The 452608-nt window shown below is 64.1% G+C and carries 415 protein-coding genes, 1 tRNA gene, 2 other RNA genes, 11 pseudogenes and 1 riboswitch (2 of these 430 cut by a window edge); of the genes and pseudogenes, 248 read left to right on the forward strand and 181 right to left on the reverse strand.

Going from position 1 to position 452608, the window contains the following annotated elements:
* Positions 1 to 2162, forward strand: partial view of a cation:proton antiporter gene (locus QA642_RS10475; RefSeq protein ID WP_283084584.1) — the 3' portion only. 106 nt of this gene lie to the left of the window's left edge; the window shows 2162 of its 2268 coding nt (coding positions 107–2268); the start codon falls outside the window, past its left edge; the stop codon is at positions 2160 to 2162.
* Here QA642_RS10475 and QA642_RS10480 read toward each other — a convergent pair.
* Complete coding sequence (locus QA642_RS10480; protein ID WP_283084585.1) at positions 2159 to 5314, reverse strand: multidrug efflux RND transporter permease subunit; 3156 nt, start codon at positions 5312 to 5314, stop codon at positions 2159 to 2161. The two genes, QA642_RS10475 and QA642_RS10480, sit on opposite strands and share 4 nt — an antisense overlap.
* A gap of 13 nt (positions 5315 to 5327) precedes the next feature.
* Positions 5328 to 6521, reverse strand: coding sequence for an efflux RND transporter periplasmic adaptor subunit (locus QA642_RS10485; protein ID WP_283084586.1), 1194 nt, complete (start codon positions 6519 to 6521; stop codon positions 5328 to 5330).
* A 266-nt stretch (positions 6522 to 6787) separates the two neighbouring features.
* On the opposite strand from QA642_RS10485, the gene QA642_RS10490 reads away from it, so the two are divergent.
* On the forward strand, positions 6788 to 7576 hold the full coding sequence (locus QA642_RS10490; protein WP_283084587.1) for an ABC transporter substrate-binding protein: 789 nt from the start codon (positions 6788 to 6790) through the stop codon (positions 7574 to 7576).
* A gap of 36 nt (positions 7577 to 7612) precedes the next feature.
* On the opposite strand, the gene QA642_RS10495 is transcribed toward QA642_RS10490, so the two are convergent.
* Positions 7613 to 8788, reverse strand: a complete 1176-nt coding sequence (locus tag QA642_RS10495; RefSeq protein WP_283084588.1) for a beta-propeller fold lactonase family protein — start codon at positions 8786 to 8788, stop codon at positions 7613 to 7615.
* 263 nt (positions 8789 to 9051) lie between these two features.
* On the opposite strand from QA642_RS10495, the gene QA642_RS10500 reads away from it, so the two are divergent.
* Both QA642_RS10500 and QA642_RS10505 read left to right on the forward strand, forming a co-directional pair.
* Positions 9052 to 10767: an alkaline phosphatase family protein gene (locus QA642_RS10500; protein WP_283084589.1), complete on the forward strand. Its 1716-nt coding sequence runs from the start codon at positions 9052 to 9054 to the stop codon at positions 10765 to 10767.
* An 18-nt stretch (positions 10768 to 10785) separates the two neighbouring features.
* The gene (locus QA642_RS10505; RefSeq protein ID WP_283084590.1) at positions 10786 to 12129 is read left to right on the forward strand and encodes a cytochrome c peroxidase; all 1344 of its coding nucleotides are present in this window, start codon (positions 10786 to 10788) and stop codon (positions 12127 to 12129) included.
* Positions 12130 to 12185: 56 nt separating this feature from the next.
* Here QA642_RS10505 and QA642_RS10510 read toward each other — a convergent pair whose 3' ends face one another.
* The 3 genes from QA642_RS10510 to QA642_RS10520 form a co-directional block, all read right to left on the reverse strand.
* A complete protein-coding gene (locus QA642_RS10510) occupies positions 12186 to 13259 on the reverse strand; it encodes a hypothetical protein (RefSeq protein WP_283084591.1) in 1074 nt (357 codons plus the stop codon).
* 70 nt (positions 13260 to 13329) lie between these two features.
* Positions 13330 to 14820 (reverse strand): NAD(P)/FAD-dependent oxidoreductase, encoded by a 1491-nt coding sequence (locus QA642_RS10515; protein ID WP_283084592.1) that lies wholly within the window; start codon positions 14818 to 14820, stop codon positions 13330 to 13332.
* Positions 14821 to 14928: 108 nt separating this feature from the next.
* Entirely contained in the window at positions 14929 to 15378 is a 450-nt protein-coding gene (locus tag QA642_RS10520; RefSeq protein WP_128927409.1) for a cupin domain-containing protein, read from the reverse strand.
* Positions 15379 to 15566: 188 nt separating this feature from the next.
* Here QA642_RS10520 and QA642_RS10525 point away from each other — a divergent pair, with 188 nt between their 5' ends.
* Positions 15567 to 16592: an AraC family transcriptional regulator gene (locus QA642_RS10525; RefSeq protein ID WP_283084593.1), complete on the forward strand. Its 1026-nt coding sequence runs from the start codon at positions 15567 to 15569 to the stop codon at positions 16590 to 16592.
* Between the two features lie 10 nt (positions 16593 to 16602).
* Here QA642_RS10525 and QA642_RS10530 read toward each other — a convergent pair whose 3' ends face one another.
* Together QA642_RS10530 and QA642_RS10535 are read right to left on the reverse strand one after the other, a co-directional pair.
* A complete protein-coding gene (locus QA642_RS10530) occupies positions 16603 to 18465 on the reverse strand; it encodes an ATP-binding protein (RefSeq protein ID WP_283084594.1) in 1863 nt (620 codons plus the stop codon).
* A 140-nt stretch (positions 18466 to 18605) separates the two neighbouring features.
* Positions 18606 to 19238 carry a cupin domain-containing protein gene (locus QA642_RS10535; RefSeq protein ID WP_283084595.1) on the reverse strand — a complete coding sequence of 211 codons (633 nt, stop codon included), beginning with the start codon at positions 19236 to 19238 and terminating at the stop codon, positions 18606 to 18608.
* Positions 19239 to 19456: 218 nt separating this feature from the next.
* Between QA642_RS10535 and QA642_RS10540 the strand changes: the two genes are divergently transcribed.
* The 8 genes from QA642_RS10540 (at position 19457) to QA642_RS10575 (ending at position 31907) form a co-directional block, all read left to right on the forward strand.
* Complete coding sequence (locus QA642_RS10540; protein WP_283084596.1) at positions 19457 to 21148, forward strand: peptide ABC transporter substrate-binding protein; 1692 nt, start codon at positions 19457 to 19459, stop codon at positions 21146 to 21148.
* 25 nt (positions 21149 to 21173) lie between these two features.
* On the forward strand, positions 21174 to 22124 hold the full coding sequence (locus QA642_RS10545; RefSeq protein WP_283084597.1) for an ABC transporter permease: 951 nt from the start codon (positions 21174 to 21176) through the stop codon (positions 22122 to 22124).
* Positions 22125 to 22128: 4 nt separating this feature from the next.
* A complete protein-coding gene (locus tag QA642_RS10550; RefSeq protein WP_283084598.1) occupies positions 22129 to 23004 on the forward strand; it encodes an ABC transporter permease in 876 nt (291 codons plus the stop codon).
* 36 nt (positions 23005 to 23040) lie between these two features.
* On the forward strand, positions 23041 to 24369 hold the full coding sequence (locus QA642_RS10555; RefSeq protein WP_283084599.1) for an FAD-binding oxidoreductase: 1329 nt from the start codon (positions 23041 to 23043) through the stop codon (positions 24367 to 24369).
* A gap of 8 nt (positions 24370 to 24377) precedes the next feature.
* Positions 24378 to 25304: a glyoxylate/hydroxypyruvate reductase A gene (locus tag QA642_RS10560; protein ID WP_283084600.1), complete on the forward strand. Its 927-nt coding sequence runs from the start codon at positions 24378 to 24380 to the stop codon at positions 25302 to 25304.
* Positions 25305 to 25505: 201 nt separating this feature from the next.
* Entirely contained in the window at positions 25506 to 27374 is a 1869-nt protein-coding gene (locus QA642_RS10565) for an ABC transporter ATP-binding protein (RefSeq protein WP_283084601.1), read from the forward strand.
* 340 nt (positions 27375 to 27714) lie between these two features.
* On the forward strand, positions 27715 to 28230 hold the full coding sequence (locus QA642_RS10570) for a hypothetical protein (RefSeq protein WP_283084602.1): 516 nt from the start codon (positions 27715 to 27717) through the stop codon (positions 28228 to 28230).
* Between the two features lie 302 nt (positions 28231 to 28532).
* On the forward strand, positions 28533 to 31907 hold the full coding sequence (locus QA642_RS10575; protein ID WP_283084603.1) for an adenylate/guanylate cyclase domain-containing protein: 3375 nt from the start codon (positions 28533 to 28535) through the stop codon (positions 31905 to 31907).
* Positions 31908 to 31910: 3 nt separating this feature from the next.
* On the opposite strand, the gene phaZ is transcribed toward QA642_RS10575, so the two are convergent.
* The gene (gene phaZ, locus QA642_RS10580) at positions 31911 to 33134 is read right to left on the reverse strand and encodes a polyhydroxyalkanoate depolymerase (protein WP_283084604.1); all 1224 of its coding nucleotides are present in this window, start codon (positions 33132 to 33134) and stop codon (positions 31911 to 31913) included.
* A gap of 159 nt (positions 33135 to 33293) precedes the next feature.
* On the opposite strand from phaZ, the gene QA642_RS10585 reads away from it, so the two are divergent.
* Positions 33294 to 33950: a glutathione S-transferase family protein gene (locus QA642_RS10585; RefSeq protein WP_283084605.1), complete on the forward strand. Its 657-nt coding sequence runs from the start codon at positions 33294 to 33296 to the stop codon at positions 33948 to 33950.
* A gap of 281 nt (positions 33951 to 34231) precedes the next feature.
* Here QA642_RS10585 and QA642_RS10590 read toward each other — a convergent pair whose 3' ends face one another.
* A complete protein-coding gene (locus QA642_RS10590) occupies positions 34232 to 34456 on the reverse strand; it encodes a hypothetical protein (protein ID WP_011089440.1) in 225 nt (74 codons plus the stop codon).
* 183 nt (positions 34457 to 34639) lie between these two features.
* On the opposite strand from QA642_RS10590, the gene QA642_RS10595 reads away from it, so the two are divergent.
* Positions 34640 to 34996: a hypothetical protein gene (locus QA642_RS10595; protein ID WP_283084606.1), complete on the forward strand. Its 357-nt coding sequence runs from the start codon at positions 34640 to 34642 to the stop codon at positions 34994 to 34996.
* Positions 34997 to 35005: 9 nt separating this feature from the next.
* On the opposite strand, the gene QA642_RS10600 is transcribed toward QA642_RS10595, so the two are convergent.
* A complete protein-coding gene (locus QA642_RS10600) occupies positions 35006 to 36109 on the reverse strand; it encodes a mandelate racemase/muconate lactonizing enzyme family protein (RefSeq protein ID WP_283084607.1) in 1104 nt (367 codons plus the stop codon).
* A 169-nt stretch (positions 36110 to 36278) separates the two neighbouring features.
* On the opposite strand from QA642_RS10600, the gene QA642_RS10605 reads away from it, so the two are divergent.
* The 5 genes and pseudogenes from QA642_RS10605 to QA642_RS10625 all read left to right on the forward strand — a co-directional run bounded on the left by QA642_RS10605 (position 36279) and on the right by QA642_RS10625 (position 41522).
* A complete protein-coding gene (locus tag QA642_RS10605) occupies positions 36279 to 37112 on the forward strand; it encodes an AraC family transcriptional regulator (RefSeq protein ID WP_283084608.1) in 834 nt (277 codons plus the stop codon).
* Positions 37113 to 37247: 135 nt separating this feature from the next.
* Positions 37248 to 38174 (forward strand): SMP-30/gluconolactonase/LRE family protein, encoded by a 927-nt coding sequence (locus QA642_RS10610; protein ID WP_283084609.1) that lies wholly within the window; start codon positions 37248 to 37250, stop codon positions 38172 to 38174.
* A gap of 175 nt (positions 38175 to 38349) precedes the next feature.
* Positions 38350 to 38943: a GNAT family protein gene (locus QA642_RS10615; protein WP_283084610.1), complete on the forward strand. Its 594-nt coding sequence runs from the start codon at positions 38350 to 38352 to the stop codon at positions 38941 to 38943.
* 231 nt (positions 38944 to 39174) lie between these two features.
* Positions 39175 to 40821, forward strand: coding sequence for a GMC family oxidoreductase N-terminal domain-containing protein (locus tag QA642_RS10620; protein ID WP_283084611.1), 1647 nt, complete (start codon positions 39175 to 39177; stop codon positions 40819 to 40821).
* 159 nt (positions 40822 to 40980) lie between these two features.
* Positions 40981 to 41522, forward strand: a pseudogene (locus tag QA642_RS10625) (transposase).
* A gap of 109 nt (positions 41523 to 41631) precedes the next feature.
* On the opposite strand, the gene QA642_RS10630 reads toward QA642_RS10625, so the two are convergent.
* Entirely contained in the window at positions 41632 to 42474 is an 843-nt protein-coding gene (locus QA642_RS10630; protein WP_211412072.1) for a MoxR family ATPase, read from the reverse strand.
* Positions 42475 to 42579: 105 nt separating this feature from the next.
* Positions 42580 to 42825 carry a GlsB/YeaQ/YmgE family stress response membrane protein gene (locus QA642_RS10635; protein ID WP_235544202.1) on the reverse strand — a complete coding sequence of 82 codons (246 nt, stop codon included), beginning with the start codon at positions 42823 to 42825 and terminating at the stop codon, positions 42580 to 42582.
* Positions 42826 to 42948: 123 nt separating this feature from the next.
* On the opposite strand from QA642_RS10635, the gene QA642_RS10640 reads away from it, so the two are divergent.
* The 3 genes from QA642_RS10640 (at position 42949) to sseA (ending at position 45681) form a co-directional block, all read left to right on the forward strand.
* A complete protein-coding gene (locus QA642_RS10640; protein ID WP_283084612.1) occupies positions 42949 to 44124 on the forward strand; it encodes a VWA domain-containing protein in 1176 nt (391 codons plus the stop codon).
* A 156-nt stretch (positions 44125 to 44280) separates the two neighbouring features.
* Entirely contained in the window at positions 44281 to 44694 is a 414-nt protein-coding gene (locus QA642_RS10645; protein WP_235544204.1) for a rhodanese-like domain-containing protein, read from the forward strand.
* Between the two features lie 132 nt (positions 44695 to 44826).
* Positions 44827 to 45681, forward strand: a complete 855-nt coding sequence (gene sseA, locus QA642_RS10650; RefSeq protein ID WP_283084613.1) for a 3-mercaptopyruvate sulfurtransferase — start codon at positions 44827 to 44829, stop codon at positions 45679 to 45681.
* Between the two features lie 193 nt (positions 45682 to 45874).
* On the opposite strand, the gene QA642_RS10655 is transcribed toward sseA, so the two are convergent.
* Entirely contained in the window at positions 45875 to 46672 is a 798-nt protein-coding gene (locus QA642_RS10655) for a hypothetical protein (protein WP_283084614.1), read from the reverse strand.
* Positions 46673 to 47038: 366 nt separating this feature from the next.
* Here QA642_RS10655 and QA642_RS10660 point away from each other — a divergent pair, with 366 nt between their 5' ends.
* Entirely contained in the window at positions 47039 to 48229 is a 1191-nt protein-coding gene (locus QA642_RS10660) for a L,D-transpeptidase (protein ID WP_283084615.1), read from the forward strand.
* A 57-nt stretch (positions 48230 to 48286) separates the two neighbouring features.
* On the opposite strand, the gene QA642_RS10665 is transcribed toward QA642_RS10660, so the two are convergent.
* Together QA642_RS10665 and QA642_RS10670 are read right to left on the reverse strand one after the other, a co-directional pair.
* Positions 48287 to 49249 (reverse strand): D-2-hydroxyacid dehydrogenase family protein, encoded by a 963-nt coding sequence (locus QA642_RS10665; RefSeq protein ID WP_283084616.1) that lies wholly within the window; start codon positions 49247 to 49249, stop codon positions 48287 to 48289.
* A gap of 132 nt (positions 49250 to 49381) precedes the next feature.
* Positions 49382 to 49597 (reverse strand): hypothetical protein, encoded by a 216-nt coding sequence (locus QA642_RS10670; protein ID WP_283084617.1) that lies wholly within the window; start codon positions 49595 to 49597, stop codon positions 49382 to 49384.
* Between the two features lie 234 nt (positions 49598 to 49831).
* Here QA642_RS10670 and ettA point away from each other — a divergent pair, with 234 nt between their 5' ends.
* Both ettA and QA642_RS10680 read left to right on the forward strand, forming a co-directional pair.
* Entirely contained in the window at positions 49832 to 51481 is a 1650-nt protein-coding gene (gene ettA, locus QA642_RS10675; RefSeq protein WP_283084618.1) for an energy-dependent translational throttle protein EttA, read from the forward strand.
* A 7-nt stretch (positions 51482 to 51488) separates the two neighbouring features.
* Entirely contained in the window at positions 51489 to 52715 is a 1227-nt protein-coding gene (locus QA642_RS10680; protein WP_283084619.1) for a lytic murein transglycosylase, read from the forward strand.
* A gap of 80 nt (positions 52716 to 52795) precedes the next feature.
* Here the strand turns inward: QA642_RS10680 and QA642_RS10685 are convergent, their stop codons facing one another.
* Both QA642_RS10685 and QA642_RS10690 read right to left on the reverse strand, forming a co-directional pair.
* On the reverse strand, positions 52796 to 53080 hold the full coding sequence (locus QA642_RS10685; RefSeq protein ID WP_235544215.1) for a hypothetical protein: 285 nt from the start codon (positions 53078 to 53080) through the stop codon (positions 52796 to 52798).
* A gap of 222 nt (positions 53081 to 53302) precedes the next feature.
* A complete protein-coding gene (locus QA642_RS10690) occupies positions 53303 to 53626 on the reverse strand; it encodes a hypothetical protein (RefSeq protein ID WP_283084620.1) in 324 nt (107 codons plus the stop codon).
* Positions 53627 to 53765: 139 nt separating this feature from the next.
* Between QA642_RS10690 and QA642_RS10695 the strand changes: the two genes are divergently transcribed.
* The 3 genes from QA642_RS10695 to bfr all read left to right on the forward strand — a co-directional run bounded on the left by QA642_RS10695 (position 53766) and on the right by bfr (position 55110).
* Entirely contained in the window at positions 53766 to 54074 is a 309-nt protein-coding gene (locus QA642_RS10695) for a hypothetical protein (protein WP_283086850.1), read from the forward strand.
* A 150-nt stretch (positions 54075 to 54224) separates the two neighbouring features.
* Positions 54225 to 54488 (forward strand): (2Fe-2S)-binding protein, encoded by a 264-nt coding sequence (locus QA642_RS10700; RefSeq protein WP_283084621.1) that lies wholly within the window; start codon positions 54225 to 54227, stop codon positions 54486 to 54488.
* 133 nt (positions 54489 to 54621) lie between these two features.
* Positions 54622 to 55110: a bacterioferritin gene (gene bfr / locus QA642_RS10705; RefSeq protein WP_011089420.1), complete on the forward strand. Its 489-nt coding sequence runs from the start codon at positions 54622 to 54624 to the stop codon at positions 55108 to 55110.
* A gap of 128 nt (positions 55111 to 55238) precedes the next feature.
* Here the strand turns inward: bfr and QA642_RS10710 are convergent, their stop codons facing one another.
* From QA642_RS10710 to QA642_RS10725, 4 genes are all read right to left on the reverse strand, one after another.
* Complete coding sequence (locus QA642_RS10710; RefSeq protein ID WP_283084622.1) at positions 55239 to 55841, reverse strand: pyridoxamine 5'-phosphate oxidase family protein; 603 nt, start codon at positions 55839 to 55841, stop codon at positions 55239 to 55241.
* A 76-nt stretch (positions 55842 to 55917) separates the two neighbouring features.
* Entirely contained in the window at positions 55918 to 56271 is a 354-nt protein-coding gene (locus QA642_RS10715) for a hypothetical protein (RefSeq protein ID WP_283084623.1), read from the reverse strand.
* 127 nt (positions 56272 to 56398) lie between these two features.
* On the reverse strand, positions 56399 to 56740 hold the full coding sequence (locus QA642_RS10720) for an MmcQ/YjbR family DNA-binding protein (protein ID WP_283084624.1): 342 nt from the start codon (positions 56738 to 56740) through the stop codon (positions 56399 to 56401).
* Positions 56741 to 56758: 18 nt separating this feature from the next.
* Entirely contained in the window at positions 56759 to 57820 is a 1062-nt protein-coding gene (locus QA642_RS10725; protein ID WP_283084625.1) for an alpha/beta fold hydrolase, read from the reverse strand.
* Between the two features lie 126 nt (positions 57821 to 57946).
* On the opposite strand from QA642_RS10725, the gene QA642_RS10730 reads away from it, so the two are divergent.
* Positions 57947 to 58213, forward strand: a complete 267-nt coding sequence (locus tag QA642_RS10730) for a DUF2277 domain-containing protein (protein ID WP_283084626.1) — start codon at positions 57947 to 57949, stop codon at positions 58211 to 58213.
* Between the two features lie 84 nt (positions 58214 to 58297).
* Complete coding sequence (locus QA642_RS10735) at positions 58298 to 58513, forward strand: hypothetical protein (protein ID WP_283084627.1); 216 nt, start codon at positions 58298 to 58300, stop codon at positions 58511 to 58513.
* Between the two features lie 15 nt (positions 58514 to 58528).
* On the opposite strand, the gene QA642_RS10740 is transcribed toward QA642_RS10735, so the two are convergent.
* Positions 58529 to 59047, reverse strand: a complete 519-nt coding sequence (locus QA642_RS10740) for a collagen-like protein (RefSeq protein WP_283084628.1) — start codon at positions 59045 to 59047, stop codon at positions 58529 to 58531.
* 158 nt (positions 59048 to 59205) lie between these two features.
* On the opposite strand from QA642_RS10740, the gene QA642_RS10745 reads away from it, so the two are divergent.
* Positions 59206 to 59451: a hypothetical protein gene (locus tag QA642_RS10745; protein WP_283084629.1), complete on the forward strand. Its 246-nt coding sequence runs from the start codon at positions 59206 to 59208 to the stop codon at positions 59449 to 59451.
* On the opposite strand, the gene QA642_RS10750 is transcribed toward QA642_RS10745, so the two are convergent.
* Together QA642_RS10750 and fabG are read right to left on the reverse strand one after the other, a co-directional pair.
* The gene (locus QA642_RS10750; RefSeq protein WP_027560706.1) at positions 59448 to 59693 is read right to left on the reverse strand and encodes a helix-turn-helix domain-containing protein; all 246 of its coding nucleotides are present in this window, start codon (positions 59691 to 59693) and stop codon (positions 59448 to 59450) included. The genes QA642_RS10745 and QA642_RS10750 overlap by 4 nt on opposite strands.
* Before the next feature lie 272 nt (positions 59694 to 59965).
* Complete coding sequence (gene fabG / locus QA642_RS10755) at positions 59966 to 60733, reverse strand: 3-oxoacyl-ACP reductase FabG (protein ID WP_283084630.1); 768 nt, start codon at positions 60731 to 60733, stop codon at positions 59966 to 59968.
* 111 nt (positions 60734 to 60844) lie between these two features.
* Here fabG and QA642_RS10760 point away from each other — a divergent pair, with 111 nt between their 5' ends.
* Complete coding sequence (locus QA642_RS10760) at positions 60845 to 61330, forward strand: J domain-containing protein (RefSeq protein ID WP_283084631.1); 486 nt, start codon at positions 60845 to 60847, stop codon at positions 61328 to 61330.
* A 124-nt stretch (positions 61331 to 61454) separates the two neighbouring features.
* Here the strand turns inward: QA642_RS10760 and QA642_RS10765 are convergent, their stop codons facing one another.
* From QA642_RS10765 to QA642_RS10780, 4 genes are all read right to left on the reverse strand, one after another.
* Entirely contained in the window at positions 61455 to 62093 is a 639-nt protein-coding gene (locus QA642_RS10765) for a hypothetical protein (protein ID WP_283084632.1), read from the reverse strand.
* A 94-nt stretch (positions 62094 to 62187) separates the two neighbouring features.
* The gene (locus QA642_RS10770; protein WP_283084633.1) at positions 62188 to 62439 is read right to left on the reverse strand and encodes a hypothetical protein; all 252 of its coding nucleotides are present in this window, start codon (positions 62437 to 62439) and stop codon (positions 62188 to 62190) included.
* 239 nt (positions 62440 to 62678) lie between these two features.
* Positions 62679 to 62939 (reverse strand): hypothetical protein, encoded by a 261-nt coding sequence (locus tag QA642_RS10775; protein WP_283084634.1) that lies wholly within the window; start codon positions 62937 to 62939, stop codon positions 62679 to 62681.
* A 157-nt stretch (positions 62940 to 63096) separates the two neighbouring features.
* Positions 63097 to 63480, reverse strand: a complete 384-nt coding sequence (locus tag QA642_RS10780) for a RidA family protein (protein WP_283084635.1) — start codon at positions 63478 to 63480, stop codon at positions 63097 to 63099.
* A 496-nt stretch (positions 63481 to 63976) separates the two neighbouring features.
* On the opposite strand from QA642_RS10780, the gene QA642_RS10785 reads away from it, so the two are divergent.
* Positions 63977 to 64411 carry a hypothetical protein gene (locus QA642_RS10785; RefSeq protein WP_283084636.1) on the forward strand — a complete coding sequence of 145 codons (435 nt, stop codon included), beginning with the start codon at positions 63977 to 63979 and terminating at the stop codon, positions 64409 to 64411.
* A 117-nt stretch (positions 64412 to 64528) separates the two neighbouring features.
* Here QA642_RS10785 and QA642_RS10790 read toward each other — a convergent pair whose 3' ends face one another.
* Both QA642_RS10790 and QA642_RS10795 read right to left on the reverse strand, forming a co-directional pair.
* On the reverse strand, positions 64529 to 65221 hold the full coding sequence (locus QA642_RS10790) for a glutathione S-transferase family protein (RefSeq protein ID WP_283084637.1): 693 nt from the start codon (positions 65219 to 65221) through the stop codon (positions 64529 to 64531).
* Positions 65222 to 65304: 83 nt separating this feature from the next.
* The gene (locus QA642_RS10795) at positions 65305 to 65955 is read right to left on the reverse strand and encodes a glutathione S-transferase family protein (RefSeq protein ID WP_283084638.1); all 651 of its coding nucleotides are present in this window, start codon (positions 65953 to 65955) and stop codon (positions 65305 to 65307) included.
* Positions 65956 to 66236: 281 nt separating this feature from the next.
* On the opposite strand from QA642_RS10795, the gene QA642_RS10800 reads away from it, so the two are divergent.
* Positions 66237 to 66674 (forward strand): VOC family protein, encoded by a 438-nt coding sequence (locus tag QA642_RS10800; protein WP_283084639.1) that lies wholly within the window; start codon positions 66237 to 66239, stop codon positions 66672 to 66674.
* Between the two features lie 118 nt (positions 66675 to 66792).
* Here the strand turns inward: QA642_RS10800 and QA642_RS10805 are convergent, their stop codons facing one another.
* From QA642_RS10805 to QA642_RS10835, 7 genes are all read right to left on the reverse strand, one after another.
* Positions 66793 to 67305 carry a mismatch-specific DNA-glycosylase gene (locus tag QA642_RS10805; protein ID WP_283084640.1) on the reverse strand — a complete coding sequence of 171 codons (513 nt, stop codon included), beginning with the start codon at positions 67303 to 67305 and terminating at the stop codon, positions 66793 to 66795.
* Positions 67306 to 67895: 590 nt separating this feature from the next.
* Positions 67896 to 69794 carry a phosphomethylpyrimidine synthase ThiC gene (gene thiC, locus QA642_RS10810; protein WP_283084641.1) on the reverse strand — a complete coding sequence of 633 codons (1899 nt, stop codon included), beginning with the start codon at positions 69792 to 69794 and terminating at the stop codon, positions 67896 to 67898.
* Positions 69795 to 69976: 182 nt separating this feature from the next.
* Positions 69977 to 70582 carry a thiamine phosphate synthase gene (locus tag QA642_RS10815; RefSeq protein ID WP_283084642.1) on the reverse strand — a complete coding sequence of 202 codons (606 nt, stop codon included), beginning with the start codon at positions 70580 to 70582 and terminating at the stop codon, positions 69977 to 69979.
* Positions 70569 to 71351, reverse strand: coding sequence for a thiazole synthase (locus tag QA642_RS10820; protein WP_283084643.1), 783 nt, complete (start codon positions 71349 to 71351; stop codon positions 70569 to 70571). Before QA642_RS10820 ends, QA642_RS10815 begins: the two co-directional genes overlap by 14 nt.
* Positions 71352 to 71507: 156 nt before the next feature.
* Positions 71508 to 71705, reverse strand: a complete 198-nt coding sequence (gene thiS, locus QA642_RS10825; protein ID WP_283084644.1) for a sulfur carrier protein ThiS — start codon at positions 71703 to 71705, stop codon at positions 71508 to 71510.
* Entirely contained in the window at positions 71696 to 72721 is a 1026-nt protein-coding gene (locus QA642_RS10830) for an FAD-dependent oxidoreductase (protein WP_283084645.1), read from the reverse strand. The genes thiS and QA642_RS10830 overlap by 10 nt, the downstream gene beginning before the upstream one ends.
* Positions 72709 to 72837: riboswitch (TPP riboswitch) on the reverse strand. Its footprint overlaps the gene before it by 13 nt.
* Positions 72838 to 72994: 157 nt before the next feature.
* Positions 72995 to 73522 carry a lytic transglycosylase domain-containing protein gene (locus tag QA642_RS10835; RefSeq protein WP_283084646.1) on the reverse strand — a complete coding sequence of 176 codons (528 nt, stop codon included), beginning with the start codon at positions 73520 to 73522 and terminating at the stop codon, positions 72995 to 72997.
* Between the two features lie 240 nt (positions 73523 to 73762).
* Between QA642_RS10835 and QA642_RS10840 the strand changes: the two genes are divergently transcribed.
* Positions 73763 to 73972, forward strand: coding sequence for a hypothetical protein (locus QA642_RS10840; RefSeq protein WP_283084647.1), 210 nt, complete (start codon positions 73763 to 73765; stop codon positions 73970 to 73972).
* A 66-nt stretch (positions 73973 to 74038) separates the two neighbouring features.
* Here the strand turns inward: QA642_RS10840 and QA642_RS10845 are convergent, their stop codons facing one another.
* Both QA642_RS10845 and QA642_RS10850 read right to left on the reverse strand, forming a co-directional pair.
* Positions 74039 to 75361 carry an ATP-binding protein gene (locus tag QA642_RS10845; RefSeq protein ID WP_283084648.1) on the reverse strand — a complete coding sequence of 441 codons (1323 nt, stop codon included), beginning with the start codon at positions 75359 to 75361 and terminating at the stop codon, positions 74039 to 74041.
* Positions 75362 to 75375: 14 nt separating this feature from the next.
* On the reverse strand, positions 75376 to 76131 hold the full coding sequence (locus QA642_RS10850; protein ID WP_283084649.1) for a response regulator: 756 nt from the start codon (positions 76129 to 76131) through the stop codon (positions 75376 to 75378).
* Between the two features lie 175 nt (positions 76132 to 76306).
* On the opposite strand from QA642_RS10850, the gene QA642_RS10855 reads away from it, so the two are divergent.
* A complete protein-coding gene (locus QA642_RS10855; RefSeq protein ID WP_283084650.1) occupies positions 76307 to 76873 on the forward strand; it encodes a hypothetical protein in 567 nt (188 codons plus the stop codon).
* A 223-nt stretch (positions 76874 to 77096) separates the two neighbouring features.
* Positions 77097 to 77621 (forward strand): PRC-barrel domain-containing protein, encoded by a 525-nt coding sequence (locus QA642_RS10860; RefSeq protein ID WP_283084651.1) that lies wholly within the window; start codon positions 77097 to 77099, stop codon positions 77619 to 77621.
* 165 nt (positions 77622 to 77786) lie between these two features.
* Here the strand turns inward: QA642_RS10860 and QA642_RS10865 are convergent, their stop codons facing one another.
* The 8 genes from QA642_RS10865 to QA642_RS10900 form a co-directional block, all read right to left on the reverse strand.
* Entirely contained in the window at positions 77787 to 78998 is a 1212-nt protein-coding gene (locus QA642_RS10865) for an ABC transporter substrate-binding protein (RefSeq protein ID WP_283084652.1), read from the reverse strand.
* A gap of 304 nt (positions 78999 to 79302) precedes the next feature.
* Positions 79303 to 80130 carry an ABC transporter permease gene (locus QA642_RS10870; protein WP_283084653.1) on the reverse strand — a complete coding sequence of 276 codons (828 nt, stop codon included), beginning with the start codon at positions 80128 to 80130 and terminating at the stop codon, positions 79303 to 79305.
* Entirely contained in the window at positions 80127 to 81389 is a 1263-nt protein-coding gene (locus QA642_RS10875) for an ABC transporter permease (RefSeq protein WP_283084654.1), read from the reverse strand. Before QA642_RS10875 ends, QA642_RS10870 begins: the two co-directional genes overlap by 4 nt.
* A 22-nt stretch (positions 81390 to 81411) precedes the next feature.
* Positions 81412 to 82470 (reverse strand): ABC transporter substrate-binding protein, encoded by a 1059-nt coding sequence (locus tag QA642_RS10880; protein WP_283084655.1) that lies wholly within the window; start codon positions 82468 to 82470, stop codon positions 81412 to 81414.
* 49 nt (positions 82471 to 82519) lie between these two features.
* Positions 82520 to 83629, reverse strand: coding sequence for an ABC transporter ATP-binding protein (locus tag QA642_RS10885; RefSeq protein WP_283084656.1), 1110 nt, complete (start codon positions 83627 to 83629; stop codon positions 82520 to 82522).
* A 123-nt stretch (positions 83630 to 83752) separates the two neighbouring features.
* Positions 83753 to 85321: a DUF4403 family protein gene (locus QA642_RS10890; RefSeq protein WP_283084657.1), complete on the reverse strand. Its 1569-nt coding sequence runs from the start codon at positions 85319 to 85321 to the stop codon at positions 83753 to 83755.
* A gap of 129 nt (positions 85322 to 85450) precedes the next feature.
* Positions 85451 to 86089: a PQQ-binding-like beta-propeller repeat protein gene (locus tag QA642_RS10895; protein WP_283084658.1), complete on the reverse strand. Its 639-nt coding sequence runs from the start codon at positions 86087 to 86089 to the stop codon at positions 85451 to 85453.
* 29 nt (positions 86090 to 86118) lie between these two features.
* Entirely contained in the window at positions 86119 to 87339 is a 1221-nt protein-coding gene (locus tag QA642_RS10900; protein WP_283084659.1) for a helix-turn-helix domain-containing protein, read from the reverse strand.
* Positions 87340 to 87496: 157 nt separating this feature from the next.
* On the opposite strand from QA642_RS10900, the gene QA642_RS10905 reads away from it, so the two are divergent.
* Together QA642_RS10905 and QA642_RS10910 are read left to right on the forward strand one after the other, a co-directional pair.
* Positions 87497 to 88276 (forward strand): DUF899 domain-containing protein, encoded by a 780-nt coding sequence (locus QA642_RS10905; protein ID WP_283084660.1) that lies wholly within the window; start codon positions 87497 to 87499, stop codon positions 88274 to 88276.
* Positions 88269 to 88544, forward strand: a complete 276-nt coding sequence (locus QA642_RS10910) for a hypothetical protein (RefSeq protein ID WP_283084661.1) — start codon at positions 88269 to 88271, stop codon at positions 88542 to 88544. Before QA642_RS10905 ends, QA642_RS10910 begins: the two co-directional genes overlap by 8 nt.
* A 17-nt stretch (positions 88545 to 88561) precedes the next feature.
* On the opposite strand, the gene QA642_RS10915 is transcribed toward QA642_RS10910, so the two are convergent.
* Both QA642_RS10915 and QA642_RS10920 read right to left on the reverse strand, forming a co-directional pair.
* On the reverse strand, positions 88562 to 89059 hold the full coding sequence (locus tag QA642_RS10915; RefSeq protein WP_283084662.1) for a GNAT family N-acetyltransferase: 498 nt from the start codon (positions 89057 to 89059) through the stop codon (positions 88562 to 88564).
* Positions 89056 to 89541: an Lrp/AsnC family transcriptional regulator gene (locus QA642_RS10920; RefSeq protein WP_283084663.1), complete on the reverse strand. Its 486-nt coding sequence runs from the start codon at positions 89539 to 89541 to the stop codon at positions 89056 to 89058. Before QA642_RS10920 ends, QA642_RS10915 begins: the two co-directional genes overlap by 4 nt.
* A gap of 132 nt (positions 89542 to 89673) precedes the next feature.
* Here QA642_RS10920 and QA642_RS10925 point away from each other — a divergent pair, with 132 nt between their 5' ends.
* A complete protein-coding gene (locus tag QA642_RS10925; RefSeq protein WP_283084664.1) occupies positions 89674 to 90069 on the forward strand; it encodes a nuclear transport factor 2 family protein in 396 nt (131 codons plus the stop codon).
* Between the two features lie 12 nt (positions 90070 to 90081).
* Here QA642_RS10925 and QA642_RS10930 read toward each other — a convergent pair whose 3' ends face one another.
* Positions 90082 to 90501: a c-type cytochrome gene (locus QA642_RS10930; protein WP_283084665.1), complete on the reverse strand. Its 420-nt coding sequence runs from the start codon at positions 90499 to 90501 to the stop codon at positions 90082 to 90084.
* Positions 90502 to 90593: 92 nt separating this feature from the next.
* On the reverse strand, positions 90594 to 91310 hold the full coding sequence (locus tag QA642_RS10935; protein WP_283084666.1) for a L,D-transpeptidase: 717 nt from the start codon (positions 91308 to 91310) through the stop codon (positions 90594 to 90596).
* 271 nt (positions 91311 to 91581) lie between these two features.
* On the opposite strand from QA642_RS10935, the gene QA642_RS10940 reads away from it, so the two are divergent.
* The 3 genes from QA642_RS10940 (at position 91582) to QA642_RS10950 (ending at position 94171) form a co-directional block, all read left to right on the forward strand.
* A complete protein-coding gene (locus QA642_RS10940) occupies positions 91582 to 92634 on the forward strand; it encodes a glycosyltransferase family 1 protein (protein ID WP_283084667.1) in 1053 nt (350 codons plus the stop codon).
* Between the two features lie 32 nt (positions 92635 to 92666).
* Complete coding sequence (locus tag QA642_RS10945; RefSeq protein ID WP_283084668.1) at positions 92667 to 93356, forward strand: methyltransferase domain-containing protein; 690 nt, start codon at positions 92667 to 92669, stop codon at positions 93354 to 93356.
* A 155-nt stretch (positions 93357 to 93511) separates the two neighbouring features.
* On the forward strand, positions 93512 to 94171 hold the full coding sequence (locus QA642_RS10950) for a hypothetical protein (protein WP_283084669.1): 660 nt from the start codon (positions 93512 to 93514) through the stop codon (positions 94169 to 94171).
* Positions 94172 to 94473: 302 nt separating this feature from the next.
* Here QA642_RS10950 and QA642_RS10955 read toward each other — a convergent pair whose 3' ends face one another.
* Positions 94474 to 96138, reverse strand: a complete 1665-nt coding sequence (locus tag QA642_RS10955; protein WP_283084670.1) for an aminotransferase class III-fold pyridoxal phosphate-dependent enzyme — start codon at positions 96136 to 96138, stop codon at positions 94474 to 94476.
* A 35-nt stretch (positions 96139 to 96173) separates the two neighbouring features.
* Here QA642_RS10955 and asd point away from each other — a divergent pair, with 35 nt between their 5' ends.
* Together asd and QA642_RS10965 are read left to right on the forward strand one after the other, a co-directional pair.
* Positions 96174 to 97037 carry an archaetidylserine decarboxylase gene (gene asd / locus QA642_RS10960; RefSeq protein WP_283084671.1) on the forward strand — a complete coding sequence of 288 codons (864 nt, stop codon included), beginning with the start codon at positions 96174 to 96176 and terminating at the stop codon, positions 97035 to 97037.
* Positions 97038 to 97105: 68 nt separating this feature from the next.
* Positions 97106 to 97681: an NUDIX hydrolase gene (locus QA642_RS10965; protein WP_283084672.1), complete on the forward strand. Its 576-nt coding sequence runs from the start codon at positions 97106 to 97108 to the stop codon at positions 97679 to 97681.
* Positions 97682 to 97895: 214 nt separating this feature from the next.
* Here QA642_RS10965 and QA642_RS10970 read toward each other — a convergent pair whose 3' ends face one another.
* Complete coding sequence (locus QA642_RS10970) at positions 97896 to 99383, reverse strand: FecR domain-containing protein (RefSeq protein ID WP_283086851.1); 1488 nt, start codon at positions 99381 to 99383, stop codon at positions 97896 to 97898.
* Positions 99384 to 99696: 313 nt separating this feature from the next.
* On the reverse strand, positions 99697 to 100473 hold the full coding sequence (locus tag QA642_RS10975; RefSeq protein ID WP_283084673.1) for a DUF2147 domain-containing protein: 777 nt from the start codon (positions 100471 to 100473) through the stop codon (positions 99697 to 99699).
* Between the two features lie 470 nt (positions 100474 to 100943).
* On the opposite strand from QA642_RS10975, the gene QA642_RS10980 reads away from it, so the two are divergent.
* The 3 genes from QA642_RS10980 to QA642_RS10990 all read left to right on the forward strand — a co-directional run bounded on the left by QA642_RS10980 (position 100944) and on the right by QA642_RS10990 (position 103667).
* On the forward strand, positions 100944 to 101552 hold the full coding sequence (locus tag QA642_RS10980; protein ID WP_283084674.1) for a DUF2147 domain-containing protein: 609 nt from the start codon (positions 100944 to 100946) through the stop codon (positions 101550 to 101552).
* A gap of 320 nt (positions 101553 to 101872) precedes the next feature.
* On the forward strand, positions 101873 to 103081 hold the full coding sequence (locus QA642_RS10985; RefSeq protein ID WP_283084675.1) for an extensin family protein: 1209 nt from the start codon (positions 101873 to 101875) through the stop codon (positions 103079 to 103081).
* A gap of 4 nt (positions 103082 to 103085) precedes the next feature.
* Positions 103086 to 103667, forward strand: coding sequence for a histidine phosphatase family protein (locus QA642_RS10990; protein ID WP_283084676.1), 582 nt, complete (start codon positions 103086 to 103088; stop codon positions 103665 to 103667).
* Positions 103668 to 103675: 8 nt separating this feature from the next.
* Here the strand turns inward: QA642_RS10990 and QA642_RS10995 are convergent, their stop codons facing one another.
* Together QA642_RS10995 and QA642_RS11000 are read right to left on the reverse strand one after the other, a co-directional pair.
* Positions 103676 to 104014, reverse strand: a complete 339-nt coding sequence (locus tag QA642_RS10995; RefSeq protein ID WP_283086852.1) for a DUF6665 family protein — start codon at positions 104012 to 104014, stop codon at positions 103676 to 103678.
* A gap of 52 nt (positions 104015 to 104066) precedes the next feature.
* A complete protein-coding gene (locus QA642_RS11000) occupies positions 104067 to 104702 on the reverse strand; it encodes a TetR/AcrR family transcriptional regulator (protein WP_283084677.1) in 636 nt (211 codons plus the stop codon).
* 198 nt (positions 104703 to 104900) lie between these two features.
* Between QA642_RS11000 and QA642_RS11005 the strand changes: the two genes are divergently transcribed.
* From QA642_RS11005 to QA642_RS11020, 4 genes are all read left to right on the forward strand, one after another.
* Positions 104901 to 106211, forward strand: a complete 1311-nt coding sequence (locus tag QA642_RS11005) for an HlyD family secretion protein (RefSeq protein ID WP_283084678.1) — start codon at positions 104901 to 104903, stop codon at positions 106209 to 106211.
* A 27-nt stretch (positions 106212 to 106238) separates the two neighbouring features.
* On the forward strand, positions 106239 to 107822 hold the full coding sequence (locus tag QA642_RS11010; RefSeq protein WP_283084679.1) for a DHA2 family efflux MFS transporter permease subunit: 1584 nt from the start codon (positions 106239 to 106241) through the stop codon (positions 107820 to 107822).
* Positions 107823 to 108344: 522 nt separating this feature from the next.
* Positions 108345 to 110144 (forward strand): ABC transporter ATP-binding protein, encoded by a 1800-nt coding sequence (locus tag QA642_RS11015; protein WP_283084680.1) that lies wholly within the window; start codon positions 108345 to 108347, stop codon positions 110142 to 110144.
* A 64-nt stretch (positions 110145 to 110208) separates the two neighbouring features.
* Positions 110209 to 111615 (forward strand): MATE family efflux transporter, encoded by a 1407-nt coding sequence (locus tag QA642_RS11020; RefSeq protein WP_283084681.1) that lies wholly within the window; start codon positions 110209 to 110211, stop codon positions 111613 to 111615.
* An 81-nt stretch (positions 111616 to 111696) separates the two neighbouring features.
* Here the strand turns inward: QA642_RS11020 and QA642_RS11025 are convergent, their stop codons facing one another.
* Positions 111697 to 112440: a sulfite exporter TauE/SafE family protein gene (locus tag QA642_RS11025; RefSeq protein ID WP_283084682.1), complete on the reverse strand. Its 744-nt coding sequence runs from the start codon at positions 112438 to 112440 to the stop codon at positions 111697 to 111699.
* A 226-nt stretch (positions 112441 to 112666) separates the two neighbouring features.
* Here QA642_RS11025 and QA642_RS11030 point away from each other — a divergent pair, with 226 nt between their 5' ends.
* Positions 112667 to 112927 carry a hypothetical protein gene (locus QA642_RS11030; RefSeq protein ID WP_283084683.1) on the forward strand — a complete coding sequence of 87 codons (261 nt, stop codon included), beginning with the start codon at positions 112667 to 112669 and terminating at the stop codon, positions 112925 to 112927.
* A gap of 104 nt (positions 112928 to 113031) precedes the next feature.
* Here QA642_RS11030 and QA642_RS11035 read toward each other — a convergent pair whose 3' ends face one another.
* Complete coding sequence (locus QA642_RS11035; protein ID WP_283084684.1) at positions 113032 to 114402, reverse strand: PLP-dependent aminotransferase family protein; 1371 nt, start codon at positions 114400 to 114402, stop codon at positions 113032 to 113034.
* Between the two features lie 79 nt (positions 114403 to 114481).
* Between QA642_RS11035 and QA642_RS11040 the strand changes: the two genes are divergently transcribed.
* Positions 114482 to 114913 carry a DUF983 domain-containing protein gene (locus QA642_RS11040; protein WP_283084685.1) on the forward strand — a complete coding sequence of 144 codons (432 nt, stop codon included), beginning with the start codon at positions 114482 to 114484 and terminating at the stop codon, positions 114911 to 114913.
* A 74-nt stretch (positions 114914 to 114987) separates the two neighbouring features.
* Positions 114988 to 115701, forward strand: a complete 714-nt coding sequence (locus tag QA642_RS11045) for an alpha/beta hydrolase (RefSeq protein ID WP_283084686.1) — start codon at positions 114988 to 114990, stop codon at positions 115699 to 115701.
* A gap of 248 nt (positions 115702 to 115949) precedes the next feature.
* Here QA642_RS11045 and rnpB read toward each other — a convergent pair.
* Positions 115950 to 116380: RNase P RNA component class A (rnpB, locus tag QA642_RS11050), an RNA gene on the reverse strand.
* A 150-nt stretch (positions 116381 to 116530) separates the two neighbouring features.
* On the opposite strand from rnpB, the gene QA642_RS11055 reads away from it, so the two are divergent.
* Together QA642_RS11055 and QA642_RS11060 are read left to right on the forward strand one after the other, a co-directional pair.
* Entirely contained in the window at positions 116531 to 116884 is a 354-nt protein-coding gene (locus QA642_RS11055) for a YciI family protein (RefSeq protein ID WP_283084687.1), read from the forward strand.
* Positions 116884 to 118116, forward strand: coding sequence for an RNA polymerase sigma factor (locus tag QA642_RS11060; RefSeq protein WP_283086853.1), 1233 nt, complete (start codon positions 116884 to 116886; stop codon positions 118114 to 118116). The genes QA642_RS11055 and QA642_RS11060 overlap by 1 nt, the downstream gene beginning before the upstream one ends.
* Here the strand turns inward: QA642_RS11060 and QA642_RS11065 are convergent.
* A complete protein-coding gene (locus tag QA642_RS11065) occupies positions 118113 to 119135 on the reverse strand; it encodes a D-cysteine desulfhydrase family protein (protein ID WP_283084688.1) in 1023 nt (340 codons plus the stop codon). The two genes, QA642_RS11060 and QA642_RS11065, sit on opposite strands and share 4 nt — an antisense overlap.
* A gap of 131 nt (positions 119136 to 119266) precedes the next feature.
* Complete coding sequence (locus QA642_RS11070) at positions 119267 to 120127, reverse strand: N-acetylmuramoyl-L-alanine amidase (protein ID WP_283084689.1); 861 nt, start codon at positions 120125 to 120127, stop codon at positions 119267 to 119269.
* 448 nt (positions 120128 to 120575) lie between these two features.
* Here QA642_RS11070 and rsmH point away from each other — a divergent pair, with 448 nt between their 5' ends.
* The 19 genes from rsmH to ligA all read left to right on the forward strand — a co-directional run bounded on the left by rsmH (position 120576) and on the right by ligA (position 146934).
* Positions 120576 to 121565 carry a 16S rRNA (cytosine(1402)-N(4))-methyltransferase RsmH gene (rsmH, locus tag QA642_RS11075; protein WP_283084690.1) on the forward strand — a complete coding sequence of 330 codons (990 nt, stop codon included), beginning with the start codon at positions 120576 to 120578 and terminating at the stop codon, positions 121563 to 121565.
* A gap of 3 nt (positions 121566 to 121568) precedes the next feature.
* Positions 121569 to 121961, forward strand: a complete 393-nt coding sequence (locus tag QA642_RS11080; RefSeq protein ID WP_283084691.1) for a hypothetical protein — start codon at positions 121569 to 121571, stop codon at positions 121959 to 121961.
* Positions 121958 to 123709, forward strand: coding sequence for a penicillin-binding protein 2 (locus QA642_RS11085; RefSeq protein ID WP_283084692.1), 1752 nt, complete (start codon positions 121958 to 121960; stop codon positions 123707 to 123709). The genes QA642_RS11080 and QA642_RS11085 overlap by 4 nt, the downstream gene beginning before the upstream one ends.
* Before the next feature lie 83 nt (positions 123710 to 123792).
* Positions 123793 to 125262 carry a UDP-N-acetylmuramoyl-L-alanyl-D-glutamate--2,6-diaminopimelate ligase gene (locus tag QA642_RS11090; protein WP_283084693.1) on the forward strand — a complete coding sequence of 490 codons (1470 nt, stop codon included), beginning with the start codon at positions 123793 to 123795 and terminating at the stop codon, positions 125260 to 125262.
* Positions 125259 to 126638, forward strand: coding sequence for a UDP-N-acetylmuramoyl-tripeptide--D-alanyl-D-alanine ligase (murF, locus tag QA642_RS11095; protein ID WP_283084694.1), 1380 nt, complete (start codon positions 125259 to 125261; stop codon positions 126636 to 126638). The genes QA642_RS11090 and murF overlap by 4 nt, the downstream gene beginning before the upstream one ends.
* A 177-nt stretch (positions 126639 to 126815) precedes the next feature.
* Complete coding sequence (gene mraY / locus QA642_RS11100; RefSeq protein WP_027560632.1) at positions 126816 to 127919, forward strand: phospho-N-acetylmuramoyl-pentapeptide-transferase; 1104 nt, start codon at positions 126816 to 126818, stop codon at positions 127917 to 127919.
* Between the two features lie 136 nt (positions 127920 to 128055).
* Complete coding sequence (murD, locus tag QA642_RS11105) at positions 128056 to 129453, forward strand: UDP-N-acetylmuramoyl-L-alanine--D-glutamate ligase (RefSeq protein WP_283084695.1); 1398 nt, start codon at positions 128056 to 128058, stop codon at positions 129451 to 129453.
* Positions 129454 to 129619: 166 nt separating this feature from the next.
* On the forward strand, positions 129620 to 130771 hold the full coding sequence (gene ftsW, locus QA642_RS11110) for a putative lipid II flippase FtsW (protein ID WP_283084696.1): 1152 nt from the start codon (positions 129620 to 129622) through the stop codon (positions 130769 to 130771).
* Between the two features lie 187 nt (positions 130772 to 130958).
* Entirely contained in the window at positions 130959 to 132059 is a 1101-nt protein-coding gene (gene murG, locus QA642_RS11115) for an undecaprenyldiphospho-muramoylpentapeptide beta-N-acetylglucosaminyltransferase (RefSeq protein WP_283084697.1), read from the forward strand.
* Positions 132060 to 132209: 150 nt separating this feature from the next.
* Positions 132210 to 133613 carry a UDP-N-acetylmuramate--L-alanine ligase gene (gene murC, locus QA642_RS11120; RefSeq protein ID WP_283084698.1) on the forward strand — a complete coding sequence of 468 codons (1404 nt, stop codon included), beginning with the start codon at positions 132210 to 132212 and terminating at the stop codon, positions 133611 to 133613.
* Between the two features lie 273 nt (positions 133614 to 133886).
* Positions 133887 to 134804: a UDP-N-acetylmuramate dehydrogenase gene (murB, locus tag QA642_RS11125; RefSeq protein WP_283084699.1), complete on the forward strand. Its 918-nt coding sequence runs from the start codon at positions 133887 to 133889 to the stop codon at positions 134802 to 134804.
* A gap of 125 nt (positions 134805 to 134929) precedes the next feature.
* Complete coding sequence (locus tag QA642_RS11130; RefSeq protein WP_283084700.1) at positions 134930 to 135916, forward strand: D-alanine--D-alanine ligase; 987 nt, start codon at positions 134930 to 134932, stop codon at positions 135914 to 135916.
* A 348-nt stretch (positions 135917 to 136264) separates the two neighbouring features.
* Positions 136265 to 137293, forward strand: a complete 1029-nt coding sequence (locus QA642_RS11135; RefSeq protein ID WP_283084701.1) for a cell division protein FtsQ/DivIB — start codon at positions 136265 to 136267, stop codon at positions 137291 to 137293.
* Positions 137290 to 138612 carry a cell division protein FtsA gene (gene ftsA / locus QA642_RS11140; protein ID WP_283084702.1) on the forward strand — a complete coding sequence of 441 codons (1323 nt, stop codon included), beginning with the start codon at positions 137290 to 137292 and terminating at the stop codon, positions 138610 to 138612. Before QA642_RS11135 ends, ftsA begins: the two co-directional genes overlap by 4 nt.
* Before the next feature lie 87 nt (positions 138613 to 138699).
* Positions 138700 to 140502: a cell division protein FtsZ gene (gene ftsZ, locus QA642_RS11145; RefSeq protein ID WP_283084703.1), complete on the forward strand. Its 1803-nt coding sequence runs from the start codon at positions 138700 to 138702 to the stop codon at positions 140500 to 140502.
* 364 nt (positions 140503 to 140866) lie between these two features.
* Positions 140867 to 141829 (forward strand): UDP-3-O-acyl-N-acetylglucosamine deacetylase, encoded by a 963-nt coding sequence (lpxC, locus tag QA642_RS11150; RefSeq protein ID WP_283084704.1) that lies wholly within the window; start codon positions 140867 to 140869, stop codon positions 141827 to 141829.
* Positions 141830 to 142074: 245 nt separating this feature from the next.
* Complete coding sequence (locus QA642_RS11155; protein ID WP_283084705.1) at positions 142075 to 142962, forward strand: outer membrane protein assembly factor BamD; 888 nt, start codon at positions 142075 to 142077, stop codon at positions 142960 to 142962.
* Positions 142963 to 142986: 24 nt separating this feature from the next.
* Entirely contained in the window at positions 142987 to 144660 is a 1674-nt protein-coding gene (recN, locus tag QA642_RS11160; protein WP_283084706.1) for a DNA repair protein RecN, read from the forward strand.
* A gap of 120 nt (positions 144661 to 144780) precedes the next feature.
* On the forward strand, positions 144781 to 146934 hold the full coding sequence (ligA, locus tag QA642_RS11165; RefSeq protein ID WP_283084707.1) for an NAD-dependent DNA ligase LigA: 2154 nt from the start codon (positions 144781 to 144783) through the stop codon (positions 146932 to 146934).
* Positions 146935 to 147136: 202 nt separating this feature from the next.
* Here the strand turns inward: ligA and QA642_RS11170 are convergent.
* Positions 147137 to 148416, reverse strand: a pseudogene (locus tag QA642_RS11170) (multidrug effflux MFS transporter).
* Between the two features lie 317 nt (positions 148417 to 148733).
* Positions 148734 to 150563: an aminopeptidase P family protein gene (locus QA642_RS11175; RefSeq protein WP_283084708.1), complete on the reverse strand. Its 1830-nt coding sequence runs from the start codon at positions 150561 to 150563 to the stop codon at positions 148734 to 148736.
* 187 nt (positions 150564 to 150750) lie between these two features.
* Between QA642_RS11175 and QA642_RS11180 the strand changes: the two genes are divergently transcribed.
* On the forward strand, positions 150751 to 150930 hold the full coding sequence (locus QA642_RS11180) for a hypothetical protein (RefSeq protein ID WP_283084709.1): 180 nt from the start codon (positions 150751 to 150753) through the stop codon (positions 150928 to 150930).
* Between the two features lie 155 nt (positions 150931 to 151085).
* Here the strand turns inward: QA642_RS11180 and QA642_RS11185 are convergent, their stop codons facing one another.
* Entirely contained in the window at positions 151086 to 151973 is an 888-nt protein-coding gene (locus QA642_RS11185) for a 50S ribosomal protein L11 methyltransferase (protein ID WP_283084710.1), read from the reverse strand.
* 154 nt (positions 151974 to 152127) lie between these two features.
* Between QA642_RS11185 and QA642_RS11190 the strand changes: the two genes are divergently transcribed.
* Positions 152128 to 152292, forward strand: a complete 165-nt coding sequence (locus tag QA642_RS11190) for a Flp family type IVb pilin (RefSeq protein WP_283084711.1) — start codon at positions 152128 to 152130, stop codon at positions 152290 to 152292.
* Between the two features lie 291 nt (positions 152293 to 152583).
* On the opposite strand, the gene QA642_RS11195 is transcribed toward QA642_RS11190, so the two are convergent.
* Positions 152584 to 154194: an NAD(P)/FAD-dependent oxidoreductase gene (locus QA642_RS11195; RefSeq protein ID WP_283084712.1), complete on the reverse strand. Its 1611-nt coding sequence runs from the start codon at positions 154192 to 154194 to the stop codon at positions 152584 to 152586.
* A 263-nt stretch (positions 154195 to 154457) separates the two neighbouring features.
* Between QA642_RS11195 and QA642_RS11200 the strand changes: the two genes are divergently transcribed.
* The gene (locus QA642_RS11200; RefSeq protein ID WP_283084713.1) at positions 154458 to 156737 is read left to right on the forward strand and encodes a fused MFS/spermidine synthase; all 2280 of its coding nucleotides are present in this window, start codon (positions 154458 to 154460) and stop codon (positions 156735 to 156737) included.
* 141 nt (positions 156738 to 156878) lie between these two features.
* Here the strand turns inward: QA642_RS11200 and QA642_RS11205 are convergent, their stop codons facing one another.
* Positions 156879 to 157736, reverse strand: a complete 858-nt coding sequence (locus tag QA642_RS11205) for an alpha/beta hydrolase (protein ID WP_283084714.1) — start codon at positions 157734 to 157736, stop codon at positions 156879 to 156881.
* 374 nt (positions 157737 to 158110) lie between these two features.
* Between QA642_RS11205 and QA642_RS11210 the strand changes: the two genes are divergently transcribed.
* Positions 158111 to 159367 carry a hypothetical protein gene (locus tag QA642_RS11210; protein ID WP_283084715.1) on the forward strand — a complete coding sequence of 419 codons (1257 nt, stop codon included), beginning with the start codon at positions 158111 to 158113 and terminating at the stop codon, positions 159365 to 159367.
* A gap of 38 nt (positions 159368 to 159405) precedes the next feature.
* Here the strand turns inward: QA642_RS11210 and QA642_RS11215 are convergent, their stop codons facing one another.
* Positions 159406 to 160185 carry a L,D-transpeptidase gene (locus QA642_RS11215; RefSeq protein ID WP_283084716.1) on the reverse strand — a complete coding sequence of 260 codons (780 nt, stop codon included), beginning with the start codon at positions 160183 to 160185 and terminating at the stop codon, positions 159406 to 159408.
* Between the two features lie 360 nt (positions 160186 to 160545).
* On the opposite strand from QA642_RS11215, the gene QA642_RS11220 reads away from it, so the two are divergent.
* Positions 160546 to 160869 carry a hypothetical protein gene (locus QA642_RS11220; protein ID WP_283084717.1) on the forward strand — a complete coding sequence of 108 codons (324 nt, stop codon included), beginning with the start codon at positions 160546 to 160548 and terminating at the stop codon, positions 160867 to 160869.
* A 118-nt stretch (positions 160870 to 160987) separates the two neighbouring features.
* On the opposite strand, the gene QA642_RS11225 is transcribed toward QA642_RS11220, so the two are convergent.
* Positions 160988 to 161749 (reverse strand): ABC transporter permease, encoded by a 762-nt coding sequence (locus QA642_RS11225; protein ID WP_283084718.1) that lies wholly within the window; start codon positions 161747 to 161749, stop codon positions 160988 to 160990.
* Positions 161746 to 162669, reverse strand: coding sequence for an ABC transporter ATP-binding protein (locus tag QA642_RS11230; protein ID WP_283084719.1), 924 nt, complete (start codon positions 162667 to 162669; stop codon positions 161746 to 161748). The genes QA642_RS11225 and QA642_RS11230 overlap by 4 nt, the downstream gene beginning before the upstream one ends.
* Positions 162670 to 162955: 286 nt before the next feature.
* Between QA642_RS11230 and QA642_RS11235 the strand changes: the two genes are divergently transcribed.
* A complete protein-coding gene (locus tag QA642_RS11235) occupies positions 162956 to 163675 on the forward strand; it encodes a hypothetical protein (RefSeq protein ID WP_283084720.1) in 720 nt (239 codons plus the stop codon).
* A gap of 69 nt (positions 163676 to 163744) precedes the next feature.
* Here QA642_RS11235 and QA642_RS11240 read toward each other — a convergent pair whose 3' ends face one another.
* Entirely contained in the window at positions 163745 to 164596 is an 852-nt protein-coding gene (locus tag QA642_RS11240; protein WP_283084721.1) for an alpha/beta hydrolase, read from the reverse strand.
* Between the two features lie 127 nt (positions 164597 to 164723).
* On the opposite strand from QA642_RS11240, the gene QA642_RS11245 reads away from it, so the two are divergent.
* Together QA642_RS11245 and QA642_RS11250 are read left to right on the forward strand one after the other, a co-directional pair.
* Positions 164724 to 165344 (forward strand): ABATE domain-containing protein, encoded by a 621-nt coding sequence (locus QA642_RS11245; protein ID WP_283086854.1) that lies wholly within the window; start codon positions 164724 to 164726, stop codon positions 165342 to 165344.
* Between the two features lie 151 nt (positions 165345 to 165495).
* On the forward strand, positions 165496 to 166431 hold the full coding sequence (locus tag QA642_RS11250) for a LysM peptidoglycan-binding domain-containing protein (RefSeq protein WP_283084722.1): 936 nt from the start codon (positions 165496 to 165498) through the stop codon (positions 166429 to 166431).
* A gap of 37 nt (positions 166432 to 166468) precedes the next feature.
* Here the strand turns inward: QA642_RS11250 and QA642_RS11255 are convergent, their stop codons facing one another.
* Entirely contained in the window at positions 166469 to 170506 is a 4038-nt protein-coding gene (locus tag QA642_RS11255; RefSeq protein WP_283084723.1) for a VCBS domain-containing protein, read from the reverse strand.
* Between the two features lie 480 nt (positions 170507 to 170986).
* On the opposite strand from QA642_RS11255, the gene QA642_RS11260 reads away from it, so the two are divergent.
* A complete protein-coding gene (locus QA642_RS11260) occupies positions 170987 to 171637 on the forward strand; it encodes a FecR family protein (protein WP_283084724.1) in 651 nt (216 codons plus the stop codon).
* 91 nt (positions 171638 to 171728) lie between these two features.
* The gene (locus tag QA642_RS11265) at positions 171729 to 172580 is read left to right on the forward strand and encodes a tetratricopeptide repeat protein (RefSeq protein ID WP_283084725.1); all 852 of its coding nucleotides are present in this window, start codon (positions 171729 to 171731) and stop codon (positions 172578 to 172580) included.
* A 149-nt stretch (positions 172581 to 172729) separates the two neighbouring features.
* Here QA642_RS11265 and QA642_RS11270 read toward each other — a convergent pair whose 3' ends face one another.
* Positions 172730 to 173803, reverse strand: coding sequence for a tartrate dehydrogenase (locus tag QA642_RS11270; RefSeq protein WP_283084726.1), 1074 nt, complete (start codon positions 173801 to 173803; stop codon positions 172730 to 172732).
* 21 nt (positions 173804 to 173824) lie between these two features.
* Positions 173825 to 175123: an MFS transporter gene (locus QA642_RS11275; RefSeq protein ID WP_283084727.1), complete on the reverse strand. Its 1299-nt coding sequence runs from the start codon at positions 175121 to 175123 to the stop codon at positions 173825 to 173827.
* A 279-nt stretch (positions 175124 to 175402) separates the two neighbouring features.
* Here QA642_RS11275 and QA642_RS11280 point away from each other — a divergent pair, with 279 nt between their 5' ends.
* Together QA642_RS11280 and QA642_RS11285 are read left to right on the forward strand one after the other, a co-directional pair.
* On the forward strand, positions 175403 to 176320 hold the full coding sequence (locus QA642_RS11280; protein ID WP_283084728.1) for a LysR substrate-binding domain-containing protein: 918 nt from the start codon (positions 175403 to 175405) through the stop codon (positions 176318 to 176320).
* A 37-nt stretch (positions 176321 to 176357) separates the two neighbouring features.
* Positions 176358 to 177182: an aspartate dehydrogenase gene (locus tag QA642_RS11285; protein WP_283084729.1), complete on the forward strand. Its 825-nt coding sequence runs from the start codon at positions 176358 to 176360 to the stop codon at positions 177180 to 177182.
* A gap of 4 nt (positions 177183 to 177186) precedes the next feature.
* On the opposite strand, the gene QA642_RS11290 is transcribed toward QA642_RS11285, so the two are convergent.
* Complete coding sequence (locus tag QA642_RS11290; RefSeq protein WP_283084730.1) at positions 177187 to 178491, reverse strand: sorbosone dehydrogenase family protein; 1305 nt, start codon at positions 178489 to 178491, stop codon at positions 177187 to 177189.
* 358 nt (positions 178492 to 178849) lie between these two features.
* On the opposite strand from QA642_RS11290, the gene QA642_RS11295 reads away from it, so the two are divergent.
* From QA642_RS11295 to QA642_RS11305, 3 genes are all read left to right on the forward strand, one after another.
* On the forward strand, positions 178850 to 179413 hold the full coding sequence (locus tag QA642_RS11295) for a hypothetical protein (protein ID WP_283084731.1): 564 nt from the start codon (positions 178850 to 178852) through the stop codon (positions 179411 to 179413).
* Positions 179414 to 179738: 325 nt separating this feature from the next.
* A complete protein-coding gene (locus tag QA642_RS11300; protein WP_283084732.1) occupies positions 179739 to 179945 on the forward strand; it encodes a hypothetical protein in 207 nt (68 codons plus the stop codon).
* A 125-nt stretch (positions 179946 to 180070) separates the two neighbouring features.
* Positions 180071 to 180280, forward strand: coding sequence for a DUF2934 domain-containing protein (locus tag QA642_RS11305; RefSeq protein ID WP_283084733.1), 210 nt, complete (start codon positions 180071 to 180073; stop codon positions 180278 to 180280).
* Positions 180281 to 180898: 618 nt separating this feature from the next.
* Here QA642_RS11305 and QA642_RS11310 read toward each other — a convergent pair.
* From QA642_RS11310 to QA642_RS11345, 8 genes are all read right to left on the reverse strand, one after another.
* A complete protein-coding gene (locus QA642_RS11310; RefSeq protein WP_283084734.1) occupies positions 180899 to 181276 on the reverse strand; it encodes a hypothetical protein in 378 nt (125 codons plus the stop codon).
* Positions 181277 to 181401: 125 nt separating this feature from the next.
* Entirely contained in the window at positions 181402 to 182028 is a 627-nt protein-coding gene (locus QA642_RS11315) for an isoprenylcysteine carboxylmethyltransferase family protein (protein WP_283084735.1), read from the reverse strand.
* A 27-nt stretch (positions 182029 to 182055) separates the two neighbouring features.
* Positions 182056 to 183087 (reverse strand): NAD-dependent epimerase/dehydratase family protein, encoded by a 1032-nt coding sequence (locus tag QA642_RS11320; RefSeq protein ID WP_283084736.1) that lies wholly within the window; start codon positions 183085 to 183087, stop codon positions 182056 to 182058.
* Between the two features lie 29 nt (positions 183088 to 183116).
* Positions 183117 to 183653, reverse strand: coding sequence for an Mpo1-like protein (locus tag QA642_RS11325; protein WP_349253833.1), 537 nt, complete (start codon positions 183651 to 183653; stop codon positions 183117 to 183119).
* Positions 183654 to 183806: 153 nt separating this feature from the next.
* On the reverse strand, positions 183807 to 184484 hold the full coding sequence (locus QA642_RS11330) for an OmpA family protein (RefSeq protein WP_283084738.1): 678 nt from the start codon (positions 184482 to 184484) through the stop codon (positions 183807 to 183809).
* Entirely contained in the window at positions 184484 to 184900 is a 417-nt protein-coding gene (locus QA642_RS11335; RefSeq protein ID WP_283084739.1) for a hypothetical protein, read from the reverse strand. Before QA642_RS11335 ends, QA642_RS11330 begins: the two co-directional genes overlap by 1 nt.
* An 88-nt stretch (positions 184901 to 184988) precedes the next feature.
* Complete coding sequence (locus QA642_RS11340; protein ID WP_283086855.1) at positions 184989 to 185276, reverse strand: type II toxin-antitoxin system HicB family antitoxin; 288 nt, start codon at positions 185274 to 185276, stop codon at positions 184989 to 184991.
* A gap of 167 nt (positions 185277 to 185443) precedes the next feature.
* The gene (locus QA642_RS11345) at positions 185444 to 185710 is read right to left on the reverse strand and encodes a hypothetical protein (protein ID WP_283084740.1); all 267 of its coding nucleotides are present in this window, start codon (positions 185708 to 185710) and stop codon (positions 185444 to 185446) included.
* Between the two features lie 140 nt (positions 185711 to 185850).
* Here QA642_RS11345 and QA642_RS11350 point away from each other — a divergent pair, with 140 nt between their 5' ends.
* Positions 185851 to 186180, forward strand: a complete 330-nt coding sequence (locus QA642_RS11350; protein WP_283084741.1) for a hypothetical protein — start codon at positions 185851 to 185853, stop codon at positions 186178 to 186180.
* 28 nt (positions 186181 to 186208) lie between these two features.
* Here QA642_RS11350 and QA642_RS11355 read toward each other — a convergent pair whose 3' ends face one another.
* A complete protein-coding gene (locus QA642_RS11355; protein ID WP_283084742.1) occupies positions 186209 to 188797 on the reverse strand; it encodes a UvrD-helicase domain-containing protein in 2589 nt (862 codons plus the stop codon).
* Between the two features lie 239 nt (positions 188798 to 189036).
* Here QA642_RS11355 and QA642_RS11360 point away from each other — a divergent pair, with 239 nt between their 5' ends.
* Positions 189037 to 189210 carry a DUF1328 domain-containing protein gene (locus tag QA642_RS11360; protein ID WP_011089300.1) on the forward strand — a complete coding sequence of 58 codons (174 nt, stop codon included), beginning with the start codon at positions 189037 to 189039 and terminating at the stop codon, positions 189208 to 189210.
* Here the strand turns inward: QA642_RS11360 and QA642_RS11365 are convergent, their stop codons facing one another.
* Positions 189211 to 189717: a thioesterase family protein gene (locus QA642_RS11365; protein WP_283084743.1), complete on the reverse strand. Its 507-nt coding sequence runs from the start codon at positions 189715 to 189717 to the stop codon at positions 189211 to 189213.
* Positions 189718 to 189803: 86 nt separating this feature from the next.
* Between QA642_RS11365 and QA642_RS11370 the strand changes: the two genes are divergently transcribed.
* The 4 genes from QA642_RS11370 to QA642_RS11385 all read left to right on the forward strand — a co-directional run bounded on the left by QA642_RS11370 (position 189804) and on the right by QA642_RS11385 (position 194369).
* Positions 189804 to 191228, forward strand: coding sequence for an FAD-linked oxidase C-terminal domain-containing protein (locus QA642_RS11370; RefSeq protein ID WP_283084744.1), 1425 nt, complete (start codon positions 189804 to 189806; stop codon positions 191226 to 191228).
* Positions 191229 to 191317: 89 nt separating this feature from the next.
* The gene (locus tag QA642_RS11375; RefSeq protein ID WP_283084745.1) at positions 191318 to 192643 is read left to right on the forward strand and encodes a Spy/CpxP family protein refolding chaperone; all 1326 of its coding nucleotides are present in this window, start codon (positions 191318 to 191320) and stop codon (positions 192641 to 192643) included.
* Positions 192644 to 192755: 112 nt separating this feature from the next.
* On the forward strand, positions 192756 to 193115 hold the full coding sequence (locus tag QA642_RS11380) for a hypothetical protein (protein ID WP_283084746.1): 360 nt from the start codon (positions 192756 to 192758) through the stop codon (positions 193113 to 193115).
* Between the two features lie 219 nt (positions 193116 to 193334).
* Positions 193335 to 194369 (forward strand): IS110 family transposase, encoded by a 1035-nt coding sequence (locus QA642_RS11385; protein WP_283080660.1) that lies wholly within the window; start codon positions 193335 to 193337, stop codon positions 194367 to 194369.
* A gap of 304 nt (positions 194370 to 194673) precedes the next feature.
* Here the strand turns inward: QA642_RS11385 and ugpC (QA642_RS11390) are convergent, their stop codons facing one another.
* The 4 genes from ugpC (QA642_RS11390) to QA642_RS11405 all read right to left on the reverse strand — a co-directional run bounded on the left by ugpC (QA642_RS11390) (position 194674) and on the right by QA642_RS11405 (position 198944).
* On the reverse strand, positions 194674 to 195765 hold the full coding sequence (gene ugpC, locus QA642_RS11390) for a sn-glycerol-3-phosphate ABC transporter ATP-binding protein UgpC (RefSeq protein WP_283084747.1): 1092 nt from the start codon (positions 195763 to 195765) through the stop codon (positions 194674 to 194676).
* 6 nt (positions 195766 to 195771) lie between these two features.
* The gene (locus QA642_RS11395; protein ID WP_014498557.1) at positions 195772 to 196623 is read right to left on the reverse strand and encodes a carbohydrate ABC transporter permease; all 852 of its coding nucleotides are present in this window, start codon (positions 196621 to 196623) and stop codon (positions 195772 to 195774) included.
* 3 nt (positions 196624 to 196626) lie between these two features.
* On the reverse strand, positions 196627 to 197562 hold the full coding sequence (locus QA642_RS11400) for a sugar ABC transporter permease (RefSeq protein WP_283084748.1): 936 nt from the start codon (positions 197560 to 197562) through the stop codon (positions 196627 to 196629).
* 65 nt (positions 197563 to 197627) lie between these two features.
* Entirely contained in the window at positions 197628 to 198944 is a 1317-nt protein-coding gene (locus QA642_RS11405; RefSeq protein WP_283084749.1) for an extracellular solute-binding protein, read from the reverse strand.
* A 119-nt stretch (positions 198945 to 199063) separates the two neighbouring features.
* Between QA642_RS11405 and QA642_RS11410 the strand changes: the two genes are divergently transcribed.
* Positions 199064 to 199237 (forward strand): hypothetical protein, encoded by a 174-nt coding sequence (locus QA642_RS11410; RefSeq protein WP_283084750.1) that lies wholly within the window; start codon positions 199064 to 199066, stop codon positions 199235 to 199237.
* Positions 199238 to 199466: 229 nt separating this feature from the next.
* Here the strand turns inward: QA642_RS11410 and QA642_RS11415 are convergent, their stop codons facing one another.
* Entirely contained in the window at positions 199467 to 201146 is a 1680-nt protein-coding gene (locus QA642_RS11415) for a SulP family inorganic anion transporter (RefSeq protein WP_283084751.1), read from the reverse strand.
* A gap of 206 nt (positions 201147 to 201352) precedes the next feature.
* Positions 201353 to 202861, reverse strand: a complete 1509-nt coding sequence (locus QA642_RS11420) for a caspase family protein (protein ID WP_283084752.1) — start codon at positions 202859 to 202861, stop codon at positions 201353 to 201355.
* A 428-nt stretch (positions 202862 to 203289) separates the two neighbouring features.
* Here QA642_RS11420 and QA642_RS11425 point away from each other — a divergent pair, with 428 nt between their 5' ends.
* The 4 genes from QA642_RS11425 to QA642_RS11440 all read left to right on the forward strand — a co-directional run bounded on the left by QA642_RS11425 (position 203290) and on the right by QA642_RS11440 (position 208354).
* Positions 203290 to 204321 carry a TRAP transporter substrate-binding protein gene (locus QA642_RS11425; RefSeq protein ID WP_283084753.1) on the forward strand — a complete coding sequence of 344 codons (1032 nt, stop codon included), beginning with the start codon at positions 203290 to 203292 and terminating at the stop codon, positions 204319 to 204321.
* A gap of 22 nt (positions 204322 to 204343) precedes the next feature.
* Positions 204344 to 206197 carry a TRAP transporter large permease subunit gene (locus QA642_RS11430; protein ID WP_283086856.1) on the forward strand — a complete coding sequence of 618 codons (1854 nt, stop codon included), beginning with the start codon at positions 204344 to 204346 and terminating at the stop codon, positions 206195 to 206197.
* A gap of 12 nt (positions 206198 to 206209) precedes the next feature.
* Positions 206210 to 207187 (forward strand): hydroxyacid dehydrogenase, encoded by a 978-nt coding sequence (locus QA642_RS11435; RefSeq protein ID WP_283084754.1) that lies wholly within the window; start codon positions 206210 to 206212, stop codon positions 207185 to 207187.
* A gap of 498 nt (positions 207188 to 207685) precedes the next feature.
* Positions 207686 to 208354 carry an HAD family hydrolase gene (locus tag QA642_RS11440; protein WP_283084755.1) on the forward strand — a complete coding sequence of 223 codons (669 nt, stop codon included), beginning with the start codon at positions 207686 to 207688 and terminating at the stop codon, positions 208352 to 208354.
* Positions 208355 to 208423: 69 nt separating this feature from the next.
* Here QA642_RS11440 and QA642_RS11445 read toward each other — a convergent pair whose 3' ends face one another.
* Positions 208424 to 209590 (reverse strand): ABC transporter substrate-binding protein, encoded by a 1167-nt coding sequence (locus QA642_RS11445; RefSeq protein ID WP_283084756.1) that lies wholly within the window; start codon positions 209588 to 209590, stop codon positions 208424 to 208426.
* Between the two features lie 328 nt (positions 209591 to 209918).
* On the opposite strand from QA642_RS11445, the gene QA642_RS11450 reads away from it, so the two are divergent.
* The 3 genes from QA642_RS11450 (at position 209919) to QA642_RS11460 (ending at position 216585) form a co-directional block, all read left to right on the forward strand.
* Entirely contained in the window at positions 209919 to 212309 is a 2391-nt protein-coding gene (locus QA642_RS11450) for an EAL domain-containing protein (RefSeq protein WP_283084757.1), read from the forward strand.
* Positions 212310 to 212538: 229 nt separating this feature from the next.
* Complete coding sequence (locus tag QA642_RS11455) at positions 212539 to 213837, forward strand: MFS transporter (RefSeq protein ID WP_283084758.1); 1299 nt, start codon at positions 212539 to 212541, stop codon at positions 213835 to 213837.
* Between the two features lie 162 nt (positions 213838 to 213999).
* Entirely contained in the window at positions 214000 to 216585 is a 2586-nt protein-coding gene (locus tag QA642_RS11460; RefSeq protein ID WP_283084759.1) for an EAL domain-containing protein, read from the forward strand.
* Positions 216586 to 216609: 24 nt separating this feature from the next.
* Here QA642_RS11460 and QA642_RS11465 read toward each other — a convergent pair whose 3' ends face one another.
* Entirely contained in the window at positions 216610 to 217413 is an 804-nt protein-coding gene (locus QA642_RS11465) for an isocitrate lyase/phosphoenolpyruvate mutase family protein (protein ID WP_283084760.1), read from the reverse strand.
* 63 nt (positions 217414 to 217476) lie between these two features.
* Positions 217477 to 218376 (reverse strand): alpha/beta hydrolase, encoded by a 900-nt coding sequence (locus QA642_RS11470; RefSeq protein WP_283084761.1) that lies wholly within the window; start codon positions 218374 to 218376, stop codon positions 217477 to 217479.
* A gap of 53 nt (positions 218377 to 218429) precedes the next feature.
* Between QA642_RS11470 and QA642_RS11475 the strand changes: the two genes are divergently transcribed.
* Entirely contained in the window at positions 218430 to 218984 is a 555-nt protein-coding gene (locus QA642_RS11475) for a MarR family winged helix-turn-helix transcriptional regulator (protein ID WP_283084762.1), read from the forward strand.
* A 311-nt stretch (positions 218985 to 219295) separates the two neighbouring features.
* Complete coding sequence (locus QA642_RS11480; RefSeq protein ID WP_283084763.1) at positions 219296 to 219751, forward strand: hypothetical protein; 456 nt, start codon at positions 219296 to 219298, stop codon at positions 219749 to 219751.
* Positions 219752 to 219797: 46 nt separating this feature from the next.
* On the opposite strand, the gene QA642_RS11485 is transcribed toward QA642_RS11480, so the two are convergent.
* A complete protein-coding gene (locus tag QA642_RS11485) occupies positions 219798 to 220433 on the reverse strand; it encodes a response regulator (RefSeq protein WP_283084764.1) in 636 nt (211 codons plus the stop codon).
* A 380-nt stretch (positions 220434 to 220813) separates the two neighbouring features.
* Positions 220814 to 221425 (reverse strand): TetR/AcrR family transcriptional regulator, encoded by a 612-nt coding sequence (locus QA642_RS11490; RefSeq protein WP_283084765.1) that lies wholly within the window; start codon positions 221423 to 221425, stop codon positions 220814 to 220816.
* Positions 221426 to 221449: 24 nt separating this feature from the next.
* Here QA642_RS11490 and QA642_RS11495 point away from each other — a divergent pair, with 24 nt between their 5' ends.
* The 4 genes from QA642_RS11495 (at position 221450) to QA642_RS11510 (ending at position 228164) form a co-directional block, all read left to right on the forward strand.
* Complete coding sequence (locus tag QA642_RS11495) at positions 221450 to 222643, forward strand: cytochrome P450 (protein WP_349253872.1); 1194 nt, start codon at positions 221450 to 221452, stop codon at positions 222641 to 222643.
* Between the two features lie 132 nt (positions 222644 to 222775).
* Positions 222776 to 226411, forward strand: coding sequence for an AsmA-like C-terminal region-containing protein (locus QA642_RS11500; RefSeq protein ID WP_283084767.1), 3636 nt, complete (start codon positions 222776 to 222778; stop codon positions 226409 to 226411).
* 367 nt (positions 226412 to 226778) lie between these two features.
* Positions 226779 to 227897: a DUF2336 domain-containing protein gene (locus QA642_RS11505; protein WP_283084768.1), complete on the forward strand. Its 1119-nt coding sequence runs from the start codon at positions 226779 to 226781 to the stop codon at positions 227895 to 227897.
* Positions 227898 to 227924: 27 nt separating this feature from the next.
* Complete coding sequence (locus QA642_RS11510; protein WP_283084769.1) at positions 227925 to 228164, forward strand: hypothetical protein; 240 nt, start codon at positions 227925 to 227927, stop codon at positions 228162 to 228164.
* Positions 228165 to 228310: 146 nt separating this feature from the next.
* On the opposite strand, the gene QA642_RS11515 is transcribed toward QA642_RS11510, so the two are convergent.
* Positions 228311 to 228544, reverse strand: a complete 234-nt coding sequence (locus QA642_RS11515; RefSeq protein ID WP_283084770.1) for a hypothetical protein — start codon at positions 228542 to 228544, stop codon at positions 228311 to 228313.
* A gap of 323 nt (positions 228545 to 228867) precedes the next feature.
* Here QA642_RS11515 and QA642_RS11520 point away from each other — a divergent pair, with 323 nt between their 5' ends.
* Entirely contained in the window at positions 228868 to 229359 is a 492-nt protein-coding gene (locus QA642_RS11520) for a DUF417 family protein (RefSeq protein ID WP_283084771.1), read from the forward strand.
* Between the two features lie 121 nt (positions 229360 to 229480).
* Here QA642_RS11520 and QA642_RS11525 read toward each other — a convergent pair whose 3' ends face one another.
* Together QA642_RS11525 and QA642_RS11530 are read right to left on the reverse strand one after the other, a co-directional pair.
* Positions 229481 to 229978 (reverse strand): GNAT family N-acetyltransferase, encoded by a 498-nt coding sequence (locus QA642_RS11525; RefSeq protein WP_283084772.1) that lies wholly within the window; start codon positions 229976 to 229978, stop codon positions 229481 to 229483.
* Between the two features lie 190 nt (positions 229979 to 230168).
* Positions 230169 to 231122 carry an AraC family transcriptional regulator gene (locus QA642_RS11530; RefSeq protein ID WP_283084773.1) on the reverse strand — a complete coding sequence of 318 codons (954 nt, stop codon included), beginning with the start codon at positions 231120 to 231122 and terminating at the stop codon, positions 230169 to 230171.
* 107 nt (positions 231123 to 231229) lie between these two features.
* Between QA642_RS11530 and QA642_RS11535 the strand changes: the two genes are divergently transcribed.
* The 6 genes from QA642_RS11535 to QA642_RS11560 all read left to right on the forward strand — a co-directional run bounded on the left by QA642_RS11535 (position 231230) and on the right by QA642_RS11560 (position 235922).
* A complete protein-coding gene (locus QA642_RS11535; RefSeq protein ID WP_342739290.1) occupies positions 231230 to 231568 on the forward strand; it encodes a carboxymuconolactone decarboxylase family protein in 339 nt (112 codons plus the stop codon).
* 125 nt (positions 231569 to 231693) lie between these two features.
* Complete coding sequence (gene soxC / locus QA642_RS11540; protein ID WP_283084774.1) at positions 231694 to 232965, forward strand: sulfite dehydrogenase; 1272 nt, start codon at positions 231694 to 231696, stop codon at positions 232963 to 232965.
* Positions 232952 to 233500 carry a cytochrome c gene (locus tag QA642_RS11545; RefSeq protein WP_283084775.1) on the forward strand — a complete coding sequence of 183 codons (549 nt, stop codon included), beginning with the start codon at positions 232952 to 232954 and terminating at the stop codon, positions 233498 to 233500. Before soxC ends, QA642_RS11545 begins: the two co-directional genes overlap by 14 nt.
* A gap of 7 nt (positions 233501 to 233507) precedes the next feature.
* Positions 233508 to 233978, forward strand: a complete 471-nt coding sequence (locus QA642_RS11550; RefSeq protein ID WP_283084776.1) for a DUF302 domain-containing protein — start codon at positions 233508 to 233510, stop codon at positions 233976 to 233978.
* 42 nt (positions 233979 to 234020) lie between these two features.
* Complete coding sequence (locus tag QA642_RS11555; RefSeq protein ID WP_283084777.1) at positions 234021 to 234338, forward strand: hypothetical protein; 318 nt, start codon at positions 234021 to 234023, stop codon at positions 234336 to 234338.
* An 828-nt stretch (positions 234339 to 235166) separates the two neighbouring features.
* The gene (locus tag QA642_RS11560) at positions 235167 to 235922 is read left to right on the forward strand and encodes an outer membrane beta-barrel protein (protein ID WP_283084778.1); all 756 of its coding nucleotides are present in this window, start codon (positions 235167 to 235169) and stop codon (positions 235920 to 235922) included.
* 92 nt (positions 235923 to 236014) lie between these two features.
* On the opposite strand, the gene QA642_RS11565 is transcribed toward QA642_RS11560, so the two are convergent.
* The gene (locus tag QA642_RS11565) at positions 236015 to 236698 is read right to left on the reverse strand and encodes a helix-turn-helix domain-containing protein (RefSeq protein ID WP_283084779.1); all 684 of its coding nucleotides are present in this window, start codon (positions 236696 to 236698) and stop codon (positions 236015 to 236017) included.
* Between the two features lie 161 nt (positions 236699 to 236859).
* On the opposite strand from QA642_RS11565, the gene QA642_RS11570 reads away from it, so the two are divergent.
* Positions 236860 to 237048 carry a hypothetical protein gene (locus QA642_RS11570; protein ID WP_283084780.1) on the forward strand — a complete coding sequence of 63 codons (189 nt, stop codon included), beginning with the start codon at positions 236860 to 236862 and terminating at the stop codon, positions 237046 to 237048.
* Between the two features lie 57 nt (positions 237049 to 237105).
* Here QA642_RS11570 and QA642_RS11575 read toward each other — a convergent pair whose 3' ends face one another.
* The 8 genes from QA642_RS11575 to ssrA all read right to left on the reverse strand — a co-directional run bounded on the left by QA642_RS11575 (position 237106) and on the right by ssrA (position 243401).
* The gene (locus tag QA642_RS11575) at positions 237106 to 237558 is read right to left on the reverse strand and encodes a hypothetical protein (RefSeq protein WP_283084781.1); all 453 of its coding nucleotides are present in this window, start codon (positions 237556 to 237558) and stop codon (positions 237106 to 237108) included.
* Between the two features lie 321 nt (positions 237559 to 237879).
* Positions 237880 to 239751 carry a ferrous iron transporter B gene (locus QA642_RS11580; RefSeq protein WP_283084782.1) on the reverse strand — a complete coding sequence of 624 codons (1872 nt, stop codon included), beginning with the start codon at positions 239749 to 239751 and terminating at the stop codon, positions 237880 to 237882.
* Positions 239752 to 239774: 23 nt separating this feature from the next.
* Complete coding sequence (locus QA642_RS11585) at positions 239775 to 240050, reverse strand: FeoA family protein (RefSeq protein WP_027560531.1); 276 nt, start codon at positions 240048 to 240050, stop codon at positions 239775 to 239777.
* Positions 240051 to 240164: 114 nt separating this feature from the next.
* Positions 240165 to 240419, reverse strand: a complete 255-nt coding sequence (locus tag QA642_RS11590) for a ribbon-helix-helix domain-containing protein (protein ID WP_283084783.1) — start codon at positions 240417 to 240419, stop codon at positions 240165 to 240167.
* Entirely contained in the window at positions 240416 to 240604 is a 189-nt protein-coding gene (locus QA642_RS11595) for a DUF4169 family protein (protein ID WP_283084784.1), read from the reverse strand. The genes QA642_RS11590 and QA642_RS11595 overlap by 4 nt, the downstream gene beginning before the upstream one ends.
* 275 nt (positions 240605 to 240879) lie before the next feature.
* Positions 240880 to 242298, reverse strand: coding sequence for a class II fumarate hydratase (gene fumC, locus QA642_RS11600; protein WP_283084785.1), 1419 nt, complete (start codon positions 242296 to 242298; stop codon positions 240880 to 240882).
* 101 nt (positions 242299 to 242399) lie between these two features.
* The gene (locus QA642_RS11605; protein WP_283084786.1) at positions 242400 to 242918 is read right to left on the reverse strand and encodes a ClpXP protease specificity-enhancing factor SspB; all 519 of its coding nucleotides are present in this window, start codon (positions 242916 to 242918) and stop codon (positions 242400 to 242402) included.
* Between the two features lie 116 nt (positions 242919 to 243034).
* Positions 243035 to 243401: a transfer-messenger RNA gene (gene ssrA / locus QA642_RS11610) on the reverse strand.
* A gap of 95 nt (positions 243402 to 243496) precedes the next feature.
* Here ssrA and QA642_RS11615 point away from each other — a divergent pair.
* From QA642_RS11615 to QA642_RS11670, 12 genes are all read left to right on the forward strand, one after another.
* Entirely contained in the window at positions 243497 to 244102 is a 606-nt protein-coding gene (locus QA642_RS11615) for a chromate transporter (RefSeq protein WP_283084787.1), read from the forward strand.
* Positions 244099 to 244629 carry a chromate transporter gene (locus tag QA642_RS11620; protein ID WP_283084788.1) on the forward strand — a complete coding sequence of 177 codons (531 nt, stop codon included), beginning with the start codon at positions 244099 to 244101 and terminating at the stop codon, positions 244627 to 244629. Before QA642_RS11615 ends, QA642_RS11620 begins: the two co-directional genes overlap by 4 nt.
* Before the next feature lie 95 nt (positions 244630 to 244724).
* Positions 244725 to 245486, forward strand: coding sequence for a tripartite tricarboxylate transporter TctB family protein (locus QA642_RS11625; protein ID WP_283084789.1), 762 nt, complete (start codon positions 244725 to 244727; stop codon positions 245484 to 245486).
* Between the two features lie 7 nt (positions 245487 to 245493).
* Positions 245494 to 247008: a tripartite tricarboxylate transporter permease gene (locus QA642_RS11630; protein WP_283084790.1), complete on the forward strand. Its 1515-nt coding sequence runs from the start codon at positions 245494 to 245496 to the stop codon at positions 247006 to 247008.
* Between the two features lie 146 nt (positions 247009 to 247154).
* Positions 247155 to 248138: a tripartite tricarboxylate transporter substrate binding protein BugD gene (locus tag QA642_RS11635; protein WP_283084791.1), complete on the forward strand. Its 984-nt coding sequence runs from the start codon at positions 247155 to 247157 to the stop codon at positions 248136 to 248138.
* A 171-nt stretch (positions 248139 to 248309) separates the two neighbouring features.
* Positions 248310 to 249104, forward strand: a complete 795-nt coding sequence (locus tag QA642_RS11640) for a thymidylate synthase (protein WP_283084792.1) — start codon at positions 248310 to 248312, stop codon at positions 249102 to 249104.
* A 5-nt stretch (positions 249105 to 249109) separates the two neighbouring features.
* A complete protein-coding gene (locus QA642_RS11645; protein ID WP_283084793.1) occupies positions 249110 to 249595 on the forward strand; it encodes a GNAT family N-acetyltransferase in 486 nt (161 codons plus the stop codon).
* Complete coding sequence (locus QA642_RS11650; RefSeq protein ID WP_283084794.1) at positions 249595 to 250104, forward strand: dihydrofolate reductase; 510 nt, start codon at positions 249595 to 249597, stop codon at positions 250102 to 250104. The genes QA642_RS11645 and QA642_RS11650 overlap by 1 nt, the downstream gene beginning before the upstream one ends.
* A 159-nt stretch (positions 250105 to 250263) precedes the next feature.
* Positions 250264 to 251400 (forward strand): FtsH protease activity modulator HflK, encoded by a 1137-nt coding sequence (gene hflK, locus QA642_RS11655; RefSeq protein ID WP_283084795.1) that lies wholly within the window; start codon positions 250264 to 250266, stop codon positions 251398 to 251400.
* On the forward strand, positions 251397 to 252293 hold the full coding sequence (locus QA642_RS11660) for a protease modulator HflC (RefSeq protein ID WP_283084796.1): 897 nt from the start codon (positions 251397 to 251399) through the stop codon (positions 252291 to 252293). Before hflK ends, QA642_RS11660 begins: the two co-directional genes overlap by 4 nt.
* A gap of 71 nt (positions 252294 to 252364) precedes the next feature.
* On the forward strand, positions 252365 to 252571 hold the full coding sequence (locus tag QA642_RS11665; RefSeq protein ID WP_057747247.1) for a DUF2065 domain-containing protein: 207 nt from the start codon (positions 252365 to 252367) through the stop codon (positions 252569 to 252571).
* A gap of 158 nt (positions 252572 to 252729) precedes the next feature.
* Complete coding sequence (locus QA642_RS11670; protein ID WP_283084797.1) at positions 252730 to 254226, forward strand: Do family serine endopeptidase; 1497 nt, start codon at positions 252730 to 252732, stop codon at positions 254224 to 254226.
* 131 nt (positions 254227 to 254357) lie between these two features.
* Here QA642_RS11670 and serB read toward each other — a convergent pair whose 3' ends face one another.
* A complete protein-coding gene (gene serB / locus QA642_RS11675) occupies positions 254358 to 255263 on the reverse strand; it encodes a phosphoserine phosphatase SerB (RefSeq protein WP_283084798.1) in 906 nt (301 codons plus the stop codon).
* 11 nt (positions 255264 to 255274) lie between these two features.
* Between serB and miaA the strand changes: the two genes are divergently transcribed.
* The 9 genes and pseudogenes from miaA to QA642_RS11720 all read left to right on the forward strand — a co-directional run bounded on the left by miaA (position 255275) and on the right by QA642_RS11720 (position 265048).
* Entirely contained in the window at positions 255275 to 256216 is a 942-nt protein-coding gene (miaA, locus tag QA642_RS11680; protein WP_283084799.1) for a tRNA (adenosine(37)-N6)-dimethylallyltransferase MiaA, read from the forward strand.
* Positions 256217 to 256710: 494 nt separating this feature from the next.
* Positions 256711 to 258486: an acetolactate synthase 3 large subunit gene (locus tag QA642_RS11685; protein ID WP_283084800.1), complete on the forward strand. Its 1776-nt coding sequence runs from the start codon at positions 256711 to 256713 to the stop codon at positions 258484 to 258486.
* A gap of 154 nt (positions 258487 to 258640) precedes the next feature.
* The gene (locus QA642_RS11690) at positions 258641 to 259594 is read left to right on the forward strand and encodes a threonine dehydratase (RefSeq protein ID WP_283084801.1); all 954 of its coding nucleotides are present in this window, start codon (positions 258641 to 258643) and stop codon (positions 259592 to 259594) included.
* 148 nt (positions 259595 to 259742) lie between these two features.
* Positions 259743 to 260285 (forward strand): acetolactate synthase small subunit, encoded by a 543-nt coding sequence (gene ilvN / locus QA642_RS11695; protein ID WP_283084802.1) that lies wholly within the window; start codon positions 259743 to 259745, stop codon positions 260283 to 260285.
* 3 nt (positions 260286 to 260288) lie between these two features.
* A pseudogene (locus QA642_RS11700) lies at positions 260289 to 260998 on the forward strand (class I SAM-dependent methyltransferase).
* A gap of 49 nt (positions 260999 to 261047) precedes the next feature.
* Positions 261048 to 261923 (forward strand): EamA family transporter, encoded by an 876-nt coding sequence (locus QA642_RS11705; protein WP_283084803.1) that lies wholly within the window; start codon positions 261048 to 261050, stop codon positions 261921 to 261923.
* Positions 261924 to 261930: 7 nt separating this feature from the next.
* Positions 261931 to 262533 carry a LysE family translocator gene (locus QA642_RS11710; RefSeq protein ID WP_283086858.1) on the forward strand — a complete coding sequence of 201 codons (603 nt, stop codon included), beginning with the start codon at positions 261931 to 261933 and terminating at the stop codon, positions 262531 to 262533.
* A 132-nt stretch (positions 262534 to 262665) separates the two neighbouring features.
* Complete coding sequence (gene ilvC / locus QA642_RS11715) at positions 262666 to 263685, forward strand: ketol-acid reductoisomerase (protein WP_027560506.1); 1020 nt, start codon at positions 262666 to 262668, stop codon at positions 263683 to 263685.
* A 514-nt stretch (positions 263686 to 264199) separates the two neighbouring features.
* Positions 264200 to 265048 (forward strand): SDR family oxidoreductase, encoded by an 849-nt coding sequence (locus QA642_RS11720; protein ID WP_283084804.1) that lies wholly within the window; start codon positions 264200 to 264202, stop codon positions 265046 to 265048.
* 10 nt (positions 265049 to 265058) lie between these two features.
* On the opposite strand, the gene QA642_RS11725 is transcribed toward QA642_RS11720, so the two are convergent.
* Complete coding sequence (locus QA642_RS11725; protein WP_283084805.1) at positions 265059 to 265679, reverse strand: hypothetical protein; 621 nt, start codon at positions 265677 to 265679, stop codon at positions 265059 to 265061.
* A 207-nt stretch (positions 265680 to 265886) separates the two neighbouring features.
* On the opposite strand from QA642_RS11725, the gene QA642_RS11730 reads away from it, so the two are divergent.
* Entirely contained in the window at positions 265887 to 266540 is a 654-nt protein-coding gene (locus QA642_RS11730; RefSeq protein WP_283084806.1) for a TetR/AcrR family transcriptional regulator, read from the forward strand.
* Between the two features lie 264 nt (positions 266541 to 266804).
* Positions 266805 to 268517: a sulfatase-like hydrolase/transferase gene (locus QA642_RS11735; protein ID WP_283084807.1), complete on the forward strand. Its 1713-nt coding sequence runs from the start codon at positions 266805 to 266807 to the stop codon at positions 268515 to 268517.
* A gap of 148 nt (positions 268518 to 268665) precedes the next feature.
* On the opposite strand, the gene QA642_RS11740 is transcribed toward QA642_RS11735, so the two are convergent.
* The gene (locus tag QA642_RS11740; RefSeq protein ID WP_283084808.1) at positions 268666 to 270225 is read right to left on the reverse strand and encodes a glycine betaine ABC transporter substrate-binding protein; all 1560 of its coding nucleotides are present in this window, start codon (positions 270223 to 270225) and stop codon (positions 268666 to 268668) included.
* Positions 270222 to 271004 (reverse strand): ABC transporter ATP-binding protein, encoded by a 783-nt coding sequence (locus QA642_RS11745; RefSeq protein ID WP_283084809.1) that lies wholly within the window; start codon positions 271002 to 271004, stop codon positions 270222 to 270224. Before QA642_RS11745 ends, QA642_RS11740 begins: the two co-directional genes overlap by 4 nt.
* A 275-nt stretch (positions 271005 to 271279) precedes the next feature.
* On the opposite strand from QA642_RS11745, the gene QA642_RS11750 reads away from it, so the two are divergent.
* From QA642_RS11750 to QA642_RS11775, 6 genes are all read left to right on the forward strand, one after another.
* Entirely contained in the window at positions 271280 to 272098 is an 819-nt protein-coding gene (locus tag QA642_RS11750) for an ABC transporter ATP-binding protein (protein ID WP_092212534.1), read from the forward strand.
* Positions 272098 to 272883 (forward strand): ABC transporter permease, encoded by a 786-nt coding sequence (locus QA642_RS11755; protein ID WP_283084810.1) that lies wholly within the window; start codon positions 272098 to 272100, stop codon positions 272881 to 272883. Before QA642_RS11750 ends, QA642_RS11755 begins: the two co-directional genes overlap by 1 nt.
* Before the next feature lie 216 nt (positions 272884 to 273099).
* Positions 273100 to 273522, forward strand: a complete 423-nt coding sequence (locus QA642_RS11760; RefSeq protein WP_283086859.1) for a DUF305 domain-containing protein — start codon at positions 273100 to 273102, stop codon at positions 273520 to 273522.
* A gap of 9 nt (positions 273523 to 273531) precedes the next feature.
* Entirely contained in the window at positions 273532 to 275001 is a 1470-nt protein-coding gene (locus QA642_RS11765; RefSeq protein WP_283084811.1) for a YncE family protein, read from the forward strand.
* A gap of 40 nt (positions 275002 to 275041) precedes the next feature.
* Positions 275042 to 275560, forward strand: a complete 519-nt coding sequence (locus QA642_RS11770) for a sigma-70 family RNA polymerase sigma factor (protein WP_283084812.1) — start codon at positions 275042 to 275044, stop codon at positions 275558 to 275560.
* Complete coding sequence (locus QA642_RS11775) at positions 275557 to 276330, forward strand: anti-sigma factor (protein ID WP_283084813.1); 774 nt, start codon at positions 275557 to 275559, stop codon at positions 276328 to 276330. Before QA642_RS11770 ends, QA642_RS11775 begins: the two co-directional genes overlap by 4 nt.
* A 73-nt stretch (positions 276331 to 276403) precedes the next feature.
* Here the strand turns inward: QA642_RS11775 and QA642_RS11780 are convergent, their stop codons facing one another.
* Positions 276404 to 276853, reverse strand: coding sequence for a cupin domain-containing protein (locus QA642_RS11780; protein ID WP_283084814.1), 450 nt, complete (start codon positions 276851 to 276853; stop codon positions 276404 to 276406).
* A gap of 136 nt (positions 276854 to 276989) precedes the next feature.
* Between QA642_RS11780 and QA642_RS11785 the strand changes: the two genes are divergently transcribed.
* The 18 genes from QA642_RS11785 (at position 276990) to QA642_RS11870 (ending at position 298285) form a co-directional block, all read left to right on the forward strand.
* Complete coding sequence (locus QA642_RS11785; protein ID WP_283084815.1) at positions 276990 to 278015, forward strand: ABC transporter substrate-binding protein; 1026 nt, start codon at positions 276990 to 276992, stop codon at positions 278013 to 278015.
* Between the two features lie 29 nt (positions 278016 to 278044).
* On the forward strand, positions 278045 to 278749 hold the full coding sequence (locus tag QA642_RS11790; protein WP_283084816.1) for an NUDIX hydrolase: 705 nt from the start codon (positions 278045 to 278047) through the stop codon (positions 278747 to 278749).
* Positions 278750 to 278844: 95 nt separating this feature from the next.
* On the forward strand, positions 278845 to 280155 hold the full coding sequence (locus QA642_RS11795) for an ABC transporter substrate-binding protein (RefSeq protein ID WP_283084817.1): 1311 nt from the start codon (positions 278845 to 278847) through the stop codon (positions 280153 to 280155).
* A gap of 30 nt (positions 280156 to 280185) precedes the next feature.
* Positions 280186 to 280956, forward strand: a complete 771-nt coding sequence (locus QA642_RS11800; RefSeq protein WP_283084818.1) for an ABC transporter ATP-binding protein — start codon at positions 280186 to 280188, stop codon at positions 280954 to 280956.
* The gene (locus QA642_RS11805; protein WP_283084819.1) at positions 280956 to 281660 is read left to right on the forward strand and encodes an ABC transporter ATP-binding protein; all 705 of its coding nucleotides are present in this window, start codon (positions 280956 to 280958) and stop codon (positions 281658 to 281660) included. The genes QA642_RS11800 and QA642_RS11805 overlap by 1 nt, the downstream gene beginning before the upstream one ends.
* A 5-nt stretch (positions 281661 to 281665) precedes the next feature.
* Complete coding sequence (locus tag QA642_RS11810; protein ID WP_283084820.1) at positions 281666 to 282547, forward strand: branched-chain amino acid ABC transporter permease; 882 nt, start codon at positions 281666 to 281668, stop codon at positions 282545 to 282547.
* Complete coding sequence (locus tag QA642_RS11815; RefSeq protein WP_283084821.1) at positions 282544 to 283563, forward strand: branched-chain amino acid ABC transporter permease; 1020 nt, start codon at positions 282544 to 282546, stop codon at positions 283561 to 283563. The genes QA642_RS11810 and QA642_RS11815 overlap by 4 nt, the downstream gene beginning before the upstream one ends.
* Positions 283523 to 284443 carry a polyphosphate kinase 2 family protein gene (locus tag QA642_RS11820; RefSeq protein ID WP_283084822.1) on the forward strand — a complete coding sequence of 307 codons (921 nt, stop codon included), beginning with the start codon at positions 283523 to 283525 and terminating at the stop codon, positions 284441 to 284443. Before QA642_RS11815 ends, QA642_RS11820 begins: the two co-directional genes overlap by 41 nt.
* A 1012-nt stretch (positions 284444 to 285455) precedes the next feature.
* Complete coding sequence (locus QA642_RS11825; protein ID WP_283084823.1) at positions 285456 to 287789, forward strand: mechanosensitive ion channel domain-containing protein; 2334 nt, start codon at positions 285456 to 285458, stop codon at positions 287787 to 287789.
* A 91-nt stretch (positions 287790 to 287880) separates the two neighbouring features.
* Positions 287881 to 288879 (forward strand): tripartite tricarboxylate transporter substrate-binding protein, encoded by a 999-nt coding sequence (locus QA642_RS11830; protein ID WP_283084824.1) that lies wholly within the window; start codon positions 287881 to 287883, stop codon positions 288877 to 288879.
* A 353-nt stretch (positions 288880 to 289232) separates the two neighbouring features.
* Positions 289233 to 290885, forward strand: coding sequence for an NAD-dependent malic enzyme (locus tag QA642_RS11835; RefSeq protein ID WP_283084825.1), 1653 nt, complete (start codon positions 289233 to 289235; stop codon positions 290883 to 290885).
* 231 nt (positions 290886 to 291116) lie between these two features.
* Positions 291117 to 291509: a BlaI/MecI/CopY family transcriptional regulator gene (locus tag QA642_RS11840; protein WP_027560480.1), complete on the forward strand. Its 393-nt coding sequence runs from the start codon at positions 291117 to 291119 to the stop codon at positions 291507 to 291509.
* Positions 291506 to 294025, forward strand: a complete 2520-nt coding sequence (locus QA642_RS11845; RefSeq protein ID WP_283084826.1) for a M56 family metallopeptidase — start codon at positions 291506 to 291508, stop codon at positions 294023 to 294025. The genes QA642_RS11840 and QA642_RS11845 overlap by 4 nt, the downstream gene beginning before the upstream one ends.
* A 291-nt stretch (positions 294026 to 294316) precedes the next feature.
* Positions 294317 to 295798 carry a DUF1800 domain-containing protein gene (locus tag QA642_RS11850; protein WP_283084827.1) on the forward strand — a complete coding sequence of 494 codons (1482 nt, stop codon included), beginning with the start codon at positions 294317 to 294319 and terminating at the stop codon, positions 295796 to 295798.
* Positions 295799 to 295800: 2 nt separating this feature from the next.
* Positions 295801 to 297051 carry a DUF1501 domain-containing protein gene (locus QA642_RS11855; protein ID WP_283084828.1) on the forward strand — a complete coding sequence of 417 codons (1251 nt, stop codon included), beginning with the start codon at positions 295801 to 295803 and terminating at the stop codon, positions 297049 to 297051.
* Between the two features lie 27 nt (positions 297052 to 297078).
* On the forward strand, positions 297079 to 297246 hold the full coding sequence (locus QA642_RS11860) for a hypothetical protein (protein WP_283087163.1): 168 nt from the start codon (positions 297079 to 297081) through the stop codon (positions 297244 to 297246).
* Positions 297247 to 297399: 153 nt separating this feature from the next.
* Positions 297400 to 297918, forward strand: a complete 519-nt coding sequence (locus QA642_RS11865) for a septal ring lytic transglycosylase RlpA family protein (RefSeq protein WP_283084829.1) — start codon at positions 297400 to 297402, stop codon at positions 297916 to 297918.
* Positions 297919 to 298129: 211 nt separating this feature from the next.
* The gene (locus QA642_RS11870) at positions 298130 to 298285 is read left to right on the forward strand and encodes a hypothetical protein (protein ID WP_283084830.1); all 156 of its coding nucleotides are present in this window, start codon (positions 298130 to 298132) and stop codon (positions 298283 to 298285) included.
* Positions 298286 to 298557: 272 nt separating this feature from the next.
* Here QA642_RS11870 and QA642_RS11875 read toward each other — a convergent pair whose 3' ends face one another.
* From QA642_RS11875 to QA642_RS11885, 3 genes are all read right to left on the reverse strand, one after another.
* Entirely contained in the window at positions 298558 to 298863 is a 306-nt protein-coding gene (locus QA642_RS11875) for a hypothetical protein (RefSeq protein WP_283084831.1), read from the reverse strand.
* Positions 298864 to 298976: 113 nt separating this feature from the next.
* A complete protein-coding gene (locus QA642_RS11880; protein WP_283084832.1) occupies positions 298977 to 299252 on the reverse strand; it encodes a hypothetical protein in 276 nt (91 codons plus the stop codon).
* A gap of 130 nt (positions 299253 to 299382) precedes the next feature.
* Complete coding sequence (locus QA642_RS11885; RefSeq protein ID WP_283084833.1) at positions 299383 to 302061, reverse strand: alpha/beta hydrolase fold domain-containing protein; 2679 nt, start codon at positions 302059 to 302061, stop codon at positions 299383 to 299385.
* A 170-nt stretch (positions 302062 to 302231) separates the two neighbouring features.
* Between QA642_RS11885 and QA642_RS11890 the strand changes: the two genes are divergently transcribed.
* Together QA642_RS11890 and QA642_RS11895 are read left to right on the forward strand one after the other, a co-directional pair.
* Positions 302232 to 302477, forward strand: a complete 246-nt coding sequence (locus QA642_RS11890; RefSeq protein WP_283084834.1) for a hypothetical protein — start codon at positions 302232 to 302234, stop codon at positions 302475 to 302477.
* A gap of 244 nt (positions 302478 to 302721) precedes the next feature.
* The gene (locus tag QA642_RS11895; protein ID WP_283086860.1) at positions 302722 to 304182 is read left to right on the forward strand and encodes a carboxylesterase family protein; all 1461 of its coding nucleotides are present in this window, start codon (positions 302722 to 302724) and stop codon (positions 304180 to 304182) included.
* 16 nt (positions 304183 to 304198) lie between these two features.
* Here the strand turns inward: QA642_RS11895 and QA642_RS11900 are convergent, their stop codons facing one another.
* Positions 304199 to 304378, reverse strand: a complete 180-nt coding sequence (locus tag QA642_RS11900) for a hypothetical protein (protein WP_283084835.1) — start codon at positions 304376 to 304378, stop codon at positions 304199 to 304201.
* Between the two features lie 160 nt (positions 304379 to 304538).
* Between QA642_RS11900 and QA642_RS11905 the strand changes: the two genes are divergently transcribed.
* Together QA642_RS11905 and QA642_RS11910 are read left to right on the forward strand one after the other, a co-directional pair.
* Complete coding sequence (locus QA642_RS11905; protein WP_283084836.1) at positions 304539 to 305336, forward strand: class III extradiol ring-cleavage dioxygenase; 798 nt, start codon at positions 304539 to 304541, stop codon at positions 305334 to 305336.
* Positions 305337 to 305515: 179 nt separating this feature from the next.
* Positions 305516 to 306286, forward strand: a complete 771-nt coding sequence (locus QA642_RS11910) for a hypothetical protein (RefSeq protein ID WP_283084837.1) — start codon at positions 305516 to 305518, stop codon at positions 306284 to 306286.
* 24 nt (positions 306287 to 306310) lie between these two features.
* Here QA642_RS11910 and QA642_RS11915 read toward each other — a convergent pair whose 3' ends face one another.
* From QA642_RS11915 to glgC, 4 genes are all read right to left on the reverse strand, one after another.
* Positions 306311 to 306991 carry a nucleoside deaminase gene (locus tag QA642_RS11915; protein WP_283084838.1) on the reverse strand — a complete coding sequence of 227 codons (681 nt, stop codon included), beginning with the start codon at positions 306989 to 306991 and terminating at the stop codon, positions 306311 to 306313.
* 312 nt (positions 306992 to 307303) lie between these two features.
* A complete protein-coding gene (locus QA642_RS11920) occupies positions 307304 to 307564 on the reverse strand; it encodes a SemiSWEET transporter (protein WP_283084839.1) in 261 nt (86 codons plus the stop codon).
* Positions 307565 to 307696: 132 nt separating this feature from the next.
* Entirely contained in the window at positions 307697 to 309157 is a 1461-nt protein-coding gene (gene glgA, locus QA642_RS11925; protein WP_283084840.1) for a glycogen synthase GlgA, read from the reverse strand.
* Positions 309154 to 310416, reverse strand: a complete 1263-nt coding sequence (gene glgC / locus QA642_RS11930) for a glucose-1-phosphate adenylyltransferase (protein ID WP_283084841.1) — start codon at positions 310414 to 310416, stop codon at positions 309154 to 309156. Before glgC ends, glgA begins: the two co-directional genes overlap by 4 nt.
* A gap of 352 nt (positions 310417 to 310768) precedes the next feature.
* Between glgC and QA642_RS11935 the strand changes: the two genes are divergently transcribed.
* Positions 310769 to 311188 (forward strand): hypothetical protein, encoded by a 420-nt coding sequence (locus QA642_RS11935; protein WP_283084842.1) that lies wholly within the window; start codon positions 310769 to 310771, stop codon positions 311186 to 311188.
* Between the two features lie 114 nt (positions 311189 to 311302).
* On the opposite strand, the gene QA642_RS11940 is transcribed toward QA642_RS11935, so the two are convergent.
* On the reverse strand, positions 311303 to 312283 hold the full coding sequence (locus QA642_RS11940) for an ABC transporter substrate-binding protein (protein ID WP_283084843.1): 981 nt from the start codon (positions 312281 to 312283) through the stop codon (positions 311303 to 311305).
* Between the two features lie 64 nt (positions 312284 to 312347).
* Between QA642_RS11940 and QA642_RS11945 the strand changes: the two genes are divergently transcribed.
* The 10 genes from QA642_RS11945 (at position 312348) to QA642_RS11990 (ending at position 321884) form a co-directional block, all read left to right on the forward strand.
* The gene (locus QA642_RS11945) at positions 312348 to 312563 is read left to right on the forward strand and encodes a hypothetical protein (protein ID WP_283084844.1); all 216 of its coding nucleotides are present in this window, start codon (positions 312348 to 312350) and stop codon (positions 312561 to 312563) included.
* 195 nt (positions 312564 to 312758) lie between these two features.
* The gene (locus QA642_RS11950) at positions 312759 to 313862 is read left to right on the forward strand and encodes an ABC transporter substrate-binding protein (RefSeq protein ID WP_283084845.1); all 1104 of its coding nucleotides are present in this window, start codon (positions 312759 to 312761) and stop codon (positions 313860 to 313862) included.
* Entirely contained in the window at positions 313840 to 314862 is a 1023-nt protein-coding gene (locus tag QA642_RS11955) for an ABC transporter permease subunit (RefSeq protein WP_283084846.1), read from the forward strand. The genes QA642_RS11950 and QA642_RS11955 overlap by 23 nt, the downstream gene beginning before the upstream one ends.
* Complete coding sequence (locus QA642_RS11960; protein WP_283084847.1) at positions 314856 to 315656, forward strand: ABC transporter ATP-binding protein; 801 nt, start codon at positions 314856 to 314858, stop codon at positions 315654 to 315656. Before QA642_RS11955 ends, QA642_RS11960 begins: the two co-directional genes overlap by 7 nt.
* Positions 315650 to 316822, forward strand: a complete 1173-nt coding sequence (locus QA642_RS11965) for an acyl-CoA dehydrogenase family protein (RefSeq protein ID WP_283084848.1) — start codon at positions 315650 to 315652, stop codon at positions 316820 to 316822. The genes QA642_RS11960 and QA642_RS11965 overlap by 7 nt, the downstream gene beginning before the upstream one ends.
* 24 nt (positions 316823 to 316846) lie before the next feature.
* The gene (locus QA642_RS11970) at positions 316847 to 317941 is read left to right on the forward strand and encodes an LLM class flavin-dependent oxidoreductase (protein ID WP_283084849.1); all 1095 of its coding nucleotides are present in this window, start codon (positions 316847 to 316849) and stop codon (positions 317939 to 317941) included.
* Positions 317938 to 318876, forward strand: coding sequence for an ABC transporter substrate-binding protein (locus tag QA642_RS11975; protein WP_283084850.1), 939 nt, complete (start codon positions 317938 to 317940; stop codon positions 318874 to 318876). Before QA642_RS11970 ends, QA642_RS11975 begins: the two co-directional genes overlap by 4 nt.
* Before the next feature lie 462 nt (positions 318877 to 319338).
* A complete protein-coding gene (locus QA642_RS11980) occupies positions 319339 to 320184 on the forward strand; it encodes a CmcJ/NvfI family oxidoreductase (protein WP_283084851.1) in 846 nt (281 codons plus the stop codon).
* Between the two features lie 104 nt (positions 320185 to 320288).
* On the forward strand, positions 320289 to 320597 hold the full coding sequence (locus tag QA642_RS11985; RefSeq protein WP_283084852.1) for a septal ring lytic transglycosylase RlpA family protein: 309 nt from the start codon (positions 320289 to 320291) through the stop codon (positions 320595 to 320597).
* Between the two features lie 45 nt (positions 320598 to 320642).
* Positions 320643 to 321884: a Gfo/Idh/MocA family oxidoreductase gene (locus tag QA642_RS11990; protein WP_283084853.1), complete on the forward strand. Its 1242-nt coding sequence runs from the start codon at positions 320643 to 320645 to the stop codon at positions 321882 to 321884.
* Positions 321885 to 322270: 386 nt separating this feature from the next.
* Here the strand turns inward: QA642_RS11990 and QA642_RS11995 are convergent, their stop codons facing one another.
* The 3 genes from QA642_RS11995 to QA642_RS12005 form a co-directional block, all read right to left on the reverse strand.
* Complete coding sequence (locus tag QA642_RS11995; protein WP_283084854.1) at positions 322271 to 322450, reverse strand: hypothetical protein; 180 nt, start codon at positions 322448 to 322450, stop codon at positions 322271 to 322273.
* A gap of 267 nt (positions 322451 to 322717) precedes the next feature.
* Complete coding sequence (locus QA642_RS12000) at positions 322718 to 324028, reverse strand: ABC transporter substrate-binding protein (protein ID WP_283084855.1); 1311 nt, start codon at positions 324026 to 324028, stop codon at positions 322718 to 322720.
* A gap of 163 nt (positions 324029 to 324191) precedes the next feature.
* Positions 324192 to 325580, reverse strand: coding sequence for a PLP-dependent aminotransferase family protein (locus tag QA642_RS12005; RefSeq protein ID WP_283084856.1), 1389 nt, complete (start codon positions 325578 to 325580; stop codon positions 324192 to 324194).
* Between the two features lie 332 nt (positions 325581 to 325912).
* Here QA642_RS12005 and QA642_RS12010 point away from each other — a divergent pair, with 332 nt between their 5' ends.
* From QA642_RS12010 to QA642_RS12045, 8 genes are read left to right on the forward strand one after another with little or no spacing between them, the layout of a single operon-like run.
* Positions 325913 to 326395: an MSMEG_0572/Sll0783 family nitrogen starvation response protein gene (locus tag QA642_RS12010; RefSeq protein WP_027526573.1), complete on the forward strand. Its 483-nt coding sequence runs from the start codon at positions 325913 to 325915 to the stop codon at positions 326393 to 326395.
* A gap of 37 nt (positions 326396 to 326432) precedes the next feature.
* Positions 326433 to 327488 carry a Nit6803 family nitrilase gene (locus tag QA642_RS12015; protein ID WP_283084857.1) on the forward strand — a complete coding sequence of 352 codons (1056 nt, stop codon included), beginning with the start codon at positions 326433 to 326435 and terminating at the stop codon, positions 327486 to 327488.
* Positions 327415 to 328533, forward strand: a complete 1119-nt coding sequence (locus QA642_RS12020) for an MSMEG_0568 family radical SAM protein (RefSeq protein WP_283084858.1) — start codon at positions 327415 to 327417, stop codon at positions 328531 to 328533. The genes QA642_RS12015 and QA642_RS12020 overlap by 74 nt, the downstream gene beginning before the upstream one ends.
* Positions 328530 to 329078: an MSMEG_0567/Sll0786 family nitrogen starvation N-acetyltransferase gene (locus tag QA642_RS12025; protein ID WP_283084859.1), complete on the forward strand. Its 549-nt coding sequence runs from the start codon at positions 328530 to 328532 to the stop codon at positions 329076 to 329078. The genes QA642_RS12020 and QA642_RS12025 overlap by 4 nt, the downstream gene beginning before the upstream one ends.
* 2 nt (positions 329079 to 329080) lie before the next feature.
* Positions 329081 to 330076, forward strand: coding sequence for a sll0787 family AIR synthase-like protein (locus QA642_RS12030; RefSeq protein WP_283084860.1), 996 nt, complete (start codon positions 329081 to 329083; stop codon positions 330074 to 330076).
* Positions 330073 to 331239 (forward strand): MSMEG_0565 family glycosyltransferase, encoded by a 1167-nt coding sequence (locus QA642_RS12035; protein ID WP_283084861.1) that lies wholly within the window; start codon positions 330073 to 330075, stop codon positions 331237 to 331239. The genes QA642_RS12030 and QA642_RS12035 overlap by 4 nt, the downstream gene beginning before the upstream one ends.
* Positions 331232 to 331519, forward strand: coding sequence for an MSMEG_0570 family nitrogen starvation response protein (locus QA642_RS12040; RefSeq protein ID WP_283084862.1), 288 nt, complete (start codon positions 331232 to 331234; stop codon positions 331517 to 331519). Before QA642_RS12035 ends, QA642_RS12040 begins: the two co-directional genes overlap by 8 nt.
* 12 nt (positions 331520 to 331531) lie before the next feature.
* A complete protein-coding gene (locus QA642_RS12045) occupies positions 331532 to 332836 on the forward strand; it encodes an MSMEG_0569 family flavin-dependent oxidoreductase (protein ID WP_283084863.1) in 1305 nt (434 codons plus the stop codon).
* A 61-nt stretch (positions 332837 to 332897) separates the two neighbouring features.
* Here the strand turns inward: QA642_RS12045 and uvrA are convergent.
* The 8 genes and pseudogenes from uvrA to QA642_RS12085 form a co-directional block, all read right to left on the reverse strand.
* Positions 332898 to 335421 (reverse strand): annotated as a pseudogene (gene uvrA, locus QA642_RS12050) (excinuclease ABC subunit UvrA).
* A gap of 162 nt (positions 335422 to 335583) precedes the next feature.
* A complete protein-coding gene (locus QA642_RS12055) occupies positions 335584 to 336819 on the reverse strand; it encodes an ABC transporter substrate-binding protein (RefSeq protein WP_283084864.1) in 1236 nt (411 codons plus the stop codon).
* Between the two features lie 40 nt (positions 336820 to 336859).
* Complete coding sequence (locus QA642_RS12060; protein WP_283084865.1) at positions 336860 to 338341, reverse strand: ATP-binding cassette domain-containing protein; 1482 nt, start codon at positions 338339 to 338341, stop codon at positions 336860 to 336862.
* The gene (locus QA642_RS12065; protein ID WP_283084866.1) at positions 338341 to 339267 is read right to left on the reverse strand and encodes a branched-chain amino acid ABC transporter permease; all 927 of its coding nucleotides are present in this window, start codon (positions 339265 to 339267) and stop codon (positions 338341 to 338343) included. Before QA642_RS12065 ends, QA642_RS12060 begins: the two co-directional genes overlap by 1 nt.
* Position 339268: 1 nt before the next feature.
* Positions 339269 to 340144 (reverse strand): branched-chain amino acid ABC transporter permease, encoded by an 876-nt coding sequence (locus QA642_RS12070; RefSeq protein WP_283084867.1) that lies wholly within the window; start codon positions 340142 to 340144, stop codon positions 339269 to 339271.
* Positions 340145 to 340246: 102 nt separating this feature from the next.
* Positions 340247 to 341461 carry an ABC transporter substrate-binding protein gene (locus QA642_RS12075; RefSeq protein ID WP_283086861.1) on the reverse strand — a complete coding sequence of 405 codons (1215 nt, stop codon included), beginning with the start codon at positions 341459 to 341461 and terminating at the stop codon, positions 340247 to 340249.
* Between the two features lie 287 nt (positions 341462 to 341748).
* Complete coding sequence (locus QA642_RS12080) at positions 341749 to 342852, reverse strand: FAD-dependent oxidoreductase (RefSeq protein ID WP_283084868.1); 1104 nt, start codon at positions 342850 to 342852, stop codon at positions 341749 to 341751.
* 98 nt (positions 342853 to 342950) lie between these two features.
* Entirely contained in the window at positions 342951 to 344189 is a 1239-nt protein-coding gene (locus tag QA642_RS12085; RefSeq protein ID WP_283084869.1) for an SMP-30/gluconolactonase/LRE family protein, read from the reverse strand.
* 319 nt (positions 344190 to 344508) lie between these two features.
* Between QA642_RS12085 and QA642_RS12090 the strand changes: the two genes are divergently transcribed.
* The 3 genes from QA642_RS12090 to QA642_RS12100 all read left to right on the forward strand — a co-directional run bounded on the left by QA642_RS12090 (position 344509) and on the right by QA642_RS12100 (position 348154).
* Positions 344509 to 344772 (forward strand): hypothetical protein, encoded by a 264-nt coding sequence (locus QA642_RS12090; RefSeq protein WP_283084870.1) that lies wholly within the window; start codon positions 344509 to 344511, stop codon positions 344770 to 344772.
* A 529-nt stretch (positions 344773 to 345301) separates the two neighbouring features.
* Positions 345302 to 346864 carry a 2-isopropylmalate synthase gene (locus tag QA642_RS12095; protein WP_027560443.1) on the forward strand — a complete coding sequence of 521 codons (1563 nt, stop codon included), beginning with the start codon at positions 345302 to 345304 and terminating at the stop codon, positions 346862 to 346864.
* A 273-nt stretch (positions 346865 to 347137) separates the two neighbouring features.
* Complete coding sequence (locus QA642_RS12100; protein WP_283084871.1) at positions 347138 to 348154, forward strand: TRAP transporter substrate-binding protein; 1017 nt, start codon at positions 347138 to 347140, stop codon at positions 348152 to 348154.
* A 26-nt stretch (positions 348155 to 348180) separates the two neighbouring features.
* Here QA642_RS12100 and QA642_RS12105 read toward each other — a convergent pair whose 3' ends face one another.
* A complete protein-coding gene (locus QA642_RS12105) occupies positions 348181 to 349290 on the reverse strand; it encodes an IS630 family transposase (protein ID WP_080137402.1) in 1110 nt (369 codons plus the stop codon).
* A 273-nt stretch (positions 349291 to 349563) separates the two neighbouring features.
* On the opposite strand from QA642_RS12105, the gene QA642_RS12110 reads away from it, so the two are divergent.
* The gene (locus QA642_RS12110) at positions 349564 to 350160 is read left to right on the forward strand and encodes a Spy/CpxP family protein refolding chaperone (protein ID WP_283084872.1); all 597 of its coding nucleotides are present in this window, start codon (positions 349564 to 349566) and stop codon (positions 350158 to 350160) included.
* Between the two features lie 158 nt (positions 350161 to 350318).
* Positions 350319 to 350394 (forward strand) — tRNA-Lys (locus QA642_RS12115).
* A gap of 298 nt (positions 350395 to 350692) precedes the next feature.
* On the opposite strand, the gene QA642_RS12120 is transcribed toward QA642_RS12115, so the two are convergent.
* The 4 genes from QA642_RS12120 to QA642_RS12135 form a co-directional block, all read right to left on the reverse strand.
* A complete protein-coding gene (locus QA642_RS12120) occupies positions 350693 to 351829 on the reverse strand; it encodes a hypothetical protein (RefSeq protein WP_283084873.1) in 1137 nt (378 codons plus the stop codon).
* Positions 351830 to 352154: 325 nt separating this feature from the next.
* Positions 352155 to 353168, reverse strand: coding sequence for an SIS domain-containing protein (locus tag QA642_RS12125; RefSeq protein ID WP_283084874.1), 1014 nt, complete (start codon positions 353166 to 353168; stop codon positions 352155 to 352157).
* Positions 353165 to 354121: an N-acetylmuramic acid 6-phosphate etherase gene (locus QA642_RS12130; RefSeq protein ID WP_283084875.1), complete on the reverse strand. Its 957-nt coding sequence runs from the start codon at positions 354119 to 354121 to the stop codon at positions 353165 to 353167. The genes QA642_RS12125 and QA642_RS12130 overlap by 4 nt, the downstream gene beginning before the upstream one ends.
* A 50-nt stretch (positions 354122 to 354171) precedes the next feature.
* Positions 354172 to 354798, reverse strand: a complete 627-nt coding sequence (locus QA642_RS12135; RefSeq protein WP_349253834.1) for a BadF/BadG/BcrA/BcrD ATPase family protein — start codon at positions 354796 to 354798, stop codon at positions 354172 to 354174.
* 118 nt (positions 354799 to 354916) lie between these two features.
* On the opposite strand from QA642_RS12135, the gene nagA reads away from it, so the two are divergent.
* The 3 genes and pseudogenes from nagA to QA642_RS12150 form a co-directional block, all read left to right on the forward strand.
* Positions 354917 to 356095, forward strand: a complete 1179-nt coding sequence (gene nagA / locus QA642_RS12140; RefSeq protein ID WP_283084876.1) for an N-acetylglucosamine-6-phosphate deacetylase — start codon at positions 354917 to 354919, stop codon at positions 356093 to 356095.
* Entirely contained in the window at positions 356096 to 357298 is a 1203-nt protein-coding gene (locus QA642_RS12145) for an aspartate kinase (protein ID WP_283084877.1), read from the forward strand.
* Between the two features lie 439 nt (positions 357299 to 357737).
* Positions 357738 to 357884: pseudogene (locus QA642_RS12150) on the forward strand (branched-chain amino acid ABC transporter substrate-binding protein); the annotation flags it as partial.
* Positions 357885 to 358173: 289 nt separating this feature from the next.
* Here QA642_RS12150 and QA642_RS12155 read toward each other — a convergent pair.
* The 5 genes from QA642_RS12155 to QA642_RS12175 all read right to left on the reverse strand — a co-directional run bounded on the left by QA642_RS12155 (position 358174) and on the right by QA642_RS12175 (position 361933).
* Positions 358174 to 358554, reverse strand: a complete 381-nt coding sequence (locus tag QA642_RS12155) for a hypothetical protein (RefSeq protein ID WP_283084878.1) — start codon at positions 358552 to 358554, stop codon at positions 358174 to 358176.
* A 9-nt stretch (positions 358555 to 358563) separates the two neighbouring features.
* Complete coding sequence (locus QA642_RS12160) at positions 358564 to 358737, reverse strand: hypothetical protein (protein WP_283084879.1); 174 nt, start codon at positions 358735 to 358737, stop codon at positions 358564 to 358566.
* Between the two features lie 269 nt (positions 358738 to 359006).
* Positions 359007 to 359735, reverse strand: a complete 729-nt coding sequence (locus QA642_RS12165) for a hypothetical protein (RefSeq protein WP_349253835.1) — start codon at positions 359733 to 359735, stop codon at positions 359007 to 359009.
* Between the two features lie 144 nt (positions 359736 to 359879).
* A complete protein-coding gene (groL, locus tag QA642_RS12170) occupies positions 359880 to 361532 on the reverse strand; it encodes a chaperonin GroEL (RefSeq protein ID WP_283084881.1) in 1653 nt (550 codons plus the stop codon).
* A gap of 86 nt (positions 361533 to 361618) precedes the next feature.
* Positions 361619 to 361933, reverse strand: coding sequence for a co-chaperone GroES (locus tag QA642_RS12175; protein WP_283084882.1), 315 nt, complete (start codon positions 361931 to 361933; stop codon positions 361619 to 361621).
* A 730-nt stretch (positions 361934 to 362663) separates the two neighbouring features.
* On the opposite strand from QA642_RS12175, the gene QA642_RS12180 reads away from it, so the two are divergent.
* The 10 genes from QA642_RS12180 (at position 362664) to QA642_RS12225 (ending at position 370295) form a co-directional block, all read left to right on the forward strand.
* Positions 362664 to 363398, forward strand: coding sequence for a GntR family transcriptional regulator (locus tag QA642_RS12180; protein WP_283084883.1), 735 nt, complete (start codon positions 362664 to 362666; stop codon positions 363396 to 363398).
* Positions 363399 to 363603: 205 nt separating this feature from the next.
* The gene (locus QA642_RS12185; protein ID WP_283084884.1) at positions 363604 to 364110 is read left to right on the forward strand and encodes an ureidoglycolate lyase; all 507 of its coding nucleotides are present in this window, start codon (positions 363604 to 363606) and stop codon (positions 364108 to 364110) included.
* Positions 364111 to 364122: 12 nt separating this feature from the next.
* Positions 364123 to 365043, forward strand: coding sequence for an allantoinase PuuE (locus QA642_RS12190; protein WP_283084885.1), 921 nt, complete (start codon positions 364123 to 364125; stop codon positions 365041 to 365043).
* Between the two features lie 20 nt (positions 365044 to 365063).
* A complete protein-coding gene (locus QA642_RS12195) occupies positions 365064 to 365936 on the forward strand; it encodes a transporter substrate-binding domain-containing protein (RefSeq protein WP_283084886.1) in 873 nt (290 codons plus the stop codon).
* Between the two features lie 54 nt (positions 365937 to 365990).
* Positions 365991 to 366662 carry an amino acid ABC transporter permease gene (locus QA642_RS12200; RefSeq protein ID WP_283084887.1) on the forward strand — a complete coding sequence of 224 codons (672 nt, stop codon included), beginning with the start codon at positions 365991 to 365993 and terminating at the stop codon, positions 366660 to 366662.
* A 9-nt stretch (positions 366663 to 366671) separates the two neighbouring features.
* A complete protein-coding gene (locus tag QA642_RS12205; RefSeq protein WP_283084888.1) occupies positions 366672 to 367343 on the forward strand; it encodes an amino acid ABC transporter permease in 672 nt (223 codons plus the stop codon).
* Positions 367344 to 367345: 2 nt separating this feature from the next.
* The gene (locus tag QA642_RS12210; protein ID WP_283084889.1) at positions 367346 to 368341 is read left to right on the forward strand and encodes an NAD(P)-dependent oxidoreductase; all 996 of its coding nucleotides are present in this window, start codon (positions 367346 to 367348) and stop codon (positions 368339 to 368341) included.
* On the forward strand, positions 368338 to 369114 hold the full coding sequence (locus QA642_RS12215) for an SDR family oxidoreductase (RefSeq protein WP_283084890.1): 777 nt from the start codon (positions 368338 to 368340) through the stop codon (positions 369112 to 369114). The genes QA642_RS12210 and QA642_RS12215 overlap by 4 nt, the downstream gene beginning before the upstream one ends.
* Positions 369115 to 369129: 15 nt before the next feature.
* Complete coding sequence (locus tag QA642_RS12220; protein ID WP_283084891.1) at positions 369130 to 369900, forward strand: amino acid ABC transporter ATP-binding protein; 771 nt, start codon at positions 369130 to 369132, stop codon at positions 369898 to 369900.
* 119 nt (positions 369901 to 370019) lie between these two features.
* Complete coding sequence (locus QA642_RS12225) at positions 370020 to 370295, forward strand: hypothetical protein (RefSeq protein WP_283084892.1); 276 nt, start codon at positions 370020 to 370022, stop codon at positions 370293 to 370295.
* 1504 nt (positions 370296 to 371799) lie between these two features.
* Here the strand turns inward: QA642_RS12225 and QA642_RS46490 are convergent.
* Complete coding sequence (locus QA642_RS46490; protein WP_342739427.1) at positions 371800 to 372153, reverse strand: hypothetical protein; 354 nt, start codon at positions 372151 to 372153, stop codon at positions 371800 to 371802.
* Between the two features lie 40 nt (positions 372154 to 372193).
* Here QA642_RS46490 and QA642_RS12235 point away from each other — a divergent pair, with 40 nt between their 5' ends.
* Positions 372194 to 372397: a hypothetical protein gene (locus QA642_RS12235; RefSeq protein ID WP_283086862.1), complete on the forward strand. Its 204-nt coding sequence runs from the start codon at positions 372194 to 372196 to the stop codon at positions 372395 to 372397.
* A 546-nt stretch (positions 372398 to 372943) separates the two neighbouring features.
* On the opposite strand, the gene QA642_RS12240 is transcribed toward QA642_RS12235, so the two are convergent.
* The 3 genes from QA642_RS12240 to QA642_RS12250 all read right to left on the reverse strand — a co-directional run bounded on the left by QA642_RS12240 (position 372944) and on the right by QA642_RS12250 (position 376777).
* Positions 372944 to 373804 (reverse strand): carbohydrate ABC transporter permease, encoded by an 861-nt coding sequence (locus QA642_RS12240; protein WP_283086863.1) that lies wholly within the window; start codon positions 373802 to 373804, stop codon positions 372944 to 372946.
* Between the two features lie 102 nt (positions 373805 to 373906).
* Positions 373907 to 375025, reverse strand: a complete 1119-nt coding sequence (locus QA642_RS12245) for a sugar ABC transporter permease (RefSeq protein ID WP_283084893.1) — start codon at positions 375023 to 375025, stop codon at positions 373907 to 373909.
* A gap of 93 nt (positions 375026 to 375118) precedes the next feature.
* Positions 375119 to 376777, reverse strand: a complete 1659-nt coding sequence (locus QA642_RS12250) for a sugar ABC transporter substrate-binding protein (RefSeq protein WP_283084894.1) — start codon at positions 376775 to 376777, stop codon at positions 375119 to 375121.
* Between QA642_RS12250 and QA642_RS12255 the strand changes: the two genes are divergently transcribed.
* Complete coding sequence (locus QA642_RS12255) at positions 376760 to 376882, forward strand: hypothetical protein (protein WP_283087164.1); 123 nt, start codon at positions 376760 to 376762, stop codon at positions 376880 to 376882. The two genes, QA642_RS12250 and QA642_RS12255, sit on opposite strands and share 18 nt — an antisense overlap.
* A 240-nt stretch (positions 376883 to 377122) precedes the next feature.
* Here QA642_RS12255 and QA642_RS12260 read toward each other — a convergent pair whose 3' ends face one another.
* From QA642_RS12260 to QA642_RS12325, 14 genes are all read right to left on the reverse strand, one after another.
* The gene (locus tag QA642_RS12260; RefSeq protein ID WP_283084895.1) at positions 377123 to 377575 is read right to left on the reverse strand and encodes an RbsD/FucU family protein; all 453 of its coding nucleotides are present in this window, start codon (positions 377573 to 377575) and stop codon (positions 377123 to 377125) included.
* A 294-nt stretch (positions 377576 to 377869) separates the two neighbouring features.
* Positions 377870 to 378385 (reverse strand): amidase family protein, encoded by a 516-nt coding sequence (locus QA642_RS12265; RefSeq protein ID WP_283084896.1) that lies wholly within the window; start codon positions 378383 to 378385, stop codon positions 377870 to 377872.
* Between the two features lie 30 nt (positions 378386 to 378415).
* Positions 378416 to 379885, reverse strand: coding sequence for a xylulokinase (gene xylB, locus QA642_RS12270; protein WP_283084897.1), 1470 nt, complete (start codon positions 379883 to 379885; stop codon positions 378416 to 378418).
* 37 nt (positions 379886 to 379922) lie between these two features.
* Entirely contained in the window at positions 379923 to 381011 is a 1089-nt protein-coding gene (gene ugpC / locus QA642_RS12275) for a sn-glycerol-3-phosphate ABC transporter ATP-binding protein UgpC (RefSeq protein WP_283084898.1), read from the reverse strand.
* Between the two features lie 5 nt (positions 381012 to 381016).
* Entirely contained in the window at positions 381017 to 381694 is a 678-nt protein-coding gene (locus QA642_RS12280; protein WP_283084899.1) for an FGGY-family carbohydrate kinase, read from the reverse strand.
* Positions 381691 to 382578: an FGGY family carbohydrate kinase gene (locus QA642_RS12285; protein ID WP_283084900.1), complete on the reverse strand. Its 888-nt coding sequence runs from the start codon at positions 382576 to 382578 to the stop codon at positions 381691 to 381693. The genes QA642_RS12280 and QA642_RS12285 overlap by 4 nt, the downstream gene beginning before the upstream one ends.
* Complete coding sequence (locus tag QA642_RS12290; protein WP_283084901.1) at positions 382575 to 383552, reverse strand: sugar-binding transcriptional regulator; 978 nt, start codon at positions 383550 to 383552, stop codon at positions 382575 to 382577. The genes QA642_RS12285 and QA642_RS12290 overlap by 4 nt, the downstream gene beginning before the upstream one ends.
* 9 nt (positions 383553 to 383561) lie before the next feature.
* Positions 383562 to 384455, reverse strand: coding sequence for a TIM barrel protein (locus tag QA642_RS12295; RefSeq protein ID WP_283084902.1), 894 nt, complete (start codon positions 384453 to 384455; stop codon positions 383562 to 383564).
* Positions 384456 to 384473: 18 nt separating this feature from the next.
* Positions 384474 to 385301 (reverse strand): carbohydrate ABC transporter permease, encoded by an 828-nt coding sequence (locus tag QA642_RS12300; protein ID WP_283084903.1) that lies wholly within the window; start codon positions 385299 to 385301, stop codon positions 384474 to 384476.
* Entirely contained in the window at positions 385298 to 386257 is a 960-nt protein-coding gene (locus tag QA642_RS12305; protein WP_283084904.1) for a sugar ABC transporter permease, read from the reverse strand. The genes QA642_RS12300 and QA642_RS12305 overlap by 4 nt, the downstream gene beginning before the upstream one ends.
* A 4-nt stretch (positions 386258 to 386261) precedes the next feature.
* Complete coding sequence (locus tag QA642_RS12310) at positions 386262 to 386813, reverse strand: SIS domain-containing protein (RefSeq protein ID WP_283084905.1); 552 nt, start codon at positions 386811 to 386813, stop codon at positions 386262 to 386264.
* Positions 386814 to 386909: 96 nt separating this feature from the next.
* On the reverse strand, positions 386910 to 388262 hold the full coding sequence (locus QA642_RS12315; RefSeq protein WP_283084906.1) for a sugar ABC transporter substrate-binding protein: 1353 nt from the start codon (positions 388260 to 388262) through the stop codon (positions 386910 to 386912).
* A 50-nt stretch (positions 388263 to 388312) separates the two neighbouring features.
* On the reverse strand, positions 388313 to 389335 hold the full coding sequence (locus QA642_RS12320) for an alcohol dehydrogenase catalytic domain-containing protein (RefSeq protein WP_283084907.1): 1023 nt from the start codon (positions 389333 to 389335) through the stop codon (positions 388313 to 388315).
* A gap of 683 nt (positions 389336 to 390018) precedes the next feature.
* Positions 390019 to 390987, reverse strand: coding sequence for a LysR family transcriptional regulator (locus QA642_RS12325; RefSeq protein WP_283084908.1), 969 nt, complete (start codon positions 390985 to 390987; stop codon positions 390019 to 390021).
* A 103-nt stretch (positions 390988 to 391090) separates the two neighbouring features.
* On the opposite strand from QA642_RS12325, the gene QA642_RS12330 reads away from it, so the two are divergent.
* From QA642_RS12330 to QA642_RS12385, 12 genes and pseudogenes are all read left to right on the forward strand, one after another.
* Complete coding sequence (locus QA642_RS12330; protein WP_283084909.1) at positions 391091 to 392035, forward strand: ketopantoate reductase family protein; 945 nt, start codon at positions 391091 to 391093, stop codon at positions 392033 to 392035.
* 4 nt (positions 392036 to 392039) lie between these two features.
* The gene (locus QA642_RS12335; RefSeq protein WP_283084910.1) at positions 392040 to 392426 is read left to right on the forward strand and encodes a VOC family protein; all 387 of its coding nucleotides are present in this window, start codon (positions 392040 to 392042) and stop codon (positions 392424 to 392426) included.
* A 12-nt stretch (positions 392427 to 392438) separates the two neighbouring features.
* On the forward strand, positions 392439 to 392909 hold the full coding sequence (locus tag QA642_RS12340) for a MaoC/PaaZ C-terminal domain-containing protein (RefSeq protein ID WP_283084911.1): 471 nt from the start codon (positions 392439 to 392441) through the stop codon (positions 392907 to 392909).
* Positions 392906 to 394147, forward strand: coding sequence for a CoA transferase (locus tag QA642_RS12345; protein ID WP_283084912.1), 1242 nt, complete (start codon positions 392906 to 392908; stop codon positions 394145 to 394147). Before QA642_RS12340 ends, QA642_RS12345 begins: the two co-directional genes overlap by 4 nt.
* A gap of 3 nt (positions 394148 to 394150) precedes the next feature.
* Positions 394151 to 394978: a shikimate dehydrogenase gene (aroE, locus tag QA642_RS12350; RefSeq protein ID WP_283084913.1), complete on the forward strand. Its 828-nt coding sequence runs from the start codon at positions 394151 to 394153 to the stop codon at positions 394976 to 394978.
* A 4-nt stretch (positions 394979 to 394982) separates the two neighbouring features.
* Positions 394983 to 395845, forward strand: a pseudogene (locus QA642_RS12355) (shikimate dehydrogenase).
* Between the two features lie 51 nt (positions 395846 to 395896).
* Positions 395897 to 396565 (forward strand): amino acid ABC transporter permease, encoded by a 669-nt coding sequence (locus QA642_RS12360; protein WP_283084914.1) that lies wholly within the window; start codon positions 395897 to 395899, stop codon positions 396563 to 396565.
* A gap of 10 nt (positions 396566 to 396575) precedes the next feature.
* Positions 396576 to 397232, forward strand: coding sequence for an amino acid ABC transporter permease (locus QA642_RS12365; protein WP_135178268.1), 657 nt, complete (start codon positions 396576 to 396578; stop codon positions 397230 to 397232).
* A gap of 51 nt (positions 397233 to 397283) precedes the next feature.
* A complete protein-coding gene (locus QA642_RS12370; protein ID WP_283084915.1) occupies positions 397284 to 398111 on the forward strand; it encodes a transporter substrate-binding domain-containing protein in 828 nt (275 codons plus the stop codon).
* Positions 398112 to 398173: 62 nt separating this feature from the next.
* Positions 398174 to 398920 carry an amino acid ABC transporter ATP-binding protein gene (locus QA642_RS12375; RefSeq protein ID WP_283084916.1) on the forward strand — a complete coding sequence of 249 codons (747 nt, stop codon included), beginning with the start codon at positions 398174 to 398176 and terminating at the stop codon, positions 398918 to 398920.
* Between the two features lie 13 nt (positions 398921 to 398933).
* A complete protein-coding gene (gene aroQ / locus QA642_RS12380; protein ID WP_283084917.1) occupies positions 398934 to 399383 on the forward strand; it encodes a type II 3-dehydroquinate dehydratase in 450 nt (149 codons plus the stop codon).
* Positions 399384 to 399389: 6 nt separating this feature from the next.
* Positions 399390 to 400424, forward strand: coding sequence for a Gfo/Idh/MocA family oxidoreductase (locus QA642_RS12385; protein ID WP_283084918.1), 1035 nt, complete (start codon positions 399390 to 399392; stop codon positions 400422 to 400424).
* 761 nt (positions 400425 to 401185) lie between these two features.
* On the opposite strand, the gene fetB is transcribed toward QA642_RS12385, so the two are convergent.
* The 3 genes from fetB to QA642_RS12400 are packed head-to-tail and all read right to left on the reverse strand — an operon-like array spanning position 401186 to position 403611.
* Positions 401186 to 401980, reverse strand: coding sequence for an iron export ABC transporter permease subunit FetB (gene fetB / locus QA642_RS12390; RefSeq protein WP_283084919.1), 795 nt, complete (start codon positions 401978 to 401980; stop codon positions 401186 to 401188).
* On the reverse strand, positions 401977 to 402573 hold the full coding sequence (locus QA642_RS12395; protein ID WP_283084920.1) for an ATP-binding cassette domain-containing protein: 597 nt from the start codon (positions 402571 to 402573) through the stop codon (positions 401977 to 401979). Before QA642_RS12395 ends, fetB begins: the two co-directional genes overlap by 4 nt.
* Positions 402574 to 402576: 3 nt before the next feature.
* Positions 402577 to 403611, reverse strand: coding sequence for a Cj0069 family protein (locus QA642_RS12400; RefSeq protein ID WP_283084921.1), 1035 nt, complete (start codon positions 403609 to 403611; stop codon positions 402577 to 402579).
* Between the two features lie 332 nt (positions 403612 to 403943).
* On the opposite strand from QA642_RS12400, the gene QA642_RS12405 reads away from it, so the two are divergent.
* The 5 genes from QA642_RS12405 (at position 403944) to QA642_RS12425 (ending at position 406636) form a co-directional block, all read left to right on the forward strand.
* Entirely contained in the window at positions 403944 to 404765 is an 822-nt protein-coding gene (locus QA642_RS12405) for a sulfurtransferase/chromate resistance protein (protein ID WP_283086864.1), read from the forward strand.
* A 68-nt stretch (positions 404766 to 404833) separates the two neighbouring features.
* On the forward strand, positions 404834 to 405067 hold the full coding sequence (locus QA642_RS12410; protein ID WP_283084922.1) for a PepSY domain-containing protein: 234 nt from the start codon (positions 404834 to 404836) through the stop codon (positions 405065 to 405067).
* Positions 405068 to 405084: 17 nt separating this feature from the next.
* Complete coding sequence (locus QA642_RS12415; RefSeq protein WP_283084923.1) at positions 405085 to 405996, forward strand: DUF1259 domain-containing protein; 912 nt, start codon at positions 405085 to 405087, stop codon at positions 405994 to 405996.
* 32 nt (positions 405997 to 406028) lie between these two features.
* Complete coding sequence (locus tag QA642_RS12420; protein WP_283084924.1) at positions 406029 to 406196, forward strand: hypothetical protein; 168 nt, start codon at positions 406029 to 406031, stop codon at positions 406194 to 406196.
* A 32-nt stretch (positions 406197 to 406228) separates the two neighbouring features.
* A complete protein-coding gene (locus tag QA642_RS12425; protein WP_283084925.1) occupies positions 406229 to 406636 on the forward strand; it encodes a hypothetical protein in 408 nt (135 codons plus the stop codon).
* A gap of 24 nt (positions 406637 to 406660) precedes the next feature.
* On the opposite strand, the gene QA642_RS12430 is transcribed toward QA642_RS12425, so the two are convergent.
* Entirely contained in the window at positions 406661 to 407350 is a 690-nt protein-coding gene (locus tag QA642_RS12430) for a glutathione S-transferase family protein (RefSeq protein WP_283084926.1), read from the reverse strand.
* Positions 407351 to 407742: 392 nt separating this feature from the next.
* Between QA642_RS12430 and QA642_RS12435 the strand changes: the two genes are divergently transcribed.
* From QA642_RS12435 to QA642_RS12470, 8 genes are all read left to right on the forward strand, one after another.
* Positions 407743 to 408678 (forward strand): transcriptional regulator GcvA, encoded by a 936-nt coding sequence (locus QA642_RS12435; protein ID WP_349253873.1) that lies wholly within the window; start codon positions 407743 to 407745, stop codon positions 408676 to 408678.
* Between the two features lie 160 nt (positions 408679 to 408838).
* Positions 408839 to 409258, forward strand: a complete 420-nt coding sequence (locus tag QA642_RS12440; RefSeq protein WP_283084928.1) for a hypothetical protein — start codon at positions 408839 to 408841, stop codon at positions 409256 to 409258.
* A gap of 1408 nt (positions 409259 to 410666) precedes the next feature.
* A complete protein-coding gene (locus QA642_RS12445; RefSeq protein ID WP_283084929.1) occupies positions 410667 to 411413 on the forward strand; it encodes an ABC transporter ATP-binding protein in 747 nt (248 codons plus the stop codon).
* 85 nt (positions 411414 to 411498) lie between these two features.
* Entirely contained in the window at positions 411499 to 412782 is a 1284-nt protein-coding gene (locus QA642_RS12450) for an ABC transporter permease subunit (protein ID WP_283084930.1), read from the forward strand.
* Positions 412769 to 413488: a hypothetical protein gene (locus QA642_RS12455; RefSeq protein ID WP_283084931.1), complete on the forward strand. Its 720-nt coding sequence runs from the start codon at positions 412769 to 412771 to the stop codon at positions 413486 to 413488. Before QA642_RS12450 ends, QA642_RS12455 begins: the two co-directional genes overlap by 14 nt.
* Before the next feature lie 247 nt (positions 413489 to 413735).
* On the forward strand, positions 413736 to 416189 hold the full coding sequence (locus QA642_RS12460; protein WP_283084932.1) for a family 16 glycoside hydrolase: 2454 nt from the start codon (positions 413736 to 413738) through the stop codon (positions 416187 to 416189).
* A gap of 3 nt (positions 416190 to 416192) precedes the next feature.
* On the forward strand, positions 416193 to 418067 hold the full coding sequence (locus QA642_RS12465) for an alpha-amylase family glycosyl hydrolase (protein WP_283084933.1): 1875 nt from the start codon (positions 416193 to 416195) through the stop codon (positions 418065 to 418067).
* A 572-nt stretch (positions 418068 to 418639) separates the two neighbouring features.
* Positions 418640 to 421990, forward strand: coding sequence for an adenylate/guanylate cyclase domain-containing protein (locus tag QA642_RS12470; RefSeq protein WP_283084934.1), 3351 nt, complete (start codon positions 418640 to 418642; stop codon positions 421988 to 421990).
* Positions 421991 to 422739: 749 nt separating this feature from the next.
* Here the strand turns inward: QA642_RS12470 and QA642_RS12475 are convergent.
* On the reverse strand, positions 422740 to 422964 hold the full coding sequence (locus tag QA642_RS12475; RefSeq protein WP_283084935.1) for a hypothetical protein: 225 nt from the start codon (positions 422962 to 422964) through the stop codon (positions 422740 to 422742).
* Between the two features lie 770 nt (positions 422965 to 423734).
* On the opposite strand from QA642_RS12475, the gene QA642_RS12480 reads away from it, so the two are divergent.
* Positions 423735 to 423953 carry a hypothetical protein gene (locus QA642_RS12480; protein WP_283084936.1) on the forward strand — a complete coding sequence of 73 codons (219 nt, stop codon included), beginning with the start codon at positions 423735 to 423737 and terminating at the stop codon, positions 423951 to 423953.
* A 204-nt stretch (positions 423954 to 424157) separates the two neighbouring features.
* Here QA642_RS12480 and QA642_RS12485 read toward each other — a convergent pair whose 3' ends face one another.
* Genes QA642_RS12485 through QA642_RS12495 form a run of 3 tightly spaced genes read right to left on the reverse strand, consistent with a single transcriptional unit; the run spans position 424158 to position 430354 of the window.
* Positions 424158 to 425522 (reverse strand): HlyD family type I secretion periplasmic adaptor subunit, encoded by a 1365-nt coding sequence (locus QA642_RS12485; RefSeq protein ID WP_283084937.1) that lies wholly within the window; start codon positions 425520 to 425522, stop codon positions 424158 to 424160.
* Entirely contained in the window at positions 425519 to 427366 is a 1848-nt protein-coding gene (locus QA642_RS12490; RefSeq protein ID WP_283084938.1) for a type I secretion system permease/ATPase, read from the reverse strand. Before QA642_RS12490 ends, QA642_RS12485 begins: the two co-directional genes overlap by 4 nt.
* Positions 427367 to 427378: 12 nt before the next feature.
* Complete coding sequence (locus QA642_RS12495) at positions 427379 to 430354, reverse strand: hypothetical protein (protein ID WP_283084939.1); 2976 nt, start codon at positions 430352 to 430354, stop codon at positions 427379 to 427381.
* A 78-nt stretch (positions 430355 to 430432) separates the two neighbouring features.
* On the opposite strand from QA642_RS12495, the gene QA642_RS12500 reads away from it, so the two are divergent.
* On the forward strand, positions 430433 to 430579 hold the full coding sequence (locus QA642_RS12500; RefSeq protein ID WP_283084940.1) for a hypothetical protein: 147 nt from the start codon (positions 430433 to 430435) through the stop codon (positions 430577 to 430579).
* A 340-nt stretch (positions 430580 to 430919) separates the two neighbouring features.
* Here QA642_RS12500 and QA642_RS12505 read toward each other — a convergent pair whose 3' ends face one another.
* Together QA642_RS12505 and QA642_RS12510 are read right to left on the reverse strand one after the other, a co-directional pair.
* Positions 430920 to 431243, reverse strand: coding sequence for a hypothetical protein (locus QA642_RS12505; RefSeq protein ID WP_283084941.1), 324 nt, complete (start codon positions 431241 to 431243; stop codon positions 430920 to 430922).
* A gap of 94 nt (positions 431244 to 431337) precedes the next feature.
* Positions 431338 to 431967 (reverse strand): sigma-70 family RNA polymerase sigma factor, encoded by a 630-nt coding sequence (locus QA642_RS12510; RefSeq protein WP_283086865.1) that lies wholly within the window; start codon positions 431965 to 431967, stop codon positions 431338 to 431340.
* A gap of 778 nt (positions 431968 to 432745) precedes the next feature.
* On the opposite strand from QA642_RS12510, the gene QA642_RS12515 reads away from it, so the two are divergent.
* The 3 genes from QA642_RS12515 to QA642_RS12525 all read left to right on the forward strand — a co-directional run bounded on the left by QA642_RS12515 (position 432746) and on the right by QA642_RS12525 (position 436749).
* Positions 432746 to 432946 carry a hypothetical protein gene (locus QA642_RS12515; RefSeq protein ID WP_283084942.1) on the forward strand — a complete coding sequence of 67 codons (201 nt, stop codon included), beginning with the start codon at positions 432746 to 432748 and terminating at the stop codon, positions 432944 to 432946.
* 145 nt (positions 432947 to 433091) lie between these two features.
* On the forward strand, positions 433092 to 434342 hold the full coding sequence (locus QA642_RS12520; protein ID WP_283084943.1) for an HlyD family efflux transporter periplasmic adaptor subunit: 1251 nt from the start codon (positions 433092 to 433094) through the stop codon (positions 434340 to 434342).
* A 94-nt stretch (positions 434343 to 434436) separates the two neighbouring features.
* Entirely contained in the window at positions 434437 to 436749 is a 2313-nt protein-coding gene (locus QA642_RS12525; protein ID WP_283084944.1) for a peptidase domain-containing ABC transporter, read from the forward strand.
* 1360 nt (positions 436750 to 438109) lie between these two features.
* On the opposite strand, the gene QA642_RS12535 is transcribed toward QA642_RS12525, so the two are convergent.
* A complete protein-coding gene (locus QA642_RS12535; RefSeq protein WP_283084946.1) occupies positions 438110 to 438331 on the reverse strand; it encodes a hypothetical protein in 222 nt (73 codons plus the stop codon).
* A gap of 542 nt (positions 438332 to 438873) precedes the next feature.
* On the opposite strand from QA642_RS12535, the gene QA642_RS12540 reads away from it, so the two are divergent.
* Positions 438874 to 439467, forward strand: a complete 594-nt coding sequence (locus QA642_RS12540) for a DUF3833 family protein (protein WP_349253836.1) — start codon at positions 438874 to 438876, stop codon at positions 439465 to 439467.
* Positions 439468 to 440078: 611 nt separating this feature from the next.
* On the opposite strand, the gene QA642_RS12545 is transcribed toward QA642_RS12540, so the two are convergent.
* Together QA642_RS12545 and QA642_RS12550 are read right to left on the reverse strand one after the other, a co-directional pair.
* Positions 440079 to 440270 carry a CsbD family protein gene (locus tag QA642_RS12545; protein ID WP_283084947.1) on the reverse strand — a complete coding sequence of 64 codons (192 nt, stop codon included), beginning with the start codon at positions 440268 to 440270 and terminating at the stop codon, positions 440079 to 440081.
* Between the two features lie 290 nt (positions 440271 to 440560).
* Positions 440561 to 440758, reverse strand: a complete 198-nt coding sequence (locus QA642_RS12550) for a hypothetical protein (RefSeq protein ID WP_283084948.1) — start codon at positions 440756 to 440758, stop codon at positions 440561 to 440563.
* A 556-nt stretch (positions 440759 to 441314) separates the two neighbouring features.
* On the opposite strand from QA642_RS12550, the pseudogene istA reads away from it, so the two are divergent.
* The 4 genes and pseudogenes from istA to QA642_RS12570 all read left to right on the forward strand — a co-directional run bounded on the left by istA (position 441315) and on the right by QA642_RS12570 (position 444850).
* Positions 441315 to 442863, forward strand: a pseudogene (gene istA, locus QA642_RS12555) (IS21 family transposase).
* A pseudogene (gene istB, locus QA642_RS12560) lies at positions 442860 to 443664 on the forward strand (IS21-like element helper ATPase IstB). The pseudogenes istA and istB overlap by 4 nt, the downstream one beginning before the upstream one ends.
* Before the next feature lie 518 nt (positions 443665 to 444182).
* Positions 444183 to 444377, forward strand: a complete 195-nt coding sequence (locus QA642_RS12565) for a hypothetical protein (protein WP_283084949.1) — start codon at positions 444183 to 444185, stop codon at positions 444375 to 444377.
* A gap of 290 nt (positions 444378 to 444667) precedes the next feature.
* A complete protein-coding gene (locus QA642_RS12570; RefSeq protein WP_283084950.1) occupies positions 444668 to 444850 on the forward strand; it encodes a hypothetical protein in 183 nt (60 codons plus the stop codon).
* A gap of 75 nt (positions 444851 to 444925) precedes the next feature.
* Here the strand turns inward: QA642_RS12570 and QA642_RS12575 are convergent, their stop codons facing one another.
* From QA642_RS12575 to QA642_RS12595, 5 genes and pseudogenes are all read right to left on the reverse strand, one after another.
* Positions 444926 to 445441 carry a DUF992 domain-containing protein gene (locus QA642_RS12575; RefSeq protein WP_283084951.1) on the reverse strand — a complete coding sequence of 172 codons (516 nt, stop codon included), beginning with the start codon at positions 445439 to 445441 and terminating at the stop codon, positions 444926 to 444928.
* A gap of 295 nt (positions 445442 to 445736) precedes the next feature.
* The gene (locus QA642_RS12580; RefSeq protein ID WP_283084952.1) at positions 445737 to 445934 is read right to left on the reverse strand and encodes a hypothetical protein; all 198 of its coding nucleotides are present in this window, start codon (positions 445932 to 445934) and stop codon (positions 445737 to 445739) included.
* Positions 445935 to 446276: 342 nt separating this feature from the next.
* Positions 446277 to 446582 carry a hypothetical protein gene (locus QA642_RS12585; RefSeq protein WP_283086866.1) on the reverse strand — a complete coding sequence of 102 codons (306 nt, stop codon included), beginning with the start codon at positions 446580 to 446582 and terminating at the stop codon, positions 446277 to 446279.
* A 183-nt stretch (positions 446583 to 446765) separates the two neighbouring features.
* Positions 446766 to 447020: pseudogene (locus QA642_RS12590) on the reverse strand (hypothetical protein); the annotation flags it as partial.
* 264 nt (positions 447021 to 447284) lie between these two features.
* A complete protein-coding gene (locus tag QA642_RS12595) occupies positions 447285 to 447719 on the reverse strand; it encodes a hypothetical protein (protein WP_283084953.1) in 435 nt (144 codons plus the stop codon).
* Between the two features lie 383 nt (positions 447720 to 448102).
* Between QA642_RS12595 and QA642_RS12600 the strand changes: the two genes are divergently transcribed.
* Entirely contained in the window at positions 448103 to 448483 is a 381-nt protein-coding gene (locus QA642_RS12600; RefSeq protein WP_283084954.1) for a PRC-barrel domain-containing protein, read from the forward strand.
* A 555-nt stretch (positions 448484 to 449038) separates the two neighbouring features.
* On the forward strand, positions 449039 to 449641 hold the full coding sequence (locus QA642_RS12605) for a hypothetical protein (protein WP_283084955.1): 603 nt from the start codon (positions 449039 to 449041) through the stop codon (positions 449639 to 449641).
* 144 nt (positions 449642 to 449785) lie between these two features.
* On the opposite strand, the gene QA642_RS12610 is transcribed toward QA642_RS12605, so the two are convergent.
* A complete protein-coding gene (locus QA642_RS12610; protein ID WP_283084956.1) occupies positions 449786 to 451225 on the reverse strand; it encodes an IS1182 family transposase in 1440 nt (479 codons plus the stop codon).
* A gap of 229 nt (positions 451226 to 451454) precedes the next feature.
* On the opposite strand from QA642_RS12610, the pseudogene QA642_RS12615 reads away from it, so the two are divergent.
* Positions 451455 to 452155: pseudogene (locus QA642_RS12615) on the forward strand (transposase); the annotation flags it as partial.
* Between the two features lie 164 nt (positions 452156 to 452319).
* Here QA642_RS12615 and QA642_RS12620 read toward each other — a convergent pair.
* Positions 452320 to 452608 (reverse strand): annotated as a pseudogene (locus tag QA642_RS12620) (class I SAM-dependent methyltransferase); its annotated part runs 209 nt beyond the window's last position; the annotation flags it as partial.

Below are 452608 nucleotides of genomic sequence, written 5' to 3' on the forward strand. Positions count from 1 at the left end.
TCCTGCTGGTGGCGCAGATCGTGCTGCTGATCGCGGTCGGGCGCGGCCTCGGCGAGCTCATGCAGCGGATCGGCCAGCCCTCGGTGATCGGCGAATTGCTCGCCGGCATCATCCTCGGCCCGTCGCTGTTCGGCTGGCTCTGGCCGGAGGCGCAAGCCGCGATCTTCCCGAAGACGCCCGAGCAGAAGGCGATGATCGACGGCATCGCCCAGTTCGGGATCCTGCTGCTGCTGTTGCTGACGGGCATGGAGACCGACCTCAAGCTGGTGAGGAAGGTCGGCAGCGCCGCGATCGCGATCTCGATCGCCGGCATCCTCGTGCCCTTCGCCTGCGGTTTCGCGCTCGGCGAGTTCCTGCCTGATGCGCTGCTGCCGAACCCCGAGCAGCGCCTCGTCGCCTCGCTGTTCATGGGCACAGCGCTGTCGATTTCCTCCGTGAAGATCGTCGCGGTGGTCGTGCGCGAGATGAACTTCATGCGCCGCGATGTCGGCCAGATCATCGTCGCGACCGCCGTCATCGACGACACCATCGGCTGGATCATCATAGCCGTCATCTTCAGCCTGGCCTCGCATGGCACGCTCGATATCGCCTCGGTGGCGAAAGCCGTGCTGGGCACGCTGGCCTTCCTCGTGCTCAGCTTCACCATCGGCCGCCGGCTGGTGTTCCAGCTGATCCGGTGGGCCAACGACAACCTCGTCAGCACCGCGCCGGTCATCACCGTCATCCTGCTGCTGATGGGCACGATGGCGCTGATCACGCATCTGATCGGCGTGCACACGGTGCTTGGCGCCTTCGTCGCCGGCATCCTGGTCGGCGAGTCCCCGATCCTGACCCGGCAGATCGATGATCGCCTGCGCGGGCTGATCTCGAGCTTCTTCATGCCGGTGTTCTTCGGCCTTGCGGGCCTTGCCGCCGATCTCTCGGTGTTGCGCGATCCCAATCTCCTGCTGCTCACCGGCCTCCTCGTCGTGATCGCCAGCGTCGGCAAGTTCGGCGGCGCCTTTGTCGGCGGCACCGTGGGCGGGCTGAACTATCGGGAGTCGCTGGCGCTCGCGAGCGGGATGAACGCGCGCGGCTCGACCGAGGTGATCATCGCCACCATCGGCCTCTCCATCGGCGTGCTCAGCCAGAACCTGTTCACGATGATCGTGACCATGGCGATCGTGACGACCATGGCGATGCCGCCGATGCTGCGCGCGGCGCTGGCGAAGCTGCCGATGAACAGGGAGGAGAAGGAGCGCCTCGAGCGCGAGGAATTCGAGAAGCGCGGCTTCGTCGCCAATCTCGAACGTCCCTTGCTTGCCGTGGACGAGAGCGTCAACGCCACCTTCGCTGCGCACATCGCTGGCCTGATCGCCGGCATGCGCGGCCTGCCGATCACCGTGCTGCACATCGGCAGGCGCGCCGGTGAGCAGGAGAAGATCCGCGACGAGGAGGAGAGTCACGAGGCCGTGGTGAAGAAGGCCGCAGAAGCCGTCTCGGCCAATGGCGATGGCGATGCCGGCAGCGTCGACGTCGTCACGCGTGCCAGGCGCGCCGAGCTTGGTGAGACCTTTGCGGACGAGGCGCGCAAGGGCTTTGATCTCCTCATCGTCGGCGTCGACAAGGTCGCTACTTCCAAGGACCGCTTCGGCCGCAAGATCGAGGACATCGCCGCGAAGTTCGAAGGACCGCTGGCGATCGTGGCGGCCAAGGGCAAACATCTGAAGCAGCCAATGCCCGATGCACTCAACATCCTCGTTCCGGTCTCGGGCAGCGGCGTCGCCAAGCGCGGCGCCGAGGTCGCGGTCGCACTGACGCAGGCCGGCTCAGGCTCGCTCCGCGTGATCTATGTCGCGACGACGCGGGACAAGGGCGCGCAGCGCGGCGCCTCCCGCGGGCTCAGCCAGGAAACCGGCATCCTCAAGGACACCAGCGATCTCGCCGCCCGCTACGACGTCGACATCACCACGACGCTGCGCGTGAACCGGGCACCTGAAGCTGCGATCCTGCGCGAGATCGACACCACCGACGTCGATCTCGTCGTCATGGGCGTCGACCGCATCCAGGCCGATCATCTCTCCTTCGGCGGCGTCGCCGACGCCGTGCTCCGGCAGTCGAAAGTCTCGGTGCTGCTGGTGTCGAGCGGCGAAGCAAGGCAGGCACCGTCGGAGAAGGCTTAAGACTTCACCTCCGCCGCGGCCTGCGGCTTCGGCGTCTTCTTCGACGCGCGCCAGTTCTCGAACCGCTGCACCACCACGAAGAACGCCGGCACGAACAGCACCGCGAGGCAGGTCGAGGCCAGCATGCCCGAGAACACCGTGATGCCGATCGACTTGCGCGCGCTGGCGCCGGCGCCGGTGGCGATCACCAGTGGCACCACGCCGAGGATGAAGGCGAACGACGTCATCAGGATCGGGCGGAAGCGGGCGCGGGCCGCCTCGATCGCCGACTCCAGGACCGGCTTGCCGTCGCGGTTGTGCAGCTCGAGCCCGACCTCGACGATCAGGATGGCGTTCTTGGCCGACAGCGCGATGAGCAGGATCAGGCCGATCTGGCAATAGAGGTTGTTGTCGATCTTGAGCCCGGAGAGGATCAGCATCGGCCCGAGCAGCGACAGCGGCACCGCCAGAATCACCGAGATCGGCGCGTACCAGCTCTCGTACTGGCCGGCGAGCACGAGATAGACCAGCAGCATGGCAAGGCCGAACACCCAGTAGATCTGGTTGGAGACCGCCTTCTCCTGATAGGACATCGCGGTCCATTCATAGCCGGTGCCCGGCGGCAGCGTCTTCTCCGCGATCTCCTCCATCAGCTTGAGCGACTGGCCGGACGAATAGCCCTGCGCCGGCAGGCCGATCACGGTCGAGGACGGATAGAGATTGTAGAGGCTGATCAGCGACGGGCCGGTGGCCGGCGTGATCGTGGCGACGGTGCCGATCGGGATCATGTCGCCGTTGGAGTTGCGCACCTGCATGTTGGCGATGTCGCGCTCGGTGACGCGGAAGGCGGGATCGGCCTGGGTATAGACCTGGAACACGCGGCCGAACTTGTTGAACTGGTTGACATAGGACGAGCCGAGATAGGTCGACAGCGCCGCGAACACCTGGTCGGTGGTGACGTGCAGCGTCTGGGTCTTGATGCGGTCGATCTCGACGTTGAACTGCGGCACCGACGAGCGGAACGAGGACTGCACGCGCTGCAGCGCGCTCTGGCTCTGGCCGTTGCTGACCATCGCGCCGGTGATGGCCTGGAGCTTGGCGAAATCGCTGTTACCGTCGCGAAGCTCAATCTGCATCGAGAAGCCGGCGGCGTTGCCGATGCCTTGGATCGGCGGTGGCGGCAGCACCAGCGTGCGCGCCTCCATGATGGTGGCGACCCTGTCGTTGAGACCGTAGACCAGCGAGCGCAGATCCTCGCCTTTGCCGCGTGCCCCCCAGTCCTTCAGGATGACGTAGGCAACGCCGGCATTGGCAAGGCTGGCGCTGTTGTCGAGCGCGGAGATGCCGGCGATGGTGATGACCTGCTGGACGCCGGGCGTGTCCCTGATGATGTCGGCGGCCTTGTCGAGCACCTTCTGGGTCCGCTCCAGCGAGGCGCCGTCGGGCAGCTGCACGGCGGCGATCAGATAGCCCTGGTCCTCGATCGGCAGGAAGCCGGTCGGCACCCGCGACAGGCCGTAGCCGCTGAGCCCGATCACCACCAGCGCGAACGCGACCGACGCGGTGGCGTGCTTGACCAGGAAGGTGATCAGCCGGGTGTAGCCGCGCTCGACGCGGTTATAGACGTTGTTGAAGCCGCGATAGAAGAAGTTGCGCTGCTCCGGCGGCACTGCCGGCCGCAGCCATAGCGCGCATTGCGTCGGCTTCAGCGTCGCCGCGTTGATGGCGGAGAGCAGCGCGGTCGCCGCGATCACCAGCGCGAATTGCGAATAGATGCGCCCCGTGAGGCCGGCGAGGAACGAGGCCGGCAGGAACACCGAGATCAGCACCAGCGTGATGCCGACGATCGGCGCGAACAGCTGGTCCATCGCCCTGATCGCGGCGTCGTGGCCGTTCATGCCCTGTTCGATGTTGTGCGCCGCGCCTTCCACCACGACGATGGCGTCGTCGACCACGATGCCGATCGCGAGCACGATCGCGAAGAGCGTCGACATGTTGATGGTGAAGCCGAGCGCCGCCATCGCCGCGAAGGCGCCGATGATGGTGACGGGCACCGTGGTCGCCGGCACCAGCATCGCGCGCCAGTCCTGCAGGAACACCAGGATCACGACCAGCACCAGGAGGCCGGCCTCGATCAGGGTCATGTAGACCTCGTGCACCGAAGCCTGCACGAATTTCGTGGTGTCGAACGGCGTGTCGTACTTCATCCCTTGCGGGAAGGCTTTGGCGAGCTCGGCCATCTTCTTCTCGACGGCTTGCTCGACCTCGAGCGCATTGGCGCCGGGCGACTGGAACACGCCGATGCCGGTGGCGGGCTGCTTGTTGAGCGAGAAGATCTGGCTGTAGGTCTGCGCGCCGAGCTCGACCCAGCCGACGTCGCGCACCCGCGTGACGTCGCCGCTGGTGCCTGACTTGACGATGATGTTCTCGAACTGCGTGGCGTCGTCGAGCCGGCCGTTGACGTTGAGCGTGTACTGGAACGCCTGTCCCGGCGGTGTTGGCGGCGCGCCGACCTGGCCGGCGGAGACCTGCTGGCTCTGCTGCTGGATCGCGTTGATGACGTCCTGCGGCACGAGACCGCGCACCTGCAGCTTGTTCGGATCGAGCCAGACCCGCATCGAATACTGGCCGGCGCCGAACACAGTGACGTTGCCGACGCCGGGCAGGCGCGAGAGCTCGTCGCGGATGTTGATGGTGGCGTAGTTGCTCAAGTAAAGGCTGTCGAAGGTCTTGTCCGGCGAGGTCAGCGTCACGAACAGGAGGATCGAGGTCGACCGCTTCTGCACGGTGACGCCCTGGTTCTGCACCGCCTGCGGCAGTTGCGACAGCGCGCTGGAGACGCGGTTCTGCACCAGCACCTGCGCGAAGTTGAGGTCGGTGCCGATCTTGAAGGTCACGGTCAGCGTATAGGTGCCGTCGGAGCCGCTGTAGGACTGCATGTAGAGCATGTCCTCGACGCCGTTGACCTGTTGTTCGATCGGCAAGGCAACCGTGTCGATCACGGTCTTGGCGCTGGCGCCGGGATAGCGCGTCGTCACCTGCACCGTCGGCGGCACCACGTCCGGATATTGCGCGATCGCGAGGTTGAACAGCGCGACGCCGCCGATCAGGATCATCAGAAGCGCGATGACGTTCGAGAGGACCGGCCGCTCGATGAAGAACTTTGAGATCATGGCTGGCGACCCCTTACTTGGCCGACGCCTGCGGCTGGTCGATCTTGGTCACCTGCGGATCGATCTTCTGCCCGGGGATTACACGCAGCAGCCCCGCGATCACCACGCGGTCGTCCGGCTTCAGCCCACTTTCGATCACGCGCAGGCCGTTGTCGGTTGGGCCGATCTGCACCTTGCGCTGCTCGACGACGTTGTCGCCGTTGACCACGAGGAGATAGCGGCCGCCCTGGTCGCTGCCGAGTGCGGTGTCGGGGACGAGCAGGGCGTTCTTGTCCTGATCGAAGGGCACCCGGACCCGGACGAAATAGCCGGGCAGCAACACCCGCTTGTCGTTGGGCACGACGCCGCGCACCGCGAGCGTGCCCGTCGACGTATTGAGGGTCGGCGAGACGTAGTCGAGATGGCCTTCATGCGGATAGCCGGTCTCGGTCTGGAGGCCCACATAGATCGGGAACTGCTTGAGGTCGGCGACGGTCAGCCCGCGGCGGGCCGCTTCGGCGCGGATGCGAAGGACGTCCTGCTCGTTGACCGTGAAGTTCACCCAGATCGGGTCCATCGCAACGATGGTTGCGAGCTGGGTCGGGGATGAGAAGCCGACGAGCTCGCCGACCGAGACCAGGTGCGCGCTGACGACGCCGTCGAATGGCGCCGTCACCCTGGTGTAGCTGTAATTGACCTCGGCGAGCCTGGTATTGACCTGGGCCTGCTGCAGACTGGCCTGAGCGTTGTCGCGGGCGGATGTCGAGGTGTCGAGCGTGGACTGCGAGACCGCCTGGCGCTGCACCAGCTCGACCTGCCGCTTGAAATCGGCTTCGGCCTGCTTGAGCGTGGCCTGCGCGCCAACCTCGGCGGCCTTCGCCTGCTCGACCTTGAGCTTGTAGGTCTCGGGCTCGATCGTGAACAGCTGGGTGCCCTGCTTGACGAAGCTGCCGTCCTGGTAGTCGATCGATTGCAGGAAGCCCTGCACGCGCGCGACGAGATCGACGCTCTTGATCGGCGCAGTGTTGCCGGTGGCTTCGACATAGCGCGTTACCGGACGCTGCACCGGCGTCGCCACGTCCACCTTGGGCGGGGGCGGCGCGACGAACGTGTTCTTGTCCTCGCAGCCGGCCAGCGCGACCACGGCCGCGGTGGCGGCCAAGGCTCGCCCGATATGTCTCCACGCTTCGTTGTGTCGTGCGGAAGAAGCGGGATTCGCTGAGGTCATTCGGTGGCCCCCGATGATTGTCTGTCGGTGCGGCAGGCTACCAACAAATGTCCTTCCGTGGAACACCATAGCCATGGCGGTCACCGGCCTTGCACCGCAAACGGCGCTGTGGCCTTTGACAGATTCGCCATGACAAACCGCTTTTCACCGCGCGCACGATCGACCAGAATTGTGGCAAGGTCCGCGTGACGGCGTGTGAAGCGGTCCGGACGAATCGACGTGCAAGAAAAGAAGTACAAAAGAAGAAAAGGTGAGGAGACCATGACATGCCGACCTTCCTCCAATCGGCCCTTGCAGGCCTCGTTCTCGCGGCGGTTGCCATGCCCGCGCTAGCCGATGGCGTGAAGGACGAGATCGCGCCGACCGGCAAGCTGCGGGTCGCGATCGCGATCAGCCCCGCGGGCGGTGCGTTCTGGTCGACCAAGACCGAAGCCGGCTATGCCGGCGTGCCGGTCGATCTCGGCAAGGAGATGGCCGCGCAGCTCGGCGTGCCTGTCGAATATGTCGTGCACCAGAATTCCGGGCAGATCACCGACGCGGCGTCGAAGGGCACGTGGGACGTCACCTGGCTCCCGAAGGATCCGGAGCGCGAAACGAAAATGATGTTCGGCCCGATCTACGAGGTCGCCGACGCCACCTACATCGTCAAGCCGGGTTCTAGCGTCACCAACTTCGCCACGCTCGACCAGGCGGGCATCAAGGTCGCCGCGGTCAACGCCACGACCACGATGCGCGGCGCCGTCGCGCATCTGAAGAACGCAAAGGTCACGGGCTATCAGACCTACGATGAAATATTCGCGCTGCTGAAGAACGGCGAGATCGACGCCTTCGCGTTGTCGCGCGACCAGCTCAACAAGATGGCGCAGCAGATTCCGGGCACGCGCGTTCTGGACGAGACCTTCAAGAAGACCGTGACGGCCGTCGCGGTCCCGCTCGGCCATAGCCAGGCTTTGTCGTTCGTGACCAAGTTCATGACGGATGCGACCACGAACGGCACGCTGCGCAGGGCCTATGACAACAACGGCCTGAAGGACGCGCCCATCCGCACCGAATAGGCCGGGCGGCGCAGCAGGCCTGCGCCGCGCGCCGCCTTAGGGCTCCGCGGTGCGAATGCCCGCGGGGCTCACCTGCAGCTTGAGCGTCGACGTCTTGGTCAGCGCCTTGCCGTCGAACGAGAAGGCGATCAGCTCGTTCTCCACCATGCACTGCGCCACGACATGTTTGGAGTCCTTGGACCACACCATGCCCTGGCACCAATGGCCGATCTTGGCTTCCGCAACCGGTGTGAGGTCGGTGCCCGAGATCCGGTAGACCTTGAGCAGGCCGAAATCGTTGAAGAAGGGCGAGGCGGACGGCTTGTTCGAGCCGTTCATGACGGTGACGGCGACATGGTTGCCGTCCGGCGACATCTTTACCGCCTCTGGCGTCTGCCCGACCGTGACCGTCGTGACGACCCGGATTGGCTTGGCCGTCATGTCGATCAGGCTGATCGTGTCGTTGTCGCCGCTGCCGGCGCCGACATTGCCGACGACGGCCGCGGCGCCGCCGGTGAGGTCGATATCGTAGGGACGCACGCCCGCGGAGAGATCGCGCTTGGCGTACTCGACCTTGCTGCCGTCCACGGTGAGAAGCGAGACCTTGCTGTCGCCGTCGCGGGTGACCAGGGCGGTCGCGCCATCACGCGAGAACACGGCGTGGCTCGGGCCCGACTTGGCGTCGCCGAGCTGGATCTTGCCGGCCGGCGTCAGCGCGTTGCCGCTGATGGTGAAGACCGAGACCGTGCCTTCGCTGCGGTTCGCAACCAGCGCCAGGGTGCCTGCGCGGTTGATCGAGACGCCGGCCGCACCGGCGCCGGCCTGAAGCGTCGCGAGCACTTTTGGCGGTGAGGATTTCAGGTCGATGACGGAGAGCTTGTCGTCGGGCACCGTCTTGGTCGCGTCCGCCGGATCGAGCTTCATCGCGCCTGTCACCAGCGCAAACGAACCATCCGGCGCGATCGCGACGCTTGGCGGCGGGCCGACCACGCTGGCGGGTGCGGGTACCTCGCCGAGAAGCTTCAGCGCGCCGTCGGTAAGGTCGATCACGCTGACCGTATCGGGCAGCGGCTGCTTGCGCACCACGGCATTGCCGTTCTCCAGCACCATCTTGCCGTCATTGGCGGTGACGACGATCTCGGCATGAGCCGCGAAACTGGCGAGGCCAGCCAGCGACGTCGCGACCAGGGCTGACGCGGCATGGCGCGTGCGCCTGCGAAGAGCGGCTTTCATGTTTCCCCCTGAGAGCTTGTTCTTGTCCGGCTAAGCTAAAGGCAACCGGGCGCGTCGCGCAACGATCTGGACGCGATCATTTTTGCCGTGGTGCGGGGAATAAAGCGCCATGACGTGGCCCGGCGGAGCCGGCGCCTGCCTAAAAAATCTTCGCTGCGCCACTGCGCAAAGTGTCTCGTGCGTCAAACTGACACAGCGCTGTCACCGGCGCTGTCTAGAAGGCTTCTGATCGTAAACATCCTCATTTCCGGGGCGTCAAAAAAATGAAATCGAAACTTCTGACGACGGCTGCGATTTTCGCGGCCGCGAGCGCGCTCGCGTGCACTCTTCCCGTCCTTGCCGACGATTTCGGTCGCGATCGCGATCACGGACATGACGATCATCACCGTCATCCGCACGACATCCACACCGAGACGCCGATCAAGCATCTCGTGGTGATCTTCAACGAGAACCGCTCGTTCGATCATTACTTTGCGACCTATCCGAACGCGACCAATCCGTCCGGCTCGATCCCCTTCGTGCCGAAGCCGCATACGCCGAAGGTCAACAACCTCGCCAACGCCAATCTGCTGGTGCACAATCCCAACAACAATCCGACCAACGGCACCGGCGCGACCGATCCGTTCCGCCTCGACCGCACCCAGGCCAACACGAGGTCGCAGAACCACTCCTACACGCCCGAGCAGCAGGCCGTGGACAACGGCAAGGAAGACCTGTTCCCGAAGTTCACCGGCCGCGGCACTGCCGGCGGCGCCGGCGCCTTCGGCACCAACGGTCAGGTCATGGGTTATTTCGACGGCAACACCGTCACTGCGCTCTGGAACTACGCCCAGCACTTCGCCATGAGCGACAACAACTGGACCGACACCTTTGGCCCGTCGACGCCCGGCATGCTCGAAGTGGTTGCCGGCCAGACCAACGGCGTGCAGCCGGTCGTCGGCACCACGTCGTCGGTCGCCGATGGTCAAGGCGGCCTGACGCTGACCGGCGACACCGATCCCGGCAATGATGTCTGCTCGAGCAAGACCAGCACGATGCTGATGGGCGGCAAGAATATCGGCGACCTGCTCACCGCCGAGCACATCAGCTGGGGGAGCTTCATGGGCGGCTTCGACCTGACGCTCAAGAACGCCAATGGCACCACCGGTTGTGCGCGCAGCACGTTCTCGAGCAACGTCAACGGCACCATCGTCGACTACATCCCCCACCACGCCTTCTTCCAGTATCACGCGTCCACGGCCAACCCGACCCATGCGCGGCCGAGCTCGGTCCATGCAATTGGTCATACCCATGACTTCAATGGCAAGGTCGATCCCGCCAACCACAATTACGATCTCGAAGACCTCTATGCCGCGATCAAGGCCGGCAACTTCCCGGCCGTCTCCTACGTCAAGATGCCGGCCTACCAGGACGGTCATGCCGGCAACTCCGATCCGCTCGACGAGCAGGCCGGCAATGTCGAGCTGATCAACTTCCTGCAGAGGCAGCCGGAGTGGCGCGAGACCGCCGTCATCATCACCTATGACGACTCCGACGGCTGGTACGATCACCAATATGTCGCGCCGAGGAACGCCTCGTATGATGCGACCGCCGATCAGGTCAACGGCCCCGGTCTGTGCGGCCTCGGTCCGAACAAGCAGCCGGCGCCGAACGGTCTCGGTGGCAAGCCGGTGAACGGCCGCTGCGGTCCGGGCACCCGCGTTCCCTTGATCGTGGTGTCGCCCTACGCCAGGACGAACTACGTCAGCCACAACTACACCACTCAGGCTTCGGTGGTCCGCTTCATCGAGGACAACTGGCTGCATGGCAAGCGCCTCGGCGGCGGCTCGTTCGATGCTAACTCCGGCTCGATCATGGACCTGTTCGACTTCGACCATGACCACAGCCACGACTTGCGGGCTGACGCGCTGTTCCTCGACCCGACCTCGGGCACGGTGATCACCAGCCCGCCGGACGAGCATCATCATCACCATCACTAGTCCAACGGGACGCTACGAATGAACAGCCGCACTCTGTGGCTCCTCGGCGCCGGCCTGCTTTGCCTGGCCGGCGCCGTCTTTGCTGCCGGGACGCAAGGATTTGCAGAGACGAACCAGGTCGGTGTGAACCCGAACCCGGTCCGTCTCATGCGTCCACCCGTCGCGCCGTTGTCCGCAATGGCGCTGCTCGGCAAGGAGATCTTCTACGACGCCTCGCTCTCGTCCTCCGGCACGCTCTCCTGCGCATCCTGCCATAGCCCCGATCACGCCTACGGCCCGCCGAACGACGGGCCGGTCATGCTCGGCGGCGCGACGCTGTCGCGCCAAGGTGCCCGCGCGGTGCCGTCGCTGACCTATCTCGATCGCCATCCGAACTTCAGCATCGGCCCGGACAAGGGCGACGACGACAACATCATCGACCTCGCGCAGATGGCGGCCATCGGCCAGCAGGCGGCGCGCACGACCAAGACCGCGGGCGGCACCGGCGCGTCGGCGAACATCGTGCCGCAGGGCGGCCTGTTCTGGGATGGCCGCGCCGACACGTTGCAGGATCAGGCGCTGTTTCCGCTGCTCGATCCCAACGAGATGGACGGCGGCAGCGCCGAGATCGTCGCGGACAAGCTGCGTGGCGCGCCTTACGCTGGCCGCTTCGTCGAGCTGTTCGGCGCCGGTGTGCTGAGGAATCAGCGGCTGCTGATTGCCGAAGCGATGTTTGCGGTCGCGCGCTACCAGGTGGAGGAGCCGAGCTTCCATCCCTACAACAGCAAGTACGATTACTGGCTCGAAGGCAAGGCGCGGCTCTCCGAGAGCGAGCTGCGCGGCCTGCAACTGTTCAACGATCCCGATAAGGCCAACTGCGCGGGATGCCACACCTCGGCGCCGACCCGCGACGGCTTGCCGCCGTTGTTCACGGATCATCAATACGAAGCGCTCGGCGCACCGCGCAATGCCGCGCTCGTCAATAATCGCGACCCCAATTATTTCGACCTCGGCGTCTGCGGCCCGCACCGCACCGACATTCCCGAGCAGACGCAATATTGCGGCATGTTCCTGACACCGACGCTGCGCAACAGTGCCACGCGGCACGCCTTCTTCCACAACGGCGTGTTCAGCACCCTTCAGCAGGTGATGGATTTCTACAATTTCCGCGACACCAATCCGGAGAAAGTGTTTCCGCGCTCAGCTGACGGCACGGTGCTGAAATACGACGACCTACCGCAGAAATATCACGCCAATGTCGACGTCACCGATCCACCGCTCGACCGTCACCCCGGCGACAAGCCGGCGATGACGGAGCAGGACGAAGCCGACATCATCGCGTTCCTGAAGGCGCTGACGGACGGCTACAAGGTGGAGAACTAGCTCGCCTTGTCGGCGTTGGCTTGGGTCATCGGACGAGAGGGGCTGTGGCTGTTCCTTCAGCGCCCCTTGATCTCCGCATACTTCGCCATGGCGCGCTCGAACTTCCGGTTGAACAGCCACATCGCGGCGAGGATCTCGCGGAAGCTGGCCGAGGTGCGCGCCCGGTCGGCCTGCCCGAACGCGAAGATGCTGTTGTTGCGCAGGTGCTTCATGACCGTGGGGCTGGACACCCGGTAGTTCAGGAGATCGCCGGATTTGAGCGCGGACCGCGTCGGGGTCGGGACAATCTGGATCAGCTCGAACAGCTTCATTTGGTCGATCGGGTCGGGCAGCGTCTTCACGATTGCGGGGATCTCCCGGAACAGATCCGCATGCGCGTTCATCAGGCCGTCGCGGACATTGGTCCAGTGATTGAAGCGGTGGTCGGTGCCGCGGGCGCGCGCCTCTTCCTTGTCGTCGCGCGTGCTCAGCTCGGGATCGAGGCCTGCGATCTCGCCCTTGATCGCTTCCCATTTCCTGTGGCCGTTGCGGTCTTCGGACGGGCCGGTCTGGAAGCTGCCCATATAGGTGTTGGAGCGTCCGTTGCGGACATTCTGCTTGCCGTTGGTCTCCGCAAAGAACAGCCCCAGGCTGATGCGGCCCGCAGCTTCCGCGTGAACAGGTGCCAGCCCCTTGGCGCGCGCAATCGCGACCGCGAGATCGACGACGTCCTTGAACGGCGTCGGCGAATTCTGAGCACCGGCCGGCGGCGCCTCCATGATGTCGAACAGCTTTCCGTATTCGTCGATCAGCGGCTCGATGTCGGCATCGAAATAGGCCGGCGGGATCTCGAACTTGTTGGGCCGTCCGATCCGCGACGGCATGGCGTCGGTGAGATCCTTGTAGCTGCTGATGACGGCGACGCGCGCGAGATAAAGCGCCTGGCCCGGCAGGTTCGGCAGCGGCTGCTTCGCGTCGATCTGCTTGCGCCGCTCGGCGAGAACAGCCTTGAACTCGCCGAGCGCGCGCTCATAGGTCGCGAGCGCCTCGGATTGCCGCGTCGTCGGCGCGCCCGTCTGTGCAACGGCGGGCGCCGTCATGAAGAAGGCAACAGCCGCAAGGGCTATGGCGGCAAGTCGTCTCGATCCCATGGCTGGTTCCCGTCGATTCGATGGCCAGGGAGATCGTAAGCATCAGACGCGAGCAGCCGCAATTCTCCTCTCATGCCGCCCGGTAGTCCGGCGCCGTCGCCAGGAACCTCGCATAGGCATCCGCATCCGGAGGTTGGAAGCGCCCTTTGAGTCCGCCGCGCTTCTGCTCCTTCGCGCCGATGTCGGCCATCAGCTCGTCGAAATGACGGTAGTGATACGGTGCGACGCACAGGCCGCCATAGACGCCGGCGGCCGGCCGCTCGACGCGCTTGAAGTGCAGCATCATCTCGATGTTGTCGCGCATCTGTTGCGCCGTCGGCTGTTTGGCGAGCTGGCCGTCGGCATAGCGCACCAGCCAGTTCGCGGCCAGATCAGCGCAGAGCACGGTGCAGAACGAGGAATTGAAGCCGACGAAGCCCAGCTCCGGCAGGTCGGGGTTGGCGATCAGGCGGTAGAGCCGGTACTGCCCGTCCGCGTCGACCAGTTTCTCTTGATACGCCGCCGGCAGGAACGGCACGCCGAGCTTGTAGCCGATCGCGAGCACCGCGACATCGGCACCGATCCGCTCGCCGCCGCTCATCACGATGGTGTCGCCTTCATAATGATCGAACGTGCCGAACACGGCCTTGATGCGGCCGTCGGCGACCATTGGATAGAAGCCGGGCGTTGCGATCGGCACCGCGCAATTAACGCCGTCCTCGATCCGCTCCTTCGGCACCATCTTGCAGCGGCCGAGCTTGAGCTGCGCCTTCAGCAGGCTCTCCAGTCCGCGCCAGTTGGCCCAGATCAGAGGCGCGGCGACACGAAGCGCGAGCTTTGCCATCGCGCTCGCGCCCCAGCCTGGAAACATCTCCTCCTGCGCGCGGATGTAGAGGATGCGCTTGAAGTTCACGAGGCCGCCGATGAAGTAGGGGATGCGCCAGACCGGCTCGCGCATCACGATGGTGACCTCGCGCGCGCCCGATTTCACCGCGTTCACGGCGATGTCGGTCGCCGATTTCGAGCCGCCGAGCACGACGACGCGGCGGCCTTTTGCGAGGGCCGGATCGCCGTATTTCGACGAATGCAGGATCTGGCCGCCCTGGTCCAGGAAGCTGCCTTCACCCCGGCAATGCAGCTCGCGCGGCTCGTTGAACTGCCCGGTACAGATCGCGACGAAATCGAAATCCTCGTTCGACGGCGTCCCGCCCTTGCTCGTCAGGGTAAGCGTCCAGCCCGGCCTGCCGTCCGCGCGGCGCGCCATGCCGGCGACCTCAGTATTGAGGCGCAGCATGCGGTCGAGGCCAAAACTCCTGGCGTAATCGGCGAGATAGGCGTGGACCTGCGGCCCGGTCGGCCATTCCGGATAGGCATCCGGCATGGCGCGGTCGGTGTAGCGGTAGAGATCCTTCGGGCTCTGCGTCTGCACCTCAGGATAGGAGCGCGCCGGCTCCCAGACACCGCCGAGATCGGCGCTGCGTTCGACGATCGTGACGTGGTGGCCGCGGCTGGAGAACGCCTTTGCGGCGGCAAGGCCGGAGACGCCGGCGCCGATCACGCAGACATACTTGGGACTGACCATGGGATGGCTCGCTATCAGGTGTTTCGCGCGCAAGCGGCGGCGTTCGGCCGCAACGCGCGGCCGGCGGAGCTGCAAGCAGATGGAGGTGGGCGAGGAGGCGCGCTGCGCCTAGTCGTTGGCCTCGGGCGGCAAAAAGTCGACCTCGTGCAGCGCCGAGATGCGCACGACCTCGGCCGGGTCGGTCAGATTGTGCAGCTGGTTGAACAGCGCCTCCAGCTTCTGCATCGGCGAGACCCAGAACAGCGCGCGGCACGGCTTGTCGGATTTGTTGAAATAGCCGTGCGGGATGCCGCGCGGCATGCGTACGAGGTCACCGGCATGGGCCTTGACCCATTTGCCGTCGAGCTTGAGGTCGAGCGTGCCTTCCTGCACCAGGATGAACTCGTCCTGGGTCGGATGGATGTGCACCGGCACGAACTGGCCGGGGTCGCTGTTGGTCTCGAACGCGAAGGTGGAGTCGGTGATGGCCTTGGGGAAGTAGACCTGGCCCAGGATGTTCCAGCTCTTGCCCCCATAGCCCGTGCCATTGGCGGTAATGCCCTTTTCGAGTGCAGTCATGGCTTGCTCCTCATGGATTCCGGCGGGGACGGAGCTTCGGCCAGCCGTGGGCCGCCTGTCTATCCGCTAAACGAATCCGGGCATGGCTGTTGCCATGCAGCACGACGATTTTGCAGCCGCGGCCCTTCTCGCGTCGGGGGAACTATTATAGGCTTAAAGCAATTCCGCGACGCGAAGCGTGGTCGACGATGTCCGCAGCCGTGCTGGAAACGAGCGCCAGGGTGTCCACAGCCGAACGGCTGGCGGCTTTCGCCCGCGTCACCACTGACGATGTCGACGAGGCTGCGGAGCAGATCGGGCGCATCTTCTGTCCGCACGATCTCAAGCCGGCGCAAGCGCGCGCAGCCGGTTTCTCCGCCCGGCACAATTGCGCGGCATTCGCAGGCTTTTCCATCAACTACGTCGCCTATGGCGGATCGGTGAGCATCGATCCCGGCTGCCTCGACCGCTTCTTCCTGGTGCAGATCCCGCTCACCGGCGCGGCCCGCATTCGTGCCGGAGCCTGCGAGATCGAGACCGCGCCGGGCCGGACGGCATCGCTGCTGTCGCCGACCATTCCGACCCGGATGGTCTGGACGGATTGTGCGCAAATCATCCTGCTGCTCGACCGCCGCATGGTCGAGCAGCGCGCTGCGGCTCTGTCGGGCAAGGTGGTGGGCCCAGTCGAGTTCGATCCTGTGATCGACCTAGACGCGCCGTCCGGACACGATCTCCGCACGAGGCTCGATGAACTGATGATGCTGGCCGAGCGTCTCGGTCCATCCGGCAGGTTGTCGCTGCTCGCGATGGCCGATTGGCGCGAGGCGCTGCTCGATCACCTGCTCAATGGGCAGCGCCATGGCCTCTCGGATGCGATCCGGACGTTTTCGGGCCACGCGGAGCGTCTGCCGCGTGCGCTCCGTGCCGCGCGCGACCATCTTGCGGACAATGCCGGCGAGCCGCTCGATCTCGCGGAGCTCGCCTGCGCCTCCGGCATCGGCATTCGCGCGCTTCAGCTCGGCTTCCGCCGTCACTTCGGCGTGTCGATCTCGGAGATGCTGCTCGACATGCGCCTCGCCGGCCTGCACGCGCGCCTCTCGCAGGCCGCGCCCGATGCCTCCATCACCGAGATTGCGTTTGATCTCGGCTTCACCCATCTCGGCCGCATGGCCGGTGCCTACCGCGAAAAGTTCGGCGAGACGCCGTCGGCCACGCTGCGTCGTAGGATGAGCTAGCGCGCGACGCTTATTTTCGCGGCCACGTCGTGCGGCGGTCTTCCGCGGCCTGCCTGCGCAAGAAGCCCTCGACATCGGCCTGCACCGAATAGGGCGTGGGGATCGGATCGCCCACGGAATCGACCGCGGTGTCGAGCGAGCGGCGCAGCATGCGCGCAAGCTCCGCCTTGCGGTAGGGTTTTGTCAGTAGCGGCGCGCCCATGGTGGCGCGTCCCTGCGCATGCAGGGAGTCGTAGGCATAGCCCGACGTGAACAGGACCCGCAGCGAGGGCTGCGCGGCGACCATCCGCTCGGCGAGCTCGCGTCCGTTGATGCCGCCGGGCATCACGATGTCGGTGAAAAGCAGGTCGAACGGCGTGCCTGCGGCTGAAATGGCGAGCGCCTCGGTCGCGTTGACGGCGGGGATGACCTTGTAGCCGAGGCTTTCGAGCTGCACCGTGACGTACTGGCGGACGTCGTGGTCGTCCTCGACGCAGAGGATGGTCTCCGTTCCGCCGACGATCTTGCGCTCGTCATAACCGGCCGGGCGAAGCGTGCTCGCCGCCGCCTTTGGCAGGTAGATCGTAAAGATCGTGCCGCGGCCTTCGGTGGAGGAGACCTTGATGCCGCCACCGGACTGCTTGACGAAGCCGAACACCATGCTGAGGCCGAGCCCAGTGCCCTTGCCGACATCCTTGGTGGAGAAGAAGGGATCGAAGATGCGTTCGAGGATGGCTTGCGGAATGCCGGTGCCGGTGTCGGCGATCTCGATCTCGACATAGTCGCCGGCATAGCCGGCGCCGACCGCCACCGCCTCGCGCACGCCGAACACGACGTTGCGTGTCGTCAGCGTCAGCCTGCCGCCCTCCAGCATCGCGTCGCGCGCGTTGATCGCGAGGTTGAGCAGCGCCGAGCTCAGCTGGCCGCGGTCGGCGAAGGCGAGCCAGACATTGCCGTCGAGCCTGGTCACGATCTCGATCTTCTTGTCGAAGGTCGCCAGCAGCAGCTTTGCCAGCTCTTCGAGCAGCTCGTTGACGTCGATCTCGGCCGGCTGGAGCGCCTGCTTGCGCGCAAAGGACAGCAGGCTCGACGTCAGCGCGGCGCCGCGGTCGGCCGCTTCGCTGATCAGCTTGGTGATGGTCGCAAGCGGCGGGTTGTCCTTCACGGCGTCGGCGAGGATCTCGATCGTGCCGGTGATCACCGTGAGCATGTTGTTGAACTCGTGCGCGATGCCGCCGGTGAGCTGGCCGACCGCCTCCATCTTCTGCGCCTGGATCAGTTGCTCCTCGGCGGCGCGCTTCTGGGTGACGTCCTTGACGAAAATGTTGATGACGCGCCGTGTCCCGACCTGGAGTGCCGTGCTGGAGCCCTCGATCAGGATCTCGTCGCCGTTCCGGTGCAGCAGGGTTGCCTCGAACCGGATGCCGATCGGCGTATGCGACAGTTCCGGCAGGAGCCGCATCATGCGTTGCCGGAAGCCATGGCGGAGCGGCTCGGCGATGAGGAGGTCGACGACGTCGGTGCCGAGCGCCTCCTGGCGCGTCCATCCGGTCAGGGCTTCGGCCTGAAAGCTCCACTCCAGTACGACGCCGTTGGCGTCGGTCTGGATGAAGGCGTCGAGCGCGGTCTTGATAACGGCTTGCGTGAGTTCCGCGCCGGCCTGCGCGTGCTCGGCCAGTTGCGAAGCCATGCGCTTGTCCTGCGATCTCTCGATCGTGCGCGTGCAGTGCCGCGCGATCAACACCGCGACGGCGCCGCTTGCGAGCAGGGCGATGGTCTGGGCAATGCCGAAGCTGCCGGCGGCGCCGCTCACGGCATAAGAGGCGAATAGAGCGGCACTGGTCACGACGGCCTGCGTGGCGATCGCGAGTGTCAGAAGCCCCCTGAGTTTCATGCTCTCATACCAAAGACGCCAGAAGCGGACCGTCCCGCCGCCCTGTCGACGAGCCCGGCATCACGTGAGCTACAGACTGCCCGCGTCTCCGTCGATGGTCAATTTGCGGCGCCGAGGGCACCGGGAACATGGCAGGTGGCTCAACCTGCCGGCGAATCGGTCTGGCGCAGCGTCGTGACCCAGATCACGCGCGCCGCCTGCTGGGTCGGGTTGTCGAACATGTGCGGCACGATGCTCGGAAAACGAAAACTGTCGCCGGCTTCCAGCACATGGGCCTGGTTGTCGAGCCACAGCCGCAGGCTGCCGGAGAGGATATAGCCCGCCTTCTCGCCGGTGTGCTGCAGGAAGTCCGTGCCGGACGAGGCGCCGGGATTGAGCGTAAGCTCGTAGAGCTCGAGCTGGCCTTTGCCGTCGGGGGTGAGCGCTTCCTTGACGACGCCGCTGGCGGTGAGGCGCAGCAGGCGCCGGTTGTTCTTGCGCACGATGTAGCGCTGCACATCGGTGGGGGCGCTGGTCTCGAAGAAGTAGGAGATGGGAACGTCGAGCGCGATGCTGAGCAGGCGCAGCGTGCGGATCGACGGCATCGCGCGCGCACGTTCGAGCTGGCTGATCATGCCGTTGGAGAGGCCGGTCTTGTTGGCGACGTCCTGGATCGACAGGCCGGCGCGCTGGCGCAGCAGCCGCACCGTCTCGCCGAGGCGCTGGTCGACCGCATCGCCGGCCTCGATCGCCGGTGCGTCCTTGGTGCCGTTGGTATCGCCGCGACCATCCATGTCGCCCTCCCATGCATCATCTCACCCCGGGACCGCGTCGATCCGAGGTTCAGTCACTGTGAAAAGGTCGCGCATACTAGCAATGCGATTGACAGCTGTATTTAGTCATGATGAACTTTTGATCGAAAAATTTAGAAGCACTAAAGCCCACTCCTGTCCCTTTGCCGGGGTCTCGGGGGCGCGGGAGACGGTGCCGCGTGCGGGAACGGAGACTGGTCATGGCAGATGACACGGGCAAGTTCGGCGTTGGGGGACTGCGTCATCTCGGCATTCCTACTCGCCGCCAGTTCTTCCAGCTCGGCGCAGGCGCCGCGGCGGGATGGACGCTTTCAGGCAACGCTTTCGCGCAAGTCGAACGCCCGACCAATCCGCCGGACAAGCCGCGCGGTCAGGTGATCGCGGCGCTGTCGCAGGAGCCGACCGTCTTTCATCCCTTGATGCCCGGCATCGAGGTCGATCAGGGCGTCTGGTGGCAGGTATTCTCGCCGCTCTGGTACATCGATCCCGACGGCAAGTTCGTGCCCGACCTCGCGCGCGAAGTCCCGACCGTCGAGAATGGCGGCCTCTCGGCGGACGGCCTGACCTGGAAGATCAAGCTGCGCAAGGACGTAAAGTGGCACGACGGCACGGCCTTCACCGCCGAGGACGTCAAGTTCTCGCTCGATCTGATCAACAATCCCGACTTCCGCGTCCGCAACCGTGTCGGCCACAGCCTGGTCAAGGACATCACGATCGTCGCGCCCGACGAAATCCACTGGCGAATGGAAGCTCCCTATTCGCCCTACATGTCGATCCTGTCCCTCACCTTCATCGTGCCCAAGCACATTCTGGAGAAGGTATCCGATCCGAATTCGTCGCCGTTCCACAACGCCCCCGTCGGCACCGGGCCGTTCACCTGGGGCGAGCGCGTGCCCGGCGACCACATTCAGTTCAACGCCTATGCCGGCTATCACGGCAAAGGGCCGTACGTCGAACGCCTGGTCTTCAAGTACATTCCTAGTCTGACCGTCCTCTACACCCAGTTCCGCACCGGCCAGGTCGATTACACCGGCCTGCAAGGCATTTTGCCGAACTTCGTGCAGGAGGCGAAAGCGCTGAAAGCGCGCAAGATCTTCGTGTCGTCGACGTCGTCGGTGGAGCACATCGCGCCCAATCTGGAGTTCGGTCCCTTCGCCGACCGCGCGGTGCGCGAGGCGCTCTATCTCGCCATCAACAAGCAAGCGATCATCGATGCGCTGAACTACGGCCTGCCGACCCAGACCGAGAGCTTCGTGCCGCAGGAGGCCTGGTCTTTCCAGCAGGGCCTGCCGCAGCATAAATACGATCCGGCCAAAGCCAATGCGCTGCTCGATGCCGCCGGCTGGGTGCGAGGGTCCGGTGGCGTGCGCGAGAAGGGCGGCGTGAAGCTCGAATTCACCAATTCGACCACATCGGGCAATGCCGTGCGCGAGCAGACCCAGCAGCTCCTGATCCAGGACTGGCGGGCGATCGGTGCGAGCATGCGCGTCAACAACATGCCGGCCGCCGTGATCTGGGGCGATTTCTGGCAGCAGTCGAAGTTCAACTCGGTGATCGTCGGCGTGAACTTCATGCTTGGCAGCGATCCCGACGTGACGCCCCGCTTCGGCTCCGGCGCGATCCCAGCCAAGGGCGGTCGTGGTTACAACACCTATCAATACCAGAGCGCGGAAGCCGATCGGCTGCTCGCGCAAGGCGCCAGGCAATTCGATATCGCGCAGCGCAAGACCACCTATGGCGACCTGCAAAAGCTGGTTCGCAACGACCTCGCCATTCTGCCGCTGTTCCAGGGCTTCATCGCCGAGGGCGTGAAGGAGGGGCTGCAGGGCTTCCGCCCCAACATCAACACCTCGACCAATTGCTGGAACATCCGCGAATGGTACTGGGCTTGATGCTTCAGGCTGGCTGGATCGCCTGATGGCCCGTTACGTCCTCAATCGCCTGGCGCAGGCGGTCATGCTGCTGGTGATCGTCTCCGCGATCGGCTTCGCCCTGCTGCATCTTGCCCCCGGCGGTCCGCTGTCGCAATTCGCGGCCTCTGCGCAGATGACGCAGGAGGATCTCGACCGCGTCACCAAGCAGCTCGGGCTGGATCGCCCGGTGCCGATCCAGTATCTCGACTGGTTCGGCCGTATGCTGAAGGGCGATTGGGGCAAGTCTTATCGCGACGGCGAGGCGGTGCTGTCGGTGATCTCGTCGCATCTCGGTGCGACGCTGGAGCTGATGGTGACGGCGACCATCATCGCGGTGCTGCTCGGCTGCTGGATCGGCATATTGGGCGCACTGAGGCGATATTCGCTGTTCGATTCGCTCGCGACCGTCGGCGCCATGATCGCGCTGTCGATCCCGACCTTCTGGTTCGGCCTCGTCACCATCTACGTGTTTTCAGTGACTCTCGGCTGGCTGCCGGCGGGAAACCGCGAGACCGTCGGCGACGGCTCCTTCCTCGACCTGCTGCACCATCTGATCGCGCCGGCCATGGTGCTGGCGTTGGTGGAGACCGCGATGTGGGGCCGCTTCATGCGTTCCTCCATGCTCGAGGTCATCAACCAGGATTACATCCGCACCGCGCGCGCCAAGGGCATGCCGGAATGGCGCATCCTTACGGTCCACGCGTTACGCAACGCGCTGCTGCCGATGATCACGGTGGCGGGTCTTCAGTTTCCGACGCTGCTCGGCGGCGCGCTGGTGGCCGAGACCGTATTCACCTGGCCCGGCATGGGCCGGCTGTTCCTGGATTCGATCGGCTATCGCGACTATCCCGTGGTGATGGGCATCCTGATGTTCTCGGCGATCATGGTGCTGATCGGCTCGCTGATTGCCGACATCCTCTATGCCGTCGTCGATCCGCGCATCCGGGTGGGCTGAAGCGATGGCGACTGCAGTCTTGTCCACCGCTGGACCCACAGCTAGCCAGGGCGCCTGGCGACGATTCTGCCGGCACCGGCTGGCCTTGGCAGGCGCCGTGACCATTGTCTTTCTCGTCCTCGGCTCGGCGTTCGGTCCTTATCTGCTGCCTTTCGACGACACCTATATCGACATCATGAAGCGGTTCGCGCCGCCGCTCTCGGGCGCGCATATCCTTGGCACCGACGAGCTTGGGCGCGATGTGCTGGCGCGGCTGATGATGGGCGCGCGCATCTCGCTGTCGATCGGCTTCGTCGCGATGGTGATCGCGATGGTGGTCGGCATCGTCGTCGGCGCCTTCGCCGGCTTCTATGGCGGCGTCGTCGGCGCGGTCCTGATGCGGCTCGTCGATGCCGTGCTGTGCTTTCCGACGATTTTCCTGCTGCTCGCGCTGGCAGCGCTCACCGAGCCCGGCTTCGTCACCACCACGGTACTGATCGCGGCGACCGCCTGGATGTGGGTGGCCCGCGTCGTCGAGGCCCAGGTGCGCTCGCTGCGGGAACGCGAGTTTGCGGTGGCAGCACTCGCCTTCGGCTCGTCGAACCTGCGGATCATGTTCCGCGAGCTCGTGCCCAATGCGATCGCGCCGATCGTGGTTGCGGCGACGCTCAACGTCGCCAAGGCGATCCTGCTGGAATCCTATCTCAGCTATCTCGGCTACGGCATCCAGCCGCCGGCCGCGAGCCTCGGCAACATGCTCAACAACGCGCAGATCTATTTGACCAGCGCGCCCTGGCTGGCGATCGCGCCCGGCGTCGTCATCACCCTGGCCGTGACCAGCTTCAACTTCCTCGGTGACGGCCTGCGCGATGCGCTCGACCCGCGCATGAACATCCCATGACAAGATCTCGATCGAACTGACCTCCAGGAGTGCCCCATGTCCCCGCCGCTCAACCGTATCAACAGCGATGAACGCCTGCCGGCGCAGGTGGACGTCGTCGTCATCGGCGGCGGCGTCATCGGCGTCTCCGCGGCCTATCATCTCGCCAAGAAGGGCCATTCCGTCGCTCTCGTCGAGAAGGGCCATGTCGGCGGCGAACAGTCGAGCCGCAATTGGGGCTGGTGCCGCCAGCAGGGCCGCGCACGCGAGGAGATTCCGCTCGCGCGCGAGGCGCTGCTTCTGTGGGAGGACATGCAGAACGATGCCGGCGTCGATGCCGGCTTCCGCCGCACCGGCGTGTTGTTCCTCACCAAGAGCAAGGACGAGCTCGCCGGCTGGGAGCGCTGGGCCGCGATTGCGCGCGAGCAGCAGGTGCACTCGACCGTGCTGACGCCGGCTGAGGTCGCCGAGCGCATGCCGGGTAATGCCGACACATGGGTCGGCGGCCTGCACACGCCGAGCGACGGCCGCGCGGAGCCGTCGATGGCCGTGCCCGCGCTCGCGACCGCCGCGCGCAAGCATGGCGTCACCATCCATCAGGGCTGCGCCGCGCGGGGACTGGAGACGACAGGCGGGAAGGTCAGCGCCGTCGTCACCGAGAAGGGCACCATCCGCACGCAAGCCGTGCTGCTGTCGGGCGGGGCATGGTCGTCGCTGTTCTGCCGCCGCCACGGCATCGAGCTGCCGATCGGCCTCGTCAATGCCACGGCGTGCCGGACGACGCCCGGACCGGAGATCACCGCGGGCGCGCTCGGCACGGATTTCTACTGCATCCGCCGCCGCCTCGACGGCGGCTTCACGCTCGCACTGCGCAACCGCGGTACGGTCGAGCTGTCGCCCGACCTGTTCCGCTACGCGTGGACCTTCTGGCCGACCTATCAGCATCGCAAGAACGGGCTGAAGCTGTCGTTCGGCAAGTCGTTCTTCGACCAGATCATGCGCGGCACCAGCTGGAGTTTTGACAAGCCGTCGCCGTTCGAGGCCGAGCGCGTGCGCGATCCCGCGCCCGACATGTCGCTGGTCAACGCGGCACTGGCCTCGCTGATCAAGTCCAATCCGGAGTTGAAGGAGATCAAGGTCGCGGAAGCCTGGGGCGGCACGATCGACTGCACGCCCGACACCATTCCGGTGATCTCACCGGTCGACGCGCTGCCGGGCTTCTTCCTTGCCACCGGCTTCTCCGGCCACGGTTTCGGCATTGGTCCCGCGGCCGGCAAGCTCGCCGCCGACATCGTCACCGGCTCGACGCCGCTGGTCGATCCCGCCGCCTACAGCCACAAGCGCATGATCGACGGCCGGCGCCTCGCGCCGGTCAGCCCGTTCTGAGGGGCGGCATGACGGTCCTCTACAAGGCCAATCTGGTTCGCGGGGCGGAATGGGCGCGCTTCTTCGCCGAGCGCGCGCCCGACGTGCCGTTCCGGCTCTGGCCCGACATCGGCGATCCCAACGCGGTACGCTATCTGGTCGCCTGGCAGCCGCCGGACGACATCGCGGCGACGTTCCCAAATCTCGAGCTGGTGTTCTCGGTCGGCGCCGGCGTCGATCAGTTCGACATCACAAAACTTCCGCCGCATGTTCCGTTGGTCCGCATGATGGAGCCCGGCATTACCGATCGCATGGTCGAATATGCCTGCATGTCCGTGCTGGCGCTGCATCGCGATCTCGTGCAGTTCATCTCCCAGCAGCGCGAGCAGGTCTGGCGTGAGCTCCCCGCGACCTACACCGGTGAGCGGCGTGTTGGCGTGATGGGGCTTGGCCTGCTCGGCCAGGCTGTGCTCGAACGACTCAAATCATTTGGCTTCTCGCTGCTCGGCTGGAACCGTTCGCCGCGCGAAATCGACGGCGTCACCTGTTATGCGGGCGCGGAGGCCTTGCCGGATTTCCTGGGACAGTCCGACATTCTCGTCTGCCTGCTGCCGTTGACCTCGGAGACACGCGGCATCCTCAACGCTGATCTGTTCGCGCATCTGCCGCGCGGCGCGCGGTTGCTCAATGTCGGGCGAGGCGGGCATCTGGTTGAGGCCGATCTCATCGTGGCGCTCGACAGTGGGATACTCTCTGCCGCCGTGCTCGACGTCGCCGAGCCCGAGCCGCTGCCGGCGGGCCATCCGTTCTGGAGCCATCCGCGCATTCTGCTGACGCCGCACATTGCCAGTACGACGAAGCCGGAGACGGCGGTCGATTACGTGCTCGACACCATCGCGCGCCACCGCCGGGGCGAGCCCTTGCCGGGGCGTATCGACCGTGATCGCGGCTATTGAGGGTGTGATGGTGATGTTGACCTCGCTGCAGCCACGGACTCGGTTCACCTCTCCCGCTTGCGGGAGAGGTCGCGCCAAAGGCGCGGGTGAGGGCTCTCCCCTCCTGAGGGTTCTCGATTGTGGAGACACCCTCTCCCCAACCCTCCCCCGCAAGCGGGGGAGGGGGCTCACCTTCTTCACGGCAAGCGCTGGGGGCATTGCATGAGTATCGGCGCCAGCAGATCGGACCAGACCGTTGCCGAAGCGCGCACGCCGGTGCTGTCGGTCGCGGGCCTCACCACGTCCTTCATGCGCGAACGTGAATGGATCCCCGTTGTCCGTAACGTCTCATTCGACATCGCGCCGCGCGAAACCGTGGCCATCGTCGGCGAATCCGGCTCAGGCAAGAGCGTCACCGCGCTCTCGATCATGCGACTCGTGCCGAAGGAGAGTGGCCGCATCGAGGGCCGCGTCACGCTTGCCGGCCGCGATCTGCTGACGATGCCCGAAGCGAGCATGAAGGATATCCGCGGCAATGACGTCGCCATGATCTTCCAGGAACCGATGACGAGCCTCAATCCGGTGCTCACCATCGGCTTCCAGATCGCGGAAGCGCTGATCCAGCATCGCGGCCTGTCGCGTGCGGCGGCCGAGGCCGAGACCATCCGCCTGCTCGACCGCGTCCGCATTCCCGCGGCGAAATCGCGCTTCCACGAGCATCCGCACCGATTCTCCGGCGGGATGCGCCAGCGCGTGATGATCGCGATGGCGCTCGCCTGCAAGCCGAAGCTGCTGATCGCCGACGAGCCGACCACCGCGCTCGACGTCACCATCCAGGCCCAGATCCTGGAGCTCTTGAAGGAGCTTCAGCGGGAGGAGGGGATGTCGATCCTCTTCATCACCCACGACATGGGCGTGGTCGCCGAGATCGCAGATCGCACGGTGGTGATGTATGGCGGCCAGGCGGTGGAGACGGACGCGACCGCGCGCATCTTCGCCGCGCCCTCGCATCCCTATACGCGCGCGCTGCTGTCTGCGGTGCCGCGGCTCGGCTCGATGGACGGCCGTCCGCGGCCGATGCGCTTTCCCATCGTCGACAAGGTGACGGGCACCTCGGACGAGCCGGCGGAGACGCCGGATACAGTCTCGACGGCCGAGCGTCCGCTGCTTGAAGTGTCAAACCTCACCACGCGCTTTCCGATCCGCTCGGGCTTGTTCGGAAAGGTTTCGGGCCGCGTCCATGCAGTCGAGAACGTCTCCTTCACCTTGCGCGCCGGCGAGACGCTGGCGCTGGTCGGCGAGTCCGGCTGCGGCAAGTCGACGACGGGACGTTCGATCCTCAAGCTGACGGAGCCGGACGCAGGCACCGTTCTGATCGACGGGCAGGACGTGCTCGCCATGAACGGCCGCACCTTGCGCGACTTCCGAAAGCACATGCAGATCGTGTTTCAGGATCCGTTCGCGAGCCTCAATCCGCGCATGTCGGTGGGCACGGCGATCGCCGCGCCCTTGCTCGCCAACGGGCTCGCCACGGCGTCGCAGGCGCGCGACAAGGTCGCCGACCTGCTCGTGCGCGTTGGTCTCACCGCCGACATGGCCGCGCGCTTTCCGCATGAATTCTCCGGCGGCCAGCGCCAGCGCATCTGCATCGCGCGCGCGCTCGCGCTCGGACCGAAGCTGATCGTCGCCGACGAGGCGGTGTCCGCGCTCGACGTGTCGGTCAAGGCGCAGGTGGTGAACCTGATGCTCGATCTTCAGGCCAGCATGGGCCTCGCCTATCTCTTCATTTCCCACGACATAGCGGTGGTCGAGCGCATGAGCCATCGCGTCGCGGTGATGTATCTCGGCGAGATCGTCGAGATCGGCCCGCGCGCGGATGTGTTCGGCAATCCCCAGCATCCCTACACGAAGAAGTTGATGGCCGCCGTGCCGGTGCCCGACCCGTCACGACGCGGCACCAGGCGCGAGGCGTCGAACGACGAGATCAGAAGCCCGGTGCGCGCACCGGGTTACCAGCCGCCGTTGCGACAATATCGCGAGGTCTCACCGGGGCACGTCGTGCAGGTCTGGGGCGAGGAGTGGTCGGCCTGACTGCGAGCTTCACACGTGCTCCGGAAATTGTGACCGGATGGAGCGGCAGCGAACAGCGGTCTGTGAACCGCTTCATAGTTCATCCCTCACGTTTTGAACTACGACTCTCGCAAGAAATTGCCGCACCCGGACCTGCTCGACAACACGGGTGAGTTGCAATACCTGCGCTGCCGCGTGCTCCGCAGCTTTGGATTGGCCCCTCGCCTTCGCGAGCAAGCCAGCCCCATCACTCAGCACAGATCTTTCAGAAATTGGAATCTAGGGCATCGAGAATCGCGTCCCGGCAGATTCGATCTGGGGTCGGCCAGTAGGCTGCCAAGTACTCAGAAGGAGCCCCCCAATGAAGATAAGCAGCGCAAATTCCAACGCATTTTCCCTCACAAGGTACGTCGGCAGTCTGGGGATTGCCCGTTCCAGTCTGATCAGGTCGGCCCATATCCTTGAAAGAATTGGGCTGGCAGCCGTCGGAGCCTCTTGCGGCCTCTATGTGGGTGCGACCCTGTTGCGTCAGAAAGGCGGACTGTTTGAAAGCGGCTGGATCGTGCTGATCACAATGCTCTACGGAGCTCTCAGCTATTATGTCGGAATTGACTTGTCCGGCAACGTCGCACGGCGGCCGAAATCGAGCATCTCGGAAGAATGGAACGGTTCGGAGTCGGCTGAAATCATGAGTGCGGCTGGCACGTTCGGCGCAGCGATTGCCGCGACTCTGTCCGTCAGTATTCTTGTCCTTGATCAAAATCTATCCAACGGTCTTATAAGCTTTGTTGCCGGCTGCTGGGCGGTAGGTTCTTCGCTTCAGGTTGCGGCGGGCACGATGGCGCGCAACCACGAAGCGCCGGTGAACGAGCAATGAAGGAAGTGCGCTCGCGGAAATACCTCCAGCTGGGCATCGTATGTGAGCACAAGCCGCAGTGTCGGTCTGAGTGAGTCGTGACGACTCATCGCAACCTCTGCCGTCCAACGCTGCGTGCCCGCGATGTTTGGTCGCGCAGGCGTCCGCATCGAGCCATGTCCTGATCGAAGCGCCGTCGGTAACGAGTAACCTAATTTTCGCAAAACAAAACAGGGCGTGCCATCATAGTGCCGTTGGCATATTGTCTCGGCGCGGCCGTGGTCCAAGAGTCTGCTAATCGCCAGCCATGAGATGGGTGAGCCATGCAGATTGCGGAATGGCTCGAGAAGCTAGGGCTTGGGCAATACGCGGAGCGCTTTGCCCAGAATGGGATCGACGTAAGCGTCCTTCCCGAGCTGATGGATGAGGACTTTGACAAGCTCGGAGTCCTGCTCGGTCATCGCCGCAAGATGTTGCGTGCCATTGCGGACCTCGATCCGGCCGCATTGATCGCATCACCGGCTCCTCCTCACGACGCCGAGCGGCGCCACCTCACCGTCATGTTTTGCGATCTGGTCGGTTCGACCGCGCTCTCGGCACGTCTCGATCCCGAGGATATGTGGGAAGTGATCCGGGTCTACCGCGCCGCATGCGCGCGCGTCATCGCGGCTTATGACGGCAGCATCGCCAGGTTCGTCGGTGACGGAATACTCGTCTATTTCGGCTATCCGCGCGCCCACGAGGATGATGCGGAGCGCGCAGTACGCGCGGGCCTCGACATCATCTCCGCGATCCGCCAGCTCAAGACAGGCGCCGGCGAACGGGTCGAGTTGCGGATTGCAGTTGCGACCGGACTTGTGGTGGTCGGCGACCTCATCAGTGGCGAGGCGTCAGAGGAGCACGCGACCATCGGCGATACGCCAAACCTGGCCGCCCGGCTTCAGAGCCTGGCCGAACCGGGAGTGGTCGTCGTTGCGTCATCGACGCGCCGGCTGCTCGGGGATCTCTTCACTTTTCGCAATCTCGGCCGCCGCGAAGTCAAGGGGATAGGCGAACCCATCGCGGTATGGGCGGTGGAAGGAGCGACGGCATCCGAGAGCCGCTTCGAGGCGGTCCGCGCCGCGCGCTCGATCGGCTTTGTCGGCCGCAAGGATGAGATCGAATTCATTCTCTCGCGCCAGCGCGAGGCTTGGCAGGGCCAGGGCCAGATCGTGTTGATTTCCGGCGAAGCGGGCATCGGCAAGTCGCGCATCGTCGCAACGCTGTCCGAAAGTCCCTCGTTGGGGACGCACCGTCGGGTGCGATATCAGTGCTCGCCCTACCATACCAACAGTGCGCTTCATCCCTTCGTCGCCCAGCTCGAGCGCGCCGCGGGAATCCGCTCGCACGACACGCCAGAACAAAAGCTCGACAAGCTCGAGGCAATGCTGGCGCTTGGAACCCAGCAGGTCGGCCGGGCAACACCGCTGATTGCGGCGCTGCTTTCGATTCCGACCGCTGACCATTGCTCGCCCCTCGGCTTGAGCCCGGCGCAGCAGCGGCGACAGACCTTTGCCGCCCTTCTCGATCAGCTCGAGGGGCTGGCGCGAGATCAGCCTCTGCTGATCATCTGCGAGGATTTGCATTGGGCCGATGCCACGACGCTCGAGCTGTTCGATCTCGCGGTCGATCGGATCAGGGCGCTGCCGATCCTCGTGCTGATGACATCCCGGCCGGAATTCGAGCCATCCTGGTCGGGCCTTGCCAATGTCAGCCTGTTGCGGCTCGACCGGCTCGATCGGCAGGACACGCGCGCGCTGGTCGAACAGGTGGTTGTCGGTCGCCAGCTGCCACGCGAGATGATGAAGCAGATCATCGACAAGACGGATGGCGTCCCGCTGTTCGTCGAGGAGTTGACCAAGATGGTGCTGGAGTCCGGCCTGCTCGTCGAAGATGCCGGGCGCTATCGCCTGAATAGTCCGCTCCCGCCGCTTGCGATTCCCGCCACGCTGCAGGATTCGCTGATGGCTCGGCTCGACCGGCTCGCTCCAGTCAAGGAGGTGGCGCAGATCGGCGCCGCGATCGGCCGCGACTTCTCATACGCGCTGCTGAAATACGTGGCGGGACGCGATGATCTGACGCTCAGCGCTGCGCTAGCACAGCTCGAAGAGGCCGAACTTCTGCTTCGCCGTGGGGCGCCGCCCGAATCAAACTATAGCTTCAAGCACGCCCTTGTTCAGGAAGCTGCCTACGAGAGTCTGCTCAAGAGCAAGCGGCAGCTGCTTCACACGCGAATTGGCGAGGTCCTGCGCGAGAAGTTTCCAGTCGTCGCCGAGACTGAGCCGGAAGTTCTGGCCCATCACTTCACCGAAGCGGGGCTGAGCGAGGTCGCCGTCGAATGGTGGCGCAGGGCGGGCCAGCAGGCGCTGAAGCGCTCCGCCTATTCCGAGGCGGTCGCGCATCTCGGCAAGGCGGTTGCGACCGCTGACGAACTGCCTGACGAACCCCGCCGGGCGATGAGCAGGCTGCATCTTCAAATCTCATATGGCCGTGCACTAAGGGGTAGCCTCGGGCACAGCGCCCCCGAAACGATCGCGGCATGGACGCGCGCGCGCCAGTTCGCAACCGACATCGACGATCCCGTTGAACTTGCGCCTGTTCATTCGGGACTCTTCAATGCCTGCTTGACACATGGCGAACTTGCTCCGATGCGGGAGCTGGCGGATGCCATCGGCAGCGCCGCTGACCGGCGACCGGACTCGCCGCTGGCCGCCATCGTTGCTCATTGGACAGGCGGCGTCACCTGCTGGTTCGGGGGCGATTACGTCAACGCGAGAGCGCATCTCGAGCAGGCGCTGGCCATCTATGATGCCGAACCGGATCCCGCGACATTCAGGGCTTCGACACTGGATCTGCCGTTCGTGATCATGAGATTTCTTGCCCTGGTGCTTTGGCCGCTCGGCATCACCGCTCGCGCACGCCAGCTCGCCGCCGAAGCGGTGGGTGCTTCGGGAGAACAACGGGCGCTTTCACGGGCCAATGCGCTGGTCCATCGCGCTGTGTTCGACGGCGTATGCGGGGGCATGTTGCAGCAAACAGAGACGATCCTGGCGCTCGGTCTCGCGCGCGACCACACGATGCCGCTGTATGTGGCCGCGGGCACCTACCTGAATGGCCTCGCCAAGTGGCGTGCCGGCGAGCGAATGGCCGGACTGGCGGACATGCGTCACGGCTGGACCTTGCTGCACGAGAACGATTGCTACCTTTGCGAGCCGTTTTGGGGGATGCATGTCGCCGTGGCGAATGCAGAGGTAGGCGAGGTCGAAACCGGGCTGGAAATCCTGAATGAACTGATCGCCCGGACCGCACAGTCCGGCCAGCATTGGCTCGATGCCGAGCTGTATCGTGTCCGCGGAACGCTTTTGTCGCGCCACGATTGTTCGGACGAATTCAGTGCCGAAGACGACCTCAAGCGAGCGCTGAACATCGCGCGACATCAGCAGACGAAGACGTTCGAGCTGCGCAGCGCCCTTGGACTTGCTCGCCTGCACAAGGCAAATGGCCGGGCAGGTGCGGCATCCGAAGTGCTCGCGCCCGTGCTCGCCGAATTCGAGGCGGAGCGTCATCTTCCTGAATTCGTGGAAGCGCAAGAGCTGCTCGCGCAAGAGCATGAGGCACGCGCCGTTTCCCCGGCGGTTCGTCTTGGCGGCAGAGAATGACGGCTACGAATTGACGTGCACGAAATCCCGCAGCAGCGGATAGATCTCGTTGTTCCAGCGCTTGCCCGAGAATACGCCGTAATGGCCGACGCCGGCCTGCATGTGGTGGACGCGGCGATAGGCGCGCACGCCAGTGCAAAGGTCTTGCGCCGCCAGCGTCTGGCCGATCGAGCAGATGTCGTCCTTCTCGCCCTCGACCGTCATCAGGCCCATACGGCTGACGGCTTTCGTGTTCACTGGACGGCCCCGATGCATCAGCTTGCCTTGCGGCAACAGGTGCTCCTGGAATACGTCGCGCACGGTCTCGATGTAGAACTCCGCGGGCAGGTCCATCACCGCGAAGTATTCGTCGTAGAAGGTCTTGATGCTCGCCGCCTTCTCCTTCTCGCCCTTGGCGATGTGGTTGGCGAGATCCATGTGCTGCTTGATGTGGCGCTCGAGATTCATCGAGACGAAGGCGGTGAGCTGCACGAAGCCGGGATAGACCTTGCGCAGCGCGCCGCGGCATTGCACCGGCACGTAATTGATCAGGTTCTGCTCGAACCAATCGATCGGCCGGCTCTTGGCGAACTCGTTGACCCGGGTCGGCTGGATCCGCGTGTCGATCGGGCCGGCCATCAGCGTCAGCGTCGCCGGACGTGACGGATGATTGTCCTCGCACATGATCGCGGCGGCCGCGAGCGCGGAGACCGACGGCTGGCAGATCGCCACCATATGCGGCCGCGGGCCGAGCTGTCCCAGGAAGTCGATGAGATGCTCGGTGTAGTCGTCGAGGCCGAAGCGGCCCTCCTTGCGCGGAATGTCGCGTGGGTTGTGCCAATCGGTGATGTAGACGTCGTGGTCCTGGAGCAGCGTCTTCACCGTGCCGCGCAAGAGCGTGGCGAAATGGCCGGACATCGGCGCCACCAGCAGCATGCGCGGCTGTTCGGGCGCGCCATCCTTCTTGAAATGCAGCAGCGAGCCGAACGGCGTCGCATAGGCGATCTCCTCGGTGATGCCGATCTCGCGATTGCCGACCATGACGCTGTCGATGCCGTAGGCCGGGCGGTCATAGGTGAGGGTGGCGCGCGAGATCAGCTCCAGTGCGGCCGAGAGCCGGCCGACGACCTGATCCGACAGGCCCTGCGGTACCAGATTGAGGAATTTGAGCGCGGACGAGGCCCCCGCCCGCCACGGCGCCGTCAGGTCCATATGGTTCTGAAAGGCCTGATAATACATCGACATCATACTGAAAGCCCGGTTGCCCCGTGTTGCTATGCAATATCGACGCCAAGCCGGACGTGACCGCCGCAGAATTGGCACGTCGCTTGCTGCTCTTTTCGCGGGAAGCACAGGCAATGCGCACGCCCGCGCGATGCCCACGATCAGGCGTGAGGGAAGGGCCCTATGGCGAAGGCGACACTGACCATCAGCAGCAAGAACTATTCGTCCTGGTCGCTGCGTGGCTGGCTGCTGGCGAAATTCTCAGGCCTCGATTTCGAGGAGATCGTTACCGCGCCCGACGATCCTTCGGCGCGCGCGGAGATCCTGCTGCTGTCGTCCTCGATCCTGGTGCCGTGCCTGCGGCACGAAGGCGCGACCGTCTGGGACACGCTGGCGATCGCCGAATACCTCAACGAGGTGATGCCGTCAGCCGGCTTGCTGCCTGACGACCGGGTCCAGCGCGCGCATTGCCGCTCGATCTCAGGCGAAATCCATTCCGGCTTCACCACGCTGCGCGCCTCGCTGCCAGTCAATCTGAAAGGGCACTTCCCCGGCTTCAAGATCTGGTCGCGCGCGCAGGCCGACATCGACCGCGTCTGGTTCATCTGGCGCGACTGCCTGGAGCAATCCGGCGGACCGTTCCTGTTCGGCGAGCGGCGCACCATGGCGGATGCGATGTACGCTCCCGTGGTGACGCGTTTCGTCACCTATGACGTCAAGCTCGAGCCGCAGCTGAAAGCCTATGCCGATACCATCATGGCGATGCCCGAGATGGAGGAATGGATCGCGGCGGCGCGGGAAGAACCGGCCGAGATCGAGGAGCTCGAGGTCGAATATTAGGCAGGCGCGGCGACGCCCTGCCTGTTTTGGGGGCGAGGCTTAGGGCCTCGCCCTCCAGCTAGGATGTCCTTGAACCCGTTAACGTTTAGCGCCCGCCATTGGCCCAGCCGTGCCCGCGCGCTGCGCAGATATTGTGTACCCGTTCGGGCTGATTGCGACATCTAGCCGTGAACAGCCGCGTACGGAACCTTTCGGCTGATTCGGACGTGATTCGTTCGGGCCGCGTTCTGTTGGTTAAGACGGAGCGCGGCCCCGTTGCGTTTTGAGACAGGCGCGGCCCGTCAGGCCACGCCGCTGTGCTTCACCCGTGGCAGGCGCCAGCCGATCACGGTGGCTTCCACCGCGATGCCGGCCTCGTGGTTCTGCCAGCGTCCCTCGACATAGCGGCAGGCGAACGGCAGTTGATACGTTCCGCTGTGGTCCTCGCACAAGACTTCAACCGGCAGTCCAGGTGGCGGTTCTCCGGCGCCGTCGAACTCCGCCAGACGTCTATCGCGCGTTGCCATTCGAAAAATCTCCCCTAAACAAAGCCGCGAAAGAGCGCCCACTTCTCCCGCGCGCGGATCATCATTCCCCGTCAGAGGGAACAGGCGCAAGCTCAACGCGAGAATGCGGTACGAGTGTGGTAGCCTCCGGCGGCTGCGCGCAAACAGCGCACATTGACGTGATCGATTTGATAGGAACCTTTCATGCTGCTTCGAAATGCCGGCGCTTGTTTCGCAATGTTGCTGCTCGCCGCGCTGGTTAACGCGCCGGCCTGCGCGCAGGACGTGCCCGGCATCGAGATCTGCACGGTCGAGAAGACCATGGAGCGGCGCACCAGCTGCCTGCAGAGCAATGTCGACTTCCTTCAGAAGACGATCACCAAGCTCAACCTCGATCATCAGCAGAAGCTGGATGCGGCAAATCGCCAGATCGATGCGCTGAAGGCGAGCCTCGCCGGCTTGCAGAAGACGCTCGGCGATCTCCAGGCCGCGCAGACCAAGATCGCCGAGGACGTGAAGAAGAAGCAGGACGCACCGCCGCCGAAGGATGCGCAGAAATAAGCGCGCCGATTACACGACTCGATATCGCTCGATCACGTCGCGATCGGGCTCATAACCAAGTCCGGGTCCGGTCGGCACCGCGACATGACCGGTGGCATCGGCGTCGGCGCGGCCGCCCCAGAGGCAGGCTTCGCGCTTGAGATAGAACATCTCGACGAGCCCGTCGTCGCGGGTCGCCAGCAGATGCAGCGTCGCCAGAAGGCCGGGACCAAAGTAGGGAGAGTGCGGGACGATCTTGACGCCGAACTGATCCGCTGCTGCGGCGACCTTCAGGAATTCAGTGATGCCGCCCACCTTCGTCACCGACGGCTGCGCGTGGCTCACCGCGCCGGCATTCATCATCTGGCGGAATTGATATTCGGTGCAGGCGTTCTCGCCGGCGGCGACGCCGAGCCCGCCCTTGCTGCGGACGTCGGCGAGCGTGGCGAAGTCTTCCGGTGGCCAGACCGGCTCCTCCAGGAACATCGGCTGCGCGTCCGCGCATGCCCTCGCGAACGCGATCGCCTGTTCGCCCGACAGCGGGCAGTTCATGTCGACCATCAGCGGAATGTTGGGTCCGATCGCATCGCGCGCGGCGAACACCGCAGGCGTCGTGGTCTCGTGCAGCTTGATGGCGCCATAGCCGAGCGCGAGCGCCTTCCGGCATTCGCCGGCGATGTTGTCGGGCGAGCCGATCCGCAGCAGGCTCGCATAGGCGGGAATGGACGAGCGCCTGGTCTCGCCGAGCAGCCGATGCAGCGGCACGCCCTTGATCTTCGCAGCGATGTCCCACAGCGCGATGTCGAGTCCTGAGATCGCGAACATGGTGATGCCGTAGCGGCCGAACAGATGCAGGTTGCGCTGGATCTGCTCCATCGCTGCCGGAATGCCGGCTGCATCGGTCACCTTCAGCCCGCGCGCCTGCGGCGCGATCATCTCCTCGACGGCGCTGCGCGTGGTGCGCGGACAGACATAGGCAAAGGCATCGCCCCAGCCGGTCAATCCGGAATCGGTCGTGACCTCGACCAGCACCATGTCGAGCGCGGAGATGGCGGAGGCGCCCTGGCGAAAGCTCGCAACGCCGGCGTCATAGGGGATGCGGATATGGTGCGCCCGCACATCGGTGATTTCCATGACGCGGTTCCCCTTTCTGGTGAGCGGTTTCAACGAGTGTAGCCGCGAACACGAAGGCGTTGCCAGTGGCTATTCCCGGACTATCCTCATGCGGGAACAGCAATGCCGATCAAGCGCGATAGGAGGCATTGGCGCATCATCGCCACGCTTCGAACGAGAGACGCAACCCATGAACCCAGCCCAGCGCGCGCTCTGGTACATCGAGAGTCATCTCGCCGAGCCGATGACGCTCGACGAGATCGCCGCGGTCTCAGGCGTGTCCCGGTTCCACATCGTGCGCGCGTTTGCCGCGGCCACCGGCTTGCCGGTGATGCGCTACGTGCGCGCGCGTCGGCTGAGTGAAGCGGCGCGCAGCCTTGCGGGGGGCGCGCCGGACATTCTCAGCCTGGCGCTGGAGGCGGATTACGGCTCGCACGAAGCATTCACCCGCGCGTTCCGCGACCAGTTCGGCACCACACCCGAAGCGGTGAGGGCGGCAACGTGCCTCGACAAACTCAAGCTACAGGAGCCGATCCTCATGGACTCCACCATGCTCGACAATCTCGCCCCGCCGCGTTTCGAAACCGCAAAGGCCTTCCTGGTTGCCGGCCCCGCCGAGCGTATCGCTTGCGACAAGGGCGCCATGATCCCCGGTCTGTGGCAGCGCTTCCACCAGGAGGTCGCCGACATTCCCGCGCGCGTCGGCAACATCGCTTATGGCGTCTGCTGCAACGGCGATGATGCCGGGAATTTCGATTACATCGCCGGCGTCGAGGTCGCCGATTTCTCCGACCTGCCGCGGCGCTTCGGCCGCATCCGCATTCCCGAGCAGCGCTATGCGGTGTTCACCCACACCGACCACGTCGCCTCGGTCAGGCGCACCGTCAACACGATCTGGAATCAGTGGCTGCCGGCCTCTGGCCTCAAGGCCGCAGACGCGCCGACCTTCGAGCGCTATGACGAAAAATTCGATCCCGCAACCGGCAATGGCGGCTTTGAAATCTGGCTGCCGGTGCGAGAGTAGCGCGCAACGCTGGCATACCATCCCGCTTGCTTGGCAAGCCCGGATGACTTTGTCATAACCGCAGGCAAATCTTGCGTGTGGAGCCCGTGCCGGACATCCCGTGCAAGCCATAACAAGCAGCCGGGAGGGTCCCACATGTCCGACGTCCGCGTTCTCGCCACCGACCTCGAATTTCCCGAAGGGCCGGTCGTGATGCCGGACGGCTCGGTGGTGCTGGTGGAAATCCGCGGCCAGCGCCTGACCCGTGTCTACCCCGACGGCCGCAAGGAGATCGTCGCGAAAGTGCCGGGCGGCCCGAACGGCGCCGCCCTCGGTCCCGACGGCAAGATCTACATTTGCAACAATGGCGGCTTCTCCTGGATCCCGACCCGCAACATGATCATGCCGGGTCCGCAACCCGACGATTATCTCGGCGGCTCGATCCAGCGCGTCGACCTGCAATCCGGCAAGGTCGAGACCGTCGTGACCAGATGCGGCGAGCACGATCTGCGCGGGCCGAACGATCTCGTCTTCGACAAGCAGGGCGGCCTGTGGTTCTCCGATCTGGGAAAACGCCGCGCGCGCGAGATGGATGTCGGCGGCATGTATTACCTCAAGCCCGGCATGAGCGAGATCGTTGAGGTGGTGCATGGCGTGCTGCCCGCGAACGGCATCGGCCTCTCGCCGGACGAGAACACCGTCTACATCGCGGAGACGCCGACGGCCCGGCTCTGGGCCTACGAGCTGTCCGCGCCCGGCACGCTGAAGCCGCGCGACGTGATCTATCGCGGCGAGCGGGGCACGCCGATCTGCGGTCTCGGCGGCTACCAGATGTTCGATTCGCTCGCGGTCGAGGGAGGCGGCAATGTCTGCGTCGCCACCCTCGTTTCCGGTTGCATCTCGGTGATCGCGCCCGACGGTACCCTGGTCGAGCAGGTCCCGACCGGCGACCGCGTCACCACCAATATCGCCTTCGGCGGCCCCGAGCTGAAGACCGCCTACATCACGCTGTCAGGCAAGGGCGAGCTGATCGCCATGGACTGGCCGCGCGGCGGTTTGCCTCTCAATTTCCTGAACAAGTGAGAATGTGTTGAGCCGGCATTCTGAACGTGCTGTACAAATTCTTCCGTCATTCCGGGATGCGTGCGCGAGCACGCAGGCCCGGAATCCATAACCCCGGCTCGTGGTTATGGATTCCGGGCTCGCCGCTTCGCGTCGCCCCGGAATGACGATCAGTCGTTTTCTTGGAGACACCGCAATGCCCTGGCCTGATCCCATCACCCTGCGTGGACAGCACGCCCGTCTGGAGCCGCTGTCGAAAGAGCATCGCGAAGGGCTGATGGAGGCCGTGAAGGAGGGCGAGCTCTACACAATCTGGTACACCGCGATCCCGACGCCGGAGAACGTCGGCAAGGAGATCGACCGCCGCCTCGGCCTCCAGGCCGCCGGCTCGATGCTGCCGTTCACCGTGTTCGATGCCGGCGGCAAGGTCGTCGGCCAGACCACCTACATGAACATCGATGCCGCCAACCGCCGTGTCGAGATCGGCTCGACCTGGTATGCGAAGAGCGCGCAGCGTGGCCCGCTCAACACCCAGTGCAAGCTGCTGCTGCTTACCCATGCCTTCGAGACGCTGAACTGCATCGCGGTCGAGTTCCGCACCCACTTCTTCAACCACCAGAGCCGCCGCGCCATCGAGCGTCTCGGCGCCAAGCAGGACGGCATCTTGCGCAGCCACCAGGTCGCGCCGAACGGCACGCTGCGCGACACCGTGGTCTACAGCATCACCGCCGCCGAATGGCCGACAGTGAAAACGCATCTGAACTATCAACTCAACGAAAAGCCGCGCTAGAGATGATGTGCAACGGTTTGGCTGCGGGCTCGATCACCTCTCCTCTGGGGAGAGGTCGCGCCGAAGGCGCGGGTGGGGGGAACGGTCTCTCGTGGGACCTGAACCCCTCACCCGATTTGCGCCGGACGATGCTGCGCATCGCCGGGAGCAAATCGACCTCTCCCTCCGGGAGAGGTGTCGGCCTCCGCGGCCGCAGCTCACTCAATCTCACGACACGCCGGGGGCGGACGAATGGATAGATTTGACTACGTGATCATCGGCGCGGGCTCGGCCGGTTGCATCCTCGCCAGCCGGCTCAGCGAAGATCCGAATGTCAGCGTCTGCGTGCTCGAGGCCGGGCCCAGCGACTGGCACCCGTACATTCATCTGCCGGCGGGCTTCATAAAAACCTTCCACATGAAGAGCATCAACTGGGCCTACCAGCAGGAGCCCGGGCCTTACACCGGCGGCCGCAGCATCTATGCGCCGCGCGGCAAGACGCTCGGCGGCTCGTCCTCGATCAACGGCCACATCTACAATCGCGGCCAGCGCATGGATTTCGACACCTGGGCGCAGATGGGCAATCGCGGCTGGGGCTATGCCGACGTGCTGCCCTACTTCAAGCGGCTGGAAAGGCGCGTAGGCGAGGGCGAGGACACTTATCGCGGTCGCGACGGCAACCTCATCGTCACCACGATGGATTGGCGCGATCCGCTCTGCGAAGCCTTCATGGAAGGCGCGGTCTCGCTCGGCATTCCCCGCAATCCCGACTACAACGGCAAGACCCAGGAAGGCGTCTCCTATTGCCAGCGCACCATCGACAAAGGCCTGCGCGTCTCCGGCTCGACCGCGTTCCTTAGGCCCGCGATGAAGCGGCCGAACGTGCATGTCCACACGCATGCGCATGCGACCGAGATCATTTTTGAGGGCAAGCGCGCCATCGGTGTGCGCTACACCAAGGGCGGCCGTGGCGGTACGCCGGTGGAAGTGCGCGCCAACAAGGAAGTGATCCTCTCCGGCGGCACCTATAATTCGCCGCAGCTCCTGCAGCTCTCCGGCATCGGCTCGCCGGACCTGTTGCAGCAGCACGGCATCGCCGTGCGTCACGCGTTGCCCGTCGGCGAAGGCCTGCAGGACCATTACGCCCCGCGCACCGTGGCGCGCGTGAAGGATATCAAGACCATCAACGAGCTCCGCCGCGGCTTCTCGCTCTGGATCGAAGCGCTGAAATGGGCCACCGCGCGGCGCGGCCTGCTGTCGCTGTCGCCGACGATGGTCTACTGCTTCTGGCATTCCGGCGAGAGTGCGGAGAGCTCCGACCTGCAGCTCACCTTCACGCCCGCTTCTTATAAGGAAGGCGTGCAGGGCCAGCTCGAGGACGAGCCCGGCATGACCGTCGCCTCCTGGCAACAGCGCCCGGAGAGCCGCGGCTATGTCCGCATCCGCTCCTCTGATCCGTTCGCGCCGCCGATCATCCAGACCAACTATCTCGATGCCGAACTCGACCGCCGCGTCATCGTCGGCGGGATGAAGCTCGCGCGCAGGCTTCTGAAGAGTGCGCCGCTGTCGCCCTATTACGCCTACGAGGATTTCCCCGGCCCCAACGTCAACACCGACGACGAATTCCTGCACGCCGCCACCGAGCGCGGCACCACCACCTTCCACCCCGGCTGCACCTGCCGCATGGGCCCGGCGGACAGCACATGGGCGGTCGTCGACGACCAGCTCCGGGTTCACGGCCTCGAAGGCCTCCGTGTGGTCGACGCCTCGGTGATGCCGCGCATGATCTCGGCGAACCTCAACGCCTCCACCATGATGATCGCCGACCGCGCCTCGGATTTGATCCGCGGCAAGCAGCCGATGGAAGCCGCGCGGATTCCGGATGCGGCCGTGGCGTGAGGTCTTCGTAGGATGGGTAGAGCGAAGCGAAACCCATCATCGTGCGGCGCTCGCTGAGGGGTGCGATGGGTTTCGCTGCGCTCTACCCATCCTACAAGACTTGCGGTTTTGATGGAAAGGACGCGTCGATAGCTCGCAAAGGTTGTGCTATCGTGAGGCATGACCTCCTATCGGCGCAACTTCGTTCCCGGCGGAAGCTTCTTCTTCACCGTCAACTTAGCCGATCGAAGCCTTCCGCTTCTGACGGCGAACATCGACCTATTGCGCGCGGCCTTTCGCGAAGTCCGTCAGCGGGATCCTTTCACGATCGATGCGATCGTGGTGCTGCCCGAGCATCTTCACACGGTCTGGACGATGCCCGATGGAGATGCCGATTTTGCAACCCGCTGGCGGCAGATCAAATCCACTTCTCCCGCAGTCTTGCGATCGAAGAACCGGTTTCAGCAAGTCGGTCAAGCAGGGCAGAGAGCGGCATCTGGCAGCGTCGCTATTGGGAGCACACCATCCGCGACGAGGAGGACTATGCTCGGCACATCGACTATGTGCACATCAATCCCGTTAAACACTGCCTAGTCAATCGAGTCCGCGACTGGCCGCCGTCGTCATTCCATCGCCATGTAGAGCTAGGTATCTATCCGGCAGATTGGGCCGGTGATCTGTCGCGATACGACGATGGTACCAAGTTCGGAGAGCGACCCTGAAGGGGGCGTAGGATGGGTGGAGCGAAGCGAAACCCATCGCTCGCTCTTCCCGGAAGCTTAGCGATGGATTTCGCTGCGCTCTACCCATCCTACAAGTCTCGTTGCGCCCTCACACTTCCCTTCGGCTCAAGAACGCCAGCCGCTCGAACAGATGCACGTCCTGCTCGTTCTTGAGCAGAGCGCCGTGCAGGGGCGGGATCAGTTTTCGCGGGTCGCGTTCGCGCAGTTGCTCGACGCTCATATCCTCGTTGAGCAGGAGCTTGAGCCAGTCCAGAAGCTCCGAGGTCGATGGCTTCTTCTTCAGGCCGGGGACCTCGCGCACCTCGAAGAAGATGCGCAGGGCTTCCTCGACCAGGCGCTTCTTGATGCCGGGGAAGTGGACGTCGACGATGCGGGCCATGGTGTCGGCGTCGGGGAACTTGATGTAGTGGAAGAAGCAGCGGCGCAGGAAGGCGTCCGGCAGCTCCTTCTCGTTGTTGGAGGTGATCATCATGATCGGGCGCTGCTTGGCCTTGATCGTCTCGCCGGTCTCGTAGACATGGAATTCCATGCGGTCGAGCTCGAGCAGCAGGTCGTTCGGGAATTCGATGTCGGCCTTGTCGATCTCGTCGATCAAAAGCACCGGGCGCTGCTCGGCCGTGAAGGCCTCCCACAGCTTGCCGCGCTTGATGTAGTTCTTGATGTCGGAGACGCGGGCATCGCCGAGCTGGCTGTCGCGCAGGCGCGACACCGCGTCGTATTCGTAGAGGCCCTGCTGCGCCTTGGTGGTGGACTTGATGTGCCAGGTGAGAAGCGGCGCGTTCAGCGCCTTCGCCACTTCCTCCGCCAGCACCGTCTTGCCGGTGCCGGGCTCGCCCTTCACCAGCAGCGGGCGCTCGAGCACGATCGAGGCATTGACGGCGACCTTGAGATCGTCGGTCGCAACATAGTCCTTGGTGCCGGTAAACTTCATTGCGCGTCCTTGTTGGTCGTCGTCCCAGGCATTGCCAATTTTTTGGCCCCGGTCGCGACATGGGAACGGCCGCACGCGGCGGCCGTTCCTGGTTCGGTCAGGCTTTCAGACCCGTCTTATCAGCGAAAGGATCACCAGCACAATCACCGCGCCGATGGTGGCGTCCACGATGGCGCCGATCGTACCGGTGGCAAGCTCGATATGCAGCTGCGGCAGGACCCAGCTTGCAACCAGCGCGCCGATGATGCCGACCACGATGTTGCCGATGAGGCCAAATCCCGCCCCGTGGACAATCTTGCCGGCGAGCCAGCCGGCGATCGCACCGATGATCAGTGCTGCGAGAATTCCCATGGCAAACGTCCCCAAAACAACCCCTTGAGGGCCCCAATTCTAGAGCAAAAAGCCTATCGGTCCAGCGCTCCACGCCGGCCTCCGCCCCTTGACGTTCGCCACCCGACGGGCAATCTGTCACCCATGTTCCTGCAATTCTTCACTTCTCTGCGCGACGCGCAGGTCCCCGTGACGCTGCGCGAATACCTCACGCTGATGGAGGCGCTCGACGCTGACCTCGCGGACTACACGGTCGAGAATTTCTACTATCTGTCGCGCGCCTCGCTGGTGAAGGACGAGCGCGACCTCGACAAGTTCGACCGCGTCTTCGGCACGGTGTTCAAGGGGCTGGAAAGCCTGCTCGACGCCATGGAGAAGGCGGAGATCCCCGAGGAGTGGCTGAAGAAGCTCGCCGAGAAGTATCTCACCGAGGAAGAGAAGAAGCAGATCGAGGCCATGGGCTGGGACAAGCTCATGGAGACGCTGAAGAAGCGCCTCGAGGAGCAGAAGGGCCGGCACCAGGGCGGCAGCAAGTGGATCGGCACCGCCGGCACCTCGCCGTTCGGCGCGCACGGATACAATCCCGAAGGCGTGCGCATCGGCCAGGAAAAGAACCGCAACAACCGCGCCGTGAAGGTGTGGGACAAGCGCGAGTTCAAAGACCTCGACGGCAATGTCGAGCTCGGCATCCGCAACATCAAGGTGGCGCTGCGACGCCTGCGCAAATTCGCGCGCACTGGCGCGCCCGATGAGCTCGATCTCGACACCACCATCCGCGAGACCGCCAATCACGGCTATCTCGACGTGCACATGCGCCCCGAGCGGCGCAATGCGGTGAAGCTGCTGGTGTTCTTCGACATCGGCGGCTCGATGGACGCGCATATCGAGCAGGTCGAGGAGCTGTTCTCGGCGGCGAAGAGCGAGTTCAAGCACATGGAGTATTTCTACTTCCACAACTGCCTCTATGAAGGCGTGTGGAAGCAGAACAAGCGCCGCTTCACCGACCGCACGCCGACCTGGGACGTGCTGCACAAATATCCGCACGACTACAAGGTCGTGTTCGTCGGCGACGCCTCGATGTCGCCCTATGAGATCATGGTGCCGGGCGGCTCGGTCGAGCACGTCAACGAGGAGCCGGGCTCGGTCTGGCTCGACCGCATCATCCGCACCTATCCGCACACGGTGTGGCTGAATCCGGTACAGCAGAAGCACTGGGACTATTCGGAATCGACCACCATCATCAAGCGCATCTTCGCCAATCGGATGTACCCGATCACGATCGAGGGGCTGGAGAGTGCGATGAAGGAATTGACGCACTAGCACCATCCCCCGTCATTCCGGTCGGCCGCAAAGCGGCCGATCCGGAATCTCGAGATGGAGTGTGACGATCGAGGTTCTCAGGTGCGCAATTGCGCACTAGAGTTCGCTCGCTTTGCGACCGCCCCGGAACGACGGAAGAGAAGAAGGGAGAACCACATGCCCCAAAACATCACCCGCGGCATCAAGGCGCTGATCGACGAGGCCAATGCCGAGATCGAGACGCTGAACGCCAAGGACGCCATCGAGATCTCCAAGAACGGCGACGTCGTCATCGTCGACATCCGCGACCCCCGCGAGATCGAGCGCGACGGCCGCATCCCCGGCGCGTTCGCCTGCACGCGCGGCATGCTGGAATTCTGGATCGATCCGCAGAGCCCGTATGCCAAGCCGATCTTCCAGGAGGACAAGAAGTTCGTCTTCCATTGCGCCGGGGGCCTGCGCTCCGCGCTCGCCGCCAAGACCGCGCAGGACATGGGCTTAAAGCCCGTCGCCCACATCGCCGGCGGCTACGCCGCCTGGCGCGATGCCGGCGGCCCGACCGAGCAGTGGGAGCCGAAGAAGAAGGGGTGAGGTGAACACCTCCCTCACCACACACTCCGTCATGCCCGGGCTTGACCCGGGCATCCACGTCTTTGCCGCAAGAACGTGGATGGCCGGGACAAGCCCGGCCATGACGACTGAGACAATTGCCGGAGCTTACCAATGACCGCCACCGATCCCCTCGTCTCCACCGACTGGCTCGCCGCCCACATGGGCGACACCAACGTCAGGATTCTCGACGCCAGCTTCAAGCTGCCGGGCGTGCTGCCGCTGCCGAAGGACGACTATCTCGCCGCGCATCTGCCAGGCGCCGTGTTCTTCGATGTCGATGCGGTGTCGGATCATTCCAACCCGCTGCCGCACATGTATCCGAGCGCCGAGCAGTTCGGCCGCGACGTCGGCAATCTTGGCATCTCCAACGCCGACACCGTCGTGCTCTACGATGCCGGCGGCTGGGTCGCAGCGCCGCGTGCGTGGTGGATGTTCCTGGCCTTCGGCCACAGCAATGTGCGCATCCTCAATGGCGGGCTGAAGAAATGGCGCGCTGAGGGGCGCACTGTCGAGAGTGGCGAGGTCAAGCCGAAGCCCGCAACCTTCGAGGCGAGCTACGATCCCAAGCGCGTGCGCAGCATGCAGCAGCTGGTCGCAAACGTCGAAAGCCGCGCCGAGCAGGTGATCGACGCGCGCGCCGCCGATCGTTTTGAAGGCCGCGCGCCTGAGCCGCGGGCGGGCATCCGCTCCGGTCACATCCCCGGCGCGCGCAACGTCCCGTACAATCAGCTGTTCGATGCCGCGACCGGCACGATGAAGCCGCTCGAGGATCTGCGCGCCGCCTTCACGAATGCCGGCGTCAAGCTCGATACCCCGATCGTGACGAGCTGCGGCTCGGGCGTGTCGGCCGGCGTGCTGACGCTCGCGCTCTATCGCCTGGGGATTACCGACACCGCGCTCTACGACGGTTCATGGTCGGAATGGGGCCAGGAAAACGGCCCGCCGATCGCGACCGGGCCGGCGTGAGATCGCCGCTACGACATAAGTGAGCATTGGAGGCGGTGCAGCCGCCACAGCGTCATGGCCGGGCTCGTCCCGGCCATCCACGTGTTCATCCGCGGCAAGAAGAACGTGGATGCCCGGGACAAGCCCGGGCATGACGACCTCTTGTGAATGTTCAAGATTGCCTGGCCCCGCAAACGCAGCGAGGTGAAGCACATCACCGCGCGCGTGCGGTCGTCGTTGTCGCGAACGTCTGCTGACCGAACGGATCGAGCTGTTGCTGCAACTGCTGAGGCGGCGGGCGGCGCACCACGCGCTGTCGCTTCTTGGCCTTCGCACGCTGTTTGGTCGCCTTGCTGTCTGGTGTGGCGGTGTCGGACTTGACCTTGGCGGGCGGGGCTTTCGAGGCCGTGGCCGCCGGATCGTTCAGCGCCGCCAGCCTGGTCGTCGCGACGTCGAGCGCCGCCGCGGCCATCGCTCGGCTGGGATCAACGGCAGCATCAACCGTTGCCGGCGCGCTGGCGGTCGCGACAACGGCAGGCGTGGCGTCGGCGATCGTGGCCATGGTGTCGGCGGGGGTGAGCGTGTCGGCCGGCGCTGGCACTGCGGCTTCCGTCGGCGTCTCGGCCTTGGTTTCGGTCTCTGCCTTGGCCGGTTCGGCAGGCTGGCTGTCGGCCGGCGGCGCGACGGCCTGCGGCTGCGCGTCGGTCTCGCTCGTCAGCGCCGCCATCTGCTCCGGCTCGCTCACCGGCAGTCCGATGGTCGGCACCTTGTCACGCAGCGACGGCGTCGGCTCGGCCGCCGCCTCCGGCTCGGCCCGCAAGACCGCGAGCACCGGCTGGGCCGGCTCGGAGGCTTGCGCGAACACCTTCTCCTGCGGGCCATTCCGCCAGGACGGGTTGCTGACATATTGCTCATGGGTCGCGCGCAGCAGCGCGGCGGCGCCTAGGCCGAACACCAGGATGGAGGTTGACAGCAGGATCGCGGCAAGCAGGAAGCGAAAGCCGGGAAGCATCGGACGGGGTGCGAATTTCCGCCCCGACGGCGGTGCCGGGGCCCATGAGCCATCTGAACGCGGTGACGGTACTGATTGCCGCGTTCGCCACGCGGGGATCGGAGCTCAAAGCGGTGGCGAATCAGGCTGATTCGACCATATCGCAACGCCTTCGCGCCGTTTCCTAAAATTCGGGGCGGATGACTCCGGCAATTGACGGCGTGAGCCGATTTCCAGCCCGTGATGCAATGGGGCAACGGTCGAGTTGCGGATCACAAATGGCAAATCCGGCGCAAATAACCCTGATATGTCTTGAATGTGCCGCGATCTTCGGTCATCTGGCCGTTGACGGCTCGGACGGGGCCCGGGGGCTATACAAGAGCGATGATGATCAAACACTTTCTGACGATATGCGCTGCCGCAACAGTCGCTGCGGCGGGAACCTCGCTCGCGCAGGCTCAGAGCTATCCGGTCCAGCAGGCGCCAAGCTATGGCGCGCCGGCCCAATATCGGCCCGGCGACCGCACCCCGAATTTCGACGCCCTGGACGATGACGACGACGCGGTGCCGCAGGCCTCGCTGCCCCCGCCCGGCCCCAGCGGTCCGATCGTGTCGCCGGCCGATCCGCGCTATGGCCGCCCGGCTGGCGCGCCGCCGGTCTACTCGGCCGCCCCGCCGCAGGGGCCGGTGATGTCGCCGGATGATCCGCGTTATGGCCGACCCGCCGGCGCCCCCGTGTACTCGGCCGCGCCGCCGCAGGGACCGGTAATGTCGCCGGACGATCCGCGCTACGGCCGCCCGGCCGGTCCGCCGCCGGTGATCTATGCCGATCGCCCGGGCCAGGCGCCAGCCAATGACGGCCTGCGTCCGCCGGAGGCCGTTGGTGGCCCCGCCGCGACCGGAACGGTTCAGGCTGGCCAGCCGCCCGTCGGCGCCGATGGTCGGCCGATGACGATCGCCTCGCTGCCGCCGGAGGAGCAGCCCGATGCTGCGCCGGCCCAGCTGTCGCCGAATCTGCGCCGCCAGGAAGTCGCGTTCCAGACCAAGGAGCCGGCCGGCACGCTCGTGGTCGATACGCCCAACACCTACCTCTATTACGTGCTCGGCGGCGGCCGCGCGATCCGCTACGGCGTCCGCGTCGGCCGCGACGGCTTCACCTGGACCGGCGTGCAGAAGATCACCCGCAAGGCCGAGTGGCCGGATTGGCATCCGCCGACGGAAATGATCGAGCGCCAGCCCTATCTGCCGCGCTTCATGGCCGGCGGCCCCGGCAACCCGCTCGGCGCCCGTGCGATGTATCTCGGCTCGACCGTCTACCGCATCCACGGCACCAACCAGCCCTCGACGATCGGCAAGTTCGTCTCGTCCGGCTGCATCGGCATGCTGAACGAGGACGTCTCCGACCTGTTCGACCGCGTCAAGGTCGGCACCCGCGTGGTGGTGCTGCCCGGCGGTCCGCAGCCGGGAACGGCGACCGCCTCCGCCGCGCCGGCTCCGGTGTCCGCCCAGGCCGGCCCGGTCCCGGGCACGCAGCCGACGGTGGTGCCGCCGCTGCCCGCGCCGGTCACCGTGCGCTAAGCGCTTCGAAACAGTTCAACTCGGCAAGGGCGTGCCAACGGCACGCCCTTCTTCGTTTCAGGCGAGCTTGCGCGGCAACTCGCTGCCTTTGGTGAAGGCGTCTACCGCTTCGACCATCTGACCGTAATGAATGCGCAAACCGTCCTCGGTCGCGTAGCCGAGATGTGGCGTCAGCACGAGATTGTCGAGCTTGCGGAAGGGATGGTCGACCGGCAGCGGTTCGACCGAGAAGACATCTAAGCCGGCGCCCGCGATCTTCTTCTGCTGCAAAGCCTCGAGCAGCGCCGTCTCATCGACAATGGGCCCGCGCGCGGTGTTGACGAGGAAGGCCGTCGGCTTCATCCGCGCGAGGTCGGCGCGGCCGACGAGGCCGCGCGAGCGCTCGCTCAGCACCACATGGATGGTGACGATGTCGGCTTTGGTGAACAGCTCCTCCTTGGTGGCGTAGCCGACGCCGGCCGCCGCGCACTTGTCCGGCGTCAGGTTCGGGCTCCAGGCGATCACGTTCATGCCGAACGCTTTCGCAATCCCCGCCATCTTGCTGCCGAGCTTGCCGAGCCCGACGACGCCGAGCGTCATCCCCTCGATCTCGACACCGGCAAAGGTCTGCCAGGGCTCACCCGCATGCATCCGCGCATTCTCGCGGCCGATGCCGCGAGTCAATTCCAGGATCAGGCCCATGGTGAGCGGCGCGGTCGGATCGCGCGAATATTGCGTGCCGCCGATGACGATACCGCGCGCCTTCGCGGCCTCTATGTCGATCGAAGCGTTGCGCATGCCCGAGGTGAGCAGCAGCTTCAGTTTCGGCAGGCTGTCGAACAGGCTCTTCGGGAACGCAGTGCGCTCGCGCATCGCGCAGATGATCTCGAAGTCCGCGAGCGCGCTGGCCGCAGCCTGCTCCGAGGCGAAGGGATGGCTGAACACGGTGACGTCGATGCGGTCCGACAGCTTCTGCCAGTCGGCGACATCGAGGGCGAGGTTGAAATAGTCGTCGAGAATTGCGCAGCGCAGCCGGCTCATCAGCTTCATCCATGGCGAGAGGGAACGGCGCTGGGCGATGGGCGCCATCGTCGGAACCGGGCCATGGTTGCGCGCAATCAGCCTCGCGCGCAAGCAGCTTGCGTCTTCAAAAATCCGATAGGAGAGGGAGCCTCAGAGGTCGCGGGGCTTGAGCCGGGGCGGCGCGTCCATGCCGTGCTTGGCGCGCCAGGCGGGGCCGGGGCCGCGCATGTAGTGCAGCTCGGGCCGGTAGGGGTTGAAGGCGGTGGTGAAGAAGCGCTTCCAGAAGCCCTTGACCTCCGACACGACGCCGGAGACGTGCCCGACTTCTGCCGGAACAGGAAGAGAATGGGTCTCGATCAGGGCCATGACGCTGTCTCGCTGTTCTCCCCACTCATTCTGAGCGGGTGGCGCTGTTTCCGCGCGAAACCGAGCTTTGGCCTGCTTTATTAAAAAATGGTTTCAATTGTCCGGATCTGGGTCCGGATGGTGTCCGTACCGTATTCATCCGTGGTGAACGGAGGGAAAACGTTGCCCTTTGGGGGCGGGATCGTTACATCGGCGGCAAGCAAATTTCCTCAAATCGAAGGTTTCACGGGACCGATGGCGCGCCAGTTCATCTATTTCATGCAGGGCCTGACCAAGAGCTACCCGACCCGGAAGGTGCTCGATAACATCCATCTGAGCTTCTACCCGGACGCCAAGATCGGCGTGCTCGGCGTCAACGGCTCGGGTAAGTCGACGCTGCTCAAGATCATGGCCGGCCTCGACAAGGAATATACCGGCGAGGCCTGGGTCGCCGAGGGCGCCCGCGTCGGCTATCTCGAGCAGGAGCCGCACCTCGATCCGAAGCTCTCCGTGCGCGAGAACGTCATGCAAGGCGTCGCCAAGCAGAAGGCGATCCTCGACCGTTACAACGAGCTCGCAGTCAACTACTCGGACGAGACCGCCGACGAGATGACCAAGCTGCAGGACGAGATCGAGGCCCAGGGCCTCTGGGATCTCGACAGCAAGGTCGACCAGGCCATGGACGCACTGCGCTGCCCGCCCGACGATGCCGATGTCACGAAACTCTCCGGCGGTGAACGCCGCCGCGTCGCGCTGTGCCGCCTTTTGCTCGACCAGCCCGAGCTGCTGCTGCTGGACGAGCCGACCAACCATCTCGACGCCGAATCCGTGTCGTGGCTCGAAGGTCACCTTCGCAACTATCCCGGCGCGATCCTGATCGTCACCCACGACCGTTACTTCCTCGACAACGTCACCGGGTGGATCCTCGAGCTCGATCGCGGCCGCGGCATTCCCTACGAGGGCAACTACTCGTCCTGGCTGGTGCAGAAGCAGAAGCGCCTGGAGCAGGAAGGCCGCGAGGAGGCCGCGCATCAGAAGACGCTCGCTCGCGAGCAGGAGTGGGTCGCGTCCTCGCCGAAGGCACGCCAGGCCAAGTCCAAGGCGCGCTATCAGCGCTATGAGGAGCTGCTCAAGCAGGCGAGCGAGAAGCAGACCCAGACCGCGCAGATCATCATTCCGGTCGCCGAGCGGCTCGGCGCCAACGTGGTCGATTTCGAAGCGCTCAGCAAAGGCTATGGCGATCGCCTCTTGATCGACGATCTCACCTTCAAGCTGCCGCCGGGCGGCATCGTCGGCGTGATCGGTGCCAACGGCGCCGGCAAGACCACCCTGTTCAAGATGATCACCAAGCAGGAAACGCCGGACAAGGGCACGATCACGGTCGGCGAGACCGTGCATCTCGGCTATGTCGACCAGTCGCGCGATGCGCTCGACGGCAAGAAGACCGTGTGGGAGGAAATCTCCGGCGGCAACGAGCTGATCCTGCTCGGCAAGAAGGAGGTCAACTCGCGCGGCTATTGCTCGTCGTTCAACTTCAAGGGCGCCGACCAGCAGAAGAAGGTCGGCGCGCTCTCCGGCGGTGAGCGCAACCGCGTGCATCTGGCAAAAATGCTGAAGTCCGGCGCCAACGTGCTGCTGCTCGACGAACCGACCAACGATCTCGACGTCGACACGCTGCGCGCTCTCGAAGAGGCGCTGGAGGATTTTGCCGGCTGCGCCGTCATCATCAGCCACGATCGCTGGTTCCTCGACCGCATCGCGACCCACATCCTGGCCTTCGAGGGCGACAGCCATGTCGAGTGGTTCGAGGGTAATTTCCAGGACTACGAGAAGGACAAGATGCGGCGTCTCGGCCAGGACAGCATCATCCCGCACCGCGTGAAGTACAAGAAGCTGACGCGGTGATTTCGGCATGATGCGACGGGCGCTCATCGCTGCGGTGATCGTCGTCACCTGCACCTGGTCGCCCGCCCGCGCCGCCGATGCCGCCTTCACGCAGTTCATCGCCTCGCTGTGGCCGGAGGCACAGGCTGCCGGCGTGTCGCGCGCGACGTTCGATGAGCAGACTCACGGGCTCGAGCCTGACTACAAGCTGCCCGATCTGATCCTGCCGGGCCGGCCCGCGACCGGCGCGCCGTCGCAGGCCGAGTTCGTGCAGGTGCCCGCCGACTATGTCAGGGAAGCGTCGATCGCACGGCTCGCCGGCGAGGGGCAGCGGCTGCTGCAAAAATACAATTCCGCGCTGACGCAGATCGAAAAGAAGTCCGGCGTGCCCGCGACCGTGATGCTCGCGATCTGGGGCCGTGAGACTGACTACGGCCGCTATACGCTGCCTTACGATCTCGTCCGCGTGCTGGCGACGCAAGCCTATGTCGGCCGCCGCAAGGACACCTATCGCAACGAGTTCATCCTCTCGCTGAAAATTCTGGGCGAGGGCGTAGTGACGCGCAAGGACATGCGCTCATCCTGGGCCGGCGCGACCGGGCTGACGCAATTCCTGCCGTCCGAATATTACAATCACGGCGTCGACTTCGACGGCGACGGCCGCATCGACATCTGGCACTCGGTGCCGGATGCGCTGGCCTCCGCTGCACAGCAGCTCGTCAACAAGGGGTGGCAGAGCGGCGTGCGCTGGGCCTACGAGGTGCAAGCACCCGCAAAAGTCGATTGCACCACCGGCGTGCCCGAGGTGACGAAGCCGATCGGCCAGTGGCTGCGCGAAGGTTTTGTTCCAGTGCGCGGCGCGAGGCTCAGCGCCGCCGAGCAGGCGCAGCCGGCCTCGCTGCTGCAACCGGAAGGCATCTACGGTCCGTCGTTCCTGACCACGAAGAACTACTTCGTCATCAAGGAATATAATTTCTCCGACCTCTACGTGCTGTTCGTCGGCCATCTCAGCGATCGCATGACGAGCCCGCTGCCGTTCGCGACACCTTGGGCCGCTTCGAAGCAATTGCGTACGAAGGATGTCGAGACCATGCAGCGCGGCCTGACGCGTATCGGGCTCTACAAGGACAAGATCGACGGCAAGGCCGGCATGCAGACGCGCGCCGCGCTCGGCGCCTATCAGAAGTCCGCAGGCCTGAAGGTCGATTGCTGGCCGAGCGAAGAGGTGCTGCGCTCGATCCAGGCGGCGCGATAGCGCGGCAAGCAAAAAGAAAAAGCCCGGCCGATGGTCTCGGCCGGGCTTCGATCGCGGCGCTCATCAGCGCCTTGAGATCATCAGTAGCAAACGCGAACCGGGCGGACCACCCAGCCGTAGCCGTCCCAATAGCGCTGGCGCTGCCAGTAGCAGGGCGGGGGCGGCGGGCCGGGCTCGGCGACGTAAACCGGACCACCATAGGCCGGACGGCTCGACGCGATGGCGCCGCCGACGATGGCGCCGCCGATCAGGCCGGCCGCGATGCCGGCGCCGACGCCGTCACCGGCTTTGGCGGACGGAGTGGCAGTCACCAGCGAACCGGCGACCGTCGCAACCGTGAGGGCGGCAACTAAAGTCTTCTTCATGCTCTTGGCTCTCCTGGGAGATGGGTTCCTCTTGTTAGAGGCGCCCGGGTTTCAAAGGTTCACGCACACTCTGATGGAATTGGTCTTGCAGCTAGGAAGCGCGCAAATGGTCAATCCACGGTAAACGCACACGGAGCTGTGACGAGAAAAAGCGGTCTTTTTCGGGCCCCAGGATGAACGGCGTGTCCGTAGTGAACCTGTCCACACGCGGCTCAAGTCGCCTCAGCCGCAGACTCGGACACGGCGGACGCGCCAGGCATAGCCGTCCCAGAAGCGCTGCCTCTGCCAGACGCAGCCACCGCCGTAATAATCGTCGGCGACATAGCCCGGACCCGGTGCGTAGTAGCGGGGCGGGTAATAGCCCGGTTCATAATAGCCGGGGCCTGGTCCGTAATAATACGGAGACGCCAGCGCGCCCCCGACGATGGCGCCGCCGATGATCCCGGCGGCTACGCCTGCGGCTACGCCACGCTGTGCATGGGCGGGTGTGCCGGCCGCCAGGGCCAGGATGGCGAGGGCAGCAACTGCCAGGAGCGACTTCTTCATAGGCTTGGCCTTTCAACTCGGGGAACTCTTTGGGACCTAAGTTCCATACTCCATTTGAACGACCGATGAACGGCACCTTTGCGGGATGCGACCAATTAATGTGGATCGCAGGTCCGCCAAGGAGGCGAGCAGGGAGGCGATGATGGGTAATGCGATGATCAATGCCTTGATTGCTGCCGGGGTCATCTTCGCGATCGGCTACGGCTGGATCAGCCATCTCCAGAACCGGGGCCGGCGCTCGCGGGCAGCGGCCGGAACGGATGGCGGCACCGGCGGCGGTGACAGCTATTCGGGATCGAGCGACGGTTTCTCGCTGGGGAGCTGGTTTTCCAGCGACAGCGCGGCGGGCCCGAGCGACAGCGGCAGCTGCTCGAGCAGCGATAGCGGCAGCAGCGGCGGGGATTGCGGAGGCGGCGGCGATGGAGGTGGAGGCGGTGGCGGTGACTGATCTTGATCCACCGCAATACCGTATTTTAGAGCCGTTCTAGGCTGTTTCCGGGCTAGTTTGGAATAGCTTCAAATACCGGTTTTTCCCTTTGCATCCGGACGGCCCGTTAAATATCGATGATGACGCATCACCGAAGGGCCTATCGCTTCCATGATCGTTTGTTCCTGTAACGTGCTGAGCGATGACGACATCCGCGCCGCCGTCGCCGAATCCGACGATGCGGTGCGTCATGCCAAGCAGGTCTATGGATGCCTCGGCTGTAGTGCCGAATGCGGCCGCTGCGCGCGGACGATCAAGACCATCATCGACGAAGCGCTCGGCCCCTGCGCCAAGTCCTGCTGCTCGGGCTGCCCGCACAGCAACACGGTGGCCGCCAATGACGAGCCGGCCGAGTTCGCCCTAGCTGCCTGCTGAAAACTTCCACAATCCCCGCTGAGCTTTTCCCCGGCTGCGTCCCTGCAGCCGGTTGCCCTCATCCTTAAACTGACTTAGAAGCATTCTAAATTCGGTTTAGGGCCGATTTGGACTGCAAGAGCTGGAGTGAACCATGCAGGGCGACGCAAAAGTCATCGACTATCTCAACAAGGCGCTGCGTCACGAGCTGACTGCGATCAACCAGTACTGGCTGCACTACCGCTTCCTCGACAATTGGGGCCTCCTCGACATGGCCAAGGTCTGGCGCAAGGAGTCCATCGAGGAGATGGAGCACGCCGACAAGCTCACCGCGCGCATCCTGTTCTTCGACGGCTTCCCGAACATGCAGGTCCTCGATCCCCTGCGCATCGGCCAGAACGTCAAGGAGATCATCGAGTGCGATCTCGCCGCCGAGATGAGCGCGCGGGCGCTGTACCAGGAAGCGGCGACCTACTGCCACGGCGTCAAGGACTACGTCACACGCGACCTGTTCGAGAAGCTGATGAGCGACGAGGAGCACCACATCGACTTCCTCGAGACCCAGCTCGACCTGATCGGCCGCATCGGCCTCGAGCTCTACACCCAGAAGCACGTCGGCGGGCTCGAGGGCGAGGGGCATTAAGCTCCACGCGTCCCTCTCCATTTGTCATGGCCGGGCTTGTCCCGGCCATCTACGTTTGCCGCACGACGAAGACGCGGATGCCCGGGTCGAGCCCGGGCATGACGGTCTGATTGAGCCGGGAACGGCCCCTACAACTGCGTCTTGTAGCGCGCTTCCACGATCTCCTGGCTCTCCGGTTCGCCGAGGCCCGTCTGGTCGTGAATGACCTCGCCGATGCTCGGCATCACCGAGCGCTGCACCTTCTCCGGCGACCACAGCTTTGAGCGCATCAGCGCCTTGCCGCAGTGGAAATAGACTTCGCTGACGGCGACGTTCAGCACCGCTCGCGGCAGCTTGCCGAATTCCTCCATCGACGCCAGCAGATCCGGATCGGCCGACAGCGTGCCGCGGCCGCCGACGCGCAGCGTCTCGTCGATTCCAGGCACGAAGAACAACAGGTGCACGAAACCCGAGCCTTCGACGACGTTGCGAAAACTGTCGATCCGGTTGTTGCCCGAGCGGTCGGGCATCAGCAGCTGGTTGGGCCCGGCGACGTGGACGAAGCCGATGCCGCCGCCGCGCGGCGAGGCATCGACGCTGCCGTCAGCGCCCGACGTCGCGAGCACGCAGAACGGCGACATCCCGATGAACTTCCTCGCATGCGCATCGATCGCGGGACGCGCCTTCGCGATCACGCGCGGGCTCGGCTTTGCATAGATGGTGGCGAGGTCCTCGGCGCAAAGATCGGTCAACGGTGTACCTCCACATCAGCTTGGCTTCAAACTAGCCGATCAGGCCGCGTCCAGCCAACGAAATCACCAAGAGGCCTTAGACCGCATCCGCCGGCACGAAGCAGCTGATGATGATAGCGCCGCGGTGACGGACGTACCACACCACGGCTTGTCCAACCGGATTGCCGCGATCGCGGATGATGGCACGCTCGGGCACCTCCATCCAATGTCCTTCGATTGGTACCCAATAGGCGCCGCCGCGTACATCGTAGTCAGTGCGATGGCCATCCGAGATGTCGCAGCACGGCACGCCATTCGGCGCAATCACGCTCTTGAACCAGGCGCGGATATCGGGCGGGACATGGTCATACTGGCCGTTGTCGAATGCGAATGCTGCGCTCGTCAGCGCCATCGTCGCGGCCAGCCAAACGCACGGCGCGAGCCTGTGCATGCGATCCTCCGTCGCGTTCGATTCGTATCGTTGATGCGATTAAGCCCGAGCTGTCAGCGCATTGCATGCTCAAATAATATGCGGCGCGCGAGGGCGCCGCACATGACGCGTTGCGATATGACCTTCGCTATCGCGTCTCGAGCGATGCGAGCAGCGATTTCGGCGCGACATTGCGCCAGGCCATCACGAGCGCGCTTCGCAGCGTCACCGGATCGATCTTCGCCAGCTTCACATTCGTGCTGCCGCTCTTGCTCCAGGCGCCGGGCACCGGACGAAACATCTCCGGTTCGGCGTCGACGAGCACGGCCTGCTGGTCCGGCGTGAGCTTCACCATGCCCCATGTGTCGTCGGGGTAGCCCAGAGTCGCGAACACGCGCTTGCCGGCGCGGAAGTCGGCATGGCCGTGATGTGCGCCCTCGATGACGCCGGGCAGCGCGAGTGCAGCCTTGCGAAAGCGAGCCTTCGACATACTGTCCAGCTGCTCGTCTCACATCGTCCGCTGCGGCGCGGTTTGCAGCAATTGCCTGATCTGCTCGACGTAGAACTGCGCATTGCCTGTGGTGCCGTGGCCGCGCGTCTCGGTGCTTGCGGGAATGAGATACAGCTTGCCGTTCTTGACTCGCTTCATCGCAGCGTCCGTGATGCCGGTCTCGGGCGGGTTGCGTTCGTCATCGGCGGAGTTGATCAGCAGCAGCGAGGCCTCGATTGCCTCCAGCTTCTCGCCGGCATTGTAGTCGTGCGAGGCTTCCCACTGATAGACGAAGTCGTTGGCATCCGCCGTGATCGGCGTCGCAAGGCGGTCGTCGACGATCTTGTCGGCCTTGGCCGCGGTCGGCGCCTGTTGCTGATAGGCGAGCGTGCCGCCGATGCTGGCGATGCCGTAGGCGGTGATGGCGTATTTCATCATGCGCGGCTGGCTGGTGTAGTTGCCGCCGTCATAGTCGGGATCGTTGCGGATGGTGTCGAGCATGATCCGCCGCATCATCCAGTTGCGCGAGGCCATCTCGGTCGGCTGCGAGGCCATCGGGATCAGCGCGTCCATCGCCTTCGGATATTTCTCGCCCCACAGCCAGGTGTGCATGCCGCCCATCGAATTGCCGATGACGAGCCGCAGATGCTTGACGCCGAGGCCTTCCGTCACCAGGCGATACTGCGCCTCGACCATGTCGTCGTAGTCGTATTTTGGAAAGCTCGTCTTCATGCCGTCGGACGGCTTCGACGATTTGCCGTGGCCGATGCCATCGGGAATGATGATGTAGTATTTGGCGGCGTCGAGCGGCTGGCCCGGGCCGAACAGCTTGCCGGCGAAAGCAGGCGTCAGCATGCTCGCCGCTGATCCGCCCGAGCCGTGCAGCACCAGCACCGGCTGACCGCCGGGCTCGCCGACGGTGGTGTAGTGCAGCTTGAGCTCGGCCATAACTTCGCCGGTGTGGAACTTGAAATCCTTGGCGATCCAGTCGCCCTGCTTCGGCGGCGGATAATCGGCGGCCATGACTGATGTTGAAATGGACAGCAGAATGGCCGACAGCGCGGCCCAAGAGGTCCTCATGTTTCTCTCCCCGTTGCGGCTCGTCAACGCGGCCGCGTTGCGGCGGAACTTAGCAGAACTGCACTTGAGGATGTAGGATTTCGTCTGCGCCGATCGTCCTTATGGAAACCCTCCGGGAGAGACTGCATGTGCCGCAACATCAAGACGCTGTTCAATTTCGAGCCGCCGGCGACGGAGGACGAGATCCAGGCCAGCGCGCTCCAATTCGTGCGCAAATTGTCCGGCTTCAACAAGCCGTCGCTGGCCAATGAGGAGGTGTTCGAGCGCGCGGTGGCGGAGGTCTCGGAAGCCGCGCGAAAACTCCTGATCTCGCTGCATACCCATGCGCCGGCGCGCGACCGCGAGGTCGAGGCGGAAAAGGCGAGGGAGCGCTCGCGGCTGCGGTTCGGCTAAGTCGTTCCGTGATCCGGCTCACGGTAGGAGCCGTTCCAAGCTGCGAGGATGTCGGCCGGGGTTTTGACAGCCCGGAGCACGATCATGAGCCGCCCCCTTCTTCCGCTGAAAGCAGGTGCCATCATCTTCACGCTGCTGTGGACCGCGTGGATGATGTGGTGGAGCGGCTCGTTCTCGAGCGCGGACGTCGTCATCCTCGCTTTATGCGGCGCGGCGGTCGGCTATCTCTGGTACCGGGCCATGCGCTGGCAGTTCGAGCGCATGGGCATGCTGTCGCGACGTGAGGACGGGACGGACTAGATTCGTCCGCCAGTCCTAGTGGCCGTGCTTCTTCTTTTTCTTCTTTTTCTTGTGATCGTTATCATCATCATCATCGTCGTCGTCCTCGCCGTGCGTCTCGTCAGTCTCCTGCACGGCGGCTTCCAGCGCAGCGCGCTCGGCTGCTTCCTGCGCTTCCCGCTCGGCGGCTTCGCGCTCGCGCTGGCGGCGGCGCTCGTCCCAGGCATCGAACAACTGCTCCAGCCAGGGCAGCACCTGCTCGATCGACGGCAATTGGCCGGGCGGTCCGGCCTCTCCGCGCGGGCCCTGCGGCCCTGCCGCTCCTTGCGGCCCGACCGGCCCCCGCGCACCGGCTTCGCCGGCCTTGCCTGGCAGGCCGGGCTTGCCCTGCGGTCCGGCCTTTCCGGCCAGGCCGGGCTTGCCCTGAGGCCCCGGCTTGCCGCGCGCGCCGTCCGGCCCCCGCTTGCCCGGATGACCCTGCGGCCCCGGCCGTCCTGGTTCGCCCTGCCGGCCCTGAGGCCCCTGTCGTCCTTGCCGGCCCTGTTCGTCTGCCACGCCACTGCTCCCCTCTGCGGAAGCAAGCTACTTAGCGGCGTTTGACGACAGCAGCAATTCTGCCCACCCCTTGCAGCGGGCTTGATCAACATCAATCAGCGCCATGGAGCGCCGTGCCATTGAACGGCACGCGGCCACACGCTCGCGAGGAGCAACCGATGCGCGCAGCCTGGACAATCTTCTGCCTGTCTACAGTCACCTTTGCGGCAGCGCTTGGCCTTGCCTATCTGCTGGTGCCCGACGTCGTGCCGATCGCCTTTGCCGATGAGCCGCAATCGTCATGGGCCGTGATGACGGCTTTCGTGCTCCGCGCCATCGAGCTGATCGCGGCCGCGGTCGCCGTCATCGCGCTTGCGATTCTCGGCGGCGGGATGATCCGCCTCGCATGGTCACGCGCGCACTAATCGTGATACGCGGGCACCTCGATGCCGGACGCCGCATAGATCCTGATCTTGTTGCGCAGCGTGCGCACCGACAGGCCGAGCACACGCGCTGCGCGCGTGCGATTGCCGTCGCAGCGCGCGAGAGTCTGAAGCACGAGCTCGCGCTCGACCTCGTCGACGGTCGCGCCGATCAGCAGCGGAACGATCTGGTTCGGAGCCAGGAATTGGGCGTCCTGCGGCGCCGCGACATGTACAGTGGTCATCAACACACCCCGATCAACGCCCGCTTCCTTCGCTGGAAGCGGATCGAGAACAAACGACCCCCAAGCCGTAGAACCACGGTGGGCGGGTTTGGTTAATGAAAGGTTAACCAAACCCGATCGCACCAGATGACCTCAGGAATGCCGCGATGCGGCCGCGATTGGCACGAGATGCATAGCGATGCGGGACGATCGCGCGCGACCCGCTCACTGTCATGCCCGCGAAGGCCGGGAATCCAGTATTCCGAGACGCCTGACGTCCGACGAGGGGCCGCTCACACCGTCCGATAGCCGCCATCCACCATCACGATCGTGCCGGTGACGTAGGCCGACAGATCCGAGGCGAGGAAGATCGCGGGTCCCACGATATCCTCGGGCTTGCCGGTGCGCGCCAGCGGGGTGTGATCGATGAAGGCCTGCACCAACGCCGGATTGGTCGCGCGCACCTGGGCGTTGATGTTGGTCTCGATAAAGCCGGGGCCGATCGCGTTGACGCGCACGCCTTCCTTGCCGAGCTCGACCGCAAGCGCCTTGGTGAAGCCGAGCACGCCATGCTTAGAGGTCGTGTACGCCGCCGAGCTCGGCGTGCGCAGATGCACGAAGGACTGGATCGAGCCGATATTGACGATGCGGCCTTTGCTCGCGCGCAGAGGTGCGAGGAAGGCCTGCGTCATGTTGAAGACGCCGTTGAGGTTGAGCGAGATGATGTCGTTCCAATCCTTCGCCACCGTCTCCGTCTCGGCGGTGAAGGCGTTGCGGCGGGTGATGCCGGCATTGTTGACGAGGATCGAAACCTGTCCGACCTTGTCCGCCACTTGCTTGGCCAGCGCAAAGCAGTCCTCGCGCCGGGTCACGTCGAGCGCAAAGCTCTCGGCCTTGCCGCCGGCCTTGCGGATCTCCTGGGCGGCTTCCGCGACCGTGTCGGCGTTGACGTCGAGCAGGACCACCTGCGCGCCCTCGCGGGCATAGCCGGCCGCGATCGCCCGGCCGATGCCGGAGCCGGCGCCGGTGACGACGGCGATGTGGTTTGCGAGCAATGCCATGACAATTTCCTCCCGATTTCTTTTCGAAGTTTCACGAAAGGCTAACTCGAAATTAAGGGGTCGGAAACGGCGGCCTTGGCATACTGATCTCGATTGCTAAACGTTGCGCGCATGATGGAACGGCTGGACTCCTGGAAACTCGCTCTCGAACGCCTGCGCTCGGCCCCGTCGGCCGACTTCGCCGAGGCGGGCCGGCTCGTCGCCGAGATCGCGCGGATGAGCACCGAACCGATGCTGCGGCAGGCCGCCGAGCAGGCGCTTCCGGTGCTGCGCCAGGCCGTGGACAATGACGATCACAGCGTCACGCTGGCGGCACAGCGCCGCCTCGCTGTGGTCCTCGACGTCATCCATGATCTCGCCGCGCCGCGCTTCGGCCGCCGCAACGCCGCGCCGAAGAAACTCTCCAGCGAGGACCGGGCCCGCAAGATGCTCGGCCTGCCGCTCGCCGTGCAGCTCACCTGCGAGGACATCAACCAGGCCTATCGCCGCGCTGCCAAGGGCATGCATCCCGACCAGGGCGGCAGCACCGAGGCCTTCATCGACCTCGCCGCCGCGCGCGACATCCTGATCCATCCCGGCGCGCACAAGGACGCGTGAGATCGAGATCTCGTAGGGTGGGCAAAGGCGCATCGCGCCGTGCCCACGGTTTTCTTCATGATGGACGGAATGGTGGGCAGGCTTGCGCTTTGCCCACCCTACGGCAGTTGCGCGTGCGGCCGCCTCAGCTCTTGTTCACGCAGCTCGGATAGGGCGCGGCTTCCCCTGCAACGATCGGGCAGAGGGCGATCGGGCGGAGATCGCTCAGGCGCGTTTGCCAGCGTTCGTCCCTGACCGGCGGCTCGTCGGTCTCGGGACCGCGCTCGGCCCATTGGATGGTGTAATAATAATCGCTCGTGCCTTTCAGCGTGATCAGCAGCGCGGTCTCGCTGTGGCGGGTCGGGCCGCTGTCGATGCGGCCGCAGCCGATCACGGCAGCGAAAGCCTCGAAGCCGCCGAATGTCATGGCGCCGAGCGGCTGCGCCGCAAAGCTGTCGGGGCAGGCGGATTTGAAGCCGCCGGCGATCGTGGCGGCGAATGCTTCGGGGGAGTGACCCGGCGTCAGCGTCATGCCTTTCTCGCCTGTCACCGTGATCATCTGCGTCCAGCGCTCGGCCGTCTCGCCCTTGAGCACGGCTTCGCGGATGTAGTGACCGCCCTTGGTGTTCTCGAACACCACGGTGAATTGCGAGGGCATCGCGAAGCTGACGAGCTGGCCGAAGATCGGCGAGATCACGCGGAAGGATTGCGGTGCCTGCGCTTGCGCCGCCACCGCGAGCAGGAGCGAAGCGGCGAGAACCGTTGCTGTCGTCGTCGGGCGCATCGTTCTGCTCCGAAAGCCGAAGGATAGAAACGCGAGCGGGCAAGGATGCTAGCATCGCATCCTTGCCCGACCCTTGTCGTCCGCCAATAGAATCTTACCAGGTGCAGTGACCGGCCTTGAGCGCATGGTCCTTCAGCATCAGCGCGTCGACGAAGGTCGGCACGGTCTCGCTGGCGCGGTGATAGCCGGCCGGCCACGGCGTGGTCGGGATGCTCTCGTCCCAGATCTGGCAGAAGCCGGTGTCCTGCCAGCGGATCAGGTGATAGCTGGCTTCGGCAGGGCTCGCGGCGACGAAGGCCGTGACGGCAAGACCCGCGGCAGCGCACAGCATGGAAATACGACGCATGATAGCTCCTCAAATGAAAGATGTGATGCGCCTCCCGACAATGACGGGAGGAGGTGGCGCGGGACGCTTTCAGGCAGGCGCCCCGGACAAGATGTGAGTAGTTCCATTCGCGCGGTAGGTTCAAAGCGTGCGCGCGGGAAACGCCTGATCTCGCCCGAAAAAGCGAGGGCGCCGGCAAAGCAAAAGGGCGGACCGCTTGCCGCGATCCGCCCTTCCGAACGCGATCTGTCGCGTGAGGCCTACAGCGTGCAGCGGCGCTCCCCGCGCAGCTTGATCTGGAGATCGGAGGCCTCGGTGAAAGTCGGGAGCGGCTTGCTGACGACCTTGTAGGTCGAGGCCCCAAACTGGAACGGCTTGTACTTCAGGTCCTCGTTCCAGACCTGGCAGATGCCGGTGTTGTCCCAGCGGATCACGTAATAGCCGACCTTCGCCGACGCAGGCACGGCAAACACGGAACTAGCGATGCCGGCAACGGCACAGAGGGCGAGAACGCGACGCATGAAGTATCTCCTTGTGGGGAAGGGTGAGCGGAAAGTTCGTGCGGTAAAAGCAGGTCCTTTGCAAGCCGGGGAGAGCGGCCGTTCACGGACATGTCAGACGCAGCGGCGCACTTGGTTCGGCCGCGTACCCGCCAAGCCACACGCGCTTAGGCCCGGCTCACTTCGCCAGCGAAGCCACCGCCTCGATCTCGATCAGCATCTTCGGATCGGGCAGGGCGTGCACCACGCAGGTGGTGCGCGCCGGGTAGGGCGGCGGGCCGAAGCTGCCTGCATAGAGCGCATTCATCGCGGCGACATCGGAAGCGCGGGTCAGTAGCACGTTGACCTTGACGAGGTCGCGGAACGTCGCGCCGGCCTCGTCGAGCACGCGGCGGATGTTGATGACGACGTTGGCGAACTGCGCATCGAAGCCCTCGGGCAGCGCGCCGTGGGCATCGAAGCCGGGAATGCCGGAGACGAACAGGAGGTCACCGACGCGCGTCGCAAACGACAGCGGCGGCGCCTTGACGTGCGGCGGGGGCGCGAAATGCTGGATCGGCATGGGTCACCTCGGGGACATGTGGGCGCATGAGCGTAGCGGCATGCGGGAGAGTTGCAATCGGCATTGGGCGAGGGGGCAAAAACAAAATTCGAAAACAACCCCATGCACAGTAGAAAAGACGAGGTTTGTCAGTTGGTTCGGAAATACAGAAGTAAAAGTTGACGCGTCGGGCAAAACACTGGCAGAATGGCATGATCGCGGCGGCCTCGGTGGGTGTGGTTCGCCTCTCCCCGCGTGCGGGGAGAGGCCGGAATTTGCGGAGCAAATTCCGGGTGAGGGGGAATCTCCGCGAGTCCAACTGTCACCGTTTATGCGGAAGCGGCCCCTCACCCCAACCCTCTCCCCGTAAGAACGGGGCGAGGGAGCAGACCGTGCAAGCGGAAACAACATCGTTCCAACGCGCCCACCCCGATCATGTTGCCGCCGCGATCGATCGGATAGATTCGTCGCGTCTGATTCGCTTTCCCCCTTGAAAAATAGTCCCCGGAGATTCTGCATGAAGATCGCATCCACCTTCCGCGCCGCGCTGGTCGCCATTGCCGCGCTTGCCGGCCTCTCGACCGCCGCACGGGCCGACGGCGGCACCGTGGTGCTGACGATCTACAAGGCGGGCTGGATCATCGGCGGCTCGGGCGGCTCCGGCGTGCTCAACTTCCGCGGCCGTGCCTATTCGCTCTCGACCGGCGGGCTCGATTACGGCCTCGTCTTCGGCGGCTCCAAGACCGTGCTGCGCGGCCGCGTCTCCAACATCAACCGCCCCTCCGACGTCGCCGGCGTCTATGGCGCTGCCGGCGCCGGCCTCGCCGTCGGCCGCGGCGCCCGCGCCATCGTGTTGACCAACCAGAAGGGCGCGGTGCTGGAGCTGACCGGCACGCAAGTCGGCCTGATGGCGAATGCGGATCTCAGCGGGCTCGCGATCACGATGCGGTAGGCGACGGTGCCGTAGGGTGGGCAAAGGCGCGCAAGCGCCGTGCCCACCATCGACGTTAGCGACACACGAAAAAGTTGGTGGGCACGCTTCGCTTTGCCCACCCTACGAGACCGCCGATTAGGCCGACACCATCGCATGAATCCGCTCGCAATGCGCGACGAGATTTTGGTGCGCATCGACGAACGCCTTCAGCGGCGTCGGGATCGGGACGTAATAGATGTTGGCGACAAAGCCGTAGATGCCGGCATCGACGCTGGTCGGCGCTGCGCCGTGCACGAAACCGTTCGCGGGCACGATCTCGGCCAGCACCTGCAGATCGGCGAGGCCCCGCGCGTAAGCCTGTTCGGGCGTGTAGCGGCCGATGCCCTGGAAATGATAGCGCTGCGCGTTATACGCCTTGGCCTTCTCGAACCCTTCCGCATTGATCTGCGGATGCTGCGCGATGAAGCCGTCGCGGAATGCCGGATAGAAGCGCTCGTCCTTCCAGCGCGAGTACGACATCACCCAGTAGAGATCATCCAGCATGCGCGTGACGAGGTGATTGGTTCGTCGCTGCTCCGCTGACAGCGCCGCATCGATGGTCAGGCGATATTTCGCGATCGCATGCGCGATGATGGTCTCGCTGTCGCCGATGGTCTCGCCGTCGTCGACGATATAGGGCAACTGTCCGCGCGGCGCCGCGGAGGCGTCGAAGATGTGCTTGTGCACGAAGGGCACGCCCGCGAGCTTGAGGAAGGCGTAGACCTTGAGGCCGTAGCCGTTGTTGTCGGCGACGCCGAACAGTTCTGGATAGGAGTAAAGGGTCAGCATGCGGCGGCTCCCCTGTGATGGCGGGCCAGCATGCAGGGGAGCGGGCACGGAGGCAATGGGGAGCGCAGCTCTCGTAGGGTGGGTTACGAACGCGACGCCGCGGTGAACACCGCCAGCTGCGCATCGAACGCGCGTCGGAACGCCGGCCGCGCTTCACCGCGGGCGACATAGGCGGCGATGTCAGGATATTCCTCCAGCAGCCCCGATGTGTTGAGCCGGCGCAGCGCGGTCACCATCATGAGATCGCCGGCGCTGAAGGCGCCGTCGAGCCACTCTGCGCCGCCGAGACGGCGGGACAGTTCGCCGAGCCTGACACGGACGCGATCCCTGAGCATGGGCAGGCGCGCCTCGTACCAGCTCTTGTCGCGCTCGAACAGCATCGCCATGCCGAGCTCGACGATCGGCGGCTCCATCGTGTTCAGCGCGGCAAACATCCATGCGATCGCGCGCGCCCGCGCATTCGGCTCGACCGGCAGCAGCCCGGCATGGTGCTCGGCGATGTGCAGCACGATCGCGCCGGACTCGAACAGCGCGAGATCGCCGTCCTCATAAGTCGGAATCTGCCCGAACGGATGCCGCGCAAGGTGCGCGGGCTCTTTCATCTGCTCGAACGAAACCAGGCGGACGTCGTAGGGCTGCTGGATTTCCTCCAGCGCCCAGCGCACCCGCATGTCGCGCGCCTGTCCCCGGCCGCGGTCGGGCGAGTTTTCGAAGGCGGTGATGGTGGGAGGCATTGGCGGTCTCCGGGGTGATCGTCAGGTCCAGAGGACGAGCGAGCGGGGCGGTTTCCGACAGGCTATCCGATTTTCCGCGTAGGATGGGTAGAGCGCAGCGAAACCCATCGTCCGCTTCCATTGAACCGCCGCGCCTGCCGTTTCGCTCGGATTGATGGGTTTCGCTGCGCTCTACCCATCCTACGGCCGCTCGAAAAAATTCCGCTTCTCCATGTCGGGACGCCGCTCCCTGCCGCGTCCTTGGGATGCCCCGCGCCCCCGCGCTGAAAGGAGCCCCGCTCATGACCTCCATCACGCCGTTCCTCTGGTTCGACAACAACGTCCCCGAGGCCGTAGCGTTCTACAAATCGGTGTTTCCCAACGCAAAAGTCGAGACCGTCAGCGACTTCATGGCGGTGTTCGAGCTCGAAGGCCAGCGCTTCCACGCGCTCAACGGCGGGCCGCGATACCGCTTCAACGAGGCGGTGTCGTTCTTCATCAGCGTGGAGACGCAAGGCGAGGTGGATTACTTTTGGGAAGCGCTCACCGCGGGCGGCGGCGAGGAGTCGCGGTGCGGCTGGCTCAAGGACAAGTTCGGCCTGTCCTGGCAGGTGATCCCGACCGCGCTCGGCCGCTATCTCGGCGATCCCGACCGCACCAAGGCAAACCGCGTCATGCAGGCCATGATGGGGATGCGGAAGATCGTGATCGCGGAGCTGGACAAGGCGTATGCGGGGTGAGCCCCGCTGCCGTAGGGTGGGCAAAAGCGCGTCCTTCGCGCGCCGTGCCCACGTGCTGCCGGGACTCACGAAGAAATCGTGGGCACGGCGCTGACGCGCCTTTGCCCACCCTACGGAGCTACGCACTGATCCACGCCGCCAGCTCCCGCCACGGCTCGATCGTCCAATGGCCCGACGCCGCACCAGACGGCGACGGCAGCACAAATATCTCCGGCAGGCTTGCATCGCGCACCTGCCGCCCCAGCGCAATCGCAGCTGACGGCCTGCCATAGAACAAGCTCGCCGCCTTCTTGCTCGTGAACGCAATCGTCTTCGGCCGGTACTTCTCCATCTTCGCCCTGAACTCCGGCACGTCGATCGTCTCAGCCGCGATCTGGTGATCCATCCCGGCCCCCGTCTTGGAGAGATCGGTGAAGCCGATCCCGAGCTCGATCAGCGCTGCGAACTCGCCCGGCTGATAGCGCCGCGGCGTGATCCCGGCCTCATGGATCGCCCGCCAGAAGCGGTTGCCGGGATGGGCGTAGTAGTGCCCGAGCTCAGCCGAGCGCGTCGAGGCAGCGGTGCCGACGAAGACGAGGCGGAGGTTGGGGCGGAGCTGGTCGGGGAGGCGGTGGGGGGTGGGAACGGGCAAATCGACCAACTCTGGGGTTGTAGCCCGCATGAGCGTCAGCGACATGCGGGGCCGCTGTCAATCCCGGATGTCGCTTCGCTCATCCGGGCTACGGGCTGCGCTCTGCCAGCCTCTTGATCCATTCGCCGTTTAGGCCATGGAGCGCACCTTCAATTGGCCAGCCAGGAGACGTTTCGATCAAGTGAAGCAACGACCAAGCAAGGCCGAAACAGTCATCTGGCCCAAACAGTCGCACCAAAGCCCTTGCCTCATCATCCGTAATCGGTGTTTGCACTTCGCCGAGCAAAGTCTCCAGCTCCCGCAGTACCGACGCGGTGGCAGCGCTCGAACTCGGCAACGGGCCGATTTGAGTAAGGCGCTTAACGGCTGGCTGCACTATTGCGTTCTCCCATCATCGTCTCATCGAATTAGTAATGGCTCAGCGATGGTGCTCAACAAGATTTCAAAGCTTCGTTGCGATGGTGACGTTGGTCTTCGCTCAAATTCGTAAGCTGTGTAGGTGGATACTACTCATAAAGAAGCCGAGCTTTCGCCCGGCTTCTCGTTTCTTATAGACGCTCGAGTAAGCCCGCGCATAACGAGCAGAGAGATTACAGCACCCGATTACTCTCCTTCACCTTCTCCGCGTCCAGATACACGCTGCTCCCCATCTCCTTGAACTTCGCGCTCATCTTCGCCATGCCGTCCTCGGCGGTGCCGCTGATCGACATGCCCACGCTGTTCGGATCATTCAGCGTCGCCGCATAATCCCGCACGTCCTGCGTGATCTTCATCGAGCAGAATTTTGGTCCGCACATCGAGCAGAAATGGGCGACCTTGTGGGCTTCCTTCGGCAGCGTCTCGTCGTGGAAGTTTTTCGCAGTGTCGGGATCGAGGCCGAGGTTGAACTGGTCGGTCCAGCGGAATTCGAACCGCGCGCGGGAGAGGGCGTCGTCGCGCAGTTGCGCGGCGGGGTGGCCCTTGGCGAGATCGCTCGCGTGGGCGGCGATCTTGTAGGTGATGACGCCGGTCTTGACGTCGTTACGATCGGGCAGGCCGAGATGCTCCTTCGGCGTGACGTAGCAGAGCATGGCGCAGCCGAACCAGCCGATCATGGCCGCGCCGATGCCTGAGGTGATGTGATCATAGCCCGGCGCGATGTCTGTGGTCAGCGGTCCAAGCGTGTAGAACGGCGCCTCGCCGCACTCCTTGAGCTGCTTGTCCATGTTGATCTTGATCTTGTGCATCGGCACGTGGCCGGGGCCCTCGATCATGACCTGGCAGCCCTTGTCCCACGCGATCTTGGTCAGCTCGCCGAGCGTTTCGAGCTCGGCAAACTGCGCGCGGTCGTTGGCATCCGCGATCGAGCCCGGACGCAGGCCGTCGCCGAGCGAGAACGAGACGTCGTACTTGCGCATGAGATCGCAGATCTCGTCGAAATGCGTGTAGAGGAAGCTTTCCTTGTGATGCGCGAGGCACCACTTCGCCATGATCGAACCGCCGCGGGAGACGATGCCGGTGACGCGGTTGGCAGTGAGGTGGATGTATTGCAGGCGCACGCCGGCATGGATGGTGAAGTAGTCGACGCCCTGCTCGCACTGCTCGATCAGGGTGTCCTTGTAGAGCTCCCAGGTGAGCGCCACCGGGTCGCCGTTGCACTTCTCCAGCGCCTGGTAGATCGGCACGGTGCCGATCGGCACCGGCGAGTTGCGCAAAATCCATTCGCGCGTGGTGTGGATGTTGCGGCCCGTCGAGAGGTCCATCACGGTGTCGGCGCCCCAGCGGATCGCCCACACCATCTTCTCGACCTCTTCCTCGACCGACGAGGTCACGGCCGAGTTGCCGATATTGGCGTTGATCTTGGTGAGGAAGTTGCGGCCGATGATCATCGGCTCGAGCTCGGAGTGATTGATGTTGGAGGGGATGATGGCGCGGCCGCGCGCGATCTCGTCGCGCACGAACTCCGGCGTGATGAAGGCGGGCACCGCGGCGCCAAAGCTCTCGCCGTCGGCGAGCGCTGCCTCCGCGCGCTCGAGCTGCTGCTTGCGGCCGAGGTTCTCGCGCGCCGCGACGTAGATCATCTCCTTGGTGACGATGCCGGCGCGGGCGAATTCGAGCTGTGTGATCTTGTGGCCGTCGAGGCCGCGCAGCGGCTTGTGATAGGCCGAGAAGGCGCGCGCGGCCTTGTCGGTGGAGACGCTGCCATTGTCCTCCGGCTTGATCTGGCGGCCCTCATATTCCTCGACGCCGCCGCGCTCCAGCACCCACTGCTTGCGGTTGCGCGCAAGGCCGGCGTTGACGTCGATGGTGACGGACGGGTCGGTGTAGGGGCCCGAGGTGTCGTAGACCGGAAGGTTCGGCTCGCCCGCGCCTTCGGAGAGGATGATCTCGCGCAAGGGCACGCGGATGTCCGGTGCGGCATCGGGCGAGGCGAAGATCTTCCGCGAGGAAGGAAGGGGGCCGGTGGTGACGGCGGGGATGGTCTTGTCGGGGTTGGAGCGGATGTTCATGGGATCCTCCTTAATTCAGTTCGTTGGCGTCGCTGCGCGAGCGACAAATTCCGCTGTCATCCCCGCGAAAGCGGGGATCCAGTATTCCGAGGCGGTGCGGCTAGAGTCGAGAGGCCGCGGCGTACTGGATCGCCCGGTCAAGCCGGGCGATGACAGTTGAGGGTGTGGAGCGGGCGTGCGCATCATGCCGCCTCCTTCTGGCCGAGCCACTGCCGCACGCGCGCGTCCGGGTCGGCGTTCTGGGTGACGTCGGACACCACGGCGATGGAATCCGCGCCGGCGGCAAAGATCTCCGCGGCGTGCTCGAACTTGATGCCGCCGATTGCGACAAGCGGGATGTTGCCGATGCGCTTCTTCCATTCCGTGATTTTTGGAATGCCCTGCGGCTCGAAGCGCATCGATTTGAGTGTGGTGAAGAAGATCGGGCCGAGCGCGACGCAATCGGGCTTGGCTTCGAGCGCGATCGCAAGCTCGGCGTCGTCATGAGTGGAGATTCCGAGCGACAGGCCCGCCTCGCGGATCGCCTTGAGGTCGGCATCCGCCAGATCCTCCTGGCCGAGATGCAGGTATTTTGCGCCGGCGACGATTGCCGCGCGCCAGTAATCGTTCACGACCAGCTTGGCCTGCGTGCCCTCAGTGATCGCCAGGGCGTCGGTGACGATCTGGAGCGCCTCGGCATCGTTCAGCTCTTTCGCGCGCAGCTGGATGGTGCCGACGCCGAGTTTTGTCAGCCGCTCGACCCATTTGAGGCTGTCGACGACGGGATAGAAGCGATCAGGATACGGCATGCCAGAACGGAGTCCCAACGACAGGGGTGGAGGGGGAGGCGAAGTCGCGGGCGTTCATCAGCCCGGCTTCAAAAGCGGTGCGGCCGGCATCACAGCCGAGGCGGAAGGCGTTCGCCATCGCGACGGGATCGGCGGCTTTTGCGATGGCGGTGTTGAGCAGCACGGCGTCATAGCCGAGCTCGAGCGCTGCGGCCGCATGCGAGGGCGCCCCTAAGCCGGCATCGACCACGAGCGTGATGTCGGGCAGGCGCTCGCGCAGCAGCTTGAGCGCATCGCGGTTGGTGATGCCCTTGGCGCTGCCGATCGGAGCGGCCCACGGCATCACGACCTTGCAGCCGGCATCGACCAGGCGGTTCGCGACCGAAAGGTCCTCGGTGCAATAGGGGAACACCTCGAAGCCGTCCTTGATCAGGATAGTCGCGGCTTCGACGAGGCCGACGACGTCGGGCTGCAGCGTGTCGTTGTCGGCGATCACCTCGAGCTTGATCCAGCTTGTGCCGAACAATTCACGCGCGAGCTTTGCCGTGGTCACCGCTTCGCGCACGCTGCGGCAGCCGGCGGTGTTCGGCAGCACTGTCACGTCGAGCTCGCGGATCAGCTTCCAGAATGCATCGCCAGTCTTGCCGCCGGCGGACTCGCGTCGCAGCGACACCGTGACGATGTTCGAGCCCGACGCGCGGATCGCCGCCTGCATGATCGCGGGCGAGGGATAGAGCGCGCTGCCGATGAGGAGGCGGGAAGAGAAGGATTTGCCGTAGAAGGTCACCATGGCTTGGGTGTCTCCCTAAATGCAGCTGTCATCCCCGCGAAGGCGGGGATCCAGTACGCCGCGGCAATGCGGCTAGAACCGTGATGCCGCGGCGTACTGGATCGCCCGGTCAAGCCGGGCGATGACAGCGGAGTGTGTGGTGGGCGCTTCATCCCCTCACCCTCCCTGCCGCGGCGTGATGATCTCGATCTCGTCGCCGGCATTGAGCGCGGTTTCGGCCCAGCGGCTCTTCGGCACGACGTCGTAGTTGAGCGCGATCGCGAAATGGGTGCCCTCATAGTCGAGCTCGGAGAGCAGCGCATCGACGCTGGCCGCGTTCACCTCGCGCTGCTCGCCGTTGACGATCACGCGCATTGCATCACCTCATTGTCGATCTGGCCGCGCTCGACGTAAGCGAGCGTCAGCTCGGCGAGCGCCGGCGCGATCAGGAAGCCGTGGCGGTAGAGCCCGTTGACGCTGATCTCTTCGCCGCGAATGCCGATGCGGGGGAGATTGTCGGGAAAGGCCGGGCGAAGCCCCGAGCCGAATTCGACGATGCGCGCTTCGCCGAAGGCGGGATGCACGGCATAGGCGGCGCCCAAGAGCTCCAGCGCGGAGCGGACGCTGACGCCGGTGTCCTCGGCCTCGATCGAGGTGGCGCCGAGCATGAACAGATTGTCCTCGCGCGGGATCACGTAGAGCGGCCAGCGCGGATGGATCAATCGCACGGGGCGCGCCAGCTGCACCTCGTCGGTCTCGATCAGGATCATCTCGCCTTTGACGCCACGCAGCTCCGGCTGTTCCTCGCGCGCGGCAAGGCCGCGGCAGTCGATCACGATGCCTTTAGGATCAAGGCTTGCGAGATCCTTGGCGCTGACGTCGCTGTCGAACTTGATGGTGCCGCCGGCAGCTTTGATCCGCGCGTGCAGCTTCGGGAGCACGCGGCGCGGCTCGACATGGCCCTCGGCCGGGAAGAACAGCGCATCGCGAAAACGGCCTTCCAGCGACGGCTCGAGCTCGGCGAGCGCGGCGGCGTCGAGCCGGCGGTGGCCCTCGGTCATGCGGGCAAAGCGCTCGAAATCGTTGCGCTCGCGCGGATGGGCGACGACGAGGGAGCCGTTGAAGGGGGTGTCGGGCAGCTCGCGCCGCCAGATGTCGAGGGAGCGCTGGCCGAGCCTGGAGATGATGGGTTCGGCGACCTCCGCCTCGCACCAGGGCGCCAGCATGCCGCCGGCCCAGTGGCTGGTGGATTCGGTCATCGCCGCGTCACCGCGCTCGTGTAAGGTCACGGCGTGGCCGGCCTGCGCGAACAATAGCGCCTGCCAGGCGCCGGCAATGCCTGCGCCGATAATGGATACCGGTGAATCCGATCGCTTGGTCGTCTGCAACATCCCTGTCCCTTCGCCGGCATGACCCGGATCAGGTTCAAAGGGTCACCGCGGTCCTGGGCAGTATTGCCCATTTAGCGGTATCTCAGCTCCTCCTCGGAGCACCCCTCGGAACGGCTCTAATGTATGCCAGTGGGAGCTGGTGTCAACGCGTTAGCCACAAGGCTGTCATTCCGGGGCGGTCCGCAGGACCGAACCTCAGGGGCGCAATTGCGCACCGGGGAATCTCGAGATTCCGGGTTCGACGCTGGCGCGTCGCCTCGGAATGACATGTGATTAGTGTGGAACCTGCGCCCGCGCGTTGCGGACGCCTTGCGCGAGCTTCCTGTGCGGCGCGGTGCCGAACATCGGCTGCGGGTTGCCGTTGGGCTCGAGCCACTCGTTGCTGGCCTGCTGCACCATCTCCTGACGCTGCCGCTTTGCAACGTAGTAATAGCCGCCCGCGAAATAACGCACGGCTCGCGCGTGGTCGCCATTGGCGGCGTGATAGGCGCCGGCGAGGTATTTCACCGCATAGGTGAGATTGGTGTTGGGATCGCGCAGGCCGGCGGCATCGCCGGTGTAGCCGAGCCCGCGGGCGGTCGCGAGCTTGATCTGCATCAGGCCGATGGTGCCGCCGCGGCCGACGAGGCCGGGCTGGTAGCGGCTTTCGCGCATGATGACGCGGTGCACGAGCGCCTCCGGTACGCCGTTGGCGCGCGCATGCATCGCGACCATCTCGGCATATTCGGCTTCGCCCGCGAATGCGGCTTGCGGCACCATGAATCCGGCCGCGAGCAGCGCGGCAATGCGTAAAATCTTCATGAGATATTCCTTGGGTCTAACAAGTGACCTGCACCCAGCGTGGTTAGGCCCCCGGAACGCGGCGATCATGTGACCAAACGCCGCCGCCGACGATTTTGCGGCGCCGAGCCGCCGTGATGACGCAAAGCTGGCCTAGGTGACGCGTGGGGCGAACGACCCCCGGCTCGCGACAGCACGCCTGTCTATTCGCATGGGCTAGCGAAAGCGAGTATGAAGACGCCTGCGAAGTGGGAGGGTGCCATGACAAAATCAAACAAGGCACATATCGGCGACGTTCCCAGACAGAACCCCTGTGCCCAGTGCGGCACGCCAATCCCCCAGCCGGACTGGATCGAGCCAGGCGAGGGGCGCGTCTCCTATCTCTGGAATTGCCACGCCTGCGGATATCGCTTCGAGGCGGTGGCGATCTTCGACGAGACGGCCATCGAGCATCCGCCGCTCGCGGCCTGAGGCGCATCGCTACGGATCGCATTGTCCTCACCTCTCCCCGCTTGAGAGAGGTGAAGGAAGTGTGCCCTAAGCCGCCAGCCGCGGCGCTTGCCAGATCGGCAATTGCATCCGCACGATCAGTCCGTGCGGCTCGCGGTCGTGCAGCGAGAGCTCGCCGCCATGGGCGATCGCGATCGCGCGCGCGATCGACAGGCCGAGGCCGAAGCCGGTGGAGTCGTCCATGGTGCGCGCGTCGTCGCCGCGCACGAACGGCTCCAGCATCTCCTGCTTGCGCGCGTCCGAAATGCCGGGGCCGTCATCTTCGACGTCGATGACGAGCGTGGTGGAGGATGCATCGAGGCGGATCGTGACCTCGGCGCCGAAGCGCACGGCGTTCTCGACCAGGTTGGTGACGCCGCGATGCAAATCGTCGGGCCGCGCGGCGGCGGTCGCGGACGCCGGGCCGTCATAGTGCACGACATGGCCCATGTCGCCGAACTGGTCGGCGATGAGCTGGAGCGTGCTGGCGATGTCGACCAGGGTCACCGCCTCGACCTTGCGGTCGTTGCGCAGGAGTGAGAGCACGGACTCCAGCATCGAACGCATCTGGTCGAGATCGATCAGCATGCGCTTGCGATTGGTTTCGTCCTCGATGAACTCGGCGCGCAGGCGCAGCCGCGTGATCGGCGTGCGCAGATCGTGGCTGATCGCGGCCAGCATCCGCGTGCGATCCGACATCAGCCGCGCGATCCGCTCATGCATGCGGTTGAGCGCGCGCGCCACGGAGCGGATCTCCTCCGGCCCGCGCTCGGGCAGCGGCTCGGCGGCGCCGTCCAGGCTGAAATTCTCCGCGGCCCTGGCGAAGGATGACAGCGGCGCGGCCAGCGCGCGCGCGGCCCACAGGCCGAGCACGGTGACGCAGATGAAGGCGGTCATCAGCGTCATCAGCCACGGCGCGCCCCAGAACCACGGCCGCGGACCGTTCTCGACCCGGCCGGCGATCATGGTGCCGTCCGGCAATTGCACGCCGATGCGGTGGGCGTCGTCGGGCGAGAGCCGCATCACCTTGTAGCCGCGGCCAAGGTGACGGCGCAGGCCGCGCAGGTGCGGGCCTTCGCTCTGCTCGACGACGGCTGCCGTGCCGGGCGCCAGCATGTCGAGGCCGAGCTTGGGGAAGGCGCGCGCGAGATCGGCGAGGAGACGCGGCCGTTCGCCGGCCTCGGCCGCGCCGAGCAGCAGCGCGGCGTCGGTCAGCTGATGCGCGCCGTCCGGCGGCGTGTCCGGTCGGTCCGGCCGGCTCATCAGGAAGGCGGTGGTGACGACGAGATGCAGTGCGACGGTCGAAGCCAGCACCAGCGCGGCGATCTGCCCGCCGATACCCCTGAGGTGGAAGAACCCGAACGGCTTCATCGTCGGCGTCCTTCTCAACTGCTCACGGGCGCCGCAACCGCTTCAGTGTTTGCCGCTTCAGTCCTCGGCGTGAACAAATAGCCGCCGGATCGCACCGTCTTGATGATGGTGGGATCGGCCGGGTTGGGCTCGATCTTGCGGCGGATGCGGCTCACCAGCACGTCGATGGAGCGCTCGAACGAGCCGGTGTTGCGGCCCTGCGTGAGGTCGAGCAGGCTGTCGCGCGACAGCACGCGGCCGGGCCGTTCGCAGAACGTGCGGAGCAGATCGAACTCGGCGCTGGTCACCGCGACGCGCGCACCTTGCGGATTGCGCAGCTCGCGCAGGCGCAGATCGATGCGCCAGCCTTCGAAGGCGAGCGTGGAGGTGCCTTCGATCGAGCTTGCCGTTTGCGCCGCGGCCTGGCGGCGCAGCACCGCGTTGATGCGGGCGAGCAGCTCGCGCGGGTTGAACGGCTTCGGCAGATAATCGTCCGCGCCCATCTCGAGGCCGACGATGCGATCGACGTCCTCGCCGCGCGCGGTCAGCATGATGATCGGCGTCTGCGTCTCCGAGCGCACCTTGCGGCAGAGGCTGAGGCCGTCCTCGCCGGGCAGCATGACATCGAGGATGATGAGGTCGACGCGGTGATTGGCCATGGCGCGCGACATCTCGCGGCCATCGCTCACGGCGGTGACGTTGCAGGCGTTGCTGCGCAGGTACTTCGCAATCAACGTCCGGGTTTCGCGGTCGTCCTCGACGACCAGGATGTTGGGATTGGGAACGGCCATGCGCTTTGTTTGTCCAAGATTCGGGCCAAAAGGCGAAGATTTTTGTTTCAGATCATTTCTGAGGCTCCTGCCGCAACGCCAGGACACGACCGGTCAGCGCTGCGGCAAGGTCTCGTTAAGCCCGTTAACCATACCGTGGCGCCGTACGAAACCCAGCAAAACCCACGGAGCCATCATGAGCTCGATTTCGGCGGCCTCCGCCGGTAACCACCAGTCGCCGTTGCAGCGGCTGCAGCAGGAATTGCAATCGGAAGTCTCCGCCGGCACGATCTCGTCGTCGGACCAGTCCGCGCTGTCGACGGCGCTGACCGACATCGACACGGCGCTCCAGCAGAGCCGGTCGAGCGACCAGGCGAGCGGCACGCGTCCCTCCAAGGACGAGATGCAATCGAAGATCGACGACCTCATCTCGGGCGAGGTGTCGAACGGCACGCTGACCTCGGACCAGGCCGACGAATTGAAGAACGTCTTTCAATCCGCCTTCGCCAAGGGGCCTGGGGGCGCCCGCGGTGCGGGCGGACCGCCGCCCGGTCCGCCGCCGTCGGGCGACGGCTCTTCGGATTCTGCGTCGTCGACGGATTCGACCGGCAGCACGTCGACCGACGAGACCACCGCAGAGATCCTCCAGCAATTCCTCGAGGCGCTCCAGCAGTCGCAATCGTCGACATCGTCCTATGCCGCCAACGGCAGCTCATCCAGCAATTCGGATTTCTCCGCGCTTCTGATCGACTACAAGAGCTGACCTGAGCGACGCAGGTCGGCGCGTTCCCCGCCGCGGTCGTGCTTCACCCAGGGCGCATGATCGTCGGCGGGGAACCGTGCGCCGCAAAAATGTTCCTGGGTGACAGGAACAATTCTCGTCGTTTTCGCGTGCGCATCGCGCGACGAAATTGCCGCGTGTAAGGAACTGCGCGTGAGCAGCGCTGTTTTCTCCGCACAAGTTTTCTGTGGAAGGAGAGGACAACATGCTGATGAAATCGATCGCCGCCGGCCTCGCCGGCACGGCTCTGCTCGCAACCGTTGCGTTCGCGCAATCGCCGACCGCCACCACCGACAAGGCGGCCCCTGCGGCCACCGCCACGACCACGACTGCGTCGGGTGAATGGCGCGCCTCGAAGATGTCGGGCCTGAAGGTCTACAACGACGCCAACGAGAACATCGGGTCGATCAACGATCTCCTGATGGACAAGAGCGGCGCCATCAAGATCGCCGTGATCGGCGTCGGCGGCTTCCTCGGCATGGGCGAGCATCTGGTCGCCGTGCCCTATGAGAAGTTGAAGTTCGCCAGCGAGGCCGTGGCCTACACCGGCGCCAGCACGAACCCGGGCGCCAAGCCCGCCGCGACCACGACGACCGGCGCTGCGACCGGCACTGACAAGCCTGCGGCGACCACGACGTCGTCCACGTCGAAGTGGTATCCGGACCACGCCGTGTTCAATGCGAGCAAGGACGAGCTGAAGAACATGCCCGAGTTCAAGTACTCGGAGTAATGCGGCTCTGAACGGCTGAACGAAGCGCGCCTGGTTTTCGCCGGGCGCGCTGTCGTGTCTTTTTTGTCATTGCGAGGAGCGAAGCAACGAAGCAATCCAGAGCTATCTTCGCAGATGCATTTCTGGATTGCTTCGCTTCGCTCGCAATGACGGCAACCACCGGCCTCAGTGCGTCACCAGCGGGCAGCCGCCCTTGTCGAGCGGGCGGAAGGCGTCGTCGCCGGGCACGGTGGCGATCAGCTTGTAGAGATCCCACTCGCCCTTGGAGTCCTCGGGCTTCTTGACCTCGAACAGATACATGTCGTGGACCATGCGGCCGTCGATGCGGATCTTGCCGTTCTTGGCGAAGAAGTCGTTCACCGGCGTCTTGCGCATCTGCTCCATCACCTTCGGCGCCTCGTCGGTCTTGATGGCATCGATCGCCTTCAGATAGTGCATGGTCGCCGAATAGAGCCCCGCCTGGATCATGGTCGGCATGTGCCCGACCTTCTCGTTGAAGCGTTTTGAGAAGGCGCGCGTCTCCTCGTTCATGTCCCAGTAGAAGGCGTCGGTGACGATCAGGCCTTGCGTCGCCTTGATGCCGAGCGAATGCGTGTCGGTGATCTCCTGGAGCAGCGCGATCATCTTCTGGCCGCCCTGGGTCAGGCCGAACTCGGCTGCCTGCTTCAGCGCATTGGTGGTGTCGCCGCCGGCATTGGCGAGCGCGACCACCTTGGCCTTGGAGGCCTGGGCCTGGAGCAGGAAGGAGGAGAAGTCCGAGGAGTTGAGCGGATGGCGGACGTCGCCGAGCACCTTGCCGCCGCTTTCCTTGACGACATTGGCGGCGTCGCGCTCGAGTGCCATGCCGAAGGCGTAGTCAGCGGTGACGAAGAACCAGGTGTCCTCGCCGCGCTTCACCATCGCCTTGCCGGCGACGTTCGACAGCGCATAGGTGTCGTAGGTCCAGTGCACGGTGTTGGGCGAGCAGGCGGGGCCGGTGATGTCGGAGGAGCCGCCGCCGGAATTGATGTTGATCTTGTTCTTCTCGCGCGTCAGCGCCGAGATCGGCAGCGCCACCGAGGAGGTCGGCACGTCGAAGATCGCATCGACCTTGTCGTTGTCATACCAGTTGCGGGCGATGTTGACGCCGACATCGGGCTTGTTCTGGTGATCGGCAGCGACCACCTGCACGGGCTTGCCCGCGACCTTGGCGCCGTAATCGGCAACCGCCATCTCGACCGCGGCGAGCGAGCCCTTGCCGGTCGCGTCCGCATAGAGGCTCGACATGTCCGTGAGCACGCCGATCTTGACCACATCGTCGGAAATCTGCGCCTGCGCCGCGCCGGACGTGGCGGCAAGCGCGAAACCAGTCGCCACGGCGGCGATGAGTTTTTGCATGGTGTTTCTCCCTCAGCGTTGTTGTTTGGGCTTTGTTGCGGGACCGTTGTAGCGACAAACGGTCGCGGCAGCTAAGCGGTGCGCGCCATAGCGGAATGCAAAATCAGAAGGGGCGAGCGGTGTTCCTAACCCTCTCCCCTTGTGGGAGAGGGTGGCTCGCCGCGATAGCGGCGAGACGGGTGAGGGGTCTCTCTCCGCGAGGTACCGTCTCGTAGCAGCAGTGCGCGCGGAGACAACCCCTCATCCGGCGCTTCGCGCCACCTTCTCCCACAAGGGGAGAAGGGAAAAGGAGGAGCGCAGCCTCTCAACTGCCGCCCTTGAGCCGCTCGTTGCGCCGGCGAAGGCCTTCGAGGGTGGCGAGGAGCATGATCGAGACTGTCGTCAGGATCACCGCCGCGGCCGTGATGGTCGGGCTGATGTTTTCGCGGATGCCGCTGAACATCTCGCGCGGCAGGGTGCGCTGCTCGGGCCCCGCCATGAACAGCACGATCACCACTTCATCAAAACTGGTCGCGAAGGCGAACAGTGCGCCGGACGCGAGCCCCGGCAGGATCAATGGCAGGATCACGCGGCGGAACGCTTGAAGCGGCGAGGCACCGAGCGAGGCGGCGGCGCGCGCGAGGTTGGTGTCGAAACTCTGCAGCGTCGCGCCGACCGTGATCACCACAAAAGGCGTCGCCAGCGCAGTGTGGGCCAGGATCAAGCCGAGATAGCTGCCGGTGAGGCCAATCGGCGCGAAGAAGAAGTACAGGCCGACGGCGGTGATGACGCCGGGCACGACGACCGGCGACAGCACGAAGGCCAGCACCAGCGGCTTGAACCGGCTCTTCCACTGCGCGAGCCCAAGAGCTGCCAGCGTGCCGAGCACCATCGACAGCAGCGTCGAGGCGATGCCGATGATCATGCTGTTCTTCAGTGAATTCATCCAGCGCGGCGAATTGATGAAGTCGTCGTACCAGCGCAAGGAGAGGCCCGGCAGCGGATAAGTGAGGTACGAGCTGGAACTGAAGGACAGCGGCATGATGGCGAGGATCGGCGCGATCAGGAAGATGAACACCATCGTCGAGATGGCGATGGTCGCGATCCATGCGATGCGCTGGCTGGGTGTGCGGAGTGAAGGATTGTCGCTCAATTCTTCATGCCTCCCGTGACCTGCTGGCCCTGCACCAGCTTGCCGTAGACGAGCGCGAGCAGAAGTGTGGCGAGCAGCAGCACCGCGCCCAACGCCGAAGCGAGGCCCCAATTGGCGGTCTCGGTGGTATAGAGCGCGATGAAATAACTGATCATCTGATCGGCAGCACCGCCGACGAGGGCCGGCGTGATGTAGTAGCCGAGCGCCAGGATGAAGACGAGCAGGCTTCCCGCGCCGATGCCGGGCAGGGTTTGCGGCAAATAGATCCGCAGGAAAGCGGTGAGGGGCGCCGCGCCAAGCGAGGCGGCGGCCCGCATGTACGCGGGCGAGATCGCCTTCATGCTGCTGTAGAGCGGCAGGATCATGAACGGCAGCAGCACGTGGGTCATGGCCACGCAGACGCCGAAGCGGTTGTAGATCAGGCGGAGCGGCTCGTCGATGATGCCGAGCCAGTGCAGGCTGTCGTTCACGACACCCTTGCTCTGCAACAGCACGATCCAGGCGCAGGTGCGGACCAGCAGCGAGGTCCAGAATGGCAGCAGCACGAAGATCATCAGCAGGTTCGACCGGCCCGGCGGCAGCACCGCCAAGAGGTATGCGACCGGGAAGCCGAGGATCAGGCAGAGTGCGGTGACACCGAGGCTGATCAAGAAGGTGCGGGCGAAGATGTCGCGATAGATCGCCTGATCCGGTGGGGCCGCGACGATCGCCCCGTCCGCGTTTCGCGTCAGGTCGAGCGCCGCCAGAAGGTAGAAGCCGGTCACGGGGCCGCTGGCGTCCTTGATCGTCGTCCAGGTGCTGCGCTCGCGCCAGGCCGGGTTTATCTTGCTCAGCGTCTCCTTTGCAGTGCCGGGCTCGGGCACGGGTTTGAGATTGCGTGCCGTGCTTGTCAGGATCGTGCGAAAGCCGTTCAGGGCATAATTGAGCCGCTTGGCCGCAATGGCGATGGTGCCGCCGGCGCGCGCTGCCTGGATGTCGCTTGCCAGCGCCGCATAGGCCTTTTCGTCCGGCAGGCCCTTGCCGTCCCAGTCGGCGAGAGCAGCGATGGTTTGCGGCAGAACCTGGCGCACCTCGCGGTCATCGACCGCGCGCCATAGCATGCCGGCGATGGGCCCGGCGAAAGTGAAGAGCAGGAAGACGAGAAGCGGCACTACCAGCGCCAATGCCTTGACCTGACGTGTCCGCTCCGCACGCCTCAATCGGCGCTTGAGAGACACCTCGGTCGACGCATTGGCGCCGGTCAGGAGCGCGTCCGTCATTAGTCGAGCCTTGCAGGGTGCGCTATTTCGCGGCCCATTTGTTGAAGCGCTCGGTCAGGCGGTCGATGTTCTCGAGCCAGAAGCCCTCGTTGATCTCGACCGCGTTCTTGATGTTGTCAGGCGCCGTCGGCAGGTCCTTCAGGACGGCGGGCGCAAGCCGTCCGGCGGCGTCCTTGTTGGAGGTGCCATAGGCGATGTTCTCCGACAGCTTCGACTGGTTCTCCGCCTTGCCGGCAAAATCCAGGAACTTGTAGGCGGCGTCCTTGTTCGGGCTGCCCTTCAGGATGACCCAGCTGTCGAGGGTGAAGAGCGCGCCGTCCCACACCATGCCGAAGTTCTTCTTCTCGTTCTTGTTCGCGGTGTCGATGCGGCCATTGTAGACCGAGGTCATCACCACCTCGCCGGAGGCAAGCAGTTGCGGCGGCTGGGCGCCGGCCTTCCACCAGACGATGTCGCCCTTGATGGTGTCGAGCTTCTTGAAGGCGCGCTCGACGCCTTCGTCGGTCGCCAGCACCTTGTAGACGTCCTTCGGCGCGACGCCGTCGGCCATCAGCGCGATCTCAAGCGTGGTCTTGGGGCCCTGACGCAAAGCGCGCTTGCCGGGAATCTTCTTGGTGTCGAAGAAGTCGGCCCAGCCGCTCGGGGCGTCCTTCAGCTTGTCCTTGTCGTAGCCGAGCACGAAATCGTAGAGGATGGCGCCGACGCCGCAAGCGTTGACCGACGGCGGGATGTAGGCGGCCTCACCGCCGATCCTGGAATAGTCCATCTTCTCGAACAGGCCTTCCTCGCAGCCGACCGCGAGCTCGTCGCTCTCGACCTGGACGACATCCCAGGTGGCCGCGCCGCCCTGCACCTTGGCGCGCAACACGCCGACGCCGCCGTCCCAGGACTCGTCGTTCATGGCGATGCCAGCGGTCTTCTTGAAGGGCTCGAAATAGACTTTCTTCTGCGCGTCCTGATACGCGCCGCCCCACGACACTACGGTGAGGTCACGTGCCTGCGCGACCGTCGCCAGCGCAGCGCTGGCGCTGAACGCCGCGGCGAACCCCAGAGCAATCTTGCCAATCTTGCGCTTCAGCATGGTCCTTGTTCCTTCTTCATGTGCGTTGCGTCGAGTGTTGATCGCTGGATCAGACGGGATCGAGGGCGAGGCAGTCCTCCGGACGGAAGGTGACGAAGACGTTTTCGCCGGGTGTCAGGCCCTCATGCGCACCCGGCTGAAGCTTGACCATGAACTCGGCGTTCCCCGAGACATCGAGCACGGCCAGCGCGTGGTCGCCGAGATAGATCGTGTTCTGCACCCTGGCCGGCAGTCGGTTCGGTCCATCGCTGGAGGCGCCATCCGCGACAATGGCGATCCGCTCCGGCCGCACCGACAGGGAGGTCGATGCGCCCGTACCTGAGACGTTGACTGCGCGTGCGGTCACGGCGCCGCCACCAGCGAGCGCAACCCGGCAATAGGTCTTGTCGATCGTCTCGACGGTGCCGGCGAGCACATTGTTCTCGCCGATGAAGTGGGCGACAAAACTGTTCACCGGACGCTCATACAGCGCGTCGGGCCTGTCGATCTGCTGCACGATGCCGTCGTTGAACACGGCGATGCGGTCCGACATGGTGAGCGCTTCGCTCTGGTCGTGGGTGACGTAGACGACGGTGATGCCCATCGTCTCGTGCAGTTGCTTGATCTCGAGCTGCATCTGCTCGCGCAGGCGCTTGTCCAGGGCGCCGAGCGGCTCGTCCATCAGCACGAGCTGCGGATTGAAGACCAGCGCGCGGGCCAGCGCGACGCGCTGCTGCTGACCGCCGGACAGCTGCCCGGGCCGCCGCTGCGCCAGCGTTTCCATCTTGATCATGCGCAACGCCGCGCCGACGCGTTCCTGCGCTTCGGCCTTGCCGGTTTTGCGAACGGAGAGCGGGAAGGCGATGTTCTCCGCGATCGTCAGGTGCGGAAACAGGGCATAGTTCTGGAACACCATGCCGATGTCGCGCTTGTGGGGCGGCACATTTTTGATCGGCCGGTCCGCGAGGTAGATCTCGCCCTGGGTCGGTACTTCGAAACCGGCCAGCATCATCAGCGTGGTCGTCTTGCCCGAGCCCGACGGGCCGAGCAGGGTCAGGAACTCGCCCTTCTTGATGTCGAGATCGAGGTTCTTCACCACGAGGTGCTCGCCATCATAGGTCTTCTGAATGCCGGAAAACCGCACCAGTGCCGGCGCAGGCGTCACCATGCCGGCTTCCATCTCGTCCTCGCGTCAATCAGCTACAGTGCTGCCAGCACCTCGTTCGAGGTTGCGTGAAACAGCTTAGCATCCTGCGACGAGAATGCCAGCCGCGCAAGCGACGAGAGAGCGCGCAAAGGCCCGCTACATCCCCGACAGCTTGCTCACGTACACGTTGAGCGAGCCGCCAGCTTCCGCGACCACGCGAAGCGTCTTGGAGTCGAAGGCGATGCCGGCAAGCGTCAGGCTGTCGATCTTGGCATCGACCTTGAGGCCGTCCTCGCTCTTCTGATAGTCGGCGATCGCGGCCGCGATCTTCTCGCGCGCGTTGGCGGCGATCGGCTTCAAATCGAGCGTCGCCTTCTGCACCAGCGCCTGCTGCATCTGCGGCACCACTGCGCGCGCGGCGGCGCCGAGCAGGCCAAAGGCCGCCTCGGATTCGACCGCGAGCTCGATGTCGGCGAGCCGCAAGGTCTGCTGGGCCTGGTCGAGCATCGGCCGGCCCCAGATGTGCACGGTCGCCTCGGCGCCGAGGCCGAACCAGCTCTTCTTTTCCTTGGCGCGGACCAGCAGCGAGATCAGCAGGCGCTCGCCTGACGGGATCACGTTGACGCTCTTCACCGTGACGTCCACCGGGCCGGAGCCGTCCTCGGGATAGGTGTGGCCGACCATCTGCGCCGCGATCAGCTTGTTGATCTCGGTGAAGGGCACGTCGATCGGCACGCCGATGTTCACGCCCGTGCCGGTCGGCGGCACGATCGAGATTTTTTCGGGGAACGGGCAGTCCGGCTTGGACGGCGCAGATGTGACGCGCGTCTCGAGCTCGAGCCCGAGCAGCAGCGTCACGGCCTGCGCATCGACGCGCGGCTGCGCCGCGATGGCGCGGGTCGGCTTCATCTCGAGCCAGAGCGGCGGCAGCGCGGCCGAGCTGCCTGAGCCTTGCAGCGGAATCGAGCGGCAGGCCTTGGCCCATTGCAGCTTCGCATTCTCCCGCAGCGAGGGATCGTTGCGGATGCGCTCGGAGACGGCGTTGATCTGCTCGCCGACGGTCTTGTCGATCAGCGGCTTGACCTGCGCGGGCACGTTGACCTTGGCGCCGGAGACGTTGAGGTTGGTGTCGCCGAGATTGACCTGGGCGCCGAGATTGGGCTCGAGGTGCCAGGCGGCGGCAAGCTTCGGGCGCGAGGTGACGACCACGTTGCCCTTGATCTCGGCGCTGGCGTTCAGATTCTTGATGTTGACCGCGCCGATCCGTTTCGCCGCGTCGCCGCCGAGCACGCTGCCGAGCGCATCGCCGAGTGCGCCGGTGGCCTTGGACGACAGCGAGCCCGTGACGTTCAGCTTGCCGCTGAGCGGCGTCGAGATCGTCAGCACGTCCTTGTCGCCGGTGGCCGCCATCGGGCCGCGCACGGCGGACCAGCCGATGTCGGCGTTCTCCAGGATCTGCGAGATCGGGTTGTCGGCCTTGCCGGCGAAATTGCGCGGCGCGGCTCGCTCGGCCTGCTCGCGGATCGCCGACAGCGCGATCGCGACCGGCGCCACCACGATCGAGCTCTTCGCGACCGGCGGCAGCGGCGGCAGCTGCGCGACCGGCGGTGCCGAATTCGTCGCGCGCGGCGACAGGAAGTCCATCGCCTTCAGGCTGATGAAGAACGACGCCGCGAGCACCGCCGCGGCGATCAGGATAGTCTTCAGGTTCAACGTCAGACGCATCAATCCCCCAAGCCGCCCCGGCGGGGATTTTACAGGGCGGGCGAGGAGGGCGCTAGAGCGCACCGATGGGGTGGAATTGGGGCAAATGTGTTAACGGTTGCTAACGCGCCGTTGCCGCGCATCGCGGGCCTAGGCGCGCCGCGGACGGCGGACCGCCCTTACATTGCCGCGATCTCCGCCACCGCAGTAGAAGCGATCCCCGCCGTCGGACTCAAGGCCCGAGACCATGGTGCCTGCGGGCAGGTCGAGCTGCTCCAGCACCTTGCCCGTGTCAGGATCGATCCGCCTGATGTCGCTGTCCTCGCCTTCCCAGGTGCCGTGCCAGAGCTCGCCGTCGACCCAGGTGACGCCGGTGACGAAGCGCTTGCTCTCGATGGTGCGGAGAACCTTGCCGGTTTCGGGATCGACCTGATGGATCTTGCGCTCGCGATATTGCCCGACCCAGAGCGAGCCCTCCGCCCAGGCAAGGCCGGAATCGCCACCGCCGCCGGGCGCGGGAATCGTGCCGAGCACCTTGCCGGTCGCGGCATCGATCTTCTGGATGCGGTCCTCGGCGATCTGGAACAGGTGGCGGCCGTCAAACGCCGTTCCTGCGTGCGCGGCGACATCGATCGTGCGCGCGACCTTGCCGCTGGCGGGATCGATCGCATTCAATCTGTCGCCGGATGCGAACCAGACATGGGTGCCGTCATAGGTGACGCCGTGCACGGCCTCGACACCCGCAAACGGCCCGTACTCCCTGACGATCTCGGCGGCTGAACGTTTCATGCGCATGGTCCCTGTGATGTGCTGCGACCTTACGTCCTCAGCAGCGGCGTGGGGAGTAACAAGCCTGTCGGGAAACCCGGGACAGGCGGGGTCATCCAGCGCCGCGCCCGTCCATGTCCGAACGACTGCACCTTGTTCGATCGCGCCAGCTCGTCGAGCGCCCGCTGCACGGTGCGCGCGCTGGTTCCGAGCGCCAGCGCGAGCGCCGAGCTCGACCACGGCTCGCCGTCGGCGAGAAAGGCGAGGACGGCCGCGTGCTTCTCCTCGACGGGCCGCGCCAGCACGAGAATGTCGCGCGTCTTGCGTGGCGCCAGCACAAAACCCTGCTTCGTCGCGCTGATCTCGGCCAGCGGTTTCAGCTTGGTGCGAAGCCGCCCGATCTCGACGCGCAGCCGCGCGCGATGCGATTCATCGGCGTGCTTGGCCCGGAACGCTCCTGATATCAGCATCTCTCGCGAGACATCCGCAGGCCAGGCCTGGGCCAGGAGACGCGCGAGCGCGAACAGCACCGGGCGGGTCCCGAACGACACGGCGACGCCTTGCCGGCGCACGACGTGATGGAAGGTGTCCACGACGAGCGCCGTCGAGGTCGCCAGTCTTTCGACCTCTCCCAGCAACAACGGGTGTTCGCTGCCGCCCGCGATCAGGCGGGCGGCCGGCGTGTCGAGGATGAGGTTCGCGCTGTCGACCTCGGCCAGGAGCGCCGGGATCTTCGCCTGCCGCGCTGCGCGCGCCGCGCGGCCGAGCGCCGCGCGCGCGTCCTTGGTTTTGAGCCGCCTGATTGCGATGCCGGCGGCGACGAGTTCGCGGATGGCCTGAGACGCAGGCGGAAGCGGGGGAGCGCCAAGGCCGGCCAGCGTCCGCTCGGCCTCGTCGACGCGTCCGACGAGGAGCAGGCGCCGCGCCTCGATGTGGCCCGCATGCGCGGCGTTGGCGAGATCGCCGTGCTGTTGCAGCGTTGCGCGCGCGGCCGCGAGCGCCTTCACCGGCCAGCTCAGGTCGCGCGAGACCAGCGCAATCTCGGCCTCGGCCACGACGCATCTTGCCCGCGCCACCGCCTCGCGCGGACCGAACGCGCGCGCGGCGTTCCGCAGCAGCGCCTTCGCCTTGGCGAGATCGCCGAGCTGCGCCATCGCGATGCCGCGCAGCGCGAGCGAGGGGGCGTCGTTGCGCAGCGCCACGCGGTTCAGCGCGCCGAGCGGATCGCCGGCCTCCAACGCACGCGCCGCGGCCGTGATCAGCGATTCCATTCAAATCCCGCCACACTTGTTACTCCCACCGCGCAACCGCGAGGTGCCAGAAATCGTTGACGGCCGACACGATGCGGCAAAGGGGCGAGCGGTTCCGCGTCTGGGAGACGCGGAAGGGCCGTCCAAAGAAGACGTCAAGCAAGAGTTTTGGAGAACCATGATGACTTCAGCAGACAAACAGACCGCCATGCAAACACCGCCGGTGGTGTCGCCGCAGGACTGGGAGGCCGCCCGTCAGCAACTGCTCGTGAAGGAAAAGGCGCACACCCGTGCCCGCGATGCCCTGGCCGCCGAGCGCCGGCGCATGCCGTGGATGGAAGTGACCAAAACTTATGCGTTCGAGGGGCCCGGCGGCAAGGTCAGTCTGACTGATCTGTTCCAGGGCCGGCGGCAGTTGATCGTGTACCGCGCCTTCTTCGAGCCCGGCGTGTTCGGCTGGCCCGATCATGCCTGCCGGGGCTGCTCCATGGTGGCCGACCAGGTCGCCCATGTCTCGCACCTGAACGCCCGCGATACCACGCTGGTGTTCGCCTCGCGCGCGCCGCAGGTCGACATCGCGAGGCTGAAGAAGCGGATGGGCTGGGAGATCCCGTGGGTCACCGTCACCGACAGTTTCGACAAAGATTTCGGCGTCGACGAATGGCACGGCACCAACGTGTTCTACCGCGACGGCAACCGCATCTTCCGCACCTATTTCATCAAGAGCCGCGGCGACGAGCAGATGGGCGGCACCTGGAACTATCTCGACATCACCCCGCTCGGCCGCCAGGAGGTCTGGGAGGATTCGCCGGCAGGCTATCCGCAGACGCCGACCTACAAATGGTGGAACTGGCACGACAGCTACGCGGAAGGTGCTGCGCCCGACAAGAAATGGGTCGAAGTCACGGACGCCGGCGAAAAGGCGTTTCGCAAGGAGGCCGCGGAAGGCCGTGACTAGTCCCGTCAGCGCAACCGCCGGCGCAGGCCGCGATGGCGTCGTGGCCGTGCGCCACCTCGCCAGATGGCTCGGTTTGGCAGCCACGCCGACCTTCGCGATCATGGCCGTGCTGACCGCCGCGCTCGGCGGCGGCCCGGCGGACATGCTGTGCGGCGCCGGGCAGGGGTCTCTGCTCGGCGGCATGGTGCCGATGTATCTCTTGATGAGCGCGTTTCATTCGGCCGCGTGGCTGAAGCTGATCTCGGAGCGACGACGCGCCATCCGGTGAGAACCGGATGGCTTTTGTCACTTGCCGCTTCGGTTAAAGAACAAGGCCATCAGGATCTCATCGAAGTATCGGCCGTCCAGCTTGAGGGCTTCCACCTCGCGGCCGTACTCAACGAACCCGGCGGCCGTGTAGAGCCGGATAGCGGCCGCATTCTCGCTGACGACGGCAAGCTGGAGCTGTTCGACCCGCTCTGCGGCATGTGCCGCAAGCGCGTCGACGAGACGTCGCGCCACGCCGGATTTTCGCGCGTGGGGGCGTACATACATGCCCCAGAGAACGGCCTTGTGCTCGGTCTTCGCGCCTTCTTGCCGCCAGAAGCCGGCGACGCCGACAAGCTCCTCCGCGATAAAGGCGCCGAAGACGTCCGACGTCGTGAGACGCTCCTCGAACCAGGCAAGCGGCTTGTCCTGCTCGCGCGCGAACGTGCTGGCAAAGGCCTCGAGATGCGCGGCGAGGGCTTCCAGCCTGATGGCGCGGTAGAGAGCCGCATCGGTTGGCGTGAGCAGTCGGATCATGACGAAGCCAGGTGCGCCAGCGGCAGGGGCGCTCCGGCCTTGAGCGTCTGCAGCGCGATGCTGCTGCGAACTTCCCGCACGATCGGCAGATTGAGCAGCTTGTCGACGAGGAAGCGCTGGTAATCCTCGAGCTCGGGCACGACGATCTCGAGGAGATAGTCGGCTTCGCCGGAGACGAGGTGACAGGCTACGACCTCGGGCATGGCAACGACGGTCCTCTCGAAGCCCAGCGCCTGGTCATTGGCATGGCCGTTGATCTTGACGCCGAGGAAGGCCGAGAAGCCGAGCCCGAGGCGGCTGCGCCGCAGGGAGGCGCGGTAGCCATCGATATAGCCGTCCCGTTCCAGCCGCCGCACCCGACGCAGGCAGGGCGAGGGCGATAATCCGACCTTGTCCGCCAGCTCGATGTTGCTCAATCGTGCATTGGTCTGGAGTTCGGTGACGATGCGCCGGTCGATCGCATCCAGCTCGCATTTTGGCATGAACCGCATCCTGTTGGATCGAGAAGGGCGCAATATTGCGCCCGAGCCGTCGAGACTAGCGCAGTTCGCAAGGACATGCCTCGGCTTTCCGTGGGATGGATTGCTCCGATCTTGTTGCTGATGGAGTGAGCCATGACCGAAGATGTGACCGTCGCGCCTCTGCTGGAGGCGGTCGAGCGCTACTTCACCCTGATGTACGACAACGACGTTTCGCAGTTCGATCGCGTCTTCGCGCCGACCGCGCAGCTCCACGGCTTGCGCGATGGCGAATTGCGGCTTCTGCCCGTTAGCGACTACAGGGCGATGCTGGCCTCGGCCCCGTCGCCCAAATCAAAGAATGCTTCGCGCCTTCAGGAGATATTGCTGATCGATCTGGCGTCGCCAGCGCAAGCGCTCGTGAAGGTGCGTGTTCGGATCGATTTGCTCCAGTACGTTGATTATCTGGCGTATCACTGCATCAAGGATACCTGGCTGATCACCGCGAAATCGTTTCATGTGGAGCGACGGTATGAGCCCGCCAGCACCTAGAGCCCCGCAATCCTATTGCCCACCCGCCGCCTGCAGATAGGCAACGACCTTGGCCGCTTCCTCAGCCGAAACGCCGCCATAGGGCTGCATCCTGTTGCCGGACACGACCTCGTCCGGCTTGACCATGAAGCGGGTGAGCTTGTCCTGATCCCAGACGAAGCCAGCGTCCTTCATCGACGGAGAGTAGTTGTAGTCCGGCAGTGCGCCGGCCTTGCGGCCGACGATCTTGTTGAGGTTGGGGCCGAGACGGTTGTCGCCTTCCTTCACCGAGTGGCAGGTGCGGCAGGAATTGTTGAAAGCCTGTTGTGCTGCCTCGTCGCTTGCCGGCGGCTGCGCGAGCGAGGAGGGGACGGACAGGAGCAGCGTCAATGCTCCGGTGTATGCGATCGCACGCAACCATGTGCCCGGCGAGGTTTGCATCTGCGCCTCCATCGCGCCGCAACAGGCGCGCGCGTGATGTCGAGGGGCAAACGAAAACGGCCCCGGAGGGTTCCGGGACCGTTTGCGTCAGAATGTCCTGTCGGTTAGCGCGTCGCGGCGCCGAGGTCGGCGCGGCGCTCCGACATCGGCAGCACGATCACTTTGGTGCCGACGTTGACGCGGGAATAGAGGTCGGTGACGTCTTCATTGGTCATGCGGATGCAGCCGGAGGAGACGTGCTTGCCGATGGTCTCGGGCGCGTTGGTGCCGTGGATGCGGTAGATGGTGCCGCCGAGATACATGGCGCGGGCGCCAAGGGGATTGCCGGGGCCGCCGGCCATGTGGCGCGGCAGATAGGGCTGGCGGGCAATCATCTCCGGCGGCGGGGTCCAATCCGGCCACTCGGCCTTCTTGCTCACCGACTGGATGCCGGACCAGGTGAAGCCATCGCGGCCGACGCCGATGCCGTAACGCAGCGCCTGGCCGCCTCCGAGCACGTAATAGAGATAGGTATTGGGCGTATCGATGATGATGGTGCCCGGCGCCTCGCGCGTCGCATAGGAGACGGTCTGGCGGCGGAAGCGCGCCGGCATCTCGACCGCGTCCTGATCCTCGGACGGCGCGGTCTGATAGGTCGGCGCCTGGTAGGGCTGATAGGGCTGCAGCGGCTGCGGTGCGGCCATCGGCGGCAGCGGCTGGAAGAACGGGAAGAGCTGCACCGGCGCGGCCTTGGCTGCACCTGCGAATGCGATTGCGGAGATCGCGACTGCGCCAAAAGCAACGGCGCGCGAATACGTCTTGAACGTGTCCAGATTGAACATTGATCGCCCCTGTTTGCTCGGTGTGATGCCACCGCGGCACCGTTTCGGTGCTCCGTTGCCTAAATCCCTAACGGAAAGAAGTTTCGGGACGTTTGCGCGGAAAACCGAAAACGGTTTCGTCGCGGCAAGGATTGTTTCATGACAGTTTCGTGGCCCGGCGCGGCTGTTAACCAACAAAACAGCGGGCCGACATTTATGTGACGTCACACGCCTGAAATATCCTTGGTTGATGGTCCTAAGCCGAGAATCATCAACCTCTCGGGATTTCCCCATGCGGGTATTAATCGCGACTGACGCCTGGCATCCGCAGGTCAACGGTGTGGTCCGCACCCTGACTTCGCTGGCGAACGCGGCCAAGGCGCTCGACGTCGAGATCGACTTCCTCACCCCGGACGGCTTTCCGTCCTGGCCGCTGCCGACCTATCCGGGCCTGCGCATCGCGCTGCCGAACTCAAAGGAGATCGCGCGGCGGATCGAGAAGGCGGCGCCTGACGCGCTGCACATCGCGACCGAAGGGCCGATCGGCTGGGCCGCGCGCGCCTATTGCCGCCGCAACCGCCTGGCGTTCACCACCTCCTATACGACGCGTTTTCCCGAATACGTCTCGGTGCGGACCGGCATCCCGGCCGCGGTCGGCTATGCCGTGCTGCGCCACTTCCACGATGCCGCCGCCATGACCATGGTGGCGACGCCTTCGCTGCGCCAGGAGCTGTCCGAGCGCGGCTTCAAGCGGCTCGGCTTCTGGACGCGCGGCGTCAACACCCAGCTGTTCCATCCCGACAGTCCCGCCAAGCTCGACCTGCCGCGCCCGATCTTCATGACCATGGGCCGTGTCGCGGTGGAGAAGAACCTCGACGCGTTCCTCTCGCTCGACTTGCCTGGCACCAAGGTCGTCGTCGGCGACGGGCCGCAGAAGGCGGCGCTGGAGAAGAAGTATCCGGATGCCGTCTTCCTCGGCGAGAAGAAGGGCGCGGACCTCACCGCGCATCTTGCAGCGGCCGACGTCTTCGTCTTCCCGAGCCTGACCGACACCTTTGGGGTCGTGCAGCTCGAAGCACTTGCCTGCGGCACGCCGGTTGCGGCGTTTCCGGTCACGGGCCCGAAGGACGTCATCGCCGATCATCCGATCGGCGCGATTGATCATGACCTGCGTACCGCGTGCCTGCGCGCGCTCACCATGTCGCGCGAGACCTGCCGCAACTTCGCGCTGGAGCGCTCCTGGGAGAACAGCGCGCGCCAGTTCGTCGGCAATCTCACCTCACTTCAGCCCAGCCGCGTCTTGCGCGCCTCGCCTGTCATGGCGCGGCGACCGGTGCGCGGTTGATCATACTTTGACCCACAGCGAGAACCTCATCGATGGCTAAGATCATGAACCTTGACGGCACCCAGCAGCTCGACCTCACCCGTGGCTCGGTCGAGCAGGCCTATGACCGCTGGGCGCCCGTTTACGATCTCGTGTTCGGCGGTGTGTTTGCCAAGGGCCGCCAGGCCGCGATCGCAGCCACCAACAAGATCGGTGGCCGCGTGCTCGAAGTCGGCGTCGGTACCGGCATCTCGCTGCCGCTCTATGCCCCGAACCTGCGCATCTTCGGCACCGACATTTCGGACGCGATGCTCGACAAGGCGCGCCGCCGCGTCAGCGAGGGCAAGCTGAAGAACGTCGAGGGACTCGCGGTGATGGATGCCGAGAAGCTCGAATTCCCCGACAATTCCTTCGACGTCGTGATGGCGCAGTACGTCGTCACCGCCGTGCCGAATCCGGAGAAGGCGCTGGACGAATTCGCCCGCGTGCTGCGTCCGGGCGGCGAGCTGATCATCCTGACCCGCGTCAGCGCCGACACCGGCATGCGCCGCTTCATCGAGCAGAAGCTCCAGCCGGTGGTGCGTCCGCTCGGCTTCCGTACCGCCGAGTTCGCCTGGTCGCGTTACGCGAAATGGCTGGCCGGCGCGCACGGTATCGAGCTCGCCGAGCGCCGTCTGATTCCGCCGCTCGGCCACTTCTCGCTGGTGCGCTTCCGCAAGGTCGACGTCGCCAAGGCAGCCTGAGTTCAGGCTGCGTCAGAGCGGCGGTGCGATCCGCCGCTCACGCGTCCGCGTGCGTCATCGCGTCGCTGCACATCGTCATATGACAAAATGATGATGTCACACGGCCTACATCGAATCCCTGTAAATCCTGAACCCGAAGCATTTTGGGGGAGAGCATGATCAAGAACTATCTCGAGCAGCTGCGGATCCAGCGCTGGGACGACCATCGCTACTATCACCACAGCCGCATCAATCAGAGCCTGCACTTCGTCAGCGCGCTGAGCTTTCTCTTCGCCTATGTCTGGCTGTTCGTCGACCCCATGATCTCCGCCCTGGTGGGCTGGCTGGTCTCGATGACCTCGCGCCAGGCCGGTCACTTCTTCTTCGAGCCGCACGATTACGACCACATCAACCAGGCGACGCACGAGTACAAGGAAGAGATCAAGGTCGGCTACAACCTTCAGCGCAAGGTGGTGCTGATGGCGATCTGGGCGCTCTCGCCGCTGGTGCTGGTGGTCGATCCCACGCTGTTCGGCCTGTTCACGCCCTGGGCGACCGCGACCGACTTCATGCGTCAGGTCGCCAAGATCTGGCTGGTGATCGGCGGCGGCGGCCTCCTGTTCCGCACCGTGCACCTGTTCTTCATCCGCGACGTCGAGACCGGCCTCGTCTGGATGACCAAGATCCTGACCGACCCCTTCCACGACCTGATGCTCTATCGCAGCGCTCCGCTGGCGCTGATGCGCGGCGAGCTGATGGATCCCGGTCTGCACCTCAACCCCGAGCACACGCTGGGCCTCATCTCCGAGCCAGCGCTCGAAGAGCAGCACGCCTGAGCGCGCAGCTCACACCAAACACTCCGATGTCTGATGGTTACGTCGTGCCCGGCCTCGTGCCGGGCATCCACGTCTTGGGGGCTCTTTCGCCTCTCCCCGCGTGCGGGGAGAGGCCGAAGCGCATCGTCGATGCGATCCGGGTGAGGGGGAGTCTCCGCGGGGGCGCTGCCAGATGGTCGTACGTCAAGTCTCACCGCGCTCGCGGAGAGTCCCCCTCACCCCGACCCTCTCCCCGCAAGCGGGGCGAGGGGGAGGAGAGAGCTCGCCCCGGAATGACAGCGTTCGTGTGGGGCGAGCCAGCCTCAGCGCCCGAAGCGCTTGGCCAGCATCTCTTTCAAAATCTGCCGCTTGATGTTCTTGTTGGTGAGCACGCCATCGTGCCACCAGAAGCCGTCGGCCTTCATCTTCTCGGCGGCGCGGACGAAGCGATCGGCGACTTCAGCGAAGTCGGCGTCGGTGTAGTTGAGGCTGAAGATCAGCCGTCCCGTGCCGACCCAGCTCAGCGCCAGGCCTTCGGCGCGCAGATAGTATTGCAGCATCCAGTTGTAGCGGGACGGCGTGGTGTATTTCACCGTCCAGATCGACGAGACGTTGGCAAACTGCACCGGCAGCTTGGCGTCGGTCATCATCTGGTTGAGCCTCGCGACGCGGCCGTTCCAGGTCGCATCCAGGCCGTCGTAGATGGCGCGGAAGTTCGGGCTGGCGAGCCGGCTCAGGAACTCGTCCATCGCCGTCATGACGTAGGGATGCGAGTTGAAGGTGCCGCGGGCAAAGCAGATGTCGGCGGGCCGGTCGTCGCGGAAGCGGCGCATCAACTCGCGTCTGCCGCAGACCACACCGACCGGCAGACCGCCGGCGAGGCTCTTGCCGTAAGTCACCATGTCGGCCTTGACGCCGAAATATTCCTGGGCGCCGCCGGCAGCGAGACGGAAGCCGACGAAGACCTCGTCGAAGATCAGCACGATGCCGCGCTCGGTGCAGACTTCGCGCAGCTGCTTCAGCCATTCGGTATAAGCGGCGCGATCGAAATTGCCGCCGCGGGAGCTGTCGACCAGCGAGGAATCGCCGGGTGCGTTGCTGTTCGGATGCAGGCCCTGGAGCGGATTGACCAGCACGCAGGCGATGTCCTTGCGCGTGCGCAGCACATGCAGCGTCTTCTCCGACATCTCCGAGAGCGTGTAGGTCTCGTGCGCAGGGATAGGATTGCCGACGCCGGGCTGCACATCGCCCCACCAGCCGTGATAGGCGCCGGCAAAACGGACGAGATGCGTGCGCTTGGTGTGGTAGCGCGCAAGGCGAACGGCCTGCATCACGGCTTCGGTGCCCGACATGTGGAACGAGACCTCGTCGAGGCCCGAGATCTGGCAGAGCCGCTGCACGTTCTCGAGGATGACGGGGTGATAGGGCCCGAGCACGGGGCCGAGCGCATGCGCGCGTTTCTCGGAGCCCTCGATGCACTCCTTGTAGAAGTCGTTGCCGAAGATGTTGACGCCGTAGGAGCCCGTGAGGTCGTAAGAGGTGTTGCCGTCGACATCCGTGACGGTGACGCCGCTCGAGGACTCCATGAAGGTCGAGGTGCCCAGATGCTCGCGGACGAGGCGCGAGAACTGGAACGGCACGCGGTAGCTCTCGGTGAAGTTGAGATCGGAGATCGTCTCCGCCGCCTCCTTCGTCATCGCGCGGCCCTTGGGGTAGCGATCGGCGTAGAGAGCTGCGAGGCGGAAGAAGCCGTCCTTGCGCTGCTTCACCACGTTGTCAGGCGCGCCGTCGCAGCCGAAATATCGATCACCCTCGAACTCGTAGAACGGGAGCAGCTTTGCCACCCGCCGCGACATCTTGGAGTGTCCGGCGAGCGAGCGGTGCTTGGCGCGGGACAATTCGACCCGCGCCTTGATCTTCGGGAGGACGGCGGCAGCAGACGCTGCGGCGGCCACGGACATCGAGAGAATCGGGAGTGTCGTTTCCATGACAACAAGCGCTAACCCTGTGAGCTGACAGATTCATGACAGTCAAAGCCCTCATCGCCTCTTTCACCCAGCAGGAAGACCTCAACTTCCTGTTGACCAACCGCATCCCCCGCGCGGCCCTGACCCGGTTCATGGGCTGGTTCTCCAAGATCGAGAATCCCCTGGTGCGGGACTTCTCGATCGCGCTGTGGAAGCTGTTCTCCGACCTCGATCTGTCGGAGGCGCGCAAGACCCATTTCAACAGCCTGCATGATTGCTTCACCCGGGAGCTCAAGCCGGGCCTGCGGCCCTTTGATCCGGATCCAGCTGTCGTCGCCAGCCCGTCCGACGGCATCGTCGGCGCTCATGGCCGGATCGCCGACACCGAGCTGTTCCAGGTCAAGGGCGCGCCGTATTCGTTGCTCGATCTCGTCGGCGACTCCGCGCTGGTCGACCAGCACCGCAACGGAAGCTTCGTCACGCTGCGGCTGACCTCGAGCATGTATCACCGCTTCCATGCGCCTTATGACGCGCATATCGAGCGCGTCACGCTGATCCATGGTGACGTCTGGAACGTCAACCCGATCGCGCTCAAGCGCGTCGAGCGGCTGTTCTGCAAGAACGAGCGCGCGGTGATCCGCACGCATCTTTCGACCGGCGAGGCGGTGACGCTCGTGCCGGTTGCTGCGATCCTGGTCGCAAGCATTCGGTTGCACTTCCTCGACATGGTGCTGAACGCGCAGACGCGTGGTCCCGTCAATTTCCCTTGCGATGTCAACGTGACCAAGGGTGAGGAGCTCGGCTGGTTCGAGCACGGCTCGACCATCATCATCCTGGCGCCCGGAGATTTTACCTTCTGCGACGGTATCGCCGAGGGCACGCGCATTCGCGCAGGTCAAGCGCTGTTGAAAAGAAACTAGCCTTCAATCTGCCCTGACCGTCGCCTATATCGTCCGCGGGGACGATTCTGACGACCACGGATTGGGTGATGGCGCGAGCGCCGGTGATGGCGGCGGGTGGTATTGTGCTGCGGCGTGGTTCGACGCCGCTGATCGCGGTCGTGCGCCAGCGCAAGCGCAACGAATGGGTGCTGCCCAAGGGCAAGCTCGACGACGGCGAAACGCCGCGAGAGGCCGCGCATCGCGAGGTGCTGGAAGAGACCGGCCATGACGTGGCGATGCACGAATTTTTGGGCACGCTGGTGTATCAGTCGGGCGGGCGCTCCAAGGTCGTGCATTTCTGGCGGATGGAAGCCGAGGGCGGTCCCGTCCGCAAGCTGATGAACGACATCAAGGCGGTGGACTGGCTGACGCTCGATGATGCGCTCGCCCGCCTGTCGCGCGAATACGAGCGCGCGTTCCTGACGCAGGTCGGGCCGATCGCGCTTGCGGCCGCCGGGCTTGCATCTTCGCCCGCACGTGCGCCCGAGCCGACGCCAACGCTGGCGGCCGACGACATTGATGCCGCCTTGCAGACGCTGACACCGGCCGAGGCGGCGTCCGTCGACGAACTGCGGCATGGCTTGTTGCAGAAGGTGCGAGCCTGGCTTCGCGGCGAGGCGTAGACTCCCTGAAAGAATTTAGGGCGACGTGACGCAGCGCCCTCTCCGCGAGAGAGGAATCGTAGGGTGGGCAAAGGCGCATCTTGCGCCGTGCCCACCATATCTATGCTTTGTAGAAAGGCGGTGGGCACGCTTCGCTTTGCCCACCCTACGATACTGGGGCCTCGCCCTTCGAGACGCTTGCTTCGCAAGCTCCTCAGGCTGAGCGGCAACACTGTCACCGCCGCTCTTTCTTCTCCTTCGGAGCCGGCGCCGGTCTGCGCGGCGCGCCGGGGAGGCGCTGCTGGAATCCGCCTGGGCGCTGCATGCCCGGCTGTTGCAGCGCTGGCGGCTGCCCGGGTTGCAGGCCGGTGCGCGGCGTTTGCGGGCCCGGTGCTTGCGGAGCGGTGCCGCCCGGCTGAGGCGGGGTCACGGGTCCGGGCTGCGCCGGACTCTGTCCACCGCGCGGCGGCTGGGTTTGCGGCGTGCCACTGGGCGGCGTGCCTTGCTGACCGCCTTGCCCCGCGCGCGGTGCACCTGGACGTCCGGCACCTTGCTGCTGACCGGGCTGTTGTTGACCCCGTTGCTGCTGGCCCGGCTGCTGCCCCTGACCCGCGCGCTGGCCACCCGGCTGCACGGCGCCGCCTTGTCCTTGTTGTCCTTGCCGCTGCTGCGGCGGCTGGCCTTGCTGCGTGCCTTGCCGGCCCGGCGTGCCCGGCTGCTGCTGGCCAGGACGGTTGTTCTGACCGGGCTGGCCGTTCGGCCGCTGCGGTTGCTGCGCCGGCGCTGTTGTGGGGCGCAATTGCTGCTGCTGCGGCGGCTGGATGGGGCGCGGAATGCGGCTGACCGCGGTCGGATTGGCGCGGCGGAAGTCGCGCTGCTCGGTGACGATCTGCCGGCCGGTGGTCTGCGCCAGATGCACCTGGCTGACGAAGCCCCGGTCACGCGCGATCTGCTGCGCCGGAATCGTGATCGGCACCGCGGCAAAGCGCATGACGCCGGCCGTGGCTGTGCCAGGCCGGATCGCAAAGCCGCTCGAAGCCCGCGTGAGCGCGCCGAGCCGCGTGCCGCTGGTCCGGTCGTCGACGTCGATGTGGCCGACGCGGCCGTCGGCATCGGGATAGAGTTTTATGTTGACGTTGTTCGCGCTGTTCGCTGCCGCGCCTTCCGGCACGTCGACGACGCCGGTGGTGCCGCGGATGCCGAGCGTTGCGGTCGGCGTCGCGATCTTCATGTCACCGGTCTTCGCCACCGCCGCCGCGACGAACGCGACCGTGCCCTTGCCGATATCGAAGATCGCCGAGTTCTGCTTGCCGCCGTCTTCATAGACGTAATTGTCGATCGTGATCTTGGCGCTGGCGGAGAGGTTGAACGTGGTCGCGTCGTTGAAGGTGATGCCGAGCGAGGAGTTCGACGAGGTCTGTACGGTGTCGTTGAGATAGATGTCGTCGCGCACGCGCAGCGGATAGGAATTCTTGTCGCGGATCACGGTCGCGATGCCCGTCACGGTGGCGACGTTGCCGATCGGCTCGACGGTGGTGGTCTGCGCGTCTGCCGCGGGAGCAGGTGAAGCTGATGGTGTCGGCGATGCCGAGGGCGTCGGGGAGGGGGCAGGTGCCGGCTGCGCTTGCGCGATTTCGATTGCATCGGATGCACAAGCCGCGCGCGCGCCGGCCAGCGGCAAGGCCAGCACGAGCGTGAACACGAAGGGGCGCCAAGCCACCAATGAAGTCACGAGGAGGTCCCGGTAAGAACGCGAGGCGAGATCGGCCGATATCAGCCGGAGCGAGCTGAATGGCGGATGAACATGAGTCGCAGGGGAGGGGCGAACGTTTGAACGGCGCGTGATGCGAGTGAATAGGCCTTGATATCCTCTCCACAGCGTCATGGCCGGGCGTAGCTGTCCGAAGGACGGCGTCGCTTCCGCTCGCCTATGTCCCGGCCATCCACGCCTTAATGCGCGGTGCGAAGAACGTGGATGCCCGGGACAAGCCCGGGCATGACGAAGACCGTGTGTTAGAGATGACGCGCTTCGCGCGTCAGCTCACGCGCTTCCAGGTCTGGCCGCCGCAGAACATGCCGCCGAAGGCGCAGCCCTGCACGCGCAGTGCGTTCGGGCCCTTCATCGCGATGGTCGAGTCGTAGTTGCGGCCGGAGTCGGGATCGTGGATGCGGCCGCTCCACTTCGCGCCATCGGGCTTCATATTGATCAGGATGCGCTCGTTGGTCTTCTGGGCGTAACCGCACAGATTGGGGCCGCACTGCTCGACACGGACATTGCCCTTGTTCTCTTCGGTCGCCCACACGCCGATCGGCGAGTTCGGTGCCGTCACGGGCGCGGCGGCCACTGGCGCCGGCGCGGGAGCAGCAACAACGGGCGCGGGCGCAGCGACAGGAGCGGGAGCCGCAACAGGCGCGGGCTGCGTGTTGTTGTCGTAGCCGGCGGGCGGCGCGGCGGCAACCGTCGTGGCCGGAGCGGGAGCCGCAGGCGCGGCCGCCTGCACCGGCGCCTGTTGAACGGGCTGTTGCTGCACCGGAGCCGGGGCGGGCTGCGCGGTCGGCGCCGGAGCCGGCGTGGTGTCGGCGTCATCGTCCTTGGAGCCGCCAAGGCCGTTGAGGTTGATGTTGTTCAGCTTGATCGGCTTGTTCGACAGGCCGGGGGCGACGATGGTGACGCAATCAAGCGAAGCGCAGTTGCGCGGAGTCTCGATGCGGATGTGCTGGCCGTCGATCTGGAACGAGATCGAGTTGCCGGCATGCGCGGCCGCGGTCGAAGCGAGGAAGAGCGCGGCGGCGGCGACGGTGAGCTTGTTCATGACAACCTCCGAAAAGGGCGCGATCCCGATATGGACTGGTGTCGCTGGTGGATGAAGCGTGGTTCGACCCTACGCCGCGCCTACCCCGCCTTCCGTGATGGACGTCACAACGCCGGTGCGCGACTGGGTGAGGCAGCGCACATTCGGCCACCCATCATCTGCGTAACGTCTCGGGGACACTGAGGAGGGCGCCGATGATGCGGCTTGTGACTTCGCTTGGGACGGTGATCGCATTGATGGCGATGGCGCCCGCGGCCCAGGCCGGTTCCTACTCTTTTTTGGTCGGCGGGCATCGTTTCCATGTCGAGGCGCCCCGGAATTGCCGGGCCGCCTCCTGTGTTTCGATTTCCAGTCACAGCTTGCGGACAACAGACAATGTCAGCACGGCACCGGCCCCGCCGCCCGCACCGGTGCTCCAGGCACCGCAGCCGGCCTGTCCGGCCGCCCCGATTCGACCGGTGCAAGCGATTGTGACCGCACCGCCCCCCGCGCCGGCTCCCGCCCTTGCTGCCACGGCGTCGCAGTCCGTTCCGCCGCCGCCGACGCCAAAACGCGATGCGTCAGGGATTGAAGCGCCGAGCCCCAATCCGCCGCGAGTTGAACTGTCACGCCTGGATCCGCCAAAGACGATCGCGCTCGACCCGCCGCGGATCGAGCCGCCGGTCGTCACTGCGGACCCCGAGATCAAGCCGGCCACAACGATGGCGAAGCGCAACGAGGATGAGCCGGCCTATCTGCCGCTCGGCGAATGGGAGAGCACGGGCGCCAAGGGCACGGTCCGCATCGAGCGCTGCGGCCCGGCGCTGTGCGGCTTCGCACTCACCGACGCGTCCACCCGCGGCGAGAGCGTGCTCGTCAACATGAAGCCGAAATCGCACGACGTCTGGACCGGCAGCATCTACAGCCGCTCCACCGGCAACACCTATTATGCGACGATGACGCTGAAGACCTCCGGCAGGCTCCACGTCGAAGCCTGCGCGCTCGGCCGCTTCTGGTGCTCCGGCAACGACTGGACAAGAGTTGAGGAGCCGCGCGAGCAGCTGATGACGACGTCGCGGCAGTGGGGCGCGAGGTCGTAGCGTTTCTCTTACCCTCCAGGGGAGGGTGGCGGGTGAGCCGGTGATGCGGTCGGTGTCGTCTCTAGATCATGCCGAGCACGATGGCGCCGACAAAGGCCATGGCGAGGTACGCGGTGACTACGCTCAGTCTCCCGGCGAACGTCATGAGATATCTCCATGCGCGCCTCTTTGCGCGCCAACATCATGGTTAACAGAGAGTCTCTTTCCGAAAAAGGCAGCCCTGCTGTCGCTCATCCTGCGCCACGCGGGCCGGCATAGTTAAAGAACGCTGAAACCGACACGTTGAAGAGTCTTTAAGTAAATTCACCGAACGTGCGTGCATGACGCGCGGAGTTCGTTTGTATCTCGTCGGCTCCATCGTCCTTGTTTCGCTTGCGGGTTGCGGACGCGGCTTTTTCCAGGCCGAACGTGAACCGTGGCGGGCCGAGGCAGAGGCCGCATGCCTGAAATCGGGCGCGGTGAAAGAGGGACCAGACCTCGTCCGCATCGACCCGATCTCCGGCCCCGGCATGTGCGGCGCCGAATTCCCGCTCAAAGTTGCCGCGATCGGCGAAGCCTCCGGCACCTATGGTTTTGCCGACGAAACGCTGCGCCCGCCCGGCAGCATCGGCAACCAGCCGCGCTGGCCGGTGACGCAGCCGCAATCGAATTACCCGCAAGGCCAGGCCTATCCGGCATCGTCCTATCCGCAACGCTCGAACTATCCCGAGAGCGCGGTGCGCCAACCCTCCGGCTATGGCGCCTCATCCGGCCCGATGTCACTGAATGCGCCCGGCGTGGAGCCTCAGGAAGACGAGATCGACCTGCCGCCCGAGGGCACCGATGCCGCGGGTGCGGCGCGCTACATGAATGCCCCGAGCTATCCTGCGCGGCAGCCCGCTCCCTATTCGCAAGCGCCCGCGCAGCAGCCGCTGCCGCGTCTTGGTCCGGCGCAGGGCAATCCCGTCACCGCGGTCGGTCCGGTCGCGATCAAGCCGACTGCGACGCTCGCCTGTCCGATCGTGTCCGAGCTCGACCGCTGGCTCGCCGACACCGTGCAGCCGTCGGCGACGCGCTGGTTCGGCGCCCGCGTGGTCGAGATCAAGCAGATCTCCGCCTATTCCTGCCGCGGCATGAACGGCAATCCGCATGCCCACATCTCCGAGCACGCCTTCGGCAATGCGCTCGACATCTCGGCCTTCGTGCTCGCGGACGGCCGCCGCGTCACCGTCAAGGACGGCTGGCGCGGCATGCCGGAAGAGCAGGGCTTCCTGCGCGACGTGCAGTCGGGCGCATGCGCGCATTTCACCACGGTGCTGGCGCCGGGATCGAACGTCTATCACTACGATCACATCCATGTGGATCTGATGCGCCGTGCCAGCCGCCGCCTGATCTGCCAGCCGGCCGCCGTCTCCGGCGACGAGGTTGCCTCGCGCGCGCAGCGGCGCAGTCCCTATGCGAGCTCGCGCGATCCCTACGTGACCGGCTCGCTCGGCGCGCACAAGACTACGACGCGCAAGCAGGACGAGGACGACTACGCGGACGATTAGCGAAATGGCCATCGTCCGCTATCTCACCCACCCGCAGGTGCAAATCGATCCCGACGTGCCAGTGCCGCAATGGGGCCTGAGCCCGATCGGTCGTGCCCGCACCGAGGCGCTGGCGCAGGCAAGCTGGCTGGCGCGCACCACGCAAATCGTCTCCAGCGGCGAGCGCAAGGCGATCGAGACCGCCGAGATCATCGCGAGCCGGCTCGGCATCATGATCGAGATCCGCGAGGCCATGCACGAGAACGACCGCTCGGCGACCGGCTTTTTGCAGCCGGCCGAGTTCGAGCAGGTTGCCGACCGTTTCTTCGCAGAGCCACTTCTCAGCGTCCGCGGCTGGGAGCGTGCCATCGATGCGCAAGCGCGCATCGTGCGCGAGGCCGAAGCGGTGCTGGCGCGCAATCGCCCGGGCGATGTTCTGTTCGTCGGCCATGGCCGCGTCGGCACGCTGCTGTTCTGCCACACTGCCGGGCATGCGATCGACCGCGCCCACGATCAGCCGGCTGGCGGCGGCAATTTGTTCGCATTCGCGCGCGCCGGGCTGCAGGTCGTGCATGGCTGGCGCCCGATGGAAGAGGCCGGGGCGTAGCTAGCAGCTCATTTCGCGCCCGGCTTCGACGGGGCGGGGGCCAGCCCCATGCAGCGCTGCACCTCGGCGGGGACGTTGTAGGTGCGCATGATGTGGCGGCTATCGCGCAGGCCCGACGCCTCGCGTTGCACCACGAACATCCAGAGCGCGTGACCGGCTTCCGCCACCAGCTTGCGCCTTGCCGGTTGCGAGGCCGGCGTCTCGGCAAGCGCGTGCGCGGCGTCAAATTCGCGCAAGCGCGTCAGCGCCTGTTCGAGCGTACGGCCCATCCGTCCAAGCGCTGAGGCCTGTTCCTGGACGATCTCGTAATGGAGGATATCGACCGGCGGGCGAAGATCACGGGACATGGCGCGAATATAGTGCCGCGTCACCGGCTCGCGCAACGCGTCGCGCTTGCCGCTATTTCGCTTGATACGCTGCCAGGAACATCCGCGTCGCGCTGTCGACGACTTCGGTCATGCGCGCTTCCGACGGTGCGGGCGCGGCCTGGAAGACGAACGGCAGGAACAGCGAGGCTTTGCACAGCTCCATGAACTGCGAGGCCGCGAGATCGCAATCGTCGATCCTGAGATCGCCGGAGGCGACGTGGGCCTTGAGATAGTCGGAGAGGCGGTTGATGGTCTTGTCCAGCACCCGCACATAATAGCGGCGGCCGACATCGGGCATGCGCTCGGCGATCGCCATCACGGTGCGGATCGCCGATCCGCCGCCGGGGCGGCAGAGCAGGTGGATGTAGGCCCGCCCAAAATCCTTCAGCGTGGTCTCGGCATCTCGCGCGGGGTCGAAATTGAACACGACCTGGCCGTGCTGGAGCGCCTCCTGCTCGAGGATGGCTTCGAACAGCGCGCATTTGTCGGCGAAGTAGACGTAGAGCGTGCCTTTGGAGACCTGCGCCGCGCGCGCGATCTCGCCCATGCTGGCGCCGTCAAAGCCGAGATCCATGAACACCTTGCGGGCCCCGTCCAGGATCTGGCGGCGCTTGGAGCTGTCCTCCTCTTGGACGACGCGGAGATGTTCGGGGTCGACTACAACCATTGGTTCAGGGTCTCAGCAGGTTTTTGGGTCGGGTCCAGAGCCCATGAAGCCTGAATAAAGGATTCGGGCCGATAGGGTCGACCCGGGAATAATATGTATATTGACCGAACCGTTCGGTCAATGATATTTGGAATGCACGAGAGGGAACCGTCCGCGGGACGGCCGTCCCTGGTCGTGCCTTTTTATGGGGAGGCCGTCATGGCCGTATCGAGAGACCAGGCTGCGCGCGTGCTTCGCCAGGACCCGGTGGAGACGACGCCGGAGCGGGCGGGCAGTGAAGCCGCGAACGAAAACCCCGCCGCTCTTGCCGAGCAGTTGCGCTCTCATGTGGCCGAGGAAACCAAGCGCCGCACCAGTGAGGCGCCGGAGAAGCCTGTGACCAACAAGCCGGCTGCACCTGCTGCTGCCGATGCGCCGAAATCCGGCAAGCGCAAATTCGTGTTGATGGGCGTCGGCCTCGTGCTGGCGCTCGCGGCCGCGAGCTATGCCGGCTATTACACGCTGGTCGGCCGCTTCTACGTCTCGACCGACGACGCCTATGTCCGCGCCAACAACACCATGCTGGGCGCGCGCGTGGCCGGCCACATCTCCTCGATCCTCGCCGGCGACAATACGCCGGTGAAAGCCGGCGACATCGTCCTCCGCATCGACGACGGCGACTACAAGATCGCGGTCGACGCCGCCGCGACCAGGATCGCGACCCAGCAGGCTACCATCGATCGCATCGGCCGCCAGATCGCGGCGCTCGAAAGCCAGGTCGCGCAGGCCAAGGCGCAGCTCGTCTCGGCCGAAGCCGGCCTCAAGCGCGCCGATCTCGATTATGAGCGCCAGCAGGCGCTGAGCAGCAAGGGCTTCGCCTCGCGCGCCACCTTCGAAAGCTCGGAAGCCGGACGCGACCAGGGCGCCGCCGCGGTGAAGGCCGCGCAGGCCGCCTACGACGTCGCGGTCAGCAATGTCGACGTCACCAAGGCGCAGCAGGCCGAAGCGCAAGCGCAGCTCGCCGAGCTCAAGACGACGCTGGCGAAAGCCGAGCGCGATCTCGCCTTCACCGCGGTGCGCGCGCCGGTCGACGGCACGTTCTCGAACCGTCTCGTCAACGCCGGCGACTTCGTCGCGGTCGGCCAGCGGCTCGGCAACGTCGTGCCGCTCGACGACGTCTATATCGACGCCAATTTCAAGGAAACGCAGCTCAAGCGCATCCGCGCCGGGCAGCCGGTGACGATCAAGGTCGACGCCTACGGCATGCGCAAGTTCTCCGGCGTGGTCGACAGCATCGCGGCGGGCGCGGGCTCCGTGTTCACGCTGCTGCCGCCCGACAACGCCACCGGCAATTTCACCAAGATCGTCCAGCGCGTGCCGGTCCGCATCCGCGTGCCGAAATCGGTCGCGAGGCAGAACCTGCTGCGCGCCGGCATGTCGGTCTATGCGACCGTCGACACCAACAAGGGCGCGACCGACGCCGACAGCGAGGTCGATCTCGACGATCCCACCGCGATCCACCCGCAGTAACTCGTACAAGCGCTGCGAGGTCAGGTTATGGCCAACGCCACCACTGCTTCCCCCGCCATGATGGCGAACCCCGCCGAGGAGCGCATCGCGCCGAAGCGGCTGTTCGCGTTCATCATCATGGTGTTTGGGATGTTCATGGCGATCCTGGACATCCAGATCGTCTCGGCCTCCCTCAGCGAAATCCAGGCCGGCCTGTCGGCGAGCTCGAGTGAGGTCTCCTGGGTCCAGACCGCCTATCTGATCGCCGAGGTCATCGCGATTCCGCTGTCGGGCTTCCTGTCGCGCGCGTTCGGCACGCGGCTGTTGTTCGCGATCTCGGCGGCGGGCTTCACCTTCTCGAGCCTGCTCTGCGGCTTCGCCACCACCATCGAGGAGATGATCCTGTGGCGCGCGCTGCAGGGTTTTCTCGGCGCCGGCATGATCCCGACCGTGTTCGCCTCGGCCTATATGGTGTTTCCGCGCACGAAATTCCACATCGTCGGGCCCATCATCGGCCTCGTCGCGACCCTGGCGCCGACTATCGGGCCGACCGTCGGCGGCTACATCACCGACCTGATGTCGTGGAACTGGCTGTTCTTCATCAACGTCGTGCCCGGCGTCGCCATCACCCTCGGCGTGCTGGCGCTGGTCGATTTCGACGAGCCGCATTTCGAGCTGCTCGACCGCTTCGACTGGTGGGGCCTGTTGTTCATGGCCGGCTTCCTCGGCACGCTGGAATATGTGCTGGAGGAAGGCCCGCAATATGAATGGATGCAGGACACCTCGGTGGCGATCTGCGCCTGGATCTGCGCCATCTCCGCGATCGCCTTCTTCTGGCGCGTCTTCACCGCGGCCGAGCCGATCGTCAACTTGCGCACCTTCTCCAACCGCAACTTCGCGATCGGCTGTCTCCTGCAGTTCTGCATCGGCATCGGCCTCTATGGCCTGACCTACATCTATCCGCGTTATCTCGCCGAAGTGCGCGGCTACAGCGCGCTGATGATCGGCGAAACCATGTTCGTCTCGGGCATTACCATGTTCCTGGTCGCGCCGCTGGTCGGCCGACTCATGGTGAAGTTCGACATGCGCTACATGATCGCGTTCGGTCTCGTCGTGTTCGCGATCGGCTCCTACCAGATGACCTGGATCACCCGCGACTACGATTTCTACGAGCTGCTGGTGCCGCAGATCCTGCGCGGCATCGGCATGATGTTCGCGATGGTGCCGACCAATAACATCGCGCTCGGCACGCTGGCGCCTGATAGGGTCAAGAACGCGAGCGGCCTGTTCAACCTGATGCGCAATCTCGGCGGCGCGGTCGGGCTTGCCGTCATCAACACCGTGCTCAACGACCGCACTGATCTGCACATCACGCGCCTGCAGGAGCGCGTGCACTGGGGTAACGCCACCGCGACCGAGACGCTGACCATGCTCCAGCAGAAATTCCAGGGGCTCGGCGATTCCACGCTGATGGCGATGAAGCAGCTCAGCCAGATCGTGCACCGCCAGGCCGTGGTGATGAGCTTCGGCGACGCCTTCTTCATGCTGACGCTGTTCTATCTCGGCCTCAGCGTGCTGGTGACGCTGCTGAACAAGCCGGCCCCGCTGGCCGGGGGCGGCGACGCGCATTAGTCAGCCAAGAACGCGGAGTCATCGCCCGCGCAGGCGGGCGATCCAGTATTCCAGAGACGTCAGTGGCTTACGGAGAAGCCGCGGCGTACTGGATGCCCCGCCCCCCGTGCGCAATTGCGCACTAGGCGGGGCATGACAGCGGAGATTGCGGCGGGCGAAATGCGCCCCAAGGCGATGCCCACCGCCCCCCGCACCAAATTGCAACACTCGTCCGTGATCTCGCGTGAGCCCCGTTGCAAAGTGGAAACGACACATCTATAAAGCGCACCTCATTCAATCGAACCGGGAGGGATTTGCATGATTACGTCGCAGTCGCAGATCGTACGCCCGCGCTCGATGATCGCCTGGCTCGGTATGTACGCGGCCTGTTAGAGGCCTCTTCCGCCAGATTCGATTGGGCACATCGTCCCGATCGCTCCTCTTCCCCAGTCAAAGCCACCTTGAAGTGACGCCGTCTCGGCCCTCGCGGCCGATTTGCGTCCATCGATGGAGCCGGCCCGCGCCAAGCGGCCGGATGATGTCATGACCGTTCTATCAAAAAAGCCCGCGGCGATACGCCTGGTGCTGCCCTTCGTGTTCCGCCACTGGCTGAAGCAGCCGGGGCGCACGCTGATCGTCGCCGGCGGCCTGTTGGGCGCGACCGTCGCCGACCTGTTCATGCCGGTCTTCTCCGGACAGCTGGTCGATGCGTTGACGCGCGGTTCATCGGACCCCGATGCGCGCCACGCCGCGCTGGTCGCATTTGGCGCCATCGTGGCGCTCGGTGCAGCCTCCGTGGTGCTGAGGCTGATCGGTCTCCAGGCCATCGTGCCGTTCACGCTGAAGACCATGACGGATGTGGCGCAGGACGCGTTCATGCGCGTGCAGCGTTTCTCGACCGATTGGCACGCCAACTCCTTCGCCGGCTCTACCGTGCGCAAGATCACGCGCGGCATGTGGGCGCTCGACCTGCTCAACGACACCATCCTGATGGCGTTGGCGCCGTCCTTGCTGGTGCTGATCGGCTCCATGGTCCTGATCGGCCTGCACTGGGCCTCGCTCGGCGTGGTGATCGCGGTGGGCGCGTTGTTCTACGTCACCATCACCGTAATGTTCTCGACGCGGTACATCGCGCCGGCCGCGCGCGTCTCCAATGCCTGGGACACCAAGGTCGGCGGCACGCTGGCGGATGCGTTGACCTGCAACGCCGTGGTGAAATCCTTCGGCGCGGAAGCGCGCGAGGATGCGCGGCTCGCCCGCGTCATCGATCGCTGGCGCGTGCGGGTGCGGCGGACCTGGTTTCGCTACAACTACACCGGCATGGCGCAGCTTGCGCTGCTGCTGTGCCTGCGGGCATCGGTGATCGGCGGCTCGGTGCTGCTGTGGATGTACGGGCAGGCCTCGCCCGGCGACGTCACCTACGTGCTGACGAGCTATTACGTCATCCACGCGTATCTGCGCGACGTCGGCATGCACATCAACAACCTCCAGCGCGCCGTCAACGACATGGACGAACTCGTGGCGATCCATGACGAGCCGATCGGGATCGTCGATGCCGCGGGCGCCCGGCCGATCGCGATCGAGGGCGGCGAGATCGTGTTCGAGGACGTCACGTTCCTCTATGGCGGCCATCGCGCGCCGCTGTACGACGGGCTGTCGGTCACGATCCGCGCCGGCGAGCGCGTCGGCCTCGTCGGCCGCTCCGGCTCCGGCAAGACGACCTTCGTCAAGCTGGTGCAGCGACTCTACGACGTTTCCGGTGGTCGCGTGCTGATCGACGGGCAGGACATCGCGCTGGCGACGCAGCAATCGCTGCGCAGCCAGATCGCGATCGTGCAGCAGGAGCCGATCCTGTTCCACCGCTCGCTCGCCGAGAACATCGCCTATGGCCGGCCGGGCGCCAGCCTGGAGGCGATCGAGCAGGCGGCGCGGCTCGCGAATGCGCACGACTTCATCCTGCGCCTGCCCAAGGGCTACGGCACGCTTGTGGGCGAGCGCGGCGTGAAGCTGTCGGGCGGCGAGCGGCAGCGCGTAGCGCTGGCGCGCGCCTTCCTGGCGGATGCGCCGGTGCTGATCCTGGACGAGGCGACCTCGAGCCTCGATTCGGAATCGGAGGCGCTGATCCAGCAGGCGATGGAGCGGCTGATGAAAGGCCGCACCTCGATCGTGATCGCGCACCGGCTGTCGACGGTGAGGAGCCTCGATCGGATCCTGGTGTTCGACCGCGGCGAGATCGTCGAGCAAGGCACCCATGCCGTGCTCGCGGGCAAGCCGCGCGGCATCTATCGCGGCCTGTTCGAGCGCCAGGTGGTGGAGCTCGGGCACATCGCGGCAGCGGAGTAACGGACTTGGAATGGCGCGTGGCTGACGGACGATCGCCAGCCACGCCGCCAGAGGATGGAATGACATGAAAGACCTGACGCACGGCTCCATCGTGAGACACATCCTGGCCATGTCGCCGCCGATCATGCTCGGCATGGTCACGATCATGATCTGCCAGCTGGTCGATCTGTACTTCGTCTCGGGTCTCGGCGAAGCGGCCGTGGCGGGCGTCGCCGCGGCCGGCAATGCCGGCTTTCTCGTCAACGCGCTGTTGCAGGTGCTCGGCGTCGGCACGGTGGCGCTGGTCGCGCATGCCGTGGGACGCAAGGATCGGCACGATGCCAATCTGATCTTCAACCAGGCGATCGCGATGTCGGTGTTGTTCGGCTTGTTGACCCTGGTCATGGGCGCGGCGCTGTCGCGCCTCTACATGCGTTCGGTCGCCGCGGACCAGGCCACGATCGAGGCGGGGACCACATACCTGTTGTGGTTCATGCCGGCGCTCGCGCTGGAATTCGCCATGCAGGTGTTGGCATCCGCGATGCGCGCCACCGGTATCGTGCGCCCGGCGATGCTGGTGCGGGCGGTCGCGGTCGCGATCAACATTGCACTGGCACCCGTTCTGATCTCGGGCTGGGGCACCGGCTACGCGCTCGGCGTTGCCGGCGCGGGGCTCGCGAGCTCGATCGCGGTCGCCATCGGCGTCCTGATGCTGCTGGCCCATTTCCGCAAGGTCGAGCGCTACGTCGCCTTCAATCCGGCGCAGTGGCGGCCGCAGCTTCGGCACTGGAAGCGAATCTTCGATGTCGGCCTGCCCGCCGGCGGCGAGTTCGTGATGGTCTTCATCATCATGGGCGTGGGCTATTATGTGCTCAGCATTTTCGGCCCGGCGGCGCAGGCGGGATTTGGCATCGGGACGCGTGTCCTCGGCCTGATCCAGATGCCGGCGCTCGCCGTCGCCCTCGCCGCAGGGCCGATCGCCGGCCAGAATTTCGGTGCCGGCAATGGTGCGCGCGTGCGCGAGACCTTCGTGAAGGCGGCGCTTGTCGCGGTCGCCGTGACGATCGTTTTCCTGATTCTCGCGCAGGCCGCGCCGGGTCTGTTGCTGACCGGTTTCTCGAATGACCCGGAGACGATGGCGGTTGCCTTGCTCTTTGTGCACATCATCTCGCTCAACATGGTGGCGCAGGCGCTGATCTTCACCTGCTCCAGCATGTTTCAGGGACTGGGCAACACCAAGCCGGTGTTGTGGACCTCGGCAATACGGGTCCTCACCTATTCCCTGCCGTCGATCTGGCTCTCGACGTGGCCGGGCTTCCGGATGGAGCACGTCTGGTATTTGTCGATCGTGACGACCACGCTCCAGGCGGCCTTGAACGTGTGGCTGCTGCGCCGCGAGTTCAGCAAGCGCCTTGCCTTGCCACTGAAGGAGGCGACGTCCGGGCAGGCCGAGGCTCGACCGGTCGCGCCTCCCGTGCGCGAGCCCGCGTAGCGACGGCTTGTGACCTCCTCACGGCTCCGGCTAATTTGCGGTGCCGTGGGGACGGCGCTCGCCCGCGAACAAGGCCGCAAGCTAGATTGCGCCAATGCTGTTCCAGACCAGCGTCAGGCCTGACAGGAACAACAGGCCGAGCACGACATCGCCAAAGTGCTTGTCGTTCAGCGCGTGATAGACGCGGGCGCCGGCCCATGCGCCGATCAGCGTGCCCGGAAAGGCGACAGCCGCGAGCCAGACCACCTTGAATGCGACGAGACCTGAGGCGGTCTGCAACACCAGCGCAGTGGCGAGCACGGTGAAATTGAAGAGCTGGAAGATGCCGCGCCGCTCATGCTTGTTCCAGCCGCGGATGTTGGCCCACAGGATCGGCAGCGGCCCGGACAGTCCGGCGAGGCCGCCCAAAATGCCGCCGGCAAAGCCGATCGCGCCGTCGGCGATGCGGCCGCCGAATTTGACGGCGAGCGGTCTCTTGTTGAGATAAAGCGCCGACGAAAAGATCAGGATCAGCACGCCGACGCTCAGCTTGAATACTTTCGGATCGGCCGAGGCGACCATCAAGGTGCCGAGCGGCACGCCGATCAATCCTCCGATCAGGAACGGCCAGACCAGCGAGAGGTCAAAACTCTTCCACATCGACGGCAGCGTCGAGGTCTGCGCGATCACCGAGCAGATCAGCACCAGCGGCACTGCGAGCGAGGGCGGCAGCACGTAGAGCCAGATGCCGAGCGCCATCAGCGCCGTGCCGAATCCGGCCAGCCCCGAGACGAAGCCTCCGGCCAGCGCGCCGAACAGCAGCAGCACGTAGGTGAGCGTTTCCAACGAATTGTCCTTCGCAATGGGCGATGCCGGATTCTTGATCGCCACTGCCCGCATAGCACAGCCGCGGCCGGGGCGGTCAATTTCAAAACCGCACGCAAGCGTGATCGCCGGTGGCGGGCGTTCGCGGAAGCTGGGCCTACATGATGGTCGTACTTCAATTGGGGGCCCCCCGACGCAAGGTGCGCTTCGATCGGCCTGTTCCCGGTTTAGATGATGGAGCAAGATCATGACCCGCACGAAGATGGCCGTCTCGGCCGCGCTGCTGTCGGCGATGGCCTTGATGCCCACCTTGGCGCAGGCACAGTTTTCAGAGCCCGCGGCCTATCAGGCCGCACATCCCGACCGCGATGTGCTCAATGGCGGCCAGCTCACGCCGGCAGCCCGTGCGGCGCTTGGCCAGCAAGGAATGCCGAGCAATGCCTACGCGGCCTATCCGTCAGCCGTGGCGCCGGTGGTGCACCCGCGTCACCGCCGTCACCATCAGTAACGAGTGCCTAAAGCGCGATGAGATCAGAATCGTCATCGCGCCTTAGGTTGTTGTTTGCGCATGACCTTTTCGGAAAACCGCTTCGCACTTTTCCGGATCATGCTCTAAACGATCTGCCTGGTGTCGGCGGGCTTGTGCAGCGCGCCGACCAGGATGCGCAACGCCTCCGTCAATTCAGCCCTGTTGCGCGCTGCGCCCAGCGAGACGCGCGCGGCGTGCGGAGGCGTGCCGTCCACGGTGAAGGCATCGCCGGCGACCACCGCGAGCCCGTTGCGCAACAGATGCGCCGCGATGTCGGGGCGGCCCTCCGGCAGCCGCAGCCACAGATGATGCGCGGCGGGCTTGGCCAGGAACTGGAAATCCTTCAGCGCCCGCTGCGCCAGTTGCTGGCGCCCGATCGCTTCGTTGCGGATCGCGGTGATGATCCGGTCGGCAATGCCGGCTTCGATCCAATGCGTCACCAGCGCGACCATCAGCGGCGCCGGCATCTGCACGGTCGCCTGCAAAGAGCTGCGCATCTGAAACTGCGCGTCGTCGTCGGGCGTCACGAGATAAGCGACGCGCAGCGCCGGCGCGATGCATTTTGACAGCGTGGTTGCAAGATAGGTCCGTTCCGGAATGAGGTTCGCGATCGGCGAAGCCGCGCGATCGAGCAGCCCGTAGGCGTCGTCCTCGATCAGGATCGTGTCGGCATCGCGGATGATCCTCGCGATCGCGCTGCGCCGCTCCGGAAGAAGCGTCGCCGTGGTCGGATTGTGCAGCGTCGGGATGAGATAGACCGCCTTCGGCCTGTGCATGCGGCAAGCCTTTGCCAGCGCATCGGGCAGGATGCCGCCGTCATCCATGGCGACGCTGACGAGCTTGACGCCAAGCCGCGCCGCGGCGGCCTTGATGCCGGGGAAGGTGAGGGCCTCGGTGAGAACGACATCGCCGCGCCGCGCCAGATGAGCGAGCAGGTTGAACAGGATGGTCTGCGCGCCGGGAAAGATCACCAGCCTGTCGGCATGGGTGTGCGACACGCGTGCGCGCATCCAGCGTGCTGCGACCTCGCGCTCATGCGCGCTGCCGCCCGGCGGCTGGTAATTCAGGAACGCGGTCAGGCCCGATTGCGCGCGGAGAGCTTCCATCCCCGCAATGATGCGCTCGTCGAGCTGTGCCTCCAGCGGATGCGGCGGCACGTTCATCGAGAGGTCGATCGCGACGGGATGCGGCAGGTCGACCGCGCGGCGCGCGCTGGTCTCCGACACGAACGAGCCTTGCCCGACGCGCGCCTCCATGATGCCGCGGCGCCGCGCCTCCGTGTAGGCGCGCGTCACCGTGGTGAGATCGATGCCGAGCGCTTTTGCCAGCGCGCGCTGCGTCGGCAATTGCTGCCCGCGCACGAGACGGCCCGCGGCGATGTCGGCCTCCATGGCCTCGACGATGCGCTGGTAGCGCGGCCCGCTCAGCTCCGAAATTGTAGGGGTCCAGTCCATGCAATTTAGGCCCATATCCTTTGAATGTATGGATGCAAGATAGTATTGTATGGATCAGCAAAACGGAAGAGGTGTCGTCATGACGACCGGTTCAGTTTCTCTGGCGAAGGCGATGTGGCGTGGTTTTCGTGGCAAGTGCCCGAACTGCGGCGAAGGACACATGTTCGGGCGCTTCCTCAAAGTCGCTGATAGCTGCGATCATTGCGGCGAGGAGCTGCTTCACCAGCGCGCCGACGATTTCCCGGCCTATCTGGTGATGGTCGTGGTCGGCCATCTCGTGGTGCCGGCGATCCTTGCGATCGAGACGGCCTACGCGCCGCCGGTCGGGCTGCAACTGGCGGTGTGGCTGCCGGTGACGCTGTTCGCCTCGCTCGCGCTCTTGCAGCCGACCAAGGGCGCCATCGTCGGCCTGCAATGGCAGATCGGCATGCACGGCTTCGAGGCAGGCAGGCTGCGGCGCGAAGCAAGCGAGCTCGCTCCGGTACTTGTGAAGGATTCGCGCGCCGCCTGAAGTGGTCGTGAGTTCTACTTGGCGCGACCCACCACTACACTCCATCGTACCGATACTAACGATGGAAAATGTAGATGGCCGGACGCTCGAAGATTTTTCTGCTCTGTCATGGCGCATGGTCCGGCGGATGGTCCTGGAAGAAGATGCATCCGCTGATGGCACAGTCCGGTCACCGCCTGGTGACGCCGACCTATACCGGGCTCGGCGAGCGTGAACATCTCGCCAGTCCCGCAGTCGATCTCGACACCCACATCCAGGACATCCTGAACGTCATCAAGTTCGAGGACTTTCGCGATGTCGTGCTGCTGGGGCACAGCTATGGCGGCATGGTTGCAACCGGTGTCGCCGATCGTGCGCGCGGATATGTATCGCAGCTGATCTATCTCGACGCCTTCGTGCCGCGCGACGGCCAGTCGCTGTTCGACCTGCACGAAGGCGGCCGCGAGCCTATGAGCAAGGCGGCGGCCGCAGGTGATGGCTACCGTGTCCCGCCAAACCCGCCGCCGGCGGATACGCCGCAAGCCGATCTCCGCTGGCTCGATGAGCGCCGCGTCGACATGCCGATCAAATGCCTCGAGACGAAGCTGAAGCTCACGCATGGCGAGCCGTCGATGCCGCGCAGCTACATCTATTGCAAACGCATCCCGCCGGGCGATGTGTTCGGGCAATTCGCCAAGCGCGCGAAGAGCGAAGATGGCTGGCGCTATTTCGAGCTCGACGCCAGCCACGCGCCGAATGTCACGGCGCCGGAGGCATTGATGGGTGTGTTGAACGAGATCGTCGCTTAGCCCACGCCCGTCATTCCGGGGCGCGACGCAGTCGCGAACCCGGAATCCATTTCTCCACCGTCGCTGCCGCCCGATGGATTCCGGGCTCTCGCTTCGCGAGCCCCGGAATGACACCGTTTGAATGACCGCTCGCCGGGCCAAAATTGGTGAGGGGTCCGATGCACTAGCATCGAACCCCTCGTCGCTTCTTGGTAAGACGCGTTTTCCTCACGCGAACCGGAAAACCACTTCGCTCGAAAACGCTTTAGAATATCAGCCGGCCTGTAAGCCGGGTTCTGTAGGGCACCGTCCGCTTGCGCGAACGATACGTGACGGCCATTCCTCTGGGACCATGTTTGCACATGGCCTCGAGCAACCTACCCGGACGGCGGGCCTGACATCGCCCCGCGGCGTTATCGCTTTCGCGAACAGCCCGCTACGCCGTCCCTATTCGGTTTTGCTCCCGGTGGGGTTTACCATGCCGGCCCCGTTGCCGGCGCCGCGGTGCGCTCTTACCGCACCTTTTCACCCTTACCTCGCCGAAGCCCCGAAGGGGCGAAGGCAGGCGGTTCGTTCTCTGTGGCACTTTCCCTGGGGTTGCCCCCGCCGGACGTTATCCGGCACCGCATGTCAAGGGAGCCCGGACTTTCCTCCCCGGCGGCCTTTCGGCACCTGCCGGAGCGGCCGTCCGGCCGACTGACGGGATTAGGCATGGAGCATTTGTGACGGTTCCGTCAAGCCGAGATCGCCGCGCACGCCGCGGCCAAATAATTTATCCTGAAGATGTCGTTTGGAGCGTGCCCCGTTCGACTGGATGTCGGCGATCCAGCCGAGCAACAGGAGTGAAGCGATGCAGTATCTGCTGCTGATCTATCGGAACGAAGCGGAATTGAGCGAGATGACCCCCGCAGACCGTCAGGCAATGTCGGCGGAGTATGGCACTTACACGCAGGCCATCGTCCAGAGCGGCCATTTCAAGGCCGGTGACGGGCTTCAGCCGACCTCGACGGCAACCACCGTGCGCGTGCGTGACGGCAAGACAATGACGACCGACGGTCCGTTCGCGGAGACCCGCGAGCAGCTCGGCGGCTATTATCTGGTCGAGGCCAAGGATCTCGACACCGCCATTGGTCTCGCCGCGCGGATCCCGGGGGCCAGGGAGGGGTCAATCGAGATCAGGCCGGTCATGATCTACAACAAGTGATCTCGCCTCGCGACATCGAGACGATCTTCCGCGACGAGGCGGGCCGGGCACTGGCCACGCTGATCCGCCTCGTCGGCGATTTCGATCTGGCCGAGGACGCGCTCCAGGAGGCCTTTGCGGTCGCGCTGGAGCGCTGGAGCCTGTGCGAGATTCCGGACAATCCACGCGCCTGGCTGGTCAATGTCGCGCGGAACAAGGCGATCGACCGCGTCCGCCGGCAGGCCGTCTTCCGCGGCAAGCAGCAGGCGCTGGTGCACGAACTCGAGCTGAATGCGCAAGGGACCGACGAGCCGCCTGCAATGCTCGACGACGACGAGCTGCGGCTGATCTTCACCTGCTGCCATCCCGCGTTCGCGCCCGAGGTGCAGGTCGCGCTGACGTTGCGCACCGTCTGCGGGCTCTCGACCGCGCAGGTCGCGCGCGCCTTTCTCGTCAGCGAGGAGGCGATGGCGCAGCGCCTCGTCCGCGCCAAGCAGAAGATCAGGCTTGCTGGCATTCCCTATGAGGTGCCCGAACGCGACACCCTGGTGCCGCGGCTCGATGGCGTGCTCACCGTGATCTATCTGGTCTTCACCGAAGGCTATGTCGCGACCTCGGGTGCGGATCTGATGCGGCCCGATCTCGCGGTCGAAGCCATCCGGCTCGGCCGCCTGCTCGACCGGCTGATGCCGGATCGCGCCGGCATCAAGGGCCTGCTGGCGTTGATGCTGCTGCACGATGCGCGCAGCGCCGGGCGCGAGACGGCGGCCGGCGACATCGTGCTGCTCGAGGAACAGGATCGTTCGCTGTGGGACCGCGCGCAGATCGAGGAGGGCCTGCGCCTGGTAGACGATGCGCTGCGCCTACCCGGCCGGCCGCAGGCCTATGCGGTGCAGGCCGCGATCGCCGCGCTGCATGCGCGCGCGGCAAGTTTTGACGAGACCGACTGGCCGCAGATCGCCGGGCTCTACGAGGTGCTGCTGCGCATCAGCCCGTCACCGGTGATCGAGCTCAACCATGCCGCGGCGGTGTCGATGGTCGATGGCCCGGCACGCGCGCTCGATCTCGTCGACGCGATCACCGCGCGCGGCGGGCTCAACGGCTATGAGCTGTTGCAGGCGGTGCGCGCCGATCTGCTGCGACGGCTGGAGCGGAAGGACGAGGCGCGCGAGGCGTATCTTCTCGCGACGGAGGCGACGCAGCTCGAGCCGCTGCGGCGGCTCTATGCGCGACGGGTGCGGGAGATGGGCTAGATGCCGAGCGCGCTTTGATAGGCGAACAGGGCGGGCGCGCCGCCGGTGTGCAGGAAAATGACATCCTCGTCGTTGCGCCAACGTCCTTGGCGGATCATCGCGATCAGGCCGGCGAGCCCCTTGCCCGAATAGACGGGATCAAGCACAAGCGCCTCGGATTGTCCTGCCATCCGGATGGCTTCGATCGTGGCCTCGTGCGGCACCCCATAGGCTGGTCCGGCATGGCCGGCGACCACTTCGACCATGTCATCGTCGAAGCCTGCACCGAGCAGATCCGCCGCCTGCCGCGCAAGGGCCACCACATCGGAGCGGACCCGGGCGGGTTCGGCATCGATATCAATCCCGACTATTCGCGTGTCCGGCATGGCTGCGGCCGCGCCAACGACGAGACCAGCCTGCGTACCGGCACTTCCCGTGCAATGCACGATCGCGGCCGGCTTGAAGCCCGATAGCGCCGCCTGCTGCTCGATTTCGCAGATGGTCGTGGCGTAAGCAACCGCACCCAGTGCATTCGAAACGCCGTAAGGCACGAAATACGGCCTGCGTCCCTGCGTCCGGAGATCGTCGACGAGCGCGCGGATGGCGGCATTGCGATCGCCGGTCCACGGCACGTCGTGCAGCTGCGCGCCGAACAGCCGATTGAGAAAGGCGTTGCCCGAGGTCTCGTATTCCGGCGTCGGCGGCGCGAGCCGGCCGTGATAAACGGCCAGATGACAGGGGAGGCCGAGCTTGGCGGCAACTGCCGCAACCTGTCGCTGGCTGTTCGATTGCACGACGCCACCCGAGACGATCGTATCGGCGCCGTTTGAAACGGCGTCGTGCAGGACGTAGTCGAGCTTGCGCAACTTGTTGCCGCCGAATCCGAGTCCGGTCGCATCGTCGCGTTTGACCCACAGTCGCGGCCCGCCGAGATGGGCCGTCAGCCGCTTCATCGGCTCGAGTGGCGTCGGAAGATCGGCGAGGCCCAGGCGCGGAAAGGCGGCGAGGCGGTTAATCAGCACTTTGCGATCAATCTGCATCGGGTCGTTCGTCCCGCTCGGAGCCGATCGTCGGACGATAGCCCGGCGGTAGGAGTTGCAGCAGCGATCGCGCGATCACTTTCAAGCGAACTGCGGGGAAGGAAATCCTGTCGCGACGGAGCGCAAGAGCGCTACTTCGAAGCCAGCGTGGTCGCTCCGTCCGCCGGCAGGCTCGCCAGCAGCGCCTGCAAGGTCGACAGCGTCGAATGGTCCGCGACGCCATCGAGCCGCGCCGGGCGGAAATGGCGCTGGAACGCGGTGATCACTTCCATCGTCGCGGCGTCGTATTTGCCGGTCAGCGGCACGCCGTAGCCGTACTTCGCAAGGGCCTGCTGCATGCTCAGCACCGCGTCGCTGATGGTGCCGAGCATCAGGCTCTCGCCGCGCACGACCGGTGCGGGCGTCACCCAGTGACCGACGCCGGAATTGGCCAGCGAATGCCACGGAAATTTCTCGCCCGGATCCTTCTTGCGCGCGGGCGCGACGTCGGAATGGCCAAGCACGCGTTGCGACGGCACTTTTCGCCGCAGCATGATGCCGCGGCACAGCGCGATCACGGCGGCGATCTGGCGCAGCGGAAACTCCGGATAGCCCCAGTCGTGGCCGCGATTGACGATCTCGATGCCGATCGAGCAGGAATTGACGTCGTCCTCGCCGGCCCAGGACGCGACGCCGGCGTGCCAGGCGCGCTTGACCTCGGGCACGCATTGCACGATGCGGCCGTCCTCCAGCACGACGTAATGTGCCGACACCTCGGTGCCCGCCGTGCACAGCCGCGCCAGCGCGCCCTCGACGTCGGGCATGCCGGTGTAGTGCAGCACGATCATGTCCGGCTGCCGTCCCTTGTTGCGCTCGCCGTAATTGGGCGAAGGGATGATGTCGGAGACGATCGAGGAATCCGGGTCGAACGTCCGCATGTTCGCCGCGGCCTTGGGAACCGGGAGAACGCGTTGACGCTTCGAATCAGACGGTGTTGACGAACCGGACGGCATGGACAGCTCAGATCGAACGAGAGTGGGCCAAGCCCTTCTCTTTACTATTCCTTTACCCTCCGCCGTGCGCAATCGCGCGACGCGGTTAACGGATGCATTTTGGCCGGGTGTGTGGATGCAGCATCACTGCCCAGTCGCCCTACCTTACGCCCGACACCTTTTCGAGTTGTAACGGGCCGATCAACGCTTTCTTAACGCTAAGGGCCGTTACTGAGGGATGAAGAGCCGACCCGCGTCCGGAGGCGGCCAAAGCGTATTTTTGGCTCGAAATCCCATGGCTGCCCGACAAATTCCACTGGGAACTCTGGGTTTGCAGCCCGGGACGACGGGGCTCGGTAAGCATGTTGGACTGGGGCTTTGTCGTGGAACCGCCGCGACGCGGAATCATTCGAGGCGTGATGGGCTGGTTCGCCCCCGATCTGGCGTGGTCGTTCGGCAGGCGTGGCGCATGAGCACCGCTCCTCACATTCCCGTGCTCGGCCGCGAGGCGATCGATCATCTCGCGCCGCGCGCAGGCGGGATCTATGTCGATGCCACCTTCGGCGCCGGCGGTTACAGCCGCGGCATTCTCGACGTGCCGGGAACCCGACTCATTGCGATCGACCGCGACCGCACCGCGATCGCGGGCGGTGCCGAGCTGGTCGAGCGTTCCGCCGGCAGGCTGACGCTGGTCGAGGACCGGTTCTCCAACCTCGCCGAGGTCTGCGCGGCCCACGGCATTGAGGCCGTCGACGGCGTCGTGATGGATGTCGGCGTGTCCTCGATGCAGCTCGACCAGGCCGGGCGCGGCTTCTCCTTCCGTCTCGACGGTCCGCTCGACATGCGCATGGCGCAGACGGGCCCGACCGCGGCCGATGTCGTCGCGCGTGCCTCGGAAAGCGATCTCGCCGACATCATTTATCTGTTCGGCGAGGAGCGGCATTCGCGCCGCGTCGCCCGCGCCATCGTCGCTGACCGGCAGGAGACGCCGTTCACGACCACGCGCGCGCTCGCAGACCTCGTCGGCAGGGTCGTGCGTTCCAAACCCGGCGACATTCACCCGGCGACGCGGACGTTCCAGGCGCTGCGCATCTTCGTCAACGAGGAGCTCGAGGAACTCCAGACCGCGCTCGCCGCGGCCGAGCGCGTGCTCAAGCCCGGCGGCCGCCTCGTGGTGGTCTCGTTCCATTCGCTGGAAGACCGCATCGTCAAGAATTTCCTCGCCGAGCGCTCCAAGACCGGCGGCGGCTCGCGGCATCTGCCGGAAGTGGCGCAGACCGCGCCGAGTTTCCAGCTGCTGACGCGGCGTCCCGTGGTCGCCGGCGAGCAAGAAGTAGCGAACAATCCGCGCGCGCGTTCGGCAAAGCTGCGCGCCGCCGAGCGCACCTCGGCGCCCGCGCATGACGACAGCGAGCCATCGTCCTGGCCAAAGCTCTCCGACGTGATGAGAGGCGGCTAGCGCATGCGCATCATCCACCTCCTCGTCATCGGCGCGCTGATCTTCGCGGCGGCCTATGTCTACCGGATCAAGATGGACTCTACGGCGCGCACCGAGAAGGTGCTGCGGCTGCATGCGGAGATCCGCGAGCAGCGCGACGCGATCGCAGCGCTCCGCTCCGAATGGGCCAAGCTCGATGCGCCCTTGCGCCTGCAGGGCCTGTCCGAGCGGCATCTGCCGCTCAAGCCCGTCAACGGCACGCAATATGACTCCCTGAAGAACCTGCCGGAGCGACCGCCGCGGATGTTCAGGCCGGGCGAGACGGATCCGATCGGGGCCATGCTCAACACCATCGAGGCCGCGAGCGATCCTGCTAGCGTGACGGGCTCCGTGCCTCGCCCTGAGGACAAGCAATGAGCCCGGCGACGCCCGCAAAACCCATGCAAAAGACCGAGCCTTGGCGGCAGCGGCTGATCCGCAGCCTGCTCTACGGGCGCAATGTCGACCGTGCCGCGAAAGCGCGCGCGCGCGTCGGCCTTGCGATGCTTGCCTTTGCCTCGGTCTATCTCCTGATCGGCGGCCGTCTCGTGATGTTCGCGATCGGCGCCGACGCCCATGGCGCGCGCCGTGCCGCCGCGCAGGAGGTGGTCGCGACCGCACGCCCCGACATCGTCGACCGCAACGGCGCGATCCTCGCAACCGACGTCAAGGCCGCGAGCCTGTTCGGCGAGCCGCGCCGCATCATCGACAAGGACGAGGCGATCGAGCTTCTGACCGCCACCGTATCCGACCTCGACGAGGCCGAGGTGCGCGAGCGCCTGAAGACGCGCAAGGGCTTCGTCTGGCTTAAGCGCGAGGTCACGGCGAAGCAGCAGCAGGACATCCACAAGCTCGGCATTCCCGGCATCGGCTTCCTGCGCGAGAACAAGCGCGTCTATCCGACCGGCAACGAGGTCGCCCACCTCATTGGTCTCGTCAACATCGACAACCAGGGCATCGCCGGCATGGAGAAATGGCTCGACAATCAGGGCCTCGCCGATCTCCATCGCGCCGGCTTCGCCACCGACCGGCTGCAGAAGCCGATCGAGCTCTCGATCGATCTGCGCGTCGAGCACGCGCTGCGCGACGAGCTGCTGAAAGCCAAGGAGAAGTTCCACGCCAAGGCGGCGTCCGGCATCGTCTCCAACGTCAAGACCGGCGAGCTCGTCGCCATGGTCTCCCTGCCGGATTTCGACCCCAACAATCCGAAGGAAGCGCACGACCCCGACCGCATCAACCGCCTGACCACCGGCGTCTACGAGATGGGCTCGACCTTCAAGGCGTTCACGCTGGCGATGGCGCTCGATTCCGGAAAGATCAATCTGAACTCGTCGTGGGATGCGCGCGGCAATCTGCACTACGGCAAGTTCACCATCCACGACAGCCATGCGCTCGGCCGTTTCATCAACACCAAGGAAGTGTTCACCTACTCGTCCAACATCGGTGCAGCGCGGATCGCGCTCGGCCAGGGTGTCGAGGCGCACAGAGCGTTCCTCGCCAAGATGGGGCAGTTGACGCGGCTGCGTACCGAGCTGCCGGAGAGCGCGGCGCCGCTGGTGCCGCGGCGCTGGGGTGAATTGAACACGGTGACCATCGCGTTCGGCCAGGGCATCTCGGTGGCGCCGCTGCAGGCGGTGATGGGCATCAATGCGCTGGTGAACGGCGGCTACCTGATTCCGCCGACCTTCATGAAGCGTACCGAAGAGGAAGCGGCCGCGATGGCCAAGCGGGTCATCAAGCCGGAGACCAGCGACAAGATGCGGTTCCTGATGCGGCTCAATGCCGAAATCGGCACCGCCAAGACTGCCGACGTCAAGGGCTACTATGTCGGTGGCAAGACCGGCACGTCCGAGAAGGTCATCAACGGCCGCTATGCCAAGAAGCGGGTGCTGAACTCCTTCACCGCGATCATGCCCTGCGACGATCCGAAATATCAAATCCTGATCATGCTGGACGAGCCGCAGGCGATTCCCGAGACGAAGGGTTTCATCACCTCGGGCTGGAACGCGGTGCCGACCGGCGGCAAGGTGATCGAGCGGATCGCCCCGCTTCTGGGCGTCGAGCCCCGGTTCGACCTGCCGCCGTCCGACCGCCTTATTCTTGCAGCATCCAGGACAACCCAGTAATCAACTGGGGTGGCCATCGCCGGTGCTGATTCGGCTTTTCCTGACGATTCGGCTTTCCGGCGCGGCATGTCGACTGGACGACCATGAAGCTGCGTGAACTCTTAGGTCAGGACGTTCTTGGCAATGACGCCGCGATCGAGCCCGCCGTCGCGGCGCTGGATGTGACCGGCGTTGCGCTCGACAGCCGCGTGGTCGGGCCGGGCGATCTCTTCTTCGCACTCGCCGGCAGCAAGACCGACGGCGCGCGCTTCATCGACGCCGCAATTGCCGCGGGCGCGGTGGCGGTTGTCGGCGATCATGCACCTGCGGCCGGCAAGGTGCCGTTCGTCACGGTGGCCAATCCGCGCCGTGCGCTGGCGCTAGCCGCGGCAAGATTCTTCCCCGCGCAGCCCGCGACGATTGCCGCGGTGACCGGTACCAGCGGCAAGACCTCGGTTGCTGCGTTCACGCGCCAGATCTGGGAACGGCTGGGACATGCCTCCGCCAGCATTGGAACCATCGGCCTCGTCTCGCCAAAGCGCACGGTCTATGGCTCGCTGACGACGCCCGATCCGATCGCGCTGCACCGGCAGTTGGATGAGATCGCGCGCGAAGGCGTCACGCATCTTGCGTTCGAGGCGTCCTCGCACGGTCTCGATCAGTATCGCCTCGACGGCGTGCGCATCGCCGCCGGCGGCTTCACCAATCTCTCGCGCGACCACATGGATTACCATCCGACCGTCGCGCATTACCTCGCCGCAAAACTCCGCCTGTTCCGCGAACTGGTTCCACCCGGCGGAGCGGCGGTGATTTCCGCGGATCATGACTGTTCGGCGGAAGTGATCGATGCTGCGACGTCGCGCGGTCTGCGCGTGTTGGCGGTCGGCCGCAACGGTGATGGTGGTGAGGGCATTCGTCTCGTGGATGCGAAGGTCGAAGGATTTTCGCAAGTGCTCGCGATCGAACATCGCGGCAGGCGCTACGCGGTCCGGCTGCCGCTGGTCGGCGAATTCCAGATCGAGAATGCGCTGGTGTCGGCCGGCCTCGCCATCGGCACCGGCAGCGATGCAGCAAACGTGTTCGCGAGCCTCGAACATCTCGAAGGCGCCAAGGGCCGGCTCGAGCGCGTCGGTGAGCGCAACGGCGCGCCGATCTTCGTCGACTATGCGCACAAGCCCGATGCGCTGGCGAAGGCGCTGCAGGCGCTGCGGCCCTACGCGAAACGTAAGTTGATCGTGGTGTTCGGCGCCGGTGGCGACCGCGATGCCGGCAAGCGGGCGATCATGGGCGAGATCGCGGCGGAGAACGCCGATGGAATCATCATCACCGATGACAATCCGCGCAGCGAGAAGCCGGAAGCCATTCGCGCCGAGATCCTCGCCGCCGCCAAGGGCGCCCGCGAGATCGGAGACCGCGCCGCTGCGATCCGCGCCGCGATCGAGGAGCTGCAGGATGGCGATGCGCTGCTGATTGCCGGCAAGGGCCACGAAACCGGACAGATCGTCGGCGGCCAGGTGCTCCCCTTCAGTGATCACGAGGCGGTCGCCGCCGCATTGACGTCGAGGACAGCATGAGCGGGCCAATCTGGACGGTGGCCGAAGTGGCGCGCGCGCTGGGCGCGGCCGGATCGTTCCCGGACACGCCGATCGATCTCGTCACCCAGGACAGCCGCCTGGTAAAGCCGGGCAGCCTGTTCGTCGCGCTGAGCGGCACGCCGAGCGGCGGCTTCGTCTCGGCCTTCGCCAGCGCGCGCGACGGCTGGGAGTTCGCGGACAAGGCGGAGGCTTCCGGCGCGGTCGCGATGATCGTGCCGCACGAGATCGCCGGCATCCGCATTCCCCAGATCATCGTGAAGGACACGCTGATCGATGGCCTCTGGGGCCTCGCGCGCGCCGCCCGCGCGCGCTTTGGCGGGCCGGTGATCGGTCTCACCGGCAGCGCCGGCAAGACCAGCACCAAGGAATTCCTGGCGGCCTATCCCAATGCCTATGCGAGCCCGGCGAGCTTCAACAATTTCTGGGGCGTGCCGCTGACGCTGTGCAACGCGCGGCCCGATGCCAGCCTCTGGGTCGTCGAGATGGGCATGAACCAGACCGGCGAGATCGCGCGGCTCAGCGAGCTCACGCGGCCGACGGTCGCGCTCGTCGTCAATGTCCAGCCGGTGCATCTGGAGAAGCTCGGCTCGCTCGAAGCCATCCGCCGCGAGAAGGTGTCGATCGCGCTTGGCCTGCCAGAGGACGGCGTGCTGGTGCTGCCCGCCGGGCTCAAGGCGTCCGAATGGAAGGGCAAGGTGGTGCGCTTCGGCGAGCATGCCGAGGTGCACGAGGTCGCGCACGCGCCGCATGGCGAGAGCTGGCAGATCGTCGCCATGATCGGCAAGAAGGAGATCGCCTTCAGCCTGACGCCGGGCGCGCCGCACCGCGTGCACAATGCGCTCGCCGCGCTCGCTGCGATCCGCGCCGCGAATCTCGATGCGGCGACGCTCGCGATCAAGCTCGACCGGGTCGGCATCATGACCGGTCGCGGGGTCGAGCAAATGGTCGGCGGCGTCACGGTGATCGACGACAGCTTCAACGGCAATCCGGCCAGCGTCGCTGCTGCGCTGCAAAGCCTGCAGGCGCGCAGCATGAGCGGCGGCCGGCGCATTGCGGTGCTCGGCGACATGCTCGAACTCGGCGATGACGCAGCTCGCTATCACACCGGCCTGGCCGAGCATCTCGAAGGCATCGACGGCGTCTATTGCGTCGGCCCCTTGATGCGCCACCTCTACGAGCTGCTGCCGGTAGGAAAAGACCTCGGCTGGCACGACGATCCCGCCACGCTGCAACCGGGCGCGGTCGCAAGCCTGCTGAAGGCAGGCGATGTCGTGGTTGTCAAGGGCAGCAAGAAGATGTTCTGGGTCAACAAGTTTGTGCCGGGCCTAGTGGCCGCCTTGCAGGCAAAGGCGTAAACTGCTTGGAAGGCGCTGTTCCCGAATCCCACCTTTTGCGGCGCGGATCGTTTGCCCAGAGGGTCGCCCGACCCCATGACGAAGACCAGCGAATGCGCGTGAGGCACGGTGAGGCCGAGGTGAAGGGCCGAGAAAAAGGTCAAGACCGCGTGCGAAAGGCCCCATAGGACCGTCTGAATGTTTTACTGGCTGATCGAGCTCTCCAACACATTTCCGAGCTTCGGTGCGGTGCGTACCGTCCTGAACGTCTTCCGTTACATCACCTTCCGCACCGGCGGCGCCATCGTCACGGGCGCGCTGTTCGTGTTCCTGTTCGGGCCCTGGATCATCGACCATTTGCGCATCCGCCAGGGCAAGGGCCAGCCGATCCGCACCGACGGCCCGCAATCGCATCTCAGCAAGAAGGGCACGCCCACCATGGGCGGGCTGATGATCCTGTCCGGCCTCACGGTCGGCACCGTGCTGTGGGCCAATCCGCTCAACCCCTATGTCTGGATCGTGCTGGCCGTGACGCTCGGCTTCGGCTTCGTCGGCTTCTATGACGACTACCTCAAGGTGACCAAGCAGACCACGACAGGGTTCGGCGGCAAGCTGCGCCTGCTGATCGAGGCGGCGATCGCGCTGGTCGCCTGCTACGCCCTGGTGCGGCTGAACCGCGATCCCGCGTCGACCGCGCTGACGATTCCGTTCCTGAAGGACACCGTGCTGCATTTCGGCTGGTTCTTCGTCGTGTTCGGCGCCTTCGTCATCGTCGGCGCCGGCAATGCGGTGAACCTCACCGACGGTCTCGACGGCCTCGCCATCGTTCCCGTGATGATCGCGACCGCGAGCTTTGCGATGATCGCCTATCTCGCCGGCAACGCCGTGTTCGCCGACTATCTCCAGATCAAATATGTCGCGGGCACCGGCGAGCTCGCGGTGCTCTGCGGCGCGCTGCTCGGCGCCGGGCTCGGCTTCCTCTGGTTCAATGCCCCACCAGCTTCGATCTTCATGGGCGACACCGGCTCGCTCGCGCTCGGCGGCATGCTGGGCGCCATCGCGGTCGCGGTGAAGCACGAGATCGTGCTCGCGGTGATCGGCGGGCTGTTCGTGCTGGAGGCGGTCTCCGTCATCGTGCAGGTGGTGTCGTTCAAGCTCACCGGGAAACGCATCTTCCGGATGGCGCCGATCCATCACCATTTCGAGCAGCTCGGCTGGACTGAGCCGCAGATCGTGATCCGGTTCTGGATCATCTCGGTGATGCTGGCGCTCGCCGGTCTGTCGACCCTGAAGCTGCGTTGATGGTCGCGGTGACTCAATCTTGCTGTCATTCCGGGGCTCGCGAAGCGAGAACCCGGAATCTCGAGATTCCACATTGCGCAATTGCGCAATGGGGTTCGACGCTGTCGCGTCGCCCCGGAATGACAGAGGCTTAGTCATGATCCCCGTCACGTCCTTCGCCGGCAAGACGGTCGCAGTGTTCGGCCTCGGCGGCTCGGGGCTCGCCTCCTGCCACGCCTTGAAGGCGGGCGGCGCCGAGGTGATCGCCGCCGACGACAATGCCGAGAATGTCGCCAAGGCGGCGCAGGCCGGCTTCATCACCGCTGACCTGCGCAACGTCTCCTGGGCGAATTTCGCCGCGCTGGTGCTCGCGCCCGGCGTGCCGCTGACTCATCCGGTGCCGCACTGGAGCGTGCTGAAGGCGCAAGAGGCGGGCGTCGAGGTGATCGGCGACATCGAGCTGTTCTGCCGCGAGCGCCGCCGCCATGCGCCGAACGCGCCGTTCGTCGCCATCACCGGCACCAACGGCAAGTCGACCACGACCGCGCTGATCGCGCATCTGACCAAGGTCGCCGGCTACGACACCCAGATGGGCGGCAATATCGGCACCGCGATCCTGTCGCTGGAGCCGCCGCGCATGGGCCGCGTCCACGTCATCGAGATGTCGTCCTATCAGATCGACCTCACGCCTTCGCTCGATCCCTCCGTCGGCATTCTGCTCAATGTCAGCGAGGATCATATCGACCGTCATGGCACCATCGAACATTACGCTGCGGTGAAGGAGCGTCTCGTTGCCGGTGTGCAGGCGGATGGCACCTCGATCGTCGGCGTCGATGACGGCTATTGCCGCGACATTGCCGACCGGCTCGACCGCGCCGGCAAGAACGTGGTGCGCATCTCCGTCAGGAATCCGCTCGCCTCCGGCATCCATGTCGAGCACGGCTCCATCGTGCGCACCGCCGGCGGCGCGCGCAGCGAGATCGCAAAGCTCGGCGGCATCGGCTCGCTGCGCGGCCAGCATAATGCGCAGAACGCGGCCTGCGCGGCCGCTGCCGCGCTCGCGATGGGCATCAGCCTCGATGTCCTGCAGAACGGGCTGCGCAGCTTTCCCGGCCTTGCGCACCGCATGGAGCAGGTCGGCCGCCGCGGCAACGTGCTGTTCGTCAACGACTCCAAGGGCACCAACGCGGACGCGACAGCGCATGCGCTGTCATCCTTTTCGGACATCTTCTGGATCGCCGGCGGCAAGCCGAAGGCGGGCGGCATCACGAGCCTGACCGGATATTTCCCGCGCATCCGCAAAGCCTATCTGATCGGCGAGGCCGCGCAGGAGTTTTCGGGAACGCTCGGCTCCGTCCCGCATGAGATCAGCCAGACCCTCGATGTCGCCGTCGAGCACGCCGCGCGTGATGCGGAAGCTTCGGGCCTCACGGACGCAGTCGTGCTGCTGTCGCCAGCTTGCGCCTCCTTCGACCAGTACCGCAACTTCGAAATCCGCGGCACCAAGTTCCGCGAGCTGGTACAGGCGCTGCCGGGTGTGAAGCCGGTGGTGTGAGATGCGTAGGATGGGTAGAGCGAAGCGAAACCCATCGCTCCTGTGGAATTGATGGGTTTCGCTTCGCTCTACCCATCCTACAAATCAAATCTTCCGCGTTTCCTTAACCCTGCGGTAACCAACCTCGGCGACCAATGGACGGACCTCTGTCCGAAAGCGGCCGCCCATGCTCTCCCGTGAAGAACGTACCCCCTTTTCCGAGTGGTGGTGGACCGTCGACAAGCCGCTGATGGGCGCCATCCTGGCCTTGATGCTCACCGGCGTGATCCTGTCGCTGGCGGCGAGCCCGCCGGTTGCGACCCGCATCGGGCTCGATCCGTTCCATTTCTTCAGCCGCCACGTGATGTTCCTCCTCCCGTCCTGCCTGGTGCTGCTCGGGGTGTCCTTCCTGTCGCCGCGGTCGATCCGCCGCTCGGCGCTGATCATCTTCACCGTCAGCATCATCCTGATCGTGGTGACGCTCGCGATCGGTCCCGAGGTGAAGGGCTCGCGGCGCTGGATCACGCTGCTCGGCGTCAACATCCAGGCCTCCGAGATCGCAAAGCCGTCCTTCGTCGTCATCGCCGCCTGGCTGTTCGCGGAATCGACCAAGCGTCCGGAGATGCCGGCGACCTCGATGGCGCTGGTGCTGCTGCTGATGCTGGTGTCGCTGCTGGTGATGGAGCCGGACTTCGGCCAGACCATGCTGATCCTGATGGTGTGGGGCTCGCTGTTCTTCATCGCGGGCATGCGCATGATCTGGGTGTTCGGCCTTGCGGGCGCCGCCGCCGCCGGCCTGTTCAGCGCCTATCTCTTTGTTCCGCACGTGGCAGGACGCATCAAGCGCTTCATGAACCCGGCCTCCGGCGACACCTTCCAGGTCGATACCGCCATGGAGGCCTTCTACAATGGCGGCTGGTTCGGCCTTGGACCGGGCGAGGGCATTGCCAAACGCAGCCTGCCGGACAGCCACACCGACTTCGTGTTCGCGGTCGCCGCCGAAGAGTTCGGCATCATCCTGTGCCTTGCGATGCTGGCGCTGTTCGCCTTCGTGGTCATCCGCACGCTGTCGCGCGCTTATGCCAATGAGGACATGTTCTCGCGCTTTGCCGCGTCAGGCCTTGCGATCCTGTTCGGCGTGCAGGCGGCGATCAACATGTCGGTGAACCTCCAGCTCATCCCCGCCAAAGGCATGACGCTGCCGTTCATCTCCTACGGCGGTTCCTCGATCGTGTCGCTCGCCTACGGCGTCGGCATGATGCTCGCGCTGACGCGGCTGCGCCCGCGCACCGAGGTCGAGGCCAGCGGCCGCGCCGAGGCGATGCGCAGCTACGCCTAACAGGTATCGTGTCCCGGACCAGCGCAGCGAAGCGGAGCGCAGAGCCGGGACTCAGAAATGTGGCAGCATGGGCCCCGGTTCAGCAGCGCACCACGCCGCAAGATGCGGCGCGCTGCGCTGCGCCCGGGGCACGTGCACCGTGTAGCTGGCTCGCAATGACGAAAAAGTCCTTGTAAGACTATTTGCCATGGACACCTCCCCCCTGATTCTTCTCGCCGCAGGCGGCACCGGCGGCCATCTGTTTCCGGCCGAGGCGCTCGGCGTCGAGTTGATCCGGCGCGGCTTTCGCGTCCGTCTCGTCACCGACGAGCGCGCGCTGCGCTATAGCGGGCTGTTCAGCAAGGACATGATCGACGTCGTGGCCAGCGAGACCGCGCGCGGCCGCAATCCGTTGCAGCTTGCTTATGCCGGCCTCACCCTCGCCACCGGGACGCTGTCCGCGTATCGCCTGATCAAGCGGCTGAAGCCGGTCGCCGTCGTCGGCTTCGGCGGCTATCCGACGCTGCCGCCGCTGGTCGCTGCGAAGCTCGCGGGCGTGCCCGGCATCATCCACGACGCCAACGCCGTGCTCGGCCGCGCCAACCGGTTCCTGTCGAGTCGTGTCCGCGCCATCGCAACGTCCTTGCCCGGCGTGCTCGATCGCGATCCGGCCCTGGCGGGCAAGACCACGACGGTCGGCACGCCGATGCGGCCGGCGATCCTCGCCGCAGCCGCCGTGCCGTATGTCGCGCCTGAACCAAACGGCCCGCTGCGGCTGCTCGTCGTCGGCGGCAGCCAGGGCGCGCGCATCATGGCCGACATCGTGCCGGGCGCAATCGAGCGGCTGGAGTCGTCATTGTGGAGCCGGCTGATCCTGACCCAGCAGGTCCGCGACGAGGACATGACCCGCGTGCGCGCGGTCTACGACAAGCTGAAGATCAAGGCGGAGCTCGCGCCGTTCTTCACCGATCTGCCGGCGCGGCTTGCATCCAACCATCTCGTGGTGTCGCGGTCCGGCGCCGGCACGGTGGCCGAGCTTGCTGCGATCGGCCGGCCCTCGATCCTGGTGCCGCTGCCGGGCTCGATCGACCAGGACCAGTTCGCCAATGCCGGCGTGCTGGCCAAGGTCGACGGCGCGATCCGCATCCCCCAGACCGAGTTCACCTCGGACCGTCTCGCCTCCGAGATCTCCGCCTTCGCCGCCGAGCCCGCGCGCCTTGCCGTCATGGCCGCCGCGGCGAAAGGGGCGGGCCGGCTCGATGCGGCCGAGCGGCTGGCCGATCTGGTGGTCAAAGTCGCTGGAATCTGACGCCTGTTCCGCCCCGGAATGGCCAAAAAAGCCCCTTGTCATGCCCCGCGAAAGCGGGGCATCCAGTATACGACGCAGCTGATTTGAATCTCTGGCGTCGCGGAATACTGGATCGTCCGCCTTCGCGGACGATGACCCCAAGGAAACCATATGAGACTGCCGCGCGAGATCGGACCCATCCACTTCGTCGGGATCGGCGGGATCGGCATGAGCGGCATTGCCGAGGTGCTGGTCAATCTCGGTTATACCGTCCAGGGTTCGGACGCCTCCGACAATTACAATCTCGATCGCCTGCGCAAGAAGGGCGCAAAGGTCTCGGTCGGCCACAAGGCCGAGAATGTCGATGGCGCCGAGGTCGTCGTCGTCTCCACCGCGATCAAGCGCGACAATCCGGAACTGATGGCGGCGCGCGAGCGGCGCATTCCCGTGGTGCGCCGTGCCGAGATGCTGGCCGAGCTGATGCGGCTGAAGAGCTGCGTCGCGATCGCCGGCACCCACGGCAAGACCACGACGACCACGATGGTCGCAACGCTGCTCGATGCCGGCGGGCTCGATCCCACCGTGATCAACGGCGGCATCATCAACGCCTACGGCTCCAACGCGCGTCTCGGCGCCGGCGACTGGATGGTGGTGGAGGCTGACGAGAGCGACGGCACGTTCCTGAAGCTGCCGACAGACGTGGCGATCGTCACCAATGTCGACCCCGAGCATCTCGATCACTTCAAGACCTTCGACGCCGTGCAGGACGCGTTCCGAAACTTCGTTGAGAACCTGCCGTTCTACGGCTTCGCCGTGATGTGCATCGATCATCCCGTGGTGCAGACGCTCGTCGGCAAGATCGAGGATCGTCGCATCGTCACCTATGGCGAGAATCCGCAGGCTGACGCGCGGCTGCTCGACCTGACGCCGATGGGCGGCGGATCGAAATTCAAGGTCGCGTTCCGTGATCGCAAGACAGGGGCGGTGCATGAGATCGCCGATCTCATGCTGCCGATGCCGGGCCGACACAATGCCTCCAACGCCACGGCTGCGATTGCGGTCGCGCGCGAGCTCGGTGTCTCCGATGATGCGATCCGGAAGGCAATCGCCGGCTTCGGCGGCGTCAAGCGCCGCTTCACCAAGACAGGCGAGTGGAACGGCGTCACCGTGATCGACGATTACGGTCATCATCCCGTCGAGATCGCGGCCGTGCTGAAGGCGGCGCGGGAATCCACCAACGGCAAGATCGTCGCGGTCGTGCAGCCGCATCGCTACACCCGCCTGCAATCGCTGTTCGAGGAATTCTGCACCTGCTTCAACGATGCGGACGCCGTGGTCGTCGCCGATGTCTATGCCGCGGGCGAGGCGCCGATCGAGGGCGTCGATCGCGATCATTTCGTCGCGGGCCTGCGCGCGCATGGGCACCGCGAGGTGGTGCCCCTGCCGGCAGCGTCGGAACTCGCGGGTATCGTCAAGGGATTGGCGAAGTCGGGCGATCTCGTCGTGTGCCTGGGCGCCGGCAACATCACGCAATGGGCCTATGCCCTGCCGGATCAATTGAAGGCGCTGGGGTAGGGTGCGGATGTCGAGTCATCGTCGATCACCGCCCGTGTGGCCACCCCTCTCCCTAACCCTCATCCGCAAGGGGGGAGGGAACCCATCCGCCGGTGCCTCCCCGACTCGCGCAAACGATCAGAGCGGAGCTGTGACGCTTGGTGAGGTGAGCACGCTGATCGGGCTCCCTCCCCCCTTGCGGGGGAGGGTTGGGGAGAGGGGTAAGCTGCGGGCGCTGACGGATAATGTTGCGCGAGGCAGTCTCAACGCAGCTCGCACGTCGGTCAGCACGCCATGAGCTTCCTCGACATCAGCCCTTCACTCAAAGCCGCGATGCCGGACCTCCGCGGCCGGCTGCTCGCCAACCAGTCGCTCGCCGAGCTCACCTGGTTTCGCGTCGGCGGTCCGGCGCAGGTGCTGTTCACGCCGGCGGACGAGGACGATCTCGCATATTTCCTCGCGCGTCTCGCATCTGACATCCCCGTCTACGTCGTCGGCGTCGGCTCGAACCTGATCGTGCGTGACGGCGGCATTGCCGGCGTGGTGATCCGTCTCGCGCCGCGTGCCTTTGGCGAGGCGACCGCCGACGGCGATATCGTCACCGCGGGCGCTGCGGCGCTCGACAAGCGCGTGGCGGAAGTTGCGGCAAGCGCCAATATCGGCGGGCTCGAATTCTACTTCGGCATTCCCGGTACCATCGGCGGCGCGCTGCGGATGAATGCGGGTGCCAATGGCGGCGAGACCAAGGACGTGCTGATCGAGGCGCGAGGCGTCGGGCGCGACGGCACCAAGCACGTCTTCTCCAACGCGGACATGAAGTTCGTCTACCGCAACAGCGGCGTCGATCCCTCCATCATCTTCACCTCCGCGCGCTTCCAGGGCGAGATCAAGGATGCCGAGGCGATCCGCGCCCGCATGGCGGAGGTGCAAAACCACCGTGAGGCCGCGCAGCCGATCCGCGAGAAGACCGGCGGCTCGACCTTCAAGAATCCGCCCGGCCATTCCGCCTGGAAGCTGGTGGACGCCGCCGGCTGCCGCGGCTTGCGCGTCGGCGGCGCGCAGGTCTCGGAGATGCACTGCAATTTCCTGATCAACACCGGCGATGCCACCGCGCACGACATCGAGACGCTGGGCGAGACCGTGCGCGAACGCGTGAAGGCGAATTCCGGAATTGAGCTACACTGGGAAATCAAGCGGATCGGGGTTTCATGATCATCGTCATTCCGGGGCTCGCGAAGCGAGAGCCCGGAATCCATACTCACGATCGTGGTTATGGATTCCGGGCCTGCGCCTTGCGGCGCATCCCGGAATGACGGAGCAGATAGGTAACTGAGAACATGCGCATCACCATCCTCTTCGGCGGCTCCAACCGCGAGCGTCTGGTTTCGGTCGCCTCGGCCCAGGCGCTGCACCAGGCGCTGCCCGAGGCCGATCTCTGGTGGTGGGACATCGAGGACAAGGTGCATGTGGTGCAGTCCAAGCAGCTGCTCGAGCATGCCCGCCCGTTCGAGGACGAGTTCACGCCCGGCACGCGGGGCATTCCGCTGGCGCAGGCGCTCGACCAGGCCAAGGCGGAAGGCCGCGTGCTGGTGCTCGGCCTGCATGGCGGGCGCGCGGAGAACGGCGAATTGCAGGTGATGTGCGAGGCGCGCGGCGTGCCCTTCACCGGCTCGGGCTCGGCATCCTCGCATCTCGCCTTCGACAAGATTGCAGCCAAGCATTTCGCCGCGCTCGGCGGCGTGACGCCGCCGGCCAACATTGCGCTCGAGGCCATCGAAGAGGCCTTCGCCGAATATGGCCGGCTGATCGCCAAGCCGGCGCGCGACGGTTCGAGCTACGGCCTGATCTTCGTCAACGCCAAGCAGGACCTCGTCGCGGTCCGCAATGCCGCCAAGCACGAAGAGTATGTGATCGAGCCCTACATCGCCGGCGTCGAGGCGACCTGCGGCGTGCTCGAGCGCCCCGACGGCTCGATCATCTCGCTGCCGCCGATCGAGATCATCCCGGGTGAGGGCAATTTCGATTACGCGGCAAAATATCTTTTGAAGTCGACCCAGGAGATCTGCCCGGGCCGGTTTGCACCCGAGATCACCGCCGCGCTGAAGGAGCAGGCGATGCTGGCGCACCGGGCGATGTCCTGCACCGGCTACTCCCGCTCGGACTTCATCGTCTCGGAGAAGGGCCTCGTCTATCTCGAAACCAACACGCTGCCCGGGCTGACCAAGTCCTCGCTCTACCCCAAGGCGCTGAAAGCCGAAGGCATCGCGTTCGTCGACTTCCTGCGCGGCCTGGTCGAGCTCGCCGGGCGGGGTGTGCGAAAATAATTAGGACTGGTTAACGGCCAAACGGCCGAAATGGCCCGGTTTGGGGTCCAAATCCGGTAAAATGCCGGACATCGCGGCATAAATGCCTCACATCACGGGGCAAAAAGCATTCCGCGTTAACGAAGTTTACCTTTTGTTTACCAGGACAGCCGAAGGTTAACGCTGGCGGCGCATATGGCGTTTTGGCTGCCGGCGCGTGAGCTGTCCTGGTGATGTCACCTCCAGCGAACGCTTTGAACGGGAGAGGTTTCTTCTGCTGAAGACCAGCACCCGGCCCGGCAAGTCCGAGACGTCATGTTCGCCAGGACCCGCGCGATGTTGCGGGCTAACTGTTGACGAGCTCGTGCAATGGATGGTGCAGGAAGCCTCACCCGGTCGCTTTTCAGATCGCTGAGGCCCCAAGCTGACCTGAAGGCGGCCGCTGTCGGAGCGGTCGTGCTTCTGCGCGAGTGGGTGCAGGACAAGCGGGCCGAGGCGCGCGCTGCCGCCCAGGACAAGGCCAAGGCCAAGGCGAAGTTGAAGCCGGTCGTCGAGCGCGAGCCGCCGCCGCGCGTGGTCGCGCTGGTCGAGCGCTATCTGCCGCGCCGGGTCGGGCTCACCATGACCGTGGTGCTGCTGCTCGGAAGCTGCGGCTTCGGCATCGTCAAGGGCGGCCATCTCCAGGATTTCATCACCGCGGTCAGCGATGCCCGCAACGCGCTGGCCAATTCCGCCGGCTTCCGCATCACCTCGGTCGCGATCAACGGCCGCAAGCAGCTCACCCAGGACGAGATCCTCGCGATCGGCGGCGTCAGCGGTCGCTCCTCGCTGCTGTTCCTCGACGCCGACGCGGTGCGCGACAAGCTCAAGGCCAATCCCTGGATCGCGGATGCGACCGTGCTGAAGCTCTATCCGGGCCGGCTGATGATCGACATCACCGAGCGCCAGGCGTTCGCGCTGTGGCAGGAGGCCGGCCGGCTTTCCGTGATCGCCGACGACGGCGCCGTGCTCGAACCCTATGTCTCGCGCCGCTTCCTGGCGCTGCCGCTCGTGGTCGGCAAGGGCGCCGACACCCAGGCGCGCGATTTCCTGGCGCTGCTGGCGCGCTATCCGCAGATCAATTCGGTGACCAAGGCCGCGATCTATGTCGGCGAGCGACGCTGGAATTTGAGGCTCAAGGACGGCCTCGACATCCGCCTGCCCGAGCAGGACGTCGGCAATGCGCTGGCGATGCTGTCCCGGCTCGACAAGGAGGACAGGCTGTTCTCCCGCGACATCGTCGCCGTCGACCTGCGCCTGCCCGATCGCCTGGTGGTGCAGCTGTCCGACGACGCCGCCAAGGCGCGCGAGGAGCAGTTCAAGGACAAGAAGAAGAAAAAGGCCGGGGACGCCGCATGACCGGTCTTGATCGCAACCAGACCCCGAAGACGCGCCCGATGCCGCACAAGCGCGGCGGCCTCGTCGCCTGCCTCGACATCGGCACCAGCAAGATCGCCTGCATGATCGCGCGGCTGAAGCCGTCGCCCCCGAGCGACGCCTTGCGCGGCCGCACCCATGCGGTGGAGCTGGTCGGATACAGCCAGATCCAGTCGCGCGGCATGAAGGCCGGCGCGGTGATCGATCTCGGCGAATGCGAGCAGGCGGTGCGCCAGGCCGTCGGCCTCGCCGAGAAAATGGCCAAGGTGCGGGTCGATTCCGTGCTGCTGTCGGTCTCCGGCGGCCGGCTTTCAGGCCAGCTGGTCGAAGCCGCCGCCGACATCCGTGGCGGCGCAGTGACGCCGGCCGATGTCAGCCGCGTGACCTCTACGGGCATGCGCCACGCCACCGGCGAAGGCCGCACCGTGTTGCACGCGCTGCCGGTCGGCTACACGCTCGACGGCGTCAAGGGCATCCGCGATCCCCGCGGCATGGTCGCGCACCAGTTCGGCGTCGACATGAATGTCGTCACCTGCGACGCCACCGTGGCGCGCAACCTGATGCTGGCGGTGGAGCGCTGCCACATCAACGTCGAAGCCATGGCGGCGAGCCCCTATGTGGCCGGTCTTTCCGTGCTGACCGACGACGAAGCCGATCTCGGCGCCGCCGTGGTCGAGATGGGTGCGGGCACCACCACGATCGCGGTCTATTCCGGCGGACGTTTCGTGCATGCGGCCGGTTTTGCGGTTGGCGGGCAACACATCACGATGGATCTCGCCCGCGGACTCTCCGCGACCATTGCCGATGCCGAGCGAATCAAGACGTTATACGGCACCGTCATCACCGGCGGATCGGACTCGCGTGAGCTGATGTCTGTACCGACAGCCGGTGACGAGCAGGATCTGCCGCAGATCGTCTCTCGCGCCACCATCGCCAACATCGTCAAGCACCGTGCCGAGGAAGTCTTCGAAATGGTTCGGGACAAGCTGAAGGATTCGCCCTTCGCCTCAGAGCCCAACGGCCGCGTCGTGCTCTCGGGCGGCGCCTCGCAGCTCACCGGCCTCGTCGAACTCGGCACTCAGATTCTCGGCCGGCCCGTGCGGGTCGGTCGTCCGCTCGGTTTCGGCCGGCTGCCCAACGAGGCGAAGAACGCCGCGTTCGCGGTGCCGGCCGGACTTCTCGTCTACCCGCAATATGTTCACCTCGAACATGTCGAACCGCGGCATACGCGGCAGCAGGTCAAGACAGGGACCGGCGGTTATTTCGGAAAGGTCGGACGATGGCTACGCGAGGGCTTTTGATGACTCATTTCCGCAATTCCCGATTTTCACCAACTCCCGCGGCCACCGGCCGGGGCGAACCCACGCGCGCGTGATCGAGAGGCAACCATGACCATCAGCATCAATGTTCCTGATATTCACGAACTGAAGCCCCGGATCACCGTGTTCGGCGTCGGTGGCGCCGGTGGCAACGCCGTCAACAACATGATCACGGCGGGCCTGCAAGGCGTCGACTTCGTCGTCGCCAACACCGACGCGCAGGCGCTGACGATGTCGAAGGCGCAGCGCATCGTGCAGATGGGCACCGCGGTCACGCAAGGGCTCGGCGCAGGCTCGCAGCCGAACGTCGGCGCTGCCGCCGCGGAAGAGGTGATCGACGAGCTGCGCGACCATCTCTCGGGCGCCAACATGGTGTTCGTCACCGCCGGCATGGGCGGCGGCACCGGCACGGGTGCAGCTCCCGTCATCGCCAAGACCGCGCGCGACATGGGCATCCTCACCGTCGGCGTCGTGACCAAGCCGTTCCACTTCGAGGGCGGCCGCCGCATGCGCACCGCCGAAGCCGGCATCAACGAGCTGCACAAGGTCGTCGATACGCTCCTGATCATCCCGAACCAGAACCTGTTCCGGGTCGCCAACGAGAAGACCACCTTCGCCGACGCCTTCGCGATGGCCGACCAGGTGCTCTATTCGGGCGTTGCCTGCATCACCGACCTGATGGTCAAGGAAGGCCTGATCAATCTCGACTTCGCCGACGTGAGAGCGGTGATGAGGGAAATGGGTAAGGCGATGATGGGCACGGGCGAGGCCTCCGGCGACAAGCGTGCGCTGACCGCCGCTGAAGCCGCGATCGCCAACCCGCTGATCGACGACTCATCGATGAAGGGCGCCAAGGGCCTTCTCATCTCCATCACCGGCGGCAAGGATCTCACGCTGTTCGAGGTGGACGAAGCCGCAACCCGCATCCGCGAGGAAGTCGACCAGGACGCCAACATCATCGTCGGCGCGACCTTCGATGAAGCGCTCGACGGCCTGATCCGCGTCTCGGTCGTCGCCACCGGCATCGAGCAGGCGGCGATCGCCCGCAACAGCCAGGCGACCTCCGCTCCCGTCGCGAACGCCGCGCCGCAGGTGCAGCAGGCCCCTGCCGCTCCGGCCGCCGTTGCCGAGAGCCGTCTCGCCGACCTGACCGCGCGGCTCCGTGCCGACAACCAGCGCCTGGCCGAACGGGCCCAGAAGCTGGAATCGCAGATCCCGACCGCTGCGTCGGCTCCGATCGCCGCCTCTCCGGCGGCGCCGCGTGCGAACGTCGAGCGCGCCGCGCTCGCCGCCATCGCCGCTGCCGTCTCCGACGTGCCGCATGCGCCGGCGCCGCAGACCTATGGCGACGTCACCGTGCGCCCGATCGCGCAGAAGCCGACCCTGTTCCCGGAGCCTGAGCAGGCCCCGATCGCAATGCAGGAGCCGATGACGCCGGAAAACTTCATCCCGCCGCAGGCCGAGCGCCCGCCGGTCCGTGCGCCGCGGATGCCGCGTCTCGAGGAACTGCCGATGCCGGCCCAGGCCGAGCTTCGCCAGGCCCGTGGCGAGGTCGAAGAAGAGACCCCGCAGAAGAGCCGCCTGTCGCTGCTGCAGCGCCTCGCCAATGTCGGCCTCGGCCGCCGCGACGAGGAGAGCGAGCCGCCGGTCGCCGCCCGCACCGCCGGTCCCGCGATGCCGCCGCTGCCCGATCGCCGTCCTCAGAAGACCGTGGCACAGCAGATCGCGGCGAGCGAGCCGGTATCAGAGTATGCCCGCCGTCCCGCGCCCCAGGGTCTGGACATGCATGGCCGCCCGGCGCCTGTTGCGCCGGCGCCACAGGGTGACGACCATCTTGATATCCCAGCCTTCCTGCGGCGTCAGGCGACCTGAGGATTGTTACAATAAGGCCGACGAAAAAAGGTCCCGGCAACAAGCTTGCCGGGACCTTTCCTTTTGTCCAATGAATGCCCGGATTGCTCAGCCAAACAACTGATTTTAAATCATTAATTACGTATTCGGTGGTTCAGTAAAACTGCCGATAACGGCCCAAAACCTAAGGCTAATTTGGTTAAGCCTTGGCGCGAATACGGCAGGTTTGGGGTAACAATCGGTAAAAAAGCGTGAGTTGGCGCTGTTTGAGGCAGCAACTATGGTTTGCCGTGACTTGGGGATACGGAGATTCGCAACCGTCGGCAGTGGCCGGCCAAGCGTGTCTAGTATAAGTCGCAATGGGTCGTAGTGGGGCGGATTCCTGATGAAATTTAGCCGGCAAACAACGCTTCGCGCGCAAGCCACCGTGGCAGGCCTCGGCGTTCACTCCGGTCTTCCCGTCACCCTCACGCTTGGGCCTGCGCCTGTCGACGCGGGGTTTATTTTTGTCCGCACCGGCCTTGAGGGAAGTGATCGCGAAGTTCAGGCGACTGCCGACCAGGTGATCGCCACCGATTTCGCCACCGTCCTCGGCGATCGCAGCGGTCCTTTGGTCTCCACCGCGGAGCATGTGCTTGCTGCACTGCGGGGCATGGGCGTCGACAACGCCACCATCGAGATCGACGGGCCGGAAGTGCCGATCATGGACGGCAGTGCCGCGGCCTTCATTGCGGCGATCGACCAGGCCGGCATCGTCACCCAGTCGGCGCAGCGCCGCTTCATCCAGGTTTTGAAGCCGATCTCGGTCAAGATCGGCGACACCTTCGGCGAGATCCGGCCCTATGCCAACGGGTTCCGCGCCGAGGTCGAGATTGACTTCACCAATGCCGTCATCGGCCAGCAGAGCTATTCCTTCGAGCTCAGCCCGGAACGCTTCCGCCGCGAAGTCGGCCGCGCCCGGACCTTCGGCTTGATGTGCGATGTCGCCCGTCTCTGGAGCGCGGGTTACGCGCTCGGCGCCTCCTTCGACAACACCGTCGTGTTCGACGACGAGCGGCTGCTCAACACCGAGGGCCTGCGCTACGCCGACGAATGCGCCCGCCACAAGGTGCTGGACGTGATCGGCGACCTCGCGCTGGCCGGCCTGCCACTGCTCGGCGCCTATCGCTCGGTTCGCGGTGGCCACAAGCTCAACCATGCCGTCCTGACGGCGCTGCTCGCCGACCGCACGGCCTGGCGCGTCGTCGAGGGCGAGGCGGTCCGTCGCACCACGCGTCCAATGGGCGAAGTCGGCCGCGGCATCGTCGGCGGCCGGGTCGCTGCGGCCTACGGGCCGGACGTGTCCTGAACAGACCCGCTGCCGCGGATCCGCGGCGGTCTTTTTCCCGGGAAACTCCTGGTAACCATGATCCGCTAGCATTGCGGCAATTTCGCCTTAATCCGGGCGGAATGCCTGCCTATCGGGTGAGTTAGCGATCGTTTTTCGGTTACTCCTGCGTGGTCGCATGGCAGGCACCACGGTCACATGTCGCGCCCATGACCGAGTTCATGGGCTGGCGGGCACCGCATCACAGGGCGTCAGGTCTTAAATTCATGTCGGCACAGCGTATGACGCGCGGATATCTCTCCCTCTCGTCTGGCGCCCGCGGGCTGCTTCACGCCGCCACCTTCATCCTGCTCGCGCTGCCGCTGGCCGGCTGCGGCACCGGCGCGCTCTGGGACAAGTTCACCGCCAAGGACGACACTTTCACCGAGGAGCCCGCCGACAAGATCTACAATGAGGGCCTGTACCTCATGAACGAGAAGAAGGACATGAAGGCGGCGACCAAGAAGTTCGAGGAGGTCGACCGCCAGCATCCTTATTCCGACTGGGCCCGCAAATCGCTGCTGATGTCGGCCTACGCTTCCTACCAGGGCGGCGACTATGACGGCTGCATCGGCGCCGCCACCCGCTACGTCACGCTGCATCCCGGCAGCCCGGACGCGGCCTATGCGCAGTACCTGATCGCCGCCTCCCATTACGACCAGATTCCGGACGTCAGCCGCGACCAGGGCCGTACCGAGAAGGCGATCGCCGCGCTCGAAGAGGTGGTGCGCAAATATCCGAACTCGGAATATGCGACCTCGGCCAAGGCCAAGATCGAGGGTGCGCGCGACCAGCTCGCCGGCAAGGAAATGAATGTCGGCCGCTATTACGCGCAGAAGCGCGACTACACTGCGGCGATCAACCGCTACAAGGCCGTCGTGACGCAGTACCAGACCACGCGCCACGTCGAGGAAGCGCTGTTCCGGCTCACCGAGGCCTATATGGCGATCGGCATCGTCGGCGAGGCGCAGACCGCGGCCGCCGTGCTCGGCCACAATTTTCCTGACAGCCGCTGGTACAAGGACGCCTATAATCTTGTAAAATCGGGCGGTCTCGAACCGAGCGAGAATCAGGGGTCCTGGATCAGCCGGACCTTCAAGAAGATGGGTCTGTAGGTCTCGGCTAGGAAATCTGGTTCCATGCTGGCGCGTCTGTCGATCCGTGACATCGTCCTGATCGAACGGCTCGATATCGAATTCGCCACCGGCCTTGCGGTTTTGACCGGCGAGACCGGTGCGGGCAAATCCATCCTGCTCGATGCCTTTGCGCTGGCGCTCGGCGGCCGCGGCGACGCCGGCCTCGTGCGTCACGGCGCGGAGCAGGGGCAGGTCACCGCCGTGTTCGATGTCCCCAAGAATCATCCGGCGGCGAACATCCTCGCCGAGAACGGCCTGGACGACACTGGCGAGATGATTCTTCGCCGGGTTCAACTCGCCGACGGCCGCACCCGCGCCTTCATCAACGACCAGTCGATCAGCGTGCAGACGCTGAAGGCGGTCGGCGCCGCCCTGGTCGAGATCCACGGCCAGCACGACGAGCGCGCGCTGGTCGATGCCGCCACCCACCGCCGCCTGCTCGATGCCTTCGCGGGCCTCGAGAAGGACGTCTCCGCCGTCGAAGCGCTCTGGGACGCCCGCCGCACCGCCAACACCGCGCTGGAAGAGCACCGCACCGGGATGGAGCGCGCCGCGCGCGAGGCCGATTATCTGCGCCACGCCTCCGACGAATTGAAGCAGCTCGCGCCCAAGGACGGCGAGGAGACCGCGCTGGCCTCGCGCCGCACCACCATGATGCAGGGCGAGAAGATCGCCTCCGATCTGCGCGAGGCGCAGGAGGCGGTCGGCGGCAATCATTCGCCGGTTGCGGCGCTGTCGGCCGCCGTGCGCCGGCTAGAGCGCCGCGGCGTCAATTCGCCGGCCCTGGTCGAGCCGGCCGTAAGGGCGATCGACATCGCGATCAACGCGCTGGAGGAGGCCGATCAGCATCTCCAGGCTGCGCTTGCCGCAACCGATTTCGATCCGGCCGAGCTCGAACGTATCGAGGAGCGGCTGTTCGCACTTCGCGCGGCCTCGCGCAAATATTCGACGCCGGTCGATGGCCTCGCCGCGCTGGCCGCCAAATACGCCGCCGATGTCGTGCTGATCGATGCCGGCGCCTCGCAGCTCAAGAAGCTGGAGCAGGCCGCGATCGAGGCCGATTCGCGCTATGCGGCTGCCGCCAAAAAACTGTCGCTGGCGCGGCAGAAATCGGCGGAGAAGCTCAACAAGGCCGTCAACGCCGAGCTCGCCCCGCTCAAGCTCGAGCGCGCCAAGTTCATGACCCAGGTCGAGACCGACGAGGCAGCTCCGGGCCCGCAAGGTTTCGACCGTGTCGAGTTCTGGGTGCAGACCAATCCGGGCACGAGGCCGGGACCGCTGATGAAGGTCGCCTCCGGCGGCGAGCTGTCGCGCTTCCTCTTGGCGCTCAAGGTCGTGCTGTCCGACCGCGGCTCGGCGCCGACGCTCGTGTTCGACGAAATCGACACCGGCGTCGGCGGTGCGGTCGCGGACGCCATCGGCGCGCGGCTCGCGCGCCTTGCCGGCAAGGTGCAGGTGATGGCCGTGACCCACGCTCCCCAGGTCGCCGCCCGCGCCGACCAGCATCTGCTGATCTCCAAGGACGCCCTCGACAAGGGCAAGCGCGTCGCCACCCGCGTCAATGCGCTCGCCGCCGACCACCGCCGCGAGGAGATCGCCCGCATGCTCGCCGGCGCCGAGATCACGGCGGAGGCGAGGGCGGCCGCGGAGAGGTTGCTCAAGGCGGCGACGGCTTGATTCTCGTGTCCGGACGCGCGCAGCGCGAGCCGGGACCATTAACGTCGCTGCATAGTATCCCGGGAACAAAGCGGCCACCCCGCCTTTACCCTCCCGCCCGCTCCGTCGTATCCAGACACCATGGCAAGAGCAGCAAAATCCAAGGCAAGGCCGCTTCGCGACGTCACCGAGCTCACCAAGGCCCAGGCCAAGGTCGAGCACATGCGGCTCGCGCTCGAGCTCGAAGAGCACGACCGCCGCTATTATCAAGAGGACGCGCCTAGCGTCACCGACGCCGAATACGACGCGCTGCGCCAGCGCTTCAACGCGATCGAGAAGCGCTTTCCGGAATTCGTCAGCGCGGACTCGCCCTCGCAGAAGGTCGGCGCCGCGCCATCGGGGCGCTTCAGGAAGGTGCGTCACTCCCTTCCCATGCTGTCGCTCGACAACGCCTTTGCCGAAGAGGATGTGCGCGACTTCGTCGGCCGCATCGTGCGCTTCCTGAAGCTCGACGACGGCAAGGTCGATTTCTCCGCCGAGCCGAAGATCGACGGCCTCTCGATGTCGCTGCGCTATGAGGGCGGCGAGCTCGTCACCGCGGCGACGCGCGGCGACGGCGCGGAAGGCGAGGACGTCACCGCCAACATCCGCACCCTCGAAGACGTGCCGCAGAAGCTGAAGGGCCGCAACGTCCCCGACATCTGCGAGGTGCGCGGCGAGGTCTACATGACCAAGAAGGCCTTCCTCGCGCTCAACGAGCGGCAGAAGGCCGCCGGCGATACCATCTTCGCCAATCCGCGCAATTCGGCCGCGGGCTCGCTGCGCCAGAAGGACCCGACCATCACCGCCTCGCGCCCCCTCGGCTTCTTCGCCTATGCCTGGGGCGAGATGAGCGCGATGCCCGAGGGTACGCAGAGCGGCATGATCGGCTGGTTCGAACGTTGCGGTTTCAAGACCAATCCGTTGACCAAGCTATGTCACTCGGTCGAGGAGCTGCTCGCCTTCCATCATTCGATCGAGGAGCAGCGCGCGCGGCTCGACTACGACATCGATGGCGTCGTCTACAAGGTCGATCGCATCGACTGGCAGGAGCGCCTCGGCTTCGTCTCGCGCACGCCGCGCTGGGGCATCGCGCACAAATTCCCGGCCGAGCGCGCCATGACGGTGCTGCGCGACATCGAGATCCAGGTCGGCCGCACCGGCTCGTTCACGCCGGTCGGCAAGCTCGAGCCGGTCGGCGTCGGCGGCGTGATAGTGCAGAACGTCACGCTGCACAACGAGGACTACATCAAGGGCATCGGCAACAAGGGCGAGGTGCTGCGCGAGGGCCGCGACATCCGGATCGGCGACACCGTCGTGATCCAGCGCGCCGGCGACGTCATTCCGCAGGTGGTCGACGTCGTTCTCGACAAGCGGCCCAAGACCGCCAAGGAATTCCACTTCCCCAAGAAGTGCCCGTGTCCGTTGCACACCGACGTCACGCGCGAGGAGACCGCGGCGGGCGAAGAAGGCTCGCGGGCGCGCTGCACCGGCGAGTTCGCCTGCCCCTATCAGAAGATCGAGCATCTCAAGCTGTTCGTCTCGCGCCGGGCCTTCGACATCGATGGTCTCGGCGAGAAGCAGCTCCAGTATTTCTTCGATGAAGGATGGGTGAAGGAGCCCGCCGACATCTTCACGCTGGAGAAGCGCAATTCCAAGCTGAAGCTCGAGGACATCGAAGGCTACGGCGCGACCTCGGTGCGTAATCTGTTCGGCGCGATCGAGAGCCGGCGCAAAATCGCGCTGGAGCGTTTCGTCTATGCGCTCGGCATGCGCCATGTCGGTGAGACCACCGCGCTGGCGCTGGCGCGTGGCTACGGCTCCTGGGATGCCTTCCACGATGCCTGCCTCAAGGTCGCCAAGGGCGACGAGGAGGCGATGGCGGACATGGACGCGCTCGACCAGATCGGCGACACCGTGATCAAGAGCATCGCCGATTATTTCGGCGAAAGCCACAACCGCGGCATCGTCGAGCGGCTGACCAAAGAGGTCGAGATCGTCGACGCCGAGAAGCCGAAGAGCAACTCGGCGGTGGCCGGCAAGACGGTGGTCTTCACCGGCTCGCTGGAGAAGATGACGCGCGACGAGGCCAAGGCGACCGCGGAACGCCTGGGCGCAAAGGTCTCGGGCTCGGTGTCGAAGAAGACCGATCTCGTCGTCGCCGGCCCCGGCGCCGGCTCGAAGCTCGCGGAGGCCAACAAGCACGGCGTCAAGGTGCTGACCGAGGACGAGTGGCTGAAGCTGATCGGGGAGTGAGGGGGCGAGCGCGCGTCTCACTCCGCCGTCATCGCCCGGCATGACCGGGCGATCCAGTACGCCGAGACAGCTGTGATCGAACCGAGACGCCGCGGCGTACTGGATCCCCCGCCTGAGCCTGTCATCGGGCTCGCCGAAGGCGAGACCCGGTGGCGGGGGATGACACCGACGGTGTCGTGACGGCCGTCGCCCACAGCGACAGCTACATCATCCCGCTCTCTTCCTCCTCGGCCTGCTCGATCAATTGCTCGCTCACCACCAATTCGCGGCGGGGGACGACGAAGATCATCATGCAGGCACAGAGCAGCGAGATCGCCAGCACTGCCGCGGTCAGCGGCAGCGTCGTTGCGGAATGGCCGCCGAGATAGGCGCCGAACTGCGACATCAGCGCGCCGATGCCCTGCTGGAGGAAGCCCATCGCACCCGATGCGGTGCCGGCCGCCTCGGGGCGGATGCTGATGGCACCGGCGGCGGAGTTCGCCATCACGAAGGCATTGCCGACCATCACGATCATCTGCGTGCCGAATAGCCAGGCCGGTGCCTCGTTCCAACCGGTGAAACTCCACAGCAGGTTCAGCAGGCTGCCGCACAGCTGCAGGCCGAGACCGAACCAGATCAGTTTCTCCAGCGAGTGTCGCGGCGCAAAGCGCACGCAGAGCAAATTGCCGACGAGATATGCAAAGCCTGTGGTCGCGAACCAGGCGCCGTATTCCGCGCTGGTCCGGCCCATCTGCGTGACCACGATATAGGGGCCGCCACCGGCGAAGGTGAAGATGATCTGCGACGCCAGCACCTGGCACATCACATAGCCGATGAAAGCGCGGCTCTTGATCAGGGTGCCGACGTCGCTGCGAAAGCCGCCGCTGCCGACTGCGCGGTCGCGGCGCGTCTCCGGCAATGCGATCGCGATGCCGACGGCGACCGCGATCGCGCCGATCGTGACGGCGTAGAAGATGGCGCGCCAGCCGAACGCGGTCTCGATCAGGCCGCCGGTGAGCGGCGACACCATCTGGCCGATCATCAGCGCCGCGACCACGAGGCTGATCATCGAGGCAACGCGGTCGCGCTCGTAGATGTCGCGGATGATGGCGCGGCTGATCACATGCCGGAGGCGCCGCCCAGCGCCTGGAAGAAGCGCGCTGCGATCAGTTGCGGCAGGGTCTCGGCGAAGATGCAGGCGATGCTCGCTGCGACCATCAGCGCGAGGCCTCCAAGCAGCACCGGACGCCGGCCAAACTTGTCGGACAGCGGCCCCATGATGAGCTGCGACAGCGCGATGCCGACCATGTAGAGCGACACCGTCATCTGCGCGATCGAGATGTCGCGCCCGAACGTCGTCGCCAGCACCGGCAGTGCCGGAACCAGGATGTAGAGCGAGATCGGCGCGATCCCGGTCATGACGACCAGCAGCAGCAACACCACGCGCGAGGTCGCGATGTTCTTCGTCGCCGCGTCCGGCGGCCTGCTGATCATGCCGTGCATAGATGTCCGTCTTTCGAATTCGAATCGACTGTAGCGCGCTCACGCAAGACGGATATCGGCGTTTCGGAATGCGGCTATACGGATTCCGGGACGGTTATAATAGCGGCGCGATGGCGACCCATTGAGCGCACGTCTCGTTCCACAAATGAGGTGTCATTCCCCGCGAAAGCGGGGAATCCAGTGCGCCGCGGCTTCACCGTATACGTTTGACGTCTCTGGAATACTGGATGCTCCGCTTTCGCGGGGCACGACAGCTGTGGTGGAGTGAGGAGCGTTGCGCAAATCGCGTAGAGCTATGCAACGTGCCCCGGCGCGCGTTACGCCTTCAGCTCGGCCGTCGCCTGGTCGAGCCACGCCTTCGTCGCCTCGTCCAGCGCCGGCCGCACCTCGGCCCGCACGCGCGCATGATAGGCGTTGAGCCAGTCGAGCTCGTCACGGCTCAGCATCGCCACATCGATCAGCCGCCGGTCGATCGGCGCCAGCGTCAGCGTCTCGAACGCGTTCATCGGCTTCTCGGCGCCCTTGATCTCGGCGGCGACGACGAGCTCGAGGTTCTCGATGCGGATGCCGAAGCCGTCGGTCTTGTAGTAGCCGGGCTCGTTGGAGAGGATCATGCCGCGCTTCAGCGGCATGGTGCCGAGCTTGGAGATGCGCGCCGGCCCTTCATGCACACTGAGATAGCTGCCGACGCCGTGGCCGGTGCCGTGCTCGAAATCGACGCCGGCGGACCAGAGATATTGCCGCGCCAGCGTGTCGAGCTGCGCGCCGGTGGTGCCGTCGGGAAACACTGCGCGCGCGATCGCGATATGGCCGCGCAGCACGCGGGTGAAGCGGTCGCGCATCTCTTCCGTCGGCTCGCCCACCGCCATGGTGCGCGTGACGTCGGTGGTGCCGTCTTCATATTGCGCGCCGGAATCGATCAGCAGAAGATCGCCGGGCGCGATGCGCCGGTTGCTCTTGCGGGTGACGCGGTAATGCACGATGGCGCCGTTCGGGCCAGTGCCGGAGATGGTCGGGAACGAGACGTCCTTGAGCGCGCCGGTGTCGCGTCGGAACGTCTCGAGCGCCTCGACCGCGTCGATCTCGGTGAGCTTGCCGCTTCCCGCCTCGCGGTCGATCCATGCGAGGAAACGTGCCAGGGCCACGGCGTCGCGGACATGGGCCGTCTTCGTGCCGGTGATCTCGGTCGCGTTCTTGACCGCCTTGAGCAGTGCGATCGGATCGCTGCCGCGCACCGGCTTGCCGCCGGCGCCCGCGATCAGCCGGCTCAGCGCGTCGGCTGCGGTGGCATTGTCGAGCGCGATAGCCGCGCCGCTCTTCGCCAGCGCCATCAGCGTCGGCGCCATCGCGTCGGGGTCGCGCACGTCGGCGGACTGCTCGAGATGGTCGCGCGTCAGGTTGGAGAGCTTGCGATGGTCGATGAAGATGGTGGGACGGCCGTCCTTCGGCACCAGCGCATAGGACAGCGGCAGCGGCGTATGGGCAACGTCGGCGCCGCGGATGTTGAAGGTCCAGGCCACGGCATGGCTGTCGGACAGCACCAGCGCATCGACGCCGAGCTTTCCGATCTCGCTCCTGATCTGCGCGATCTTCGCGGCCTCGGCGATCCCCGCATATTGCAGGCCGTGGACGGCGACCGGGGCGAGCGGCGGCTGCGGCCGGTCCTGCCAGATCGCATCGACCGGATTGCTGTCGACGGCGACCAGCTCGGCGCCGGCCTTGGCGCAGGCAGCCGCGAGACGCTCGGCTGCCGAAGAAGTGTGCAGCCACGGATCAAATCCTAGGCGATCGCCCGCCTTCAGATGCGCCGACACCCAGCTTTCCGGCGGCGGATCGACCAGAGACTCCACCGCCCAGGCCTTGGCGTCGACCTGCTTGGCGGCCTGGATGGTGTAGCGGCCGTCGACGAACACGGCGGCTTCGTGCGTTAGCACCACCGCCAATCCCGCCGAGCCGGTGAAGCCGGTCAGCCAGGCGAGGCGCTCCTCCGACGGGGGAACATATTCGTTCTGCTGCTGGTCGGCCCGCGGAACGACGAAGCCGGCCAGCTTGCGGCGGGCGAGCTCTTCACGGAGCGCGGCCAGGCGCGCCGTCAATGCGACGCCGGCCTCGGGCTCCTCGAATGTCTGGAAGTGCGCTTCGAACATGATGGGCTCAATCTAGGACCATGGGGATCGGTCCGCAATCCGGACGCAATTGCGGCGCATCTGGCATGGACTGTGCTTGAAAATTGCCATTCGAATTGAGTGGAGTACAGGATGCAGCAGTTGCGCTTCGTCCGGATAACAGGGAAATTCGAGCAAGTGGTTCATCTCAACGGCGAGGGGACACACGATGCCAGCGTTCACGTTTGAGAAGATCACGCCGCCGGCCCGCCGCGCCCCGGCCGCACCACAGCCTGAGAAGCCGCGCGGCCGCATCAGCCAGATGATCCTCCGTTTCGCCGAGCGCCGCGCCAGGCGCGCCTTGCGGGGCAAGCGCGCGATGCAACGGGACGAGAAGCCGGCGGAGTAGCGGCATTGCTTACCTCGCCCCGCTTGCGGGGAGAGGTCGATCGCGAAGCGATCGGGTGAGGGGGACTCTCCGCGAGTCCAGCTCTCACCATCTCTGCGGAAGCGGCCCCTCACCCCAACCCTCTCCCCGTAAGAACGGGGCGAGGGAGTGCACCGTCACCTCACCTTCCGCAGCAACAAACTGCTCCACCCCTCGATCCGCAGATGCCTGAGCGGCACGAGGCCGCGCGCGCGGTAGGCGGCGATCACGGCGGGAGCCTGGTGCGTGAGCAGGCCGGAGAGGATGACGCGGGCGCCGGGCGCGAGGTGCCGCGCCATCGGGCCGGCCAATTGCCTTAACGGATTGGCAAGGATGTTGGCCAGCACCAGGTCGAACGGGCCGGATCTGGCAAAATCGGGTGCGGCAAAGCCGGTCGCGCGGATCACCCGGACCTGATTGCCGACTTCGTTCAGCGTCGCGTTCTCGGCCGCCACCCGCACCGAGGGCGGGTCGATGTCGGAGGCCAGTACCGCGCGATGCAGCGCCTTCGCCGCTGCGATGGCGAGCACGCCGGTCCCGGTGCCGAGGTCGAGCAGGCTCCGCGGCCGGGAACTCTTCAGGACATGGTCAAGCAACAGTAAACAGCCGCGGGTGGTGCCGTGGTGGCCGGTGCCGAAGGCGAGCGCCGCCTCGATCTCGATCTTGAGCTTGTTCGGCGCGACGCGGTCGCGGTCGTGGCTGCCGTGCACGACGAAGCGTCCGGCCGGCACCGGGACGAGATCTTCAAGGCTCGCCTTGACCCAGTCCTTGGCTTCGACCGTATCGAAGACGAGAGTCGCGGCGATCTCATTTCCGGCTGAAGTTGCAACGAGTTCGCGCAACAATTCCTGATCCGGCGCGTCGGCGAAATGCAGTGTGACGTCCCATCGTCCGTCCGGCCGCTCGAACGCCGCGACCGCCGCATCGCCCTCGAAAAACACCTCAGTCAGCAGATCGACGACGCGCTTTGCCGAGGTCTCGTCGGCAAGCGAAAAGCTGGCGCGGTGGGTGGGTGAAGGCTGCATGCTAAGGTTCCGTCAGGCTCAGTTTTTTGAACTTTTGTTCCAAAAGTTCATACAACTTGCAATTCGCCAATTAACCCGACTGCAGGTCGGGCTCCGTAGATTTTCGGATGTTGGGGCTGACCAACACAGCTTGAAATCGAAACGGAGGCGAGTCTTGAAGTCCATGGTTTTGAAGTTCTGGTCCGATGAATCGGGTGCGACCGCGATCGAATACGGCCTGATTGCGGCCGGTATCGCGCTGGCGATCATCACCGTGGTGAACAGCCTAGGCACCACGATGAACGAGAAGTTCGGTTCGATTAGCAGCTCCTTGAAGTAATTTCCGCCTCCTATTTCCCAGCGGGGCACCTTTCTTCATGGACAGTCATATTTCGACGAACGCCCGCTGGGGGAATTGCCCTCTGGCGGGCGAGGTCGTTGCTGGGGGCTTTCTCACAGGAAAGCCACAGCCTGTCCCCATCCTTTCCCTGACGCTGTCAACGCCGTTATCCCGCCGGTCATCCCCAGCCTTTCCATGGCCTTTCAACAGGGTTTGCCCGACTTGCAGCGAGGGGTGCCTGCCGGCCTGCCACAGCTTTGCCAACGGCCTGTCCACAGCCCATCCACAGGCCTATCCACGGTTTCCGAACAGGGAGCGGTGATCCCGCAGGATCGCCTGCGCGGCGTTGTGGCCGGGGGCCCCGGTGACGCCGCCGCCGGGATGGGCGCCGGAGCCGCAATGATAGAGCCCCTTGAGGGGCCCGCGATAATCGGCATGGCCCAGCATCGGTCGTGCCGAGAACAGCTGGTTCAAGGTCAGCGCGCCGTGGAAGATGTCGCCGCCGAGGAGGCCGAACTGCCGTTCGAGGTCGAGCGGCGACAGGATCTGGCGGCCGAGCACGCTTGCCGCAAAGCCCGGCGCATAGTTGTCCACCGTCGCGATCATGAGATCGGCGACCTCGTCGCGATGGTCGTCCCACGACTTTCCGTCGGGCAGCTCCGGCGCGACGTGTTGACAGAACAGGCTGGCGACGTGCTTGGCTTCCGGCGCGAGCGTGTCGTCGAGCGTCGAGGGGATCAGCATCTCGACGACGGGTGACCTGCTCCAGCCCTGCGCGCGCGCATCGAGATACGCGCGGTCCATGTAGGGAAGGCTCGGCGCGATGATGATGCCGGAGGTGAGGTGATCGCCATCGCCCGGCAGCGCCGTGAAGGAGGGCAGGCGGTCCAGCGCGACATTCATGCGGAAGGTGCCGGAGCCGTTCTTCCAATGCCTGATACGGGCGAGGAATTCCGCCGGCAGGGCATCGGCCGCGATCAGGCGCGTGTAGAGCAGCTTTGGATTGACGTTGGCCGCGACGTATTTCGCGCGAATGGCGGTGCCGTTCTCCAGCACCACGCCGACGGCGCGATCGCGCTCGACGATCACCTCGCGCACGCCGGCATCAAGATCGATCACGACACCGCGGCTCTGCGCGGCGCGCGCCATCGCCTGCGTGATCGCACCCATGCCGCCGACGGCGTGGCCCCAGACGCCCTTCTTGCCGTTCACCTCGCCAAAGGCGTGGTGCAGCATCACATAGGCCGAGCCGGCGGCGTAGGGGCTGGCGTAATTGCCGACGATGGCGTCTAAGCCGAACAGCGCCTTGACCAGATCGTGCTCGAAGCGCTCGTCCAGCATCTCGCCGGCCGAGCGGGTGAAGAGGTCGAGCAGGCTGCGGCTCTGTTCCAATGTGAGGCCGCGCAGGATGTTGGCGCTCTGCAATGCGTTCACGGCCTCACGGATCGCGTTCGGGCCGAACCCATCGAGCAGGTTCGGCGGCGCGCGCAGCACGAATTGCCTGAGCACGTCGGCGATGTCCTCCAGCTCGCGCGAAAACCCGTCGAGCGCCTCCGCATCATGCGCACTGAGTCGGGCAACGGAGTCCTTCGTCCGTCCCTCGCCAGTGAGGAGATAGCTGCCATCAGGCGCGGGCAGGAAATTCTGCGCGCGCCGCTCGACGATTCGCAGGCCCTGCTCGGCGAGGCCCAAGTCGCGGATCACCTGCGGATTCAGCAGGCTCACCGTGTAGGCCGCGACCGAATTGCGGAAACCCGGATGAAACTCTTCGGTCACAGCGGCCCCGCCGACCACCTTGCGGCGCTCGACCACGCGCACGCGCAGGCCCGCCATCGCGAGATAGGCCGCGCAGGTGAGGCCGTTATGGCCAGCGCCGATGATGACGACGTCGGTTTCGGTCATGATGTCCCTGTCGTCATTCCGGGGCGATGCGCAGCATCGCGCCCGGAATCTCGAGGTTCCGGGTTCGATGCTGCGCATCGCCCCGGAATGACTCTCTTATATCAAGCATTCCCCGCTGCAACATCACGTGCCCCTTTATTGCCCGTTCAGGCGCGGTGTGCTCCATTGCGCGCGGTCCGGCGCCCGCCGGGGGAGTTATTCGACGCGTTTTCTCGCGCGAACCGGTGCCCACTCCGCTGGAAAACGCTTTTGCCGGAGCTTTCATGGATTCGATCGTGCAACCCGCCGCCACGGAGCAGCCGTCGTCGTCGCGCAACCGGCTGCTGCTGACGGTCTACACTGCCGCGATCTTCGTCAGCGCGCTGTTGCTGTTCTCGGTGCAGCCGCTGTTCACGAAGATGGTGCTGCCGCGGCTCGGCGGCTCGCCGGCGGTGTGGTCGGTGGCGATGGTGTTCTTCCAGTCGCTGCTGCTCGCCGGCTATGCCTACGCGCATCTGTTGATGCAGGTCAGGAACCGCATCGTTCCGGTGGTGGTGCATCTGGTGCTGCTGGTCGCGGCCTTCGCCACCCTGCCGCTCGGCATCGCCTCTGCCTATGGCGAGCCGCCGGCGTCGGGCTACGCATTCTGGCTGCTCGGCCTGTTCGTGGTCTCGATCGGCCTGCCGTTCTTCGCGCTCGCCGCCAACAACCCGCTGCTGCAAGCCTGGTTCGTCCGCACCGGCCATCCCGCCGGCCACGATCCCTATTTCCTCTATGCTTCCTCCAATATCGGCAGCTTCCTCGCGCTGTTGTCCTATCCGTTCCTGCTGGAGCCGATGTTCACGCTGCACACGCAGAACCGGTTCTGGACCGGCGGCTACGGCCTCTTGATCCTCCTGATTGGCGGCTGCGGCGTGCTGCTGCTGCGCTCGCCGAACCTGCCCGTGGTCGATGCGCAAACCGAGGAGATCAATGCGCCGGCGCCGGGTCTCCTGACCCGGCTGCGCTGGATCTTCCTCGCCGCGGTGCCGTCCGGCCTGCTCATCGCCGTCACCGCACACATCTCGACCGACGTCGCGGCGGCGCCGCTTTTGTGGGTGCTGCCGCTCTCGCTGTATCTGCTCACCTGGGTGGTGGTGTTCCAGTCGCGGCCGCTGTTGCCGCACAAATGGATGCTGATGCTCCAGCCGGTCGCGATCGCCGGCGTCGTCGTCCTTTTGGCTTTCGGCGGCGAGCAGAACCTGCTGCTGACGCTCGGCGGTCACCAGCTCTGCTTCTTCGTCATCGCGATGGCCTGCCATGGCGAGCTGGCGCGGACCCGGCCGGCCGCCAAATATCTCACCGGCTTCTATGTCGCGCTGTCGTTCGGCGGCATGGTCGGCGGGCTCTTTGCCGGCCTCGTTGCTCCCTTCACCTTCTCGTGGATCGCCGAATATCCGATCCTGGTCGCGCTTGCCGCGCTGTGCCGGCCGCCCGTCAGCGAGCGTCTCGCCGGTGTCGTCAAATGGTACTGGCTGGTGCTTGCCGCGCTCGCGGTGGCGCTGGTTGTGCCGTCCACCACCACCGGCAATCTGTCGACCTGGTTCGAGGATCACCGCGTCTGGGTCGCCGGCGGCGTCGGTGTGCTTGCCGCCCTGTTGGCGCTGACATTCAATGCGGACCGCTGGAAGATTTTTGCGACCGTCGCGCTGGCGCTGGCCTTGATCCGCGTCTATCCCGCCGACGAGGGTCGCGTCACGACGGTGCGCAGCTTCTTCGGCGTGCACAAGATCGTGGTGACGCCCGGCGGCTATTTCCACGTGCTGATGCACGGGACCACCATCCACGGCGCCGAGCGCTTCCTCAACAATGACGGCACGCCGGTTGCCGGTCGGCCGGAGCCGATCACCTATTATCACAAGGACGGCGGCATCGGTCAGGCCGTCACCGCGATGCGCGAGCGCAAGGGCGGCCCGCTGAAGGTCGCCGCAATCGGCGTCGGCTCGGGCACGCTCGCCTGCGCCGCCCAACCCGGCGAGGACTGGAAGTTCTTCGAGATCGACCAGTCCATGGTGGATGCGGCGCGCGATCCGAAGAATTTTCGTTACATCTCGAGCTGCCTGCCCGACCTGAAGCCGGTGATCGGGGATGCGCGTCTCACCTTCGCGAAAGAGCCCGACGGCGCCTACGACCTCATCATCGTCGATGCCTATTCGTCGGACGCGATCCCGATTCACCTGGCAACCGAAGAGGCGATGAAGATCTACAAGGACAAGCTCGCCCCGCACGGCGCCGTCGTGATGCACGTCTCCAACCGGCATCTCGATCTGGAGCCCGTCGTGGTCGGCATCGCCGACGCCAACGACTTGAGGAGCTGGGTCTACAACGAGGATTCGGGCCGCGATTCCGACTACATCTTCTCCACCGACGTCGTCATTTCCGCGCGCGATGCGGACGACGTCGGCAGGATCGCATCCTCCAAGCAATGGGAGGAAACCGAAGCCGACGACAGGGTGCGGGTCTGGACCGACGATTATTCCAACATCTTGGGCGCGCTGTACCGGCGGATAAGGGACGGGGAGTGATCGGGCTCTCGTGCCCCGGACGCGGCGCAGCGCGCAGCGGTGCGCTGCAGAACCGGGGCCCATCTGTCTGGATCCCGGCTCTGCGTCGCGTCATTTCATGCCGCGCCGCGTCCGGGACACGAGAGGCGCAAGGCCGCGCGCTCAACGGTCCGGCACCGCAGCCGCCAGCTGGTCGATGGTCGGGCGCGGCTTGCTGAGGCGCGGCATGTTGAACGGGCTGTCGTCCTCGCCGAGCTCGTTGAGGAAGTCGTGCAGCGCGCCTTCGATGAAGCCCTTCACCTGGTCCGAGCCGCGGTCGCTGAGATCGTTGTGCTGGAATTCGGTCTTCACCACCTGGATGCCCGCTTTGGCGCAGGTCTCGTCGTCGGGGACGACGCCGGGATCGGGCTTGAACTGCGGATCCTTCGAGCGGAAGGACAAGATCTTGATCCTGCCGTCGGTGACGAAGGGCACGCGCAGATTGTCCAGCGTAACGACCTTCTTCACCAACTCCGGATGAAGCTTGGCGAAATACATCGAGATGTCGCCGCCGTTCGAATGCCCGACAAGGGTCAGATGGCGGTAGTCCGCGTTCGGGTAGAGCTGCTTGAGGCGGTCGATCGTGAACAGGATGTTGGCGATGCCGCGATTGTATTGCGAGCGGCGGCCGACATATTCCTCGTCGACCTTGGTCACCATGGGATCGTCGGTCGAAAGATCGTGCTGAATGCTCACGACCAGATAGCCGCGCGCGGCGAATGTGTTGGTGAGGAACGAATACTCGGTGTGCTTGACCGTGTTGCCGTGGCTGAGGATGACGACCGGCAGGTCGATCATTTCAGCCATCGACTGGATCTCGCGGTCGCGGCGGACAGAGACCTCGACGGTCACGTCGCGGTCGCCGCGCAGGATGTCGGCCATCCCAATGGTGGTGTGGTGGATCGCCCATTTGCCGGCAACGAAATAGGTGAAGGCCATCAGCGCCGCGGCTGAGGCGAAAACGGCAAGGCCTCGCTTCATGACAGTCTCCGCATCCGGTGATCTCAATCCTGCGGGCGGGGGGCCGTCGCATGAATCACGCCCGGCACAAATTCCGGGCCAACCGCAACACTCCCCGCCGGACGTCTCAGCTCAATGAATGGGCCGGACGGTATTGCGGGGTTTTTACAGCTGGATGACCGGCCGTCGGCACGACGGCGGGAGACAAGATTCTCTCGCAAAAGTGAGGGAATTGCCTTCCAGGCAGCCATGCCCGCCGGCTGGTGCGATGTCCCGCGGCCGACAGTGGCAATGCCAGATCCGGGCGCCGCTCATGCCGGCGAGCCAAGGCGGTTGACGGCGGCGGCGGAAGGCCGAGACTGGCCGCGGGCGGGATCGGTTCCGGGACGACTCACATGCAGCGCATCTTCATCGCGATGGCGGCAGTTCTCATGGTTGAGCAGGCGGCAGCCAAGGATGTGCTTTCGGGGGCTAGTCTTTACGAAGACGTCACGCGCTATTCATCCTTCGGCCTGCATCGCTTCGGCTCGGCCGGCGATCGCGCCACCGCGGACTGGATCGCCGGCGAGATGAAGCAGGCGGGGTTTGACGTCAGCTTCCAGCCTGTCGTGCTCGGCCGGCAATATGTCGTCGAGCAGGCCAGCACTGAGGCCGGAGGCACCCGCGTGGAGGCGACGCCGTTCTGGTGGCCGCCAGAAGACAAGGCGAGCTTCCATTTGACCGCGCCGCTCGCGCGCGATGGCGATGTCGCCGGAAAGATCCTCTTGCTCGAGCTGCCGTTCGATCGCGGCGCCTATCTCGGCCCCGCCCATCGCGCGGCGATTGCCGAAGCCGCAGCGAAGAAGCCTGCGGCGATCCTCCTGACGATCGGCAATCCCGCCGACGACCGCTTTGCCTACAACGTCACGCAGGAGGACACGCCCTGGCCGGTGCCGGTGATCGTGGTCGGCGCCAAATCGCGCCCGACCTTCGAGCGCGCGCTCGCGTCAGGCGCGCCTGTCACCCTTGACGTCAAGGGCCATTACGAACGCGATGTCGCCGGCCGCAACGTCGTCGCCGCGATCGGCACCGGCCCGACCATCGTCGTCTCCACACCGATGACCGGCTGGTACAGCTGCGTGTGCGAACGCGGCCCCGGCATCGCCAACTTCCTCGCGCTCGCGCGCACCGTCGCCGCGGAGAAATGGCCGGCGCATTTCGTCTTCATCGCCACCGCGGGCCACGAGATCGGCCATGGCGGCATGGAGCTGTTCCTGAAGCACGGCGCTCCGGCGCCGAAGGACACGCTGGCCTGGATTCACTTCGGCTCGTCGAACGCCTGCTACGCCTTTGCGGAAGGAGCCCGCACCGATCGGCCTGAGGAGGAGCGCTATCTCGTGCTGAGCAAATCGGCCGTCGCGCTCACCGACGAGGCTTTCGCAAGAGTCGAGGCAAAGCGGCTGGTGACGGAGAAGCAGGCGGTCGGCGAGCTGCGCGACGTGCATGCCGCGGGCTACGCCAATTTCCTCGGCATGGCCGGCCGCCATCGGACGTTCCATACGCCGTCGGACGATCTTGCTGCGACCGGGCCCGATATCCTCGAGCCGGTCGCCCGCGCCTTCGTCGATGCCGCGCGGAAGATCGTCGAACGCGGCGAAGCCGCGTTCAGATAGAGCATGATCCGGACTCGGATCATGCTCAAATAACAACGTCAGTTCTGATAGTAGCCGCGCGGTTGATAATACTGCCGCGGCTGCGGCTGATAGTAGCCCTGCTGGCCGTAGCCCTGATTGTAATACTGCTGCGGCTGCTGCTGCTGATAAACCTGCGCGTCATAGAGCGGGCGGCCGGCAGAGCGCGGCGCCGGATAGCGTGCGCCGGTGTCGCTGCCGTCGGCCGGATAGATGTAGTTGTCATCCTGCGGCATGTAGCGGCGGGCGGGCTGCGCCGGCGGCGCCAGATTCACGGGATCGCCTGAGGTGGCGTATTGCTCTTCGGCAGGCTGCTGGCCGCGCGCCACTGCATTGGCATTGCGGCCGCGCGGGTTGCGCGCCAGCGCCACTTGCGCCGAGCCGGTCAGCGTCACCGAGGTGTTGAGTACGCCCTGCTGCTGCACCAGCGCGTAGAGCGTCGAGGCGTTCTGGCGCGACAGCCGCACGCAGCCATGCGAGGCCGGTGAGCCGAGACGGCCGACCGAGTCGGTGCCGTGAATGGCGTGTCCGACCTTGGTGAAGAAGATCGAATGCGGCATCGGCGCGTCGTCGAATTCCTTGGAGAAGTGATCCTCTTCCATGCGGAAGGCGCGGAAGGCGCCGTTCGGAGTCTCGCGCGAGGGAATGCCCGTCGACACCGGCCAGTGATAGCGGGTCACGCCGTCGACGACGACGGTCATCTGCTGATTGTCCTTGTCGATGGTGATGTCGACCTTGGCTTGCGCGGTGCCCGCGCTCAAAAGCATCAACGAAGCAAAAGCGATGAAATATGAACGCATCTGACGTCTGGCCTCCGGCCTGTTCACGCTAGAGCATAATCCGGAAAAGTGTGTAGCGGTTTTCCGAAAGATCATGCTCAAACAATAACACCGCGGCTCACCGTCCCCCGGCGTGCAATATGCCCGCAATCCGGCTTTCGTTCCAGCGGCCCGCCGAGCCATCGTTAACGTGATGCGTGATGTAAGCAAGGCCGCTTTGTGCCACGTGGCTGGCGGCGATGCTGACATTTTCGCGAGCGGATGCGCATTCATAACGCCGACAATTCGTCACAAAGGCGCAACCATTTGGCCGTTTCGAACGTTGATTGTCGCCGGCCTCGACAGGCGGCGTTCGCCGCCAAACACTCCTTGGGATTGAAGATGAACAAAGCCCGTATCGCCGCCGCAGCCCTGCCGGCCGGCTTGCCTGCCCGCCTGCTGTTCGCAGTCGCCGCCATCCTGCTCGCGCTGTTGGCGCTGCCGCACGCCGGCCACGCCCAGGGCATCGTGCGGGGCGCCCAGGAAGGCTCGTATGAAGGTAACCGGATCGCCGGTCCCGTGGGCGGCGTGGTCGGTGGTGCGGTCGGCGCTGGTGTCGGCGGCGCCGTCGGTGCGGTGGAGAGCGTGTTCGGCATCCCGCACCGTCATTACCGTCACTGCCGCGGGTACTATGACGGCTATCACCGCTTCCATTGCTATCGCTGAATCCATCGCCGTCATTCCGGGGCGCGCGCAGCGCGAGCCCGGAATCCATCGAACGGCAACGTCAGTGGATGAATGGATTCCGGGCTCGCCCTTCGGGCGCCCGGAATGACGGCAGAGGTTAATTCTTCAGCCGGTACCCGGTGCGGAAAATCCACCAGATGATGGCGAGGCAGACCACCAGGAATGCCACCGTCATGCTAATGCTGACGGACACGCTGACGTCGGCGATCTCGTAAAAACTCCAGCGGAAGCCCGAGATCAGATAGACGACCGGATTGAGCAGCGCGACCGTGCGCCAGCCCGCCGGCAGCATGTCGATGGAATAGAAGCTGCCGCCGAGGAAGGTCAGCGGCGTCACCACCAGCATCGGGATCATCTGCAGCTTCTCGAAGCCGTCGGCCCAGATGCCGATGATGAAGCCGAACAGGCTGAACGTCACCGCCGTCAGCACCAGGAAGGCCAGCATCCAGATGGGATGATGGATGTGCAGCGGCACGAACAGCCCGGCTGTCGCCAGGATGATCAGGCCCAGGATGATCGACTTGGTCGCGGCGGCGCCGACATAGCCGAGCACGATCTCGAAATAGGAGATCGGCGCCGACAGGATCTCGTAGATCGTGCCGGTGAATTTCGGGAAGTAGATGCCGAACGAGGCGTTGGCGATGCTCTGCGTCAGCACCGAGAGCATGATCAGGCCCGGCACGATGAAGGTGCCGTAGCTGACGCCTTCGACCTGGCTGATGCGCGAGCCGATCGCCGCGCCGAACACCACGAAATAAAGTGAGGTCGAGACCACCGGCGAGACGATGCTTTGCAGCAGCGTGCGCCAGGTGCGCGCCATTTCGAACAGATAGATGGCGCGGATGGCGCGGTGATTCATGACGTCCTCACGAGGTCGACGAAGATGTCCTCGAGCGACGATTGCGTCGTGTCGAGATCGTTGAAGCGGATGCCGGCGGTGCGGAGGTCGCTGAGCAGGCTGGTGATGCCGGTGCGCTCGCCCTTGGTGTCGTAGTCGTAGACCAGCGTCGCGCCGCCGTCGCAGAGGTCGAGCTCGTAATGCGCGAGGCTCTCCGGAAGCGAGGCGATCTTGCCTTGCAGATGCACCGTCAGCCGCTTCTTGCCGAGCTTCTGCATCAAGGTCGCCTTGTCCTCGACCAGCACGATCTCGCCCTTGTTGATGACGCCGATGCGGTCGGCCATCTCCTCGGCTTCCTCGATGTAGTGCGTGGTCAGGATGATGGTGACGCCGGACTGCTGGAGGGTGCGCACCACCTCCCACATGCCCTTGCGTAGCTCGACATCGACGCCGGCGGTGGGCTCGTCCAGGAACAGGACCTGCGGCTCGTGCGACAGCGCTTTCGCGATCATCACGCGGCGCTTCATGCCGCCGGAGAGCGTGATGATCTTGTTGTCTTTCTTGTCCCACAACGAGAGGTCCTTCAGCACCTTCTCGATATGGGCGGGGTTCTTCGGCTTGCCGAACAGGCCGCGGGAGAAGCTCACCGTCGCCCACACGCTCTCGAACGCGTCGGTGTGCAATTCCTGCGGCACGAGGCCGATCAGCGAGCGCGCCTTGCGGTAGGAGGTTTGGATGTTCTCGCCGCCGACCAGAACCTTGCCTTCGCTGGGATTGGCGATGCCGCAGATGATCGAGATCAGCGTGGTCTTGCCGGCGCCGTTCGGCCCGAGCAGCGCAAAAATCTCGCCGCGCTTGATGTCGAGGTTGACGTTCTTGAGCGCCTTGAAGCCGGACCCATAGGTCTTCGACAGATTGGCGACGGAAATGATGGATGACATGATGGCCGCAAGGCTGAGGGGCAAAGGTTGGGGAAGGGGGCTGGAACCTGCCGGGAGGCGGGTCAGCGGTGCCCTGAGATAGGAATGGCCTTGCCCGGTCGCAATTGCCCGGAGAAAAATGGCCTCAAAACGGGCCCTTGAGGGGCAGGTTTCGGGTAAGTGTTGCGCGATGGTCACGGCTTGCCGCTAAGATTGCCACTCACGCGCCTCTTTGTTGCGTCCGCGAGCGGGCCGTGGCTACGATTCCGGCTAATCGCAAAGCGTATTGTTCCCAGGGAAAACATCGATGAGACCGAACGGCCGTCACACCGCCGGCGCCAGCCAGTTGTCCGCCCTCCGCCTGTGGATGGTGGGCCTGCTCCTGCTGTCAGCTGTTGCCATGAGCCCGACCACCGCCCGGGCGGCCCCGAGCCAGGCCGCGGTCGCGACCACGCATGTCTACCTGCTCCGCGGCGTGCTCAACATCTTCTCGCTGGGCCTCGACACCATCGGCGCCCGCCTCCAGGCGCAGGGCATCCCGGTGACCGTCGCCAACTTCGTGTCCTGGTCCTCGCTCGCCGATGAAGCTGCGACCGACTACAAGGCCGGCCGCCTCAAGACCATCATCCTGGTCGGTCATTCCTCCGGCGCAACCGCGCTGCCCGACATGATCGCCAAGCTCAACCAGCTCGGCGTTCCCGTGAAGCTCGCGATCGGCCTCGACTCCGTGTTCAAGACCAGGCTCTCGACCGGCGCGGAGCGCTACATCAACATCTATATCGGCGACGGTCCCGGCGAGCCGGTACGGGCCGCAGCGGGCCTGCGCGGCAAGCTCGACAATGTCGACGTCCGCGGCACCGGCGTCGGCCACATCTCGATCGACAAGAGCGAGGCGATCCAGCGCCGCGTCATCGCCGAGATCGACGCCGCGATCATGCGCTCGCGCGCCCCGGCTGCCCCCGTCGCCGAACCCGGCGCGCCGCGGCCCGCGCGCTCGGCGGCGGCCGCGGCTCCGGCGCGGAACTGAAGTCTCTTCTCCCGTGATGCTCGGCGGCCGCGGCGTTGCGACGCCGCGGCCGTTTCGCATCGGCTCCCGTTACGCCAGAAACACGCGGATCGCGTCCGCGATCTCGCGCGCATGCGTTTCCAGCGCGAAATGGCCGGTGTCGAAGAACTGCACCACCGCATTGGGATTGTCGCGCTTGAAGGCTTCGGCGCCGGGCGGAATGAAGAACGGATCGTTCTTGCCCCACACTGCCAGGAACGGCGGCTTGCGGGTGCGGAAGTAGCTCTGGAATAGCGGATAGAGCGCGACGTTGCTCTTGTAGTCGCCGAACAGGTCGAGCTGCACGTCATCCGAGCCCGGGCGCGCGAGATAAAAGTTGTCGAGGCTCTGGCCGTCCGGCGACACCAGGGCCGGATCGGGGACGCCATGGGTGTACTGCCAGCGCGTCGCCTCCGGCGTGAGGAAGGCACGCAGCGCCTCGCGGTTCGCCGGCGAGGGGTCCTGCCAATAGGCCTTGATCGGGGTCCAGCCATCGCTGAGGCCGTCCTCATAGGCATTGCCGTTCTGCGAGATGATCGCCGTGACCCGCTCGGGATGACTAAGCGCGAGCCGGAAGCCGGTCGGCGCGCCATAGTCGAACACATAGATGGCGAAGCGATCGAAGCCGATCACTTCGGTGAAGCGCTCGATCACATGCGCGATGTTCTCGAAATTGTAGACGAAGTCCTGGCGCGACGGCATGTCGGACTGGCCGAAGCCGGGAAGATCGGGCGCGACGATATGAAACTTGTCGGCGAGCAGCGGGATCAGGTCGCGGAACATATGGCCGGCGCTCGGGAAGCCGTGCAGCAGCAGAAGCTTCGGCGCGCCTTTCGAGCCAGCCTCACGATAGAACACCTTGAAGCCATCGACGTCTGCCGTGCGGTAGCTGGTCGGGCTCATGACCGTCTCCAATTCATGTAACCTGTTAAATCGATAAATTCAGGTTACTTGCATCGTTGATAACTTGTCAATTGCCATTTTACGGGTTACCTACCGATTGTTTCCCACGGCACTCCAGGGACCCCTCATGGACCGCCCGCCCGCCATGTTCATCGCCGACTCGCTCGGCCTCGATTTTCTCAACTCGGTGGCGACGCCGGTCGACACGCCCGTCGATTGGCTCGACGACGGCGTTGGCCTGATCGACTGGCTGGCGCAGGCGAAGCTGGTGCCGGCGGAGGAACTGGACGCGCTGGCGGCGCGCGCAAGGCCGGGCGAGCTGGACAAGGTCGCTGATCAGGCCCGCGTCCTGCGCGAGTGGTTCAGGGGCTTCGTCCAGGAGCATAAGGGCCGGCCGCTGACCGCGAAGGCGCTGCACGAGCTTGGCCCGCTCAACAGCGTCCTGGAGCGCGATGAGACGTTCCGGCAGATCGTGCCGCGCCGTGGTGAGCAGGGTGACGGTCTCATGCTGCAAAGGATGCGGCGCTGGCGATCGGCTGAATCTCTGCTGCTGCCCATCGGGGAGGCGATGGCGACATTCGTCTGCGAGGAAGACTTTTCCGACGTGAAGGCGTGCGAGGGCCATAACTGCACAATGTTGTTCGCCGACCACACCCGCAGGCGGGCGCGGCGATGGTGCACGATGGCGATCTGCGGCAACCGCGCCAAGCAGGCCGCGCATCGCAGCCGGCTCAAGAACCGGCAGTGACGAGCCCTGCTCGTCCAACCGGTCACGGACCTTTGATCCAGTGTGTCGGTGCGTCGCGCCCCTGTTCCCGCGCCCCAAAATCCACCAAATCGGTTGTCAATGAGCCGGTTTGGCGGAGGTCCGTACCTCCTGTGGTGGGACTGCTCAACTGATGATGGATTTGAGGCGGCTCGTCGTGCTGGCAGCGTTGGCGCTGCTCGCCTTGAATCCGGTCGTCGCTGCGGCGTCACCTGCGAAGTCGAAGCCGGCGGCGGTCCCGGCCGTGCCCGCGGCACCGCCTGCCGCGCCCTTCGCGCCGCTGGCGCCGCCAAAGATCTACCTGTTTCGCGGCGCCATGGGCCCGATCTTCTCGACCGGCATGGACCGGCTCAGCGAGAAGCTGACCAAGGCGGGCTTCTCGGCGGATGTCTACGAATTCACCATCTGCCGGCTGATCGGCAACCGGGCCATCGCCAGCTACAAGGAGAGCCCAGCACCGATCGTGCTGATCGGCCATTCCATGGGCGGGCTGTGCTCGATAGTGATCTCCGAGATGGCGGCCAAGGAGAACATCCCGATCAGCCTCGTGGTCATTATCGACCCTGCGCATGCGACCGGCGACGTGCCGCTCAATGTCGAGCGCTTCATCAACATCTTCATGTCCGACAGCGTGCTCGGCGGCGGCGATGTCGTGGCGGTGCCCGGTTATCGCGGTCACTATGCGAGCTACGACCTCAAGGAAAACGCGCGCGTCTCGCATATCAACATCGAGAAGTCGGACGAGATCCATCGCCAGATCATCGAGATGGTGACGCAGCTGCCGCGCATTCCGCCGCAGACCCAGGCCGATGCGGTGCCGCTGCGCTATCTCGTGCCGGGGGACACGCTGGTCGAGTTATGGGACAGCGGCGTACGGGTGCCGGTGCGCCGCGGCGACACCCTGGAGAGCATCGCCGCCGCCAACCGCGTGCCGCTGTGGACGCTCGCGCAGAGCAACTCGCTCGCAGAGAACGCGCAGCTCACGCCAGGCCAGACCATCATCGTCCCGCGCCACCTGACGCCGCCCGAGCCGGCCGCTGCGATGGCGACGCCGCCAAGCCGGCGTTAGCGTCCCCGCGGATCCGGAGCTTGCTGAGCAGCCAACCTCACACGATGAGATCGTGCTGCACGGGATGGTCGATGTGTCCGTTGTGAGCACCATTGTCCGTATGCGAAGCCTCGGTCATTGGCGCCGCGTCAGCATGTCCCTTGGCTTCTCCCGCGTGTCCGTGCCGGTCGGGCGGTGACGGAAGATCGTCCACGAAGGTGGTGCTCGATTTCTCGTGGCCCGGATTCAGGAATTTAAAATTGTCTGCTGCGTGCGGATTTGCTTCTGAGCCGAACGCGCCGTTAGCCTTGGAATGCAGCCGAGTATCAAACGCGCCGGGCTCCTCAGCCGCGAGATGACCGTGTCCGTTTGCTTGATGCAAGTTCGAATGACCGTTGCTGCCCTTCGCGGACTCGTTCGACGGGCTGGAGTCAAGCGCGCCCCCGGTATCGGCGGCGCTCGCATCACCAGGCGCCTCGGCAGCGCTGCCGCTGTTGGTGTGTTGGGCGGATGCAAAGAGGAAGCCATCCGGTGTGCTGGAAGGAACTTCCAGTCCCGAATGACTTTCGGTTGCGGTGCTGATCGGACTGATCGCTTTCGGATGGTTGTTGTCGTCTTTTCCAATTTGCTCAAAGACGAACTTGAAGTCCGCCAATGACGAAACGCTCGCCATTTCCACGAGGCTGGGTGTCGCAGTCCCGTCCGAGCCGGAAGAGCTGGGATGCTCGCTCGGCCCGGTCCGGCTTTGGCCGGCATCGTTGCTATGGCTCACGTTGGCTGCTTGAGCCGGTGAGATCTGGTCGACGGGGAGGGTCTCGGCCGTCGTGTCGGTCGCGAGGCTGGACGTGCTGGCCGCGACGACGGTCGTGTCACTTTGCGTCATCGCGGTTAGGCCGATCGCGTCCGCCATGACCGCCGCCGGCGCGGCGGTCGGGTCGACGATGAAATCCGACGAGTCGATGCTCGTGATCCCCTGCAGATGAATTTCCACCAGGCTGGAATCCCCGATCCGAAGGGTCTGGTCGGTCGGATTGACATAGACGACGGTCTCATTGGCCGAGCTGTCGTACAGCCAGGCGATGGTACGCGCCGGAACGGACGTGCCTGCGAAGTTCAAGGCCAGGATCACAAATCCGAGCGCGCCGAGAGCCGTCAGATCGATCTTGTCGCATCCCGATGCGAAATCATTGATGGTGTCGCACCGGCCCGCTCTGGAATCGACCGCCGACAGATAAACGAAGACGTCCTTGCCGTTGCCGCCGGTGAGCTTGTCCACACCGAGCCCGCCGATGATGGTGTCGTTGCCGTTGCAGCCGTCGATCGTGTCTTGTCCCGAGCCGCCGTAGATGGCGTCATCTCCGTTGTTGCCCTTGATCGTGTCGTTGCTCGAGCCGCCGAAGATGGCGTCATTCACACCGGTGCCGTTGAGGGTGTCGTTGCCGGCGCCTCCGTAGACGATCTGGGTGATGTTGCCACCGCCGGCGATGCTATCGTGTCTGGGGGTCCCGTAGACGAACGGAGGATCCGATACCACGGTCGTCCCTGTGGCCAGATTGTCGAAGTCGTTGGGGTCGCCGTCGCTGGCGCCATGGATCGAGATCGTCACCTCTTGCCTGGTGCCGTCGATGCTCGTCACCGTGAAATGATCCCTGAGCGTATCGCCGACATCGAGGGCGTTGACCACGCTGTTGCAGTTGTCGAGCGTATAGGTCCATACGCCGGCGTCTGTCATCGTGAAGGTACCGAAGCCGCAGTCGCTTGCAGTCGGCGAGGTCACGGCGGTGAAGCAGTTGGCCGGATTGTCGACATCGGTATCGGTGAGCGTGCCAACCGCGACTGGCCTGCCGGGTGAGATTCCGCCCGCCTCGAGCACCGAGCCTGTCGTGGTGCCGGAAATGATGGCGGCGTCATTCGTGCCGATGATCTTGATGGTCACCACCTGCGGCGTACCGTCGATGGTCGTCACAGTGAATGTGTCGGTCAGCGTGCCGCAGGCATTGAGCGCCTGCACGGCGCTGTTGCCGTTGTCGAGCGTGTAGGTCCACGTGCCAAACGCCGTCATCGTGAAGGTGCCGAAGCCGCCTGCGCTTGGTTTTGGCGAGCTCACCGCGACGAAGGTGTTCGGCGGATTGTCGGGGTCGGTGTCGGTCAGTGTACCGCAGGCGACCGGCATCCCGGGCTTCCCGTTGGCGATGCCCCCGGCCTCGGTCACGCAACCGGTCGTCTGTCCGGAAATGACGGCCGCATCGTTGCTGCCGTTGATGGTGATCGTCACCACCTGTGCAGTGCCATCGACCGTGGTTACCGTGAAGCTGTCGGTCAGCGTCTGGCCGTTGTTAAGCGCCTGTACCTTGGTGTTGGCATTGTCGAGCGTGTAGGTCCACACGCCGGCGGCTGTCATCGTAAAGCTGCCGTAGCCGCTCACGCTCGCCGTCGGCGAGCCGGCCGCGACGAAGGTGTTGGACGGATTGTCGACGTCGACATCGGCAAGCATGCCCGTCGCGATCGACGTACCAGGCGAGGTGCTGCTGGCTTCGGTAACAGCGCTGGCGGTGGTGCCGGAGATGATGGCGGCGTCGTTGCTGCCATGGATCGTGACCGTGACGACTTGCGGGGTGCCGTCGACGCTGGTCACCGTCAAGGTGTCGGTCAGGGTATCCCCGACGTTGAGGGCTTGGACCGCATGATTGGCGTTGTCGAGCGTGTAGGTCCACACGCCGGCTGTCGTGACCGTGAAGAAGCCGTAGCCACCCGTGCTCCTGGTCGGCGAACTGACCGCCGTGAACGTATTGGCCGGGTTGTCGACGTCCACATCCGTGAGCGTGCCGGTTGCCGTTGGCGCGCCAGGCGCCGCATTGGCGGCACCGCCTGCCTCCGCCACCGTGCCATTGACGTTGCCTGAGATGATGGCTGCGTCGTTGGCGCCGTTGATGTTGATCGTGAAGGCCTGACTCACCGAGAGCGAGCCGTCCGAAACTGTGATGAGGAAGCTCGTCGTCGTCGGCGATTGCAGGGCGTTGATTGCATCGTTGTTCGGAACGAAGGCGTAGGCGCCGGACGTGCTGTTCAGGAAAAGGGTGCCAAAGGGACCCGTCTGCGAAAGATTGTAGGTCACTCCATTCAGCGTCGTGCTGCCGGATGTTCCTCCGCTGAGGCCGAAGGCCAGTACGGCGCCGGTCTCGGAACTGCTGGCCGTGAAAGTACCGCTCGCCGTAGTGAACTGGTCGAAATGGATCGTGTCGACTTCGACCGGTCCGGCTGGCACGCCCAGAGACGGCGGCGGATGTATGATGATGGGAACAGGGATGTCGAACGGCGGCAGTGGCGGAAGCAGGTCTTGCGGCTTAGTCGAGTCGTGCGACGTGAAATTGATATGCTGCACCGAGAGTGACTCGCCGAAAGGAGGTGTGCTCGATCCTGTCGTCCCTCGCGTGAGATTGGCGAGCACGTCATGTTGGGCCGCCTGCAACTCTTCCATCCGTGCGGCACTGTTCGCAACCTGGCTCACGCTGACCGAGGAGCCGATCCTCTTTACGACAATCGTCTCGCCAGGATCATCGACGATGATGTGTCGCGGCACCTGCTCCTTGGTGATGAGCTCGAAGACGCCGTGCTGAAGGTCCTTGTAGGTGACTTGGTCGTCATCCAGAATCGTGGCGTCTGGGTCTGTGGCTTGTGCGTCGTTGATCGTCGAGAAAGTCAACGCCGCCATCGTCAGGATGCCGAACCCGCTCGCATGGGAACGGCCGCGAACGCTTCCGAAGGGCGTGTCGACCGTCAGGGCGCCACTGCTTGCCAACCGCCCGGCGGCAAAAGCAAAGCTCCCGCTGGTGACCGCAACGACGGTCGAACGCGAAGAGCCGGGGACATCGCAGGCGAATTCGCGAAGCTCGATGCAAGCTCCGCTGGAGACGTTGAATACCGTGTCGTCGAGCAGCCGGATTCCGAGTTGCGCATCGGCAGCAGTCTCGATTACGTCACCGCGGCAGACAAGGTCGCCAACTCTGACCTTAATCGCCGCGCCGTTGTCGCGCCTGAGGGTCGCGTAACCGAACACGGCCTGAACTGTGCCGATGATCTGGAGAGGCAGGGCCATAACAGCCCCATTCCGGGGGTCAACGCTCAAAGCAACGAACATTGGTTTGGCCTCGCATGCCGACTCATTCGGACTCGGTGCGGTGCCTCAGTCTTCTTGTCGGTTTTGCCTACGCCACCGGGGCAATACTGGCGTGGCAACCCAGGCCTGCACGCCGAAAACGCTTGATGAAAAGACCCGATCTCCGCGGGTATAGCCAAGACGACGACACGCTCACGCGAGATGCGGCGTCTCGACGCGCGTTCGTCTCTCAAGAACAGTTGACGTTGAGTTCCGCGAAATGTCGCTTACTTTCCGCGGTGAGGCAAACGGCCTTGGGCCTAAAATCGATGGCAAAAAAGAAGTACTCCCTCTGGAGGGCTGGTCCGCAGGACCAATCCGGGCCGTAGATGCTGACGATGCACGACGTGCGGGCTTGTCCAGGGTTCACAGACCCATTGAGCGGGCACGCTGACAAGATCTTCTCGGAAAGGGCGGGTCATGTGCGGGCACACAATTGCGGCGTTGATGGCTGGTTTAGCCTGGGCATTCGCGACGGTTCTTGCTGCGCCGGCGCAGGCTCAAGTCAATCCCGTGAGGCCCGGCCTTCAGGACGTTGCGCCACAACCGATCGGAAAGGTCGTGGCCGTCACGGGTTCGGTCACGATCGAGCACGCAGGTGCGGTCGTCGTCCAGGCGAACCTTCCCGATCAGGTTGCTCAAACCAAGGTCGGCGATACCGTGTATCTGCGCGACGTAGTGCGCACCGATGCGGACAGTCGGATCAGCATCAATTTCAGCGATGGTTCGTCGTTCAATCTGTCGAGCAATGCTCGGATGACTCTGGATGAGTACGTGTACGAACCGGCCGGCAAGTCCAACTCGTCGTTTTTCAATCTCACGAAAGGAACGGCCACATTTGTCGCTGGCCAGGTCGCGAAGACCGGCGACATGAAAGTCGATACGCCCGTTGCAACCATGGGAATCCGCGGCACCACGCCGCACATCGAAATTTCGGACGACGGCGCTGTCAATTTTTCGACGCTCATCGAAGAGGGCAAGAGCAAATTGCTCAAGAAGCACGTCAGCGCCCCGGTGCGGCAGCCCGACCAGGAGAGCCGTCCCAGGCTGAACATCTGCCGGGGATGCTGAAGTGATCTTCAGGCGTCCTCTCCTCGTCCATCGCGGCGCGCGAAACGTCCAAGTCGGAGTTCCGCTCGTTTCAGCGAAGCCTGATCCGGACATGGCCTTGAGAGCCACCGTCATCGACAGCTTCGCCCTCATTCTCGCCCTGCTGTTGCTCGGATCGCCGGTGGGCGCGCAACAGCCGCAGAAGAATAGCCGCCTCAAGACTATTGAGCAGTGCAACGGAGCGGACCGCATCCCGGCCGAGGCCCGGGTTGCCGCCTGTACCGTGCTCATCAATTCGGGAGATGTCCGGGCGGACGCGCTGGCCGTGGCTTTCAACAATCGTGGCAACGCCTACATCGCGACGGCCGAGTACGATCGTGCGATCAGCGATTTCGGTCAAGCGATCGAACTGGCGTCAGGCTACGCCAAGCCGGTGAACAATCGCGGCGTGGCCTACTTGAGGAAGGGCGCGTATGACGAGGCGATCAAGGCTTTCGATGCGGCGATCAGGCTCAATCCCGGTTATGGCAGCGCCTTCGCCAATCGTGCGGAGGCCCGCCTTAAGCTGAGCCAGTATGATCAGGCCCTGCGGGATTTCGACGAGGCCATCCGCCTCGATCCGGATTTGACGTTGGCCAGGAGCGGGCGGTGCTGGACCCGGGCGGTCATCGGCGATCTTCAAGCCGGGCTCGACGACTGCGACAGGGCCATTCAGTCAGGATCGAACGATGCCGCGACATACGATTCACGTGCGCTGATCCACTTGAAGATGGGCCAACTTGCCGCGGCCATTGACGACTACAATTCGGCATTGGGTGCAGCGCCAAATCTGGCAAGCGCGCTCTACGGGCGCGGGCTTGCCAAGCTCAGGCAGGGAGATAAAGCCGGCGATCGCGACGTCTCGGCGGCCAGGCTCATCAACGCCAAGGTCGGCGACGAGCTCGCCCGCCTTGGCGTGCGGTGACGTCAGGATTGGTCCGCTGAAATTCGCCTGGGAATCATCGACCAGAAAATTCTGAGCCATTCAAGACGCAAGGTTTGGAAGGGGCTTGACGCTCTCGCACCAAGCCTCCCCCTCGGATCGAATATCCGGTTCCGTGCTCTCCAGGGCAGCTACACGTTCGACCCGTGGATGGCGTCGATCACGGCGTCGGTGACTTCCTTCGTCGTCGCCTTGCCGCCGACATCGGGCGTCAGCACGCCGGCGGCGCAGACGCGTTCGACCGCCTTCATCAACCGCGCAGCCGCGTCCTTCTCGCCGAGATGCTCGAGCATCTGCGCGCCGGTCCAGAACGTCGCGACCGGGTTGGCGATGCCCTTGCCGGTGATGTCGAAGGCCGAGCCGTGGATCGGCTCGAACATCGAGGGGTAGCGGCGCTGCGGATCGATGTTGCCGGTCGGTGCCACGCCGAGGCTGCCCGCGAGTGCGCCGGCGAGATCGGAGAGAATGTCGGCGTGGAGGTTGGTCGCCACGATGGTGTCGAGGCTCTTCGGATGCAGGGTCATGCGCACCGTCATGGCGTCGACCAGCATCTTGTCCCAGGTCACATCAGGGAATTCGGTCGCGACCTCGGCGGCGATCTCGTCCCACATCACCATGCCGTGGCGCTGTGCGTTCGACTTGGTCACGACCGTCAGGAACTTGCGCGGCCGCGACTGCGCCAGCTGGAACGCATAGCGCATGATGCGGGTGACGCCGACGCGGGTGAACACGGCGACCTCCGTGCCGACCTCTTCCGGCAGGCCCTTATGGGCGCGGCCGCCCATGCCGGCATATTCGCCTTCCGAGTTCTCGCGCACGATCACCCAGTCGAGATCGCCGACGCCGACATTGCGCAGCGGCGAGGCGACGCCCGGCAGGATTTTTGTCGGCCGCACGTTCGCGTATTGGTCAAAGCCCTGGCAGATCGGCAGGCGCAGGCCCCACAGCGTGATGTGGTCGGGCACATCAGGCGCGCCGACCGCGCCGAAATAGATCGCGTCGAACTTCTTGAGTTCAGCAAGTCCATCGGCCGGCATCATCACGCCGTGCTTCTTGTAATAGTCCGAGCCCCAGTCGAATGTCTTGACGTTGAAGGCGAGGTCGCCGCTGCGTTTTGCCAGAGCCTCCAGCACGCGGACGCCGGCCGAGATCACCTCGGGGCCGATGCCGTCGGCGGGAATGGCTGCGATCGAATGGGTGCGCATGAAGATGCTCCGTTTGGGGTGTCAGTGGGATTGCGGGACGGGTTCGACGGGCGCGGTTTTCGCGCGCGACAATAGCAGGGTCAGGACCGCCGAGAGAACGAGCAAACCGCTGACGAAATAGAGCCCGCCGACAAAGCTGCCGGTCTGGTCCTTGATCCAGCCGATCATGGCGGGCCCGACGAAGCCGCCGAGATTGCCGATCGAGTTGATGGTGGCGATGCCGGCTGCGGCCGCGGGACCGGACAGGAACAGCGTCGGCATGCTCCACAGCGGCGGCTTGGCCGAGGAGATGCCGATATTGACCAGCGTGAGTGCGACCAGCACGGCGACGACGCCGGCAGCAAGCCCGGCATAGGCGAGGCCCGCAGCAGCGATCAGGCAAGCCCAGACGACGTGCCATGTGCGTTCGCCGGTGCGGTCCGAATGCCGTGCCCACAGGATCATGGCGACGACGGCGGCGGTTGCCGGCAATGCGTTGAGGAAGCCGACCTGGAGCGAGGACAGGCCGAACTGCTTGATGATCTGCGGCGCCCAGACGCCGAGCGTGTAGAGGCCGGCCGAGGTGCCGAAATAGATCAGCGACAGCGCCAGCACGCGTGGATCGGCGAGGCCCCGCCAGATGCTGTGACTTGCGGTCGCGGCCTTGCTGGTTGTCTCCGCATTCATGGTCTCGACCAGCCAGCGGCGCTCGTCCTCGGCGAGCCATTTTGCTTTCTCGGGCCGGTCGGTCAGGAAGCCCAGCACGACGAAGCCGAGCAGCACGGCCGGCAAAGCCTCCAGCACGAACAGCCATTGCCAGCCCTTGAAACCGAACAGGCCATCCATCTCCAGCAGCGCGCCCGAGATCGGCGAGCCCAGCACGGTCGAGAGCGGGGCTGCCGCCATGAACAGCGCGGTCACCGCGGCACGCTGGCGCGCCGGGAACCAGTAGGAGAGGTAGAGGATGATGCCGGGGAAGAACCCGGCTTCGGCGACGCCGAGCAGGAAGCGCAGGATGTAGAAGCTGGTCGCCCCCTGCACGAACGCCATCGCGGCCGAGACGAGGCCCCAGGTGATCATCACCCGCGCGATCCAGATCCGCGCGCCGACCTTGTGCAGGATGATGTTGGAAGGCACCTCGAACAGGAAGTAGCCCCAGAAGAAGATGCCGGCGCCGAAGCCGTAGACCGCCGGCGACAGGCCGATGTCCTTGTTCATCGTCAGCGAGGCGAAGCCGATGTTGACGCGGTCGATGAAGGCCACGAAGTACAGCAGCATGATGAAGGGAACGATGCGCCAGGTGATCTTGCGCAGCACGCGCGTCTGAATCTCGCTCGCCACCTGGCCTCCTCAGGTTCTGGTTCTTCGTTATGCGGTGGAGCCTAAGCGAGGGCAGGAGAGGGACTCAATTGGCGCTGGTTTATACAAAAAAATGATATAATCCCCGCCAGGCGCGTAAGGTGGGTGTTGGGCGCACTGAAGCTCCCCAGCGTCATGCCCGGGCTTGTCCCGGGCATCCACGTTCTTCGCGCTGCAGGGAAAGGCGTGGATGGCCGGGACAAGCCCGGCCATGACGTCCTCGTACAATGCGATCGCCCAGGGCGAGAGTGAGGACCAGGAATGGAATTGCATCAGCTTCGATGCTTCGTGGCGGCGGCCGAGCAGCTGCATTTCGGCCGCGCGGCGCAGCAGCTCCAGATGCTGCCCTCCGCGCTCGGCCGGCAGATCAGGCTGCTGGAGGAGGACCTCGGCACGCGCCTGTTCGCGCGGACGACGCGCGCGGTGTCGCTGACGGAGGACGGTGCGACGCTGCTGCGCGATGCCCGCGCCATCCTCGCCAGGGTCGAGGCGGTCGAGAGCAATTTGCGCAACCGCTCGCGCGCAGGGGCCGCGCGGCGGCTCCGCGTCGGCGCCATCGATAGTGCGGCAGCCGGGCTCCTGCCGCCGCTCTTGCGCGATTTCCGCGCCAGGCATCCTGACATCGCGGTACAGCTGCTCGAGGATAAGACCGTCCGGTTGCTGCCGAAGATTTTGACCGGCGCGCTCGATCTCGCCTTCGTCCGTCCGCCCGACCGAGCCGACAAGCGCCTCGAATTCCGCGATCTGCTTCAGGAGACCGCCATCGTGGCGTTCCCGCAGCGGCACGCGCTGGCCGCGCGCAAATCGATCACGCTCGCCGACATCGCCGACGAGGCGATGCTGGTGCCGGACCGCCGCTCGCGGCCGCACAGCCACGACCTCACCATCAAGCTGTTCGAGCAGGCCGGCTTGATGCCGCGCATCGTGCAGGTCGCCGACGAGAAGCAGACCATCATCAACCTGGTGGCAACCAAGCTCGGCGTTGCCATCGTGCCGCGCTGGACCACGCGGATGGCGGTGTCGGGCGTGCGCTTCGTGCCGCTCCGGCCGAAGCAGCGCGGCCCGGTTGGCCGCCTGCCGCTCGCGGCGGCCTGGCTGCGCGGCTCGCGCGATCCGGCGCGCGATGCCATGCTGGCGGTGCTGGAGACGCGCCTGCGCAGCTATGCGCGGGAGGCGTGAGGGGCTATGACATTGGCTTGGATCAAAGGTGGATGCGATGACTGAACAGAAAGCGCCGAACGAGTTGCGGGTGGCCATCGCCGGGCTGGGCTCGATCGGCACCAAGATCGCGACCGCGCTGGATCAGGGCATCGAGGGATTGGCGCTGTCCGCGGTGGCCGTCCGCGATCCCGCCAAGCATCAGGCCTTCCTCAATGGTCTGCGCCATCAGCCGAAAGTCATGCCCATCGACCAGCTCGGCGACGCCGCCGACATCGTGGTCGAATGCGCGCCGAGCAACCATCTGCGTTCGATCGTCGAGCCCGCGGTGAAGCGGGGCAAGGCTGCGGTCGTGGTCAGCGTCGGCGGCCTGCTCGACAATTTCGATCTGGTCGATCTCGCCCGTGCCAATGGCGGCCGCATCCTCGTGCCGACGGGCGCGCTGATCGGACTCGATGCCGTCAACGCCGCCGCGGTCGGCACCATCCATTCGGTGAAGATGGTGACGCGCAAGCCGATCGACGGCCTGAGGGGCGCGCCGTTCATCGTCGAGAACAATATCGACATCGATAATCTGCGCGAGCCGCTGAAACTGTTCGAGGGCAGCGCGCGCGAGGCGGCAAAAGGCTTTCCGGCGAACGTCAACGTCGCCGTTGCGCTGTCGCTGGCGGGCATCGGGCCCGATCGCACCCAGATGCAGGTCTGGGCCGACCCCACCGTGACGCGCAACGTCCATCGCATCGAGGTCGAGGCGGATTCGGCGCGGTTCTCGATGGGCATCGAGAACGTCCCGTCTGAAAATCCCAAGACCGGGATGATCACCGCGCTGTCCGTGATCGCACTGCTGCGCAAGCAGCGCGCCACGCTTTGCGTGGGGACGTGAACTTTTACGCCCCCGTCACGCGCCAGATCACGTTGCCGACGTCGTCGGCCATCAGCAGCGACTTCTTGTCGGGGCCGATCACGACGCCGACCGGGCGGCCGTAGGATTCCTTCTCGTCCGGGGACAGGAAGCCCGACAGGATGTCGCGACCGGGGCCGGACGGCTTGCCGTTCGCGAACGGAATGAACACCAGCTTGTAGCCGGACAGCGTGCTGCGATTCCACGAGCCGTGCTGGCCGATCACCATGCCGTCTGGGAAGCCGGGCAGGGTGCCTGCCGGCATCCAGCACAGGCCGAGCGAGGCGGTGTGGCCGCCGAGCGCGTAGTCCGGTTGCAGCGCCTTGGCGACCATCGCCGGATCCTGCGGGACGCGGTCGTCGACCGTCTTGCCCCAGTAGCAATAGGGCCAGCCGTAGAAGCCGCCGTCGCGCACCGAGGTCAGATAATCGGGCGGCGTCTCGTCGCCGAGGCCGTCGCGCTCGTTGACGACGGTCCAGAGCACGCCGGTCGTCGGCTCCCACGCAAGTCCCACGGGGTTGCGCAGGCCCGCGCCAAAGATGCGATGCGTGCCGGCGGCGAGGTCGAGCTCGTAGACCGCGGCGCGGCCTTCCTCGACCTCCATGCCCATCTCGGCGATGTTGCTGAGCGAGCCGACGCCGGCATAGAGCTTCTTGCCGTCGGGGCTTGCCAGCAGGCTGCGCGTCCAGTGGCCGCTCGGCTTGAAGGTCGTGAGCCGCTTGCCCTGCGCGGTGATGCGGTCGGCATTGGCGACGTAGGGAAAGGCCATCACGCCGTCGGTGTTGCCGACATAGAAGGTGTCGCCCACCAGCGCCATGCCGAACGGCTGGTTGAGGTTCTCCATGAAGGCGCCGCGATACTCGGCGACGCCGTCGCCGTCCTTGTCGCGCAGCAGCGTGATGCGGTTGGCGGACACGCCGAGCGCCGCGGCGCGGCGCATCGTCGCCTGCATGGCGTAGTGAAACACGCTGCGCGGCGGACCTGCGATCTGCGTTGCTTCCGCGATCAGCACGTCGCCATTGGGCAGCACCTCGATCCAGCGCGGATGGTCGAGGCCGGCCGCGAAGGCGTTGACCTTGAGCCCGGGCGCGACCGTCGGCTTGTGGCCCTCGCTCCAGCCGCGCGCGGTCGGCATCTTCAGGGTCGGGATCGCACCTTGCGGCTTGGCTTCGGGAATGGCGGGCGTTTGGCCCCAGGCCGGCGCGGGCTCCGTGCCCGACAGTTTGCGCCATTGCAGCGCGATGCCGCCGAGCAATGCGACGAACTGCGCGAAGATGCTGGAAAAAGTCATGAGACGCCCCTGTCGAATCCTGCGGCACCGTCCAACGCCGGATCGCCAAAAGCCCCGCGCGGGCTCAGGCCTGATCGCCGACCTCTCCAGATCAACGATGAAATGTCGTCGTGCCTCGTTGCGCGCGCATCCAACTGGTTGGCGGTAAAAAGGTCAACCTTTACAGAACTCGACCAGCGCCTATTCCCGAGGAATGGCAGCCGACCAAATTTGCATGGAGAGGAAAGTCAGCAGCGGCCGATGTGCCGGTCCAGCCGCCGGCGCGAGCCTCTGCTCCTACGCTAGGCACTCCCAAAGAACGTTGCTGACTGATTTTCCGTGCCATTGCCCGCCGCGCGCCGTCGCGACATCTCCAGGCATGCAACTGTTTAACCATCCGTTAACCATAGTTGTTCATGATACTGCTCGTGTATGTGTGTTCGCGACGAGCTTGATCTACATGGCGCAGCGTGGATCCAGAGCGCCAGTTGGAGGGGATGAGAGCGTCCTGAGCTTTCCCTCACCACTGGCACCAGACAAGGGAGCAACAGCTCTCGGTCTGGTATATCAAGCGGCCGATGTCTTCCGCGATATGGAGAAGCACGCCCGCGAGACCGAAGCCCGTGCCCAATCGCTTTGCACGGGCGCCTTAGAAAGATTGCGGCTGGCCGAAGGGCGAGCTGAGGCCGCCGAGCGCGCACAGCGTGAACTCACCGTCACGACCGAACGCAAGTTGCAAGATGCTTGCCGGGCGCTGGAGCAAGCCCAGTGCTGCATTGAAGCTCAGAAGGATAAGTTGACGGCCGTAGAGCTTCGCGCCGAAATTGCGGAAGCCGAAGCGCGACAAGCCAAGGAAGCGCTCGCGCTCGTTGAAGAGGCCATTCGCAAGCGTCTGCTTTGCGCAAATCCGCATGCCGATGGCAGGTTGGCAGCGGTAGCCTGATCAATTGCGACTGCAATGGCTCGCTGGGTTCTAGCGCGCGGGTAGGCGCGGAGCGGGCGAACTCGTCCTGCTGTGAGCCTGGCGGTAGCGACCGCCTTTAGCATTTGAAATCGGGCGGGATGGGGTTCGACCCGAATAGGGCCGGTGCAGCCTGAGAGGCTCATTTTACTTACGGGACAACACGCCGCGTTACCGGCGCGCGCCAATTCCAATGACAGAGCCAAACGATAACGAACTATTAACCATGTTCGGCTATCTGGAGAATTGGGCATTCGGGGGCGCGTGTGCTGGCTTGCGGGCCAGCCGGTAGCGTAGGTGTGGACCCATGGCCCTTGACCCGGAAGAACTCGTCACCCTGACAGATCACGGCTCGATGAAACTGCGCGGGGCAGTATCGCGCGCGATGACGTTGCCACCCAAGGAACGCAAGCGGACGACAATCGTCCGCGAGGGTGAACCGGCGATCCTGCATTTCGAGCAGATCAAAAACCTTGCGGCGTGGTGGAACGAACGGCTCGCGCCAATCGACTGACTAGCTTCGCTGTACTGGCGTCAGTCGGGCCCCGAGCCCTCAAAGAGGCGCCGTTAAGATTTCATTAACCCTACTAGAGCAAGTCTTTTGGCCGGGCTGGGCCGATCATTCGCAAGGAGAATCCCATGCCAAATCTGGAAGAGGCAATTCGCGAGCGCGCCTACCACCTCTGGGTCGCCGATGGTCAACCCGACGGAAAGGCGGAAGTCCATTGGATGCATGCTCAATACGAAATTCTCGCGGCGTCAGTTGCAAGCCATGCCGTAGCTGACATCGCAGTGACAAAACCCGCCAGAAGGGTAAGTTCTCCGAAAAGAAAAACTCGCGCTGACTAAAGCGCGATGAAGTTGAGATGGATCGTCATCGCGCTTTAGGTTGTTGCTTGAGCATGATCTTTCCGGAAAACCGCTACACACTTTTCCGGATCGTGCTCTAGTCCAGCGCGAGGACGGGTGCCGTTTGCAATTCGGTCGGCGGGCTGCTGGTTTTCGTTAGAAAGACATCCAACGATGCGGGAACTGGCAGCCTAGCTAACCCAAATTTCTTCGAGAGGAACCGAGAACAACACCTAGACTATTCGTTGGGTCGGCAGTTCAATTGGCGTTGGTTGATCGAGCCGGTTTCTCGCACCATCCAGAGCCGAGAGCGACGAGCGCCGACGTGACCAGAGCCGATGGCAACCAGTGTCCGACGGGACCAGTGTCCGTAAGGCCAGCGTCAAAGAGGCCAGGGTCCAGAAGGCCAGCGTAAAGCGAGCATCAACCCTGCAAGCGGCCCGCCAAGTCTGCTCGCAGCCAACTTGGCAAGACACGGCAAGGCCTTTGCCAACGAAGAACCTTTGAGGCTTTGGGACCATCGGTCGCTCCGATGGTCCCTCTTCATTGGGTTGCATTGGCGCGAGACACCGGGCGGCTGTCGCTTAAGCGTTCACCATGCAATCAATGCGCGGAACGCTATTTGACCGTCGCGTGCACGGTGATTACCGACGTGCCAGAAGATGTCGGCCCCTGACCCGTCGCTTTGATGGCAAAGGTATCGCTACCCTTAAATTTAGCCTTTGCTTTGTATTCGAACGTAGACAGGTTGAGCTTTTTCAGCTTGCCGTGTGACGGCTTTTGAGAGATGTCTGCGCCACTCACCGTGCCGCGCATCTTGATTGGAAATTGGCAACTTGCTCCGGACGCGAGGTCAATGTCGGCCGTCGAGTTCTCGCCCCAGTCCGCTAGTGTGCCCGAGATTGAACATTCAGAAGCGGCCGCCGCCCGAGATACGGACAGTAGGCTTGGACAGCTAGCGATAAGCGCCAACGCGGCGATCTTTGAAAGCTGCATAATGGCCTTCTCCGTAGCGCTGTCAGTTTACGGACATCACTCCTCTGGCATCGAGCGCAAGTCCGACACTAGCGGTAACGTCGTGCAGAGAAAGCGGAACGCAGCGACCGCACCCTCGGGACGCCTCACCGCGGCGACAGGAACGGAATGATCATCGGCACGCGGCGACAATACGCGCCGTAAGCATCCTCGCCGAGCTCCTTCGACAAAAACACCTCTTCCATCCGGCCCTTCTGCCACATGCCGAGCGAGATCAGGATGGCGCCGAGGATCGTCGTGACGGTGCCGATCGCGAAGCCGGTGACGAGCATGCCGGCGATCAGTCCCGTGTAGATCGGGTGACGCACGATGCCGTAGGGGCCGGTGTCGATGACGCGGTGGTCTTCCTTGTGGGTGATGGTGTTGGACCAGAATTTTCCGAGATGCAGCCGGCCCCACCAGGCGAAGGCGATGCCGGCGGCCGAGAGGACCGCGGCGATGGTGATGCCGGTGTTGCCGAGCACCCAGAGCGGCTTCCAGCCCAGGAGCTCTGCAACCCACGGCGTGTACAGGATTCCGCCGACCAGGATCGGCAGGCGATAGCGCTGCGACTCCAGTGTCATGACCTGCTTCTTGGTGCGGCCCTGCCAGAACGAGGCGCCGACCCAGCTCGCGAGAAAGGCGAGCCAGATCAAGGCCAGGAGTTCGGTCGGCCAGGTCGTGGTCCAGCCACCCCAGGCTACGGAGAGAAGCTTGCTGAAATCGAAGGACATGAAGGTTCTTTGCGTTAGGCGGCGGCGTCAGCTCGCGCGCGAGGACAGTGCGTGATGCTCGATGGCGCCGGAGGGCTGCTGGCCATTGCGGGCGAGCAGATGGGTGATGGTTTCGCGCAAGACCGGCTCGATCGGGCGCGGCGAATAGCCGAGCTCGGTGCGCGCCTTGCCGATCGAGAGATCGCTCGCGGCGAGCGCGATGCGCACGCCCTCGGCGGTGCCGTTGGGCGGCCGATGGGTGATGTGATCGGAGATGGATTCGAGCATGATCGCCGAGAGCTCGGCGATCTTGCCGGGCACGACCACCGGAAACTGCCGGCGGCCGCTCATCGCCGACATCATCCGCAGGATGCGGCCGAGCGGGACGCAGTCGCCGCCGAGGATGTAGCGCTGGCCGATGCGGCCGCGCTCCATGGTCAGGACGAGGCCCATGGCGACGTCGCGGACATCGACGAGATTGACCAGGAAGTTGAGATGCGGCTGCACCTTCTTCTGGAGGAAGTACCAGAGCATCGCGGTCGGCGGCGTCAGATTGTGGTCGGCGGCGCCGATCGGCATGGTCGGCGTGCCGATGACCAGCGGGAAGCCGCTGGCCGCGGCCTTCGCCGCAAAATGCTCGGCGAGCGACTTCGAGCGCGTATAGGCGCCGGGCATCGCATCGGCCGGCTGCAGCGCCTCCTCGGCGGCGACGCCGTTGAGGTCGGAATAGGGGAACAGGATCGATTCCGTCGAGCAGTGCAGGAAGCGCGACACGCCACGCTTCATCGCGGCTGCGAGCACCACCTCGGTGCCGCGGCAATTGACGTCGTGAAAATCCTGCTTGTTGGCGACCCACATGCCGGGCAGGCCGGCGAGGTGATAGACCTGATCGACGCCTGCGACGGCAGCGTCGACCGCGGCGACGTCCAGCACCGAGCCATGGACATATTCAACCTCGGCGTTCGCCGCGGCCGGCGCACGGACATCGAGAACGCGTACCCGCTGCGCACGGGCGCGGAGCGCTTCTACGAGGTGATGTCCGATGAAGCCGCTGCCACCGGTAACCAGTACGAGAGCCATGCAGAAGGTTTGCCGTTTCGCTTCTAGAGCTATCGGGTTGAAAGGGAATTGGCCGGAACAGGCGCCAGAATCGCGGCAAGGTCGCGACGGAAGCCCAATGCAATGAACAATTTCGCCATGACAAACATCGGTCCAAGCAGGAAATGCGTGGGATGGTCCACCATCGAGGGCTGCCGTTCCTCGAAAACCCGGTGGCCGACGATCTGCGCTGCGACGCCAAAGCCGATCAACGCCACAAAAATCGACCACATCATGACGATCGAGACCTGATTGCCGATCGCGGTTGCGACCGAAAGCAGCACGATCATCGCGGCGAGGATGCCGAGCCCGATCCCGGCGTCCAGCATCAGCCAGTAGACCAGCACCGGCAGCGCCAGGATCACCGCCAGGCTCACCTCGACCCCGAACACGGAGAAATGCACGAGCGTCAGCGGCAGCACGGCGCCGGTGAACAGCAGCAGGATACCGACCACGTGCATCGCGCAGTTCCAGGGATCGCGATGATATTCGACGTAGTCCACCAGTTGGCGTTGAAAATAACTGGCCATCTCGGTCTCGTGCATCATGGGGTTGGGAAGGGCGAGAACAGGCTATAGCACCTGACAGGGCGGTGCACAAACCGGCCCTATCGTCGCGCAAAACCGCGTTGTCGCGCTGTGAGACAGGTCACAAAACGGAAGAACTTCAATGGGTTCCGCCGGGCATCGAGATGCCCATCCTCAGCGCTTCTTGGCGGGCTTTTTCGCCGCAGGCGCAGGCGCAGCAGCCGGATGCGCGGCCGCCTCCTCCGGCACCTTGGCGAAGGTCAGGATCTGCAACTGGCCGTTCACCGCCGAGGTCGGCTTGGCCCGGTCGAGAAACTGCTCCTCGCCGAGGCCGATCGGATGCAGCCGCTTGGTCGAGATCTTGAATGTGTTCACCAGCACGTCGCGGATCGCGTCGGCGCGGCGCTGGCTCAGGATCGCATTGGCCTCGCGGGTCTTCGAATTGGATTCGACGTGGCCGACGATCAGGAAGGTGTAGGGCAGCAGCGAGGAATGAACCAGCGCATCGGCGATGCGGCCGACGGTCTGGTAGGACGCCGGCTGGATGATCGGCGTGTCGGCATCGAACTGGATCTGCGCATTGAAGGCGGGCAGCTTGGCGAGATCGGGCGCGATCGGCGGCCGGTTCACCGGACCCGGATCATTCTTGATCCTGGCCTTGGCGCGTTCCATCACCTGCTGCTTCAGCGCAGGCAGATCGACCTCGCCGGCCTCCTCGAAATGGTTGAGCTTGGCGACGATGTCGTCGCGGGTCGGCGGCGCCGCCGCCGTCTGCGCGCGGGCTGCGCCGGCAAGCAAGGCGAGACCGAGCGCGATGCCGATTCCGGCGGTGGAGAGCCAGGAGGCGCGCATCAGCGATACCCCGCGTCGTCGACGGCCTTCAGGCAGTTGTTGCTGATGCCCTTGGGAGTCGAGACCAGGCACGGGACCGACTTGCTGGTCTCCTTGGTCGAGCCGCCGCAGACCTTGACGATCTCGCGCTGGCAGGCGTTCGCCACGGTGACACGCGCGGCGATGCGCTTCTGGATGGCGTCAAAGACGCTGAGATAGTCGCTCGTGCACTGCTGCGAGAGCACGTCGCGGTTGCGCGACAGGCACTCCTTCAGCCGGGTCGAATCCGGGTTGACGCCACGGCAATTGGCGACGATCTCCGCGCCGCAGCTCGCCGCCAGCTTTCCGATCGCATCGCCAAAGCTCATGGTCTCCGCCGCCGCAAGCGACGGCATCCCCAATGCCAGCAAGATCAGTGTGATGGAGCCCCGGACCATGCGTGCATCTGATACGGGGAAGTTCGCCATGGTCAAGGGCTGTTCGCCCCGGAACGGTCGAGAGTTCGGCAAGTGCGGCGAACAGTCCTCACTCCGTGGCGGCGGCGACGGGAGGCCATTCGATCAGGACGGCCGTGTGGCTCCGGATCGCGTCGGCAAATTCAGGGGCGGCCTCGAGCTCCTCCAGCGTTCTCGGCGGGGGAAGCTCGCGGCCGTCCTCAATCAGCTCCTGCGCATAGAAGGCGAGCGCCTCGGGCGCATTCTCCAGGGCCTCGTCGACGTCATCGCCGCCGGAAATGCAGCCCGGCAGGTCGGGAAACCACAGGCTGACGGCGTCCGGGCCGGCGTCTTCGATGATGGCAACGTAGTGAGGCATGGCAGGACTGATGGCCTCGATGGTTGTGCCGCCGGGTTTCATTCAATTATGGATACTGGATCTCGGGGAGCAAGCAATTGAGCAAATTGCCTCTGGCTGAAGGCGCCGGTTCATTCGTATTTCATGACGATGGTGCCGTCCCTTCGCCACGCACGATGCGGGTCTTTTCATTCTGCCCCCGATCGCGCAATGCGCACACACGCATCATCGTGGCGATGCATGGCGTCGATCGCGCTGCCGCGGCGTTTCGCGATCTGCTCGCCCCTCAGGCCGAGCGCAACGGGCAAATCGTGCTGGTGCCGGAGTTCGATCCGGAGCAGTTCCCGGGCATCTCCGCATACAATTTTGGCGGTGTGCGGCTGCCGCCGCCAGACAACACGGTCCTGCCGCGCGATCTCTGGAATTTCGGGGCGATCGACCGGCTGTTTCATCATGTTCGAGATGCGTCGGGTCCAGCCGGGAGACCTTCGGTCTGTTCGGCAATTCCGCGGGGGCCCAATTCGTCCTGCGCTATCTTGCGCTCAACGAAGCCGCGTCCGTCGATATGGCCGTTGCCGCCAATTGCGGATGCTACATGCTGCCGAACCTCGCCAAAGACTATCCGGACGGCATGGGAGGGATTGGCCTCGATACAAGTGATTTGCGGAGGTATCTCGGGCGCTCGCTCGTCATCTTGCTGGGCGATGCCGACAACGACCCTGATGCTCCCGACCTGCCGCGCTGGGACGAGGCGATGGCCCAAGGGCCTCATCGCCTTGCCCGCGGTCTCTGGCATTTCGAACACTGCACGAAGCTGGCCAGGAGCCTCGATGTGGCGCTGGGCTGGAGACTCGAAATCGCGCCGGGTGCCGGGCACGTCGACCAGTTGATCTACGACCAGGGCGCCAACATCTTGAACGGCTGAGTGGATGGCCCTGCGTGCAAGGGCCGCCTCACGCCCGCTGCACAAAGCTGTCCACGACCTTCTTCTCGCCGGCCTTGTCGAAGGCGATGGTGAGCTTGTTGCCGTCGATCTTGGTGACGTGGCCGTAGCCGAATTTCTGGTGGAAGACGCGATCTTCGACCGAGAATTCCGAGGTCGTGCCTGTCGATTTGGCGACCAGCTCGCCCTCGATCGTCAGGGGGCCGCGGCGGCGCGAGGCGAAGTTGCCGAAATCGGGGCCGGATGACGAGGCGGACGAGAACGAGGCGGTCTCTTCCTCGAAACCGCCGGTTCGGCCGCCGCCATTGCGGCCGCCGCCGCGGTTGCGGTTGGCCTGGGCGCGCTGCCAGCCCGGCGTCGAATAGCTGGAGCCGAACGCCTCCATGTCGTCGAAGCGCGAAGCGCCATAGCCAGTGGCGCCGCCCCAGCCCGAGCCACCCTTGGATTCCGTGATCTCGACATTGGCCGCCGGCAATTCATCGAGGAACCGCGAGGGGATCGTGGTCGACCAGGTGCCATGGATCCGGCGATTGGTCGCGAAATAGATCATCGCGCGGCGGCGGGCGCGGGTGAGGCCGACATGGCCGAGCCGGCGCTCTTCCTCGAGCCCGGCGCGGCCCTGTTCGTCCAGCGTGCGCTGGCTCGGGAACAGGCCTTCCTCCCAGCCGGGCAGGAACACGTTGTCGAATTCGAGGCCCTTGGCCGAGTGCAGCGTCATCAGCGACACCGCGTCGTCCTCGGCGCCGCCCTCGCGGTCCATCACCAGCGAGATGTGCTCCAGGAACCCTTGCAGGTTCTCGAACTCCTCCATCGAGCGAACCAGCTCCTTGAGGTTCTCCAGCCGGCCCGCGGCGTCCGCCGATCGGTCCTTCTGCCACATCTCGGTGTAGCCGCTCTCGTCGAGCACGATCTGCGCCAGCTCCGTGTGCGAGGTGACCTCGCGCTGGGCGCGCCAGCGGTCGAACTGGGCGACGACGCCGCGCAAGCTTCCGCGCGCCTTCGGCTTCAACTCGTCGGTCTCGACCACCGCGCGCGCCGCTTCGAACAGCGGAATGCGGCGCTTGCGGGCGTGGTCGTGCAGCATCTGAATGGTGGCGTCGCCGAGCCCGCGCTTGGGCACGTTGACGATGCGCTCGAAGGCGAGGTCGTCGGCCGGCGAATTGATGACGCGTAGATATGCGAGCGCGTCGCGGATTTCCGCGCGCTCGTAGAAGCGCGGGCCGCCGATGACGCGATAGGGCAGGCCGAGCGTGACGAAACGGTCTTCGAACTCGCGCATCTGGTAGGACGCGCGCACCAGAATGGCGATCTCGTTGAGCTTCTCGCCCTGGCGCTGCAGCTGCTCGATCTCCTCGCCGATGCCGCGGGCTTCCTCTTCGGAATCCCACGAGCCAGTCACCGTGACCTTCTCGCCGTCCTGGTCCTCGGTGCGCAGCGTCTTGCCGAGCCGGCCTTCATTGTGCGCGATCAAATGCGAGGCGGCGGCGAGGATGTGGCCGGTGGAGCGGTAATTGCGCTCGAGGCGGATCACCTTGGCGCCGGGGAAATCGTGCTCGAAGCGCAAGATGTTGTCGACCTCGGCGCCGCGCCAGCCATAGATCGACTGGTCGTCGTCGCCGACGCAGCAGATGTTTTTGGTGGGGCCTCTTTCGCTAACGGGAATCGGCGCCGTATCATTTCTCTCGTCATCACCGGGCTGACGCGAAGCGTCGAGACCCGGTGATCCATCTTGTGAAGAATCGATGGATTGCCGGGTCAAGCCCGGCAATGACGAACTGGAAGACGGCGCCTGCGACAGCAGCCGCAGCCACAGATACTGCGCGACGTTCGTGTCCTGATACTCGTCCACCAGGATGAATTTGAAGCGCTGCTGGTACTGCCGCAAAATATCCGGATGCTCGCGGAAAATGCGGATGTTCTCCAGCAGGAGATCGCCGAAATCGGCGGCGTTGAGGATCTTCAGCCGCTCCTGATAGCTCGCATAGAGCTTGCCGCCCTTGCCGTTGGCGAAGACAGCGGCTTCGCCGGAGGGCACCTGCGAGGGCATCAGGCCGCGGTTCTTCCAGCCGTCGATCAGGCCGGCCAGCATGCGCGCAGGCCAGCGCTTGTCGTCGATGTTCTCGGCCTGCAGCAGCTGCTTGAGCAGCCGCACCTGGTCGTCGACGTCGAGCACGGTGAAGTTCGACTTCAGCTGCGCCAACTCGGCATGGAAGCGCAGGATGCGGCCGCCGATGGAGTGGAAGGTGCCGAGCCACGGCATGCCCTCGACGGCGTGGCCGAGCATCTGGCCGAGCCGGTGCTTCATCTCGCGCGCGGCCTTGTTGGTGAAGGTCACCGACAAAATCTCGGCGGGACGGGCGCGGCCCTGGCTCAGGATATGGGCGATGCGCGTCGTCAGAACGCGCGTCTTGCCGGTGCCGGCGCCGGCCAGCACCAGGACCGGACCGTCCAGCGTCTCCACCGCCTCGCGCTGCTCCGGATTGAGCCCGGACAGATATTTCGGGCCCACGGACGCGCGCGCACGCGCCGCGATGCCGCCGGCTGCGGGCTGGTGGTCGGGAACGCTGGTGATCTTGCTCGGCTCGGTCATGCGAATCATTTGGCCCCACGATGGCACCGCGGGGTGACGGGAGGGAGCCTTCTTAACAGGGATTGCTGCCTATATGGGGCACCGGGGCGGGGTTTTCCACGTACGCGGCGGCTCGATTTGTTCCCGAAAGCCGGGCGAATTTCCACCCGGCCGGGTGGGGAACCATCGTTCCCACGTCGAGATTGTCTGGGCAGGTGGCGCGGTCAGCCGCGCCGATCGCAGAGAGACATCAAGACGAGGTTTTCGCCATGCTAGGCTGGGTTGTGACGTTTCTGGTTATCGCATTGATCGCCGGCATCCTGGGCTTCGGCGGCATCGCCGGCGCTTCGATCGAGATCGCCAAGATCATCTTCTTCATCGCGGTCGTTCTGTTCCTGGTCTCGGCCGTGGTCGGATTGGCGCGCGGCCGCACCAGAATATAGCTATCGCTTCGAGGGCATCGCCACGTTGCGGCCGATGCCCTCGGGCCGCGGTACGGCGCTGTGGGCCTTGACCACGGGCGCAATGCGCTCGCGAATGTCGGGCGGAAAGGCCGCCACCTTGCGCGAGGCCATGTCGATGTGAAGCGACATGTTCTCCGAGGTCGCCGACAGCCAGCCTTCGGTGGCGTGCCGCAACTCCTCGAACGTATGCAGCCGCTTGTCGTCGGCTTCCAGCAGCCAGACCGACACCTGCACGGGATCGCCGAGATGGATCTCGCGCAAATAGCGCACATGGCATTCGGCGGTGAAGGTCGAGCCGTTGCGCTCCTTCATGTACCCCGGCCCGATCCCGAGCTGCAGCCACATCTGGTCGATCGCCCGGTCGAACATCACGTTGTAATAGGCCATGTTGAGATGGCCGTTATAGTCGATCCACTGCGGCTCGATCTGCATGATCGAGGCGCGGAACGGCTCTGCGGCGGGCTTCGAAGCGGCACTCTCCGGCATGTTTCATTCCCTGGGTATGCGTCCGGTCGCTTGACTTGACCGGCTTTATGTCCTTTGCCACGGTTCTTCTGTCGGGAGGAATGTCCGTGGGTACGACCATCACCAATAATCCGCCGCGGGTCGAGCCGAAAGCCCTCGCAAGCGCGCTGGAGCAGCTTGCCGCGCGCTTCGGCAACCGCCTCATCACCTCGCAGGCCGTCCGCGAGCAACACGGCCATACCACCACATGGATCGTCAACCAGCCGCCTGACGGCGTGGTGATGGCGCAGGAGACCGCCGACATCCAGGACGTGGTGCGGATCTGCGCCAAAAATCGCGTCCCCGTCATTCCCTTCGGCACCGGCACTTCGCTGGAAGGCCAGGTCAACGCGCCCGCCGGCGGCATCTCGGTCGACCTGCGCGACATGAACAAGGTGCTGGCGGTGCACGCCGAGGATCTCGACTGCGTGATCCAGCCCGGCGTTACCCGCAAGGCGCTCAACGAGCATCTGCGTGACCAGGGCCTGTTCTTCCCGATCGATCCCGGCGCCGACGCCTCGCTCGGCGGCATGGCCTCGACCCGCGCCTCCGGCACCAACGCGGTGCGCTACGGCACCATGCGCGACAGCGTGCTGGCGCTGAAAGTGGTGCGCGGCGACGGCGAGATCATCACCACGGGCACGCGCGCCAAGAAATCCTCCGCCGGCTACGACCTGACGCATCTGTTCGTCGGCGCCGAGGGCACGCTCGGCATCATCTCCGAACTGACCATTCGCCTGCGCGGCATTCCCGAAACGATCGCGGCCGGCGCGGTGTCGTTCGAGACCGTGCATGGGGCGTGTCAGGCCGTGATTCTGGCGATCCAGACCGGCATTCCCGTGGCGCGCATCGAGCTGCTCAACACGGCGCAGGTGAAGGCCTGCAACGCCTATTCGAAGCTGACGCTGCCGGAGACGCCGCTGCTGCTGATGGAATTCCACGGCAGCGAGGTCGAAGTCGCCGAGCAGTCCAAGGCTTTCGGCGAGATCGCCAAAGAGTGCGGTGGCGGCGATTTCTCCTGGACCACCAAGCCGGAGGACCGCACCAAGCTGTGGCAGGCGCGTCATGACGCCTATTGGTCCGTGAAGGCGCTGCGTCCCGGCGACAGCATCGGCGTGGTTGCGACCGACGTCTGCGTGCCGATCTCGCGGCTTGCCGACTGCGTCAGCGAGACCGAGGAAGACCTCAAGCGCCTCAATTTGTTGTCGCCGATCGTCGGCCATGTCGGCGACGGCAATTTCCATTGCTCGCTGGTCTGCGACACCAACGACGCGGCCGAGATGGCGCGCGGCGAGGAGTTCATGCATCGCCTCGTCGAGCGCGCACAGGCGATGGACGGCACCTGCACCGGCGAGCACGGCATCGGCCAGGGCAAGCAGAAATACCTGAAGGCGGAACTCGGCCCCGAGGCGTTGGATGCGATGCGGGCGCTGAAGCAGGCGCTTGATCCGCTCAACATCTTCAATCCCGGAAAGATCGTGCCGGAGGCGTAGAGCGCGGTTCGGGAACTTTCGGCAGCCGAGCCGGTTCCAATTCCCGACTATTTCCGATGCCTCAATGGCGCGGCTTGCGGGAGGATGCGATGTTGCGACCGGTCATTGGAATTGCCGTGATGGCGCTTGCCTGCATGCTGGCGGGGACGGCTCTGGGCAAGGGCGGACACGGTGGCGGCCATGGCGGTGGTCACGGCGGCGGACATGGTGGTGGTCACGGCGGCGGGCATGGCGGTGGCCATCACGGCGGCGGCCATTTCCACGGTCACGGCTTCGGACATGCGCATGGTGGCGGTCATCACCGCGCGATGCGGTTTGCAACCGGCGCCCGACACGGTGCGAACTTCGGTCAGATCCGCAATGCGTCCGTGCGCCCGGCGCATTTCCGCAACGCGTTCAACGCGCATTCCAGCGCCTTCCGCAACGGCCGCCTGATCAGCAATCCGGCGGCACGCGCCCAGATCACGGCTGCGGCTGCACTCGCCGGCTGGCACGGCGCCAGCAGCGGATGGTGGCAACATGCGGGCGGTGGTTACGGCTGGGTTGGACCGCTGTTCTGGCCGTTCGCCTATAACGATCTCTACGATTACACGATCTGGGGCGACGGCCTCGGCTTCTGGGGCTACGGCTACCCAGATATTTATGCCGGCCTGTTCGGGCCGTACGGCTATGACGGACTGTCGGCCTATCTGCCGCAGCGCCCGCAGGGACGGCGGCAAGCGCGAGGCGTAGCGCTGGATCAGCTTTGCGGCAGCGACCGCCGCGAGATCGTCGGTCTGCCGATCGACCAGATCGCCGCCGCGGTGCAGCCGACCGAGGCGCAAGGCGCCAATCTCGATGCGCTCGGCAATGCCTCGATCGACGCTGCAGCGCTGATCCGCGCGTCCTGCCCGTCGCAGGTCGCAGCGACCGCACCCGGCCGGCTGGCCGCGATGCAGCAGCGTGTCGAGGCGATGGTGAAAGCCGTCGAACTCGTTCAGCCCGCCCTCGACAGCTTCTATGGCTCGCTCACCGACGAGCAGAAGGCGCGGTTCAATGCGCTGGCCGAAGATCAGCGCCGCGCGACGGCTGCCAACGGCACCGCGGCATCGCTGGTCCAGACGTGCGGCGCGTCTGCCGCGCTTGATTGGCCCGGCACCGACATCGAGGCGAGGCTTCACCCCAACGATACGCAGCGCGCCGCGCTACAGGTGCTCCAGGATACCAGCGCCAAAGTCAGCGCATCGCTCAAGGCGGCTTGCCAGCCGAGCGAGGTGATGACGCCGCCGGCGCGAATGGCCGCGGTCCGCAAACGGCTCGATGTGATGCTCGACGGCGTCAAGTCGGTGCGCGCGGCGCTGGAGGATTTCTACGCCACGCTGAACGACGAGCAGAAGGCGCAGTTCGAGGCCATCGGACCACGTCGGACGTCCTGAAGACGTCAACATTCTGCGGAAAGATCGGCTCGCGGATCTCGATTGGTCTCTCTATGCTGGGGACGGCGAAGCGCGGCGATATGGCGGCTCGAAGATCGCGGATGGTGGGGCGATGACGTGGTTCGCACGCAAGACGCGACAGGAGATCTGGGACGAAGCGATCGAAGGACCGCTCGGCGACATCGATGCCGCCGCGCGCATCCGCGCGATCTGCGACGCTGCGGCTCCGAGCGCCGCCGGCTCGGGGCGAGGCGACAAGCGCGACAGCGAACGCTACGAGCGCGCCGCCAAGGTGGCGATGGAGATCGCGATGAAGATCTCGGACGATTTGATGCGCGACGACGCGGTCCGCCGCATCGTCGATCTCTGCATGACGGCGGGCGACCTCAAGACCGCGCAGATCCTGTTCCGCGCCATTCACGCGAGCTGGATCCGCGAGACAGTGCAGCGCGATCACCCGACGCTGGCCTAGAATGTTTTCGAGCGAAGTGGATACCGGTTCGCGTAAAGAAACGCGTCAAAACAAGAATCCAGAGCCCCGTTCAGATTCCATCGGAACGGAAATGGCTCTAGATGCGGTAATGGGCCCGGCTCCGGAGCAAGGGGTCATGATGGTGGCTGTCCCCCGATAGATGATGAAACGGGGTCACGACTTGAGTCGGCCCCAAGCATCTGGAGACGGAGGACAGCCGTGGAGAATTATGCCGGAATCGACGTGTCATTGGAACTGTCGAGCGTGTGTGTTGTGGACGCCCAGGGTAAGATCCTGAAGGAAGCGAAGGTCGCAAGCGAACCCGACGCCTTAGTTGAGTTTTTTGAGACGCTCGGCTTTGCAGTGAAGCGGATCGGGCTGGAGGCTGGGCCGCTGTCGCAATGGCTGCATGCAGGCCTGAAAGGTGCAGGATTTGAAACAGTTCTGCTGGAAACGCGGCACGTGAAGGCCGCATTATCTGCAATGACGGTCAAGACGGATCGCAAGGATGCCCGCGGGATCGCCCAGTTGATCCGGATGGGATGGTTTCGGCAGGTACACGCAAAGTCGGTTGATGCGCAAGAGATCCGGGCACTCCTGATCGCACGCAAACAGCTTCTCGGGCGGCTGATCGATGTAGAATTAAGTATCCGAGGGATTTTGCGCGGCTTCGGTCTGAAGGTTGGCCCGGTGACGCGAAGGAATTTCGAAGCGCGGATTCGAGAGTTGGTTGCAGGCCAGGCGACATTGGAGCGCATTGCTGGTGCGATGCTTTCGGCACGATCGGCCCTGAAGGCAGAATACGGAAGACTACACAAGGCTGTGCTGGCAATTGTGCGTGATGATGCAGTCTGCCGCCGGCTTATGACAGTACCAGGCGTTGGTCCCCTGGTGGCCATCACCTACAAATCGGCGATTGATGATCCTCATCGCATTGTAAAGTCAAAGGCAGCAGGCGCGCTGTTCGGGCTCACGCCAAAGAAATATCAATCGGGAGAAAAGGACGTCACGGGCGGAATCACGCTGGCCGGCGATGAGACGGTGCGGACGGCCTTGTATGAAGCCGCCAACGTTCTGCTATCGCGCATCACGCGGTTCTCAAAACTCAAACGCTGGGGGATGGACGTCGCCAAGCGGAGAGGCTCGAAGCGCGCAAAGGTCGCCTTGGCACGCAAGCTCGCAGTGATCCTGCATCGGATCTGGGTCGATGGCACGACTTACCGATGGGCCGAAGCGGGCTCAATCGCAGCATAGAAGACGTGGAGGAGATCAAGAACGCAACCGGGATGAACTGAAGCCCGGTGCCCGAAGTCCCGTCGCCGGGACGGTGGATGCGGTGAAGCCGTTACACGCCCAGTGGCGTCGTCCGACGAACCACGCGTATCTAGATAGGCTCACCGCTCCCTCTGACAGCATGATGTGGCGGCCAGGCGTCGACCACGAACAGAAGCATGAGCTCGGCGGCGTGGCGTTCACTCGGGAGGCTTGACATCATCGGGCCCATTACAGAAGGGGCGTGTACTCGTAAATCCGGTACGCGAGGCCCGCATTGCTGGCGTCAGATGGCCGCCTCGGTCTGCGGGTCGAAAACGTGAAGCCTGGAAGGCCGCATGGCAACGCGCAGCTTGTCGCCCACACTCACCCCAGCGGTCGGCTCGACGCTCGCCACCATGATACTCTCGCCCACCTTCATATCGAGCAGGATTTCCGAGCCGAGTTGCTCGACCACCTCAATCACAGCATCGAAGCATGGGTGGCCGAGATCAGCGCCACTCGCCACGGTGAGGTCCTCCGGCCGCACGCCGAGCATGACCTCGCGTCCGATACGGCCGCGCAGCCGCTGCGCGGTCTCGTCCGGCAGCTTGATGCGCAGGCCGGAGTTCTCGGCGATCAGCGATCCGTTCGCCTCGGTCACCGTAACGGCCGCGAAATTCATGGCTGGGGAGCCTATGAAGCCGGCGACGAACTTGTTGGAGGGATGATTATACAGTTCGAGCGGCTCCCCCACTTGCTGCACCACGCCGTCTTTCATGACGACGACCCGGTCACCCAACGTCATAGCCTCGACCTGATCGTGGGTCACGTAAATGGCTGTGGTGCCGAGACGCAGATGCAGCTTCTTCAGCTCAACGCGCATCTGCACCCGCAGTTTGGCATCGAGGTTGGACAGTGGCTCGTCGAACAGGAACACGCGGGGGTGGCGCACGATGGCACGGCCTAACGCCACACGTTGGCGCTGACCGCCTGAGAGCTGGCGTGGCCTGCGCGTGAGCAATTCGCCGATGCCGAGGATGTCGGCCGCCTCCAGCACGCGCTTGTCGATTTCCGATCTTTCGAATTTGCGCATCTTCAGGCCGAACGCCATGTTGTCGTACACGGTCATGTGCGGGTACAGAGCGTAATTCTGGAACACCATGGCGATGTCGCGGTCCATGGGCGCCAATTCATTGACCACGTTGCCGTCGATGGAGATATCGCCGGAACTGATCGCTTCGAGTCCGGCGATCATCCTGAGCGTCGTCGTCTTGCCACAGCCGGAGGGGCCGACGAACACCATGAACTCCTTGTCGCGGATCTGCAGGTTGACATCTTTGACGGCGTGCACGCCGTCAAAGAATTTGTTGATCCCCTTGAGGACGACCTGCCCCATTCGCTGTCAGCCCTTCACTGATCCGGTCAATCCCGCGACGTAGTGTTCGACGAAGAACGAATAGGCGATAGCAACCGGTATCGATCCAAGCAGGGCCCCAGCCATCAGCGGCCCCCAGTAGAATACATCGCCGCGGATCAGCTCCGATGTGACGCCGACCGGCACGGTCTTCTGCTCGGGCGAGGACAGGAACACGAGCGCATAGATGAACTCATTCCACGACAGCGTGAAAGCGAAGATGCCGGCCGAGAGGATGCCCGGGATCGCCACCGGGATGACGATGTAGAGCATCGCTTGCCAGCGCGAGGCGCCGTCAATGCGCGCGCATTCCTCGAGCTCCTTCGGGACCGCCTTGAAGTAGCCCATCATGATCCAGGTGCAGAACGGAATAAGAAAGGTCGGATAGGTCAGGATCAGTGACCAGGGCGTGTCACCCAGGCGATAATTGCGTATGATCTCTGCCAGCGGAATGAACAGCAGTGTCTGAGGGACCAGATAGGTGATGAAGATGGCAGTGCCCAGGCTGCCGGCAAATGGAAAGTTCAGCCGCGACAGGGCATAGCCGGCGAATACGCCGCACACGAGCGAGATGGCGGTTGAAGCGAGCGCGATGAACGTCGTGTTCCACAGCCACGAAGCGAACAGCGTCTCCTCGAACAGATACCTGACATGGTCCCAGGTCGGTTTCCACGTCCAGAACGGATTGTAGTTGCTCGAATTCCAGGGCCGGTAAAGCTCGCCGTCCGGCCGCACCGAAGTGATCACCATCCAGTAGAACGGGAACAGCAGGAAAAGCAGGAACAGCGCCATCGGGACGTAAAAGAACACCCACTTTCGCCACCTTGCGCCCTCGATCATGGCTCAGCGGACCTCCACGCGGCGGATGTAGAGAAGCTGGATGACGACGACCAGAAACAGGACCGGAAACATTGCGAGCGAGATGGCGGCGCCCTCGCTCAGGAGGCCTGTGCCGACGCCGATCTGATAGGCGTAGGTGGCGAACAGGTGCGTTGCGTTGGCCGGCCCGCCGCCCGTCATCACATAGACAATCTGGAAATCGGCGAACGTCTGAATCACCGAGAACAGCATCACGACCATGGTCACGGGCAACAGCAGCGGCCAGGTGATGTGCCAGAACCGCTGCCACGGCTTGGCGCCGTCGATGGCGGCGGCCTCGTTGAGTTCGGGACTGATGGTTTGCAGGCCGGCGAGCAGGCTGATGGCGAAGAACGGCACCCCGCGCCAGATGTTGACGATGATAATCGAGATCATAGCGAGGTCCGGATCGCCCAGCCAATTGATCCGCCCGGTGATCAAACCGAGATGGTAGAGGAGCCAATTGAGAACGCTGAACGTCGGGTCGAACATCCACTTCCAGGCGAAAGTCGAGAGTACGGTCGGAATAATGAACGGCAGCAGGATGAAAGCACGGGTAAAAGCCTTGCCGCGGAAATTACGGTTGAGCAGCATGGCCAGCCACAGCCCTAGCGCCAGCTTGAAGACGGTGGTCACGCCCGTATAGAGGAAGGTATTATAAACGGCGGTGCGAAAGATCCCGTCGTTGAAGATCTTGTAGAAGTTGGCGAGGCCGACGAAGTCGCCGGGAATACCGACGCGCGAGCTGGTGACCGACAGCAATATCCCTCGCATGAAGGGATAGGCGATGAACAGGCCGAGCAGTACGATGGTCGGCACCAGCAGCACGAACGCCAGCCAGCGCTCGTCCTCGAGCAAACGCTGTCGCCGGGGAGGGGGCGCCTCGCGGAGCGTGGTGTCGGAGACCGCGCTTATCGCCATGTTCGATCCTCGTCGGCCGGAAGATTCCGCCGCCCCTCGAAAAATGGGAGGGGGGCGGCTTATCCTCAGACGTAGACCTTCTTGAGCTCAGCCTCTGCCCATTTCACGGCATCCTCGGGGGGCATGCCTTGGACAGCCTTTGCGTACATATCAACGATGACGTACTTGGTTACGACCTCGGCTGCCCTGCGCGTAGAGGGTCCCTCATAGCCAGCGAAGCGCCCTGTGCGCGCGGCTTGCTTGTAGGGCAGCATGATCGGGTCGTCGCCCCACAGCTTGTGCTTTTCCCAATCCGTGGTCGGGCCGACCGAGAAGCCCTTCTGGGAGACGAACCATTTGTCGTAGACGTCCTTGGAGTGAATCCAGCCAAGGAATTTCTTCGCCGCATCCTGGTTCTTCGAATAACCCATCAGGAGGTTCGAGAACGGGACGTGATAACTGAACTGTCCGCCGGGGCCCTTGGGCAGCGCGGCATGCAGGATGTCGTCCTTCAGCGGCCCGCCGGCCTCCGTCTTGTAGGTATCCGGCTTGCGCAGAGTCTCGATGTAGATCGAGGCGCCATTGAGCGTGGCGCTGCATGTCCCGGACAGAAAAGCGCGGTTGTTGTTGGAATCGTCCCAGGCGAGCCCGCCTTCATCGTGGGCGTCCTTCCAGAATGCCACCATGAATTTAACCGCCTCGACCGTTGCCGGGCTATTCAGCGCAACCGTCTTGCCGTCAGCCTCGACCTCCTTGCCGCCCCAGGACCACAGGTAGGGGTAGGCGAAGGCGGGCGCATCGCCGAAGGTGTGACCCAGCGTTTGGCCGATTGGCCGTCCCTTTGCCTTCAGCTTCTTGCCGGCCTCGCGATACTCCTCCCACGTCTGGGGGAATTTTCCGTCCGTGTAGCCGATCTCGGCAAACCAGGACTTTCGGTACGCGATCTGCAGGCCGACGATGCACCACGGCACTGCGATCCACTTTTTGCCGTCATTGGCGACAGCGCGGGATGTTTCGTAGAAGCCGCCCTGGCTCTTGCCGAGCGCTTCAGCAATGTCGCTGACGTCTGCGACGCTTTCGCCGTAGAGTTGCCCCCAATTATTGAGGACGCAGACGACGTCGGGGCCGGACCCGGACTGGATCGCCGAGGTGACGCGGGCTTGGATGTCGTTGGCATTGATGGTCTCGATATTGAGCTTTATGCCGAGCGCTTTCTCGCACTCCTTGGCGATTTCGTTGCGCAGCAGCTGATCTGACGCCGGAACGAAGTCTGTCCAGCGCAGCCAGTGCACCGTGGCGGCTTGCGCATAGGCGGGCGCCCTACCAACCGCCAGGATGCCGGCCATGCCGCCGGCCAGCGCGGTACCGCCCTTGAGGACGTTACGTCGGGTTACTGTCGTCATGCATCCCTCCTCGATGTGCCCGAGCTGATGCCCTACGGCCAGTCTTGCGCCGGCTTGGAGTCCCTTTCAGTCGATTACGTCTCCGTGGTTCAACGCATGCGCGCCTTGATGCCTGCGCAATGCGTTGGCTCGATGATCATTTGGTGGTGTTCCGCTTGCAGTGCCGGGGTGGCCAGTTCGCCGCGAACCAGGGGGCGTTCTTCGCGGTGCAGCGGCGCGATTACATCGCTCCCAATCGTAACGGCCATACGACCGGCGGCCTGGATCATGTCGGCGCTGCGGCCAGCGCTTGAGCCCTACCGTCATAACGATCCCTCCCGCGCAGCGACGGTATAGCCGTGGCCAAGCGGGTTTTCCCCGTCTTATATGAAGTTCGGTACCGGAAGCTGGCGCGACGTCATTGTCGCCCGCCGCAGCAGGAAATCAAGTACTAGCTTTGACGCGGAGGCCACGGTCTCACTCCGTGAACTGGCCGGCGACCAAAAGTATCGCCCCCTTGGGCGGCGGACCGCGTGAAGACGGCTATTTCGCCAGCTTGCGCACGGCTTCGTCGACGCTGTGAAAGACATGCTCGCGGGGCAGGGCGTCGAACAACCGGAAGCGCTCGAACGCGTCCTGCGCGCGCACCGATTCCAGCCGCGCCAGCGCGACGGTGACGCCCTGTTCGCTGCATACCTTGAACACATCGAGTAAAATCTGCGCGGCGGTGAAGTCGATCTCGACCATTCCGCTCGCCTCCAGCACCAGCAATTGCGGTGTCGATGTGCCCAGCACCTTGCTCACGTCGCTGCGGAAACCTGGTGCGTTGAGGAACGACAACGGTGCCTGCAGGCCGATCACGGCAACGCCTGCGATGCGCTCGCCGGGCAGGTGCGGATGCGCCGGCCACCAGATCGTGGTGCCCGGCACGCGCTCGAACTCGACCAGCCTGGCGCGCGTGGTGCTCCAGATGCCGTGCAGCAGCGACAGCGCGATGCCGAGGAAGGCGCCCTGCTGAATCGGCAGCACGATGATGAGCGCGGCGGTGGCGACGATCAGCAGGAACTCGCCGAACGACTGCCGGTAGATCGTGACGATCTGCTTGGCGCGGATGATGCGCAGCGCGACGAACAGCAGGATGCCGCCGAGCGCGGCGTCCGGCACGTGCTGCAGCAATCCGGTCCCGAAGGCGAGCAGCGCCAGCACGATCGCCGCGGCGGCAAGTCCGGCAAGCTGCGACTGCCCGCCGGTCTCGGCGACGATGCCCGTCCGCGGCGGGCTGGCATTGACCGGAAACGCGCCGAACAGGCCGGCCAAAACGCTGCCGGCGCCCGCGCCGAGGAAATCGCGGTCGACATCGGCCGGCTTGTCAGGATCGGACGGGAACGAGCGCGTCGTCGCGGCGGTCTGCACCATCACCACGACGGTGATGACGAAGGCGAGCGGGACGAGGCGCACCCACAGTTCCGGCGCGAGCTCGGGGAAGGTCGGCCGCGGCAGCGTTCCCGGCACGCTGCCGACGACGCTGACGCCCTTGCTCTCGAGGCCGAGCGCGATCGTGGCCAGCGTCGCGCCGACCAGCCCGATCAGTGCGCCTGGAATTTTCGCGCTGATCTTCTCGGAGATGAAGACCACGGCGAGCACACCGAAACCGATGCAGAACGTGATGGGATTGGTTTGGCCGATCTCGCTTGCGAGCACGCCGATGCGATCAAGCGTCGGCCCGCTGGGCGATGGAAGCCCGAGCACGCCCGGCAGTTGCGAGACGATGATGTGGACGGAGATGCCGGCGAGAAAGCCGACCATGACCGGCACCGACAACAGGTTGGCGATGCCGCCGAGCCGGAATGCGCCGCCCGCCAGCATCATCGCGCCGACCATCAGCGCCAGCGCGATCGCGAGGCCCTGATATTCGGGCGTGCCGGTGGCCGCGAGCGCGGCAAGCCCGCCGGCGAAGATCGGCGTGATCGTGGAATCGGCGCCGCAGGACAGGAAGCGGTTGCCGCCGAGCAGCGCAAATCCGAGCGAGCCCGCCATGAAGGCGAAGAAGCCGATCTGCGGTGCGAAGCCGCCGAGCCGCGCGGTCGCCATCTGCTCGGGGATCGCGATCGCCGCCAGCGTCAGCCCCGCCATCAGATCGCCGGGCAGGGCGTAGGACGCGAGCGAGCTGAACAGCGGCCAGGCGTGCTTCGATGATCCCTTGGCGCGAGTGTCGTGCGGCATCGATGAGTCGTCTCCGGAAAGGCTTGTCAGCCGATAAGACTACAGCATTTCCGTGTCGGGAAGCGGCAGACGCAATTTCTCTACATCCGTCGTCATTGCGAGCGAAGCGAAGCAATCCAGGATCCCTCCGCGGCGGCAGTCTGGATTGCTTCGCTGCGCTCGCAATGACGGAGGACAAATCGGTCCTCCGTACCGGGCGTCAGCCCTCAGTACCGGCCCCGGTCGTTGTGGTAGTCGCCGCCGCGGCCGCCACCCATGCCCATGCCGATCCCGATCCCAATGCCGATGCCTTGCATGATGGCGCCGGGCGGCGGGCCGCGATCCGGCGGCGGTGCGCGCTCGTAGACCACTTCGTCGGGCGGCGGCCGGCGCGGTTTTGGCGGTGTCTCGACCACCTTGCGCTTCGGCGGCGTCTCGTCGACCTTGCGCTTTGGCGGTGTGTCGTCGACGCGCTTCTTGATGATGGGCGCGACGGCCGGGTTGGCCGGGCTCGCCGGCGGCGTCGGCGTCGAGCACGGGCAGGTCGGCGCTAATGCGACGGCGATCGGGGCAGGTGTCGCCGCGGCCGCGACCGGCAAGGCATAGTTACGGTTCTGCACCCGGAGCAGCAGCCTGCGCGCGGTCGCGGCCAGGTCGCTGTTGTCCCAGTTGGCGAGATAGGCCTCGAACGAGGCGCGGGTGTTGATGGCGACCGCGCGCTCCCAGGCCAGCATCTGGCGCCGGCGCTCCAGTACGGTGCGCAAGCGCGGCGTGCGGACGTCCTGAGCGTAGAGCTCGATATAGGCCTGATAGGCCTCGACCGTGTCGTCAGCGATCACGATCTCATAGGCCGCCTTGGCGTCCTTGCCCTGCAGATCCTTGCGCCAGTCCTCGACGCTGCGCGTGCCGCTGGCGAGCGCCATCGATGATGCGCCCGGCAGGGACGACGAACTGCTCTCGCCGCCGAAGAACCTGAAATCGGTCGTCAGCGAGGAGCTTTCCCAGGGAATCTGCCGCCCGTCGGTCGATTGCGCCACTGCGACGCGGATGCGCTTGAATACCTCCTCGATCGGCAGGTTCGGCTGCTTGGCGATGGTCAGCGCGGCCGTGGTGTACGGGCTGTCGATGCCGTTGCCGTCCTCGGCTTCCGCGCCGGGCGAGGTCGAATAGGAGATGAACGAGCCGGGCGCGCCGGCCTTGGTGTCGACGATGGCGAGGCCGTGGCCGGCGCCACTGAGCGCGGGGAACGGATTGTTGCGGCAGGCGTCCAGCATGAAGATGCGCGCCCGCGTCGGCAATGCGCCGAGCGTGTTGAGCATGTCGTTCAGCCGCACGCCTTGGAGCGGAATGTCGGCCTCGCGCTTGGGATCGAGATCGACAGGCACGAGGTAGTTCTCGCCGTCGATCTGGAGGCCGTGGCCGGCATAGAACACCAGCGCGACGGTGTCGGCGCCGCTGGCGCTGACCTTGTCGGCGAAGTCCGAGATCGCCGCGCGCATCTCGTTCTGACCGAGATTGGCCGCCGACGTGACGGTGAAGCCGGCATTGCCGAGCAGTTCGGTCATGCCCTTGGCGTCGTTGGCGGCGTTGGGCAGTTCCGGCACTGTGCGATAGGCGGACTGGCCGATCACGAGCGCGAGCCGCGCTTCGGCAGCGGCGTCCGTTGGCGTCATCAATTGTGTGAATGCAAGAAGGCCGGATGCAACAAGCAAATTGCAAAGGACTGGACGGCGCATGGTGTCACCTCCATCGGCAATGCGCGCGATGATGTCACCCTTTCTACGTCTGCGCCATGATACTGTCTGTGCGCTGGATCACCCTGCCCGCTGCGGCAAAATGGGGCAGGGCGTCTGCCGGAGCGGGAGGAGCATCGTTCTGGTGCCATCCATGTGAATTGCGCATTGATCCATGCGCCAATTGGATTGATCCCCGCCGCTGCACGACGTGCTCTCTCGCGTCCCGGTCCGGAGGCTGGTCCTGATCGCAAATCCCGCAAAAACATGGCCCTTCGCTGCTCGCGCGTGCCGTCGCCATTCGCCGCGCGCGGCTTCGCGAGGTCCGGGCGCAACCCTTGCCTGCCCCGTCGCTTTGGCCATACAGTCTACGCAACAGGCCGCGACAACGATCGCGGCCGTAAACAAGAATGCTTGGGAGAGACCGCACCATGACCATCGTGCCCGTGAACCGTCGCGCGTTCATCAAGTCATCGGCGGCGGTCACCGCCGGCCTCGTGCTCTCTCCCGCCATCATCGGCCGCGCCGAAGCTGCGACGCTGAAGCTGAAATGCTCCTCCTCGCTGCCGAACGATCCCAAATACGCCAACGGCCGCGTCTATTACGACAACCTCGTGAAGAATTTGAAGGGCAACGGCCTCGGCGAGCAGGTCGAGGTCGCCTTCTTCCCGGACAACCAGCTCGGCCAGGAAATCGACGTCATCAACTCGGTGAAGCTCGGCGTCATCGACCTCATGGTGTCGGGCTCGTCGATCTCGGCCAATCTGGTGCCGCTGGTCGGCACCTTCGACCTCGGCTTTCTGTTCTCGAGCTTCCCGCAACAGACCAAGGCGTTCGATTCCGGCGCGGCCAAGCCGATCGAGGACGCGCTGCTCAAGGGCGGCAACATCCGCATCATCGCCTGGGCCTACAATTTCGGCTCGCGCAGCGTGCTGGCGAAGAAGCCGGTGAAGACGCCGGAGGATCTCGCCGGCCTCAAGATTCGCACCCTGCCAAATCCCGTCATCACCGAATGCCTGCGCTTGATGGGCGCGGCCGCGACGCCGCTGGCCTTCGGCGAGATCTACACGGCGTTGCAGGCCGGCGTGCTCGATGGCCTGGAGCACGACCCGCCGACCATCCTCGCCAGCAAGTTCTTCGAGACCTCAAAGTTCTACGCGCTGACGCAGCACAATTTCTCGCCGCTCGCGATCTATTTCAGCGACATGACCTACAACCGCATGGATCCGAAGCTGCGCGAAGGTTTCCTCGATGCCGCCAAGAAGGCCGCGGCCGACACGAGGGCCCATGGGCTCGCGGTCGAGAAGGAGGCGCTCGCGGCCCTGACCGAGAAGGGCGTGACCGTGGCCGAATGCGACCGCGAGGCCTTCAAGAAGCGCGTCGCGCCGCAGATCGAGAACTTCATCAAGGCGCGGCCGGAATCCAAGCCGGTCATCGACATGATCCGCGCCACGCAAGCCTGAGATGACCAAATCTGAGCTGACCATGACCGCCGCCGTGCCAGTCTCGGGCGGCCGCCACGGGAGCATCACCCTGCTGCTTCGCGTCAGCGACGCGATTGCGGCCATCCTGCTCGCCGCCGATCTCGTCGTGGTGTGCGCCTCCGTGCTGTTGCGTTTCTTCTTCAACGCGCCGGTCGAATGGTCCGATGACGTCGCGCGCGGCCTCATGGTCGGCTCGGCCTTCTTCGGCGCGGCGAGCGCGCTCGCGCGCGGCGAGAATGTCGGCGTGTCCTTCTTCCGCGACCTCCTGCCAGTGCGACTGCGCGCGCTGGTCGATGCTGCCAGCGCGCTGCTGATCGTGCTGATCTCGGGCTATGTCGCCTACAATGCGATCAAGCTCGGCTCGCTCACGGCCGGCCAGACCACCGGCTCCGGCCTGCCGCTGGAGCTGACATTCTACCCGATGGGCGTCGGCGCGCTGTTCATGACGGTGTTCGCCATCGACCATCTCTGCGCAAGGCCGCTCCCTGACATCGTCAAGGGCCTCGTTGCGATCGTCATCGTCACCGGCCTTTATCTCGCCTGGGATTATCTGTCGCCGTCGTCGGCGCCCTCGGCGGGCACGCTGATGCTGATCGGCTTCTTTGCAACCCTGTTCGGCGGGCTGCCGATCGGCTTTGCACTGGCGCTGGCGGCGCTGATCTTCATCTGGGTCGAGGGCGCACTGCCCGGCGTGATCTTCGCCCAGCAGATGGCGCGCGGCATCGACAATTTCGTGCTGCTCGCGATCCCCTTCTTCATCCTCGTCGGCTACCTCATGGAAGCCAACGGCATGTCGGTGCGGCTGATCGAGCTGCTGCAGCGCGCGGTCGGCCGCATGCGCGGCGGCCTCAATGTCGTGATGGTGGCCTCGATGGTGCTGTTCTCGGGCATCTCAGGCTCGAAGATGGCCGACGTCGCCGCGGTCGGCTCGGTGCTGATTCCGGCCGCGCGCCGCTCCAAGCAGAATCCGGGCGGCGCGGTGGCGCTGCTCGCCGCGTCCGCGGTGATGGCGGAGACCATCCCGCCCTGCATCAACCTGATCATCCTCGGCTTCGTCGCGAACCTGTCGATCGGCGGCCTGTTCATGGCGGGGCTTCTGCCGGCGGCGCTGATGGCGCTGGTGCTGATTGCGGTCTCCATCATCTTCGGCAAGCCGCCGGCGGACGCCGAGGACGTCGCGCCGCAGGCGCCGGTGTCGGGTCTATGGACCGGCGCGGTCGCCTCGTTTGGCCTGATCTTCATGATCTTCTTCGGCTTCAAGAGCGGCTTTGCCACGGCCACGGAAATCTCGGCCTTCGCGGTCGCCTATGCGCTCGTCGTCGGCAGCGTGGTGTTTCGCGAGCTCGGCTTCAGATCGGCCGCGCACAGTTTCGTCCAGGCGGCAACGCGTGCGGGTCTCGTGCTGTTCATCGTTGCCGCCGCGCAGTCGCTGGCGTTCACGCTGACCTTGCAGCAGGTGCCGCATGCGGTCGGCGATTTCATGCTCGGCCTCTCCAAGACCTCGGGCGTCTGGCTGTTCATCCTGCTCGCCATCGTCGTGCTGATCGTGATGGGCTCGGTGCTGGAAGGCGCCGCCGCGCTGATCATCTTCGGGCCGCTGCTGCTGCCGGTCGCGGTGCAGCTCGGCGTCGACCCCCTGCATTTCGGCGTCGTGCTCGTCATCGCGATGGGCATCGGCCTGTTCGCGCCGCCGCTCGGGCTCGGGCTCTACGGCGCCTGCCTGATCGGCAACGTGCCGATCGAGCAGACCGTGAAGCCGATCATGGGTTATCTCGGCCTGCTCTTCCTCTGCCTGCTCGTCATCGCCTTCGTGCCATGGCTCTCGACCGCGCTGCCGCGGGCATTCGGCTACTGAAGGAGTCTTGCCGTGAAAGTTCTGCTGGCCCATACGCCGGAGATGCGCCGCAATTACTATGGCGATCGCAGCCTGAACGGCTTGCGCGCGGCCGCCGAGGTGATCCTGCACGAAGGTGACGATCCGCTCGACTCGGCCGGCCTCGTGCGCGCGGCGAAAGATGCCGACATCATCGTTGCCGATCGCATGACCGAGGGACGTGGCGAGATCTTCGCGCAGCTGCCGCGCCTGCGCGCCTTCGTCCGCTGCGCCGTCGACATCCGCAACGTCGATGTGGAGGCGGCCTCGGAGGCCGGCGTGCTCGTGACCCGCGCAGGGCCCGGCTTCGTGCAGGCGGTCGCCGAGCTCGCGCTCGGCTTCATGGTCGATCTCTCCCGCGGCGTGTCGCGGACGACGGCCGACTACCAGGCCGGCCGCAAGCCGGAAGCGCGGATGGGACGCCAGCTCGCGGCTAGCCGGATCGGCATCATTGGCTATGGCAGCATCGGGCGTTATCTCGCCGAGATCGCAAAGGTGCTGCGCATGGAGGTGCTGGTCGCCGATCCCTTCGCTGATGTCAGCGACAGCGCGATCCGGCACGTCAGCCTCGACGAGCTCCTTTCCGCATCGGACTATGTGGTCTGTCTGGCCATCGCCAACGAGCAGACCGAGAACCTGATCGGCGCGGCCGCGCTCGCCCGCATGCAAAAGCATGCCGTCTTCGTCAATCTCTCGCGCGGCAATCTCGTCGACGAGACCGCGCTCGCCAAGGCGCTGCTGGAGGGCCGTATCGCCGGCGCGGCAATGGATGTCGGCCGCGCGCCCGACCAGATGCCGACGCCGGAGCTCGCCAGGCTGCCGAACGTCATCGCCACCCCGCATGTCGGCGGCCTGACGCCGCAAGCGATCGAATACCAGTCGCTGGAAACCGTGCGGCAGGTCGAGGCGATCGTCAAAGGCGAGGTGCCTCAGGGCGCCGTCAACGCCGACCGCTGGACGCGGCGGCCTTAACGCCCCTCTCGCCAACAAGCGCCGCTCTCTCCGTTCCCTCCCCCCTTGCGGGGGAGGGGCAGGGAGGGGGTGCCACACGGGGATTCTCTCCGTCGCGCGCCAACCAGTGCGTCGTCAACAAGCGGCACCTTTTCCTGGGCCACCCCTCTCCCTAGCCCTCCCCCACAAGGGGGGAGGGAACGCACCTTCATCGGTGCGCTAGTGGAGTCTCAATTGCATTAGTGAGCGGCTATCTCTCAACGAGTCTGGAATCGTGGGGTGGGCAAAGGCGCACTGGCGCCGTGCCCACAACTAATCCAGAAGTGCGACAGAAGTGGTGGGCACGCTTCGGTTTGCCCACCCTACGATGCTGCTGTCTTGAACCTCGCTCCGGCCCGCGGCGTCTCGCGCTCTTGGGATCGAGGCGGTCGCGGCAGATGCCGGCATTGCCGAGGTGACAGCGCTCATCCATAGTCGTTTCACGGCAACCATGAGTGTCGGAGCAGCGTGGGAGGCGCAATGCAGCGGGCAGTCTTGTTCGACCTTGACGACACCCTTCACGATCGTGCCGCCGCCATTCCAACCTTCGTCACCTCCCAGGCCTGTCGGCTTCTCGAGATGCAAGTGCCTGATGCCATGCGGTTCGCACAGCGCTTCGTCGAGCTCGAGGAGCGCGGGCGGGTTTGGAAGGATCGGGTATACGGCGAGTTGAGCCGCGAGTTTCCGCAAGCACGGCATGCCGACGAGCGCCTTCTGAATGATTATCTGCGGTCGTTTCCGAAGTCCTGCCGCCTGCGACAGGGCGCTGAGGAACTGCTGCGCCAGCTTCGGGGCAAAGCCGTCAGGCTCGGGATCGTCACCAATGGCCGCTCGGACATGCAGCTTGCCGTCGTCAGCGCCTTGGGACTTGGGGATCTCATGGACTCAGTCGTCATCTCGGAACGCGTCGGTCTACGCAAACCGGATCCGAGGATATTCCACCACGCGTTGGCGGAGATCGGCGCGGAGGCGCGCTCGTCTGTGTTCGTCGGAGATGATGTTCGATCGGATGTGGAGGGGGCCTTGTCCGCCGGATTCCGGCATGCCTACTGGTTTGATACGGCTGCTGTTGCGGAAAGTGCTGTGCCGTCTCGGACGTCGCGGGTTACCAGCTTCGCCGAGCTGACCGAGAAACTAGTTTCTTTTTGACGACCGAGTTCGCGAACGCGATTGCCTTGTCCCTCCTGGAGGGCCCGCGCATTCGTGACGTGCACTGCCCTACAGCCGGTCCACCGCCTTGAACGTCCCGTCCTTCTGGATCACCGTCAAGAACACCTTCGGCGGCGTGTCGAGTGCGCGCACGCCGACGGTGACGATGCTGCCGCTGATGTCGAAGCGGCCGACATCGTTGATGGCGCGCAGCAGGCTCGCGCGCGTCGGTTGCGGGCCGGCCTTTTCCAGCGCTGCGGCCGTGAGCCTGCCGGAGAGGTAGCCTTCGAGCGACACGAAGTCCGGCGTCAGCGTCGGGTCGATTGCCTTCTGCGCCGCCTGGTAGTCGGCGACGAGCTTGAGCGAGCGGTCCCAGGGAAATGGCACCACCTGCGAGACGATGACGCCCTCGCCCTCGGGGCCGAGCTCCTTGGCGAGCGCATTGGCGCCGACGAAGGAGATGTTGACGAAGGTCGGATAGGAGCCGCTGCGATGCGCGAGCTTGATGAACTCCGCGCAGGGACCGTAGGTCCCGACCATGACGATGGCCTCGGGCTCGGCGCGCTTAATGGTGCGCCAGGCCGAGCCGACCGCGCGGGTATTGCGCTCGAAGGTGCCTTCGGCGGCGAGCTCCAGGCCGCGCTTGGCGAGCGCGCGCTTCACGCCGGCAAGACCGTCGCGGCCGAAGGAATCATCCTGGTAGAAGATGCCGATGCGGGTGAAGCCGCGATCCTCCGTGAGGTGCTTGATCCAGGCCTCGGCCTCCGCGCCATAGCTGGCACGGATGTTGACGACGTTGGCGAGCTCGAGGTCGCGCAAAAATTCGGCGCCGCTGAACGGGCCGATGAAGGGAATGTTCCTGGTGCTGGTGATCGGGATCGTCGCCATCGCGGTCGGCGTTCCCACCGCGCCGATCAGCGCGAACACCTTGTCGTCGTCGATCAAGTGCAGCGTCTGCGCCACGGAGCGGTCGGGATCGTAGCCGTCGTCGCGGCTGATGAGCTGGAGCTTGCGGCCGAGCACGCCGCCCTTGGCGTTGATCTCGGTGAACGCCGCGACGATGCCCTGCCGCATGCGCTGTCCGAGCGCGGAGGAGGGGCCTTCGAGAGCGGCGGCCTGGCCGAACAGGATCGTGTCCGCGCTGACGCCGGCCTCCTCGCACCTTGCCGTAAGCATCAACGCGGCCAGCCATGCGATGGCCAGGGCGACGGATGTCGCGGATCGCGATCGTGTCATGAGGATGCTTGCCGGATGCTGGATGCGTCTGGTGGAAGGATAAGTCTGAGGCCCTGAACAGGTGGCTAACCGCGTCACGACCAGCGGGTCCGTACGATACCGGGGAAAATCGGCAACTTATGTCCAGACTGCTGAGACTTGCGGGGCAATCGTTAACTAAGCCGCGTGATGCGGACCACGCGGGTTCCGAAATTGTGCAGTTCTTAACCGCGATCCTTGTCCGATAGTCGCGCCGGTGGCTCAACCAGAAGTTCGTACCGGCGCGCCGAGGGGGACTTGCGGGATTAAGATGGGCGGTCGCGATCAGAACGATCAGGATCGGAAGCGTATGACCGGATGGTGGCGTGCCGCGCCGCTGCTCGGGCTCTATCGCCCTGCGCTCGTTGCCGTCGCCGTCGGGCTTCTGTTCTCGATCCTGGGCGCCGCCGCCGTCGCGCGCTGGGAAGGCCGCGTCAACCGGATCGAATTCGAGAACGCGGCCGAGACCGAAGCCATCGTCATGCAGAACGGCATGAGCGAGTCTATCTCGCGGCTGGTCGCGCTGCGTACGCTGTTCGAATCCACCAGCGAGGAAATCACCCGCAGCGAATTCGAGACCTTCAGCGCCCGCCTGTTCGAGCGCCATCCCGGCATGCTGCGCATCGCCTGGCTGCCGCGCGTCAATCGCAAGGAGCGCGCCGAATACGAGGCCGCCGCGATCACGGACGGCGTCTCCGGCTATCGCATCAAGTCGCTCCAGGGTGAGAGCTTTTCGACCGCGCCGCAGAGCGACGAATATTTCCCGGTGTTCTACTCGACCCAGCCGAAGACCTCGCTGGTCTACGGCATGGACTACGCAACCGTCCCGGAGCGCCGTGCGGCGCTGGAGCGGGCGCGCGACAACGACCGCGTCGCCGCCATTCGCACGCGCCTGTTCGAGCCGAAGGAGGGCGGCCGGCAGCCTGACGTGCTCGTGGCGCTTCCCGTCTATGCCAAGGGAACGTCGCGCGAGACGGTCGCGGACCGGCGCCGCAATCTCGCCGGCTTCGTCGTCGGCGTCTTCGATTTGCCGCTGCTGATCCACACCATTCGCGTGACCACCGGCGCAAGCCCTGCGGTCAGCGTCAACGTCTATCCGCCCTTCACGGGGCAGATCGTCAGCCTCGAGGACATGCTGCCGGATTTTTCGTCGGCCGCCACCGCGCCGCAGTCGATGCGCGATGTCGGGCGGACGCTGCACTGGTCGGGCGGTCTCAAGATCGGTGACACCGACTGGCAGGTGCGCGCCATGCCGACGGCCGGCGGCGCGCTGGAGACGGCCTATGATCGCGCGGCCGCGGTCCTCATCGTCGGCATGCTGCTGACGCTGTCGCTGTCGACCTATCTGATGCTCGCCAGCCGCAATTCGCGGCGGCTGTCGCTGGCGAACCGTCGCGTGCTCGAGCTCGCCCAGACCGACATCCTGACCGGCCTGCCCAACCGCGCCTTCTTCCTCGCCCGGCTCGACGAGCTCCACCGCCAGCTCGACGACAGCGGCGCGGCCTTCTCGATCTTGATGCTCGATCTCGACCGCTTCAAGAACGTCAACGATTCCCTCGGTCATGGCGCCGGGGATGTGCTGCTGCGCCAGGTGGCGCAGCGGCTGAGATCCGCTTTGCGCGCCGGCGACGTGCTGGCGCGGCTCGGCGGCGACGAGTTCGCCATCATCCAGGAAGGGAGCGAGGACCAGCGCGCCTGCGCGACCGAGCTGGCGGCACTGATCGCAAAACTCGTGGCCGAGCCGTTCCTGTTGCCCGGCCATCGTGTCGAGATCGGCACCAGTATCGGCATTGCGATTGCGCCGGATCACGGCAGCGACCAGGAGCAGCTGTTGAAGAAGGCCGACCTTGCGCTCTATCGCTCGAAATCGGCGGGCCGCAACTGCTTCACCGTCTACGACGAGGCGATGTCGGCCGAGCTCGATGCGCGCAACACGCTGGAAGGCGATTTGCGCGATGCCATCGCGCAATGCCAGCTCGAGGTGCACTACCAGCCGTTCGTCGATGCGCTCACCGGCGCGCGCCGCGGCTTCGAGGCGCTGGTGCGCTGGCGGCATCCGAGCCGCGGCCTGATCCCGCCCGACCAGTTCATCGCGCTCGCGGAGGAGACCGGGCTGATCGTGCCGCTCGGCGAATTCGTGCTGCGGCGCGCCTGCGCGGATGCGGCCGGCTGGCCCTCCGATCTGATGGTCGCGGTCAACCTGTCGCCGATCCAGTTCAAGGAAGCCGAGCTGTTCGAGATGATCTGCGCCGCGCTCGCCGATTCCGGCCTGCCGCCGCAGCGGCTGGAGATCGAGATCACCGAATCGGTGCTGCTGGAGCGCGGGGTCGAGAACCACGCCTTCATGGAGCGGCTGAAGAGCATCGGCATCGAGCTCGCGCTCGACGATTTCGGCACGGGCTATTCGTCGCTGAGCTATCTCACCGCGTTTCCGTTCGACAAGATCAAGATCGACAAGTCGTTCATCCGCAACCTCACGCATCAGCCGCGCTCATCCGCCATCATCTCCTCGATCGTGACGCTGGCGCGCGGGCTCGACATGTCGGTCACCGCCGAAGGCGTCGAGACAGCCGAGGAGTTCGAGCGCCTGACCGCGCTCGGTGTCAATTTTGCCCAAGGCTATCTGTTCGGCCGGCCGGTGCCGGTCGACCAGATCGCATTCGACGAATCCGCCCAGCCGTCGCAGCGCAACGCGGCTTGAACGCGCGCCTTTGCGGCATTTGAACATTTCCAAGAGGCCGTCATGCCCGGGCTTGTCCCGGGCATCCACGTTCTTCGCCCCGCATAGCCAAGACGTGGATGGCCGGGACAAGCCCGGCCATGACGCTGCGGAGGCTTCGGGCCCTCAAACGCGCGCATGCGCGAAAATCACTTGACCCCGACGCCCCCGGATGGTCCGAAGGATTGTCCAGGGATGAAACAAACACAACATGCGGCTTCCGTTCTTCTATGGCTGGGTCGTGGTCGCCGTGACCTTCGTCACCATGGCGATCGGCGTCAACGCGCGCACCGCCTTCTCATTGTTCTTTCCGCCGATCATCTCCGAGTTCGGCTGGGAGCGCGGCGTCACCGCGGGTGCGTTCTCGTTCGGCTTCGTCGCCTCTGGCGTCGCGAGCCCGCTGATCGGCCGGCTGATGGACCGCGCCGGTCCCCGCGCGGTGATGGAGCTCGGCGTGGTGCTGATGGGCGGCGGGCTGCTGCTGGCGCCGCTGACGAGTGCGCCCTGGCATCTCTACGTGACGCTCGGCGTCATGGTCGGCGCCGGCAGTGTGTGTCTCGGCTATTCCGGCCAATCGCTGTTCCTGCCGAACTGGTTCATCCGCACGCGCGGCTTTGCCATCGGCATCGCCTTTGCGGGCGTCGGACTCGGCTCGGTGACGCTGCTGCCCTGGGTGCAGCACATGATCGAGCAGACCGGCTGGCGCACCGCATGTACGGCGATGGGCCTGTTGCTCCTGGTCGTGCTGGCGCCGATCAATCTGTTGCTGCACAAGCGCCCCGAGGATATCGGCCTGCAGCCTGATGGCGACGCTGCGCCGGCGCCCGGTGCCGCAAAGCCAATCTCGAACGTCGTCGATCCCGCCTGGGTCGCGACGGAGTGGACGCTCAGGCGCGCGGTTGCGACCGCGCGCTTCTGGTGGATCGCACTCGGCTATTTCTGCGGCTTGTATATCTGGTACGCGGTGCAGGTGCATCAGACCAAATTCCTGCTCGATATCGGCTTCAGCCCTTTCGTCGCGGTGTGGGCGCTCGGCATCGTCAGCCTGCTCGGCATTCCCGGCCAGATATGGCTCGGCCACGTCTCCGACCGGATCGGGCGGGAATGGGTGTGGGCGATCAGTTGCGTCGGCTTCGCGATCTGCTTCGCGGCGCTGATGGCGCTGAAGTTCCAGCCCTCGCTGTGGCTCGTCTACGTCATGGTGTTCACGCAAGGCGCGCTCGGCTACGGCCTCACCTCGATCATGGGCGCGGTGGTGTTCGAGATCTTCCAGGGCAGGCACCAAGGCAGCATCTTCGGCACCATCATGCTGGCGGCGCTGGCCGGCGGCGCGGCGGGACCGTGGGTGACCGGGTTTCTTTACGATCGCGCCGGCGACTACACACTCGCCTTCGGCATCGCAATCCTCGTGAGCGGCTTGTCGGCGCTCGCGATCTGGCAGGCCGCGCCACGCAAGGTGCGGGCCGTGGCCGGCCAGCTGCACCGGCTCCGGCCAGGAACCGCAGACTGAAGAGTTCCGGATACACCAAGATAACCTGGGCCGCTTTCGCGGATCGTTAAGCATGTCGCATTTTCGGCGCGACGCGGGCGGGTTGCAAAAACGTCTTGGACACCATCGGAACGTTAATCTCGGGCTGATTGTCGCATTTTCCCGATCCCGCCGGGTCAGACGATGTCCGCCTCCGATTGTGTTGTGACCGAAATTCCGGATGTGCTGCGCGCCGCGCTCGAATGCGCCGACGATGGCATCGTCATCGTCGACGCGGCGCATCGCATCACGCATTTCAACGACGCGGCGGAGCGGATCTGGAAGCTCGCGCGAACTGAGGCGCTCGGCCGCGATGCCGGCATTCTCACGCTCAAATGCCTTCAGGCCGATCCTGTTGCCGACTTCCGCGACGAGATCAGCCTCGTGCGGCGCGACGGCAGCCGGATCAAGGCGCTTGTCTCGATGTCGTCCGCGACCGTCGGCGGCGTGGCCGATCGCATCGTGTTCGCGCGCGACGTCACCGCCGAAGCCGAACGCCGTGTCAGGATCGGGCTGCTCCACGCCGTCTCCGACCAGACCAATCGCGCGGTGATCATCACCGACGTCGAGCAGAACATCGTCTACGTCAATTCGTCCTTCGCGACGCTGTTCGGCTACAGCAGCGAGGAGGCCGAGGGCCGCCGCGCAGGCGAGCTCATCGCCGGCTGTCACACCGATCGCGATGGCGTCGCAAAGCTCGTCAAGCGCCTGATGGCCGGCGGCCCGCGCGGCGAAATCGAGACGCTGGTCTACGACAAGCACGGCGAGGAGATCTGGGTCAGCGCCCGCATCGACGCCTTCCGCGACAAGAAGGGGCGGGTCAGGCACATCTTCGCGCTGCTCGAGGACATCACCGAGACCAGGCAGCTGCGCTCGCTCCAGCAGCTCATCATGAGCGCGCTGGCCGACGAGGTCCCGATCACCGACATCGCCGACAGGCTGTGTCGCCGCGTCGAGCAGATCGCGCCCGGCGTCGTCTGCTCGCTGCTGCACGTCGATGCCGCCGGCCTGCTCCATCCGCTGGGCGGCCCGAGCTTGCCCGATGACTATTCCCGTTCGCTCGACGGCATCGCGATCGGCCCCGAAGTCGGCACGTGCGGAACCGGAGCTTTCTACGGCATTCCGGTTCTGGTCGCCGACATCGATGCCGATCCGCGCTGGCAGCCCTACAAGGCGCGGCCGCTCGAAGTGGGCTTGCGCGCCTGCTGGTCGACGCCGATCAAGGCCAAGGACGGCCGGGTCATCGGCACCTTCGGCTTCTATTATCGCGAGCCGCGGGCGCCGAGCAGATGGCACCGCCAGATCGTCGATGCCTGTGTCAATCTCGGCGCCTTCGCGATCGAGCGCAAGGAGGCGCGCGCCGAGATCGCACGGCTCGCCTATCACGACATGCTCACCGGCCTGCCGAACCGCGCGCAGCTCCGCCACCTGATCACCACCGCGATCGATGCCTGCCCGACCGGAGGCCATGTCGCGCTCGCCTTCCTCGACGTCGACCATTTCAAGGACGTCAACGACACGCTCGGTCACGCCGCCGGCGACGAGCTGCTGATCCAGCTCGCGCAACGCCTGCGCGAGCATATCGGCCCCGAGGACATGCTGGGCCGGCTCGGCGGCGACGAATTCGTCATCCTGCTGCCGCAGCGCAATGCGCAGGACGCCGAGCGCGTCGCGTCGGGAATCACGGAAGCGTTGGCCGCACCCTTGAGGCTCGGATCGAAACTGATGCCGATGTCGGCCAGCATCGGCATCAGCCTCTATCCCGACCACGCCACCGACATCGACACGCTGATGCAGCAGGCCGACGCCGCCATGTACATGGCCAAGCAGGCCGGCCGCTCCACCCATCGCATCTTCAGCGCCGAGATGAGCGGCCTCGCCGAGCAGCGGCTGGCGCTGATCGCGGCGCTGCGCAGGGCCATCGCCGAGGGCGCGCTCAGCCTCAGCTACCAGCCGCAGATCCGCAGCTGCGATGGCGCCGTTCACGGCGTCGAGGCGCTGGCGCGCTGGCACGATGCCGTGCTCGGCGACGTCTCGCCGGCAAAGTTCATCCCGCTCGCCGAGGAGTGCGGCCTGATCGAGCAGATCGGCTTGTGGTCGGTGCGCGAGGCCTGCCGCCAGATGGCGAGCTGGCGCCGCGCCGGGCTCAACATCCCCAGCGTCTCGGTGAACCTGTCGCCGATCAACTTCCGCAACGTCACGCTGGCCGCGCGGCTCAAGGACATCCTCGCCGAATACGGTCTGCCGCCGGATGCCTTGATGCTCGAGATCACCGAGGGCGCGTTCATGCGCGACAGCGTCGCCGCGCTCGAGACCATGAACGCGATCCGCGAGCTCGGCGTCGGGCTTTCGCTCGACGATTTCGGCACCGGCTATTCCAGCCTCAGCCGTCTCGCCCATCTGCCGATCCGCGAGCTCAAGATCGACCGCAGCTTCATGCGCGACATCGAGAAGGACGCAAGTGCGCTCGCGATCGCCACCGCCGTGGTGCGCGTCGGCCAAGGCCTCGGCATGACCGTCGTCGCCGAAGGCGTCGAGACCGAGGGCCAGCGCAGGACGCTGGCCGAGCTCGGCTGCGATGTCGTCCAGGGCTTCCTCTACGCCCCCGCCCTCGCGCCGGTCGCCTTCGAGCGCTGGCTGATCGAGCACTGCGCCGAGCAGGCGAAGGCGATGCTGGGAAGGCTCGATGTTGCGGCGGCGGGACGCGAGGCGGTGAAGCGGTCGGCGTAGGGCGCGGCTGCCTGAAGGATTCGCTCAGGCTGTCGGCTGAAGGAACGTGCCGTATTGCTTGCTCGCGGCGAGCCCTGCGGCGGCCTGTCCGATGACACGCATCGCTGCCATCATGGGCCACGGTCCAAGACTTACCCGCCGGACGCCAACGCGGGTAAGATCGGGGATTTCGGGAACACCTTGCGTCACCATGATGTTGACCGGCAGGGGCATGAGCTGAACCAGCTTCTCGATCAGCGCGAGGTCGATGAGGCCGGGAACGAAAATCCCGTCGGCCCCGGCCTCGGCATAGACCTTCGCGCGCCGCACCGCTTCGTTCAGGCATTCATCAGGCGATCCGAATTTCAGCAGAAAGGGATCGGTCCTGGCATTGATGAACAGACGAACGCCGAAATCTTGCGCGGCGTTTCGTACCGCCTTGATCTTCGCGGCGTGCTGTTCGGGGCTGACGAGTTGGCGCTTTCCACTGGAGAGCCCGTCTTCGATGTTGATGCCGACGGCGCCGGCTCGCAGAATTTTGGTCGCCGACGTCGCGGCGGCCTCCGGGGTGTCGCCATATCCCGCTTCCAGATCGATCGATACCGGAACCGGGACAGTCGCGGTGATCCGCGACACCAGGCCAGCCACCATGTCGAGCGGGACATTTTCTCCGTCGGCGTAGCCGAGCGCAGAGGCGACTGCTCCGCTGCTGGTCGCGATGGCCGGCGACGCCTTCGCAATGGCCTTGGCGGTACCGGCGTCCCAGGCGTTGAACAGAATGAGCGGATCGCCTGTTCTGTGAAGACTCGCAAACGTCTCCGCGTGTTTCTGCTGTGTCTTGAGGTCCATTGCGTGCACTCCTGCTGAGAGAATGAGGGGGTCGTGCGGCGCCGTCCGGCGCGCGACACGCGTTCAGGCGGAAGCGTGCGTCCTGAACCAGTCCATGATCAGCCCGGTGACTTCAGCCTCACGCTCGAGGTGCGGGAAGTGTCCGACATCGGGCAGGACGATACGTTCGTGCGGTCCCTTGAACAGCCGCTCTTCCTTCACCGAATACTTCGCTGTCGGATCGTTGCTGCCATAGATCGTCAGCGTCGGTGTATGCATGTCGTTGATCGGCAGCCGGCCCATGCGGCTCGCTTCGGTGAGGCCTCCATAATATTTGAGCGCCGCCGCCATGGTGCCCGGAGAGCTGAGCGTCTCCTTGACCGAACGAATATGCTCTTCGTTGTCGAATGCCGGTGACCACAGCTTCCAGAGATAGTCGACGAAGGGAAGTCCCTCGACATTGACCGCCGACTCGGCGCCGATCAGTTGGAAGAAGTAGACGTGGAAGATGGATCGAACGATCTCGGGATCGCGCCTGATGCTCGAGAATGTGATCGGGTGGGCCGTGTTCATCACCACTGCGGCCTTGATCGACGATGGCGCCGTGGCCAGCGTCTGAAATGTCGACGTGCCGCCCCAATCCATGCCGACGACGCAGGCTTGTCCGTCCTCGCTCAGCGCCGCAATGAGCGCTTCGAGATCCCTGCCAAGCGCGATGGGGTCGAAAATGTCGTCCGCCGGGATCTCGGTCGGCGCGTAACCCCGCAGGAACGGCGAGACCGCACGATATCCGGCATCGGCGAAGACCTGCAGCTGCTTGCGATAGGACCAGGCGTTGTCGGGAAATCCGTGCAGGAACATCACGAGGGGGCCGGTCCCCTGTTCGAGATAGGCGAACCGCACGCCATTGGCGTGCACGTATTTCAGGGCGGGTTCACCGGCGTTCGCCGTTGCTGTCGCCCGCGCAGCGCTGCTCGGATTCATCGTCATTCTCCGTCGTCGTTACCCACGACCAAATATGTGCGCAGCGCACATGTTTGGTCAAGTTGTTTTTTGTGCGCAGCGCACATATTGTTGCGGGCATGGAAACCGGAATCGCGAATTTGCTGGGAGCGCTCTCGCTCGCGGTCATGGATCGGATCGAGCAGGGCGCGCGCGAAGTCATAGGCCGTGGCGGCGAGACGCCCGCGGCACTTGTCGTCATCGGCTACGGTCAGGGCATGACCAACGACAAGCTGCGGCGCATCCTCGGCCTGTCGCATTCCGGCACTGTCCGCCTGGTGGACCGTCTGGTCTCGGATCGGCTCGTCGAGCGCCGTGCCGGAAAGGATGGCCGCGAGATTGCCTTGCACCTGACCGCCACGGGCGTGGCGACCCGGAACGAGTTGATGACCTCAAGGATTTCAGCCGTCGCATCGCTTCTGGATGTGCTGTCGCCGACAGAGACGAAGCGGCTTGAGACGCTGATCCACGAACTGCTGGCGAGGCAGGACACATCCGAGATGGATCGCTTCACGATCTGCCGGATGTGCGACGACAGCGTCTGCACCAATTGCCCCCTGCCCACGAACAAGGGCAAAGGCCGCCGCTAAGCGAGCTACTGCGAGGGACGTGGGGGGATCTCCGCGAACTCGGAATCGTAGGGTGGGCAAAGGCGCACTCGCGCCGTGCCCACCACCCATGAATGATTTCGAGAGAAATGGTGGGCACGCTTCGCTTTGCCCACCCTACGATACGGACGCGAAGGTCGGCGAGGGGGAGGATCTGGCGTCTCGTCGCTTTGATGCGTTTCTTCGAGCACCCATCGGGCTGGGCTGCTTTTTTGGATCGGAACGTCCGGCTATTCCCGACGTTGTTGCGGCCGGGCGGCTACCGTTCAACCAACCGGCACAAGAGCAACATTATGATGAAGAACGCCGCAATCCTGATCGTGCTCTGCGCGATGCCGGCTGCCGCCGGCGCGGAGAGCTTGAGCAGCTATCGCATTCCCGAGAGCGGGACCAGCGTCGACATTCCCGCGTCCGTCTTCACCGACGAAGCCGGCCGGCCCGACGGATACGGCGTGCAATACCGGACGGGCGACGGCCGTGCGGACCTCACGGTGCAGGCCGTCCCGAACGACGGCAGCTCACCCGCCGCTTTTCTGGCCAGGAAGAACCCGCCGCCCGGCATCATCTACCAGCGCGTCGCACCGCGCTTCTTCGTGGTGTCCAGCACCCGGCGCGGCAAGATCTGGTACGATCGCTGCAATTTCGGAAGCCGCTACGTGCACTGCGTGCTGATCAACTATCCGGCTGTCGAGAAGCGGCAATGGGATGCGATCGTCACCCGCATCAGCCATACGCTCAGTGGCGGCTGATTCTCTCACGCTGCCGGGTCGCTTCCGCTCGCAAACAGAGATCGCCTTATGCGTCCGCCGCCGGCTCGTCCGTCGCGCCGAGGACGCCGAGCCGTTCGGCGATCCTGACCAGCTCCACCAGCGACTGGATCTGAAACTTTTCCATGATCGCGCGCCGATGCGCCTTGATGGTCCGCTCGGAGCTCCCAAGCTCGCGCCCGGCATGCTTGTTGGTCTTGCCGCGCACGATGATCTGGAAGACCTGCCGCTGGCGCGGCGTCAGCGTCGATAGCCTGCGCCGAAGCGCCTCCACTTCGCCCTCGAGAGCGCGCGCGTTGCCATGCCGCGCCATCGCGCGTGCGATCGCTCGCAGGAGATCTTCCGAGCCGACAGGCTTGATGAGGAAGTCTTCCGCACCCGCCTTGATTGCCGTCACGGTGGTGCCGGTGTCTGCGTAAGCGGTCAGGAAGATGATGGGCAGCGTCGAGCCGCGCTGCATCAGGCGTTGCTGTAGCTCGAGTCCGGAAAGGCCCGGCATCCGGACGTCGAGAAGGATGCAGCCTTTGCTTTCGTCTGGAGCCTGGTCCAGCAATTGCTGCGCCGAGGCATAGGTGGCGACGCGGTATCCGCTCGCCTCGAGAAGTTGCTGGATGGCCGTCAGATACGATGCGTCGTCATCCACGACATGGACGATGCCGGGCAATGATGTCTCCTGGACGAAAAGTAGCGCGTCGCTTGCTTTTCTTGCTTGTTGTTGCAGCGCCTTCTCGCCCGGCCATTGCCGGATCACGTCGCTCTTGATCGGCAGTTACGTTTTGGAAGCGCAGGGGGCAAATTAATTCTGTGTCAGCGAACGGCACCAATGCCGACTGTGATCTTTTAATTGCAAATGCCTCGCAACTGCGTGCGGACGCGCGTCAGTACGTCTTGGCCGGCTGCCCTGACGTCGAAGGCGGCGGGGCATCGTAGCTGATCGCGGTGATTGAAGAGATCAGCACGTTCCGCTGTTCCGCGGCCGCTCAAGACCGCGTTGGCAAAGCGTTCGTTCCCCCGGACTGCGACGGATTAGCGCATGCGAAGATTCTAGTCCGACGCCAATCCCGTCCTGCGCCGCAAATCGGTGATCGCGCGCAAGAAGCTGTCGGCGGGCGTGGTCTCGGGATCGATCAGCCGGTGCAGGCGGAAGCCGTCTTCGAGCGCCAGCACGACGCTGGCCATCCAGGGCGGATTCAGCGTGCCGCCGCTCGGCTTGTTCTTCAAGGTCGCCTCGACGATGTCGGCAACCAGCTTGCGCCGCGCGCGCAGCCGTTTTGCAAGCTCGGGACGGCGCTTCTCGGCGCGCGCGACGAACAGGATCATCTCCATGTGGAGGAGGGGTGAGCGGCCGAGCGGATCCTGCTTGCTGCGATCCATCGATTTCAATGCCGCGATGAAATCGTCGAGATTGTCGTGCTGGGCGAGGATGTCCATGTTGCGCCGGATCGACTGCTCGACATGGTCCTCGAGCATGGCGATGATCAACTCGTCCTTGCTCTTGAAGTTCGAATAGAACGCGCCGCGGGTGAAGCCCGCCGCCGCCGCGATCGCCTTGATGCTGGCGCCGCCGATGCCGTCCGCTTCGAACACGCGCGCGGCCGCCTCGAACAGCTTATCGCGCGTGTCGTCCCTGGTCGGCCTGGTTCTCACTCTTGACATAGGCGCAGTTTAGGGCAGGGACCGCTGTTCAATCCGCTGTCGCCGGACTTCATCCGTGATCCCTATCCGCATTACGACCGGCTGCGCACGATCGATCCGATTCATGTGACCTCGTTCGGCCAGTTCGTCACCAGCCGCCATGCCGACGTCAGCCTCGTGATGCGCGACAAGCGCTTCGGCAAGGATTTCGTCGAGCGCACCAAGCGGCGCTACGGCCCGCAGATCATGGACGAGCCGATCTTCCGCAGCATGGGTCACTGGATGCTGCAGGCCGATCCGCCCGACCACACCCGCCTGCGCGGCCTCGTCGTGAAAGCCTTCACCGCCCGGCGCGTCGAGGACATGCGGCCGCGCATCCAGGAGATCGTGGACCAGACCATCGATGCCGTGATCGATCGCGGCCACATGGACCTGATCGAGGATTTTGCCTTCCGCCTGCCTGTCACCATCATCTGTGACATGCTCGGCATTCCCGAGGACCATCGCGAGGTTTTCTACAAGAGCTCGCGCGACGGCGGACGGCTGCTCGATCCGGTGCCGATGTCGCCCGAGGAGATCGCCAAGGGCAACGCCGCCAACATGATGGCGCAGATGTACTTCCAGCAGCTGTTCGAGCTGCGCCGCCGTGCTCCCGGAGACGATCTCACCACCCAGCTGGTGCAGGCCGAGGAGGACGGCAACAAGCTCACCAACGAGGAGCTGACCGCCAACATCATCCTTCTGTTCGGCGCCGGCCACGAGACGACGGTCAATCTGATCGGCAACGGCCTCCTTGCACTTCATCGTAACCCAGACCAGCTCGCGCTGCTCAAGGCGCGGCCGGAGCTGATGGTGGGTGCGATCGAGGAATTCCTGCGCTACGATTCGTCAGTGCAGATGACCGCCCGCGTCGCTCTGGAGGACGTCGAGCTCGGCGGCAAGACGATCCCCAAGGGCGAATCGGTGCTGTGCCTGCTCGGTTCGGCCAACCGCGACCCGGCGGTCTATCCTGACGATCCCGACCGGCTCGACGTCACCCGAACCAATGTCAGGCCGCTGTCGTTCGGCGGCGGTATCCATTTCTGCCTGGGCGCTCAATTGGCGCGGATCGAGGCCGAGATCGCGATCGCGACGCTGCTGCGGCGGCTGCCGGGCTTGCGGATCGACGACGTCGAGAACCCCGAATGGCGCCCGACCTTCGTGCTGCGCGGCCTGAAGCGGCTGCCGGCGAGCTGGTGAGGGCGGGCCGCGTTAACCTCCGCGCGCAACAGTCGCTGTGACTTCGCCACACTTGGCCCTATATAAGGGGCTGTTCCGGCGCGCCTGAAGCCCTCAGGTTTGGCCCGGGCCGGTTTGGCCGAGGGGAGACCCGTGCAGACGACGCTGCTCGGATTAGCGATTGCCTTCATCATTGCGCTGCTGGCCGCGCTGATCGGGCCTTACTTCATCGACTGGAACCAGTTCCGGCCCCAGTTCGAGGCGGAGGCGAGCCGGATCATCGGCGTGCCGGTGCGGGTCGCGGGCGAGCTCGACGCGCGGCTGTTGCCGGCGCCGACCCTGCGGCTGCGCTCGGTCACGTTCGGCGGCAACAACGATCTCGGCCGCCTGCGCGCCGACAAGCTCGACGTCGAGTTCAGCCTGGGCTCCCTGATGCGCGGCGAATGGCGTGCCACCGAGCTTTCTGTCAATGGCATGGCGGTCGATCTCGGCCTCGATGCGCGCGGGCGGGTCGATCTGCCTTCGACCGCAAGCGGCACCTTCAACCTCGCTTCGCTCGCGATCGAGCGGGTCAATCTCACCGGCCGCATCGCCCTGCACGATGCCGCCAGCCGCTCGACCCTGGAATTGAACGACATCGCCTTCTCCGGCGACGTCCGCTCGCCCGCCGGCTCGGTGCGCGGCGACGGCAGCTTTACGGTCGGCCGCTCGCGCTATCCGTTCCGAATCTCCTCCGGCCCGAGCGCCGACGGCAGCGCGACGCGTCTGCATCTCAACGTCGATCCCGGCGAGCGTCCTATCCTGGCCGATCTCGAAGGCGTGCTCGCCTTCGACAACCGCCAGCCGAAATTCGACGGCGCGTTGACGCTCGCCGTGCCCGCGGCCAAAAAGCCGGGCGAGGCCGGGCCGACGCCGTGGAAGCTCACGACAAAACTCAAGGCCGATCCGGCCGGCGCCAAGTTCGAGCAGGTCGACGCCAGCTTCGGCGCGGAGGACAGCGCGCTCAAGCTCGGCGGCGTCGGCGATCTCAGGTTCGGCGCCGCGCCGCTGCTGCGCGCGGTGCTGTCGGCGCGTCAGGTCGATGCCGACAAGCTCGCCGGCAAGGACGATGCCGAGCCGCTGCGCATCCTGCCGGCGCTGCGCGCAGGGTTGGCCGCGATCCCGCAGGCGCCGATCCCGGCGCAGATCGAGTTCAACTCCGACCAGATCATGCTCGGCGGCCGTCCGCTCCAGAACATCGCCGCCGAGCTTTCGACCGACGGACGGTCGTGGACCTTCCAGAAGCTCGAACTGCGCGCGCCCGGCATGACGCAGCTGTCGCTCAACGGTGCGACGCCCGGCGCCGACAGCTTCAGCGGCCGCCTCAGCGTGGAGTCGTCCGATCCGGATACGCTGGTGGCCTGGCTCCAGGGCCGCAGCGAGATCAACCGCCGCAGCACGCGGCCGCTGCGCCTGTCCGGCGACGTCACCATCGCCGCCAACCATCTCGCCGTCGACAAGCTGAAAGCGGAGATCGAGGGCGGTGCCGTCGAAGGCCGCGTTGCGTTCGTGCAAACAGGCGCGAGCAAGGGCTCGCATATCGACGCCGAGATCAAGGCCGATCGTCTCGACCTCGATGCCGCCGCCAGTTTCGTGCGCGCGCTCGCCGGCCCGCAAGGCGAATGGCCGGAGGAGGCGAAGCTGTCGCTCGATATCGGCCGCGCCATCTCCGCCGGCCAGGAGCTGAAGCCGTTCATGGCCAAGCTCGGTTACGGCCCGGCGGCACTGTCGCTGGAGCAGTTGCGGTTCGGCCAGGCCGGCGGCGTCACCACCGAAGCGAGCGGCAGTTTTGATCGCACCAGGGCCACCGGCAAGCTCGCGCTGACATCCTCCGCCAATTCGCTGCGCGAGCTGACCGCGCTGATCGAGCCGTTTGCGCCTGCTGTGCGCGCACGGCTCGATGCTGTTCCGCCGCTGCCCGGTGCGACGCGCCTCAAGCTCGACCTCAGCCTCGACAAGAACGCCGAGCATGCCGATCGCAGCAACGCCCGCGCCGTGCTCGATCTCGACGCGCCGCAGCTCAAGGCTAGCGCGACGCTGACCGCGCAGACACCGGTCGCCGCCGTCAATGGCATCGATCTCGAGAAGTTGCGGAGCAGCGATTTCACGCTGGACTCGAAAGTCTCGACGCCGCAGGCCGGCGCCTTGCTGGCGCTGCTCGGGCTCGACCGCGTGGTGGCCGCAAGCGAGGGCGCTTCGCAGTTCGAAGGCAAGCTCAGCGGCGCCTGGCGCCGTCCGCTGCAATTGAACGCAAAGCTCAGCGGCGGCGGGCTGGACGCGGATGCGCAAGGCAATATCGAACTGTCGGAGCCCAAAGGCAGCGTGAATTTGCGCGTGCGCAATGCCAATCTGGCGCCGCTGTTCGGCACCAGCCCGGCAGACAAATCGGTGCAGAGCGTCAACCTGTCCGCGCGCGTCGGGCTATCCGGCAACCGCCTGACCTTCGACGATCTCGACAGCAGCGCGGCCGGTTCGCATCTGCGCGGCCATCTCGCCGTGACGCTCGACCCGGAAAGGAACGTCGAGGGCGAGGTCGGCCTCGACTCGCTCGATCTCATGCCCGCGCTCGCAATGGCCATTGGTGCTGCCGGACGTGATGCGGGCGAGCCGCTCAGCGCGGGGCTCATCGGTGGCTGGCGCGGCCGGATCGCCTTCCAGGCGCTGCACGGCACTTTGCCCGGCGGCATCGAGCTGCGTCCCGTCGGCGGCATCATCAGGAGCGACGGCCAGTCGCTCGCGCTCGATGGTCTCAAGGGCGGTCTCGGCGGCGGCGAGATGTCGGCGAGTTTCGACGCGCGCAACGGCGCCAACGGCCTCGCGCTGAGCGCGCGCATCGAGCTTGCCAATGTCGATGCGGCGAGCCTGCGCTACCGCGATCTCGCGCTGCCGAAGGGACGCGCCTCGGTGCAGATGGCGCTGACGAGCCAGGGGCGCAGCATCGCGGCGCTGACCGGCGCGCTCGCCGGCAATGGCACGGTGACGCTCGAGTCCGCCGAGATATCCGGTCTCAATCCGCGCGCCTTCGAGATCGCCATCCGCGCCAGCGACGGCGGCCAGGTCAGCGACGACAACCGCCTGAGGCAGCTGGTCGAGCCCGCCTTGTCGGCAGCTCCCATCGCGGTCGCCTCGGCGCAGATCCCGTTCACCATCCGCGACGGTCGGCTGCGGGTCGGCGCAACGCCGCTGGAAGCGAAGAACGCGCGCGCCATCGTCTCCGGCGGCTACGATATTCCCGCCGACCAGGCCGACATCCGCGCCAGCCTGACGCCGATCATGACCGGGCTCTCCGGCGCGCCGCCGGAAATCCAGCTGTTCGCGGCAGGTCCCCCCGACAGGCTGAGCCGCACCATCGATCTCGCGCCGCTGTCGTCCTGGCTCGCCGTGCGCACCATCGACCGCGAGACGCGCCGGCTGGACGCCATCGAGCGCGGCGAGCCGCCGCCGGCGACCGCTGCGCTGCCGACCCTGGTCTCGCCCGATCCGGTGCCGGAGCCGTCGCTGACCGACGTGCCGCTGCCCGGCCGCGACCCGCGTCGCGCGCCGCCGGCCAAGCCGAAGGCCGCGCCGACGCCGAAGACGCCGCAGGCCGCTCCCGCAGTGCCAAGCCCACCCCTTACAAGCCCGCCGCTCGCAAGCCAGCAGGTCGCACCTCTGCCGCCACCGATCGAGGTGAGACCGGCCCCGGGCCCGCCGCCGGCAAAGCCGAGGCCGAAGCCGCCGCTGGTCCTGACGCCACAGTCGAATCCGTAGGGGCTGATTGGTTCGCAGGGATCGGGCCGCGGGCTTTCTTAACCTCTCCCGCTTGCGGGAGAGGTCGCGCCAAAGGCGCGGGTGAGGGCTCTCTCCTCTAGGGGGCTATCCCTTTTGCGGAGACACCCTCTCCCCAACCCTCTCCCGCAAGCGGGAGAGGGGGCACACCCGTGCAGGACTTTCCCTCCTTACCCGCCGGTTAACGCATTCTCTCGCATTTGAATGAATTTTGGTCGGCAAAACTGATTTGCCGATTTTACTGAATTCTCGCATCTCGGCCCTAACGTTGTTCCCAGAGGAATTCGACGTGCTGCCAGCACGGGCAGGACGGCGCGCCAAAGGGCAACCAAGAACTGGGGTTATCGAGATGAACGGGGCGAAATCGCTTCTACAGGATCTGGACGACGCGATCGCGCGCGGCACCGACGAGAGCCGTGCGAAGGCGTTGTGGCATGCGACCGACATCCTGATCACGGGCCGCTACAGCGACGACGAGATCAGCATGTTCGGCGAGGTCATCGGCCGGCTCGCCGACGAGATCGAGGTGGCGGCGCGCGCGCAGCTTTCCGAGCTGATGGCGGCGTGCGATCACGCCCCGCTCAACGTCATCGAGAAGCTCGCCCTCGACGACGAGATCGAGGTCGCCGGTCCCGTGCTGCGCGATTCCAATCGCATCAACGAGAAGATGCTGGTCGAGAGCGCCCTGACCAAGGGCCAGGCGCATCTGCTCGCGATCTCGCAGCGCCAGCAGATCGGCGAGGCCGTGACCGACGTGCTGGTCAAGCGCGGCAACCAGGAGGTCGTGACCTCGGTTGCCAGGAACGAGGGCGCGCGCTTCTCCGGCTCCGGCCTGTTGCACATGGTCCGCCGCGCCGAGGGAGATTCGATCCTCGCCGAGCAGCTTGGCCTGCGCAAGGACGTGCCGCGGCACATCTTCCAGCAGCTGATCTCGAAGGCGTCGGAGGACGTCCGCCGCCGCCTCGCGACCGAGCGTCCCGAGATGATGGCGCAGATCCAGAGCTCGGTGACCGAGGTCACCGGCGACCTTCAGTCCAAGTTCGGCCCGTCCTCGCGCAGCTATTTCGTCGCCAAGCGCGTGGTGACGACGCAGCACCGCCAGGGCAACCTCAACCAGGACTCGATTTCGAATTACGCGCGCCAGCACCGCTTCGACGAGGTGCAGATCGGCCTGTCGCTGCTGTCGGCGCTGCCGGTCGACGTGATCGAGCGCGCGCTGATGGACCGCAACCGCGAGATGCTGCTGGTGCTGTGCAAGGCGCTCGACTTCTCCTGGGACACCACGATGTCGCTGCTGTTCCTCGGCGCCAAGGATCATCTGATCACGGCGCGCGAGCTCCAGGACAATGAGCGCGAGTTCGGCCGGCTCAAGATCGAGACCTCGCGCAGCATCTTGAAGTTCTACCAGTCGCGCAAGTCCGGCGCGGGTGCCGATGCGGGCCGTCAGCCCGAGCTCCAGGTTCACTGAGCGGAATTCGAGAGGGGAGTCATTGCAATGTTGCCTCAATTCGGCACCGCCGTTCGCAAGAACAAGAATCTCAACCAGGCCGTCACCGCCGATGTCGGCGCACCGGACAAGGCGTCGGTGGACGCCGCCTGGCTCGTTCTCGAAGCCGCCAACGATCTCGGCGACCACGCCGCGATCGAAGCCTGCCGCCGCGTCATCGACGCCGAACTGACCGGGACCGAGGCCCGCAGCTCGGACATCGATCTCGTGCTGGGGTATTTCAGGTAAGGCGTCGCAGGATGGGTGGAGCGCAGCGAAGCCCATCCTGCCGCGCGACGAAATCCATCTGCCGCCGTCGCGGCTCCCTGCGTCCGAAGACAATGCAAAAGGCCCCGCCGCAGCGGGGCCTCCTTGCTCAATCGTGCTAGTCCGCACTAATCGTCCCAGTCATGATGTCGGCGGATCACGAAGCCGCGGTCGTAGTCGCGATCGCGGTGGTACCAGCCGTGATGCCAGCCGCGGTCATGCTCGTAGATGCGGGCGCGCGGGCCGTCATAGTAATCCCTGTCGCCGCCGACATAGACGCCGATGCCGGCTGCATTGGCGATAGTGGGGGCACCGATTGCAAGCGTCGCTAGCGCTGCTAGAGCGTAAGTCAGCTTCCTCATCTGTTCCTCCTTGGTTTGCATCGTCGCGGGGTAACGGCTGCCGCCATCACCCGTTGCAGGAACAGCGACGAAACTTTCTTGAACGGCTGTTCAGGTCGGTTGCGTTCAAGCACTCCAGCGAACGAGTTGCATTGGAACTGCGAAAGCAACGAGAGAGGCGCCCATGGATGAACGACCAGATGGTGGAACAAGCCACGAAGAGACGCGCGCCGCACGCAGCTGTGATCTGTGAACCGGCCGGCCGCAGGTAACGCCGGAAGCTCCTCTCCGTATAGCCCGTAGCGAACGCTTCGTTCGCCAGCAGTCCGGGGAGACATCGTCACATGCAAGGGTTCAACGTCGCCGAGAGCGGTGGCGGTTCTTATCGTCCGCTCGCCATTCTTCGCTGGGTCATGGTGATCATCTTCATCTCGTTCGGCATGCAGAAATTCACGCTGCAATCCGCGCAAGGCATCGCTCAGTTCATCACCAACAGCCCGTTCATCTCCTGGCTGTCGGTGTTCGGCCTGAGGGGAGAGGCCTATTTTCTCGGTGTCGCCGAATTCGTGATTGCGGCGCTGCTTGTGGCCGGCAGCTTCAGTCCGCTCTTGTCTGCGGTCGGTTCATTCATGGGCGTCGTGACCTTCGCGATCACATGGTCATTCTTCTTCACGACGCCGGGCGTCGTGACATGGAGCCTTTCAACCGATCCGATGGCCTGGAATCTGGCCGGCGAGTTCCTGTTCAAGGACATCGTGCTCTTGTGCGTCTGCATTGTGCTGTTTCTCGCGTCCCTGCCGCAATCGATTGTCCGGTCGCGCAGGGGCTCAGCGTGAGCCGCTTTTACCGCTGGCCTGTAGGATGGGTAGAGCGCAGCGAAACCCATCATTGCCTGCCGAGCGTGCCGAAGCGTGATGGGTTTCGCTTCGCTCTACCCATCCTACGAGCTCGCGCCTCTCACCGCCGGATACGGTAGATCACCACATCCTCGCCGCGATGAATCGTGCTCTTCTCCAGAACATAGTCCGCCTTCTCCAGCACGCGGCGGGAGGCAATGTTTCCGACGAAGACGAGGCCGATGAGGGACGGCAGCTCGAGCTGCGACAGCCCGATCTCCGTCAGCGCGGTCGCGATCTCGCTCGCAAGTCCCTGGCCCCAGAACTCGCGCTTGAACGTGTAGACGATCTCGATCTCGTCGATGTCATCGACGACGATGTGCCGGATGCCCGCCCGTCCGGCGAAGGTGCCGTCTGTCGTTCGCAACGCCCACAGCCCAAAGCCATACTGGTCCCAGTGCGCCATGTTGACGGCGAGATATTGCGTCGTCGCCTCCGCCTCCCGCACGCCGCCGAGATAGCGGGACACGTCGGGGTCGAGATGCAGCGCGATGAGGTCGGCGAGGTGACTGTCGTTCAGCCGCTCGGCGGTCAACCTCGTCGTGCTGAAGCGATTCATGGAAAAAGACTGCCGCTTTGGAGATGGCCAGCGACGCCGGGACCGACACTGCCATCTGCCCCAGTTTTGCCCGCAGGGTCAATCGGCGCTTAAAGCGCGATGAGATCAGGATGAATCGTCATCGCGCTTTAGATTATTGTTTGAGCATGATCTTTCCGGAAAACCGCTGCGCACTTTTCCGGATCATGCTTTAGCCCGTCGTGCCTTGCTGATGGCCAGGTCCCGCCACTCTCAAGGCACTGGGGCGCAGGCCGTATCTGCGCATCATGGCCTTGCTCAAGGCGCTTTCGGACGCGTAGCCGACTTCGCTCGCGATCTTTGCGATCGGATCGGAGGTGCCGGCCAGCCGCTTGCGCGCGATCGTCAGTCTCAAATCGGCCAGGAACGTCATCGGCGCGAGCCCGGCGCGCTTGCGGAAGGCGCGTACCAACGTCGCGCGCGATGCGATGGCGACCGTCGCCATCTCGTCGAGCGTCCAGTCCCTGGCGAGATCGTTGAGGATTGCCGCCACGACGCGCGCCGTGGTGCGGTCCCGCAACAGCGACATCGTCCCGTTCCCGGAGGCTTCGTCGGCGAGATGGTCGCGGAGCATCATGACGAACAGCGCCCGCGCAAGGTCGGCCGCGACCATCTCCGCTCCAACCCGCCCGGCCTCGAGCTCGTCGCGGATGTCGATCAGCAGGTGCCGAAATCTTTCCAGCAGCGGCTCTCCCGCCGTGCGCAGGACGATCTCGTCGGGAAGGGCCGCGATCAGCGGATTCTCGTCCGAGGTTTCGAACAGGAAGCGGCCGCACAGGAGTTCGGTCTCGACCTCGGCACCGATCGTTGCGCGCTGCCGGACGCCGTTCCGGAGCTCGGTCGAAATCCGCCCGACAACGCCGCTCGTCTGGCTCCGGACCGCGTGACTGTCGCCGTGCGGCAGCAGGAGGATGTCGCCGGCCTCCAGCCGCTGCGGGCCGAGGCCCGGCCGCTCGACCACGCAAGAGCCGCGCGTCACCATGTGGAATTGCGCCCAACCCTTGCCGTTTGGTGCGTGTAGCGACTCCCAGCTGCCGCCAAACTTGCAGGAATCCTCGATCACGGGACGGATCCTGAACAGCGGCACCATCGCCTTCAACAACTCCGCCGCTTCCGCCTCCGACATTCCTCTCCCCTTGATCCGCGCGGACATGAGTCCGAGCCGCCCGGCCATTCCACGGAGCGGCAGAGCGCATCTAACTTACCCTCATCACGACGAGAAGGAAGCATCTCATGGCCATGCTCGACTGGAACAACTATCGTCGCCAGATCGTCGCCGGTGTCGGCGAGATCGGCAAGCTGGCGCCCGACACGGTCAAGGGTTACGCAACCCTGAGCGGCGCGGGCGCCAAGACAAATCACCTCGATGCGAAGACGCGCGAGCTGATCGCACTCGCGGTCGCCATCAGCCTGCGTTGTGACGGCTGTATCACCGTTCACGCGGCCGAGGCGAAAAAGCACGGCGCGAGCGAAGGCGAGATTGCCGAAGCGCTCGGCGCCGCCATCTCGGTCAATGCCGGCGCCGCGCTGGTCTACGCGACCCGTGCGCATGAGGCTTTCAAGGAAGCGTGAGCAAACGCACCGACCTCATTCCTTCTAACACAACCTAACGCGCAATCGTCGCAGCGTCGTGTCAGTGTCGCGACGTGAGCGCGGCCGTCATTTTCGAAAAAGCACGTTTACCGAGGGGAGAGCCCATGACGTCCAAGACGCCAACCGAATTGTCGCCACGGCCTGCGAATGTGTCGCGCCGCGGCTTCGTGGGAGGCCTGTCGGCGGGGATCCTTGGCGCGGTCGCGACCGAGGCAGCCGGCGCCGAAACCCTGGCCGACGTGCCCGACCGCGGGCCCGGTGCCGATCTCAGCGCGCACAGTGAGCGCTCCCGTTTCGCAAAACTCGATCGCATTCCCGAGGCCACGCCGGGCAAGCGCAACGTCGATCCCGGCGATGCCATCAATTCCAAGACGCCGCACCAGAAGCTGATGGGCAACATCACGCCGACCGACCTGCACTACGAGCGCAGCCATTCCGGCGTGCCCGACATCGATCCCGCGCAGCACCGGCTGCTGATTCACGGCATGGTCTCGAAGCCGCTGGTGTTCAGCGTCGAGGACCTGAAGCGGATGCCGTCGGTCACGCGCGTCGTGTTCATCGAGTGCACCGGCAACGGATGGGAGAATTGGGAAAAGGCCGACCCTGACATCACGGTGCAGAACACGCATGGCCTCGTCAGCACCAATGAATGGACCGGCGTGCCGCTGAAATTCCTGATCGACCTCGTCGCCAAGGACAAGGGCTCGAGCTGGATGTTGGCCGAAGGCGGTGATGGCGCGGGCGTCGACCGCAGCATTCCGCTCACCGACGAGATCGTGAACGAGGCTTTCGTCGCCTACGGGCAGAACGGCGAGCCGCTGCGGCCCGCGCACGGTTTTCCGATGCGGCTGGTGATGCCGGGCTTCGAGGGCAACCTCAACATCAAATGGCTGCGCCGCCTCAAGTTCGGCAACGCGCCCTGGATGACGCGCTGGGAGACCGCGCGTTACACGCAGCTTCTCGCGAACGGCAAGGCGCGGCAGTTTCAGCTGCGGATGGAGACCAACTCGGTCATCACCCAGCCCTCGGGCATGATGCAGATTCAGCCGGGCTACAACCGCATCTCCGGCCTTGCCTGGAGCGGTCACGGCAAGATCGCCAGGGTCGAGATCTCGACCGACGGCGCGAAGACATGGAAGCCGGCGCAATTGAGCCAGCCGGTGCTGTCCAAGGCGCAGGTGCGCTTCCAGATGGATTGGGTGTGGGACGGCAAACCGACGAAAATCGTGAGCCGCTCGACCGACGAGAAGGGCAACGTGCAGCCGGACCGGCAGTCCTTCATCGCCGCGATGGGGACCAATGCGCTGTTTCACTACAACGCCCAGCAGACCTGGAGCATCGACGAGGCCGGGAGGGTCCGCAATGTCCTCGCGTAACAAGCTGGTTTTCGTTGGCATTCTCACCGCCGGTCTGCTCGCGGCTCCCGCATTGGCGTTCGATTTCGGGCGCCCCGCGACGCCCCAGGAGATCAAGCTGTGGGACATCGATGTCGGCCCCGATGGCAAAGGCCTGCCTGACGGCAGCGGCACCGCGGTCCAGGGCAAGCAGATTTTCGCCGACAATTGCGCGGCTTGTCATGGCGACAACGGCCAGGGCGGCATCAAGGATCGTCTCGCCGGCGGCCAGGGCACGCTCGCTTCCAACATGCCGGTCAAGACGGTCGGCAGCTTCTGGCCCTATGCCACGACCTTGTTCGACTACATCCATCGCGCGATGCCCTATCCGACGCCGGGCTCGCTCAGCACCGACGAGACTTACGCCGTCACCGCCTACATATTGAGCCTCAACGGCATCGTTCCCGCCGATGGCAAGGTCGACAAGGAGTCTTTGCCGAAGATCAAAATGCCCAATCGGGACGGCTTCGTTCCGGTGCCGGAATTCGATCCGGCCAAACTGTTCCGCAACAAGTGAGCGGCTGATGAGGGTTTCGGCACTGATCAGGATCCTCGCGCTGATCGCAGCGACATGTTCATGGGAGACGCAAGTCATGGCTGCAGACGGACTCATCACCATCAAGAGCAGTTTCGGGCCCGAAGACACCATGAAGCGGCTTGAGGCCGAGGTGAAGGCGAAGGGCCTCATTGTATTCGCCCATGTCGATCACGCCGCGGGCGCGGCTGCGGTCGGCCTGCCGCTGCGGCCGACCGATCTCATCATCTTCGGCAACGCCAAGGGCGGCACGCCGTTGATGCAGCAGGCCCAAACCATCGGCATCGACCTGCCACTGAAGGCGCTGGTTTGGCAGGACGAACAGGGCGCGACCTGGCTGTCTTACAACGATCCCGCCTATGTCGCGGGGCGTCATGGCGTTGGCGAGCCGGCCAAGGCTGCCATCACCGCAATGACCGGCGCGCTGCATGCAATCGCAACCAAGGCCACGGCACAGTAGGCGTGATGCCGTGGCCCTCCTAGCGCACAAAAGGAGAGATCCATGAGTGTTACACATGACCAACCGGCACCATCCAGCCCGCAAGACGGCAAGCTCGCCCGATGGCTGGTGATCGCGGTGCTGTGCGCGTTGCTCGTCGGCGCCGGCGCGCTCGGCTATCTCGGCTGGGTCAGCACGGATACCAAGGTGCCGGAGGCAGGCTATGTCGCGCTGGTGCTCGGCGTCGTGTTCTCGCTGATCGTCGGCGTCGGCCTGATGGCCTTGGTGTTCTACAGCAGCCGCGCGGGCTATGACGAACCCGCGGTGCTGATCCAGGAGCCGGAAAGCGATCCGGAGGATGGACGCGATCAGTCGCGCTAGCGGCCCGCACGGTCGTGCAGGTCAAAATCGATGATGCCATCATGCCGGTGCTTCGGCCGACGCGTTAGCGGATTGTCCGAAGTATCGCAGGATGGGTGGAGCGCAGCGAAACCCATCGCCGCTGTTGGGAAATGATGGGTTTCGCTTTCGCTCTACCAGCCTACGGGCTACTGACCTGGTTCATGGAACTGGCTCGTCGGTGAAGCGCGATCTTGCTCGTACTGTGACCGCTGATGCCGCATGCCCCTATCCCCCGGGTCAACCGGCTGTTGGTCCGTAGCCTGGCGCGTCAGTCGCCCATAAAAAGTAGTCAAGCAGCAGCTTGATCTGAATCAAGCGCGCGCATGACAATTGCACCACAACGCGACGCCAAGGGATGGTGACATGTTGGCGTGAGCGATGAGTCCGACTTGGTACGTCACCTTTGAAATACATCAGCGAGGCATTCTACCGAGGAAGCGGAGCCCGCGCGAGACGAAGACTTTTGCGACCGAGCAAGAAGCCAAGCTGTTCGCGCGCGCCAAGCGCGATGAGGGATGCGCCGTCTTTGCAGGCACGATCAACCCGCACCTTCCAAGGCGATTAATCCCGTCCTCCGGCATCAATGCGTGGCTTGCCGACGAACAGGATGGCGCCGCGACTACCGGCACTTCGAACACCGACTAAGCACTTTTCCATGCATAGCGATGGCGCTTAGGTGTTGCCATTTTGTTACGGGGCAACACTCCCCGCGCGCGTAAACTTCAGGCTGTTCGCAGAGTTTATGCACGCCAGCCTGCATAAGGCTTTGCGTCTGACGTAAGAAATTTGAGCAAAGGGGACGAAACGATGAAAAAGCTTTCGATCGCGGCGATCGGCTTCGCGGCGCTGAGCATGGCGGCTCCGGCCTTGGCGGCCGATATGGCCGTCAAGGCGCCGCCGCCCGCGCCGGTGGTGGCGGTTTACAACTGGACCGGATTTTACATTGGCGCCAACGGAGGCTGGGGGCAGAGCCACGGTTGCGTGGATTTCATAACGCCCGCAGGAACCGTCGCAAGCGGTTGCGCCGATCGCTCCGGCGGCCTCGCCGGCGGACAGATCGGGTACCGCTGGCAAACCAATCAGTTCGTGCTCGGCCTGGAAGCCCAGGGCGATTGGGCCGAGATCAAGAACACGCGCGTCAGCCTGATCGATCCGTTCATCTCGACCACGGGCAAGATCGACGGGATCGGGCTGTTCACGGCCCAGCTCGGTTGGGCATGGAACGCCTCGCTGCTCTACGTGAAGGGCGGCGCCGCAGTGACGCGCAATCGCTTTGACATCTTCAACAATGTCACCGGCGTCGGCCTCGCTTCGGCAGGCCACACGCGCTGGGGCGGAGCGCTGGGCGTCGGCTGGGAATACGGCTTCACGCCGAACTGGACGTTCGGCATCGAGTACGACCACCTCTGGATGGGACGTGACAACACGGCCTTTGCAGGTGTGGTCACGCCCGGCGGGTTCACGCTGACCGGCAGCGGGGTCAGCCAGGATGTGGACATGGTCACGCTTCGGTTGAACTACCGCTTCGGCGGGTACGGTGCGCCGATCGCGGCGCGCTATTGATCTGAAGTCTTCCCAGTGAACTCAGGCCCCGGCATCGACCGGGGCCTTTTTCATGGGAGGTCGAAGAAGCAGGGATGCCTGTTGCTGCAGAGTCAGTTCTGGCGGTCGAGCCCGGCAAGTTGCTGCCTGTCCACGAGAACGATGTGACGCTGGCTTTTGTCGATGAAACGAAGGATGCCGAGCTCGCGCAGGTGCGACAGAGATCGTGAGATGGTCTCGATCGTCAGGCCGAGATAGTCGGCTATGTCGCGCCTGGTCATCGGCAGCGCGAGAACGCCTGCGGCGGTGAGCCGCTTGTCCATTTCGATCAGGAAGGCGGCGACCCGCTCCATCGACGTCTTGCGTCCGAGCAGCAGCACATGATCTTCCGCATGCCCAAGATTCGTAGCCGCCATGCGGAGAAGACTCCTGGTCAAGGTGCCGTCATTCTCGGCGGCGGCGTCGAGGCTCTCGCGCCTGACGAGATGCACGATCGTGTCGACCATGGCTTCCGTGCTGAAGCGGTGGACATCGCCGTTCTCCAGCCCGAAGAAGTCGCCGGGAACGTGGAAGGCACCGACGTGGCGACGTCCGCCGGACAGCAGTTTGTAGCTTCGTACCGCGCCCGACTTGACTTGGTAGACAAATTCGATCGGCTCTTTCTCGCCGTAGATCTCGCTGCCACGTGTGTAGGTGAACTCGCTCAGGCTGATCGTCGGATTTGAGGCGGAGAGCATTCCGAACTCTATGAGCGTATGTGGGCGGGGAAGCGAGGCCGAGGTCTGGTGCATCGGCATTTGTCCAACTCCTCAATCAGGCGACGATCGGATTTGTCAGCCACGGCGCATGTGACACCGGCCAGTGTCGTGCCGCACGAGTTCCTCGCAAAATTCGAGCTTGTTCTAACGCGGAACTGGTGACTATCGTCATAAGGTTCATTGTACCAATGGACAGCACGATGCTGCTCTTCGACGGCGCGTCGTCGGTCGACGCGCCGTTCTGCTCGTCGGGCTCGAACGTGACGAGCCTTGCAGGAAGCCTGGCCGGACAAATCTTTCCAATCACAGCTTCCGCCTTGCAGAGCTTCTCGCCGTGGATGGAGCAGTGGCGATATCGGATCGACGGCGAGAAAAAAGACCGCAGCTAGCGCAACGTGGGTGCTTGAAGGCTTCCGATGCTTTGGATGCTGGTTTTACCAGCTCAATTACCAGTATCTGTACCCGAACCATCCGAATGGCCCCTGCCGAGCCGCCAGGACCATTTGGGGCGGCGTGTGTCGCTTCGACCGCACAGAGGCGTGTTGGGACTTGCGCGATCGCTTGTGACCGACCGCCTCGCTTGGCGGCGAGTTCGGGCGCGTCATGGCGAGTGCGTTGGCAACCGCCGGAGTTTGGGCCCGGATCATCGGCGGTTCTGCGCGGTCAAGAGGAGCAGTGGCTTGCGCGACCGGCACCTCGGGGGCCGCTGCGACGATGACCGGCATGCTGGTATCGAGGATCACGCGTTCAGGCAATTTGCGATCCGAGTGAATGCGTATCGCCGGCCGGTCTGCGGCGCCCTTCTCGGCGATCGGGGCTTTCGGGAGACAAAAGTCCACAAGGAAGAGGAGGACGAGCAACGCTGCACCGACCTTCCAGAAGTACGCCAGCAACGACATCTCGCTCGCTCCGTGCCCCCCACAATGGGCCCAGCTTGCGACGACGTTGCGCGATTTTCCAATGCGCTGTGAGAACGGGCTTGATTCAAATCAAGCGCGCGAAGAAATCTCCGATGCGGTTACGAAGTTCCTTCGACAATGCCATCGTGCCAGTGGCTTTGCCGGGCGAAGTAATACGGCCGGTATGGCACTTTCGATGATGCCATTATGCCGGTGTTTTGCCCGACGTGTCAAACGCATTTCGGATAATGCGCAAATCCTTGATATCGCAACCCCTGTCTACTGTGCATGGGGTTGTTTTCGAAGTTTGGGTTACGAGGGCTATCCGGCGCCGAGCGCCACCGCGACGTTGTAGGTCACGAGGCTCGCGGCATAGGCCAGCACCAGCATGTAGGCGAAGGTCGCAGCCATCCACCCCCAGCTGCCGGTCTCGCGCCGGATCACGGCGAGCGTGGAGGCGCATTGCGGGGCGAAGATGTACCAGGCCAGCATCGACAGGGCGGTTGCGAGCGACCATTTCGTCGCCAGCACCTGGCCGATCTGCTCGGCCGCTTCCTTGCCGCCTTCGATCGCATAGACGGTGCCGAGCGCCGCGACCGCGACCTCGCGCGCCGCCATGCCCGGGATCAGGGCGACCGCGATCTGCCAGTTGAAGCCGACAGGGGCGAGCAGCGGCTCCAGCGCCTTGCCGATGATGGCGGCAAGGCTGAAGTCGATCGCGGGCTCGGTGGCGCCAGCGGGCGGCTGCGGGAACGAGGCCAGGAACCAGATCAGCACCATCATCGAGAAGATCGTGGTGCCGGCGCGTTGCAGGAACATCTTGGCGCGGGTGTAGATGCCGATCGCGATCGATTTCAGCCTGGGCATCTTGTAGTCCGGCAGCTCCAGCATGAACGGCGCCGGCGCGTAGTCGCGGATCATGAAGAACTTGATCACGAACGAGACGGCGAGCGCGCTGATGATGCCGGTGGCATAGAGGCCGAACATCACGAGGCCTTGCAGGTTGATGAAGTCCCAGACGTCCTTTGCCGGAATGAAGGCGGAGATGATCAGCGTGTAGACCGGAATGCGCGCCGAGCAGGTCATCAGCGGCGCGATCAGGATCGTGGTCAGCCGGTCGCGCTTGTTGTCGATCACGCGCGTCGCCATGATGCCGGGGATGGCGCAGGCAAAGCTCGACAGCAGCGGAATGAAGGCGCGGCCGTGCAGCCCCGCGCCGCCCATGATGCGGTCCATCAGGAACGCGGCGCGCGCCATGTAGCCGAAATCTTCCAGCAGCAGGATAAACAGGAAGATGAGGATGATCTGCGGCAGGAACACGATCACGCTGCCGACGCCCGCGATCACGCCGTTCTGCAGGAAGCTCTGCAGCAGGCCGTCGGGCAGGGTGGCCTGCACGAACTCCCCGAGCGTGTCGAAGCCGGACTTGAGCAGGTCCATCGCCGGCTGCGCCCAGGCGAACACCGCCTGGAACATCACGAACAGGATCAGCGCGAGCACGATCAGCCCGCCGACCGGATGCAACACCACGGCGTCGATCCGCGCGGTCCAGGTATCGGGCCTAGCAGGCAGGCTGACGCAGTCGGCGATGATGCGGTCGGCCTCGCGCTGGGTGGCACGCAGCTCGGAGACGCTGAGCGCGCGCCAGCTGTTCTCGGCGGGCTCGGCCGAGAGCTTGGCCGAGATCTCGTCGGTCAGCGCCAGCAGGTCGGCGGTGCCGCCCTTGCGCACCGCGATCGAGGTGACCACGGGCACGCCGAGCTCCTTGGCGAGCCGTTCGACGTCGACGGTGATGCCGCGGCGGCTCGCGATGTCGAACATGTTGAGCACGAGGACCATCGGCCGTCCGGTGCGCTTCAGCTCCAGCAGCAGGCGGATGGTCAGGCGCAGATTGGTGGAGTCGGCGACGCATAGCACGAGGTCGGGCACGATCTCGCCGGAGGCCTTGCCGAGCACGAAATCACGGGTGATCTCCTCGTCCGGGCTACGGCCGCGCAGCGAATAGGTGCCGGGCAGGTCGACCACGGAGACCTGGCGGCCCAAGGGCGTGACGAAGAAGCCTTCCTTACGCTCGACGGTGACACCCGGATAGTTCGCGACCTTCTGCCGGCTGCCGGTCAGCGCGTTGAACAGCGAGGTCTTGCCGCTGTTGGGCGTGCCGACCAGGGCGAGATGCAGCAGGGGTAATTCCATGGGAGCAGATATCCGGTCGCTGCTTACGCGACGATGATGGCCATGGCTTCGCGACGGCGCACCGCGATCGTGATGTTGTCGACCCGTACGGCGATCGGATCGCGCCCGACCAGCCCCTCGTGCAGGACCTCGACCCGGGCGCCCTCGACGAAGCCGAGCTCGATCAGCCGGCTCTCCAGCTCGATGTCCGAGAGAGCCGAGCCTGCGTCCTTGGCGGAGAGGTGCTGGATGACGCCGGTATAGCCGCGCTGGGCCAGGCCCAGCGGCATCTCGCGGCGCGTATCATGGGTGTCGGTCATGCCCTGTATTTTCAACGCAGGGCATTGAGGTCAAGCGCGCTTGCCCACGGAAGCTGCACCTTAGAGTGATTTTAAAGTGCAGATCACGAAGGCGTGGGGAAAGGAGCCTCGGCCCTACTGCGCCGGGACCTTGTCCGCCTGGATGGCGGCCATGGCGCGGCTCTTGAAGTAGTCGAGCACGAACAGGCGGATCGCCGAGGACAGGTTGCCCTGCTGGCGGGCGCCGTCGATTTCGCCGACGAGCTCGGACAGGGTCATGTTGCGCAGGCCCGAGATCTCCTTCATGCCGTTCCAGAACGCCTCTTCCAGGCTGACGCTGGTCTTGTGGCCGGCGACCACGATCGACCGTTTCACGACGGGCGACTTCATGGCTGCTCCTCGCGATCGATCTGATGCCGGTCCAGATCCGCCTTCGCCTTGTCCGCGCGCGTCTCCTCCGCCGACCGCTCCGCCTTCGTGCGGCCGAACTTCGCCCGGTTGGCGTCCGCCTGCTTCGCCGAGGCTTCCCGCTCGGCGCGCTTCCTGAAACGATTCAGGTTGATGACGTTCCCCATGCCGCGTCTCCATCATCCGATCCTCATCAGGCAGGATGAAACATTCAGAAACAGGGTGGCGCGCTGCGCCCCGTAAGACTTGATCTTCATTCGCTCATCCTCGTCAATCGGCCCTTCGGGCCATCAAACGATGAATTTCGCCCGTCAAGGCATACGGCGGCGTAACACGCCGCTCGGCCATTTCATTGACGGTAATCAAATCCCGCCTCTAAAGCCGCATATTTCTGAGCGCCGAGTGCCCGTATCATTACGGATGACTATCGGAATTCGGAATTTTATCCCGGGCTGGTCATCTTTTCGGGGCGCACCAGGCGGTCGAACTCGTCCGCCGAGACGAAGCCGAGCCGCAGCGCCTCCTCCTTCAGCGTGGTGCCGTTGGCATGCGCCGTCTTGGCCACCTTGGCGGCGTTGTCGTAGCCGATCTTCGGGGCCAGCGCCGTGACCAGCATCAGCGAGCGCTGCATCAGCTCCCTGATGCGCTTTTCGTCGGCGCGGATGCCGCTGACGCAATGCTCGGTGAAGGAGCGCGCCGCATCCGCCATCAGGCGGATCGAGTGCAGCATGTTGTAGGCCAGCACCGGCTTGTAGACGTTGAGCTCGAAATGGCCCTGGCTGCCGGCGACCGTGATGGCGGTGTGATTGCCGAACACCTGGCAGCACACCATGGTCATCGCCTCGCACTGCGTCGGGTTGACCTTGCCCGGCATGATCGAGGAGCCCGGCTCGTTTTCCGGCAGGATCAATTCGCCGAGCCCCGAGCGCGGGCCGGATCCGAGCAGGCGGATGTCGTTGGCGATCTTGAACAGGCCGGTCGCGACGGAATTGATGGCGCCGTGCGCCAATACATAGGCGTCGTTCGAGGCCAGCGCCTCGAATTTGTTGGCGGCGCTGGTGAAGGGGAGCTTCGTAATCCCGGTAACGTGCTTTGCGAAGAGCTTTGCAAAGCGCGGTTTCGAGTTGAGGCCGGTGCCGACGGCTGTGCCGCCCTGCGCCAGCGGATAGAGGTCCTTCACCGCGACCTTCAGTCGCGCGATGCCGCTCTCGACCTGCGCGGCATAGCCGGAGAATTCCTGGCCGAGCGTCAGCGGCGTCGCATCCTGGGTATGGGTGCGGCCGATCTTGACGATCTTGCCGAACTCTTTCTCCTTCTTGCGGAGTGCCCCGAGCAGCTCACCGAGGGCAGGAACGAGGTCGGCGTTGATGCGGCGCGCCGCCGCGATGTGCATCGCGGTCGGGAAGGAGTCGTTTGACGACTGGCTCATGTTGACGTGGTCGTTGGGATGCACCGGCTTCTTGGCGCCGAGCTCGCCGCCGAGCAGCTCGTTGGCGCGGTTGGCGATCACCTCGTTGAGGTTCATGTTGCTCTGGGTGCCCGACCCGGTCTGCCACACAACAAGCGGGAAATGGTCGTCCAGCTTGCCCTCGATCACCTCGCGCGCGGCGCGGATGATGGCATTGGCCCGGCGCTCGTCGAGCAGGCCGAGCTCGAGGTTGGACTGCGCCGCGGCGAGCTTGACGATGCCGAGCGCGTGCACGAGCGCGATCGGCATGCGATCGGTGCCGATGCGGAAATTCTGGCGCGAGCGCTCGGTCTGTGCCCCCCAATAGCGATCGGCGGGGACCTCGATCGGACCGAAGCTGTCGGTCTCGGTGCGGGTTGCGGCGTTGCGTGCGGGGCGGGTCGTCTTGGCCATGAGCATATCCATCCTGTCGCGCGAAACGCCGCGCGGCCTTCCGATATGCTTCTCTATATAGACAGTTTGGGCGAACGCGACGGCCGCGCGCGCACCCTAGATCATTTCTTGCGGAAACGATCGAGCCGCACGACCTCGGCGCCGCCCTGGCTCGGCGGGGTCGGCTCATCCGCGGCTTCCGCGTTCTCGACGGCAGGCGCGGGCACCGACACGGCGGAAGGAGCGGGGGCTGCCGGCAATGTTTCCGGCGCGACCTCGGCAACGTCGGAGGTGTCGAACTGCAGGCCGAACTTCACCGACGGATCGAGGAAGCTCTTGATGGCGCTGAACGGCACCACCAGCCGCTCCGGAATGCCGCCGAAGGACAGGCCGACCTCGAAACGGTCCTCGAGCACGGTCAGGTCCCAGAACTGGTGCTGGAGGATGATCGTCATCTCTTCCGGATATTGCGCAAGCAGCCGCGACGACAGCTTCACGCCCTCGGCCTTCGACACGAAGGTGATGAAGAAATGGTGCTCGCCCGGCAGGCCATGGGCGGCGGCATCGGTCAGCACCTTCCGCAGCACGCCGCGCAGCGCGTCGCGGGCCAGCACATCGTATCGGATATGATCGGTCGCCATGGTGGTCCTGTTGCATCCCCGGAGCCAGACCCCGCCGGCCCGACTCGCCAAGCCGCAATAGTACCGCGCCTGACGGGTCAGCAGGAGTCCCCGCCGGAGAGGAAATCAAAGAGTAAAGTGGAGGCTTCTGTTGCCAGGTGCCTCCGAACCCCGCCTAGCGGAGCTTAACCCGCTAGGACTTTAGAGTGGTCTTTCAAACTGCGTTACGCAGCCTGAGCAACCGGAGCAAAGTTGTCGTTGGCAACTATTGCAGTAGCCCGATAACGGCGGAACAATACCGGGAAAAAGCACGCCCTTTACGCCCTCGTCGATCCTATTTCGCCCCCGCCAAAGCCCGCTCTGGCAACAGCCCAAGGGTGGGCTTTGGTGGAGGCGCCGGGTACCGCCCCCGGGTCCGAATGGTTTATTACGACGACCGTTTATTTCCATAGCCGGCGAACCGGCACCCCCAATATAGGGGGCAAAGGTTTCAAAAAACAGAGGTTTCGAGCGGCGATCGCGCGGTTCCCTTTGGATAGGTTCCGGAAGGTCCGCCTATCACCTTGGCCGCGCCGCTGCGCCCGTTCTAAGCTCCTGACATGCCCCCGGATTCCGTACCGGCCGTTCAAGAGCCGGATATCCCCGTCGCCCACGCCCCGCCGCCCGGCTTGCTGGCGCTGTTCCTGGCCTTCGCCCGGATGTCGCTGGCCGGTTTCGGCGGGGTCTTGGTGTTCGCCCGGCACGCCATCGTCGATCAGCACCGCTGGATGACGGCGGACGAGTTCAACGAGACTTTTGCGCTCTGCCATTTCCTGCCCGGGCCCAACATCGTCAATCTGTCGATGGTGTTCGGCTCGCGGCTGCGCGGGATCGCCGGCGGCATTGCCGCCTTCAGCGGGCTGTTGCTGCCGCCGACACTGATCATGACCGTGCTCGCGATCATCTATGCCCGGTTCGGCGACGTCGAGGTGCTGCGCCGAATCCTCGCCGGGATTTCCTGCTCCGCGGTCGGCCTCCTGATCGCGGTGGTCTTCCGCATGATGACGCCGCTGCTGAAGCGGATGGATGTCGTGGTGCTCCTCCTGATGCTCGGCGTGTTCGTCGCCATCGGCGTGCTCCGCCTGCCGCTCCAGGCGGTGCTGCTGGTCGCGATCCCCGTCAGCATCGGCGTCACATATCTGATGCGGCGGAAGGTAGCAGCATGACCAACGAAAACCCGATCTGGGCGCTGATCTCCACCTTTGGTCTAATGTCGCTGTTTGCGGTCGGCGGCGCCGCGGCGGCGGTGCCGGAGATGCACCGCATCGCGGTCGACGTGCATCACTGGATGACCGAGAAACAGTTCACGGATGCCTTTGCGATCGCGCAGCTCTCGCCAGGTCCGAACGTGCTTATCGTCACGTTAATCGGCTATGCCGTTGCCGGCATTCCCGGGGCCTTGGCGGCGACGCTGGCGATGTGCCTGCCGACCGCGTTGCTTGCCTATTATGTCAGCGGTCTGCTGAGCCGGCCCAGCCAGTCGCGCTGGCCCGGCCTGATCCAGGCTGCACTGGTTCCGCTGTCGATCGGATTGATGGCAGCGAGCGCCCTGATCCTGGCCCAGTCGACCGATCGCACGCTTGTTGCACTGCTTCTGACCGCGATGGTTGCGGTGATCGCGTCGGTCTCGCGCATCAACCCGCTCTGGCTCCTGCTCGCCGGAGGAGCGTTGGGTTTTGCTGGCATTGTGTGATGAAAATCGCTAGGCAGTGATGCGGCCCGGGGATCCCTTTCCAGCCGATTTAGAACAACAGTGCTCGTGACTTACGGGTCGCGGAGGAGACATGCATGGCCGATACGATGGGCCACTCGGCGACAGCCACCCGAAACACCGCGGTGGCGCTCGGCTTTTGTCTGCTGGCGCTTGCGCCGCAGATTTTCGAATTCATCTGGTCGATCGGGACGATCTTCGGCTGGGGTGCGGGACGTGGCCCGGCCACCGTGCTGATCAGCCACGCCACCGCGCTGGTGGCGGGTGCGCCCGCAGCCCTGATCGCAGCGGCCGGCGGTGAGACCAAGAAGGCGTCCTCCGATGTGCTGCTGGCGCTGATCTATTCCTATCCGATCTTCGCGGTGGCGATCGTCACGCTGTTCATGACCATCCGCTCGGCGCAGGACTATGTCGGCGGCGTCATTCTGATGGCGGTCGCCCTGTTTGCGCTGTGGGCTTCGAGCGATTTGCAGGGCATGCGCGGTTTCTCCTTCGGCGCAGGCACCGCGCCGCGGATGTTCGGCGGGCTTCTGGTCGCGCTGTCCGCCGGCATCGCCCTGACCGGCCTTCTGACCGACGGGCCGGGAATGTCCCATTATTCCTGGCGCGGGCCGCTGTTCGTGATGGTTGCGATCCTGTTCTTCGCGCTCTCGATCCGCCCGCTCGGCCTCGTCGTCACGGCCTTCGCAAGCTTCATGATCGCCGCAACCGGGTCGCATGAGACGCGGTGGCTGGAGGCCGCCATCGTCGGCGCCTGCCTGACGCTCGGCTGCGCGATCCTATTCCCCTACGTGCTCGGCCTGCCGATGCCGATGTTTCCGCGTTTCCTGATCCAGTGAGGGCGTGATGGATATTTTTGCCAACCTCGCTCACGGCTTCGCCGTCGCGCTCTCTCCGATCAACCTCCTGATGTGCCTGATCGGTGCCCTCGTCGGCACGCTGGTCGGCGTTCTCCCCGGTATCGGCACCATCGCGACCGTCGCGATGCTGCTGCCGATCACCTTCGGTCTGCCGCCGGTCGGCGCGCTGATCATGCTCGCCGGCATCTATTACGGCGCGCAATATGGCGGCTCGACCACGTCGATCCTGGTCAATATTCCAGGTGAGGCGACATCGGTCGTCACCGCCATCGACGGCCACCAGATGGCCAAGCAGGGCCGTGCCGGCCCGGCGCTGGCGATCGCGGCGATCGGCTCGTTTTTTGCCGGCTGCGTCGCGACCGTCTTGATCGCCGTCCTCGGCGCGCCGCTCACGAAGCTCGCGCTGGCGTTCGGTCCGGCCGAATATTTCTCGCTGATGGTGCTCGGCCTGATCTTCGCGGTCGTGCTGGCCAAGGGCTCGGTGCTGAAGGCGATCGCGATGATCGTGTTCGGCCTCTTGCTCTCGATAGTCGGCTCGGACATCGAGACCGGCGCCTCGCGCATGGCCTTCAACATTCCGGAGCTCGCCGACGGTCTCGGCTTTGCGACGGTGGCGATGGGTGTATTCGGCTTCGCCGAGATCATCCGCAATCTCGACGCCGGCGCCGAGATGAACCGCGACCTCGTGCAGCAGAAGATCACCGGCCTGATGCCGACCAGGAAGGACCTGATCGACTCGACGCCACCGATCCTGCGCGGCACCGTGCTCGGCTCGATCCTCGGCATCCTTCCGGGCGGCGGCGCGGTGATCGCCTCGTTCGCGGCCTACACGCTCGAGAAGAAGCTCGCGAAGGATCCGAAGCGGTTCGGCCGCGGCGCGATCGAGGGCGTGGCGGCGCCGGAAAGCGCCAACAATGCCGCAGCGCAGACCTCCTTCATCCCGCTGCTCACCCTCGGCATCCCGCCGAACGCGGTGATGGCGCTGATGGTCGGCGCGATGACGATCCACGGCATCGTGCCGGGTCCGCAGGTGATGCAGAAGCAGCCGGATCTCGTCTGGGGCATGATCGCCTCGATGTGGATCGGCAACCTGATGCTGATCATCATCAACCTGCCGCTGGTCGGCATCTGGGTCCGCCTGCTGCGTGTGCCTTACCGGCTGATGTTCCCCTCGATCGTGATCTTCTGCGCGATCGGCATCTACTCGGTGAACAACGCCCCGGTCGACGTCATCCTCGCAGGCGTGTTCGGCCTGGTCGGCTACTGGCTGATCAAGCACGATTTCGAGCCGGCGCCGCTGCTGCTCGGCATGGTGCTGGGACCGCTGATGGAAGAGAACCTGCGCCGTGCGCTGCTGATCTCGCGCGGCGACTGGAGCGTGTTCCTGACGCGGCCGCTGTCGGCGGTGCTGCTGGCGATCTCGTTCGGCCTGTTGGTGCTCACGGTGTTGCCGACGCTGCGTGCCAAGCGCGACGAGGTGTTCACCGAGTCCGAGAACTGATCGCGTCCGCGCGGCCCTGCGTCCGCGCTGCGCCCTGCGTCCGCGCGCCGCATTCGGAAGTCGAATCGACGTGTGTGATGTCTTCGTGACATGAAAATGCCGGCCCTTGTGGCCGGCATTTTTGTTTGTGTCCCGGGGAAAACGATATGACCTCTCTTCGCGTGCTTGCTACGGGCGCATGTGCTGCCGCGCTCGCATCGCTGTGCGCCTTTGTCGCACCGGTGAAAGCGCAAAACTATCCGACGCGCAGCATCACCATGATCGTGCCGTTCGCAGCGGGCGGGCCGACCGATGTCATCTCGCGCATCGTTACCGCGCATATGGCTCAGACGCTGGGGCAGAGCATCATCATCGAGAACGTGGTCGGCGCCGGCGGCACCACCGCGACCACGCGCGCCGCACGCGCGGCCAATGACGGCTATACGCTCATCACCGGGCATATGGGCACGCACGCGGCATCCGTGCCGCTCTATCCCAAGCTCGCCTATCATCCCGAAAAGGATTTTGAGCCGATCGCGTTGCTCGCGGGCACGCCGATCCTGATCCTCGCGCGCAAGGACTTTCCGCCGAAGGATCTCAAGGAGTTCGTGACTTACGTGAAGGCGAATGCCGAGAAGGTGAATGCGGCGCATGCCGGCGTCGGCTCGGTCTCGCATGTCTCCTGCGAGCTCCTGCACTCGATCCTCGACGTCAAGCCGGTCGGCGTGCCCTTCAACGGCACGGGTCCGGCGATGAACGCGCTGGTGGCGGGCCAGGTCGACTACATGTGCGACCAGATCGTCAACGCGGTTCCGCAGATCAACGCCGGCACCATCAAGGCCTATGCGATCGCAACGCCCGAGCGCAATCCATCGCTGCCGAACGTGCCGACCACGGCGGAAGCCGGCCTGCCGAACTTCCAGGCCCAGGCCTGGAACGCGATGTTCGCGCCCAAGGGAACGTCGCCCGCGATCATCGCGAGCCTGAACGCGGCCGCCATCAAGGCGCTCGACGACGAGACCGTGAAGAAGCGCCTGCTCGAGCTCGGCAGCGTCATCCCGGCCGCCAAGGACCGGACGCCGGAAGCCCTGGCGACCCTCGTCAAGAACGAGATCGCGAAGTGGAGCCCGGTGCTCAAGCCGGCGACTTAGCCAGCACTTTCAAGCCGATAGGCAAGGGGCGGGATGCAAGTTCCGCCCCTTGTCGTTTGCCCCGGGAACGCTCACCTTTTCCGGGTATAATCTGTGGGAGCAGCGAATCGCCGCTGTCGCAGCGCGGGGGCGGCCGTTAAGTTCGCCGCCTCCCCAAAGGCTCTATCGCACATGCACCAATATCAGGACCTGCTCGAGCGGATTCTTTCAGACGGCGCCGAGAAGACCGACCGGACCGGCACCGGCACGCTGTCGGTGTTCGGCCATCAGATGCGCTTCAACCTGTCGGCCGGCTTCCCGATGCTGACCACCAAGCGGCTGCCGCTGAAGGCGATCGTGCATGAGCTGCTGTGGTTCCTGAAGGGCGACACCAACATCAAATACCTCAAGGACAACGGCGTCACCATCTGGGACGAATGGGCCGATGCCAACGGCGATCTCGGTCCGGTCTATGGCCATCAATGGCGTTCCTGGCCCACGGCCGACGGGCGCAGCATCGACCAGATCGCCAATGTCATCGACATGATCAAGCGGACCCCGGATTCGCGCCGGCTGATCGTCACCGCCTGGAATCCGGCCGACGTCGAGAAGATGGCGTTGCCGCCCTGCCACCTGCTGTTCCAGTTCTATGTCGCCAACGGCAAGCTATCGTGCCAGCTCTATCAGCGCTCGGCCGACGTGTTCCTCGGCGTGCCCTTCAACATCGCCTCCTACGCGCTGCTCACCATGATGATGGCGCAGGTCACGGGCCTGAAGCCCGGCGACTTCGTGCACTCGCTCGGCGACACCCACCTCTATTCCAATCATCTGGAGCAGGCGCGGCTTCAGCTCACGCGCGCGCCGCGCGCGCTGCCGGTGATGCGGATCAATCCTGACGTGAAGGATATCTTCTCCTTCCGCTATGAGGACTTTGAACTCGTCGGCTATGACCCGCATCCGCACATCAAGGCGGAAGTCGCGGTCTGACGCGGATGTCTCTCAACATCCGCCGCGCGCGCGCGGACGAGGCCGGGCTCGTTCTTGCCTTCATCCGCGAGCTTGCCGAATACGAGAAGCTCTCGCACGAGGTCGAAGCAACCGAAGAGATGATTGCTGACGCCCTGTTCGGCAGCGATCCGCGGCTTTACTGCGCGATTGCCGAGTGGAACAGCGAGCCGGTCGGCTTCGCGGTCTGGTTTACGAATTTCTCCACCTTTAGCGGCCGCCACGGCATCTATCTCGAAGATCTCTACGTGCGGCCGTCGCATCGGGGCAGGGGCCTCGGCGAGGCGCTGCTGGTCTATCTCGCCAAGGAATGCGTCGACAATGGCTGGTCGCGCCTGCAATGGGCGGTGCTCGACTGGAATGCGCCGTCGATCGCGTTCTACAAATCGCTCGGCGCGGTGATGATGGACGACTGGACGCTGTGCCGCGTCAGCGGTCCCGCCTTGAGGCGGCTTGCCGGGAGCTCCAACTGATGGAGATCTTCTTCGTCGTCGCGATTGCGGAGAACGGCGTCATCGGCGCGGGCAACGCGATCCCGTGGCGATTGAAATCCGACATGGCGCGCTTCAAGGCGCTCACCATCGGCAAGCCCGTGATCATGGGCCGCAAGACGTTCGAGTCGCTGCGCAGGCCGCTGCCGGGGCGTACCAACATCGTGATCACGCGCGATGCGGATTATCGCGCCGCGGGTGCCATCGTCACGACATCGGCGGCGGCTGCGGGCGACGTCGCGCGCGGCGATGCCCTGCGGCGTTCGGTCGCCGAGATCGTAATCATCGGCGGTGCCGAGATCTATCGGCAATGGCTCGATCGCGCCGATCGCCTCGAAATCACCGAGGTGCATGCGCGCCCCGACGGCGATACCCATTTCGACATCGACAAGGCGGAATGGGGCGAGGTGGCGCGTGTCCGCCATCCGGCCGGCCCTGATGACAGCGCCGACTACTCCTATGTGACATATCGTCGGCGGTCGTCCCATTAACCGCTTTCGCCAATGTTTACATTGACTTTTTCGTGCCCGAGCATAGCTCGGAAGACGGCGAGGGCTGCGTTGTAAGGGACCTGCCGGTCCCCTATAAAGCCGGACCGGACAATGCGGGCCGGGTTAGTTTTAGTCCCGGTCTGCCGAGGAGAGCGTCGAATGCCGTGGAAGAATCAGGGCGGTGGCCCTTGGGGCTCTGGTCCAAAAGGACCATGGGGCACGGGCCCGCAACCGGTCGGGCCGAGGCCGCCGGATCTGGAAGACCTTCTGCGGCGCGGCCAGGACCGTCTCCAGCAGATCATGCCGGGCGGTTATTTCTCCGGCATCGGCATCACGCTGATCATCCTGATCATCGTCGCGTTCTGGCTGCTGTCGGGCTTCTTCCGTGTGCAGTCCGAAGAGCTCGGCGTCGTGCTGCGCTTCGGCAAGCACGTTCGCACCGTGCAGCCGGGCCTGAACTATCATCTGCCCTATCCGATCGAGACCGTGCTGCTGCCGAAGGCATTGCGCGTCAACACCATCTCGATCGGCATGACGCTGATCGACGATCCGGCGCGGCGAGGCCGCTCCATTCGTGACGTGCCGGAAGAGAGCCTGATGCTGACCGGCGACGAGAACATCGTCGACGTCGACTTCACCGTGCTCTGGCGCATCAAGCCGGACGGCGTCGGTGACTTCCTCTTCAACATCCAGAATCCCGAAGGCACCGTGAAGGCGGTCGCCGAGAGCGCGATGCGCGAGGTGATCGGCCGATCGCAGATCCAGCCGATCCTGACCGGCGCGCGCAACGTTACCGAGCAGGGCGTGCAGGAACTGATCCAGAGGACCCTGGACGGTTACGGCTCCGGCATTCTCATCACCCAGGTGCAGATGCAGAAGGTCGACCCGCCGGGCGAGGTCATCGCTGCCTTCCGCGACGTGCAGGCGGCACGCGCCAATCTCGAGCAGCTGCAGAACGAAGCCCAGACCTACGCCAACCAGGTGGTGCCGCAGGCGCGCGGACGCGCGGCGCAGATCCTCCAGGCCGCCGAAGGCTACCGGGAGCAGGCGATCGCCGAGGCCAAGGGCCAGAGCGCGCGCTTCCTGAAGGTTTACGAGGAATACAAGAAGGCGCCCGACGTGACGCGTGAACGGATCTATCTGGAGACCATGGAGCGGGTGCTCGGCGGTGCGGACAAGCTCGTCTATGACGGCGGTCCGGGCGGCCAGGGCGTCGTGCCCTATCTGCCGCTGAACGAATTGACGACCAAGCGGCCGCCGACCAGCGGTCAGCAGTCGGGCGGAGGCAACCGATGAGGTCTCCGGTCACAGGTATCGTCACGCTGCTCGCACTCCTGCTCGTCGTGATCGTCGGCTACATGTCGTTGTTCACGGTGCAGCAGACCGAGCAGACCATCGTGCTGCAGTTTGGCCGGCCCGTCGACGTCGTCACCGCTCCCGGCCTGCACTTCAAGGCGCCGTGGAATTCGGTGATCAACATCGACAAGCGCATTCTCGACCTCGAGAACCCGTCGCAGGAAGCGATCGCGTCCGACCAGAAGCGGCTCGTGGTCGACGCCTTCGCGCGCTACCGCATCAAGGACGCGCTGCGCTTCTACCAGAGCGTCGGCTCGATCCAGGCCGCCAACATCCAGCTCACCACGCTCCTCAACGCGGCGCTGCGCCGCGTGCTCGGTGAGGTCACCTTCATCAACGTGGTCCGCGATGACCGCGAGAAGCTGATGCTGCGCATCCGCGATCAGCTCGATCGCGAGGCCGACGGCTACGGCATCCAGGTGGTCGACGTCCGGATCCGCCGCGCCGATCTGCCGGAGCAGAACAGCCAGGCGGTCTATCTGCGCATGAAGACCGAGCGCGAGCGCGAAGCCGCCGAGTTCCGCGCCCAGGGCGGCCAGAAGGCACAGGAGATCAAGTCGAAGGCCGATCGCGAGGCGACCGTCATTGTCGCGGAAGCCAATTCGCAGGCCGATCAGACCCGCGGTGCCGGCGATGCCGAGCGCAACCGCCTGTTCGCCGAGGCCTATAGCAAGGATGCCGACTTCTTCGCCTTCTACCGGTCAATGACCGCCTATGAGAACGGGCTGAAGTCGAGCGACACCCGCTTCCTGTTGCGGCCGGACTCGGATTTCTTCCGGTATTTCGGTAGCCCGTCCGGCAGGGCGGCGACCGAGACGCCGGCGAAGCCGTAAGCTAGACAAGGGGCGGCAAGTGTGCCGCCCTGCGTCCACACAAGAACAGCATAACGGAAGGTTCCAATCCGATGAGGTCCATTGCGTTCGCCGACTTCCTCATCGGCTTGGGCATCCTGTTCGTGCTGGAAGGCTTGATGTTCGCGGCAAGTCCGAACTGGATGCGCAAGGCCATGAAAAGCGCCATCGCCACGCCGGACAATATCCTGCGGGCGGTCGGGATCGGCTCGGCTGTGGCCGGTCTGATCCTGATCTGGGTTATGCGCCGCCCGATTTGAGCGTCACGACAACGCCAAAGTGAAGGCGAAGGACCGGTTTTCGCCGTATTATCCGGGTCCTGAGGCCCCGTTAAGCTCCGCGCTTGCGCGCTCCCCCCGTTCGAGCGCAGTCTTGGAACCGAATCCTTGGCGCCGAATCCTTTTCTCTGGAGAAACCAATGACCGCTGCCACCATTGCCCCAACCCGCTTGCGCTTAGGGCTGGCCGCGCTCGCCGTCAGTGCATTCAGCGCGTTCGGCACGCCGGCTCATGCGCGAGGACCGGAGGGCATTGCCGACGTCGCCGAGAAGGTGATCGACGCGGTCGTCAACATCTCGACCTCGCAGACCGTCGAGGCCAAGGGCGGCGCCAACACCATGCCGCAACTGCCGCCCGGCTCGCCCTTCGAGGAGTTCTTCGACGACTTCTTCAAGAACCGCAAAGGCCCCGGTGGTGGCAGCAAGGGCGGCGATAATGGCAGCGGGCCGCCGCGCAAGACCAACTCGCTCGGGTCCGGCTTCATCATCGACACGGCAGGCGTCGTCGTCACCAACAACCACGTCATTGCCGACGCCGACGAGATCAACGTCATCCTCAACGACGGCACCAAGATCAAGGCCGATCTGGTCGGCGTCGACAAGAAGACCGACCTTGCCGTGCTCAAGTTCAAGCCGCCGAAGCCGCTGGTCGCGGTGAAGTTCGGCGACAGCGACAAGCTGCGCCTCGGCGATTGGGTGGTCGCGATCGGCAATCCGTTCAGCCTGGGCGGCACGGTGACGGCCGGCATCGTCTCGGCCAAGAACCGCGACATCTCCTCGGGGCCCTATGACAGCTACATCCAGACCGACGCCGCCATCAACCGCGGCAATTCCGGCGGTCCGCTGTTCAACCTCGAAGGCGACGTCATCGGCGTCAACACCCTGATCATCTCGCCGTCCGGCGGCTCGATCGGCATCGGCTTCGCGGTGCCGTCGAAGACGGTCGCGGGTGTCGTCGACCAGCTCCGCCAGTTCGGCGAGCTGCGCCGCGGCTGGCTCGGAGTGCGCATCCAGGGCGTCACCGACGAGATCGCCGAGAGCCTCAACATCAAGCCCGCGCGCGGCGCGCTGGTGGCGGGCGTCGACGACAAGGGCCCGGCCAAGCCCGCCGGCATCGAGCCCGGCGACGTCGTGGTCAAGTTCGACGGCAAGGACGTCAAGGACCCCAAGGACCTCTCTCGCGTCGTCGCCGACACCGCGGTCGGCAAGGAGGTCGACGTCGTCATCATCCGCAAGGGCGAGGAGCAGACCAAGAAGGTCACGCTCGGCCGCTTGCAGGATCCCGACAAGGTGCAGGCCGCGGTGAAGACCGACGAGCCCCCGCCCGAGAAGCTGGTGACGCAGAAAGCGCTCGGCCTCGATCTCGCCGCGCTGAGCAAGGACCTGCGCTCGCGCTACAAGATCAAAGACAGCGTCAAGGGCGTGGTCGTCACCAATGTCGACGCCAATTCGGATGCGGCCGAGAAGCGCCTCTCCGCCGGCGACGTCATCGTCGAAGTCGCGCAGGAGGCCGTCTCCAGCGGCGCCGACATCCAGAAGCGCGTCGACCAGCTCAAGAAGGACGGCAAGAAGTCGGTGTTGTTGCTGGTCTCGAACGGTGACGGCGAATTGCGGTTCGTCGCGCTGAGCGTGCAGTAGTCGCCGCACAGTCTCGTAGGGTGGGCAAAGCGAAGCGTGCCCACCAACTTTCTTCCCTTGCATCAAGAGTGGTGGGCACGGCGCTGACGCGCTTTTGCCCACCCTACGGGTGCTTGGCGTGCAGCTAGAAGCTACGCTTCCACAAACTCGTCGCGCCGGTAGCCCTGCGCATACAGCAGCGCGGTGAGATCACCGTGATCGATCCGTGCCGCCGCAGCCGCGGCGACCGCCGGCTTGGCGTGATACGCAACGCCCAGGCCCGCCGCCTGGATCATCGCGAGGTCATTGGCACCGTCGCCGACCACGACGGAGTCGATGTCGTCGAGGTCGAACGATTCCATCAGATCCACCAGCGTCGCGAGTTTTGCCGCGCGGCCGAGGATCGGCTCCTTGACCTCGCCGGTGAACTTGCCGTCGCGCACGACGAGCTCGTTGGCGCGGTTCTCCTGGAAGCCGATCTTGGCGGCGACCGCGCTGGTGAACAGGGTGAAGCCGCCGGAGACCAGGCAGGTGTAGGCGCCATGTTTACGCATGGTCGCGACCAGCGCGCGGCCGCCTGGGGTCAGCGTGATGCGCTTATCCAGCACCTCGTCGACCACGCTGGCGGGAAGACCCTTCAGCAGCGCGACGCGTTCGCGCAGCGCCGGCTCGAACTCGATCTCGCCGCGCATCGCCCGTTCCGTGATGGCGGCGACATGGGCCTTCATCCCGACGAGATCGGCGAGCTCGTCGATGCATTCCTGGCCGATCATGGTGGAATCCATGTCGGCGAGAAAAAGTTTCTTGCGCCGGAAGCCGACAGGCTGCACCACGATGTCGATGGGCAGGTCGCCGCGCAGCTCGCGGAGCCGCTGCTCGATGGCGTGACGGTCGCCTTCGAGGTTATCCTGCGCGCCGAACGGAATATCGACCGCAACCCCGTCGAACAGCCAGTGCGCCGGTTGCGCCTTCGGCAGCACGGCGCGGGCGCCGTCGACGATGGTAGAGTCGAGCGCGGGATTGTCGGGGTGGCAGATCAGCGTGGCGACGAGGGACATTTGAGGTTTTCGTGAGCGAGGGGCATACGAGCAAGGCCGTGCTTATCGCAGGCCCGACCGCCAGCGGCAAGTCGGCGCTGGCGCTGGAGCTTGCCCTCAGCGCCGGCGGCACCGTCATCAATGCCGATTCCATGCAGGTCTACCGCGACCTCCGCATCATCACGGCACGCCCCACCCATGGCGAGGAGGCGCGCGCGCCGCACCGGCTCTACGGCCATGTCGATGCGGCCGTGAATTTCTCGGCCGGTGCCTGGGTGAGCGATGCAGCCAAGGCGCTCGAAGAGACGCAAGTGGAAGGCCGCCTGCCGATCTTCATCGGCGGCACCGGGCTCTATTTCAAGGCGCTGACGGCGGGCCTCTCCGTGGTGCCTCCGATCCCTGCTGATGTGCGCGAGGACGTGCGCGCCCGGCTGGAGCGGAACGGCGTCGAGGCGCTGCATGCGGAACTCGCGCGCCGCGATCCGCGTGCGGCCGAGCGATTGAACCTGCGCGACCGGACCCGGATCGCGCGCGCGCTCGAAGTGATCGAGGCGACCGGCCGCTCGTTGCTGGATTGGCACCATGAGGGCCAGCCGCCGCTCTTGCCCAGGGACAGTTATCGCGCGGTGTTCCTCGCGCCCGAGCGCGACGAGCTCTATGCCCGCATCGATGCGCGTTTCGACGCGATGCTGGGTGCCGGTGCGCTGAAGGAGGTCGAGCGACTGGCCGCCCGCCAGCTCGATCCGCTGCTCCCGGCGATGAAGGCCCATGGCGTGCCGGCGCTGATCCGGCATCTGCGCGGCGAGCTTAGCCTGGAGGACGCCGCCACGATCGGACGCGCCGACACCCGCCACTATGCGAAGCGGCAATTCACCTGGTTTCGGCATCAGCTCCCCGAATTCGAGTGGGTGAAGCTCGAGGAGGCGAGGGGATGGCTCGCCGCCGCCGTGAACGCGGCCCGGGACGAGAATTAAGAGACGGTCGTCGTTCCGGGGCGCGCGCAGTGCGAGCCCGGAACCCATAACCACAGGCGGTTATGTGGCCGCGGCTGCTGGCTACCGTCTCGTGCCCGATGTTGGCCTGGGGTTATGGATTCCGGGCTCGACGCTTCGCATCGCCCCGGAATGACGAGCGGGACTTGACGCGCTTTTGTGCTCGGGTTCCCGCATTTACCTCTCGCCGAACCCCGGGAACACCGCTACACTCCCTAAATCGCGCGGGAACGGCCGCTTTGCCTTGACATCCAGGCTTTGGCCGTTATGTTTCGCGCAACCTTTGGGAAGCCGGGCACCTGCCATGCGTAACATTATTACCAAACTCCTTATCGCCGTCGTACCCAGGCACACCGCCGGGGGTGGCTAGCTGCCATCCACAAGACAGGCGGTGTGCATGGGCCCTCTTCGGGGCCTTTTTTATTTCCCGAACCCAGAACGAAAGCCGCTGACAACAGCGCATCCGGAGCAAGCCAATGAGCGACAAGAGCCACGATCCGAACCAGATGACCGGCGCCGCGATGATCGTCCGCGCGCTCATCGATCACGGCGTGACCGACATCTTCGGCTATCCCGGCGGCGCGGTGCTTCCGATCTATGACGAGATCTTCCAGCAGAGCGAGGTCCAGCACATCCTGGTCCGCCACGAGCAGGGCGCGGGCCACGCCGCCGAGGGCTATGCGCGCTCGACCGGCAAGCCGGGCGTTGCGCTGGTGACCTCCGGCCCCGGCGCCACCAACATGGTGACGCCGCTGACCGACGCGTTGATGGACTCGATCCCGCTGGTCTGCATCTCCGGCCAGGTGCCGACGCATTTGATCGGCAACGACGCCTTCCAGGAATGCGACACGGTCGGCATCACGCGGCCCTGCACCAAGCACAACTGGCTGGTCCGCGACGTCAACGATCTCGCCAAGGTGCTGCACGAGGCGTTCTATGTCGCCACCTCGGGCCGTCCCGGCCCGGTGCTGGTCGACGTGCCCAAGGACGTGCAGTTCGCGACCGGCACCTATCATCCGCCGCGCAAATCCGACGTGCACCGCTCTTACGCCCCGCGCGTGAAGGGCGATGCGACGCAGATCCGGAAAGCCGTTTCGCTGCTCGCGAATGCCAAGCGTCCGGTGATCTACAGCGGCGGCGGCGTCATCAATTCCGGCCCGGAGGCCACCAAGCTCTTGCGCGAGCTGGTCGAAGTCACGGGCTTCCCGATCACCTCCACGCTGATGGGGCTCGGCGCCTATCCGGCCTCGGGCAAGAACTGGCTCGGCATGCTCGGCATGCACGGCACCTACGAGGCCAACATGACGATGCATGATTGCGACGTCATGCTGTGCGTCGGCGCGCGCTTCGACGACCGCATCACCGGCCGTGTCGATGCGTTCTCGCCCGGCTCGAAGAAGATCCACATCGACATCGATCCGTCCTCGATCAACAAGAACATCCGTGTCGACGTGCCGATCATCGGCGACTGCGGCAACGTGCTCGGCGACATCATCCAGGTGTTCAAGGCGGAGGCGAAGAAGCCGGACATCAAGTCGTGGTGGCAGCAGATCACGCAGTGGCGCGCCCGCAATTCGCTCTATTACAAGAAGAGCAACGACGTCATCCTGCCGCAGCACGCGATCCAGAGCCTGTTCGAGGCCACGCGCGGCAAGGACACCTACATCACGACCGAGGTCGGCCAGCACCAGATGTGGGCGGCGCAGTTCTACGGTTTCGAGGAGCCGCACCGCTGGATGACGTCGGGCGGGCTCGGCACCATGGGCTACGGCCTGCCGGCCGCGGTCGGCGTGCAGGTTGCCCATCCCGATAGCCTCGTCATCGACATCGCGGGCGATGCCTCGGTGCAGATGACGATGCAGGAGATGTCGACGGCAGTTCAGTACGAGCTGCCGATCAAGATCTTCATCCTCAACAACCAGTACATGGGCATGGTGCGGCAGTGGCAGCAGCTGCTGCACGGCAACCGGCTGTCGCATTCCTACTCGGAGGCGCTGCCGGACTTCGTCAAGCTCGCGGAGGCCTATGGCGCCGTCGGCCTGCAGGTGCACAAGCCCGCCGATCTCGAGGGCGCCATCAAGGAGATGATCTCGGTCAAGCGCCCGGTGCTGTTCGACTGCCGTGTCGCGGCTCTCGAAAACTGCTTCCCGATGATCCCCTCCGGCAAGGCGCATAACGAGATGCTGCTGCCCGAGCAGGCCAATGACGAGGCGACGGCGAAGGCGTTCGCCGGCGGCAAGGCGCTGGTGTGAGCGTGATGGTCACAAACTCCGCTGTCATCGCCCGGCTTGACCGGGCGATCCAGTACGCCGCGGCCTCTCGATCAATCTCAGGGGCCTCTGGAATACTGGATCCCCGCCTTCGCGGGGATGACAGCTGCGAGAGACGGTGGATGGAAGGCCTACGATGTTCGACCTGACGGAGCTCGAGCGCGCACATGCGATCGTGGGGCAGGCGGTGCCGGCGACGCCGGCGCGCGGCTGGCCGCTGCTCGCTGAGCGTCTCGGCACCGAGGTCATCGTCAAGCACGAAAACCATACGCCGATCGGCGCCTTCAAGGTGCGCGGCGGGCTGGTCTATCTCGACCGGCTGAAGCGCGAGCGGCCGAACACGCCAGGCATCATCTCGGCGACGCGCGGCAATCACGGCCAGAGTCTCGCATTCGCGGCGAGCCGACACGGCGTGCCCGCGGTGATCTACGTGCCATCAGGCAATTCGGTCGAGAAGAATCGGGCGATGAGGGCGTTCGGCGCCGAGCTGGTCGAGCACGGCGAGGATTTCCAGGCCGCCCGCGAGGAGGCCGAGCGCCGCGCGCAGTTCGCAGGGCTCCACATGGTGCCGTCGTTCCACCCGGACCTCGTGCTGGGCGTTGCGACCTACGCGCTCGAGCTGTTCCGCTCGGCGCCCGATCTCGACATCCTCTATGTGCCGATCGGGCAGGGCTCCGGCATCTGCGGCTGCATCATGGCGCGCGATCTGCTGGGCCTGAAGACCGAGATCGTCGGCGTGCAGTCGACGGAAGCGCCGTCCTATGCGCTGTCATTCGCGGCCGGCACGATCGTGACGACCGAGACGGCCAATACGCTCGCCGACGGCATGGCGACACGTATCCCTGACGAGGATGCGCTGGCGCTGATCCGCAAGGGCGCCTCGCGCATCGTGCAGGTCACCGACGACGAGGTCGCCGCCGCCATTCGCGCCTACTGGACCGACACGCATAATCTCGCCGAAGGCGCCGGCGCAGCCGCGCTCGCCGCGGCGTTGCAAGAAAAGAGCAAGCTGAAGGGCAAGCGCGTCGGTCTCGTGCTGTCCGGCGGCAATATCGATTTCGATCTGTTCAAGCGATGGGTGATCGCATGATGACGCGAGCGCTCGCCAAATACACCGCTGTCATCGTCCGGCTTGACCGGACGATCCAGTACGCCGCGGCTGTCGTGGGAATCTCGACGCCGGTGATTACTGGATGCCCCGCCTTCGCGGGGCATGACGAAGAACCAGGGGGACGACAATGAGCCAGCCTGCATCCGCTTACTTCATCGAGGACCGTCACGATCCCAACGAGACGCACACGCTCGCGGTGCTCGTGCAGAACGAGCCTGGCGTGCTCGCGCGCGTGATCGGCCTGTTCTCGGGGCGCGGCTACAACATCGAGAGCCTCACCGTCTCGGAGACCGAGGCCCAGAAGCACCTGTCGCGCATCACCATCGTCACGACGGGCACGCCGATGGTGATCGAGCAGATCAAGCACCAGCTCGACCGCATGATCCCGGTCTACCGCGTCGTCGACATGACCCAGACCAAGCGCTCGATCGAGCGTGAGCTGGCGATGGTCAAGGTGCGCGGGCAGGGTGAGCATCGGGTCGAGGCGCTGCGGCTCGCGGATGCGTTCCGCGCCCGCGTGATCGACGCCACTACCGAGAGCTTTGTGTTCGAGATCACAGGCAACACGGACAAGATCAATCAGTTTATCGACCTGATGCGCCCGCTCGGCCTTGTCGAGGTGTCGCGCACTGGCGTTGCCGCGATCGGTCGCGGGCCTGAAGGGATGTGAACCATGCTGGCGCGCGACTGGTATTACAACGAGCGGAACCGGATGGGGATCGAGCCCGCTGTGGCCTCGATCTACGACAACCATGACGATGCCGACCTGCGGGCGCGCGCCGCGCTGAAAATGCTCGGGGTGCAGCGCGGCTGGCGCGTCGCCGATATCGGCTGCGGCAACGGCGTGCTTGCCACCGAAGCCGCGCTGATGGGCGCCGAGGTCGACGCCATCGACATCTCGCCGGCGATGCTGGCGCTCGCCGAGATCTACGCCCGCGACCGCAAGGCGCCCGTGCGCACCCAGTCCGCCGGCTTGCTCAGCTTCGCCTACCGGCCGGAATCCTATGACCTCATCGTCAGCGAGTTCACGCTGCACCATCTGCCGGATTTCTGGAAGGCGGTGGCGATGTCGCGGATCTATCGTGCGCTCAAGCCCGGTGGCAGCTTCTATTTGCGCGACATCGTCTACGCCTCGATGCCCGATGCGATCGAGCGCGACGTCGAGCAATGGGCTGACTTCCACATCAAGAACCACGATTTTTCCCGCGGGGGCGTGGTGACGCATATGCGGGACGAGTATTCCACCTTCGGCTGGGTGATGGAGCGGATGCTGACCGATGTCGGCTTCACACTGGTCTCGGCCGATTACCACGCGCCGATGCACGGCACGTATCTGCTGCGGAAACCCAATTCTTCCACGTAAAGGCCGGCGAGCAAGGCTAGACCAGAACAAAAAACAGGGCTGCACGACAAGGCAGAACCGGAAACAACAATGAAGCCGGCCGACATCCTCATCGCCCTCCTGGTGGCGATCATCTGGGGGCTTGCCTTCGTGGCGAGCCGTATCGCGCTCGACGAGTTATCGCCGGAGCTGATGACGGCGATGCGTTTCACCATCGCCGCGGCGCCGTGCCTGTTCATTCCCAAACCGAAGGTCGCCTGGTCGCTGCTGATCGCGATCAGCTTCACGCTGTTCCTCGGCCAATTCCTGTCGCAGGCCTACGGCATCGCCCACGGCGTGCCGGTGGGGCTGACCTCCGTCGTCGTGCAGAGCCAGGCGCTATTCACCATCGGGCTCGCCGCGATCGTCTTCGGCGAGCGCCCGACGCCGCTACAGACGCTCGGCATTGTCATCGCCGCGGCCGGTCTTCTGATGATCTGTGGCACCGTCGGCTATGATTTCAGCGTCGGCGCATTCGCGGTGCTGATGATCTCGCCGGTCAGCTTTGCCGTCGGCAATCTGCTGCTGCGCGGCGCCCGCGGCGCGCCGATGTTCGATCTGTTCGCCTGGCTGTGCCTCGCCTCGGCCGTGCCGCTGTTCGCGCTGGCGCTGATCGCCAACGGGCCGGCGACGACCTGGGCCTCGCTGACGCACATGTCGCTGACGTCGGCCCTTTGCATGCTGATGCTCGGCGCCATCTCGACCAGCATCGCCTATTGGCTGTGGGGCCGCCTCTTGCGCGACTATCCGGCTGCACAAGTGGTGCCGTTCGCACTGCTGGTGCCGTTCGTCGGCTCCGCCGCCTCCAGCATCGTGTTCGGCGAACGGTTCGGCCCGCTGCGCCTCGCCGGCATGCTGACCGTGATCGGCGGCATCGCGGTGATGGTGCTGGCCAGGCGCCCGCAAGCGCTGCAGAAAACCGCGTGAGGTGATGATGACCTATTCGCTGTTCTACGCCTTCCTCGCCTTCATGGCCGTGATGTACTTCACGCCCGGGCCGAACAACATCATGCTGCTGTCGTCGGGCCTCACCTACGGCTTCCGCCGCACCATCCCGCACATCGTCGGCATCGTTCTCGGCTTTGCTTTCATGGTCGCCACCGTCGGCCTTGGGCTTGGCACCGTCTTCCTGGCCTATCCGATCCTCCAGACCATCCTGAAATATGCCGGCGCCGCCTACCTGATCTACCTCGCCGTCGTGATCGCCATGTCGGGTCCGGCCAAGCCGGGCGAGGAGGATGGTCGCGGCCCGATGACCTTCTGGGGCGCGGCCATGTTCCAGTGGATCAACGCCAAGGGCTGGGTGATCGTGATCGGCACCATCACCGCCTATGCGGCGATCGCCCAATTCCCCCTCAACATCGCGATCCAGACCCTGATCAGCCTGCTGGTCGGCACCGTCTCGACCGTGGTCTGGGCCTTGTTCGGCACTGCCCTGCGGCCCGTCCTGACCTCCGAGCGGCTGGTCCGCGCCTTCAATATCCTGATGGCAATCCTGCTGCTCGCCTCCCTCTACCCCGTTTTCATGGATGCATGATGTCGCGGATTTCCATGCAGAAACGGGTTTCCCTAAGGGGCCGAAATGCTCTAGACAGCCCCCGAAATCCGCAAATTTCACCCTTCGGACACTGACCATCGGCCGATTTCGGCCCGCAACGAGGAAACGACTATGCGTGTTTATTACGATCGCGACGCCGACCTGAACCTGATCAAGGGCAAGAAGGTCGCCATCGTCGGCTATGGCAGCCAGGGCCATGCCCATGCGCTCAACCTGAAGGACTCCGGCGTCAAGGAAGTCGCCATTGCGCTGCGCAAGGACTCGGGCTCGGTCAAGAAGGCGGAAGCCGCCGGCTTCAAGGTGATGGAAGTCGCCGAGGCCGCCAAATGGGCCGACCTCGTCATGATGCTGACCCCGGACGAGCTCCAGGGCGACATCTATCGTGACCACCTGCACGACAACATGAAGAAGGGCGCCGCCCTGGTGTTCGCGCACGGCCTCAACGTCCACTTCAACCTGCTCGACCCGCGCGCCGACCTCGACGTGCTGATGATCGCGCCGAAGGGCCCCGGCCACACCGTGCGCTCGGAGTATCAGCGCGGCGGCGGCGTGCCCTGCCTGATCGCGATCGCCAAGGACGTCTCGGGCAACGCCCATGACCTCGGCCTGTCCTACGCCTCCGCCGTCGGCGGCGGCCGCGCTGGCATCATCGAGACCACCTTCAAGGAAGAGTGCGAGACCGACCTGTTCGGCGAGCAGGTGGTTCTGTGCGGCGGTCTGGTCGAGCTGATCAAGGGCGGCTACGAGACCCTGGTCGAGGCCGGCTACGCCCCGGAGATGGCCTATTTCGAGTGCCTGCACGAAGTGAAGCTGATCGTCGACCTGATCTATGAAGGCGGCATCGCCAACATGAACTACTCGATCTCCAACACCGCCGAGTACGGCGAGTACGTCACCGGTCCGCGCATCATCACCGACGAGACCAAGAAGGAGATGCGGAAGGTTCTGGCGGACATCCAGGGCGGCAAGTTCGCCCGCGACTGGATGCTCGAGAACAAGGTCAACCAGACCTCGTTCAAGGCGACCCGCGCCAAGCTCGCCGCGCACCCGATCGAGGAAGTCGGCGCCAAGCTGCGCGACATGATGCCCTGGATCAAGAAGGGCGCGCTGGTCGACAAGTCGAAGAACTGAGCCGTCGTCGAGACGCGGCGCATCGCTTACGCCGCGTCGGACACGAGAGCGAAAACACAAGCTTCGCTCGCCAAACCAAATCTTAAACCTTCGCCACTACCTTGGAGCGAGATCGCAAATGGCGGTCTCGCTCTTCCATCTCGCGCGAAGCATTGCTGCTTCATTCAAATTCTTCGCGAGTTGAATTGCTCTCCGAGCAGCAAGAACTGACGCTTAAACCACATTCTTGATCTCGCGTCGCTTCTCAGAATTTCTTGGGACGTCCGCGATCGCCAAAAGCTCAGTGTCTTCAGAGTCAAAGATTCGGCTCTTCATTCACTGTCTCATCGCGCGCTTCGTCTCGCTGTGCGCCGTTCGCGTGCCACTTCATCCTAAGATTCCGCATCCGCTGCACCTTCTTGCGGCGCCTCGCTTGCGTGGAAAGCGCCGTCGCTGCGCGGCCTGAGACCCCCCGTCCATTGCGCTCGTGCGCCCTTCTCCTGCATGATCCCGGGAACTAGAGGGGGAGGGGACCATGCGATCCGTCGTCATCACCGGCGTGTCTACCGGCATCGGCTGGGCCGTTGCGAAATTCCTGATCGGCCGCGGCTATCGCGTTTTCGGCAGCGTTCGCAAGCAGGCCGATGCCGAGCGGCTCCAGGGTGAGTTCGGCCCAAACTTCACGGCGCTTCTGTTCGACGTCACCGACGAGGCAGCAGTCCTCGCTGCTGCGCGAAGAGTTCGCGAGGCGCTCGGCGGCGAGACCCTGGCCGGCCTCGTCAACAATGCCGGCGTCGCGGTCGCCGGCCCCGTGCTCGAATTGTCGGCGGATGATTTCCGCCGTCAGATGGACGTCAACGTCATCGGCCCCGTGATCGCGACGCAGGCTTTCGGGCCGCTGCTCGGCGCCGACCCGTCGCTGAAGGGACCAAAGGGGCGGATCGTAATGATCAGCTCGGTCGCCGGCAGGAACGGCAATCCGTTGTCGGCGCCTTACTGTACCTCCAAGCATGCCATCGAGGGATTGTCGGAAAGCCTCCGCCGCGAGCTGATGCTGTTCGGCATCGACGTCATCATCGTCGCCCCCGGTGCGGTCAAGACGCCGATCTGGAGCAAGGCGGAAGAGATCGATCTGTCCGTCTACCAGAACTCGCCCTATCTGCCGGCGCTGAACAAGGTCATGGCGTTCATGATGGAGCTCGGCGCTAAGGGTCTGCCGGCCGAGCGCATCGCCGAAATCGTGTTCGAGGCGCTGACCGCGGCAAGCCCCAAGGTGCGCTACCAGATCACGCCGGACCCGCTGCGCCATCTGATCGGCGCCGTGCTGCCGAAACGGACGCTCGATCGCATCATCGCCAAGCGGCTCGGGTTGCTGCCGCAGTGAGGCAGGCTCGTCAGCCCGCCGCCACGGTTTGCCCGCGCGGGCGCGCGGCCATTGCGATCAGCCGCAGCGCCATCACGACGAGCAGCGGAACGAGGAACGCGGCATAGAGCGGCATCGCCGGCACGCGCTTGCCGAACGACACCATGAACTGGAACCAGAGGTAATAGCCGCCGGCAAGGTGCAGCGCGCGCCAGGCGCGCGGCCCGATCAGCGCCGCGGTGCGGTCGAACGAGGTCGCGCTCATCGCGATGATGAAGCCATAGCCGATGCCGCCGAAGATGAAGGAGGCGGCTGAGGTGGCCTCGGCAAAGCCGGCCGGATCCATGCTGGCAAAGGCGACGATCGCGACCGCGTGGATGGCGTGAGAGGCGGCGAAGCTGAGGCCCAGATAACGGCGGTTGCGGCGCTGCCATCGCGTCCAGCCGTTGGGCCACAGCCGGGCCAAAGCCGCGGCGCTGAACGCGAGGCAGAACAGCAGCAGCGAGCTGCGCGCCGTGAAACGGATCACCATGCGCACGCCCTCGACCTCGAACTGCCGCATCGAGGCGATCCACAGGCTGAGCGCGATCAGACTCAGGGTGAATACGACGAGCAGCCGCCAGCCTTCGAACCAGCCTTGACGTCGTGACATGGCAATCTCCTCCGTTATGTAACCATCGATTACATTTCGCTGCCGCGAAGCCGTCAACGGTGTAATCGCTGCTTACATTCCCGTTCAGGTGATGCTAAAGCGCGATGAGATCAGGATGATTCGTCATCGCGCTTTAGGTTATTGTTTGAGCATGACCTTTTCGGAAAACCGCTGCGCACTTTTCCGGATCATGCTCTAGGAAGCGCCATGCCCGCCCGACAGCCGTCCAAACCGCGTGCCCGCCGCAACAGCGCTGAAGCCCGGCCCTATCATCACGGCGACCTCCGCCGCGTACTGATCGATGCCGCGTTGCAACTGGCAGAAGAGGGGGCCGAGGTCTCGGTGCGCGAGGCTGCGCGCCGTGCCGCGGTGTCGCCGGGGGCGCCATTCCGGCACTTCCCGAACCGCGATGCCCTCATGGCGGCGGTGGCCGAGGAGGCGCAGCGGCGCTTTCGCGCCGAGATCGAGGTGGCGCTGGGCGAGGCGCCGGCCGCCGATCCGCTCGGCCGCTTCCGCGCCTTCGGCCTTGCCTATCTGCGCTGGGCGATGCGCAACCCCGCGCATTTCGAGATCATCTCCACCGGGCGCTATTTCGCCCATGGCAGCTCCAAGGAGCTGACCCGCGACAATGCCGAGCTGATCGCGCTGACCGAGCAGATGCTGGCTGACGCCGCTAGCCAAGGCCTCCTGCGGTCGGCCGACCTCAAGCGCATCCAGATCGCCGGCCGCGCCCTGGTCTATGGCTTCGCCCGCATGAATCTGGACGGCCACTTTCCGCGCTGGGGCGTGGCGGCGGGCGAGGTCGACCGGATGGCGGAAGCGGTGATCGACCTGTTCATCGCCGGGATCGCGAAGGCCTAGCCATCCGACCCTCATGGTGGAGGAGGCGCGCGGGCTCCTCAGGGTGAGGGCGGTGTTGAATGAGATGCGCCGAAGCGTGCGGCACATTCGCGCGTTGCTAACATTAAGCGAAGGTCGGACGCCGGATCGCGTTGCCTGCCCGTGACGGTTCCGTTACAGTTTTGTGACACGGTGCAGGCTTCCGGCTGCGCCGGACGCCGCAGCCGTTGGGGCCGGCTCGACGGCTTGGCATCACCGCACCGGACCAGAAGTTGCGTGTCGTCGATGGCGTCCGCGCCCAATCCAGGTCCTTCTGCCGCCACCGCCGTGCTGGCGAGCGTCGCCGCGCTCGGCATCTGGCGGCTGCTCGCGGTCGCGGTGCCGCATCTCGCCGCGCTGGCGCTGATGTACGAGACCGAGACCGATTTCGGCTCGCGTCTCTCCTTCGCGCTGGCCTGGGGCATCCTCAACTTCTTCTGGATCACGCTGCTGCGGCGGCCGGCGCTGTCGGGCGCGCTGTCGCTGACCATGGTCGTCGTGCTGGTGCTACTGTCGCGCCTCAAGCACGACGTGGTGCAGATGACGGTCAACTTCATCGACCTGATGATGATCGACCGCGACACCGTCGCGTTCCTGTTCACGATCTTCCCGAACCTGCGCTGGTCGGTGATCGGGGCCGGCCTCGTCACGCTGCCGCTGATGTACGCGCTGTGGTGGCTCGATCCGTTCCGGATCCGGCGCCTGCCCGCGCTCGCCTGCAAGCTCGCCTGTCTTGCCGCGCTGGTCGGCTATTCGCTCTATCATCCTGATGAGGCCTGGCGCGGCTATTACGACGACGGCTATCTCTCGAAGTTCTTCCGCTCCGGCGTCGCCGCGGTCTCCGATTTCGCGCAATACGGCTTCATGGAGTCGGCGGCCTCGACCAATGAGCGGCTCAACATGCCGCTGGTCGATGCCTGCCATCCCGCCGGCCGCCGGCCGAACATCATCATGATCCATGATGAATCGAGCTTCGACATCCGCGCCGCTGATGGCATCAAGGTGCCGGTAGGTTATGGCAGCCATTTCAAGTCCTGGGACGGCAGGCAGCGCACCTTCCTAGCGGAAAGCAATGGCGGGCCGAGCTGGTTCACCGAATACAACGTGCTCGCGGGACTCTCCTCGCGTTCGTTCGGCCGCTTCGCCTATTTCGTGACGCGCATCGCCTCGAACCGCGTCGAGCGCGGCCTGCCGCTGGCGCTGCGCCGCTGCGGCTACGATACGATGTCGCTCTATCCCGCCCATGGCGGCTTCATGGGCGCGCGCAGCTTTCAGCTGACGACCGGCGTCGAGCGCTTCCTCGACGCGAAGGACCTCGGCGCCAGGGATGTCGAGCCCGACAGCTTCTTCTATGACAAGGCGCTGCAGCTGATGGGCCAGCAGCCGCCGAACAAGCCGCTGTTCACCTTCATCTATCTCGGCGCCAATCATTTCCCCTGGGAGACGCGCTACCGTCCGGACCTGCTGCCGAGCTGGCGTGCGCCGGGCAATGTGCCGTCCATCGACGAATATCTGCGCCGCCAGGCGATGAGCGCCGAGCAGTACAAGGCGTTCGTCGCGGGGCTGAAGAAGAACTTTCCGGGCGAGCCGTTCCTGATCGTGCGCTATGGCGATCATCAGCCGGAATTCGCGCCGAACCTGCTCGAGCCCGGGCTCGACGAGGGCGCGATCGGCAAGAAGCTCGACGCCTACGATCCGCGCCTCTACGCGACTTATTACGCGATCGATGCCGTCAATTTCGCGCCGGTCAAAACCGAGGCCGTGATGGACACGGTCGACGGCCCCTATCTGCCGCTGGTGATCCAGGAGGCCGCCGGCATCCCGCTCGATCCGTCCTTCGCCGAACAGAAGCAGATCATGCTCCGCTGCAAGGGCATCTTCTACGGCTGCAAGGACGGCGCTGAGGCGCGGCGGTTGAATCGGCTGCTGATCAATGCCGGGATGATCCGGGGGCTGTGAGGACCGGCATCCAGAATCGTAGAGATCGTAGGGTGGGCAAAGCGACTTGTCCGCCGTAGCTCGGAGAGCGAAGGCGGAAGCGTGCCCACCATTCCGTTGTGGTGGGCACGGCGCTTACGCGCCTTTGCCCACCCTACGAAATGCTAGCTTAACGTTCACCCACCTTCCCCCACAGCCACTTCGCCACCGCATCCGGCGATGAATTCGCATCATTGCCGCTGGCGCGCAGGTTTGCCTCGCGCATGGTGGCGATGTCGATCTTGCCGAGCAACGGCTTGAGCGCGGCCTGCAATTTCTCATCGCCGGCGCGCTTTGGCGCCAGCAGCAGGATCGCGTCGTAAGGCGGGATCGCGTGCCGGGGATCGTCGAGCACGACAAGATCGTATTTCGCGATCAGCCCGTCGCTGGTGTAGCCGGCGATCACGTCGACCTCGCCGCTGGCGACCGCCGCATACATGAAGTCCGGCTGCATCTGGCGCTGGGCGCGGAACGAGAGGCCATAGGCCTTTTGCAGGGCGGCCCATTCGGGCCGTGAGAAGAACTCGTAGTCGCCGGCCATCGACATCGCCGGCGCGTGTGCGGCGAGATCGGCGATGCTGCGGATGTGAAGCGCCTCGGCGCGCTTCCTCGGCATCACCAGCGCATAGGCATTCTCGAAGCCGAGCTCGCCGAGCAGGGTGATGTTGTGCTTGGCGAGCGCCGTCTTCAGGTCAGCCAGCAGTTCCGCGCGGGGCTTGATGTCGGTGCGGTGCAGCTGATTGGCCCAGAGCGTCCCGGAATAGTCGACATAGAGGTCGATGTCGCCGGCCTTCAGCGCCTCGAAGATTACGCTGGAGCCGAGGCCCGACCGCGCAGTGGCGGAGAGACCTGCCGCCTGGAGGCGGTCGCGGAGCAGGGCCGACAGCACATATTGCTCGGCAAAGGTCTTGGCGCCGACGACATAGTTTTGCGGCGAGCGCGCCATCGTCGGCACCAGCGTCGTGGCGACCAGCGCCGCAATTCCAATACCGCCGAGCGCGGTGCGCACGCGGCGGCGCCGGCGCAAGCCGCTTTCGATCAGGCCGAGCAGCTGATCGACGGCGAGCGCCAGCAGTGCCGAGGCAAGGCAGCCGAACAGCACGAACACCCAGTTTTGGGTCTGAAGCCCGGCAAAGATGAAATTGCCGAGGCTGGTCTGCCCGATCGGTGTCGAGAGCGTCGCGGTGCCGATCACCCACACCGCGGCGGTGCGGATGCCCGCCATCATCACCGGCAGTGCCAGCGGCAGTTCGACCATGACGAGCGACTGCCGCGCGGTCATGCCGACACCCTTGGCAGCCTCGATCAGCGCCGGATCGATACCGTTGAGGCCGGTGATGCCGTTGCGCAGCACCGGCAGCATCGAATAGAGCGCCAGCGCCAGCATCGCCGGCAGGAAGCCGAACGCGGAGAAGGAGACGCCGAACCAGGAGAGCGTGACCGAGGCAGCTAGCAGCAGCAGCGGATAGAACAGTGCAAGCAGCGCCAGCCCCGGTACCGTCTGCACGACGCTGGCGAGCGCGAGCAGGACCGCGCGCGGCGCCGGGCTGTTGCGCGTGAGAATCGCCAGCGGCAGACTGACCGCGAGACCGAGCGCCAGCGCGGCGAGGCTCACCCGCACATGGTTGCCGAGATAGTCGGGCAAATGCGCCAGCGCCTCGCCCCAGCGCGGATCATTGAGGAGGCTCATGCCGCACCGCTCTGCGGCAGCAGCGCGTTCAGCCGCTCGACCTGGCGCCGCGGCGTGCGCAGCAGCTCCAGCACATAGGCGTCGCTGCTCTTGGACAGCTCCGCCGGTGTGCCCTGCGCCAGCAGCTTGCCGCCGCGCATCACCGCGATGCGGTCGGCCAGCAGGATGGCCTCGGTCATGTCGTGCGTGATCATGACGGTGGTCAGGCCGAGCTTCTTGTGCAGCGCGCGATAGTCGTCACCGAGCGCATCGCGGGTGAGGGGATCGAGCGCGCCGAACGGCTCGTCCATCAACACGATGCGCGGGCGCGCCGCCAGCGCCCGCGCCACTCCGACGCGCTGCCGCTGACCGCCCGAGAGCGCTTCGGGGAGGCGGTCGCGATGGGCGCTGCGGTCGAGCTGCACGAGCTCGAGCAGCTCGTCGACCCGCACCGCGATATCCGCCGCTGGCGCGCCCAGCAATCTTGGCGTGATCCCGATATTGTCGGCGACGCTCAAATGCGGGAATAGCCCGCCGCTCTGGAAGACATAGCCGATCCGTCGCCGCAGTGCGACCGGATCGACGTTTAGCACGTCCTCGCCTTCGACCGTGATGGTGCCGGCATCGGCCTCGATCAGCCGGTTGGCGAGCCGCAGCAACGTGGTCTTGCCCGAGCCCGAGCCGCCGACGATGGCCACGAACTCGCCCTCGTCAATGTCGAGCGAGACGTCATCCACGGCCTTGAGCAGGCCAAAGCTCTTGGTGACGTGGGCGTAGCTGATGGCCAGCTTGGAAGGCATTCGACGCGGCTCGCTCTTCCTTACCCTCCCCTGGAGGGGGAGGGTCGCTCGCGCGCAGCGCGGGCGGGGTGGGGTGATCTCTCAACGCGGGCGGTGTTGGACGTGGAGGGACCGTCACCCCACCCCGGTCCGCATTCCGCTTCGCTTCATGCGCACCGACCCCCCTCCAGGGGAGGGTAAGAGCACGGCAAGAGCCCATGCGTAGCACGCTTGGCGGCTTGATTGAACTTGGCGGCGCGAGCGGCTAAGGCATCGGATCAAGTTGGAGGGAACACATGACAACGCCCACGGCAGTGGCGCTGGAAGATGCCAAGGTTGCGTTCCGGCTCGGGGACGGGCGGGTCTATACGGCGGTGGAGAAGGCGCATCTTACGGTGGCACAGGGCGAGTTCGTTGCCATCGTCGGCCCGACCGGCTGCGGGAAATCGACGCTGCTCAACGTCGCGGCCGGTCTGCTCAAGCCTGCCGCCGGCAACGTCAAGATTTTCGACCGGCCGCTGGCAGGGCTGAACCGGGATGCCGGCTACCTGTTCCAGGCCGATGCGCTGTTCCCCTGGAAGACCGCGCTCGACAATGTCGCGATTGGGCTCGAGATCAAAGGCACGCCGCGTGCCGAGGCGCTGCCGCGGGCGCAGAAATGGCTGACCTCGGTTGGTCTTGGCGCCTTCGCCGGCCGCTATCCGCACATGCTCTCCGGCGGCCAGCGCAAGCGCGTGGCACTGGCCCAGGTGCTGATCCGCGATCCAAAGATCCTGCTGATGGACGAGCCGTTCGGGCCGCTCGATGCGCAGACCCGCCAGGTGATGGGCAATCTGCTGCTCGACCTCTGGAACGCCGACCGCAAGGCCGTGCTGTTCGTCACCCATGATCTCGAAGAGGCGATCGCGCTCGCCGATCGCGTGGTGATCATGTCGGCCGGGCCGTCCTCGCGGATCATCGGCGACTGGCGCGTGAGCCTGCCGCGCCCGCGTGATATCTTCGAGGTGCGGCTCGACAAGGAGTTCCACGCCCTCCATCGCGAGATCTGGAGCGTGCTGAAGGACGAGGTGATGAAGGGTTACGCGCAATCCACTCACGCGGCGGAGGCGGTCTGATGTCGCGCCCGACGCTGTTTGCGCTGCAAGTCCTGGTCGCGGTCGTCTGCATCGTGCTGTGGCAGGTGCTGTCGACCGTTCCCGTGTTCGGCAAGATCCTGCTGCCGCCGTTCTTCTTCTCCAACCCGTTCGACGTCTTCAGCCAGATCGTGAAATGGTTCGCCTCCGGCGTGATATGGAAGCATCTCGGCATCACGCTCGCCGAGTCCATCCTCGCCTTCGTGATCGGATCGCTCGGTGGCGTTCTTGTCGGCTTCTGGTTCGCGCGCCAGCCGATCGTCGCCGCGGTGTTCGATCCCTACGTGAAGATGGTCAACGCGTTGCCGCGCGTCGTGCTCGCGCCGATCTTCGCGCTGTGGCTCGGCCTCGGCATCTGGTCCAAGGTCGCGCTCGGCGTGACGCTGGTGTTCTTCATCGTCTTCTTCAACGTCTATCAGGGCGTCAAGGAGGTCAGCCGCACCGTCCTCGATAACGGCCGCATGCTCGGCATGAGCGAGCGGCAGCTGATGCAGCACGTCTATTGGCCCTCGGCACTGTCCTGGATGTTCTCCTCGCTGCACACCTCGGTCGGCTTCGCCGTGGTCGGCGCTGTCGTCGGCGAATATCTGGGATCGGCGGCGGGGCTCGGCTATCTCATCCAGCAGGCCGAGGGCGTGTTCGACGTCGCCGGCGTCTTCGCCGGCATGTTCGTGCTGTCGGTCTTCGTCATCCTGATCGATTTCGGGGTGACGCTGGTTGAGCGCAGGCTGCTGGTGTGGCGGCCGACGGTGGACGGGCGCGGCTGAACCGCCTCGTTTGGCCGCTGACATTTATGTGATTGGCCGGCCGGAATAGAACGCGCGCCCACGCGTCAAACCCCCATGCAACCACCCGCATGGGAGTTTTCGATGCCATCCTCACAGTTTCGCCGCGCCTTAGCAACGCTCGCAGGCAGATGTCGATGGCCCCGGCCGGGCCTCGGCACGGCGTTGCTTGCCGCGCGCATTTTGGTCGCATTCGCGATGCCTCCGCTCGCGTTCGCGCATGAAGCCCATCCAGCCGCCCCGCCGGCCGCGCAAAGTGCGGAAGAACGGGCGTTCCTGGAAGAAAACGAAGCCGCCATGACCAAGATGATGAACGACATGGCGGTCAAGCCGACCGGTGATGTCGACCGCGACTTCGTCGCGATGATGAACCCGCATCATCAGGGCGCGATCGACATGGCGGTGATCGAACTGCGCTACGGCAAGAACGAGCAGTTGCGGCGCATCGCCCAGGAAATCATCGTCGACCAGATGCAGGAGATCGCGGCCATGAAGCTCGCCATTGGCGAGCCTGCCACGGACACCACACCTGCTCCGACCCAGTCGGCACCCGTTCCCGTCGCTGCCGGCCATCATCATCCGGGCATGCAGATGGACATGTCCAATGGAATGAAGAAGTAGGAGCCGCAGATGTCCATGTCACGAAGCAATATGATGAAGAGCATCTTCCTGGCCGCCACCATGCTCGCCACGGACTCTGCCGCATGGGCAGGGCAGGCGCCCGGCGCACTGTCCGCCCCCGATATTCCGGTCAGCCACCACGACCGCGTCTACGCCGCGGAACAGTTCTCGAACACCGTCTCAGTCACCGACCCCGTCGACAACAAGCTGCTTGGCGTGATCCGGCTGGGCGACCCGCAGCCCGGCAGTTTCAGCCCGCTCTACAAGGGGCAGGTGCTGGTGCACGGCATGGGCTTCTCGCCCGATCACAAGACGCTCGCCGTCGTGTCGATCGGCTCGAATTCGGTGACGTTCATCGACACCGCGACCAACGGGGTCAAGCACATCACCTATGTCGGACGATCGCCGCACGAGGCGTTCTTCACCCCCGACGGCAAGGAGGTCTGGGTCACCGTGCGCGGCGAGAACTATATCTCCGTCATCGACCCCGTCAGCTTCAAGGAGAAGACCCGCATCACGACGCCGAACGGGCCGGGCATGCAGATCTTCTCACCAGACGGCAAGTACGGCTACATCTGCTCGTCGTTCAATCCCGAGACCGACGTCGTCGCGGTGGCCGAGCACAAGATCATCGCCAAGGTGAAGCAGGAAAGCCCGTTCTGCCCGAACATCGCGGCGACGCCGGATGGAAGCCAGGTCTGGTTCACGCTGAAGGACGTCGGCCGTACGCAGGTGTTCAATGCCAAGCCCCCGTTCAACGCGATCAAGACGATCGACACCGGTCCGATCACCAATCACGTCAACTTCGCGCATACCGCCAAGGGAACGTTCGCCTATGTCACCATCGGCGGCCTGAACGAAGTGAAGGTGTTCCGCACCGACGACTTCTCGCTTGTCGCCACGATCCCGGTTGGCAATCTGCCGCACGGTGTCTGGCCGTCCGGCGACGGCACCAGGATCTATGTGGGACTTGAGAACGCCGATGCGCTGGTGGCCATCGACACGGCGACCAACACGGTGGTCGGGAACGTTCCGATCGGCCAGGCGCCGCAGGCGATCGCGTATGTTCCAAATGCTGCGCCCAACCCCGATGACCGCGAGAATCTTCAGGCACTCGGCGTTGCCGGCCAGGTGGCTCACCTGTCGCTCGCCTCGAAAGATGGTACAAAGGACGGCAAGGCGCCGACCAGCGTGTCGCTGTTCGACCAAGGCCTGATTCAGATCTTGCAGGCGTCGGTGACGGGACTGCAGCCCAAGCAGAAATATGTGCTCGCGCTGGCGGAGCATGGCGACGGAAGTGGACCGTTGCAGCCGCTGGCGGCGTTCATGACCAATCCGGCCGGATCCGCTATCGTCAATGCGGCCGGCCCGATCCGACAGATCGTCGATCAGTCTGCCGCAGCCGCAAAGCGCTACCTGGTGATTGCTGCGGGCGATGCGGCCGCGCCCGGCGAGGCCGTTCAGATCGAGGTGCAATGACCTCGGCCAAAGCAGCAACGAAGAGGTGACGGAGCGCGTCATGAAGGACATGCTGGTTCAGGTCGAACCGCTGATCCCTGCGCTTCGTCGCTATGCGCGTGCGCTCGTGCGCGAGCGCGCGGCGGCTGACGATCTGGTCCAGGATTGCCTGGAGCGTGCCGTCAGCCGCTGGCATCAACGGCGCGACGGCAGCGTGCGTGCCTGGCTGTTCACCATCCTCCACAATCTGGCGGTCAGCCAATTTCGCCAGGCCACAGCACGAGGCAGGCATATGCCGATCGACGATGCAGGCGAGCAGGAGCTCGTCAGTGCGGCGGCGCAGGAGCAGAGGCTGATCTATCAGGATGTCCTGAGCAAGCTTGCAAAGCTCCCGGACGAGCAGCGGGCCGTGCTGTTGCTCGTCGCGGTCGAAGATCTCTCCTATGCGGCCGCTGCGGCAGTTCTCAACGTCCCGGTCGGTACGGTAATGTCACGCCTGTCGCGCGCGCGGGAGAGGCTGCAGCAGGAGATGGATGGCGTTGCACCGGGGAATGTCGTGGCATTGCGGAGCTTGAAATGAACCAGCGGCCGATCACGGAAGACGATCTGCACGCCTATGTGGACCAGGTGCTCGAGCCCGAGCGTCGCGCGGAGGTCGTATCCTATCTCGATGATCATCCGGATGTCGCCAGTCGCGTTGCCGCCTTCGCCACCCAGCGCGAGCAGTTGCGTGGCGCGCTGGCGTCGATCGCCGACGAGCCGCTGCCGGCGGAGTTGAACCTGTCGCACATCATCGAGGGCCGGAAGCGGCGTCCGCTCCGGCTATGGGGCGCGATCGCGGCGATGTTGCTGCTCGGCATCGGCGGTCTCGGCGGATGGACCATGCGCAGCGTGTTGCAGGATGGTTCGAGCGGACTGTCCGCATTGGCGCAGGAGGCAGCCTATACTTATGGCGTTTACGCACCGGATCGCGTACGGCCGGTCGAGATACGTGCGTCCGACAGCGCCGAGCTCGTACGATGGGCGTCCAACAGGCTGAAGCAGCCGGTCAAGGTGCCGGACCTCTCCGTCTCCGGTTATCGGCTGATGGGTGGCCGCGTCGTCGCGACCTCGCATGGCCCGGCTGCGATGTTCATGTACGACGACGATCGCGGCGACCGTCTCGTCGTGCTGACGCGCCCGATGAGCAACCGCAATCTGGATACGCCGATGATGCCGCAATCAACCGGCGATGTTGCGGGCTTCGTGTGGGCGGAGAGCGGCATGGGTTACACGCTCGTCGGCCAGCTTCCGGGGGACACCCTCAAGCCAATCGCGAGCGAGATCCGCAAGCAGGCGCGCCCGATCTAGCACCGGACTTGACGAAACGGGCCCGCACGGCAGTGCGAGCCCGGACACTCAACCACGCTCCGTTTTCGCGGCATCAATCCAGCAGCTTGGTATCATCGGGCGCCTGCGGCGGCGTCTTGATCGCGATGGCCTTGACCTGGCCGCTGATCGGCTTGGTGCCGCCATGCGCGGTTCCCTTCGGGATGATGACGAGGTCGCCGGGCTTCACCGTGACCTCCTTGTCGCCGAGCCAGATCGTCCCAGTGCCGTCCAGGATGTACTGGATCTCGTTGGTGTTGGGATGCATGTGCTTGGGCACGTTGCCGACCTGGATCGAGATCGTGGCGCCGTCGGCGCTCGCGAACATCTTCGAGCGGAAGCCGACATTGTTGGCGGGCCCGAGCGCATCGCCCTCCATCTCGCCGGTATGGATGATCTGCGCGGTGACGTTGTCGGCGGCGAGCGCCGGCCGGAGCAGCTGGTTTGCGCCGCATCCGGCGGCAAAGGCGGCGGCGAGCGACAGGCCGGCAGCAAGACGATTCATGGTGATCCTCCCCATCAAGACTTGTTGTTGTGGGCGCATGCTATTGCGCCGAAAGGCCGATGGCCAGAGCCCTGAGTTGCGCTTCTCAAGCCGGGTGCACTGCATTATGGTGCCGCCAGCCGAACGGAGGAAACCAATGAAGAATACGATTGCCAGGCTGGCCGGCGCGCTGCTCGCGCTGACGCTCACCACCGGATTTGCCGCGGCGCAAAGCAAGGTCACTATCGCGGTCGGCGGCGGCGCCTGCCTGTGCTATCTGCCGACGGTGCTGGCCAAGCAGCTTGGCGAATACGAGAAGGCCGGCCTCAATGTCGAACTGGTCGACCTCAAGGGCGGCTCGGACGCGCTCAAGGCCGTGCTCGGCGGCAGCGCCGACGTGGTCTCCGGCTATTTCGACCATTGCGTCAACCTCGCCGCCAAGAAGCAGGAGCTTCTGTCTTTCGTGGTCTATGACCGCTATCCCGGCCTCGTGCTGGTGGTCGCGCCGTCGCGTACCAATGACATCAAGTCGGTCAAGGACCTCGCCGGCAAGAAGGTCGGCGTCAGCGCGCCCGGCTCCTCCACCGACTTCTTCCTGAAATACATGCTCAAGAAAAACGGGCTCGATCCCACCAGCGCCGCCGTGATCGGCGTCGGCCTCGGCGCCACCGCGGTCGCCGCGATGGAGCAGGGCCAGATCGACGCGGCCGTGATGCTCGATCCCTCCGTCACCGTGCTCCAGGGCAGCCACAAGGATCTGCGCATCCTCTCCGACACCCGCACCCAGAAGGACACGCTCGAGACGTTCGGCGGCGAATATCCGGGCGGCGCGCTGTACTCGACCGCGGCCTGGGTCAACGGCCACGAGAAGGAGACGCAGGCGCTCACCAATGCGATGCTGGCGACGCTCGCCTGGATCCATTCGCATTCGCCCGAGGAAATCATGGCGAAGATGCCGGACGAGATGGTCGGCAAGAACAAGGACCTCTATCTCGCCGCGCTGAAGAACACGATCCCGATGTTCTCCGAAACCGGCAAGATGGACCCGAAGGGCGCCGACGCCGTGCTCGCGGTGTTCAGCGTCGGCTCGCCGGAAGTCGCCAATGCCAAGATCGACGTCAGCAAGACCTTTACCAACAAGTTCGTGGACCAGGCCAAGAAGACCACGGGGAGTGCCAAATAACTGACGCGAACGCGCTGTAATCAGCTGTCATGACGTCACCAGCCATTCATCGCGTCGCGACGCTCGATCTTGCCGTGCGGCCCGTGGTCTGGCCGTTCGCGGAGGAGCGCCGCGTCGAGATCGCGGCGCATTTCGCCGAGAAGCAGCGCGAGCGCCCGAAGATCTGGAACGGCCGCATCCTGCTCGGCCGCGATCCCGTGTTCTCGGACGGCGGTTTCGCCGCGACCTATTCCGAAGTGGATTTCGCAAGCTTCCTCGCCTGGCGCGACTGGGGATTTCCCGACCCTACCGTGTTCAACGGTTTCGGCATGGGGGCGCTGCGCGCATCCGACGGCGCTTTCATCATGGGCGAAATGGCGCCCCACACCGCCAATGCAGGCCGCATCTATTTCCCCTCGGGCACACCCGATCCGGGCGACGTCAGGGACGGCAGGCTCGATATTCCCGGCAGCGTCGTCCGCGAGCTCAAGGAGGAGACCGGGCTCACGGCCGACGACTATCGGGCCGAAGCGGATTGGCACTGTGTCGTCTCCGGTCGCGCGATTGCAATGATCAAGGTGCTCAACCTGGATATGCCGGGCGACGTCGCCCGGGCCCGGATCGAAGCCAATCTCGCGCGCGAGGCCGAGCCGGAGCTGTCGGCAATCCATCTCGTGCGCGGGATGGATGATCTCACGCCGACCATGCCGCGATTTGTCACGGCCTTTGTCGCGCAGCAGTTCGCATCGCGCTGATGCGCGAGGCTTGACATCGCTGCGCGCAGCCCATGTGATGGGCCAAAAAGCAAAAGCAACAAGAATGCAATGCACAATCGTCCAGGGAGGTTTAGATGCGCCTGCGCATGGCTGCCCGCTTGGTACGTGGGCTGTTGGTCGCGATAGCAGCGACGGGCTTGGCGGCGTCCGCTGAGGCTCAAGAGAAGAAGATCAAGATCGGCGTGATTTTCGACCTGACCGGGCCTCTCGCGGGTGGCGGGTCCGAGCTCGAATATATCGGCACCAAGATCATTCTGGACCAGTTCGGCAAGACCGGCGTCGAGGGCTACAAGATCGAGGCGGTCTATGCCGACGCGCAGAGCAAGCCCGACGTCGCCATCAACGAATCCGTCCGCCTGCTCGAGCAGGAGAAGGTCGACCTGGTGCTTGGCTTCTTCTCTTCGGCGCAATGCGTGCCGGTGGCCGCCCGCGTCGAGCAGCTCAAGAAGTTCATGTGGATGACGACCTGCATCTCGTCCGCCGTGTTCAACGAGAAGAACTACAAATACGTGTTCCGCCCGCAGGCGAGCGGCGACCAGTTCGGCATGATGACGATGGACTTCGTCGCGCAGAACGCCAAGGAGAAGTTCGGCAAGGAGCCGAAGGATCTGCGCGTCGCCATCATCCACGAGGACGGCTCCTATGGCGTCGATGTCTCCAAAGGCAACGAGGCCGGCGCGAAGAAGGCCGGTTTCAACGTCGTGCTGAAGGAAGGCTATTCGGCGACCGCACCCGATCTCTCCGCGCTGGTGACCAAGCTCAAGCGCGCCAAGCCGGACGTGATCTTCCACACCGGCTACAACCCCGACATCACGCTGCTGCTGCGCCAGGCCCGCGAGCAGGGCCTGAAATTCGGCGCCCTGGTCGGGCATGGCGCCGGCTACGGCGTCTATGAGAAGCTCAAGGAGGGCATGGGCGCGGACGCCAACTACATCTTCAACACCGACCCGATCTCGATCTGGCTCGCCAACCAGAAGACGATGGACCCGAAGCTCGCGCCCGTCATCAAGATGGTCGGTGAGGAATTCGACAAGATCAAGCCCGGCGTCGCAATCCGCTCCGCCCATGTCGGCATCGGCGCGTCCAACACCTACGTCTTCATGAACGACGTGCTGCCGCGTGCGATCAAGAAATATGGCGGGGTCGATCCGGAAGCGTTGCGCAAGGCCGCGCTCGACACCGACATCCCCGAGGGCGGCACCATGCTCGGCTTCGGCGTCAAGTTCTACGGCGAGGGCACGCCGATGGCGGGGCAGAACGAGCGCTCCTTCCCGGTCGTGATCCAGTACATCGACGACAAATCCTCAGTGGTGTGGCCCAAGAGCCAGGCGCAGCGCGACGCCGTGCTGCCGCTGCCGAAGGGCACCACCTACAGCAACCAGTAGCGCAATACTTTTGACAAGGAGAGCGGGGCGGTGCTGGAGGTCAACGGACTGGTGAAGCGGTTCGGCGGCTTCACCGCCGTCAACAACGTGTCGTTCAAGGTCGAGCAGGGCGAGATCCTCGGCCTGATCGGCCCCAACGGCTCGGGCAAGAGCACGATCTTCAACATGCTCTCCGGCACGCTGGCGCCGACCTCAGGCTCGATCCTGTTCGGCGGTTCCGAGATCGCGGGCCTCGCGCCGCACCGGATCATCAACAGCGGCATCGGCCGCACCTTCCAGATTCCGCGCCCGTTCCGCCGCCTGACCATTTTCGAGAATGTCGCGCTCGCCGGTTTCTACGGCCAGGGCCGCCATAGCCGCGCCAGGGCGGAGGAGGCGGCCGAGCGATCACTCGCCATGGTCGGCCTGCCGACCGATCGACACGCCAGCGTCGATGGCCTCGGCGCCGCCGGCCTCAAGAAGCTCGAGCTCGCAAAAGCACTCGCCACCGCGCCAAAGCTGCTGCTCGCCGACGAGAGCCTCGGCGGTCTCGACGAGGCCGAGATGGACCAGGCCGCCGACATGCTGCGCAACATCCGCGACGAGCTCGGCATCACAATCATCTGGGTCGAGCACATCATGGGCGTCCTGATGCGCGTCGTCGACCGCGTCATGGTGCTCGACCACGGCGAGAAGATCTCGGAAGGCCTGCCGAGCGCGGTCGCCGGCGATCCGCGCGTCATCGAGGTCTATCTCGGCACCGATGCCGAGACCACGCAGGCCGCGGCCGCCGAAGCGCGCCGCCGCGCGGGAGGGCAGTGATGCTGGAACTCCGCGGCGTCAATGCCGGCTATGGCACGTTCCAGGCGCTGTTCGACGTCGATCTCGACGTCAGGGCAGGCGAGGCCGTCGGCGTCATCGGCCCCAACGGGGCCGGCAAGACGACGTTGATGCGCGTCATCTCCGGGCTGATCCGTCCCACGCGCGGATCGATCAGGATGGAGGGTGTCGACGTCGTCGCAACGCCGCCGCACAAGATCGTCAGCCTCGGCATTGCGCATGTGCCGGAGAACCGGCGGCTGTTTCCCCAGCTCACGGTCGATGACAACCTCAAGATGGGCGCCTTCATGAAGGAGGCGCGCGGCCATTATGCCGAGCGGCTCGAGGTCGTGTTCGACCTGTTTCCGCGCCTCAAGGAGCGCCGCCATCAGATGGCCGGCACCATGTCCGGCGGCGAGCAGCAGATGTGTGCGATCGGCCGCGCGATGATGTCCAATCCAAAGCTGCTGCTGCTCGACGAGCCGTCGGCGGGCCTGGCACCGGTCGTGGTGCAGCAGGTGTTCGAGCTGGTGAAGCGGATCCGCGCCAGCGGGCTGACGGTGCTGATCGTGGAGCAGAACGTGCAGCAGGTGCTGAAGGTGGTCGATCGCGCCTATCTGATCGAGGCGGGCACGATCAGGGCCTCCGGCACCTCGGCCGAGATGCTGGCGAGCGACACGGTCAAGGAAGCGTATCTCGGGGTGTGATGGGCATGCAGGCGTTCCTCGATATTTTCGACATCTACCTGCTGGAGGCCGTGATCAACGGCATCCTGCTCGGCGGCGTGCTGGCGCTGCTCGCGCTCGGGCTCAATTTGATCTTCGGCGTCATCGACGTGACCTGGATCTGCTACGCTGAGCTCGTGATGATCGGCATGTACGCCATGTACTTCATGGTGCAGTATTACGGCGTCAGCTATTTCGTCGCGGCGCCGCTCACGATCCTCTTGGTCGCGCTGCTCGGCGCCGCGCTGCATTACCTCGTGATCGCGCCGCTGCTCACGGCGCCACCGATCAACCAGCTGCTCGCGACCGGCGGCGTGCTGTTCGTGCTGCAGAGCTTTGCCACCGTTGCCTTCGGCATCGACTTCCGCAATCTCGGCATCCGCCTGCCGGTGCTCGCCTTCGGCGACATGAACTTCAGCTACGCACGGCTGCTCTCGTTCCTCGCGGCGCTGGTCGGCATGGTCGCGGTCTATCTGTTCATGACGCGCACCTTCACCGGCACCGCGATCCGCGCCATCTCGCAGGATCGGCAGATCATGGCGCTGATGGGCGTCGACACCAGGCGGATCTATCTCATCACCTCCGCGCTCGGCGGCGCACTGGCTGGGCTCGCCGCCTGCCTGCTGGTGCTGCAGTATGACGTGCATCCCTTCGTCGGCCTCTCCTTTGGGCCGATCACCTTCCTGATCTGCGTGCTCGGGGGCCTCGGCAATTTCATCGGCGGCTTCATCGCCGCCTTCCTGTTCGCCGAGATCATCTCGCTCGGCGGCCTGTTCTCCGATCTCGAATGGGGCTATGTGCTCGCCTTCGCCTTCTTCATCGTCATGATGTTCATCCGGCCCGCGGGCCTGCTGGCGAGGCGCCGATGACGCGGCAGGGGCGTCTCGCCGCGTGGGGGATCGGACTGGCGGCGCTGGTCGCGCTGCCGTTCGTCTATCGCGATCCCTATCATCTGCACATCCTGGTGCTGATCCTCATCTGGTCGTTCGCCTACACCTCCTGGTCGATGATGGGGCGGTTCGGCCTCGTCTCGCTCGGCCATGGCGGCTTCATGGGCATCGGCGCCTATGTCACCGCGCTCCTGTGGAATCATCTGGGACTGTCGCCCTGGATCGGCATTCCCATCAGCATGGTCGCGGCCGGCGCGCTGGCGCTGGTCGTCGGCTATCCCTGTTTCCGCTTCCGCATCACCGGGCACTATTTCGTGCTGGTGACGCTGGCGCTGTCGGGCATCGTGCTCCAGGTCATCACCGCGACGCGTGACTATACCGGCGGCTCGCTCGGCTATACGCCGAACCGGGCCTCCGGCAACAAGCTGCTGGCGCTGCAATTCGACGACAAGACCACCTGGTACCTGATCGCGCTCGCGGTCTGGCTGTTCGGCATCGTGGCCTGGCACTGGATCGACCGCAGCATGGCGCGCTATGCGCTGGAGGCGATCTCGGAGGACGAGGACGCCGCGGCCGCGGCCGGCGTCAACGTCACCGCGGAGAAGCTGAAGATCACGTTGCTCAGCGCGCTGATGACCGCGCTCGCCGGCGCGATCTACTGCCAGTACCAGATGTTCATCACGCCCGACACGGTCAGCGGCATCGCGGTGTCGCTCCAGATGGTGTTCGCCGCCATCGTCGGCGGCCTGTTCGTCTCGCTCGGCCCGACCTTCGGCGCGATCATCACGATCCTGCTGGCCGAGACCCTGCGGATCGGCTTCGGCACCAAGGCGGTCGGCTGGGACAATCTCGTCTACGGCGTGCTGCTCGTGCTCTTCATCATATTCCTTCCCAAGGGTATCCTTGGTAGCTTGCTCGACCGATTGAAGCCCCAACGCAAGGTGCCCCGCGCTCATGAGCAAGAAGCCGTCCAGATCGCTCGCCCAGGAACTTGACCGCTACATCACGCCCTTCCGTTACGACGGATCGGGCAAGTTTCACCTCAAGGACTACAAGACCAACGAGAGGGGCGATCTCGACAAGGAGAAGGCGCAGGAGATCCTCGACGCCAACAAGAAGCGGCTGGTCGAATTCCAGGAGAAGCTCTACGCCCAGGACCGCTGGTCGCTGCTGATCGTGTTCCAGGCCATGGACGCGGCCGGCAAGGACAGCGCGATCAAGGCGATCTTCGAGGGCATCAATCCGCAAGGTTGCGAGGTCACGGCCTTCAAGGCGCCGAGCAGCAAGGAGCTCGACCACGATTTCCTCTGGCGCCACGCCGTCGCGCTGCCCGAGCGTGGCCATATCGGCATCTTCAATCGCTCGCATTACGAGGAATGCCTGGTGACGCGCGTGCACCCGGAGATTCTCGCCAAGGAGAAGCTGCCTCCCAAGCTCGTCACCAAGAACATCTGGAAGGAGCGGTTCGAGGACATCTCCGCCTTCGAGCGTTATCTCGCGCGCAACGGCACCGTGGTGCTGAAGTTCTTCCTCAACCTCTCCAAGGAGGAGCAGCGCGACCGTTTTCTCGACCGGTTGGAGATTCCGTCCAAGCAGTGGAAGTTCTCCATGGACGACATCAAGGAGCGCGCGCTGTGGCCGCGTTACCAGGCGGTCTATCAGGACATCGTCCGCCACACGTCGACGCCGCACGCGCCCTGGTACGTCGTACCGGCCGACCACAAATGGTTCGCGCGCGTCGTGATCGGCTCGGTGATCAATGCCGCGCTCGAAAAGCTCGACCTGCGCTTCCCTCGCGCCGACAAGGCCTCGCTCGAGGAGTTCGAGGCCGTACGCAAGGCGCTGGAGAAGGAGGGGAAGGGAGGAAAGAAGTGACAGTGAACCGGCGGCGCCAGCGCATGCGAGAACAAAAAATCGAAAACAACCCCATGCACAGTAGCCGGTGAGAGTGGAATCAATGGCTTGGCCGACCCTTACGACGTCATTGCTGATTTTACGAAATGAGGTTGACGCGTCGGGCAAAACAGGGGCATGATGTCATCATCGCGCCGCGTGCTTCTCGTTGCAGGCGGCCCCGCTCGTAGCAGTCAGATTCCCGATTTCGTAGGGTGGGCAAAGCGAAAGCGTGCCCGCCGTTCTTCATGGCGAGAGGTGGTGGGCACGGCGCGAGTGCGCCTTTGCCCACCCTACGATTGCGGTGCAAGCCGATCGTTCGTCGCCTCGCTCTCGCAGTAGCGCTCGCCGCTAATGTTGCGGCCAAGGAACTCGCGCTAAAAGTGATCCCTTGCGTCATTGATCCTGCTTGACAGTTTTGTGGCACGGGAGGAGCATCCTCATGGTCGCAAACAAGCGACGCCCAACGTCCACATCAGAGCAAGGGGAGGTCTATGACACCACCTCCGCAAATCCAGCCGCGTTAATTGCGATGGAGCTCGTTCGGACTATCGCATAGCGGCGAAAACCGCGAACGGCACGCCGGGACAAGGTTTAGCGGGCTGCATCAGTGAGGCAAGGCCCCTACCGTCCCGGCGCTGTATTCGATAGCGCCTTGATAGCATAGCGCGCTGAACGCAGCGGATGGCCGACGAGGCCGACCGGCAAGTTTGACATCCTGTTTTCTCTCTCCTCCTCCTCGCCGTCATTCCGGGCCGACTCCCGGAATGACGGAAGAGGTTTGGCGCGTCTCTCAGAGCGATGCCGGCCCACAGCCCGCGCGGAAGCTCGCAGTTCCCATTCCTGCACTGCGGCAAATGCCAAGAGAATGTCGCCACATTGGCCAACTTCCGACACAGGGCCGGGGCGAATAACGGTGATCCGACATGACGCAGTGCTTCGGCGGTGACGATGCCGACTCCGCCGGCGCATTCATTTTTTCCAGGGAATCATCGTGTCGCATAAGCTTGCCCCGGCGCTCCTTGCCGCTCTGTTCCTCGCGATCTCGTCTTTCTCCGCCGCCCGCGCCGAGCCGGCCGCTCCAGCCGCGAATCATGCGGCCACCGCGCTGTCGCCTGACGAAGCGAAGCGCGCGCTGGACACGCTCCAGGACGACAAGAAGCGCGCCCAGATGATCGACACGTTGCGCGCGATCGCGAATGCATCCGGCCCGCAGCAGCCCAAGCCCGAGCAGACATCGCCGATCCCGCTCTCGGCGGACGGTCTCGGCGCGCAGCTCCTGCTCACGGTGTCGGAGCAGATCGGCGACATCTCGCGCGAGATCGCCAGCGTGGCGCGGACGCTGACGCATTTCCCGGCGTTCTATTACTGGATCGTCCGCACCGCCAACGATCCCGCCGCCTACAATCTCCTGATCGAGATCGCCTGGAAGCTCGCGCTGGTGCTCGGCTGCGCGCTCGCGGCCGAATGGGTGATCTGCCGCCTGATCCGGCGTCCGGTGGCGTTTCTCGAGGGCCGCGTGCCGCAAACCGCGCGCGTGCCGGTGCAGGCGTTGCCGATCGCCGATCCGCCATCCTCGGTGGCCGATGTGACGCCGGCGCCCGAGTTGCAGAAGCGGCGCCATAGCCTCGCGCGGGTCTGGCAATTGCTGCTGCGGCTGCCCTTCGTGCTCGGCCGGCTTCTGCTCGAGCTGCTGCCGGTGTTCGTCTTCATCGGCGTCGCGACCGCCTTGCTCGGCACCGAGATCGGCGATCCCGTCACCGTCCGCTTCGTGATCCTCGCGGTCGTCAACGCCTATGCGTTCTCGCGTGGGATCATCTGCGTCGTCCGCGCGCTGGCAGGGCCGTTCGGCCTGTTTCCGGTGCGCGCCGAGACTGCGGCCTATATCGAGATCTGGGCGCGCCGCATCGTCGGCGTCGGCGTCTCCGGCATCGCCTTTGCCAATGTGGCGCTGCTGCTCGGCCTGCATCGGGCCGGCTACGCGGCACTGCTGCGCATGGTGATGCTGGTCGTGCATCTCTTCGTCGTCGTGATCATCCTGCAATGCCGCCGCCAGGTCGCCGAAGCCATTCGCGCGCCGGCCGAACGTCAGGGTATCGCCGCGCGCCTGCGCAACCGCATCGCCGCTGGTTGGCACTATCTTGCCATCGCGCTCGATCTCGCATTGTGGGCGGTGTGGGCGCTCAACATCCGCAACGGCTATTCGCTGCTGCTGCAGTATTTCGTCGGCACCATCGTGGTGGCGCTGATCACCCGCGTCGCCATCATGGTGACCTTGAGCCTGATCGATCGCGGCTTCCGCATCAGGCCGGAGATCCTCCAGCGCTTCCCGGGCCTGGAGGTTCGCGCCAACCGCTATTTGCCGCTGCTGCGCAGGATCGTCTCCGGCGTGATCGCCTTCATCGGCTTCGTCGCCGTGCTCGAAGTCTGGGGCGTCGATGCCATCGTCTGGTTCTATGGCGGCCAGATCGGCGGCCGCCTGATCTCGGCCGTGGTGACGATCGGGCTGGCCGTGTTCATCGCGGCGGCAATCTGGGAAGCCAGCAACGCGCTCCTGGACCGCCAGATCAACACGCTGTCCCGCGACGGGCATTATGCCCGCGCGGCGCGGCTGCGCACCTTCCAGCCGATGCTGCGCACCGCGCTGCTGTGCCTGATCGCAACCGTCGTCGGGCTCACCGCGCTGAGCGAGATCGGCGTCAATGTCGCGCCGCTGCTGGCCGGCGCCGGCATCGTCGGCATCGCCATCGGCTTCGGCTCGCAGAAGCTGGTGCAGGATCTCATCACCGGCCTGTTCCTGCTGCTGGAGAACACGGTCCAGGTCGGCGATACCGTGAGCGTCTCGGGTCTCTCGGGCGTCGTCGAGAACGTCTCGATCCGCACCATCCGCCTGCGCGCCGGCGACGGCGCCGTGCACATCGTGCCGTTCAGCGCGGTCACCACCATCACCAATGCCAGTCGCGGCGCCGGCAATGCGTCGGTCAGCGTCAACGTCGCCTACAAGGAGGACACCGACCGCGCCGGCCAGATCCTCAAGGACATCGTCGACGAGATGCGGCGCGAGCCGGAGTTTCGCGCCGCGATCCGCGGCGATCTCGACCTGTGGGGCATCGACAAGGTCGATGGCGCCATGGTGTCGATCGTCGGCCAGATCCGCTGCACCGAGGCCGGCCGCTGGCCGGTCCAGCGCGAGTTCAATCGCCGCATGAAGCTGCGCTTCCAGCAGCACGGCGTCGAGATTGCATCGCCGGTCCAGACCATCTTGATGCAGATCGCGCCGCCGGCGGATAGTGCCGCCAATCTGACGCCGCGGCGGGCGGCTGGATAATTTCTGGGCTTGCCTCGGCCTGCGCGGCAGCGTTCACTCCGGCTCCAGCCCGCTGACAACATGCGGGCGGCAAAAAGAGTGGGAGAGACTGATGCGGGGGCTGTGGGCCGGATTACGCGGTCATGTGATTGTCATCTGCGCGCTGATCGGATGTGCGGCATGGACCGCGCCGGCGCGTGCGCAGCCATTCCCATCGCGTCCCATCACCCTCATCGTGCCGTTCGCGGCGGGCGGCCCGACCGACACACTGGCGCGGATCCTGTCCGAGCGGATCGCGGCCGAGCTGCATACAACGGTCGTGGTCGAAAACGTCGCCGGCGCCTCCGGCAGCATCGCCGGCGCTCGCGTCGCGCGCGCCACGCCTGACGGCACGACCATCACCATCGGCCATTGGGGCACGCATGTGCTCAACGGCGCGATCTTCAAGCTGCCGTACGATCTGCTCGCCGATTTCGAACCAGTCGCGACGATCGCGATGGGCACGCAGCTGATCGTCGGCCGCAAGTCGCTCGAGGCCAACAATCTGAAAGAGATGATCGCGTGGCTGAAAGCCAATCCCGGCAAGGCCACCGCCGGCACGGCCGGCGCGGGCACGGGCGCGCATGTCGCCGGCGTCTTCTTCAAGGACAAGACCGGCACCGACTTCCAGTTCGTGCCCTATCGCGGCGCGGGACCTGCCATGATCGATCTCGTCGCCGGCCAGATCGACATCATGTTCGACCAGGCCTCGAACTCGCTGCCGCAATACAAGAACGGCGCGATCAAGGCTTTTGCGGTGACCTCGCCGACGCGGCTTGCCTCCGCGCCCGATATCCCGACCGTCGACGAGGCGGGCCTGCCCGGTCTCTACATCTCCTACTGGCACGGCATCTGGGCACCGAAGAACACGCCGAAAGATATTGTCACAAAGCTCAACGCGGCGATCGTCACGGTTCTTGCGGAGCCCGCCGTCAAGCAGCGCTTCACTGAGCTCGGGCAGGAGATTCCTCCGCCCGATCAGCAGACGCCCGCGGCGCTCGCAGCCTTCCAGAAGGCCGAGATTGAGAAATGGTGGCCGATCGTGAAGGCCGCCGACATCAAGCCGGAGTAGCGCGGTTGCCGTAAAGTCCTTCGTCTTCCTGATCGTTTGTGAGGTTTTCTCGTCATTCCGGGGCGCGCGTCAGCGCGAGCCCGGAATCCATTGTGCGGCGGTATCTGCGGCTCGATTGATTCCGGGTTCGCGACTTCGTCGCGCCCCGGAATGACGAGAGGAGTGAGCAGGCGTGCCCTCTCAATCCCCTCATAAGGCGCAAGAGCGTCGCCGCCCTAACACCGCGGATCGTTCTCGAAAACCTCGCTGCGGTGCGAGATCACAATCGATGCCGGGATGCCTGCGTCCTTGATCTCGGGTGAGCACTGGCCGACAATGGCCGCCCTTCAATAAGAAACTCCCTGGGGGAATTCGTGAATAGACCTGCTCGGGTCAGCGCCCATTCGACATCATCCGACACCGCGCACGGCATGACGCTTCTGCGCGATCCCTTGCTCAACAAGGGCACCGCCTTCACCGAAGCGGAGCGCGCTGCGCTCGGCCTGCGCGGCCTGTTGCCGCCTTGCGTACTGACGATGGAGACGCAAGCCGAGCGCGTGCTCACCAACCTCCGCACCCTGCCGACGGATCTGGAAAAATACGTCGCGCTGAATGCGCTGCATGACCGCAACGAGGCGCTGTTCTTCCGCGTCGTCGTCGACAATATCGACGAGATCCAGCCGATCATCTACACGCCGACGGTCGGGCTCGCCTGCCAGAAATACGGCCTGATCTTCCAGCGGCCGCGCGGCATGTTCATCTCCTCGCGCGATCGCGGCCAGATCGCGGAGATTCTGAAGAACTGGCCCTATCCCGCAAAACTGATCGTCGTCACCGACGGCGAACGCATCCTCGGCCTCGGCGATCTCGGCGCCAACGGCATGGGCATTCCGGTCGGAAAGCTCTCGCTCTATTCGGCCTGCGCCGGCGTTCACCCCGAGCAATGCCTGCCCATCGTGCTCGACGTCGGCACCAACAACGAAGAGCTCTTGAACGATCCCTATTATATCGGCTTGCGCGAGCGCCGGCTCACGGGCGAGGCCTATGACAGCTTCGTCGACGAGTTCATGCAGGCGGCGCGCAAGACCTTCCCGGGCGTGCTGATCCAGTTCGAGGATTTCGCCAATCACTCGGCGTTCAAGCTGCTGCACAAATACCGGGATGAGGCCTGCGTCTTCAACGACGACATCCAGGGCACCGCGGCGGTGGCGCTCGCGGGCCTGTTCTCGGCGCTGCGCGTCTCCGGCGGCAAGTTGAAGGACCAGCGGATCCTGTTCCTCGGCGCGGGCGAAGCGGCGACCGGCATCGCCGATCTCGTGGTCTCCGCCATGATGGCGGAGGGCGCGTCGGAAGCCGAAGCGCTCCGTCGCAACTGGCTGGTGGATTCCCGCGGCCTGGTCGTTGGCGGTCGTGACGGCTTGCACGGCCACAAGCTGCGCTACGCCCATACGGGCCAAGCGCCGATCGTCGACTTCCTCACCGCGATCAAGACGCTGAAGCCGACGGCGATCATCGGCGTCGCCGCGGTCGGCGGCGCGTTCACGCCCGACGTGCTCAAGGCGATGGCCGCGCTCAACGAGCAGCCGATCGTGTTCGCACTCTCCAACCCGACCTCGAAGGCGGAATGCTCGGCGGAGGATGCCTACCGCTACACCGAGGGCCGCGCGCTGTTCGCCTGCGGCAGTCCGTATGATCCGGTGAAGCTGAGCGGCCGCACCTTCGTGCCGCGTCAGGGCAACAACTCCTACATCTTCCCCGGCGTCGGTCTCGGCGTCATCGCCAGCCGCTCGCGCCTCGTCACCGACGAGATGTTCATGGCCGCCGCCCATACGCTCGCCGACTGCGTCGGCAAGGACGACCTCGCGCAAGGCAGCCTCTACCCGGCGCTGCCCCGCATCCGCGAGGTCTCGGCGCGGATTGCGGCGGCTGTGGCCGATGTCGCCTATCAGCGCGGGCTCGCGGATGGCCCGGCGCCGAACGACGTGAAAGAGCTCGTGCAGTCGCAGATGTACGAGCCGGCGTACTGAACCGCATGCTGCGCCAAGAACGGCGCGGTTAGCGCGGACGTCCCCACATCGTCATGGCCGGGCTTGTCCCGGCCATCCACGCCTTGCCGGGTGGTACGAAGAACGTGGATGCCCGGGACAAGCCCGGGAATGACGGGGCGGCATTCCAGGTGGAATCGCCGTTGTGCCGCGCGGTCGCATATGCGACAATCTGTAGCGTTACAAGAAACTCAAGCCGCAAGGTAAGCCGCCATGGACGATCGTTTGCCCGAACTGGGAGACCTCGAGCGCGAGGTCATGCAATTGGTTTGGGCCCATGGTCCCGTCACGGCCGAAATCGTGCGTGAGCGGCTGTCGCGGCGCCTGAAGGAGTCGACCGTGCGCACCGTGCTGCGCCGGCTCGAAGAAAAAGGCTATGCTAACCACACCGTGGACGGACGGACCTATGTCTACACCGCCGCCGAACCACGCGCGAAGGTCGCCGCCAAGGCGGTGCAGCGCATCGTCGACTGGTTCTGCAACGGCTCGATCGAGGAAGTCCTCGTCGGCATGGTGGACAATGCGATGCTCGACCAGCAGCAGCTGCGCACGCTGGCCGATCAGGTGGCCAAGGCGAAGAAGGCGAGGGGAGTGAAGAAAGAATGATCGCAACTCTGGCGGAGGCGGCGCTGCGCTCCCTTGTGCTGGGAGGCGTCGTCTGGTTCGGTCTTTATCTTTTTCGCGTGCGAAATCCACACGTCCACATGACGGCGTGGATCGTCGTGCTGCTGGCGTCGCTGGCGATGCCTTTCGTGATGCATTGGCCGACGCTGACCATCACGCGGCTGCCTCTGCCGATGCCCATGCCGGACGATGTCGTTCCGGCCGACATCTCGATGCTGGAGACGCCGCAGCCAGCCCTGGCGATGCCGCCGGGCGCCGCCGTCGTGGCGCCGGCGAGGGGCGGGTTCTCGATCAATTGGTGGCTGGTCGCCACCATCGTCTATGCCGGCGTCGCCGGGCTGCTCTTGCTGCGGCTCGCCATCGGCCTCTGCCTGACCTGGCGCCTGGCGCGGGCGGCGCAGCCCGTGAGCGGCGCGACCATGATCGGAGCCGACGTGCGCGTCAGCCGCGACGTCGGCGGTCCGGTCACCTTCGGCTCGACCATCCTGGTGCCGCCGCAATTTGCCGGCTGGGACGCGAAGAAGCGCCTCGCGGTGCTCGCGCATGAAGGCGCGCATGTCGCCAATGGCGATTTCTACATCCTGCTGCTGGCCTCGCTCAACCGCGCGGTGTTCTGGTTCAGCCCGTTCTCGTGGTGGCAGCTCGCGCGCCTCGCCGAGCTCGCCGAGATCATCAGCGACGCCGAGGCGATCGAGGTGATCGACGACCGGCTGTCCTATGCCGAAATCCTGCTGGATTTCGCCAGCACCGTGAAACCGCGGCCGGTGGAGCTCGCGATGGCGCGCGCCTCGACCGTGCGCGCCCGTGTCGAGCGCATCATCGCGGCGGCCGCGATGCCCGTCGCGGTCGGCTGGCGCAAGCGGCTGTGGATCGCGGCCGCGATCGTTCCAGCCGTGATCGTGTCCGCCGGCATGATCGCCTATCGCACACCCGAGCCCGCGCCCGTCGCCGCCGAGACCGGCGAGGTGCCGGCCCAGCATTATCGCCCCTTCGTCAATTTCTATGCCATGGGGCCGTCTTCCGTGTTCGCCATCTTCCGCGAGGGCGACGAGCTCTATGGCCAGCTCACCGGGCAGCGCAGGCTGCGCCTGACGGTCGGCAGCGACGGCACCGCGTCCTACGCGGCCTCGTCCGGCGAGATCACGTTCTCGGCTGAGGCGGAGCGCCGCTCCTCCGAGCTGATGCTGCGCATGAACGGCCGCGACATTCGCGCGGTTCGCGTCGCCGAGATGCCGACGGCGGCGGCCGAGCCCGCAGCGCTTGATCAATATGTCGGCTGGTACAGGGTCGCGCCGAACCGCGTGCTCACCGTGCGCCGCGACGGCGATCGTCTCCAGGTGCAGGAAACCGTGCAGGGCCAGGCGGCGCTCCTCACCGAGGGGACCGACGTCTTCTCGATCCATGGCGACAATCTCTTGATCTTCCTGCGCGACGCGCAGGCCAAGGTCTCGCGGGTTCTCGTCCAGAACGCGGTGTTCGGCGCGCGGCTTGCGCCGCGGATCGACGCGGCGGTGGCGCAGGCGATCGAGGCCGATTTCGCGCGCCGTGTCGCGGAAGTTCCGGATCGCTTCCGGGAGCAGGTCCCGGTCGCCGGCGGCAAGGACTTGATCTTGCGCGGGATCGAGGACTTACGGCGCGGTACGCCGAACTACGATCGCATGAGCGCCCCGCTGGCTGCCAAGATCCATCGTCAGCTCAATGAAACGCAGGCGACGTTCGCGGCGCTCGGCGCAGTCGAGTGGCTCTTCTTCCGCGGCGTCGGCCCCGGCGGCTACGACATCTATGGCGCGAAGTTCGAGAACGGCACGGCGGAATTCCGCCTGCTGCTCGAGCCCGACGGCAAGGTTGGCGACGTGCTGTTCCGGGCCGACGGCAACGACGAACTCGGCGGCATTGTGCTTTGCGCGGAGGAGGCGAATGTGCGCGGCTACGCCGGGACGTCGCCGATCAGGATCATGGTCTATAACGAGATGGGCGAGGACATCCAGGTCTTCAATCTCGATGCCGGCGGCAATCGCAGGATGCAGAGCCTCGTCAGGCCCAACGCGACCTGGGCCGCGACCACCACCGTGAACAATCCGTGGGTGATCGCCGACAAGTCGGGGCGGTGCATGGAGATCCTGGTGCCGGGCCGGCAGACCCGCTTTCACAATGTGGAAGCCTCGAATATCGGTGCCAAGCCGGGACGCGCGGCACGCCGCGCCGTTCCGATCGCCAATGGCGAGGAGATGCTGCGCCGTTACATCGAGAGCGTCGGCAAGGGCCGGCCGGACTACGAGCACATGACGCCGGAGGTGGCCGACCTCACGCGCCAGCAGCTTCCGTTCGACCAGGCGATCCTGGCGCGGTTAGGTGCGCTGCGCGCGGTCTCCTTCCGCGGCGTCACCGCGCTCGACAGCGACATCTACGTCGCCCAGTTCGCCAACGGCTCGGCGGAGTGGCGCATCGGCGTCAGGAACGGCACGATCACGAAAATCGCGCTCGGGCCGAATTTCTAAAGCGCGATGAGATCAGGGTGAATCGTCATCGCGCTTTAGCTTGTTGTTCGCGCATGACCTTTTCGGAAAACCGCTGCGCACTTTGCGCTAACGCGGCCCTTCGGGTCCGGATCATGCTTTAGGACGACTCTCGCCGCCGGCCAGACAGGCCGGCGGCTTCCGATGTCTTGATGGCGGTCGCTCAATCTCTGCTTGCGCGCTCATCTTGCGAATGTTACGATCGGTAGCATTACGGTTCGTAGCTTCGTGCGACATGCCGTCGGGCGGCGCGAAAAGATCTGGGCGTTCGCCATGAGCAATTCCGCAAAGGCCGAAGCTGTGCTGGCGCTTCATCGCTTCGGGATGGGGCCGCGACCGGGATCGATTGCCGCTGTCGGGACGGACCCGCGCGGTGCGCTGATCGCAGAGCTCGAGCGGCCGCTCACGCTGACCGGAGCGGCCAGTCTTCCGACGAGTGCGAAGGCCTATCGCACTGTGGCCGACGCCAATGCGCGGCGCACCGCGCGCGCCAAGCAGGCGCAGCAACAGGCCAAGAAGCAGCAGATGGCTGCGACGCAGCTTGCTACGGGCGAGCAAGGTCAGGCTCAGGCGCAGGCCGAGGGGCAGGCGCCGGCGCAAGGCCAGGAGAAGGACGCCGCCGAGATGGCGGCAAAGCAGGCGGCCGACGCCATTCCCGATCCCGGCCGCCCCATCTACTTGCAGGAAGCCAAGCTGCGCACAGAGGCCGCGCTGTCCGCCGAGATCGGTTTTGCCGAGCGGCTGGTGTGGTTCTGGTCCAATCATTTCTGCATCTCGGCCAACCGGATCCAGAGCATGTCCGGCGCCTATGAGCGCGAAGCGGTGCGCGCCAATGCGCTCGGCCGCTTCGTCGATCTGCTGCTGGCCACCGAAGGCCATCCGGCGATGCTGTTCTATCTCGACAATCTGGAATCGATGGGTGCCAACTCGACGGCGGGAATCAATCGCAGCCGCGGCCTCAACGAGAACTTTGCGCGCGAGATCATGGAGCTGCATACGCTTGGCGTGCGCACCGGCTACACCCAGGACGACGTCATCAGCTTCGCCAACGTGCTGACCGGCTGGACCCTGGTGCCTCCGGGCGCTGATCCCACTCACGGCGGTGAGTTCACCTTCAATCCGCGTCTGCACGAGCCCGGCGGGCAGACAGTGCTCGGCAAGCGCTACGACCAGGACGACGCCGAGCAGGGCCGCGCCGTGCTGCGCGACCTCGCCGCGCATCCGGCGACCGCAACCCATGTCGCAACCAAGCTCGCGCGGCACTTCGTTGCGGACGAGCCGCCACCGGCGCTGATCGAGCAGCTCGCGAAGACCTTTCGCGACACCGAAGGCGATCTCAAGCAGGTCGCGATCGCGATGGTGTCGTCGGACGACGCCTGGCGCGGGCCGCCGTCGAAGCTCAAGCGTCCCGGCGAATGGGTCATCGGCATGGTGCGCGCGACCGGGATCACGGTCGTCGATCCCGTCCGCTACACCGGCGGCCAGGAGCTGCTCGGCGAGCCGCTGTGGCGTCCATCGATGCCCAAGGGCTATCCGGACGACGAGGTGAGCTGGATCGATGGCGTCGGCCGGCGGCTCGACGTCGCCAACAATTTCGCCGAGCGCATCACCGGCATGGCCGATCCGCAAGTGATCATCGAGGACGTGTTTGCATCGCAGATCGGGAGCGAGGTGAAGCAGGCGGTCGGCCGCGCCGAGAGCCGGCAGCAGGCGCTGGCGCTGCTGTTCATGTCGGCGGATTTTCAGAGGAGGTGAGCATGGGCCTTGATCATCATCTGCCCACGCGGCGCGAGCTTCTGGTCGGCTCCGGCGCGCTGTTCGCGTGGAGCCAGATGCCGCGGATCGCGCGCGCCGAAGGCCGCGACCCGCGCCTGCTCGTGATCGTGCTGCGCGGCGCGCTCGATGGCCTCGGTGCGGTCGCGCCGGTCGGCGATCCCGACTGGGCCTCCTTGCGCGGCGATCGCGCGCTGCTGCTGGACGGCAAGCCGCCGGCGCTGCCGCTCGATTCCTTCTTCGCGCTCAACCCGGCAATGCCGAACCTGCATCGGCTCTACAGAAACGGCAAGGCCGCGATCGTTCACGCCACCGCGACGCCCTATCGCGAGCGCTCGCATTTCGACGGCCAGGACGTGCTGGAGAGCGGCATCTCGAAACCCGGCGTGACCGCGTCGGGATGGCTCAACCGCGCGCTGCTTGCGATGGAATCCGGCGGGCGCGTCGACCCGCGCGGCAGCCGCGCGCTCGGCATCGGCTCGGTGACGCCGCTGGTGGTGCGCGGCTCGGCGCCTGTGATGACATGGGTGCCGCAAAAGCTGCTGCCGGCGAGCGAGGACACGCAGAACCGCCTGCTCGATCTCTACCAGCACACCGATCCGAAGCTTGCGACCGTGCTCCAGGCGCGGATGAGGCTGGCTTCGCTCGGCGGCGCGCCGGGCGCGGGCGATCCAATGTCTGATGATCCGACCCTGGCGCCTCCGGGCATCGCGCGTGTGCGCGCCTATTTTGCCGAAGCCGCCGGCACCGCCGCGCGCTATCTCGCAAAGCCCGACGGCCCGCGCGTCGGCGCGATGGGCTTCGTCGGCTGGGATACGCACATCGCGGAAGGTGCAGCCTCCGGCCAGCTCTACAATCTGCTCGGCGCGCTCGACGGCGCGTTCGCGGCGATCGAGAGCAACATGGGCGAGGCGTGGAAGGAGACCGTGGTCGCCGTCGTCACCGAGTTCGGCCGCACGGCGCGCATCAACGGCACCGAAGGTACCGATCACGGTACGGGCACGATCGCCTTCCTCATCGGCGGCGGACTCGCCGGCGGCCGCGTGATCGCGGACTGGCCGGGCCTGAAGCCGGCGCAACTACTCGAGGATCGCGACCTCAAGCCGACCACGGATCTCCGTGCCGTGCTGAAGGGCCTGCTCAGGGATCATCTGCGCGTCGAGGAGAAGGTGCTGGCAGAGACAGTCTTCCCCGGCAGCGCTGAGATCAAACCGATGGGAGGCCTGCTCGGCTGACGGCGTTGTCGCAATGGAATCGGGTTCGTGATGTGCACACTGACGCAATTGGAGCTCGACTTTCTCGTCAGCCTGAAAACCGGCTGGCGACGGCTCTATTGGCGCGAGCTGACGCGGCTCCTGAAGGGTGACGCCGAGACAGGTGAGGCCCGGCCGGACGCGCGGGCAATCATTTTGCGGGTTGTATCGGGTTGATTTCCCGCGAGTTTTGTTCCGATTCGGGAACAAGGACTGTGGTGGAATGGCCACAGCTGGCGCGAAAGGACCGTGGCCGCAAGGCCGCTTTTGTTCAGACAAGGTTCTGCCCTCATTGCCCACCGAAACTTGGGGTTGTTCGGAGGGCGCATCATGTCTCGCATTGCAAGTGCCGAAACTGCCCGGATGTCCCTGGTAACTTCGAGCCGGCTGTTGCTGGTCATCGTCGGTGCCGCTTCGCTCGCCGCGTGCGCGCAATCGCCGGTCGGCCGCCAGAGGGCGGATCTCGGCACCAGCCGCCAAGCTATGATCGAGCGGCCGCACAGGATCGCGGCATTCCATCCGCGGCCGATCCACCGGGCGCGCGTTCCTGATAAAACTCGCGAGGCAAAAAGCGCCTCGCATGGCGTTGCCAGCTTCTATTCGGATACGGAAACCGCGAGCGGCGAGAAGTTCGACAAGAACGAATTGACCGCGGCCCATCCGACCCTGCCGTTCGGCACCAAGCTGCGTGTCACCGATGTTTCCTCCGGCCGCTTCGTCACCGTCAGGGTCAACGATCGCGGGCCGTTCGTTCGCGGACGCGTGGTCGACATCTCGCCGTCCGCGGCCGAGGCGCTCGGCATGGTCGACAAGGGCGTCACCAATGTCAGGCTCGACGTCGTGCGCTAGAGCATGATCCGGACCCGAAGGGCCGCGTTAGCGCAAAGTGTGCAGCGGTTTTCCCTCGCGACAAACGCGGAACGCGCTTGCGCGGAGATCATGCTCAAGCAATTGAGCCGCGATTCGTCGAGCTGAGACCCACCGCGCTTAACCGGCTGTTAGCTGCTTCTCGCGCACCATGGCTGCCCAAACAATCCAGTGCGGTTGGGGAGGCGGACGCTTGAACAAGATCCAGTATCTCGAAGATCAGGCCGCGCGTGCCGAGCGGCTCGCCAAACGGATCACGGATGCGCTGACGATCGAAAAGCTGCTGACCTTCGCCGGCGAACGCCGCCGCGAGATCGAACTCATCGCCGGCAAGTACCGGCGCGTCTAACTCCTCTAATCCATGCACTGAACGCATTCGCCCTCTCTTTGAGGCGCGGAACTTCTCTTCGCCTGCCGCGTCATCTGGGCGAGGCAAGAGGAGGAGGACATCATGGGTTTTGGAAGAGGTGCTTTGCTTTGGCTGCTTGGCGTGCCGCTGCCGATCATTCTGCTGCTGGCATTGTTCTGGCACCACTAACATTTCGACACGAAAAAGCGCCGCGGACGCGGCGCTTTTTTTGTTGCGTGCGATTTGAAGTCCATCAGCTGCGCAATGCGCGATCAGGTGTGGCTCTCGACGAAGTCGCTGAGATAGTCGGGCAGCGTGACGCCGTCGATGTCGCAGCGCGCCCGGATCTCGCCGGCGACATCTGTCGAGATGTCCTTCATCCAGTGCTCGAGCGTGTTGAAGGAAATCACCTTGATGGGATCGTTGAAGCAGCCGGCGACGAGCTCGCCGATGGTGGCTTCGAGATCGCTGCGCTCGACGCGAATTTCGGTCGCCTTGTCGAGGCGATCGATCACCACGAACAGGGTCTGATCTGCGCCATAAGGCACGATGGAAGATGGTACGCTGGCTTCAAGCATCTTGAGGCACTCGTCTTGACTTCCGATCCCCATTAACGGGAAAAACCGGAAGAAGGTTCCTGCCTTGATCGGAAGCTTGTCGCGCGCGTGCAGCTTTCAGCGCCTGCACGCAATCAGAGAAATTCCCGCAAGCGCGACAGCTCGGCGACGTGCTCGGGCGAGAGGATATCCGTGACCAGCGGCGGCTGCGCCGTCGTGTGGATCTCATAGAGATGTCTGGTCGTCGCCGGCTTGCCCATGAAAGCTGAGATGCACTGATCGAGCGTGCCTTCGCTCACCTGATAGGTGTCCCTGTCCGGCTGGCGCTGGTTCGCCAGTGACGGCCATTTGTGCAGGACCGCAAGCGCACTGAAATTGACCTTTGAACCTGAAACTGATGCGTCCCTCATTGTCCCGCCCTCACGCAAAAAACACCCCAGCACGCTGGTTTGCGTGCCGGGGCCCACTATCGCTGCATCTCAATGCCACAGCCACTCAACGCGGCGGCCGGAAAAAGGTTCCCGGCCGCCTTGTTGCCCGTCAGCTCGCGGCAGCTGCGATCTTGTGCCCCGGACTGACATGACCGTGGCTGGTCTCGTCGCCGCGACTGACCTCCGGCGGAAGCCCGGCAAAGCGCCGCAGCGCTTCGGCCATCTGTACCCGGCCCTGCACGCCAGTGATCACCACGTCGACCATCGCAAAGGACGAGTGGAAATGGCCGCGTGCCTTCAGCTGTTCGACGGGGACGCCGGCAGCCTGCATCGCCTCGGCATAGGCGATGCCCTCGTCGCGCAGCGGATCGAACTCGCAGGTGACGACGAAGGCCGGCGGCAGCCTTTCGACCTTGCCACGCAGCGGCGAGACGCGCGGATCGGTGCGGTCGGCCGGTGAGCAGTAGAGGTCCCAGAACCAGTACATCAGCGAGCGCGTCAGGAAATAGCCGATCGCATTGTCGTTGTAGGACGGACGATCGAAGGTGCAGTCCGTCACCGGACACACCAGCAATTGACCGGCGATCTCAGGCCCGCCGCGGTCGCGCGCGAGCTGGCAGGTGACGGCGGCGATGTTGCCGCCGGCGCTCCAGCCCGCGACCAGCACCGGCCCCGGTCTGCCGCCGAACTCGGTGGCGTGCTCGGCGATCCAGCGCGCCGCCGCATAGCCGTCCTCGGCGGCGGCCGGGAAACGATGCTCCGGCGCGTGGCGATAGCCGACGCTGACGAACATCATGCCGGTCCGCCGCACCATGTCGCGGCAGAACGGCTCGTCCGACTGTTCGTCTCCGAGCACCCAGCCGCCGCCGTGGAAATAGACCACGACCTGATGCGGTCCCGGCGTCGCCGGCTTGTAGGCGCGGTAAGGCAGCGGGCCGTCGGCGCCGGGCAGGGTGCCGTCGACGATCTCGCCGATCGGCCGTCCCGCAGGCCGGCCCTTGTTGAATTCGTTGACGAAGGCGCGCGCGCCGAACGCGCCCATCGACTCGATCGGCGGCAGGTTGAGCGACGTGAGCAGGTTCATGACCAGCCGCACATCGGGCTGCAGGCGCACGACTTCGCCGTCATTGCACTGCTCGGTGCCGTTCGCGCCGGTGAGCCTGAAGCCGAGCATGCCGCGGCCGACGACCTCGTCGCAGATGCTGCGATAGGGACCAACGCCGCCGGTATAGGGCATCAGGCCCGGCACGTTGGCGCCCGTGTACCAGGTGTTGGCGAGCCGGTGCAGCGTCAGCATCGAGCAGTCGGCCATGTGCCGGCCCCAGCCGGCCTGCGCCGTCTCGGTCGGCTCCATCGTGTTGAAGCCGGCGTCGCGCAGAGCAGCGAGACGATCCACGACCCAGTCGACATGCTGCTCGATCGACACCGCCATGTTCGAGAGCACCGACGGGCTGCCGGGCCCGGTGATCATGAAGAAGTTCGGGAAGCCTTCGACCGTGAGCCCGAGATAAGTCTGTGGACCCTGTGCCCAGACGTCGGTGAGCGACTTGCCGCCGCGTCCGGTGATCGGGTGCACGGCACGGATCGCGCCGGTCATGGCGTCGAAGCCGGTCGCGAACACGATGACGTCGACATCGACATTGCGCTTGGCCGTGGTGATCCCGGTTGCGGTGATCGCCTTGATCGGCTCTTCGCGCAGATTGACCAGCGTGACGTTCGGCCGGTTGTAGGTCGCGTAATAATTGGTGTCGAGGCACGGACGCTTGGCGCCGAAGGGATGATCGTGCGGCGTCAGAGCCGCGGCCGTCTCGGGGTCCTTGACGGCAGCGCGGATCTTCTCCCGGATCAGGTCCTGGACGATCTTGTTGCCGTCGACGTCAACGGCCTGATCGGCCCAAAGCTGCGTCAGGATGTGGACGAGGTCGCCGGCCGCCCAGGCGCGCTCGAACCGCTCGCGACGCTCGGCATCACTCAATTGCCAGCTCACCACCGTCTGCTGCGGATAGGGCACGCCGGCCATCGACTGACGCGCCTGCTCGCGATAGGCCGCGCGGTCGCTTTCAAAGAAAGTCCTGCGATCTTCCGGCGCCGGACCGTTACCCGCGGGCAGCGCAAAATTCGGCGTGCGCTGGAATACGGTGAGATGCGCGGCCTGCTCGGCGATCAACGGGATCGATTGAATCGCCGACGATCCCGTGCCGATCACCGCGACGCGCTTGCCGGCGAGATCGACGCCATCGTGCGGCCAGCGCCCGGTGAAATAGACCTTGCCCTCGAAATCCTTGACGCCGTCGATCTCCGGCGGCTTCGGCGTGGAGAGGCAGCCGGTGGCCATGATGTAGTGGCGGCAGGAGACCGGCGCGCCGTTGTCGGTCGTGAGCTGCCAACGCTTGGCCGCCTCGTCCCATCTGGCTTCGGTGACCTTGGTCTTGAAGCGGATGTCGCGCCTGAGGTCGTAGCGGTCGGCGACGAAGCCGAGATAGCGCAGGATCTCGGGCTGCGTCGCGTATTTCTCCGACCAGGTCCAGGCACTCTCGAGTTCAGGATCGAAGGTGTAGCTGTAGTCGATGGTCTGGATATCGCAGCGCGCGCCGGGATAGCGGTTCCAGTACCAGGTGCCGCCGACGTCGCCGGCCTCTTCGAGACCGACCGTCGAGAAGCCAGCCTTGCGCAGGCGGTGGAGCAGATAGAGGCCGGCAAATCCGGCGCCGACCACGGCAACGTCGACCTCTTGGGCGGTTCCGCGCGTCGTCTCGGAGGCACGTGTCGCAACCATTGCGTCAGGCATGGCATTTCCTCCCGTGCATTTTGTTTTGCCGGCAGGCTAATCCTGCAGGCTGGGCTTGTCATCAGAGCAGGCGCAATCTTCGGTAGTCGGTTGCGGCGCGCGACGATACACGCACCGCGATGCACAATCGCCGGGATTGTCCGGGCTAATCAGAGCACATCCTTCTGTGTATGCTTGCGGTTACACGCCACGCGTCCCAGGGCGTCATGACAGAGCTGAGCGAGCGAACCAAAGCGAACATGGACGTCGTCCTGGAGGAGACGTGCCGCCAATTGCCGCATGGCGGCGATCACGACAGCCGCAAATTCATCGCCGAGCGCCTGATCGAGGCGGCGCAGGCGGGGCACTCTACGCTCGGTGAGCTCGGTATTATCGCAAGGCGCGCGCTGGCGGAGATCATCGCGAAGAGCGGTTAGGCGCGCCGTCGCAATGGTAGCTCGGCTGCGCTTGATGTGTGCAGCTCCCTCCACATCGTCATGGCCGGGCTTGTCCCGGCCATCCACGCCTTTCCCCGTTGCACGAAGAACGTGGATGCCCGGGACAAGCCCGGGCATGACGGCTGTTGCAAGTAGGGAGAGGCACGACTCCCGCCGAGCTTGCCTCTTCGCGCATCCCAGACGTAACCTGCAGGAACCTTTCCGCGCATCGAGATCCCTCATGATGCGGTCCCTGCTTGCGCTCATTGCGACGTCCGCGTTCCTTTGCTGTGCCGGCTTCGCCGTCGCCCAGCCGGTCGGACAGTTCCCCTTTGCGCTGACGCGCGAGGGGCAGATGCTGGGCGCCGTCGAGGGCGAGGTGGCCTCGTTCAAGGGGCTGGCCTATGCGGCGGCGCCGGTCGGTGCGTTGCGCTGGCGGCCGCCGCAGGCAACGGCCGAAAGCTCGGAGATGCGCACCGTCTACGATTACGGTGCACCGTGCCTTCAGCCAGCGCTGCCAGGCGCGAGCGAGGATTGCCTGACGCTGAACGTGTTCCGTCCCTTCGGGGTCGACGGTCCGCTGCCGCTGATGGTCTTCATCCATGGCGGCGGTTTCGTCTCGGGCACGGCGAACGATCCGCTGTTCGACGGCGCCAAGCTCGCGCAGGCGGGCCTCATCGTGGTCACCGTGAATTATCGCCTCGGCGCGCTCGGCTGGCTTAGCCATCCCGAATCGTCGGACGGCGGCTCCGGCAATTACGGGCTGATGGATCAGATCGCGGCGCTGCACTGGGTTCACGACAACATCGCGGCTTTTGGCGGCGATCCCGGCAATGTCACTCTGTTCGGCAGCGACGCAGGCGCGACCTCGATCGCGCTGTTGATGCTGTCCGCGCCATTGCGCGGCCTGTTTCAGAAAGCCATCCTGCAATCGGTGCCGGGCCGTAGCCGCTTGCGCTCGGCTCAGGAGGCCGAAGCCGTGGGCCGGCAGTTCGCGGCGGCGCTGGGGTCGCAGACTGATTTGCGCGCGGCCGAGCCGCGGCGCCTGGTTGCCGCCCAAAAACATCTGCTGGAAAAATCGCCGCACGGCTTTGCGCCATTCATCGATGGAGCTCTGGTGACCGGAGAAATTGCCGAGGGCTTTGCGGCCGGCCATGAAAGCCGCATCCCCCTGATCATCGGCTCGAACGACGACGAGGCGGGCCTCGATACAGACCTCGACATCAAGGAGGTGCTCGCAGCGTCAGGCGCCACGAGCGAGGAGCTGCGCAATTTTTATCCCGATCTCGCCAAGCCTTCAGACCTTGCGGCGAGGTTCTACACCGACAAGGTCTTCTCCGAGCCGGTGCGGCTGTTGGCCCGCCTGCATGCCGCAAACGGTGCGCCGACGTTTCGTTATCGTTTTGCTTATGTGCCGGAAGCGCGGCTTGCAAATCCCGACGGTGGTCACGGGCGGGAGTTGCAGTTCATCTTCGGCGTGGAGGGTGTGCCCGGTGCAGGCATCTTCTCGCGCCGCGACCGCGAGGTCGCAAGCCGCATGCGCAGCTACTGGGTCAACTTCGTGAGGGGCGGCGACCCCAACGGTCCCGACCTGCCGCGCTGGGACGCGGCCGCAGACCGCGATCGCCTGCTGCTGATCACGAACGACCACATCGCGAGCGGAGACGATCCCTTGTCGGAGCGTCTCGACCGGCTCGCGCGCTAGGCGGGATGAGTTGGATCTAGGCCGCGAGCTCGACGCACGGCGCCGGGCTCAGCCGGTCTTCCTCCAGATAGTCCACCGCACCGTCCTTCTCGACGGCATAGAACTGCTGGCCTTCCCGCGACTTGAAGGCGGCGCGAACGACGCCGCGGCGGCCCTTGTCACTGTTGACGACGTCCCCCAGCGCAAACTTCCTCATCTCACGTCCCTGGCAATCGGCCGACTCCTTCGGCCACACGTCAGGGACTTTGGGCGGCAAATCGTTAACGACTTGCTAACCATGCCGGTTTGCCTATGCTCGCCGCCGATCGCGCGGGCAGCTCGCACGCGCATGTTGTCTTCGAGCCGGGCCTTTACCCATGACGCGATTTCCAACCCTGTTTCTGTCTCACGGCGGCGGCCCCTGGCCGTTCATGGAGGACAGACGGGTGCAATATGCGAAGACCGCCGAGGCGTTCGGCCGGCTGCCGCAGCTTCTTCCCGAAAGGCCCAAGGCCGTGCTCGTCATCACCGGCCATTGGGAGGCCGACGCCTTCACGGTGTCGACCTCGGCGCATCCGCCGATGGTGTACGACTATTACGGTTTCCCCGAGCATACCTATCACCTCAAATATCCGGCGCCGGGCAAGCCCGAGCTTGCAGCCAGGGTGGGGGCGCTGCTCAAGCATGCGGGTCTCGATTGTCGGGAGGATCCCAACCAGGGTTTTGACCACGGCACCTTCGTGCCGCTCGGGCTGATGTATCCGAACGCCGACATGCCGATCGTGCTGCTGTCGCTGAGATCGACTTACGATGCGGCCGAGCACATCAAGGTCGGGCAGGCGATCGCCTCGCTCCGCGACGAGGGCATTCTGATCGTCGGCAGCGGGCTCACCTATCACAACATGCGCGGCTTCGGCCGCGCGGAGTCCAAGCCCGTCTCGTATGATTTCGAGGCCTATCTGAACGAGGCGATCAGCAACCCCGATGCGGCGCGCCGCAACGCGATGCTGATCGACTGGGAGAGCGCACCGAGCGCGCGCCTTGCGCATCCCCGCGAAGACCATCTCCTGCCGCTGATGGTGGCCGCCGGCGCCGCCGGCAGCGATGTCGGCAAGCGCGTCTTCGTCGACGAGGTCGCGAACGTCGCGATGGCGTCGTATGTGTTCGGCGGCTGATCTCGCTTGCCAGCGCCGCGATCAGGCGGCAGCTGTGGCGTCCGAGGCACAGTTCCCCAACAACTGGCTTCCAATCGGGAGGCCTGTCGATTTTGTCTAGACGGGCAGTGCTAGTGCCGGCTTACTCTTGATTGCCCGAGTCTAGAGACACTTCGGTTTCAGGATTATCGACGCCTCTGATGACGCTGCATGTCACGGTCAACGACGCTCAGGCTGGCGCCCCCCGCTGTGACATGAAGGCGGTCATCGCCGTAGTTGGACTTGCGATCGAAGCCAGAATAGCCGGCGCGCCAGCGATGATTGCTGATGGTGACCGGACCGCCTTTTACTTGCGTGACGCTATCAGACATGGCGCGCGCGGCATCATAAGTTTTGGGGTATGCGGCGGGCTAGATCCGAAGCTCCGACCAGGTCATATCGTCATCGCCTCGTCGGTATTTGCCGCGAAAGATGAAGCTTATCCAGCTGACGTCCCCTGGGCCGAGGAGCTCCTTCGGATGATCCCGGGTGCCAGCTATTCCGCAATAGCTGGAGTCGCTTCCCCGATGACGAGTCTTGAAGAGAGGCGGGACTTCCATGGCATCACCGGGGCGGTCGCCGTTGATATGGAGTCGCAGACCGTCGCTCGAATTGCTTCCGAACTCAGAATTCCCTTTGCCGTCTGTCGTGTTGTTCTAAACCCTGCGCATCGAAAGCTTCCGAGGGCAGCGCTCATAGATATCGGGCCCGCGGGTAAGGCTGAACTGCGCAAGATTGGACGTTCGCTTGTTCAAGACCCGGGGCAACTCCCTGGTCTTAGCCGGCTCGCCGTTGACTCTGTCATCGCGGTGATGGCCTTGCACAGCGCCAAGCAACGGATCGGAACTCACTTTGGTTTTCCGCACCTCTGTTCACGAAACCCAGTTCCCATTCCGACGCGTGCACTTGAAACGATAGCCACACGCGCCTGATCCTGCAGTAGCGCGCTCCCGATCCTAGACTCGAGGCTTGTCCAGGTCCGAGGTGTTTGAATCTGCACGCCGGCGCAGGAAGACGTTACTCACCGAAAGAGCTGGCGCGGCCAAAATATCCGCCAACGCATTCCAGGAAAACGTTGGCCGAGGCGCGCCCGCATGGCACGAAGTCTGCTCGGCCGCTCGTCCGATGCAGCCTCGTCGTCTCATAAATCGCCAGGCGAGCGGGTTCCAGTCGCGCCAGACCTGCTCGGCCCTTTGGGATAGCAAGCCAGAGACGATTTCCGGCGCAGGTCCGAAGACCTCAGGCAGTTTGCTCGACAAATTGTTGTCCGACAGAACGTCCCATCTCGAAAATCCGCCCATGATCGGAGATGAAATGGCGAACACCACGCGACCAATCCGCGCCTCCCGTGTCGGGAAAGAACACATTGGGCAAGGTTCGACGATTGAATACAAAGTGCAATCCGGCAAACGCTTTTGTCCTAGAATCTTCTGCGCCTCTGAAAGAGCCACGAGTTCCGCGTGTCGGGTCACGTCGCATTCCGATGAGACGTGGTTGGTCGCTTCTGCGATGACCTGTCCTCGAGACGCGATTACGGCGCCGAATGGCAGCTCTCCTTGCTTCACCCCTTGCCGAGCGAGTTCGAGGCATCTTTCCATCATTCGCAAATCTTGGACGTCAGCTTCTGATCTAGTCATAGGCGCCCCCTCGGGAACGCGAGATCGGTGTTGATAATGCGTCTGTCGCCGCCACTTCATATTACGGCGGCGTCGTAGCGACGAAGAATCTTCCGGCGCCGCTACGGAGGCGGCTCCAGCGGCCTGGCATATTGGCAATTAAGCAGCGGGCTACAAACAGTCTGACTTGATCTGGATCAAGGACCGTTACTTTTCAGGTACCGCACGGACCACACGATGATTGATTGTCTATGTCGGCTCCGGGGTCCCGCGAAAACAGACATCCCGGCTTTTATGGGTACACGCGCCAATCCGCTCTACGCAGCTTCAACCTCACCCGTACTTCAGCTTCATGAACAGGATGCCGCCGGCGAGCAGCATGGTGACGGCGTTCGAGGCGATCAGCGGGCCGTCGCCGCTGAGCAGGCCGTAGATGAGCCAAAGCGCGAGGCCCAGCACCATGACCAGGAACATGCCGAGCGAGATGTCGCCGGTGGAGCGGGTCTTCCACACCTTGATGGCCTGCGGCGCATAGGCCACGGTGGTGCAGGTGGCGGCGGCAAAGCCGATCAGCTTGATCACGAATGGTTCCATGCGCGCTCTATAGCATGGATTCGACGAAGGCCACGCCTAGAGCTTCGCTCCGATGAAATCGGAACGAAGCTCCAGATTCTAGTTTTGACGCGTTTTCTTGACGCGAACCGGTACCCACTTCGCTTGAAAACGCTACGCCCGGCGCGCTGCCATGAGATCGCGATACAGCGCGGCATAATCGCCGGCGCGGTTGCGCCAGGAGACGTCGGTGACAAGGCCGCTCAGTTGTAGCCGGCGCCAGGTCAGCTTGTCGTGGAAGGCGGTGTTGGCCTTGCGCAGCGTGCCGACGAGGGCATTGGTGGTCACGGGGCCGAACTTGAATCCGGTGGCATCGCGGCCCGAAGCATCGGCCTCGCCGATATCGACGATGGTGTCCTCGAGGCCACCGACGCGGGAGACGATCGGCACGGCGCCGTAGCGCAACGCGCAGAGCTGGGTCAGGCCGCACGGCTCGAACCGCGACGGCACGATCAGCGCATCGGCGCCCGCCTGGACCAGATGCGCCAGGATCTCGTCATAACCGATCATGACCCCGATCCGGCCGGGATTGGCGCGGGCGGCGGCCTGATAGCGTTCCTGGAGATCGCGATCGCCGCTGCCGAGCAGCGCGAGCTGCATGCCTTCGGCCAGGATGGTCGGAATGGCCTCGAGCAGGAGATCGAGCCCCTTCTGCCAGGACAGCCGGCTGATGACGCCGAGCAGCGGCGCTTCGTCCGAGGAATCCAGATTGAATTGCTGCTGGAGCACCGCCTTGTTCGCGGCGCGGAACGTCAGGTCTCCGGCGCCGAAGCGATAGGCGATGTGCGGATCGGTTTGCGGATTCCACACCTCGGTGTCGATGCCGTTGAGGATGCCGCTGAGCACGCCGGCGCGTTCGCGCAAAAGGCCGCCGAGACCCATGCCGCCTTCGTCGCTCTGGATCTCCCGCGCGTAGGTCGGCGACACCGTGGTGATGCGATCGGCGAGCTGGACGCCGGCCTTCAGGAAGCTGATGCCGCCGTAATATTCGAGGCCATGGACGTCGAACGCGGACTCCCAGGGCAGGCCGATCGCGCCGATCAGCCCGCGGTCGAACTTGCCTTGATAGGCCATGTTGTGGATCGTCATCACGGTACCGGGCCGTGGACGATTGTCGTAGTGCAGATAGGCCGGCGCGAGCCCCGCCTGCCAGTCATGGGCATGGACGACATCGGGCACGAAAGCGGGGACGAGGCGGTGGCCGATATCGGCCGCGATGCGCGACAGCGCGGCGAAGCGGATGCCATTGTCCGCCCAGTCGACGCCGTCGGTGGTGACGTAAGGATTGCCCGGACGCGCATAGAGATGCGGGACGTCGAGCACGAACAGGTCGAGGCCGTCATGGGAGCCTGCGAGCAGGCGTCCGGGGCCGCCGAAATAATCCGGCCAGCGCCGGATCTCGTCCGCGCCGGTGAGCAGCCGCATCACGTCGGGATAGCCCGGCATCAAGGTGCGCATCTCGACGCCGTGCGCCTTCAGCGCAATCGGCAGCGCGCCGGCGACATCGGCGAGGCCGCCGGTCTTGACGATGGGGTAGACTTCGGAGGCGACCGCGAGGACGCGAACAGGCGTCATGTATTGAGCCTGTCGATCATCGGCTGGGTGATCAGCGAGATGCCCTGCTCGGTGGTGCGGAAACGCTTGGCGTCGAACTCCGGGTCCTCGCCGATGACGAGGCCTTCGGGGATCTCGACGCCGCGGTCGATCACGACGTTCTTCAGCCGCGCGCCGCGCCCGACATGGACGTAAGGCATGATCACGGCGTTCTCGACATTGGCATAGGAGTTGACGCGCACGCCGGTGAACAGCAGCGAGCGGCGCAGCGAGGCGCCGGAGATGATGCAGCCGCCTGACACGAGCGAGCTCACGGCCTGGCCGCGCCGGCTCTCCTCGTCATGGACGAATTTCGCCGGCGGGGTGATCTCGGCATAGGACCAGATCGGCCAGGCGCGGTCGAACAGATCGAGCTCCGGCACCACGTCGGTGAGGTCGATATTGGCGGCCCAATAGGCATCGACGGTGCCGACGTCGCGCCAATAGGCGCGGGGGTCGCTGCCGGAGCGGACGCAGGACGTCGAGAACTGGTGCGCCATCGCGCGCCCGTTCTTGACGATGTAGGGGATGATGTCCTTGCCGAAATCGTGATTGGAGTTTTGGTCCGCGGCGTCGCGCTTGAGCTCCTCGTAGAGGAATTTCGCGTCGAACACGTAGATGCCCATGCTGGCGAGCGAGACATCAGGCTTGCCCGGCATCGGCGGCGGATCCTTGGGCTTTTCCAGGAACTCCTGGATCCAGCCGTCCTCGTCGATATGCATGATGCCGAAGCCCGAGGATTCCACACGCGGCATTTCGAGACAGCCGACGGTAACGTCGGCGCCGCTATCGACGTGCTGGCGCAGCATCACCTCATAATCCATCTTGTAGATGTGGTCGCCGGCGAGCACGACGATGAAGCGGGCATTGTGCGACTCGATGATGTCGATGTTCTGGTACACGGCATCCGCCGTGCCGACATACCACATGCTCTCCGACACGCGCTGGCTGGCCGGGAGGATGTCAAAACTCTCGTTACGCTCGGGGCGGAAGAAGTTCCAGCCCATCTGCAGATGCCGGATCAGGCTGTGCGCCTTGTACTGGGTGGCGACCGCGAGGCGGCGGATGCCGGAGTTCACCGCGTTCGACAGCGCAAAATCGATGATGCGGGACTTGCCGCCGAAATAGACCGCGGGCTTGGCGCGCCGGTCGGTCAGCTCCAGGAGCCGGCTGCCGCGTCCGCCGGCCAGGACGAACGCCAGTGCCTGACGGGCAAGCGGCTCGGGTCTCGCGGCACTCATGTGATCCTCCCACAGCTCGGGCGCTCCGCGAGAGGCTTCCCCGCCCGCGCGCATTGGAACCGATAGTAACGGTACGAATAGTAAATCGGGAAGGTGGTTGTTGGTTGCGAACACACGGGAAGCTTAATGCTTTGCCGCGGGGGCCGGGCCCGTCGCGTCGTCGTCCCGGTGTCACATCGGTGCGAGGCTGGACGCGGCATAGCGCGCCCGGTCGGCCGCGTCTTGTGCGCCGCACGCAAAATCCAGGCTTTGAGAAACAGGCTTTGAGAACAGGCTTTGATTTGGCGCAAGGATGCCCGATCATGCCGGCGCGATCCCATTTCCAAGCAAACGTCAGACAGGGAGCACGACGATGAGGATCTGGAAAACGGCAATTGCCTGTTCGCTGGCGGGCGCGGTCATGGCCGGCCAAATCGGTCAGGCCAATGCGGCGCCGATGCCGACCAATGTCGCGACCATGAAGGCCGCGGCCGGCGATGACGTCACGCAGGTGTATTGGCGCGGCGGCTGGGGCTGGGGCCTCGGCGGTTTCGCAGCCGGCGCGATCATCGGCGGCGCCATCGCCGCCAGCACCGCGCCTTACGGCTATGGCTATTATGGTGGCGGTCCGTACTACGGCGGCTACGGCTATCCGGGCTATGGCTATGGTTATGGTTACGCGCCGGCCTATTACGGCTACGGACCGGCCTACGCTTACCCCAGATACTATCGGCCCTACCGTCCGTATTACGGCTATCGCTACGGCTACTACCGGTCCTACGGATATTGGTAAGCTAGAGCGACAGCCACACGATCAGGCTCATGCAGGCGAAATGCATGAGCACGATCGCGGCGAGATGCAGCGGGCCGGCCCTGAGGCGAGGTGCGCGCATCCCGCCGCTTCCGCCTAGTTCGATCCCGCAGCCGCAGCGGTGAAGCTGCGGTCGACGGCTTTGCTGACGTCGAGCGTCTTCGGCAGGATGCCGTAACGCGTCGAGCGGTCGGACGCTTGTTGGATTTCCTTCACCACGTTCTCGTCGATCACGATCGGGCTGGTGCGCTGTGCGGCGTAGGCGGACAGCAGCACGTCCTCCGGCAGCCTGGTCAGCTCGGCGGTGTTCTTGGCATATTCGGCGAGATGGTCGAGCGACCATAGCCGCGCCTTGTTCAGGCGCTGCACGAAATCCTGCACCGCGGCGCGCTTGGTGGCGATGGCGCTGTCGGAGGCGACGATGAAGGTGATGGTCGGCGTCAGGCCTTCGCCGTCGGCGATCACGCGGGCCTTGTCCTTCAAGGTCGCGAACGAGACATAGGGCTCCCACACCGCCCAGGCATCGATCGAGCCTGCGACAAGGGCGATCTTGGCGTCGACCGGGCCGAGCGGGGCGAAGGTCGCATCCTCCAGCTTGATCTGCGCCTTCTCCAAGGTCGCGTCGATCAGGAACTGGCCCCAGCCGCCGCGCGTGCCGGCGAGGCGCTTGCCTTTGAGGTCGGCCGCCGATTTGATCGGCGAATCCTGGCGCACCAGGATCGCCTGCGTCTTCGCATCCGAGCGCGTGCCGCCGATCGCCTTGATCGGCGCGCCGGCCGCGTAAACCGACAGGAACGAGAGGTCGCCGGTGTAGCCGACGTCGAGCGCGCCGGCGTTGAGCGCTTCCAGGATGGGAGCAGCCGCCGGAAATTCCGACCATTCGATCTTGTAGGGCAGGTCCTTGGCATAGCCGGAGATATCGAGCAGCGAGCGGTTGCCGCCCTTCTGGTCGCCGACGCGCAGCACCACCGTGTCAGCGGCGAATGCAGCCGCGGCGGTCGATAGCGTGATGGCGGCGGCAAGCAGCGATGCGGCGAGCCGGCGGGTGATGGAATGATCGTCGGAGTTGATGCTCATGTGGCCTGTCTTGTTGCTTTGCTCACGACGCGTGAGCGAGCGATGCAGCGAGACGATCAAGTCTATGATCGCGCAATGCGCAGTCAATGAAATGGCCATTCGTATTGTGCACGCATCGGGCAAGGACGTTTTTGCGAAGCGCAGCTTTCGAGAACGTGTCGTGCGTGCAGCGTCAGGATGCGCAGGAATGAAGCAGGCGAGCGGCCGCGTCGCGCTCTGCCAACCGATGCAGCAGCGGAAATCGTTTCATCGCGGCTACGCGCGCCGGTGGAGAGAATGACTTCACCTCGCGTCACATTCGAAATTCCATTTCATTGACGATGCCGCGCGTGCGCCGCATGATTTGCGCATCGCACCAACGCGGCGCGCAAACGCCGACGGAACAAATTTCTCTCAACGCAGCTCCGCACGGAACATGCGCAACGCGAACCGTTGCGCGCATGGCGGAGCCGTGCCAGCGCAGGAGTGGGGACTGATGGAGAACGACAACAAGCGCGGCGGTTCGGGGCTCGATCGCCGCCATCTGCTCCAGGCGGGATTGGCCGCGGCCTTCGCCGCGCCGCTCGGCGCCTTCGGGGCAGCACAGGCCTTTGCGCCGCGCGCCATCGCACCTGGCGTCGACTTCTCGGAGTTTCCGCTGTGCCGGACCGCATCCGATGCGCCCGCACTGACCGGTGCGCCGCGCAAGCTGAAGCTGTCGTGGAATGCCGGCGCGGTGTGCCTTGCGCCATTGCCGGTCGCGATCGAGCACGGCTTCTTCCAGAAGCAGAATCTCGACGTTGAGCTGGTCAACTATTCCGGCTCGACCGACCAGCTGCTCGAGGCGATCGCGACGGGAAAAAGCGACGCCGGCCTCGGCATGGCGCTGCGCTGGCTGAAGCCGCTGGAGCAGGGCTTTGACGTCAAGATCGCCGCCGGCACCCATGGCGGCTGCATGCGCGTTTTGACGCGTGCTGATTCAGGTGTCGAAAAACTCGCCGACCTCAGGGGCAAGATCGTCGCCGTCGGCGATCTCGGCGGTCCCGACAAGAACTTCTTCTCCATTCAGCTGGCAAAGCTCGGCATCGATCCCAACAAGGACGTCGATTGGCGCGCCTATCCCGGCAATTTGCTCAACGTCGCTGTGGAGAAGGGCGAGGTGCAGGCGTTCCTGTCGTCCGATCCGCTCGCCTATCTCTGGCTCAAGGACAGTCAGTACAAGGAGGTCGCCTCCAATCTCGACGGCGAATATCGCGACAAGAGCTGCTGCATCGTCGGCCTGCGCGGCAGCCTCGTGCGCGAGGAGCCGCAGGTCGCGCGCGCGATCACGCAGGCGCTGCTCGATGCTGCGATTTTCACCGCGCAGAATCCGGTCGTGGCGGCAAAATCGTTCCAGCCCTATGCGCCGAAGGCGGCGACGCTCGCCGATATCGAGGGCATGGTGCGCTACCACACCCACCACCATCATCCCGTCGGCGACATCCTGAAGCGCGAGCTCAAGGCCTATGCCGATGATCTCAAGAGCGTGCAGGTGTTCAAGCAGAGCACCGACACGGCCAAATTCGCGGAGCGCATCTATGTCGACGTATTCGCTGTCTGACGGCCTTGCCTCCGGCGCGCCGCGTGTCTCGCGCGCGCCGCTGCTGGCGACCTGGTTGCGGGACTCCGGCGTCGGCGTTCTCGCCAGCCTCGCCTGGATCGCCTTTGGTCTCTCCTGCCTGTGGTGGGAGGATGTCGGCGACTGGTCGCGCACGCATTCGCTCGGCATCGCCGCCTTCGTCATCGCGGCGGTCGCGCTGTTCGGCACCGTCGGCGCCGATTATCTGGGATCGGCGGGAAGGGCGCTGCACAAGCGCGCGCCCTGGCTCGTCGCGCTCGGCGCGTTACTGACCTTGTGGGAGCTCGCCACCGCAAAATTCGCCTGGCTGCCGTTGCCGTTCTTCCCGCCGCCGCAATCGATCATCGAGGTCTATACCGACGATCTGCCAAAACTGCTCGACAGCGTGTTCGCCTCGGTCAGGCTTCAGCTCGGCGGTTATCTGATCGGCGCGACCATCGGGTTTCTCACCGGCGTCTCGATCGGCTGGTCGCGCGCGGTCGGCTATTGGGTGCATCCGGTGCTGCGCTTCATCGGCCCGCTGCCGGCGACGGCCTGGTTGCCGATCGCGTTCTTCACGTTCCCGTCGAGCTGGAGTGCCTCGACCTTCCTGATCGCGTTGGCTACCGGATTTCCGGTGACCGTGTTGACCTGGTCGGGCGTCGCGAGCGTCAGCAACGCCTATTACGACGTCGCGCGCACGCTGGGTGCAAAACCGTCCTTCGTGGTGCTGAAGGTCGCGATCCCCGCCGCGCTGCCGCACGTCTTCGTCGGCCTGTTCATGGGGCTCGGCTCGTCCTTCGCGGTGCTTGTCGTCGCCGAGATGATCGGCGTCAAGGCCGGGCTCGGCTGGTACCTGCAATGGGCGCAGGGCTGGGCCGCCTACGCCAACATGTATGCGGCGCTGATCGTGATGTCGCTGCTCTGCTCCGGCGCGATCACGCTGCTGTTTGCGATCCGCGACCGCCTTCTGGTCTGGCAGAAGGGGACCGTGAAATGGTAGCCGCAGCTGCATTGGCCGAGGCGATCACGCACCCCGCCGCCGGCGCCGCGCTCGACATCGAGCAGGTCAGCCACGCCTTCGACATCGATAGCGCCGAGCTGCCTGTTCTCAGCGACGTCAGCATCGCGGTCGAGCCGGGCGAGTTCGTCGCGCTGCTCGGGCCCTCCGGCTGCGGCAAGTCGACCTTGCTGCGGCTCGTCGCCGGCCTCGACAAGCCCAAGGCGGGGACATTGCGCGAGGACGAGGCCCGCATCACCCGGCCGCATCCCTCGCGCGTGGTCGTGTTCCAGGACCCGACCCTGTTTCCCTGGCGGTCGGTCTGGGACAACGTCGCCCTGGGCCTCGAGGCCCAGGGCATTTTGAAGAGCCAGCGGCAGCGCGTCGACGATGCGCTCGATCTCGTTGGCTTGGCCTCGTTTCGCAATGCCTATCCGCACCAGCTGTCCGGCGGCATGGCGCAGCGGGTCGCGCTGGCTCGGGCGCTGGTCAATGATCCCAAGATCCTCATCCTCGACGAGCCGCTCGGCAAACTGGACTCGCTGACCCGCATCACGATGCAGGCCGAGCTGGTCTCGCTCTGGCAGCGCAAGGGCTTTACTACGCTCCTCGTTACGCACGATGCCGAGGAAGCGCTGGTGCTCGCCAACCGCGTCATCGTGTTCAGCGAGCGGCCCGCGCGCGTGAAGGCCGACATCCGTGTCGACCGGCCCTATCCGCGCCATCGCGGCGATCCGTACCTGGCCGATCTGCGCCGCCAGATCCTTAGCCTGCTGGGGCTGGACGCCACATGGTGACAACTGCAGCCAAGGGCCGCTCGCCGAATAGCGAGCCCGACTTCATCGAACGTGCCGAAGCGCTGGGCGAAGGTTTTGCCGCGCGTGCGGCCGAGCACGACCGCTCCGGCAGCTTTCCGTTCGAGAATTTTCGCGAGCTGTCCGAGGCGGGGCTGCTGTCGCTGACGGTGCCGGCGGCCCATGGCGGCGGCGGCGCGGGCGCGCGATACGCTGCGAAAATCCTCGGCATCATCGGCAAGGCCGATGCGTCGACGGCGCTGGTGCTGTCGATGCATTACATCAACCATCTCGTGATGGCGCGGAGCCCGACCTGGCCGGCGCGGCTGTCGCGCAAGCTCGCGCGCGAGAGTGTCGAGGGCGTCGCGCTCATCAACGCGCTGCGCGTCGAGCCGGAGCTCGGCTCACCCGCGCGCGGCGGCCTGCCGGCGACCATCGCACGGCGCACTGAGACCGGCTGGCGCCTGTCCGGTCACAAGATCTACTCGACGGGATCGCCGATCCTGAAATGGTACCTGGTCTGGGCGCGGACCGACGAGGCCGAGCCGCGCGTCGGCCAGTTCCTGGTGCCGGCGGGCCTTCCGGGCACGCGCATCATCGAGACCTGGGATCATCACGGCCTGCGCGCCAGCGGCAGCCACGACGTCATCTTCGACGACGTGGTGATCCCGCTCGACGCCGAGGTCGATGTCCGCAAGCCCGCCGACTGGCGCGCGCCCGACGTCGCGCAGGCAACCGTCCACACCATCTTCGTCGCGGCGATCTATGACGGCATCGCGCGAGCGGCGCGCGACTGGTTGATCGGCTTCCTGAAGACACGAGTGCCGGCCAATCTCGGCGCGCCGCTGGCGAGCCTGCCGCGCGCCCAGGAAATCCTCGGCGGCATCGAGGCGAAGCTCGCGGTCAACGTACGTTTGATCGACAGTTTTGCGTCCGATTTCGACGATGGCTTGCAGCTCAGCGCGATCGAGTCCAACATCGTCAAGCTGACGGTGACCAATAACGCCGTGGCCGCAGTGGAGGACGCTCTGTCGCTGACCAGCAATCACGGCCTGTCGCGCAAAAATCCGCTGGAGCGGCATTACCGCGACGTGCTCTGCGGCCGGGTCCACACGCCCCAGGACGACTTGACGAAAATCTCCGCCGGGCGCGCCGCGCTGGGCATCTGATCAATCCCAAATGGAGTTTCACTGATGTCCGTCGAGTTCATCGGCTTTATCGCCAACAGCAATGCTTCCGAGACCATCGTGCGCCAGGGTCCGGTGCTCGATCCCGCCTATATCGAGACGGTGGCGAAGGCGCATGAGCTCGCCGGCTTCGACCGCGCCCTGCTGGCGTTCCATTCGACGACGCCAGACGCGCTACAGGTCGCCCAGCATGTGCTGACCATCACGAAGAAGCTCAAGGTGATGATCGCGCAGCGCCCGGGCTTCACCGCGCCGACACTCTTGGCGCGCCAGCTCGCCACGCTGGACCAGCTCTATGACGGCCGTGTGTCGCTGCATGTCATCACCGGCGGCAACGCCATCGAGCTCCGCCAGGACGGCAACACGCTTGACGACAAGGACGGGCGCTACGTCCGCACCAGCGAGTTCCTCGACGTGGTGCGTCTGGAATGGACCAGCGAGAAGCCGTTCAACTACAGCGGCAAATATTACAACGTCGAGAATGGCTTCTCTCAGGTGAAGCCAGTCCAGAAGGGCGGCATCTACACCTTCGTCGGCGGCGGCTCGGATGCAGCGATCGAGGTCGCCGGCAAGCATGCCGATACATTCGCGCTGTGGGGCGAGTCATACGCGCAGGTGCGCGACGTCACTGCACGCGTTCATAATGCAGCCGTCAGGTACGGGCGGCCGACGCCGCGCTTCAGCCTGTCGGTGCGGCCGATCCTCGCCGACACCGAGGAGGCCGCCTGGAAGAAGGCGGAGGAGATCCTGGAACGTGCCACCGCGCTCCAGGACCAGACCGGCTACCGCAGGCCGAACCACGCCACTGACGGCGCCAAGCGGCTGTTGGCGCTCGCCGACCAGGGCGCGCGCATCGACAAGCGGCTGTGGACCGAGATCGCAAAGCTCACCGGCGCCAACAGCAACACCACGGCGCTGGTCGGCACGCCCGAACAGGTCGCCGAGGTCTTCGCCGATTACTACGATCTCGGCGTCAGCCATTTCCTGATCCGCGGCTTCGATCCGCTTCCCGATGCGATCGAGTATGGCCGCGAGCTGATCCCGCTGACGCGCAAGTTGAGCGCTGCACGCGACCAGCAGCGGGGGATCGCGGCGGAATGATCCGGTTCATTGTTGCTGCAGCCCTCGCGTTTGCGGCCGCTGATCTCGCCGTCGCGCAAACGACGCTTCGTGTCGGCGACCAGAAGGGCAATTCGCAGGCCGTGATGGAAGCGGCCGGCGTGCTCAAGGACGTGCCGTACAAGATCGAGTGGAAGGAATTTCCGGCGGCAGCCCCGCTGTTGGAGGCGCTCAGCGCCGGCGCGATCGAGACCGGGCTCGTTGGCGATGCGCCCTTCACCTTCGCCGCAGCCTCCGGTGCGCCGGTCAAGGCGATCGCGGCGATCCGGCAGACGCGCGAGGGGCTAGCGATCCTCGTGCCCGAGAACTCGCCGATCAGGAGCTTTGCCGATCTGCGGGGCAAGAAGATTGCCACCGGCCGCGGATCGATCGGCCATCAGCTCATCCTTGCGGCGCTCGAGAAGAACGGCTGGAGTGCAAGCGACGTGCAGATCGCGTTCCTCGCCCCCTCCGACGCCAAGATCGCCTATACGCAAGGTTCGGTCGATGCCTGGTCGACCTGGGAGCCCTATGTGAGCCAGGAGGAGGTGCTGTTCAAATCGCGCCGCATCATCACCTCCGAGGGCCTGACACCGGGTCTGAGCTTCCAGGTCGCGCGGCCGGACGCGATCCGCGACAAGCGCGCGGAGCTCACGGACTTCGTCCGGCGCCTGACCGCGGCACGCGCGTGGTCGCTGAACAATATCGACAGCTATGCCGCGACCTGGGGCAGACTGATGAATATCCCGACCGCCGTTCCGCAGAACTGGCTCTCGCGCGCAAAGATCCGGATCGCGCCGATCGACGACGGCGTGGTCGCGGACGAGCAGAGCACGATCGACCTCTACTTCCGCTGGGGCCTGATCAAGCAGAAGCTCGATGCAGGCGAGATCGTGGACCGCTCGTTTGCGGATGCGATCGTGAGGGCGGGGCTGTAAGCGCAATTTCATGTTCCTGAACGCGGTACCTTCCCTCTCCCCTTGTGGGAGAGGGTGGCTCGCCGCGATAGCGGCGAGACGGGTGAGGGGTCTCTCTCCGCGAGTCCGGAAGCGTAGGGTGGGAAAGACGCACTTGCGCCGTGCCCACCATCTCATCCTCGATGACAGAAGCCGTGGGCACGCTTCGCTTTGCCCACCCTACGAGACTGCGGTCGCGGATAGATACCCCTCATCCGGCGCTTCGCGCCACCTTCTCCCACAAGGGGAGAAGGAAGAAGCTCTCTCACAGGCATTTCAAGGCCTCGTGAGAAAGGAGCACGTTCCAGCGCAATTGCCTTCCTCGAAAAATCCTGCTGCCTTCTCGGCTAGCGACAACATCCCCATTGCTATTTGCACCGCCTCCCTTGCACCACGCCGAGCGCCGTCAAAAATCAATCCGACGACCACATCGGGAGACCGGCCATGGGCCTGCAAGAAACAAGAATCGAATCGCTTCCCTTCGTCACTGCCGAACTCAACTATCTCGCGCCGACATCAGGCAAGCCGCGCACCTATGCCTTCGATCCGCCGCCCGGCGAGCCCAAGAGCACGTCGCTGCCGGAGCCGCATCAGGTGCCGATCTTCGATGCGCGGCTGATTGCCGAGAACTTCTCGCTCGACCGCGAGGGCTTTGCGCTGGTGCGCCATCCGACGCAGGTGAAGGACTTTTACAACGACGAGGAAATCCGCACCGTCTACTATCCCGCCGTCGAGGCCTTTCTGCGCGCGACGCTGAAGGCGGATCGCGTCGTGATCTTCGATCACACCGTGCGCAAGCGCGTCGAGGGCGCCGCTGACATTCGCGGCGGCGGGCCGCGCCAGCCGGCGACGCGCGTCCATGTCGACCAGACCGCCGTCTCCGGCGCCAACCGCGTGCGCGAGCATCTGCCAGATGAGGCCGAGGAGCTGCTGAAGGGCCGCGTGCAGGTGATCAATCTGTGGCGGCCGGTCCGCGGACCTTTACGCGATTCTCCGCTCGCAATGGCTGACGGCACGACGGTCGCGCCTGATGATCTCGTTGCCTCCGATCTGATCTATCCCAACCGCCGCGGCGAGACCTATTCGGTGAAATACAATCCGAACCATCGCTGGTTCTATTTCCCCGAGATGACGCCGGACGAGGCGCTGCTGCTCAAATGCTATGATTCCGCAACCGACGGCCGCACGCGCTTCGGGCCGCACACCGCGTTCGTCGACCCGACCACGCCGCCGGATGCGGCACCGCGCGAGAGCATCGAGGTGCGAACGCTGGTTTTTCACAAATCGTAACAATGTGTGATGGCACTGCCGCGCATCGCGCGGCAGTGTTTTGGGAACTTAAGGGAACAACGCGACGTTTGCAGCGCCGGGCAGGGCAAACCGGGAGCGGTGCCGTGCAAGCGCAAACGACATTTTTGCTTTGTTTGACCTCATTTCTCGCCGTTATTTCAGTTGCACAGGCCGAAAGTGGACTGGCCTCCTATTACAGCTATGCGAAAGCCGGCCGGGGCGAATTGACCTGCGCCCACCGTACGCGGCCGTTCGGCAGCGTGCTCAAGGTGTCCTATAGCGGCCGCACGATCGAGTGCCGCGTCAACGATCGCGGCCCCTTCATCCGCGGCCGTATCGTCGATCTCTCGGTGCCGGCCGCCCGCGCGCTCGGCATGATGAGCGCCGGCTTGGTGCGGGTCTCGGTGGAATAGCCAGGTAAGCGCGCTATAGTGTCGCCCAAAGGGTGAGGGGGCGCTATGGCCAAAATCAGGGTTGGGCTCGTCGGCTGCGGCTTCGTGTCGGAGCTGCATATGTATGCGTTCCGGCGCGTCTATGGCGTCGATGTGGAGGTCGCGGCAGTGGCCGCGCGCGGCGACAAAGTTGTCACCTTCGCCCAGCATCACAATATTCCGCGCGTTTATCGCAGCTTTGCCGAATTGATCGCGGACCGCGAGCTCGATGTCATCGACATCTGCACTCCGCCCAACCTGCATGCCGAGATGATCGTTGCCAGCATGCAGGCCGGCAAGCACGTGATCTGCGAAAAGCCGTTCGCGGGCTATTTCGGCCGCGAGGGCGACGAGCAGCCGATCGGCAGGCACGTGCCGAAGGCGCTGATGTATGAGCGCGTGCTGGAGGAGATGGACGCGACACGCGCGGCAATCGAGCGCACCGGCAAGCTCTTCATGTATGCCGAGGATTGGATCTACGCGCCGGCGGTGACCAAGATCGCGGAGATCATCAAGGCGACCAAGGACAAGATCCTGTTCATGAAGGGCGAGGAGAGCCATTCCGGCTCGCATGCCGCGCATGCGGCGCAATGGGCGATGACCGGCGGCGGCTCGCTGATCCGCATGGGCTGCCACCCGCTCTCGGCCGTGCTCTATCTGAAGCAGGTCGAAGCCAAAGCGCGCGGCGAGAGCATCCATGTCGCCAGCGTGACTTGCGATGTCGGCAACGTCACGGCCGTCCTGAAGCCGGAGGAGCGCACCTATATCAAGGCCAATCCCGTCGATGTCGAGGATTGGGGCACGCTCACCGCGACCTTCTCCGACGGCACCAAGGCCACCGTGTTTTCCGGCGACATGATCATGGGCGGCGTGCGCAATTTGATCGAGACCTATACCTCCGGCGGCTCGTTGTTCGCCAATATCACGCCGAACACCCATCTGATGAGCTACCAGACCTCTGAGGAGAAGCTCGCCTCGGTTTACATTACCGAGAAGGTCGACCGCAAAACCGGCTGGCAATATGTCTGCCTGGAGGAGGAATGGACGCGCGGCTATTTGCAGGAGATCCAGGACTTCATGGAATGCGCCGCGAGCGGCCGGCAGCCGCTGTCGGATCTCGCGCTGGCCTATGAGACGATCAAGGTGAACTACGCCGGCTATTGGGCCGCGGAAGAGGGGGGCGGGTGGTGCTGTAGGGGCGGTGGGTCCGCTGAACGAGCCGCGGGCTCGCTGCAAACCCTTCTCCCCTTGTGGGAGAAGGTGGCATAGGCCGCCTATGGCGGCCGTTCTTGAGAACGCCGAAGCGAAGCTTCGGCTATGGCGCCGGATGAGGGGTCTCTCTCCGCGAGTTCGCTGCAACAGGTTCACGCGCGGAGAGAGACCCCTCAACCGTCTCGCGCTATCGCCATAGCCGATGCAAAGCATCGGCGTTCTTAGGAAACGGCGGCCAAAGGCCGCCTATGCCACCCTCTCCCACAAGGGGAGAGGGAAAGGCGACCGGTGTCGCCATCTACCAGGCCCCGACCGCGATCATGATCGCGATGGTCATGCACGAGAGACAGGCAATCGATGCAGTATAGAACTCGGGTGTGTTCAATGTTGCCTCCTGAACAAGTGCGGCCTTTCTCAAAGGCCGCTGACGCGGGGAGAGGCGGCTATTTTCTGGTGCGGTTCAACTCGTCGTGCTGCGCGTCCATTTCGGCATCCGGATCGGCGAAGTCTTCGTCCGGCAGAACGAGTTCATCACGCTTGCCGGTGAGCAGAAGCTGTTTGCGCATTTCCGCCAGGCGGGCGCGGCAGAATTCCCTGTAGAGCAATTCGAGTATGGCGGGCATCTTCACCCCCATCGCTGGATTTCACGACCTGAGAACTTTTCTGATTCCGGCTGGACGGCCGTAATGCGAGCCGGTCCTGCGCGTGATGATCCTCGGCCTTAAATCGAATTAAGGCGTGAAAGCAGCGTGAAACGAAATGAGGGGGCAACACCGGATGAAGGGCCGTCGCCGCAAGTTCATCCGCGAGAGGTTCACGCGTGACGAGAACCTCTCAGCACTTCGCCGGTCTGGCGAGTTATTCACCGCAAGGGGAGAGGGCCCACCGCCTCACGCCCCGTAGGTCGAGCCTTTCGGCAGCGGGAACACTGGATCCTGCGTGCGGATGTTGGTCGGCCACACCACCGAGATGTGCTCGCCGGCGTTCTGCATTACGACCGGCGTCGAGCGCTCGTTCTGTCCGGAGAGCGGCGTGCCCGGCGGGAAGAACTTGACGCCATAGCCCTGGATGGTGCCGCCGGCGGGAATGTCGACGTCGAGCGCGGCCTTGCGGATCGCTTCCGGCTCGAAGCTGCCGTATTTCTCCTTGGCGACGGGCAGCACGTTGTTGAGCAGCACCCAGGTCTGGTTGAAGCCCATCGAGCAGTGCGGCGGCACCTCGGTGGCGCCGGTCTTGGCCTTGTAGCGCGTGACCATCGCGTTGGTCAGATCGCCGATACCTGGCGCGAGCTTGGCCGGATCGAGCAGCTGTGCCGGCACCGGATCGATGTTGCAGAAATTGTCGATGTCGGCGCCAAAAGTGGCGCGCAGCTTGTCGAGCTGGCTGTAGCCGGCGCCGGCGCCGAACAGCATCTTGAAGCGCAATCCGCTCTCGCGTGCCTGGCGCAGGAACAGGGTGATGTCGGGATTGTAACCCGCATGCGAGATCACGTCGGCCTTGGCGCGCTTGATCTTGGTGACCAGCACCGAGAGATCGGGCGCGGAGGCCGAGTAACCCTCGCGCAGCACCACCTGGATGCCGGCCTGCTTGGCATAGGCTTCGTCCGCAGCGGCGACGCCGACGCCATAGGGGCCGTCCTCGTGGATCAGCGCGACCTTGACGTCCTTTGGGTCCATGCCGAGCTTGCCTTGCGCATGCTCGGTGAGGAAGGCGGCGAAGGCCTGTCCGTATTGATCCGAATGGATCTGCGCGCGAAACACGTATTGCAGGTTCTTGTCCTTGAACACGGCGGTCGAGACCGCGGTCGTGATCCAGAGGATCTTCTTCTGCTGCTCGACCTTGGCCGCGAGTGGCACCGCATGCGAGCTCGCATAGACGCCGTTGAGGATGTCGATCTTCTCCTGACTGATCAGGCGTTCGGCCTCGTTGATGGCAACGTCGGGTTTGCTCTGGGAATCCGCGGCGACCGGAGCAATCTTGTACTTGCCGCCGACACCGCCTTTCTCGTTGACGAGGTCGATCGCGATCTGTGCGCCGATCGACGAGGCGACCGAGCCGCCGGCGGCGAAGGGGCCGGTGAGGTCGTAGATCAGCCCGATGCGCAAATTCTCGGCTTGCGCCTGGGCCCTGGTCCAATCGAGGCTGAGTGCGGCGGCGGCAGCCGCCGTACCCTTCAGCAGCTGCCTGCGTGAAGTCGGCATCCTATCCTCCCTCAAAACCCGTCGGTTGATCGGTCTTGTTGTTTTTTTCCAAGTATTTGGAGGGTGCGTGTGAAAGTCAACATGCAGCGCACCAGACAATTCGCAGTCGGCCGCGCGGCGCGGATGGCGCGAGCCGGCACTGCATCATCGTACGCCTGACGGATCAGAGAAACGGCGATGCCAAGGCCGGAGTTTCGACCAGCGCGTGAGCGGCATACTCGAGCGCAGATCTAATCTGCGCTCGCGTGGAAGGGCCGCAGATGCATACTCTGACGGCCTCGGGGGGCGGATCAGTCACGACAAAGGCGTCACTTGCGACGACGCCGACGCCGGTCTGCCGCATATGCTCCACGAAAGCCGAGCGCCTCCAGGGCGTGGGCAGCGCGACCCACAGGTTGAAGCTGAGGGGATCACCCCGGTAGGACCCCTTGGGCAGGATTTCGGCCGCGAGCTTCTGCCGCGCCGAGGTCTCGGCGCGGATGAACCGCAACATCGTGTCCGCGGTGCCGTCTTCGATCCAGCGCGTCGCGATCGCCACGGTAAGGGGAGATGCCATCACGGTCGCGGACCGGAGCGCCGAGGCAAACGGCCAGGCCGAGCGCGTATCGGGCACGACGACATAGGCGGTGCGCAAGCCTGCTCCGATGCATTTCGCCAGTCCCGCAACGTGCCAGGTCAGATCGGGCGCGATCGCGGCGAAGGGCGCGTGGCCGTGGCCGTGCTCGGGAATGAAGCCATAGGCGTCGTCCTCGATGATCGGCAGCTTGAAGCGTCGTGCAATCGCGACGATCTCGCGCCGCCGCGAGTCCGGAATCGTCAGGGTCGTCGGATTCTGCAGCGTCGGATTGAGGTAGATGGCCTTGGGCTTCAGCTTCTTGCAGGCATCGGTCAGCGCCTGCGGCTCAATGCCATCGTCATCCATCGGCAGGCCGACGAGAGCAATGCCGAGCTGCGCGGCGATGGACCTGATCCCGGGATAGGTGATGGCCTCGCATAGCACCACCTCGCCTGCTTTCGCGAGGATCGAGAGAATGCCGAGCAGCGCCGGATGTGCCCCCGGCGAGACGAAAATGCGGCTCTGCGCCGGCACCAGCGCACGGCGGCCGAGCCAGCTCGACGCGGCATCCTTGTCGGCCTGCGTGCCGCCAAAGCCCTGGTAGCGCAGCAGCGGAACGATGTCGCGCATCACATGCTCGGCGCCCGCCTGCATGCGCTCGATCAACTCGGGATCATCAGGCTCCGGAGGCAGGTTCATCGACAGGTCGACGGGGCGAGGCGGAAAGTTTGTCGCCGAGCGTCGCGGCCGCGGCTTGTCGCGAACGAAGGTTCCCTGTCCAACCTTCGATTCAACGAGCCCGCGCTTCTGGGCTTCGACATAGCCGCGCGCGACGGTGGTGAAATCGACATCGAGACGCTTGGCCAGTTTCCGCTGCGGCGGCAAGCGGTCGCCGATCACAAGCCGTCCGGCGGCGATATCATCGGCAATTGCGTCTGCGATGGCGAGATAGCGCGGCTTGTCGCTGCTCGAGAGATCGGGTCGCCAGTCGGCCATAGTTCAGTTCCGGTCAGTTACGTCAGCATAATTGACTGTATATTGTTGCAAGCGTCGAGGCAATTGCATCGCGTATTTTTGGCTGCTTGCGGAGGCGTTCCGTCTGGGCGCTTTGCACACCGATCGGGCGCGCTGCCCAGCATTTTTCAGGCACTATTTTTCGAGGACAACGCAAGCATAGCCAAATCCAGTCAGGTCTCCATTCAACATTGAATGCATAATTGAATGTAAATTGTATGGTTTGATGATTTGTCGTGCAGAAGGTCGCTTGGCACATTGATTGCAAAACCTGATCTCGATCCGGGAGGCCCGGACGTGAACAGGAGGTGTCTATGCCAGCAGTGAACATGCCCGCGCGTCAGAAGGGCGACTTTCTTGTCGACTATGAAGAGAAGGTTTTCGAGGACGTCAAAGCAAAGCCGGGTGAGAAGGCGCTGGTCACCTTCCACACCGTCGCGTTCGAAGGCTCCATCGGCCTCGTCAATATTCTCCAGGCGCTGCGCCTGAAGCGGAAGGGCTTTGAGACGTCGGTTCTGCTCTACGGTCCCGGTGTCACGCTCGGCATTCAGCGCGGCTTCCCGAAGATCGGCGACGAAGCCTTCCCCGGCGCGCAGAACTTCAACAACCAGCTCGCAAAGTTCATGGATGAAGGCGGCAAGGTCTATGCCTGCCGGTTCGCGCTGCAGGCGCTTTACGGCCATGGCGAGCCGTCACTCATTCCGGGCATCCGGCCGATCAATCCGCTCGATGTGCTCGACCTCATCCTGCTTCACCGCAGGGACGACGCGTTCATGATCCACACCTGGACCGTCTGACTTCGGTTGTCTCGCGCGACGGACGAGGGAGAATACAGTGACAGCGAAACGCACGGTCAGGGCTGGCGCGATTCAGATCGCGCCCGATCTGGACACGCCGACCGGAACGGTCGACCGGATCCTGGCGGCCATCGCGGAGGCGGCGGGCAAGGGAGTCCAGTTCGCCGTTTTTCCGGAGACGTTCGTTCCCTGGTATCCGTATTTCTCCTTTGTCCGTCCGCCGGTCCTCAGCGGCGCCGAGCACATCCAGCTCTACGACAACGCCGTCGTCGTGCCGGGTCCCGTCACAGACGCCATTGCGCAGGCGGCGAAGCGCCACGGCATGGTGGTGGTGCTCGGCGTCAACGAGCGCGATCACGGCTCGCTTTACAACACCCAGCTCGTGTTCGACGCGAACGGCGCGCTCGTCCTGAAGCGGCGCAAGATCACGCCGACCTTTCACGAGCGCATGATCTGGGGGCAGGGTGACGGCGCCGGCCTGAAGGTGGTCGAGACCGCGGTCGGTCGTGTCGGCGCGCTGGCGTGCTGGGAGCATTACAACCCGCTCGCCCGCTACGCGCTGATGGCCCAGCACGAGGAAATCCATGCGGCCCAGTTTCCGGGTTCGCTGGTCGGACAGGTCTTTGCCGACCAGATCGAGGTGACGATCCGGCATCATGCGCTGGAAAGCGGATGCTTCGTCGTCAATGCCACCGGCTGGCTGACCGAGGAGCAGATCGCGAAAATCTCGCCGGAGGAAGGCCTGCGCAAAGGCCTGCGCGGCGGCTGCATGACAGCGATCGTCTCACCGGAAGGCAACCATCTGGTGCCGCCGCTGACCAGCGGCGAGGGCATCCTTGTCGCCGATCTCGATCTCGCTCTGATCACCAAACGCAAGCGGATGATGGATTCTGTCGGCCACTACGCCCGGCCGGAGCTGCTTTCGCTGGTGCTGAACGACCGACCCGCGCGTCCGATGCACGGCTTTCACCCGAACCGCCTCATGTCCATTCCGGGAGACCAATCAGATGAGACCGCAGATGCCGCAACCCAAGGCGATCCCGACCGAGCAGCTGATCAACGAGTTGCAGTCCTTCGGAGTCCGGCTCGCTGATCCCAAGACCGGCGGAACGAGCCGCCGCGGCGGCGCCGGGCCGTCGGATCACACGCCGTTCACGATCGACGGCGCGACCGTGATGATTCCGGTCCACAACGCGCCGGCCTTCGAGAGCCCTTATCTCGTCGAGCGTCCCGACGAGGCCGGGCGAAGCCGCATCTCGCGCGACGGCGTGGTGCTCGCGGACGTCTCGTTTCCGTTGCGACCCAAATTCTACGACCGCACCACCGAGGACGGCGTCCCCTATTGGAAGATCGCGACCCTGCACGGGCGCGACGTTCTCGCCACCACCGTGCTCCAGACCTGCATTCGCTACCAAAGCCGTACCAAGACCTGCCAGTTCTGCGCCATCGGCCAGTCGCTCGCAGCCGGGCGTACGGTCGAGCGCAAGACGCCGGCACAACTCGCCGAAGTGGCCAAGGCGGCCGTCGAGTTCGACGGTGTCAGGCACATGGTGATGACCACGGGCACGCCGCACACGTCCGATCGCGGCGCCGGCATCCTTGCGGAGAGCGCGCAGGCCGTCAAAGCCGCCGTCGATTTGCCGATCCAGGCGCAATGCGAGCCACCGGACGATTTCGCCTGGTTTCAGCGCATGAAGAGTTCAGGGGTCGACGCGCTCGGCATGCACCTGGAGGTCATCGGGCCCGCCGTGCGGCAAAGGATCATGCCGGGCAAGGCGCAGGTCCAGGTCGAGCAATACATGGAAGCATTCGCCGCGGCCGTGCCGGTCTTCGGCCGCGGTCAGGTCTCGACTTATATTCTGGCTGGCCTTGGCGACGAGCCTTCCGAGATTCTCGCGCTGTCGCGCCGGCTTATCGATATCGGCGTCTATCCCTTCGTCGTGCCGTTCGTGCCGATCGCCGGCACGCCGCTGGAGAGCCATCCGACGCCGTCTCCAGGGTTCATGCACGACATCCTGCGTCCGCTCGCCGAGATGCTGCGCGCCGGCGGCCTGCGCGCCACCGATATCAAGGCAGGCTGCGGCAAATGCGGCGCCTGCTCGGCCCTGTCCACTTACGAGCGCGGAGCACGTGGATGATCTTTGAGCCATTCAAGCCGTTCGTCGCGCCGGAGTTCCAGGTGAAGTTCGCGACCGAAGCCTGGGAGCGTGCCGCCGCCGCAGCCTTGCGTCGCAAGGTGTTCTGCGAGGAGCAGGGCGTGTTTGCGGGTGATGATCGCGACGCGGTCGACGATTTCGCCATCCCGCTCGTGGCCGTGTCGCTGCTCGGCGTCGCCGAGGATGAAGTCGTCGGCACCGTGCGCATTCACCCCGATGACCACGAGACGGATGTGTGGTGGGGCTCCCGCCTTGCCGTCGAAAAAGGTTATCGCCGGCTCAGCGCGGTTGGCGCCGGCCTGATCCGGCTCGCGGTCTCCTCTGCCCATGCGCGCGGTTGCCGGCGCTTTCTTGCCAATGTGCAAAGTCAGAACGCGCTTCTGTTCCAGCACATGCATTGGCGCTCGCTCGGCGAATTCGAGCTCCATGGCCGGCCGCACCATCGCATGGAGGCCGATCTCGACCACTACCCGCCGTTCCGGACGCCCGAAACCGGCTTCCTGTCACTCGCAAAGCTGGCGGCTTGAACATGCTGACGGATGCCGCACTCGCAAGCCTCGCCGAGACGCTCCGCAAAAGCCGCGGCATCGCCGCCAAGGCCGACATTGCGGGTGTTGCGGCCGCGCTCGACCTCTCGAGCGGCGATGCCATCCCGGTGGGGGACGATTGCGCGGCGATCCCGGAGGGCGACGGCTATACCCTGTTCGCCATCGAAGGCTTCATGAACGAATTCGTCGCCGCCGACCCCTGGTTTGCAGGTTGGTGCGGCGCCATGGTCAACATCTCGGACGTCGCGGCAATGGGCGGACGGCCGACGGCCATCGTCAATGCGATCTGGTCCGATGGCGCGGATAAGGCCGCGCCCATTCTCGAAGGATTGAAAGCTGCTGCGAGGACTTTCGGTGTGCCCGTCATCGGCGGCCACACCAATGTGCGCAGCAACCAGAGCCAGTTTGCCGTCGCGATCCTGGGTCGCGCGAGGCGGCTTCTCACGAGCTTTGACGCGAGGCCCGGCGACAAGCTCATTGCGGCGATCGATCTGCGCGGCCGCTACCGCGAACCCTTCGCGAACTGGGAGGCTGCGACCGACGCACCCGCGGAGCGACTGCGCGGCGATCTGGAGATCCTGCCGTCGATCGCCGAGGCGGGGCTTGCACGCGCAGCCAAGGACATCAGTCAGGGCGGCATCGTCGGGACCGCGGCGATGCTGGCCGAGTGCTCGCAGGTCGCCATCACGCTGGACGTCGAGGCGATTCCGATTCCTGCCGGCGCGCCGCTCGAACGCTGGCTCCTGACGTTCCCGAGCTTCGGCTATCTCCTGTCGGCGAAGTCCGAAGACGTCGACGAGATCCTGTCGCGCTTCCAACGGCGCGGCATTGCGGCAACCGCGGTCGGAGACGTCAGCGCGGGGACAAGCGTCGACATTCGCGCCGCTTCCGGTCGCGCAACGGTCTGGGACTTCGCGGCGCAGCCCCTGATCGGATGTGCGCCAGGGCAGGGCTATCGGCAGCGGAGCGTGGCATGAGCGGCGGCTCGTCAAGACTTCGCATCGCGATCCTCACGCACTCGACAAATCCACGAGGTGGCGTGGTGCACGCGCTCGCGCTTGCGGACGCCCTGGCACATCTTGGACACCGGCCGGTCGTGCACGCCCCCGACCCGCCCGGCAAAGGCTTCTTCCGCCGCAGCGTCGCGGAGACGCGCTCCGTGCCCGCATCGCCCGTCTCGGGCGACGTCGTTGCGACGGTCGAAACGCGCATCGCCGACTATGTCCGGCATTTCGGCGATGTGGCCAAGCGGCAGTACGACGTCTTCCATGCCCAGGACGGCATCTCCGGCAATGCGCTTGCGATGCTGAAGCAGCGCGGCCTGATCCAACGCTATGTCCGCACCGTTCATCACATCGATGCATTCAAGGACGAACGGCTCCGCGAACTCGACCGTCGCTCGATCGTCCACGCTGACGGCCTGTTCGTCGTCAGCCGGTTCTGGCAGGAGCACTTGAAGGCGGAGATGTCCCGCTCTGCAATATTGGTCGGCAATGGCGTCGACACGGCGCGATATTCGCCTGTCTCGTCACCCGGTGATCGGCTCCTGCGCGCCCGGCTCGGCCTCCGCGCAGGCCCGATCCTGCTGTCGATCGGCGGCGTCGAGCAGCGCAAGAATACGCTGGGCATTCTCGAGGCGTTCCGGCAGGTGTACGCCGTACATCGATCCGCGCAGCTCGTCATCGCCGGCGGGGCTTCGCTGCTGGACCATGGTGTCTATCGGCAGCAGTTCGAGTCACGGCTGCGCGATGCGGGACTGCCTGTTGGTGCGGTGATCGAGACGGGGCCGCTGATCGATGCCGACATGCCATCGCTCTTTCGCCTCGCGGATGTCTTGTTGTTCCCGTCCTTGCGCGAGGGCTTTGGCCTGGCCGTGCTCGAAGCGATGGCCAGCGGCGCGCCGGCCGTGGTCTCGCATACCGCACCGTTCACGGAATATCTCGGTCCGGACGATGCTGCCTGGTGCGATCCGCATCACGCAGGCTCGATCGCGGATGCCACCCTCAGTGCCCTCGCCGAGCCCCTGCGCTCGCGCCTGATCGCGAACGGCGCGAGAGTCGCCCGGCACCATGACTGGAGTCGCACCGCCATGGCACACATGGCGACCTATCAGGATATGCGCGAGGTGCACTATGCCTGAGATGCGCTTCCACGTGCGCTGGCCCGATGAGCGGATCGAGGTCTGCTATTCGCCCTCGCTGGTCATCAAGGATCATTTCGTCGCCGGCACGACCTACGCGCTCGACGACTTTCGCGAGCGAAGCCGCGTTGCGCTGACGATTGCGGCCGAGCGGGTCCGTGAGAAGTACGGCTTTCTCTGCTCGCGCGCGCTCGGGCAACTCGCACGGATCGAGGCGACCGCCGTGCAGTTCGAGGCCACGCCTGACGCTTCCGTCACCATCGTCTCGTTTGAAGAATAGCAGGAGCTGATCATGTCCGACCTTCACACACACTATCCGGTCGTCGTGATCGGCGGCGGCCAGGCCGGCCTTGCCATGAGCGCGCAACTCAAGGCGCGCGGCATCGCCCATGTCGTGCTGGAAAAGAACACGATCGCGCATTCCTGGAAGACGCAGCGTTGGGACGCGTTTTGCCTCGTGACGCCGAACTGGCAATGCCGGCTTCCCGGCTTTCCTTACGCCGGCAGCGATCCACACGGCTTCATGCTGCGTGACGAGATCGTCACTTACATCGAGGATTTCGCCAGGCACATCGATGCGCCGGTCCGCGAGGGCGTTGCCGTCACACGCCTCAGGCAATCCGGTCGTGGCTTCATGCTCGAGACGACAATCGGCGAGATCGCTGCCGACAGCGTCGTGCTGGCCGTCAGCGGATATCACGTTCCGAAAGTGCTGCCGTTTGCGGGCCGGCTCGATCCGTCGATCACGCAGATCCACTCCTCAGCCTACCGCAATCCGGATCAGTTGCCGCCGGGCGAGATCCTCGTCGTTGGAAGCGGACAGTCGGGCTGCCAAATCGCCGAAGACCTGCATCTGGCCGGCCGCAAGGTGCATCTCGCCGTCGGCAGCGCGCCGCGGTGCCCGCGCTTCTATCGCGGCCGGGACGCCGTCGACTGGCTCGACGATCTCGGGCAGTACGACTTGCCCGTCGACAAGCATTCGCTAAAGGAAGGCGTTCGCAAGAATGCTAACCATTACCTGACCGGGCGGGACGGCGGCCGCGATATCGACCTGCGCAGGTTCGCGCTTGAGGGGATGAAGCTCTACGGTCGACTCAAGGACGGCCATGGGACGTCCTTGCAGCTTGGCGATGATCTCCAGGTCAATCTCGACAATGCCGACCGGGTCTACAACGGCATCTGCCGAATGATCGACGAGCACATCGTAAAGAACAGAATCGCCGCGCCCGTGACGCCTCACTATGAGCCCGTGTGGTCCCCCACTGCGGCGCCCACGGAGCTCGATCTCGCAGCGAGCGGCATCAGCAGCATCGTATGGACGACCGGCTTCCGGTCCGACTGGTCTTGGGTCGACCTGCCGATGTTCGATGGCACCGGTTATCCAACCCACAAGCGGGGCATCACGTCGGTCGACGGTGCCTATGTGGTCGGCCTGCCGTGGCTCTACACCTGGGGCTCGGGTCGGTTCGTCGGCATCGGTCGTGATGCAGAGTTCGTTGCAGACCATATCAAGGAGCGATCGAGCGCATCGCATGCCGACGCGTATCGAGCCGGCCGACGCGAGTTCTCGCAAGATGCCGCGCGAGAAGCTGTTTAGCCTTGCGCGACTACGCGCCCTCAATAGGTGAGGCGAGGCGACCATGCCCGGGACAGGCCCATCACTGCTCCAGGCGGCGGGCAAGATAGCGCGCCGTCTTCCCGCTGCTCCTCCCATTGTTCTTGGCGACCTGATGCGGTGTGCCGGATGCGACGATCTTGCCGCCCTCGTCGCCGGCGCCGGGGCCGAGATCGATGATCCAGTCGCTGTGGGAGACGACATCCATGTCATGCTCGACCACGACCACGCTGTTGCCGGCCTCCACGATCCGGTCGAGCTGGGCGATCAGGCGCTCGACATCGCGTGGGTGAAGACCGGTGGTCGGCTCGTCCAGGACATAGAGCGTGTGCCCGCGTTGCGGACGCATCAGCTCGGTCGCCAGCTTGATGCGTTGCGCTTCGCCGCCGGACAATTCGGTGGCGGACTGACCGAGGCGGATATAGCCGAGGCCGACCTCGCGGACGACCGACAGCGACCGGTTCAGCGTGGCATCGCCCTCGAAGAAGTCGAAGGCCTCGTCGACGCGCATCGCCAGCACGTCCGCGATGGACTTTTCGCGGATCTTCACTTCCAGCGTCTTGTCATTGTAGCGCGCGCCCTTGCAGGTCGGGCAGGGCGCATAGACGCTGGGCAGGAACAGCAGTTCGACGCAAACGAACCCCTCGCCTTCGCAGGTCGCACACCGGCCCTTCGCGACATTGAACGAGAAACGCCCGGCATCGTAGCGGCGAGCCTTGGCCTGCGGCGTTGCCGCGAACAGTTTTCGCACATGGTCGAACAGGCCGGTATAGGTTGCAAGGTTCGATCGCGGCGTGCGGCCGATCGGCTTCTGGTCGACGACGACCAGGCGATCGATTTGATCTAGGCCGGCGACAATCCTGCCGCCCAATGTCGCGATCGTGGGCGCCAGGCTGTCATCCTCGGGATCGGCGGCAAGCGTGTGCCCGAGATGATCGGCCACGGCATCGACCAAGAACTGGCTGATCAGGCTCGATTTGCCGGAGCCAGATACGCCGGTGATGCCGATGATCACGCCCAGCGGGATATCGACGTCGAGGCCTCGGAGATTGTTGCGGACCACACCCCTGATCTTCAAATGCCCTTTCGGCGCGCGGCGGGTCGTGGGCAGCTTCTTGCGCGGATGCGCGAGATAGGTCGCGGTTCGCGATTGCGCGATGCCGCCGAGCCCCGCGGGCGGCCCGCTATAGAGGATGCGTCCGCCACCCTCGCCAGCGTCGGGCCCGACATCGACCAGCCAGTCGGCATGCCGGATCACCTCGATCTCGTGCTCAACCACGAAGATCGAATTGCCCGCGCGCTTCAGCCGGTCCAGCGCCCGCAGCAGCGCCTCGGTGTCGGCGGGATGCAGGCCTGCGGACGGCTCGTCGAGCACGTAGACGACGCCGAACAGGTTGGAGCGGACTTGTGTCGCCAGCCGCAGACGCTGCAGCTCGCCCGGCGACAGCGTGGGAGTGCTGCGTTCGCAGGCGAGATAGCCGAGGCCAAGGTCGAGCAGGACGGCGAGGCGCGCCGACAGATCCTCGCAGATGCGCCGGGCGACGACGGCCTTCTCCGACTTGTCCGGCGATGGTCTCGCGAACGGCTTGATCAGCTCGTGCAGCTGCTTGAGCGGCAAATGCGAGATCTCTGCGATGTTGAGCCCAGCGAACTTGATCTTGAGCGCCTCCGGCTTCAGCCGCGTGCCATGACAGGTCGGGCAGTCTTGCGTGATCATGAACTGCGCGACGCGGCGCTTCATCATCGCGCTCTCGGACTTGGCGTAGGTCTGCATCACGTAGCGCTTGGCGCCGGTGAACGTGCCCTGGTAGCTCGGCTCCTCCTTGCGGCGCAGCGCCCGTTTGACCTCGGCGGCGTCGTAGCCGGCATAGACCGGAACGGTCGGCTGCTCCTCGGTGAACAGGATCCAGTCGCGGTCCTTCTTGGGCAGCTCGCGCCAGGGCTTGTCGACGTCGTAGCCCAGCGTCGTCAGGATGTCCCGGAGGTTCTGGCCCTGCCAGGCGCTCGGCCAGGCACGCGATGGCACGCTCGCGGATCGTCTTGGTGTCATCGGGCACCATGGATTTTTCGGTGACGTCGAGCATCCGGCCGATGCCGTGGCAGGTCGGGCAGGCGCCCTCCGGCGTGTTCGGCGAAAATGCCTCCGCATAGAGCATCGGCTGACCCCGCGGATAGTCGCCGGCGCGAGAGTAAAGCATCCTGAGCAGGTTGGAGATGGTCGTCACGCTGCCGACGGATGATCGCGTCGTCGGCGCTCCCCGCTGCTGCTGGAGTGCGACGGCGGGCGGCAGGCCCTCGATGTCGTCGACTTCAGGGATCTGCATCTGGTGGAAGAGGCGTCGCGCATAGGGCGACACCGACTCCAGATATCGCCGCTGCGCCTCGGCGTAGATCGTTCCAAAGGCGAGCGAGGATTTTCCGGAGCCCGACACGCCCGTGAACACGACGAGGGCGTTGCGCGGAATCTTGACGTCGACGTTCCTGAGGTTGTGCTCGCGCGCGCCACGGACCCGAACGAAGCCGTCATCCTGCATCAGGCTGTCAGTTTGCTTTGGTTGATCGTCCATCTGGCTCCTCCGGCCCCATCCGGGCATTAACGGCAAGATCGCAGGATGGGTCCTTTGATGCCAGCGGGCCGGTTACGTTCTGCACAAAGCGAAGGCCCGCCGCGGTGCTGGCGGCGGGCCTTGCGGAGTGTTGGGCTGCCGGCAGCGCGCCGGCGCCGGGCGTTACTGCGAGAGCTTCACGAAGTTAGGAAACTTCAGCTTGCCCTCCGCGATCTTCTCGGGCCAGACCACGACCTGCTTCTGATCCTGCCACTGGAAGACGAGGCCGGTCACCGCGCCCGGGCCGGACTTGAGGCCGTGAGTGAACTCGTCGTCCTTGCCGTAGAACTGGATGCGGCCGATCGTGCCCTCGTAATCGGTCTTCTCGAGCTCGGCCACCATCTTGTCGGGATCGGTCGAGCCCGCGCGCTTGATCGCTTCCGTGATGAAGTAGACCTCGTCATAGGCGGTGTAGCCGGTATAGGCCGGCGGCGTGCCGAACTTGGCCTTGAAGGCGGCCGCGAACGGTTTTGTCTTGGAGGTCACGGCGACGTCCGGGGTGGCCACTGCGAGCGACGGCACACCGTCGGCGGCGCCATTGGTGTCCTTCCAGAAGGTCGGGCTCAGCGCCTGCGCGCTGATGCCGAACATCGGGATCGGGACCTGCTGGTTCTTCCACTGCACGGTCGGCTGCACGCCGACATGCGAGATGCCTGTCACGATCACGTCGGGCTTCTTGCTCTCGATGTTGTTGAAGATCGGCGTGAAGTCGGTGGTGTCGGGCGAGAAGCGGACGTGCTCGACCACCTTCAGGCCCGCCTTGGGCAGGCAGGCCTCGTAGCCGACGTCGAGCGGCTTGGTCCAGGCGGCGTCCTCGCTCATGATCGCGACCGTCTTGAACTTGAGCTTGTCGACGAGGAGGTCCTTGGCGGCGTCGCAGACGAGCTGGGCTTGAGCTGCCGAGGTCAGATAGCCGTGGAAGGTGTATTTGTTCTTCTCGTAGTCGTTGTGGATCGCCTTGGTGATCTCGTTCGAGGCGGCGCCCGGGGTGATCAGCGGCATCTTCAGCCGCGCCGCCCAGGGCTCGAGCGCGAGAACGACCTCGGAGATGTAGCTCGCGATCACGGCCGAGACCTTGTCCTCGCTCACTGCGCGCTGGAAGGCGCGCACGGAGTCGGCCGAGGAGCTCTTGTTGTCATAGGTGACGATCTCGACCTTGCGGCCGAGGATGCCGCCCTTGGCGTTGATCTCGTCCGCGGCGATCTGCGCGCCGCCCGGGGTTGCGGCGCCCGCGATCGACTGCACCTCGGCGATGACGCCGATCTTGATCGGATCGTTCGATTGCGCGTAGGCGGGGGCGGCAAGGCACAGTGCCAGCGCCGAGGCGATGAAGCTGCCGCTGAGAACTGAAGATCGCATGGTCGTTTCCCTTTCTATGCTTTTTGTTGATGTCGAGGACTTACAGAAAATCGGCGCCGGCCTCCGCCGCGAAGCGGCCGGGATCGCCTTCCCAGACGATCCGGGCATGCTCCAGCACGTAGACGCGATCGGCATGCGGCAGCGCGAAGGTCACGTTCTGCTCGCCGAGCAGCACCGTGATCGACGTTGTCTGCCGCAACTTCGTCAGGGCCTTGGACAATTGCTCGAGGATGACGGGCGCAAGGCCCAGCGTCGGCTCGTCCAGGATCAGGATCTGCGGCTGCATCATCAGCGCGCGGCCGATCGCGAGCATCTGCTGCTCGCCGCCGGAGAGCGTCTGCGCCATCTGGCCCTGGCGTTCCTTGAGGATCGGGAACAGCTCGAACAGCCAGGCGAGCTGCGCGGCGCGCTTGTCGTCGGAAAGATGCTGCCCGCCGAGATCGAGATTCTCCCGCACGCTCATCTCGCCGAACAGCTCGCGCGATTCCGGGCACTGCACAAGGCCGCTGCGAGCGATCTTGGCAGGAGACGTACCGCGCAGCTTGTCGCCGCCGCGCACGATCTCGCCGGTGTAGGGTAGGAAGCCGGAGATGGTGTTGAACAGCGTGGTCTTGCCGGCGCCGTTGAGGCCGACAACGGAGACGAACTCGCCCTCGTGGACGTGGATCGAGACGTTCTCCAGCGCCTGCGCCTTGCCATAGAACACGCTGACATTCTCGACCTGGAGCAGCGGCACCTTGTCCTTGAAGCTGGTCTCGGGCCGCGCATGGGTCTCGATGGCGCCACCGAGATAGACCCGGCGCACGGTCTCGTTTCGCATGACGTCCTCGGCCTTGCCGGTGACGATCTCCTCGCCGAGATACATCGCGAGCACGCGGTCGACCAGCGCTGCGACGCTCTTGACGTTGTGGTCGACCAGCATCACGGCGCGGCCCTCGTCGCGAAAGCTGCGGATCAGGTCAGAGAAGATGTCGACCTCGGCCCGCGTCAGGCCGGCAAAGGGCTCGTCCACCAGCACGACTTTTGGATCGCGCGCGATGGCCTTGGCGAGCTCGAGCCTGCGCAGGTCGGCAAAGGGCAGCGTCGGCGGACGGCGGTTCATGACGTTGCCCAAGCCCACGCGGTCGGCGATCCATTTGGCGCGCTCGACCAGCGCCTTGTCCGGGAACAGCATGAACAGGCTGTCCGGCAGCAGCGCCACCATGATGTTCTCCAGCACCGTCTGCCGGTTCAGCGGCCGCGAGTGCTGGAACACCATGCCAAAACCCTTGCGCGCGATCTTGTGCGCGGGCAGGCCGGCGACGTTCTCGCCCTCGAAGATCACCTCGCCCGCGGTCGGGCGCTCGATGCCCATCACGCTCTTCATCGCGGTCGACTTGCCCGAGCCGTTCGGCCCGATCAGGCCAAAGATCTCGCCGCCACTGACCTCGAAGCCGAGGTTCTTGACCGCCGTCAGTCCGCCGAAGCGTTTTGTGAGGCCGTGAACTTCGAGCACGGCCCGGTTTGAAAGTCTCATATCCATCACGAACGAGCCTCGCGCGAGAGGGCCGCTCCGAGGAAGCCGCCGGGGAAGAACAGCACGACGAGGAGGGCGACCGCCGAGACGATGAAGGTCGCCAGCTCTCCCGTGGGCCGCAGGAATTCGCCGGCGACGATCAGGAAGATCGCGCCCAGCGCCGCGCCGAGCACGGTGCGCCGGCCGCCGAGCACGGCCGAGACGATGACGTTCACGCCGACCGCGACGTCGACGACGGTGCCGACCGAGGCGGTGCCGAAGTAGAACACCAGCAGTGCCCCTGATAGCCCCGAGAAGAACGCCGAGACGATGAAGGCGGCGAGCTTGTGCTTGACGATGTTGAAGCCGAGCGCGCCGGCCTGCACCGGATCCTGGCCGCTCGCCTGCAGCACGAGTCCAACAGGCGATTGCGACAGGCCATAGAGGATCGCCGCCGAGATCGTCATGAATCCAAGCGCGATCCAGTAATTGGCGCCGGCATTGATGGTGATGACATCGGGGATGGTCAGGCCGATCTCGCCGCCGGTGAGATCGGCGAACACGACGATAAAGTTTTGCAGCATCAAGACCGCGACCAGCGTGGTCAGGCCGAAATAGGGCCCGCGCACCCGCAGCGCCGGTAGCGCCAGCACAAGGCCGGCGATGACCGAGGCGAGCGCCCCGAGCACGATGCAGAGATAGACCGACCAGCCGAACTGGTTGTTCAAGATGCCGGCGGTGTAGGCGCCGACGCCAATCAGGAAGGTCGGGCCGAAATTGACCTCCCCGGCGAAGCCGAACAGCAAATCCCAGGCCATCGCGAACACGCCGAAATAGAACGCGACGGTGAGCAGGCCGAGCACATAGCCGGAGACATAGAGCGGCAGCGTCGCCGCGATGATGACGAGGGCCAGCGAGACGAAGAACAGCCGCGAGGTGAAGAAGGTGGACATCTCAGCGCCTCCCCAAGAGGCCCTGGGGCCGGATGTACATCACGAACACGAGCAGCAGCAGCGCCGGGATGGTGCGATAGGCCGGCGAGACCAGATAGGCCGTGATGGTTTCGAGATAGCCGACCACGAAGGCCGCGATCAGCGAGCCGGAGACGCTGCCGAGGCCGCCGAGCACCACGATCGAGAACGCGCTCGCGGTCAGCGGTCCCACGCTGTAGGAGCTGACGCCGAGGAACATGCCGAGCAGCACGCCGGCGATGCCGGCAAGGATGCCGTAGATCGCCCAGACCACGATATAGATGTTGGTGAGCTCGAGCCCGAGCAGGGTAACGCCTCGCGGGTTCATCGAGGCCGCCAGCACCGCCTTGCCGGTGCGGGTGCGGTTCACCAGGAGCCACAGCAGCGCGATGACGAGGCAGCATACGATGGCGGTGAAGATCTCGTTGCGCGGCGTGCGCACGCCGAGGATCTCGACCACGCCCTCGACGATCGGCAGCACCGTTTTGGCGTTGTTGGTGAAGAAATAGGCGATCAGCTCCTGGATCATGATGCCCCAGAGCAGCGTGCCAGTGAGGACGAAGATCTCCTTCTCCTCATTCGGGATGCGACGTGAATCCTGGATCGGCTTCACCACCGCAAAATAAGTGGCGAAGGCGGTGACGAGGGCGACAGCGACGCCAATCAGCGCGCCGGCATAGGTGCCGACGCCGAGGATGCTGGCGGCGGCCCAGGCTGCCACCGCTGCGGCCACCATGATGGCGCCGTGGGAGAGGTTGAGCACGCCGGAGACGCCGAAGATCAGTGTGAAGCCGGTGGCACCGAGAGCGTAGAGAGCGCTGATGGCAAAGCCATCGATCAGGATCTGGAAAACTCGCATGTATGATTGGCCAGGTGGCAGTCAAACTGCCGCTTCGAGGGAAGGTGCTGCGGGGCGCCGCATGTGGAAGCTCCCGGGAGATGGTCCCGGGAGCTGTTCCTGCTAGTTCGAGAGCTTGATGAAGCTCGGGAACTTGACGTCGACCTTGGCGACGTCCTTGGGCCAGACCGCGCTCTGCTTGCCGTCCTGCCATTGCAGCATCAAGCCCGTGATCAGGCCCTTGCCGTATTTGATCGAGTGGGTGAACGGATCGTCCTTGCCGTAGAACTGGACGCGGCCGATCGTGCCTTCCCAGTCGGTCTTCTCCAGCGCCGCGACCAACTTGTCGGCTTCGGTCGAGCCGGCGCGCTTCACCGCGTCGGCGATGTAGTAGACCTCATCATAGGCGGTGTAGCCGGCATAGGAGGGATAGTTGCCGAACTTCTTCTTGAAGTTTTCGGCGAACGGCACCGACTTCGGCGTCACCGCGACGCCCGGTCCCGAGACGCCCTGATAGAGCACGCCCTCGGCGGCCTGGTTGGTGTCCTTGCCGAAGGTCTCGTTGGTGGCCTGCGAGGAGATGCCGAACATCGGGATCGGCACCTGCTGATTCTTCCACTGCACCGTCGGCTGCACGCCGACATGGGAGATGCCGGTGATGATCACGTCGGGCTTGGCGCCTTCGATCTTGTTGAAGATCGGCGTGAAGTCGGTGGTATCAGGCGAGAAGCGGATGTGGTCGAGCACCTTCAGCCCGATCTTGGGCAGGCATTCCTCGTAACCGATGTCGAGCGGCTTGGTCCAGGCGGCGTCCTCGCTCATGATGACGGCCGACTTCATGTGCATCTTGTCGACGAGCAGATCCTTGGCGGCATCGCAGACCGAAAGCGCCAGCGCGGCCGAGGTCAGGTAACCGTGGAAGGTGTACTTATTCTTCTCGTAATCGGCGTGGACGCTCTTGCTGATCTCGTTGGAGGCAGCACCCGGCGTGACGAACGGCGTCTTCAGCCGCGACGCCCAGGGCTCCAGCGCCAGCACCACCTCGCTGATATAGCTGGCGATGACCGCGTTGACCTTGTCCTCGTTCACCGCGCGCTGGAATGCACGCACGGAATCGGCCGAGGAGGAGTGATTGTCGTAAGAGATGATCTCGATCTTGCGGCCGTCGACGCCGCCGCTGGCGTTGATCTCGTCGGCGGCGAGCTGCGCCGCTTGCGGGATGGAGGCGCCGGCAATCGCCTGCGCTTCCGCGATCACACCGATCCGAAGCGGATCGGCTGCAAGTGCTGCGCCTGAGGCTGCCATCACCGCGCCCGTCGCGGCCGCACCAAGCGTCATTCGCAATGCAACAGAGAGTGCTTTATTCATGTTGTTCTCTCCCTTTGAACCAAGCTTCTTTGAGCTATTGGGGCGCGACTATAACGGCGAAGGAATTCTCGGCAAGTGAAACCGCATTCAGGAATGTGAGAAGGGGACTAAAGTCTATCGCTGCGTAAATTGCAGGCAGGAGAGGCGCGAACAACGCGTTGCACGCGCAGGCATGCAGATTTCGTCGATGGGCATGCGTGTGCGTCGAAGGCGCGCAAATAACAGGCGTCGAGCGAAAAGCTGCGATGCTGCTGCGTTCAGCGCGCTTGCAGCAGCGATGGATCGAGCGGCGGGAGCCGGTTCGGATCGAACGGCGCGAGGTCCACATCGCGCGTTGTGCCCTCGGCGATCAGCTGTGCCATGGCTTCCCCCGTCGCGGGCGCATTGAGGATGCCCCAGACATTATGTCCGGTCGCAACATAAAGACCTTCGCTCTGCGGCACCCTGCCGATCAGCGGCAAGCCGTCCTGGGTCACGGGACGAAAGCAGGCCTGTTGCGCGATGATCTTCGCAGGGGTGAACAAGGGCGAGAGCCGCACGGACATGGCTTGCAGTCGCGCGATCGCGTCGCTGTCTGGCGTCACGGCTGCCGGATCGAGCGGCAGCGGCGCGATGTCGGACAAGGCCGTGATATGCGTGCTGCCGTCGGCGCGTGGGAAGACCTCGATCGAGACGGCGCCGCCGTCGTCCTCCTGCTCCAGGAACAAGGCATCGGCCGGCACGTTGGGACCGAGATCGTAGACGATGCTCGGGCTGCGCTGGCCATAGACAGCGGGCAGGCTCATCCATTGTGCTGCGAGGAGCGACCACGGTCCCATCGCGACCACGACGGCATCGGCCGCGATGGTGGCGCCATCGACCGCGACGCCTTTCGCACGCGTGCCGTCCGCATCACGCTCGATGCCGGTGATGCGGCCGAAGCGAAGCTCGGCGCCTAGCGCGAGGGCGGCGTTCATCACCGCCGACGTGAACTTGTGGGGATGCGCGATCGCGGTCGTCTGCGGCGTGCCGATCCGCTGCGCGATGACGACGCCGTCGCTGAGCCAGCTCAGCGCGGACGGCGCAGTCCGGCGCGCATCGCCGGCGGACGCAACGAAGCCGCTATACGCGCTCATCGGGCGATAACCCCAGTCGCCTGCGATCTCGTCCGGCAGTTGCGCGTGAAGCGTAAAACTGCGGCGCGCCAGCGCATCGAGCGGCGAGCCCGCACACCAGTCGCGCGCCAGGAAGCCGCCGGCCTTGCCCGATGCGGCGGCTGCGACCTCGGTCCGCTCGACGACGATGACGTCGATGCCATGGCGGCGAAGAAAATACGCCGTGCAGGCTCCAATCACGCCGCCGCCGCAGATCACAACACGCATGGCTTGTTCCTTGACGGTCTCTTTTGCATCGAAAGGACTATCCAAACAATTCGGCGCCGGCGAGGCACGCCGGCGCCGCGTTGGAGTTGCGCGCTGCCTCAGCCCGGCCCGGCGCCTTGCGTTGCCGTATACACCGCATAGAGCGACTGGCTCGCGGCCATGAACAGGCGGTTGCGCTTGGGGCCGCCGAAGGTGATGTTGCCACAGACCTCCGGCAGGCGAATGCGGCCCAGCAGCTTGCCCTCCGGCGACCACACCGTGACGCCGTTATAGCCGACGGCGCGGCCGGCATTGCTGGAGGCCCAGAGATTGCCGTTGACGTCGCAGCGCAGGCCGTCCGGTCCGCACTTCACGCCGTCGATCACGCAATCGCTGAACCTCTTGACGTTGGACAGCTTGTTGTCCGTGCCAACGTCGGCCACGAAAATCTCGCCCTTGCCGCCGGGACCGGTGTCGCCCGGTCCCTTGCCGGTCGAGGCGATGTAGAGCTTCTTGAAATCGGGCGAGAAGCACAAGCCGTTCGGGTCGGGCACCTGCTCCTCGGTGACGACGAGGTCGATGCGGCCCGAGGGATCGATGCGATAGCAATTGGTCGGCAGCTCGCGCTTGCCCGGCGCGAAGCCGGCCGGCTGTCCGATCCGCGGATTGAGCTTGCCGCTCGTATTGCTCGGGCCGCCCGGACCATCGGGCTCGCCTTCATAGAGCTGCCCGCCATAGGGCGGGTCGGTGAACCAATAGCTGCCGTCGGGATGCGCCGCGATGTCGTTCGGCGAGTTCAGCCGCTTGCCCTGATAGGAATCGGCGAGCACGGTCGCGGTGCCGTCATGCTCGTAGCGTGTCACCCGGCGCGTCAGATGCTCGCAGGAGAGCTGGCGGCCCTGGAAGTCGAACGAGTTGCCGTTGGAATTGTTGGAGGGCGAGCGGAACACGCTGACATGGCCGTCGTCCTCGCTCCAGCGCATCTGCCGGTTGTTGGGAATGTCGCTCCACAGCAGATACCGTCCTTGCGCGCTCCAGGCCGGACCTTCGGCCCACAACAGGCCGGTGTACAGGCGCTTGATCGCGGTGTTGGGCTGGGCGAGATCGTTGAAGGATGGATCGACCGCGAGGATGTCGGGGTCCCAGAAATAGGTGGTCGGCGCACCGCGGGGGCTGAAATCGCGCGGTGGGGTGGTGATTGTCGTTGGTGGTGCGGCTGGTCCCGTCTGCGCCAGCGCGGAGCCGGTTGCAGCCGCAGTGGCCACGGCACCGAATGCAAGTCCCTGAACAAGCGTTCGTCGTGAAAGCGCAGCATCCCGGTCACGCTGCTCGTGGTCACGAGCCTCTTGGCGTGTCATCGCGTCCTCCCGATCATGTTCGGCTGGCCGGTTGATCCGGCCGAGCAGGAGCGGAGGTTAATGCGGTCCGCAGTCAGTTGCGAGAGCCGGTTTTGCATGCTTTGGGCGATTGCGGGGGCGATGTCGTGATTTCGTCGCAAGTCTGTCTAAAACGCCGGCAGCGCCGCGCAGGAAACCTGCATATGGTTGCTCGCAACATGTGAACGACTATTCGTTCTCCTCAGAAAGATTCCGCGAACACGGCCTCCGGCATTTCAAGCCTTGATTTCGAACTTATTGCCGCGCACAAAATGTCCCGGGGCGCAGGTCGGAGTTGGTCGTGGGTGGCGTTGTCATATTGATCGTATTGCTCGGGATCGCGTTCGCGGCCGGCTATTTCACGCGCGACCAGATCTCCCGCAAGCGACATGCGCAGGCGCGCCGCATGCGCGGCTATGCAAAGCCGGACTGGGACCGCGCCACCGCGCCCGCCAACACCAATGAGATATCGAGCACCAGGCCGGCAGCGCCCGTGGCCACCGGCGAGCTCGGCCAGATGCTGAACCGCTGGGAGACCCGGGCTCGCGCTCGCCGCGCGGGATAGCCTGACGTCGCCCCTTGCTCGCAATCGCGGAGGCCACCGCGAGCGCCAATCCATCACCGTTACCCTGAGGTGCGCGTTCGGTGGCGCGCCTGCGACGCTGAACGTGCCTCGAAGGATGACGGAGTTGGGGGGCACGAGCCGGAACGCCTGGGCGCCCGCAATCAGGTCAGCTCCCCTGACCATCTTTTGGCGTTGCAGTTGCGCCCGTTTCTCGTCTAGAAACAAACGCATCGAGCCTCCCGGCAACCAACCGTCAACGGTTTTGACCGAGGATTTGGGGCTTAAAAGGGTCTGGCAATGCTGATTCGCGGCCAAATCGATGGGATTTCGGGGGAGGTGGCTCTGGCCGCCGCCACGATCCCGGCCGCGCTGCTGCCCACCCTCCTTATTGGCGGCCTTCTTCTTACTTGCCCCTGAGGGCCGGCTGGGCGCCACGCGCCTGGGCACTCAGGGGTTGGTACGAGATCACCGGACAACCTCAGGCGCTCAAGGCAGATGAAGGGCGCCAAAGCTCAAAAGGAAATTTGAAATGGCCCCCGCGAACAAGTCCGACAAGGACCGCGTCATCATTTTCGACACCACCTTGCGCGACGGCGAGCAGTGCCCCGGCGCCACCATGACCTTCGAGGAGAAGCTCGAGGTCGCCGAGCTCTTGGATGATATGGGTGTCGACGTCATCGAAGCCGGCTTCCCGATCACCTCCGAAGGCGACTTCCAGGCGGTCAGCGAGATCGCGCGCCGCTCGAAGAACTCCGTCATCGCCGGCCTGTCCCGCGCCCATCCGGCCGACATCGACCGCTGCGCCGAAGCCGTGAAATTCGCCAAGCGCGGCCGCGTCCACACCGTGATCGCGACCTCGCCGCTGCACATGCGGGTGAAGCTCAACAAGACCCCGGAGCAGGTGATCGAGACCTCGGTCGCGATGGTCGCGCGCGCCCGCAACCAGATCGACGACGTCGAATGGTCGGCCGAGGACGGCACCCGCAGCGAGATGGATTTCTTGTGCCGTATCGTCGAGGCGGTCATCAAGGCCGGCGCCACCACGGTGAACATCCCCGACACCGTCGGCTACACGGTGCCGGAGGAATACACCCACTTCATGAAGACGCTGATCGAGCGCGTGCCGAATTCAGATAAAGCGGTGTTCTCGGTGCACTGCCATAACGACCTCGGCATGGCCGTGGCGAACTCGCTGGCCGGCATCGTCGGCGGCGCGCGCCAGGTCGAGTGCACCATCAACGGCATCGGTGAACGCGCCGGCAACGCCGCGCTCGAAGAGATCGTGATGGCGATCAACGTGCGCAACGACAAATTCCCGTACTGGAACAAGATCGACACCACGCAGCTGACTCGCGCCTCGAAGGTGGTGTCGGCGGCGACCTCGTTTCCCGTCCAGTACAACAAGGCCATCGTCGGCCGGAACGCGTTCGCGCATGAGAGCGGCATCCACCAGGACGGCGTGCTGAAGGACGCCTCCACCTACGAGATCATGCGGCCCGAAATGGTCGGCCTGAAGCAGTCCTCGCTGGTGCTGGGCAAGCACTCCGGCCGCCATGCCTTCGTGCACAAGCTGGAGGAGATGGGTTACAAGCTCGGGCCGAACCAGCTGGAAGATGCGTTCACGCGGATGAAGGCGCTCGCCGACCGCAAGAAGGACATCTACGACGAGGACATCGAGGCGCTGGTCGACGAGGAGATGGCGGCTTCGCACGACCGCATCAAGTTGACCTCGCTGACCGTGATCGCCGGCACCCATGGCCCGCAGCGCGCCACCATGAAGCTCGACGTCGACGGCCAGATCAAGATCGAGGAGGCCGAGGGCAACGGTCCGGTCGACGCCGTGTTCAACTGCATCAAGCGCCTGGTGCCGCACGAGGCCAAGCTCGAGCTGTATCAGGTCCACGCGGTGACCGAAGGCACCGACGCGCAGGCGGAAGTCTCGGTGCGCCTGTCGCAGGACGGCCGCTCGATGACGGCGCGCGCGGCGGATCCCGACACGCTGGTGGCTTCCGCGAAAGCGTATCTCGGCGCGCTCAACAAGATCGTCATGAAGCGCCAGCGCGACACGGTGACGACGGCGGCGGCGAGCTGACGTTGCTGACTTCGCCTCTCCCGCTTTGCGGGAGAGGCCGACGCCCGAAGGGCGGCGGGCGAGGGTTTTCTCCTCTAGGGGAGTCCCACTGTTGAGAGACCCTCTCCCCAACCCTCTCCCGCAAGCGGGAGAGGGGGCGCAGCAGCATTCATGGTGAATAGCTGCCCTGCTAAGGGCCAATAGCGGCTGTCTCTCCCAGCCGCTATTGATGCTCTCGCATAGAGGCTAGGCCGCTCACACTGGGCCGCCCAAGAGAATAACAAGGGAGAGATTATGCGTAGCTTCGCGATCGCCGCGTCTATTACGGCACTGGCACTTGGTCTGAATCTTGGCTTGACCGGGCCGGCCTCGGCCCAATCGCCGATCATCATCAAGTTCAGCCACGTGGTCGCGACCGACACGCCGAAGGGCAAGGCGTCGGAGAAGTTCAAGGAGCTCGCCGAGAAGTACACGAACGGCAAGGTCAAGGTCGAGGTTTACCCGAACTCGACGCTCTACAAGGACAAGGAAGAGCTCGAGGCGCTCCAGCTCGGCAGCGTGCAGATGCTGGCGCCGTCGAACTCCAAGTTCGGCCCGCTCGGCATCCGCGAGTTCGAGGTGTTCGATTTGCCCTATATCCTTCCCGACCTGAAGACGCTGCGGAAGGTGACGGAAGGCCCGCTCGGCGCCAAGCTGCTCAAGCTGCTCGAGCCGAAGGGCATCACTGGTCTCGCTTACTGGGACAACGGCTTCAAGCAGATGAGCGCCAACAAGAAGCTGATTACTCCCGCCGATTATCAGGGCGTGAAGTTCCGCATCCAGTCCTCGCGCGTGCTCCAGGCCCAGTTCAAGGCGCTCGGCTCGCTGCCGCAGGTGATGGCGTTCTCGGAAGTCTACCAGGCGCTGCAGACCGGCGTCGTCGACGGCCAGGAGAACACCTGGTCGAACATCTATACCCAGAAGATGCACGAGGTGCAGAAGTACATCACCGAGACCAATCACGGCTACATCGGCTACGTCGTGATCGTGAACAAGAAGTTCTGGGACGACCTGCCGGCCGATATCCGCGACCAGCTCTCAAAGGCGATGAAGGAAGCAACCGACTTCAACAACGCGCAGTCGCAGAAGGAGAACGACGACGCGCTCGCCGAGATCAAGAAGAGCGGCAAGAGCGAGATCATCAAGCTGACGCCGGAGCAGGATGCCGCGATGCGGAAGGCGATGGAGCCGGTCTACAAGGATGCCGCAAGCCGCGTCGGCCAGCCGCTGATCGACGAGTTCCAGAAGGAAGCCAAGAGCGCGACCAACTAAGCGCGCGACAAACTAGTCACGTGAATCTAAAGTTCGCCACATAAAGTCTGCTGGGCTTTGTGGCAGAAGCGTTTGACGGAAGCCAAAATCTGGTCTGCGGACTTGGTCCATTTGAAGGGCTTGGGATTTTTGTTGTGCAGGTCGATGAAGGTACGGATGTCGGCCTCGAGCTGCCTGACGGAGGTGTGAACACCTCGCTGGATCTGCTTTCGGGTGAGCTCAGCGAACCAGCGTTCGACCTGATTGATCCATGACGCGGAAGTCGGCGTGAAGTGGACATGATAATGCGGCCGACGGGCGAGCCACGCTTTGATCTTGGGTGTTTTGTGAGTGGCGTAGTTGTCCATGACGATATGGACATCGATCCCTTCAGGGACTTGAGCGTCGATCTCTTTGAGGAACTTCAAGAACTCGACTGCCCGGTGGCGCTTGTAGCATTTGCCGATGACGAATCCAGAGGCGACATCGAGCGCGGCAAACAGCGAGGTCGTACCATGCCGCACATAGCTGTGCGTGCGCCGTTCCGGTACGCCCGGCATCATCGGCAGGACCGGCTGCTCGCGATCCAGGGCCTGGATCTGGCTTTTCTCATCGACACTGAGGACAAGGGCTCGGTTCGGTGGGGAAAGGTAAAGGCCGACGATATCGCGGACCTTGTCGACGAACAGCGGGTCGCTCGACAGCTTGAATGTCTGGCTGCGGTGCGGCTGCAGGCCGAACGCCGTCCACATTCGGCGGATCGTGGTGTGGGAAAAGCCAGTTTCCGCAGCCATTGAGCGGATCGACCAGTGCGTCGCGTCGGGTGGCGTTGTACGCAATGTCCGCTCAATTACCTCAGCAACCTGATCGTCGTTGATGGTTCGAGGGCGGCCCGGGCGGGCCTCGTCAAGCAGGCCATCACAGCGATCCTTCAAAAATCGGCGGCGCCACTTGCCGACGGTGTGTTCGTGGAGGCCGAGTTCGACAGCCACAGACTTGCTTGGCAAGCCATCCGCACACCGCAGGATCGCGCGGCAGCGCTCAGATAGCGATCGGGCAACGCGATGACGACGAACTTGTCTCTCCAAGTACGCCCGCTCCGGCGGACTAAGCACCAACGGCGCGATCGGCCGGCCTCGCTCACCTGCATTCGCCACAAGCTCTCTCCTCTGTAGAGATTCGAGCTATCAACTAATGTGACGAACTTGCGTTCCAGATGACTAGGTCGTGCACGGATATATAATGCATGAACAAAGGGCTTCCGTGCCGGCACGGAAGCCCTTTCTGTTGCAAATCGTTTCAGTGTGCATCTGAACGGACATTCACGGTAGTTACATCTCCGTAAGAACGTGCTCCCTGTCCAAGTTGTAAGTTGCGCGTCAGCCGCTTGGCGCTCATCCTCACGCCCATCCTTCCAGAGGAGGCTCGTCATGAGGAAGTTCACCGTCGCCGCCATCGCCGCGCTCAGCATCGCCGGCTCGGGCGCGGTCTATGCCCAATATCATCGTCCGTGGATGGAGCACTTCCGCCACATCCGCATGAATCCCGAAGACCGTGCCGCCTTCGTCGACGCGCGGATCGCTGCCGTCCATGCCGGGCTCAAGCTCAACGCCGATCAGGAGAAGCTGTGGCCGCCGGTCGAGGCCGCCGTGCGCGACTTCGCCAAGCTGCGCATCGACCGCGCCAATGCGCGCATGAATGCCGGTCCCGGCGATGCCGACAAGCCGGAGGATCCGGTCGCCCGCCTGCGCCAGCGCGCCGAGGACATGGGCGCGGCCTCCGCCGCCCTGAAGAAGATCGCCGATGCCGCAGATCCGCTCTACAAGACGCTCGACGAGGGCCAGAAGCGGCGCCTCGCCATGCTGACCCGTCACCGCGGCCCGTTCGGCGGCGGCGAGGACGGCCCGTCCCGGCACTTCATGGAACGGGGCATGGACCGGATGATGGAACGCGGCATGGAGCACTTCCGCCGCGATCGTTTCGACCGTGACGACGCTCCGGACCGGGACCGGGAGGGCCGGCTCTGAGCCACCGCGGATTTTACGGGGATTAACCTTGGCGAAGCCGCTGGAATCCAGCGGCTTTTCGCTTTTTGGGGACTGTGGAAAAACCTTCACCGCATCGCTTGCCAGACCCGGATCGCTTTGCTAAACGACCGGCCTCGCAAGGCATTTGACCGCCTTTCGGGCGCATAGCTCAGTTGGTAGAGCAGCTGACTCTTAATCAGCGGGTCCCAGGTTCGAGCCCTGGTGCGCCCACCATCCTTAAGAGATTGGCCCGCAAGGGCTTTTTTCATTCCTTCGACAGAACAAACCGAGTGTTGTGCGACGCTTTTGGTGGTCGCACGTCGCACGCTGTGCGACGTCTCAGATATTTGGGGCGTCATTCATCGCACCGGGCGCAGACGGTTTGTTTGCGGACAGCGCGGGCAGAGATGGAGCGTACGCCTCGCCGTAGGAAGGCGGAAAGCGTGGCGGGATTGATTGCGCGACACACCGCCTCTTGGCGACCTGCGAGCTTAAGGCGCAACCGGGCAAACGAAATTCTGCCGCTGTCCGTTCAGCCCTTCATTCCTTCCTTTCGAACCTGCAGTTCGAGCCTGTCGATGCCGGAGCCAGCGCGAGCCGCATTTCGGGCCCGGTAGTGCTTCATGATGGTCTGCGCACTTCGATATGAATGCCCAGTGATGTCGCAGATCGTCAGTAAGTCGCAGCCAGCCCGATCGAGCAGCATGACGCAGGTATCCCGCAGGTCTTGGTCGTGCTTCTGGTCGAGGTCGCCGGCGCCGTTGACGAACATCAGAGCGGGGCAAGGCTTTAGTCGCCATGCGGTCTCATCGCCATTGCTGTCGTGTGCGGCCTGCGCATCCAGCCATTCTGACAGGACGCGCTTACGCTGATCAACCGCCCGAGCGCGCTGCGCCTTGTTCTCTTCATCGAGAGGAAATGGAGCGAATAGCTTGTCGGAGATCTTGGTCAGTTCGGCATTCAGTCGCTCTGCGCGGACAATCGCTTGGCGCGCGCTATCGCGCGCGAGAAAGCCGAAGACTGCGACGGCTCGGGCGGTCGACACCCAATGCCGATAAGTGCTCTCGTCATAAGGCTCACCATTGTCCTCGTTGACCACGAGCTCGGGAGGCACCTTATCCAATTGAAGCCGGAGCTTGAGCTCCTTTACGCGTGCACGCGAGGCATTCAGCCGCGCGCTGAGTTGGGGCGCCTCTTTGATGTCGACAAGCTCGCCTGTCTTGCTCTGGCGGAACATGTGGCGGCCTTCGATGTCGCTCTCATTCCGCATGATTAGACGGTCAGTCTGGCGCTGCCCAGTGAACAACGCCAGATGAAAGCTGTCGCCGATCGAAGGTCGATCAATTGCATCAGCTGCAGCGACCCAAGCGGAAAATTCGGGCGTCGCAACTTGGACGATCCGCCCGTCCGGATGATCGAACTCCATGCCTTCCCGCGGGTTGGGCCCTAGACGCCACAGGATGCTTTCCTGCGCCCAAGTGAACGCCGCCGAGAGTGTCGCTATCATCGAAAGCGCCATATGATGGCCGCGAGCTGATTTCGCATAATTATAGAAGGCTCGGAACTCCGGTTTGCCGATCGATGTCGGCGTAGCAGTCGCTATCGCCTCAAGTTCTCGCGCAGGCTCGGCTACGCCGAGCCGCTTGGCGGCGCGGATTTCGGCACGCAACTTCGCCGCGGATTCGCGCGATTGCGGTCGGTACAGAATGGCAGAAATACATTTACGGCACGAAGCCTGTGAGGCAGAGGTTAACGCCTTGAACTCAAACCGACTTGCTCCAATCGTCGAGAAGATCCTCGATTGTAGAACGCTTCCGCATCGTCATTTTCTTTGGCAGCTTGCCGGCACAGCGCGCCGCCTCGATTTCCGACTTCCGTTTGTCTGAAAAGTCCGAGGCTTCCTGAAGATTGAACCACGCACCGACCGCCGTTTCTAGGTGCGAAACCGGTGCGGCGCTCCAGCTTTGGTCGCTAGCCAGGCGATCAGCCAGTTGTCAAAACGTCTCGGTAATCTTGCTCAGGCGAGGGGGGTGATCCGGGTCAAATCCACGGGCGCATGCCGCCTGCTCGATCATCCGATAGGCCGGAACGAGCATGGTGATAGCGTCGGTGACAGGGTCATCCTCGGCCAACCAGGGCATCGAGCCATGAGGTCCGCCGCAGAGATGCAGCGCGATCTTTTGCTCACGCAACTCCTCTGCAAGCGCGTCCACCGTGGCTGCCGTTTCATCCATGAGGCGCATCATGACGACGGGCGTGCGCGACGATAGCGCGGCTCGTGGCCCGTGCTGCAGCTCGGCGGCGCTCAAGCCGATGGAGGGCAGGCGCAGGATTTCTGAAAGCTTGAGCGCGATCTCCTTCGCCGAGCCCAGGGCCAGGCCCCGAGCCGCCACAAACACAGCTGACGCCTTGGTGAGATCATCAGCGATCTCGGACCAGTCGAGCGCCAGCGCACGGTGCAGGCGCTCGGGCAGCCTGTCGAGGGCTGACCGCAGCGCGCGATCTTGCGCCAGCTCGGCAACCAGTCCAGCACTGGCGGCCATCGAGCCGATGACGGTCTTTGTCGCCGCTACGGAGTGTTCTTGGCCGGCTTCGATCGGAACGACGAACTCCGCTTCGTCAGCCACCGGTGACGACGTCGCATTGACGACGGCAATGGTGCGGGCGCCCGAGGCGCGCGCCGACCTGGTCGCCGCGACGAGATCCGGGCTGCGTCCGGATTGCGAGATCACGATGAACAGCGCATCGCGCAGCATCAAGGATGTGCGAAATGCCGTGATCACCGAGGGAGCGCTTGCTGAAACGGGAAGGCGAAGCCGCGTCTCGACAAGGTATCTCAAGAAAACCCCGGCATGTCCGGAGCTTCCTCGACCACAGACGACGCACAAGGGGACGGAGCCAATCTCAATTCGCTGCGCGATGTCGCGCGTGGCGGGACGGCTACGAACGATTTTCGCGACGGTATCGGCGCTTTCCCCGATTTCACGCACCATCGCGGAAGTCGTCATGGCTCAACTGCTCCGCCTCGCTTGCGTGGCGCGGGTGCCTTGGAATGCCGGTCACGATGCGAGTCCCGATCCGTGGCGAGCTCGGCAAACACGCGCCTGAGATTGCCGTCGCCGTCCTGCAAAATGGTCTCGGCATCAGTTCTGCTGATACCCAGCGCCAGAAGGGCCGCCGTCTTGACGTCTCCTTCGGCCTGCTCCAGCGAGCGTGCCGCGTGCGACGGATCGCAATGCGCGATTTGCACCACCATGGCCTCGGCGCGCCGCTTCAGCTTGGCATTGGTTGGCTGCATGTTCACCATCATGCCGCGATACACCCGCCCAAGACGCAGCATGATTCCTGAGGAGATCAGGTTGAGCACAACCTTCTGCGCAGTGCCCGCCTTCATCCGCGTGGAGCCGGCGATCAGCTCGCGGCCGGTCTCGATCAGGATCGAAAACTTGGCCGATGCCAGCAGTGCGGTGCCAGGGTTGTTGGCGACACCGACCGTCACTGCACCGCACGAGCCTGCCTGCTGCAGCGCCGCGACCGTGAACGGCGTCGTCCCGCTGGCGGCTACCGCAATCACCACATCATGCGGTGTGAGCCGCGCGGCATTGATCTGTGCGACCGCATCATCGATGTCATCCTCCGCACCCTCGATGCTGGTGACGAAGGCACTGTCTCCGCCGGCGACGATGAAGCGGACGCGCTCTTTGGGCCAGGCGAAGGTCGGCGTCAGCTCGGCGCCGTCCTGGACTGCCACGCGTCCAGAGGTGCCGGCGCCGACATATACAAGGCGACCGTGATCGCCCAGCGCCGCTTGTGCCGCTTCGGTCGCCGCGGTGATAGAGGGGAGGGCGTGACCGATCGCAGCGACCGCCGCAAGCTGACCCTCCCACATCGCTTCCATCGCTGACATCAGCGGCCATGCGTCAAGGTCGGCAAATCTCAGATCGACGTCTTCGGTGGCCATACTGTTGATCCAAGCGCCATCAAACGCGGAACTTCGGAGCCTGTTCATGGTCAGTTTCTCTCTCGGGCGGCCGGCGTGGGCAGGTCGAGGCGCCCTCGCGCCGCCAGTAACGCGCCGGCTGTTGCGTTTGCGTCAGGACGCCTCAGGCTGGCACGCAGGTCGCGGCGGCGATCCGCAGCCCGCAGCGCCAGTCGGATAACCTGCAGGCCGATGTCGGCGCCGCTGCCTTCGTCCGACGCGGGAAAACCGTAACCGGCGAGACGGATCTCGCGGCCGTCGATCAGGCCGACACCGACCGAGCCTGTGCCGGCCACGACGATAGCCCCGTCCGCGCCGCTATGGGCGCCAAGACAGGCCGCGAGGCCGTCGCTGATGAAGTTAACGGACGCAAAGGGATGCGCGATCTGGCTGAGCGCCGCTTTCGCGCCCCGGCGGCCAATGCCAGCAAGGCCAATTCCGGCGTGCATTTGCGCGAAATCCTCGCGGCTCAGCCCGGCCTGGGTGGCCGCCGCTTCGGTGGCCTCCATGATGGACCGCCAGGCCTTGTCGACGCCAATCCGTGTCGTGGAAGGCCCCGAGCTGGCCTCACCGAGCGCCGTGGCGTTTTCGTCTATCCGGGCGCGACAGCGGGTTCCGCCCCCATCGATGCCGAGATACGTGGTACCTTTTGTTCCCATGGAAAGTTAACGCGAAGGTTTCGCTTCGGGTCCGCACGAGGCCCTCGCAGCGTACATATGAACTCTTGTGGCAGACTCGCCTCACGAGTCCGTGACGGCCATTACCGGATCGATACTGATGGACCAGGCTGGTTCTGTCTCTCTCACGATTGCCGCACACCACATCTTTGATGGGACCGACATGCGCGGGCCGGGGTCGGTCAGGATCTCGCAGGGACGGATTGAAAGCATCGGCTTCGATGAGGCAGCCGGGGCCTCAATACGCCTTCCCCGACACGCGATCCTTGCACCCGGATTCATCGACATCCAGGTGAACGGAGGCGGTGGCGTTCTTCTCAACGACCAACCGACGGAGGCCGGCGTTCGGCGCATCGTCGAGGCGCACCGCAAGGCCGGGACCACGGGCTGCTTGCCAACCCTCATCACCGATCGACCCGAGGTCATCGAACGATTGGCCGTAGCAGCTCGGGGGTGCCTCGATATTCCTGGCGTGCTCGGCTTTCATCTGGAAGGTCCGGCCCTCAACAGGTCTCGCAAGGGCATTCATCCGGAAGCCGAGATACGCGTGCCCGATCGGCGCGACCTCGCCGCCATCAAAAGCTTCGGGGACCGCGGCCGCTCCATTGTGACCTTGGCCCCGGAATGCGTGCCCGCGTCCATGATCGACGAATTGATCGGCGCCGGACTGCGTATCGCGGCCGGCCACAGCGACGCCACCGCAGCCGAAATCGGACAGGCGGTCGATCGCGGTGTCTCGGGGGTGACCCATCTGTTCAATGCCATGTCGCAGTTGAACGCCCGAGAGCCGGGCTTGGTGGGTGTCGCGCTGGAGGATGACCGGTTGTTTGCAGGGATCATCTGTGACGGCATCCACGTTGACCGCGCCGGTTTGCGTATTGCCTTCCGCTGCAAGGGACGCGATCGATTGATGCTGGTCACCGATGCCATGCCATTGGTAGGCACGGACGACCGGCAATTCCTGCTGCAAGGACGGCAGATCATGTTGCACGACAATCGCCTGACTGGTCCAGACGGCACACTCGCGGGCGCTCACCTCACCATGATCGAGGCGGTACGCAACGCTGTTGCCCTCATCGGAATCTCCCTGATCGATGCCCTTATCATGGCGTCCCGGACGCCCGCGGCATTTCTGGGCCTTGGGGCCGAGCTTGGACGGATCGCGCCGGGATACCGCGCGGATCTTGTCGCATTTAATGCGAATTTTGAGGTCGTCGGCACATGGATAGGCGGTGTCGGTTCGATGGGCGAGGCGAGCAAGGCTTCCGAGCGAGGTTAGATGAGCAACCATCCCATCATCGTGCAGAAATATGGTGGTGTCTGCCTCGAAACACCGGCGAAGATTCGCGCGGTTGCGCGCAGTCTCGCCGACCTGCACGGCCGCGGTCATCGTGTCGTGGCGATCGTCTCCGCCATGGGTACGACCACCGACCAGTTGATCCAGATGGCGTATCAGGTCAGCCCAACTCCCAACCGCCGCGAGCTCGATATGCTGCTGACGACTGGTGAGCGCATCAGCATGTCCCTGATGAGCATGGCGCTTTCCGATCTCGGCGTGCCTGCGATCAGCTTCACCGGCAGCCAGGCGGGCGTGATGACCGACGACTCCCATTCCTCCGCACGCATTCTGGATGTTCGGCCCATTCGCGTGCGTGAGGAGCTCGATCGCGGCCGCGTTGTGGTGCTGGCAGGATTTCAGGGCGTGAACGCGGCGACCAAAGAAATCACCACACTCGGCCGGGGCGGCAGCGACACCACGGCCGTCGCGATGGCTGCGGCGCTGAAGGCCGAACGCTGTGAAATCATCAAGGAGGTCGACGGAATATGTTCGGCCGATCCCCGCGTCGTGCCGGATGCAAGGCCCCTGCGGCAGGTGAACTTCGCATCCCTGTCGGAGATGTGCTTCTGGGGCGCAAAGATCCTACATTTTCGCAGCGTCGAGCTGGCGCAAAGTCAGGATGTGCCTCTGGTTCTCAAGCAGTGGGGTGGCGTCGAGCACAGCACGCAAGTGATGAAAGAGGTTTTGGGCATGGAAAATGGGAAGGTTCTGGCCGTCAACTCGATAGCTCGCATCGAGCATGTGGAAATCGATTCCAGCGATCTCAATCACGGTTTCGAGAAACTCGCGCAGCATCTCAAGCAAAACAGCTTGTCCTGGCCGCAGCTCCTTGCATCACACTTCGCCGCAGGAAAAACCAGCATGACCTTGGCCTGCGATATGGAGTGGTTGGATGCTCTGTCGCGCACGCTGGAGCACGCCAAGGACCTGCGCAAGCGGCGCGAGGCGTCGAGCTCGGTGAGCCTCACCTGCTTCGGCGGCGTTTCCTCGGAATTGCCGTTCAGGGCATTGCAGGTTCTCAGGAGTCACGGGATCGTCCCCGATACGTACGTGTTGTCGCCGCATTCGGTCAGTCTGTTTCTCCCTATGGAGAGCCGGGAAGCCGCGGTGAAGGCGCTGCATTCGCTTGTTCAGCAAACATAAACCATTTGATTTCGTGGTGGGCCCGGCGGAAGTCCCACCCTTCAACAAAATCAATTATTTAATTTTGTCTCGGCGCCACAACGGACCGCAGATGGACCAAAGGTTTTTAACGGAGTGTCTAGCCATCCCGGCGACTTTTCATCGGCAACGGACCGTCGCGCCCGTAGCTCAATGGATCGAGCAGCGGATTTCTAATCCACAATAATGAGGCGTCAGCCGCCAGCCTTACCGTTTAACCCGTGGTGTCGGCCGGTCGGCGAAGTCCAAAATGATTTGGTCTAGCGCCTCTCGGGCTATCGGTAATTGCTCACGTAGTGAGCGAGCGACGCAGTCGGCTTCGGAACAAAAACGACTACGGGGTCCGTCGGTCCGGTCTATCCATATAACCAGCTATCCATATAACCAGACCCGGCGACCATCACGCGGGAAGGCAGCTGCGCTCGTCGAAGGCGACGAAGTCGCGTTCATGTTCAGCCAGCTCGGTACCGCAGGCAACACTGCCGTGGCAAAATATCTTGCTGCCAAGCGCGTGCCGGCGATCGCAATCGTTACGGGCGCGAGCAAGTTCACCAGTTTCAAGTACTATGTTGAATTGCGGCCGTTTGGAGAAAGCTGGTGGCATCGCGCCGACTCGAGGCGCTCCTTCGCCTCGTACGCCGGCGCTATGCCGAGAGATCATGGAGGAGGGTTGCGCAAGCGACCGGCTCGGGGGCGGTTTTCCCTCACCGCCGTCGCCGGCCTTTCTTGTCCGGCTTTGCTTCTCGCTGGTTGAAGCCCCACGAGATGCCTTTGTGAACGTTTGCCCTGTCGCGGCGGCATATCACCGCTGTAATCGTTTCGCGCCCTCCGGAACATCTGTTCGTCGCTCGTATCGGTCAGTCGTGCCCAGTGTTGGAGATGGAGATCCTAGCACGCCATCGCCCTTCAAAAGTGTCAAAGCCCTCTTTCAGTGCCAACGCTTGGGCATCTAAGGGATTGCCGGGCTTGTCAGCATTGACAATGCCTGGAGCTTCTCCGCGAGACCCGAATTCGGGAAGCCGCTCTGTGGGCCATTCCAGCAATGCTTTCGATAGCATCGGCTTGCCTGCGTACCAGCATTTTCGTCCGTCGATGAGACGATAGGACCACCATTGTCCTTGCGGATTTGGCGGCATGGTGGCGCTGCATTGCTGCTTAGCGTGCACACTAGTCATTTCGAGCGATGAGAGCGCGGCAATGCCAACTGTTAGAGCAAACGATTGAAGGGGTTTGCTCATGGGCTGCGCTCAATTGCTGCGTTGCTGCAATCGACCGACTGCAACGATCAATGCAGGCCGTTCGAGAACTTCCACCAGCTTTTCAAGGATACGCGCATTATCCTTGGGACAGGGCCGAAGGTATTCTTCCAGTATGAGTTGCGCGTCGTTAATCGCTTCCAAGGCTAATTGCTGATCAGTCATTGCTGCTTACTCATCACTTACTAGCGCCTGAGGGAGTCAGCGAAGGAACAGATCAAGTCAGCTTTGAGGAATATCCCCGCTTTTCTCTTCACTTTTTATTTCAAATTATCGACGCCTCGTCGTGCGTCGCGGTGTCGTCTCGGCGCTGCAAGATCTGTCTTCTCCATCCCGCGCGTCGGAATTTGAAAGCGTCGGCTGACAGGGCCGGCGGTCAACGCTTTCCCAAACAGCTCGCGCCATGAGCCCAGTTGAGGTGCTCACAAACTGCCTCAGGCGAAGGATTGGATGAGATATCGTAGGTTTGGCTGGTGTGGGGAAAGGCGGTAGCGCTCCCCCGCTACCATCTTTCCCCACACCCCTTTGACCTGGTTTGGGAAGGCTTTTTCGCCCAACAGGGCGTTCAACCGGCCTGCTATCTCCACCGTTACGCCACCCAAGCGTCCTGGATCGCGGAAGACGGTGACCGTGTCGATCAGGTCTCTGATGGCTTCCGCCGCCTCTCCGTCGCCCGCACGGAGGATACCCTTCGTTAGCGCCTCCTCGAGCCGACCTAGCTGTTCCTCGTATCGCTTGAGAATGGTTGGATGCAGCGCGACCTCCTTCGAGGTTGGCGGTTCACGCCGCAACTCGTCAGATATTCGCTCGCGCTCGGCACCGAGGGCGGTCAATCGCAGACCGAGAATGGATGGATCGCCGTGCCCTTTGGCGATCGCATCCACCAGTCGTTCGATTTCCCGATTCAACTGTCCAAGCTCTTGTTCGAGGCGCTGCCTTTTCGCATTCGATGTGATTGCGAGGCGCTTTCGCTCTGCAAGATAAGCACGCGCGTACTCCGCAATAACTTTTGGTGCACGCAGTTCGGCCCGCAAACCATTGAGAACCGCGCTCTCAACCGTATCCAAATAGAAGGTTTTTGCATCGGGGGACATGCCGCTCTCCGTCGCCGCGGAACAGCGGATGCGAACACGGCCCGATTTGTCTTTCCCATTGGTCGACATGCCGGCACCGCACGAATCGCAACGGAGCAGAACTCACGGGAAATAGTTCCCGGTGCGCCAGCGTTGGACCCCGGCTGACTGCCGGGAAATCAGCAAAGGCCCGACGTCGCTGCCGAGCCTTCTGTTGAGTTCTGAATGTCGGACTTAGAAGTCCATACCACCCATACCACCCATGCCGCCGCCTCCGGGAGGCATGCCACCCGCGCCGGTGTTCTTCTTTGGCACTTCGGCCACCATGGCCTCGGTGGTGATCAGGAGCGCTGCGACGGACGCCGCGTTCTGGATCGCCACACGAACCACCTTGGTCGGATCGATGATGCCCTTGGAGACCAGATTGCCGTATTCGCCGGTCTGCGAATCGAAGCCGTAGGCGTACTGATCCTTTTCGAGGATCTTGCCGACGATGACCGAGCCATCCTCGCCGGCGTTGATCGCGATCTGGCGGGCCGGGTAAGACAGCGCCTTGCGCACGATCTCGACGCCGGTCTTCTGGTCATCATTTTTGGTGCGAATGCCCTTGAGGTGCTCGGAAGCACGGAGCAGGGCAACGCCGCCGCCCGGCAGGATGCCTTCCTCGACAGCCGCGCGGGTCGCATGCATCGCGTCGTCAACGCGGTCCTTGCGCTCCTTCACCTCGACCTCGGTCGCGCCGCCGACGCGGATCACCGCGACGCCGCCCGCGAGCTTGGCGAGACGCTCCTGGAGCTTCTCACGATCGTAGTCCGAGGTGGTCTCCTCGATTTGCGCCTTGATTTGCGCCACGCGCGCCTCGATGTCGGCCTTCTTGCCGGCGCCGCTGACGATCGTGGTGTTCTCCTTGTCGATCATCACCTTCTTGGCGCGACCGAGCATGTTGAGCGTCACGTTCTCGAGCTTGATGCCGAGGTCCTCCGAGATCGCCTGGCCGCCAGTCAGGATCGCGATGTCCTGCAGCATGGCCTTGCGGCGATCGCCGAAGCCCGGAGCCTTGACGGCCGCGACCTTCAGGCCGCCGCGCAGACGGTTGACGACCAGGGTCGCGAGCGCTTCGCCTTCGACGTCTTCGGCGATAATGATAAGCGGCTTGCCGCTCTGCACCACGGCTTCCAACAAGGGAAGCAATTCATTCAGTTGAGATAGCTTTTTCTCATTGATCAGGACGTAGGCATCATCCATTTCAACGCGCATCTTTTCGGCGTTGGTGACGAAGTAGGGCGAGATATAGCCGCGGTCGAACTGCATGCCCTCGACAACTTCGAGTTCGGTCTCGAGCGACTTGGCTTCCTCGACGGTGATGACACCCTCGTTGCCGACCTTCTTCATGGCGTCCGAGATGAACTTGCCGATCTCCGCATCGCCGTTAGCCGAGATGGTGCCGACCTGGGCGATCTCCTCGTTCGAGGTGACCTTCTTGGAGTTCTTGACGAGGTCGGCGACCGCGGCCTCCACAGCCATGTCGATACCGCGCTTCAGATCCATCGGGTTCATGCCCGCGGCAACCGACTTGGCGCCTTCACGGACGATCGCAGCCGCCAAGACGGTCGCAGTGGTAGTGCCATCGCCAGCCGCGTCAGCGGACTTTGAGGCGACTTCGCGCACCATCTGGGCGCCCATGTTCTCGAACTTGTCGTCGAGCTCGATTTCCTTGGCGACGGTGACGCCGTCCTTGGTGATGCGGGGAGCGCCGAACGACTTGTCGAGCACGACGTTGCGGCCCTTCGGGCCGAGCGTCACTTTCACCGCATTGTGGAGGATGTCGACACCGCGGAGCATGCGGTCGCGGGCATCGACGCCGAATTTGACTTCTTTGGCTGACATATTGGGTTTCCCTGAGTTTTTACTTGCGTCTCACCCTTTGAGGCGCCGGCAGGCGCTCCTCAGGGGTAAGCGGCGCGAGCGGTGGACTAGGCGGCCTTCTTCTTGGAAGCCACCTCGGTGAGAACGCCCATGATGTCGCTCTCCTTCATGATCAGCAGTTCCTGGCCGTCGATCTTGACCTCGGTGCCTGACCACTTGCCGAACAGCGCGCGATCACCGACCTTCAAGTCGATCGGGATCAGCTTGCCGGCTTCGTCGCGGCCACCCGGGCCAACGGCGACGACTTCGCCCTGGGAGGGCTTTTCCTTGGCAGTGTCGGGAATGATGAGGCCGCCAGCGGTCTTCTCTTCTGCGTCGATGCGCTTGACCACGACGCGGTCGTGAAGGGGACGGAATTTCATGGTCTCCTCCTATTTTTTCGAGTTGCGTTATTTTCGATGAAATAGCAATCGAAGCCAGCGAGTGCTAACCACTCCGAAAGTAAGCTGGCTTGGCCGGCATACAAGACAAAACCACGAAGGATTGCACTAAGGACATAGGGGCCGTTAGCACGTGCGGTAAGCCATTGTTAAAGCCGAAAGATCCGCTGAATGCCAGCCGTGGTTGAGAGCGAAGAGTCTGGTCGACTCGTGAAGCGAATTTCGCGTTCCTCTCCCTACCGACTTGCCTGTGTCGAGGGCCGGAGGAGAGAGTTTGTTTCCGGTCTCTATCCCTCCAACAAAAAAAGCATTTGAAAACATGTGCGGCACTGCCGGGGACGGCTGATCGAGCAACGGTTATCTGAGACTGATGCTCTGCAAATTGGCGAGCGGACGGTCCCAGTGCCAATTTACTCAGCTAACACGCTGCCTGTGGCTGATCGTACATGCCAGCGGTATCCCATGCGGATACACCAGGTTCATCGCAAAGGCAGAGTCAAGACCGTCCGTCTTGCCTAACTCTTGCAAGCCATTCATTTCAGCAATATGCACGGTTCTTGCGCAGCAATTCCGGCGGAAGCATCCCGTCGCGGTGCAGCGGCAAGCGTCGGATGTCCCATCACGGTGCGGGATAAGCCGCGAACGCGAAGCACCTCGACAAGCCGCAGTTGCATGACTACCGATCTGCCAGACTGTCTCCCGAGGAATGAACGTGACGAAGTCGACCGCGCGCAAGCCAAAATCCGCAACAAACGTTCTGCGCGCGGCTGCGGCGGAGGCACCGAAGCGTCTGCGGTCGGATGGTAACGTCACCGAAACGACCTATCGGAAGCTTCTGGACTTGATTGAAACACGGCAACTTACGCCCGGCGAGGTCATCGAGGAGCGACGGCTTGCGCTTCGCCTCAAGGTGTCGCGCACTCCGCTACGTGCCGGAATCAGCCGTCTGCTCGGCGAGGGCAGGCTGGAGCAGCTTTCGAATGGCTCGGTGATCGTTCGCAACATCGGTATCGCCGAGCTCCTCGAGTTGATTCATCTGCGCCTCATTCTGGAAAGCGAGGCGGCCTCGCTTGCTGCAACGCGTATCGGCCTTGATGTGCTGCAACCGATCAAGGCTAGCCTGGAGAAGATCCTGTCCACCGCCGAGGTCACCAAAGCCAAGCACTGGACGCTGGATGACGAGATTCACGACCAGATTGCGAGCCACTGCGGCAACCGCTCTCTCGCCACGCTGATCGGAGAGACCCGCCGCAAGATCAGGATGTGCAATGTGGAGCGCCGTCCCGAGCGGTTGTTGCCCGCGTGTCGCGAACACCTCGCGATCGTCGATGCCATCATCAAGCGAGACGCAGTAGTGGCGCGCCACGCGATGATCCAGCATCTGACCAACGTCCGCCAGGGGATGTTGGAAACGTTCGGGATTTTCTTACCCGACAGCCACAGCTGAATGCCGCCGCTGTGAGTTCGCCGACCTGCGCTGGGCTGTTCGGGGTCCGCCGCATTCCGTCCCGGCCCTTACTCACGATTGCTGCCCTGCGAAGAGGTCACGGCTCGCGCCCTTGACACGGCGGTACCTCTAAGCTCCAATGGTATACCACTGGTATTACTAGCCGGTGAGTGTCGTCTGCATCGTTGGCTGTCCCAGAGCTTCAATGAATCATTCTCCTTCGTACACAGTGTCGCTCGAGCCGCTGTCCGCCGAGGCCTTTCGTCCTTTCGGCGACGTGGTTTCGCGCCCGACCGGTGAGCGACGGCGTTACCTTCCGACGATGCTGAACCGTGCCGACGAGGCGCAAACATTCTCGCTGTGGATCAGCGGCGCGGCCGCGGTCGGACAGCTCCCGCTGCGGCTGACCACGCTCGAGCGGCATCCTTATTCGGCGCAGACTTTCGTGCCGCTAGGTTCCACGCGCTATCTGGCCATCGTCTGCGCATCGACGCCGGACGGCGGTCCCGACCTGGCGACGCTGCGCGGATTCATCGCTGGCCCCGACCAGATCGTCACCTACGCACGCAATGTGTGGCATCATCCGATGACCGTGCTTGACGCCCCTATGGAATTCGCGGTGGCGATGGGTGTGACCGGCCAGCAGAACGATGATGTCTTCTTCGGTCCCGATGCCGCCGTCACCATCGTTATGCCGCCGGCAGGTTCGTAGAAGGTAATGGTCATGACCGCGCAAACCGACCAGGATCGCGATTTCGTCGGCTATGGACGCAATCCGCCGGATCCGAGATGGCCCGGCGCCGCTCGCGTCGCACTCAACATCTGCGTCAATTGCGAAGAAGGATCGGAGGCTTCGTTTGCCGATGGCGACGGCGTCACTGAGACGGCGCTGACGGAGGGCGGCGGGGGAGGCTTTGACGGGCGCGATCTCGCTGCGGAATCGATGTTCGAGTATGGTAGCCGCGTCGGTTTCTGGCGGCTGATCCGGTTGCTCTCCGAGCGCGGCATGACGGCCACCGTCATGGGGTGCGCCCTTGCGCTGGAGCGCAATCCGGAAGCGGCAGCGGCCATCCGCGAGCATCGATACGATGTGTGCGCCCATGGCTGGCGCTGGGAGCGGCATCAACATCTTGGCGAGGATGAGGAGCGCGAGCGGATCCGCAAGACAGTGGCAAGTCTGGCCCGGACGATCGGCGAGCGACCACTCGGTTGGTATTGCCGCTACGGCGCGGGAGTGAACACCCGCCGGCTGGTGGCCGAGGAGGGGGGCTTCCTCTACGATTCCGACGCCTACAATGACGAGTTGCCGTACTGGACCACGGTCGTCGGCAAGCCGCACCTGGTCGTCCCCTATGGTCTGGTCAACAACGACGCCAAGTTCATCCGTGGCGCGATGGCGACCGCCGACGATTTCTTCGTCTATCTGAAGGATGCCTTTGACATGCTCTATGCTGAAGGCGCGACCGCGCCGAAGATGATGTCGGTCGGCCTCCACACCCGGATCGTCGGCCATCCGGGCCGGGCCGCGGGCCTCGCGCGCTTTCTTGACCACGTCGCCACGCGTGACGCGGTGTGGGTGTGCCGACGCGCCGACATTGCCCGGCATTGGATTACCACCCATCCCGCACAACCCCGAAAGACTTGATCCATGGAAGGACCCGACCGATGACACTCCGATCGAAGTTTCTTGCAATCGCGCTGATCATGGCCGGGGTCCAGGTCGCGGGCTGGATCGAGGCTCATGCCCAGGAGGCAGATCACCCCTCCGACAAGCCGTTGGTTGTCGCGTCCGATTTCGGTGTCGCACCATGGATGGTGCGAGGCACGAACGGTCCTGAAGGCTTCGGCGTGGATCTGATCAACGAGATCGGCAAGGAACTCGGCCGTCCGAAGGTCGAGATCGTGGATATCAACTTCTCTGGACTCTTTGCGGCATTGTTTGCCAAGAGGGTCGAATTCCTGGTCAACCCGCTGAATCTGACAGCCGAACGCTCCGAGCGGATGCTCTATACGGAGCCGCTATTCACCACCGGAAACGGGTTTCTGGCTCGCACCGCCGACGAGATGAAGAGCTTTGACGATCTCAAGGGCAAGGCGGTGGCAGTGAACCGCGGCACCATCTCGGACACCTGGGCGACCGCGAATGCAGAGAAGTACGGATTCGAGGTGCAGCGCTATGACACCTTTCCGGACAGCGTGCAGGCCGTGCTGACTCGGCGCGCATTCACTGCGCTGAACGAAATCCCCACTACCGTGTATGCCGCCAGTCAGAACAAGACGATCAAGGTTGGCTACAAGGACTTCAATGGGCGCAACTTCGCTTATGCGTTCCGGCTGGAGGACGCCGAGTATCGTAACAAGGTCGAGAACGTGATCGAATGCATGAAACTCGACGGGCGGCTGCGCAAGCTGCACGAGAAGTGGTACGGGGCCGCTCCGGATGCCGGCTCGGCGATCGAGACAGTGTATTTCGGCTACGGGCCTCCCGGCTTCAAGGGCTTCGAACCCGCTGCCCACATTCCGGCCTGCAAGAAATAGAGGGCACCACAGCCGGATCGCAAGAGCGGTCCGGCGGCCACACGGTGACAGCCGATGGACCGTATTCTCGAGTACTATTTCAATCCGAAGGTCATCGCGCTCGCGTTTCCGAACGTACTAGCGGGCTTTCGCGTGACGGTTGCCGTCACGCTGCTGATTATTCTGTTTGGCATCGCGACGGGGCTGCTGCTGGCGTTGCTGCGTTGTGCCAACCTGCGGCCGTTGAATGCGTTGATCGTTGTTTACGTGGACGTACTGCGGACGCTGCCGCAACTCGTCATCATCGTGTTTATCTATTTCGGCCTGCCTTATGTGGGGCTCACCCTCTCGCCGTTCGTGACCACGGTGCTGTCGCTGGCGATGGTGCTGTCGGCGTTCAGCAGTGAGATATTCTGGTCGGCCATCATGGCGGTGCCCCGCGGACAGTGGGATGCCGCGAGCGCACTCGGGTTTGGGCGGGTGCGCACGTTGCTGCAGATCATCCTGCCTCAGGCCTTCCGGCTGTCGGTGCCGCTTCTGACCAACCGGGCGATCTCGATCAGCAAGGGCACTGCGCTGGGCACCGCCGTGTCGTTGCCGGAGACGCTGGGGCAGGCGCAGAGCGTGACTGCGATGGTCGCAAATCCCTCGCCACTGACGCTCGCCGCGGCCTTCTACGTGCTGTTTTTTCTGCCGCTCGTGGTCGCCAGCCGCTGGATCGAGTGGCGATCAGCGCAGGGACGATAAGGGAAGACTATGCAGGCGCTGCTGGACAATTTTGCCGACATCGACGCGCTGGTGCGGGTCTATCCGCTGCTGCTGCAGGGCGTACTTTACACCGTCACCCTGGCGTTGGTGGCTCTGCCGCTCGGCCTCCTGCTGGGCCTCTCTATCGCCGTGGCCTATAGTTTCCATCATCGCTGGCTGAACGTTGCCCTGCTGGTCTATATTGATGTCTTCCGGGCGTTTCCGGTGGTCGTGCTGCTGATTCTGGTGTTCTACGGCCTGCCGTTCCTCGGGTTGACCTTGGGCGGTTTTGCTGCCGCCGTTCTTGCGATCGTGCTCAACAACTCCGGCTACTATGGCGAGATTTTTCGCGCGGGCATCGAGTCCGTGTCTCGCGGCCAGTACGAGGCGGCGCGCGCGCTGGGCTTCAGGCCTTTGCATGTCGTGCTCTACATTGTCCTGCCGCAGGCCGTACGCAATGTGCTGGCCCCGCTGGCCAGCAATTCACTGGAGCTGGTCAAGACCACCTCGATCGGTGCGCTGGTCGCTTTGCCCGAGCTGCTGCGCTCGGCGCGTGTCGCTCAGGAGCAGACCTATAATCCGACGCCGCTGATGGCGGCTGCGGTGATCTTCTTCGTCTTGCTGTATCCGATTGCGCGTTGGGTCGCGCGTCTGGAGCGGCAGGCCCTGGCGGCACGGTAGTCATGGCCACGCTGATCACGGGTGGTGCCGGATTCATCGGACTTGCGCTGGCAGAGCATTTGCTCGCGGCAGGCCAGCGCGTCGTACTGTTCGACTTACCGGCGGCTCCGACGGAGCTGATGGCGCGCCCCGAGCTTGCGGGCGCGGTCTATGTCAGCGGCGATGTTACTGACGAGGCCGATCTCGACGCTGCGCTCGCGACCGCGCCCATCGACTGCGTGATTCACGCGGCCGCCGTGACGCCGAATGAGCAGCGTGAACGCACGGATGCTCGCCGGATTGTCGATGTCAATGTCGGCGGTACCGTCAACCTGATGGAGCGCGCGATCGCGCGTGGCGGAATCCGGCGTATCGTTGTGGTGAGTTCTGTTGCCGTCTACGGTTTTTCTGCTCCGACCGTGTCCGGCTGTTTTGAGGAGGCGATCAGCCATCCGGCGCCCTCCGCACTCTACGGTATCAGCAAGCTTGCGGCGGAACAGGCGGCGATCAGGATCGCGCATCTCCACCGCTGCGACACACGAATCGTCCGACTCGGTCCGGTCTATGGTCCTTGGGAATTGCCAACCCCAGTGCGAGATGCGCTCAGCCCGCACCACCAGGTCCTGCAGGCACTACGGTCTGGTCACGAGGCGGTGCTACCGCGTGCGATGCGCGCCGACTGGATCTACTCGCGTGATGCCGCCGCCGGTATCGCTGCAGTCGCCATGGGTATGGCCCTCGGCCATGCGGTCTATCACGTCGGTGGCGGCTGCATGTCAGACCTGCAGGACTGGTGCCGCGCGCTCTCAAGCCGCTTTCCGGATTTCCGTTGGCGCTGCGCCGAGCCGGGCGAGACTGCAGGCATCCGCTACAACCTTCCCGTTGACCGCGCGCCGCTGAGCGTTGCGCGTCTCCTGCGCGACACCGGGTTCAACCCTGCCTATCCCGTGGACACGGCGGCAGCGGATTATCTGTCCTGGATGGGTCTCGACGGCCCTGCATCGAGAGGCGTGTCATGACGGGCCGGTTATTCGGCAAGTCCATCGTGATCACCGGCGCCTCGTCTGGAATCGGGCGCGCCATCGCATGCCGGTTTGCAGCCGAAGGCGCGCGGCTGGTTCTCGCCGATGTCACCACCGATGTTCGCGAGGGGGGCGTGCCGACCATCGATCGGCTGCGGGCGGACGGCTACGAGGTAGAGTTCATTCGAACTGATGTGTCCTGCGAAACCGATGCGGAGCAGGCGATTGCGTTCGCCGTGGAGAAGTTTGGCCGGCTCGACGGTCTCATTAACAATGCGGCCATCGGCATCGGCAAGCCGTTACTCGAGATCAGCCTTGCGGAGTGGAGCCGGGCATTTGCTGTCAATCTCACTGGCGTCTTTCTGATGAGCAAGGCAGCGGTTGCGACGATGCTGAGGCAGGAGGTGCGCAACGACGTGCGCGGCCGTATTGTCAATATCTCGTCTCAGCACGGCATGATCGCCTGTCCGGAGGATATCGCCTATGGCACTTCGAAGGCTGGCGTCGTCTACATCACCCGGCAAATTGCCGCCGATTATGCGCGAGATCACGTCATCTGTAACGCGGTGGCGCCCGGCAAGATCGTGACGGGCAAGCCGGGGCGCGCCGCAGAAACACGCTGGATGGACTATTCACGCAGTCGCACGCCGATGCCGCGCTTGGGTGCGCCCGACGATGTGGCTGGGGCCGCGCTTTTTCTGGCCTCGGACGATGCAACCTTCATCACTGGTGAGAACATTCTCGTCGATGGCGGTTGGATGGCCGCGTGAGCCCTGGAGATCTCGATGATGAGCAAGCCTGATTTGACAGTTGCCGCCATAGCCGCGCCAATCATCGAGATGACTGGTGTGAGCAAGTGGTACGGTAGTAGTCAGGTGCTGAAGGGTATCAACTTCCGTGTCGCGCGCGGCGAGCGCGTCGTGGTCTGCGGTCCGTCTGGGTCCGGAAAATCGACCATGATTCGTTGCATCAATCGGCTCGAAGAGCACCGCGATGGCAAAATCATCGTCAACGGCGTTGAGCTAGATCACACCACGAAAAATGTGGACGTGGTGCGCCGCGATGTCGGAATGGTGTTCCAGCAGTTCAACCTGTTTCCGCATCTCACCGTGCTGCAGAATTTGATGATCGCGCCGGTCAAGATCCGCAAGGTGCCAAAGCCGGAAGCCGAAGCGACGGCACGGCAGTATCTGGCGCGGGTCCGGATCGCCGAGCAAGCGGACAAGTACCCAAGCCAGCTCTCGGGCGGGCAGCAGCAACGCGTTGCGATTGCGCGGGCGCTCTGCATGAAGCCGAAGGTCATGCTGTTCGACGAGCCAACGTCGGCTCTGGATCCAGAGATGGTCCAGGAGGTGCTCGACGTGATGGTCTCACTCGCGCGCGAAGGGATGACGATGGTGTGTGTTACCCACGAGATGGGCTTTGCGCGAAGCGTTGCGGATAGGGTGGTGTTCATGGACGCTGGCGCGATTATTGAAGAGGGCCTGCCTCATCAGTTTTTTTCGGACCCTAGGCACGAGCGCACCCGTGCGTTCCTGAAGCAAATCATGCACTAGGGTTGAGTCCACAGTCGAAGGGACCGACGCGGAAAATGGTTGGGTTCGCTGCCAGAGCGGAGTAGTAGGCTAACCATGCGTTGGTTCTTAAATCCATCCTTCCGTCCTGCATAGCGGTAATGATTGAAGAACTAAATCTCGAAGATTGGGCCTGGCAACTTTCGACCGAAGTGTACCGTCTCAATCTGTATAGCCATCTTACGGGACAAGCAGAGCTAAATCGTTTATCGGTCACCGAAGAAGAGTTGGCTGGCGCAATCCGCGACAGTTTCACTCAAGTGAACGAGGCCGCCTACCGCGAAATCGTCAAGTTGGCGACGGAGGCGGCGCTCGAGACCTACGATCGGGTCGTATCGTCCACCATCAAACGGTTGCGCGTCCGGCTACGCGGCTGAACTTACCTCTTTGCGCGCTCGGAAAATCCCAGGCTCAACTCGATAGCGCACGTTACGATTGCTGCGTGTCGCGGCCGGTTTACGGCTCGGACTGCGGCGGCTTCACTTGATTTTGTTCGACGAGACTTCGTTTTCATAGTTTTGATAGGAACCGCCAGCAGATCCTTTACACGGCCCAGTCCATTGGTCGAGAACGGTTGGCGGTCGTCAGACGAACCAACCGAGCAAGATTGCTGGTCGTGAATTCGCGCGCCAAAGGCGGCATCCATGCGCTGCGGGGAAGCCGGCCGGCTGCCTCGAAAGCACAGACATCCAGCTGCCGGGTCGGCGTCAAGCGTACGAGTTAACCATCAACTTCGATCCAATTTTAATAAGACAACAGGACTCTTGTTAATATGAGCCGAGCAAATCAACGTTGCAGATGTTGCCGTTTTCCGGACGTCGGCGGGACCGGGAAGCTGACTCATGGAGCGCGATCGCAGTCGCTGCGGTCGTTCAACCGGGCCGCGCGGCTGTCATTTGATGGAATTCGTGGGGCGCATCCTTGCGTGGTGCGCGACATAAACGCCCTGGGGGCCCCGTGTGTCCACGCCGTACTACATATTTGCGAATGAGTTTGTGCTGTCGTTCGAAGGCCATTCCGGAATCTTCATCTGCCGCGTCGTGTGGAGAAAGGCGACGCTTTGCGGCGTTTCCTTTCCACTGCGTCGTCGCTCGCCGAAATTGGCGAACGATTCTGGTGACCCCGCAAAAGTGGTGCGACTTGTTCGCCAGATCGTGTGCCGTTAGGACGGGCCTGGCTTGGAAGTGTCGGCGCCCCTCCTTGCGTGCTGACGAGCCTTCGATTGGACCGGCCCCTTCCGCTGTTGGCACTACGGCGAGGAAAGAAGACTTCCGGAAACAAGCAGACGCTCGGTAACCTCTTCTCTGTGGATTGCGCGCGCAAACTTATAGATTTGCAGCTTTCAGTCGTGCGCACCCAAATCGAAAGTGCTTCTCTGTATTGGGGAGAGAGGCCGATCGATGACCCAGTTCAATTCTGTTTTGGTCGCGGTTGCTCTGGCGCTTACTGCCTACTTTGGCGTAGCCGCTTGGAAAGCCACTGCAGATGATCGCCGCGATCGGACTTTTATTCATAGGATGGAACTACCTGCGGCGCTAACGCAACAGTAGCCGAGTAACGTGCATCGGCCATCATTTGTGAGCAGTCAGGGTATCTCAGCCCGGCTAGGATCGCAGCGATGGCTAGACGGAAACCGATCTTACCTATCGATGTTTTGCTGATAGTTGCGATCAACGTTGTCGTCGCGGTTGTGGTCTATTACTTGATCGTACTTTGGGGATTTATGGAGGGCTGAGGCAACAATCGGACAGCCGGGTGGGCCTGCCAACCTCAACGAGACTGGCTCGCGTGTAGCGCCTTCGCCTCGTCTCAAGGCGCGCGCATCCAGACATCGCAAGCCTCGACAGCGCGGTGAGAGAGTATTGAGGGTGCCGTTTGTGTTCAAACTGAGTTCGTCCGTACCTTGGCATCCCGCAAGCGCCGAACGTAGTAGCCTTGTCTCTCAACGGCCAATCTAATCTCGTCGCTGACCCTAGAAACTCTTTTTTTGCTCTTCCGCCATTTGATCGATGGATCAAGTGCCGGGATCGGAGAGCCTTTGCTTAAGACGAGAAAATCACGTTTACGATTGAAATAGATTTCAAACATCTTTACCCCCGACCACCAACTCAATGTCTCGGATGCTGCACGGCCGATTGATGTGCAGCGCGGTAAAAATTGCCGTCGAAATTCAAATCCAGAAACGATTTGACGCAAGCCCGCTCCGCTGTGAATAGCGGGGATGATGCTGCGCAATTATTTCTCCAGCAAGATTTTATGCTTGTATGTTGTTCGCATGCCACGCTCACACACCAGTTCTCTTCTTGATGCATACGAACTCGCGATTGACGAGGTCGTCGCCGCTTGTGATGGTGACGTGCGCGGCGCGCTTAGGGCATTGATGCTTGTCAATGAGCAGCTAGAGCAACGATTGGAGCGGATGAGCGCTCAATTGGATGATCAGTCAGAGAACCATCAGCCCCGCGGCTCGCTCCACTGACACAATCTTTCTGGGTCGGCGCGCGTATGCCTTTATAGCATATCACGACGACCACTTCCGGCGTCCGTGTTGCGCTCGATAGGCGTCGGATGGTCAGATGCACGTTGGACCCCGTTCGCTTTCAAGCACGCGGGTATTAAAGCCCTCTATATCGCCTAGGCTTGCCAGGTTGCAAAACGGCGACAAGAAGTAATGGTTCCTCCGCGCGTGTTCTCAGTTGTGTTCGAAAAAAATGGAACGCGGCTGGTGTCGCGAAATTCGTCAATACCCTTCGACTTTCGCATCGACTCCAGCTGGAGTGCGACGACCAGCTTAGTCATGTTGTACCGTAGCGTTGTCGGGCGGGACGCGGTCGAATTGACGGTGGAGGGCTGCTATTCAGCGTAAGGGTGAAGAATGCTGATTGAGGGGGTCCAAAACTTCTCATGACCACCGGCCGCCGAATGGGCTCGCCGCGCCCGCCAATATCGTCCGTTAGCGAAAACGATGTCGACTGGATCGCAAGCGGAATCACGCATCTGGCGGATCACCGCCTCGAGGCCCCGGCTACTTTCCAGCCCCGGTAGTCAAGCCGCTGACGATGTAGCGCTCAAGGAAAATGCCGACCAAGACGAGTGGTGCGATCGCCGCCGTCGACAGAGCCGCCATCGACCACCAATTGATGCCTTGCGAGCCAGTCTGACTCGCCACCATAACGGGGAGTGTTTTCGCGTCGGTGCTCGTCAACAGCGCCGCGAAGAAATATTCGTTCCAGCATAGCACCAGCGAGAGAACGAATGCGGCCATCATTCCGGGAGCCGCGAGCGGCAGAATGATCCGTAGGAAAGCGCCCCAGATCGACAGACCGTCCACGAAGGCAGCTTCGTCGAGCTCGATCGGAATCGCATTGAATTGATCGCGCATGATCCAGATGACGAGTGGCAGCACGGTCAGCGTGTAGAGCAAGACGAGGCCAAGTCGCGTGTCGAGTAGGGCCAATGCCTTGTAGAGGACGAGGAACGGCAACGCAAGCACGACCGGCGGCAGGATCAACTGGGACATGAAGAAGAACAGGATGTCATCGTTGCGCATCCAGGCGAACTTGTAGCGGAAGCGGCTCAAGCCGTAGGCCGCCAGAGACCCGAGGATCAGTGCCAGCAAGGATGCACCGACGGACGTGATGATGCTGTTGACGAAGCGATTGACGAATTCGGAGCGGGCCGTCGAGGTCCCGAACAGTGTATCTGGCGACAGGCCGAGCGAGCGCCACCCCTTCCAGTCCGGCTGAAAATCGACCCAGGGAACCAGGTGGGCTTGCGTCACATCGACTGCCGATTTGAACGACGTCGTAACGGTCCAGTAGATCGGGAACAGGCAGATGAACGTCCAGAACACGAGTGCAGCGTAGATCAGCATGCGGCCTAACATCCGCTTGGCGCGGGGGGGCGCCGGATGCCTCCGGATGAGCTTCGATGCCTGGGTCGATCGCGCCAAGTTGAGCAGCTCCGTTTGGAAGTGACTTTCCGCGCCCTAGACGACTTTCTGCGTCCAGCGCTTCGACAGGCGCAGCAGGACGGTCAGGATCACGATGATCATCAGCAGGTAAACCATAGCGAGCGCCGTGCCGTATCCGACATTCGATCGGTCGCGGTAGACGCGGTAGATGAAGCTCGACACCGTGTCGGTTGCTCCGCCCGGGCCTCCCGCGGTGACGTTGATCACGATATCGGCGAGCTTGAGCTTGAAAATGATGCGGATGATGAGGACGGTGATGCTAACCGGCAGCATGATCGGAAAGGTGACGTGCCAGAACGACTGCCAGCCATTCGCACCGTCGACCTTGGCCGCCTCCTGTACCTCCTTCGGCATGGCCTGGAGGCCTGCGAGAAGGATAATCATGATGAAGGGGATCGACACCCATGCATCCATCGCCTGGATGCTGAAGCGCGCCATCCACGGCGAGGCGAAGAACGCTGGATTGTCCCATCCGAGATAGCGCGCCAGCGTCGCCATAGGTCCGAAGCGATACTCCAAAAGCGACTTGCCGATCATCCAGCTGACGGCGACAGGGCTGAGCATCATCGGCAGCAGGAAGACCACGCGGAAGAATTTTCGCGCGCGGATCTCAGCGCTAAGAAGCAGCGCCAGCCCGAACGCGATTGCGTATTCGCCGAGCACCGCGACCGTGTAAAAGACCATGTTACCGAGCGCATTCCAGTAATAGGTGTCGTTCAGCATGCCCCTGACGTTGTCGAAGCCGCTGAAGCGCGGGCCTTCGATCGAGCTCAGATTCCAGTCGAGCGAGGCGATATAGATCCCGAAGATCGTCGGGAAGATCACGACGGCGACGGTGAAGAACACCGCCGGCAGCAGGAACAGCGCGCGCTGGCCACGCTCGCCACGAGTCAGAACTTGTCCGACGCCAAATGCAACGGCCCAGACGAGATAGGCGATGAGGATCGGCCGCCAATCGGAAAATCCGGCAGTCATCGTGCCGGTCGTGTGCAAGACCTGAATGAAGAGAACAAGCAGGAAGCCGAGCGACGCCAGCAGTATAAGCGCGCGGCCGGCGACCGCCCTGCTGCCGGATACGCGCTTCGTCGCTGGCCGGTGGTGCAGGTCGTCGCTAACGGGTACGGAATTCTGCATCGAGATGAGCCGCATTCTGAGTCGGTTATTGTCGCCGGGCAAGTTTTCGGCTGGCGCCGGAGGCGCCAGCCGATGGCATCGCGCAGGTGCCCGCTACACGCCGAGAGAGGCCTTGTAGAGCCCGATCTGCCGCTCGCGGCCGATCTGGTCGGTCAGTTTTTCCCAAGCGGCCGCGATGTTGTTGGCGCCCGTCTGCGCGTCAACCTTGCCGGCGAAGATTTTGGTGAGCTCGTCTTCCGCGATGCTGTAGTACTGAAAAATGCCGGGAATGCGCGGCTCCACGGCGCGGTTCGGATGATTGTAGGAGGCGAGCTGCGAGTTCAAGTAGGAGGTGATGTATTTGCGGTCGTAGCCCGCCGCCACCCATTCGTCGTACTGGAAATGGCTGGTGCGGTGGGCCTGGAAGCCCGAAGGATACATCACCATCCAGAGCGACAGGTCCTTGCCGCCAAGGTGTGCGGCAGCGCTCCACGCCGCCTTGTGCTTCTTCTCGTCTCCATTGACTCGCGCCATGACGTAAACGCCCCAGCCGAGATAGGCGCAATTTGGCGCATGGTTCGGGCCGCTTGCGAGCTTGTCCCATTGCCCGGTCTTGGAGTTGTAGACATCGTCTGAGCCCGGCAGGATGTCAAAGCCGACAACGTCTCCGACCACAGAGGTGTCGCTCGCCTTCGCCACCTGGCCGATGTCGCCCCACCAGGGGATCATCGAGCCGATGCCAGCCAGGAATTGTTGGAAGCCGGTCGTGTTTGGATCGGCGTTGAGCTGGTCAGCAGGCTCGAACGGCAGTGCGTCGATGACGTCCTGGATCGCGCGAACCCAGGCCGGATTGTTGATACGCGGCTTCATCGTGTCGATGTCGAACAGCCAGGCCTTGTCGTCGGGATGCTTGGCATAGGCCGAGGCGCGGCTGCCGAGGAAATAGAAGCCGAACCCGCCCCAAGGCTTTGGCGCGTCGAGATAACCGAACGCGTTCTGGTTCTTGATCTTCTTGCCCTTGAGGAACTTCGTCACCGCCTGCACCTGCTGCCAGGTCTTCGGCACTCCCCATTCGGTCGAGTTGCCCGCGTCTTTCCAGGCCTTGGCGAGGGCTGCGTCGGAGAAGACGTCGGTCCGGTAGTTGAAGTTGTGGCAGTCGCCATCGATCGTGACGCGATAAGTCTTGCCGTTCCAGGTTCCGACCGGCGGCTTCAGGTAATCAACGTAGTCGTCGACATCGATCTGCTTCTTGACCCAGTCGGGCATCTCCGACGCCAGTCCCTTGCCGCAGACGTCGCCTTCGAAGGGCGCGCCCATCTCCAGGATGTCGAAGTCGACAGTGCTGGTCGCGATCGCCTGCTGCAAGCGCGGGTTGTAGTCCGCCTGCGCGAGATCGATCCAGGAGATTTTTGCACCCGTATATGCCTCCCATGGTTTGAGGAAGCCGCGGAAGAGGAGATTGTGCAGGTTCTGATTGTTGAGCCCCATGAAGGAGAGTTCGACGCCCTTGAACTCGCCTTCCTTGATGCTCGCCTTGGTCGGGCCGAGGCAGAGCTCGCCGACTTTCTGCCAGTCGGCGTCCGTCGGCGCGCCCTTGCCGATGCCCGGGATTTGGGTGATCTGCGCGCGCAGATTGGCTTGCGCAAGCGCAAGCTCCGAGAACGTGCCGAGCGCGCCACTCGTGCCCAACGCTGCGGCGCTAGCCGCACCTTTCAGCACAGTACGCCGGTTCGGCTGAATTACGGAATGCCGATCATGATCCTGCTGTTTCACCGCGGTACCCTCCCTTTTGACTTTCTTGACGCGAAGTCTGAATCGCCGGAGCACATCGAGGCAGTTGCGCCCGCGGAGTTCGGTGTCGTCGTGATGGAGGCATAGAGGCCGCGTCGAGTATGCAACGGCTCACTCGAAAGTCAACGAAAGCAAGCGAGTCTGAAGCTCTGTACGATGTCGACGTGAACGACGATGACAGCCGTCGATGATGCCGCGCCGCAAGATGGATGATCAGCCGAGACGACGTGCAGCGTCGAAGGCGTTCGCGGCGAGCGCGAATGGGTTGGGTTCCGGACGGCACCGGCGTCATATTATGCCGGACGCATGTGCACCGCCAGAACTCGATCAGGCGTCGGGCGGGATGACGCCCTTCTTGAAGATGAAGCAGCCGTAGAAGCGCCTTTCGCCGGTCTGGATCACACAATAGGATTTCTTGGCGAGTTCATAAAAGGCAAATCGCTCGACCGACCCCATAGGAAACGAGCGTCCTTCCGCTGCATCGATCGCGGCCTGCACTTCGCGCTGCACTTCAGGTATTTCGCCGGGCTGGCCGACGATCTCCATGCGAGACGCCGGCTTGTCGACAAAACTGTCGAGGGGCAGCACCGACAGGATCGCGCGCGCGGCGCGTCCGGCGCTGGCATTGTCGATGCGCAACAGGCGGCCCAGGACGGTCTGGCGGGCGACGGAGTCGGCGGGGAAATTGGTGTCGCAGAGGACGAGATCGTCGCCGTGCCCCATTGACCGCAGGGCATAGAGTACGTCTGCATTGAGAAGAGGGTCGATCGATTTCAGCATGTATCCTCCTTTAACGCGATCACGACTTCTTCGATTGATTTGGACTATCCGACGTCGCGGCACCGTCGTCTATACCGACGTTGGCAAATGCCCAGCTCGGAGCGTCGTCAGCGATCGGCGGTCAATTGCCGCCGGTAGCGTTCGGCGTCCCGATTCAAAAGGGCTTGCTCGTTCTCGACCGACAGGTAGCTGATCTCGGAACGAGAGGCAGGCGGCCCGTCACGAGCGCGAGACAGGTCAACATGGCCTCGCCGGGACTGGCGTCCGCCCGAATGACGGCGCCAATGCCTGGAATCAGCGTGCAAAAGGGGCGAGCGCAGTCCAACGGCGCTGGCATGCATTGTCATGGCAGTCAGGTCCTGGCCTTCCGCCAATATTGGTAGACCCGGTCCTAAAAAAACGACGTGGTCCGGGTACAGCGAGCCGCTTGTCCGCAATCGCACAGCTGAAGCGGCCGGTGGCGATGCTGTGGCAGAGAGGATTGGCCGGCAGGCGATAGTCCGTGCCTGAGCATATGCTGCAAAGTGCTTGATCATCCACCGCCGAGGGGCGGCGAGGGGCTAGCGAGAGGCGCTCTTCAACCTCATGGACCTGAGCTTCCGCCTCGTCGCAGTCTGCTGCGCCAACCACGAGACCGTGATTGCCGAGGATCAAGACATCGATCGGGTTCAGCGCGATGATCGCTGTCGTTGGCATGTTCTCGACGTCGATATTGTCCTCGATGCCGAATGGCACGCCAAGGAGCGGCAGGGCTTCACCTTCCTCCGTTCGCCGCACAAGGGCATGAGCCTCGGCCAGCGCTTCTTCCAATTGACCGGGAATCTACAGATCGAGGTGAGGCTAGGATTTTCGACGATATAGCTCCCGCACGCGTGCTGCGCGTTCGCGGAGCAGGGCATCGTTGGTGCGGTCGGGCGAAAACGTCGTGCGGATCGTCGGTTTGACGCAGGCCTCTTGCTCGGGCACGCCGGCCGCGATCATTCCCAGCCGCGCGGCACCGAAGGCTGCGCCGAGTTCGGCGCCTTGCGGTAGGTCGAGCGTGAGGCCCGTGGCATCTGCAAGGAGCTGGGCCCAGTAGAGACTGCGCGATCCACCGCCGACCATCATGCAGGAGGTCGGTGCGGCGCCGGCTTCGACGAGCACATCCAGGCAATCGCGCAGGGCAAAGGCGACGCCTTCGATGACGGCATAGACCATTGCCTCGGGACCGTGATCGACCGTTAATCCGCCGAACGCCGCAGTCGCATGAGGATCGTTGTGCGGGGTCCGTTCCCCGGTTAGATAGGGCAGAAACACCGGTGCGTGCGCTCGTCGTCTTGAATCGGAGGCGAAGCGCTCGACGCGCGCAAGAAGTCCCTTGGTATCGCCACCGGCGCCGGTGATCGCGGCGATCCATGACAACGCTGATGCCGCGGAGAGCGCAACGACCATTCCGTGCCAGCGATCAGGCAGTGCGTGGCAAAAGGCATGCAACGTCCGCTCCGGCAATGCGGCCGGACGGTTGGTAACTGCGAAGATGACACCCGACGTCCCGAGCGACAGGAAGCCGTCGCCGGCACGAGCCGCGCCGACGCCGACGGCTGAGCAGGCGTTGTCGCCGCCGCCTCCCGCGATCAGAACATTGCAACCGGCAAGTCCCCAGTCGGCCGCGACCTGCGGCGAGAGACAGGCGGAGACCGCCGAGCCCTCGACGAGGTATGGCATCTGTGCTTCTTTCAGGCCGCAGGCGGCAAGCAGCGTTGCATCCCAACGGCGCTGGGCGACGTTGAGCCAGAGAGTGCCGGCGCTGTCCGACATTTCGGAGGCATATTCGCCGGAGAGACGAAAGCGTACGTAATCCTTCGGCAGGAGGATCTTCGCCGTTTTCGCAAAGATGTCGGGTTCGTGCTTCGCTACCCAAAGCAGCTTCGGGGCCGTGAAGCCCGGCATCGTGGTGTTCAGGGAACGCGTCGTGAAGTCCGCAACCGACTCCAGCAGTTCACTGCATTCGAGCCCGGCTCGACCGTCGTTCCACAAGATGCAGGGGCGCAGGGCCTTGCCGGTCGCGTCGAGCAGTGTCGCGCCATGCTGCTGGCCTGACAGGCCGATGGAGGTAAGCGCGCTCCACTCGCGCGGTGCAGCGGTTCGCACGGTGCCGACGGCGGTCTGTGCGGCGCTCCACCAACTCTCCGGATCCTGCTCGGACCACAGCGGCTGAGGTCGGCTCACGTCGAGCGGTGCAGAGCCCTCGGCGATGAAGTTCTGCCGGGAGTCGATCAGGACTGCCTTGACCGAGGAGGTGCCGATGTCGATACCGAGATGGCTGGTCACGTCAGCATCCTGTGCTTGTATGTGTATGCCTGTCCGATCAGATTGCGATGCCGCTCGCCGCGTCGAACAAGTAGATCTGGCCCGAAGCGAGGCCGACCGGGAGCGCGGCGCCCCGTCCGATCGACGGCCGTCCTTGTACGAGGATGGTGATCTGCGGCGCATCGGGTGCGGTGGCATAGACCTGGGTATGGCCGCCGAGATTTTCCGAGAAATCGGCAGTGAGATTCAGGATGGGATTCGGCCCGCCGATCACGAGATTGTCCGGCCGCAGTCCGACGGTGACAGGCGTACCTGCAGCGAGCGCGCATTTCGGCGCGCGTCCGATGCTCAGGGTTCCTCCGGCGAAGGCGGGATGCGAGACCGAGATCGCGTGGTCGCTCACGGCTGCGACCTTCGCTTCGATGAAATTCATCTTGGGCGAGCCGATGAAGCCGGCGACGAAGCGGTTCGCAGGTCTGTCGTAGAGCTCGCTCGGCGAGCCGACCTGTTCGATCTGGCCCGCGCGCAACACGACGATACGGTCGGCGAGCGTCATCGCCTCGACCTGGTCGTGTGTCACGTAGACCATGGCTACGCCGAGCTCGCGATGCAGCTTGGCGATTTCGACCCGCATCTGCGAGCGCAATTCGGCGTCGAGGTTGGACAGTGGCTCGTCGAACAGGAACAGCTTCGGATGGCGCACAATGGCACGGCCGATCGCAACGCGTTGCCGTTGGCCGCCGGAGAGCTGGCGGGGTTTGCGCGACAGCAGGGGACCTATTTGAAGGATGGACGCGGCTTCGTCTACGCGCGCCTTGATCTTGTCGGCGGGCATCTTCGCCATCTTCAGGCCGAACGCGATGTTGTCGAACACCGTCATGTGCGGATAGAGCGCGTAGGACTGGAACACCATCGAGACTTCGCGATCGGCCGGCGCGAGCCCCGTGACGATCCGGCCGTCGATCGAGACATCGCCCGCTGAAATTTCCTCGAGACCCGCGATCATACGTAGCAGCGTCGATTTTCCGCAGCCCGACGGGCCGACGAAGACGACGAACTCGCCATTCTCGGCCTCGAGACTGACCCCGTGGACCACAGTCAAGGAGCCAAAGCGCTTTACGACGTTGTCGAGCTTAAGGAATGACATGGCGTTCAGATGACTCCGGCGGGCGCAGACGAGCGGCCGGCCAGCCGCCGGCTCTCCGCCTCCATTTCGTTGCGGACTGCGAACAGCTTCAGATAGGTCGCGTAAGCAAACTCGTTGGCCGTGACCCAGCCTGGATCGGCCTTGTGGATCGTCTGCTCAGGCGCCATGGCGTCAAGCGCGGCGAACAGATCCGGATGAAGCCCTGCCGCGACGGAAGCAACCATGGCGGTTCCGAGCAACACCGGTTCAGGCGAATGCGAGATCACCAGATCAGCGGCGAGCGCATCGCGATAAAGCCGTACCATCAGAGGGTTCTTGGTATGCCCTCCCGAGAGACAGATGCGATCGATCGCATAGCCGTGCGTATTCAGGTGCTCGCGGATGTGCCGGCTCTGCAAAGCGAGCGCGCGGGCCGTTGCGTAATAGTGCTCGAGGAAAGAACGGCGGCTCGTCTCAAGTCCGATGCCGCTGATGAGCGCGCGCACAGTTCCATCGCCATATGGTGCACGATTGCCGAGCCAGTCGGGCACGATATGGCGCCGCGCGCCGAAAGCGGGTCCCTCGAGGTCGAGCAATCCGAGAATATCGCGCGCCGTTTGGGCGTGCAGCTCCGGTGAGGCGCCGCCGGGACTCGCAGGATGATGATTGAGGACAGCGTCCAGTGCTGCACCCGAGATGCTCATTTGAAGGGTCCCCAGATCCCGGAGATCTGTCGCTCGTCCTTCGCCCAGCACATGTAGCTGCTCGAGGTGCCGCCGATCAGAGCCAGCGTGCGGTTCATCTTGTCGCGAAAACCTCTGCCGACGACACCGAGCGCGCCGGCTTCCGCGTCGATCAGCCCGATCGCCACCGGTGCGCCAGGCGCGATGCCGAGCAATTTCGCGGCTGCGCTGGAAACCGTCCCATGCAGCTCGCCGACACGTCTCGGTGGCTCTGCAAGCTTTCCGAGCCGCGGCAGATCGGGCAGGTCGAGCGTTGCGAGCAGCTCGCGACGCCATGGTTCGGGGTCGCCGGGCAGATAGGGAAATTTGCAAGCAAGCCCGCAGACCGAAAGACGATCGACGCTCGTGACGCGGTGGGCGACCTCGTCCGAAAGATCCGATACCGCGGTCACGCGCGCCCAGGCCTGTGGCGTGTGACGCTTCACCCATAGGATCTTGGGCAGATACATTTCCGGCGAGACGGTGCCTCCGACGTAGTCGAGGTAGCGATCGCCGGATACACCGATTTCCTCGGCCTCGCGCTCGCCGCGGTGGTCCATCCAGCAGACGACGTCCGCGTCGCCCTCGAGCGGTCGGGCCCCATCTGCCCTGAAATAAGTGGAGGAGGTCGCGTCGATCGCGACGCCAGCGACCGCCGCAGCCGCACCCGGCGCTTCTGCGATCGCGGCTCGCGTTGCATGGCACACGGCAGCCCAGATATCGTCCATGCGATAGACGGCGTGGTTTTCCGCAGGTCGTAAGAGCTCGAAGGGATGACTGCGCGCCGCGACAAGCCTGCCCGACGTGTCGAACAGGCCTGCGCGGGCGGAAAGCGTTCCGACGTCGATGGCAAGAAGAAGGCTCATTGCAGCAGTGCCTCCGCCGCGGATTCGTCGGTGACAAGACGGCGTACGTAGCGCGCGTTGAGAATGCCGCGGATCACCTGCGCTTTGGGTAGCCCGCCCGAGGCCAGGATCGAGGTGGGATAAGCCTTCAGCTCGCGCGGATCGAGCGCCATCACGCGTGAATTGAGCGGGTGGTCCACCGGCCGGCCATATTCGTCGAGGAACGTTCCGAGCAGATCCCCCACCGCGCCCGCCTTGCGCAACTCGTCCAGGACCTCGCTGACGATATGCGTCGAGGCCAGCAGCGAACGGGGCGTCAGGTCGCCGCAGGAGACGAGTGCGATGTGGCCTTCGCGCGCCCTGCGCATGACCTCAGCGAGGCCGTAATGCGTCAGCAGGGTCGAGCGGCTCTCGACGGAGGGGAAATAGATCGGGGCTGCCACGTAATAGCATTCGGCACCGATCACGCGGGCGAACTCGGTCGCTACCTCGAATGTGTTGGTGCCGGCGCCGCGAGTCATTCCGCCCATCAGCGCCGTCACCCAGCTACGCGAGAATCGCCGCGGCTTCAGCGCGCGAGACGTGGCGCGCAGCGTGCGCCCCCAGCCGACGCCGAGACCGATGCCGTCCTCCAGCAGGGGATCGAGCATCGCACCGGCTGCCTCCCCGATGATCTGCTGCAGCGTATCGGGATCCGACAACGTCGGCACGACCGAAACGTCGTCCAGCGCGAAACGCGCCTTCAATTTTTCCTCCAGGGCTATGCAGTTGGCGAGCGGCAGCTTGATCTCAACGCTGACGAGCCCGTCCTGCCGCGCCTGCCCCAAGATCTTGTTGACCCTCAGTCGTGTCAGCCCGAGCCGGTCTGCGATCTCCTGCTGGGTCATCGCGCCAACATAGTAGTACCAGCAGGCGCGCGCCTGAATCTGCGCTTCGCTCAGATCCGTCGCGCCGGACTGCAATTTGGTGGTGTCATCGTTGGCTCCATCAACCACTGCCGCACCTCACGCAAATGCCGGCTTGAGCAGCGCGACGGAACGCTTCATGGCGTCAAGCACGGAAGCGTCGTCGCGCTCGAACGGATAGAATACTTCAAGGAAAGTAGGTGTTGCGGCAAGTCCATGCGCGCGTTGCAGCGCGGCCGTCGCGATCGGATCGACACGACCAGGTTCGGTGAAATCCCAGTGACGGTCATGCTGGAAATCGGTCTGTTGCACATGGACCACGCCGATCTCTGCGCCGAGCGCCGCGAACCAGTCGGCCATGCCGGCGCGATAGCGACCGTAGAGGGGCTCGAAGGTACCATGGCCCCAATCGACACAGAATTTCCAGGGAACCGTCGTGGTCCTGAGGTCCTCGGCCATCTTGAGCGCCTGGTCGACGGTCCAAGGCCATTCCCGACGCATCGGCGTCGGTTCGACATAGAGCTCGGCCATTCCTTCCCCCTTGGCGGCGTCGGCCAGCCGATGCATGCGCGCGATCAGGTCATCGTAATCGGCAGGCGACAGGTTCTCCGCTTCGCGTCCATCGCGACGCGAGGCAACCGCACCGAGCGGCCCGCCAACGCGCGGGATTCTGGCGCGTCCCGCGAAGCGGTAGGCGCGTCGCAGCCAAGCCTCGGCGACATCGCGGACGCGCGGATCCGGATGCAGGAGTTGATTGAACGTGTAATGGGCAAGACCAATGAAGGCGCTATGCACATTGATGCCGAAAGCGTCCGCATGCCTGCGGATGTCGTCGGCGAGCGGCTCGATCAGATCGTCAGGCCAGGTCGGATCGACGAGATCGAACGAGAGCTGTATGAGATCGAGCCCGAGATCCTCGCGGACCACCGGTGCCCACAGCGCGGGCGTGACCCAGCGCTTGACGCAGAATGACAGATTGACACCGAACGTCATGGGACCCGATCTCCCTCGCTACTTTGTCGCGCCCATCGTGAGGCCCCGCACCATGTGGCGGCTCACGAGCAGTGCGAAGACGGTCACGGGTAGAACGATCACCGTGCCCGTCGCCATGATCTTCCCCCAGGGCAGCTCGTAGCCGGACATGAAGTTGGTCGCCACCACGGGCGCCGTCTTGAGCCCCTGGCTCGTGATCAGGACGAGCGCATAAAGAAGTTCGTTCCACGAAAAGATGAAGGCGAAAATCGCGGAAACGGCCACGCCGGGAATACCGAGCGGCAGATAGATGCGCCAGAAAATGTCGAACTGCGAGGCGCCCTCCAGCCGGGCCGACTGCTCCAGATCGGGAGGAATCGAACGGAATTGATCGGTGCAGATCCAGACGACGATCGGCAGATTGAAGGTCAGGTAGATCAATATCAGCACAAGGTGTGTGTTGAGCAGGCCGACCTGCCTGGACAACAGGTAAACGGGCAGCGCGAGCACGATCGGGCTGATCATGCGGTTGGAGATGAACCAGAACCAGAGGTCCGCCTTACCGCGAAATTCGAAGCGCGCCAGCGCGTAGGCTGCCGGCGTGCCTAGGACGACGGACAAGGCTGTGGTCGAACCCGCGACGATCAGGGAGTTCAGGACCGCCGTTGTCACCTTCGTGTCGGCGAAAATGTCCATGTAGTTCGCAAGCGTGGGGTGGAAGAACCACACGGGGGGAGAGGCGAGCAGCTCGGTCTGGTCCTTCAGGCTGGACGTCACCATCCAATAGAAGGGAAACAGCGCGAGAGCGAGCACGATGAGCAGGCCGAGTGCGTGCAGCAGTGCGCCGATCCGTGTTGCTACCATCATTCGATCTCCCGATAGAAGATGCGTATATAAAGGCGGCTCAGCACGATGGTGAAGATCAGCAGCAGGATCGCCTGCGCGGACGCAAGCCCAAGATCGAACACCTTGAAGCCGACCCGCTGGACATAGATCGAGACGAGGTCGGTCGCGGCTCCCGGGCCGCCGCGCGTCATCACGAATACTGTGTCGAACAGCTTCAGGACGTCCGCCGAACGCAAGATCAAGACTGCCGTCAGGCCTGGCAACATGTAGGGAAGCTGGACGTGGCGCAGCAGCGCCCAGTGGCTCTTCGTCTCGAGCCGTGCGGCCTCCTCGATCTCAACCGGCACCATCGACAGACCCGCGAGGAAGATCAGTGCGACGAACGGTGTCCATTGCCACAGGTCCATGATGACGATGGCGACGAAGGCTCCGGTCGGGTTGCCGAGCCAGTCCGATGAGGAGATGCCGACCCAGCCCATGAACTGGTTGGCGACGCCGAAATCGCGATTGAAGATGAGACGGCCGATCAGACCGACAACCGCATATGTCGTCGCGAGCGGAACGACCAGCGAGACGCGCGTGAGCGCGCGCAGCAGGCCCCAGCCCGGCTTGTGCAGCATCAGTGCGATGAGGACGCCGAACAGGATCTGCAGGGGAACGACGCTGAGATAGAACTTCCCGGTCAGCAGGAGGCTGTCCCAGAAGCCCTGGTCGTGCAGTACGGCGAGGTAGTTGTCGAATCCGACGAATGGGAAGCCGTCCAGCTGGTCGGCGCGGCGCGTGATGTTGTAGCGCCTGAACGACGTCAGCACCGCGAATATGGTCGGGTAGATGCCGATCGCAAACAGCGCGAGCACTGCCGGCGCGAGGAAGAACAATGGCGTAAAGCGGCCATAGCCCGGATGATGACGTCGCGCACGATCGCGGGCCACGACAACGGCCGACTGCTCGGACAGGCTTTGCGGCGTTGACGTCAAGACGCTATTCCAGGTTGGTGTGGTTGGCGCGCATCGCCTCTGGGGTAATTCCAAGGCGATCTCGCAGCCTCAGGATCATCACCTCGAACAGAATGTACTGCGCGCCTTCGAAAAGCGAGCCCATGGGCAGAACCGACAGCGAGGGGCCGGTATCGTCGGCCATGGTCCGCGCCGGGATCGGCAGCACGATTTCGGCCACGCGCGGGCATTCCGCGTCCGGTTGCGCCGTGACGATCAGCGTCCGGGCACCGTCTCGGCGCGCAACGCCCATCAGGGCGGCTACGGTCGAGAAATCGCCTGGACCTGCCGATACGATCAGCAGATCGCCTGTCCCGAGCGGCGGGGTTGTCATGTCGCCCACCATCGCCGCCTGGCGGCCGAGATGGAATAGGCGCATGCAGAAACCCTTGATCTGGAGTCCCTCGCGGCCGACGCCGTAGAGCGCGATCCGTCGCGCGCAGGCGATCTCCTCGACAGCTCGCGCGACGGCGGATTCGTCGAGGCGCTCGAACACGCATGCGAGATCGTCGAGCGCTGCCTGATATAGCGTCGTCATGGCTGTCTCTGAAAAAGGGGACGTCCGCGTCACGCGGACGCCCAGGTTTGCAACGCAACGGCGAGCACAGAGGGAGTGCGCCCGCCGTCGGTTACCCTACTGTCGCAGGGCCTTCTTGCCGTCGTAGTATCCTTCCTTCTTGAGGATGTCTTCCATGCGTCCGCCGATCTGCTTGGCTCCCTCCTCAGTCGAGACCTCGCCGAGCATCATCTTCGAGCCGACTTCGGCGACGATTTCGGAGATCGCCGGCCAGGCCGGGAAGCGCGGGCGGAATTCCGGCACACCCTTCTGCCACGAGGCGACCATCGGCTCGACGAACTTGTACTTCGCCTTGATATCGGGCTGTTCGTAGATCGAGCTGCGGCCCGAGACGCCGCCGGCATCGACATAGGCCCGGGCGATGTCTTCCGACGTCGCCCACTGGATGAAGAGCCAGGACGCCTTCTGCAGCGCCGGGCTGGCCTGCGAGGCGACCGCGAGCGAGAAGCCGCCAAGTGCCGGCAACCGGCCGGCGGGGCCGGCGGGCTCCGGCGCGACGCCGAGGCAATCGCCGAGCTTCGAGGTCTTCGGGTCGGTCAGCGTACCGTAGAACGCGGACCATTCCGTGATCATCGCGACCTGGCCCTGGGCCACGGCGTTGACCGCCTCGTTGTGGTCGTAGGAGACGACCCCGGGCGGCATGTACTTCATGAGATCCTGACGAAACTTGAGGCCGGTCTGGCTCTCCTTCGACAGCAGATTCGAATGGAACGTCTTGTCGAGCAGCGAGCCGCCGAACGGCCACAGCACGCGCATGAAGCTGTCGGCCGACTGAGTCTCTCCACGCAAAGACTGCAGCGCGAATCCATATTGCTTCTTCTCGGGATTGGTGAGCTTCGGCGCGTAGGTCTTGTAGAGCTCCTCCCAGGTTGCCGGCGGCTTGTCGAAACCTGCGTCCTTCAGCATGCATTTATTGTAGAAGAGCAAGCCCGAGTAGTTGTCGAACGGCAAGCCATAGACTTGGCCTCCCCAGGAGCCGAAGGCGTCGAGCAGGAGCGGAAAGAAGCCCTTGAGGTTGAGACCGGGGTCGGTGATCGAGGCGTCGCTCGTGAACTTGTCGATCGGCACGATCCAGCCGTTTTCCGCGAACTCGCCCATCCACACGAGGTCGACGAGCGCCATCGTCAGATCGCCCTTCGAAGTGAAGTTGAGCACCTGCTTCTCGCGGCTGTTCTCGTAGGGAACGATCTCGTAATTGACCTTGATGCCGGTCTTCTTCTCGAATTCGGGTAGCAGCTTGATGATCGCGCGATAGCCGGGGCGATCGAGGAAGATCACATTGATCTGGCTACCCTTGTAGGGCTCGGCAGCTTTGTCCAGCGCCCATTCGGCTCGGGCAGGTGCGGGGCCGATGACGGCGCCTGCGGTGAGGGCGAGCACGCTGAGCGTCGCCAGAAACCATTTCTTCATGTCCAATTCCTCCCTTTTTGTCATTTTCGAAGGTGCGTTTCGCGGTCGGTTCAGGGTCCCCTCAGGTCGACGAGAACCTTGACGTAGCCGGGCGCGTTCTCGGCGAGGGCCGTGAATACGCCAGGCGCTTCCTCCAGCCCGACGCGATGGGTGACGATCGACCGCACGTCGATCTTGCCAGCTGCGAGGAATTTGATGGCCAGCGGATAGACGTCCCCCATCCGCCGGGCGAATTTAATCTTCAGGCCGCGGCGGCGGGCGTCCGCGGCGGGCAGGGTGTAGATGTCGCCGTCCGGAATGCCGACCAGCACGATGCGCCCGCCGATGCGGGCCGCAGCCACGGCGTCGCGAAAGCCGAACGGCGAGTTGGTCGCTTCCATCACAAGCGGGCAGCCGCCTTTGGAGAATTCGACGATGTCGGCAACGCTCTCGCCGACATGATCCGCGCCGATCTTCGCAGCCATGGCGCGACGATGGGCGAGCGGGTCGCAAGCGAGAACCTCTCCCGCGCCGGTCGCTTTCAACACCTGGATGATGAGCAGGCCAATCGGGCCACATCCCAGCACGGCAACACGCTCGAGCATGCGCTGCTTGGCAAGTCCGACGGCATGGATCGCGACGCCTAGCGGCTCGAGCATGACAGCGTCGAGTGCGTCAAAGGATTCGGGCAGGGCGACGAGCTGCGAGGTCGGCACCCAGATGCGCTGCGTCATCGCTCCGTCGAATGGTGGCGCGCCGATGAATTCGACATTGGGGCAGAGATTGGGGTGACCTTCGTGGCACCAATCGCAACGGCCGCAGGCCTTGTTCGGGTCGACGGCGACGAGTTGGCCGCGCTTGAAACCAAGCTCTTCGACGTCATCACAAAGATAGCCGCCGAATTCGTGTCCGGGGACGAACGGCTCCGCAATGACAGCCGCGCCGATACCTCCATCCTTGAAATAGTGGAGATCGCTGCCGCAGAAGCCGACCGAGGCGACATCCATCAATACCTCGCCTTCGCGTCCCTCGCGCAAATTGAATGGCGCAATCCGCGCATCGTTTGCGCCGTGGATGAATAGAGCTCGGCTCATCAAAATTTGCCCAGACTGGCTTCCCATTGCGCGCTTTCGTCGGTTCAATATCCATTACATACGTATCTACGAGCATGCAACAGATGAAAGATATAGAAAACATATGTATTGCGCTCGCAATCCTCCGGAGCCCCTGTCCAAACCGATAGGGCCGGCCGGAAGGGATAAGAATGTCAATGCCTTAGCGATCGCTACAGGCGTGGCCGCTTCGGGCTGTTTGTCGAGAGCGTCATCCCCCGGACGATCGAGCGCGACACGGGTCCGACGCTGCGGATGCAGAAGCCCTGATCAGATCGGGGAGCGAATGGAAAGACACGCGAACACAGGACCGACGTCTTCATTCTCGATGTGGAAGCAATCTCTTCACCGGGCGAAAGATGAGCGACGTGATCTTTCGTTGCGGGGAAGGCGCAAGGTGATTTGAAGATTGGCGACAAGCGAGAGATCGACAGAACCGCGCGGCACTTACGCGCCACTCAGCCGCGACGACAATGTCGTCGACAGCTTAGATATCTTGGAGAACCTGAAGGACTGCGAAAATCGCTCGTCGCCTCGAACCCGCGGCTACGCCCAATTCGCCGAGAATCGCCGCGCTCCATTTCGTAGATGGGGCCGGGCCGCAACACCATCTGCCCAATCAGAATTCTCGGAGACCGCCGCCGCTTCGGTGACCATGCCGTCAGTCAAGTCGGCTTGCGTCTCCGCGGTCGGGCTGAGCGATGCAGGCCGCGGACGTCCTGTTGCTGGAAAAGCTCGGCGCAAACGCCGCGCAACCATTGGCTTGCGGGATCATGATGGAAGCGGGCGTGCCAGTATTGTTTGACTGTAAAACTGGGGATTATTAGCGGGCACGCGAGCACGCGCAGCCCGTAGTAGTGTGCCAGGGTTTCGCCGATGTGGCGCGGCAGCGTGGCGATCAGGTCGGTGGTCCCGATGATCGCGGGCAGACCGAGAAAGCCCGGCAACTCCAGCGCGATGTCCGGCGCCATCCCCTGTTCCTGAGAGGCGTCAGCGAGCAGTTGATGCCCCGTGCCGGACCGAATGAGCACGTGAGCCTCACGCCTGAAATCTCTTAGTGTGATGCGGTTCTTGATGCGAGGATGATGAGCGTTCGCCAAACAGACCCAATCCTGCGGAAACAGGGCCTGTTGGAAATGGCCGGCATCAAGATCCGAGATGTAGCCGAGCGCAAGATCGCCTTCGCCGGACTGAAGCATGCGAGGAGTGTCCAAGCCGATCTGTGCCGCTTCGATCCGAATGCCCGGCGCGACACGGCGAACATGGGCGAGGATGGCTGGAAGCAGCGTAATATGGCTTGCGTCCGTCATGCAGATGCTGAAGCGCCGTTTGGCGGTGGCTGGATCGAAGTCCGTGCGCAGCTCTGCCAGCCGCCGCAGCATTTCCAGTGCCTGCCTCGCGGTGCCGATGAGCGCCTCGGCCCGAGGCGTCGGTAGCATTCCCTCGGGCGAACGAATGAACAGCGGATCGTCGAGTTCCTGCCGCAGGCGCGCAAGCCATATGGAAACCGTCGGCTGGCTTTGACCCAGTCTCTCGGCCGCCTTGGTGACGCTGCCGGTGGTGAACAGCGCGTCGAACAGCCGCAACAGGCGGGGGTCGAGCAGGTTGGTGTGAGGCAGGTCATGACGCGTCATTGTGATTCATAATAGTCAATATAAGTCCCATAGCATATCGAAATGTTCCGTCGGCTGATATCCGAGCTTCCAACGTCAAAGTTGCGCAGGGAGAAGCGTTCGTATGAGGATCTGCTTTGTCGGAGCGGGGGCTTTGGGCTCGACGATCGGCGGCACGCTGGCGCGGGGCGGGGCAGACGTCTGGCTGATCGACCCATTCCGTGCTCACGTCGAAGCGATCAATGCGCATGGCCTCCGCATGCTGGAGGGCGATGTCGAGAGCATTGCAAAGGTCACCGCGTGCACCTCCGCGGCAGAGGTCGATGGGGTGGCCGACCTCGTGATCGTGCTCGTCAAATCCTACCATACGCGCGACGCGATCCGCGCCGCCGCGCCGATCATCGGCCCGCAGACGGTCGTAATGTCGCTGCAGAACGGTCTTGGCCACGAGGAAATTCTATCGGAGGAAGTCGGCCGTGGCCGGGTGCTGGCAGGCAAGACTTATGTCGGTGGCGTGCTGCTGGGCCCTGGTCATGTTCGCTCTGGCGTCATCGGCAAGGAAACGATCATCGGCGAACTTGATGGGCGCTTGACGGAACGCGCACAGCGGATTTCCGAGACGTTCAATCATGCCGGCATTCTCACGCTGCTCAGCGACAACATCATGGGCACGATGTGGGACAAGTTGTTCATCAACGTCGCCGGAGGCGGAATCACCGCCGTGACCGGGCTGACTTACGGCGGTCTCTATTCGCTGCCGATCCTGGAGGATTGCGCGCTGGCCGCAATTTCGGAGGGTATCGCGGTCGCGCAAGCTGCCGGCGTGAAAATCTCGATTGCCGATCCGCGCCGTGCTTGGACGATGGCGTCCGCTGGACTGCCGCCCGAGTTCAAGACGTCGATGTTGCAGAGCTTGCAGTCCGGCAATCTGACCGAGGTCGATTACATCCACGGCTCCGTCGTGCGCTGGGGCGCGAAGCTCAACGTGCCGACCCCCGTCAATTCCACCCTCGTCGCGTTGGTCAAGGGGCTCGAATACGCCCGCAGCGATTATCCAGGAAAGGCCTGAGACGATGTCGCTACCGCGGGCCTATGTCGAACATGTTGCGATCCGCGTGCCGGACGTTGATCGTCACGTCGGCTTCTTTCGTGAGGTGCTTGGTCTCACTATCCGCGACGAGCAACCCGCCGACGGTGCCCGGCCGCGTCAGGTCTGGGTGCTCGGAAGCGTGCAGCTCATCGAAGACCCCAATTTCGTCGGGCCAGAGGGGCGTCTCGCCCATCTTGGCATCATGGTCGACGATTACGAAGGTGTGCTCGCCCGTGCTGCCGGCTGGGGCGCCAAAGCACTGCCCGCCGGGCCGAACTGGCTCGAGCTGCCGGGCGGGCTCAACGTCGAAATCTTGCAAGCCAGTGCGGGTGCCGTGGAAGCGGCGCTGGCGATCAATCCACGGGCCTAAGGAACACGCGACATGACCGATGAGCGCTACTGGGACGATGCCAGGGTCGGTGACGAATGTGTCACTCCCTCAGTGACGGTTACCGAAACAATGGTGAATGCCTACGCCGAGCTAACGGGCGATTTCACGCCGGTGCATGTCGACGAGGAATACGCCAAGACTACACCATTCGGAACGCGCGTCGCGCACGGGCTGTTTGGTCTGTCGCTGGCCGATGGTTTGAAGACCCGTGCCGACTACCGATTCCTTCCCGGAATGTCGCTGGGCTGGACATGGGATTTCAAACTGCCGATCAAGCTCGGCGACACCGTGCACGTCAAGTTCCGCGTCGGCTCGATGCGCGCCACCAAGCGTGATGGGTGGGGCATCGTGGTGCTCCCCTCCGAGTTGATCAATCAGCGCGGGGAGGTGGTGCAACTCGGTGAGCATCGGCTGATGATCCCGATGCGCCCGAAGACCAGCGCCGCAGGAGAGCAGGCATGACCGCGCAAGAGCTGCCGCTCCGGGATCTGCCGCTCAAGGGCATTCGTGTTATCGACTACAGCCATTTCCTGGCGGGCCCGTTCATGGGCCGCTGCCTCGCCGCGATGGGCGCTGAGGTCATCAAGGTGGAGCGTCCGAAGCAGGGCGATGCGGGCCGCGCCCATGGCTATTTCAAGGACGGTCAATCCGGTTACTTCCTGCAGCAGAACATGGGCAAGCAGGGATTGTGCATCGACCTGCGTGATACGCGTGGCCTCGACATGATGATGAAGCTGGTCGACACGGCCGACGTCTTCATCGAGAACTACCGCCCCGGCGCACTCGAGCGCCTCGGACTCGGTTACAAGGCGCTCTCGGCGCGAAATCCCGGGCTGATCTACTGTTCGGTCTCCGCCTACGGTCACACCGGTCCCTATGCCGACCGTCCCGGCTTCGGCCTGATCGCCGAGGCGATGTCGGGCGCTCTGGCCCAACTTGGTAATCCTGGCGAAGCGCCGCCGCTGCTGCGGATGCCATTGGCCGACATGTACACCGGCATCCACGGCGTGGCTGCGATCAATGCCGCGCTGGTCGGCCGCGCGTCGTCCGGGCGCGGTCAACACATCGATCTGGCGCTATACGACTGCATGGTCTCGATGCACGACTATGCCGTTCAGCGCTACTTCCTCTCCGGCGGCACCGACCTGCCGAAGCAGACCGGCAGTGGCCAGCCGGATTCGACCGTCTACGGAGTCTTCCCCGCCCAGGACGGCAATCTCGTCATTGCCGCGCAAGTCGATGATGCCTGGAAAAGATTGGCAATGCTGATCGGTGGCCCCGCGTTGTCATCCGATGAACGCTTCGCCACGCCTGCTGCGCGCAACGCTCACTATGCCGAAGCGATGGAGATCGTGCGCAACTGGACGCTCTCGCAACCCTCTCGTGACGCCTGTCTTGCGGCTCTCGACAAAGCAGGCGTGCCGTCCGCTCCCGTGAAGACCATCGAAGAGGTCGTAAAGGATCCGCAGATTAAGGCGCGCGGAATGCTAGTCGAGCAGGAGCATCCGGTGCTTGGCAAGGTGACGCTGCCGAACCTGCCGTTCCGCTTCTCCGACTGCGACACCACGGTGCGCACGCCGGCGCCGCTGCTCGGCCAGGACAATCGCCGCATTGCTGTGTCGCTGGGGCTCTCGGCTGAGCTCGTTGAGACAATGGTGCGCGACGGTGTCCTCTACAACGAAGCCGCGGTACAGGAGTGAGCGATGAGCGACCGTTATGCGGTGATCGGCAATCCAATCGGCTTCAGCAAATCACCCCTCATCCACGGCACTTTCGCCAAAATGACGGGACAGGATCTTGTCTATGAGGCGATCGAGGGACCCCTCAATGGCTTCAGCGAACGGGTTGATCAATTCCGGAGAGAGGGCGCCAAGGGACTGAACATCACGGCCCCGTTCAAGCTCGATGCTTTCGCTTACGCAAACGAGCTTTCAGAGAGCGCCGACCGAGCTGGCGCTGCAAACTGCCTGAAGTTCGACGGCGATCGGATCATTGCCGAGAATTTCGACGGGATCGGCCTTGTGCGTGACATCACGGTCAATCTCGGCGTCAAGATGGCCGGCCGCCGCGTCCTGATGCTCGGAGCTGGAGGAGCGGCTCGTGGCGCGCTGCTGCCGTTTCTCCGCCAGGAGCCGTCCGAGTTGGTTCTCGTCAATCGTATCTTATCGAAGGCTGTGGCATTGGCCGAAGAGTTTGCCGGTTGCGGTCCCCTGATCGTCAGCGGCTATGCTGAACTGGCCGATCTTGCTGAAGGCTATGACGTCGTGGTCAACGCGACATCGGCCAGCCTGCGGGGTGAGATGCCGCCGCTTCCAGGCAATGTCTTCCGCGGCGCCGAGTTGGCGTACGAACTCGCCTATGGCAAGGGGCTCACTCCCTTTCTGCAAGCGGCCCGCGTCGAAGGCGTAGCCAAGCTGACGGACGGCGTCGGCATGCTGGTGGAGCAGGCGGCGGAAGCTTTTGCCTGGTGGCGCGGCGTTCGACCGAGCACGGCCCAGGTCATTGCCGAACTGACCGTTCCCTTGAGCTGACGCGATGCCGAGCATGCATCCGAAGTCCAGCTTTCTCGTCGGCCTGATCGGCAGCGGCATCGCTGCGTCCCGCACCCCGCCATGCATGAAGCGGCAGCTGATGCGGCGGGCATCCGATATCTCTACAAGAAGATCGACCTGACTGAGTTGAAACTTGGTGCCGAAGCGCTGCCGGACTTGCTCACGGCGGCAAGGCGGATGGGCTTTGACGGGCTGAACGTGACCCATCCCTGCAAGCAGGCGATCCTTCCACTCCTGGACGAGCTTTCGCCTGACGCGGAGGCGCTTGGTGCCGTGAACACCGTGGTGATCAGGAACGGTCGAACGACCGGCCACAACACTGACTGGTTCGGCTTCGCCGAGAACTTTCGTCGCAATATGCAGGGTGCCTCGCTCGGCCAAGTCGTCCAATTCGGTGCAGGCGGCGCAGGATCGGCGGTCGCTTTCGCACTCATGAAGCTCGGCGTGCAGGAATTGACCATTATCGACGTGGACGTAGCCAAGGCGCAGAGTGTGGTCGACGGCTTGTCCCCCCGATTTGTAGAAGGGCGCTTGAGGGTGGGCCAGGATGTCGCGGCCGCCGTTGCTGGCGCAGACGGAATTGTCAACGCGACGCCGATCGGCATGGACAAATATCCTGGGACGCCGCTGCCGACGGCTCTGCTGCGTCCCGATCTGTGGGTCGCCGAGATCGTCTACTTCCCGCTGGAAACCGCGCTGCTGCGCGCGGCGCGTGCCCTCGGCTGCCGCACCGTCGATGGCGGAGGCATGGCGATCTTCCAGGGCACCGAAGCATTTCGCCTGTTCACGGGCATCTCACCTGATCCGGACGTCTTCTTCGCCACCTTTGCATCCCTGGGAGGGTGACATCAGGCCGATGGGCGAGCGGCACGCACAACGCCCGAGAGGAAACGCAAGATGGGCTATACGCTCGATTTCTCGGTGGTTTGGCATGCGATGCCCGCGCTGCTGTGGGGGTGCGTGGGTACGTTGGGCCTGGCTCTGGCCGGAATGACGCTCGCGATGGTGATCGGTGTCGCCGGCGTCGCGGCACGCGATTCGAAGGCGGCCTGGTTGCGTGCTCTCGTGATCGGCTTCGTCGAGATCGTCCGCAATACGCCTTTCCTGGTGCAGATTTTCTTTCTGTTCTTCGCCCTGCCGCTCATCGGGTTGAAGCTCAATCCGACAGCCACGGCCATCATCGCGCTCGGCGTCAATGGCGGCGCCTACGCCATCGAGATCATCCGCGGCGGCGTCCAGTCTATTCATAAGGGACAGGTGGAGGCCGGCTACGCGCTCGGCCTGCACAAAGGACAGGTATTCCGCTTCATCGTGCTCAAGCCCGCGCTTCGCGCGATCTACCCCTCGCTGACAGGCCAGTTCATCATGCTGACGCTGACCTCATCGATCTGCTCGGCGGTATCGGCCTACGAATTGACGTCGGTTGCGCAGCGTATCGAAAGCGACACATTCCGTAGTTTCGAGGTCTATTTCTCCGTCACTTTCCTCTATCTCGCGATCTCCTGGCTGTTGATGCTGGGCTTCGCGGTCGTCTCTCACCGCTTCTTCTCATATCCGACACGCTGAGGGAGCGATCATGACACCGCATTTTGGTCTTGCCGAGTTCGGCTTTCTGCTGCGTGGGCTGCAATGGACGGTGCTGCTCACGCTGGTCGCATTCGCAGGCGGCTGCACGGCGGGGCTCGCCGTCGCGCTGCTCCGCACCTGTGGTCATAAGGGCGTGGAATGGATCACTCGTATTTACATCGGGATATTCCAGGGCACGCCGCTGCTGCTGCAGCTTTTCGTCGTGTACTACGGATTGGCGTTAACCGGGCTCAAGCTCGACGCCTTCGTCGCGGTGGCGATCGGCTTCACCGTGAATGCCTCCGCCTTCCTGGGTGAGATCTGGCGCGGCGCAATCCAGGCCGTGCCGCGCGGGCAGACCGAGGCGGCGATGGCGCTTGGACTGCACTATTCCTCCCGCATGCGCGACATCGTGCTGCCACAGGCAATCCGCATCTCGCTTCCCGCGACCATCGGCTATCTCGTGCAGCTCATCAAGGGCACGTCGCTCGCCGCCATCGTCGGTTTCATCGAACTCGCCCGCGCCGGTCAAATCGTTTCGAACCAGACCTTCCAGCCGTTGCTCGTCTTCGGCGTGGTCGGCGCGATGTATTTCATCCTCTGCTGGCCACTCTCGTGGTGGGGCAGCCGGATGGAGGCCAGGCTCGCTCTGGCCAGTCAAAGGTAGGAGCGGCGCACCTACTCAATCACAAACAGCCATCACCAGGAGGAGATACTCATGTTGTTTTCACCCAACCGTCGCCAGCTCGGGGTTGCACTGCTAGCATTGGCGGCTATCGCCGTCGCAGGAAAATCGCAGGCCGGCACTCTGGAAGACGTGAAGAAGAAGGGCGTCGTCGTCATCGGTATTCAGGGCGACAATCCTCCTTGGGGCTATGTCGATAGCTCGGGAAAGCAGGACGGCATCGATGCCGATATGGGGCGCGCCTTCGCTGACTATCTCGGCGTGAAGGCCGAGTTCGTCCCGCTGGCGGTGGCCAATCGTATTCCGGCGCTGACCACAGGTCGCGTGGACATTCTGTTCGCGACCATGGCCATGCTTCCCGAGCGTGCAAAGGCGGTGCAGTATTCCAAGCCGTATGTCGCCAACGAGATCACGCTTGTTGCTGCCCAGGCGACGGCGATCAACAGCAATGCCGACATGGGCAAGTTCGTTATCGGCGTTCCGAGGTCGTCCACGCAGGACACCCAGGTCACCAATAGCGCTCCCGCGGGCACGGAAATCCGCAGATTTGATGATGATGCGGCCACGATCCAGGCGCTGCTCTCGGGGCAGGTGCAGGCTGTCGGCGCAAACAGCTTCTATCCGCAGCGCCTGAACGCCGCAAAGCCCGAACTTGGGTTCGAGCCCAAGCTTCACTTCACCGCGCTGTATAACGGGGCCTGCACCCGCCTCGGCGACAAGGAGTGGAACGAGACTGCCAACAAGTTCATCGACCAGATCAAGTCGAACGGCAAGTTGGCCAGCTTCTACGCCAAATGGATGAAGGCGCCCGTGCCGATCTTCCCGGAGGCGGTTCCCGGCGTTCCCTTCACAGTTCAATAGCCACCTGCGAGCGGCCGACGCACGATCCGCGTTGGCCGCCGTCCGATAGCGGAGCCGAAGCCATGCAGGACAATATCCTGATCGAAATGAAGGGCGTGCAGAAGTGGTACGGCGGGTACCAGGCCCTCCGTGACGTCAATCTCAATGTGCGCAAGGGCGAGAAGATCGTGCTCTGCGGTCCGTCCGGGTCGGGCAAATCGACGCTGATCCGCTGTATCAACCGTCTCGAGGCGATCCAGCAGGGCAGCATCGTGGTGAACGGTCATCGGCTTGACGACAGCATCAAGGCGATCGATGTCGTACGTCAGGACGTCGGCATGGTCTTTCAGAGCTTCAATCTCTTTCCGCATATGACGGTCTTGCAGAACTGCATGCTGGCGCCCATCCGCGCGCGCCGCATCGCCAAGACCGAGGCGGAGGCGATTGCGCGAAAATACCTCGAGCGCGTGCGCATCGGTGACCAGGCCGAGAAATATCCGGCTCAGCTTTCGGGCGGTCAGCAACAGCGCGTCGCGATCGCCCGTGCGCTCTGCATGCAGCCCAAGGTCATGCTGTTCGACGAACCGACCTCAGCTCTCGATCCTGAGATGGTCAAGGAGGTGCTCGACACGATGATCGGCCTCGCCAACGACGGCATGACCATGATTTGCGTCACCCACGAGATGGGTTTTGCCCGCCAGGTTGCCGACCGGGTCATCTTCATGGCTGAAGGGCAGATCATCGAAGAAGGCGCGCCCGACGCTTTCTTCCGCAATCCCCAACACGCCCGCACCAGGCAGTTCCTCGGCGAGATCCTCGCCCATCATTGAACGGAGTTCTTCCATGAGTCGCCTTGTCTACGTCCTCAATGGACCAAATCTCAATTTGCTCGGCAAGCGCCAGCCCCACATCTACGGTCACGAGACGCTTGCGGACGTGGAGCGAGACTGCCGGGCGCTGGCCAAGGAGCTTGGCCTGGAGATTCGCTTTCATCAATCCAACAGGGAATATGAGCTGATCGACTGGATCCACGAGGCGCGTGAGACGGCAGCCGGTATCGTGATGAACCCCGCGGCGTTCACCCATACGTCGGTCGCCATCCTGGATGCTCTGAACACGTTCGAGGGGACAGTGATCGAGGTGCATATTTCCAACGTGCACAAGCGCGAGGAATTCCGCCACCACTCGTTTGTCTCCAAACGAGCTGATGGGGTCATCGCAGGCTTCGGCACCCAGGGTTATCTGCTCGGCTTGCGTCGTGTAGCCAAGCTGCTTGATGAGAAGAAGGAATAGCATCGTATGAGTTCACCAGTCCGCCTGTCGGTGATGGGAGCGGGTCTCATCGGCAAGCGACATATCGAGCACATTCTCGCGCGACCGGAGGCGATGCTGTCGTCGATCGTCGATCCGATGCCGGCGGCTAGAGATTTGGCGGCGTCGCTGAAGGTGGACTGGTTTCCGTCCTTTCAGGACATGCTCTCCGGAAATCGGCCAGAAGGGGTGGTTGTCGCCACCCCCAATCAGATGCATGTGGCCAACGGCATGGATTGTATCGCAGCTCACATCCCGGCGCTCATCGAGAAGCCGTTAGCGGATGATGTTGCCGCAGCACAGGCCCTGGTCGAAGCTGCCGAGCGCGCGGGCGTCCCGCTGCTCACCGGCCATCATCGCCGTCACAATCCGATGATCCAACGCGCCAAGGTGGAGGTCGACAGCGGCCGGCTCGGCCAGATCGTGTCGGTGCATGGCATGTTCTGGCTGATCAAGCCGGACGAGTATTTCGACGTGGCCTGGCGCCGCGAAAAAGGAGCGGGGCCTGTTTTCCTGAATCTCATCCACGATGTCGACCTGCTGCGGTACCTGTGTGGGGATATCGTCGCGGTGCAAGCCGCTCAATCCAATCGGCTGCGTGGAAATGCGGTCGAAGAGACCGCGGTAATTATCCTGCACTTCGCCTCGGGTGCGTTGGGAACTGTCAATGTCTCCGACACCATTCAGTCGCCTTGGAGCTGGGAATTCACTGCAGGTGAAAACCCAGCGTACAGTCATACGCAGGAGCCGTGTTACCAGATCGGCGGCACGAGGGCATCGCTGGCTGTTCCACAACTCGATCTGTGGCATCACCCAAGCAAGGCCAGCTGGTGGGCGCCGATTGAGCGTGAGCGGCTGAGCTACGAGACAGCAGACCCGCTCGGCCTGCAAATAGCCAATTTCTGCGGCGTCATCCGCGGTACGACCGAGCCTGTAGTGACCGGGCGTGAAGGGCTGAAAACCCTTCGCGTGATCGATGCGATCAAACGCGCGGCGGAAACCGGAGATCTCGTGTCGGTTTGATACCGGGAAGCACAGGCATCAATGTCGGGGTATCGAGGTCATAGCGTCAAGAACGACGACATTTGGCGGACTATCAAGGCGCCACTAATAGTAAGTACACGAAGCACTATGATCGTGCGACGAATGCCCACTTTCAGTCGGATAAGCCCAGCGGTGCGACCAGTAAGTCATTGATTGTTCTCACCCCGGGGCTGTCTCTTAAACTCAGCGGGTCCCAGGTTCGAGCCCTGGTGCGCCCACCAAAGGAAAAATCTTCTTTTCCAGGACCTTCGCGGGATAACGGCCAAGAACAAAAAGGGGATCGTGCGACGTTTCTCTGATTGGATGTCGCACGGCTGGATTTTCGCGCGACTTTTCCTTTGTTTCCGCATCTTCTCCTTGCTTATGTATCTTCAACCCATTCGATACAGCGCCTAGATTTGATGGTACAGTGCGAGTACTTGCTCGTCGTAGAACAGGATATTAGGGCGAACAAAACGGACAATCTGTTCTGCGCGGCGCCGCAAGGTATGCCTACTGCAGAGCCAGAACCGGATTGTCTGGGACGGGCTTCGATTCGCTCCCCCGCTACGCCGGGCCACGATTTTGTAAGCAAAACGACGATTCTTCTACGCTCTCGTTGCTGGTAACGCCCAGGTGCGAGGCGGCGATATACCTTGGCGGGCGCGCGGCCAAGCCTTACTTGCCGGCTACATTGCCGCAGTTTGAGGTGCGCGCTGAGGACGCGGGCGCCGCCAGCAGTGATCGTGACAGGGAACTCTTTAGCGGGAAATTCGATCGAGACGTAGCCGGTGGCGATGATCGGTCAGCAGGTGTGCGCCACCCAGGACAGCGGCCAGCGTTCCGAGCCCGGTCCCGCCGGCAATCAGGAACATGATCAGCAATTGATATTTTACCGCATCGACCGGCTCGACACCCGCGAGAATCTGGCCAGTCATCATCCCCGGCAAGGAAACAAGACCGATCGCCGCCATGCTGTTCATGATCGGCATGAAGCCGCTTCTCAACGCATCCCGTATGACTGGTAGCAGGGCCTGATACCGGGTGCCGCCGAGCGCAAGACAAGCTTCTATGGCGGCTCGTTCGCGCACCAGACTATTTGTCAGCACGTCCAAGCCGAGACTTATGCCGGTCATGGTGTTGCCCAGGATCATGCCCAACAAAGGCAGCGCATAGCGCGGATGATACCAGGGATCCGGGCGTAGCTCCGTCAGGAGCGCGAACATCGTGACGGTACCGGCGGCGAGCAGCGTGCAACCGGCGCCCAAGCCGTAGCTCCAAATGCCAGGTAGGCGTCGCTTCTGCCGCGCGACGATTTCGCGCGAGGCGAACAGAACCATGATGGAGGCGGCGAGCGCGGTCCAGAGTGGCGACACCGCGGCAAACAGGAACGTCAGCACGTATCCCACTAGCACGAGTTGAAGCACCATCCGCACTGTTGCGATGGCCAGTTGTTTTTCGAGCTTGAGGCGGAGAACAAGCGAGAGAACGCCGTCCATGACGACGAGGAGCGCGGGCAGGGCCAGGTCACCGTACGAAAGCTGGATGTAGGTCACGGCCGATTTTCCTCGATGCCACCATCGGGGCCCATCGCGAATATCCTTGACCCGACGCGGCGGGCTTGAGCGTTGTCGTGGGTGCTCCAGATGACGCTGGTTCCATTCGAAATGCGTTCGGCGATCAAGGATTCCACTGCAGCAGCGGATGCAGAGTCGAGCGCCGAGGTTGGCTCGTCGAGCAGAAGCACCCGCGATCGCAGCATGAGCGCCCGCACCAGCCCCAATCGCTGTCTCTCGCCGGTCGAAAGTCTTTGGATCAGCCAAGGTCCGCAGTCGTCCGGCAGTCCCAAACGTTTGACTAGCGGCAGGGCATCATCCCAGCCGCTAAAGTGATCTTGCACGGTGTCCGACCACCAGCCAGGCTCGGCTGCGAGATAGGTCACTCGTTTTCGCCAGGCGGGGGCGGGCATCGCCTCTCTGAGCGTTCCGTCCAGCTTGACCGTGCCTTCGTTGGGATCGAGATCCGCGATGGAGCGGAGCAGCAAGGTCTTTCCTGCTCCGGAAGGCCCTTGCAGGGCGACGCATTCACCGTCCTGCAAGTCGAACGACACGGAGATGTGCAGGCGCTTGAGCCCGCGGACCGTCAGCATGCGTCAAAGCTTAAGCTGCAGCCGGTCGGCAACCCGCCTGGCGATCTCCGTCGGCGCCTCGTTCGGGTAGGGATGCACCGAGCTGACATTGATCTCGCCGAGCACGTAGCTGTCGCTCCCATCGGCCTGGACGGGGCCGAGCATGAAGTCGGCGTCCCAGATCGCGGGGAGGTCATCTCGCGCGATGTCCAGCAGCGAGGTTAACTGTGGCGTCCACTCGTCCTCCATCAACCGACGCAGCCGCTGGAAGCGGGGGTCTGCGTTCGACGTGTAGAGCCGCGGTCCGGCTTCGGAACGCGCGGCCGGCGAGTCGACCAGGGCTTTGACTTTGTGATGGCCGAAGCCGGCGCAGCGATCGCCTGCCATGTAGCAGCGGACCACGCCCTCGCTCAGGCGAGGCTGGAACGCTTGGTCGATCACGCTGCCGTTCTCGAAATACTCCGCGCAGCGACGGAGAAATTCATCCAGCGTCAGTTCCTCGGGCGCGTCCTTGGTCGCGTCCAGCACTTTTATCATGGGAGAGGTCGGCAGCTTCTCGACCTTCCAGACGCCTTGGCCGCCGTTGCCCCGGTTGCGCTTGATCACGCGCGGGCCGGTGGCGAGCCGCGCCGGCAACTCGGCGCGCATGGCCGCGGCGGTTTGATAGAGCGCCGTGTCTGATCCCCAGCCCATCGAGCGGGTACGATAGAGGACCTCCTTGGTGCCCATCTTGAGGATGACATCGGGATGGGCGCTGACCCACACGCCCCGCGCGGCGACGTCGCGCAGCAGGGCGTCGAGACCGGCGCGGTTTCGGCCGTCTTGAATCGGGTTGACCCAGACGAGTACGCCGTCCACTGCGAGCAGTTGTTCGCGGACGGCGTCGGCGAAGCTTTCGTCGTAGATTGCGGGGCGCCCATCGACGCCGACGGCGGCGAGCGCCTCGAAGACGTCGACGAAGCGGCCGTTTTTCGAGGTCGCGTCTCGACGCGCGACGGCGTCTCCTCGCGAGAGGATGGCGACGGTACGTCGGGGAGAGGGTTGTTTTTCGGTATCCATGCGCAAGCTCCACGTGTTGCGTGCTGCGCAGAACTTGGACCGAAGTCTCGCCGGGAGTCTGCTTGATCCCGCTCGGGCAGTCTACGTGAGGTCGCGCGGCCCCATCAAGTGGTCATTCTCCGGATGCAAAGTCAGGTGCAGCGCCGAGATCAATTTCGTTCCATTCGATAGCCAAAAATCTTCGTGACGTCGGTCCAGAATTGCTTGGAATCCTTCAGCACACGCGGGTTGACAGCCCCGCCATCTGGGCTTTTATTCGCGCCACGGGGAAATGCGATCTCCCCGCGAGGCGTCATGCCCAAGAATCGCGTCCTGATCACCAAGGGCGCAGCATGTCAGCATCGTACACCTCCATTTCACCGGACAAACTGTTTCGATTGATAGGCACGGCGGCCGCGCCGACGCTCATCGATGTACGCATCGACGAGGACTTCTCTGCTGATCCGCGCCTGATTCCCGCCGCGGTGCGGCGCTCGCAACTCGACGTTCAGGACTGGGCCTCTCGCCTGACGGGCCAGTCCGTTGTCGTGGTCTGTCACAAGGGCAAGAAGCTCAGCGAAGGCACCGCGGCCTGGCTCCGCTGCGGCAAGGTCTCGGCCGAGATTCTCGAAGGTGGCCGTCTCGGCTGGAAGCAAGCAAACCATCCGACGGTCCCAGCCAACAAGATCCCGAAGCGCGACGGGCGTGGTCGCACGGTATGGGTCACGCGAGCGCGTCCCAAGATCGATCGCATCGCCTGCCCATGGCTAATCCGCCGTTTCGTCGATCCCACTGCCCAATTCCTGTTCGTCGCGCCGGCCGAGGTCGAAGCCGTGGCCGAGCGCTTCGAGGCCACGCCGTTCGATGTCGAGAACGTGTTCTGGAGCCACCGCGGTGAACTCTGCACCTTCGACGTGCTGGTCAAGGAGTTCTGCCTGTCGTCGCCCCCGCTAGAACGGCTCGCGACGATGGTCCGCGCCGCCGACACGGGGCGGCTTGATCTGTCTCCAGAGGCACCGGGCCTGCTCGCAGCCTCGCTCGGCCTGTCGCGCATGTTCGATGACGACCTTGAGCAGTTGAACGCGGGTTTCCTGCTCTACGACTCGTTCTACCGATGGTGTCGCGACGCGACCAAGGAGACGCACAACTGGCCGACCAACAAGGCCAAAGCCTGACCGGGCTGACTTTACGGCAGGCAAGGCTACGAACGACCTGGGGCAGGGACAAAACCAGGAGAACCAACATGCGAACACGGACAGTCCTTCAGGCAACCATCTTGCTCGCGATAGCGAGCGTTTGGTCACCCGCCCACGCCCTGACCCAGGAGGAGCTCGTCGCAAAGATCCAGGCGGCCGGCTACTCGCAGGTGAGGGACATCAAGTCGACGGCAGAAGGCACGACCGCCAAGGCGATGAAGAACGGCAAGGAAGTCCGGCTCGTCGTCGACAGCAGCGGCCAGATCAAAGAGCGAAACTGAGTTCGAGGAGCAGTATGATGAAACGGACAATTCACGCGCTGATTGCGCTCGGCGCATGTATCCTGGCACCTGCTTTCGGCTCTTTCGTTTCGCCGGCGCGTGCGCAGAGCGTCGACTGGCAGAAGGTCGACGAGACGCTGGGGCGGAAGGCTGCCGTCTCGGACGACGTCCACCGCTACGGCTTTCCCCGGACCGATCTGCCCGTGACGCTGGATGGGGTCACGATCAAGCCGGCGCTGGCGCTCGGTGGCTGGGTCGCGTTCAAGCCAGGGCACGGCGGCGCTATGGTCATGGGCGACCTTGTGCTGCTCGAGACCGAGATCAATCCCGTGATGGCGAAGATGATCGCGAGCGGTCTCGAAATCACCGCCGTGCACAATCATCTGCTGCGCGCGAGCCCGGCGACCTTCTACATGCACGTCGCCGGCAACGGCGATCCCGTCAAGCTGGCCTCGGCGATCCACGACGCGCTCGCCGAAAGCAAGACCCCGCTGACGGCCGCAGCACCGTCCAGCCCGCCGCCGGCCGTCGATCTCGACACGGCGAAGCTCGACCAGATCATCGGCGTGAAGGGACAGGCCAACGGCGGCGTCTATCAGTTCAACGTCAAGCGGCGAGACCCGATCATGCAGGACGGCATGCCGTTGACCCCCGTCGGCCCGATGGGCGTCGCGATCGGTATCAATTTCCAGCCGACCGGCGGCGGGAAGGCGGCCATCACGGGTGACTTCGTGCTGACGGGCGACGAGGTGAACCCGGTCATCCTGGCCCTGCGGACGCACGGCATCGAGGTCACGGCGCTTCACAGCCATATGCTGGATGAGCAGCCGCGGCTCTTCTTCATGCATTTCTGGGCGAACGACGACGCCGTCAAGCTGGCCGAGGGCTTGCGTGCGGCGCTCGACAAGACGGCAAGCACGAAAAGCTGACGCAAAGGGAAGACCGAGCGATGCGAGCGTTCATGATGATGTTCATGGTTGCAGCCGGCGTGCTGGCGAGCATAAACGTCGCGATCGGCCAGACCAGTTGCAAGGTCTGCGCCGATCAGCAGAAGGCCTGCATGAAGAACTATGCGGGGCCGACCTGCAAGTCCGAGTACCAGATGTGCATGAAGTCCTGCAAAAAATGACGCGCCGCGCTGGACGTGTTGGGATAAGGCGGGTGCTGCTCGGACTTGCGGTGTTGGCTGGCGGTCTGACGTCCGACCGCGTGGCCGCCGCAGATGCACGCAAGCTCTCAGGCTTGCAGATCAAAGCTAGGCTTGCGGGCATGCAGCTCACAGATGAAGTGCACTATCGCTTCGTCTACGAGCGTGACGGTACGCTGAGGAGTTATGCGATGGGCACGAAGAAGATCGGGAAATGGTCCATCGAAAAGGATGAGCTATGCCTTTGGCTCGGCGAGCATGACGATGGTTGCTACGCAGTGACGGCGAGGGGCGAGCGGCTGGAATTGGTACCATCAGGAATCGGGGGCGCGCTCGACGGATCGTCCAGCCCGCAGAACACAATTAAAGGGGCACGACGGCGAACCGGCCGGCGGGTTTGCCTCGCCGCCTGCGGCGGATAGCTTCCGCGGCAAGGTTCTTCGTGATCAATACTTCGGCCGGTGCGAAGTGGCCCATTCGCGCGCGTGTTCGATCGGCAGGCGCTGCACTGCCGCGCGCACCTTTTGCGTTGCCAGCAGATTGTCCATGCGCTCCCGCCAGCGGCAGAATGCTGGGAACTTCGGATACATCGATTGCCCCTCGGCTGTCAGGCTGAACGCGAAGGTGCTCGGCAGCAGGTAGAAGTCCGCGATCGACAGTTCGTCGCCCAGCAGGAAGTTCTTGCCATGGGCGAGCTGGCCTTCGGCCACCGCAAGTCCGGTCTCGACCTTGGGCAACGCGTGGGCCACGACCTTCTCGTCGGAGGCAATGCCGAGTTCGGGGAAAACCAGGCGCTCGTGCGTCACGTGGTAAATCATGTAGGGGTAGTAGTAGGAATTGACCGCGCTGATCCACTGGTTCATGCGCGCCCGCGCCTTGATGTCCTTGGGCGTCAGCGACGGGCCGCCGAAGGCTTCGTCGACATAAGCGGCTATCGCGCTCGTCTCGTAGATAGTGAGATCGCCATGTTCGAGGATCGGCACGCGCTTGAACGGGTGCAGCCCCAGATGATCGGGCTTGCCCATGACCGGCTCGAGGTCGTGGAAGCGGTAAGCGACGTCCTTGTGTGTCAGGATCAGTCTGACGATGTTGACGAAGGTGCTGCGTGGAAAGCCGTAGACGATCGGATCAGACATCTTGGTTGTCTCCTGTAATTGGTCTCAGCGCCAGAAGGGCTTTGCGGCCTCTCGCAACACCTCGTCGCGCGTCAGGCCAAGGTCGTTGAGCAGATGCGGGTCGTCGGCGATCTCGCGCAAGGCGAGGCGTTGAAAAGGCCGGTCGAGCCAGTCCCACCACCTCGGTCGCCCAACGGGCGATGGTCTTTCTGAGCTGGATTGAGGAAGTGGCGTGGCAGCGTCCGCGGCCCGGACCGGCTGGATCGACGAAATGTCGGTTGACAGGATTGACATCGACGGGCTCCAAATCGCTTGAAATGCTTCTCTGGAGCTGTTCAATAGTATTGCGGGATGCTTCCCCGCAAAGCATCGTTTCTCGTGCTTGCCCTAGTTTTTCTCATGAAGTCGGTGCGATGCGCCCACGCCTGCCGCCGCTCAATGCCCTGAAGGCCTTCGAAGCCGCCGCGCGCCACGAGAGTTTTACGCGCGCGGCTGAAGAGCTTTGCGTCACCCAGGGCGCGGTGAGCCATCAGGTGAAGGCGCTGGAAACTGAGCTCGCGGTCAAGCTGTTCAATCGTGAACGTCAGCGCCTGATCATCACCGAAGCGGGGCGCGATTATCTTTCGGTCGTGCGCGATGCGCTCGACCGAATCGCCATCGGCACCGAGCGGTTGTTGCAGCGACAGAATGCAGGCGTGCTCACGGTCTCGACGTCTCCGGATTTTGCCGCCAAATGGCTGGTGCACCGGCTCGGCCATTTTGCCGAGGCGCATACCGGCATCGACCTGCGCGTTTCTGCCACCCTTCACCATGTAGACTTTGCGCGTGAGGAGGTGGACCTCGCGGTCCGCCACGGCGATGGCAATTGGCCAGGCCTAGATGCAATTAGGCTGTCGACGGAGCGGCTCTTTGCCGTATGCAGTCCAAAGCTCTTGTCGAATCGCCGTCGCATCGGGGGCGTCGCTGATATCCTCAAATTTCCCTTGATCCATCTCGACAGCCGATCCGACTGGGGGAACTGGTTGCGTGGTGTCGGTATCGAGGACGCCGGTGTCACACACGGGCCTGTGCTCAATCGTGCGAGCATGGTTATCGATGCCGCGATTAATGGACAGGGCATCGCGCTCGCTCGAACGACGCTGGCTGCGTGGGATTTGATCAACGGTCGGCTGGCACTCGCATTTCCGGAGTCAACGCCGCTCTCCAAGACCTATTGGATCGTATGCCCGAAGGCCTCTGCGGCGCAGCCAAAGATCGCGACCTTTCGCGACTGGCTGCTCGCCGAGGCCTCAAACGACCTTCGTCAACTCAAATCACTCGTCGGGACATCGAAGACGAAGCCGCGGTGATTACCAAACTGTCGTACCCTGTGTGTTGACGCTCGTTGCGATCTTAAAGGTCGGCGAACTCAGATCCTTTGGCGAGCGGTTGCGGCCGCTCTCACAGGACAGGAACAGAAGCCTCCAATCCTTTGTTTAGACATCGAGGGTCCAGCAAAGGAGAAGGACCATGATCACGAGCAAAATTACCATCTTGGGAGCGGTGCTGGCCTTCAGCACCACCTCAGTCTATGCGGGTCCCTGCGATACTGCGAGCCGCGATGCAGGATCAGGAAACGTCCCGGGCTACACCGGGCAAACCACGGGTTCCACAGCAACGGATTCCAAGGAGCATCCGCCGACATCTTCCATGAGCAAGGCCTCGGAGCATACCGCGACGTCATCGCAAGACGCGCAGCGCCAGATGCAGAACCAGCCTACCGCCGCAGAGCAGTCAACGGCGACCAAGCCTGCACCTTCCGCACAGCAACCGGATAGGACAGCAGGCACCGTCGAGCAGACCCGTCCCGCGCCTACTGAACAGTCAAAGAAGGCGACGGCGGGCGCGGCGGAGCCCGCACCTTCCGAGAAAAAGGCGACGGACTGCTAGAAGTGCGGGGAGAATCGGAGAGTATCGAGGGCTGGCCGAGCACCTTGGCCCTCGATCAGTCCCGCCGCAGATCACGCATAAATAACTCAACAAATTTCATGTACTTGAGACAAAAAGGTCGCCTGTATTAATAGTCCGGGCCCGATGCTGGTCACTTCCATCTATAAGACGTCAGCAAACGCGTTCTCGTGATCGTACAGTAAGGCTGTCTGACCTTAATTCATTGAACCGAACGGTAGCCCGTCAGTTAACCTGTATCACCGCTCGACAAGAGAGGCGTCGGTGACTGAGAGACCAATCGCGCTCCCGCCAGAGACGACAGGGAGAGCGCCATGATCGACCACCCTGATTTCCATTCATATTCAATCCAAGCACGCATCTGCCTTGGCGTCGCGATCTTCGGCGCCCTCCTCTTCATTGCAGTGGCGATGACCACCATCTAGCCCGCGCAGTAAGGCCGCCAGAAGACCGCTCGAGAGCCTCGAGTTTAGGTTTTTTCTGGCATCGCTTTCGTCCCGGATGCATACTTGTCACATCACCGCACGGCACCGTTGCTTCGATCGGTGATGAGAACGCCGGTTGCGCTCCCGCCCAAACACAGGGGAAGGAGAGTGCTATGAGACGAAGATCATCCCACACATTTGACGACAATCTGAACGCGGAGAGAGCCCGCATCATAGCGGAACTGGAAAACACACAGCCAGGACCCCAGCGCGATCTTTTGGAAAGCAAACTGCGCCAACTCGAAACCGCTTCTCATGTAGACGGGTGGCTGACGTCGCCGGGCCTGCAACCTCCTGAAGAATAGGCCGCCTCTGTGCAAGGGGTCAGCAGATGCATGAATACCGCGCGTATATCATGGGCCTCGACGGGCATATCGAGCTTAGCGTCGTTCTAATGTGCCAGGACGAAACCGAAGCTAAAAAGCGCGCCAGACGCCTGGCTGACGGGTACGACGTAGAGTTGTGGATTCAAGATCGAAAAGTAGCGGAATTTAAGAGTGAGTAGGACCGCCCTCGATTGGCGGCCTCTCTCGTGCCCGTCAGCCTCCTATGTCGCAGTTGGCCCAGTTCGGACTTCTCCGAACGGAAATTGGCCCGGCCGTTAGCCTCCATCGAACGGAGAAGGAGTCATAGTGTTCTTGCAGTAGCAGCAACGGCAATATCGTTGTCCTTTGCCTTGGTCCCTGCATCTGCCGAGGCGGCCCGCTGATCCGGTGCAGAGAGCGGTGATCAGGGTCTCGATCAAGCTGAAGTGAATAAGCCGCCAAGCTCGCAAGCCTGTCTTCTTGCCGGTTCCTAATTGACAAGCAATCTCGCCTTGGCAAAGTCCCGGGCTTGGGGACGGCGATCTCCCCATGAGGCGACATGCCCAAGCATCGCGTCCGGATTTCCGAGAAGGACGCAGCATGTCATCCGTCAAGTGCGGGTTTTCGCCAGATCGTTCAGCGTCCTTGCTGAGCGTAAGAGACCTGACCAAGCGCTATGGAAGAGACCGCGCCGCCATCGACGGCGTGACGTTCTCTGCTGTCGCCGGCGAAATCCTCGGCATCATCGGCCCAAATGGCGCCGGCAAGACGACGCTCCTGGAAGCCGTTGCCGGACTTCTACCGGTGAATTCAGGCGACGTCTTTTGGTGCGGAGAGCCGTTGCATGCAGGCCGTCGGCGCGACGTCCTGTTCTACCTGCCCGATGGCGTCCGCCCATACCAAGACCAATCGGTCCTGCAGGTCGTGTCATTCGTCGGCAACGTGTTTCGACGGTCAGACGCAGACATCGGCTCGATCATCGAAGCGCTTGGGTTGCAGCCAGTGCTTCGAAAGCGCGTGCACGCTCTGTCAAAGGGCTATGCCCGACGCCTGATGCTGATCATCGGGCTGCTCGCGCCGCATGACCTGCTGCTGATGGACGAACCATTTGACGGATTTGACTTGCGGCAGACGCGCGATGTCATGGGCGTATTGCGCCGCCACACGGCACGCGGACGCACGCTGATACTCTCCATCCATCAGTTGGCGGACGCCGAAAGGGTCTGCGACCGCTTCATCCTGCTCTCGGCAGGGCAGGTGCGCGGGTCCGGAGGACTTGCGGAATTGCGTGGGCAGACGGGACTGCCGAACGGCTCACTGGAGGATATCTTCCTTGCACTCACGTGAGGCATACGTGCGGCCCACCGCACCGATCGCTCCGCTGCTCGCAAAAGAGCTCCGCGAGGTCACGGCCGGTCGAGCGCTTTGGACCATGTTACTGCTGGTTTGTCCGCTCGTCGGGTACAGCTTCGTCCAGGCGGTGTCGCTGTACAGCGAGTCAAGTGCAGCGGCCCTGCAGTCGCCAGTTCTGGCGAGGAGCCTGTCACCGCTCGACGGAATCCTGGTCCCGACATTCGGCTCGTTTTATGTCGCGGTGACGTTGTTGTTTCCTTTCGTAGCGATCCGGGTGCTGGGACAGGAGAAGGAAAGTGGCGCATTGCGCCTGCTGGTCCAGTTGCCTTACCGGACCTCGACGCTCGTCGCCGCAAAATTCTGCGCCGCACTGGCAGCCTGGCTCATCGTGAGCATTCCTGCGCTTTCCGCGCTGGCTGCCTGGGCCATGTTGGGCGGCCATCTGGCTGCACCAGAGACGCTGAACCTTCTGTTCGGCCATCTACTGTACGGTGTGCTCGCCGGCGCCATTGGCTTGTTTGCCGCGGTCGTCTCCGACAGTTCGGCAACCGCCGCCATCATCGCGCTCGCCGTCACCATCGGATCATGGGTGCTGGACTTCGCGCTCGCTGGCGGCTCTGGTCTGTCGGCCTGGCTTGCGCAATTGTCGCTAACCCAGGCGCTACGTCCGTTCGAGCAGGGGCTTCTGTCGGCTGGCCTGGTGCTCGGCATAACTACCGCAATTGGTGGGCTCGCCGCGCTCACGATCGTCTGGCTTCCGCCCGGCACGCCGGTGCGAACAAAAGTAATCCGTTCTGGCTTGTGCGTGCTGGCGATCGTAGCTGGACTCGCCGCCGCGGCCCAAATCAGGGAGTCCGTGGACGTCAGCCAGGATCGCCGCAACTCCTTTTCGTCCGCAGATGAGCGCTTGCTCGCGACGCTTCGGCGTCCGTTGGTCATAAGGGTCGATCTCGCTGCCGAGGACCCCCGCTATATCGATCTCCGCCGGAACGTTCTCGCGAAGCTCGAGCGCGTCATGCCCGACGTCACCGTCATTCTCGCGAGCGGGCGGTCAAACATTGCCAATTCGGACGCCTATGGTCAGATTGATTTTGCGTACGGTGATCGAACTGACGTAAGCCGCTCCACCAGCCCGCGTGAAATTCTGCCGCTGTTATACGCGCTCGCGGGCGCGAAGCCACCTGCGCCTAGTCTTGGCGAAGAATACCCTGGTTATCCCTTGGTCGTCAGCGCGGACGCGGCGCTCCTGTGGTTCGTCGGCGGATTGCCGCTCCTGATCGTTCTCGCCTGGCGACACATTCGCCGGCTCCCCAAAACGAGGGCTCAGCCGTTCATCAAGGAGTCAAGCCATGAGTGTCAGTAACAAAGTCGGAACAGCCATCCTCTTGGCAATCGGTTGTGCGGTGCTGTCCAGCTTGGCCGCAGAGCCAATCAAAATTGACCTCTCGAATGAAACCGTCGGCGGGGAGCCAAAATCACTGGTGCCAGTGGTTGGCTTCTGGAGGATCGAGGAGGAGGGGGGCAAGAAGGTGATCACGGTCGATGGTCGCCAGTGGAAGGAGGGACAATCGTCGGCAGGTATCGCCGACAAGGCACGGGCTCTCTACGGGGAACGCTACGCTGAGTTTCTCGATCGCGTGCAGGCGTACGCCTACTATCCCTACGCCGTCGCGCCAAAGATCGACAACTTCAGCGATGGCGAAATTTCGGTGCGCTTTGAAGGCTTGTCCGGACGCATCGACCAGGGCGCCGGCATCCTCTTCAATCTCAAGCCAAATGGAGACTACCTGACAGTCCGCGCGAACTGCCTGGAGAACAATATCGTGCTGTGGAAGTTCGAGAACGGCAAGCGCTCTTCTGTCAAATGGGTGCGCAATACACCGACGGCGACGCGGCAGTGGCACGACCTCAAGGTTCGCGTGAACGGCACGAAGGTAGAAGGCTATCTCGATGGCAAGCTCTATCTGGAGCATACGCTGGGCCAACCGGTCTCTGGGCGGATCGGGCTCTGGTCGAAGGCCGACAGCCACATGTATTTCGCGGACTACACCGTAGCTGTCGGCAATTGAACCTAGAGGCACTGCACAGATGGATGTTCGGCCTTGTCCGAACAGGTGAGGGGTGACTGGACAATCCTTCCAGCTTGGGGAGAGACCGACAGAGAGGACGCGGGGTGAGTGCCGTTTGCACAAAGCTTTCTCGCGGCAGCAGGCTCAACTTTGCTGGAGCGATCTGTGAACTAGATCATTTTAGGTTGAAGGAGGTCGTGCCTCACTGAAGAAAGGCGGGTTCGAGGATTGCACCAGGAGGCGGGCAATGCCGATCACTACGGAGACGACCTCGTTCACCAAAGACGTTCAGGGCCGTTACCTCTGCAACAACCTCGCGGAGGTTGATGCGTGGAAATCCGCAGGCGGGCGTCCGTTCGATTTCATCATCGTGGGAGGCGGCACATTCGGCTCGGCAATCGCCGAGCATTTGTGGTTCCGACAAAAACAAACCAGCGGCGGATTGCGGACGCTGATCGTCGACGCCGGGAGGTTCACCGTTCCCGAGCACGTCCAGAACACCGGGATCCAGGGGTTCGCCGACCCGGCTAATCCATTCTTCCTGAACGAGAACCTGCCGCAGCCGGAGCAGCCACGCAACGAGGTCTGGGGCATCCCCTGGAAATCGACCATCCCCTTCAAGGGGCTGGCATATACGCTGGGTGGCAGATCGCTTTATTGGGGCGGCTGGTCGCCGCGTCTCCTCGATGAAGAAATGGCGACGTGGCCGCCGACCGCCGTGACCGATCTGAACACCCGATATTTCGACGAGAGTTCCCGGCAGATCGGTGTCGACGAGGCGAACGATTTCATCGCCGGCGAACTACAGAACGCCCTGCGACGTCGGCTTTTCGACAATCTCGCCAGCGTCCCCGGGGTGTTTTCCCTCGACGCGCTGCCGCCTTCGCCGCTCTTGAAGCCGGGCGCTGACCCTGCACAGCTACTCGGTCTGACGTCTACCGGCGGACTTTCTCAAAACGACCTGTTGAATTTGTTGAAGCTGGAGGCGCCCCTCGCTGTACAGGCGCGGCCGCCCCATGCGGGATTCTTTCCGCTGAACAAATTCAGCGTCGTTCCGCTCCTCATGAAGGCGGCCCGGACGGCGGCAAGTGACTCCAACGGCAATGACTCAGTCAAGGAGTTCATGGTGCTGCCGGACACGCACGTCCTGACGCTGCGTACGGTTCCGACTGCAGGGGGTACCTGGCGCGTTGCCGGCATCGATACAAGCCGCGGCCCGATCGATCTGGCACCGGGTGGTACCGTCATCATGGCGCTTGGTACGATCGAGAACGCTAGGCTTGCGCTGGCTTCGTTTGACGCAACAGGACTTCCGACCTTGCCGCTCATTGGCAAGAATCTGATCGCGCATCTGCGTTCGAACCTCGTCATCCGCGTGCCTCGCGCGGCGATCTCCGGCCTTTCGCCGACCGTCAACGAACTGCAAACCGCGGCATTGTTCGTGAAGGGGCGAGCGACGCGGCCTAACGGCGATCTGATCGGCCGTTTCCATCTTCAGATTTCAGCGAGCGGTGGCGGCAATGCCGTCGGCGGGGAGGATGAGCTCTACCGCAAGGTTCCCGATGTCGACTTTTACGACCAGCTTCGTACCTCCAACGATACGCACGTGGCTATCGCAATAAGAGGGCTCGGAGAGATGGAGCCCATCGATCCGGCTAACCTTGCTGCCCACCCAAGCCGTGTCGACTTGAGTTCGCGCCCTGACGAGTATGGAATTCGTCGCGCGTCGGTAACGCTCACGACGACCCCTCGGGATCAGGACCTCTGGGGCGCAATGGATGCGGCCATGCAGCAGGTAGCCGCCATTTTTGCCAACGGGCAGCCGATGCAGGTACTCCAGAACAATCAAGACGGTCTCGGGACGACCCATCATGAAGCCGGGACGCTTTGGATGGGGACCGACCCGACCGCGAGCGTCACGGATGGCAACGGACGTTTCCATCACACCGAAAACCTCTATGCGGCGGGCCCGGCGTTGTTCCCGAGCATCGGCTCACCCAACCCGATGCTGACCGGCATCGCGTTGTCGCGCCGCACCGGCGACCTCATCATGACGCCGCCGCCGTTCGCGGCCGATGCGGGCTTCGAGACGCTGTTCGATGGCACCTCGCTCGGTGACTGGACGATGTCGACGATCAGCAACCAGCCGGGGCGCGACGATCCCGGCGCGTTTCGGGTCCGACGTGGCGTGCTCGAGGGACGAACCGGAACGGATCTGGGCCTGCTCTGGCTCAAGAGACCGACACCGGCCCGCTACGTCTTGCGGCTGCAATGGATGATGACCGCGGCGGACGACAATTCAGGCGTCTTCATCGGCTTTCCGGACCCGCGCAACGAGGGCTACGACAACACCGCCTATGTCGGCGTCAACTTCGGATTCGAGATCCAGATCGACCAGTTGGCGCGTCCCGACAACGCACCGATCCACAGGACCGGAGCGGTCTACTCCTTCAAGGGCCCGACTGATGGTCCATTGACCGTCCATCCGGTTGGAGAATGGAACGACTATGAGATCACCGTCGATGGCGCCGACATCACCGTCGCCCTGAATGGACAGACGGTCAACCTCTTCCATTTCGCGGGCGATCCTCAGTCTCCGCGCCGCGGGCTTCCATCGACCGCACAGGACCCGCGCTTCATCGGCCTGCAGACGCATACGGGGCGCGTGCTCTTTCGCAACATTCAGTGGAAGGCGCTGTGACCGATGAACCTGATGGCGCTGGGATCATTGGGTGCCGTGGAGACGAACGGCACCGTAACGTTCGGACTCTGGCTCCCTTGGGTCTCGGCGGCCGACGGCAATGTCGTCACGGTGAAGATCATCCATGAAGCAGACCAGTTTCTGCAGGCGATATCGGCTAGGGAGTTTCAGCTCGCGCACAGTGTACGTCCTCCTTACGGGGATTTCTGGTCGGTCACGGTCCCCATCGCTGGGACTCCGCCCGCGGTCCAGGGCTCCGCCTGGGGCAATCCGGGTCGTTACGTCTACCGATACACGATCACGAACCCGAACGTCGGCACGGTCGACTGGATCATCGACCCCTTTGCGCGCGAGTTCGGTGTCGGCAAGCAGTCCGCCTTCACCTTGGGCTACCAGCCCTACGTCTGGAGTGCCGGTGAAGCCCAATGGCGAACGCCGGCGCTGGCGGATCTGATCCTGTATGAAGTGAACATCGCGGAGTTCGGCAACGATCTCGACCGCGCCCGCGGCCTCGTCGCCTATCTCGCTGACCTCGGGATCAATGCCATCGAGATCATGCCGCTATCCAACGTCGGCAACTCGGTCGACTGGGGCTATCTGCCGATCGGCTACTTCGGGGTCGACGAGCGCTTCGGCAAGCGGTCGGATTTCCAGCAGCTGGTCGACATCTGCCACCAGCATGGAATCGCCGTGATCGTGGACGTCGTCTACGGCCATGCTGGCGTGGATTTCCCGTACTACGATGCCTATACGCGGCTGCAGTACCGCGAGAATCCGTTCATGGGGCCGTTTGCAAAGGACTACTTCAGCAATTTCGGAAAGAGCACGGATTTCAATCGGGCAATCACGCGAGACTACTTCTTTACGGCCAATCACCATTGGCTCGACGTGTATCACGTCGACGGCTTTCGCTACGACTGCGTCCCGAACTACTGGGACGGGCCGATGGGCGTGGGCTACGCGAGCCTCGTCTATGAAACCCACCAACTGACCAAGGCGAACATCGCCGCAGGTCGTCCGTATTGGAGTCGCTTCGACGCGGGAGCCGGTAAGCCGCTGGCGCTAGTGCAGATGGCCGAGCAGCTCGAAGCCCCTGAGGAAGTGTTGCGATCTACCTATTCCAACAGCACGTGGCAGAATGGCACCTTCGGCGCGGCGCGTGCGGTGGCCCAAGGCGACCGCGGCCAGCTTTCCGACCTCGGCTTGAAGCTCGGGCTGTTCGGCTATCCGGACCGGGAAACTGTCAATGGCGACGACATCCCCAAGACCGCGCTCCAGTACATCGAGAACCACGACCACGAACGATTCCTGTGCAACTTCGGCACCTCCAATCCGGATGAAGCAGGCAATCCGCTGTTTGCGGAAGGCGACCGCAGGCGCTGGTACCTGCTGCAGCCCTATTTGATCTGTTTGCTGATGAGCAAAGGCATTCCGATGCTCTGGCAAGGCGAGGAGTTTGCGGAGAACTATTTTCTGCCCGATTTCGGAATGGGCCGGGTATCGCTGCTGCGACCCATGCGTTGGGATTTTTTCTACGATGAGTCAGGCCGTCCGATCGTGAGCCTGTTGCGCAGGCTGCTGCGCATTCGGCGGCAGAGAGACCACATTCGCCAAGGCACGTACTTCTTCTTCAATGATTGGGACCGGTATCAGCAGTTCGGCATCCTGCTGTTCGCGCGTTACGACGGCGCCAGGTACACCTTGGTCGCCGTCAATTTTGGCGACACCGACCGAACCGTCCCGTTCTGGTTTCCTATCGCAGGCGACTACGCCGAAGAGCTACATGGGGGCGCTCTGGATCTGAAGAATGTTCTTGCGCTGCGCCAAGTCTGGTTAAGCATTCCCTCGCACTACGGCCGAGTTTGGACGCTGACGTAGGAGCAAAAGCGCAAGTGTTTGGTCGTCGGGAAAGACTGCCCAACGCTCCGGACGAAAGCTTGGTGAGGGCGCGGTGGAGAGAGGCTCGCCCGACGGACGAGGCCCGGACGTCCTCTGAGATTGCCGCTGTCTCCAGCACGTTGTCGGCTCCGGATTAAGTTTACGTAGAGGGTGTCACACGCTGGCCGCTTCCTCGCGAACAAGGTCACAACGTTAGCTGATGTCCGCTTCTGGGCACGATGCGAATCGTCACTTCGCGTTTGGGTCGTGTGAGACTGTTGTCAGCCTTTTAAGATTGAAAATGGGCTTGAGTCGCAGAGTGTTAGCCAGTTCATAATTCATGTCGAGCCTGCCGCCTTAAGCTTTCTGAGACAACCGCTCGGGAGGCAACGATGACACCCGATTGGCTTATTTTCCCTGCGACTATCGCCTGTGTCTGCATCCTGATCATTGTGAGTTTGATGGTCCTTGGCGCTTGGTAGGCAGCCGAAAGAGGTATCTTCGAAGACCTCTGAATATTTGCCTTATACTGACGTGGACTCGTATAGGTCAGCAGTTCGATCGGGTGCGGCATGGATTGCCCGAGTTGCGGCAGAGTCAACCCAGAGGGAAGAAAGTTCTGCGGCGATTGCGGCGCGCCGCTATTCTTCCGCTGCCCTGCTTGTGGGGCGGACAACCCGTCGGGCAAGAAATTCTGCGGCGACTGCGGTGCCCAGCTCGTGCCGACGGTAGTGGCCCGCGCATCGACATCCACCGTGCCACCGCTCACGGAGCGCTCAAGCCTGTCACCCGGGCCATCTTCTTCCGCCGAGCGTCGCCAGCTGACAGTAATGTTCTGTGATCTCGTCGGCTCGACGGCGCTTGCGACAAAGCTCGATCCGGAAGACCTAGGGAAGATAATCGCCGAGTATCGCGACAGCGTCGCAGCGGCCGTCCGCAAGTACGGTGGTACCATTAGCCGCTACATCGGCGATGGCATGCTCATCCTGTTCGGTCATCCTTTAGCGCATGAGGATGATGCCGAACGCGCGGTGCGCGCCGCGCTTGAGATCGCCGCCTCCATGCGCGCGCCGCGAGGCCCACCGGCTTTCGAGCTGCGGGTTCGTCTGGGACTCGCAACTGGTCTCGTGATGGTCGGCGACCTTATCGGCAGCGAAGCTGCGGAGGCACAGGCGGTCCTTGGCGAGACGCCGAACCTGGCCGCTCGGCTGCAAGCGCTCGCCGAGCCAGATGGGGTGGTCATTGCCGAGGACACGCGGCGGCTAATCGGCGGGCTCTTTGACTACGAGGATCTTGGCTTGGTCACGCTAAAGGGCTTCGTCGCGCCAGTGCAGGCCTGGCGGGTGCTGCATGAGGGAACGGCTGAAAGTCGCTTTGAGGCGCTGCACCCCTCAGTGCTCACCCCACTGGTTGGGCGTGACGATGAACTAGCCTGGCTTGAGCGGAGCTGGCGGCGTGCGAGCACGGGTTCCGGTCAAGTGGTGGTGCTCGCCGGTGAGGCGGGGATCGGCAAGTCGCGCCTCGTCGCGGCTATTCAGGAGCGTATCGAACGCGAACCGCACACCTGCTTGCGCTACTTCTGCTCGCCGCATCATCAGGAGAGTGCGCTCTATCCCTTCATTGCACAACTCCAGCGAGCGGCTTGTTTCGATCGTGAGGACACACCGAGGGCCAAGCTTGACAAGCTCCGAGTGCTGCTATCCCCGGCATTGCCGCCTGACGAGGACGCGGCGATCCTGGCCGAGCTGCTGTCGATCCCGAACGGCGATCTGTACCTGCCGTCTCCCTTAACGCCGCAACAAAGGAAGGAGAGAAGCTTCGCCGCTCTGATTAGACAGCTCGAAGCTCTGGCGCGACGACATCCAACCATGATCGTGTTCGAGGACGTGCAATGGATTGATCCGAGCTCGCGCGAGTTGCTAGACAGGACGGTCGATTGTATCTCGGCCCTGCCGGTCTTGGTGCTTGTCACCCACCGTCCCGACTTTCAGATGGTATGGACCGGGAAGCCGCATGTCGCCTTGTTGGTGCTGAACCGGCTTGACCAGAATGCGGGCGCCGCCTTGATCCGGAGCGTGGCCGGCGTCCGCACGCTGCCGACCGAAATCGTCAATGAAATTTCTGAACGAACAGATGGCATTCCGCTGTTCGTTGAGGAGTTGACCAAAGCGGTGCTTGAAGCGAGCCCCGAGGAGATCCCGCGAGCCATTTCCTTCGCGCCGCTGCCCGGAGTTGCTGTGCCAGCCACGCTGCATGCTTCATTGATGGCGCGCCTTGACCGAATCGGTCTGATAGCAAAGGAGGTGGCGCAAGTCGGCGCAGCCATTGGCCGCGAGTTCTCCTACGATTTGCTTGCCGCGATCGCGCAGCGGCGTGACAGCGAGTTGCAGGCGGCGCTCGACCGGCTGATCAGCGCCGGGCTCGTATTTGGGCATGGCGAACCGCCCGACGCGAACTTCTTGTTCAAGCACGCACTCGTGCAGGACGCAGCATACGGCACAATGTTGCGCAGCCAACGCCGCAAACTTCATGCGCGGATCGCGGGCGTGCTCGAGGAGAGGCTCGCTAGAGGCATCCAGGAGCAACCGGAGATCCTTGCTCACCACTGCGGACATGCTGGTCTGATTGAGAAGGCGGTTTCCTATTGGCAAGAGGCCGGTGAGCGTTCCAAGGCTCGATCGGCAATGACAGAAGCGATCGGGCAGATGAGAAGGGCGCTCGACCTCCTTCTCCATCTGCCGGATACCCCCGGGCGCCAGCGCGCCGAAACGGAACTTCAACTCGCGCTCGGCGGGGCACTAATCGCTGTGAAGGGCCATGCGGCCGAAGAAACAGGCAAGGCTTATGCTCGGGCCCGCCACCTCTGCGAGCTGCTGAACGACTGCCCGACCCTGCTCAAGGCGCTCTGGGGCGAGTTCGTGCATTTTCACGTACGGGGTGAAACGGACAGGTCGCATCGTATCGCCGAGACCCTGCTCGACTTCGCCAAACGACAGAAGGATACGGCCATTCTGGTCGCAGGTCATCGCGCAGTCGGTGATAGCTGGCTCCATCGCGGCCACTTGACCTTGGCGCGCGCTCATCTTGAGCAGGGGCTCGCTCTTTACGAACCGGCGCAGCAGCGTTCTCTGACGGCTCTGTTCGCCGAAAATGCCCGCGTGGCAATGCTTTCGTTCTTGTCACTGACATGTGGTCTTCTTGGCTTCGCAGATCAGGCGCGCAATCAGAGCAATGATGCTTTGGCAGAGGCGCGCGAGTCGTCTCACCCGATCAGCCTCGCATTTGCACTTAGCGTCGCGTGCCGGCTGCATTTCGTTCTCGATGATGTGGCCATGGTGGGCCGCCGGGCAGAGGAGCTAATCGCGCTTACCAAGGAGCAGCGCTTTGGCTTCTTTCTCGCGATGGGCACCGCATATCGCGGCTGGACGTTGGTCGAGGCTGGCGACACCGAGGCTGGAGTGGAGTTGCTCCGACGCGGTATTGAAGGATTTCAGGCGTCCGGCGCAGCATGGATTCTGCCGTTCTATCTTGCCCAACTTGCGACAGCGGAGGCAAAAGCAGCGCGGTTCGAAAATGCGCTCGGCCAGTTAAGCGAGGCGTTGGTACTAACCGAAAAATCTGGGGTGCGATGGTTTGAGGCGGAGCTGTTGCGGCGGAGAGGTGAGCTGATCCTGACTGCACGACCGGGCGCCGAGGCCGACGTGGAATCCGATTTTCGCCATGCCATCACAATTGCGCGCCAACAGAACGCGAAGCTTTGGGAACTCAGCTCTGCCCTGAGCTTGGCTCGGCTTTGGTGCAAACAAAACAGGCGCGATGAAGGACGCCGTCTATTGGCGCCGGTCTGCGGCTGGTTCAATGAGGGCTTCGACGTGCGCGACTTGAGGGAAGGCAAGACGCTGCTGGAAGAACTAAGCGTGTAGATGCGTGGCAATTTGATTCTCAACTTAGGACACCAATTCTGACCGATTAGGACACTAGGCTGCTTCGAACGTTACAGCTATCGGACGATCCGAGGTGATCTCGCGATGGACAGCGTAGAGCGCTTTTTTGTCGGCGTGGCCGTTGCGGGCGGGATATCTCTTTGCGCAGCAGTGTTGATGCTTGGTTCTTAGCGCTACCGCCCACGAGGAATTGATAATTTCACCAGGTGCTTCTCGCGGCACTTTCTTCAATTCGCGGAGTCGATGCCGTGCTTCTCCGCATTTCCATGTGCTCGACGGCACGGTGGAGTTGCAGGACGCGAGCCAGTCGCTCTTACTGTTGGCTACCGAATGAATGAGAAGACCCAAGGGGCGCTCTCATTCTTACTTTGGCGATTGCAGGCCCGGCGAAGCCAGCCACCCTCTCAGGTGAGAAGCGGCCTTAGCCCGTCGAGCTTGGCGAACAATTCGCTCTCTGCTGGGCGGAATGCTTTGGGCCTCTTCCCACAGATCCTGTGCCGCCTCCACGAGCAGTTCTTCCAAAGTGGTATTCTTGAACCGAAGTCTTCTCAGCATTGTGTTGCTCCCTCGAATGCAGGCGGGAGCGCGATCGCTCTCTCGGCCACCGGGCACCAACAGAGGTCAGTCTTTGGCCGGTGATGCTAGGCAACTGTCCACACGGACGAAGGTTGCTAAACTGGATCGCCAAGCAGAAAGCCCCGCTGCTTGGGCGCGTGGTCCCCACCGTGTTACCGCATTTCGAGTTCTTTGATCGCGAGAGCCGATATCTCCGTCGGGTCATGCGCACCGCTTTGCGCGACCTTGATGATCTTCTTCGCGACCATTTCCGTAAGGGGATCGTCGCGATCCTTGACGCAGAGGGCATGGAGCGTTTGCGCGTAAGCTTTAGTGATGCAGCTGACCATCTCCGGCTCAATCGCGGCTTCTTGGATCAATTGGTGAATAATACCCATCTCTAAACCGGAGGCAGGCTCAACTGCCTCCAACTCTTTCGGGATACGGTCACAGTGCGCTCGGTGGCGGACTTGTAGCTGGCAAAGGTAGCTAGCAAATCGACCGCTAAGTCCATGTGGACCTCCGCGGGTTAGCTCGTCGATGATCCGGGTCTGCCGAACAACATGGCGCTCACCGGGTGCAATGTGCTGCTCGACTTCAGCTAGTGCTGGCGCGGCATGCGAGGATCCATGGTTCCATCTTTGCACGATACGGGAACCGGTCCCACTTAATTCGTCTATCCACCGACGAATTTAGACCCCCGGCGGGTGCTCTACTCGTCTCTAAGTTTGAAGGCTACGGATGCGGACGCCCGTCACAAAGAACGGCCACGTCGGGAGCAACGAGCGGCGTCGCGCGTTGTAGAGGAGGGAAGCTGTGCGCATGGAGCAACGGTGGCAGCCATGGTGGACCTCACTCCGAACCGCGCCCATGGTCCGTCTCCGATTTGGAGCCGGAGCACCGCCGGGCGATCTGCAAAGAGATTGGGGGGCGACTTCGCGGTACCCTCGCGGACGATGCGGCGCCGCTACCACCACAACTGGAGGGTTTGGTAGAGCGGCTTACCGAGTCGGACGGCGGAGCGTCGCCAACCGCCTCAGCGCGCCAAGACGACGCCGCATCCCTGCCGCTCTGGAAGCGTGTCATGAGGCTTTGGCGAGACTTCTGAGAGGGCCACTCAGGATCGGGCCGCGCAACCTTGGTGCAGCCCAAGCGGGAGCAACAGATCATGACTGACGATCAGGTCAATCTCGTCGTTCAGCAGCTTTGCGAACAATTGCACTTGGCGCTCCGATTGAAGGGCAGCGAGGCACATCCACCAAACGCCAAGGATATCGGATTCGATCCTGCCTCTGTAAGAACTGTATTGCTGACCGGCTTGCGTTCGGCAGGTGTCACGATCCACCATGAGGCGGTCGGAGCGAGCGAAGAGCCGCCATGGTCCTAAACGCGAAGCGCGTGACCGCCTTCGCAACGCATTAGCGTTCTACACTGCGATGTATCCGATCAACAGATGGCGTCTTTGGATCAGGCCAACTGACTCTTAATCAGCGGCCAACGGGTCCCGGGTTCGGGCCCTGGTGCAATTTGACTCGCTATCACGACACGCTGTCGATGTGCTAGGCATTGAGGAACGACTTGGGTCGTTCATTCAAGTTTCGCGGAAGCCGCGCGAGAAACTGTCGAGAACTGGCTTCATGATGTACTCGAAAAACGTACGCTCTCCAGTCCTGATGTAAACGTCGGCGGGCATCCCCGGCGTCGGGGTAAAATCAGGCATGTTTTTGAGAATATCATCTTTGTCCAGGCGCACACGAACGACGTAAAATTCCCGACGCGTGTCAGTGGCGGGACGTGTTTCGGTATTTGCCTGCACTTGCTCCGCCAAGGCGTCCGCTGATACGTAGATGACTGTCGCTCCGACCATGGGCGTGATGCGCTGGTTGAGCGCCGACAGCCGCACCAGCGCCTCCTGGCCAACGCTCACGTGCGAAATGTCCCTGGGATTCACATGTGCCTCGATGATGCGCTCGTCGCCTATCGGAAGGAGCTCCAGGATCACGGCTCCAGGACCGACTACGCCGCCCGGCGTATGGAAGTTGTTCTTCACGACGACGCCACGGACCGGCGAACGGACGTCCATCCGGTCGACGACATCCCGGGCGGCGCGGATCTGCTCCTCCACGTCATCCAGATCAGTTTCGGTCTCGCGCAGTTCCTTGATTGCATCGCGTAGTGCCGTTGAATGGAGCTGGGCTATTCTTTCGTTCGCTTGAGCGATCCGCTCCCTCGAATCGGCGATCCGGCCGAGAAATTCCCCGAGATCTCCCCCGAGACTTGCCTCAGAGCGTCGCAGCGCCAGCACATCCGATTTGCGGATCAATTGCTGGCCAAGCAATGAATTCTTGTCCTTCAGCTCTTCGACGAATAGGGCAATACGATCTTTGGTGGATTGCACTTGGGCCTCGTACCCGCGAATGCTCTCCTCCAGCCCGGCAATTTGCTTCCTCAGCACGCTTACCTCCGTTGCGAGGCTGACCTGGCGTGCCCGCAGCTCGGCACGTTGTCGCTCAAGAATCGCTTTGATTTCCGGATCATCTTCGCTTTTGCTGAATGCGTCCGGAGTTTCGAGAACCTGTGAGGAGTGCATTTCGGCTTCGAGACGAGCTTTCATGGCGAGTAGTCGATACTTCTTTAGAACCAACCGCCTCAGCTTGGCGTTGGCAGCGGTATCGTCCATGCGAACGAGGACCTGGTTTGCCTCGACGGCATCACCTTCCTTGACCGCAATCTCGCGGATGATGCCGCCCTCGAAATGTTGGATCAGCTTGTTCTGTCCTGTGGCCATGAACGTGCCCAGCGCCACGACCGCACTGTTTAGTGGAGCGACTCCAGCCCAAACACCGAAACAACCGAGCCATACAACTAAGATGGCCAAGCCGGTGAAAATGGGCCATTTGGCGCTCAGTGGCACGTCGCGATACCACGCGCCGATGGTGTCCTTCTCCGCTGTCATGCTGTCCTCTCGAGCTGATCACCGGCTGGGCTCGAAGATTCGATGCGTTGTGGCTGGTCCGGCCTGCTTTGGCCGGCTCCGCCCGGCGACCGAACCAGGCGATGCAGCACGTCGTTTGGAGACCCGAATGCCTCCGCCCGTCCAGCCCGCAGGACGAGCACCTTGTCTACGCTGTTCAGCAGCGCCGGACGCAGTGTTACGACTACTACCGTAACGCCACGCTTCTTGGCCCGCTGTAGCGTCTCGGTCAGAGCTTGCTCGCCCGCCGCGTCGAGATTCGAGTTGGGTTCGTCGAGCACGACCAGAGATGGATTGCCAAAGAAAGCCCTGGCCAGGGCGATGCGCTGTTTCTGTCCTCCGGAGATCGGCCCGCCGCTACGGTCGAGCAAACTCTCGTATCCATGTGGCAACTGACAGACCATATCGTGGACGCCCGAGAACATTGCCGCTTCATAGATGCTCGCGTCGGGCAAATCGTCGCGCATACGACAGATGTTTTGCTTGATGGTCCCGGGAAATAGCTCGACCTCCTGAGGCAGGTAGCCGGTATATTCGCCGAACTGGCGGCGATCCCAGTTGCGCAGCTCCGTTCCGTCCAGCCTTACCTTGCCGGCGGTCGGCACCAGACAGCCCACCAGAATGCGCGCGAGGGTCGACTTGCCGGATCCGGACGGCCCGACAATGGCAAGAGACTCGCCGGGCGCCAGTTCGAGCGAAACACCATTGAGCACCGGTTCCTTGGAGCCAGGTGGCAGGTATAGGACCCGATCCACGGTCAGGCGCCCTTGTGGTTTGGGCAGGAGCAGCTTCGGCGTCTCCCGCTGGAACGACTCGACCGCCTGCTTGACCCGTCCATAGGCCGATCGCGCCTGAACGCAGCTTCGCCATCCTTCGATCAACCCCTCGAGTGGTTGCAGGGCACGGCCGGCGATGATGGAAGCTGCTATCATCATGCCCCCGGTGATCTCGCCCTGAAGCGCCAGGTAGGCGCCCGTGCCGAGAATCGTGATTTGGGCCACGAGCCGGACGAATTTTGAAGCACCGCTTATCCAGAAATTCCGGTCGAGCGCCTGGCTCTGCACCGTCAGGGCCGGGGCCTGGCGACGTCCCCAATGGAGAATGCTCTCGCTCAGCATTCCCATCGCGTTGATCACCTGCGAGTTTCGCGCCAGCGACTCGGCCGCGGCATCGGCATCGGCGGCATGCAAGCCTGCCTGGCCCAGACGCTCCGAAGTCGCTTTCTGATTAATCACCGCGATCACCGCCAGGGCCAAGCCCGCGACGACGGCGATCCAGCCGAGATCTCGATGAACAAGAAATATGACTCCGAAGTAGAGTGGCGAGAGTGGCGCGTCCATCAGCAGAATCATGACCGGGCTCGCGATGAATCCGCGCACTTGGTGTAGGCTACGAATCGCGTGAATAGTCCCGCCCTCGCCGGCCCTAGCGTTATTGATGCTGCTCGCCAGCACTGCGCCACCAAGCAAGGCCTCCATTTTGGTTGCAAGGCGCCCCAGCACTTGACGTCGCAGAATGTCGACCGTCGAGAGGATGCCGATGAACGCCAGCGCCAGAGCTGAGAGCATCAGGAGTGTTTCGAGGCTGCGACTCGTCAGCACGCGGTCGGATATCTGGAACAGGTAGACAGGCAGGGTGAGCATCAGCAGATTCACAACGACAGAAAATGCCGTGACTGCGATCAGGTTGGTGCGCGCCACCGAACGCCAGGCATCCAGCGGGTTGAAAGGTCCAATATGATCGCGGGTCTCGTCACCGGGTGTGACGGAAGGATGATTCGCCGAACGCCTGCGCGGGGCATTGATCGGTATCTCGACCTCCGCCATGTTCGCGCCTCGCTAAAGGATGGCATGTGAAAGGTGATCGGTCGAATGAGTCGTATCCACAATGTCGGGAGGCGGCGGCCCAGCGTCACTTGCCGACGCGGCATCGGCCGTACCTCCGGTCTCCTGCGGAGGAACTGCGATGTCGCTGCTCAGCGTAACGCCGTAATCGGTGTACTCGGTTCCGGTGTACAGAGCATCTTCAGATGACGGTGGCGCGTCTTTCAAGGCGATCACGTCGCCTCCCGACGCGGCGGAGTCATGGCCCGGCGCCGCACTCGCAAGAGTGTCGCTGGCCGTGTTCTCCGTGTCGGCCGGCTGCGCCACGTCGCTGGTCGAATGGTCCGCAGCGGCAGCTGTTGTGGTGATCGGCGGCTCGGGGGAGGCGTAGTCCGGCGCCGCACTCGCAAGAGTGTCGCTGGCCGTGTTCTCCGTGTCGGCCGGCTGCGCCACGTCGCTGGTCGAATGGTCCGCAGCGGCAGCTGTTGTGGTGATCGCCGGCTCGGGGGATGCGTAGTCCGGCACCGCACTCGCAAGAGTGTCGCTGGCCGTGTTCTCCATGTCGGCCGGCTGCGCCACGTCGCTGGTCGAATGGTCCGCAGCGGCAGCTGTTGTGGTGATCGGCGGCTCGGGGGTGGCGTAGTCCGGCGCCGCACTCGCAAGAGTGTCGCTGGCCGTGTTCTCCATGTCGGCCGGCTGCGCGACCTCGCTGGTCGAATGGTCCGCAGCGGCAGCTGTTGTGGTGATCGCCGGCTCGGGGGATGCGTAGTCCGGCACCGCACTCGCAAGAGTGTCGCTGGCCGTGTTCTCCATGTCGGCCGGCTGCGCCACGTCGCTGGTCGAATGGTCCGCAGCGGCAGCTGTTGTGGTGATCGGCGGCTCGGGGGTGGCGTAGTCCGGCGCCGCACTCGCAAGAGTGTCGCTGGCCGTGTTCTCCATGTCGGCCGGCTGCGCGACCTCGCTGGTCGAATGGTCCGCAGCGGCAGCTGTTGTGGTGATCGGCGGCTCGGGGGAGACGTAGTCCGGCGCCGCACTCGCAAGAGTGTCGCTGGCCGTGTTCTCCGTGTCGGCCGGCTGCGCCACGTCGGTGGTCGAATGGTCCGCAGCGGCAGCTGTTGTGGTGATCGCCGGCTCGGGGGAGGCGTAGTCCGGCGCCGCACTCGCAAGAGTGTCGCTGGCCGTGTTCTCCGTATCGGCTGGCTGCGCCACATCGCTGGGCGCAAGCACCGGCTGCGTTGCAGCCTCGACCGGCGCAAGTGTGGCGCTCACGCCGTCGGTCGGGCTGGCGATGTCCTTTGTCAACGTGTCCACGGTATCGCCGACAGTGGCGAGCACCGGCTCCGTTGCAGCCTCGACCGGCGCAAGTGTGGCGCTCACGCCGTCGGTGTTGGCCTCCTTTGTCAGTGTGTCCAGGGTGTCGTCGATGGTGGCGAGGACCGGTTGCGTTGCCGGCTCGACCGGCGCGGTGACCTCTTTTGTCAGCGTATCGACGGTGTCGACTGCGGTGGCGAGCAGCGGCTGCGTGGCCGGCTCGACCGGCGCCAGCGTCCCCGTGACGTCCGTCGTCAGCGTATCGACGGTGTCGCCTGCGGTGGCGAGCAGCGGCTGTGTGGCCGGCTCGACCGGCGCCAGCGTCCCCGTGACGTCCGTTGTCAGCGTATCGACGGTGTCGACTGCGGTGGCGAGCAGCGGCTGTGTGGCCGCCTCGACCGGGGCGAGCGGGGTGGTGACGTCCGTTGTCAGCGTATCGACGGTGTCGCCGACAGTGGCGAGCAGCGGCTGCGTGGCCGGCTCGACCGGCGCCAGCGTCCCCGTGACGTCCGTTGTCAGGGTGTCGACGGTGTCGACTGCGGTGGCGAGCAGCGGCTGCGTGGCCGCCTCGACCGGCGCCAGCGTCCCCGTGACGTCCGTCGTCAGCGTATCGACGGTGTCGACTGCGGCGGCGAGCAGCGGCTGCGTGGCCGCCTCGACCGGCGCCAGCGTCCCCGTGACGTCCGTTGTCAGGGTGTCGACGGTGTCGACTGCGGTGGCGAGCAGCGGCTGCGTGGCCGCCTCGACCGGCGCCAGCGTCCCCGTGACGTCCGTCGTCAGCGTGTCGACGGTGTCGACTGCGGTGGCGAGCAGCGGCTGCGTGGCCGCCTCGACCGGCGCCAGCGTCCCCGTGACGTCCGTCGTCAGCGTATCGACGGTGTCGACTGCGGCGGCGAGCAGCGGCTGCGTGGCCGCCTCGACCGGCGCCAGCGTCCCCGTGACGTCCGTTGTCAGGGTGTCGACGGTGTCGACTGCGGTGGCGAGCAGCGGCTGCGTGGCCGCCTCGACCGGCGCCAGCGTCCCCGTGACGTCCGTCGTCAGCGTATCGACGGTGTCGACTGCGGTGGCGAGCAGCGGCTGCGTGGCCGCCTCGACCGGCGCCACCGTCCCCGTGACGTCCGTTGTCAGCGTATCGACGGTGTCGACTGCGGCGGCGAGCAGCGGCTGTGTGGCCGCCTCGACCGGCGCCAGCGTCCCCGTGACGTCCGTCGTCAGCGTGTCGACGGTGTCGACTGCGGTGGCGAGCAGCGGCTGCGTGGCCGCCTCGACCGGCGCCAGCGTCCCCGTGACGTCCGTCGTCAGCGTATCGACGGTGTCGACTGCGGCGGCGAGCAGCGGCTGCGTGGCCGCCTCGACCGGCGCCAGCGTCCCCGTGACGTCCGTCGTCAGCGTATCGACGGTGTCGCCTGCGGTGGCGAGCAGCGGCTGTGTGGCCGCCTCGACCGGGGCGAGCGGGATGGTGACGTCCGTTGTCAGCGTATCGACGGTGTCGCCCGCTGTGGCGAGCACCGGCTGTGTTATCGCCTGGACCGGCGCTAGCGTGTTGATGATGTCCTGGTTCACACCGCTTTCGGTATCGGCCCATGTCGGATTGGCCGGCTGCACCGTCGGCTCGACCGGCGCGACCGCCGCGGCGAAGTCGTGGCTCAGATCGCCGAAAACGGGCGCGGAGCCGGCCACCGAGGGGCTGAACGAACTTCCAAGCACACCAGACTGAACGGAATCAAGCGCCGACTCTCCCGGCAGTTGACTGCTTCCATGGTGACCATCGCTATCATTCCCCGCTTTATCTCGCTCACCGTTCGCGGCGGCGACAGCTTCGCTGTGGGCATTGCCCAATTCGGGCAGGTATTCATGGGATTGCGTCGCAAGCGCGATCGCATGGACCTGAGACGCATGCGCTGACGAGGCAGTTTGCCCGTTGGCGATCTCTGTCTCTCCGCTCGTTTTCGAGAAATCAATCACCGAGGGATCATTGTTCGCCACATGCAGCGCGGCACCTTTCTGAGCGGCGGTAACGTCCCCCTCGGCTGCCGGCCAGGAGTTTCCTATCGCGACCAGAAACTCTTTGCCAGTTATAAGCGGAGCGAGGAAGAACGACCAGGTCAAAAAGCTAAAAGAACCTGTGCGCTTGTCCGCGCGCTGCGCTCCCGCTTCGAAAATCTTGCGATTTTCTTCGATCAATTCGCGCTTTTCTATTTTGATCATGATGACCCGCCTTCTCATTTGCACTTTTCGCTGCGCATTACGCGTCATGCGATGTGTCTACCGGCACACCTACGTCGAAATGTCCTGCGTCCAGGTGATCCGGGGGCAAGTGATCCGCCGGGCCCATCTGACTGATGGCGTAATCGAGGGCATCGTCGGACGACATCGAAGCGAGCGCGGCATAGGCGTCCGAATGATCCGGGCCTTGCGACTCGAGATCGGTATGAGAGCCAGGATCAAGATGGGAGAAGTCGAATTTGGACAGCGCCTCACCCGGGTTCTTGCCGACGTCGTCGGGAGGTATGGAGTTGCCGTTATCCTTCGGTTCGAGATTACCCGGCAGGCTACTCGATGTGCGCATGGTTCTGCTCCTCGCTCGGCGATCGCGACGGTCGCTGATGGACCACGCATCACCACTATTCTCGCGACACGCCTATGGATGCAGCGGCGAAAAACTAACCTCTCGCCTGGTCAAGCTGCCTGCGCATGCCCATGAGTTCTCTCCGGATCCAAGCCTTGACGGTTCCCACTGGAACCCGGAGATATTCGGCAATCTCCTCGTGTGTGCGTCCATCGATAATCGCCAAAAGCACGCTCGCGCGGCGGTTTGGCTCCAGCTGATCGAGCATGGCCCGTAATGCCATGCTGTCCGGAATGCAGGACGCGGGATTTGGGATGGTTTGTTCTCGCTCGCAGATGGCGTTCAGGGTGTCTTCCTCAAGCGCGAGTTCGCGCCTGGCGTTCGCCTGCACCTTGAGCGCCGTGTTGCGGACAATCGCGTAGATCCAGCCCCTCGCAGATCCGCGTGTCGGATCGAAGTCTTTGGCAAATCGCAGGATTTGCGCGAATGCGTCGTGTATGACGTCCTCGGCACGCGACCTGTCGTGGACGATCCGATGCGCCACCGCACGCAGCTGGTCCTTCTCCCGGGCATAGATCTCGCCTACGGCCGACTGCGAACCGGAGGCGCACTCGAGGAGCGCCCTTTCATAACTGAAAACCGTCTCGCAGTTGAGGTGCGTGTCTCGCTGCGCCGTGCTGGAGCGAGACTCTGCCGTTGCGAAATCGGTACCATGATGAGGCATGGTCAAAGTTACCCGTCCTAAAAACCAGACGAGACCTACGCGACCTACTAGCTATTTCCGTATCGACAATGCTGACCACTTGCATTTTTAGGAATGCGAAGTGAGCTTTTAGCAAATTAAACCGCTCTCTGTGGCAAATCCAATTACACGTTTTGGCAAATCCAAATCACGTGGCGAGAACTTGTTCCCGAATTTTTTTTCATTTTTCACATCACGAATGATGTCATCACAGTCAGGCACCAGCCCAGCGTACGCCTCCTGCTCGCCTGAAGCGTTGCTCTCGCCTGAAGCGCGAGCCAAGCATTGACGAAAGCCTTTGCCATGCCGCGACAAGTGCAACAATCGAATTAGCCAAAATGAGACTGGCGCGCTTCTCGCGCTGCCACTTGCCTTGCAACGCGCTACGTCCGACGAGCTCGCGTCTCTGCCGCCGAACAGATCGTCCATCGCGCCCGACGACGGCCTGCAGCTTCGAAGGCGATTGCGTGCAGCCTATATCTCCTTCGGCAGAAGGCCCGCGCGCCAAGCTGCGCGACTTCTGCTCTTCCGAACTTGCCGGAGGAAGGCGTTAATCCAGAGTGTTTCAGTCGATGAGAGTGTTGGAGGTGCTCACCGAGCTGGCGTGCCAATGAAAGACGAGAATGAAAAGCGAGCGCCATTGTGGTGTCGCGCCGAAAATTTTTTTCCGACATTGCATCCAGATTGGCGCCCGAAAACTAGTGGTGACGTGGCAGCAGTTATACCAACGGCGCGCCACTCACATCGAAAGGAGACCAACATGCAAGAGATGACCAAATTTGCTCACCCTGTCGAACTGTCCAATGAAGAGCTCGATCTCGTTGCCGCCGCCGGCGGCAATTACGGCTGTGAATGCCACGATGGCGGATCGCTGATCAGCACTCGGGACATCAATGTTCTCAGCGGAAACCAAGTTCAGGTTGGTTTGCTGTCCAAGCAATCCCAAATCTTCGTCGGGTAACGGCAAGATGCGTTGGCGAGCCGCTTCTCCATAAGGGGAGGCGGTTCTCCACCGCCTTGTACGGTCTCCAGCCGGAGTCTTGCTGGGGCGGAAAGACTCCGCACAGCGCCTAAATCGACGAATAAGAGCACAACAAGGTGCGTGCATGATGTCTCGGCCGCCTCTATTTCGTCAGGAAGCAATCGAATTTTTGCGTCAGCGCCACAGCTGGGGCGAGGTCATATCGCTTCAGCCGTTATCGAGTACGATGCTCAGTTGGGCTCTTGCCGGGGTTGTTGTACTCATCTTTTGTTTTCTCTCCACCGCGCAATACGCGCGCAAGGAGACCGTGATCGGCTATCTAACGCCAACTCTCGGCACGGCGAAAATTTTCGCCCCACAACAGGGTTTTATCAAGGAGATAAAGGTGAAGGATGGTCAGGAGGTTGAGGAAGGCGACCCGCTCCTCACCGTGGTCACTTCGCAAATCACTGCAAGCGGCGATGACGTCAACGCTACCGTGCTCGCAGTGCTGGAGCAGCAACGCAATGTAATCGAGCGCCAAATCGCTGCCGAAGAGCGTCGGACCACCTCAGAGCAGGATCGCCTGGATTCCGCTATCAAAGGTATCGAAGGAGAGATTGCTCAGCTCGAGGATCAGCGAAACATCCAGGACGAGCGGCTTAAGCTTTCTGAGAGTTTCGTGTCGTCGGGCGCTGCGCTAATTAAGAGCGGAGCATTGGCGCCGATAGAGCTGAAGCGCCGGGAGCAGGCTGCACTTGAGCAAAAGCAGAGCGTAGTGTCGCTCAATCAGCAGATCACCGCGCGACGCACCCAATTGACAGATGCTCGGCATACACTTGAGCAGCTCCCAACCGTCGCCGCAGAGAGGATACGGGTATTGCGCAATGATCTTTCCTCACTTGAACAACGCGTTGCCGAGGTAAGCGGGCGGCAGGCCTATGTCATCAAGGCACCGACGAGCGGGCGCGTATCAACGCTGCAGGCGAATGTCGGCCAGGTCGCCGATCCAAGGCATATGCAGCTCGAAATCATTCCGCTTGATGCGCATTTGCGAGCGGAGTTGTTCTTTCCGACGCGGGCGTTTGGTTTTGTGCGCCCTGGCCAGCAGGTAAGGATCCTTTACGATGCATTTCCCTATCAGAAATTTGGCGCCTACCGCGGGAGCGTGACAAACGTCTCGCGCACGATTCTAACCGGTAACGAAACCACCGGGCCAATCACCCTCAAAGAACCGGCCTACCGTGTGACTGCCGCTCTGGAGAGGTCCGACATCGATGCGTATGGGCGCAAGATGCCGCTTCAGCCGGACATGCTGCTTAAGGCCGACGTCATTCTTGAGCAGCGCTCGTTGATGAGGTGGCTGCTTGATCCGGTGTTAAGCGCAAGGATGTAGCCGAATGCAGGGACTATTGAACTTCAGCGGACGCAGGTTCCTCCCGGTTATCAGGCAGACGGAGGCGACAGAATGCGGGTTGGCATGTCTAGCCATGGTAGCGTCCTATCATGGACATCGAATTGACCTGAATAGCCTGCGGCGCCGCCACCCGGTATCCCTGAAAGGCGTCACCCTCCGCGACCTCAAGGAATTGGCAACTCACCTGGGACTGGTGTGCCGGGCGCTGCGCATCGAGGTGGGCCATCTTGGCCAATTGCGTCTGCCAGCAATCCTGCACTGGGACATGGCTCACTATGTTGTGCTGAAAGCGTACAAGAAAAAAGGGATCGTGGTCCACGATCCGGCAGCCGGGGAGAAATGGTTCCCCATCTCTGAAGCATCGAAACATTTAACCGGCGTCGTGCTCGAACTCTCGCCTACCGAAGAATTTTGCCGCACAGACGAACGAGTGCGATTGCCGTTCTCGGTATTCTGGCGCGGAATGAGCGGAAACACTCATTCCTTGATCCAAGTACTAGTTCTATCGGTGGTCATCGAGAGTCTGATGATCGCCGCCCCCTTCTACATGCAGCTAACGGTTGACGAGGTCATCGCCAGAGGCGACGCCGATTTCATGGTCGTCCTCGGATTTGGGTTCGCGCTGCTCCTCCTGATCAGAGTCGCGTCGACTGCGACGCGCTCGTTCATTGTCCTCATTCTGCAGAATACGTTGAGCTTTCAGATTGGCGCCCGGTTGTTTCATCATCTCGTGCGTTTGCCTCTCTCCTTCTTCGAAAAGCGGCACATCGGTGACATTCTGTCGCGCTTTAACTCGATTGAGCCCATCCGCAACATGCTCGCGGAGGGATTGATCACTGGCCTGATCGACGGTCTCATGTCGGTGTTAATGCTGGCCTTGATGTTCGCCTACAGCGTCCAGCTCGGAGCTGTCGTCCTATTCGCGTTCGCGCTGTATGCCACTTTGCGGCTTGCTCTTTTTGGGATGTTCCGACGACTGAACGAAGCGACAATTCACGCCAAGGCAGACGAGAATGCCAATTTTATCGAATCCGTGCGGGCGGTGCAGAGCCTCAAGCTGCTCAATCGGGAGAACGAGCGTGAGAGCCAATGGCTGAACCGTTATGCCTCCTACGTAAATGCCAACGTGCGGCTAGGCCGAGCGAAGATCAGCTTCAAAGCGATGAACGATGCCATATTCGGCTTCGAGAACGTAGTTACGATCTACCTTGCTGCTCGTCTCGCACTAGACAACTTCATGACTGTTGGCATGGTCTTCGCGTTTGTCAGCTACAAGCTGCAGTTCGCCGAGCGGACAGCGCTTCTAATCGAGAAGCTCGTGGACCTGCGTATTCTCGGCCTGCACCTGGAGCGCCTCGCCGACATTGCGCTCACCCCAATTGAGCGGGGGAACGACCAGGACCTGTCGTATATGCGAACGATCCGCGGCGCGATTGAGCTGCGCAACGTGTGCTTCCGTTATGCAGAAGGAGAGCCTCTGATCCTCAATGACGTCAATTTGAGCGTTGCTCCGGGACAGTTCGTGACGATCATGGGACATTCCGGATGCGGCAAAACCACCCTTGTCAAGATAATGCTTGGGTTGCTCGAGCCAACGAGCGGAGAGGTCCTGATCGACGGCCTTCCGCTAAGCCAGATCGGACCACGCGCCTATCGCGAACAAATCGGCGCGGTCATGCAGGAGGATCAATTGTTGTCGGGATCGATAGCCGACAACATCTGCTTTTTTGAAGCAACGTTCGATTTGCAAGGGATGATCAAGTGTGCACAGATTGCCGGCATCCACGATGATGTGATGGCAATGCCGATGAGCTACAACAGCCTCATCGGTGACATGGGTAGCTCGTTATCGAGCGGACAGAAACAGCGCATACTGCTCGCGCGGGCTCTCTATCGCCGACCAAAGATCCTGTTTCTGGACGAGGGCACTGCCCATCTCGACACCGAGAAGGAAAGAGAAATCAGTGCGAACCTCCGTCATCTAAACATGACGCGCGTAAGCGTAGCACACCGCCCGGAAATCACTAACGGAGCGGATATGATCCTCCATCTTGCAGCGGCGGCCGGGCCGCTCAAGATCGGAGCTACAAGCCTCGAAGCGACGCCGCCGCATGATGCCAGTCTCACGGGGTTCGGTACCAAAGGTGTCGGCGAGGCTGTGCGGGGCGACTACAGCTGCTCTGACGACGGCAGCAATGGAGACTGGAAGGACGATTGCTCGGAGGATACGCACGGCTCGGAGGACGCCAAGGATGGCGGCGGCGAGCCGCACAAGGATGGCTGCCAGCCACAGAAGGACGGCTGCGGCTGCGCACCACCTCATGACTGCGACAGCCGTCGTAACCCAGGAGAAGCGCTGGCCAAGATCGACTTCTCAAGATGGTAAATCGATGCGTCAAACGTAACGGCGAACAGTTTAACGAGCCAAGACTACTTCCGCGTTTCATCGAGACTCTCGCCAAAGACCCACCTCGAGCCGAACCTTAGTCTGCGAGTGTCCCCGTTGATCGCTCCCATTCCTCCACTAAGATGTAAATCTGTAGGCGGACCGAGGTGGGTCCTCCTAGGATGTTCGATGTCGGAAAAGCCCGCCTGATGTGTGGCCCACACACGCTCTGCAGCGTCTGCCGCAACAGTTCGTAAATTGACATTGTCTTTGTCCTTCGCCGTGCACGCGAACCCTAGCAGCTGTTGAAAGGTGCTCGCCACGGACCGACGGCCGTGATTCATTGGCTCCGACGAGATTCGGAGGGGCCACCGCGATATCTGCTGCGAGCGATCCGCACGACTGTGAAGGAGGCGCTGTCGGCGCTGGAGCGCGAGTTTGCCGCGCTCTATTCGCCGATCGGGCGGCCATCGACAGCTGCTGCGGGCGGTGCCATCCTAAGAGCGCGTAGGCGCCGAAGCGCGTCGGCTGCACTAAGCACCGTTGGCGGCCACGCTCGCAAGCCGCCCCGAGGCTACGCCGCGCCGCCACCCCATGCGCTAGACTAAGCATCGCTAACTTCGCTCATGCCATGCGAGGGGGCGCTGCCGCAGCGGGAAGTGGACGCGGTCGGAGGCCGAGATCGTTTATCGCGAGATCGTTTATCGTAAGGCACATACGCCAGTCATACCTTACCCGATTGTCCCAGCGGTCCCTCTGCAGAGCTTACTCACTCCTAGAGCACGCTATCAGCCGGGCATGCGACGGAGCTGTTGTCTTGGGACAGGCGCGGTCCAGCCCAAGAGAAGTCAAACAAAGAAAGGGAAGTGCCCGCGAACTTCGATCTTCCATCTGCGCAATGGGCGGGCAAAGCGAGGACCGTTGCGGCTCAACCAAGGAGCCGACTTCGCCCGAACATGAAACCAGTCGGTGCGAACCTTCTGGCCACCTCGAGGGCGGGGTTCTCGCTGCATTCCAGCGCGATCTTTTGGGAAAGCATAACATCTCCGACCGGCAGATTGCCACGCGGCATGAAACACAGGCCGCGCATCGGACGGCCCTTTTCGTCGACCTCGCAGACGTTCGTCGACGCGCCCGCGTAGATCCTATATTTCCTGCCAGTATCGCCGCCGGTGACCTCGAAGTAACCCGTTTCCGTGAACTGTGCACGCTGGGCCGGCGATAGCCACGCCCGCAAGAGCTGCAGCGAGCGGCCCTCCGGAGTTCGTTCGGCGCCGTGTCTGATGAAGAGAGCCCGAATGGCTCTCGCGCGCCGGCCTTTACGCGGGCGAGATGATCTGAAGCCCAACATAGCGGCCGATCACCCGCCGACCAGCCTGGGGAAGAAAACGGTTTCTTCCGCGTTCGGCTCGAACGATCGCATTTGCGATGCTTGACCCGCACCCGTCCGGACCGCCGCGGTGAAGCCGGCGTCGGTCAGTTTGTGGAACCGCCGTTCGGCCTTTGCGAGCTCTCGCGCGTCGTCTGGATTGAAAAAGTGACGGCTATCGCCGGTACTGTCCATCACGATCTGGATCGCCATGATCGTATTCCTCGGAATGATGATGGGCAAGACTTGATCCCAGTATCCCGCCGAAGTCGTGGAGTTTCAAGACAAGAGATTGCCGTAGCCCAGACGTTCTCTTGGCGCGGCTGGCAAGGATGCCGGCGCGGCCACACCGAACCGTACACCGTCGAGCCCTCAAACAACGTCTGAGCCGGCTTTCCAGCCCGCTAGCTAGTCGGGCCTTTAGCGGCCGCTTACGAATTACGATGCAAGCGCCAAGGCTGAGATCAGCCGCTCGATTTAGCCGTTGGTGGCCGTCCAGTATCTTGGGGCGGCCGTCTCCTTTTCGTGCTCGCGGTCTGCGAAGCCGCAATCAATATTTTGAAATCGCGCGCCGGATACGCCTTGCGACAAGCCTCCCGAACGCCTCTGAAACAGTGAACCGACGGCTGAGCGGTATCAAATCGATGGGCGTGCGGCGAATGGTTGAGCGCTCCGAGCCGGGCATGTTCCCGCCAGCTGGGAACCAGCCGAACAGAGGAGATTTATTCGTTAGACGCATTTCGAAGGGTCTACCAATGGCTATCGATGCCTTTAGAGGAACAACTCCGCTGTTTCTTCCTGAACGTTTTTTCGGAGGGCGGCTAGAAGGTTGGGCAGTGCTAGAAAGTCTGGTTGGCGGACTACTGAAGCGCGCAACAATTGCTGGTCACGGAGAACTAGATGCCGACACTGATACAGTGCTGTTCATCGAGACATATACATTTGACGATGGTCATAGCGATACTCTGCATTGGACGATCCGAAAGGGTGAGGAAGGCAAGTACACCGGCTTGGAAAACAGACTGGAAGGTGAGGCCATTGGGGAGCAAGGCGGTTGCGCATTCCACTGGAAATACACGCGCGACACCCCGCAAGGGGGCGGTAGATCGTTCAAGCTGATTTCGACAATTGGTTTTATGGAATCGATGAACGAGCTTGCATCGTCCGCGGCCGTGCTGGTATCCCGTTTGCGACGGCGCACGTTACTTACCGTAAGTTTTAACCTCGCTGGTGTCTGCCACTGCCACTGGTGTCTGCCACTGCCACAGGCGAGAGCAGGTGGGGCACAGGGAAATCGAACTGCGGGCGCAGGTTGTCGGCAACTGCTGGCAGACGTCTCCGGGCATTGAATAGGAAGGGCACGGCCGCAAAGGCGGCGGGCGGGTCCGTGCAGGTGGGCTCGGAGGCGTCCTCGTTCTGCAAGCGGATGCACTCATCGGGCGCCGAATGCGTTGCAACATCCCTCTGCGGCAGTCCCTCGGCTCACGAGCGATCCTGCGCGGAAGATTGGATGAGGTACGTGTTGGAAAGGCGGTAGCGGCGGTCTTCGGGCGCGCGGGCTTTGGCAGTATCCTCCTTACGACGTCAGCCGCTGGGGACGCTTTCAGGACATGGACGAGAGCGCGTACTACGAGCTCCTCGGCCTCACAGTGCCGCCTTCGTTGCTCGTCCGCGCCGACGAGGTGATCGAATAGAGATGCTCTTTGCTGCGGCGATGCATGAGCTGCTGCTGGCCCATAGTCGACCTCACCGGCGTCGCTCGCTAAGCCTTAAGCCGCAAGCCCGTTTCACTTACGTTAGGCGATCGTGTGAGGGCATGAAAGTTTGGCTACTATTTCGGCCTGAGAGACGGCAAGGAGGTTTTCACCGACGAGGAAGGGCCCGAGCTGACCTGCCGCGGACTCGACACAAAAGAAAAAGGCCGCCTGAGACGGCGAGTTTCAGACTTTCCTTCTTCTACCTATTTCTTGACGGCGTCAGCGGCGTCTCGCGCTGCGTCCTTCACATCTCCCGCAGCGTTGTGGGCGGATCCCTTGGCCTTATCTATCTTACCTTCAGCCTGCAGGTCCTTGTCTCCGCTAAGCTTGCCAGCACCCTCTTTGATAGCGCCTTTTGCTTTGTCCGCAACGCCCTTCACATGTTCCCGGTCCATGATAGTGTTCCTTTGCGTTCTTAGGATCCCGGCACAACGGAAGCGTAGCAGAGAGGTTCCTAGAGAACGTAGGCCGTGAAGCTACGATAGCCGCTGCTGACACGTGGCCGACCTCCACTCTGGGCGTCCCCTGTCCGGTGAGCAAGAAGCGTCACGAACTGTCGATGGCACCCTTTGACCCGAAGCGCATTTATTCGTTGGAGAGATTTTTGCCAGTCACAATCCTGATGGCCACGATGCCTGCTGAAGACCGACCCGCAGATTGGAATTGATCCGAACACGATCCGGCTTCAGCCGCGTTTTTCCTTCGATTCGTCAGCGGGGACGATTGATAGCGAGCGCTCGTCCAATTCTTGAAGTCTTTCGATTTGGCCTCTAAGGCTCTCCGGTTGTTCCTGCGTAGGCTTCAGCGACGCGCGTAGTTGCTGGCCAATCACTTTCATGATTGATCGGCTGTGTTTGCGGTCTATGTCGTTGCGAGAGGGCATGGCGAAGTCTCCTTCGACGAAAGGGCGCGGAGATTTAGGAACCAGCGCCTGCCCAACCTTTCTGCCTCCGGGCATTCTGTGAAACTGGAGACCGCCGCTTTTAGCTATCTGCGCGAGCGCTATGTAGTTGAGAACAGCGGATCCTATTGGACCTTTGGCTATCCGCGACATGCGCCGTCTAGTTGACGGCGAGCGACGGTCTCAACGCGCCAAGTCGCGCCAAGACACTTCGTTCGAAATCTCTTAGCGCGAATATGCGTCCGGTATGCTGCCAGGACAGCGGCGGCGCCAGCCGGCTGACGACCCGTTCCGGCCGATTTAACCTGAGCAGATGTCTGGGCTCACGCACTGGACTAAAGTTCTGGCGTCGGGATTTGGCCCGTTGCTGCCTAGCTTGTCGCGCGGCGATCAGGATGGAAGGCAGCGTCAATCAAGGTGAGAGAGTTTCGCTGGGCTCGTGACGTAGGGAGGGCGTAGCCCGACCGGAGTTACGAGCCCAGCGTCGGCGCGATCCCGAGGAGGACCGCGCCGACTGGTGATCGCGGCCGGCGGGGTTATGCAAGTGGTTCTTCCGCCAAGAGGAATCACTCGCGTGCCCGGCCGACACATCACAGATCACCAGATGAGGCTCTACATGAAGTACCGTCAGACCGATAGCCCGCCAGTGGCGGCGGCCAAGGCATCATTCAGTGCGTCGACCGCCTATCGGATCGAGAGAGACCCCCGATTTCCATCGCAAAGGAAGGCGCCCCGCGGCCGGCGACGGCCGGACCCGCTGAGCGACGTGTTCGAGACCGAGATCGTCCCGATCTTGAAGGCGGCACCTGGCTTACGGCCGGTGGCGGTGTTCGAGGAGATGCTACGGCGTCATCCGGATCTCGGCAGCGGTATCCGTCGTACCCTGGAACGTCGGATCCGTGCATGGCGGGCGATCCACGGCGAGGAGCAGGAGGTGATCTTCCGCCAAACCCACGAGCCTGGCCAACTCGGCCTCTCCGACTTCACAGACATGGACGAGTTGGGTGTTACGATTGCGGGTGCACCGCTCGATCATCGTCTCTATCACTTCCGTTTGGCCTATTGCGGGTTCGAGCACGCCCATGTCGTGCTTGGCGGCGAGAGCTTTGTTGCTTTGGCCGAAGGCCTGCAGAATGTCCTCTGGTCGCTCGGTGGGGCGCCGCGGGAGCATCGGACCGACAGTCTGTCGGCCGCATTCTGCAATCTCGATCGTGATGCACGGGACGATCTGACGCAGCGATACGAGGCCCTTTGTGCCCATTACGGCATGCGGCCTTCCCGCAACAATCGAGGTGTTGCTCACGAGAATGGTTCGATCGAAGGGCCCCACGGTCATCTCAAGCGAGCAATCGCGGATGCCTTGCTGCTGCGCGGAACTGTCGACTTCGATGATCTTGCCACCTATCGCGGCTTCATCGACGAGATCGTCAGCCGCCGTAATGCCCGCAACGCCAAGCGGATCGATAGCGAGCGCGTGGTGTTGCAGGAGCTGCCCGATCGGCGCACCTCCGACTACGAAGAGGTGATCGTCCGCGTGACATCGTCCGGCGGCTTCACCCTGCGCAAGGTGTTCTACACGGTGCCATCGCGCCTGATCGGTCACCGGCTGCGGGTGCGCCTTTACGATGATCGTCTCGACGTGTTCGTCGGCGGCACCCATCTCGTCACCCTGCCGCGTGGGCGGCCGCATCCCAATGGCAAGTACGACCAGGTCGTCGATTATCGGCACGTGATCCATTCCCTGCGGCGCAAGCCGATGGCGCTTCTCAATCTGGTCTACCGAGATCGGCTGTTCCCGCGCGATGCCTATCGGAAGACCTTCGATCGCTTGCGCGAACGCTTGCCGGACAAAAAGCCTGCCGGATCATGGTCGATCTCCTCGCGCTCGCTCATGAACGCGGCTGCGAGACCGAACTCGCCGATCAGCTCACCGCCGACCTCGAGGCCGGCCGACTGCCCGACCTCAACCGGCTACGTGCTCACTTCGCCCCCGATCCCGCCAACCTGCCGAACGTCGTGGTGCAGCTCGTGCCGCTTGCGACCTACGAATGCCTCATCGGTACGCCGAGACCGGAGGTGCCGCATGAGCGTAACGAACACGGTGGATGCCGCGCGCCTCAATCTGTTGCTCAATGAGCTCCGGCTGCCTGCCATCAAGGTGCTGTGGGCGCAATTTGCCGAACAGTCCGACAAGGAAGGCTGGCCGGCCGGCCGCTTCCTCGCGACCATCGCCGAGCACGAGATCGCCGAACGCGGCCGCCGTCGGATCGAACGACACCTTGTCGAAGCACGTTTGCCCGCCGGAAAGACCTTCGACAGCTTCGACTTCGAAGCCGTGCCGATGATCTCGAAGGCGCAGGTGATGGCGCTCGCCGCCGGTGACAGCTGGCTGGGCAAGGGCGCCAATTTGCTGTTGTTCGGCCCGCCCGGCGGCGGAAAGAGCCACTTGGCGGCAGCGATTGGCCTGGCCCTCATCGAGAACGGATGGCGCGTCCTCTTCACCCGGACCACCGATCTCGTGCAGAAGCTCCAGCTAGCGCGACGCGAGCTTAACCTCGAGGCGGCCACTCGATCGCTTCGATCTCCTGATTCTTGATGATCTCGCTTACGTCACCAAGGATCAGGCCGAGACCAGCGTGCTGTTCGAGCTCATCAGTGCACGCTACGAGCGCCGCTCGATGCTGATCACCGCCAATCAGCCATTCGGCGAATGGAACAGGGTCTTCCCGGATCCCGCCATGACCCTCGCCGCTATCGATCGCCTCGTTCACCACGCCACCATCGTCGAGATGAACGTCGAGAGCTATCGCAGACGGACCGCCCTCGAACGAAAACGCGGTCCAGGACGGCCGCCATCGCACGCGACACCTAAAACCGTGGCTGATTGACGCTGCGCGACAATCAGAGTTCAACAAAACTCTTGCGCGCGACAATCATCGCGGCAATCATCATCAGGCCGCGACACTGCCTCGCCATCCTGATCGCCGCGCACTTCCTACCCAGATTGCCGCGCTACACTAGCTCGCATTCTCGCGATTGGATACGGCGTTACTGGCTTAAGACGGCGGCGGGCCCGCTAGGATCGCTGTACACCGCCAGCTACGCTCAACAGCACCTCGGACGGCGCATAGGTATGGTTTTTTGCACCGTATCTACAGCGATGGTGGCCTCAGCGGGGTTGGTTCGGCTCAGCGATGTAGCTGACCTAACATCGGGAACCAAATGGCATTACCTAAGTTAATTCTTCCGGATCACGCCTCGATAACGTGATGCCGACACAAGGACCTCAGCTCGGCGTCAGTGGGAGCTGAGTTTTTTTCTTCTGTGTACGTTTTTGCACAAAGCACTGGAACGCAATCCGGGTTCCTGACTCGTCTCCAGGGGACCTTCCATGGGATAATGAGACGTGCCGCGCTACACCTCCTTTGCCCGTGAAGCCGCGGCGACGCTGTTACGAATGGCCAAAACAACAAAGGACCCGCAGGTCGCGTCCGGATGGATCCAGCGTGCAGCAGATCTGAAGGACCGCACAGGCGAACTCCCCCCGGTTGATATTGAGGCAGTCGCCGAAGAACCAACGAAGCCTCTAACGAAGAACTAAGGCTGCCGGCCTCCTTCATTTCGAAACTCGTGCAAAAAATGGCCCCAGCTCCGGGGCAATGGGCGGCGAAGCTGGGGCCAATCGGGGTCGTCCTTGGGGAAGGGCATCGGGAAAACTTGGCAGTCGCCAAAGCGTTCCGCCGCTTCTGGCCGAACCCGACCCAGGAAGAGGGGCCGAGCGTGTCCGCGCGGGGCCTCGTCGTCGCTGGCGGTCATGAAGATGGCGGGGCACTTTGATCCTGATGCTGCAAGCCGGCGCTGCAGCGCAATCCCGAAATTCCCCCTAGGTGAATGTCGAGCAGCAAGCAGGTTGCCGTCTGCACGCTGCCGCTCTCAAACAATGCCTCGGCTGAGGCGCAAGTACGGCTCTCGATGCCGTGGCACGCCAATAGCCGTTGCCACGCTCTTCAGAAGACTCGCATCGTCATCGACTACGACCACAACTGTCTGCTGCGCCATCCTGTCAGCCTCTAGCCGCTAACACGACGGCCGCAAGGGTGACCAACCTTTGATCTGCATCAACGGAAAGTCCGCTGGCGCTGGCTGATGTTACCGCTGGGACCTGCGAGGCGCAGACGCACTGGCCGGCCGCAACTCCATGCTGGACACGCCCGCTGTAATGTTCACGCCGGTCTGACCCTGCACGGACAGTGGCTGCAAAGCGACCGTGCGGTCCGAGCCGCCGATCAGGAGGTTGGCACCCGCTCCGGCGCCGACGGTGCCACCGGCGGTGGCACCCGTATAGGTTCCCACCAATGCCGCCCGGCGTAGTGTGGTCGGTGCAAAAACGGCCCACGTCAGCTTGCCGCCGGACGTGGCGCCGATGTCGAGCCCAAGCGTACTGACGGTGCCTTCATAAGCCTCGCGCGCCCTGCCTCTCGCCGATTCATAGATGCAGCTCAGTTGCCGCTGTCCAGCGACAATCATGCCAACGCCCGGCGATATGTTGCAGGTGAGCGTGCCGACCTGCGTTCGCCCAGCCTGCTGAGCCGTAGCAGGAACAATGGCCAGGGCGAGCACCAGGGCGGCGTATGCGATTGGTCCGTTCAGCATTGCTTTGTTCATGGGGCGGCCTCCAACGACGTATTCTGGTGCTCCCCAACGCGGACCAGCATTGCGACGTTCCTGTTTCTCGCACATGCGAAGCCGAAAGGCGGGCTGGCGCAGAACCTATCGCGGCGAGAGAGCTGCGAATAAAGGCGCTAGATCAATTATCAGGACCGCCAAGGAGCCCGGGTTCGCTCCGCCGCGCCGGTCGATGACTGAGTGAAGTCCGTTTGTGGGCCACAAGCCGACGTAGGTTAGGTCACGCGCGAGCGTACACCCGGTACGCCGTTAGCTCCAACACGGCGCGTCTCGCTTACCCGCCGACCAGCCTGGGAAAAAAGACGGTCTCTTCCGCGAGCGGGTCGAACGATCGAATCTGCGAGACCTGACCTGGACCGGTTCGGACGGCGGCGGTAAAGCCTTCATTCGTCAGTTCGCGGAAGCGCTGCTCCGCCTTCGCCTGTGCGTCGTTCGGGTCGAAACGGTGCCGGCTGTCGCCGCTGCGGTCCATCACAAACTCTTGCCGATACTCTAGGACCCGGGTCCGGCCGAAGCCGCGAAGTTTCAAGAGGAGAAGATTCCCGCGAGATCCAGCCGTTGTCCGACGGGAGAGCTCGCGGCATGTCGGCTCAGCCTTCGGAACGAGAGCTGCGCGAAGTCCGCTAAATTCGTTGCGACCTGCCAGAGCAGCCATTATCGCAAGTGCAGTATTCGACTTTTGTTGTCGAATTGACTTCCGTTCTGAGGAGTCAGAGATTTGGATTAAGATTCGGATGGCGCCCGCGCCTGCGCCCGCTCGACTGCAATGACCTTGTTGGCTGCTTGTTTGTTCCAATTCACCAAAGACCTTGGTTCAGAGAGATCGGCTACGGAGCAATTCTCGGCTTAGCGAAATCCTGTTAGCTACCTTTAGCGCGCTGTGCTCATCCGTCTCCAAGGCGATCTTTTGGGCAAGAATGACGTCCGCAGCCGCCAAGCAACCAAGAGGCATGAAACACAAACCCATCCTGGGACGGCCCGCATCATCGATCTCGCAAACGTTCGGCGGAACTATCCCATAATAGATGCGGTATCGTTTTCCGCTGTCACAACCGACGACCTCGAAATAGCCAGAGCCATCGAATTGCTCTCGTTGGTCTGGCGATAGCCAGTCCCGCATGAGCCGCAAGCCGCGCGCTTCGCTCGTATTTTTCCAGTACAGCTTGCGAAGAGCCGTGATGCGCGAGCAAGCCTCGACCGGCGGGGAGGTCACGTGAAACAGCCCGATCTTCGTTGCGTGCGACTGGTTGAACATCCGGATCGCCTCGGATGTTGGCTTCAACAGGACCTTGCAGCCCTTCCGTTCGAAATAGGCTTGGGCCTCCGGTGATAGGTGAAGGTTGCCCATCTGACCCGAGCCAATGACGACCTGGTCGCACCCTTTCTCAAAGAGAAATTTCGCCTCGTCTTTTGAAAGCACGTGCGAGGTACCATAGAGCTTCTTTGATAACTTCTTTTTCCGCTTCACAACCTCGCCGGAAAGGCGAATGACTACGTCGTGCTCATAAATCTTTCCATTAATCGTAATCGCGCCAAATGGGGTGCTCTCAATTCTCATCGCGGCCTCCTCTCAATCAGACTTATCAGCCCATCAGAAGGTTGCCAGTCACCTCGCGCCTCATCATCATGATCTGATCTTTCGTCAGGCCGTCCTTTATCCGGTCGGTGACTGCACATGGCTGTCATGAGTTGCAGCCAACTTGCGCCGAGCGACTTACCCACGGAGCAATCGGCGCCGACTCAACCGGAGCAGACGACTACTTTATCTCAGGCGTTTGGCCAGCCCGCGATATGGTCCCCTAGAAACCATTGTCCCCCGCGCTTACTCGCAGTCCTGCTCAGCCGCCGTCAACTTTTGCTGGGACGGTGCTGGTTCGGCCGCTCCGGCCGTGGCCCTCTTTGATTGTTCAGTGGGCGCCGGGCGGGTCTGCTCGACCGTGCCTGCCGTCCGGTCCGGTTGCTGCGCGGAGGGTGCGGGCTTGGTCGCCGTTGATTGCTCGGCGGCGGTCGGCTGGCTCTGCATCTGGCGCTGCGCATCTTCCGACGACGTTGCGGTATGCTCCGAGGCTCTGCCCATCGAAGATGTCGGCGGGTGCTGCTTGGAATCAGCTGCTGTGGAACCGGTGGTTTGTCCGGTATGGCCCGGGACATTTCCTGATCCTGCATCGCGGCTCGCCGTGTTGCAGGGACCGGCATACACGGAGCTGGCGCTGAAGGCGAGCACCGCACCCAAGATGATAAGTCTGTTAGCGATCATAGCCCTTCTCCTTTGGCTCTCTGGACGACTGAACAAAAGTATGGGGCCTTCCGTTCCGGGCGTCGCGTGACCGGCGACAACATTGACCGAGGCATAAAAGGTTGGCGGCCTCTTCCTCTTCATCATCGGCTTTGCCCACTTCGCGTGCCACCAGAAGACGAACGTGTCTCGACCAATGAAGCCTCAAGGGCAACCCAGCCAGCTAGGTTGAATGGGAGACCCGCGACTTCTGATGCGGGTTTCTTGCTAGAGCATCCGAGCTGGAGTTGAGCCGATGTCGGCGACGATAGATTGGTGATTGGCGCTGCGACATGTTCTCCCAGGAACGCCCCCGTCGCGGCCGAGTTAAGCCGACAAAGCCCACCTGTGAGGGAGACGAAGCCATGGCCCGCGCAACAGCCCATCCGGATCATCAATGCATCTCAAGCGAAGACATTCAAGGAACCGAGGTTTATGGAGCAGACGGTAAGAATATCGGCGAAATTGATCACCTCATCATCGACAAAGTGTCAGGTCGCGTAGCCTATGCCGTCATGAGCTTTGGTGGATTTGTCGGCTTGGGTCACAGCCATTACCCCATTCCCTGGGGCGCTCTGGCCTTTGATACGTCGCTTGGTGGTTTTCGAACCAACATCACCGAGCAACAGCTGAGGGACGCGCCTGAGTTCAGTGATGACTCATGGCAGGATCGAGACTGGGAAACGCGCACCCACCAGTATTACGGAACGCCGACGTACTGGGAGGCGCGACCAGGTGGCCTATAACGGCAGGCAGCGCACCTGTGAAAATTCCAAATCGTGAGTTGCCAGCTGCCCCACGGAACAACTGATTGACTAGCCCCTGGGCTGGCATGATGCGGTCGATGAAGCAGGGGCGGGAGACGGCAGAGTTGTCAAGAGACCCAATTTACGGTCCTTGATCTCATGCGCCCGCGCACAGGGACATGCACGGGGCGCTATCGGATTTGATCCTGCCGAATTGTCGCATCCGATACTTGCCAGTGGAGATCATTGGCGGCTACGCGATTATGGCGGCCGCGAACCATCGCTGCTCATTATCGCTGCTCCAATCAAGCGACCCTATATTATCTGGGATCTCGGGCCAAACGTCAGTGCCATCCGCTACTGCCTGAGCTGGGGCGTGCGCGTGTGCCTCCTCGAATGGATTGTGCCGACAGCATCAGGCGGGCATGTCGGGCTCGATGAATGCGCAAGAGGCATATCCGTATGTGTGGCGAGGATCGCAACCGAACCGAAAGCGATGAAGCCCTTCCTGATCGGCCATTCGCTTGGCGGGACGTTAGCGGCAGTCTTCTGTGCATGCGAACCGCGAGCTGTGGTCTGTTGCTTCTCGGCGCGCCCCTTTGCTTTGAACCAGCGACGAACAGATTTCGCGATGCGCTCGTTTCGATGATTCCGCCTGACTTGAGTGAAACCGGCATCATCCCGGGCTCGCTGTTGTCGCATGCAAGCGCATTCGCCTCCCCTGACACATTCGTATGGTCCCGCATGACGGATGCAGCAATGAGCCTTGGCGACTTGCGAGCCCTGGATGTCCATGCGCGCGTTGAGCGCTGGGCTCTGGACGAGGCTCCGCTCCCGTGGAAGCTGGTCCACCAGATTGCAGAATGGCTGTACCGGGAAAACCGGTTCTGCCGAGGCGATCTCACCGTACTCGGTCATACGATTGGCCCGTCATGTCTCGATGCTCCGATGCTCGCGGTCGTCAACACGGCAGACGACGTTGCACCGCTCGGCTCGATTGAACCGTTCCTTGATGCGTTGCCTACCAAGGATGTCACGCTCATCAAATACCGCGGCGAAAACGGCATTGCATTGCAGCACCTCGGAGTTCTTCTGGGGCGGGAGGCTTACGTGCTTATCTGGCCGAAGATCGTCGCTTGGCTGGCGTCACATCGCTGATAGACCGGTTCGGCGGCAAACCAGCGCAGATATCGGTAAAAGATGGAGCGGAATTCGCTCGGCGAGCAGATGTCCGTTTCGGGTCTTGGCCGTGTAAAAACGGCCTTACAGGCCGTCAGTCTTTGAGCCAAAACTGAGCCGACCTCAGGCCACGATCGCGGCGATCAGCGGCCTGATCCCAAGGATATTCATTGCTCGGGTCAGATTATAGGCCAAAACCGAGAGCGCCATCTCAGCGGCTACCTTTGGAAGGGTTTTGGTCAGGAAGTGCGTCGCTCCCATGCGTGCCTTCATCGTGCCGAACGGATGCTCGACAGTCTCGCGACGAAGGCGCATAGCGAGCGGGTTCGCATCGAGCCGCTGCCGCACGGCGTCGAGCAGATCCTCGTGCTCCCATCGCGTGATCCGTCGCTCTGACCCGGGCGTGCACTGGACCTTGATCGAACAATTCTTGCAGGCATTGGTCCAGTAGCGCCGCAGCATCTTGTCGGCTTCTTCGTTTGTATAGCGATACGGCAATCGCTCTCCGGCGGGACAACGATAGGCGTCTTCCTCCGGCAAATAGACAAAGTCCTGCTTACCGAAGCGTCCGTCTGACTTGGCGCCCGAAGTCATCGGCTTGGGCAGAGTTACCGTGATGCCGACCTCGTGGCAGGCGAGGATCTCTGGACTGCTGAAGTAGCCACGATCGGCAACGGCCTTGAGCGTCTCGGTCTTCAGAACAGCCTTCGCCTGCTTGGCCATGTTGGCAAGTTGTGCTCGATCTGAGCCGCTGTTCGTCACCTCATGCGCGATGATCAGGTGATGGTCGGTATCGACAGCAACTTGGACATTGTAGCCGACAACGCCGGATCCGCGGCCACTGGTTGCCATCGAACGGCTATCCGGATCGGTCAGCGAGATTTGCTGATCCGGCGAAGCAAGCATCTGCTTCTCGGAGGCAGCAAGCTTGCCCATTTCCTCCTTCAGGTTTGTCAGCTTCTCGGTAAGCCTCGTCACCTTCGCCGCCAGCGCCTCGCTCGCCTCCTGTCGGTCTGCCGTGTCAAGTTGGCTCAAGTAGCGCGCGACGCTCTCCTCCAACTGAGCACGTCGCCGTTCCACCTTCGCGCGCGTGAAGTTCCTGTCCCGGTTGTTAACGGCCTTGAACTTGCTGCCATCGATGGCGACGCTCGCTGTCGCGAGCAGGCCCATCTCGCGGCAAAGTTCGACGAAGCGCGCGCATACCTTGCGCAGCGCCAGGCCGTTGTCCTTGCGGAAGTCCGCAATCGTCTTGTGATCGGGAGCGAGCCGACCCAGCAGCCACATCACCTCGACATTGCGCCCGGCCTCTCGTTCCAGCCGCCGGCTCGATTGCACTCGGTTCAGATAGCCGTAAATGTAAAGCTTAAGGAGCACCGAGGGATGGTACGACGGCCGACCGGTGGCCGCCGGCTCCGCACCCTCAAAGCCCATCTCAGCCAAACCGAGCGCATCGACAAATACGTCGATCACGCGAACTGGGTTACTCTCGTCAATGAAGTCATCGAGGCATTCGGGCAACAGCGTCCGCTGCCCACGATCCGCCTCTTCAACGAAGCGCCTCATCGATTCCCCCAAAAGAATCACAGGAGAATCATAACAGCAGCCCGCCGTTTTCACACAGCCAGGGTCAAAGGCTGCCCTCGACAGGCAGCATGACCTTGGCCAGCTCCCCGCTCGGAAGCGGACACTGCAGCGCGCGGGCGGAGGTCGGCCTCGGGCCCAGGCTGTGTGAAAAGGCTCTGTTTGAAATGATTCGCGCGCTAAGATTCCCGGCGATTTTACGGGGAATCTAATGAAGCGCTTTGTTGAAGGGTTGGATCGCGGCCAGAGCACACTGTTTCCTGCCTCGCTCGACGACTATGTGGCCGAGGATAACCCGGTGCGAGCGGTCGACGTGTTCGTCGATGATCTCGATCTCGACAGGCTCGGGTTCATCGGGGTCCAGCCATTCGACACCGGCCGACCCAGCTATCACCCGGGTACTATGCTCAAGCTCTACATCTACGGCTATCTTAATCGGGTTCCGTCGAGCCGACGCCTAGAGCGGGAATGCCAGCGCAACATCGAGATGATCTGGTTGACGGGGCAGCTGGCGCCGGACTTCAAGACGATCGCGGACTTCCGCAAGGACAATGGCAGGCCATTCGTGAGGTCTGTCGCGAGTTCGTCGCGCTGTGCCGCAAGCTTGATCTGTTCAGTGAAGCGAGTGTTGCCATCGACGGATCAAATTTCAAGGCCGTCAATGTACGGGACTAGAACTTCACCGAGGCCAAGATGAAGAGGCGTCTCGGGCGGATCGATGAGAGTATCGCCCGCTATCTCTCTCAGCTTGAAACCGCCGATCGGCATGGCGATGCGGTGCCGGAGGCGAAGGTTGAGCGGTTGAGGGGCAAGATCGAGAGGCTCAGGGAAGAGATCGTGCGCCTCAACTCGATCAATGCGGAGATGATGAAGAGCGAGGACAAGCAAATCTCACTGTCCGATCCTGACGCACCTGCTGGAGGCGATGCAAACGTAAGCGACATTTGTACGTCAGATCGTCGGCATTCGGGTTCAGAAGCTTCTGGCTGCTCATCGGGCCGCCCGAATCAAGCCGCGAAGCCGATGCCGGACTTTCGACCTGCGCCGAAAGAGGTTCTCACACAGCCTGGGCGACGGCGCAGCTCGCGTCCGCTTTCTCCGAGTGCCGCCACCGTGTCGACCATCATGCGCATGCCGGGCATGCCGCCGAGATGATCCCACACCGTTGCCGCGACCACGCCGCCCGGCCGAACGACGCGGCGCATCTCGGCCACTGCCTTGCCGGCTTCGGGAACGAAGTGGAGCACGAGAAGCGCCAAAGCGCGGTCGAACGCGCCCCGCTCGAAGGGCAGGGCGCAGGCATCCGCCTGTCGGACTTTTATTCGCGGATTCGTGTTGCGCCGGATCACCTCCTCGACAAAGACT

It is taken from the genome of Bradyrhizobium sp. CB2312, from assembly GCF_029714425.1.
Classification (GTDB): domain Bacteria; phylum Pseudomonadota; class Alphaproteobacteria; order Rhizobiales; family Xanthobacteraceae; genus Bradyrhizobium.

Excerpts from the sequence above, each read along its gene's own strand:
- QA642_RS10480 (WP_283084585.1), bottom strand. The coding sequence starts at position 5,314 with ATGATCTCAAAGTTCTTCATCGAGCGGCCGGTCCTCTCGAACGTCATC.
- QA642_RS10485 (WP_283084586.1), bottom strand. The coding sequence starts at position 6,521 with ATGACCTCAGCGAATCCCGCTTCTTCCGCACGACACAACGAAGCGTGG.
- QA642_RS10490 (WP_283084587.1), top strand. The coding sequence starts at position 6,788 with ATGCCGACCTTCCTCCAATCGGCCCTTGCAGGCCTCGTTCTCGCGGCG.
- QA642_RS10495 (WP_283084588.1), bottom strand. The coding sequence starts at position 8,788 with ATGAAAGCCGCTCTTCGCAGGCGCACGCGCCATGCCGCGTCAGCCCTG.
- QA642_RS10500 (WP_283084589.1), top strand. The coding sequence starts at position 9,052 with ATGAAATCGAAACTTCTGACGACGGCTGCGATTTTCGCGGCCGCGAGC.
- QA642_RS10505 (WP_283084590.1), top strand. The coding sequence starts at position 10,786 with ATGAACAGCCGCACTCTGTGGCTCCTCGGCGCCGGCCTGCTTTGCCTG.
- QA642_RS10510 (WP_283084591.1), bottom strand. The coding sequence starts at position 13,259 with ATGGGATCGAGACGACTTGCCGCCATAGCCCTTGCGGCTGTTGCCTTC.
- QA642_RS10515 (WP_283084592.1), bottom strand. The coding sequence starts at position 14,820 with ATGGTCAGTCCCAAGTATGTCTGCGTGATCGGCGCCGGCGTCTCCGGC.
- QA642_RS10520 (WP_128927409.1), bottom strand. The coding sequence starts at position 15,378 with ATGACTGCACTCGAAAAGGGCATTACCGCCAATGGCACGGGCTATGGG.
- QA642_RS10525 (WP_283084593.1), top strand. The coding sequence starts at position 15,567 with ATGTCCGCAGCCGTGCTGGAAACGAGCGCCAGGGTGTCCACAGCCGAA.
- QA642_RS10530 (WP_283084594.1), bottom strand. The coding sequence starts at position 18,465 with ATGAAACTCAGGGGGCTTCTGACACTCGCGATCGCCACGCAGGCCGTC.
- QA642_RS10535 (WP_283084595.1), bottom strand. The coding sequence starts at position 19,238 with ATGGATGGTCGCGGCGATACCAACGGCACCAAGGACGCACCGGCGATC.
- QA642_RS10540 (WP_283084596.1), top strand. The coding sequence starts at position 19,457 with ATGGCAGATGACACGGGCAAGTTCGGCGTTGGGGGACTGCGTCATCTC.
- QA642_RS10545 (WP_283084597.1), top strand. The coding sequence starts at position 21,174 with ATGGCCCGTTACGTCCTCAATCGCCTGGCGCAGGCGGTCATGCTGCTG.
- QA642_RS10550 (WP_283084598.1), top strand. The coding sequence starts at position 22,129 with ATGGCGACTGCAGTCTTGTCCACCGCTGGACCCACAGCTAGCCAGGGC.
- QA642_RS10555 (WP_283084599.1), top strand. The coding sequence starts at position 23,041 with ATGTCCCCGCCGCTCAACCGTATCAACAGCGATGAACGCCTGCCGGCG.
- QA642_RS10560 (WP_283084600.1), top strand. The coding sequence starts at position 24,378 with ATGACGGTCCTCTACAAGGCCAATCTGGTTCGCGGGGCGGAATGGGCG.
- QA642_RS10565 (WP_283084601.1), top strand. The coding sequence starts at position 25,506 with ATGAGTATCGGCGCCAGCAGATCGGACCAGACCGTTGCCGAAGCGCGC.
- QA642_RS10570 (WP_283084602.1), top strand. The coding sequence starts at position 27,715 with ATGAAGATAAGCAGCGCAAATTCCAACGCATTTTCCCTCACAAGGTAC.
- QA642_RS10575 (WP_283084603.1), top strand. The coding sequence starts at position 28,533 with ATGCAGATTGCGGAATGGCTCGAGAAGCTAGGGCTTGGGCAATACGCG.
- phaZ (WP_283084604.1), bottom strand. The coding sequence starts at position 33,134 with ATGATGTCGATGTATTATCAGGCCTTTCAGAACCATATGGACCTGACG.
- QA642_RS10585 (WP_283084605.1), top strand. The coding sequence starts at position 33,294 with ATGGCGAAGGCGACACTGACCATCAGCAGCAAGAACTATTCGTCCTGG.
- QA642_RS10590 (WP_011089440.1), bottom strand. The coding sequence starts at position 34,456 with ATGGCAACGCGCGATAGACGTCTGGCGGAGTTCGACGGCGCCGGAGAA.
- QA642_RS10595 (WP_283084606.1), top strand. The coding sequence starts at position 34,640 with ATGCTGCTTCGAAATGCCGGCGCTTGTTTCGCAATGTTGCTGCTCGCC.
- QA642_RS10600 (WP_283084607.1), bottom strand. The coding sequence starts at position 36,109 with ATGGAAATCACCGATGTGCGGGCGCACCATATCCGCATCCCCTATGAC.
- QA642_RS10605 (WP_283084608.1), top strand. The coding sequence starts at position 36,279 with ATGAACCCAGCCCAGCGCGCGCTCTGGTACATCGAGAGTCATCTCGCC.
- QA642_RS10610 (WP_283084609.1), top strand. The coding sequence starts at position 37,248 with ATGTCCGACGTCCGCGTTCTCGCCACCGACCTCGAATTTCCCGAAGGG.
- QA642_RS10615 (WP_283084610.1), top strand. The coding sequence starts at position 38,350 with ATGCCCTGGCCTGATCCCATCACCCTGCGTGGACAGCACGCCCGTCTG.
- QA642_RS10620 (WP_283084611.1), top strand. The coding sequence starts at position 39,175 with ATGGATAGATTTGACTACGTGATCATCGGCGCGGGCTCGGCCGGTTGC.
- QA642_RS10630 (WP_211412072.1), bottom strand. The coding sequence starts at position 42,474 with ATGAAGTTTACCGGCACCAAGGACTATGTTGCGACCGACGATCTCAAG.
- QA642_RS10635 (WP_235544202.1), bottom strand. The coding sequence starts at position 42,825 with ATGGGAATTCTCGCAGCACTGATCATCGGTGCGATCGCCGGCTGGCTC.
- QA642_RS10640 (WP_283084612.1), top strand. The coding sequence starts at position 42,949 with ATGTTCCTGCAATTCTTCACTTCTCTGCGCGACGCGCAGGTCCCCGTG.
- QA642_RS10645 (WP_235544204.1), top strand. The coding sequence starts at position 44,281 with ATGCCCCAAAACATCACCCGCGGCATCAAGGCGCTGATCGACGAGGCC.
- sseA (WP_283084613.1), top strand. The coding sequence starts at position 44,827 with ATGACCGCCACCGATCCCCTCGTCTCCACCGACTGGCTCGCCGCCCAC.
- QA642_RS10655 (WP_283084614.1), bottom strand. The coding sequence starts at position 46,672 with ATGCTTCCCGGCTTTCGCTTCCTGCTTGCCGCGATCCTGCTGTCAACC.
- QA642_RS10660 (WP_283084615.1), top strand. The coding sequence starts at position 47,039 with ATGATCAAACACTTTCTGACGATATGCGCTGCCGCAACAGTCGCTGCG.
- QA642_RS10665 (WP_283084616.1), bottom strand. The coding sequence starts at position 49,249 with ATGAGCCGGCTGCGCTGCGCAATTCTCGACGACTATTTCAACCTCGCC.
- QA642_RS10670 (WP_283084617.1), bottom strand. The coding sequence starts at position 49,597 with ATGGCCCTGATCGAGACCCATTCTCTTCCTGTTCCGGCAGAAGTCGGG.
- ettA (WP_283084618.1), top strand. The coding sequence starts at position 49,832 with ATGGCGCGCCAGTTCATCTATTTCATGCAGGGCCTGACCAAGAGCTAC.
- QA642_RS10680 (WP_283084619.1), top strand. The coding sequence starts at position 51,489 with ATGATGCGACGGGCGCTCATCGCTGCGGTGATCGTCGTCACCTGCACC.
- QA642_RS10685 (WP_235544215.1), bottom strand. The coding sequence starts at position 53,080 with ATGAAGAAGACTTTAGTTGCCGCCCTCACGGTTGCGACGGTCGCCGGT.
- QA642_RS10690 (WP_283084620.1), bottom strand. The coding sequence starts at position 53,626 with ATGAAGAAGTCGCTCCTGGCAGTTGCTGCCCTCGCCATCCTGGCCCTG.
- QA642_RS10695 (WP_283086850.1), top strand. The coding sequence starts at position 53,766 with ATGATGGGTAATGCGATGATCAATGCCTTGATTGCTGCCGGGGTCATC.
- QA642_RS10700 (WP_283084621.1), top strand. The coding sequence starts at position 54,225 with ATGATCGTTTGTTCCTGTAACGTGCTGAGCGATGACGACATCCGCGCC.
- bfr (WP_011089420.1), top strand. The coding sequence starts at position 54,622 with ATGCAGGGCGACGCAAAAGTCATCGACTATCTCAACAAGGCGCTGCGT.
- QA642_RS10715 (WP_283084623.1), bottom strand. The coding sequence starts at position 56,271 with ATGCACAGGCTCGCGCCGTGCGTTTGGCTGGCCGCGACGATGGCGCTG.
- QA642_RS10720 (WP_283084624.1), bottom strand. The coding sequence starts at position 56,740 with ATGTCGAAGGCTCGCTTTCGCAAGGCTGCACTCGCGCTGCCCGGCGTC.
- QA642_RS10725 (WP_283084625.1), bottom strand. The coding sequence starts at position 57,820 with ATGAGGACCTCTTGGGCCGCGCTGTCGGCCATTCTGCTGTCCATTTCA.
- QA642_RS10730 (WP_283084626.1), top strand. The coding sequence starts at position 57,947 with ATGTGCCGCAACATCAAGACGCTGTTCAATTTCGAGCCGCCGGCGACG.
- QA642_RS10735 (WP_283084627.1), top strand. The coding sequence starts at position 58,298 with ATGAGCCGCCCCCTTCTTCCGCTGAAAGCAGGTGCCATCATCTTCACG.
- QA642_RS10745 (WP_283084629.1), top strand. The coding sequence starts at position 59,206 with ATGCGCGCAGCCTGGACAATCTTCTGCCTGTCTACAGTCACCTTTGCG.
- QA642_RS10750 (WP_027560706.1), bottom strand. The coding sequence starts at position 59,693 with ATGACCACTGTACATGTCGCGGCGCCGCAGGACGCCCAATTCCTGGCT.
- fabG (WP_283084630.1), bottom strand. The coding sequence starts at position 60,733 with ATGGCATTGCTCGCAAACCACATCGCCGTCGTCACCGGCGCCGGCTCC.
- QA642_RS10760 (WP_283084631.1), top strand. The coding sequence starts at position 60,845 with ATGATGGAACGGCTGGACTCCTGGAAACTCGCTCTCGAACGCCTGCGC.
- QA642_RS10765 (WP_283084632.1), bottom strand. The coding sequence starts at position 62,093 with ATGCGCCCGACGACGACAGCAACGGTTCTCGCCGCTTCGCTCCTGCTC.
- QA642_RS10770 (WP_283084633.1), bottom strand. The coding sequence starts at position 62,439 with ATGCGTCGTATTTCCATGCTGTGCGCTGCCGCGGGTCTTGCCGTCACG.
- QA642_RS10775 (WP_283084634.1), bottom strand. The coding sequence starts at position 62,939 with ATGCGTCGCGTTCTCGCCCTCTGTGCCGTTGCCGGCATCGCTAGTTCC.
- QA642_RS10780 (WP_283084635.1), bottom strand. The coding sequence starts at position 63,480 with ATGCCGATCCAGCATTTCGCGCCCCCGCCGCACGTCAAGGCGCCGCCG.
- QA642_RS10785 (WP_283084636.1), top strand. The coding sequence starts at position 63,977 with ATGAAGATCGCATCCACCTTCCGCGCCGCGCTGGTCGCCATTGCCGCG.
- QA642_RS10790 (WP_283084637.1), bottom strand. The coding sequence starts at position 65,221 with ATGCTGACCCTTTACTCCTATCCAGAACTGTTCGGCGTCGCCGACAAC.
- QA642_RS10795 (WP_283084638.1), bottom strand. The coding sequence starts at position 65,955 with ATGCCTCCCACCATCACCGCCTTCGAAAACTCGCCCGACCGCGGCCGG.
- QA642_RS10800 (WP_283084639.1), top strand. The coding sequence starts at position 66,237 with ATGACCTCCATCACGCCGTTCCTCTGGTTCGACAACAACGTCCCCGAG.
- thiC (WP_283084641.1), bottom strand. The coding sequence starts at position 69,794 with ATGAACATCCGCTCCAACCCCGACAAGACCATCCCCGCCGTCACCACC.
- QA642_RS10815 (WP_283084642.1), bottom strand. The coding sequence starts at position 70,582 with ATGCCGTATCCTGATCGCTTCTATCCCGTCGTCGACAGCCTCAAATGG.
- QA642_RS10820 (WP_283084643.1), bottom strand. The coding sequence starts at position 71,351 with ATGGTGACCTTCTACGGCAAATCCTTCTCTTCCCGCCTCCTCATCGGC.
- thiS (WP_283084644.1), bottom strand. The coding sequence starts at position 71,705 with ATGCGCGTGATCGTCAACGGCGAGCAGCGCGAGGTGAACGCGGCCAGC.
- QA642_RS10830 (WP_283084645.1), bottom strand. The coding sequence starts at position 72,721 with ATGTTGCAGACGACCAAGCGATCGGATTCACCGGTATCCATTATCGGC.
- QA642_RS10835 (WP_283084646.1), bottom strand. The coding sequence starts at position 73,522 with ATGAAGATTTTACGCATTGCCGCGCTGCTCGCGGCCGGATTCATGGTG.
- QA642_RS10840 (WP_283084647.1), top strand. The coding sequence starts at position 73,763 with ATGACAAAATCAAACAAGGCACATATCGGCGACGTTCCCAGACAGAAC.
- QA642_RS10845 (WP_283084648.1), bottom strand. The coding sequence starts at position 75,361 with ATGAAGCCGTTCGGGTTCTTCCACCTCAGGGGTATCGGCGGGCAGATC.
- QA642_RS10850 (WP_283084649.1), bottom strand. The coding sequence starts at position 76,131 with ATGGCCGTTCCCAATCCCAACATCCTGGTCGTCGAGGACGACCGCGAA.
- QA642_RS10855 (WP_283084650.1), top strand. The coding sequence starts at position 76,307 with ATGAGCTCGATTTCGGCGGCCTCCGCCGGTAACCACCAGTCGCCGTTG.
- QA642_RS10860 (WP_283084651.1), top strand. The coding sequence starts at position 77,097 with ATGCTGATGAAATCGATCGCCGCCGGCCTCGCCGGCACGGCTCTGCTC.
- QA642_RS10865 (WP_283084652.1), bottom strand. The coding sequence starts at position 78,998 with ATGCAAAAACTCATCGCCGCCGTGGCGACTGGTTTCGCGCTTGCCGCC.
- QA642_RS10875 (WP_283084654.1), bottom strand. The coding sequence starts at position 81,389 with ATGACGGACGCGCTCCTGACCGGCGCCAATGCGTCGACCGAGGTGTCT.
- QA642_RS10880 (WP_283084655.1), bottom strand. The coding sequence starts at position 82,470 with ATGCTGAAGCGCAAGATTGGCAAGATTGCTCTGGGGTTCGCCGCGGCG.
- QA642_RS10885 (WP_283084656.1), bottom strand. The coding sequence starts at position 83,629 with ATGGAAGCCGGCATGGTGACGCCTGCGCCGGCACTGGTGCGGTTTTCC.
- QA642_RS10890 (WP_283084657.1), bottom strand. The coding sequence starts at position 85,321 with ATGCGTCTGACGTTGAACCTGAAGACTATCCTGATCGCCGCGGCGGTG.
- QA642_RS10895 (WP_283084658.1), bottom strand. The coding sequence starts at position 86,089 with ATGAAACGTTCAGCCGCCGAGATCGTCAGGGAGTACGGGCCGTTTGCG.
- QA642_RS10900 (WP_283084659.1), bottom strand. The coding sequence starts at position 87,339 with ATGGAATCGCTGATCACGGCCGCGGCGCGTGCGTTGGAGGCCGGCGAT.
- QA642_RS10905 (WP_283084660.1), top strand. The coding sequence starts at position 87,497 with ATGATGACTTCAGCAGACAAACAGACCGCCATGCAAACACCGCCGGTG.
- QA642_RS10915 (WP_283084662.1), bottom strand. The coding sequence starts at position 89,059 with ATGATCCGACTGCTCACGCCAACCGATGCGGCTCTCTACCGCGCCATC.
- QA642_RS10920 (WP_283084663.1), bottom strand. The coding sequence starts at position 89,541 with ATGCCAAAATGCGAGCTGGATGCGATCGACCGGCGCATCGTCACCGAA.
- QA642_RS10925 (WP_283084664.1), top strand. The coding sequence starts at position 89,674 with ATGACCGAAGATGTGACCGTCGCGCCTCTGCTGGAGGCGGTCGAGCGC.
- QA642_RS10930 (WP_283084665.1), bottom strand. The coding sequence starts at position 90,501 with ATGGAGGCGCAGATGCAAACCTCGCCGGGCACATGGTTGCGTGCGATC.
- QA642_RS10935 (WP_283084666.1), bottom strand. The coding sequence starts at position 91,310 with ATGTTCAATCTGGACACGTTCAAGACGTATTCGCGCGCCGTTGCTTTT.
- QA642_RS10940 (WP_283084667.1), top strand. The coding sequence starts at position 91,582 with ATGCGGGTATTAATCGCGACTGACGCCTGGCATCCGCAGGTCAACGGT.
- QA642_RS10945 (WP_283084668.1), top strand. The coding sequence starts at position 92,667 with ATGGCTAAGATCATGAACCTTGACGGCACCCAGCAGCTCGACCTCACC.
- QA642_RS10950 (WP_283084669.1), top strand. The coding sequence starts at position 93,512 with ATGATCAAGAACTATCTCGAGCAGCTGCGGATCCAGCGCTGGGACGAC.
- QA642_RS10955 (WP_283084670.1), bottom strand. The coding sequence starts at position 96,138 with ATGGAAACGACACTCCCGATTCTCTCGATGTCCGTGGCCGCCGCAGCG.
- asd (WP_283084671.1), top strand. The coding sequence starts at position 96,174 with ATGACAGTCAAAGCCCTCATCGCCTCTTTCACCCAGCAGGAAGACCTC.
- QA642_RS10965 (WP_283084672.1), top strand. The coding sequence starts at position 97,106 with ATGGCGCGAGCGCCGGTGATGGCGGCGGGTGGTATTGTGCTGCGGCGT.
- QA642_RS10975 (WP_283084673.1), bottom strand. The coding sequence starts at position 100,473 with ATGAACAAGCTCACCGTCGCCGCCGCCGCGCTCTTCCTCGCTTCGACC.
- QA642_RS10985 (WP_283084675.1), top strand. The coding sequence starts at position 101,873 with ATGACGCGCGGAGTTCGTTTGTATCTCGTCGGCTCCATCGTCCTTGTT.
- QA642_RS10990 (WP_283084676.1), top strand. The coding sequence starts at position 103,086 with ATGGCCATCGTCCGCTATCTCACCCACCCGCAGGTGCAAATCGATCCC.
- QA642_RS10995 (WP_283086852.1), bottom strand. The coding sequence starts at position 104,014 with ATGTCCCGTGATCTTCGCCCGCCGGTCGATATCCTCCATTACGAGATC.
- QA642_RS11000 (WP_283084677.1), bottom strand. The coding sequence starts at position 104,702 with ATGGTTGTAGTCGACCCCGAACATCTCCGCGTCGTCCAAGAGGAGGAC.
- QA642_RS11005 (WP_283084678.1), top strand. The coding sequence starts at position 104,901 with ATGGCCGTATCGAGAGACCAGGCTGCGCGCGTGCTTCGCCAGGACCCG.
- QA642_RS11010 (WP_283084679.1), top strand. The coding sequence starts at position 106,239 with ATGGCCAACGCCACCACTGCTTCCCCCGCCATGATGGCGAACCCCGCC.
- QA642_RS11015 (WP_283084680.1), top strand. The coding sequence starts at position 108,345 with ATGACCGTTCTATCAAAAAAGCCCGCGGCGATACGCCTGGTGCTGCCC.
- QA642_RS11020 (WP_283084681.1), top strand. The coding sequence starts at position 110,209 with ATGAAAGACCTGACGCACGGCTCCATCGTGAGACACATCCTGGCCATG.
- QA642_RS11030 (WP_283084683.1), top strand. The coding sequence starts at position 112,667 with ATGACCCGCACGAAGATGGCCGTCTCGGCCGCGCTGCTGTCGGCGATG.
- QA642_RS11035 (WP_283084684.1), bottom strand. The coding sequence starts at position 114,402 with ATGGACTGGACCCCTACAATTTCGGAGCTGAGCGGGCCGCGCTACCAG.
- QA642_RS11040 (WP_283084685.1), top strand. The coding sequence starts at position 114,482 with ATGACGACCGGTTCAGTTTCTCTGGCGAAGGCGATGTGGCGTGGTTTT.
- QA642_RS11045 (WP_283084686.1), top strand. The coding sequence starts at position 114,988 with ATGGCCGGACGCTCGAAGATTTTTCTGCTCTGTCATGGCGCATGGTCC.
- QA642_RS11055 (WP_283084687.1), top strand. The coding sequence starts at position 116,531 with ATGCAGTATCTGCTGCTGATCTATCGGAACGAAGCGGAATTGAGCGAG.
- QA642_RS11065 (WP_283084688.1), bottom strand. The coding sequence starts at position 119,135 with ATGCAGATTGATCGCAAAGTGCTGATTAACCGCCTCGCCGCCTTTCCG.
- QA642_RS11070 (WP_283084689.1), bottom strand. The coding sequence starts at position 120,127 with ATGCCGTCCGGTTCGTCAACACCGTCTGATTCGAAGCGTCAACGCGTT.
- rsmH (WP_283084690.1), top strand. The coding sequence starts at position 120,576 with ATGAGCACCGCTCCTCACATTCCCGTGCTCGGCCGCGAGGCGATCGAT.
- QA642_RS11080 (WP_283084691.1), top strand. The coding sequence starts at position 121,569 with ATGCGCATCATCCACCTCCTCGTCATCGGCGCGCTGATCTTCGCGGCG.
- QA642_RS11085 (WP_283084692.1), top strand. The coding sequence starts at position 121,958 with ATGAGCCCGGCGACGCCCGCAAAACCCATGCAAAAGACCGAGCCTTGG.
- QA642_RS11090 (WP_283084693.1), top strand. The coding sequence starts at position 123,793 with ATGAAGCTGCGTGAACTCTTAGGTCAGGACGTTCTTGGCAATGACGCC.
- murF (WP_283084694.1), top strand. The coding sequence starts at position 125,259 with ATGAGCGGGCCAATCTGGACGGTGGCCGAAGTGGCGCGCGCGCTGGGC.
- mraY (WP_027560632.1), top strand. The coding sequence starts at position 126,816 with ATGTTTTACTGGCTGATCGAGCTCTCCAACACATTTCCGAGCTTCGGT.
- murD (WP_283084695.1), top strand. The coding sequence starts at position 128,056 with ATGATCCCCGTCACGTCCTTCGCCGGCAAGACGGTCGCAGTGTTCGGC.
- ftsW (WP_283084696.1), top strand. The coding sequence starts at position 129,620 with ATGCTCTCCCGTGAAGAACGTACCCCCTTTTCCGAGTGGTGGTGGACC.
- murG (WP_283084697.1), top strand. The coding sequence starts at position 130,959 with ATGGACACCTCCCCCCTGATTCTTCTCGCCGCAGGCGGCACCGGCGGC.
- murC (WP_283084698.1), top strand. The coding sequence starts at position 132,210 with ATGAGACTGCCGCGCGAGATCGGACCCATCCACTTCGTCGGGATCGGC.
- murB (WP_283084699.1), top strand. The coding sequence starts at position 133,887 with ATGAGCTTCCTCGACATCAGCCCTTCACTCAAAGCCGCGATGCCGGAC.
- QA642_RS11130 (WP_283084700.1), top strand. The coding sequence starts at position 134,930 with ATGCGCATCACCATCCTCTTCGGCGGCTCCAACCGCGAGCGTCTGGTT.
- QA642_RS11135 (WP_283084701.1), top strand. The coding sequence starts at position 136,265 with ATGGATGGTGCAGGAAGCCTCACCCGGTCGCTTTTCAGATCGCTGAGG.
- ftsA (WP_283084702.1), top strand. The coding sequence starts at position 137,290 with ATGACCGGTCTTGATCGCAACCAGACCCCGAAGACGCGCCCGATGCCG.
- ftsZ (WP_283084703.1), top strand. The coding sequence starts at position 138,700 with ATGACCATCAGCATCAATGTTCCTGATATTCACGAACTGAAGCCCCGG.
- lpxC (WP_283084704.1), top strand. The coding sequence starts at position 140,867 with ATGAAATTTAGCCGGCAAACAACGCTTCGCGCGCAAGCCACCGTGGCA.
- QA642_RS11155 (WP_283084705.1), top strand. The coding sequence starts at position 142,075 with ATGTCGGCACAGCGTATGACGCGCGGATATCTCTCCCTCTCGTCTGGC.
- recN (WP_283084706.1), top strand. The coding sequence starts at position 142,987 with ATGCTGGCGCGTCTGTCGATCCGTGACATCGTCCTGATCGAACGGCTC.
- ligA (WP_283084707.1), top strand. The coding sequence starts at position 144,781 with ATGGCAAGAGCAGCAAAATCCAAGGCAAGGCCGCTTCGCGACGTCACC.
- QA642_RS11175 (WP_283084708.1), bottom strand. The coding sequence starts at position 150,563 with ATGTTCGAAGCGCACTTCCAGACATTCGAGGAGCCCGAGGCCGGCGTC.
- QA642_RS11180 (WP_283084709.1), top strand. The coding sequence starts at position 150,751 with ATGCCAGCGTTCACGTTTGAGAAGATCACGCCGCCGGCCCGCCGCGCC.
- QA642_RS11185 (WP_283084710.1), bottom strand. The coding sequence starts at position 151,973 with ATGCAGCCTTCACCCACCCACCGCGCCAGCTTTTCGCTTGCCGACGAG.
- QA642_RS11195 (WP_283084712.1), bottom strand. The coding sequence starts at position 154,194 with ATGACCGAAACCGACGTCGTCATCATCGGCGCTGGCCATAACGGCCTC.
- QA642_RS11200 (WP_283084713.1), top strand. The coding sequence starts at position 154,458 with ATGGATTCGATCGTGCAACCCGCCGCCACGGAGCAGCCGTCGTCGTCG.
- QA642_RS11205 (WP_283084714.1), bottom strand. The coding sequence starts at position 157,736 with ATGAAGCGAGGCCTTGCCGTTTTCGCCTCAGCCGCGGCGCTGATGGCC.
- QA642_RS11210 (WP_283084715.1), top strand. The coding sequence starts at position 158,111 with ATGCAGCGCATCTTCATCGCGATGGCGGCAGTTCTCATGGTTGAGCAG.
- QA642_RS11215 (WP_283084716.1), bottom strand. The coding sequence starts at position 160,185 with ATGCGTTCATATTTCATCGCTTTTGCTTCGTTGATGCTTTTGAGCGCG.
- QA642_RS11220 (WP_283084717.1), top strand. The coding sequence starts at position 160,546 with ATGAACAAAGCCCGTATCGCCGCCGCAGCCCTGCCGGCCGGCTTGCCT.
- QA642_RS11225 (WP_283084718.1), bottom strand. The coding sequence starts at position 161,749 with ATGAATCACCGCGCCATCCGCGCCATCTATCTGTTCGAAATGGCGCGC.
- QA642_RS11230 (WP_283084719.1), bottom strand. The coding sequence starts at position 162,669 with ATGTCATCCATCATTTCCGTCGCCAATCTGTCGAAGACCTATGGGTCC.
- QA642_RS11235 (WP_283084720.1), top strand. The coding sequence starts at position 162,956 with ATGAGACCGAACGGCCGTCACACCGCCGGCGCCAGCCAGTTGTCCGCC.
- QA642_RS11240 (WP_283084721.1), bottom strand. The coding sequence starts at position 164,596 with ATGAGCCCGACCAGCTACCGCACGGCAGACGTCGATGGCTTCAAGGTG.
- QA642_RS11245 (WP_283086854.1), top strand. The coding sequence starts at position 164,724 with ATGGACCGCCCGCCCGCCATGTTCATCGCCGACTCGCTCGGCCTCGAT.
- QA642_RS11250 (WP_283084722.1), top strand. The coding sequence starts at position 165,496 with ATGATGGATTTGAGGCGGCTCGTCGTGCTGGCAGCGTTGGCGCTGCTC.
- QA642_RS11255 (WP_283084723.1), bottom strand. The coding sequence starts at position 170,506 with ATGGCCCTGCCTCTCCAGATCATCGGCACAGTTCAGGCCGTGTTCGGT.
- QA642_RS11260 (WP_283084724.1), top strand. The coding sequence starts at position 170,987 with ATGTGCGGGCACACAATTGCGGCGTTGATGGCTGGTTTAGCCTGGGCA.
- QA642_RS11265 (WP_283084725.1), top strand. The coding sequence starts at position 171,729 with ATGGCCTTGAGAGCCACCGTCATCGACAGCTTCGCCCTCATTCTCGCC.
- QA642_RS11270 (WP_283084726.1), bottom strand. The coding sequence starts at position 173,803 with ATGCGCACCCATTCGATCGCAGCCATTCCCGCCGACGGCATCGGCCCC.
- QA642_RS11280 (WP_283084728.1), top strand. The coding sequence starts at position 175,403 with ATGGAATTGCATCAGCTTCGATGCTTCGTGGCGGCGGCCGAGCAGCTG.
- QA642_RS11285 (WP_283084729.1), top strand. The coding sequence starts at position 176,358 with ATGACTGAACAGAAAGCGCCGAACGAGTTGCGGGTGGCCATCGCCGGG.
- QA642_RS11290 (WP_283084730.1), bottom strand. The coding sequence starts at position 178,491 with ATGACTTTTTCCAGCATCTTCGCGCAGTTCGTCGCATTGCTCGGCGGC.
- QA642_RS11295 (WP_283084731.1), top strand. The coding sequence starts at position 178,850 with ATGCAACTGTTTAACCATCCGTTAACCATAGTTGTTCATGATACTGCT.
- QA642_RS11300 (WP_283084732.1), top strand. The coding sequence starts at position 179,739 with ATGGCCCTTGACCCGGAAGAACTCGTCACCCTGACAGATCACGGCTCG.
- QA642_RS11305 (WP_283084733.1), top strand. The coding sequence starts at position 180,071 with ATGCCAAATCTGGAAGAGGCAATTCGCGAGCGCGCCTACCACCTCTGG.
- QA642_RS11310 (WP_283084734.1), bottom strand. The coding sequence starts at position 181,276 with ATGCAGCTTTCAAAGATCGCCGCGTTGGCGCTTATCGCTAGCTGTCCA.
- QA642_RS11315 (WP_283084735.1), bottom strand. The coding sequence starts at position 182,028 with ATGTCCTTCGATTTCAGCAAGCTTCTCTCCGTAGCCTGGGGTGGCTGG.
- QA642_RS11320 (WP_283084736.1), bottom strand. The coding sequence starts at position 183,087 with ATGGCTCTCGTACTGGTTACCGGTGGCAGCGGCTTCATCGGACATCAC.
- QA642_RS11325 (WP_349253833.1), bottom strand. The coding sequence starts at position 183,653 with ATGATGCACGAGACCGAGATGGCCAGTTATTTTCAACGCCAACTGGTG.
- QA642_RS11330 (WP_283084738.1), bottom strand. The coding sequence starts at position 184,484 with ATGCGCGCCTCCTGGCTCTCCACCGCCGGAATCGGCATCGCGCTCGGT.
- QA642_RS11335 (WP_283084739.1), bottom strand. The coding sequence starts at position 184,900 with ATGGTCCGGGGCTCCATCACACTGATCTTGCTGGCATTGGGGATGCCG.
- QA642_RS11340 (WP_283086855.1), bottom strand. The coding sequence starts at position 185,276 with ATGCCTCACTACGTTGCCATCATCGAAGACGCCGGCCCGGACGCCGTC.
- QA642_RS11345 (WP_283084740.1), bottom strand. The coding sequence starts at position 185,710 with ATGATGAAACAGCCGGTCGATCGCCCCGAAATTCCAGAGATCGCGCGG.
- QA642_RS11350 (WP_283084741.1), top strand. The coding sequence starts at position 185,851 with ATGCTGCCGAACCTCGCCAAAGACTATCCGGACGGCATGGGAGGGATT.
- QA642_RS11355 (WP_283084742.1), bottom strand. The coding sequence starts at position 188,797 with ATGATTCGCATGACCGAGCCGAGCAAGATCACCAGCGTTCCCGACCAC.
- QA642_RS11360 (WP_011089300.1), top strand. The coding sequence starts at position 189,037 with ATGCTAGGCTGGGTTGTGACGTTTCTGGTTATCGCATTGATCGCCGGC.
- QA642_RS11365 (WP_283084743.1), bottom strand. The coding sequence starts at position 189,717 with ATGCCGGAGAGTGCCGCTTCGAAGCCCGCCGCAGAGCCGTTCCGCGCC.
- QA642_RS11375 (WP_283084745.1), top strand. The coding sequence starts at position 191,318 with ATGTTGCGACCGGTCATTGGAATTGCCGTGATGGCGCTTGCCTGCATG.
- QA642_RS11380 (WP_283084746.1), top strand. The coding sequence starts at position 192,756 with ATGACGTGGTTCGCACGCAAGACGCGACAGGAGATCTGGGACGAAGCG.
- ugpC (WP_283084747.1), bottom strand. The coding sequence starts at position 195,765 with ATGGGGCAGGTCGTCCTCAAGGGGATCAACAAATTCTTTGACGGCGTG.
- QA642_RS11395 (WP_014498557.1), bottom strand. The coding sequence starts at position 196,623 with ATGATCGAGGGCGCAAGGTGGCGAAAGTGGGTGTTCTTTTACGTCCCG.
- QA642_RS11400 (WP_283084748.1), bottom strand. The coding sequence starts at position 197,562 with ATGGCGATAAGCGCGGTCTCCGACACCACGCTCCGCGAGGCGCCCCCT.
- QA642_RS11405 (WP_283084749.1), bottom strand. The coding sequence starts at position 198,944 with ATGACGACAGTAACCCGACGTAACGTCCTCAAGGGCGGTACCGCGCTG.
- QA642_RS11410 (WP_283084750.1), top strand. The coding sequence starts at position 199,064 with ATGCGTTGGCTCGATGATCATTTGGTGGTGTTCCGCTTGCAGTGCCGG.
- QA642_RS11415 (WP_283084751.1), bottom strand. The coding sequence starts at position 201,146 with ATGCCGCACGACACTCGCGCCAAGGGATCATCGAAGCACGCCTGGCCG.
- QA642_RS11420 (WP_283084752.1), bottom strand. The coding sequence starts at position 202,861 with ATGCGCCGTCCAGTCCTTTGCAATTTGCTTGTTGCATCCGGCCTTCTT.
- QA642_RS11425 (WP_283084753.1), top strand. The coding sequence starts at position 203,290 with ATGACCATCGTGCCCGTGAACCGTCGCGCGTTCATCAAGTCATCGGCG.
- QA642_RS11430 (WP_283086856.1), top strand. The coding sequence starts at position 204,344 with ATGACCGCCGCCGTGCCAGTCTCGGGCGGCCGCCACGGGAGCATCACC.
- QA642_RS11440 (WP_283084755.1), top strand. The coding sequence starts at position 207,686 with ATGCAGCGGGCAGTCTTGTTCGACCTTGACGACACCCTTCACGATCGT.
- QA642_RS11445 (WP_283084756.1), bottom strand. The coding sequence starts at position 209,590 with ATGACACGATCGCGATCCGCGACATCCGTCGCCCTGGCCATCGCATGG.
- QA642_RS11450 (WP_283084757.1), top strand. The coding sequence starts at position 209,919 with ATGACCGGATGGTGGCGTGCCGCGCCGCTGCTCGGGCTCTATCGCCCT.
- QA642_RS11455 (WP_283084758.1), top strand. The coding sequence starts at position 212,539 with ATGCGGCTTCCGTTCTTCTATGGCTGGGTCGTGGTCGCCGTGACCTTC.
- QA642_RS11460 (WP_283084759.1), top strand. The coding sequence starts at position 214,000 with ATGTCCGCCTCCGATTGTGTTGTGACCGAAATTCCGGATGTGCTGCGC.
- QA642_RS11465 (WP_283084760.1), bottom strand. The coding sequence starts at position 217,413 with ATGGACCTCAAGACACAGCAGAAACACGCGGAGACGTTTGCGAGTCTT.
- QA642_RS11470 (WP_283084761.1), bottom strand. The coding sequence starts at position 218,376 with ATGAATCCGAGCAGCGCTGCGCGGGCGACAGCAACGGCGAACGCCGGT.
- QA642_RS11480 (WP_283084763.1), top strand. The coding sequence starts at position 219,296 with ATGATGAAGAACGCCGCAATCCTGATCGTGCTCTGCGCGATGCCGGCT.
- QA642_RS11490 (WP_283084765.1), bottom strand. The coding sequence starts at position 221,425 with ATGTCAAGAGTGAGAACCAGGCCGACCAGGGACGACACGCGCGATAAG.
- QA642_RS11505 (WP_283084768.1), top strand. The coding sequence starts at position 226,779 with ATGAACGGGGCGAAATCGCTTCTACAGGATCTGGACGACGCGATCGCG.
- QA642_RS11510 (WP_283084769.1), top strand. The coding sequence starts at position 227,925 with ATGTTGCCTCAATTCGGCACCGCCGTTCGCAAGAACAAGAATCTCAAC.
- QA642_RS11515 (WP_283084770.1), bottom strand. The coding sequence starts at position 228,544 with ATGAGGAAGCTGACTTACGCTCTAGCAGCGCTAGCGACGCTTGCAATC.
- QA642_RS11520 (WP_283084771.1), top strand. The coding sequence starts at position 228,868 with ATGCAAGGGTTCAACGTCGCCGAGAGCGGTGGCGGTTCTTATCGTCCG.
- QA642_RS11525 (WP_283084772.1), bottom strand. The coding sequence starts at position 229,978 with ATGAATCGCTTCAGCACGACGAGGTTGACCGCCGAGCGGCTGAACGAC.
- QA642_RS11530 (WP_283084773.1), bottom strand. The coding sequence starts at position 231,122 with ATGTCGGAGGCGGAAGCGGCGGAGTTGTTGAAGGCGATGGTGCCGCTG.
- QA642_RS11535 (WP_342739290.1), top strand. The coding sequence starts at position 231,230 with ATGGCCATGCTCGACTGGAACAACTATCGTCGCCAGATCGTCGCCGGT.
- soxC (WP_283084774.1), top strand. The coding sequence starts at position 231,694 with ATGACGTCCAAGACGCCAACCGAATTGTCGCCACGGCCTGCGAATGTG.
- QA642_RS11545 (WP_283084775.1), top strand. The coding sequence starts at position 232,952 with ATGTCCTCGCGTAACAAGCTGGTTTTCGTTGGCATTCTCACCGCCGGT.
- QA642_RS11550 (WP_283084776.1), top strand. The coding sequence starts at position 233,508 with ATGAGGGTTTCGGCACTGATCAGGATCCTCGCGCTGATCGCAGCGACA.
- QA642_RS11555 (WP_283084777.1), top strand. The coding sequence starts at position 234,021 with ATGAGTGTTACACATGACCAACCGGCACCATCCAGCCCGCAAGACGGC.
- QA642_RS11560 (WP_283084778.1), top strand. The coding sequence starts at position 235,167 with ATGAAAAAGCTTTCGATCGCGGCGATCGGCTTCGCGGCGCTGAGCATG.
- QA642_RS11565 (WP_283084779.1), bottom strand. The coding sequence starts at position 236,698 with ATGCCGATGCACCAGACCTCGGCCTCGCTTCCCCGCCCACATACGCTC.
- QA642_RS11570 (WP_283084780.1), top strand. The coding sequence starts at position 236,860 with ATGCTGCTCTTCGACGGCGCGTCGTCGGTCGACGCGCCGTTCTGCTCG.
- QA642_RS11575 (WP_283084781.1), bottom strand. The coding sequence starts at position 237,558 with ATGTCGTTGCTGGCGTACTTCTGGAAGGTCGGTGCAGCGTTGCTCGTC.
- QA642_RS11580 (WP_283084782.1), bottom strand. The coding sequence starts at position 239,751 with ATGGAATTACCCCTGCTGCATCTCGCCCTGGTCGGCACGCCCAACAGC.
- QA642_RS11585 (WP_027560531.1), bottom strand. The coding sequence starts at position 240,050 with ATGACCGACACCCATGATACGCGCCGCGAGATGCCGCTGGGCCTGGCC.
- QA642_RS11590 (WP_283084783.1), bottom strand. The coding sequence starts at position 240,419 with ATGAAGTCGCCCGTCGTGAAACGGTCGATCGTGGTCGCCGGCCACAAG.
- QA642_RS11595 (WP_283084784.1), bottom strand. The coding sequence starts at position 240,604 with ATGGGGAACGTCATCAACCTGAATCGTTTCAGGAAGCGCGCCGAGCGG.
- fumC (WP_283084785.1), bottom strand. The coding sequence starts at position 242,298 with ATGGCCAAGACGACCCGCCCCGCACGCAACGCCGCAACCCGCACCGAG.
- QA642_RS11605 (WP_283084786.1), bottom strand. The coding sequence starts at position 242,918 with ATGGCGACCGATCATATCCGATACGATGTGCTGGCCCGCGACGCGCTG.
- QA642_RS11615 (WP_283084787.1), top strand. The coding sequence starts at position 243,497 with ATGCCCCCGGATTCCGTACCGGCCGTTCAAGAGCCGGATATCCCCGTC.
- QA642_RS11620 (WP_283084788.1), top strand. The coding sequence starts at position 244,099 with ATGACCAACGAAAACCCGATCTGGGCGCTGATCTCCACCTTTGGTCTA.
- QA642_RS11625 (WP_283084789.1), top strand. The coding sequence starts at position 244,725 with ATGGCCGATACGATGGGCCACTCGGCGACAGCCACCCGAAACACCGCG.
- QA642_RS11630 (WP_283084790.1), top strand. The coding sequence starts at position 245,494 with ATGGATATTTTTGCCAACCTCGCTCACGGCTTCGCCGTCGCGCTCTCT.
- QA642_RS11635 (WP_283084791.1), top strand. The coding sequence starts at position 247,155 with ATGACCTCTCTTCGCGTGCTTGCTACGGGCGCATGTGCTGCCGCGCTC.
- QA642_RS11640 (WP_283084792.1), top strand. The coding sequence starts at position 248,310 with ATGCACCAATATCAGGACCTGCTCGAGCGGATTCTTTCAGACGGCGCC.
- QA642_RS11645 (WP_283084793.1), top strand. The coding sequence starts at position 249,110 with ATGTCTCTCAACATCCGCCGCGCGCGCGCGGACGAGGCCGGGCTCGTT.
- QA642_RS11650 (WP_283084794.1), top strand. The coding sequence starts at position 249,595 with ATGGAGATCTTCTTCGTCGTCGCGATTGCGGAGAACGGCGTCATCGGC.
- hflK (WP_283084795.1), top strand. The coding sequence starts at position 250,264 with ATGCCGTGGAAGAATCAGGGCGGTGGCCCTTGGGGCTCTGGTCCAAAA.
- QA642_RS11660 (WP_283084796.1), top strand. The coding sequence starts at position 251,397 with ATGAGGTCTCCGGTCACAGGTATCGTCACGCTGCTCGCACTCCTGCTC.
- QA642_RS11665 (WP_057747247.1), top strand. The coding sequence starts at position 252,365 with ATGAGGTCCATTGCGTTCGCCGACTTCCTCATCGGCTTGGGCATCCTG.
- QA642_RS11670 (WP_283084797.1), top strand. The coding sequence starts at position 252,730 with ATGACCGCTGCCACCATTGCCCCAACCCGCTTGCGCTTAGGGCTGGCC.
- serB (WP_283084798.1), bottom strand. The coding sequence starts at position 255,263 with ATGTCCCTCGTCGCCACGCTGATCTGCCACCCCGACAATCCCGCGCTC.
- QA642_RS11685 (WP_283084800.1), top strand. The coding sequence starts at position 256,711 with ATGAGCGACAAGAGCCACGATCCGAACCAGATGACCGGCGCCGCGATG.
- QA642_RS11690 (WP_283084801.1), top strand. The coding sequence starts at position 258,641 with ATGTTCGACCTGACGGAGCTCGAGCGCGCACATGCGATCGTGGGGCAG.
- ilvN (WP_283084802.1), top strand. The coding sequence starts at position 259,743 with ATGAGCCAGCCTGCATCCGCTTACTTCATCGAGGACCGTCACGATCCC.
- QA642_RS11705 (WP_283084803.1), top strand. The coding sequence starts at position 261,048 with ATGAAGCCGGCCGACATCCTCATCGCCCTCCTGGTGGCGATCATCTGG.
- QA642_RS11710 (WP_283086858.1), top strand. The coding sequence starts at position 261,931 with ATGACCTATTCGCTGTTCTACGCCTTCCTCGCCTTCATGGCCGTGATG.
- ilvC (WP_027560506.1), top strand. The coding sequence starts at position 262,666 with ATGCGTGTTTATTACGATCGCGACGCCGACCTGAACCTGATCAAGGGC.
- QA642_RS11720 (WP_283084804.1), top strand. The coding sequence starts at position 264,200 with ATGCGATCCGTCGTCATCACCGGCGTGTCTACCGGCATCGGCTGGGCC.
- QA642_RS11725 (WP_283084805.1), bottom strand. The coding sequence starts at position 265,679 with ATGTCACGACGTCAAGGCTGGTTCGAAGGCTGGCGGCTGCTCGTCGTA.
- QA642_RS11730 (WP_283084806.1), top strand. The coding sequence starts at position 265,887 with ATGCCCGCCCGACAGCCGTCCAAACCGCGTGCCCGCCGCAACAGCGCT.
- QA642_RS11735 (WP_283084807.1), top strand. The coding sequence starts at position 266,805 with ATGGCGTCCGCGCCCAATCCAGGTCCTTCTGCCGCCACCGCCGTGCTG.
- QA642_RS11740 (WP_283084808.1), bottom strand. The coding sequence starts at position 270,225 with ATGAGCCTCCTCAATGATCCGCGCTGGGGCGAGGCGCTGGCGCATTTG.
- QA642_RS11745 (WP_283084809.1), bottom strand. The coding sequence starts at position 271,004 with ATGCCTTCCAAGCTGGCCATCAGCTACGCCCACGTCACCAAGAGCTTT.
- QA642_RS11750 (WP_092212534.1), top strand. The coding sequence starts at position 271,280 with ATGACAACGCCCACGGCAGTGGCGCTGGAAGATGCCAAGGTTGCGTTC.
- QA642_RS11755 (WP_283084810.1), top strand. The coding sequence starts at position 272,098 with ATGTCGCGCCCGACGCTGTTTGCGCTGCAAGTCCTGGTCGCGGTCGTC.
- QA642_RS11760 (WP_283086859.1), top strand. The coding sequence starts at position 273,100 with ATGCCTCCGCTCGCGTTCGCGCATGAAGCCCATCCAGCCGCCCCGCCG.
- QA642_RS11765 (WP_283084811.1), top strand. The coding sequence starts at position 273,532 with ATGTCCATGTCACGAAGCAATATGATGAAGAGCATCTTCCTGGCCGCC.
- QA642_RS11770 (WP_283084812.1), top strand. The coding sequence starts at position 275,042 with ATGAAGGACATGCTGGTTCAGGTCGAACCGCTGATCCCTGCGCTTCGT.
- QA642_RS11775 (WP_283084813.1), top strand. The coding sequence starts at position 275,557 with ATGAACCAGCGGCCGATCACGGAAGACGATCTGCACGCCTATGTGGAC.
- QA642_RS11780 (WP_283084814.1), bottom strand. The coding sequence starts at position 276,853 with ATGAATCGTCTTGCTGCCGGCCTGTCGCTCGCCGCCGCCTTTGCCGCC.
- QA642_RS11785 (WP_283084815.1), top strand. The coding sequence starts at position 276,990 with ATGAAGAATACGATTGCCAGGCTGGCCGGCGCGCTGCTCGCGCTGACG.
- QA642_RS11790 (WP_283084816.1), top strand. The coding sequence starts at position 278,045 with ATGACGTCACCAGCCATTCATCGCGTCGCGACGCTCGATCTTGCCGTG.
- QA642_RS11795 (WP_283084817.1), top strand. The coding sequence starts at position 278,845 with ATGCGCCTGCGCATGGCTGCCCGCTTGGTACGTGGGCTGTTGGTCGCG.
- QA642_RS11805 (WP_283084819.1), top strand. The coding sequence starts at position 280,956 with ATGCTGGAACTCCGCGGCGTCAATGCCGGCTATGGCACGTTCCAGGCG.
- QA642_RS11810 (WP_283084820.1), top strand. The coding sequence starts at position 281,666 with ATGCAGGCGTTCCTCGATATTTTCGACATCTACCTGCTGGAGGCCGTG.
- QA642_RS11815 (WP_283084821.1), top strand. The coding sequence starts at position 282,544 with ATGACGCGGCAGGGGCGTCTCGCCGCGTGGGGGATCGGACTGGCGGCG.
- QA642_RS11820 (WP_283084822.1), top strand. The coding sequence starts at position 283,523 with ATGAGCAAGAAGCCGTCCAGATCGCTCGCCCAGGAACTTGACCGCTAC.
- QA642_RS11830 (WP_283084824.1), top strand. The coding sequence starts at position 287,881 with ATGCGGGGGCTGTGGGCCGGATTACGCGGTCATGTGATTGTCATCTGC.
- QA642_RS11840 (WP_027560480.1), top strand. The coding sequence starts at position 291,117 with ATGGACGATCGTTTGCCCGAACTGGGAGACCTCGAGCGCGAGGTCATG.
- QA642_RS11845 (WP_283084826.1), top strand. The coding sequence starts at position 291,506 with ATGATCGCAACTCTGGCGGAGGCGGCGCTGCGCTCCCTTGTGCTGGGA.
- QA642_RS11850 (WP_283084827.1), top strand. The coding sequence starts at position 294,317 with ATGAGCAATTCCGCAAAGGCCGAAGCTGTGCTGGCGCTTCATCGCTTC.
- QA642_RS11855 (WP_283084828.1), top strand. The coding sequence starts at position 295,801 with ATGGGCCTTGATCATCATCTGCCCACGCGGCGCGAGCTTCTGGTCGGC.
- QA642_RS11865 (WP_283084829.1), top strand. The coding sequence starts at position 297,400 with ATGTCTCGCATTGCAAGTGCCGAAACTGCCCGGATGTCCCTGGTAACT.
- QA642_RS11875 (WP_283084831.1), bottom strand. The coding sequence starts at position 298,863 with ATGCTTGAAGCCAGCGTACCATCTTCCATCGTGCCTTATGGCGCAGAT.
- QA642_RS11880 (WP_283084832.1), bottom strand. The coding sequence starts at position 299,252 with ATGAGGGACGCATCAGTTTCAGGTTCAAAGGTCAATTTCAGTGCGCTT.
- QA642_RS11885 (WP_283084833.1), bottom strand. The coding sequence starts at position 302,061 with ATGCCTGACGCAATGGTTGCGACACGTGCCTCCGAGACGACGCGCGGA.
- QA642_RS11890 (WP_283084834.1), top strand. The coding sequence starts at position 302,232 with ATGCTTGCGGTTACACGCCACGCGTCCCAGGGCGTCATGACAGAGCTG.
- QA642_RS11895 (WP_283086860.1), top strand. The coding sequence starts at position 302,722 with ATGCGGTCCCTGCTTGCGCTCATTGCGACGTCCGCGTTCCTTTGCTGT.
- QA642_RS11900 (WP_283084835.1), bottom strand. The coding sequence starts at position 304,378 with ATGAGGAAGTTTGCGCTGGGGGACGTCGTCAACAGTGACAAGGGCCGC.
- QA642_RS11905 (WP_283084836.1), top strand. The coding sequence starts at position 304,539 with ATGACGCGATTTCCAACCCTGTTTCTGTCTCACGGCGGCGGCCCCTGG.
- QA642_RS11910 (WP_283084837.1), top strand. The coding sequence starts at position 305,516 with ATGACGCTGCATGTCACGGTCAACGACGCTCAGGCTGGCGCCCCCCGC.
- QA642_RS11915 (WP_283084838.1), bottom strand. The coding sequence starts at position 306,991 with ATGACTAGATCAGAAGCTGACGTCCAAGATTTGCGAATGATGGAAAGA.
- QA642_RS11920 (WP_283084839.1), bottom strand. The coding sequence starts at position 307,564 with ATGGAACCATTCGTGATCAAGCTGATCGGCTTTGCCGCCGCCACCTGC.
- glgA (WP_283084840.1), bottom strand. The coding sequence starts at position 309,157 with ATGACGCCTGTTCGCGTCCTCGCGGTCGCCTCCGAAGTCTACCCCATC.
- glgC (WP_283084841.1), bottom strand. The coding sequence starts at position 310,416 with ATGAGTGCCGCGAGACCCGAGCCGCTTGCCCGTCAGGCACTGGCGTTC.
- QA642_RS11935 (WP_283084842.1), top strand. The coding sequence starts at position 310,769 with ATGAGGATCTGGAAAACGGCAATTGCCTGTTCGCTGGCGGGCGCGGTC.
- QA642_RS11940 (WP_283084843.1), bottom strand. The coding sequence starts at position 312,283 with ATGAGCATCAACTCCGACGATCATTCCATCACCCGCCGGCTCGCCGCA.
- QA642_RS11945 (WP_283084844.1), top strand. The coding sequence starts at position 312,348 with ATGATCGCGCAATGCGCAGTCAATGAAATGGCCATTCGTATTGTGCAC.
- QA642_RS11950 (WP_283084845.1), top strand. The coding sequence starts at position 312,759 with ATGGAGAACGACAACAAGCGCGGCGGTTCGGGGCTCGATCGCCGCCAT.
- QA642_RS11955 (WP_283084846.1), top strand. The coding sequence starts at position 313,840 with ATGTCGACGTATTCGCTGTCTGACGGCCTTGCCTCCGGCGCGCCGCGT.
- QA642_RS11960 (WP_283084847.1), top strand. The coding sequence starts at position 314,856 with ATGGTAGCCGCAGCTGCATTGGCCGAGGCGATCACGCACCCCGCCGCC.
- QA642_RS11965 (WP_283084848.1), top strand. The coding sequence starts at position 315,650 with ATGGTGACAACTGCAGCCAAGGGCCGCTCGCCGAATAGCGAGCCCGAC.
- QA642_RS11970 (WP_283084849.1), top strand. The coding sequence starts at position 316,847 with ATGTCCGTCGAGTTCATCGGCTTTATCGCCAACAGCAATGCTTCCGAG.
- QA642_RS11975 (WP_283084850.1), top strand. The coding sequence starts at position 317,938 with ATGATCCGGTTCATTGTTGCTGCAGCCCTCGCGTTTGCGGCCGCTGAT.
- QA642_RS11980 (WP_283084851.1), top strand. The coding sequence starts at position 319,339 with ATGGGCCTGCAAGAAACAAGAATCGAATCGCTTCCCTTCGTCACTGCC.
- QA642_RS11990 (WP_283084853.1), top strand. The coding sequence starts at position 320,643 with ATGGCCAAAATCAGGGTTGGGCTCGTCGGCTGCGGCTTCGTGTCGGAG.
- QA642_RS11995 (WP_283084854.1), bottom strand. The coding sequence starts at position 322,450 with ATGCCCGCCATACTCGAATTGCTCTACAGGGAATTCTGCCGCGCCCGC.
- QA642_RS12000 (WP_283084855.1), bottom strand. The coding sequence starts at position 324,028 with ATGCCGACTTCACGCAGGCAGCTGCTGAAGGGTACGGCGGCTGCCGCC.
- QA642_RS12005 (WP_283084856.1), bottom strand. The coding sequence starts at position 325,580 with ATGGCCGACTGGCGACCCGATCTCTCGAGCAGCGACAAGCCGCGCTAT.
- QA642_RS12010 (WP_027526573.1), top strand. The coding sequence starts at position 325,913 with ATGCCAGCAGTGAACATGCCCGCGCGTCAGAAGGGCGACTTTCTTGTC.
- QA642_RS12020 (WP_283084858.1), top strand. The coding sequence starts at position 327,415 with ATGCCGCAACCCAAGGCGATCCCGACCGAGCAGCTGATCAACGAGTTG.
- QA642_RS12025 (WP_283084859.1), top strand. The coding sequence starts at position 328,530 with ATGATCTTTGAGCCATTCAAGCCGTTCGTCGCGCCGGAGTTCCAGGTG.
- QA642_RS12030 (WP_283084860.1), top strand. The coding sequence starts at position 329,081 with ATGCTGACGGATGCCGCACTCGCAAGCCTCGCCGAGACGCTCCGCAAA.
- QA642_RS12035 (WP_283084861.1), top strand. The coding sequence starts at position 330,073 with ATGAGCGGCGGCTCGTCAAGACTTCGCATCGCGATCCTCACGCACTCG.
- QA642_RS12040 (WP_283084862.1), top strand. The coding sequence starts at position 331,232 with ATGCCTGAGATGCGCTTCCACGTGCGCTGGCCCGATGAGCGGATCGAG.
- QA642_RS12045 (WP_283084863.1), top strand. The coding sequence starts at position 331,532 with ATGTCCGACCTTCACACACACTATCCGGTCGTCGTGATCGGCGGCGGC.
- QA642_RS12055 (WP_283084864.1), bottom strand. The coding sequence starts at position 336,819 with ATGCGATCTTCAGTTCTCAGCGGCAGCTTCATCGCCTCGGCGCTGGCA.
- QA642_RS12060 (WP_283084865.1), bottom strand. The coding sequence starts at position 338,341 with ATGGATATGAGACTTTCAAACCGGGCCGTGCTCGAAGTTCACGGCCTC.
- QA642_RS12065 (WP_283084866.1), bottom strand. The coding sequence starts at position 339,267 with ATGTCCACCTTCTTCACCTCGCGGCTGTTCTTCGTCTCGCTGGCCCTC.
- QA642_RS12070 (WP_283084867.1), bottom strand. The coding sequence starts at position 340,144 with ATGCGAGTTTTCCAGATCCTGATCGATGGCTTTGCCATCAGCGCTCTC.
- QA642_RS12075 (WP_283086861.1), bottom strand. The coding sequence starts at position 341,461 with ATGACGCTTGGTGCGGCCGCGACGGGCGCGGTGATGGCAGCCTCAGGC.
- QA642_RS12080 (WP_283084868.1), bottom strand. The coding sequence starts at position 342,852 with ATGCGTGTTGTGATCTGCGGCGGCGGCGTGATTGGAGCCTGCACGGCG.
- QA642_RS12085 (WP_283084869.1), bottom strand. The coding sequence starts at position 344,189 with ATGACACGCCAAGAGGCTCGTGACCACGAGCAGCGTGACCGGGATGCT.
- QA642_RS12095 (WP_027560443.1), top strand. The coding sequence starts at position 345,302 with ATGGCCCCCGCGAACAAGTCCGACAAGGACCGCGTCATCATTTTCGAC.
- QA642_RS12100 (WP_283084871.1), top strand. The coding sequence starts at position 347,138 with ATGCGTAGCTTCGCGATCGCCGCGTCTATTACGGCACTGGCACTTGGT.
- QA642_RS12110 (WP_283084872.1), top strand. The coding sequence starts at position 349,564 with ATGAGGAAGTTCACCGTCGCCGCCATCGCCGCGCTCAGCATCGCCGGC.
- QA642_RS12125 (WP_283084874.1), bottom strand. The coding sequence starts at position 353,168 with ATGACGACTTCCGCGATGGTGCGTGAAATCGGGGAAAGCGCCGATACC.
- QA642_RS12130 (WP_283084875.1), bottom strand. The coding sequence starts at position 354,121 with ATGGCCACCGAAGACGTCGATCTGAGATTTGCCGACCTTGACGCATGG.
- QA642_RS12135 (WP_349253834.1), bottom strand. The coding sequence starts at position 354,798 with ATGGGAACAAAAGGTACCACGTATCTCGGCATCGATGGGGGCGGAACC.
- nagA (WP_283084876.1), top strand. The coding sequence starts at position 354,917 with ATGGACCAGGCTGGTTCTGTCTCTCTCACGATTGCCGCACACCACATC.
- QA642_RS12145 (WP_283084877.1), top strand. The coding sequence starts at position 356,096 with ATGAGCAACCATCCCATCATCGTGCAGAAATATGGTGGTGTCTGCCTC.
- QA642_RS12155 (WP_283084878.1), bottom strand. The coding sequence starts at position 358,554 with ATGAGCAAACCCCTTCAATCGTTTGCTCTAACAGTTGGCATTGCCGCG.
- QA642_RS12160 (WP_283084879.1), bottom strand. The coding sequence starts at position 358,737 with ATGACTGATCAGCAATTAGCCTTGGAAGCGATTAACGACGCGCAACTC.
- QA642_RS12165 (WP_349253835.1), bottom strand. The coding sequence starts at position 359,735 with ATGTCGACCAATGGGAAAGACAAATCGGGCCGTGTTCGCATCCGCTGT.
- groL (WP_283084881.1), bottom strand. The coding sequence starts at position 361,532 with ATGTCAGCCAAAGAAGTCAAATTCGGCGTCGATGCCCGCGACCGCATG.
- QA642_RS12175 (WP_283084882.1), bottom strand. The coding sequence starts at position 361,933 with ATGAAATTCCGTCCCCTTCACGACCGCGTCGTGGTCAAGCGCATCGAC.
- QA642_RS12185 (WP_283084884.1), top strand. The coding sequence starts at position 363,604 with ATGAATCATTCTCCTTCGTACACAGTGTCGCTCGAGCCGCTGTCCGCC.
- QA642_RS12190 (WP_283084885.1), top strand. The coding sequence starts at position 364,123 with ATGACCGCGCAAACCGACCAGGATCGCGATTTCGTCGGCTATGGACGC.
- QA642_RS12195 (WP_283084886.1), top strand. The coding sequence starts at position 365,064 with ATGACACTCCGATCGAAGTTTCTTGCAATCGCGCTGATCATGGCCGGG.
- QA642_RS12200 (WP_283084887.1), top strand. The coding sequence starts at position 365,991 with ATGGACCGTATTCTCGAGTACTATTTCAATCCGAAGGTCATCGCGCTC.
- QA642_RS12205 (WP_283084888.1), top strand. The coding sequence starts at position 366,672 with ATGCAGGCGCTGCTGGACAATTTTGCCGACATCGACGCGCTGGTGCGG.
- QA642_RS12210 (WP_283084889.1), top strand. The coding sequence starts at position 367,346 with ATGGCCACGCTGATCACGGGTGGTGCCGGATTCATCGGACTTGCGCTG.
- QA642_RS12215 (WP_283084890.1), top strand. The coding sequence starts at position 368,338 with ATGACGGGCCGGTTATTCGGCAAGTCCATCGTGATCACCGGCGCCTCG.
- QA642_RS12220 (WP_283084891.1), top strand. The coding sequence starts at position 369,130 with ATGATGAGCAAGCCTGATTTGACAGTTGCCGCCATAGCCGCGCCAATC.
- QA642_RS12225 (WP_283084892.1), top strand. The coding sequence starts at position 370,020 with ATGATTGAAGAACTAAATCTCGAAGATTGGGCCTGGCAACTTTCGACC.
- QA642_RS12235 (WP_283086862.1), top strand. The coding sequence starts at position 372,194 with ATGCCACGCTCACACACCAGTTCTCTTCTTGATGCATACGAACTCGCG.
- QA642_RS12240 (WP_283086863.1), bottom strand. The coding sequence starts at position 373,804 with ATGTTAGGCCGCATGCTGATCTACGCTGCACTCGTGTTCTGGACGTTC.
- QA642_RS12245 (WP_283084893.1), bottom strand. The coding sequence starts at position 375,025 with ATGCAGAATTCCGTACCCGTTAGCGACGACCTGCACCACCGGCCAGCG.
- QA642_RS12255 (WP_283087164.1), top strand. The coding sequence starts at position 376,760 with ATGATCCTGCTGTTTCACCGCGGTACCCTCCCTTTTGACTTTCTTGAC.
- QA642_RS12260 (WP_283084895.1), bottom strand. The coding sequence starts at position 377,575 with ATGCTGAAATCGATCGACCCTCTTCTCAATGCAGACGTACTCTATGCC.
- ugpC (WP_283084898.1), bottom strand. The coding sequence starts at position 381,011 with ATGTCATTCCTTAAGCTCGACAACGTCGTAAAGCGCTTTGGCTCCTTG.
- QA642_RS12280 (WP_283084899.1), bottom strand. The coding sequence starts at position 381,694 with ATGAGCATCTCGGGTGCAGCACTGGACGCTGTCCTCAATCATCATCCT.
- QA642_RS12285 (WP_283084900.1), bottom strand. The coding sequence starts at position 382,578 with ATGAGCCTTCTTCTTGCCATCGACGTCGGAACGCTTTCCGCCCGCGCA.
- QA642_RS12295 (WP_283084902.1), bottom strand. The coding sequence starts at position 384,455 with ATGACGTTCGGTGTCAATCTGTCATTCTGCGTCAAGCGCTGGGTCACG.
- QA642_RS12300 (WP_283084903.1), bottom strand. The coding sequence starts at position 385,301 with ATGATGGTAGCAACACGGATCGGCGCACTGCTGCACGCACTCGGCCTG.
- QA642_RS12310 (WP_283084905.1), bottom strand. The coding sequence starts at position 386,813 with ATGACGACGCTATATCAGGCAGCGCTCGACGATCTCGCATGCGTGTTC.
- QA642_RS12315 (WP_283084906.1), bottom strand. The coding sequence starts at position 388,262 with ATGAAGAAATGGTTTCTGGCGACGCTCAGCGTGCTCGCCCTCACCGCA.
- QA642_RS12320 (WP_283084907.1), bottom strand. The coding sequence starts at position 389,335 with ATGAGCCGAGCTCTATTCATCCACGGCGCAAACGATGCGCGGATTGCG.
- QA642_RS12325 (WP_283084908.1), bottom strand. The coding sequence starts at position 390,987 with ATGACGCGTCATGACCTGCCTCACACCAACCTGCTCGACCCCCGCCTG.
- QA642_RS12330 (WP_283084909.1), top strand. The coding sequence starts at position 391,091 with ATGAGGATCTGCTTTGTCGGAGCGGGGGCTTTGGGCTCGACGATCGGC.
- QA642_RS12335 (WP_283084910.1), top strand. The coding sequence starts at position 392,040 with ATGTCGCTACCGCGGGCCTATGTCGAACATGTTGCGATCCGCGTGCCG.
- QA642_RS12340 (WP_283084911.1), top strand. The coding sequence starts at position 392,439 with ATGACCGATGAGCGCTACTGGGACGATGCCAGGGTCGGTGACGAATGT.
- QA642_RS12345 (WP_283084912.1), top strand. The coding sequence starts at position 392,906 with ATGACCGCGCAAGAGCTGCCGCTCCGGGATCTGCCGCTCAAGGGCATT.
- aroE (WP_283084913.1), top strand. The coding sequence starts at position 394,151 with ATGAGCGACCGTTATGCGGTGATCGGCAATCCAATCGGCTTCAGCAAA.
- QA642_RS12360 (WP_283084914.1), top strand. The coding sequence starts at position 395,897 with ATGGGCTATACGCTCGATTTCTCGGTGGTTTGGCATGCGATGCCCGCG.
- QA642_RS12365 (WP_135178268.1), top strand. The coding sequence starts at position 396,576 with ATGACACCGCATTTTGGTCTTGCCGAGTTCGGCTTTCTGCTGCGTGGG.
- QA642_RS12370 (WP_283084915.1), top strand. The coding sequence starts at position 397,284 with ATGTTGTTTTCACCCAACCGTCGCCAGCTCGGGGTTGCACTGCTAGCA.
- QA642_RS12375 (WP_283084916.1), top strand. The coding sequence starts at position 398,174 with ATGCAGGACAATATCCTGATCGAAATGAAGGGCGTGCAGAAGTGGTAC.
- aroQ (WP_283084917.1), top strand. The coding sequence starts at position 398,934 with ATGAGTCGCCTTGTCTACGTCCTCAATGGACCAAATCTCAATTTGCTC.
- QA642_RS12385 (WP_283084918.1), top strand. The coding sequence starts at position 399,390 with ATGAGTTCACCAGTCCGCCTGTCGGTGATGGGAGCGGGTCTCATCGGC.
- QA642_RS12395 (WP_283084920.1), bottom strand. The coding sequence starts at position 402,573 with ATGCTGACGGTCCGCGGGCTCAAGCGCCTGCACATCTCCGTGTCGTTC.
- QA642_RS12400 (WP_283084921.1), bottom strand. The coding sequence starts at position 403,611 with ATGGATACCGAAAAACAACCCTCTCCCCGACGTACCGTCGCCATCCTC.
- QA642_RS12405 (WP_283086864.1), top strand. The coding sequence starts at position 403,944 with ATGTCAGCATCGTACACCTCCATTTCACCGGACAAACTGTTTCGATTG.
- QA642_RS12410 (WP_283084922.1), top strand. The coding sequence starts at position 404,834 with ATGCGAACACGGACAGTCCTTCAGGCAACCATCTTGCTCGCGATAGCG.
- QA642_RS12415 (WP_283084923.1), top strand. The coding sequence starts at position 405,085 with ATGAAACGGACAATTCACGCGCTGATTGCGCTCGGCGCATGTATCCTG.
- QA642_RS12420 (WP_283084924.1), top strand. The coding sequence starts at position 406,029 with ATGATGATGTTCATGGTTGCAGCCGGCGTGCTGGCGAGCATAAACGTC.
- QA642_RS12430 (WP_283084926.1), bottom strand. The coding sequence starts at position 407,350 with ATGTCTGATCCGATCGTCTACGGCTTTCCACGCAGCACCTTCGTCAAC.
- QA642_RS12435 (WP_349253873.1), top strand. The coding sequence starts at position 407,743 with ATGCGCCCACGCCTGCCGCCGCTCAATGCCCTGAAGGCCTTCGAAGCC.
- QA642_RS12440 (WP_283084928.1), top strand. The coding sequence starts at position 408,839 with ATGATCACGAGCAAAATTACCATCTTGGGAGCGGTGCTGGCCTTCAGC.
- QA642_RS12445 (WP_283084929.1), top strand. The coding sequence starts at position 410,667 with ATGTCATCCGTCAAGTGCGGGTTTTCGCCAGATCGTTCAGCGTCCTTG.
- QA642_RS12450 (WP_283084930.1), top strand. The coding sequence starts at position 411,499 with ATGTTACTGCTGGTTTGTCCGCTCGTCGGGTACAGCTTCGTCCAGGCG.
- QA642_RS12455 (WP_283084931.1), top strand. The coding sequence starts at position 412,769 with ATGAGTGTCAGTAACAAAGTCGGAACAGCCATCCTCTTGGCAATCGGT.
- QA642_RS12460 (WP_283084932.1), top strand. The coding sequence starts at position 413,736 with ATGCCGATCACTACGGAGACGACCTCGTTCACCAAAGACGTTCAGGGC.
- QA642_RS12465 (WP_283084933.1), top strand. The coding sequence starts at position 416,193 with ATGAACCTGATGGCGCTGGGATCATTGGGTGCCGTGGAGACGAACGGC.
- QA642_RS12470 (WP_283084934.1), top strand. The coding sequence starts at position 418,640 with ATGGATTGCCCGAGTTGCGGCAGAGTCAACCCAGAGGGAAGAAAGTTC.
- QA642_RS12475 (WP_283084935.1), bottom strand. The coding sequence starts at position 422,964 with ATGGGTATTATTCACCAATTGATCCAAGAAGCCGCGATTGAGCCGGAG.
- QA642_RS12480 (WP_283084936.1), top strand. The coding sequence starts at position 423,735 with ATGACTGACGATCAGGTCAATCTCGTCGTTCAGCAGCTTTGCGAACAA.
- QA642_RS12485 (WP_283084937.1), bottom strand. The coding sequence starts at position 425,522 with ATGACAGCGGAGAAGGACACCATCGGCGCGTGGTATCGCGACGTGCCA.
- QA642_RS12490 (WP_283084938.1), bottom strand. The coding sequence starts at position 427,366 with ATGGCGGAGGTCGAGATACCGATCAATGCCCCGCGCAGGCGTTCGGCG.
- QA642_RS12500 (WP_283084940.1), top strand. The coding sequence starts at position 430,433 with ATGGTGACCATCGCTATCATTCCCCGCTTTATCTCGCTCACCGTTCGC.
- QA642_RS12505 (WP_283084941.1), bottom strand. The coding sequence starts at position 431,243 with ATGCGCACATCGAGTAGCCTGCCGGGTAATCTCGAACCGAAGGATAAC.
- QA642_RS12510 (WP_283086865.1), bottom strand. The coding sequence starts at position 431,967 with ATGCCTCATCATGGTACCGATTTCGCAACGGCAGAGTCTCGCTCCAGC.
- QA642_RS12515 (WP_283084942.1), top strand. The coding sequence starts at position 432,746 with ATGCAAGAGATGACCAAATTTGCTCACCCTGTCGAACTGTCCAATGAA.
- QA642_RS12520 (WP_283084943.1), top strand. The coding sequence starts at position 433,092 with ATGATGTCTCGGCCGCCTCTATTTCGTCAGGAAGCAATCGAATTTTTG.
- QA642_RS12525 (WP_283084944.1), top strand. The coding sequence starts at position 434,437 with ATGGTAGCGTCCTATCATGGACATCGAATTGACCTGAATAGCCTGCGG.
- QA642_RS12535 (WP_283084946.1), bottom strand. The coding sequence starts at position 438,331 with ATGGCGATCCAGATCGTGATGGACAGTACCGGCGATAGCCGTCACTTT.
- QA642_RS12540 (WP_349253836.1), top strand. The coding sequence starts at position 438,874 with ATGGCTATCGATGCCTTTAGAGGAACAACTCCGCTGTTTCTTCCTGAA.
- QA642_RS12545 (WP_283084947.1), bottom strand. The coding sequence starts at position 440,270 with ATGGACCGGGAACATGTGAAGGGCGTTGCGGACAAAGCAAAAGGCGCT.
- QA642_RS12550 (WP_283084948.1), bottom strand. The coding sequence starts at position 440,758 with ATGCCCTCTCGCAACGACATAGACCGCAAACACAGCCGATCAATCATG.
- QA642_RS12570 (WP_283084950.1), top strand. The coding sequence starts at position 444,668 with ATGTCGAGCAGCAAGCAGGTTGCCGTCTGCACGCTGCCGCTCTCAAAC.
- QA642_RS12575 (WP_283084951.1), bottom strand. The coding sequence starts at position 445,441 with ATGAACAAAGCAATGCTGAACGGACCAATCGCATACGCCGCCCTGGTG.
- QA642_RS12580 (WP_283084952.1), bottom strand. The coding sequence starts at position 445,934 with ATGGACCGCAGCGGCGACAGCCGGCACCGTTTCGACCCGAACGACGCA.
- QA642_RS12585 (WP_283086866.1), bottom strand. The coding sequence starts at position 446,582 with ATGCGGGACTGGCTATCGCCAGACCAACGAGAGCAATTCGATGGCTCT.
- QA642_RS12595 (WP_283084953.1), bottom strand. The coding sequence starts at position 447,719 with ATGATCGCTAACAGACTTATCATCTTGGGTGCGGTGCTCGCCTTCAGC.
- QA642_RS12600 (WP_283084954.1), top strand. The coding sequence starts at position 448,103 with ATGGCCCGCGCAACAGCCCATCCGGATCATCAATGCATCTCAAGCGAA.
- QA642_RS12605 (WP_283084955.1), top strand. The coding sequence starts at position 449,039 with ATGCGAACCGCGAGCTGTGGTCTGTTGCTTCTCGGCGCGCCCCTTTGC.
- QA642_RS12610 (WP_283084956.1), bottom strand. The coding sequence starts at position 451,225 with ATGAGGCGCTTCGTTGAAGAGGCGGATCGTGGGCAGCGGACGCTGTTG.